General features: G+C 68.5%; 392 protein-coding genes, 12 tRNA genes and 3 pseudogenes (2 of these 407 cut by a window edge). 272 read left to right on the plus strand and 135 right to left on the minus strand.

Annotated elements, in window-relative coordinates:
• Positions 1-1,822: the 3' portion of a tetratricopeptide repeat protein gene (locus AC1DGW_RS00815; RefSeq protein WP_478018752.1), read on the plus strand. 947 nt of this gene lie to the left of the window's left edge; only the last 1,822 of its 2,769 coding nucleotides appear in the window; the start codon falls outside the window, past its left edge; the stop codon is at positions 1,820-1,822.
• Positions 1,823-1,829: 7 nt separating this feature from the next.
• On the opposite strand, the gene recQ is transcribed toward AC1DGW_RS00815, so the two are convergent.
• Together recQ and AC1DGW_RS00825 are read right to left on the minus strand one after the other, a co-directional pair.
• Entirely contained in the window at positions 1,830-3,635 is a 1,806-nt protein-coding gene (gene recQ, locus AC1DGW_RS00820; protein ID WP_478018753.1) for a DNA helicase RecQ, read from the minus strand.
• A 114-nt stretch (positions 3,636-3,749) separates the two neighbouring features.
• Positions 3,750-5,762, minus strand: coding sequence for a GGDEF domain-containing protein (locus AC1DGW_RS00825; protein WP_478018754.1), 2,013 nt, complete (start codon positions 5,760-5,762; stop codon positions 3,750-3,752).
• 490 nt (positions 5,763-6,252) lie between these two features.
• Here AC1DGW_RS00825 and AC1DGW_RS00830 point away from each other — a divergent pair, with 490 nt between their 5' ends.
• Positions 6,253-7,209: an IS1595 family transposase gene (locus tag AC1DGW_RS00830; protein WP_478018755.1), complete on the plus strand. Its 957-nt coding sequence runs from the start codon at positions 6,253-6,255 to the stop codon at positions 7,207-7,209.
• Between the two features lie 119 nt (positions 7,210-7,328).
• On the opposite strand, the gene AC1DGW_RS00835 is transcribed toward AC1DGW_RS00830, so the two are convergent.
• A complete protein-coding gene (locus AC1DGW_RS00835; RefSeq protein WP_478018757.1) occupies positions 7,329-7,877 on the minus strand; it encodes a Dps family protein in 549 nt (182 codons plus the stop codon).
• A gap of 87 nt (positions 7,878-7,964) precedes the next feature.
• On the opposite strand from AC1DGW_RS00835, the gene hrpA reads away from it, so the two are divergent.
• Positions 7,965-12,113 (plus strand): ATP-dependent RNA helicase HrpA, encoded by a 4,149-nt coding sequence (gene hrpA / locus AC1DGW_RS00840; RefSeq protein ID WP_478018758.1) that lies wholly within the window; start codon positions 7,965-7,967, stop codon positions 12,111-12,113.
• A gap of 15 nt (positions 12,114-12,128) precedes the next feature.
• Here hrpA and AC1DGW_RS00845 read toward each other — a convergent pair whose 3' ends face one another.
• On the minus strand, positions 12,129-12,626 hold the full coding sequence (locus AC1DGW_RS00845) for a DUF4124 domain-containing protein (RefSeq protein WP_478018759.1): 498 nt from the start codon (positions 12,624-12,626) through the stop codon (positions 12,129-12,131).
• A 103-nt stretch (positions 12,627-12,729) separates the two neighbouring features.
• A complete protein-coding gene (locus AC1DGW_RS00850; protein WP_478018760.1) occupies positions 12,730-13,242 on the minus strand; it encodes a hypothetical protein in 513 nt (170 codons plus the stop codon).
• 63 nt (positions 13,243-13,305) lie between these two features.
• Here AC1DGW_RS00850 and AC1DGW_RS00855 point away from each other — a divergent pair, with 63 nt between their 5' ends.
• Both AC1DGW_RS00855 and AC1DGW_RS00860 read left to right on the plus strand, forming a co-directional pair.
• Complete coding sequence (locus AC1DGW_RS00855) at positions 13,306-15,468, plus strand: RelA/SpoT family protein (protein ID WP_478018761.1); 2,163 nt, start codon at positions 13,306-13,308, stop codon at positions 15,466-15,468.
• 48 nt (positions 15,469-15,516) lie between these two features.
• Positions 15,517-17,064, plus strand: a complete 1,548-nt coding sequence (locus tag AC1DGW_RS00860) for a hypothetical protein (RefSeq protein WP_478018762.1) — start codon at positions 15,517-15,519, stop codon at positions 17,062-17,064.
• 229 nt (positions 17,065-17,293) lie between these two features.
• Here AC1DGW_RS00860 and AC1DGW_RS00865 read toward each other — a convergent pair whose 3' ends face one another.
• Positions 17,294-19,408 carry a glycosyltransferase gene (locus AC1DGW_RS00865; protein ID WP_478018764.1) on the minus strand — a complete coding sequence of 705 codons (2,115 nt, stop codon included), beginning with the start codon at positions 19,406-19,408 and terminating at the stop codon, positions 17,294-17,296.
• Positions 19,409-19,504: 96 nt separating this feature from the next.
• Between AC1DGW_RS00865 and mrcB the strand changes: the two genes are divergently transcribed.
• The 4 genes from mrcB to tsaB all read left to right on the plus strand — a co-directional run bounded on the left by mrcB (position 19,505) and on the right by tsaB (position 25,309).
• Positions 19,505-21,910, plus strand: coding sequence for a penicillin-binding protein 1B (mrcB, locus tag AC1DGW_RS00870; RefSeq protein ID WP_478018766.1), 2,406 nt, complete (start codon positions 19,505-19,507; stop codon positions 21,908-21,910).
• A gap of 16 nt (positions 21,911-21,926) precedes the next feature.
• Positions 21,927-22,448 (plus strand): hypothetical protein, encoded by a 522-nt coding sequence (locus AC1DGW_RS00875; protein ID WP_478019584.1) that lies wholly within the window; start codon positions 21,927-21,929, stop codon positions 22,446-22,448.
• Positions 22,449-22,568: 120 nt separating this feature from the next.
• The gene (locus AC1DGW_RS00880; protein WP_478018767.1) at positions 22,569-24,608 is read left to right on the plus strand and encodes an ATP-dependent DNA helicase; all 2,040 of its coding nucleotides are present in this window, start codon (positions 22,569-22,571) and stop codon (positions 24,606-24,608) included.
• Complete coding sequence (gene tsaB / locus AC1DGW_RS00885; RefSeq protein WP_478018768.1) at positions 24,605-25,309, plus strand: tRNA (adenosine(37)-N6)-threonylcarbamoyltransferase complex dimerization subunit type 1 TsaB; 705 nt, start codon at positions 24,605-24,607, stop codon at positions 25,307-25,309. Before AC1DGW_RS00880 ends, tsaB begins: the two co-directional genes overlap by 4 nt.
• 71 nt (positions 25,310-25,380) lie before the next feature.
• On the opposite strand, the gene AC1DGW_RS00890 is transcribed toward tsaB, so the two are convergent.
• The 4 genes from AC1DGW_RS00890 to AC1DGW_RS00905 form a co-directional block, all read right to left on the minus strand.
• Positions 25,381-26,181, minus strand: coding sequence for a hypothetical protein (locus AC1DGW_RS00890; RefSeq protein WP_478018769.1), 801 nt, complete (start codon positions 26,179-26,181; stop codon positions 25,381-25,383).
• Between the two features lie 61 nt (positions 26,182-26,242).
• Positions 26,243-26,701, minus strand: a complete 459-nt coding sequence (locus AC1DGW_RS00895) for a GFA family protein (protein ID WP_478018770.1) — start codon at positions 26,699-26,701, stop codon at positions 26,243-26,245.
• An 18-nt stretch (positions 26,702-26,719) separates the two neighbouring features.
• A complete protein-coding gene (locus tag AC1DGW_RS00900; protein WP_478018771.1) occupies positions 26,720-27,595 on the minus strand; it encodes a PhzF family phenazine biosynthesis protein in 876 nt (291 codons plus the stop codon).
• A 24-nt stretch (positions 27,596-27,619) separates the two neighbouring features.
• A complete protein-coding gene (locus tag AC1DGW_RS00905; protein WP_478018772.1) occupies positions 27,620-28,480 on the minus strand; it encodes a PhzF family phenazine biosynthesis protein in 861 nt (286 codons plus the stop codon).
• Positions 28,481-28,694: 214 nt separating this feature from the next.
• Between AC1DGW_RS00905 and AC1DGW_RS00910 the strand changes: the two genes are divergently transcribed.
• From AC1DGW_RS00910 to AC1DGW_RS00925, 4 genes are all read left to right on the plus strand, one after another.
• A complete protein-coding gene (locus tag AC1DGW_RS00910; RefSeq protein ID WP_478018773.1) occupies positions 28,695-31,304 on the plus strand; it encodes a bifunctional aspartate kinase/diaminopimelate decarboxylase in 2,610 nt (869 codons plus the stop codon).
• Between the two features lie 81 nt (positions 31,305-31,385).
• Positions 31,386-32,738 carry a UDP-N-acetyl-alpha-D-muramoyl-L-alanyl-L-glutamate epimerase gene (gene murL / locus AC1DGW_RS00915; protein WP_478018774.1) on the plus strand — a complete coding sequence of 451 codons (1,353 nt, stop codon included), beginning with the start codon at positions 31,386-31,388 and terminating at the stop codon, positions 32,736-32,738.
• Positions 32,719-34,125 carry a UDP-N-acetylmuramoyl-L-alanine--D-glutamate ligase gene (gene murD / locus AC1DGW_RS00920; RefSeq protein ID WP_478018775.1) on the plus strand — a complete coding sequence of 469 codons (1,407 nt, stop codon included), beginning with the start codon at positions 32,719-32,721 and terminating at the stop codon, positions 34,123-34,125. Before murL ends, murD begins: the two co-directional genes overlap by 20 nt.
• Positions 34,126-34,249: 124 nt before the next feature.
• Positions 34,250-35,047, plus strand: coding sequence for a dienelactone hydrolase family protein (locus tag AC1DGW_RS00925; protein ID WP_478018776.1), 798 nt, complete (start codon positions 34,250-34,252; stop codon positions 35,045-35,047).
• A gap of 125 nt (positions 35,048-35,172) precedes the next feature.
• Here the strand turns inward: AC1DGW_RS00925 and AC1DGW_RS00930 are convergent, their stop codons facing one another.
• Together AC1DGW_RS00930 and AC1DGW_RS00935 are read right to left on the minus strand one after the other, a co-directional pair.
• A complete protein-coding gene (locus AC1DGW_RS00930) occupies positions 35,173-35,421 on the minus strand; it encodes a helix-hairpin-helix domain-containing protein (protein WP_478018778.1) in 249 nt (82 codons plus the stop codon).
• Between the two features lie 6 nt (positions 35,422-35,427).
• Positions 35,428-36,426: a polyprenyl synthetase family protein gene (locus tag AC1DGW_RS00935; protein WP_478018779.1), complete on the minus strand. Its 999-nt coding sequence runs from the start codon at positions 36,424-36,426 to the stop codon at positions 35,428-35,430.
• A 176-nt stretch (positions 36,427-36,602) separates the two neighbouring features.
• Here AC1DGW_RS00935 and AC1DGW_RS00940 point away from each other — a divergent pair, with 176 nt between their 5' ends.
• Positions 36,603-38,216, plus strand: a complete 1,614-nt coding sequence (locus AC1DGW_RS00940; protein WP_478018780.1) for an alpha-glucosidase — start codon at positions 36,603-36,605, stop codon at positions 38,214-38,216.
• 467 nt (positions 38,217-38,683) lie between these two features.
• On the opposite strand, the gene AC1DGW_RS00945 is transcribed toward AC1DGW_RS00940, so the two are convergent.
• Both AC1DGW_RS00945 and AC1DGW_RS00950 read right to left on the minus strand, forming a co-directional pair.
• Complete coding sequence (locus tag AC1DGW_RS00945; RefSeq protein WP_478018782.1) at positions 38,684-41,446, minus strand: TonB-dependent receptor; 2,763 nt, start codon at positions 41,444-41,446, stop codon at positions 38,684-38,686.
• A gap of 263 nt (positions 41,447-41,709) precedes the next feature.
• Positions 41,710-43,776 (minus strand): glycoside hydrolase family 97 protein, encoded by a 2,067-nt coding sequence (locus AC1DGW_RS00950; RefSeq protein WP_478018783.1) that lies wholly within the window; start codon positions 43,774-43,776, stop codon positions 41,710-41,712.
• Positions 43,777-43,973: 197 nt separating this feature from the next.
• Here AC1DGW_RS00950 and AC1DGW_RS00955 point away from each other — a divergent pair, with 197 nt between their 5' ends.
• The 3 genes from AC1DGW_RS00955 (at position 43,974) to AC1DGW_RS00965 (ending at position 47,664) form a co-directional block, all read left to right on the plus strand.
• Positions 43,974-45,455, plus strand: a complete 1,482-nt coding sequence (locus AC1DGW_RS00955) for an MFS transporter (RefSeq protein WP_478018784.1) — start codon at positions 43,974-43,976, stop codon at positions 45,453-45,455.
• Positions 45,455-47,185 carry an alpha-amylase family glycosyl hydrolase gene (locus AC1DGW_RS00960; RefSeq protein WP_478018785.1) on the plus strand — a complete coding sequence of 577 codons (1,731 nt, stop codon included), beginning with the start codon at positions 45,455-45,457 and terminating at the stop codon, positions 47,183-47,185. The genes AC1DGW_RS00955 and AC1DGW_RS00960 overlap by 1 nt, the downstream gene beginning before the upstream one ends.
• A 98-nt stretch (positions 47,186-47,283) precedes the next feature.
• Complete coding sequence (locus AC1DGW_RS00965; RefSeq protein WP_478018787.1) at positions 47,284-47,664, plus strand: SseB family protein; 381 nt, start codon at positions 47,284-47,286, stop codon at positions 47,662-47,664.
• A gap of 98 nt (positions 47,665-47,762) precedes the next feature.
• On the opposite strand, the gene AC1DGW_RS00970 is transcribed toward AC1DGW_RS00965, so the two are convergent.
• On the minus strand, positions 47,763-48,797 hold the full coding sequence (locus AC1DGW_RS00970; RefSeq protein ID WP_478019586.1) for a LacI family DNA-binding transcriptional regulator: 1,035 nt from the start codon (positions 48,795-48,797) through the stop codon (positions 47,763-47,765).
• A 69-nt stretch (positions 48,798-48,866) separates the two neighbouring features.
• Complete coding sequence (locus AC1DGW_RS00975; protein WP_478018788.1) at positions 48,867-49,211, minus strand: GIY-YIG nuclease family protein; 345 nt, start codon at positions 49,209-49,211, stop codon at positions 48,867-48,869.
• A gap of 85 nt (positions 49,212-49,296) precedes the next feature.
• Here AC1DGW_RS00975 and AC1DGW_RS00980 point away from each other — a divergent pair, with 85 nt between their 5' ends.
• Both AC1DGW_RS00980 and ssb read left to right on the plus strand, forming a co-directional pair.
• Positions 49,297-49,890: a DUF2239 family protein gene (locus AC1DGW_RS00980; RefSeq protein WP_478018789.1), complete on the plus strand. Its 594-nt coding sequence runs from the start codon at positions 49,297-49,299 to the stop codon at positions 49,888-49,890.
• Positions 49,891-50,025: 135 nt separating this feature from the next.
• Positions 50,026-50,562 (plus strand): single-stranded DNA-binding protein, encoded by a 537-nt coding sequence (gene ssb, locus AC1DGW_RS00985; protein WP_478018790.1) that lies wholly within the window; start codon positions 50,026-50,028, stop codon positions 50,560-50,562.
• Between the two features lie 214 nt (positions 50,563-50,776).
• On the opposite strand, the gene arsH is transcribed toward ssb, so the two are convergent.
• The gene (gene arsH, locus AC1DGW_RS00990; RefSeq protein ID WP_478018791.1) at positions 50,777-51,511 is read right to left on the minus strand and encodes an arsenical resistance protein ArsH; all 735 of its coding nucleotides are present in this window, start codon (positions 51,509-51,511) and stop codon (positions 50,777-50,779) included.
• Between the two features lie 17 nt (positions 51,512-51,528).
• Between arsH and AC1DGW_RS00995 the strand changes: the two genes are divergently transcribed.
• The 5 genes from AC1DGW_RS00995 (at position 51,529) to bla (ending at position 56,015) form a co-directional block, all read left to right on the plus strand.
• Positions 51,529-51,861: an ArsR/SmtB family transcription factor gene (locus AC1DGW_RS00995; RefSeq protein WP_478018792.1), complete on the plus strand. Its 333-nt coding sequence runs from the start codon at positions 51,529-51,531 to the stop codon at positions 51,859-51,861.
• A gap of 55 nt (positions 51,862-51,916) precedes the next feature.
• On the plus strand, positions 51,917-52,429 hold the full coding sequence (locus AC1DGW_RS01000; RefSeq protein ID WP_478018793.1) for an arsenate reductase ArsC: 513 nt from the start codon (positions 51,917-51,919) through the stop codon (positions 52,427-52,429).
• Positions 52,430-52,442: 13 nt separating this feature from the next.
• Complete coding sequence (gene arsB / locus AC1DGW_RS01005; protein WP_478019588.1) at positions 52,443-53,474, plus strand: ACR3 family arsenite efflux transporter; 1,032 nt, start codon at positions 52,443-52,445, stop codon at positions 53,472-53,474.
• Between the two features lie 233 nt (positions 53,475-53,707).
• Positions 53,708-54,871, plus strand: coding sequence for a DmpA family aminopeptidase (locus tag AC1DGW_RS01010; RefSeq protein WP_478018794.1), 1,164 nt, complete (start codon positions 53,708-53,710; stop codon positions 54,869-54,871).
• A gap of 91 nt (positions 54,872-54,962) precedes the next feature.
• Entirely contained in the window at positions 54,963-56,015 is a 1,053-nt protein-coding gene (bla, locus tag AC1DGW_RS01015; RefSeq protein WP_478018795.1) for a class A beta-lactamase, read from the plus strand.
• A gap of 24 nt (positions 56,016-56,039) precedes the next feature.
• Here bla and AC1DGW_RS01020 read toward each other — a convergent pair whose 3' ends face one another.
• Entirely contained in the window at positions 56,040-57,152 is a 1,113-nt protein-coding gene (locus AC1DGW_RS01020) for a helix-turn-helix transcriptional regulator (protein ID WP_478018796.1), read from the minus strand.
• A 282-nt stretch (positions 57,153-57,434) separates the two neighbouring features.
• Between AC1DGW_RS01020 and AC1DGW_RS01025 the strand changes: the two genes are divergently transcribed.
• Both AC1DGW_RS01025 and dgcA read left to right on the plus strand, forming a co-directional pair.
• Positions 57,435-58,457: an N-acetyltransferase DgcN family protein gene (locus AC1DGW_RS01025; protein ID WP_478018797.1), complete on the plus strand. Its 1,023-nt coding sequence runs from the start codon at positions 57,435-57,437 to the stop codon at positions 58,455-58,457.
• Positions 58,458-58,461: 4 nt separating this feature from the next.
• Complete coding sequence (gene dgcA, locus AC1DGW_RS01030) at positions 58,462-59,448, plus strand: N-acetyl-D-Glu racemase DgcA (protein ID WP_478018798.1); 987 nt, start codon at positions 58,462-58,464, stop codon at positions 59,446-59,448.
• 67 nt (positions 59,449-59,515) lie between these two features.
• On the opposite strand, the gene AC1DGW_RS01035 is transcribed toward dgcA, so the two are convergent.
• Positions 59,516-60,562, minus strand: coding sequence for a serine hydrolase domain-containing protein (locus AC1DGW_RS01035; protein ID WP_478018799.1), 1,047 nt, complete (start codon positions 60,560-60,562; stop codon positions 59,516-59,518).
• A gap of 617 nt (positions 60,563-61,179) precedes the next feature.
• On the opposite strand from AC1DGW_RS01035, the gene AC1DGW_RS01040 reads away from it, so the two are divergent.
• Together AC1DGW_RS01040 and AC1DGW_RS01045 are read left to right on the plus strand one after the other, a co-directional pair.
• Entirely contained in the window at positions 61,180-64,062 is a 2,883-nt protein-coding gene (locus tag AC1DGW_RS01040; protein ID WP_478018801.1) for a TonB-dependent receptor plug domain-containing protein, read from the plus strand.
• Positions 64,063-64,255: 193 nt separating this feature from the next.
• Positions 64,256-66,214 carry an alpha/beta hydrolase family protein gene (locus AC1DGW_RS01045; RefSeq protein WP_478018802.1) on the plus strand — a complete coding sequence of 653 codons (1,959 nt, stop codon included), beginning with the start codon at positions 64,256-64,258 and terminating at the stop codon, positions 66,212-66,214.
• 70 nt (positions 66,215-66,284) lie between these two features.
• Here the strand turns inward: AC1DGW_RS01045 and AC1DGW_RS01050 are convergent, their stop codons facing one another.
• Positions 66,285-68,042: a peptide MFS transporter gene (locus AC1DGW_RS01050; RefSeq protein WP_478018804.1), complete on the minus strand. Its 1,758-nt coding sequence runs from the start codon at positions 68,040-68,042 to the stop codon at positions 66,285-66,287.
• A 275-nt stretch (positions 68,043-68,317) separates the two neighbouring features.
• Here AC1DGW_RS01050 and AC1DGW_RS01055 point away from each other — a divergent pair, with 275 nt between their 5' ends.
• The 3 genes from AC1DGW_RS01055 (at position 68,318) to AC1DGW_RS01065 (ending at position 73,862) form a co-directional block, all read left to right on the plus strand.
• Entirely contained in the window at positions 68,318-70,279 is a 1,962-nt protein-coding gene (locus tag AC1DGW_RS01055; RefSeq protein WP_478018806.1) for an OPT family oligopeptide transporter, read from the plus strand.
• A gap of 151 nt (positions 70,280-70,430) precedes the next feature.
• Complete coding sequence (locus AC1DGW_RS01060) at positions 70,431-72,497, plus strand: S9 family peptidase (RefSeq protein WP_478018807.1); 2,067 nt, start codon at positions 70,431-70,433, stop codon at positions 72,495-72,497.
• Between the two features lie 114 nt (positions 72,498-72,611).
• On the plus strand, positions 72,612-73,862 hold the full coding sequence (locus tag AC1DGW_RS01065; RefSeq protein WP_478018808.1) for a DUF819 family protein: 1,251 nt from the start codon (positions 72,612-72,614) through the stop codon (positions 73,860-73,862).
• Between the two features lie 98 nt (positions 73,863-73,960).
• On the opposite strand, the gene AC1DGW_RS01070 is transcribed toward AC1DGW_RS01065, so the two are convergent.
• Entirely contained in the window at positions 73,961-74,185 is a 225-nt protein-coding gene (locus AC1DGW_RS01070; RefSeq protein WP_054664081.1) for a YbdD/YjiX family protein, read from the minus strand.
• Entirely contained in the window at positions 74,185-76,251 is a 2,067-nt protein-coding gene (locus AC1DGW_RS01075; RefSeq protein ID WP_478018810.1) for a carbon starvation CstA family protein, read from the minus strand. Before AC1DGW_RS01075 ends, AC1DGW_RS01070 begins: the two co-directional genes overlap by 1 nt.
• A 232-nt stretch (positions 76,252-76,483) precedes the next feature.
• Here AC1DGW_RS01075 and AC1DGW_RS01080 point away from each other — a divergent pair, with 232 nt between their 5' ends.
• Entirely contained in the window at positions 76,484-77,335 is an 852-nt protein-coding gene (locus AC1DGW_RS01080; RefSeq protein ID WP_478018812.1) for a pirin family protein, read from the plus strand.
• A 47-nt stretch (positions 77,336-77,382) separates the two neighbouring features.
• Here AC1DGW_RS01080 and AC1DGW_RS01085 read toward each other — a convergent pair whose 3' ends face one another.
• The 4 genes from AC1DGW_RS01085 to nfi all read right to left on the minus strand — a co-directional run bounded on the left by AC1DGW_RS01085 (position 77,383) and on the right by nfi (position 80,515).
• Complete coding sequence (locus tag AC1DGW_RS01085; protein ID WP_478018813.1) at positions 77,383-77,844, minus strand: hypothetical protein; 462 nt, start codon at positions 77,842-77,844, stop codon at positions 77,383-77,385.
• Between the two features lie 228 nt (positions 77,845-78,072).
• Entirely contained in the window at positions 78,073-78,795 is a 723-nt protein-coding gene (aqpZ, locus tag AC1DGW_RS01090; protein ID WP_478018814.1) for an aquaporin Z, read from the minus strand.
• A gap of 88 nt (positions 78,796-78,883) precedes the next feature.
• Positions 78,884-79,744, minus strand: coding sequence for a pirin family protein (locus tag AC1DGW_RS01095; RefSeq protein WP_478018815.1), 861 nt, complete (start codon positions 79,742-79,744; stop codon positions 78,884-78,886).
• Positions 79,745-79,834: 90 nt separating this feature from the next.
• Positions 79,835-80,515 carry a deoxyribonuclease V gene (nfi, locus tag AC1DGW_RS01100; protein WP_478018816.1) on the minus strand — a complete coding sequence of 227 codons (681 nt, stop codon included), beginning with the start codon at positions 80,513-80,515 and terminating at the stop codon, positions 79,835-79,837.
• Positions 80,516-80,621: 106 nt separating this feature from the next.
• Here nfi and gpmA point away from each other — a divergent pair, with 106 nt between their 5' ends.
• Positions 80,622-81,371 (plus strand): 2,3-diphosphoglycerate-dependent phosphoglycerate mutase, encoded by a 750-nt coding sequence (gpmA, locus tag AC1DGW_RS01105; RefSeq protein WP_478018817.1) that lies wholly within the window; start codon positions 80,622-80,624, stop codon positions 81,369-81,371.
• A gap of 77 nt (positions 81,372-81,448) precedes the next feature.
• On the opposite strand, the gene AC1DGW_RS01110 is transcribed toward gpmA, so the two are convergent.
• Entirely contained in the window at positions 81,449-81,838 is a 390-nt protein-coding gene (locus AC1DGW_RS01110) for a helix-turn-helix domain-containing protein (protein WP_478018818.1), read from the minus strand.
• 229 nt (positions 81,839-82,067) lie between these two features.
• Between AC1DGW_RS01110 and AC1DGW_RS01115 the strand changes: the two genes are divergently transcribed.
• The gene (locus tag AC1DGW_RS01115) at positions 82,068-82,439 is read left to right on the plus strand and encodes a PilZ domain-containing protein (RefSeq protein ID WP_478018819.1); all 372 of its coding nucleotides are present in this window, start codon (positions 82,068-82,070) and stop codon (positions 82,437-82,439) included.
• A gap of 12 nt (positions 82,440-82,451) precedes the next feature.
• Here AC1DGW_RS01115 and AC1DGW_RS01120 read toward each other — a convergent pair whose 3' ends face one another.
• The gene (locus AC1DGW_RS01120) at positions 82,452-83,249 is read right to left on the minus strand and encodes an AraC family transcriptional regulator (protein WP_478018820.1); all 798 of its coding nucleotides are present in this window, start codon (positions 83,247-83,249) and stop codon (positions 82,452-82,454) included.
• 73 nt (positions 83,250-83,322) lie between these two features.
• Here AC1DGW_RS01120 and AC1DGW_RS01125 point away from each other — a divergent pair, with 73 nt between their 5' ends.
• The 3 genes from AC1DGW_RS01125 to AC1DGW_RS01135 all read left to right on the plus strand — a co-directional run bounded on the left by AC1DGW_RS01125 (position 83,323) and on the right by AC1DGW_RS01135 (position 87,388).
• Positions 83,323-84,543: an MFS transporter gene (locus AC1DGW_RS01125; RefSeq protein WP_478018821.1), complete on the plus strand. Its 1,221-nt coding sequence runs from the start codon at positions 83,323-83,325 to the stop codon at positions 84,541-84,543.
• Positions 84,544-84,681: 138 nt separating this feature from the next.
• Positions 84,682-85,161, plus strand: coding sequence for a VOC family protein (locus tag AC1DGW_RS01130; protein ID WP_478018822.1), 480 nt, complete (start codon positions 84,682-84,684; stop codon positions 85,159-85,161).
• A 133-nt stretch (positions 85,162-85,294) separates the two neighbouring features.
• Entirely contained in the window at positions 85,295-87,388 is a 2,094-nt protein-coding gene (locus AC1DGW_RS01135; protein ID WP_478018824.1) for a M13 family metallopeptidase, read from the plus strand.
• A gap of 107 nt (positions 87,389-87,495) precedes the next feature.
• Here AC1DGW_RS01135 and AC1DGW_RS01140 read toward each other — a convergent pair whose 3' ends face one another.
• Positions 87,496-87,777, minus strand: a complete 282-nt coding sequence (locus AC1DGW_RS01140; protein ID WP_478018825.1) for an EF-hand domain-containing protein — start codon at positions 87,775-87,777, stop codon at positions 87,496-87,498.
• Between the two features lie 288 nt (positions 87,778-88,065).
• Here AC1DGW_RS01140 and cls point away from each other — a divergent pair, with 288 nt between their 5' ends.
• Positions 88,066-89,568, plus strand: coding sequence for a cardiolipin synthase (gene cls, locus AC1DGW_RS01145; protein WP_478018827.1), 1,503 nt, complete (start codon positions 88,066-88,068; stop codon positions 89,566-89,568).
• Between the two features lie 12 nt (positions 89,569-89,580).
• Here cls and AC1DGW_RS01150 read toward each other — a convergent pair whose 3' ends face one another.
• The 4 genes from AC1DGW_RS01150 to AC1DGW_RS01165 all read right to left on the minus strand — a co-directional run bounded on the left by AC1DGW_RS01150 (position 89,581) and on the right by AC1DGW_RS01165 (position 95,604).
• A complete protein-coding gene (locus tag AC1DGW_RS01150; RefSeq protein WP_478018829.1) occupies positions 89,581-90,201 on the minus strand; it encodes an HD-GYP domain-containing protein in 621 nt (206 codons plus the stop codon).
• 90 nt (positions 90,202-90,291) lie between these two features.
• Positions 90,292-93,762 (minus strand): transcription-repair coupling factor, encoded by a 3,471-nt coding sequence (mfd, locus tag AC1DGW_RS01155; RefSeq protein ID WP_478018830.1) that lies wholly within the window; start codon positions 93,760-93,762, stop codon positions 90,292-90,294.
• A gap of 239 nt (positions 93,763-94,001) precedes the next feature.
• Positions 94,002-94,547, minus strand: coding sequence for an N-acetyltransferase family protein (locus AC1DGW_RS01160; protein WP_478018831.1), 546 nt, complete (start codon positions 94,545-94,547; stop codon positions 94,002-94,004).
• Between the two features lie 199 nt (positions 94,548-94,746).
• Positions 94,747-95,604 (minus strand): 23S rRNA (adenine(2030)-N(6))-methyltransferase RlmJ, encoded by an 858-nt coding sequence (locus AC1DGW_RS01165; RefSeq protein ID WP_478018832.1) that lies wholly within the window; start codon positions 95,602-95,604, stop codon positions 94,747-94,749.
• Positions 95,605-95,649: 45 nt separating this feature from the next.
• On the opposite strand from AC1DGW_RS01165, the gene creB reads away from it, so the two are divergent.
• Both creB and creC read left to right on the plus strand, forming a co-directional pair.
• Positions 95,650-96,342 (plus strand): two-component system response regulator CreB, encoded by a 693-nt coding sequence (creB, locus tag AC1DGW_RS01170; protein WP_478018833.1) that lies wholly within the window; start codon positions 95,650-95,652, stop codon positions 96,340-96,342.
• A 489-nt stretch (positions 96,343-96,831) separates the two neighbouring features.
• Positions 96,832-98,271 carry a two-component system sensor histidine kinase CreC gene (creC, locus tag AC1DGW_RS01175; RefSeq protein ID WP_478019590.1) on the plus strand — a complete coding sequence of 480 codons (1,440 nt, stop codon included), beginning with the start codon at positions 96,832-96,834 and terminating at the stop codon, positions 98,269-98,271.
• A 75-nt stretch (positions 98,272-98,346) separates the two neighbouring features.
• Here the strand turns inward: creC and AC1DGW_RS01180 are convergent, their stop codons facing one another.
• Positions 98,347-101,364: a putative bifunctional diguanylate cyclase/phosphodiesterase gene (locus tag AC1DGW_RS01180; protein WP_478018834.1), complete on the minus strand. Its 3,018-nt coding sequence runs from the start codon at positions 101,362-101,364 to the stop codon at positions 98,347-98,349.
• A gap of 218 nt (positions 101,365-101,582) precedes the next feature.
• On the opposite strand from AC1DGW_RS01180, the gene creD reads away from it, so the two are divergent.
• From creD to AC1DGW_RS01205, 5 genes are all read left to right on the plus strand, one after another.
• On the plus strand, positions 101,583-102,911 hold the full coding sequence (gene creD / locus AC1DGW_RS01185) for a cell envelope integrity protein CreD (protein ID WP_478018835.1): 1,329 nt from the start codon (positions 101,583-101,585) through the stop codon (positions 102,909-102,911).
• Positions 102,912-102,916: 5 nt separating this feature from the next.
• Entirely contained in the window at positions 102,917-103,297 is a 381-nt protein-coding gene (locus tag AC1DGW_RS01190) for a hypothetical protein (RefSeq protein WP_478018836.1), read from the plus strand.
• 126 nt (positions 103,298-103,423) lie between these two features.
• Entirely contained in the window at positions 103,424-104,029 is a 606-nt protein-coding gene (locus AC1DGW_RS01195) for a GNAT family N-acetyltransferase (protein WP_478018838.1), read from the plus strand.
• A complete protein-coding gene (locus tag AC1DGW_RS01200) occupies positions 104,026-104,925 on the plus strand; it encodes a carbon-nitrogen hydrolase family protein (protein WP_478018840.1) in 900 nt (299 codons plus the stop codon). The genes AC1DGW_RS01195 and AC1DGW_RS01200 overlap by 4 nt, the downstream gene beginning before the upstream one ends.
• Before the next feature lie 208 nt (positions 104,926-105,133).
• The gene (locus AC1DGW_RS01205) at positions 105,134-106,726 is read left to right on the plus strand and encodes a M20/M25/M40 family metallo-hydrolase (RefSeq protein WP_478018841.1); all 1,593 of its coding nucleotides are present in this window, start codon (positions 105,134-105,136) and stop codon (positions 106,724-106,726) included.
• Positions 106,727-106,809: 83 nt separating this feature from the next.
• Here the strand turns inward: AC1DGW_RS01205 and AC1DGW_RS01210 are convergent, their stop codons facing one another.
• The 3 genes from AC1DGW_RS01210 to uvrA are packed head-to-tail and all read right to left on the minus strand — an operon-like array spanning position 106,810 to position 110,584.
• Positions 106,810-107,196, minus strand: a complete 387-nt coding sequence (locus AC1DGW_RS01210; protein ID WP_478018842.1) for a hypothetical protein — start codon at positions 107,194-107,196, stop codon at positions 106,810-106,812.
• 20 nt (positions 107,197-107,216) lie between these two features.
• A complete protein-coding gene (locus tag AC1DGW_RS01215; protein ID WP_478018843.1) occupies positions 107,217-107,624 on the minus strand; it encodes an acyl-CoA thioesterase in 408 nt (135 codons plus the stop codon).
• Positions 107,624-110,584, minus strand: coding sequence for an excinuclease ABC subunit UvrA (uvrA, locus tag AC1DGW_RS01220; RefSeq protein WP_478018844.1), 2,961 nt, complete (start codon positions 110,582-110,584; stop codon positions 107,624-107,626). The genes AC1DGW_RS01215 and uvrA overlap by 1 nt, the downstream gene beginning before the upstream one ends.
• A 352-nt stretch (positions 110,585-110,936) precedes the next feature.
• Between uvrA and rplU the strand changes: the two genes are divergently transcribed.
• The 4 genes from rplU to obgE all read left to right on the plus strand — a co-directional run bounded on the left by rplU (position 110,937) and on the right by obgE (position 113,483).
• Positions 110,937-111,245 (plus strand): 50S ribosomal protein L21, encoded by a 309-nt coding sequence (rplU, locus tag AC1DGW_RS01225; protein ID WP_478018845.1) that lies wholly within the window; start codon positions 110,937-110,939, stop codon positions 111,243-111,245.
• Positions 111,246-111,263: 18 nt separating this feature from the next.
• Positions 111,264-111,524, plus strand: coding sequence for a 50S ribosomal protein L27 (rpmA, locus tag AC1DGW_RS01230; protein WP_055768195.1), 261 nt, complete (start codon positions 111,264-111,266; stop codon positions 111,522-111,524).
• 119 nt (positions 111,525-111,643) lie between these two features.
• On the plus strand, positions 111,644-112,441 hold the full coding sequence (locus tag AC1DGW_RS01235; RefSeq protein WP_478018847.1) for a hypothetical protein: 798 nt from the start codon (positions 111,644-111,646) through the stop codon (positions 112,439-112,441).
• Complete coding sequence (gene obgE, locus AC1DGW_RS01240) at positions 112,428-113,483, plus strand: GTPase ObgE (RefSeq protein ID WP_478018848.1); 1,056 nt, start codon at positions 112,428-112,430, stop codon at positions 113,481-113,483. The genes AC1DGW_RS01235 and obgE overlap by 14 nt, the downstream gene beginning before the upstream one ends.
• A 291-nt stretch (positions 113,484-113,774) precedes the next feature.
• Here obgE and rpsT read toward each other — a convergent pair whose 3' ends face one another.
• On the minus strand, positions 113,775-114,044 hold the full coding sequence (gene rpsT / locus AC1DGW_RS01245) for a 30S ribosomal protein S20 (protein ID WP_005408560.1): 270 nt from the start codon (positions 114,042-114,044) through the stop codon (positions 113,775-113,777).
• Positions 114,045-114,159: 115 nt separating this feature from the next.
• On the opposite strand from rpsT, the gene murJ reads away from it, so the two are divergent.
• The 6 genes from murJ (at position 114,160) to AC1DGW_RS01275 (ending at position 121,329) form a co-directional block, all read left to right on the plus strand.
• A complete protein-coding gene (murJ, locus tag AC1DGW_RS01250; RefSeq protein ID WP_478019592.1) occupies positions 114,160-115,752 on the plus strand; it encodes a murein biosynthesis integral membrane protein MurJ in 1,593 nt (530 codons plus the stop codon).
• Between the two features lie 82 nt (positions 115,753-115,834).
• Positions 115,835-116,797, plus strand: a complete 963-nt coding sequence (locus tag AC1DGW_RS01255; protein WP_478018850.1) for a bifunctional riboflavin kinase/FAD synthetase — start codon at positions 115,835-115,837, stop codon at positions 116,795-116,797.
• Positions 116,794-119,625, plus strand: a complete 2,832-nt coding sequence (gene ileS, locus AC1DGW_RS01260) for an isoleucine--tRNA ligase (RefSeq protein WP_478018851.1) — start codon at positions 116,794-116,796, stop codon at positions 119,623-119,625. Before AC1DGW_RS01255 ends, ileS begins: the two co-directional genes overlap by 4 nt.
• An 83-nt stretch (positions 119,626-119,708) precedes the next feature.
• Complete coding sequence (lspA, locus tag AC1DGW_RS01265; protein WP_478018852.1) at positions 119,709-120,215, plus strand: signal peptidase II; 507 nt, start codon at positions 119,709-119,711, stop codon at positions 120,213-120,215.
• A 51-nt stretch (positions 120,216-120,266) separates the two neighbouring features.
• Positions 120,267-121,217, plus strand: coding sequence for a 4-hydroxy-3-methylbut-2-enyl diphosphate reductase (ispH, locus tag AC1DGW_RS01270; RefSeq protein WP_478018853.1), 951 nt, complete (start codon positions 120,267-120,269; stop codon positions 121,215-121,217).
• 36 nt (positions 121,218-121,253) lie between these two features.
• A tRNA-Thr gene (locus AC1DGW_RS01275) sits at positions 121,254-121,329 on the plus strand.
• Between the two features lie 138 nt (positions 121,330-121,467).
• Here AC1DGW_RS01275 and AC1DGW_RS01280 read toward each other — a convergent pair.
• From AC1DGW_RS01280 to AC1DGW_RS01290, 3 genes are read right to left on the minus strand one after another with little or no spacing between them, the layout of a single operon-like run.
• Complete coding sequence (locus tag AC1DGW_RS01280; protein WP_478018854.1) at positions 121,468-124,227, minus strand: TonB-dependent receptor domain-containing protein; 2,760 nt, start codon at positions 124,225-124,227, stop codon at positions 121,468-121,470.
• An 8-nt stretch (positions 124,228-124,235) separates the two neighbouring features.
• Positions 124,236-125,210: a FecR family protein gene (locus tag AC1DGW_RS01285; RefSeq protein ID WP_478019594.1), complete on the minus strand. Its 975-nt coding sequence runs from the start codon at positions 125,208-125,210 to the stop codon at positions 124,236-124,238.
• A complete protein-coding gene (locus AC1DGW_RS01290; protein ID WP_478019596.1) occupies positions 125,210-125,707 on the minus strand; it encodes an RNA polymerase sigma factor in 498 nt (165 codons plus the stop codon). The genes AC1DGW_RS01285 and AC1DGW_RS01290 overlap by 1 nt, the downstream gene beginning before the upstream one ends.
• A 281-nt stretch (positions 125,708-125,988) precedes the next feature.
• On the opposite strand from AC1DGW_RS01290, the gene AC1DGW_RS01295 reads away from it, so the two are divergent.
• From AC1DGW_RS01295 to cyoD, 5 genes are all read left to right on the plus strand, one after another.
• Entirely contained in the window at positions 125,989-128,895 is a 2,907-nt protein-coding gene (locus tag AC1DGW_RS01295; protein WP_478018855.1) for an autotransporter domain-containing protein, read from the plus strand.
• A 283-nt stretch (positions 128,896-129,178) separates the two neighbouring features.
• Positions 129,179-130,210 (plus strand): ubiquinol oxidase subunit II, encoded by a 1,032-nt coding sequence (cyoA, locus tag AC1DGW_RS01300; protein ID WP_478018856.1) that lies wholly within the window; start codon positions 129,179-129,181, stop codon positions 130,208-130,210.
• A 2-nt stretch (positions 130,211-130,212) separates the two neighbouring features.
• Positions 130,213-132,213, plus strand: coding sequence for a cytochrome o ubiquinol oxidase subunit I (gene cyoB, locus AC1DGW_RS01305; RefSeq protein WP_478018857.1), 2,001 nt, complete (start codon positions 130,213-130,215; stop codon positions 132,211-132,213).
• Positions 132,210-132,848 (plus strand): cytochrome o ubiquinol oxidase subunit III, encoded by a 639-nt coding sequence (cyoC, locus tag AC1DGW_RS01310; protein WP_478018858.1) that lies wholly within the window; start codon positions 132,210-132,212, stop codon positions 132,846-132,848. The genes cyoB and cyoC overlap by 4 nt, the downstream gene beginning before the upstream one ends.
• A complete protein-coding gene (cyoD, locus tag AC1DGW_RS01315) occupies positions 132,848-133,189 on the plus strand; it encodes a cytochrome o ubiquinol oxidase subunit IV (RefSeq protein WP_478018859.1) in 342 nt (113 codons plus the stop codon). The genes cyoC and cyoD overlap by 1 nt, the downstream gene beginning before the upstream one ends.
• Positions 133,190-133,494: 305 nt before the next feature.
• On the opposite strand, the gene AC1DGW_RS01320 is transcribed toward cyoD, so the two are convergent.
• Positions 133,495-135,552 (minus strand): putative bifunctional diguanylate cyclase/phosphodiesterase, encoded by a 2,058-nt coding sequence (locus tag AC1DGW_RS01320; RefSeq protein WP_478018860.1) that lies wholly within the window; start codon positions 135,550-135,552, stop codon positions 133,495-133,497.
• A 139-nt stretch (positions 135,553-135,691) separates the two neighbouring features.
• Here AC1DGW_RS01320 and radA point away from each other — a divergent pair, with 139 nt between their 5' ends.
• Positions 135,692-137,068 (plus strand): DNA repair protein RadA, encoded by a 1,377-nt coding sequence (gene radA / locus AC1DGW_RS01325; protein ID WP_478018861.1) that lies wholly within the window; start codon positions 135,692-135,694, stop codon positions 137,066-137,068.
• Positions 137,069-137,106: 38 nt separating this feature from the next.
• The gene (locus AC1DGW_RS01330; RefSeq protein ID WP_478018862.1) at positions 137,107-137,568 is read left to right on the plus strand and encodes a YqhG/Tai3 family protein; all 462 of its coding nucleotides are present in this window, start codon (positions 137,107-137,109) and stop codon (positions 137,566-137,568) included.
• A gap of 31 nt (positions 137,569-137,599) precedes the next feature.
• On the opposite strand, the gene AC1DGW_RS01335 is transcribed toward AC1DGW_RS01330, so the two are convergent.
• Complete coding sequence (locus AC1DGW_RS01335; protein ID WP_478018864.1) at positions 137,600-138,394, minus strand: cytochrome C assembly family protein; 795 nt, start codon at positions 138,392-138,394, stop codon at positions 137,600-137,602.
• 120 nt (positions 138,395-138,514) lie between these two features.
• On the opposite strand from AC1DGW_RS01335, the gene ffh reads away from it, so the two are divergent.
• The 8 genes from ffh (at position 138,515) to rplS (ending at position 145,383) form a co-directional block, all read left to right on the plus strand.
• Positions 138,515-139,894: a signal recognition particle protein gene (gene ffh / locus AC1DGW_RS01340; RefSeq protein WP_478018865.1), complete on the plus strand. Its 1,380-nt coding sequence runs from the start codon at positions 138,515-138,517 to the stop codon at positions 139,892-139,894.
• Positions 139,895-139,902: 8 nt separating this feature from the next.
• The gene (locus tag AC1DGW_RS01345) at positions 139,903-141,177 is read left to right on the plus strand and encodes a hypothetical protein (RefSeq protein WP_478018866.1); all 1,275 of its coding nucleotides are present in this window, start codon (positions 139,903-139,905) and stop codon (positions 141,175-141,177) included.
• Positions 141,178-141,247: 70 nt separating this feature from the next.
• On the plus strand, positions 141,248-142,318 hold the full coding sequence (locus AC1DGW_RS01350) for an NAD(P)H-dependent flavin oxidoreductase (protein ID WP_478018867.1): 1,071 nt from the start codon (positions 141,248-141,250) through the stop codon (positions 142,316-142,318).
• A complete protein-coding gene (locus tag AC1DGW_RS01355; protein WP_478018869.1) occupies positions 142,315-143,109 on the plus strand; it encodes an aminotransferase class IV family protein in 795 nt (264 codons plus the stop codon). Before AC1DGW_RS01350 ends, AC1DGW_RS01355 begins: the two co-directional genes overlap by 4 nt.
• A 112-nt stretch (positions 143,110-143,221) precedes the next feature.
• Positions 143,222-143,482, plus strand: coding sequence for a 30S ribosomal protein S16 (gene rpsP, locus AC1DGW_RS01360; RefSeq protein ID WP_478018870.1), 261 nt, complete (start codon positions 143,222-143,224; stop codon positions 143,480-143,482).
• Positions 143,483-143,520: 38 nt separating this feature from the next.
• Positions 143,521-144,036, plus strand: coding sequence for a ribosome maturation factor RimM (gene rimM, locus AC1DGW_RS01365; protein WP_478018871.1), 516 nt, complete (start codon positions 143,521-143,523; stop codon positions 144,034-144,036).
• 5 nt (positions 144,037-144,041) lie between these two features.
• On the plus strand, positions 144,042-144,779 hold the full coding sequence (trmD, locus tag AC1DGW_RS01370; RefSeq protein WP_478018872.1) for a tRNA (guanosine(37)-N1)-methyltransferase TrmD: 738 nt from the start codon (positions 144,042-144,044) through the stop codon (positions 144,777-144,779).
• Between the two features lie 196 nt (positions 144,780-144,975).
• Positions 144,976-145,383, plus strand: a complete 408-nt coding sequence (gene rplS / locus AC1DGW_RS01375) for a 50S ribosomal protein L19 (protein ID WP_478018873.1) — start codon at positions 144,976-144,978, stop codon at positions 145,381-145,383.
• 218 nt (positions 145,384-145,601) lie between these two features.
• Here rplS and AC1DGW_RS01380 read toward each other — a convergent pair whose 3' ends face one another.
• Genes AC1DGW_RS01380 through AC1DGW_RS01400 form a run of 5 tightly spaced genes read right to left on the minus strand, consistent with a single transcriptional unit; the run spans position 145,602 to position 150,057 of the window.
• The gene (locus tag AC1DGW_RS01380; RefSeq protein ID WP_478018874.1) at positions 145,602-146,378 is read right to left on the minus strand and encodes a DeoR family transcriptional regulator; all 777 of its coding nucleotides are present in this window, start codon (positions 146,376-146,378) and stop codon (positions 145,602-145,604) included.
• 34 nt (positions 146,379-146,412) lie between these two features.
• Positions 146,413-147,747, minus strand: coding sequence for a D-tagatose-bisphosphate aldolase, class II, non-catalytic subunit (locus AC1DGW_RS01385; RefSeq protein ID WP_478018876.1), 1,335 nt, complete (start codon positions 147,745-147,747; stop codon positions 146,413-146,415).
• 16 nt (positions 147,748-147,763) lie between these two features.
• On the minus strand, positions 147,764-148,702 hold the full coding sequence (locus AC1DGW_RS01390; RefSeq protein ID WP_478018877.1) for an ROK family protein: 939 nt from the start codon (positions 148,700-148,702) through the stop codon (positions 147,764-147,766).
• On the minus strand, positions 148,695-149,849 hold the full coding sequence (locus AC1DGW_RS01395; RefSeq protein WP_478018879.1) for an SIS domain-containing protein: 1,155 nt from the start codon (positions 149,847-149,849) through the stop codon (positions 148,695-148,697). Before AC1DGW_RS01395 ends, AC1DGW_RS01390 begins: the two co-directional genes overlap by 8 nt.
• 49 nt (positions 149,850-149,898) lie before the next feature.
• Positions 149,899-150,057 carry a hypothetical protein gene (locus tag AC1DGW_RS01400; RefSeq protein ID WP_478018880.1) on the minus strand — a complete coding sequence of 53 codons (159 nt, stop codon included), beginning with the start codon at positions 150,055-150,057 and terminating at the stop codon, positions 149,899-149,901.
• 105 nt (positions 150,058-150,162) lie between these two features.
• On the opposite strand from AC1DGW_RS01400, the gene AC1DGW_RS01405 reads away from it, so the two are divergent.
• The 3 genes from AC1DGW_RS01405 to AC1DGW_RS01415 all read left to right on the plus strand — a co-directional run bounded on the left by AC1DGW_RS01405 (position 150,163) and on the right by AC1DGW_RS01415 (position 158,080).
• Positions 150,163-153,525: a TIM-barrel domain-containing protein gene (locus AC1DGW_RS01405; RefSeq protein WP_478018881.1), complete on the plus strand. Its 3,363-nt coding sequence runs from the start codon at positions 150,163-150,165 to the stop codon at positions 153,523-153,525.
• 114 nt (positions 153,526-153,639) lie between these two features.
• Positions 153,640-156,624 carry a TonB-dependent receptor domain-containing protein gene (locus AC1DGW_RS01410; protein WP_478018882.1) on the plus strand — a complete coding sequence of 995 codons (2,985 nt, stop codon included), beginning with the start codon at positions 153,640-153,642 and terminating at the stop codon, positions 156,622-156,624.
• Between the two features lie 100 nt (positions 156,625-156,724).
• On the plus strand, positions 156,725-158,080 hold the full coding sequence (locus tag AC1DGW_RS01415) for a Gfo/Idh/MocA family protein (protein ID WP_478018884.1): 1,356 nt from the start codon (positions 156,725-156,727) through the stop codon (positions 158,078-158,080).
• 88 nt (positions 158,081-158,168) lie between these two features.
• Here the strand turns inward: AC1DGW_RS01415 and AC1DGW_RS01420 are convergent, their stop codons facing one another.
• Complete coding sequence (locus AC1DGW_RS01420; protein ID WP_478018886.1) at positions 158,169-159,641, minus strand: MATE family efflux transporter; 1,473 nt, start codon at positions 159,639-159,641, stop codon at positions 158,169-158,171.
• 104 nt (positions 159,642-159,745) lie between these two features.
• On the opposite strand from AC1DGW_RS01420, the gene AC1DGW_RS01425 reads away from it, so the two are divergent.
• The gene (locus AC1DGW_RS01425; protein ID WP_478018887.1) at positions 159,746-160,006 is read left to right on the plus strand and encodes a hypothetical protein; all 261 of its coding nucleotides are present in this window, start codon (positions 159,746-159,748) and stop codon (positions 160,004-160,006) included.
• Entirely contained in the window at positions 159,999-160,409 is a 411-nt protein-coding gene (locus tag AC1DGW_RS01430) for an RNA-binding S4 domain-containing protein (protein WP_478018889.1), read from the plus strand. The genes AC1DGW_RS01425 and AC1DGW_RS01430 overlap by 8 nt, the downstream gene beginning before the upstream one ends.
• Before the next feature lie 143 nt (positions 160,410-160,552).
• On the opposite strand, the gene AC1DGW_RS01435 is transcribed toward AC1DGW_RS01430, so the two are convergent.
• The 3 genes from AC1DGW_RS01435 to AC1DGW_RS01445 all read right to left on the minus strand — a co-directional run bounded on the left by AC1DGW_RS01435 (position 160,553) and on the right by AC1DGW_RS01445 (position 163,716).
• Positions 160,553-161,158: a DUF937 domain-containing protein gene (locus AC1DGW_RS01435; protein WP_478019599.1), complete on the minus strand. Its 606-nt coding sequence runs from the start codon at positions 161,156-161,158 to the stop codon at positions 160,553-160,555.
• A gap of 115 nt (positions 161,159-161,273) precedes the next feature.
• Positions 161,274-162,917 (minus strand): catalase, encoded by a 1,644-nt coding sequence (locus AC1DGW_RS01440; RefSeq protein WP_478018890.1) that lies wholly within the window; start codon positions 162,915-162,917, stop codon positions 161,274-161,276.
• Between the two features lie 139 nt (positions 162,918-163,056).
• Positions 163,057-163,716 (minus strand): glutathione S-transferase family protein, encoded by a 660-nt coding sequence (locus tag AC1DGW_RS01445; protein WP_478018892.1) that lies wholly within the window; start codon positions 163,714-163,716, stop codon positions 163,057-163,059.
• 163 nt (positions 163,717-163,879) lie between these two features.
• Between AC1DGW_RS01445 and AC1DGW_RS01450 the strand changes: the two genes are divergently transcribed.
• Together AC1DGW_RS01450 and AC1DGW_RS01455 are read left to right on the plus strand one after the other, a co-directional pair.
• Positions 163,880-164,578, plus strand: coding sequence for a helix-turn-helix transcriptional regulator (locus AC1DGW_RS01450; RefSeq protein ID WP_478018894.1), 699 nt, complete (start codon positions 163,880-163,882; stop codon positions 164,576-164,578).
• Positions 164,579-164,636: 58 nt separating this feature from the next.
• Positions 164,637-165,263: a glutathione S-transferase family protein gene (locus AC1DGW_RS01455; protein ID WP_478018896.1), complete on the plus strand. Its 627-nt coding sequence runs from the start codon at positions 164,637-164,639 to the stop codon at positions 165,261-165,263.
• A gap of 777 nt (positions 165,264-166,040) precedes the next feature.
• On the opposite strand, the gene mutS is transcribed toward AC1DGW_RS01455, so the two are convergent.
• The 3 genes from mutS to AC1DGW_RS01470 form a co-directional block, all read right to left on the minus strand.
• A complete protein-coding gene (gene mutS / locus AC1DGW_RS01460) occupies positions 166,041-168,611 on the minus strand; it encodes a DNA mismatch repair protein MutS (protein ID WP_478019601.1) in 2,571 nt (856 codons plus the stop codon).
• Positions 168,612-168,820: 209 nt separating this feature from the next.
• On the minus strand, positions 168,821-169,747 hold the full coding sequence (locus AC1DGW_RS01465; RefSeq protein WP_478018897.1) for a Dyp-type peroxidase: 927 nt from the start codon (positions 169,745-169,747) through the stop codon (positions 168,821-168,823).
• Positions 169,748-169,813: 66 nt separating this feature from the next.
• Positions 169,814-170,932 (minus strand): metallophosphoesterase, encoded by a 1,119-nt coding sequence (locus AC1DGW_RS01470; protein WP_478018898.1) that lies wholly within the window; start codon positions 170,930-170,932, stop codon positions 169,814-169,816.
• A gap of 230 nt (positions 170,933-171,162) precedes the next feature.
• Here AC1DGW_RS01470 and AC1DGW_RS01475 point away from each other — a divergent pair, with 230 nt between their 5' ends.
• From AC1DGW_RS01475 to AC1DGW_RS01490, 4 genes are all read left to right on the plus strand, one after another.
• Positions 171,163-172,251 (plus strand): M28 family peptidase, encoded by a 1,089-nt coding sequence (locus tag AC1DGW_RS01475; protein WP_478018900.1) that lies wholly within the window; start codon positions 171,163-171,165, stop codon positions 172,249-172,251.
• 23 nt (positions 172,252-172,274) lie between these two features.
• Positions 172,275-173,045 (plus strand): TlpA family protein disulfide reductase, encoded by a 771-nt coding sequence (locus AC1DGW_RS01480; RefSeq protein ID WP_478018901.1) that lies wholly within the window; start codon positions 172,275-172,277, stop codon positions 173,043-173,045.
• A gap of 28 nt (positions 173,046-173,073) precedes the next feature.
• The gene (dsbG, locus tag AC1DGW_RS01485; protein WP_478018903.1) at positions 173,074-173,889 is read left to right on the plus strand and encodes a thiol:disulfide interchange protein DsbG; all 816 of its coding nucleotides are present in this window, start codon (positions 173,074-173,076) and stop codon (positions 173,887-173,889) included.
• A 115-nt stretch (positions 173,890-174,004) separates the two neighbouring features.
• The gene (locus AC1DGW_RS01490; protein WP_478018905.1) at positions 174,005-174,970 is read left to right on the plus strand and encodes a cation diffusion facilitator family transporter; all 966 of its coding nucleotides are present in this window, start codon (positions 174,005-174,007) and stop codon (positions 174,968-174,970) included.
• A gap of 27 nt (positions 174,971-174,997) precedes the next feature.
• Here AC1DGW_RS01490 and AC1DGW_RS01495 read toward each other — a convergent pair whose 3' ends face one another.
• From AC1DGW_RS01495 to AC1DGW_RS01550, 12 genes are all read right to left on the minus strand, one after another.
• Positions 174,998-175,720 carry a sulfite exporter TauE/SafE family protein gene (locus tag AC1DGW_RS01495; RefSeq protein ID WP_478019604.1) on the minus strand — a complete coding sequence of 241 codons (723 nt, stop codon included), beginning with the start codon at positions 175,718-175,720 and terminating at the stop codon, positions 174,998-175,000.
• Between the two features lie 2 nt (positions 175,721-175,722).
• Positions 175,723-175,926: a cbb3-type cytochrome oxidase assembly protein CcoS gene (gene ccoS / locus AC1DGW_RS01500; RefSeq protein ID WP_478018906.1), complete on the minus strand. Its 204-nt coding sequence runs from the start codon at positions 175,924-175,926 to the stop codon at positions 175,723-175,725.
• A complete protein-coding gene (locus AC1DGW_RS01505; protein WP_478018908.1) occupies positions 175,926-178,355 on the minus strand; it encodes a heavy metal translocating P-type ATPase in 2,430 nt (809 codons plus the stop codon). Before AC1DGW_RS01505 ends, ccoS begins: the two co-directional genes overlap by 1 nt.
• 8 nt (positions 178,356-178,363) lie before the next feature.
• The gene (locus AC1DGW_RS01510) at positions 178,364-178,867 is read right to left on the minus strand and encodes a FixH family protein (RefSeq protein WP_478018910.1); all 504 of its coding nucleotides are present in this window, start codon (positions 178,865-178,867) and stop codon (positions 178,364-178,366) included.
• On the minus strand, positions 178,864-180,414 hold the full coding sequence (locus AC1DGW_RS01515) for a 4Fe-4S dicluster domain-containing protein (protein WP_478018911.1): 1,551 nt from the start codon (positions 180,412-180,414) through the stop codon (positions 178,864-178,866). The genes AC1DGW_RS01510 and AC1DGW_RS01515 overlap by 4 nt, the downstream gene beginning before the upstream one ends.
• Before the next feature lie 150 nt (positions 180,415-180,564).
• Positions 180,565-180,864, minus strand: a complete 300-nt coding sequence (locus AC1DGW_RS01520) for a hypothetical protein (RefSeq protein ID WP_478018912.1) — start codon at positions 180,862-180,864, stop codon at positions 180,565-180,567.
• Entirely contained in the window at positions 180,861-181,799 is a 939-nt protein-coding gene (gene ccoP / locus AC1DGW_RS01525; protein WP_478018914.1) for a cytochrome-c oxidase, cbb3-type subunit III, read from the minus strand. Before ccoP ends, AC1DGW_RS01520 begins: the two co-directional genes overlap by 4 nt.
• Positions 181,799-181,957 carry a cbb3-type cytochrome oxidase subunit 3 gene (locus AC1DGW_RS01530; RefSeq protein WP_478018915.1) on the minus strand — a complete coding sequence of 53 codons (159 nt, stop codon included), beginning with the start codon at positions 181,955-181,957 and terminating at the stop codon, positions 181,799-181,801. The genes ccoP and AC1DGW_RS01530 overlap by 1 nt, the downstream gene beginning before the upstream one ends.
• The gene (gene ccoO / locus AC1DGW_RS01535) at positions 181,954-182,583 is read right to left on the minus strand and encodes a cytochrome-c oxidase, cbb3-type subunit II (protein ID WP_478018917.1); all 630 of its coding nucleotides are present in this window, start codon (positions 182,581-182,583) and stop codon (positions 181,954-181,956) included. The genes AC1DGW_RS01530 and ccoO overlap by 4 nt, the downstream gene beginning before the upstream one ends.
• Before the next feature lie 15 nt (positions 182,584-182,598).
• Positions 182,599-184,038 (minus strand): cytochrome-c oxidase, cbb3-type subunit I, encoded by a 1,440-nt coding sequence (ccoN, locus tag AC1DGW_RS01540; protein ID WP_478018918.1) that lies wholly within the window; start codon positions 184,036-184,038, stop codon positions 182,599-182,601.
• A gap of 195 nt (positions 184,039-184,233) precedes the next feature.
• Complete coding sequence (gene azu / locus AC1DGW_RS01545) at positions 184,234-184,692, minus strand: azurin (RefSeq protein ID WP_478018919.1); 459 nt, start codon at positions 184,690-184,692, stop codon at positions 184,234-184,236.
• A 504-nt stretch (positions 184,693-185,196) separates the two neighbouring features.
• Positions 185,197-187,260, minus strand: coding sequence for a 3-hydroxyacyl-CoA dehydrogenase NAD-binding domain-containing protein (locus AC1DGW_RS01550; RefSeq protein WP_478018921.1), 2,064 nt, complete (start codon positions 187,258-187,260; stop codon positions 185,197-185,199).
• A 239-nt stretch (positions 187,261-187,499) separates the two neighbouring features.
• Here AC1DGW_RS01550 and rpoE point away from each other — a divergent pair, with 239 nt between their 5' ends.
• The 9 genes from rpoE (at position 187,500) to recO (ending at position 196,293) form a co-directional block, all read left to right on the plus strand.
• Entirely contained in the window at positions 187,500-188,120 is a 621-nt protein-coding gene (gene rpoE / locus AC1DGW_RS01555; RefSeq protein ID WP_478018922.1) for an RNA polymerase sigma factor RpoE, read from the plus strand.
• Positions 188,117-188,980, plus strand: coding sequence for a sigma-E factor negative regulatory protein (locus AC1DGW_RS01560; RefSeq protein WP_478018923.1), 864 nt, complete (start codon positions 188,117-188,119; stop codon positions 188,978-188,980). The genes rpoE and AC1DGW_RS01560 overlap by 4 nt, the downstream gene beginning before the upstream one ends.
• 125 nt (positions 188,981-189,105) lie before the next feature.
• On the plus strand, positions 189,106-190,626 hold the full coding sequence (locus tag AC1DGW_RS01565) for a DegQ family serine endoprotease (protein ID WP_478018925.1): 1,521 nt from the start codon (positions 189,106-189,108) through the stop codon (positions 190,624-190,626).
• A gap of 167 nt (positions 190,627-190,793) precedes the next feature.
• On the plus strand, positions 190,794-192,587 hold the full coding sequence (gene lepA / locus AC1DGW_RS01570) for a translation elongation factor 4 (protein WP_478019606.1): 1,794 nt from the start codon (positions 190,794-190,796) through the stop codon (positions 192,585-192,587).
• A gap of 44 nt (positions 192,588-192,631) precedes the next feature.
• Positions 192,632-193,450 (plus strand): signal peptidase I, encoded by an 819-nt coding sequence (gene lepB / locus AC1DGW_RS01575; protein ID WP_478018926.1) that lies wholly within the window; start codon positions 192,632-192,634, stop codon positions 193,448-193,450.
• Positions 193,451-193,477: 27 nt separating this feature from the next.
• Entirely contained in the window at positions 193,478-193,846 is a 369-nt protein-coding gene (locus AC1DGW_RS01580; protein ID WP_478018927.1) for a DUF4845 domain-containing protein, read from the plus strand.
• Positions 193,839-194,513: a ribonuclease III gene (rnc, locus tag AC1DGW_RS01585; RefSeq protein WP_478018929.1), complete on the plus strand. Its 675-nt coding sequence runs from the start codon at positions 193,839-193,841 to the stop codon at positions 194,511-194,513. Before AC1DGW_RS01580 ends, rnc begins: the two co-directional genes overlap by 8 nt.
• Positions 194,510-195,406 carry a GTPase Era gene (era, locus tag AC1DGW_RS01590; protein ID WP_478018930.1) on the plus strand — a complete coding sequence of 299 codons (897 nt, stop codon included), beginning with the start codon at positions 194,510-194,512 and terminating at the stop codon, positions 195,404-195,406. The genes rnc and era overlap by 4 nt, the downstream gene beginning before the upstream one ends.
• A gap of 149 nt (positions 195,407-195,555) precedes the next feature.
• Complete coding sequence (recO, locus tag AC1DGW_RS01595; protein ID WP_478018931.1) at positions 195,556-196,293, plus strand: DNA repair protein RecO; 738 nt, start codon at positions 195,556-195,558, stop codon at positions 196,291-196,293.
• A 36-nt stretch (positions 196,294-196,329) separates the two neighbouring features.
• Here recO and AC1DGW_RS01600 read toward each other — a convergent pair whose 3' ends face one another.
• The gene (locus AC1DGW_RS01600; protein ID WP_478018932.1) at positions 196,330-197,046 is read right to left on the minus strand and encodes an Hpt domain-containing response regulator; all 717 of its coding nucleotides are present in this window, start codon (positions 197,044-197,046) and stop codon (positions 196,330-196,332) included.
• A gap of 125 nt (positions 197,047-197,171) precedes the next feature.
• On the opposite strand from AC1DGW_RS01600, the gene rlmD reads away from it, so the two are divergent.
• The 9 genes from rlmD (at position 197,172) to AC1DGW_RS01645 (ending at position 205,720) form a co-directional block, all read left to right on the plus strand.
• Positions 197,172-198,509, plus strand: a complete 1,338-nt coding sequence (rlmD, locus tag AC1DGW_RS01605; RefSeq protein WP_478018933.1) for a 23S rRNA (uracil(1939)-C(5))-methyltransferase RlmD — start codon at positions 197,172-197,174, stop codon at positions 198,507-198,509.
• Positions 198,510-198,618: 109 nt separating this feature from the next.
• Entirely contained in the window at positions 198,619-199,122 is a 504-nt protein-coding gene (locus AC1DGW_RS01610) for a CYTH domain-containing protein (protein ID WP_478018934.1), read from the plus strand.
• 25 nt (positions 199,123-199,147) lie between these two features.
• Positions 199,148-199,843, plus strand: a complete 696-nt coding sequence (locus AC1DGW_RS01615) for a DsbA family oxidoreductase (protein WP_478018935.1) — start codon at positions 199,148-199,150, stop codon at positions 199,841-199,843.
• Between the two features lie 54 nt (positions 199,844-199,897).
• Entirely contained in the window at positions 199,898-200,905 is a 1,008-nt protein-coding gene (nagZ, locus tag AC1DGW_RS01620; protein ID WP_478018936.1) for a beta-N-acetylhexosaminidase, read from the plus strand.
• The gene (locus AC1DGW_RS01625) at positions 200,905-201,456 is read left to right on the plus strand and encodes a hypoxanthine-guanine phosphoribosyltransferase (protein ID WP_055768424.1); all 552 of its coding nucleotides are present in this window, start codon (positions 200,905-200,907) and stop codon (positions 201,454-201,456) included. Before nagZ ends, AC1DGW_RS01625 begins: the two co-directional genes overlap by 1 nt.
• A 189-nt stretch (positions 201,457-201,645) precedes the next feature.
• On the plus strand, positions 201,646-202,392 hold the full coding sequence (locus AC1DGW_RS01630; RefSeq protein ID WP_478018937.1) for an S-methyl-5'-thioinosine phosphorylase: 747 nt from the start codon (positions 201,646-201,648) through the stop codon (positions 202,390-202,392).
• A 90-nt stretch (positions 202,393-202,482) separates the two neighbouring features.
• The gene (gene cspE, locus AC1DGW_RS01635; protein ID WP_003488188.1) at positions 202,483-202,689 is read left to right on the plus strand and encodes a transcription antiterminator/RNA stability regulator CspE; all 207 of its coding nucleotides are present in this window, start codon (positions 202,483-202,485) and stop codon (positions 202,687-202,689) included.
• Positions 202,690-202,755: 66 nt separating this feature from the next.
• Entirely contained in the window at positions 202,756-203,985 is a 1,230-nt protein-coding gene (locus AC1DGW_RS01640) for an FAD-dependent oxidoreductase (RefSeq protein WP_478018938.1), read from the plus strand.
• Positions 203,986-204,076: 91 nt separating this feature from the next.
• Entirely contained in the window at positions 204,077-205,720 is a 1,644-nt protein-coding gene (locus tag AC1DGW_RS01645) for an isovaleryl-CoA dehydrogenase (protein WP_478018939.1), read from the plus strand.
• Positions 205,721-205,836: 116 nt separating this feature from the next.
• On the opposite strand, the gene AC1DGW_RS01650 is transcribed toward AC1DGW_RS01645, so the two are convergent.
• The 3 genes from AC1DGW_RS01650 to AC1DGW_RS01660 form a co-directional block, all read right to left on the minus strand.
• Positions 205,837-206,232, minus strand: coding sequence for a hypothetical protein (locus AC1DGW_RS01650; protein WP_478018940.1), 396 nt, complete (start codon positions 206,230-206,232; stop codon positions 205,837-205,839).
• Between the two features lie 327 nt (positions 206,233-206,559).
• The gene (locus AC1DGW_RS01655; protein WP_478018941.1) at positions 206,560-206,901 is read right to left on the minus strand and encodes a hypothetical protein; all 342 of its coding nucleotides are present in this window, start codon (positions 206,899-206,901) and stop codon (positions 206,560-206,562) included.
• Between the two features lie 122 nt (positions 206,902-207,023).
• A complete protein-coding gene (locus tag AC1DGW_RS01660; protein WP_478018942.1) occupies positions 207,024-208,199 on the minus strand; it encodes a thiolase family protein in 1,176 nt (391 codons plus the stop codon).
• Between the two features lie 185 nt (positions 208,200-208,384).
• Here AC1DGW_RS01660 and AC1DGW_RS01665 point away from each other — a divergent pair, with 185 nt between their 5' ends.
• A complete protein-coding gene (locus AC1DGW_RS01665) occupies positions 208,385-211,222 on the plus strand; it encodes a S8 family serine peptidase (protein WP_478018943.1) in 2,838 nt (945 codons plus the stop codon).
• Positions 211,223-211,297: 75 nt separating this feature from the next.
• Here AC1DGW_RS01665 and AC1DGW_RS01670 read toward each other — a convergent pair whose 3' ends face one another.
• Positions 211,298-212,395 (minus strand): Glu/Leu/Phe/Val dehydrogenase dimerization domain-containing protein, encoded by a 1,098-nt coding sequence (locus tag AC1DGW_RS01670; RefSeq protein ID WP_478018944.1) that lies wholly within the window; start codon positions 212,393-212,395, stop codon positions 211,298-211,300.
• Between the two features lie 286 nt (positions 212,396-212,681).
• Here AC1DGW_RS01670 and AC1DGW_RS01675 point away from each other — a divergent pair, with 286 nt between their 5' ends.
• The 10 genes from AC1DGW_RS01675 to AC1DGW_RS01720 all read left to right on the plus strand — a co-directional run bounded on the left by AC1DGW_RS01675 (position 212,682) and on the right by AC1DGW_RS01720 (position 232,995).
• Positions 212,682-216,218 (plus strand): methylmalonyl-CoA mutase family protein, encoded by a 3,537-nt coding sequence (locus tag AC1DGW_RS01675; protein ID WP_478018945.1) that lies wholly within the window; start codon positions 212,682-212,684, stop codon positions 216,216-216,218.
• A 199-nt stretch (positions 216,219-216,417) separates the two neighbouring features.
• Entirely contained in the window at positions 216,418-218,217 is a 1,800-nt protein-coding gene (locus tag AC1DGW_RS01680; protein ID WP_478018946.1) for a DUF262 domain-containing protein, read from the plus strand.
• A 97-nt stretch (positions 218,218-218,314) separates the two neighbouring features.
• Positions 218,315-219,937 (plus strand): PAS domain-containing protein, encoded by a 1,623-nt coding sequence (locus AC1DGW_RS01685; RefSeq protein WP_478018947.1) that lies wholly within the window; start codon positions 218,315-218,317, stop codon positions 219,935-219,937.
• Between the two features lie 369 nt (positions 219,938-220,306).
• Positions 220,307-221,353 (plus strand): S66 peptidase family protein, encoded by a 1,047-nt coding sequence (locus AC1DGW_RS01690; RefSeq protein ID WP_478018948.1) that lies wholly within the window; start codon positions 220,307-220,309, stop codon positions 221,351-221,353.
• Positions 221,354-221,450: 97 nt separating this feature from the next.
• Positions 221,451-222,791 (plus strand): metal-dependent hydrolase family protein, encoded by a 1,341-nt coding sequence (locus AC1DGW_RS01695; RefSeq protein WP_478018949.1) that lies wholly within the window; start codon positions 221,451-221,453, stop codon positions 222,789-222,791.
• 96 nt (positions 222,792-222,887) lie between these two features.
• The gene (locus AC1DGW_RS01700) at positions 222,888-224,408 is read left to right on the plus strand and encodes a beta-N-acetylhexosaminidase (protein WP_478018950.1); all 1,521 of its coding nucleotides are present in this window, start codon (positions 222,888-222,890) and stop codon (positions 224,406-224,408) included.
• Between the two features lie 97 nt (positions 224,409-224,505).
• Positions 224,506-225,207 carry a response regulator gene (locus tag AC1DGW_RS01705; RefSeq protein ID WP_478018951.1) on the plus strand — a complete coding sequence of 234 codons (702 nt, stop codon included), beginning with the start codon at positions 224,506-224,508 and terminating at the stop codon, positions 225,205-225,207.
• On the plus strand, positions 225,207-226,607 hold the full coding sequence (locus AC1DGW_RS01710; RefSeq protein WP_478018952.1) for an ATP-binding protein: 1,401 nt from the start codon (positions 225,207-225,209) through the stop codon (positions 226,605-226,607). Before AC1DGW_RS01705 ends, AC1DGW_RS01710 begins: the two co-directional genes overlap by 1 nt.
• Before the next feature lie 279 nt (positions 226,608-226,886).
• A complete protein-coding gene (locus tag AC1DGW_RS01715) occupies positions 226,887-229,847 on the plus strand; it encodes a two-component regulator propeller domain-containing protein (RefSeq protein ID WP_478018953.1) in 2,961 nt (986 codons plus the stop codon).
• Positions 229,848-229,971: 124 nt separating this feature from the next.
• A complete protein-coding gene (locus AC1DGW_RS01720; RefSeq protein ID WP_478019608.1) occupies positions 229,972-232,995 on the plus strand; it encodes a diguanylate cyclase in 3,024 nt (1,007 codons plus the stop codon).
• Positions 232,996-233,065: 70 nt separating this feature from the next.
• On the opposite strand, the gene rnt is transcribed toward AC1DGW_RS01720, so the two are convergent.
• On the minus strand, positions 233,066-233,701 hold the full coding sequence (gene rnt / locus AC1DGW_RS01725) for a ribonuclease T (protein ID WP_478018954.1): 636 nt from the start codon (positions 233,699-233,701) through the stop codon (positions 233,066-233,068).
• 38 nt (positions 233,702-233,739) lie between these two features.
• On the minus strand, positions 233,740-234,591 hold the full coding sequence (locus AC1DGW_RS01730; RefSeq protein ID WP_478018955.1) for a diguanylate cyclase domain-containing protein: 852 nt from the start codon (positions 234,589-234,591) through the stop codon (positions 233,740-233,742).
• A gap of 160 nt (positions 234,592-234,751) precedes the next feature.
• Here AC1DGW_RS01730 and AC1DGW_RS01735 point away from each other — a divergent pair, with 160 nt between their 5' ends.
• From AC1DGW_RS01735 to AC1DGW_RS01745, 3 genes are all read left to right on the plus strand, one after another.
• A complete protein-coding gene (locus AC1DGW_RS01735; protein WP_478018956.1) occupies positions 234,752-235,636 on the plus strand; it encodes an acyltransferase in 885 nt (294 codons plus the stop codon).
• Positions 235,637-235,720: 84 nt separating this feature from the next.
• Positions 235,721-236,638, plus strand: coding sequence for a M14 family metallopeptidase (locus tag AC1DGW_RS01740; RefSeq protein WP_478018957.1), 918 nt, complete (start codon positions 235,721-235,723; stop codon positions 236,636-236,638).
• 50 nt (positions 236,639-236,688) lie between these two features.
• Positions 236,689-237,438 carry a transporter gene (locus AC1DGW_RS01745; protein ID WP_478018958.1) on the plus strand — a complete coding sequence of 250 codons (750 nt, stop codon included), beginning with the start codon at positions 236,689-236,691 and terminating at the stop codon, positions 237,436-237,438.
• Between the two features lie 30 nt (positions 237,439-237,468).
• Here the strand turns inward: AC1DGW_RS01745 and AC1DGW_RS01750 are convergent, their stop codons facing one another.
• On the minus strand, positions 237,469-238,374 hold the full coding sequence (locus tag AC1DGW_RS01750; protein WP_478018959.1) for a LysR family transcriptional regulator ArgP: 906 nt from the start codon (positions 238,372-238,374) through the stop codon (positions 237,469-237,471).
• Positions 238,375-238,499: 125 nt separating this feature from the next.
• Between AC1DGW_RS01750 and AC1DGW_RS01755 the strand changes: the two genes are divergently transcribed.
• The 4 genes from AC1DGW_RS01755 to AC1DGW_RS01770 all read left to right on the plus strand — a co-directional run bounded on the left by AC1DGW_RS01755 (position 238,500) and on the right by AC1DGW_RS01770 (position 241,917).
• Positions 238,500-239,135 (plus strand): LysE/ArgO family amino acid transporter, encoded by a 636-nt coding sequence (locus AC1DGW_RS01755; protein WP_478018960.1) that lies wholly within the window; start codon positions 238,500-238,502, stop codon positions 239,133-239,135.
• A 64-nt stretch (positions 239,136-239,199) separates the two neighbouring features.
• The gene (locus tag AC1DGW_RS01760; RefSeq protein WP_478018961.1) at positions 239,200-240,417 is read left to right on the plus strand and encodes an MFS transporter; all 1,218 of its coding nucleotides are present in this window, start codon (positions 239,200-239,202) and stop codon (positions 240,415-240,417) included.
• A 92-nt stretch (positions 240,418-240,509) separates the two neighbouring features.
• A complete protein-coding gene (locus AC1DGW_RS01765) occupies positions 240,510-240,800 on the plus strand; it encodes a hypothetical protein (RefSeq protein WP_478018962.1) in 291 nt (96 codons plus the stop codon).
• A gap of 49 nt (positions 240,801-240,849) precedes the next feature.
• Complete coding sequence (locus AC1DGW_RS01770; RefSeq protein ID WP_478018963.1) at positions 240,850-241,917, plus strand: HDOD domain-containing protein; 1,068 nt, start codon at positions 240,850-240,852, stop codon at positions 241,915-241,917.
• A 30-nt stretch (positions 241,918-241,947) separates the two neighbouring features.
• On the opposite strand, the gene AC1DGW_RS01775 is transcribed toward AC1DGW_RS01770, so the two are convergent.
• Positions 241,948-243,522: a phospholipase D family protein gene (locus AC1DGW_RS01775; protein WP_478018964.1), complete on the minus strand. Its 1,575-nt coding sequence runs from the start codon at positions 243,520-243,522 to the stop codon at positions 241,948-241,950.
• Positions 243,523-243,636: 114 nt separating this feature from the next.
• Here AC1DGW_RS01775 and sstT point away from each other — a divergent pair, with 114 nt between their 5' ends.
• From sstT to AC1DGW_RS01790, 3 genes are read left to right on the plus strand one after another with little or no spacing between them, the layout of a single operon-like run.
• The gene (gene sstT / locus AC1DGW_RS01780; RefSeq protein WP_478018965.1) at positions 243,637-244,845 is read left to right on the plus strand and encodes a serine/threonine transporter SstT; all 1,209 of its coding nucleotides are present in this window, start codon (positions 243,637-243,639) and stop codon (positions 244,843-244,845) included.
• A complete protein-coding gene (locus AC1DGW_RS01785; RefSeq protein ID WP_478018966.1) occupies positions 244,845-245,573 on the plus strand; it encodes an AzlC family ABC transporter permease in 729 nt (242 codons plus the stop codon). Before sstT ends, AC1DGW_RS01785 begins: the two co-directional genes overlap by 1 nt.
• Positions 245,570-245,875 (plus strand): AzlD domain-containing protein, encoded by a 306-nt coding sequence (locus AC1DGW_RS01790; RefSeq protein ID WP_478018967.1) that lies wholly within the window; start codon positions 245,570-245,572, stop codon positions 245,873-245,875. The genes AC1DGW_RS01785 and AC1DGW_RS01790 overlap by 4 nt, the downstream gene beginning before the upstream one ends.
• Positions 245,876-245,927: 52 nt before the next feature.
• Here AC1DGW_RS01790 and AC1DGW_RS01795 read toward each other — a convergent pair whose 3' ends face one another.
• Together AC1DGW_RS01795 and AC1DGW_RS01800 are read right to left on the minus strand one after the other, a co-directional pair.
• A complete protein-coding gene (locus AC1DGW_RS01795; RefSeq protein WP_478018968.1) occupies positions 245,928-246,638 on the minus strand; it encodes an RNA pseudouridine synthase in 711 nt (236 codons plus the stop codon).
• A gap of 64 nt (positions 246,639-246,702) precedes the next feature.
• Positions 246,703-247,200, minus strand: coding sequence for a M48 metallopeptidase family protein (locus AC1DGW_RS01800; protein WP_478018969.1), 498 nt, complete (start codon positions 247,198-247,200; stop codon positions 246,703-246,705).
• 64 nt (positions 247,201-247,264) lie between these two features.
• Here AC1DGW_RS01800 and AC1DGW_RS01805 point away from each other — a divergent pair, with 64 nt between their 5' ends.
• Both AC1DGW_RS01805 and AC1DGW_RS01810 read left to right on the plus strand, forming a co-directional pair.
• Positions 247,265-247,822, plus strand: a complete 558-nt coding sequence (locus AC1DGW_RS01805; protein WP_478018970.1) for a DUF2058 domain-containing protein — start codon at positions 247,265-247,267, stop codon at positions 247,820-247,822.
• 76 nt (positions 247,823-247,898) lie between these two features.
• A complete protein-coding gene (locus AC1DGW_RS01810) occupies positions 247,899-248,165 on the plus strand; it encodes a DksA/TraR family C4-type zinc finger protein (RefSeq protein WP_055770167.1) in 267 nt (88 codons plus the stop codon).
• A 3-nt stretch (positions 248,166-248,168) separates the two neighbouring features.
• On the opposite strand, the gene AC1DGW_RS01815 is transcribed toward AC1DGW_RS01810, so the two are convergent.
• The 3 genes from AC1DGW_RS01815 to AC1DGW_RS01825 all read right to left on the minus strand — a co-directional run bounded on the left by AC1DGW_RS01815 (position 248,169) and on the right by AC1DGW_RS01825 (position 251,454).
• Positions 248,169-249,383 (minus strand): sugar transporter, encoded by a 1,215-nt coding sequence (locus AC1DGW_RS01815; RefSeq protein ID WP_478018971.1) that lies wholly within the window; start codon positions 249,381-249,383, stop codon positions 248,169-248,171.
• A 178-nt stretch (positions 249,384-249,561) separates the two neighbouring features.
• Complete coding sequence (locus AC1DGW_RS01820; protein ID WP_478018972.1) at positions 249,562-250,143, minus strand: mechanosensitive ion channel domain-containing protein; 582 nt, start codon at positions 250,141-250,143, stop codon at positions 249,562-249,564.
• Between the two features lie 42 nt (positions 250,144-250,185).
• Complete coding sequence (locus AC1DGW_RS01825) at positions 250,186-251,454, minus strand: alkaline phosphatase family protein (protein WP_478018973.1); 1,269 nt, start codon at positions 251,452-251,454, stop codon at positions 250,186-250,188.
• 123 nt (positions 251,455-251,577) lie between these two features.
• On the opposite strand from AC1DGW_RS01825, the gene AC1DGW_RS01830 reads away from it, so the two are divergent.
• The 4 genes from AC1DGW_RS01830 to AC1DGW_RS01845 all read left to right on the plus strand — a co-directional run bounded on the left by AC1DGW_RS01830 (position 251,578) and on the right by AC1DGW_RS01845 (position 254,015).
• A complete protein-coding gene (locus AC1DGW_RS01830) occupies positions 251,578-252,156 on the plus strand; it encodes an RNA polymerase sigma factor (RefSeq protein ID WP_478018974.1) in 579 nt (192 codons plus the stop codon).
• Positions 252,153-252,695, plus strand: a complete 543-nt coding sequence (locus tag AC1DGW_RS01835) for a hypothetical protein (protein ID WP_478018975.1) — start codon at positions 252,153-252,155, stop codon at positions 252,693-252,695. The genes AC1DGW_RS01830 and AC1DGW_RS01835 overlap by 4 nt, the downstream gene beginning before the upstream one ends.
• A gap of 12 nt (positions 252,696-252,707) precedes the next feature.
• Positions 252,708-253,601 carry a DUF4097 family beta strand repeat-containing protein gene (locus AC1DGW_RS01840; RefSeq protein WP_478018976.1) on the plus strand — a complete coding sequence of 298 codons (894 nt, stop codon included), beginning with the start codon at positions 252,708-252,710 and terminating at the stop codon, positions 253,599-253,601.
• A gap of 81 nt (positions 253,602-253,682) precedes the next feature.
• Positions 253,683-254,015, plus strand: coding sequence for a zinc ribbon domain-containing protein YjdM (locus tag AC1DGW_RS01845; RefSeq protein WP_478018977.1), 333 nt, complete (start codon positions 253,683-253,685; stop codon positions 254,013-254,015).
• Positions 254,016-254,196: 181 nt separating this feature from the next.
• On the opposite strand, the gene AC1DGW_RS01850 is transcribed toward AC1DGW_RS01845, so the two are convergent.
• Entirely contained in the window at positions 254,197-255,273 is a 1,077-nt protein-coding gene (locus AC1DGW_RS01850; RefSeq protein WP_478018978.1) for a tetratricopeptide repeat protein, read from the minus strand.
• Between the two features lie 294 nt (positions 255,274-255,567).
• Here AC1DGW_RS01850 and thpR point away from each other — a divergent pair, with 294 nt between their 5' ends.
• The 4 genes from thpR (at position 255,568) to AC1DGW_RS01870 (ending at position 259,332) form a co-directional block, all read left to right on the plus strand.
• The gene (gene thpR, locus AC1DGW_RS01855) at positions 255,568-256,155 is read left to right on the plus strand and encodes an RNA 2',3'-cyclic phosphodiesterase (protein WP_478018979.1); all 588 of its coding nucleotides are present in this window, start codon (positions 255,568-255,570) and stop codon (positions 256,153-256,155) included.
• Positions 256,156-256,316: 161 nt separating this feature from the next.
• Positions 256,317-256,916: an HD domain-containing protein gene (locus AC1DGW_RS01860; RefSeq protein WP_478018980.1), complete on the plus strand. Its 600-nt coding sequence runs from the start codon at positions 256,317-256,319 to the stop codon at positions 256,914-256,916.
• A gap of 785 nt (positions 256,917-257,701) precedes the next feature.
• Entirely contained in the window at positions 257,702-257,890 is a 189-nt protein-coding gene (locus AC1DGW_RS01865; RefSeq protein WP_478018981.1) for an oxidoreductase-like domain-containing protein, read from the plus strand.
• A gap of 71 nt (positions 257,891-257,961) precedes the next feature.
• Complete coding sequence (locus tag AC1DGW_RS01870; RefSeq protein WP_478018982.1) at positions 257,962-259,332, plus strand: virulence factor family protein; 1,371 nt, start codon at positions 257,962-257,964, stop codon at positions 259,330-259,332.
• On the opposite strand, the gene mprF is transcribed toward AC1DGW_RS01870, so the two are convergent.
• A complete protein-coding gene (gene mprF / locus AC1DGW_RS01875) occupies positions 259,298-261,856 on the minus strand; it encodes a bifunctional lysylphosphatidylglycerol flippase/synthetase MprF (protein ID WP_478018983.1) in 2,559 nt (852 codons plus the stop codon). The genes AC1DGW_RS01870 and mprF overlap by 35 nt on opposite strands.
• A 155-nt stretch (positions 261,857-262,011) precedes the next feature.
• Here mprF and AC1DGW_RS01880 point away from each other — a divergent pair, with 155 nt between their 5' ends.
• A complete protein-coding gene (locus AC1DGW_RS01880; RefSeq protein ID WP_478018984.1) occupies positions 262,012-262,647 on the plus strand; it encodes a DUF998 domain-containing protein in 636 nt (211 codons plus the stop codon).
• Positions 262,648-262,699: 52 nt separating this feature from the next.
• The gene (locus tag AC1DGW_RS01885; protein ID WP_456118779.1) at positions 262,700-263,047 is read left to right on the plus strand and encodes a RidA family protein; all 348 of its coding nucleotides are present in this window, start codon (positions 262,700-262,702) and stop codon (positions 263,045-263,047) included.
• Between the two features lie 48 nt (positions 263,048-263,095).
• Here the strand turns inward: AC1DGW_RS01885 and AC1DGW_RS01890 are convergent, their stop codons facing one another.
• The 3 genes from AC1DGW_RS01890 to AC1DGW_RS01900 all read right to left on the minus strand — a co-directional run bounded on the left by AC1DGW_RS01890 (position 263,096) and on the right by AC1DGW_RS01900 (position 266,464).
• Positions 263,096-264,319 (minus strand): DUF445 domain-containing protein, encoded by a 1,224-nt coding sequence (locus AC1DGW_RS01890; RefSeq protein WP_478019610.1) that lies wholly within the window; start codon positions 264,317-264,319, stop codon positions 263,096-263,098.
• A 62-nt stretch (positions 264,320-264,381) separates the two neighbouring features.
• Complete coding sequence (locus tag AC1DGW_RS01895; RefSeq protein ID WP_478018985.1) at positions 264,382-265,455, minus strand: DUF5671 domain-containing protein; 1,074 nt, start codon at positions 265,453-265,455, stop codon at positions 264,382-264,384.
• A 136-nt stretch (positions 265,456-265,591) separates the two neighbouring features.
• Positions 265,592-266,464 carry a plasmid replication/partition related protein gene (locus AC1DGW_RS01900; protein WP_478019612.1) on the minus strand — a complete coding sequence of 291 codons (873 nt, stop codon included), beginning with the start codon at positions 266,462-266,464 and terminating at the stop codon, positions 265,592-265,594.
• Positions 266,465-266,586: 122 nt separating this feature from the next.
• Here AC1DGW_RS01900 and AC1DGW_RS01905 point away from each other — a divergent pair, with 122 nt between their 5' ends.
• From AC1DGW_RS01905 to dapA, 4 genes are all read left to right on the plus strand, one after another.
• Positions 266,587-266,946 (plus strand): DUF1304 domain-containing protein, encoded by a 360-nt coding sequence (locus AC1DGW_RS01905; RefSeq protein WP_478019614.1) that lies wholly within the window; start codon positions 266,587-266,589, stop codon positions 266,944-266,946.
• A gap of 49 nt (positions 266,947-266,995) precedes the next feature.
• A complete protein-coding gene (locus AC1DGW_RS01910; protein WP_478018986.1) occupies positions 266,996-267,349 on the plus strand; it encodes a GlpM family protein in 354 nt (117 codons plus the stop codon).
• Positions 267,350-267,382: 33 nt separating this feature from the next.
• Positions 267,383-267,802 carry a hypothetical protein gene (locus AC1DGW_RS01915; RefSeq protein ID WP_478018987.1) on the plus strand — a complete coding sequence of 140 codons (420 nt, stop codon included), beginning with the start codon at positions 267,383-267,385 and terminating at the stop codon, positions 267,800-267,802.
• Between the two features lie 135 nt (positions 267,803-267,937).
• A complete protein-coding gene (gene dapA, locus AC1DGW_RS01920; protein WP_478018988.1) occupies positions 267,938-268,837 on the plus strand; it encodes a 4-hydroxy-tetrahydrodipicolinate synthase in 900 nt (299 codons plus the stop codon).
• 106 nt (positions 268,838-268,943) lie between these two features.
• Here the strand turns inward: dapA and AC1DGW_RS01925 are convergent, their stop codons facing one another.
• Entirely contained in the window at positions 268,944-269,378 is a 435-nt protein-coding gene (locus AC1DGW_RS01925; protein WP_478018989.1) for a PepSY domain-containing protein, read from the minus strand.
• 253 nt (positions 269,379-269,631) lie between these two features.
• Positions 269,632-271,593, minus strand: a complete 1,962-nt coding sequence (locus AC1DGW_RS01930) for an oleate hydratase (RefSeq protein ID WP_478018990.1) — start codon at positions 271,591-271,593, stop codon at positions 269,632-269,634.
• Positions 271,594-271,801: 208 nt separating this feature from the next.
• On the opposite strand from AC1DGW_RS01930, the gene AC1DGW_RS01935 reads away from it, so the two are divergent.
• Entirely contained in the window at positions 271,802-273,082 is a 1,281-nt protein-coding gene (locus AC1DGW_RS01935) for an MFS transporter (protein WP_478019616.1), read from the plus strand.
• A 148-nt stretch (positions 273,083-273,230) separates the two neighbouring features.
• Here the strand turns inward: AC1DGW_RS01935 and AC1DGW_RS01940 are convergent, their stop codons facing one another.
• From AC1DGW_RS01940 to AC1DGW_RS01950, 3 genes are all read right to left on the minus strand, one after another.
• Positions 273,231-273,692: a bacteriohemerythrin gene (locus AC1DGW_RS01940; protein ID WP_478018991.1), complete on the minus strand. Its 462-nt coding sequence runs from the start codon at positions 273,690-273,692 to the stop codon at positions 273,231-273,233.
• A gap of 89 nt (positions 273,693-273,781) precedes the next feature.
• Positions 273,782-275,092, minus strand: a complete 1,311-nt coding sequence (locus AC1DGW_RS01945) for a GGDEF domain-containing response regulator (protein ID WP_478018992.1) — start codon at positions 275,090-275,092, stop codon at positions 273,782-273,784.
• A gap of 153 nt (positions 275,093-275,245) precedes the next feature.
• On the minus strand, positions 275,246-276,547 hold the full coding sequence (locus AC1DGW_RS01950) for an NAD(P)/FAD-dependent oxidoreductase (protein WP_478018993.1): 1,302 nt from the start codon (positions 276,545-276,547) through the stop codon (positions 275,246-275,248).
• 178 nt (positions 276,548-276,725) lie between these two features.
• On the opposite strand from AC1DGW_RS01950, the gene AC1DGW_RS01955 reads away from it, so the two are divergent.
• The 6 genes from AC1DGW_RS01955 to AC1DGW_RS01980 all read left to right on the plus strand — a co-directional run bounded on the left by AC1DGW_RS01955 (position 276,726) and on the right by AC1DGW_RS01980 (position 284,045).
• Positions 276,726-278,117 carry a glutamine synthetase family protein gene (locus tag AC1DGW_RS01955; protein ID WP_478018994.1) on the plus strand — a complete coding sequence of 464 codons (1,392 nt, stop codon included), beginning with the start codon at positions 276,726-276,728 and terminating at the stop codon, positions 278,115-278,117.
• 101 nt (positions 278,118-278,218) lie between these two features.
• Positions 278,219-279,346 (plus strand): polyamine ABC transporter substrate-binding protein, encoded by a 1,128-nt coding sequence (locus AC1DGW_RS01960; RefSeq protein ID WP_478018995.1) that lies wholly within the window; start codon positions 278,219-278,221, stop codon positions 279,344-279,346.
• A gap of 261 nt (positions 279,347-279,607) precedes the next feature.
• Positions 279,608-280,750 (plus strand): ABC transporter ATP-binding protein, encoded by a 1,143-nt coding sequence (locus tag AC1DGW_RS01965; RefSeq protein WP_478018996.1) that lies wholly within the window; start codon positions 279,608-279,610, stop codon positions 280,748-280,750.
• Positions 280,747-281,673 carry an ABC transporter permease subunit gene (locus AC1DGW_RS01970; RefSeq protein WP_478018997.1) on the plus strand — a complete coding sequence of 309 codons (927 nt, stop codon included), beginning with the start codon at positions 280,747-280,749 and terminating at the stop codon, positions 281,671-281,673. The genes AC1DGW_RS01965 and AC1DGW_RS01970 overlap by 4 nt, the downstream gene beginning before the upstream one ends.
• Complete coding sequence (locus AC1DGW_RS01975) at positions 281,670-282,515, plus strand: ABC transporter permease subunit (RefSeq protein ID WP_478018998.1); 846 nt, start codon at positions 281,670-281,672, stop codon at positions 282,513-282,515. The genes AC1DGW_RS01970 and AC1DGW_RS01975 overlap by 4 nt, the downstream gene beginning before the upstream one ends.
• A 162-nt stretch (positions 282,516-282,677) precedes the next feature.
• On the plus strand, positions 282,678-284,045 hold the full coding sequence (locus AC1DGW_RS01980; RefSeq protein WP_478018999.1) for an NAD-dependent succinate-semialdehyde dehydrogenase: 1,368 nt from the start codon (positions 282,678-282,680) through the stop codon (positions 284,043-284,045).
• A gap of 105 nt (positions 284,046-284,150) precedes the next feature.
• Here AC1DGW_RS01980 and AC1DGW_RS01985 read toward each other — a convergent pair whose 3' ends face one another.
• The 8 genes from AC1DGW_RS01985 to AC1DGW_RS02020 all read right to left on the minus strand — a co-directional run bounded on the left by AC1DGW_RS01985 (position 284,151) and on the right by AC1DGW_RS02020 (position 291,422).
• Positions 284,151-285,455, minus strand: coding sequence for a M24 family metallopeptidase (locus AC1DGW_RS01985; protein WP_478019000.1), 1,305 nt, complete (start codon positions 285,453-285,455; stop codon positions 284,151-284,153).
• Between the two features lie 60 nt (positions 285,456-285,515).
• A complete protein-coding gene (locus tag AC1DGW_RS01990) occupies positions 285,516-286,529 on the minus strand; it encodes a magnesium and cobalt transport protein CorA (RefSeq protein ID WP_478019001.1) in 1,014 nt (337 codons plus the stop codon).
• 14 nt (positions 286,530-286,543) lie between these two features.
• Positions 286,544-287,797: a lipoprotein N-acyltransferase Lnb domain-containing protein gene (locus AC1DGW_RS01995; RefSeq protein ID WP_478019002.1), complete on the minus strand. Its 1,254-nt coding sequence runs from the start codon at positions 287,795-287,797 to the stop codon at positions 286,544-286,546.
• A complete protein-coding gene (locus AC1DGW_RS02000; RefSeq protein WP_478019003.1) occupies positions 287,794-288,672 on the minus strand; it encodes an HlyC/CorC family transporter in 879 nt (292 codons plus the stop codon). Before AC1DGW_RS02000 ends, AC1DGW_RS01995 begins: the two co-directional genes overlap by 4 nt.
• Before the next feature lie 70 nt (positions 288,673-288,742).
• A complete protein-coding gene (locus AC1DGW_RS02005) occupies positions 288,743-289,315 on the minus strand; it encodes a hypothetical protein (protein WP_478019004.1) in 573 nt (190 codons plus the stop codon).
• Positions 289,316-289,348: 33 nt separating this feature from the next.
• Positions 289,349-289,825, minus strand: coding sequence for a hypothetical protein (locus AC1DGW_RS02010; RefSeq protein ID WP_478019005.1), 477 nt, complete (start codon positions 289,823-289,825; stop codon positions 289,349-289,351).
• A 128-nt stretch (positions 289,826-289,953) separates the two neighbouring features.
• Positions 289,954-290,439, minus strand: a complete 486-nt coding sequence (gene ybeY / locus AC1DGW_RS02015; protein WP_478019006.1) for an rRNA maturation RNase YbeY — start codon at positions 290,437-290,439, stop codon at positions 289,954-289,956.
• Positions 290,436-291,422, minus strand: a complete 987-nt coding sequence (locus AC1DGW_RS02020; RefSeq protein ID WP_478019007.1) for a PhoH family protein — start codon at positions 291,420-291,422, stop codon at positions 290,436-290,438. The genes ybeY and AC1DGW_RS02020 overlap by 4 nt, the downstream gene beginning before the upstream one ends.
• A 320-nt stretch (positions 291,423-291,742) precedes the next feature.
• Between AC1DGW_RS02020 and AC1DGW_RS02025 the strand changes: the two genes are divergently transcribed.
• The 3 genes from AC1DGW_RS02025 to AC1DGW_RS02035 are packed head-to-tail and all read left to right on the plus strand — an operon-like array spanning position 291,743 to position 294,745.
• Complete coding sequence (locus AC1DGW_RS02025; protein ID WP_478019008.1) at positions 291,743-292,711, plus strand: HlyD family secretion protein; 969 nt, start codon at positions 291,743-291,745, stop codon at positions 292,709-292,711.
• Positions 292,704-293,660, plus strand: a complete 957-nt coding sequence (locus tag AC1DGW_RS02030) for an ABC transporter ATP-binding protein (protein WP_478019009.1) — start codon at positions 292,704-292,706, stop codon at positions 293,658-293,660. Before AC1DGW_RS02025 ends, AC1DGW_RS02030 begins: the two co-directional genes overlap by 8 nt.
• A complete protein-coding gene (locus tag AC1DGW_RS02035) occupies positions 293,657-294,745 on the plus strand; it encodes an ABC transporter permease (RefSeq protein WP_478019010.1) in 1,089 nt (362 codons plus the stop codon). The genes AC1DGW_RS02030 and AC1DGW_RS02035 overlap by 4 nt, the downstream gene beginning before the upstream one ends.
• Positions 294,746-294,775: 30 nt before the next feature.
• Here the strand turns inward: AC1DGW_RS02035 and miaB are convergent, their stop codons facing one another.
• Entirely contained in the window at positions 294,776-296,260 is a 1,485-nt protein-coding gene (miaB, locus tag AC1DGW_RS02040; RefSeq protein WP_478019011.1) for a tRNA (N6-isopentenyl adenosine(37)-C2)-methylthiotransferase MiaB, read from the minus strand.
• Between the two features lie 142 nt (positions 296,261-296,402).
• On the opposite strand from miaB, the gene AC1DGW_RS02045 reads away from it, so the two are divergent.
• From AC1DGW_RS02045 to AC1DGW_RS02070, 6 genes are all read left to right on the plus strand, one after another.
• On the plus strand, positions 296,403-297,317 hold the full coding sequence (locus AC1DGW_RS02045) for a lytic transglycosylase domain-containing protein (RefSeq protein ID WP_478019012.1): 915 nt from the start codon (positions 296,403-296,405) through the stop codon (positions 297,315-297,317).
• A gap of 173 nt (positions 297,318-297,490) precedes the next feature.
• Positions 297,491-298,111: a ubiquinol-cytochrome c reductase iron-sulfur subunit gene (gene petA, locus AC1DGW_RS02050; RefSeq protein WP_055770034.1), complete on the plus strand. Its 621-nt coding sequence runs from the start codon at positions 297,491-297,493 to the stop codon at positions 298,109-298,111.
• Positions 298,112-298,113: 2 nt separating this feature from the next.
• Positions 298,114-299,376, plus strand: a complete 1,263-nt coding sequence (locus AC1DGW_RS02055; RefSeq protein WP_478019013.1) for a cytochrome b — start codon at positions 298,114-298,116, stop codon at positions 299,374-299,376.
• Positions 299,369-300,112 (plus strand): cytochrome c1, encoded by a 744-nt coding sequence (locus AC1DGW_RS02060; protein WP_478019014.1) that lies wholly within the window; start codon positions 299,369-299,371, stop codon positions 300,110-300,112. Before AC1DGW_RS02055 ends, AC1DGW_RS02060 begins: the two co-directional genes overlap by 8 nt.
• Positions 300,113-300,261: 149 nt before the next feature.
• Positions 300,262-300,897 (plus strand): glutathione S-transferase N-terminal domain-containing protein, encoded by a 636-nt coding sequence (locus AC1DGW_RS02065; RefSeq protein WP_055770026.1) that lies wholly within the window; start codon positions 300,262-300,264, stop codon positions 300,895-300,897.
• A 77-nt stretch (positions 300,898-300,974) separates the two neighbouring features.
• Entirely contained in the window at positions 300,975-301,415 is a 441-nt protein-coding gene (locus AC1DGW_RS02070) for a ClpXP protease specificity-enhancing factor (protein WP_478019015.1), read from the plus strand.
• Between the two features lie 73 nt (positions 301,416-301,488).
• On the opposite strand, the gene AC1DGW_RS02075 is transcribed toward AC1DGW_RS02070, so the two are convergent.
• The 4 genes from AC1DGW_RS02075 to AC1DGW_RS02090 all read right to left on the minus strand — a co-directional run bounded on the left by AC1DGW_RS02075 (position 301,489) and on the right by AC1DGW_RS02090 (position 304,177).
• Positions 301,489-301,839 (minus strand): DUF3301 domain-containing protein, encoded by a 351-nt coding sequence (locus AC1DGW_RS02075; RefSeq protein WP_478019016.1) that lies wholly within the window; start codon positions 301,837-301,839, stop codon positions 301,489-301,491.
• A 111-nt stretch (positions 301,840-301,950) separates the two neighbouring features.
• On the minus strand, positions 301,951-302,835 hold the full coding sequence (locus AC1DGW_RS02080) for a DUF2272 domain-containing protein (RefSeq protein WP_478019618.1): 885 nt from the start codon (positions 302,833-302,835) through the stop codon (positions 301,951-301,953).
• 200 nt (positions 302,836-303,035) lie between these two features.
• Complete coding sequence (gene nadC, locus AC1DGW_RS02085) at positions 303,036-303,908, minus strand: carboxylating nicotinate-nucleotide diphosphorylase (protein ID WP_478019620.1); 873 nt, start codon at positions 303,906-303,908, stop codon at positions 303,036-303,038.
• Positions 303,908-304,177: a Trm112 family protein gene (locus AC1DGW_RS02090; RefSeq protein WP_478019017.1), complete on the minus strand. Its 270-nt coding sequence runs from the start codon at positions 304,175-304,177 to the stop codon at positions 303,908-303,910. Before AC1DGW_RS02090 ends, nadC begins: the two co-directional genes overlap by 1 nt.
• 59 nt (positions 304,178-304,236) lie before the next feature.
• On the opposite strand from AC1DGW_RS02090, the gene purE reads away from it, so the two are divergent.
• From purE to AC1DGW_RS02105, 3 genes are all read left to right on the plus strand, one after another.
• Positions 304,237-304,740: a 5-(carboxyamino)imidazole ribonucleotide mutase gene (gene purE, locus AC1DGW_RS02095; protein ID WP_478019018.1), complete on the plus strand. Its 504-nt coding sequence runs from the start codon at positions 304,237-304,239 to the stop codon at positions 304,738-304,740.
• On the plus strand, positions 304,737-305,882 hold the full coding sequence (locus tag AC1DGW_RS02100; RefSeq protein ID WP_478019019.1) for a 5-(carboxyamino)imidazole ribonucleotide synthase: 1,146 nt from the start codon (positions 304,737-304,739) through the stop codon (positions 305,880-305,882). The genes purE and AC1DGW_RS02100 overlap by 4 nt, the downstream gene beginning before the upstream one ends.
• A gap of 180 nt (positions 305,883-306,062) precedes the next feature.
• On the plus strand, positions 306,063-306,398 hold the full coding sequence (locus AC1DGW_RS02105) for a carboxymuconolactone decarboxylase family protein (RefSeq protein ID WP_478019020.1): 336 nt from the start codon (positions 306,063-306,065) through the stop codon (positions 306,396-306,398).
• Between the two features lie 93 nt (positions 306,399-306,491).
• Here the strand turns inward: AC1DGW_RS02105 and AC1DGW_RS02110 are convergent, their stop codons facing one another.
• A complete protein-coding gene (locus tag AC1DGW_RS02110) occupies positions 306,492-307,070 on the minus strand; it encodes a superoxide dismutase (RefSeq protein WP_478019021.1) in 579 nt (192 codons plus the stop codon).
• A gap of 122 nt (positions 307,071-307,192) precedes the next feature.
• Between AC1DGW_RS02110 and grxD the strand changes: the two genes are divergently transcribed.
• The 5 genes from grxD (at position 307,193) to ppnN (ending at position 313,796) form a co-directional block, all read left to right on the plus strand.
• A complete protein-coding gene (gene grxD, locus AC1DGW_RS02115; protein ID WP_055769999.1) occupies positions 307,193-307,513 on the plus strand; it encodes a Grx4 family monothiol glutaredoxin in 321 nt (106 codons plus the stop codon).
• A gap of 11 nt (positions 307,514-307,524) precedes the next feature.
• Complete coding sequence (locus AC1DGW_RS02120; RefSeq protein WP_478019022.1) at positions 307,525-308,262, plus strand: SDR family NAD(P)-dependent oxidoreductase; 738 nt, start codon at positions 307,525-307,527, stop codon at positions 308,260-308,262.
• Positions 308,259-308,852 carry a YhgN family NAAT transporter gene (locus tag AC1DGW_RS02125; protein ID WP_478019023.1) on the plus strand — a complete coding sequence of 198 codons (594 nt, stop codon included), beginning with the start codon at positions 308,259-308,261 and terminating at the stop codon, positions 308,850-308,852. The genes AC1DGW_RS02120 and AC1DGW_RS02125 overlap by 4 nt, the downstream gene beginning before the upstream one ends.
• 216 nt (positions 308,853-309,068) lie before the next feature.
• Positions 309,069-312,293, plus strand: coding sequence for a TonB-dependent receptor (locus tag AC1DGW_RS02130; RefSeq protein WP_478019024.1), 3,225 nt, complete (start codon positions 309,069-309,071; stop codon positions 312,291-312,293).
• A 114-nt stretch (positions 312,294-312,407) separates the two neighbouring features.
• Complete coding sequence (gene ppnN / locus AC1DGW_RS02135; RefSeq protein ID WP_478019025.1) at positions 312,408-313,796, plus strand: nucleotide 5'-monophosphate nucleosidase PpnN; 1,389 nt, start codon at positions 312,408-312,410, stop codon at positions 313,794-313,796.
• Between the two features lie 82 nt (positions 313,797-313,878).
• On the opposite strand, the gene AC1DGW_RS02140 is transcribed toward ppnN, so the two are convergent.
• Positions 313,879-314,883: a sensor histidine kinase gene (locus AC1DGW_RS02140; protein ID WP_478019026.1), complete on the minus strand. Its 1,005-nt coding sequence runs from the start codon at positions 314,881-314,883 to the stop codon at positions 313,879-313,881.
• A gap of 140 nt (positions 314,884-315,023) precedes the next feature.
• Between AC1DGW_RS02140 and AC1DGW_RS02145 the strand changes: the two genes are divergently transcribed.
• The 6 genes from AC1DGW_RS02145 to AC1DGW_RS02170 are packed head-to-tail and all read left to right on the plus strand — an operon-like array spanning position 315,024 to position 321,561.
• On the plus strand, positions 315,024-315,557 hold the full coding sequence (locus AC1DGW_RS02145; protein WP_478019027.1) for a GspH/FimT family pseudopilin: 534 nt from the start codon (positions 315,024-315,026) through the stop codon (positions 315,555-315,557).
• Positions 315,554-316,042 carry a type IV pilus modification PilV family protein gene (locus AC1DGW_RS02150; protein WP_478019028.1) on the plus strand — a complete coding sequence of 163 codons (489 nt, stop codon included), beginning with the start codon at positions 315,554-315,556 and terminating at the stop codon, positions 316,040-316,042. The genes AC1DGW_RS02145 and AC1DGW_RS02150 overlap by 4 nt, the downstream gene beginning before the upstream one ends.
• Complete coding sequence (locus AC1DGW_RS02155) at positions 316,039-316,899, plus strand: PilW family protein (protein WP_478019029.1); 861 nt, start codon at positions 316,039-316,041, stop codon at positions 316,897-316,899. The genes AC1DGW_RS02150 and AC1DGW_RS02155 overlap by 4 nt, the downstream gene beginning before the upstream one ends.
• Positions 316,896-317,447: a pilus assembly PilX family protein gene (locus AC1DGW_RS02160; RefSeq protein WP_478019030.1), complete on the plus strand. Its 552-nt coding sequence runs from the start codon at positions 316,896-316,898 to the stop codon at positions 317,445-317,447. Before AC1DGW_RS02155 ends, AC1DGW_RS02160 begins: the two co-directional genes overlap by 4 nt.
• Positions 317,448-317,449: 2 nt before the next feature.
• On the plus strand, positions 317,450-321,154 hold the full coding sequence (locus AC1DGW_RS02165; RefSeq protein WP_478019031.1) for a pilus assembly protein: 3,705 nt from the start codon (positions 317,450-317,452) through the stop codon (positions 321,152-321,154).
• Between the two features lie 2 nt (positions 321,155-321,156).
• Positions 321,157-321,561, plus strand: a complete 405-nt coding sequence (locus AC1DGW_RS02170) for a type IV pilin protein (RefSeq protein ID WP_478019032.1) — start codon at positions 321,157-321,159, stop codon at positions 321,559-321,561.
• 96 nt (positions 321,562-321,657) lie between these two features.
• Here AC1DGW_RS02170 and AC1DGW_RS02175 read toward each other — a convergent pair.
• Positions 321,658-321,734, minus strand: a tRNA-Asn gene (locus AC1DGW_RS02175).
• Positions 321,735-321,815: 81 nt separating this feature from the next.
• A complete protein-coding gene (locus AC1DGW_RS02180) occupies positions 321,816-322,325 on the minus strand; it encodes a GspH/FimT family pseudopilin (RefSeq protein ID WP_478019033.1) in 510 nt (169 codons plus the stop codon).
• A 222-nt stretch (positions 322,326-322,547) separates the two neighbouring features.
• On the opposite strand from AC1DGW_RS02180, the gene uvrB reads away from it, so the two are divergent.
• The 11 genes from uvrB (at position 322,548) to AC1DGW_RS02235 (ending at position 333,190) form a co-directional block, all read left to right on the plus strand.
• The gene (uvrB, locus tag AC1DGW_RS02185) at positions 322,548-324,563 is read left to right on the plus strand and encodes an excinuclease ABC subunit UvrB (protein WP_478019034.1); all 2,016 of its coding nucleotides are present in this window, start codon (positions 322,548-322,550) and stop codon (positions 324,561-324,563) included.
• Between the two features lie 149 nt (positions 324,564-324,712).
• A tRNA-Val gene (locus AC1DGW_RS02190) sits at positions 324,713-324,787 on the plus strand.
• A gap of 430 nt (positions 324,788-325,217) precedes the next feature.
• Positions 325,218-327,122 (plus strand): threonine--tRNA ligase, encoded by a 1,905-nt coding sequence (gene thrS, locus AC1DGW_RS02195; protein WP_478019035.1) that lies wholly within the window; start codon positions 325,218-325,220, stop codon positions 327,120-327,122.
• 66 nt (positions 327,123-327,188) lie between these two features.
• Positions 327,189-327,713 (plus strand): translation initiation factor IF-3, encoded by a 525-nt coding sequence (infC, locus tag AC1DGW_RS02200; RefSeq protein ID WP_235504317.1) that lies wholly within the window; start codon positions 327,189-327,191, stop codon positions 327,711-327,713.
• A gap of 284 nt (positions 327,714-327,997) precedes the next feature.
• Positions 327,998-328,195 carry a 50S ribosomal protein L35 gene (gene rpmI, locus AC1DGW_RS02205; RefSeq protein ID WP_010342861.1) on the plus strand — a complete coding sequence of 66 codons (198 nt, stop codon included), beginning with the start codon at positions 327,998-328,000 and terminating at the stop codon, positions 328,193-328,195.
• 11 nt (positions 328,196-328,206) lie between these two features.
• The gene (gene rplT / locus AC1DGW_RS02210) at positions 328,207-328,566 is read left to right on the plus strand and encodes a 50S ribosomal protein L20 (RefSeq protein ID WP_054664681.1); all 360 of its coding nucleotides are present in this window, start codon (positions 328,207-328,209) and stop codon (positions 328,564-328,566) included.
• 365 nt (positions 328,567-328,931) lie between these two features.
• On the plus strand, positions 328,932-329,927 hold the full coding sequence (locus tag AC1DGW_RS02215; protein ID WP_478019036.1) for a phenylalanine--tRNA ligase subunit alpha: 996 nt from the start codon (positions 328,932-328,934) through the stop codon (positions 329,925-329,927).
• A gap of 78 nt (positions 329,928-330,005) precedes the next feature.
• Complete coding sequence (gene pheT / locus AC1DGW_RS02220; protein WP_478019037.1) at positions 330,006-332,387, plus strand: phenylalanine--tRNA ligase subunit beta; 2,382 nt, start codon at positions 330,006-330,008, stop codon at positions 332,385-332,387.
• Positions 332,388-332,410: 23 nt separating this feature from the next.
• Complete coding sequence (locus AC1DGW_RS02225) at positions 332,411-332,710, plus strand: integration host factor subunit alpha (RefSeq protein WP_054657702.1); 300 nt, start codon at positions 332,411-332,413, stop codon at positions 332,708-332,710.
• Positions 332,691-333,047 (plus strand): MerR family transcriptional regulator, encoded by a 357-nt coding sequence (locus AC1DGW_RS02230; protein ID WP_055769947.1) that lies wholly within the window; start codon positions 332,691-332,693, stop codon positions 333,045-333,047. Before AC1DGW_RS02225 ends, AC1DGW_RS02230 begins: the two co-directional genes overlap by 20 nt.
• Before the next feature lie 66 nt (positions 333,048-333,113).
• Positions 333,114-333,190: transfer RNA gene (locus tag AC1DGW_RS02235), tRNA-Pro, on the plus strand.
• Positions 333,191-333,356: 166 nt separating this feature from the next.
• Here the strand turns inward: AC1DGW_RS02235 and AC1DGW_RS02240 are convergent.
• Positions 333,357-333,485: pseudogene (locus tag AC1DGW_RS02240) on the minus strand (DNA-3-methyladenine glycosylase); the annotation flags it as partial.
• A 405-nt stretch (positions 333,486-333,890) separates the two neighbouring features.
• Between AC1DGW_RS02240 and AC1DGW_RS02245 the strand changes: the two are divergent.
• Complete coding sequence (locus AC1DGW_RS02245; RefSeq protein ID WP_478019038.1) at positions 333,891-334,073, plus strand: hypothetical protein; 183 nt, start codon at positions 333,891-333,893, stop codon at positions 334,071-334,073.
• Positions 334,074-334,461: 388 nt separating this feature from the next.
• A complete protein-coding gene (locus AC1DGW_RS02250; protein ID WP_478019039.1) occupies positions 334,462-335,481 on the plus strand; it encodes a TraB/GumN family protein in 1,020 nt (339 codons plus the stop codon).
• 12 nt (positions 335,482-335,493) lie between these two features.
• On the opposite strand, the gene AC1DGW_RS02255 is transcribed toward AC1DGW_RS02250, so the two are convergent.
• Together AC1DGW_RS02255 and AC1DGW_RS02260 are read right to left on the minus strand one after the other, a co-directional pair.
• The gene (locus tag AC1DGW_RS02255) at positions 335,494-336,606 is read right to left on the minus strand and encodes a 4Fe-4S dicluster domain-containing protein (RefSeq protein ID WP_478019040.1); all 1,113 of its coding nucleotides are present in this window, start codon (positions 336,604-336,606) and stop codon (positions 335,494-335,496) included.
• Complete coding sequence (locus AC1DGW_RS02260; protein WP_478019041.1) at positions 336,603-336,890, minus strand: hypothetical protein; 288 nt, start codon at positions 336,888-336,890, stop codon at positions 336,603-336,605. The genes AC1DGW_RS02255 and AC1DGW_RS02260 overlap by 4 nt, the downstream gene beginning before the upstream one ends.
• 190 nt (positions 336,891-337,080) lie before the next feature.
• Between AC1DGW_RS02260 and AC1DGW_RS02265 the strand changes: the two genes are divergently transcribed.
• The 5 genes from AC1DGW_RS02265 to AC1DGW_RS02285 all read left to right on the plus strand — a co-directional run bounded on the left by AC1DGW_RS02265 (position 337,081) and on the right by AC1DGW_RS02285 (position 342,146).
• Entirely contained in the window at positions 337,081-337,497 is a 417-nt protein-coding gene (locus AC1DGW_RS02265; protein ID WP_273080063.1) for a group III truncated hemoglobin, read from the plus strand.
• Positions 337,498-337,603: 106 nt separating this feature from the next.
• Complete coding sequence (gene hemN / locus AC1DGW_RS02270; RefSeq protein WP_478019042.1) at positions 337,604-339,013, plus strand: oxygen-independent coproporphyrinogen III oxidase; 1,410 nt, start codon at positions 337,604-337,606, stop codon at positions 339,011-339,013.
• Positions 339,014-339,094: 81 nt separating this feature from the next.
• Positions 339,095-339,181 (plus strand) — tRNA-Leu (locus AC1DGW_RS02275).
• Between the two features lie 22 nt (positions 339,182-339,203).
• Positions 339,204-340,493: a nucleotide sugar dehydrogenase gene (locus tag AC1DGW_RS02280; RefSeq protein WP_478019043.1), complete on the plus strand. Its 1,290-nt coding sequence runs from the start codon at positions 339,204-339,206 to the stop codon at positions 340,491-340,493.
• 30 nt (positions 340,494-340,523) lie between these two features.
• Positions 340,524-342,146, plus strand: coding sequence for an FMN-binding glutamate synthase family protein (locus tag AC1DGW_RS02285; RefSeq protein WP_478019044.1), 1,623 nt, complete (start codon positions 340,524-340,526; stop codon positions 342,144-342,146).
• Between the two features lie 202 nt (positions 342,147-342,348).
• Here the strand turns inward: AC1DGW_RS02285 and AC1DGW_RS02290 are convergent, their stop codons facing one another.
• Positions 342,349-343,596, minus strand: a complete 1,248-nt coding sequence (locus tag AC1DGW_RS02290; protein ID WP_478019045.1) for a TIGR03862 family flavoprotein — start codon at positions 343,594-343,596, stop codon at positions 342,349-342,351.
• Positions 343,580-344,011, minus strand: coding sequence for an FKBP-type peptidyl-prolyl cis-trans isomerase (locus tag AC1DGW_RS02295; protein WP_478019046.1), 432 nt, complete (start codon positions 344,009-344,011; stop codon positions 343,580-343,582). Before AC1DGW_RS02295 ends, AC1DGW_RS02290 begins: the two co-directional genes overlap by 17 nt.
• A gap of 161 nt (positions 344,012-344,172) precedes the next feature.
• Here AC1DGW_RS02295 and AC1DGW_RS02300 point away from each other — a divergent pair, with 161 nt between their 5' ends.
• From AC1DGW_RS02300 to AC1DGW_RS02310, 3 genes are all read left to right on the plus strand, one after another.
• Entirely contained in the window at positions 344,173-344,538 is a 366-nt protein-coding gene (locus AC1DGW_RS02300; protein WP_478019047.1) for a DUF6164 family protein, read from the plus strand.
• A 27-nt stretch (positions 344,539-344,565) separates the two neighbouring features.
• Positions 344,566-345,312, plus strand: a complete 747-nt coding sequence (locus AC1DGW_RS02305) for a sulfurtransferase (RefSeq protein ID WP_478019048.1) — start codon at positions 344,566-344,568, stop codon at positions 345,310-345,312.
• Positions 345,313-345,538: 226 nt separating this feature from the next.
• A complete protein-coding gene (locus tag AC1DGW_RS02310; RefSeq protein WP_478019049.1) occupies positions 345,539-346,528 on the plus strand; it encodes an LLM class flavin-dependent oxidoreductase in 990 nt (329 codons plus the stop codon).
• Between the two features lie 129 nt (positions 346,529-346,657).
• On the opposite strand, the gene AC1DGW_RS02315 is transcribed toward AC1DGW_RS02310, so the two are convergent.
• The gene (locus AC1DGW_RS02315; RefSeq protein WP_478019050.1) at positions 346,658-347,329 is read right to left on the minus strand and encodes an exopolysaccharide biosynthesis protein; all 672 of its coding nucleotides are present in this window, start codon (positions 347,327-347,329) and stop codon (positions 346,658-346,660) included.
• Positions 347,313-348,629, minus strand: a complete 1,317-nt coding sequence (locus AC1DGW_RS02320) for a hemolysin family protein (RefSeq protein WP_478019051.1) — start codon at positions 348,627-348,629, stop codon at positions 347,313-347,315. The genes AC1DGW_RS02315 and AC1DGW_RS02320 overlap by 17 nt, the downstream gene beginning before the upstream one ends.
• Before the next feature lie 275 nt (positions 348,630-348,904).
• Between AC1DGW_RS02320 and AC1DGW_RS02325 the strand changes: the two genes are divergently transcribed.
• Complete coding sequence (locus AC1DGW_RS02325) at positions 348,905-349,531, plus strand: DUF47 domain-containing protein (RefSeq protein WP_478019052.1); 627 nt, start codon at positions 348,905-348,907, stop codon at positions 349,529-349,531.
• Between the two features lie 12 nt (positions 349,532-349,543).
• Positions 349,544-350,665: an inorganic phosphate transporter gene (locus tag AC1DGW_RS02330; protein ID WP_478019053.1), complete on the plus strand. Its 1,122-nt coding sequence runs from the start codon at positions 349,544-349,546 to the stop codon at positions 350,663-350,665.
• 82 nt (positions 350,666-350,747) lie between these two features.
• Here AC1DGW_RS02330 and AC1DGW_RS02335 read toward each other — a convergent pair whose 3' ends face one another.
• Positions 350,748-352,238, minus strand: coding sequence for a S10 family peptidase (locus AC1DGW_RS02335; protein WP_478019054.1), 1,491 nt, complete (start codon positions 352,236-352,238; stop codon positions 350,748-350,750).
• Positions 352,239-352,684: 446 nt separating this feature from the next.
• On the minus strand, positions 352,685-354,574 hold the full coding sequence (gene parE, locus AC1DGW_RS02340) for a DNA topoisomerase IV subunit B (RefSeq protein WP_478019055.1): 1,890 nt from the start codon (positions 354,572-354,574) through the stop codon (positions 352,685-352,687).
• A gap of 161 nt (positions 354,575-354,735) precedes the next feature.
• Between parE and AC1DGW_RS02345 the strand changes: the two genes are divergently transcribed.
• From AC1DGW_RS02345 to truD, 9 genes are all read left to right on the plus strand, one after another.
• Positions 354,736-354,987 carry a hypothetical protein gene (locus AC1DGW_RS02345; RefSeq protein ID WP_478019056.1) on the plus strand — a complete coding sequence of 84 codons (252 nt, stop codon included), beginning with the start codon at positions 354,736-354,738 and terminating at the stop codon, positions 354,985-354,987.
• Positions 354,988-355,174: 187 nt separating this feature from the next.
• Positions 355,175-356,839 carry a CTP synthase gene (locus AC1DGW_RS02350; RefSeq protein WP_478019057.1) on the plus strand — a complete coding sequence of 555 codons (1,665 nt, stop codon included), beginning with the start codon at positions 355,175-355,177 and terminating at the stop codon, positions 356,837-356,839.
• A gap of 157 nt (positions 356,840-356,996) precedes the next feature.
• On the plus strand, positions 356,997-357,830 hold the full coding sequence (kdsA, locus tag AC1DGW_RS02355; RefSeq protein ID WP_478019058.1) for a 3-deoxy-8-phosphooctulonate synthase: 834 nt from the start codon (positions 356,997-356,999) through the stop codon (positions 357,828-357,830).
• Positions 357,831-357,867: 37 nt separating this feature from the next.
• Entirely contained in the window at positions 357,868-358,368 is a 501-nt protein-coding gene (locus AC1DGW_RS02360) for a hypothetical protein (protein ID WP_478019059.1), read from the plus strand.
• The gene (gene eno / locus AC1DGW_RS02365; RefSeq protein ID WP_478019060.1) at positions 358,365-359,657 is read left to right on the plus strand and encodes a phosphopyruvate hydratase; all 1,293 of its coding nucleotides are present in this window, start codon (positions 358,365-358,367) and stop codon (positions 359,655-359,657) included. The genes AC1DGW_RS02360 and eno overlap by 4 nt, the downstream gene beginning before the upstream one ends.
• A 5-nt stretch (positions 359,658-359,662) precedes the next feature.
• Positions 359,663-360,013, plus strand: coding sequence for a cell division protein FtsB (gene ftsB, locus AC1DGW_RS02370; protein ID WP_478019061.1), 351 nt, complete (start codon positions 359,663-359,665; stop codon positions 360,011-360,013).
• Positions 360,010-360,705: a 2-C-methyl-D-erythritol 4-phosphate cytidylyltransferase gene (gene ispD, locus AC1DGW_RS02375; protein WP_478019062.1), complete on the plus strand. Its 696-nt coding sequence runs from the start codon at positions 360,010-360,012 to the stop codon at positions 360,703-360,705. Before ftsB ends, ispD begins: the two co-directional genes overlap by 4 nt.
• A gap of 51 nt (positions 360,706-360,756) precedes the next feature.
• Positions 360,757-361,257, plus strand: a complete 501-nt coding sequence (gene ispF, locus AC1DGW_RS02380) for a 2-C-methyl-D-erythritol 2,4-cyclodiphosphate synthase (protein WP_478019063.1) — start codon at positions 360,757-360,759, stop codon at positions 361,255-361,257.
• Positions 361,258-361,433: 176 nt separating this feature from the next.
• The gene (truD, locus tag AC1DGW_RS02385; protein ID WP_478019064.1) at positions 361,434-362,492 is read left to right on the plus strand and encodes a tRNA pseudouridine(13) synthase TruD; all 1,059 of its coding nucleotides are present in this window, start codon (positions 361,434-361,436) and stop codon (positions 362,490-362,492) included.
• Positions 362,493-362,666: 174 nt separating this feature from the next.
• Here the strand turns inward: truD and AC1DGW_RS02390 are convergent, their stop codons facing one another.
• Positions 362,667-363,206 carry a Smr/MutS family protein gene (locus tag AC1DGW_RS02390; protein WP_478019065.1) on the minus strand — a complete coding sequence of 180 codons (540 nt, stop codon included), beginning with the start codon at positions 363,204-363,206 and terminating at the stop codon, positions 362,667-362,669.
• 173 nt (positions 363,207-363,379) lie between these two features.
• Here AC1DGW_RS02390 and surE point away from each other — a divergent pair, with 173 nt between their 5' ends.
• From surE to AC1DGW_RS02420, 6 genes are all read left to right on the plus strand, one after another.
• Complete coding sequence (gene surE / locus AC1DGW_RS02395) at positions 363,380-364,159, plus strand: 5'/3'-nucleotidase SurE (RefSeq protein WP_478019066.1); 780 nt, start codon at positions 363,380-363,382, stop codon at positions 364,157-364,159.
• Positions 364,156-364,842, plus strand: coding sequence for a protein-L-isoaspartate(D-aspartate) O-methyltransferase (locus AC1DGW_RS02400; protein WP_478019067.1), 687 nt, complete (start codon positions 364,156-364,158; stop codon positions 364,840-364,842). The genes surE and AC1DGW_RS02400 overlap by 4 nt, the downstream gene beginning before the upstream one ends.
• 18 nt (positions 364,843-364,860) lie before the next feature.
• Positions 364,861-365,475 carry a YqaA family protein gene (locus tag AC1DGW_RS02405; RefSeq protein WP_478019068.1) on the plus strand — a complete coding sequence of 205 codons (615 nt, stop codon included), beginning with the start codon at positions 364,861-364,863 and terminating at the stop codon, positions 365,473-365,475.
• Entirely contained in the window at positions 365,454-366,260 is an 807-nt protein-coding gene (locus AC1DGW_RS02410; protein ID WP_478019069.1) for a peptidoglycan DD-metalloendopeptidase family protein, read from the plus strand. The genes AC1DGW_RS02405 and AC1DGW_RS02410 overlap by 22 nt, the downstream gene beginning before the upstream one ends.
• Positions 366,261-366,315: 55 nt before the next feature.
• The gene (locus AC1DGW_RS02415; protein WP_478019070.1) at positions 366,316-366,492 is read left to right on the plus strand and encodes a hypothetical protein; all 177 of its coding nucleotides are present in this window, start codon (positions 366,316-366,318) and stop codon (positions 366,490-366,492) included.
• Between the two features lie 109 nt (positions 366,493-366,601).
• Positions 366,602-366,829 (plus strand): hypothetical protein, encoded by a 228-nt coding sequence (locus tag AC1DGW_RS02420; RefSeq protein ID WP_478019071.1) that lies wholly within the window; start codon positions 366,602-366,604, stop codon positions 366,827-366,829.
• A gap of 78 nt (positions 366,830-366,907) precedes the next feature.
• On the opposite strand, the gene AC1DGW_RS02425 is transcribed toward AC1DGW_RS02420, so the two are convergent.
• On the minus strand, positions 366,908-367,291 hold the full coding sequence (locus tag AC1DGW_RS02425) for an Mth938-like domain-containing protein (RefSeq protein ID WP_478019072.1): 384 nt from the start codon (positions 367,289-367,291) through the stop codon (positions 366,908-366,910).
• 17 nt (positions 367,292-367,308) lie between these two features.
• Positions 367,309-367,614 (minus strand): ribosome assembly RNA-binding protein YhbY, encoded by a 306-nt coding sequence (yhbY, locus tag AC1DGW_RS02430; RefSeq protein ID WP_478019073.1) that lies wholly within the window; start codon positions 367,612-367,614, stop codon positions 367,309-367,311.
• 64 nt (positions 367,615-367,678) lie between these two features.
• Here yhbY and rlmE point away from each other — a divergent pair, with 64 nt between their 5' ends.
• The 7 genes from rlmE (at position 367,679) to hflX (ending at position 374,279) form a co-directional block, all read left to right on the plus strand.
• A complete protein-coding gene (rlmE, locus tag AC1DGW_RS02435; RefSeq protein ID WP_478019074.1) occupies positions 367,679-368,308 on the plus strand; it encodes a 23S rRNA (uridine(2552)-2'-O)-methyltransferase RlmE in 630 nt (209 codons plus the stop codon).
• Between the two features lie 55 nt (positions 368,309-368,363).
• The gene (ftsH, locus tag AC1DGW_RS02440; protein WP_478019075.1) at positions 368,364-370,286 is read left to right on the plus strand and encodes an ATP-dependent zinc metalloprotease FtsH; all 1,923 of its coding nucleotides are present in this window, start codon (positions 368,364-368,366) and stop codon (positions 370,284-370,286) included.
• Positions 370,287-370,551: 265 nt separating this feature from the next.
• A complete protein-coding gene (locus tag AC1DGW_RS02445) occupies positions 370,552-370,737 on the plus strand; it encodes a hypothetical protein (RefSeq protein WP_478019076.1) in 186 nt (61 codons plus the stop codon).
• A complete protein-coding gene (gene folP / locus AC1DGW_RS02450; RefSeq protein ID WP_478019077.1) occupies positions 370,737-371,633 on the plus strand; it encodes a dihydropteroate synthase in 897 nt (298 codons plus the stop codon). Before AC1DGW_RS02445 ends, folP begins: the two co-directional genes overlap by 1 nt.
• Positions 371,633-372,586: a tRNA (adenosine(37)-N6)-dimethylallyltransferase MiaA gene (gene miaA, locus AC1DGW_RS02455; RefSeq protein ID WP_478019078.1), complete on the plus strand. Its 954-nt coding sequence runs from the start codon at positions 371,633-371,635 to the stop codon at positions 372,584-372,586. Before folP ends, miaA begins: the two co-directional genes overlap by 1 nt.
• 86 nt (positions 372,587-372,672) lie before the next feature.
• The gene (gene hfq, locus AC1DGW_RS02460; protein ID WP_433851201.1) at positions 372,673-372,954 is read left to right on the plus strand and encodes an RNA chaperone Hfq; all 282 of its coding nucleotides are present in this window, start codon (positions 372,673-372,675) and stop codon (positions 372,952-372,954) included.
• A gap of 14 nt (positions 372,955-372,968) precedes the next feature.
• Positions 372,969-374,279 carry a ribosome rescue GTPase HflX gene (gene hflX, locus AC1DGW_RS02465; protein ID WP_478019079.1) on the plus strand — a complete coding sequence of 437 codons (1,311 nt, stop codon included), beginning with the start codon at positions 372,969-372,971 and terminating at the stop codon, positions 374,277-374,279.
• A 117-nt stretch (positions 374,280-374,396) separates the two neighbouring features.
• Here the strand turns inward: hflX and AC1DGW_RS02470 are convergent.
• From AC1DGW_RS02470 to AC1DGW_RS02485, 4 genes and pseudogenes are all read right to left on the minus strand, one after another.
• Positions 374,397-374,519 (minus strand): annotated as a pseudogene (locus AC1DGW_RS02470) (archaetidylserine decarboxylase); the annotation flags it as partial.
• Between the two features lie 78 nt (positions 374,520-374,597).
• Positions 374,598-374,720 (minus strand): annotated as a pseudogene (locus AC1DGW_RS02475) (phosphatidylserine decarboxylase); the annotation flags it as partial.
• An 80-nt stretch (positions 374,721-374,800) separates the two neighbouring features.
• Positions 374,801-375,643, minus strand: coding sequence for an archaetidylserine decarboxylase (gene asd / locus AC1DGW_RS02480; RefSeq protein ID WP_478019080.1), 843 nt, complete (start codon positions 375,641-375,643; stop codon positions 374,801-374,803).
• Positions 375,640-376,287: an SCO family protein gene (locus AC1DGW_RS02485; protein ID WP_478019081.1), complete on the minus strand. Its 648-nt coding sequence runs from the start codon at positions 376,285-376,287 to the stop codon at positions 375,640-375,642. Before AC1DGW_RS02485 ends, asd begins: the two co-directional genes overlap by 4 nt.
• Before the next feature lie 212 nt (positions 376,288-376,499).
• Between AC1DGW_RS02485 and prmB the strand changes: the two genes are divergently transcribed.
• The 8 genes from prmB (at position 376,500) to AC1DGW_RS02525 (ending at position 384,744) form a co-directional block, all read left to right on the plus strand.
• The gene (prmB, locus tag AC1DGW_RS02490; RefSeq protein ID WP_478019082.1) at positions 376,500-377,426 is read left to right on the plus strand and encodes a 50S ribosomal protein L3 N(5)-glutamine methyltransferase; all 927 of its coding nucleotides are present in this window, start codon (positions 376,500-376,502) and stop codon (positions 377,424-377,426) included.
• Positions 377,423-378,526 carry a chorismate synthase gene (aroC, locus tag AC1DGW_RS02495; protein WP_478019083.1) on the plus strand — a complete coding sequence of 368 codons (1,104 nt, stop codon included), beginning with the start codon at positions 377,423-377,425 and terminating at the stop codon, positions 378,524-378,526. The genes prmB and aroC overlap by 4 nt, the downstream gene beginning before the upstream one ends.
• Positions 378,519-379,571, plus strand: coding sequence for a 2-hydroxyacid dehydrogenase (locus tag AC1DGW_RS02500; RefSeq protein WP_478019084.1), 1,053 nt, complete (start codon positions 378,519-378,521; stop codon positions 379,569-379,571). Before aroC ends, AC1DGW_RS02500 begins: the two co-directional genes overlap by 8 nt.
• A gap of 84 nt (positions 379,572-379,655) precedes the next feature.
• Entirely contained in the window at positions 379,656-380,681 is a 1,026-nt protein-coding gene (locus tag AC1DGW_RS02505; protein ID WP_478019085.1) for an aspartate-semialdehyde dehydrogenase, read from the plus strand.
• 409 nt (positions 380,682-381,090) lie between these two features.
• The gene (locus tag AC1DGW_RS02510; RefSeq protein WP_478019086.1) at positions 381,091-382,878 is read left to right on the plus strand and encodes a type IV pilus assembly protein FimV; all 1,788 of its coding nucleotides are present in this window, start codon (positions 381,091-381,093) and stop codon (positions 382,876-382,878) included.
• Positions 382,879-382,895: 17 nt separating this feature from the next.
• Positions 382,896-383,255, plus strand: a complete 360-nt coding sequence (locus AC1DGW_RS02515; RefSeq protein ID WP_478019087.1) for a VOC family protein — start codon at positions 382,896-382,898, stop codon at positions 383,253-383,255.
• 59 nt (positions 383,256-383,314) lie between these two features.
• The gene (gene truA / locus AC1DGW_RS02520) at positions 383,315-384,088 is read left to right on the plus strand and encodes a tRNA pseudouridine(38-40) synthase TruA (protein ID WP_478019088.1); all 774 of its coding nucleotides are present in this window, start codon (positions 383,315-383,317) and stop codon (positions 384,086-384,088) included.
• Positions 384,085-384,744, plus strand: a complete 660-nt coding sequence (locus AC1DGW_RS02525; protein WP_478019089.1) for a phosphoribosylanthranilate isomerase — start codon at positions 384,085-384,087, stop codon at positions 384,742-384,744. Before truA ends, AC1DGW_RS02525 begins: the two co-directional genes overlap by 4 nt.
• A gap of 97 nt (positions 384,745-384,841) precedes the next feature.
• On the opposite strand, the gene AC1DGW_RS02530 is transcribed toward AC1DGW_RS02525, so the two are convergent.
• On the minus strand, positions 384,842-385,735 hold the full coding sequence (locus AC1DGW_RS02530) for a LysR family transcriptional regulator (protein ID WP_478019090.1): 894 nt from the start codon (positions 385,733-385,735) through the stop codon (positions 384,842-384,844).
• Between the two features lie 402 nt (positions 385,736-386,137).
• On the opposite strand from AC1DGW_RS02530, the gene trpB reads away from it, so the two are divergent.
• The 4 genes from trpB (at position 386,138) to AC1DGW_RS02550 (ending at position 390,052) form a co-directional block, all read left to right on the plus strand.
• Positions 386,138-387,355, plus strand: a complete 1,218-nt coding sequence (trpB, locus tag AC1DGW_RS02535; protein ID WP_478019091.1) for a tryptophan synthase subunit beta — start codon at positions 386,138-386,140, stop codon at positions 387,353-387,355.
• Between the two features lie 8 nt (positions 387,356-387,363).
• Positions 387,364-387,996, plus strand: coding sequence for a hypothetical protein (locus AC1DGW_RS02540; protein ID WP_478019092.1), 633 nt, complete (start codon positions 387,364-387,366; stop codon positions 387,994-387,996).
• 7 nt (positions 387,997-388,003) lie between these two features.
• Positions 388,004-388,807, plus strand: coding sequence for a tryptophan synthase subunit alpha (gene trpA, locus AC1DGW_RS02545; protein ID WP_478019622.1), 804 nt, complete (start codon positions 388,004-388,006; stop codon positions 388,805-388,807).
• 72 nt (positions 388,808-388,879) lie between these two features.
• Positions 388,880-390,052 carry an acyltransferase family protein gene (locus tag AC1DGW_RS02550; RefSeq protein WP_478019093.1) on the plus strand — a complete coding sequence of 391 codons (1,173 nt, stop codon included), beginning with the start codon at positions 388,880-388,882 and terminating at the stop codon, positions 390,050-390,052.
• Here AC1DGW_RS02550 and AC1DGW_RS02555 read toward each other — a convergent pair.
• Complete coding sequence (locus tag AC1DGW_RS02555) at positions 390,033-390,569, minus strand: methylated-DNA--[protein]-cysteine S-methyltransferase (RefSeq protein ID WP_478019094.1); 537 nt, start codon at positions 390,567-390,569, stop codon at positions 390,033-390,035. The two genes, AC1DGW_RS02550 and AC1DGW_RS02555, sit on opposite strands and share 20 nt — an antisense overlap.
• Before the next feature lie 127 nt (positions 390,570-390,696).
• Between AC1DGW_RS02555 and accD the strand changes: the two genes are divergently transcribed.
• Both accD and glmM read left to right on the plus strand, forming a co-directional pair.
• Positions 390,697-391,584 (plus strand): acetyl-CoA carboxylase, carboxyltransferase subunit beta, encoded by an 888-nt coding sequence (gene accD, locus AC1DGW_RS02560; RefSeq protein WP_478019095.1) that lies wholly within the window; start codon positions 390,697-390,699, stop codon positions 391,582-391,584.
• Positions 391,584-392,954 (plus strand): phosphoglucosamine mutase, encoded by a 1,371-nt coding sequence (gene glmM / locus AC1DGW_RS02565; RefSeq protein ID WP_478019096.1) that lies wholly within the window; start codon positions 391,584-391,586, stop codon positions 392,952-392,954. The genes accD and glmM overlap by 1 nt, the downstream gene beginning before the upstream one ends.
• Positions 392,955-393,082: 128 nt before the next feature.
• On the opposite strand, the gene AC1DGW_RS02570 is transcribed toward glmM, so the two are convergent.
• Positions 393,083-393,937: a polysaccharide deacetylase family protein gene (locus tag AC1DGW_RS02570; RefSeq protein WP_478019097.1), complete on the minus strand. Its 855-nt coding sequence runs from the start codon at positions 393,935-393,937 to the stop codon at positions 393,083-393,085.
• Positions 393,849-395,096 (minus strand): glycosyltransferase family 4 protein, encoded by a 1,248-nt coding sequence (locus AC1DGW_RS02575; RefSeq protein WP_478019098.1) that lies wholly within the window; start codon positions 395,094-395,096, stop codon positions 393,849-393,851. The genes AC1DGW_RS02570 and AC1DGW_RS02575 overlap by 89 nt, the downstream gene beginning before the upstream one ends.
• Positions 395,097-395,294: 198 nt before the next feature.
• On the opposite strand from AC1DGW_RS02575, the gene AC1DGW_RS02580 reads away from it, so the two are divergent.
• The 39 genes from AC1DGW_RS02580 (at position 395,295) to AC1DGW_RS02770 (ending at position 434,830) form a co-directional block, all read left to right on the plus strand.
• Positions 395,295-396,230, plus strand: coding sequence for an isopenicillin N synthase family dioxygenase (locus tag AC1DGW_RS02580; RefSeq protein ID WP_478019099.1), 936 nt, complete (start codon positions 395,295-395,297; stop codon positions 396,228-396,230).
• A gap of 191 nt (positions 396,231-396,421) precedes the next feature.
• Positions 396,422-397,177, plus strand: a complete 756-nt coding sequence (tpiA, locus tag AC1DGW_RS02585) for a triose-phosphate isomerase (protein ID WP_478019100.1) — start codon at positions 396,422-396,424, stop codon at positions 397,175-397,177.
• 31 nt (positions 397,178-397,208) lie between these two features.
• A complete protein-coding gene (secG, locus tag AC1DGW_RS02590; protein ID WP_478019101.1) occupies positions 397,209-397,625 on the plus strand; it encodes a preprotein translocase subunit SecG in 417 nt (138 codons plus the stop codon).
• Positions 397,626-397,677: 52 nt separating this feature from the next.
• A tRNA-Leu gene (locus AC1DGW_RS02595) sits at positions 397,678-397,762 on the plus strand.
• 113 nt (positions 397,763-397,875) lie between these two features.
• Entirely contained in the window at positions 397,876-398,232 is a 357-nt protein-coding gene (locus AC1DGW_RS02600) for an NADH-quinone oxidoreductase subunit A (protein ID WP_054664847.1), read from the plus strand.
• Entirely contained in the window at positions 398,223-398,777 is a 555-nt protein-coding gene (locus AC1DGW_RS02605) for a NuoB/complex I 20 kDa subunit family protein (protein WP_054664850.1), read from the plus strand. The genes AC1DGW_RS02600 and AC1DGW_RS02605 overlap by 10 nt, the downstream gene beginning before the upstream one ends.
• A 32-nt stretch (positions 398,778-398,809) precedes the next feature.
• On the plus strand, positions 398,810-399,562 hold the full coding sequence (locus AC1DGW_RS02610; protein ID WP_478019102.1) for an NADH-quinone oxidoreductase subunit C: 753 nt from the start codon (positions 398,810-398,812) through the stop codon (positions 399,560-399,562).
• Entirely contained in the window at positions 399,559-400,866 is a 1,308-nt protein-coding gene (locus tag AC1DGW_RS02615) for an NADH-quinone oxidoreductase subunit D (RefSeq protein ID WP_478019103.1), read from the plus strand. Before AC1DGW_RS02610 ends, AC1DGW_RS02615 begins: the two co-directional genes overlap by 4 nt.
• A gap of 91 nt (positions 400,867-400,957) precedes the next feature.
• The gene (nuoE, locus tag AC1DGW_RS02620; protein ID WP_478019104.1) at positions 400,958-401,485 is read left to right on the plus strand and encodes an NADH-quinone oxidoreductase subunit NuoE; all 528 of its coding nucleotides are present in this window, start codon (positions 400,958-400,960) and stop codon (positions 401,483-401,485) included.
• 3 nt (positions 401,486-401,488) lie between these two features.
• A complete protein-coding gene (nuoF, locus tag AC1DGW_RS02625) occupies positions 401,489-402,826 on the plus strand; it encodes an NADH-quinone oxidoreductase subunit NuoF (protein WP_478019105.1) in 1,338 nt (445 codons plus the stop codon).
• Complete coding sequence (gene nuoG / locus AC1DGW_RS02630; protein ID WP_478019106.1) at positions 402,823-405,069, plus strand: NADH-quinone oxidoreductase subunit NuoG; 2,247 nt, start codon at positions 402,823-402,825, stop codon at positions 405,067-405,069. Before nuoF ends, nuoG begins: the two co-directional genes overlap by 4 nt.
• Positions 405,066-406,160 (plus strand): NADH-quinone oxidoreductase subunit NuoH, encoded by a 1,095-nt coding sequence (nuoH, locus tag AC1DGW_RS02635; RefSeq protein ID WP_478019107.1) that lies wholly within the window; start codon positions 405,066-405,068, stop codon positions 406,158-406,160. Before nuoG ends, nuoH begins: the two co-directional genes overlap by 4 nt.
• 3 nt (positions 406,161-406,163) lie before the next feature.
• Positions 406,164-406,652 (plus strand): NADH-quinone oxidoreductase subunit NuoI, encoded by a 489-nt coding sequence (gene nuoI / locus AC1DGW_RS02640; protein ID WP_055769766.1) that lies wholly within the window; start codon positions 406,164-406,166, stop codon positions 406,650-406,652.
• Positions 406,653-406,662: 10 nt separating this feature from the next.
• A complete protein-coding gene (locus tag AC1DGW_RS02645) occupies positions 406,663-407,322 on the plus strand; it encodes an NADH-quinone oxidoreductase subunit J (RefSeq protein ID WP_478019108.1) in 660 nt (219 codons plus the stop codon).
• The gene (nuoK, locus tag AC1DGW_RS02650; protein WP_054664875.1) at positions 407,319-407,624 is read left to right on the plus strand and encodes an NADH-quinone oxidoreductase subunit NuoK; all 306 of its coding nucleotides are present in this window, start codon (positions 407,319-407,321) and stop codon (positions 407,622-407,624) included. The genes AC1DGW_RS02645 and nuoK overlap by 4 nt, the downstream gene beginning before the upstream one ends.
• 7 nt (positions 407,625-407,631) lie before the next feature.
• Complete coding sequence (gene nuoL / locus AC1DGW_RS02655; RefSeq protein WP_478019109.1) at positions 407,632-409,770, plus strand: NADH-quinone oxidoreductase subunit L; 2,139 nt, start codon at positions 407,632-407,634, stop codon at positions 409,768-409,770.
• A gap of 20 nt (positions 409,771-409,790) precedes the next feature.
• Positions 409,791-411,302: an NADH-quinone oxidoreductase subunit M gene (locus AC1DGW_RS02660; RefSeq protein WP_478019110.1), complete on the plus strand. Its 1,512-nt coding sequence runs from the start codon at positions 409,791-409,793 to the stop codon at positions 411,300-411,302.
• Between the two features lie 37 nt (positions 411,303-411,339).
• Positions 411,340-412,800 carry an NADH-quinone oxidoreductase subunit NuoN gene (gene nuoN / locus AC1DGW_RS02665; protein WP_478019111.1) on the plus strand — a complete coding sequence of 487 codons (1,461 nt, stop codon included), beginning with the start codon at positions 411,340-411,342 and terminating at the stop codon, positions 412,798-412,800.
• Positions 412,801-413,006: 206 nt separating this feature from the next.
• A tRNA-Met gene (locus tag AC1DGW_RS02670) sits at positions 413,007-413,083 on the plus strand.
• A 197-nt stretch (positions 413,084-413,280) separates the two neighbouring features.
• Positions 413,281-413,871: a ribosome maturation factor RimP gene (gene rimP, locus AC1DGW_RS02675; RefSeq protein ID WP_478019112.1), complete on the plus strand. Its 591-nt coding sequence runs from the start codon at positions 413,281-413,283 to the stop codon at positions 413,869-413,871.
• Positions 413,872-413,875: 4 nt separating this feature from the next.
• Complete coding sequence (nusA, locus tag AC1DGW_RS02680; RefSeq protein WP_478019113.1) at positions 413,876-415,387, plus strand: transcription termination factor NusA; 1,512 nt, start codon at positions 413,876-413,878, stop codon at positions 415,385-415,387.
• Positions 415,388-415,482: 95 nt separating this feature from the next.
• Positions 415,483-418,149, plus strand: a complete 2,667-nt coding sequence (gene infB, locus AC1DGW_RS02685) for a translation initiation factor IF-2 (protein ID WP_478019114.1) — start codon at positions 415,483-415,485, stop codon at positions 418,147-418,149.
• Between the two features lie 76 nt (positions 418,150-418,225).
• Positions 418,226-418,609, plus strand: a complete 384-nt coding sequence (gene rbfA / locus AC1DGW_RS02690) for a 30S ribosome-binding factor RbfA (protein WP_478019115.1) — start codon at positions 418,226-418,228, stop codon at positions 418,607-418,609.
• 158 nt (positions 418,610-418,767) lie between these two features.
• Positions 418,768-419,679, plus strand: a complete 912-nt coding sequence (gene truB, locus AC1DGW_RS02695; RefSeq protein WP_478019116.1) for a tRNA pseudouridine(55) synthase TruB — start codon at positions 418,768-418,770, stop codon at positions 419,677-419,679.
• A 180-nt stretch (positions 419,680-419,859) separates the two neighbouring features.
• Entirely contained in the window at positions 419,860-420,120 is a 261-nt protein-coding gene (gene rpsO / locus AC1DGW_RS02700) for a 30S ribosomal protein S15 (protein ID WP_055769748.1), read from the plus strand.
• A gap of 146 nt (positions 420,121-420,266) precedes the next feature.
• Positions 420,267-422,375: a polyribonucleotide nucleotidyltransferase gene (gene pnp / locus AC1DGW_RS02705; RefSeq protein ID WP_478019117.1), complete on the plus strand. Its 2,109-nt coding sequence runs from the start codon at positions 420,267-420,269 to the stop codon at positions 422,373-422,375.
• A 295-nt stretch (positions 422,376-422,670) separates the two neighbouring features.
• On the plus strand, positions 422,671-425,034 hold the full coding sequence (locus tag AC1DGW_RS02710) for a DNA internalization-related competence protein ComEC/Rec2 (RefSeq protein ID WP_478019118.1): 2,364 nt from the start codon (positions 422,671-422,673) through the stop codon (positions 425,032-425,034).
• Between the two features lie 3 nt (positions 425,035-425,037).
• Positions 425,038-425,697: a MotA/TolQ/ExbB proton channel family protein gene (locus tag AC1DGW_RS02715; RefSeq protein ID WP_478019119.1), complete on the plus strand. Its 660-nt coding sequence runs from the start codon at positions 425,038-425,040 to the stop codon at positions 425,695-425,697.
• Between the two features lie 6 nt (positions 425,698-425,703).
• Positions 425,704-426,126, plus strand: a complete 423-nt coding sequence (locus AC1DGW_RS02720; protein ID WP_478019120.1) for an ExbD/TolR family protein — start codon at positions 425,704-425,706, stop codon at positions 426,124-426,126.
• Entirely contained in the window at positions 426,123-427,868 is a 1,746-nt protein-coding gene (msbA, locus tag AC1DGW_RS02725) for a lipid A export permease/ATP-binding protein MsbA (protein WP_478019121.1), read from the plus strand. The genes AC1DGW_RS02720 and msbA overlap by 4 nt, the downstream gene beginning before the upstream one ends.
• Entirely contained in the window at positions 427,868-428,890 is a 1,023-nt protein-coding gene (gene lpxK, locus AC1DGW_RS02730) for a tetraacyldisaccharide 4'-kinase (protein WP_478019122.1), read from the plus strand. Before msbA ends, lpxK begins: the two co-directional genes overlap by 1 nt.
• Before the next feature lie 267 nt (positions 428,891-429,157).
• Positions 429,158-429,931, plus strand: a complete 774-nt coding sequence (gene kdsB / locus AC1DGW_RS02735; protein ID WP_478019123.1) for a 3-deoxy-manno-octulosonate cytidylyltransferase — start codon at positions 429,158-429,160, stop codon at positions 429,929-429,931.
• Positions 429,928-430,416, plus strand: coding sequence for a low molecular weight protein-tyrosine-phosphatase (locus AC1DGW_RS02740; RefSeq protein ID WP_478019124.1), 489 nt, complete (start codon positions 429,928-429,930; stop codon positions 430,414-430,416). Before kdsB ends, AC1DGW_RS02740 begins: the two co-directional genes overlap by 4 nt.
• Entirely contained in the window at positions 430,413-431,828 is a 1,416-nt protein-coding gene (locus AC1DGW_RS02745; protein ID WP_478019125.1) for a hypothetical protein, read from the plus strand. Before AC1DGW_RS02740 ends, AC1DGW_RS02745 begins: the two co-directional genes overlap by 4 nt.
• Complete coding sequence (gene uvrC, locus AC1DGW_RS02750; RefSeq protein ID WP_478019127.1) at positions 431,825-433,672, plus strand: excinuclease ABC subunit UvrC; 1,848 nt, start codon at positions 431,825-431,827, stop codon at positions 433,670-433,672. Before AC1DGW_RS02745 ends, uvrC begins: the two co-directional genes overlap by 4 nt.
• A gap of 7 nt (positions 433,673-433,679) precedes the next feature.
• Positions 433,680-434,294 carry a CDP-diacylglycerol--glycerol-3-phosphate 3-phosphatidyltransferase gene (gene pgsA / locus AC1DGW_RS02755; RefSeq protein ID WP_478019129.1) on the plus strand — a complete coding sequence of 205 codons (615 nt, stop codon included), beginning with the start codon at positions 433,680-433,682 and terminating at the stop codon, positions 434,292-434,294.
• A gap of 50 nt (positions 434,295-434,344) precedes the next feature.
• Positions 434,345-434,420: transfer RNA gene (locus AC1DGW_RS02760), tRNA-Gly, on the plus strand.
• Positions 434,421-434,602: 182 nt separating this feature from the next.
• Positions 434,603-434,678: transfer RNA gene (locus AC1DGW_RS02765), tRNA-Gly, on the plus strand.
• Positions 434,679-434,756: 78 nt separating this feature from the next.
• Positions 434,757-434,830, plus strand: a tRNA-Cys gene (locus AC1DGW_RS02770).
• A 350-nt stretch (positions 434,831-435,180) separates the two neighbouring features.
• Here AC1DGW_RS02770 and dxs read toward each other — a convergent pair.
• From dxs to AC1DGW_RS02790, 4 genes are all read right to left on the minus strand, one after another.
• A complete protein-coding gene (dxs, locus tag AC1DGW_RS02775; protein WP_478019131.1) occupies positions 435,181-437,091 on the minus strand; it encodes a 1-deoxy-D-xylulose-5-phosphate synthase in 1,911 nt (636 codons plus the stop codon).
• 647 nt (positions 437,092-437,738) lie between these two features.
• Positions 437,739-438,404, minus strand: a complete 666-nt coding sequence (locus AC1DGW_RS02780; protein WP_478019133.1) for an HNH endonuclease — start codon at positions 438,402-438,404, stop codon at positions 437,739-437,741.
• A 77-nt stretch (positions 438,405-438,481) separates the two neighbouring features.
• Complete coding sequence (locus tag AC1DGW_RS02785; protein WP_478019135.1) at positions 438,482-440,272, minus strand: acyl-CoA dehydrogenase C-terminal domain-containing protein; 1,791 nt, start codon at positions 440,270-440,272, stop codon at positions 438,482-438,484.
• 37 nt (positions 440,273-440,309) lie between these two features.
• Positions 440,310-440,786 (minus strand): LEA/WHy family protein, encoded by a 477-nt coding sequence (locus tag AC1DGW_RS02790; RefSeq protein WP_478019138.1) that lies wholly within the window; start codon positions 440,784-440,786, stop codon positions 440,310-440,312.
• A 175-nt stretch (positions 440,787-440,961) separates the two neighbouring features.
• On the opposite strand from AC1DGW_RS02790, the gene AC1DGW_RS02795 reads away from it, so the two are divergent.
• The 5 genes from AC1DGW_RS02795 to AC1DGW_RS02815 all read left to right on the plus strand — a co-directional run bounded on the left by AC1DGW_RS02795 (position 440,962) and on the right by AC1DGW_RS02815 (position 449,404).
• Positions 440,962-444,321: a TonB-dependent receptor gene (locus AC1DGW_RS02795; protein ID WP_478019140.1), complete on the plus strand. Its 3,360-nt coding sequence runs from the start codon at positions 440,962-440,964 to the stop codon at positions 444,319-444,321.
• Positions 444,322-444,382: 61 nt separating this feature from the next.
• On the plus strand, positions 444,383-444,970 hold the full coding sequence (locus AC1DGW_RS02800; RefSeq protein WP_478019142.1) for an RNA polymerase sigma factor: 588 nt from the start codon (positions 444,383-444,385) through the stop codon (positions 444,968-444,970).
• The gene (locus AC1DGW_RS02805; RefSeq protein WP_478019146.1) at positions 444,954-445,967 is read left to right on the plus strand and encodes a FecR family protein; all 1,014 of its coding nucleotides are present in this window, start codon (positions 444,954-444,956) and stop codon (positions 445,965-445,967) included. The genes AC1DGW_RS02800 and AC1DGW_RS02805 overlap by 17 nt, the downstream gene beginning before the upstream one ends.
• A gap of 15 nt (positions 445,968-445,982) precedes the next feature.
• The gene (locus AC1DGW_RS02810) at positions 445,983-447,803 is read left to right on the plus strand and encodes an amidohydrolase family protein (protein WP_478019150.1); all 1,821 of its coding nucleotides are present in this window, start codon (positions 445,983-445,985) and stop codon (positions 447,801-447,803) included.
• 161 nt (positions 447,804-447,964) lie between these two features.
• Positions 447,965-449,404, plus strand: a complete 1,440-nt coding sequence (locus AC1DGW_RS02815; protein ID WP_478019152.1) for an amidohydrolase — start codon at positions 447,965-447,967, stop codon at positions 449,402-449,404.
• 318 nt (positions 449,405-449,722) lie between these two features.
• Here the strand turns inward: AC1DGW_RS02815 and AC1DGW_RS02820 are convergent, their stop codons facing one another.
• Complete coding sequence (locus tag AC1DGW_RS02820) at positions 449,723-450,262, minus strand: lipocalin family protein (RefSeq protein WP_478019155.1); 540 nt, start codon at positions 450,260-450,262, stop codon at positions 449,723-449,725.
• Between the two features lie 324 nt (positions 450,263-450,586).
• Between AC1DGW_RS02820 and AC1DGW_RS02825 the strand changes: the two genes are divergently transcribed.
• Positions 450,587-450,662: transfer RNA gene (locus AC1DGW_RS02825), tRNA-Phe, on the plus strand.
• A 120-nt stretch (positions 450,663-450,782) separates the two neighbouring features.
• On the plus strand, positions 450,783-452,357 hold the full coding sequence (locus AC1DGW_RS02830) for a sensor domain-containing diguanylate cyclase (RefSeq protein ID WP_478019157.1): 1,575 nt from the start codon (positions 450,783-450,785) through the stop codon (positions 452,355-452,357).
• An 85-nt stretch (positions 452,358-452,442) separates the two neighbouring features.
• On the opposite strand, the gene AC1DGW_RS02835 is transcribed toward AC1DGW_RS02830, so the two are convergent.
• Together AC1DGW_RS02835 and rnd are read right to left on the minus strand one after the other, a co-directional pair.
• Positions 452,443-452,518 (minus strand) — tRNA-Ala (locus tag AC1DGW_RS02835).
• Between the two features lie 86 nt (positions 452,519-452,604).
• The gene (gene rnd / locus AC1DGW_RS02840; RefSeq protein WP_478019159.1) at positions 452,605-453,699 is read right to left on the minus strand and encodes a ribonuclease D; all 1,095 of its coding nucleotides are present in this window, start codon (positions 453,697-453,699) and stop codon (positions 452,605-452,607) included.
• A 95-nt stretch (positions 453,700-453,794) separates the two neighbouring features.
• Between rnd and AC1DGW_RS02845 the strand changes: the two genes are divergently transcribed.
• Positions 453,795-455,640, plus strand: partial view of an SUMF1/EgtB/PvdO family nonheme iron enzyme gene (locus AC1DGW_RS02845; protein WP_478019161.1) — the 5' portion only. It continues 11 nt past the right edge of the window; 1,846 of the gene's 1,857 nt are visible here — the first part of the coding sequence; the start codon lies at positions 453,795-453,797; its stop codon lies beyond the right edge, outside the window.

Raw genomic sequence — 455,640 nt, forward strand, 5'->3', positions numbered from 1 at the left:
CGACGCCATCGCCGCCAGGGCCTGTGCCCACGACGTCGCCGACCGCTACCGGTCGGTGGAGACGCTGATGGCCGACGTGACGCGCTATCTGGAGCGCCAGCCGGTGGCGGCGCGCCAAGGGGGCCGCCTGTACCGATTGGCGCGCGGCATGCAGCGCAACTGGCGCGGATGGGTGGCCGGTGCGGCTGCGTTCTCGTTGGTGGTGCTGTTCGTGACCGGGTTGATGCAGGCGCGGCGCCAGGCCGAGGAAGAGGCCGCCATCGCCCACCAGGTCGGCGATTTCATGGTGGGCGTGTTCGAGACCGCCGATCCGTTCCTGCGCACCGAGCGGGGACAGGAGGAGCTTTCCTCGCGACAACTGCTGGACAAGGCGGCGCTGCGCGTTTCCCAGGACCTGGCCGACGCGCCGGCGCAGCTGGCCAGGATGCGCGCGGTGCTGGGAACCGCTTACCGCAACTCGGGTGTATCGCGGCAGGCCGAAGTACTGTTGCAGCAGGCCTATGACGGTTTCATGGACGCGCGGGTGAACCGTCCGGCGGACGCGGCGGCTGTGCTGGCCGAACTGTCGGTGCAGAAGACGCAGGGCGGCAACGGCGTACTGGGCCAGACGCTGGCCGAACGCGGCTTGGCACTGCTGCCGTCGACCGGAGCCACGGCAACCCGGGCCAGGCTGCACGGCGCGCGCGGGCTGGCGCTGGTGAACCAGCAGCACTTCGACCGCAGCGAAGCCGCCTTCGATACCGCGATGGACCTGTACGGGAAACTGCCGGGCAGCAGCGTCGCCACCGAGAAACTGGCGCTGTCCTACAACAAGGGCCTGATGTACCTGCGCTGGGGGCGGCTGGCGTCGGCCGAGCGCGAATTCCGCCATGTGCTTGCCAGCGTGCAGGGGCGCGGCAGCAGCATGGCGCTGGCCGCGGAAATGCGCCTGGCGCAGATCCTGCGCGAGCAGGGACGGTTCGCGCAGGCGTTGCCGCTGCTGCAGGCTGGCCTGCGCCACGCCGAGGAACTGTACGGGCCGGAGAGCAGCTTCGTGCTGATGCAGCACGACGGGCTCGCCGACCTGTACCGCGATTCGGGCGATTATGCCGCCGCCGAACGCCAGTACCAGCAGCGCCAACGCCTGAGCGCGATCATCGACGGCACCGGGTCGGTGGAGTACTCGATGGGATTGTTCAACTACGGCGACCTGCAGGAACTGCGCGGCGACGTCGCCCAGGCCGAACAGCTCTACCGGCAGGCCTGGACGATCCGCCGCGAGCGGCTGGGCGGACAGTCGCCCACCAGCCTGCGCGCCGAGGCCGGGCTGGGTGCGCTGCTGATGCACCAGGGACACATGGACGAAGCGGGTTGGCTGCTGCTGCATGCCGACGAAGGCCTGGACGCGGCGCTGCCGCCGGACGCGCCGGGGCGCATCGAGGCGCGGCTCAACCGCATCGACTGGCACATCCTGCAGGGCGACACCGCGCAGGCGCAGGCCTTGCTGGAGCGGCTCGGCGCACGGATTCCGACGACCTTGCAGCTGCGCCTGCTGCGCACGCGGGCGGACCTGGCCGAACGACGTGGCGAAGGTGCGGCGGCGCTGGCATTGCGTCGCACCGCACTGGAGTACGCGCGCTCGCTGCATGGCGACGGCAAGCTCGAAACGGCGACCTGCCGCATCGATCTGGCCGAAACAATGCTCCGCCTGGGCCACCGGCAACCGGCGCTGGAAGCGTTGCGGCAGGCGTTGCCGACGATCGAGCGGCTGCAGGTCGAAGGCGCGCCATTGCGGCGCAGGCTCGATGGCCTGCTGCTGCTGGCCCGCGGCGGGCAGGGCTGAGCGCGGCCTAGCCCTGCTCGCGCACGATTTCGACCAGCCGCTGCCCGTAGCGGCCCAGCTTGCTGCCGCCGATGCCGCCGACCCGTCCGAGCGCGTCGAGGCTGGTCGGGCGCTGTTCGGCGATGTTTCGCAGGGTGCTGTCGTGGAAGATGACGAAGGCGGGCACGTTCTGTTCGCGGGCCAGTTCGGCGCGCAGGCCGCGCAGCGCGTTGAACAGCGCCAGGTCCTCCGGCTGCACCGCCACGCCGGTACGCGGCGTGCTGCTGCGGTCGCGCTCGCCGCGCGTGGCGGCCGGTTCGCGGCGCATCATCACCTGGCGACGGCCCTTGAGCACGTCGCGGCTGGCATCGGTCAGGCGCAGGCCGCCATGCGCTTCCGGATCCACTTCCAGCAGGCTTGCGGCGACCAGTTGCCGGAACACGCCGCGCCAGTTGCGTGAATCCAGGTCCTTGCCGATGCCGAAGGTGCTGAGCCTGTCGTGGCCCAGCTGGCGCACGCGCTCGCCATCGCTGCCGCGCAGGATGTCGATCAGGTGGCCGACGCCGAAGCGCTGGCCGCTGCGGTAGACGCAGCTCAGCGCTTTCTGCGCGGGAACGGTCGCATCCCAGGCGGCCGGCGGCACCAGGCAGTTGTCGCAGTTGCCGCAAGGGTGTGGGTAGGTTTCGCCGAAGCCGGCCAGCAGCACTTGGCGGCGGCACTGCATCGATTCGCAGTAGCCAAGCAGGTGGTCGAGCTTGGCGCGCTCCAGGTGCTTGCGTTCCTCGCCGGCCTCGCCCTGTTCGATCATCTGCTTGAGCAGCACCACGTCGCCCAGCCCGTAGCACAGCCACGCTTCGGCCGGTTCGCCGTCGCGGCCGGCACGTCCGGTTTCCTGGTAGTAGCCCTCCATCGACTTGGGCAGGTCGGTGTGCGCGACGAAGCGCACGTCCGGCTTGTCGATGCCCATGCCGAAGGCGATGGTGGCGCACATCACCACGCCGTCCTCGCGCAGGAAGCGGCGCTGGTTGGCCGCGCGCACCTCGGCGGGCAGGCCGGCGTGGTAGGGCAGGGCGTCCAGGCCTTCGCCGCGCAGCATGTCGGCGGTTTCCTCGACCTTGCGCCGCGACATGCAGTAGACGATGCCGGCCTGCCCGCGATGGCCGCGCAGGAAATCCAGCAGCTGGCGCTTGGCATTGTCCTTCTGCACCACCGTGTAGCGGATGTTGGGGCGGTCGAAGGAGCTGATGAAGTGCTCGGCCTGCGCCAGGTCCAGGCGCTCGGCGATCTCGCGCTGGGTCGGCGGGTCGGCGGTGGCGGTGAGGGCGATGCGCGGGATCTGCGGCCAGCGCTCGTGCAGCACCGTCAGCTGCCGGTATTCGGGGCGGAAATCGTGGCCCCATTGCGACACGCAGTGCGCCTCGTCGATCGCGAACAGGGCGATATGGCTGCGTTCGAGCAGCGACAGGAAGCGGCCGGTCAGCAGCCGCTCGGGCGCGACGTAGAGCAGGTCGAGCCCGCCGGCCAGCAGGTCGCGCTCGATGCGGCCTGCGGTCTCGGCATCCAGCGTCGAATTGAGGAATTCGGCGCGCACGCCGAGCTGGCGCAGGGCCTCCACCTGGTCCTGCATCAGCGCGATCAGGGGCGAAACCACAATGCCACAGCCTTCGCGCAGCAGCGCCGGCACCTGGTAGCACAGCGACTTGCCGCCGCCGGTAGGCATCAGCACCAGTGCATCGTTGCCGGCGGTGACGTGTTCGACGATGGCCTGCTGGTTGCCGCGGAAGGCGTCATGGCCGAAGACGCGCTTCAACAGTTCATGGGCGGGGGAAGACATGCCGCCTAGGATAACTGCCCGGTCAAGCCTGGCTGTCCGCCTGCTTCCCGCGAAGGGGTCGGAAAAGCCGGAGGCGGGTCCGCTTTTCCCGATGGACCAGGGCGGCCATGGGCCTTACCCGGCTTTCTGGGCGGGGCCGGGAACCACGGTCATCCCGATCTGCCCGGCCTGCTGCGCGGCGGCCAGGTCGCGCGCCAGCGCCACCGGGTCCAGGCTCTCCTGCAGTGCGGCGATGCACAGCGCGCGGTTGCGGCCGGATGCCTTGGCCCGGTACAGCGCCAGATCGGCCAGCTGGATCAGTGCGTCGATGCCGGTGCTGCCGGCGAACGGCGCGCTGATCGCGCCGACGGAGGCGGTCAGGGTGATGTCCTTGTCCGGCAGGGCGATGGCAGGCGCGCCGATGGTGCGCAGCAGGCGGTCGGCCAGCGCGGGCAGGGCGGTGGCCTGGAGGCCAGGCAGCAGGAGCAGGAATTCCTCGCCGCCCCAGCGCACCACCGCGTCCTGCTCGCGCAGCAGCGCGCGCAGGCGCTGGGCGACCTCCACCAGGACCTTGTCGCCGGCCGGATGCCCGTGGTTGTCGTTGACCTGCTTGAAGAAGTCGATGTCCAGCAGCATCAGGCCCAGCGCCGGCGTGGCGCCGGGCGCGGCGGCTTCGACGGCGCGGCCGTATCCGGCCAGCAGGGCGTGGCCATGGCGGCGGTTGAATACCCGGGTCAGCGGATCGTGGATCGACTGTTCGGCCAGGTCGGCCACGTCCCGGGACAGGCGCAGGTTGGTGCGCCGGCTGCGGCGCAGCCACTGCACCAGTACGACGGCCAGCAGGACCAGCGCCAGCGAGAAGGCGGCCCACAGCTGCCGCCGCAGCGCCTGCGTGGCCAGTTCGGCCTCCTTCAGGCGGTTGGCGGCGGCGAGCCGTTCGATTTCGCGCTGGCGGCTTTCGGAGGCGTATTTCTCCTGCAGGTCCAGCACGGCTTTCTCGCGCGCCTGCTGGGTGATTTCCTGCTGCAGGCCCTCGACGCGGCGCAGGGTGAGGAATGCGTTCCGGTAATCCCCGGCATGCTCGTGGATGTTGACCAGTTCCTGCAGCATGCCGATATGGTCGGTCTTGGCGCCGATCCGTTCGGTCAGGGCGATGGCCTCGGTGGCATCGGCGACGCCCGCCTCGACCTGTCCCAGCCCGGCCTTGGACGCGCCGCGATTGACCAGCGCATAGGCCAGTGTCAGCGGATCGTCGATGCGCCCGGCCAGTTCCACGGCCTGTTCGGAATAGTCCAGCGCCCTGTGGTAATCGTGCTGGTTGAGCCAGTAGTCGGACAGGTTGGAGACGGCCGTGCTCTGGATGATCGCCAACCCGTCGTCGCCGCGGGTGAGGGCCAGGACGTCGCCGAGCAGCTGCAGCTGGAGATCGCGGCGGCCGTTGCGCAGGTGGGCGAAACCCATGTTGAGCTTGGCCTCGGCCACCGCCTGGGTGAAGCCCAGTTGTTCGGCGCGGGCGTGGGTGGTCTTGCTGATCTCGATGGTGCGCCGGTAGTCGCCCAGATAGACGTTGAGCACCGCCAGCAGGTTCTGGGCCATGAGCCGGTCGGCTTCGTGGCGGCCGGACAGCTCATCGGCCAGCAGTGCTTCCCTGATGCCCATGTCCAGCCGGCTCTGCAGCTGGTACTGGCGCGCGCGCAGGTAATGCAGCTGTTGCCGCTGCAGGGAGCTGAGCTCTTCCCGCCGGGAATCGATGCGGTCCAGCATGGCCTGCGCCCGGTCGGCATCGCGCTGGGTCAGCGCCCAGCGGGCCTGGATCAGGTGCTGGTCGACCGCGCAGGCGCGGCACTGCTCGTCGCGGGCCATCTTCTCCAGCGCGGCGCTGGCCTGCTGCGCAAGCGCGGCCATTGCGGGACGGCGCTCCTGCGCGGCGTAGCGGCCGACGGCGGCCTGGTAGGTATGGCGCTGCGCCAGTGGCGCATCGTCGGCAGGCCGGTCCTCGACGGCCTGCAGGCGGGTGACGGCCGTCAGCGGCGAGGAGTAGCCCCGTGCCAGCAGGCTGTCGATGACCGTGGCCAGCCGTTCCCCGTGCGCGAGCGACGGGGAGCAGAGCAGTGCGGCCAGGAGGAGAACGGACGAGGGCCGGGTCATCCCGGCAGTATCGGCCAGAATCGGCAAATAGTTGAATGGGGGAATCTCCGATTCCGGAAGCAGGAAATCCCGCCAGCGACCGGCACAACGCCATGCAGTGCCTAAAGGTGGGCACGCGGGCGCCGGGGATCGGTAGCCAGATAGTCCCTGGCTCCAGCCAACGGAACCCCGGCAGACCGGAGGGCGAAGCCCGAAGGCCCACCGCAGGACGAACCGGGCCAGCACACATACCGTGCCGAACCGTCTGGAGAAGAGCCCTCTTGGTAATGGGGGCGCGCCGAAGGCGGGGGGACCTGGCAGGCAGATGAAGCAGGGTCCAGGGTTCTGCTTCGCGGAACCCTGGAAAACCGCAGGGCAAACAGGGCCAGCACGCATGTCGTGCCGAACCATCTGGAGAAAAGCCCCCTTTAGTAAACCTGATTAGCGTCGAATCTCAGCCAGTGATCTGGCCGGGGCTTACATCGTTAGGCCTCTGAGCGAGGGTGGTGTCATGGCGATGAATCGAGTGCAGTTCCAGTCGGGGTTGTCCTTGCCCCGCTTCCTGCAGCGTTACGGGAGCGAGGCGCAGTGTTTCCAGGCCTTGGTGCAGGCGCGTTGGCCGCAGGGATTTGTCTGTCCCTGTTGCCAGCACACTGGAGCCAGCCGCTTCCAGCGCGGCGTCCAATGGCTGTGGCAGTGCCCGAAGTGCCGGGCGCAGACCAGCCTGACGGCCGGTACGTTGCTGGCCGGCACCAAGCTGCCGCTGCGCACGTGGTGGCTGGCTATCTATCTGATTTGCCAAGCTAAAAATGGCATATCAGCCTTGGAGCTGATGCGTTGTCTGGGCGTGTGCTATCGCACCGCCTGGCGGATGAAGCACAAGCTGATGGCCGCCATGGCCCAGGGCGAAGCCGGTCGCCAGCTCCGTGAACTGGTCCAACTCGATGATGCCTATCTGGGCGGGGAGCATCCGCGTGGCCACGGTGCCGGGCAATGGACCAACAAAGTGCCCTTCATCGCCGCGGTCGAGCTGCATCAGGGTCGCCCCCGGCATGTGCGCTTCGACCTGGTCGGCAGTTTCTGCCGCCAGGCGGTGCATCGCTGGGCGCAGCAGGCGCTGTGCCCGGGTACCCATGTGGTCAGCGATGGGTTGAGTGCCTTCACCGCGGTGCAATGGGCCGGGATGAGCCATGAGCCCATTGTCGTGGGGACCGGGCGGCGATCGGTGCAGCAGCCACGGCTGCTCTGGATCAATACCGTGCTGGGCAATCTCAAGACGGCCCTGAACGGTACTCACCATGCAGTGAAGTTTGGCAAGTACGCACTGCGCTACCTGCGTGCCCACCAGTACCGCTTCAATCGGCGTTTTGACCTGGCTGGCATGACCGGCCAATTGGCCCAGGCCTTGGTCCGCGCCCGGCCGCTCTCCGAACCACGGATCCGAGAGCCGGCTGAGATTCGACGCTAATCAGGTTTAGTAAAGGGGGCGCGCCGAAGGCGGGGGGATCTGGCCGGCAGATGAAGCAGGGTCCAAGGTTCCATTTCATGGAACCGTGGAAAACCCGCAGGGGCAAAGCCCCGAAGGGTTTACTGCAGCAGAGAACGCAGCATCCAGGCGTATTTCTCGTGGATCTGCAGGCGCTGGGTCAGCAGGTCCTCGCTGGGGGCGTCGCCGGCCTTTCCGGCCTGTTCCAGCACCCTGCGCGCGGTGCGGCACACCGCCTCGTTGCCCTGCACCAGCTGGCGCACCATTTCGCGCCAGTCAGCGCTGTCGGTCAGGCCCGGCTCCTCGGCGATCGAGGTCAGCGCCACGAACTCGCGGTACGAACCGGGCGCGTTGAAGCCCAGCGCCCGGATGCGTTCGGCGATCTCGTCCAGCGCCGTCCACTGTTCGGTGTACTGCGCCTCGAACATGGTGTGCAGCGAATTGAACATCGACCCGGTGACATTCCAGTGGAAGTTGTGGGTCTTCAGGTACAGCGTGTAGGCATCGGCGAGGAAGTGCGACAGGCCGTCGGCGACCTTCTTGCGATCGGCGTCCTTGATCCCGATATCGATGCCCGGCGTCGACGGTGCGGAGGCTGCCAGCTTCTTCTTGCCGGCTTCGGGTTTGCTGCTGTTCTTGGCCTTGGCCATGACGCGTTCTCCTTGGCGGGTTGAATGGCTTCACAATAGTCCCATCGGGACCCTGCCGGTATTTCAAGTTTTCTCGTTGAACGATTGATGAGCGCTATCGAAAAGGACACTGCCGCGCGCCTGCGCGAAGCCCGCAAAACCATCGACGGGGCGATGAGCCGCGACCGCGGGCGGTTGCTCGGGCTGTGGTCGCGCTGGCAGGGCAGGCCGGCCGATGCCGCCGCCGAGGCGGCGTTCCGGCAACTGCTGGAACCGTCATGCGACCGTCGCCGGCAACGCGCGGCGCAGCCGGTCGCCATCAGCATGGACGAGGCGCTGCCGATCGCGCGTGAAGCCGAGCGCATCACCGCGCTGATCCGCGACCACCAGGTGGTGGTGATTGCCGGCGAGACCGGTTCGGGCAAGACCACGCAGCTGCCCAAGCTGTGCCTGGCCGCCGGGCGCGGCGAGGCCGGCATGATCGGCTGCACCCAGCCGCGGCGCATCGCCGCGCGCGCGGTGGCCACGCGCGTGGCCGAGGAGCTGGGGACCGAACTGGGTTCGGTGGTCGGCTACCAGGTGCGCTTCACCGACAAGGTGGGCGAGGACAGCCGCATCAAGTTCATGACCGACGGCATCCTGCTGGCCGAGATCGCCTCGGACCGCTGGCTGTCGCGCTACGACACGCTGATCATCGACGAGGCGCACGAACGCAGCCTCAACATCGATTTCCTGCTCGGCTATCTCAAGCAGCTGCTGCGCAAGCGCCCGGACCTGAAACTGGTGGTGACCTCGGCCACCATCGACACCGAACGTTTCTCGCGCCATTTCGACGATGCGCCGGTGGTCAGCGTCGAAGGCCGCACTTATCCGGTGGAAGTGCGCTACCGGCCGCTCGACGACCTGCGGCCGGCACCGGCAACAGAAGCGAAGGGCCGCGGCCGTGGCGACGACACCGGGTCGGACCCGATGTCGGTCAACGACGCCATCGTCGCCGCGGTCGACGAGATCACCCGTGCCGATCCGCGCGGCGACGTGCTGGTGTTCCTGCCCGGCGAGCGCGAAATCCGCGATGCGCATCAATCGCTGGAGCGGCGCAAGTACCGCGAAACCGAGGTGCTGCCGCTGTATGCGCGCCTGTCGGCGAAGGACCAGGACCGGGTGTTCAACCCCGGCCCGAAGCGGCGCATCGTGCTGACCACCAACGTCGCCGAGACCTCGCTGACGGTGCCGCGCATCCGCTACGTGGTCGATCCCGGTCTTGCGCGCGTGAAGCGCTACAGCCCGCGGCAAAAACTTGATCGGCTGCATATCGAGCCGGTATCGCAGGCCAGTGCCAACCAGCGCAAGGGCCGTTGCGGGCGCATCGCCGAAGGCGTGTGCTATCGCCTGTACGCCGAGCCCGATTTCCAGTCGCGCCCGGAATTCACCGATCCGGAGATCCGCCGTTCCTCGCTGGCCGGGGTGATCCTGCGCATGCTGCAGCTCGGGCTGGGCAGGATCGAGGACTTCCCGTTCCTGGAGCCGCCGGACGAGCGCGCGGTGGCCGATGGCTGGCAGCAGCTGGCCGAGCTGGGCGCGATCGACGATGAGCGCAAGCTCACCGCCATTGGCCGGCAGATGGCACGGCTGCCGGTGGACGTGAAACTGGCGCGCATGCTGGTGGCCGCGCAGAAGGGCGGCTGCCTGCACGAGATGCTGGTGATCGCCTCCTTCCTCGGCATCCAGGACCCGCGCGAGCGGCCGCCTGAGGCGCGCGAGGCGGCGGACAACGCGCATGCCACCTTCGCCGATCCGCGCTCGGAATTCCTCGGCATCCTGCGCCTGTGGGAGGGCTACCGGGTCGCGCACGAAGACCTGACGCAGTCGAAGCTGCGCGACTGGTGCGGCCGCCATTTCCTCGGCTTCCTGCGCATGCGCGAGTGGCGCGAGCTGCACCGGCAGCTGCGCCTGCTGTGCGAAGAACTCGGTTGGGAAAGCGGCAGCGACGGCGTCTTCGGCAAGGCGCTGCTGGCCGCGCCGGCGGCAATGCCGGCCGGTGGCGATGGCGAAGCCAGACGCAAGGCCACGCGCGGCGAACTGCACAAGGCGGCGCGGCTGGCGCGCGAAGGTGCGAAGCCGGAGGCGGCGTCGGCTTCCTCCAGCAAAAACGCAGCAGTCCAGCAGGGCCGGGGAAAACCCGACTCAGGCGCAGAGTCAGCCTCCATTCCCGAGAAGGCCCGCGTCGCTGCCTACCAGGCGCTGCACCGCGCGATCCTCGCTGGCCTGCCGACGCAGATAGGCCACCGCACCGAGAAGGGCGATTTCCAGGCGCCGCGCCAACGCCGTTTCCATCTGTTCCCGGGTTCGGCGCTGTCGAAAAAACCGCCGCCGTGGGTGCTCAGCGCGACCCTTCTCGATACCCAGCGGGTGTGGGGCCTGACCAACGCCGCCATCGAGCCGGACTGGGCGATCGCCGAACTGCCGCACCTGCTTGCCCGCAAACATTTCGATCCGCATTGGTCGCGCGCCCAGGGGCAGGTGCTGGCGGCCGAACAGATCAGCCTGTTCGGGCTGGTGCTGGCGCCGCGCAAGCCGGTGCATTACGGGCGCATCGCGCCGGGCGAAGCGCACGACATCTTCGTGCGGCAGGCCTTGGTCACTGGCGAGATCAACACCCGCGCCGGCTTCGTCGCCGACAATCTCAAGGTGCTGGAGCAGGCGCGCGAGGAAGAGGCCAAGCTGCGCCGCGCCGGCATCGTCGCCGACGAGGACTGGCAGGCGCGCTGGTACCTGGACCGCGTGCCGGCGGAGATCCATTCGGCCAGTGGGCTGGATGCGTGGTGGAAGGCGCTGCCGGCGGGGCAGCACCGCACGCTGTGCTGGTCGCTGGCCGACCTGCTGCCGGGCGAGGGCAGCGAGCAGGAGCGCTATCCGAAGTACTTCGCGCTGGGCGACGCGCGGCTGGCGATGCACTACCGCTTCGAACCCGGCGCGCAGGACGATGGCGTCACCCTCGACGTGCCGCTGCACCTGCTCAACGCGCTGGACCCGGCGCGGCTGTCGTGGCTGGCGCCGGGCTTCGTCGCCGACAAGGCGGCGGCGCTGATCCGCAGCCTGCCCAAGGCGATGCGCCGCAACTACGTGCCCGCGCCGGACTTCGGCCGCGCCTTCGCCGAGGCCTGGCCGCAGCCGTCGGCCGACGACATCCGCGGCGAGCTGGCGCGGTTCCTGTCCAAGGCGACGGGCGTGGTGGTGGCGGCCACCGATTTCGACGAGACGGCGCTGGAACCGCATCTGCGCATGAACCTGCGCGTGGCCGACGGCGACGGCAGGCTGCTGGCGATGTCGCGCGATCTGGACGTGCTGCGCGCGCGCTTCGGCGAGCGCGCCGGGCAGGCGTTCGCGGCGCGTGCCGGCAAGGCCTTGGCGGCCGAGGACCTGCGCGAGTTCCCGGCCACCGCCATCCCCGAGCAGGTGCCGGGCGAAGCCGGCGTGCCAGCGTACCCGGCGCTGGTCGATACCGGCGAGGCGACGGCGCTGCGCATCTTCGCCGACCGCAACGAAGCACGGCTGGCGCATCCGCGCGGCGTGCGGCGCCTGCTGGAAATCGCCCTGACCGACAAGGTCAAGCAGGCCCGCAAGCAGTTGCCGGTATCGCCCAAGACCGGGTTGCTGTATGCGGCAATAGAGTCGCAGGAACGATTGCGTGGCGATCTTGTCGACGCCGCCATGAACGCGGTATTGGCCGATGGGCTGGGCGATATCCGCTCGCCCGACGCGTTCGAGCTGCGCCGCGCCGATGCCGGCAAGCGCCTGTTCGGCGAGGCGATGGAGCGGCTGCGGCTGGCCGAGACCATCCTCGGCCTGGCCGGCGAGCTCAAGCCGCTGCTGGAAGCGCCGTTGATGGGCTGGGCGCGTGGCAACCTCGACGACATGGAGCGGCAGCTGGCCTCGCTGATCCACGCCGGCTTCCTGCGCGAAACGCCAGCCGACACGCTGGCGCAGTTCCCGCGCTATCTCAAGGCGATGATCCTGCGCACCGAGCGCGCCAAGCGCGATCCGCCGCGCGACCAGGCGCGCATGCTCGAGCTCAAGCCCTTCGTCGACGCGCTTGAGGAAGCGCGGCTGCAGGGCCGCGCGGCGCAGCCGGAATGGTCGGCGCTGCGCTGGGACATCGAGGAACTGCGCGTGTCGCTGTTCGCGCAGGAACTGGGTTTCCGCTCCGGCATCTCGCCGAAGAAGCTGGCGCAGCGGGTCGCCGCCCTGCGCGGCTGACCCGCTCGAAGGAAATCAGGGCGTCGCCGCGCGGTATTGGTCGACGCAGCGCCGGCGCGCGGTGTTGACCTGCTCATGGGCGTACGCATGCTCGCGGCTGATCGCGCGGCGCAGGTTGGCCATGCGCACCTGCAGGGCTTCGCTGCGCTGCGCGTCGACCGCGTTGCCGAGCTGCTCGTTGAGCATCGTCATCTGCTGCTGGTAGGTCGCCACGCGGTCGTTGGACGGACCATAGATCGACGCGGTCGCGTTGGCGATGCATTCGCGTTCAGCAGTGCGGTCCAGCTCCGCGGCGGGGGCCGGTGTGCTGTCGCCCTCACGCAGCGGAGACGGCTCCGGCGTGGCCGATTCCATTGGCGGTGGCGGTGGCGATGCGGCCGGGCGCTCGTCGCGCAGCTTCATCGGCTGTGCGCTGGCGTCGCAGGGATGCTCGGAATAGGCGGTTTCCCCGGACTTTCCCTTGCATTTGTAGACCTGGGCCGAAGCGCCGGCCGGCAGCAGGAACAGCAGCATGAGCAACACGATGGTGGGCATGGCGGACCGGGGACGAGGTGCGGGGCCGCGGCGCGCGGCGGTCGGAACGCCCGCCGTGGCGGGCGCGGGGTGCTGACGGAGGTTACTTGGTACGACGTACCTTGGCGCGGGTGTTGAGTCCTTCGATCTGCAGGTACCAGACATTCAGCAGGCCCGGAGTGACCTTGACCGCGGGCGCCTGCCTGCGCACGCCGGCGACGCTGGCATCGTCGATCTGCTCCCAGACCTGTCCATTGTCCAGCGTGTACTGGCGGCCTTTGCCGAAGCCGCGGAATTCGCCCTCCAGCCGGGCCTCGATCGGCTCCTTGGAGCCGAAGTCGAAGAAGCCACGATTCTTCACGATCACTTCCTGGCGGCCCTCCTCGCGTGCCTGCTCGACCGCGCTGGTGGTGGCTTCCCGCACCTTGCCCTGCAGCCAGGCATTGAGTGCGGCCAGTTCGTCGGTGGAGAGCTTGTCCAGGCCGGCGGCCTTGAATTCGGCGGCGGACATCTGCTGCTGCAAATCGCCTTCGACCACGCGCTGTGCCTGCGCGGCGAAGGCCGGGGCGAGCAGGAGGGCGGCGGTGAGCAGGAGGGAAAGGCGGGACGGCTGCATGGAAGATTGTTCCCGTGGACGGTTGGGCGCTAGTGTAGGGGCATCCGCCTGCGATCGACTGCTGTGAACCGTTCTTCCCTCTCCGGCCTGGATGCCCTGCTGCAACGCCCGTCCTGCGGCGCGCTTTCCGACCCCCTGCGGCAGGCCCTGCTCGCCGCCTGGCGGCAGCCCGATACCGACATGCAGCCGCGGCTGCCATGGCCGGTGCTGGCCGACACCCTGGATTCGCTGGCGCTGCTGTCCGCCGACGAGGCGGTGATCGTCGCCGCGCTGCTGTTCGACCTGCCGGGCCTGCGCGTGCGGCTGCCGGAACTGCCGCTGGGCAACGCGGCAACCGCGGTGCGCGGCCTGCTGGATGGGCAGGATGCCGCCGACCAGGTATGGGCGCTGCACGCCGGCCGCGACGCTGGCCGCAACAGCGAGGGCCTGCGCCGCCTGCTGCTGTCCATCATCCACGACCTGCGCGTGGTACCGGTGCTGCTGGCGCGGCAACTGGCCTGCATGCGTGCGGCCGACCGCCTGTCCGAGGAGCAGCGCCGCGCGCTGGCGCAGCTGACCCGCGACATCCATGCGCCGCTGGCCAACCGCCTGGGCATCTGGCAGCTGAAGTGGGAACTGGAGGACCTGGCGTTCCGCTTCCTGGAGCCGGACACCTATCGCCACATCGCGCGCGAGGTCGACGAGACCCGGATGGCGCGCGAGCGCTACGTCGAGGCGGTCAAGCGCCGCCTGTCCGCCGCACTGGACGAGAACGGCATCCGCGCCGAGGTCAGCGGCCGGCCGAAGCACATCTACAGCATCTGGCGGAAGATGCAGAAGAAGAAGCTGGCCTTCGATCAGCTCTACGACCTGCGAGCGGTGCGGGTGATGGTGGACGACATCGGCGCCTGCTACGCCACGCTGGGCGTGGTGCATGCGCTGTGGACGCCGATCCCCAGCGAGTTCGACGACTACATCGCCCGGCCCAAGGCCAATGACTACCGCTCGCTGCACACCGCGGTGATCGGTCCGGAAGGGCGCACGATCGAGGTGCAGATCCGCACCCATGAAATGCATGCGCAGGCCGAACTGGGCGTGGCCGCGCACTGGAAGTACAAGGAAGGCGGCAAGGGCGCGGAAAAGGCCTTCGACCGCAAGATCACCTGGATGCGGCAACTGCTGGAGCAGGCGCAGGATGCGGCCAATCCGGAGGATCTTGCCGGTGCGCTGGATGCCGAGCTGATCGAGGACCGCGTCTACGCGCTCAGCCCCAAGGGCGAGGTGATGGACCTGCCGGCCGGCGCCACGCCGCTGGATTTCGCCTATCACGTGCACACCATGGTCGGGCACCGCTGCCGCGGCGCCAAGGTCAACGGCCGCATCGTGCCGCTGACCTATCGTCTGCGCAGCGGTGACCGCGTCGAGATCATGACCGCCAAGGAAGCGGACCCGCGCCGCGACTGGCTGCTGCCGGCCAACGGCTTCCTTGCCAGCAGCCGTTCGCGCGAGAAGGTGCGCACGTGGTTCCACAAGCTCGACCGCGCGCGCAACGTACAGGCCGGGCGCGAGCTGCTGGACCGCGAGCTCAAGCGGTTGGGGCTGCAGCAGGCCGACCTGATGGTGGCGGCGAAGCGCTTCCATGCCGACGGCATCGATGACCTGTACATCCAGGTCGCGCTCGGCGATACCGGGCCCAGCCAGGTCAGCCGCGCGCTGCTGGAGGCGGAGAGGGAAAAGAACCAGCCGGCGCCGGCAACACCGCCGCTGCCGCGGCCGACCGCGCGCCGCGAGAGCATCGGCCGTTCCGATTTCACCGTGCAGGGCGTGGGCAACCTGCTGGTGCAGCTGGCGCGCTGCTGCCAGCCAGTGGCCGGCGAACCGATTGCCGGCTACCTCACCCAGACCCGCGGCGTCACCGTGCACCGCGCCGACTGCCCGGCGCTGGCGCGGTTGTCGGCCGCGCACCCCGAGCGCGTGCTGCCGGTGGAGTGGGGACGCGCGGGTTCGGGCTACGAAGTGGACGTGATGGTCCGTGCGATGGACCGGCGCTGGCTGCTGAAGGACATCACCAACCTGATCGCGCAGGAAGACGCCTATGTGCTCAACATCAACAGCGACCCGCTGCGCGACAGCGGCCGTATGCAGTTGCGCCTGCGGCTGAAGGTGAGCGATTACGGCCAGCTGTCCACGCTGCTGGGCAAGCTCGACGCCTTGCCCGGGGTGGACGAAGCGCGGCGCATGGGCTGAGGCCCGGCAACAACGCGTCGTGCCATGGCAGGCTGCTAGGCTGCCCGCATGCACAACGGGCACCTCCCCCTCCCACGATGGCTGGCGCTGTTCGCCGGTCGCCTGCGACTGTATGGGCGCTGGTGGGTGGCGCGTGGCTGGGACAGTCCGCGCGCCTGGCGTTCCATCGCCATCGCGGTCGCCGTGCTGGCGCTGCTGCTGGCCCTGTTCCGGCAACCACTGGCGGAGCTGCTGTGGCCGGAAACGAAAATCCAGCAACTGCTCGACGACGGACAACGCGCACTGCGCCAGGGGCATCTGTCCGCGGCCGATGGCAGCGGTGCGCGCGAACTGTTCGAAGCCGCGGCCGCGCTGGATCCAGACCGTGGCGACGCGCGCGACGCGCTGGCCGATACCGGGCGCAAGGCGCTGGAGCAGGCGCAACAGCATCTGAGCGCTGGCAACGTGCCCGCCGCGCGCGCGGCGCTGGAACTGGCGCGGCAACTGCAGGTGCCGCAGGTGCAGCTGGATGCCATCGCCTCGCGCCTGCATCGCCAGGCGCAGGAGCCGGACAGCGTCGACGACCTGCTGCGACGTGCCGAGGCGGCGCAGGCGCAGGGCCGGCTGGACGACGGCGCGGACAGTGCGCTGCCGTTGTACCAGCGGGTGCTGGCGGTGCGGCCTGACCACCTGCAGGCGCTGCAGGGGCGCGACGATGCCCTGTCCGATCTGCTGGCCGCTTCCATGGCGGCGGCACAGCGGAACGAGACGGACGCGGCCGCGCGCCTGCTGCACCGGGTGGAAGGCTATGACGCCGGCCACGCGGAACTGCCCGCCGCCCGCGCCGCGCTGAACACCGCGCTGGACCGGCGCCGCAGCCAGGCCGCGCGCGATCTGGCGCGTGGGCGCCTGCGCCAGGCCGAGGAGGGGTACGCGCAGGTGCTCGCGGTGGGCGACGACCCGGCGGCACGGCAGGGGCTGCAGCGGGTCGCGCGCGCATGGGCAGGCGAAGCCGCGCGCCTGGCCGGCGATTTCCATTTCGAACAGGCCGGGCAGGCGCTGGAGCAGGCGCGCGCGCTGGCACCGGACAGCCCCGAGGTTGCGGCCGCGGTACAGGCGCTGCAGCGCGCACAGGGCGCGCGCCAGGCGCTGGAAACCCGGATGCCGGCGGCCGAACGCGAGCGCAGGCTGCATGCGCTGCTGGCGCAGGTGGAAAGCGCCGCGGCGCAGGGGCAATGGCTGTTGCCGCCGGGCGCCAGCGCTTACGACCGCTTCAAGGCCGCGCAGGCGCTGGCGCCCCGCGACGCGCGGGTGAAGCAGGCCGGCGCCCGCATCCTGCCGGCCGCGCGCCACTGCCTGGACGACAACCTGCAGGGCAACCGCCTGCAGGCGGCGCGTACCTGCCTGGATGCCTGGCAGGCGCTGGCGCCAGGCGATCCGCTGCTGCCCGCGGCGCGGCGCCGGCTGGCGCAGCGCTGGCTGGCGGTCGGCAGCGAACGGCTGGGCGCGGGCGACGTCGCCTTCGCCGGTCGCGCGCTGGAGCAGGCGCGCGAGCTCGATGCGGCGACACCTGAGCTGCCGGCCTTCGCCGAGCGGCTGGGGAATGCAAGGCGCTGATGAGCAGGAACGTGGTGATCAGGAACCAGTAAAGGCGGCAGTCATGGGGTGCCGCTGCCTCCATTGGTTTCTCGCCTCTACGTTCCTGCTCCAGAAACACCCCTGCCACGCACCCGCGCGGCACCGATCATCGGATGGCTGGGAAACGCAAGGTGCCACGAAGGTAGTTGCCAGGAACAGGGAGCCAGAGGGGAGCAGAAAGACAGTCGGCTGTTGCCGTTGCTGGTTCCTACTCGCTACGTTCCTGCTCCAGAAACACCCGCGCCACGGTCTCGCGCGCGGCGTCCATCGAGAAATGCCGGGCGATGTTGCGCAGGCCGTTGGCCGACAACTGCCGCCACAGGGCTTCATCGTCGTGCAGCCGCACCACCGCATCGGCGAAGCCCTCGGCACTGTCGGCGACCAGTACGTCCTGGCCATCGCGCAGGTGCATGCCTTCGACCGCGCAATGCGTGCCCACCACCGGCTGGCCGTGGGCCATGCTCAGGTTGATCTTGCCCTTGACCCCGGCGCCGAAGCGCAGCGGCGCCACCGCGATGCGGCCGCCGGCCATCCACGGCACCACGTCGGGCACGTAGCCATGCACCTGCACGCCGGGCTGGGTGGCCGCCAGCGCCTGCAGACTGTCGGGTACGTCGGCGCCGATGCAGTGGAAGCGGATCTGCGGCAGGCGCTGCCGGATCAGCGGGAACACCTCGCCGATGAACCACTGCATCGCATCCAGGTTCGGCGGGTGGCCGAAGCCGCCGACGAATACCAGGTCATGCCGCTGCGCCCAGTCCAGCCCCTGGCCGGCCACTTCATGAAGGTTGGACAGCAGTTCCACCCGCACCTGCGGCGCGTCGATGGCCAGTTGCTCCTTCTCGGCGGCGCTGACCAGCAGGGTGACATTGGTCGCGGCCATCACCGCCAGTTCGCTGGCGCGGGTGCGCTCGGCGCTGCGCGCCAGGCGCGGGTCGCCGGCCAGCTCGGCGCCGCGGCGTTCGCGCAGGTAGTGCAGATCCACGGTGTCGAACACGGTGCGCGCCTGCGGCGCGTGGCGCCGCAGCAGCGGCAGGCACTCGTGGGCGACGTGATGGCGCACCAGCATCACCACATCGAAGCGGCGGCCGTGCGTGCGCAGCCAATCGCCCACGCCCTTCAGCCAGGGGGCATGCCACACCTCCACGCCCAGCGCCTGCAGTGCGTCGGTGGCCGCGCCGCCATGTTCGCCGCGGGTCGGCAGGAACGCCACATGCGCGCCGCCGGCCAGCAGCATGCGGATCAGGTTGAACTGGCGCAGCGAGGCCGAGTCGCGGTCCGGGCGCGGCACCGCTTCGTCGATGATCAGCACCTGGCGCTGGCCGCGGTGCAGGAGCGCCGGGCCGGGAACGCTGCCGGCCGGCAGCTGCCGTGCCAGTTCGGCATGCCACTTGTCAGTGAACACCGACTGGTTGCGGACCTGCCACGCCTTGATGCCGCTGCCGGTATCGGTGCCGTTGCTGGTGCCCTCGTCGTGCACGACACGGCTGGCCGGCTGCACCAGCACGCGGCGGCCGGCGGCGCGCACCTTGAACGCCAGGTCGGTGTCCTCGTAGTAGGCCGGCGCATAGCGTGTGTCCAGCCCGCCGAGTTCCTCGAACAGGGCGCGTGGAATGGCCAGCGCCGCGCCGGAGCAGTAATCGGTGTCGCGCAGGCTGGCATGGCGTGGGTCCTCGGCCGATTCGAAGCGGCCGTAGCTCCAGCAGCTGCCGTCGTCGAACACGACGCCGCCCGATTCCTGCAGGCGGCCGTCCGGGTACAGCAGCTGGGCGCCGACCAGGCCGGCCTCCGGGACGCGCGCGAAGGTGTCGAGCAGGGCGTCCAGCCAGCCCGGTTGTGGCACGGTGTCGTTGTTCAGCAGCACCACGTACCGGCCACGCGCCAGCCGCAGGCCGTCGTTGCAGGCGGCGATGAAGCCGCCGTTCTCCGCGCGGGGGTGGTAGCGCAGGCCTTCGACCTGCGTCATCCAGTCACCGGTCTCGTCGCTGCTGCCGTCGTCGATCACCAGGATCTCGCAGGCTGCCACCGGCGGATGCGCGGACAGCGCGCGCAGGCAGGCCAGCGTATGCCGGGCATGGTTGTAGACCGGAATCACGATGCTGGCCACCGGCTCGCCGCTGGCGGGCACGGCGAATGGCGCGAACGCGACGTCGGCGGGCGCGAACAAGGGCTCGCGCCGCGGCGGCGGCTGCCGCCGCAGGTGCACGCCGACGCGCTGCAGGGTCGCGCGCCAGCCGCGGGTGCGCAGGCTGGCCAGGCCGCGGCGGATCAGGCCGACGATGCGGGCGAGGTGGTAACGCGCATCGGCCGGGGACATCGACATTCGGTTGCAACTCCAGCTTAAGCAGGTGGGGGCCGGCAGCCGTGCCGTGGCACGAGGCTGCGTTAGACTCGCCTGAACCTACATTCTCGCATCCCCGTGCCGCGACGCTACGATTCCGACGAACTGGACGACGATACCGACGATCTCGGCACGCCCTGGCGCAGCCGGCTGATCACCTGGGGCCTGGCGGCAGCGGCCCTCGGCCTGGGTTTCCTGATTCCCTACACGCTGTACCTGAACTCGCAGGTGACCCAGCGCTTCGGCGAACTGCGCTGGCAGATCCCGACCCGCGTCTACGCGCGGCCGCTGGTGCTGGCGCCGGGGCTGGCGATGGACGCCAATACGCTCAAGACCGAGCTGGCGGCCTCGGCCTACCGCGACGACGGCGTTGGCAGGAGTCCGGGCACCTACCGCCTGCAGGACGGCCGCTTCACCATTTCCAGCCGCGGCTACGTCGACGTGGACGGGCGCGTGGCGCCGCGCCAGGTCGAGGCGGTCGTCTCCGGCGGGCAGGTGGCCTCGCTGCGCGACGGCGCCGAGCGCAAGGCGCTGAAGGCCGCGCGCCTGGACCCGGCGCGCATCGCCACGCTGTACGGGCAGAAGCAGGAGGAGCGACGGCTGGTGCGCATCGCCGAAACGCCGGAACTGCTGGTCACCGGCCTGCAGGCGGTGGAGGACAAGGATTTCAACAGCCACCACGGCATCGACCTGAGCGGCATCGCGCGCGCGGTGTGGGTGACGGTGCGCTCCGGCGGCAAGGTGCGGCAGGGTGCCAGCACGCTGACCCAGCAGCTGGCGCGCAGCGGCCTGCTCGGCATCGGCAAGGAACAGACCGTCACCCGCAAGTTCAATGAAGTGCTGTACGCGCTGATCATGGAAGCGCGCTACGACAAGCCGGTGATCCTTGAGGCCTATCTCAACCAGGTCTACCTCGGGCAGCGCGGCAGCCAGGCCATCCATGGCGTGGCATCGGGCGCCGAGTTCTGGTTCGGGCGCGACCTCAATGCGCTGACCACCGAGCAGGTGGCGCTGCTGATCGGGCTGGTGAAGGGACCGTCCTATTACGACCCGCGCCGCAATCCCGAGCGTGCGCTGGACCGGCGCAATTTCGTGCTCGGCAAGCTGCACGAGAACGAACTGATCGACGAGGCCGAATACCAGCGCGCGCTGAAGGCGCCGCTGGGCGTGCCCAAGGTGCCGGGGCTGGTCGCGGCCAACCGTTTCCCGGCCTACATCGACCTGGTCCGCCGCCAGCTCGGCCACGACTACCCGGAAAGCACCCTGCAGGGCGCCGGCCTGAACGTCTTCACCGGCATGTCGCCCTCGGCCCAGGCCTATGCCGAGGGCGCGGTGGCGCACACCGTCAAGTCGCTGGAGAGCAAGCGCCGGCCGGAGCTGCAGGCCGGCATGGTGCTGACCGACGTGCACAACGGCGACGTGCTGGCGGTGGTCGGCAGCCGCGACGTGGCCGAACCGGGCTTCAACCGCGCCATCGATGCGCAGCGTCCGGTCGGCTCGCTGCTCAAGCCGTTCGTCTACCTGCTGGCGCTGGCGCAGCCGGACCGCTGGTCGCTGGCTTCGTGGGTCGAGGACACACCGGTCACCGTGCAGCTCAGCCGCGGGCGCAACTGGACACCGGGCAACGCGGACAACCGCAGCCACGGCACGGTGCGCCTGATCGACGCGCTGGCCCGCTCCTACAACCAGGCCACGGTGCGGGTCGGCATGCAGGTCGGGCCGGAACGGGTGACCCAGCTGATCCACGTGCTGGCCGGGCTCAAGGCCGAAGCCAACCCGGCGGTGATCCTGGGTTCGACCGACCAGAGCCCCTATGGCATGGCGCAGCTGTACCAGTTCCTCGCCTCCGGCGGCGAAATCCAGCCGCTGCATGCCGTGCGCGGCGTGGTCGATGCGCAGGGCAAGCTGCTCAAGCGCTACGACAAGACCCCTGCGCCGGCGCAGGAGGGCGACTCCATCGCCGCCAACCTGATCAGCGTGGCGCTGCAGCAGGTGGTGGCCAGCGGTACCGCGGCCGGGCTCAACGCCGATGGCCTGGGGCGGCTGCAGCCGGCCGGCAAGACCGGTACCACCAACGATGGCCGCGACAGCTGGTACGCCGGCTATACCGGCGACCATCTGGCGGTGATCTGGATGGGCAACGACCAGAACGAGCAGGCCGGCCTGTACGGCGCGACGGCCTCGATGCGGGTATGGGCGGGTATCTTCCGCAACCTGCCGAGCCGGCCGCTGCGCGTGGACAGCAAGGGCCTGGACTGGCAGTACGTGGCCGCCGAGGGCAACAGCAGCACCGACGAAGGCTGCCCCGGCGCACGCCGCTTCCCGTTCGTGGCCGGCTTCGCCCCGGACTACGCGCCCTGCGCGCCGCAGGCGGCGCCGGAAGAGGAAGCGCAGGAAGGCGGCGGCTGGCGCAGCTGGTTCGGGCTGGACCGCAAGGAGCCGGCACCGGCGTCGAGCACGCCTTCAGACGCGCCTGCGCGATAATGCCGGCATGAACAGCATGCTTCCGATCCACCGCGCACTGGCCATCCTGGCCGTTTCCCTCGCCCTGGCCGCCTGCACCAGCACGCCGCCCCCGCCGCCGCCGGTGGTCGATACGACCACGCCCGCGCAGCGCATGGCCGCGGTGCTGACCGCCGCCGGCGTCGACGACAAGGAAGTGTCGGTGCAGCCGCTGCGCGATCCGCAGGTGGACGACCTGCGCGAGATCGCCGGCGAACGCCGCGCGGCTGGCGACCTGGCCGGTGCCGCCGATGCGCTGAACCAGGCGCTGCTGCTGGTCGAGGACGACCCGGGCATCCTGCAGGAGCGCGCCGAGATCGCGCTGCTGCAGGGCGACTGGAGCCGCGCCGAGACGCTGGCGCGCAAGGCGGTCTCGCTCGGTTCGCGTACCGGTCCGCTGTGCCGTCGCCATTGGGCCACCATCGAGCAGGCGCACCTGGCGCGCGCCGAGAAGGAAAACGCGGCTTCGGCGCATGCGCAGATCGAAGGCTGCACGGTGCCGGGGATCAAGCGGTATTGATCGGAGGCGGGGAAGCGGGAACCGGAAGCAGGGAATGGAAGCCTGTGTCGTCTCGTTGTCCCCTGCGGCTGCCGGCCATCGTCCATTCCCTGTTCCCTTGTCCCGGTTGCTCGCTTTCGCATGCTCTCCCTAGCCGCCGCCAGCCGTGAGGCCCTCAGCGAAAACGGCGCACTCGCGCGGCAGCTCGACGCCTTCACCCCGCGTGCGGCGCAGCTGCGGCTGGCCGAGGCCATCGCCGATGCGTTCCAGCAGCGCGACGTGCTGCTGGCCGAGGCCGGCACCGGCACCGGCAAGACCTTCGCCTATCTGGTGCCGGCGCTGCTGTCCGGGTTGAAGACGATCGTCAGCACCGGCACCCGCGCATTGCAGGACCAGCTCTACCATCGCGACCTGCCACGCGTGCGCGCCGCGCTCGGCGTCGGTCACCGCAGCGCGCTGCTCAAGGGCCGCGCCAATTACCTGTGCCGCTACAGGCTGGACCAGGCGCGTGGCGAGCCGCGTTTCGCCTCGCCCGAACAGGCGGCGCAGTTCCAGCGCATCGTCACCTGGGCCGGGCGCACGCAGTTCGGCGATGTCGCCGAACTGGATGGATTGGCCGACGACTCGCCGCTGCTGCCGATGGTCACCTCGACCGTGGACAACTGCCTGGGCAGCGATTGCCCGTTCTGGGGCGACTGCTGCGTGGTGCAGGCGCGGCAGCGCGCTCAGGAAGCCGATCTGGTCGTGGTCAACCACCACCTGCTGCTGGCCGACCTGGCGCTCAAGCAGGAAGGCTTCGGCGAGATCCTGCCGGGCGCGCAGGCGTTCGTGATCGACGAGGCACACCAGTTGCCTGAGCTGGCGGCCAGTTTCTTCGGCGAAGGCTTCGGCATGCGCCCGTGGCAGGAGCTGGCGCGCGACAGCCTGGCCGAATGCCGCGGCGTGGCCGGTGCGCAGCCCGCGCTGCAGCAGCCGGTGGCCGCGCTGGAAATGGCGCTGCGGCAACTGCGCACGGCGATGGAGCAGCTGCCGCCGCGCGGCACGCAATGGCGCGCGCTGGCGGTGCCGGAGGTGGCCGAAGGTTTCGACGTGCTGGCCGCGGCGCTGGCGCAGCTGCGCGATGCGCTGGCCGGCGTGCGCGCGACCTCGCCGGGGCTGGATGCCTGCCATGCGCGCGCTACCGAAGGGGTGGCGCGGCTGGCGCGCTGGCTGGGCGAGGATGCGCCGCTGCCCGATTTCGAGGCCGACGATGCGGGCGAGACCGCCGCCGGCAACGACGTGCTCTGGTACGAACTTACCCCGCGCGGTTTCCGCTGCCAGCGCACGCCGCTGGACGTGTCCGGGCCGCTGCGCGAACACCGCCAGCGCTCGTTGGCGGCCTGGGTGTTCACCTCGGCCACGCTCACCGTCGATGGCGGTTTCGACCACCTGGCCGCGCGCCTGGGCCTGGACGATCCGGACACGCTGGTCCAGCCCAGTCCGTTCGACTGGCCGGTGCAGGCGCTGTGCTACCTGCCGAAGCAGCTGCCCGATCCGGCCGCGCGCGGCTTCGGCGCCGCGCTGATCGCCACCCTGCGGCCGGTGCTGGAAGCTTCGCAGGGCCGCGCCTTCCTGCTGTTCGCCTCGCATCGTGCGCTGCGCGAGGCCGCCGATGCGCTGCGTGGCGGGCCGTGGCCGCTGTTCGTGCAGGGCGAGGCGCCGCGCGCCAGCCTGCTGCAGCGTTTCCGCGAATCGGGCAATGGCGTGCTGCTCGGCTCGGCCAGTTTCCGCGAAGGCGTGGACGTGGCCGGCGACGCGCTGAGCGTGGTGGTGATCGACAAGCTGCCCTTCGCCGCACCGGATGACCCGGTATACGAGGCGCGGCTGGACGCGATCCGCCGCGAGGGCGGCAACCCGTTCCGCGACGAACAGCTGCCGCAGGCGGTGATCGCGCTCAAGCAGGGCGTCGGCCGGCTGATCCGCAGCGAGACCGACCGCGGCGTGCTGGTGCTGTGCGACCCGCGCCTGCTCAGCCGCGGCTACGGCCGCGTGTTCCTCGATTCGCTGCCGCCGTTCCGCCGCACCCGCGAGCTGGCCGATGTGCAGGCCTTCTTTGCGCGACAATGGCAGCCCGATGCCGACGACGCGCCGGCCATGGAACCCGCCATGCCGTCTTCTTCCGATTCCGATGTGACCCCATGAAGCTGCTCGCCCTGGAAACCGCCACCGAAGCCTGCTCCGTCGCCCTGCATGTCGATGGACAGGTGCTGGAACGCTTCGAGATCGCGCCGCGCCGGCATGCCGAACTGACGTTGCCGTGGGCGGAGCAACTGCTCGCCGAGGCTGGCATCGCCCGCGCGCAGCTGGATGCCATCGCCCTGAGCCGCGGCCCCGGCGCCTTCACCGGCGTGCGCCTGGCCATCGCCCTCGCCCAGGGCATCGCGCTGGCGCTGGATCGGCCGCTGCTGCCGGTGTCCACGCTGCAGGTGCTGGCGATGCAGGCGCCGGGCGACGCCTCGCACGTGCTGGCCAGCATCGACGCGCGCATGGGCGAGGTCTACGCCGCGCGCTGCGTGCGCCGCGGCGATGGCCTGTGGGACACGCAGGGGGCCGAGGTGGTGATCGCTCCGGACGCGCTGCAGCTGCCCGACGACGGCAGCCGCTGGGCTGGCGTGGGCACCGGTTTCGGCGCAGTCGACGGCCTGCTCGCCACGCGCCTGCAGGCCCGGCTGTCGTCGGTCGATGCGCAGGCGCTGCCGCGCGCCTCCGACGTGCTGAAGATCGCCGTGCCGGCCTTCGCCCGCGGCGAGGGTATCGCCCCGGAACTGGTGCAGCCGGCCTACCTGCGCGACAACGTCGCGCTCACGCTGGTCGAACAGCAGGCGCTGCGCGCTTCGCGTTGACCTGTCCGCAGGTGCCGGGCTTGCCAGGCACGGGCTTTGCGGGAATGCCCCATGCGAGGCAAGCCCCGCATCTACCGGGGCCGTTTGTCGCTGGAATCCAGCATCGAATCGAGTTGTTCGAGCATCGCTCCGTCGTAGTGGATGCCCTGCGGCGTATCCGGTCGCGGTGCCGGCGCGTCGGCATCGCGCAGTTCGGGGTGCAGACCGCTGCCGGGTGTGTAGATCGGTGCGGACACCCAAAAGCCCTGTGCGGGGGATGCGCCGAACAACGCACGATGTAGCTGGATTGCATCCAGCAGGGTAAGTGCCGGGCCGGGGTGCATGCCGTCGGCGTCGTACCAGGCAAGCGAGGTTGCTTTACCGGACAGCTGGCGCAGGCTTTCGGAAATCTCGATGTAGCCGATGCCGGCCTGCGTGGCGGCAGCGCGTTCTTCATCGACAATTGCCGCCGAGGCGTGGGGAAGGGACTGGTAGCTGCCAAGCAGCAGAACCTGCGCACCGGCTGCATGGCCGGCCTGGGCCAACGTCTGCAACGCCTGCCGGGATTGGTTGCAGGCGTCTTTCTCGGGCAGGCACATCAGGTCGCCGCCGCGTTCCTGCAGGATGAGCACCGCTGGCCTGTAGCTGGCCAGTGCTCGTTGCGCGGAGCCATCGGCCACGCGCTGGGCAAGCGTGGCGCCGCCTTGCACGATCATCGCGCTGTGGACGTCGTGCCCATTGGCTCCGGCCATCGCGGCGAAGGTGGCCGGCAGATTGCCTACGTAGGTCAGGCTGTTGCCGACGAACAGGATGCGCTGCGCCGGCGCCGGCTCCATCGCAAACGCAGGCATGCACCCTGGGAACAGGAACGACAGCAGCATCCATCGACGCATGGGTTGATCCGTTTGAAGTGTGTTGCGGTGACCCGCCTGCCGGCCGCAGGCGGCCTATCCATCAGCTGCCCTGTGCGCCGGTGGGTTGGTACAGCGGTCCGTCCCAGCCCTCCAGGTACTTGGGTAGCGCGTCGTCCACATCGAGCGTGCGATAGGCATAGAACAGGTGGAAGGCCGGGGCGTGGGCCGGCGGCAGTTCACCGTTGAATGCGCGTGCGATCAGGTTCGTCCGCACGACGGCCATGCCAAGGCGGTTGCCACCGAACAGGGTTTCCCCGCAATTGCCACAGTAGTGCCGCTGCATCCGAAGTCGTGGATGCGGGTAGTCCAGCAGGTGTTCCTGTCCCCGGGTGACCAACAGTGCGTCGCGCGGCCACGCATTGGCGGCGAGCACCGGAAGTCCGTAGAAATCCTGGCATGCGCGGCAGTGGCAGTACGCGCGGGCGGCAGGCGCGCCATTCAACCGGATCGTGACCGTGCCGCAGGTGCATTGGATGTCGAAAGCATCGTGTTGCTGCATGTTTCCTTCTCCGCAGGCTTACCAGTCGATGGTTCCGCGGATCACCGTCTGCACCTGTCCTCCGGACCACACCTCGCCGCGCTCGTCGATGCGCAGCTCCAGCAGCGCGTCGTGGCCGACCTCGCGGCCCTGGCTGGCGATGTAGCGCCTGCCGTTGCCGGGCAGGGCGTGTCGTTCGTCCAGCCACGCGGCGAGCACGGCATTGGCGGCACCGGAGGCGGCGTCCTCGAAGCGGCGACCATTGCCGACGAAGGCGCGCACGGCCAGGTCATGAGACGGGGCGTTGCTGCGGGCATAGGCGAACACGCCCATCGCGCCGGTGGCCTCGGCCAGCGTGGCGATGGCGTCCCAGTCGGGAGCGAGGGCGCGCAGCGTGGCTTCGTCGGCCAGTTCCACCAGCCACCAGCGGCGGCCGCCGTCCATCAGCACCGGCGGCAGCGCGCCCAGCGTCCAGCCGGCAATGGCCGGATGCAGGCGTGCATCGTCGGCTTCGACGATTTCCGCCACTGAAGCGCGCGGCGTGCGGATGGCGATGCGGCGCAGGCCATCGGCCTCGTCCACGCGCAGCGGCAGCTGGCCGGCGATGCCGTCCTGCACCAGCAGGCCGTCGACCGGCGTGGCGAGACCGCATTCCAGCACCGCGTGTGCGCTGCCGACGCTGGGATGGCCGGCGAACGGCACTTCCTTCTGCGGCGCGAACATGCGGATGCGGTAGCTGCTGCCCGGCGCGGTGGGCGCGAACACGAAGGTGGTTTCCGGCAGGCGGGTCCAGCGGGCGATGGCCTGCATGGCGGCATCGTCCAGGCCGTCGGCGTCGAGCACCACGGCCAGCGGATTGCCGGTGCCGGGGCGCGGGGCGAAGACGTCCAGTTGCAGGAAGCGGCGGGTGGTCATGCGTTGTTTCCGTAGGGGAGGGGGTTACCAGTCGAGATGGCCGTCGATGACCGGCTGCACCTCGCCGCCGATCCAGACATGGCCATCGGCGTCGACCTGCACGTGGACCTCGCCGTTGCGGCCGCGCTCGCGGCCCTGGCTGGCGCGGTACTGCTGCCCCGGCGCGAGCCGGCCCTGTGCGAGCAGGTGCGCGGCGACCAGCGCGTTGGCGCTGCCGGTCACCGGGTCCTCGTCGACGCCCACGCCGGGGGCGAAGGCGCGCACCACGTACTGGTAGCCGACATCGGGCCGTGCCGCCGGGGCGAACACGGCGAGCTTGCCGTTGCCGGGCAGGGCGGCGATGGCGGCCAGTTCGGGCCTGTAGCGGCGCAGCGCGGTCTCGTCGGCTGCCTCCAGCAGCCACCAGTCCGGGCCGTTGTTCCACAGTGCCGGTTCCGCGGCCGGATGCGCCAACGCGGCCAGGCCGGGCGGCAGCGGCGGCGCGGCGATGTCGCGCTGCACTGCCTGCGGGCTGCGCACGTGCAGCAGGCGGAAACGGCCGCTGCCCTGCACGCGCACCGGCAGCCGGCCGGCGGCGCATTGCTGGACCAGCTGGCGTTCGTCGTCGGGCGTGGCCAGGCCCAGTTCCACCGCGGCCCAGGCCGCGCCGACGCTGGGATGGCCGGCGAAGGGCAGTTCCATCTTCGGGGTGAAGATGCGGATGCGGTAGTCTGCGCCCGCCTCGGGCGGCAGGAAGAACACCGTCTCGGACAGGTTCAGCCACGCGGCGATGGCCTGCATGGCGGCATCGTCCAGGCCATCGGCATCGATCACGGCGGCCAGAGGGTTGCCGGCACCGGGGCGGGCGGCGAAGACGTCCAGTTGCAGATAACGGCGTGCGGTCATGGCGGCGGGAGGGGCGGGGCGGGCCAGCATAGGCCGGGCGCGCCTCCATCGCGAGCATTGCGCGGATGCGGGCAGGTGCCCATGGACGGCAGGAGTACCGGCGATGCAATGCTGTCGCCCGGAACCGGCGGCTCCGCGGGACGGGGCATGGCTATAGAATCGGCGGTTCCGCCCGCCCGTCGGGTCTTTCTCCCCAATGTGAACCCCCACGCCAATGTCCTCTTCCCCCCTCGTCGATCGCTGGATCGTTCTCAAGTTCGGTGGCACTTCGGTGTCGCGTCGTCATCGTTGGAACACGATCGGGGAACTGGCGAAAAAACGTGCGGACGAGACCGGCGGCCGGGTGCTGGTGGTGGTTTCCGCGTTGTCGGGCGTGACCAATGAACTGACCGCCATCGCCGATGGCGCCGCCGACAGCCATGCGCGGGTCGCCGCGCTGGTTGCGCGCCACAACGAATTCCTCGCCGAGCTGGAACTGGGCACCGAGGTGCTGGCCGGACGGCTGGCGGCGCTGCAGGCGCTGCTCGACGACCCGCGCGCGGCCGTCCGCCCGCTGGACTGGCAGGCCGGGGTGCTGGGCCAGGGCGAACTGTTGTCCTCCACCATCGGCGCGGCCTATCTGCGCGGCAATGGGCTGGATTTCGGCTGGATGGACGCGCGCCAGTGGCTGCACGCGCAGCCGCCGGCACCGAACCAGACCGAGTGGTCGCAGCGCCTGTCGGTGAACTGCCAATGGCAGGGCGATGCGGATTTCCGGCAGCGCTTCGCGGCGCAGCCGGCGCGCATGCTGATCACCCAGGGCTTCATCGCCCGCCATGGCGACGGCGGCACGGCGATTCTCGGCCGCGGCGGCTCCGATACCTCGGCTGCGTACTTCGGCGCGCTGCTGCGCGCCAGCCGCGTGGAAATCTGGACCGACGTACCGGGCATGTTCAGCGCCAACCCGAAGGACGTGCCCGACGCGCGCCTGCTCACCCGGCTGGACTATTACGAAGCGCAGGAAATCGCCACCACCGGCGCCAAGGTGCTGCATCCGCGCTCGATCAAGCCATGCCGCGACGCCGGCGTGCCGATGGCCATCCTCGACACCGAGCGCCCGCACATGCCGGGCACCAGCATCGACGGCAGCGCCGAGCCGGTGCCGGGGGTCAAGGCGATCAGCCGCCGCAACGGCATCGTGCTGGTGTCGATGGAAGGCATCGGCATGTGGCAGCAGGTCGGCTTCCTCGCCGACGTGTTCGACCTGTTCCGCAAACATGGCCTGTCGGTGGACCTGATCGGTTCGGCCGAGACCAACGTCACCGTCTCGCTCGACCCGTCCGAGAACCTGGTCAGCACCGACGTGCTGGCGGCGCTGTCGGCCGATCTCTCGGAAATCTGCAAGGTCAAGGTGATCGTGCCGTGCGCGGCCATCACCCTGGTCGGCCGCGGCATGCGCTCGCTGCTGTACAAGCTCTCCGACGTGTGGGCCACGTTCGGCAAGGAGCGCGTGCACATGATCAGCCAGTCGTCCAACGACCTGAACCTGACCTTCGTGATCGACGAGGCCGACGCCGACGGCCTGCTGCCGATCCTGCACGACGAGCTGATCGACAGCGGCGCCATGCCGGTATACGAGGAACAGGTATTCGGCCCACGCTGGCGCGAGATCATCGGCAGCGTGCGTCCGCGCGCGACGCCATGGTGGCGCGCGCCGGCACAGCGCCGGCAACTGCTGGAGCTGGCCGCGCAGGGCACGCCGCGCTACGTCTACCACCTGCCGACGGTGCGCGAGCGCGCCCGCCAGTTGAAGGTGGTGGCGGCGCTGGACCGCCGTTACTACGCGATCAAGGCCAATCCGCACCCGGCCATCCTGCGCGCGCTGGTCGAGGAAGGCTTCGGCCTGGAATGCGTGTCGCTGGGCGAGGTCGAGCACGTGTTCGCCGCGCTGCCGGAGCTGTCGCCGTCGCGCGTGCTGTTCACCCCGAGCTTCGCGCCGGTCGCCGAGTACGCGGCCGCGCTGGCGCGTGGCGTCAACGTCACCGTCGACAACGTCGAACTGCTGCGGCGCTGGCCGGAGGTTTTCCGCGACCGCGCGCTGTGGCTGCGCATCGACCTGGGCCATGGCGATGGCCACCACAAGAAGGTCAACACCGGCGGCAAGGAGGCCAAGTTCGGCCTGTCGGCGCAGCGCGTGGACGAGTTCCTCGACGTGGCGCGCGGCATCGGCGTGCGCGTCACCGGCATCCATGCGCACCTGGGCAGCGGCGTGGAGAACAGCGGCCACTGGAAGCAGATGGTCGACGAACTGGCCGGCTTCGCGCGCCGCATCGGCAGCGTGGAGATCCTCGACATCGGCGGCGGCCTGCCGGTGCCCTACAGCGACGACGACGAACCGTTCGACCTCGATGCCTGGGCCGCCGGCCTGGCCGAGATCAAGGCGGTGCACCCGGCGTTCCAGCTGGCGGTCGAGCCGGGCCGTTTCCTGGTTGCCGAGGCCGGCGTGCTGCTGGCGCGGACCACCCAGGTGGTGGAGAAGGACGGCGTGCACCGCATCGGCCTGGATGCCGGCATGAACGCGCTGCTGCGCCCGGCCCTGTACGACGCCTGGCACGACATCGCCAACCTGTCGCGGCTGGACGATGCGCGCGACGTGGATTTCAGCGTGGTCGGCCCGATCTGCGAATCCAGCGATGTGTTCGCGCAGCGGGTGAAGCTGCCGTCCACCACCGTGCCGGATGACGTCATGCTGATCGCCGACGCCGGCGCCTACGGCTTCAGCATGGCCAGCCACTACAACCACCGCGCGCTGCCGTGCGAGGACATCATCGACGATGCGCCATGATGTCCGTGCCCCGCATGCCGCTTCGTTCTACCGCGCCAGCCCGCCACCGCACGCAGCGCCCCGCTTGATTCCGGATACGCCATGACAGCTTTCGACAAAGACCAGGTTTCCCGCTTCCGTTTCGTCCGCTGCGATTTCGCCGCGGATACCGGCGTGGCGCGGCTGGTGTACGCCTTCGACGACGGTCCGGAGATGACCGAGACCGTCACCGTGCCGGGCGCGCCGTTCCGATTGGACGGCGAGCGCGCGGCGGCGGTGCAGCGCGCCCTGCGCCTGCTGCACCTGATCGCCGGCGTGAGCTACTACAAGGCGGCGGTGCCGGAGCAGGTATCCATCGACAGCTACGCGATCGATGCCGATACCGCGGCGCTGGTGGAAGCGGTCTACCTCAACGGCCTGGGCGAATTCGCCTACCGCAACGGCCTGAACCTGCGCGGCCGGTTCAAGCTGCCGGTGGGCGTGCAGGCGGAGCCGGCGCAATCGCTGGGCCTGCGCGGACATGCGCTGGTCGCCATCGGCGGCGGCAAGGATTCGCTGGTCAGCATCGAGGCGCTGCGCCACGCCGGCGTTGGCGAGACCGTCACCTGGATCGGCGGCTCGCAGCTGATCCGCGCCTGCGCCGAGCGCACCGGCCTGCCGATGCTCAACATTGGCCGTACGCTTGCGCCGGAACTGTTCGAACTGAACCGGCAGGGGGCGTGGAACGGCCACATCCCGGTGACCGCGGTGAACTCGGCGATCATGGTGCTGGCGGCGCTGGTGCAGGGCGTGGACCAGGTGGTGTTCTCCAACGAGCGCTCGGCCAGCTACGGCAGCCAGATTGCAGGCACCGGCGAGGTCAACCACCAGTGGTCCAAGGGCTGGGCGTTCGAGAAGGCGTTCGGCGAATACGTGCAGCGGCATGTCGCCGCGGACCTGCATTACTACTCGCTGCTGCGCCCGCTGTCCGAGCTGGCGGTGGCGCGGCAGTTCGCGAAGACCGACTACTACGACGCGCACTTCTCCAGCTGCAACCGCAATTTCCACATCCTCGGCGAGCGCCCGGTGAATCGCTGGTGCGGCGTCTGCCCGAAATGCCATTTCGTGTTCCTGGCGCTGGCGCCGTTCATGCCCAAGACCCGGCTGGTGCGCATCTTCGGCCGCAACCTGCTCGACGACGGTGAGCAGGCTGGCGGTTTCGACGCGCTGCTGGAGTTCCAGGACCACAAGCCGTTCGAGTGCGTGGGCGAGGGCAGGGAGTCGCGCGCGGCGATGGCGACGCTGGCCGCGCGTCCGGAATGGAAGGAAGACGTGCTGGTCAAGCGCTTCGCCAGCCTGATCCAGCCGACGCTTGCGGCCGACGAACTGAAGATCGAACCGCTGCTGGTGATCGATGGCGAGCACCGCATCCCGGCTGCCCTGTGGGAGCGCCTGCGTGCGGATTTCGCAGCTTGAGGGCAGGCGCGTCGCGCTGTGGGGCTGGGGCCGCGAAGGCCGCGCGGCCTACCGCGTGCTGCGCGAACGCCTGCCTGCGCTGCCGCTGACGCTGTTCTGTCCCGAGGCAGAAGCCGAAGGCGCGCGCGCCGAGACCGGCGGTGCGCTGCAGGTGGAAACCGACGTGACCGGCGCAGCCCTGTCGCGTTTCGACGTGGTGGTGAAATCGCCGGGCATCAGCCCGTACAAGCCCGAGGCATTGGCCGCTGCAGCAGGTGGCACGCAGTTCATCGGCGGCACCTCGCTGTGGTTCAGCGAGCACGCGCGCGCCAACGGCACGCTGCCCGGTACGGTGTGCGTGACCGGCACCAAGGGCAAGAGCACCACCACCTCGCTGCTGGCGCACCTGCTGCGCGCGGCCGGGCACCGCACCGGCCTGGCCGGCAACATCGGCCTGCCGCTGCTGGAGGTCCTGGACCCGCAGCCGGCGCCGGAGTACTGGGCGGTGGAGCTATCCAGCTACCAGACCGGCGAAGTCGCGCGCAGCGGCGCGCGGCCGGACGTGGCGATCGTGCTGAACATTTTTCCCGAGCACCTGGACTGGCATGGCAGCGAGCAGCGCTACATCGACGACAAGCTGGCGCTGGTGACCGGCGGCCATCCGCGCGTGGCGGTGCTCAATGCCACCGACGCCCATCTGTGTGCGTTGCAGCTGCCGCACAGCCAGATCGTGTGGTTCAACCAGCCCGAAGGCTGGCACATGGTCGGGGAGGTGGTGCACCGCGGTGCGCAGCCGGTGTTCGATACCTCGGATACACCGCTGCCGGGCCGTCACAACCGCGGCAACCTGTGCGCGGTGCTGGCGGCGCTGGAAGCGCTGGGGTTGGACGCAGTCGCGCTGGCGCCGGCGGTGCGCAGCTTCCGCCCGCTGCCCAACCGCCTGCAGTTGCTGGGCGAGCGCGACGGCCTGCGCTGGGTCAACGATTCGATCAGCACCACGCCGCACGCCTCGCTGGCGGCGCTGGACTGCTTCGCCGGGCAGCGCATCGCGCTGCTGGTCGGCGGCCACGACCGCGGCCTGGACTGGCAGGATTTCGCCGCGCACATGCGCGATGAGGCGCCGGTGGAGATCGTCACCATGGGCAGCAACGGCCCGCGCATCCATGCCCTGCTGCGGCCGCTGGCCGATGAAGGCCGGTTCGGCCTGCATGCCGCCAGCGACCTGCCGCACGCGGTCGAACTGGCGCGCGCCGCGCTGGGCGCGCAGGGCGGGGTGGTGCTGCTGTCGCCGGGGGCGCCGAGCTTTGGCGCCTACAAGGACTACGTGGCGCGCGGCCGGCACTTTGCCGCACTGGCCGGCTTCGACCCGGACAGCATCAGTGCGATTCCGGGGCTGGGCATCGCTTGATGGTGCAGGCTGTAGCGCCGGGCAGCGCCCGGCGGGGCATTCCCGGTGAAGCCCCGACAGGGTTGCGTCCCCTTCCTGCCGCATGAGGCATAGACTCGCGCCATTCCCCAACCGGAGTGGCCCCATGCGAACCGTTCGGCAGTGGCAGTTGGCGTTACTGGTGGTGTGCGCGTCGGCGGCGATGCCGGCGCTGGCGAAGATGCAGCAGCGGCCGGTGGAATGGCAGCTGGACGGTGCCCGCTACAGCGGCGTGCTGGTCTATGACGACAAGGGCGATGCGCGGCGCCCGGGCGTGGTGATGGTGCCGAACTGGCGTGGCGTGAACGCCTCGGCGATCGAGAAGGCCGAACGCATCGCTGGCGACGATTACGTGGTGCTGGTGGCCGACGTCTACGGCAGCACCGTGCGGCCGAAGGACAACACCGAAGCGGCCGCCGCCGCGCAGCCGCTGCTCAAGGACCGCACCCGCCTGCGCGCCCGCGCCCATGCCGCGCTGGAGGCATTGAAGGTGCAGGCCGGCAAGGCGCCGCTGGACGCCTCGCGCATAGCCGCGGTCGGTTTCTGCTTCGGCGGCAGTACCGTGCTGGAAATGGCGCGTGCGGGCATGCCGCTGGCCGGCGTGGTGAGCCTGCATGGCGGGCTGGCGTCGCCGGCGCCGGCTGCCGCGCACAGCGGCAAGGTGCCGATGCTGGTGCTCAACGGTGCCGCCGACCAGGGCGTGACGGTCGAGGACATCGCCGGTTTCGGCAGGGAAATGGACGCCGCCGGCGCCGACTGGCAGTTCGTCAACTTCAGCGGTGCGGTGCACTGCTTCGCCGAGTCCGACGCCAACAGCCCGCCGGGCTGCGTGTACGACCCGCGGGCGGCCAGGCGTGCGTGGAAAATGATGGGCAACTTCCTGGAAGAGCGGCTGGGCGATTGAGCGCCGGGCTTCCCGCAGGAGTGGCTTCCGCCGCAATGGGGCGGTTTCGACCGTAGCGGATACCCGCTACGGTATTTCGACAAGGCCCGTCGCGGCTGATGGCCTGGGGCCACCCGGAGCCGTTCCTACGCGTGGCCGCGTGCTGCGGTGATGGCCCCTTCGATCGCGGCGCGGGCCTGCGGGCTGTTGCGCCAGCAGCTGCTGCCGAGCATCGCCGAGGCCTGGGCGACGATGTCGCCGGGTTCGGCCTGCGCCAGTTGCCGCAGCGTATGAAAGCCCAGCTGTTCCAGCCGCGCCACCACGGTGGCGCCGACGCCTTTCACCGCCAGCAGCACGGCGCGTTCTTCGTCGCCGAAGCGTTGCAGGTCCGTCACCCGGGTTCAGTGGCTGCGCTCGACCGCGTAGCGGGCCAGGCCGCGCAGGGCGGCGACCGCGTCGCTTTCGGGCAGGCCGTCGAGCGCGCGTTCGGCGGCGTCGGCGTATTCCACCGCGCGCTGGCGGCTGTATTCCAGGCCGCCGGTCGCGCGGATCGCGGCCAGCACTTCCGGCATCGCCCCGGCGTCGCCGTCCTGCACGATTTCGCGCAGGCGCTCGCGCACGGCGGCGTCCGAGTGCGCCATCGCGTGGATCAGCGGCAGCGTCGCCTTGCCTTCGGCCAGGTCGTCGCCCAGATTCTTGCCCAGTTCCTCGGCGTTGGCCGAGTAGTCCAGCACGTCGTCGGCGATCTGGAACGCATAGCCCAGGGCCATGCCGTAGTCGTACAGCTGCTGCTGCACGGCCTCGCCGGCGCCGCTGGCCAGCGCGCCCAGGCGGGTGCCGGCAGCGAACAGCACCGCGGTCTTGCGCTCGATCACGCGCAGGTAGGCGGCCTCGTCGGTGTCCGGGTTGTGGACGTGCAGCAGCTGCAGCACCTCGCCCTCGGCGATGCGGTTGGTGGTGTCGGCCAGGATGCGCATCACCGGCATGCGGTCCAGCTCGACCATCAGCTGGAAGCTGCGCGAGTACAGGAAATCGCCTACCAGCACGCTGGGCGCATTGCCCCACAGCGCATTGGCGGTGCTGCGCCCGCGGCGCAGGTCCGATTCGTCCACCACGTCGTCGTGCAGCAGGGTGGAGGTGTGGATGAACTCGATGATCGCCGCCAGCTGGTGGTGCTCGGGGCCGGCGCCGCCGGCGGCGTGGCCGGCCAGCATCACCAGCATCGGCCGCAGGCGCTTGCCGCCGGCGGAGATGATGTGGTCGGCGATCTGGTTGATCAGCACCACGTCCGAGGACAGGCGATGGCGGATCAGGGCATCGACGGCGGCCATGTCCGGGGCGGCGAGGGTCTGGATGGCGGGCAGGCCCAGCGCGGGGCGGAGGTCTTCGGCGATGCTCATGCGATGGCGTCGGGGGGCGTGGGGCAATTATAGGCGGTGGCGCCGACGACCGGGCGTGAGCGCCCGCGCGGCCGTGAATACGTATGCACTGCGCGCCATGGCTCCGGTGCCGCCGCTAAGCTGGCCGGGTTCATCCATGCCCCGCCGAGGGCACGCACAGCCCGGAGGGGCGCTCGATGTCGAACACTCCCTGGTGGCGGGGCGCCGTCATCTACCAGATCTACCCGCGCAGCTTCCTGGACACCGACGGCGATGGCGTCGGCGACCTGCCGGGCATCATCGACCGGCTCGACTACATCGCCTCGCTGGGCGTGGATGCGATCTGGGTGTCGCCGTTCTTCCGTTCGCCGATGGCCGATTTCGGCTACGACATCGCCGACCAGCGCGATGTCGATCCGCTGTTCGGCACGCTGGACGACTTCGACCGCCTGCTGGCGAAGGCGCACGCGCTGGGCCTGAAGGTGATGATCGACCAGGTGTTCAGCCACACCTCCGACCAGCACGACTGGTTCCGCGAAAGCCGACAGAGCCGCGACAACCCCAGGGCCGACTGGTACGTGTGGGCCGATGCGCGTGCCGACGGCACGCCGCCCAACAACTGGCTGTCGATCTTCGGTGGCGTGGCCTGGAAGTGGGAGCCGCGCCGGCGCCAGTACTACCTGCACAACTTCCTGTCCTCGCAGCCGGACCTGAATTTCCACAACCCGGCGGTGCAGCAGGCCACGCTGGACTACGTGAAGTTCTGGCTGGACCGCGGCGTCGACGGCTTCCGCCTGGATTCGATCAACTTCTGCTTCCACGACGCGCAGCTGCGCGACAACCCGGCCAAGCCGGAGAGCGAGCGCGTGGGCCGCGGCTTCAGCCCGGACAACCCCTATGCGTTCCAGTACCACTACTACAACAACACCCGGCCGGAGAACGTCGGTTTCCTCGAACACCTGCGCGCGCTGCTGGACCAGTACCCGGGGGCGGTGACGCTGGGCGAGATTTCCTCCGAGGATTCGCTGGCGACCACCGCCGAGTACACCGCGCCGGGCCGCCTGCACATGGGCTACAGCTTCGAGCTGCTGGTGGACGACTACAGCGCCGGCTACATCCGCGCCACGGTGGAGAAGCTGGAAGCGACGATGGGCGACGGCTGGCCATGCTGGGCCGTGTCCAACCACGACGTGCAGCGCGCAGTGACGCGCTGGGGCGGCACCCCGGCCGAGCCGGCGATGGCGAAGATGCTGGCCGCGCTGGTGTGCTCGCTGCGCGGTTCGGTGTGCATCTACCAGGGCGAGGAACTGGGCCTGGGGGAGGCCGACGTGCCGTTCGAGGCGCTGCAGGACCCCTACGGCATCACCTTCTGGCCGAACTTCAAGGGCCGCGACGGCTGCCGCACGCCGATGCCATGGACCTGCGCCGAACTGGCCGGTTTCAGCAGCGGCACCCCGTGGCTGCCGATTCCGGCCGAACACCGCGCGCTGTCGGTGCAGGCGCAGGAAGCCGCGCCTGAGTCGGTGCTCAACGCCTTCCGCGCCTTCCTGGCCTGGCGCCACACGCAGCCGGCGCTGACGGGCGGCGCGATCCGCTTCCTCGACAGCGCCGAGCCGGTGCTGATGTTCGAGCGCACGCTTGAAGGCGAGACCCTGCTGCTGGCGTTCAATCTGTCGTCCGCACCGGTGCGGCATGTGCTGCCGGCCGGCCCGTGGCAGGTGCTGGACGTCCCCGGCCCGGTTGCCGGCCATGTCGAAGACGGCGGACTGGTGTTGCCGGCACACGCGGTGTACTGCGCGCGGCGCGGCTGAGCGGCTCGATACGCGATGTAGTGGAGGGGGCGGAGAGCGATCTCCGCCCCTTCTGCATTCCGCATCCCGCAGGAGTGCACTTCAGCGCGCGATATGGCCTTCCCCGGCAAAGCCCCATCGCGCACTGAGGTGCGCTTCTGCGGGGCGATGCTCCGTCGTCCACCAAGGTACGGATCGGCATGGGGACGACCGCGTGGCGTGATCCGCTGGGGCGTGCAGCGGTGCCTGGAAACGAGCTGCCGGTGCGGTGTCCGTGATGCGCCTGGCCGATGACTTGCCGTCATCTGCCGCAGGAACGCAGGTAGCGGCCGTTGGTCGGCTTCCATCACTTTGCCGGCAGCAGACAGCAATGCTGGACGTGGGCGATGTCACGGCAGTCGCGGTCGCCGGATGGGGGCGGGCGCGCCCACGAAAAAGCCCGCTGCTTGCGCAGCGGGCCTGGGTACTGCGGAACAACCGGCGCCGGATCAGAACTTGTAGTTCACGCCGATCTGGTAGCTGCGGCCCCATTCCACGGTTTCCAGCGGACGGTCCTTGCTGCCGGCATAGGTCTCGTACTTCGAGTTGGTCAGGTTGCTGGCCTGCAGGAACAGGCTCAGGCCTCTGAACATCGTGCCATCGCCGAAGCTGTAGCCCAGCTGCGCGTCCAGCACGTTCTCGCCCTTGACGTAGCGCAGGGTGCGGTTGCCGTTGAAGTTGCCGATCTCGCCGATGAAGTCCGAACGCTTGCGCTGGTTCAGGCGCACTTCGAAGCCGTCGTTCTCGTAGTAGGCGGTGAAGTTGTACACGCGCTTGGACAGGCCCGGCAGCATGATCGGATCACTTCCGACGCTGGAAGTGGTGCCCGGATCCGGTGGGATGTGGATGTTGCTGTCGTTGAAGCTGGCGCTGGCGACCACACCGAAGCCGCGCAGGGCGTCGGCGAACAGGTCCAGCGGCAGCGAGGCGGTCAGTTCCGCGCCGCGCAGGCTGCCGCCGCTGCCGTTGAACGGCGCGGTGTAGTAGCCGGTCTTGTCCACCACGATGCCGGGCGGCAGGGTGATGCCGTTGGCCAGCAGCCACGCGTCCACCTGCGGGGTGAAGTCGTAGCCGTCGCGCTTCTCGGTGTAGATGTAGGTCTTCAGGTCCTTGTAGAACACCGCGGCGGCCACGTAGGCCTTGTTGCCGAAGTACTTCTCCCAGGACAGGTCGACCGCGTTGGCGAGCCACGGCTTCAGGTTGGGGTTGCCGCCGCTGGCGCCGGGCTTGCCGGTGTTGGTGTCCACGCCGAATTCCATCGACGCGCGCATCTCATCCACGCGCGGGCGCGCCACCTGGCGGGCCAGGGCGAAGCGCACGGTGTTCTCGGCCGGCAGTTCGAAGGCCAGGTTCATGCTGGGCAGGAGCTTGAAGTACTTGCTGCCTTCGTGGATCGGGATCACCTGGCTGCCGACCGGCTGCGAACCATCCCAGTAATTGGAATGCGAGGACTGGTCCACGCGCTGGCCCTGGATGCCGATGTTGCCGCGCACCGGGATCGAGCCGATCTGGGTGCTGATGTTGGCGCGCAGGAACATCGTGGCGATCTCTTCGTCCACGGTCCACTGCTTGGGAATCAGATAGCTTTCGGTGGTGGTCGGCTTGAACACCATGTACTTGGCGACGGCGGCCGGAACGTTCCAGGCCGGGATATGGCCGGCGCCGGCGAAGCCCAGGTTGACCGGCGCGTACTGCAGGTCGGAGGCGATGCTGGTGATGCCCTGCGCGCCGAGGTTGATGTTGCCTTCGGCCTGGGTCTTGTCCTTGCTGCGGTCGGCGTAGTTGAACCCCACGTCGATATCGTTGAACCAGCTGAAGCTCTGCGGTGCCGGGAAGTTTGCGGCCAGCTTGAAGCCCTTGAGTTCGTCGTCCACGTGCGGGGTCTTGCCGTAGCCCGAACCGTAGATGGTGTTGGTCAGGTACAGCTTGCCGTAATCGGAGTAGTCCAGGCCCGGGGTGAACTGCGGGAAGCTGCCGCCGGCGAAGTTCAGCTTCACCGAATCCAGCTGCGGCGCCGGCAGCAGCTGCAGGTTGTTCTCCAGGTTGATCTCGTCGCGCACGGCCTTGGACCAGCTGACGTCGGCCACCACGCGCACGTCGTCGAAGGTGAATTCGTTGTTCCAGCCGAAGGCCTTGATGCTGTCCTCGCGGTGGTTGTACATGCCGCGCACCAGCGGATAGACGTTGTGCGCGACACCGCTGACGAAGCTGCCGTTGCTGGTCGCCACGTCGGTGAGATACAGCGGGTCATAGCCGCCGTTGTAGCCGCCCAGATGGATCTCCAGCTGGTTGGCGGTGTCGTATTCCCTGGCCTTGGTGTAGAACGCGTCGAGCGTGCTGGTCCAGGCGTTGTTCGGGCGGAACTGCAGGGTGGCCATCACGCCATCGCGCTTGGCGTTGCCGGTGCGGCGCAGCGCCTTGATGCCGTCGGAATAGAACGTGCCTGCGGCCACGCCCGGGCGCCAGTCGTTGCCGCCCAGCGCCTGCCACGGCTCGTACAGGCCGACCTGGTTCTCCTGCTTGGCCATGTCCGAATGCGAATAGCCGATGGCCAGGCCGATGGTGTCGTCGGCGAACTTGTCCACGAAGCTGACATTGAAACGGTTGCCGTAGGGATCGACGCCGGCGGCCTCGCCCAGCGAGTTCTTCTGGTAGCGTCCGCTGATCGCGATCACGCGGCCGCCGTAGCTGAGCGGACGCACGGTCTGCATGTCCAGCGTGCCGGACAGGCCCTGGCCGATGAGGCCGGCGTCGGGCGTCTTGTACACGGTCACGCCGCTGATCAGTTCTGACGGGTACTGGTCGAATTCCACGCTGCGGTTGTCGCCGGTGCTGACCATCTCGCGGCCGTTGAGCAGGGTGGTGGCGAAGTCCGGCGACAGGCCGCGCACGCTGATCACCTGGGCGCGGCCGGCAACGCGCTGGGCGGCCAGGCCGGGCAGGCGGGCGATGGATTCGGCGATGCTCACGTCCGGCAGCTTGCCGATGTCCTCGGCCGAGACGGCTTCGACGATCGAGGTGGCATCGCGCTTGACCGAGATCGCGCTCTCGATGCCGCGGCGGATGCCGGTGACGGTAACCGTATCCAGGTCGACGACGTCGGCCTTCTTCTGGCCTGCGTCCGTGGTGCTCTGCGCATGGGCGCCGCTGGCCTGCAAAGCCAGCGCGGATGCGAGCGCCACGCTCAACAGATTGCGCTTGGTGTTCAACATTCTCCCCTCTCCCAGGTGATGTCGTTTGGTCGTTCTTGTGTGTGCCCGGATCGGATTCCGGGCCTTCGTCGCCGATGCGATGCGTCTGATTGCGACTGTCATGCATGGTAATCAGCAGGCAACGTCGTGGAATCGGCCTGCATACGTATTCAATGCGCCGGTCCGCGCCGTATCCGCCGGGTTTCTGGATGACAACGATGGCAACGGCGCCTCGAGGGCGCCGTTGTCGGGATTGCCGCATGTGCCGCCCATCGGGCGGCGGATCAATCCAGCGGCACGAAGCGGATCGCGGCGCCGCCACCGGGTGCGAGGTTCAAGGCGATGCGGTCGCCGCTGCCGACCTGGCGGGTTTCGCGGACGAAGGCGAACGGCTTGTCCCGCCAGTTGGCGCCATCGCCATCGCGGTAGATCTCGGCGCGATAGCGGCGGCCCGGTTCGAGGAAGGACAGCGGCGTGTCCAGTGCGCGCGGCTGGTCGCCGCCGACGCTGCCCAGGAACCATTCGCCGCTGTCGCGCGCCCTGCGTACGACCGTGGCGAACTGCCCGACCTCGCCGTCCAGCACATGGCTTTCTTCCCAGTCCACCGCCACGTCCCTGATGAACTGGAAGGCATCCGGGTGCTGCGCGTAGTGCTCCGGCAGGTCGGCCACCATCTGGATCGGGCTGTACAGCACCACGTACAGCGCCAGCTGTTTGGCCAGAGTGCTGCGCAGTGGCAGGCCGTTGCGTCCCTTCAGGCTGACGATGCCGGGGGTGAAGTCCATCGGCCCGGCCAGCATGCGGGTGAACAGCAGCGTGGCTTCGTGCTCCGGCGGATTCGGCGGCGCGCCCCAGGCGTTGTACTCCATGCCGCGCGCGCCCTCGCGCGATACCCAGTTCGGGTACGTGCGGCGCAGGCCGGTGTCCTTGATCGGCTCGTGCGCATTGACCGCGATATGCCGCTGCGCTGCCTGTTTCACCACGCGCAGGTGATGGTTGCTCATCCACTGGCCCTCGTGCCATTCGCGCATGACAGGGCCGCCTGCGTGGTCCTGGCGCTGGATGTCGCCGGCATCGCAGACATAGCCGGTCTTGACCACGTCCACGCCGTTGCGCGCGTACAGGTCGAGCGCGGCCGGCAACTGGCGCTCGTAATGGCTGACCGCGCAGGCGGTCTCGTGGTGGCCGATCAGGTGCACGCCCTTGCCGGCGGCGTACTTCGCCAGCGCCGGCAGGTCGAAATCGGCGGTGGCGCGGGTGAAGTCGAAGTCCCAGCCGTTGGCGAACCAGTTGCCGTCCCAGCCGGGATTCCAGCCTTCCACCAGCACGCCGCGGAAGCCATTGGCGGCGGCGAAGTCGATGTAGCGCCGGGTATTGGCGGTGGTGGCGCCATGCTTCGGGCCGGTCGCCCAGGTTTCCTGTTCCAGGTGCAGCGACCACCACACGCCGGCATATTTGGCCGGCGTGAACCAGCTGACGTCGCCGATGGCGTTGGGCTCGTTGAGGTTGAGGATCAGGCTGGATTCGGCCAGGTCGCCGGCGCGTTCGCCGATCTGGATCGTGCGCCACGGCGTCTGGAACGGCAGCGCGCGCACCACCGCGGCGTCGCCGCTGCCGGGCGTGAGCGCGGCGCGCAGCACGTCGCCATCGCCGCGGGCCAGGTTCATGCCCGCATAGTCCACCAGCGCCGCCTCGTGGAGGGAAACATGCAGGCCGCTGTCGTCGCGCAGGGTGAGCGGCGTCTGCGCGGTGCCGATTTCGCGCAGCGGCGTGTGGCGGTACAGGTATTCCTCGCGGTTCCACTCGAACGCCGGAATCCACCACGCGGTGGCCGGGCGGGTGAGCGCGAACTCGGTCAGTTCGGCGCGGATATGGGCCTCGGTCATCGCCGCCTGCTTCGGGAACTCATAGCGGAAGCCGACGCCATCGTCGTAGATGCGGAACACCACGTCGAAGCGACGCCCGGGATGGGCCGCGTCCACCGGCTTCTCGGCGAAGCTGGCACGCAGCTCGTTGTAGTGGTTGCGGGTCAGGCGGCGCTCGCCCCAGGGCTGCTCCCAGGTTTCGTCGAAGCTGCGGCTGGATTGCCCGACCAGTTCGAGGTTGCGCTCCAGGCGCCCGTCGCCGAGCAGGAAGCCCAGCCGCGACGGCGCGATCACCGCCTTGCCCCCGCGTTCGACGCGGTAGGCGATGCGTCCTTCGTGCTGCGATTCGAGCGCGACGGTGAGCACGTCGCCGGGCGAGGCGATGCGCGCCAGGTCGGCGGCATGTGCGGCGGACAGGCCGGCCAGCAGCAGGGCAAAGACGAGCTTCATGCGGAACAGACGGGAGGATGGGCGTGGCGGGGCCATGGCGGGTATCGACTCCGGAGTGCGGGAACGGAAAGCAGGTGCCACCACTATCCCCGTTGGTGCGGAGCGTCATCACCGGCAGGGGCACTGAATACGTATGCACCGGCGGTGCGCATCCATCGGGCGGCCTCTACCATGGCCCGGGCGCATTGGCGCCGTACATCGCATCCGTGATTCCCGGAGGGGGGAAGCGCTTGATGAAAAGCAAACCGCAGCTGTCGTTCTGGCAGATCTGGAACATGTGTTTCGGGTTCCTCGGCATCCAGTTCGGCTTCGCGCTGCAGAACGCCAATGCCAGCCGCATCTTCGAGACGCTGGGCGCGTCGATGGAGGCGGTGCCGGGGCTGTGGATCGCCGCGCCGCTGACCGGCCTGCTGGTGCAGCCGGTGGTCGGCTACCTGTCCGACCGTACCTGGACCCGCTGGGGCCGGCGCCGGCCGTTCTTCATGATCGGCGCGGTGCTGACCACGCTGGCGCTGCTGCTGATGCCGAACTCGCCGACGCTGTGGATCGCCGCCGGCACGCTGTGGGTGCTGGACGCCTCGATCAACGTGTCGATGGAACCGTTCCGCGCCTTCGTCGGCGACCAGCTGGCGCCGCGCCAGCGTCCGGCCGGCTATGCGATGCAGAGCTTCTTCATCGGCGTAGGCGCCATCGTCGCCAGCCTGTTGCCGTACCTGCTGGCGCACTGGGGCGTGGCCAATACCGCCGCGCCGGGCGAGGTGCCGGACACGGTGCGCTATGCGTTCTACTTCGGCGCGGTGGTGCTGCTGGCGGCGATCGCGTGGACGGTGTTCAGCACGCGCGAATATCCGCCGGCGGAACTCGCTTCCTTCGACGATGCCGAACCCGCTACCTGCCACCGCGCAGCCACCGGCGATGGCATGCCGTCGTGGGCGCAGGCCGGGGCATGGCTGCTGCTCGGCATCGCGTTGGCGTCGCTGATCGCCTGGCGCCAGGGCGACAGGATGCTGTACGTACTGGCCGGCCTGTGCGCCGCCTATGGCGTGCTGCTGGCGCTGGCGCGGCTGCTGCCGGGCACGCACATGCTGGCGGCCATCGTCGGCGACCTGCGCGCGATGCCGCTCACCATGCGGCGGCTGGCGTGGGTGCAGTTCTTCTCGTGGTTCGCGCTGTTCGCGATGTGGATCTACACCACCGCAGCGGTGGCCGGCACCCATTTCGGCTCCACCGATCCGCAGGCGGCGGCCTACAACGAAGGCGCCAACTGGGTGGGCGTGCTGTTCGGTGCCTACAACGGATTCGCCGCGCTGGCGGCGCTGGTCATTCCGGTCATGGTGAGGAGCATCGGCCTGCGCTGGAGCCACCTGCTCAACCTGTGGCTGGGCGGTGCGGGGCTGGTCTCGTTGATGTTCATCGGCGACCCGAAGTGGCTGCTGCTGTCGATGGTCGGCGTCGGCTTCGCCTGGGCCTCGATCCTGTCGCTGCCGTACGCGCTGCTGTCCGACAGCGTGCCCGCGTCGAAGATGGGCGTGTACATGGGCATCTTCAATTTCTTCATCGTGATCCCGCAGCTGGTGGCCGCCAGCGCGCTCGGCTTCGCCCTGCGCGCATGGCTGGGCGGCGTGCCGATGCACGTGCTGGTGCTTGGCGGCTGCAGCCTGTTCGTGGCCGGTCTGTGCGTGCTGCGGGTTCCGTCCCGTCCGGAGGTGGTGTGATGCGTGTGCGTCTGTCGGTTGCCGGCCTTGCATCGGCACTTTCCCTTGCCCTGCTGGCCGGCTGCGCGGCGGCCGGTACGCGTCCGGACTATGTCGGCACCACCGAGCCGTTCGCCAGCGACGCGGTGTACTTCGTCGTCACCGACCGCTTCGTCAACGGCGATCCGTCCAACGATCATCGCGACCAGGGTGGCGAGCACCGCACCTTCGACATCCCGGTGCATTGCCCGGACGGCATCGATGGCAACATCGGCTACCTCGGCGGCGATTTCAAAGGTGTGCTCGACAACGCCGGTTACATCCGAGAGCTCGGCTTCGGCGCGGTGTGGATCACGCCGATTGTCGACAACCCGGACGAAGCCTTCACCGGCAGCAGGCCGGTCACCTGTACCAGCAGCCTGACCGACCGTGGCAAGACTGGCTACCACGGCTACTGGGGCGTCAACTTCTACCGGCTCGACGAACACCTGCCGAGCCGCGGCCTGGATTTCGCCGGATTCACCCACGGCCTGCACGATGCCGGGTTGAAGGTGGTGCTGGACATCGTCGGCAACCACGGCTCGCCCGCGTGGACGATGCCGGTCCGGCAGCCGCAGTTCGGCCAGCTGTTCGACAGGGACGGCAGGCTGGTCGCCGACCACCAGAACCTGCCGCCGCCGCAGCTCGACCCGAAGCACAATCCGCTGCACGCCTTCTACAACACCATCGGTCCGGTCGATGGCGGCACGGGCTCGATCTTCGACGGCAACCTGGCCGAGCTGTCCGATTTCAACCAGGACAACCCGGCGGTGATGGACTATCTGGTCGGCGCCTACCTGCAATGGACGGCGCAGGGCGTGGATGCGCTGCGCATCGATACCATCGGCTGGCTGCCGCACCCGTGGTGGCATGCATTCGTTGGCCGCATCCGCGCCGCGCATCCGGGCATGTTCATGTTCGGCGAGGCCTTCGACTACGACGCCGCGCGCATCGCCGAGCACACCTGGCCGGCCAACGCCAACGTGAGCGTGCTGGATTTCCCGCTGCGCGGCGCGCTGTCGGCGGTGTTCGGCCGGGAAGGGAAGGGCTACGAGGCGCTGGCCGGGCCCCTGCATCTGAGTGGCGGCCCGTATGCCAACCCGTATGCGCTGATGACGTTCTATGACAACCACGACATGGCGCGGCTGGACGCCAGCGACAACGGCTTCATCGACGCGCACAACTGGCTGTTCACCGCGCGCGGCATCCCGGTGCTCTACTACGGCTCGGAAACCGGCTTCATGCGCGGCCGCGCCGAACACGCCGGCAACCGCGCCTACTTCGGCCAGGAGCGCATCGACGCGGCGCCGCGCAGCCCGATCTTCGCGCCGCTGCAGCGCATCGCCCGCCTGCGCGAAGCCACTCCGGCATTGCAGCGCGGCCTGCAGGTGAACGAGCGCCTGCAGGGCGACCAGGCGGTGTTCTATCGCGTGCTGCAGCAGGGCGACGCCGCGCAGACCGCGCTGGTGCTGCTCAACAAGGGCGATGCCGCGCGGGAATTCGACGTGCGCAATTACCTGCAGGCGGGCGACTGGCGCGACGCACTTGATGGTGGCAGCGTGGCGGTGAAGGACGTGCTGCATGCCGAAGTGCCGGCGCACGGCGTCAAGGTGTACGTGCTCGACGCCGAAGTGCGGCAACCGCAGCTGCAGGCGCAGCTGGACGCGGCAATGGCCGACCAGGCGGCCCGCGACGCGCGCCTGTCGCACTGACGCATTTCTTTCGTGGGAGCGCACCGAGGCGCGCTCCCACGGCCGGCCAAATGTCGCCGCGACGGTACAATCGTCCGCCCCGCCGAACGCCGCCCGCCATGGACACGCTTCCCCCGCAGACCCCGCTCGAAACGCTGCTGAAGGCGGCCATGGACGGCGCGGTGCCGATCAAGGCCTTCATGCAGGCCTTCGTTGCTTCGGAAGTGCTGCTGCTCACCGGCAGCCTGGTCACCCCCGACGGCAGCGGCTTCGATCCGCTGCTGTTCGACAAGCAGAGCGTGCTGCACGTGGCGGTGTTCACCGACATGGCGCGCGTGGGCTTCCATGCACAGCAGGCGCCGCACACGCTGCGCTGGCCAATGCTGGATGTGCTGCGCCGGGTGCCGGGCGGTTACGGCGTGGTGGTGAACCCGGGCACGCCGCTGGGCTTCGAGATTTCGCCTTCGGGCGTGGGCGAACTGCTCAAGGATTTCAGCTGACCCCAGCCCGGCCGTAGGAGCGCACTTCAGTGCGCGAAGAGGCTTTGGCGGGGAAGCTCCATCGCGCACTGAAGTGCGCTCCTACGCCGCTCCCACGATCATTCCAGCGACTGCGACGACTCGCGCACCACCAGTTTCACCGGGATGCTCTGGCTGTCCGCCGGTTCGCGCGCGATCAGCGCCAGCAGCTTTTCCACCAGCAGCTGCCCGGCCTGCTTGGTGTCCTGCTGCACCGTGGTCAGCGCCGGCGACACGGAGGCCGCCAGCGGGATGTCGTCGAAGCCGGTGACCGCCACGTCCTGCGGTATGCGCAGGCCCTGCTCGCGCAGGGCGCGCAGCGCACCGATGGCGATCAGGTCGCTGGCCGCGCACACCGCATCGAAACGCTGCCCGCCGGCCAGCAGGGCGGCGCAGGCGGCGTGGCCGGACTCCTCGGTGGTGATGGCGTCGTGCTGCAGGGCCGGCTCCGGTGCCAGGCCGCGCGCATGCAGCGCCTGCGCATGGCCGCGGTAGCGTTCCTCGAACTCGGGGTAATGGCTGGAGGCATGGCCGAGGAAGGCGATGCGGCGCCGGCCCTGTTCGAGCAGGTGCGTGGTGATGTCGTAACCGCCCTGGAAGTTGTCGCTGCCCACCGACACGCCGGGCTGGCCAGGCAGGGCCGCGCCCCAGCGCACGAAATGCGTGCCCTGTTCGACCAGCCGCTGCAGCCGTTCCACCGATTCGTGGTAGTCGCCATAGCCGAGCAGGATGATGCCGTCGGCCTTGTTGCTGTCCTCGAAATCGGCATGCCAGTCGCTGGACAGCTGCTGGAACGACACCAGCAGGTCCTGTCCCTTCAACGCGCAGGCGCGGGTGATCGAACCGAGCATCGAGTGGAAGAACGGATTGATCAGCGAGTCGTCCGGCGTCGGATCCTCGAAGAACAGCAGCGCCAGCGTGCCGGACTGCTGGCAGCGCAGGCTGGAGGCGTTCTTGTCGACCTTGTAGTTCAGCTGCCGGGCAATCTCCAGGATGCGTCGGCGCGTCTCGGCGTTGACCATCGGGCTGCCGCGCAGGGCGCGCGACACCGTCGGCTGCGACACGCCGGCCATGTGCGCGATATCCAGTGACGTGGCTTTGCCCTTGATGACCATCATGACCGGCAGCGTGAAGGTGCCGGCCATCATGCCATGCGGCGGCGGGGAGGGCGCCGCCGCACCACATCAGCGCAGCGGGGTGGCACCGGTCTGCCGGCAGACCTCGGCCAGCGCGTCCTGGAGCAGGCGCTCGCGCTCGAAGTCGTGCAGGTCCGGGTCGTCTTCCAGTTCCAGCGCGTCGTGCCATTCGAACGCATCGGCGCCGTGCACGTTCCAGGCCTGTTGCAGCGAGCGGTGCGGATGGTTGCCCAGGCGCAGAGTGAACCACAGCCGGTTGCCGATGGTGGACAGATCGCTGGCCGGCCCGGCCCAGCTCTCGCCACTGGCGGTACAGCGCACGTGATAGATGCCGCGGCGGATCGCGCGGCGCTTGTAATCGGCGATCTGCTGCCGGCGTTGGTGCTTGTCCATGGGAATTCGCTTCTGAAAGAAGGTTGATATTGCCCGGGTAGAAATGAGATGGCAATATTACCCGGATCAAATATGGAGCCGATGCATGAACGATCCCCTGAAGGCGCCCCACGCCCTGTTCGAAGGCAGCCGCCTGCTGTCCCGCGGCGAGCTGCAGCAGGTGGTGCGGGAGGCTGTGGCGCGTGCGGGCGTGGCGGCGGACGGGCGCCCCCTGCTGTTGCTGGACGACCGCACCGGACAGAGCCTGGACCTGGATCTGCGCGGCGATGCCGGTGAGGTGCTGAAGCGGTTGAGGGCGCGTTTCCCGCTGGCGGATGAAGCCGGATCGTCCGCGCCAAGGGAGCGCGGGCGGCCGAAGCTGGGCGTGGTGGCGCGGGAGGTCACCCTGCTGCCACGCCACTGGGAGTGGCTGGCGGCCCAGCCGGGCGGGGCGTCGTCGGCCCTGCGCAGGCTGGTGGAGGAGGCACGCCGCCGCGATGGCGGGGCCGGCGACCTGCGCCAGCGCCGCGAGGCGCAGTACCGGGCGATGCTGCTGCTGGCCGGTGACCTGCCGGGCTTCGAGGAAGCCAGCCGCGCCCTGTTCGCTGGCGACGAAGCCGGTTTCGCCGGTCACCTCCGGCAATGGCCGGCCGATGTAGGCGATTACCTCGCCAGCCTGTCGGCGCACGGCGCCGGATGACCGAGGCAGGGTGGGCGGGAAGAGGATGGGTTGTTACCATCCTGCGTCCCGTCCCCTCCCGGCGTCCGTCCCGGGGACCACGGGCGCCGGCAGCCGCCGGCGCATCCCCGGCACACAACGCAAAGAGCGAATCCCATGGCCCGCGGCATCAACAAAGTCATCCTGGTCGGCAACCTCGGCAACGACCCGGACGTGAAGTACACCCAGAGCGGCATGGCCGTGACCCGCATCAGCCTGGCCACCACCAGCATGCGCAAGGACCGCGACGGCAACAACCAGGAACGCACCGAATGGCACCGCGTGGTGTTCTTCGGCAAGCTCGGCGAGATCGCCGGCGAGTACCTGCGCAAGGGTTCGCAGGTCTACGTGGAAGGCGAGATCCGCTACGACAAGTTCACCGGCCAGGATGGCGTGGAGAAGTACACCACCGACATCGTCGCCAACGAGATGCAGATGCTCGGCGGCCGTGGCGAGGGTGGCGGTGGTGGTGGCGGTTACGGCGGCGAGCGCCCGCAGCGCCAGTCGGCCCCGCGCCCGCAGGGTGGCGGCGGCTATGGCAACCAGGACCAGGGCGGCGGCTACGGCCAGCGCCCGCAGCGCCAGGCGCCGGCCCAGCAGCAGCCGGCCCCGCCGCCGATGGACGACTTCGCCGATGACGACATTCCGTTCTGAGACGCAATGACGGAAGATCGCCTGGTATGAAGAGAGCCCTCGTTTTCGAGGGCTTTCTTCGTTCTGCGTCCCCTTTGCCATTGTCTGGAAGGGAAGCGCGCGCCCCGGGGCCGGGGCGGCGGAAGACAAGGAGCCGGGATTTGCCGCTGGGCCTCTTGTCGCCGTCATCCGGCCTGCCGGCGTCACGGGCAGGCCGTGCTTCCGGGGCGGGGCGTCATTCCGCAACCGCGGCGGCCATCGATACGCGTCGCGCTTCCTCCGCGCCCTTGCGTTCGCTGTAGCGATCGACGAGGTAATCGCTGCGGCCACGCACCAGCAGCGTGAACTTCACCAGCTCTTCCATGACGTCCACCACGCGGTCGTAGTAGGGCGAGGGCTTCATGCGGCCGTCGTCGTCGAACTCCTGCCAGGCCTTGGCGACCGACGACTGGTTGGGGACGGTGACCATGCGCATCCAGCGGCCCAGGACCCGTAGTGTGTTGACCACGTTGAAGGACTGCGAGCCGCCGCTGACCTGCATCACCGCCAATGTCTTGCCCTGGGTCGGCCGCACGCTGCCGTCTTCCAGCGGCAGCCAGTCGATCTGGTTCTTGAACACGCCGGTGATGGTGCCGTGCCGCTCGGGCGACACCCAGACCTGGCCCTCCGACCACTGCGACCAGTCACGCAGCTGCTGCACCCTGGGATGGCTCTTGTCCACGCTGTCGAGCATGGGCAGGTCGTGCGGATCGAACACGCGGGTCTCGGCGCCGAGGTGTTGCAGGATGCGCTCGGCTTCCAGCGCGAGCTTCCGGCTGAAGGATTGGGGCCGCAAGGAGCCGTAGAGGAGGAGGATGCGCGGGCGGTGCTTTTCGTTGCCGGTATCCAGCCTCTCGTGCTCGGGCGCGTGGAGCAGGCCGGCGTCCAGGTGGGTGGGAAGGTCGAAGGGGGATTGTTCTGGTTTTTTCATTCCATTATTCTAGAAATATGGAAATGAAAGATGCAATCACCGCTCTCACCGCCCTGGGGCACGCGACCCGGTTGGGCGCCTTCCGCCTGCTGGTCGAGGCCGGGCCCGCCGGACGCATGGCCGGCGACATCGGCGAAGCACTGGGCGTTCCCGGCGCGACGCTGTCCTTCCACCTGAAGGAGCTGGTGCATGCCGGCCTGGTGGAGAGCGAGAGCCAGGGGCGCTACGTCTGCTACCGCGCGAACTTCCAGGCAATGAACGGCCTGGTCGAGTACCTCACCCACAACTGCTGCGCCGGTTCGAGCAGCGTCGAATGCGCGCCCGTGACCGATCCCGCCTGCGGCTGCTGATCGGGCGACGGTCCTTCGCGCAGTACACCATTTTCCGCCAGACGACATCATCGCCATGACCCACAACGTTCTTTTCCTGTGCACCGGCAACAGCGCCCGCAGCGTCCTGGCCGAGGCCACGCTGCGGGCGTGGGCCGGCAATCGCTTCAAGGTCTTCAGCGCCGGCAGCCAACCCACCGGCACGGTGAACCCTTTCGCGCTGGCCCAACTGGCGGCGGAAGGCATTTCCACCGCCGGGCTGCGCAGCAAGTCCTGGGACGAGTTCACCACGCGGGAGGCACCACGCATGGACCTGGTCGTGACCGTGTGCGACTCGGCCGCGGCAGAGACCTGCCCGGTGGTGTTCGGAGACTTCCTGCGCACCCATTGGGGGCTGCCTGACCCGGCAGCGGCCGGTGGCAGCGATGACGACAAGCGCGCGGCGTTCAGGCAGGCCCATCGCATCATCCAGGCGCGGTTGATGGCCCTCCTGGCGCTTCCCGCCTCGGTCTGGGAGGACCGTGCGCAACTCAAGGCCGCGCTGGACAGGATCGGCTTCGTCGACGCCGGGGACGAAACCGGTGAGTGATGTTGCGCCACGCATGGGGTTGTTCGAGCGCTACCTGACCCTGTGGGTAGCGTTCTGCATCGTGGTGGGCACGCTGCTGGGCCACCACTGGCCGTCCGCTTTCGTGCGCCTGGGCAGCATCGAGTGGGCGCAGGTGAATCTGCCGGTGGCCGCGCTCATCTGGGTGATGATCGTGCCCATGCTGATGAAGGTCGATTTCGGCGCGTTGCGCCAGGTCGGCCAGCACTGGCGCGGCATCGGCACCACGCTGTTCATCAACTGGGCGGTGAAGCCGTTCTCGATGGCGCTGCTGGGGTGGTTCTTCCTGCGCCACGTCTTCGGGCCCTGGCTGCCCGCCGACCAGGTGGACTCCTATATCGCCGGCCTCATCCTGCTGGCCGCTGCCCCGTGCACCGCGATGGTGTTCGTGTGGAGCAATCTGTGCCGTGGGGATGCGGCGTTCACGCTCAGCCAGGTGGCCTTGAACGACGCCATCATGGTGGTGGCCTTCGCCCCGCTGGTCGCGCTGCTGCTCGGTATTTCCTCGATCACGGTGCCCTGGGCCACGCTGGTCATCTCCGTGGGGCTCTACATCGTGGTGCCGGTGATCATCGCCACGGGGCTGCGCGCCTGGGTCATGCGCCATGGCGGGCAAGCCCGGCTCGACGCCTGGCTGGCCAGGCTGGGCCCGCTATCGCTGGTGGCCCTGCTGCTGATGCTGGTGCTGCTGTTCGGGTTCCAGGGCCGGCAGATCCTGGCGCAGCCGCTGGTCATCGCCATGCTGGCCGTGCCCATCCTCATCCAGGTCTATTTCAATTCCGGGCTGGCCTACCTGCTCAACCGCAGGCTGGGCGTGGCCCATTGCGTGGCCGGTCCATCAGCCCTGATCGGCGCGAGCAATTTCTTCGAACTGGCGGTGGCGACGGCGGTGAGCGTCTTCGGCGTCCACTCGGGCGCGGCGCTGGCGACGGTCGTCGGCGTGCTGATCGAGGTGCCGGTGATGCTCTCCGTGGTCCACATCGTCAACCGGTCGCGGGACTGGTACGGCCGCCATGGCCTGAGCTGAAGCGCGGAGAGCGGACGGTGGTCCGGGTCGGCCCCGTTGCCGGTCTTCGGGGTTCCCCGCATCGCGACGATCACCGATGCAAGAATCGGGATTTCTCCCGATGCGCGGGCGCCGCTTCCGCGCCAGCATCGTGCAATGGGGCCGGCGATCCGGCCTTCGCGGGCGATGCGGGGCGGGAAGCGCTTCCTGTACCGTGCCCCCATGTTCCGTGCCCTGCTGGAGATCGTCGAATGATGAAGCCCTGGTCCATCCTGCTGTTCGCCCTGGTTGCCGGCGGTGCGGTGTCGCCCGCGCCCGCGGCCGAGCAGCGGCCACGCGCGCGCGAAGCCGGCGTGGTGATCGGCACGCTGCCGACCGGACCGCGCAATGCCATCACCGACGTGGCCGGGGTCGGCGTCGGCCATGCGACGTTGAACGAGGGCACGCGCCTGCATACCGGCGTCACCGCGGTCCTGCCGCATGCCGGCAACCTGTACCGGCAGCGGGTGCCGGCGGCGATCGTCGTCGGCAACGGCTACGGCAAGCTGGCCGGCATCACCCAGGTGCAGGAACTGGGCGAACTGGAAACGCCGATCCTGCTGACCGGCACGCTGAGCACCTGGAAGGTCGCCGATGCGACGGTGGACTGGCTGCTGCGCCAGCCGGGCATGGAGCAGGTGCGTTCGATCAATCCGGTGGTCGGCGAGACCAACGACGGTTACCTGAGCGACATCCGTGCGCGGCCGCTGACGCCGGCGCTGGTGGAGCGCGCCCTGGCCACCCCGTCCTATGCCGAGGTCGAGGAAGGCGATGTCGGCGCCGGCGCCGGCACCGTTGCTTTCGGCTGGAAAGGCGGCATCGGCACCAGTTCGCGGCACCTTCCCGCGGCCGATGGCGGCTATATGGTCGGTGTACTGGTGCAGAGCAATTTCGGCGGCGAGCTTACCGTCGCCGGCGTGCCGGTCTGGAAAGTCCTGCCGGACCCGGCGGCATACGCGCGCAGCCTGGCGGTGCCGCCGCCCAGCACCGGCGACGGCAGCATCATGATGGTGGTGGCCACCGATGCGCCGCTGGACGCGGCGCAGCTGCAGCGGCTGGCGAAGCGGGCGCTGGTCGGGCTGGCGCGCACCGGCTCGGTGATGTCCAACGGGTCCGGCGACTACGTCATCGCCTTCTCCACCGCGAAGGAGAACCGGCGCGATCCGGAGGTGGCGGTGCAGCCGGCGCGCAGTGTCGCTGGCGAAGCCATGTCGCCACTGTTCCAGGCCGCCGCCGAGGCAACCGAGGAAGCCATCGTCAACTCGCTGTTCCGGGCCCATACCGTGCAGGGACACCGTGGCACGGCGGCGGCCCTGCCGCTGGAGCCGGTGTTGGAAGCGGTGCGGCGCGCGAAGGTGGCGGCGCCGGCTTCGAACTGACGGCACGCTTTCCTGCGTGCACCGCTGCGCAATGCCGCATGGCCGCGACGGCGCCACTGCCGTCGCGGCCGCCCCGAACGATGGAGAACCCATGCACGCACTGATCGCCGCCTTGCCACACTCGCGCCGGCTCCCGTTTGCGGCCGCGCTGATGGCCTTCGTCCTCGCCTTGCCTTGCGTGGCGCCGGCCGTCGCCGCGCCCGCGCCCGCGCCGCCGTCGGCCGATGGCCTGCAGCGGGAGCTCGACCGACTCGTCGCCCCATTCGACGGCAAGGTCGGTGCCTATGTGCTGGACCTGCGTGGCGGCCGCAGTGCGCAGGTGAACGGCGATGCTGGCTTCCCGATGGCCAGCACGGTCAAGGTGCCGGTCGCCGTGCATATCCTCGCCCTGGTCGACGAGGGCCGGCTCGACCTGCGGCAGCAGGTTCTGCTGCAGGCGACCGACATCTACCCGGCGATGGGCGGGCCGATGGATACCCACCTGACCGCGGGCTCGGCCATCACCGTGCGCGACCTGCTGCACATGATGCTCACCGTCAGCGACAACAACGCCACCGACATCCTGATCCGCCTGGGCGGCGGTCCGGCCGCGGTGGACGCGCGCATGCGCGCGCTGGGCATCGGCGGCATCCGTGTCGACCGCTACATCTGGGAAATGCTCGCGCACTACATGGGCGAGCTCGACGTATCGGCCGACAGGCCCATCAGCCAGTCCGGCTATGCCGCCCTCGACGCGACCGTCAGGAGCATCGAGGAACAACGGCGTTTCACCCGCCTGTACAACGATGACCCGCGCGACACCAGTACGCCGGCGGGCATGGCCGCGCTGCTGCGGCGCATCTGGGAGGGCAGGGCATTGCGGCCGGATACCACCGCCGTGCTCAAGGCGATCCTGCTGGACTGCCGCACCGGGCAGGGGCGGCTGAAGGGCATGCTGCCCGACGCCACGCCGGTCGCGCACAAGACCGGCACGGTCGACGAGGTGATCAACGACGTCGGCGTGATCACGTTGCCGGGCGGCAGGGGCGAGGTGGTCGTGGCCGTGTACCTCGTCTCCGGCGCCAGCGACCAGGCCAGGGACCGGATGATCGCGCAGATCGCGCGCGCCGCCCACGACTACTTCGTTTTCATTCCGCAGAAGTAGGGCCGGGCACGCGGCTGCGGCGGTTCAGTTCAGCAGCCGCGCCAGCTGCGTGCGGTTGGCGACGTTCAGCTTGCGGAAGATGGAGCTGATCTGGGATTCGATGGTCTTGCGCGAGCGGCACAGGCGCTCGGCGATGGCCTCGTTGCGCAGTCCCGAGGCGACCAGCCCGGCGACCTTGCGCTCGCTGGGCGAAAGGCACTGAAGCAGGGGCAGGGCGCGCGCGGAGGGCGCGTCGGCCACCTCATCGGTTTCGCCGTCGGGCGCAAGGATCAGCAGGTGCTGGGCATGGCGGAACGAATTGCCGGGCGCCGAACTGATCTCCACGCGCAGGTTCTCCGCGGGGCGCAGCGGGTGCGTGATGACGAAGCTGGCCCGTTGGCCGGGCGCCATGCCGGTGCCGATGGCGCCTTCCATCCAGCGGCGCAGTGGCGCTTCGATCGCGCGCGGCAGGCGTCCGCTGCGTTCCGTATCGGCGCTCCAGCGCCGACAGATGCGCTTGGCTTCACGCGACATGTAGGACGGCGCCAGATTCCCATCCACCAGCAGTGCGGCGAGCGGCAGTTCGTACAGCAGGTCTTCCACGGCCTTGTGCCGCATGCGGTCGGATTCGAGCATGCGTACGCGCTGCAGGCTTGCGTCCAGCAGCGGATACAGTCCGGCCAGGAAGGCCAGTTCGGCGTCGGACAGTTCGGTATGCGCGGTGAGGATGCGGATGCTCAGCACCGCCTCCAGCCGCGTGCCGTCCCAGAATGCCAGGTGGATGAACTCGCGCCAGGCCGGCGTGGGGTTCTGCGCCTTGAGCCGTTCCGGCGCAAGCGCGTCCTGCGAGGCGATCTGCGAGAACGTGTACCAGCGGATGCGCGGGTTCGCGTCCAGATAGGGCGCGGCCACCTCGAGGCTGGTGACCAGGCGGCTGTCGTCGTCGCCGGCATCGGCCAGGTGATGCCGGCCCTGCAGCGGCTGGTAGCCGTCGATGTCGAACAGCAGGCTGCAGGAATGGCAGGGCAGGGCCTTGTTGATCAGGGCCGCGCAGGCCTGCCACAGCGATGCCATGTCGAGCGCCTTCACCAGCGCCGCGCGCTCGACGGCCAGGCCGTCCGCATGGGCGGATGCGCTGGTGGCATCGAGCATCAACATGGCATCTCCCGGAAGGAACGGATGTCGCGACGGACGGAACGGCGCGCAGGCGTGCGGCATTCATGGCTATGTAACAGCGGCCTCCTGCGCTGGCAAGTGGCGGAGGTGGTGGACGCGCGCGCGATGGATGGCGGGCGGGCGCTGCCGGGAATATCCGGGTTTTTCCCGATTCGCGGCGGCGCGCGATATGGTCGAATGACGATGGTCATATCGAGCTTGGGCAAAGGTGGCAGCCATGCGATACACGAATGAACGGCGGCAGGCAGGAAGGGAGGCGAAACCATGAGCGCAGCGCCAGGCAGGGTGATCCTGCACATGCCTTACCTGTTGTTCCTGGGCGAGGAGACCAATCCGCTGAAGGCCAAGACCGCCTTCGGGCTGCGCGACTGGAGCGCGCCGGACTGCATCGGCCAGACACGCTTGCCCGGCGGCAGCATCGACCTCGGCCTGCCCGAGATGGACCCCGCCGCTGCGGCCGCGGCCGGCGCACGTTCGCTGGTGATCGGCGTCACTCCGGTCGGCGGGCGCATTCCCGCGCACTGGGGCCCGCTGCTGATCGCCGCGGTCGAGGCGGGCCTGGACATCGTCAGCGGTCTGCACACGCCGCTGGAGTCGGTGCCTGGCCTGGCGCAGGCGGCGATGCGTTCGGGCGCGCGGCTGGTGGACGTGCGCCGTCCGCCGGACAACCTGCCGCGCGCCACCGGCAAGCGGCGCAGCGGCAAGCGCGTGGCCATGGTCGGCACCGATTGCGCGCTGGGCAAGAAATACACCGCGCTGGCGCTGGCGCGGGCGATGCGTGGGCAGGGCATCAATGCCGATTTCCGCGCCACCGGGCAGACGGGGATCATGATCGCCGGCGCCGGCATCGCGGTGGACGCGGTGATCGCCGATTTCATCGCCGGCGCGGCCGAGTGCATCTCGCCCGACGCAGCGCCCGATCACTGGGATCTGATCGAAGGCCAGGGCTCGCTGTTCCATCCGGCCTATGCCGGCGTGACCCTCGGCCTGCTGCACGGCTCGCAGGCCGACGGCCTGGTCCTGTGCCACGACCCGCTGCGCACGCATCTGGTCAGCTGGCCGGATTACCCGGTGCCGGGCCTGGCGGTGGCGCGCGACCTGTACCTGCAGGCGGCGCGGCTGACCAATCCCGGCGCGCGCCTGGTGGCGGTGAGCCTGAATACCTCGGCGATGGACGATGCCGCCGCGCAGGAAGCCCTGGAGCGCGCCGGCCGCGAGCTGGGCGTGCCCGCCTTCGACCCGATGCGCAGCCACCTGGACCAGGTGGTCGCCTCGATCATGGGATGAGGCGATGACGATGCGCACGCTGCACGCCAGGCCGCATGCCTGGAAACTGAGGGAACCGTTCGCCATCGCCCGCGGCGTGCGCAGCGAGGCGCGCGTGGTCATCGTCGAACTGCACGAGGATGGCCTGGTCGGGCGCGGCGAAGCCGGCGGCATCGCCTACCAGGGCGAAACGCCGGAAAGCATGCTCGCGCAGATCGAGCAGGTGCGCATGGAACTGGAGCAGGGCTGCGATCGCCACGACCTGCTGCGGTTGCTGCCGGCCGGCGGTGCGCGGCATGCGCTGGACGCGGCACTGTGGGACCTGGAAGCCAGGCGCAGCGGCGTGCCCGCCTGGACGCGCGCCGGCATCCGCCAGTGGCAACCGGTCGACAGCGCGGTGACCATCGGCATCCGCGACATCGCCGCCTACGAAACCACCGCGCGCGCGCATGCCGATTACCCGTGGCTCAAGGTGAAGGTGGGCAAGGGCTCGCCGCTGGACGCGGTGGCGGCGGTCCGTCGCGGTGCGCCGCGGGCGCGCTTGATCGTCGATGCCAACCAGTCGTGGAGCCTGGATGAACTGCGGGCATATGTACCTGCCCTGCAGCCGTTCGGCGTGGACCTGCTCGAACAGCCGATAGCGGTAGCGCACAGCGATGGACTGCGCGGCTACGACGGTGCGATTCCGGTCTGTGCCGATGAAGCGCTGTCCACGCTGGACGATCTTCCGGGCCTGATCGGCCGCTACCAGTTCGTCAACATCAAGCTGGACAAGACCGGCGGCCTGACCGCCGCGCTGGAACTGGCCGCGGCGGCACGGGCGGCGGGCTTCCGGCTGATGGTGGGCTGCATGCTCGGCGGCTCGGTATCAGTCGCGCCCGGCATGGTGCTGGCGCAGCTGTGCGAAGTCTGCGACCTGGACGGCCCCTGGCTGCAGGCCGAGGACTGGCCGGGGGGCATCGTCTACCAGCACGGGCGCATGTCGATGCCGGAACCTGCGGTATGGGGTTGAGCGTGCGTTGATCGCAACGACCGGGCCGGTTGCGGCATGTCCGCAACCGGCCTTTTTTCATGTGGCTTCAGTCCTGCGCGCTTGACCAGTCGACGGCCGGGTAGCTGCCCGGGCCCATGAACGTGCGCAGCACCTGCTTGTAGGCGGCCGGTCCGTTCTCGCTGTTGGTGAACAGCACCAGGCTCTCGCCGCTGGCCGGGTCGAGCATGAAGAAGGCCTTGAAGCCGGGATTGTCGCCCCAGTGCCAGACCAGCCGCCTGCCGTCGGCGTCCTGCAGGCCGACGCCGAGGCCCCAGGCGATGAACGGATCGGCCGGACTGGGCGAAGCCGGATCGTCGGCATCGCTGGACGGCGCGAACATCAGCGCGTGCGTGGCCGGCTTCAGCCCCTGGCCGCGGTACAGCGCCTTCTGGATGAAGTTGTCGTAGTCGTGGGCATTGGTGACCAGCGTCCACGCCGTATTCTCCCAGGCGAACACCCGGTCCGGTTCGGGCGTGCCGTCCTTGCCGTGGCCGGACGCGTTGCGCGCATCGAAGGCGTGGTCGGTGAGGTAACTGCTGCTGGGCATGTCGAACCGCGAGAACACCTCGCGCGAGGCCAGCGCGTTCCAGCCGGAGCCGGTGATGTGCTCCAGCGTGCGCTGCAGCAGGTAGAAGCCCTCGCCGGAATAGGCGTAATGCTCGCCGGGAGCGAACATGCTTTCCAGCGGCGTGCGGTCGATCGCCGGGTTCGACGGCGATATCTGCCAGTTGCGCAGGCCGCTGGTGTGGTTGAGCACCATGCGCGCGGTGATCCTGCGCGCCAGCGGATTGTCCTTCGTCCTTTCCGAATGCCAGTAGTCCCACAGCGGCGTGTCGAGGTCGAGTTTTCCCTCATCGACCAGGCGCAGCGCGATGTAGGCGGCGACGACCTTGGACAGTGAAGCGGCCTGGAAAACCGTGTCGTCGCCGACCTCCGCCACCGCGCCGCTTTTCAGCACGCCATGGCAATACGCCTCGGAGATTCCCCCGCGCGTGTGGATCAATTGCGCGCCGGGAATGGCATGGGCGCGCATCGCCGCGTCGAACGCTTCACGTCTGTCCTGCGCATCGCCCGTTTCCGCCGGTGCGGCCATGCCGCAACCATGGCTGGCGATGGGCGTCGGAGCGGAGGGCTGCGAGTGCGCGTCCGCGATGGAAAACAGTGCGAGCGCCAGAACGGTCGCGCGAGGTGCCTGGATCTTCATCTTTTCCCCGGTCTGTTCGAAAAGGTGGTGACTGTCGCGCATCGCGGCGCCTGCAGGTGCGGGGCGATCCGGAGGCGCGATGCGCAGAGCGTCATGGACGATTCCGCGTCGCGGCGATGCATGCCGGCCGCGGCAACCATACCGCATCCGCGGGTGCATCTAAGCTGTTTCAAAGCGCTTTTTTCAAGCGGTTTTTCATTGTTTCCGATGTGACGGAACGGTGCCGGCGAAAGTCGCTTCCGCATGCGAAAAATCGGGGTTTCTCCCGATGCGCGGCAGGCACGGCAACGCCTAGGATCGATGGCATGTTCCAGGAAAGTGCGCCCACAGGGTCGCCGTGTGACTGGAACGCCTCCGGGTCCGGCATCGCGCCCGGCGTTGCCCCGCGCATCGCCGACGGCCATTGCAGCGCCCGGAAAACGGACAGGACTGTCCTTCGCGACAGATCGCCATCGCCGCAGTGCCATCCAGCCGATCCATGCCGAGCAACGGGGAGACGAACCATGATGTCCTTTCGCCACCAACAACCGCAGCGCCACCGCCTGGGAATGGCGGTCCTCGTGGCCCTGGCCATGCCGGTCGCGGCATTGGCCGCCGGCGCCGCGCATGCGCAGGAGGTAGAACAGATCTCGCCCCGCGAGGGCGGCAACGAGAGCGAAGCCGCGCGTACCCTGGACAAGGTCGAGGTCACCGGCTCGCGCATCAAGCGCGCCGAGGTCGAAGGCCCGTCGCCGGTGGTGGTGATCACCAGCGAGGACATCCGCAAACAGGGCTACAGCACCGTGGCCGAAACGCTGCAGACCCTGACCCAGTTCAACGGCGATGTCGTCGGCGGCGAGTTCAACGCCAGTTCCTCGCAGCCCGACGCCTCCTTCCTCAACCTGCGCGGCCTGGGCGTGGGCTACCAGCTGATCCTGCTCAACGGCAAGCGCATGACCGAGTACGCGGCCAGTTCCGGCGCCGCCTCCACCGGCGTCAGCGTCGGCAGCATCCCAGCGGTGGTGGTCGAGCGCATCGAAGTGCTCAACGGCGGCGCCTCGGCGATCTACGGTTCCGACGCGGTGGCCGGCGTGGTCAACATCGTCACCCGCGACAACTGGGAGGGCGACCACCTGCGCGTGCGCGGCGGCACCACATCGCGGGGCGGCGGCGATACCGGGCAGTTCCAGTTCAGCGGCGGCAAGGCGTGGGACCGCGGCAGCGTCACCTATGCATTCGAGCAGCTCAACCGCGAGCCGATCTTCTCCTGGCAGCGCGGCAACATCATCCGTACCGGCATGAACGCGCCGGGCAACGCCGGAACCAATCGCCCTACCTTCGGGTTGGATACCGCCCTGATGGACGCCGGCTACAACGACTACTACTGGCTGGGCCAGGACGGACGGCTGCTTTATGCCGGCGACGTCGATCCGGATGCCGCGGCGGCGGCGCTGGAACATACCTGCCGCACCATGGGGCGCAACTACTTCCCCATGTACGGCTCGGCCAGCTCCGAACGGCCCTATGCCTGCGGCAACGCCAACTACTACGACGGCGACACGCTGGCCAACAAATACAACAAGACCTCGGCCTATGTGTCGGGCAATTTCCGCTTCAGCGACACCGTGGAGGCGTACGGGCAGCTGCTGGTGCAGCGTTCGCGCAGCGAGGCCGCGCACCGCACCAGCATGTACCTGTACAACGCCGGCAACGCTTATGACGTGGACATCGGCCAGTTCGAGTACTGGCGCGCGCTCGATCCCAACGACATTGGCGGTGCGCCGATGCGCGTGTGGGACGAGACCACGATCAGCGCCAACGCCGGCGTGCGTGGCACCCTGGGCAGCCGCTTCGACTGGGACGCCAGCCTCAGCCTGTCGCGCGACGAGATGAAGAGCAGCTGGAAGCAGTTGATCACCGACCGCGTGCACCGCTACCTGTTCGGCGAGGCGCTGGGCGAGATCGATGGCGCGCCGCTGTACCACATCGATCCGGCGGTGCTGTTCGGGCCGATCACGCCGCAGCAGTATGGATCGATGGTGGACACCATCCGCAACCGCAACCTGTCGCAGACCGCACAGGCGCAGTTCGTCCTCGGTGGCGCGCTGTTCGCGCTGCCGGCCGGCGACGTGGAGATGGCCTCGGTGTTCGAGGCCTCGCATTCGAAGTACGAACTGCGCCCGGACCGGCGCAGCTTGAGCACCTATGAGGGGGCGGACAAGACCTTCAACCACACCGGTGTCTCCGGCGGCGGGCCGCGCGACCGCTACGGCGCGGGCCTGGAGTTCCGCATCCCGCTGCTGCAGCGCCTGGTGGCGAACGTGGCCGGGCGCTGGGACAAGTACGACGACATCTCCGACGTGGGCGACGCGATCACCTGGCAGGCCAGCCTGGAATGGCGGCCGTTCGACAGCCTGCTGCTGCGCGCCAGCCGCCAGACCAGCTTCATGGCGCCGAACATCATGTGGCTGTATGGCGAGCCGGTGACCAACTACGACGACTACATCACCAACTACTACCTGTGCCGCGTCGATGGCCTGGACCTGACCACGACCGCGGGGCTGGCCCAGTGCGCCACCGACCACCACGAAAGTGCCTGGTACGTGGAAGGCGGCAACAACAGCCGCCTGCACGAAGAGACCGCCACCTCCAACGGGCTGGGCATCGTCTGGGACGTCACCGACAAACTGTCGGTCAGCGCCGATTACTGGGAGATCAAGCTCAAGGGCAAGAGCCAGTACCTGGACACCGCGACCCTGATGAGCGAGAGCGCGAGCTGCCTGCTGGGACGGCGCGTCGATGGCACGCCCGTCGACCCGAACTCCGGTGCCTGCGCGATCTATCTCGACTATGTGAAACGCGACGCCGCGGGCGGCGTCACCGAGTATTTCCTCGACGCGATCAACCAGGCCGGCGTGCGCACCAAGGGCATCGACGCGAGCCTGAAGTACGCCTGGAGCTGGGATGCGGTCGGCGATTTCAGCCTGAACGCGGGCTACAGCCGCACGCTGGGCTACGACGTGCAGGTCGCCGCCGGCGACCCGTGGCAGGACTACATGGGCTGCTCCTACGCGGCGACCTACAGCTGTGGCGACCAGCCGCTGGCGTTCCGCTCGCGCACCAACTGGACGCTGGGCTGGAACCGCGGCGACTGGTCCGCCAGCATGTACGGCTATCGCAACGGCGCGCGGGTGAACTACCAGGCCAGCGCCCATCTGCCGTCGTACGTGCAATGGAACGCCAGCCTGTCGAAGAAGATCACCGACAACCTGCGCCTGGGCGTGGACGTGACCAACCTGTTCGACCGCTATGGCCCGAAGGACGCGAGCATGACCTGGTATCCGTTCTACCAGAACATCTATGGCATCCAGGGCCGCGCGATCTATGTGAACCTGGACGTCGATTTCTGATCCGGCATCGGAGGGGGCGCCTGTGCGGTGTCCTGCCGCAGCCGCACGGGCATCGCATTCCAGCTCCCGGCCCCTGATCGGGCATCGCTCTTTCCCGCATGCATGCGGCCCGGCACGACCCGGTCACGTGCATGCGGCTCCATTGCATGGCTAGAATCGACCTCGATGGAACGAGCAGCCAGCGAGGCATGGAATGAAGACGGGAAAATGGGGGCTGTTGCTGGCCCTGTCGCTATCGGCAGGGCAGGCGGATGCGGCGGTGGATCTGGGGCAGTTCATCCGCAAGGATGAGTTCAACGAAATCAAGATTTCTCCTTCCGGGGAGTACTACGCGGCGACCGTGCCGCTGGAAGACAAGACCGCGCTGGCGATCTTCAGGCGGGCCGATCTCAAGCCTGCCGGTACGTTCATGCCGGTGCGCAACGCGCACGTGAACGATTTCGAATGGGTGAACGACCAGCGCGTGCTCATCGGTATCGCACAGAAGTTCGGCATGCTCGACCAGCCGCAGCCTACGGGCGAGATCTATGCGATCAACGCCGATGGCGGGCAGGCCGATCTGCTGGTCGGCTTCCGGGTGCGGGGCAATGGCGTCGGCACACGCATCCAGCCGAAGAAAGTCGAGGACGTGGCCGCGTTCCTGACCGACGTGCTGCCGGACGACGACCGCCATGCGGTGATCTCGGTGTGGCCGCTGGGAGGCGACGAGCCATTCACCCGGGCGGAGCGGCTGGACGTGGGCAGCGGCCGCCGCACCACGCTGGCGCGCGCACCGGTGCGGCGTGCCAGTTTCGTCACCGACAACGATGGGGAAGTGCGGCTGGCATATGGCGCCGACGTGGACAACGCCAGCAAGCTGTATTACCGCGAAGCTGCGGGTACCGAGTGGCGCCTGGTCAATGACCAGAACGCGAGCAGGAGGATCGAGATCCCGCTGGGGTTTTCGCAGGACAACCGGCTCGCCTATCTGCAGGTGCGGGGCGAGGATGCCGGCACCGACCGCATCGTCGCCTGGGACCCCGCCACCAACGCACGCACCACGGTACTGCATCACGCCGGCGCCGACCCGCTGTCGATCATCCATCGCAACGGCACCTCGATTCCGGTAGGCGCGCAGGTGATGGATGGGTTGCACCGCAACCTGTTCTTCGACGACGCATCACCGGAAGCCCATCAGTATCGGAGCCTGGAAGCCGCATTCCCCGGCCAGTCCGTACGCATCACCTCCAGCACCCGCGATGGCGCGCTGCTGTTGATCCGGGTGTGGTCGGGCAACAGTCCGGGCGATTTCTACCTGTTCGACACGGCGCAGAAGAAGGTGGCCCATGTGGTGAGCAGCGGCAGCTGGATCGACCCGGACAGGGCGGCCACCGTCGAACCTTTCATCTTCAATGCCCGCGACGGACTTGCCGTCCATGGCTATCTGACCCGGCCACGCGGCGTGGCGGGAGCGCGGCCGATGGTGGTGATGCCGCATGGCGGGCCCTTCGGCATCTTCGATGACTGGGAATACGACCGCGACGCGCAGATGCTGGCGGCCGCCGGCTATACGGTGATGCAGGTCAACTATCGGGGTTCGGGCAACTATGGCTTGGCGTTCCAGAATGCCGGCGCCCGCCAATGGGGCGGCACCATGCAGGACGATCTGACCGATGCGACGCGTTGGGCGATCGAACAGGGGCACGCCGATCGGGCGAAGATCTGCATCTACGGCGCGAGCTACGGGGCCTATGCGGCCTTGATGGGCGCGGTGAAGGAGCCGGTGCTGTACCGTTGTGCCGCCGGCTATGTCGGCGTCTACGATCTTCCGATGATGCAGCGCGAAGATGGACGCAAGCGCCGCAGCCTGGGGAACTGGTCCAGGGACTGGGTGGGCGAGGACATGGCGGCCCTGGCGGCCGTTTCGCCCAACCGCATGGCGGAGCGGATCAAGGTCCCGGTGTTCCTCGCCGCGGGTGGCGAGGACGAGATCGCTCCCGTCGAACATACCCGGATGATGGAAGCGGCGTTGAAGAAGGCCGGCGTCCCGGTCGAATCGTTGTACTACGACACCGAAGGCCACGGCTTCTATACCGAGCCCCACCAGCGCGGGTATTACGGCAGGTTGCTGGGGTTCCTCTCGCGGCACCTGGGCGGTGATACCGCGAAGTAGGCGCGGCGCACGGCGGCAGAAAGAACAACGGCGCCTTCCGGCGCCGTTGTTCTTTTCATCGTGAGGCGACTCAACGCACCCCGTGCATCATCCGCTTCAGCAGCGGCGAGGCGAGCAGGGCGAGCAGGGCGCAGCCCAGGCCGATCCACATCAGCAGCCAGAACAGGTGTTCGTAGCGGGCCGCGGCCTGGGCGATGTCCATCACCTCGCCTTCGGGCACGTCGATGGCGGCGAGCTTGCCGAACAGGGCGGCCAGGGTTTCCGAGAAGGCGGTGGCCAGGAACCAGGTGCCCATCATCAGGCTGACCACGCGCGGCGCGGCGAGCTGGGTGACGGCCGACAGGCCGACCGGCGACAGGCACATTTCGCCGATCTCCAGGATCAGGTAGGCCAGCACCAGCCACCATACGCTGGCCATCTGCCCGGTGGCGCCGACGTGCTGCGCGGCCAGCGCCAGCGGCACGAACGACAGCGCGCCGAACACCAGCCCGAACGAGGACTTCAGCGGCTTGGACGGGTCCAGCCCGCGCCGGTCCAGCCAGGCCCACAGCGCGGCGAACAGCGGCGCCAGCAGCACCAGGAACAGCGCGCCGAGGTAGGTCAGCGAACCGGCTGTCTGCGGCAGCACCAGGCAGTCGCGCACCAGCATCACCAGCATCGCTGCGACGATGACGGCGAACAGCACGCGCGGCGCATTCGAGGCGGGGTCGCGTTCGGACAGGCGCGCAGCGACCACGAAACCCAGCGGTGCCAGCAGCAGCGAGGCGATCGACCATGGCAGCGGCGCGCCGTCGCGGACCACCAGCGACGGCACCAGGTCCTTGGTCAGCAGGCGGTCGGTGAAGGTGACCCACGAACCATAGGTCTGCTCGTACAGGGTGAAGAACACCAGCGCCATGAAGATCAGCGCCATCAGCGCGATCATCTGCTGGCGCTGCACTGGCGTGCAGCGGGTGCCGGTGAACCAGGCGAACCACAGCAGCACGCCGCCCAGCACCACGATCATCAGCATAAGCGCCAGGCTGATTTCGCCGCCCAGGGCGAACGCGCCGTTGGCCGCGGCCCACATCAGCGCCGCCACCGGCAGCACGCCGGCGATGGCGAGCGCGTAGATCAGCCATTCGCGCGGCAGCCCGGCCACGCGCTCGCGCAGCGTCGCCGGTTGCGGCGGTTCGGCGTGGCCCTGCAGGTACTTCTGGCCCCACAGGAACATCGCCAGGCCGACCAGCATGCCGATGCCGGCGGCGCCGAAGCCGTATTTCCAGCCATAGGCCTCGCCGAGGAAGCCGCAGACCAGCGAAGCGAACAGCGCGCCGAGGTTGATGCCGGCGTAGAACAGCGAGAAGCCCGAATCGCGGCGCGGATCGTTCTCAGGGTAGAGCTTGCCGACGATGGTGGAGATGTTGGGCTTGAGGAAGCCCACGCCCATGATGATCAGCGCCAGCGACAGGTAGGTCGCGCCCAGCGCGGCGTCGTCGCGCACCACCTCGCCGCCGACGCGATGTGCCGCCTCTCCCTCGAACGCCATGCCCAGATGGCCCAGCACCAGCAGGATGCCGCCGAACACCACCGCCTTGCGCATGCCCAGCCAACGGTCGGCGAGCAGGCCGCCGAACACCGGCACGCAGTACACCAGCCCGCCGTAGGCGCCGAGCAGGTCCAGCCCGGCCTTGTCGCCGAACAGGTGGTATTTGGTCAGGTAGAGCAGCAGCAGCGCCTTCATCCCGTAGAAGGAGAAACGCTCCCACATCTCGGTGAAGAAGCAGACGTAGACGCCCTTGGGGTGGCCGAGGAAGTCGCTGGACGGGGGAGCGGTGGTGGCGTGCATCGGGGAGCCGGCTGCGGAATCGGCGGCAAGTATAGGAGCCGGCGCGGCGCGGGCCGCCGGTCCGGCCATCGGCGCGCGGGAGCGCACGGCAGGAGCGCATTGTAGGAGCGCATTGTAGGAGCGCACTTCAGTGCGCGATGGCGCTTTCCCGGCAATGCCCGGTCGCGCACTGAAGTGCGCTTCTACGGGGCGCGCCGGCACATGCTGCGGCACGACTGGACTTGCCGTTAAGCGGACGTTAGCGTGGCAGCGTTTTTTGCCAGCGGGAAACCTTCATGAACAATGCTGCACCTCCGCAGCTCACCTTCCGCGCGGTGGTCCTTGCCATCGTGCTGGCGGTCGTGCTGTCCGCCGCCAATGCCTACTTGGGCCTGTTCGCCGGCCTGACCGTGGCCACGGCCATTCCCGCTGCCGTCGTCTCGATGGGCGTGCTGCGCCTGCTCGGCGGCGGCACCATCCTGGAGAACAACATCGTCCAGACCGGCGCCTCGGCCGGTTCGTCGATCGCCGCGGGCGTGATCTTCACCATCCCGGCGCTGATCCTGATGGGCTACTGGCCGGACTTCAAATACTGGTGGGTGCTGGGCATCGCCGGTCTCGGCGGCCTGCTGGGCGTGCTGTTCTCGGTGCCGCTGCGGCGCTCGATGATCGTCGAGGACCCGCTGCCGTTCCCCGAAGGCAAGGCTGCGGCCGAAGTGCTCAAGGCCGGCGAAAACCCCGGCCCTGGGCTGAAGATCCTCGGTATTTCCGCCGCCATCGGCGGGTTGGTCAAGCTGGCGGCCGCCAACGGCTTGAAGGTCATTCCCGACAGCTGGGCGATCGCCGGCTATTTCGCCAACAACAAGGTGATCGGCTACCTCGGCACCGGCCTGTCGCCGGCGCTGCTGGGCGTGGGGTACATCGTCGGCCTGAACGTGGGCATCGTGGTGCTGTCCGGCGCGATCCTGTCCTGGCATATCGCCATCCCGCTGTACCACGCCCTGTTCCTGGGCAGCGACCCGCAGCTGGCCGCCGGCATCGCCGGCGCGCCGGCAGCCGACGCGGCCTTCGCCATCTGGTCGTCCAAGATCCGCTTCCTCGGCGTCGGCGCGATGCTGGTGGGCGGGGTGTGGACCCTGTTCTCGCTGCGCAAATCGCTGCTGGCCGGCATCAAGAGCGGCTTCGCCGCGGCGCGCAAGAGCGCCGGCGCCACGCAGCTGGCCGAGACCGAGCGCGACCTGCCGATGAAGTGGATGCTGGTGGCGCTGGTGCTGTTCGTGCTGCCGCTGCTGGCCCTGTACCAGGCCATCGTCGGCCAGTGGCACGTCAGCGTGCCGATGACGATCATCATGATCGTGGCCGGCTTCCTGTTCGTTTCGGTGTCCGGCTACCTGGCGGGCCTGGTCGGCTCGTCCAACAACCCGGTCTCGGGCATCACCATCGCTACCATCCTGTTCGCCTCGGTGGTGCTGCTGATGCTGCTGGGCGAGGGCGGCAAGGTGCAGGTCGGCGGCGCGCCGCTGGGCGCGGTGGCGGCGATCATGATCGGCGCGGTGGTGTGCTGCGCGGCCGCGGTCGGCGGCGACAACCTGCAGGATCTCAAGACCGGTTACCTGGTCGGCGCCACGCCGTGGAAGCAGCAGCTGATGCTGGGCATCGGCGCGTTCTCCTGCGCCCTGATCATGGCGCCGGTGCTGAACCTGCTGCAGGAAGCCTACGGCATCGGTTCCAAGACCCTGCCGGCGCCGCAGGCCAACCTGATGGCCTCGGTCGCCAAGGGCCTGTTCGGCGGCGAGCTGCCCTGGACCATGATCATCATCGGCGGCGTCATCGGCGCGGTGGTGATCGCCATCGACGGCTGGCTGAAGAAGACCGGCAAGCGCTTCCGCGTGCCGGTGCTGGCCGCGGCCATCGGCATCTACCTGCCGCTGGAGCTGATGGTGCCGATCTTCCTCGGCGGCCTGCTGGCGCACCTGGTGGCCCGCTTCCACAAGGTCCGCGCCGACGACGAGGCCGCGCTGGACCGCGTGCATCGCCCGGGCGTGCTGTTCTCCGCCGGCCTGATCACCGGCGAGGCGCTGATGGGCATCGCCATCGCCCTGCCGATCGTCATCACCCAGAACCCGGATGCACTGGCGCTGCCGCTCAGCCTGGGTGCTGCGGCGCAATGGGTGGGCCTGGCGGTGCTGTTCCTGGTCGGCTGGCTGCTGTACCGGGTCGGGAAGAAGGGCGAACAGGCCACGCCGGCCGAGGGCTGATCCCGGCCCGGCCCGCGGTTCCACGCGCAAAGCCCCGCTCCGGCGGGGCTTTGCTTTTGCAGGCGGCAGGCGCGGGCATGACTTCAAGCCTTTGCACGACGGCGCCGGCCCCGCCTACCATCCATGGTTTGCCTTGTTCCGGGAGAATCCCATGAAGCTCCGTCACGCCCTGCTGCCGTTGTGCCTGCTCGCCGCGCTGCCCTCGCTGGCCAGCGCCCGCGGCTTCGAAGTCCGCGACATGGTGAAGCTGGACCGCGTGTCCGCGCCGCTGCTCAGCGCCGATGGCGCGCAGGTGATCTTCGCCAAGCGCGTGGTCGATGCCGACCTGAAGGCCAGCAGCAGCCTGTGGATCCGCGACCTGCGCACCCGTGACATGGCCCAGCCGAAGCAGCTTTCGCCGGAAGGCTGGAACGTCAACTCGGCCGCGCTGTCGGCCGATGGCCGCACCGTCTACTTCCTCAGCGCCAGGAACGGCAGCCAGCAGCTGTACGCGATGCCGGTGGCCGGCGGCGCACCGCGCCAGCTGACCGATTTCGCGCTGGACGTGGACAGCTACCGCGTCTCGCCGCAGGGCGACCGCGTGCTGTTCAGTACCGGCGTGTTCCAGGACTGCGGTTCGGATCTGTCCTGCACCGTCAAGCGCCTGGACGCCACCAAGGCCTCCAGGAGCAGCGGCAAGGTGTTCGACAGCATGTTCGTGCGCCACTGGGATACCTGGGCCGATGGCCGCCGCAACACCCTGTTCGTGGCGCCGCTGCCGGCCGCCAATGCCGCCGCGACCAGAAATGTCACCGCCATCAGCGCCACCCTGGCCGGCGATGCGCCGTCCAAGCCGTTCGGCGGCAACGAGGATTTCGTATGGTCGCCGGACGGCAAATCGGTGGTCGCCAGCATCCGCGTGCAGGGCAGCCACGAGCCGTGGTCGACCAATTTCGACCTGTACAAGCTCGATGCCGCCGGCAAGCAGGCGCCGGTCAACCTGACCGCCGCCAACCCGGCCTGGGATGCCGTCCCGGTATTCAGCGCCGATGGCAAGACCCTGTACTACCGCGCGATGAAGCGCCCCGGTTTCGAGGCCGACCGCTTCGGCCTGATGGCGCTGGATGTTGCCAGCGGCAAGGCGCGCGAGATCGCCCCGCAGTGGGACAGCTCGGCCGATGGCATCACCCTTTCCGCTGATGGCAAAACGATCTACACCACCGCGCAGGACATGGGCGAACACCCGCTGTTCGCGGTGAAGGTGGCCGATGGCGCGGTGAGCAAGGTGGTGGGAGAGGGCAGCATTTCGTCCTTCGACATCGCCGGCGACGCGCTGGCCTTCACCCGCAACTCGCTCAAGAGCGGCGACCAGGTGTTCACCAGCACCACCGTGGCTGGCTCACCGCAGCGCGCTATCACCCAGAGCGCCGGCGAGATGCTGCCGGACGTCGATTTCGGCGCTTTCGAGCAGTTCTCGTTCAAGGGTTGGAACGACGAGACCGTGCACGGCTACGTGGTCAAGCCGCATGACTACCAGGAAGGCAAGAAGTACCCGGTCGCGTTCCTGATCCATGGCGGCCCGCAGGGCAGCTTCGGCAACGGCTGGAGCTACCGCTGGAATCCGCAGACCTACGCCGGCCAGGGCTATGCGGTGGTGATGATCGATTTCCACGGCTCCACCGGCTATGGCCAGGCCTTCACCGACGCGATCAGCCAGCACTGGGGCGACCGCCCGCTGGAAGACCTGCAGAAGGGCTGGGCCGCGGCGCAGCAGAAATACGGCTTCCTCAACGGCGACAAGGCCTGCGCGTTGGGTGCCAGCTACGGCGGCTTCATGGTCAACTGGATCGCCGGCAACTGGAACGAGCCGTGGAAGTGCCTGGTCAACCACGACGGCGTGTTCGACCAGCGCGCCATGGGCTATGCCACCGAAGAGCTGTGGTTCACCGAGTGGGAGCAGGGCGGCACGCCGTACGACGTTCCGCAGAACTATGAGAAGTTCAACCCGGTCAACCACGTCGCCAACTGGAGCAAGCCGATGCTGGTGGTGCAGGGCCAGCAGGACTTCCGCATCCCGGTCGAGCAGGGCCTGGCCACCTTCACCGCGCTGCAGCGCAAGGGCATCGAATCGAAGCTGCTGTACTTCCCGGACGAGAACCACTGGGTGCTCAAGCCGAACAACAGCATCCAGTGGCACGACACGGTCAACGCCTGGCTGAAGCAGCACATCGGACAGTGAGCGGGGGCCGGTCCTAGGCGGTAACCAGGGCACGCCGGTCGCGGCGTGCCCTTTTCATTCGCGCCGTCCGGACCCGGGCGGCGCTTCCACGGATTCCAACGGGAGAGGGAGCGGATGGCGATCGCAGCAGCCGGCGCAATCATCAACAACGACATCATCGTGTTCGGGCTGATCGCAGCCACGCTGGGTGCCATCTTCTGGACCTCCAGCAGCAGCCTGCCATGGCTGAAGAAGTTCTATAGTTTCGTGCCGGCGCTGCTGCTGTGTTACTTCATCCCGGGCGTCTACAACACCTTCGGCCTGATCGACGGCGAGAACACCCGCCTGTACAACCCGATCGCGCGCGACGTATTCCTGCCGGCGGCGCTGGTGCTGCTCACCCTGTCCATCGACCTGAAGGGCATCCTCGGCCTGGGCTGGAAGATGCTGGCCATGTACGTGGCGGCGGTGCTGAGCATCATGTTCGGCGCGGTGGTGGCGTTCTGGCTGATGGGCTTCATCCATCCCGAAACGGTGGCCGGCGGTACCTGGGGCGGCATGGCCGCGCTGGCCGGCAGCTGGATCGGCGGTGGCGCCAACATGCTGGCGATGAAGGAGATCTTCGAGGTCGATGCGACCACCTTCGGCCAGTTCGCGGTGGTGGACGTCGGCGTCGGCTACGTGTGGATGGCGGTGCTGATCTTCTTCGCCTCGCGCGCCCCGGCGATGGACAAGCGCAGTGGCGCGGACACGACCGCCCTGGACGACCTGCGCGACCGCGTTGCCAGCTACCAGGCGCAGCATGCGCGCATTCCGGCGCTGGGCGACCTGATGGTGATGATCGGCGTGGCGTTCGGTGCGGTGGCGATCTCGCACGCGGTGGCCGCGCCGCTGGCCGACTGGTTCGCCGCCAATGTGGGCTGGTCCTCGTCGGTGAGCCTGGACAAGCCCTTCGTCTGGGTGGTGCTGCTGGCGACCTTCATCGGCCTGGGCCTGAGCTTCACCCGCGCGCGCGAGCTGGAGGGCGTGGGTGCCTCGAAGTGGGGATCGATGTTCCTGTACTTCCTGATCGCCTGCATCGGCATGCAGATGGACCTGCTGGCGCTGCTGGAAAAGCCGTGGCTGTTCGGGCTGGGCGTGCTGTGGATCAGCGTGCACATCGTGCTGCTGTGGCTGGCCGGCAAGCTGCTGCGGGTGCCGTTCTTCTATTTCGCCATCGCCTCGCAGAGCAACATCGGCGGCCCGGCCTCGGCGCCGGTGCTGGCCTCGGCCTTCCACCCGGCGCTGGCGCCGGTCGGCGTGCTGCTGGGCACGCTGGGCTATGCGGTGGGTACCGGCGCGGCCTATGTGGTCGGCATCACCCTGCGGGCGATGGCGGGCGGCTGAGGGCGGCCTGGGGAGGCGCTGCAGGGCCATCGCCCCGCGCGCGAAACGAAGAAGGCCACCGGGAGGTGGCCTTCTTCTTTCCAGCATCGCGTTGCCATTCAACAGCAGCGGAACCCCTTGCCGCCGCCGAAGCGGGCCTCCTGGCGTTCGCGGAAGAACGTCTTGTAATCCATGACTTCGCGCTCGGGATGTTTCTCGCGCATGTGCCGCACGTAGTTGTCGTAGTCGGGTACGCCGCAGCACAGGCGCGCGGTCTGCACCAGGCGCCGCCAGGTGCGGCGGAACGCCTGGTGCTGGCCGGCCGGGACCAGGGCGGTGCCCATTACAGGTCCACCTCGTGCGGCTTGAGCGCCACGTACGGCGTTTCATGGTCGGTGCGCGCCGCCGAGCGGCGCGCGGCGGCGATGGTCTTGACCGAATACACCAGCACCGCGAACACCACGAACAGGAACAGCGCGGTGAGGCCGGCGTTGATGTAGTTGTTGACCATCACCTGCTGCATCTGCCCGAAGTCCTTGGACGGCGGCAGCAGGTTGCCGGCGGCGATGGCGTCGCGGTACTTGTGGGCCTGGGCCATGAAGCCCACTGCCGGTTCGCTGGAGAAGATCTTGATGAAGCCGGCGGCGGTGGTGCACACCAGCAGCCAGATCGCCGGGATGACCGGCACCCAGGCGTACTTCTCTTTCTTGGCCTTGAACAGCACCACGGTGCACAGCAGCAGGGCGACGCCGGCCAGCATCTGGTTGGCGATGCCGAACAGCGGCCACAGCATGTTGATGCCGCCCAGCGGGTCGGTGACGCCCTGGTACAGGAAGTAGCCCCACAGCGCGACGCAGCCGCCGGTGGCGATGAAGCTGGCCACCCACGAATCGGTGCGGCGCAGCGCCGGCACGAAGTTGCCCAGCAGGTCCTGCAGCATGAAGCGGCCCGAGCGGGTACCGGCATCCACCGCGGTGAGGATGAACAGCGCCTCGAACAGGATGGCGAAGTGGTACCAGAAGGCCATCATGTTCTCGCCCGGCAGCACCGCGTGCAGGATCTGCGCGATGCCCACCGCCAGCGTCGGCGCGCCGCCGGCGCGCGAGAGAATGGAGTGTTCGCCGATCTCGGCGGCGGTGGCGGTCAGCTGCTCGGGCGAAATGGTGAAGCCCCAGTTGCTGACCACCTGCGCGGCATTGGCGACGTCGGTGCCGATCACCGCCGCCGGGCTGTTCATGGCGAAGTAGATGCCCGGCTCGATGATCGAGGCCGCGACCATCGCCATGATCGCCACGAACGATTCCATCAGCATGCCGCCGTAGCCGATGTAGGCGGCATGGCCTTCGTTGGCCAGCAGCTTGGGCGTGGTGCCGGAGCTGATCAGTGCGTGGAAGCCGGACACCGCGCCGCAGGCGATGGTGATGAACAGGAACGGGAACATGCCGCCCTTCCACACCGGGCCGGTGCCGTCGGTGAACTGGGTCAGCGCCGGCATCTTCAGTTCCGGCATCACGATCAGGATGCCGATCGCCAAGCCGATGATGGTGCCGATCTTGAGGAAGGTGGACAGATAGTCGCGCGGGGCCAACAGCAGCCACACCGGCAGCACCGCGGCGACGAAGCCGTAGCCGATCAGCATCCAGGTGATCTGCACGCCGGTGAAGGTGAACATCGGCCCCAGCACCGGGTCGGCGGCGACCTTGCCGCCGTACCAGATCGCCGCCAGCAGCAGCACCAGGCCGACGATGGAGATCTCGCCGATCTTGCCCGGGCGGATGTAGCGCATGTACAGGCCCATCAGGATGGCGATGGGCATCGTCGCGATGACGGTGAACATGCCCCACGGGCTGTCGGCCAGTGCCTTGACCACGATCATCGCCAGCACCGCGAGGATGATGATCATGATCATGAACACGCCGAACAGGGCGATGGTGCCGGGTACCGGCCCCATTTCCTCGCGCACAAGGTCGCCGAGCGAACGGCCGTTGCGGCGGGTGGAAATGAACAGGATCATGAAATCCTGCACCGCGCCGGCCATCACCACGCCGGCGATCAGCCACAGCGTGCCGGGCAGGTAGCCCATCTGCGCGGCCAGCACCGGACCCACCAGCGGGCCGGCGCCGGCGATCGCCGCGAAGTGGTGGCCGAACAGCACGTGCTTGTTGGTCGGCACGTAGTCCAGGCCGTCGTTGTGGATCACCGCCGGGGTGGCGCGGGTCGGGTCCACGCCCAGCACCTTGTTGGCGATGAACAGCCCGTAGTAGCGGAACGCGACCAGATAGAGCGAGACCGCCGCGGCCACGATCCACAATGCGTTGATGTGTTCGCCGCGGCGCAGCGCCACGACACCCAGGCAGAGCGCGCCGATCAGGGACAGCAGCGCCCATCCGGCCTTGGAGAAACCTTTCATCGAGTCACCTCGCGGGAAGACCGTTGCAAGAGTCCTCCCGCGGCGGCCGGGGGTCAACGTTCCGGCGGCCTTGAAGCGTGCGACTTTGGTCTTAGGCCGCCGTCCTGATGGCGCATGGCCAGCGCGGCGACGCGTCGCTAACGCCGGGGCTGGAACGATCGGTTGCGGCGGTGGCGATTGGCGCGGCCGTGCGCAGCGCCCATTGTCCGGGCATTACAAGGGAGGCTTGACCATGAGCGACCAGAACCTCGCGCGCGTGCTGCGTACCATCCGCGGCATGCCCACGTCCGATGGCGCAGGCGTGCGCCTGACCCGGGTCATCGGCACCCCGGCGCTGCCCGACCTCGACCCGTTCCTGATGCTCGACGAATTCGGCACCGACCGCGCCGAGGACTACATCGCCGGTTTCCCGGAGCATCCGCACCGCGGTTTCGAGACCGTCACCTACATGCTCGACGGGCGCATGCGCCACCGCGACAACCACGGCAACGAAGGCCTGCTCACGCCCGGCAGCGTGCAGTGGATGACCGCCGGCCGCGGCCTGGTGCATTCGGAGATGCCCGAGCAGGAGTCCGGGCGCATGCGCGGTTTCCAGTTGTGGGTGAACCTGCCGGCGCGCGACAAGATGACCGAGCCGAAGTACCAGGAATTCGCGCCGGACCGCATTCCGCAGGTCGTGCCTGCCGAAGGCGTGACCGTCAAGGTGATCGCCGGGCAGGTGGGCGACGTCCACGGCCCGATCGTGCAGCCGGCTACCGATCCGCTGTACCTGGACGTGGAGCTGGCGCCGGGGCGCGGGTGGTCGCACGAACTGCCGGACGGGCACAACGCCTTCGCCTACGTGTTCGAGGGCGGGCTGACGCTTGGTGGCGGCGAGACCGCGCGCGAGGTGGCCCGGCACGAACTCGCGGTGCTGGGTGGCGGCCGCGGGCTGCGCCTGCAGGCCGGCGCGGAAGGCGCGCGCCTGATCGTGGTGGCCGGACGCCCGCTGCGCGAACCGGTGGCACGCCACGGGCCGTTCGTGATGAATACCCGCGAGCAGCTGATGCAGGCGTTCATCGACTACCAGGAAGGGCGCTTCTGATTCCGCCGCACGGGTCGGGGTTGCCTGCCGACCTGTGCAGACGGCTCTTACTGTCCGGCGAGGTTGGCCGTCGTGTCATTCAGGTTGCTGGTCATCTGCTGCAGCGCGGCCAGTTCGTTGACGTCGCCGGCGTCGATCCATATCTGCGCGTAGCGGTTCTTGGCCAGTTTGACGGTGGTGATGCGCCGCGCCTCCAGCCCGGGCAGGTCGCGTCCGCCCATGTCCGGCTTGTACCAGTACAGGTCTTCGCCGGCGAAGCTGCCTTTCTCGGCGCGCAGGGAGCGGCTCAGGGTCAGGGCCGGGTCGCGCGCGGTCAGCATCACGTTCAGGACGGTTCGCCCGTCTTCGGTGGTGGCCTTGCAGACGATGAAGTCGTTCTGCGCCTGTTCTTCCCAGTGCAGGCGGCTGCTCGACGGTAGCGGCGGGCATTGCCCGGCCTGTTGCGCGGATGCACCGGCGCTGCCGGCCAGCAGCAGCGCACAGGCGACGATACGGACATGTTTCAGCATGCATTCCCCCGGAACGCCGGCCACGGTGGGCGCGACGGCTGTCGTGTTGTCTGTCTGTAATCCACCCCACCTGCGGGCGTTGTTGCCTCTGCCCGTTGCACGCGTCCCCGTTGCGCGCCAGCTGTGTTTCCACGGTATTACAAAAACGCAGGTTGCGGCAAACCGCCGGCGGCGGAAACGCGACGGCCCCCGTGCGGGGGCCGTCGCTGGTGCGTGATGCAGGGAACGTCAGTGCTGGTCGCTGCCGACCCACTTGTAGGCCAGGCCGCCGATCAGCGCGCCCAGGAAGGGCGCCACCCAGAACAGCCACAGCTGGCCCATCGCACCGGGGCCGGCGAACAGCGCCACCGCGGTGGAGCGCGCCGGGTTCACCGAGGTATTGGTGACCGGGATGCTGATCAGGTGGATCAGGGTCAGGCCAAGACCGATCGCGATGGGCGCGAAGCCCGCCGGCGCCTTGCCGTGGGTGGAACCCATGATCACCACCAGGAACATCGCGGTCATCACCACTTCGCACAGGAAGGCGGCAGCCACGCTGTAGCCGCCCGGCGACAACGCGCCATAGCCGTTGCTGGCGAACGCGCCGGCCTGGCTGCCGTCGATGGCGAAACCGGCCTGGCCCTGCGCGATCTGCAGCAGGATGAAGGCGGCGAGGATGCCGCCCAGCACCTGGGCGACGATGTAGGGCACCAGGTCCTTGCCGGCGAGGCGGCCGCCGGCCCACAGGCCGAGGCTGACCGCGGGATTGAAGTGCGCGCCGGAGACGTGCCCGAACGCATAGGCGCCGGTCAGCACGGTAAGGCCGAACGCCAGCGCGACGCCGACGAAGCCGATGCCCAGTGGATTGCCGTCACCGCCGAACTTGGCCGCCAGTACGGCGCTGCCGCAACCGCCCAGCACCAGCCAGAAGGTGCCGAGAAACTCGGCCGCCAGTCGCTTCCCCATGCTCATCGTCTATTCCCCGCAATGGCCCGGAATGGGCACAGGGAAAATAACCAAGAACCGTGATGGCGGCGTATCGAAAACGTTAACCGGCGCCTCAACCCGGCAGCGGAATGAATTCCTTGTCGTCGCCGGGAATGGTGCCGAAGCGGCCTTCGCGCCAGTCGTCCTTGGCCTGCTCGATGCGTTCCTTCGAGCTGGACACGAAGTTCCACCACAGGTGGCGCGGGCCGTCGAGCGGCTCGCCGCCCATCAGCATCGCCTTGAGCGGGGTCTTGGCGCGCAGGCGGCCGCGCGCGCCCGGCTCGGGGATCACCAGGTGCTGGACCGGGATGTCGACGCCGTCGAGCTGGGCATCGCCTTCCAGCACGTAGAGCGCGCGTTCCACGTGCGAGGTGTCCAGATCGATCTCGGCGCCCGGTTCCAGGTCGATGGCGACGTTGAGCGTGTCGGCGAATACCCGCACCGGCGATTCCTCGCCATAGGCGCGGCCGGCGATCACCCGCAGCCAGGCGCCGTCGCGACGCTGCTGCGGCAGCTGCGCCGCGCCGAAGTGATGGAACTCAGGCGCGGTTTCCTCGTACTCCTTCGGCAACGCCACCCAGGTCTGCATGCCGTGCAGCGGATGGTCGTGCTCGCGTTCGGGCGGCGGCGTGCGCTCGGAATGGGCGATGCCGCGGCCGGCGGTCATCCAGTTGACGTCGCCGGGGCGGATGACCTGTTCCGAGCCGAGCGTGTCGCGGTGGCCGATGGCGCCGGACCACAGGAAGGTGACCGTCGCCAGGCCGATATGTGGATGTGGGCGCACGTCGATGCCCTGGCCGGGCGCGAACACCGCCGGGCCCATGTGGTCGACGAACACGAACGGCCCGACGCTGCGCGCCTGCAGCGTCGGCACGGCGCGGCGCACCTGGAAGCCGCCGAGGTCGTGGACGCGTGGGCTGATGATCGTGGTCATGGCAGGGCTCCGTTACGGGGACGGGCAGGATGGCATGTGACGCACGCCTTTGCCGGCGGCCTGGCCGTAACGGACTGTTGCCGCGATGGATCAGGCGTTGCCATCGCGGCGGGAGGCGATACGGTCGGCCAGGCGCGTGGGTTCGGGCAGGCGGTAGCGGGTGATGCAGGCCAGCACCAGCGGCAGGCAGGCCTCCACCGAGACGTGGTTGCCCGGCGAGAGGAACAGCGGATTGCAGCGTGGCTTGCTGCGCAGCACCCAGCCGACCTGGCGGCCCTTGTGGAACAGCGGCGTGTGGTCGCCGCGTTCGGGGCCGGGTTCGGCGTAGTCGCCGACCAGCCGGCGCTTGCCCACGCCGATGCTGGGCAGCCCGGTCAGCACGCCCAGGTGCGCGGCGATGCCGAGCCCGCGCGGATGCGCGATGCCGTGGCCGTCCACCAGCACCAGCTGCGGCGGTTCCTGCAACTGCCGCAGCGCCTGCAGCACCGCCGGCAGCTCGCGGAAGCTGAGCAGGCCCGGGATGTAGGGCAGGGCGGTGGGCAGGCGCGCCAGCGTCGATTCCTGGGCCTGCAGGGTGAGGCCATCGACACGCACCGCCACCGAGCGGGTGACGCGGCCTTCGTCCTCGAAACCGCTGTCCACGCCGGCCACGCGCGCCGGCAGGGCGGACAGGCGGTCGTCCAGTTCCACGCGGGTGGCCAGTTCGACCTGCTGGCCGCGCAGTTCGGCCAGGGCGGCGGGGGCGATGTCGGCGGGAGGGTGGAAGCGCATGAGGCGAGCCTGCCATACCGCCGTGACCGCACCGTGCAGGCGGGGCCGGGAATGGATGCGGCTACAATCGGCCGGTTCCCTTTCCCCCGACCCGGAGACTTTCGCAGTGACCCGCAAACTCGTGCTGTTGCGCCATGGCCAGAGCCAGTGGAACCTCGACAACCGCTTCACCGGCTGGGTGGACGTGGACCTGACCGAGCAGGGCCGCCGCGAAGCCGCCGCCGCCGGCCGGCTGATGAAGGAAGAAGGGCTGCAGTTCGACGTCGCCCACACCTCGGTGCTCAAGCGCGCCATCCACACCCTGCAGGGCGCGCTGGCCGAACTGGGCCAGGACTGGCTGCCGGTGAACAAGTCCTGGCGCCTCAACGAGCGCCATTACGGCGGCCTGCAGGGCCTGGACAAGGCCGAGACCGCCGCGAAACACGGCGAGGAGCAGGTCAAGGTGTGGCGCCGTTCGTATGACATTCCGCCGCCGCCGATGGACCTGGCCGACCCGGGCCATCCGATCCACGACCGCCGCTATGCCGGCCTGGACCGCAACGCGCTGCCGGGCACCGAATCGCTGGCCACCACCCTGGACCGCGTGCTGCCGTACTGGCACGACGCCATCGCTCCGCAGCTGAAGGACGGCAGGACCGTGCTGGTCACCGCCCACGGCAACTCGCTGCGTGCGCTGTACAAGTACCTCAACAACGTCTCGCGCGAGGAAATCCTCGAGCTCAACATTCCCACCGGCATCCCGCTGCTGTTCGAGTTGAACGACGACCTGAGCGTGCAGTCGTTCCGCTACCTGGGCGACCCGGAGGCGGCGAAGAAGGCGGCCGAGGCCGTGGCCAACCAGGGCAAGGCCAAGTAAGCCGGCCTGCTTGAAGCGTCGGAACACCCGGCCTCGGCCGGGTGTTTTCGTTTGTGGATCGAGGATCAGGGACGGCGTCAGCGATCGCAGCTTGCCGGCTCGGCCTTGCAGGCTTCGTTGATCCGGTTGTCGCGCAGGGCTGCGTTCTTGCCGAGGACGTAGCCGGCGACCAGTTGGAACATGATCACCGCCAGCACGATGCTGACGATCCACAGCGTGATCTTGACGCGGTCCGCTGCGCCAATGCCGGAAGCAGGCATCGGTGGCGCTGTTTCGAAGCCGGCCAGTTGCGCCGGTTCGACACCCAGCGCCGAGGCCACCGCCATCCGCGATTCGTGCGAGGCCCTGCCCTCGGCTTCCAGCCGCTGCACGGTGCGAGGACTCAGCCCGGCAACGGCGGCCAGATGTTCCTGCGACCAGCCGCGCGCCTCGCGCAGCGTCCTGATCCGGTTGGCGTCGATCTTCATCGGTTCCTCGTCCACGGTGACCGCCCTGCGATGGTAAGGGAGTCGCCACGCTGCCGCGACGCCTCCCGTTGGACCACGACAGCGGTACGCCAGATTCGCGACAGGCCTTGCCGATCAAGTGCTTGCCGGGCAGTCGGCCGGTCGTCGCGCCGGTGCCCGCCGGCCGGGCTATGCTTCGGCCACGGCGGCGGCGCGGCCGGTTTTTCCATCCAACGCACAGGGGAACCGCATGAACACGTCCACGGAGCGACGCCATTTCTGGCGTGCACCCTTCCATTCACCGGCCCGGCTGGTCCGCGCCGATGGCAGCGTCCATGCCGGGCAGGTGCACGATGTATCGCTGAAGGGCGCGCTGTTCGAGGTGGACGCCGAGGGCGGCTGCAGGCTGGACGAGCGCTGCCAGCTGCAGGTCGACCTGTCCGAAGACATGCCGATCCGCATGCAGGCCACCGTGGTGCACGTGGAGGGACGCAACGTCGGGCTGCGCTGCGACGAGATCGACCTGGACAGCATCACCGCGCTGCGCCGCGTGATCGAATTCAATGCCGCCGATCCGGCCCTGCTGGAACGCGAACTCGGCGCGCTGGTGCGGCCCGGCTGACCGGGCACGCGCTCAGCGGAAGAACCGGCTCGGCGTCAGCCCGAAGCGGCGCTTGAACATCGTGGCGAATGCGCTGGGGCTTTCGTAGCCCAGCGCCAGCGCCACGTCGATGACCTTCTCTCCGACCGCCAGCTTTTCCAGCGCGCGCAGCAGCCGCGCCTGCTGCCGCCACTGGCCGAAGGTCATGCCCAGTTCGCGCGCGCACAGGCGCTGGATCGTCTTCACGTCCACCTGCAGGCGTGCCGCCCAGTCCTGCAGGGTGGAAGCGTCGTCTGGTTGCCGCTCCAACTGCCGGCCGATCGCGCGCAGGCGCGGGTCGGCGGGTTCGGGCAGGTGCAGCGGCAGTACCGGCAGGGTCTGCATTTCGTCCAGGACCAGGCGCATCAGGCGGCCGTCGCGCGAGTCCTCGCGGTACGGTTGCGCGACACCGGCGGCGGCGCGGATCAGCGCCGCCAGCAGCGGCGTGACCGATACCGCCGAGGCGCCGGCCGGCGCCTGCGGCATGGCGGGCGGCGTGACGTAGAGGCTGCGCATGCGCACCAGGCCGATGCAATGCACCACGTGGCCGGTACCGGCGGGTATCCAGATCGCGCGCGTGCTGGGCACCACCCAGCGACCCATGCCGGCGCGCACGACCAGCACGCCGCTTTCGGCATACACGAGCTGGTGGCGATCCGGGTGATGGTGGAGCGGAATGAGCGTGCCGGGTGCGTAGTCGCGCGCCTTGCAGTAAACCGCCGTCTCCGGGCCGGCGGGCAACGGCAGGCGCCGCCCCCTGCGGCCGCCGATGTCCTTTTCGAGAGGGTACATGACCATATCGCGCAGGAAGGGCGTGGCCGGCGACTCTACCATGCGCGCCGCTCCCCACTGCCCCGGTACCGCCATGTCCTCCGCCACTCCCGTCGCCGTTTCTCCCACGCCCTCGCGCCGCCCGGTGGCCGCGGGCGTGCTGGCCGCGATCAGCGGCTCGCACCTGGTCAACGACATGATGCAGTCGCTGATCCTGGCGCTGTATCCGATCTTCAAGGGCCAGTTCCACCTGAGCTTCGCCCAGGTCGGCATGATCACCCTGACTTACCAGCTCACCGCCTCGCTGTTCCAGCCGCTGATCGGCCTGCGCACCGACCGCCGCCCGGCGCCGTACTCCCTGCCGATGGGCATGGCATCGACCCTGTGCGGCCTGTTGCTGCTGGCATACGCGCCGAACTTCGCCACGGTGCTGGCGGCGGCGATGCTGGTGGGCATCGGTTCGGCCATCTTCCACCCGGAATCCTCGCGCATCGCGCGCCTGGCGTCGGGCGGGCGCCATGGTTTGTCGCAGTCCATCTTCCAGTTGGGCGGCAACGCCGGTACCGCCATCGGACCGCTGCTGGCGGCGGCGGTGATCGTGCCCAACGGCCAGCGCAGCGTGGCGTGGTTCGGCTGCGCGGCGCTGCTGGGCATCGGCCTGCTGTGCTACGTGGGGCGCTGGTACCAGCAGCACCTGCTCGCCGTCGCCGCCAGCCCGAAGCCGCGTGCCGCCACCGGCGAGGCGCGGCTGCCGTCGCGCACCGTAGCCTGGGTGATCGCGGTGCTGCTGGTGCTGATCTTCAGCAAGTATTTCTACATCGCCGGTTTGAGCAGCTACTACACGTTCTACCTGATGCAGAAGTTCGGAGTGTCCGTGCAGAGCGCGCAGCTGCATCTGTTCGGCTTCCTGCTGGCGTCGGCGGCGGGCACGCTGATCGGCGGCCCGGTGGGCGACCGCATCGGCCGCAAGCCGGTGATCTGGGCGTCGATCCTCGGCGTGGCACCGTTCGCGCTGGTCCTGCCTTACGCCAGTCTGGAATGGACGACGGTGCTGACCCTGGTCATCGGCTTCGTCCTGTCCTCGGCGTTCTCGGCCATCCTGGTGTATGCACAGGAACTGATGCCGCACCGCATCGGCACCGTGTCGGGCCTGTTCTTCGGCTTCGCCTTCGGCATGGGCGGGTTGGGCGCGGCGGTGCTGGGCGTGCTGGCCGACCACACCAGCATCGTGTGGGTCTACAAGGTGATCTCGTTCCTGCCGTTGCTGGGCATGGTGGCGGCGCTGCTGCCGAACCCGCGTTTGCGGGAAGGCTGACTGTGCCGCACCGCCTGCGCCGCGCCGCGGCATGCACGCGGAGTGACGGTGGCATGCGGGCGCTGCGCTACGATCCCGTGTTCCGGCGCCGGAGCGCATCCACCGGCGCCGGCTTCTTCCGCGAGCGAGGAAACCGCGATGATTGCCAAGAACACGATCTGCCTGTGGTACGACGGTACCGCCCTGGAAGCGGCCACCTTCTACGCCGAGACGTTTTCCGACAGCAGGGTGGTGGCCGTCCACCGCGCGCCCGGCGACTATCCCGCCGGCAAACAGGGCGATGTGCTGACGGTCGAATTCACGGTGCTTGGCATTCCGTGCCTGGGCCTGAACGGCGGTCCGGCGTTCAGGCACAGCGAGGCTTTCTCGTTCCAGGTTGCGACCGACGACCAGGCCGAGACCGACCGGCTATGGAACGCGATTGTCGGCAACGGCGGCGAGGAAAGCGCCTGCGGCTGGTGCCGCGACAAGTGGGGGCTGTCGTGGCAGATCACGCCGCGCGCGCTGACCGCCGCCATCACCGATTCCGACCCGGCCGCGGCCAGGCGTGCGTTCGAGGCGATGATGGAAATGCGCAGGATCGACATCGCCGCGATCGAGGCCGCGCGCCGCGGCTGAAGCCGCGCTCCGCAGGCAACGGGAATGTCCCGTCGGGCATGACCTTCGGCCTATCCGTCGCACGGCGCCATCGCCTACGCTCGGCGATTGGCCGCGCGCAGGCGCGGCATTCCCTGCAAGGCCGGAGATCCGCATGACCCTTTCCAAGCTCGTCCCGTTGTCCCTGACCGTCGCCATCGCCGCTTCGCTGGCGGCCTGCGGCAAGACCGAAGCCCCCGCCGCGCAGGCCGAGGCCGCCAAGCCGGCCTTCGACCTGTCGCAGATCAAGACGCCATCGGTGACGTTCAATGCAGCCGACCTGGACCCGGCCGTGTCGGCCTGTACCGACCTCAACGGCTTCGTAAACGGCAAGTGGCTCAAGGCCAACCCGGTGCCGGGCGACCAGGTGACCTGGGGCAGCTTCGAGATCCTGCGCGAGCGCTCGCTGGAAGTGCAGCACGTGCTGGTCGAGCAGGCCGCCGCGGCCAACGGCAAGGCCGGCACGGTGCAGGCGCAGATCGGCGACATCTGGAAGACCGGTTCGGACGAGGCCGCCATCGAGGCCGCCGGCATCAAGCCGCTGCAACCGGAACTGGACAGGATCGCCGCGCTCAACGATGGCGCCGCCATCGCCGGCTACCTGCGCGATGCCTATGCGCAGGGCCAGGGCTTCCTGTTCTCGCTGTACGCCAGCCCGGATTTCAAGGATTCGGCCAACGTCATCGCCTATGTCGGCCAGGGCGGCCTGGGCCTGCCGGAGAAGGGCTATTACTTCGATGAGTCGCAGGCCAAGATCCGCGAGGCCTACGTGGCCTACATCGAGCAGATGCTGGCCCTGTCCGGCGTGGACGCCGCGCAGGCCAAGGAACAGGCCAAGGCGGTGATGGAATTCGAAACGCGTCTGGCCAAGGCCTCGCTGTCGCGCATCGAACTGCGCGACCCGGCCAAGCGCTACAACCCGGTCAGCGCCGTTGATGCCGACAAGCAGACCCCGAACTTCAGCTGGACCGCGCTGTTCGACACGCTGAAGGTGCCGGCCAAGGACAAGTTCTCGCTGGCGCAGCCGGGCTTCTTCGGCGAGCTGGACAAGATGCTGGCCGACGTGCCGGCTGCGACCTGGCAGGCCTACCTGCGCTTCCACACTGTGGACAATGCCGCGCCGTACCTGAGCAAGGCCTTCGAGCAGGCCAACTTCGACTTCTTCAGCAAGACCCTGCGCGGCCAGCAGGAAATGCAGCCGCGCTGGAAGCGCGTGCTGGAATCGGTGAACGGCGCGATGGGCGAGGCGCTGGGCCAGCTGTACGTGGATGCGGTGTTCCCGGCCGAGTCCAAGGTGGCCATGCAGCACCTGGTGGAAAACCTGTCGGTGGCACTGAAGGCGCGCCTGGAGGCGCTGCCGTGGATGGGCGAGGAGACCAAGAAAAAGGCGCTGGAGAAGTGGGCCAGCTTCACCCCGAAGATCGGCTACCCGGACAAGTGGCGCGACTGGTCGGGCCTGGCCACCAGGGGCGACAGTTACCTGGGCAACATGCAGGCCGCGCGCGCGTTCAATTACCGCTACATGCTCGACAAGATCGGCAAGCCGGTGGACAGGACCGAGTGGGGCATGACCCCGCAGACGGTCAACGCCTACTACAACGCGACCAAGAACGAGATCGTGTTCCCGGCGGCGATCCTGCAGCCGCCGTTCTTCGACGCCAAGGCCGACCCGGCGCTGAACTACGGCGGCATCGGCGCGGTGATCGGCCACGAGATGATGCACGGCTACGACGACTCGGGCAGCCAGTTCGCCGCCAACGGCAACTTCGACAACTGGTGGACCGACGCCGACCGCAACTCCTTCAACAGCCGTACCGACCAGCTGGTCGCGCAGTTCGACGGCTATGAGGCGCTGCCGGGCGTGAATGTGAAGGGCAAGTTGACCCTGGGCGAGAACATCGGCGACCTCGGCGGCCTGACCGTGGCCTATGACGCGTTGCAGATGGCGCTCAAGGAAGACCCGTCGAAGAACGTGGCGGTGGATGGCTACAGCGAGGACCAGCGCTTCTTCATGAACTGGGCCACCGTGTGGCGCCGCAACTTCACCGAGGGCGAGCTGCGCGTGCGCCTGAACACCGACCCGCACGCGCCGGCCAACTTCCGCGCCAACGGCACGCCGTCGAACATGCCGGCCTATGCCGCCGCGTTCCAGTGCAAGGCCGGCGACCCGATGGTGCGTGGCGACGACAAGCGCGTGGTCATCTGGTAACCGGCGCCCGCGCCTGCAACCGCTGACAGGGAAGGCCCGGCATCGCCGGGCCTTCCGCTTTCCGGGGCACGGGCGACACCGGCGTCATGACGCCGGCCGTAGCCGCATCACCTGGACGGCATGTGCGCGGCGTGCCCGCAGCGCGCGTATTCCTCGCGGCTCAGGGTCTTGTCCTTGTCGGTATCGCACTTGCGCAGGCGCGCGGCGATGGCGGGCGGGTATACGTCGATTTCGCCCAGGGTCACGATGCCATCCTTGTCCTTGTCGATCGCCTCGTAGCCTGGCAGCGGTGGTGGCGGCACCTGTTTGTCGGCCGCAGCGGCAGTGCCGGCCACGCCGGCGATGACGGCGGCGGCCAGGAACAAGGGCAGGGAAGGGAGGGCATGCATGGCGTCGAACTCCAGGGCGGGGCCGGAACCTCCGGCGCTTCCGTGCGTGCAGATGGCGCCCGTCGACCTTCGCCGCGCGTGAAAAAACGGCAGGACAGCCGTTTTTCGCGGCGAAGCCGCCCGAAGGGGCGCGCACAGGGATGTGCGCCATGAAAAAACGGCGCCCGCCGCCGACGCCGGCAGGGCGGGGTTCAGCCCCCGGCCGTCCGCTGATGCGGCGGTGGCGGCGGGCGTGGTATTGATCCGGCTCCGCCATCGGCGGCTGGCCATCGACCACAGGGAGGCTGCATGGTGCCGGGAACAGGCGGACCGCACGCGCTGCTGCAGTTGGGAATCACCGCCGTCGTGTTCGTGGCGCACCTGCTGGTGGCGGCGCGCGCGCTGACCCGTGCCAACCGCGCACCGGCCTCGCGCGCGGCGTGGGTGGCGGTGGTGATGCTGGCGCCGGTGGTGGGCATGGTCGCCTATCTGCTGCTGGGCGAGACCAGCATCGGCCGCGCGCGCTTCCGCCGCGTGGAACTGGCCCTGGGGCGGATGGGCATGGCGGCGGCCGCGACCACCACGCTGCCCGCGGCCGAGCCGGTGGCGGATACCGCCGCGCCGCTGCTGGAGCTGGCGCGTTCGATCAATGGCCTGCCGGCGGTCGGCGGCAACCGCGTGTCGCTGCTGGGTGATGCCGACAGTCCCGCGGACACGCCTGAGAGCGACTGCCGTCGCGCGCTGGACACGCTGGTGGCCGACATCGGACAGGCCCGCGAGAGCGTGCACATCGCCTTCTACATCTGGCTGGACGATGGCGCCGGCGGCCGCGTGGCCGATGCGGTGGCCGCCGCCGCCCGGCGCGGCGTCGCCTGCCGGGTGATGGTCGACGCGCTGGGCTCGCGCGCCTTCATCGACGGGCCGCGCTGGAAGCAGCTGGGCGAGGCCGGGGTGAAACGGCTGAAAACGCTGGACGACATCAACCGCCTGCAGCACATGGTATTCAGCCGCATGGACCTGCGCGACCACCGCAAGATCGTGGTGATCGACAACCGCATCGCCTACTGCGGCAGCCAGAACTGCGCCGATCCCGAGTTCCGGGTAAAGCCGGCCTGCGCGCCGTGGATCGACGTGCTGCTGCGCTGCGAGGGTCCGGTGGTGGCGCAGGTCCAGTTCCTGTTCCTCAGCGGCTGGATACCGGAGACGGGCGAAGCCGGACTGGACGGCTATGCGGTCGCGGCCGCACCGGCCTGGCATGAAGGCGGCTGCGTCGCCACCGCCTTCGAGACCGGGCCGATCACGCGGCCCAACGCCATGGCCGACATGTTCGTGGCCTGCATCTATGCCGCACGGCGCGAACTGGTGATCACCACGCCGTATTTCGTGCCGGACGAATCCATCCTGCGCGCGCTCTGCGCCGCACCGCGGCGCGGCGTGGGCACGAAGCTGGTGCTTCCGCGCCGCAACGATTCGTGGCTGGTCGGGCAGGCCAGCCGCAGCGCCTACGCCGACCTGCTGCGCAGCGGCGTGGAAGTCCACGAGTACCCGCTGGGCCTGCTGCATGCCAAGTCACTGACCGTCGATGGCAACATCAGCCTGGTGGGGTCGGCCAATATCGACCGGCGCAGCCTGGAGCTCAATTTCGAAAACAGCCTGCTGATCGCCGATCCACAGGTGACCGCCGCGATCCGCCGGCGCCAGGAGAAATACCTGTCCGTGTCCAGCCGGGTGACGCCCGAACAGGTCGACGGCTGGTCGCTCGCCACCCGCCTGGTGCAGAACGCGGTGGCGATGATGTCGCCGGTGCTGTGAGCGCGCCGGGGGTCAGGCGACGGGCAGGGCGCGCCCGCGCAGCAGGCCGCGGAACTCGCCGAACAGGCGCGCATCGACCAGCCGGTTCTTCTCGCGGTTGAGGATGGCCAGCGCATCGTCCGGATCTAGCGGGCCGCGGTAGGGGCGGTGCGAGGTCAGCGCGTCGTAGCCATCGGCGATGGCCAGGATGCGCGCTTCCAGCGGGATGTCCTCGCCCTGCAGGCCGTGCGGATAACCGCTGCCGTCCCAGGCTTCGTGGTGATGCAGGATCAGCCGCGCCACGGCGGCGGCATCGTCGCGGCCAGTGGCTGCGAACAGGCGCGCGCCGCGCTCGGGATGGGTGCGCATCTTTTCCATGCGCGGTTCGTCCAGGCGACCGGGGTGCAGCAGCACGTCGTCGCGGATGCCGATCTTGCCGACATCATGGAAACGTGCGGCCAGCGCCAGCTGCTCCAGCTGCGCGCCGGACAGGCCACAGCGCTCGCCCAGCCCGTGCGCCAGCAGCGAAACCCGGTCGCAGTGCTGGTCGGTGTAGCTGTCGCGCTCGTCCAGGGCGGCGGCGAGCACGGCGATGCCGCAGCTGTCGTTTTCAGGCGGAATGGACAGGCCCGGGGCCGAGGGAATCGAGAACATGGAGCGCCGCACCGCGTGGAGGTGGGCCTGGCCGGGAGGAGGGCGGCCATTGTCCCCGCCGCCTCCGTTCCTGGCAAACCTCACCCCCGCTCACGCCGGCCGCAGCGTGGTCAACAGCGCGCGCGCGGCGTTGAAGCGGTCCGCGCTTTCCGGCAGCGGATGCCGGATGCGCAGTTTGTCCGGGCCGTCCATCTGGTACAGCCTGGGCTGTTTCTGGATCAGCTGGATCACCGCCATCGGATCGATGTCGGGCTTGGCCTCGAACACGATGCGGCCGCCGTTCTCGCCCAGTTCCAGTTTGCGGATGCCCAGCGCGTTGGCCTGCAGCTTGAGTTCGGCGATGGCGAACAGGTGCTTGACCGCATCCGGCAACAGGCCGAAGCGGTCGATCATCTCCACCTGCAGCTCGCGCAGGGCAACGCTGTCGCGCGCGGAGCTGATGCGCTTGTACAGGGTCAGGCGGGTGTGCACGTCGGGCAGGTAGTCTTCCGGAATCAGCGCCGGCACATGCAGCTCGACCTCGGCGCCGCGCGCTTCCTCGCCGCTGTCCAGGTCCGGCAGCTTGCCGGACCTGATCGAACGTACCGCGCGTTCCAGCAGTTCGGTGTAGAGGCTGAAACCGACCTCGGCCATCTGCCCGCTCTGGTCCTCGCCGAGCAGTTCGCCGGCGCCGCGGATCTCCAGGTCGTGCGTGGCCAGGGTGAAGCCGGCGCCGAGTTCGTCCATCGAGGCGATGGCGTCCAGCCGCTTCTGTGCGTCGGGGGTGATCGAGCGCTTGTCCGGCACCACCAGGTAGGCGTAGGCGCGATGGTGTGAACGGCCGACGCGGCCGCGCAGCTGGTGCAGCTGCGCCAGGCCGAAGCGGTCGGCGCGGTTGATGATGATGGTGTTGGCGTTGGGGATGTCGATGCCCGATTCGATGATGGTGCTGGCCAGCAGCACGTTGAAGCGCTGCTTCTGGAAATCCAGCATCACCTTCTCCAGCTCGCGCTCGGGCATCTGGCCATGGGCCATGCCGATGCGCGCCTCGGGTACCAGTTCGGACAGCTCGCGCTGCATCCGGCCCATGCTCTCCACGTCGTTGTGCAGGAAGTACAGCTGGCCGCCGCGCGACAGCTCGCGCTGGAATGCCTCGCGCAGCTGCGCGTTGTCCCACTGGGTGACGAAGGTCTGCACCGCCAGCCGGTTCGGGGGCGGCGTGGCGATGATCGACAGGTCGCGAAGCCCGGCCATGGCCATGTTGAGCGTGCGCGGGATCGGCGTGGCGGTGAGCGTGAGCAGGTGCACGTTGGCGCGCATCGCCTTCAGCGCTTCCTTCTGGCGCACGCCGAAGCGCTGCTCCTCGTCGACGATGACCAGGCCCAGGTCCCTGAACTTCACGTCCGGCTGCAGCAGCCGGTGGGTGCCGACGATCACGTCGATGCTGCCCTCGGCGACCTTGTCCAGTTCGGCCTTGATCTCCTTGGTGGACTTGAAGCGCGACAGCACTTCGACCTTGAGCGGGTAATCGGCGAAGCGGTCGCGGAAATTGCGGTAATGCTGCTCGGCCAGCAGGGTGGTCGGCACCAGCACCGCCACCTGCTTGCCGCCGCTGGCGGCGGCGAAGGCCGCGCGCAGGGCGACTTCGGTCTTGCCGAAACCGACGTCGCCGCAGACCACGCGGTCCATCGGCTGGCTGGACTGCAGGTCGCGCAGGGTCGCATCGATCGCGGCCTGCTGGTCGGCGGTTTCCTCGAACGGGAAACCTGCGGCGAACGGCTCGTACATCGCGCGGTCGATGTCCAGCGCCAGGCCGGCGCGGGCCTGGCGCCGCGCCTGGATCTCCAGCAGCTCGGCGGCGACGTCGCGCACCTTCTCGGCGGCCTTGCGCTTGGCCTTGGCCCATTGCTCGCCGCCCAGCGAATGCAGCGGCGCGGTTTCCGGCGAGGCGCCGGAGTAGCGGCTGATCAGGTGCAGCTGCGCGACCGGCACGTACAGGCGGTCGCCCTTGGCGTATTCGATTTCCAGGAATTCGCCGGGCATGCCGCCGACATCCATCGCGATCAGCCCGCGGTAGCGGCCGACGCCATGGTCCTCATGCACGATGGGCGCGCCCTCGGTCAGTTCGCCGAGGTCGCGGATGATCGCTTCCGGTTCGCGCCCGGCGCGGCGGGTGCGGCGTGGCTGGCCGGCGCGTTCGGGGAACAGCTGGCGCTCGGTGAGCACCGCCAGCGCCGGTTCGGCCAGGGCGAAGCCGTCGTCCAGCGGCGCCACGGTGATGGCGAAGCGCGGCGCATCGTCGGCCAGGAAGGCCGGCAGGCCCGGCACCACGGGCGGTCGCAGGTCAGCGGCCTGCAGCACTTCCAGCAGCGCCTCGCGGCGGCCCGGCGAATCGGCGGCGACCAGCACCCGGCCCGGGTAGTGGTCGAGGAACGACTTGAGCGCCTGCCCGGCCGGCGCGTCCTTGGCGGCCACCGGCAACGGCGGCAGCGGCTGGTCGCCCAGCGCCTGCGCCTCGGCGATGCGCGGATGGTCGGCCGGCCACACTTCCACGCGCGGCTGCCTGTTGAACTGCTCGCGCAGGCTGTCCGGCGACTGGTAGATCTCCTCCGGCGGCAGCAGCGGCCGTTCGATGTCGTGGCGGCGCTGCTCGTAGCGGCTGCGGGTCTGCGTCCAGAACGCATCGGCGGCCTCGCCTACGCCGGGCGCGACCACGGTGAGGAAGCCTTCGGGCAGGTAGTCGAACAGCGTTGCGGTTTTGTCGAAGAACAGCGGCAGGAAGTACTCGATGCCCGAGGGCAGCACGCCGGCCTTCAGGTCCTGGTAGAGCGGGCTGCGGCGGGTGTCCACGTCGAAACGTTCGCGCAGCGTGGCCAGTACCTTCGCAAGGCCGGCCTCGTCCATCGGCACTTCGCGGCCCGGCAGCATCTTCACTGCGCTCACCTTGTCGAGCGAGCGCTGCGATTCGGGGTCGAATTCGCGGATCGAATCGATGTCCTCGTCCAGCAGTTCGATGCGCAGCGGCGTGTCGGCGCCCATCGGATAGACGTCGAGCAGGCCGCCGCGCACGGCGAAGTCGCCCGGGTCCATCACCTGCGGCACGTTGCGGTAACCGGCGCTTTCCAGTCGGCGCTTCTCCGCGTCCATGTCCAGGCGCTGGCCGACCGCCAGGTCGAAGCTTCCGCCGACGATATAGCTCAACGGCGCAAGCCGCTGCAGCAGGGTCTGCACCGGCACCACCACGATGCCGCGGGCGAGCGTGGGCAGGCGGTGCAGCGCGGCCAGGCGCTGGGAAATGATGTCCGGGTGCGGGCTGAATTGATCGTAGGGCAGGGTTTCCCAGTCCGGGAACGGCACTACCGGCAAGGTCGCATCGTCGCCCAGCAGGGTCTGCAGGTCGGCGACGGTCTGGTGCGCGCCGTGGTTGTCGCGGGTGACCAGCAGCAGCGGCCCGGCGTGCACCTGCGCGGCGCGGGCCACGTGCCAGGCCAGCGCGCTGGTCGAAGCGGGAGCGCGCCACCAGGCGCGGAGCTGGCCCGCACGGGGCAGCGGCGGAACGGGATAGGGGGCGTGATGCGGCATGAGACCGCCGATTTTACCGCAGTGCCGGCCGGCGGCCGGCAAGTACGGCAATCGGCGTCATCGCCGCCGGCCAGTGGCCGACGCTGCCGGATGCGTCTGGAGGGAAGCCCTCGAGTTGGCGGCGGTGAAGCGGCGGTGCATGGGGGGTTGCGCGCAGGAGCGGCTTTGCGGTGCGAGACGATGGCTGGAAGCGTGCCCGCCGGGGACGGCGGGCGCAACGCGGTATTGCGGCCTCGTCCTCAGCTGCCCAGTTCCAGCACCATCCGCACCAGGCCCGGCGTGCCGGAGGGGTGCGGCACCTGCCTGAAGCCCAGCGAGGCGGCCAGTTGCAGCATCGGTTCATTGTCCTGGGCGATGTCGCCGTACATGCGGTCCAGGTATTTGCCGCGCGCCCATTTCACCAGCTTGCGCATCAGTTGCCGGCCCAGGCCCTGGCCGGCAAGGAAGCGGCTGACCAGGATGGCGTACTCGGCGTCGCGGGTGCCGGGGATGATCGAGGCCCGCGCTACCGCGCCGACCACGGCTTCGCCCGGTGGCAGCGGTTCGGCGGCGACCAGCGAGATTTCGGTTTTCGGGTTCGGATGGGTCAGGCGCTGGGCGGTTTCGTCCGACAGCACGTCCACGGCCTGCAGGAAGCGATCGCGGACTTCTTCCGGCCCGAACAGCGCGAACGCGCCCTGCAGCGGTGCGCCGTCTTCGGGGCGGATGGGACGGATGAGCAGTTCCCGGCCGCTGGGAGCCTTGAAGTTTTCATGCCACGGGGGCATGCGGTTGCGGGTAGCCATGACTGCGGTTCCTCCAGAGTCCGCCGATTCTTGCACCTGCAGCGTGAGGTTCTGTGAACGCGGTTCAACCGTGGCGAAAGCCCGGGGGGGCAGCGGATTTCCGCTGCGGGAGCACCGTCGGGCGCGACCGGCCCGGGCCAGGAGAAGCCCCGTGCGCGGACCGTACCGCCCCTCCTGTGGTGGAGCGTGGCCGGCAGGCTCAATCCCCGCTCTTGAGCCACTCCAGCCGTGTCGACGCGCCGGCTTGGCCCAGTTCGCGCTGCAGGACCGGCAGCGCCGGGGCCAGCGCCTGGTCGAACTGCCAGGGCGGATTGAGCAGCAGCATGCCGCTGCCGTTCAGGCGCAGCGGCGAATCGTCCGGGCGCACCATCAGCTCGGCCACCAGCGCCGACTTCACCGGCAGCGCGGCGGCCTTGCGGAAGAACGGCAGCAGGCTGCGGCGCTGCTTGATCGGGTACCACACCGCACACTGGGCCTGCGGCATGCGTGCCAGGATCTCGCGCAGCGTGGCGATGATCTGCGGGTATTCGGCGTCCTGCACCTCGTAGGGCGGGTCGATCAGCACCAGGGCACGGCCGATCTTCGTCTCGCCGGCTCTGGGCGGCAGCAGGGCGCGGATGCTGTCGTAGCCGTTGGCAGCCAGCACCTGCACGCGGCGGTCGCGGGCGAACAGTTCCTTCAGCGCCGCCGCTTCTTCCGGCTGCAGTTCGCAGGCGGCCAGGCGGTCCTGCTCGCGCATGGCCTGGGCGGCCAGCAGCGGCGAACCGGGATAGGCGATCAGGCCGCCAACGGGGTTGTTGGCCTGGATCGCGCGCAGATAGCGCTCCACCACTTCCGGCAGGGTCGGCGAGGCCATCAGCTGCGCGATGCCTTCGTCGGCCTCGGTGGTCTTGCGGCTTTCCTCGGCCGACAGCAGGTAGCGGCCGCGGCCGGCATGGGTGTCGAGCACGAAGAACGGCGTGTCCTTGCGCTTGAGCGCGTCGATCAGGGCGAGCAGGACGATGTGCTTGAGCACGTCGGCGTGGTTGCCGGCATGGAAGGCGTGGCGGTAGTTCATCGGTGCAGTGTACGGGCGCCGCCCGGGGGCGGCTATGCTGGCGCCATGTCCGAACAGCCCGCCCGCGTGCTCGTCGTCGAAGACGAGGCCGCCATCGCCGATACCGTCCTGTACGCGCTGCGCAGCGAGGGCCATGCGGCCGAGCACTGCGCGCTGGGGCGGCAGGCGCTGGAACGGCTGCGCGAAGGCGGCATCGACGTGGTGGTGCTGGACGTGGGCCTGCCCGACCTGGGCGGCTTCGAGGTCTGCCGCCAGCTGCGGACGTTCAGCCAGGTGCCGGTGATCTTCCTCACCGCGCGCAACGACGAGTTCGACCGGGTGCTGGGCCTGGAACTGGGCGCGGACGATTACGTGGGCAAGCCGTTCTCGCCGCGCGAGCTGGTGGCGCGGGTGCGCGCGCGGCTGCGGCGGCCGGCGCAGGCGGCACCGGCCGAGGCGGGCTGGGTGCGGCAGGGGGCGTTCGCGATCGATCGCGAGGGACGGCGGGTGCGCTACCGCGACGGGCTGCTGGACCTGACCCGTTACGAATATGCGCTGCTGGCGGCGCTGCTGCAGCGGCCGGGGGCGATCCTCAGTCGTGCACAGTTGATGGAACGTGGCTGGGACCATGCCAGCGACAGCGCCGACCGCACGGTGGATACGCATGTGAAGACCTTGCGCGCGAAGCTGCGTGCGGCGGGGGCGGAGGATGATCCGATCCGCACGCACCGGGGCGTGGGGTATGCGCTGGATGTCTGAAGTTCCTGGAAATCCGGCGCGTGCGTTGGGGCGACTTTTGAAGCCCCTTCTCCTTTGCGGGGAGACGACAGGCTCCACGCGCTACCGGCGCGCATGCGTTGGAGCGTGGGGCGGAGGCAACGCCTCGCGATCCCTGATCGAACGAAGTGTGGCTCTTTCCAGTTCGTGGTTGAAGGCAACTGCAAGGGCTTTCGCTCCCGCTTCGCGTGAGCGAGTTACTTTTCTTTGCTCGTGCAAAGAAAAGGTAACCAAAAGAAAGCACGCCCTGCCTCCGCGCCCGACGCGCTGCGCGCGCCGGGTCCACTCCGCCGCCGGGATTTTTCGACACGACATCCCTGTCGTGTCGAAAAACGACGTGCATCCATGCACGTCGCCCTTCGGGTCTTGTCCGTCGGCTCCGTCGCTACGGAAGGGAACCCGGAAAATCAAAAGCCGAAGCAACCGCAAGGTCACGGGCAACGGCAGCAGCTTTGATCATGTGGGGTGGGCGTGCGCCTCGGCCTGAAACTCTTCCTCGGCTTCTTCCTGATCGTCGGCATCGCCGCGTTCTTCGTGATGCGCGTGTTCGTGGATGAGGTCAAGCCGGGCGTGCGCCAGGCGATGGAATCCACCCTGGTCGATGCGGCCAACGTGCTGGCGGTGATGGCCGCGCCGGATCTGAAGGCCGGTCACATTGCCGACGGCCGCTTCGCCGAGCAGGTGGCGACCGCGCAGCGGCGTGATCCGCGGGCGATGGTGTGGCGTTTTCCCAAGCGCAGCATCGACTACCGGGTTACCGTGACCGATGCGCGCGGCATCGTCGTCTACGACTCGCGCGGGCAGGACGTGGGCCGCGACAACTCGCGCTGGAACGATGTCTACCGCACCCTGCGCGGCCAGTACGGCGCACGCTCCAGCCCGGGAACGCCGGGCGACGTGGACAGCACGGTCATGCACGTGGCCGCGCCGGTCTACGACCCGGTCGACGGGCATGCCCTGATCGGCGTGCTGACCCTGGCCCAGCCCAACGACAGCATCGAACCGTTCATCACCGCCAGCCAGCGCGCCATCGTCGCGCGCGGCGCATGGCTGATCGGTTCGGCGGCGCTGATCGGGTTGTTGATGACCTGGTGGCTGGCGCGTGGCATCGGCAGCCTGAGCCGCTATGCGACGGCGGTCAGCGCCGGTGAGCCGGTGCCGCCGCCCAGGCCGCGCGGCGACGAGATCGGCGACCTCGGCCGGGCCCTGGAGACCATGCGCCGCAAGCTTGAAGGCAAGGCCTATGTCGAGCAGTACGTGCAGTCGCTCACGCACGAGATGAAGAGTCCGCTGGCGGCCATCCGCGGCGCCGCCGAGCTGCTGCAGGAGCCCCTGCCCGAAGCCGACCGGCAGCGCTTCGCCGCCAACATCGCGCAGCAGGAGCGGCGCCTGACCGAGACCATCGACCAGCTGCTGCGGCTGGCCGAGGTGGAACAGCATGGCTGGCTGCAGCGGCGCACGGCGGTGGACCTGTCGGCGCTGTGCCGGCAGCTCGCCGAGGACGCGGGGCCGCGCCTGCAGGCCGCGCGCCTGTCGCTGCACTGCGAACTGCCGGACCACGCGCCGGTGCAGGGTGATGCGTTCCTGCTGCGGCAGGCGCTGGGCAATCTGCTGGACAACGCCATCGCGTTCTCGCCGGAAGGCGGCCGGATCGGGCTGCGGCTGGGTGCGGAGAACGAGGGCTGGGAGGTGGTGCTGTCCGACCAGGGGCCGGGGGTGCCGGATTACGCGCTGGAACGGGTGTTCGAGCGCTTCTACTCGCTGGCCCGCCCCGGCAGCGGGCAGCGCAGCTCCGGGTTGGGCCTGCCGTTCGTGGCCGAGGTCGCGCGCCTGCATGGCGGACACGCGCGCCTGCGCAACGGCGAAGGCGGCGGCGCGCTCGCCGCGTTCTGGCTGCCGTCGTCGTTGTAGATGAGGGGTTTTCCCCGCGCGAAGGCCCGGTAATGCCGCATCCGCGTTCCATGGGCGCGCGGATGCGGTGGTCGATCAATCCGGCATCAATGCCGGATGGTCGGCGCGCGGCCTGTCCAGGTGGTAGCCCTGCACCATGTCCACGCCCATGCCACGCAGCATCTGCAGGGTGGCTTCATCCTCGACGAACTCGGCCACGGTCAGCTTGCCCATGCCGCGCGCCACTTCGATGATGGCGCGCACGAACACCTGGTTGTCGTGCTCGCTGGGCAGGTCGCGGATGAACATGCCGTCGATCTTGAGCACGTCGGCCCGCAGGTTCTTGAGGTAGGCGAACGACGAGAAGCCGGTACCGAAGTCGTCCAGGCAGATCGGGCAGCCTGTATCGCGCAGCGCGGCGATGAAGCGCGCTGCATCGCCCATGTCCGAGACCGCCGAGGTCTCGGTCAGTTCCACCAGCAGGCGCCGGGGTGCGACATGCTGGCGGCGCAGCTGGCCGCCGATCCAGGCGGGTAGTTCGGGATCGTCGAAGGAGCGCCCGGAGATGTTGACGGCGATGGCCGGCAGACGGGGGTGTGCGGCCAGCAGGCGGATGCTCTCGCCGATCACCCAGCGGTCGATCTCCAGGATCTTGCCGCTCTTCTCCGCCGGTTCGATGAACTGCGCGGGCATGATGAGTTGGCCGGGATTGGCGTCGTCCTCCATGCGGATCAGCGCTTCCAGGTGTGCCAGGCGGCCGTCGTCGGCGTGGTGGACGCCCTGGAAATGCAGGCGCAGCAGGTCGTGTTCCAGCGCGCTCGCGATGCGGTCGTTCCAGGCCAGCCGGCTCGCCATTTCCCGCGAGCTGTCGCGGTCCGGGCGATACACGTTCCAGCGGTTCTTGCCGGTGTGCTTGGCCTGGTACATCGCCGCGTCGGCATGGGCGACGAGGTCCTCGGCGTTGTCTGCGTGGGTGGGGAAGTGGGCGATGCCCAGGCTCGTGGTCAGGCGCACGGTCTGTTCGTGCAGGCGCAGCGGCGTCTGCGAGATGCGCAGCACGATGCGTTCGGCCAGGTGCTGGGCGTCGTCCAGGCTGGCATGCGGCATGAGCACGGCGAATTCGTCGCCGCCCAGGCGGAACAGGGTTTCGCCGCTGCGCACCAGGGTGCGGATCTCGACCGCCATGCGGTTGAGGACCGAGTCACCGGCGCGATGGCCGAAGGTGTCGTTGATGTACTTGAACTCGTCCAGGTCGAAGAACAGCAGGGCGGCCTGGCTCGGCGTGCGTTCGGCGGCATGGAAGAAGTGCGCCAGGTCGTCTTCGAAGCGGCGCCGGTTGTACAGGCTGGTCAGCGGATCGTGCTGGGCCAGCCGCACCAGCTGCTCGGCGGTCTGGCGCTCGTGGGTGATGTCTTCCTGCACCCACAGGCGGCCGATGAGGTGCTCCTGCGCATCGCGCACCGGGTAGGCGTCGTGCATGACGATGCGGCCGTCGTGCAGGCGGATTTCCAGCCGCTTGTGCAGGTCGGGGGAGACAACCGCCTCGTCCAGGTGGCTGCGGAACGCCCGCGGGTCGATCATCAGCCGCTGCGAGGCTTCCAGCCACTGGTCGGTGGTGCTGCCGACCACGGTGATGCCCTCCGGGAAGTCCCACATGGCGAGGAAGGCGGCATTGCAGTAGGTCGCGCGGTTCTCGTCGCCGACGAACAGGATGCCCAGGTTCATCGCGCCGAGCAGCGCCAGCAGGCGCGCGCGCTCCTCCTCCAGCCGGGTCATGAACTGGCGGCGTTCGTCGATCTCGGTCTGCAGCGCCTGCGCATGCGCGAACTGCAGGGCGCGCTGCTGCACCAGTTCCTCGACCATGTCGTCGAACGCGTCGGCCAGGTGCCCCAGCTCGTCGTTGCCCTGCATCGCGATGGGTTTGGGTTCGCGGCCCTGGCTCAGTTCGTCCACCGCCTGGGTCAGGCGCTTGAGCGGTACCGCGAACAGCGAGCCCACCCGGCGGCGCAGCAGCCACATCGCCGGCAGCAGGCCGAGGATGCCGAAGCTGGACACGGCCAGCAGCCCCCACATCAGCACCTGGTCCACCCGCGCCTGCGGCAGCAGGAACACCTGGTACCAGCCGGGGCCGTGGATCTTCGACCACGCCACCCAATGGCTGCCGTCCGGCGAGCGGCCGACGCCGTTGTCGGCATGGCCATACGCGATCATGCCGTGTACCTGCGCCAGCAGCGGGTCGTCGAGGGCGGACAATTTCAGCTGCCCATCGGCGGCGGCGATGCGCCGGCTGAACTGCGGATGCGCGATCAGCGCGCCGTCCGCGCCCATGACCAGCTGCACGCCGGCACCGTCGGCATCGACGGTCCGGTCGATCAGGCTCTGCACCGAGACGTCGTGGCCCAGCGTGCCCGCCCAGCGCCCCTGCCAGTCCAGTGGCTTGATCACCGACACCATCCAGGTATCGGCCTGCCGGTCCAGGTAGACCGGCGTCCAGAACACCTTGCGCTGCGGATTGCGGCGCGGGTCCGAGCCCTGCATCGTCGGGTAGCCGGCGTTGGTGGCGCTGGCGTCGGCGTTGCTGCCCCAGTCCATGCCATGGGCATAGACCATCAGGCCGTCCTCCACGAAGTCCATGTAGACCGAGAAGAACGGCGGTACCAGCGCCGGGCCCTGTTCGCGCAGCAGATCGTAGGCGACCACCGCGCGCAGGCGCGCCGACGCGTCCAGTCCCTGCGGCGGCTGGTGCAGGTACAGGGTAGGCGCGCGCTCGGGGTCCACCTGCGCGGGCTGCAGCCGCCACAGGCCGTCGGGGCTGCGCGCGAACAAGGTGTCGAAGCGCGCCAGGGTGGCGTCGCGATCGGCATGGTCCAGCCGCCACAGCAGTTCGCGCTGCAGGCGGAGCACGCTCTGTTCGGCCTGCAGGAACTGGCCTTCATTGGCCCTGGCGCGCAGGTCGACGGTGCGCTGCGCCACCATCGGCACGACCCGGTCGGTCACCACGCGCATGGCCAGGTAGCCGAATGCCGAAAGCAGCAGGAGGAGGGCGAGGAACAGGCCCCATATGCTCAGGGACAGCCGGTGGATCAGCGAAGTACGCGACCTGGCATGCAGCACGTAGGGTTCCTTCGGGGAAGTGGCGGCGCGGCCGGTGGATGCCGGGCGGCGGGGCAACGCGGATTCATACTATGTCGCGGCGGGTGTCCGCAACCGGCCATTGCTCTCGCCCGGCGTCCGCCGTCGCCAGCGGCCGCTTCACGCCCACTTCAAATCCGCCACAAACCGCGCACATCCAGCGCGGCCACCCTGTGCCCGTTTCCACACGAGGACGGGCCATGACTTCCCTGAAACTGCTGTTGCGCTTCGCCGTGGTCGGCGGGCTGGTATTGCTGCTGTTGATTCCCCTGATGTTGATCCGCGGAACGATCGGCGAGCGCGAGCGTTACCGCGACCAGGCCATCGAGCGGGTCGCGCAGAGCCGTGCCGGCGCGCAGTCGCTGATCGGCCCGGTACGGGTGCTGCCGTGGACGCAGCAGCGCGAGGTCGAGGTGGTCGAGGCGGGCGTGCGCAAGACCGAGCTGCAGACCGAGCACGGCTACGACCTGCAGATGCCCCGGCAGTTGCGCGTGCAGGGCGAAATGCGCCCGGACGAGCGCCGCGTCGGCCTGTTCCGGGTGCCGGTGTACAGCTGGCATGCGCGCCTGCAGGCCGAGTTCGCCGACACCGCCTATGCCGCCACGCCGGGTCGCGTCTACGGCCAGCCCTATCTGGCGCTGGGCATCGCCGACGTGCGCGGCCTGGTCGGCACGCCGAACCTGCGCGTGGACGGGCGCGCCCTGCCGCTGCAGGCCGGCTCGCGGGCGCTGGAGCGTACTTCCAAGGGCCTGCATGCCACGCTGGCGCCGTTGGCCGATCCGTCCCGGGGCATCCTGGCCGAGGGGCGCAAGGTCGAGCTGGAGTTCGTGCTGGACGGCACGCGTTCGCTGTCGGTGGTGCCGGTGGGCGACGACACCCGCGTGGCGCTGTCCTCGCCGTGGCCGCATCCGCTGTTCGGCGGCAGCTTCCTGCCCAACGAACGCAGCATCGACGATGCCGGCTTCAAGGCCGACTGGGCGGTGTCCTCGCTGGCGTCTGCCGCGCAGGAGCAACTGCGCCGCAGCCTGCGCAGCGAGGGCGGCAGCGTCGAGGCGCTGGAGGTGGCGCTGGTCGATCCGGTGGACGTGTACACGCAGGCCGACCGCGCCAGCAAGTACGGCATCCTGTTCGTGCTGCTGACCTTCGTCGGCTTCGTGCTGTTCGAGCTGATCAAGCGGCTGAAGATCCACCCGCTGCAATACCTGCTGGTCGGCCTGGCGCTGGCGATCTTCTTCCTGCTGCTGCTGAGCCTGTCCGAGCACATCGCTTTCTGGCAGGCCTACCTGGTATCGGCGGCGGCCTGCATCGGCCTGCAGGGTTTTTACCTGTCCGGTGCGCTGCACAGCTGGAAGCGCGGGCTGGGCTTCTCCACCATGCTGACCCTGCTGTATGGCGTTCTCTACGTGCTGCTGGCCTCGGAGAACAACGCGCTGCTGATGGGGTCGCTGCTGCTGTTCGGGATCCTGGCGGCGATCATGTGGATCACCCGCAAGGTGGACTGGTACGACGTCGGCACCGGCCTGCGGTGAGCGCGATGCGACTGCGCACACGGTTGTTGTGGCGGCTGCGGCAACTGCTGCCGCCGGAGTTGGCGCGGGCGGTGCTGCGGGTGGAGCGGGGCGGGGGCTGGTCCGCTTCGCCGCTGGCCGCGCTGGGGCTGGGGGCGGCCGCGCGCTGTGGCTGCCTGCGCCTGAAGCTGGATGGCGCGCTGGCGGCAATCATCCGCCAGCGCGGCGTCGCCGGTCTGCCGGCGCTGGATGGCGAAGGTCGATGGCAGGCGCTGGGCCGCCGTGGCCTGCGCTTCAAGGCGGTACTGCGGCGTTCGCGGCAGGTGGTGGTGTGCGATGCCCTGCATGAGCGGGTATGGCTGCTGTGGCGCGAGCCGGGCACGGTGCGATGCGGGCGCGCGTACTGATGCTGGAGGCGACGGGGATGCGCCGCGGAACGGCTGCGATGATGCGGTGTTCCGCAAGCCGCCGGCGATTTCGCCGGCGGCCGATGCATGTCGTGGTGGCGGGAACGGCGGCGCTAGAATTCCTTCATGGAATCCTCTCCCGCCGTCGCCGCCCTGCGCGGCCCCGAACTGCTGCCGGTACTGGACGACGTGGCGCGCCTGCGCATCCGGGTATTCAACGACTGGCCGTATCTGTACCAGGGCAGCCTGGATTACGAGCGCGACTATCTTGCCGCCTATGCGGCCGCGCCGGATGCGGTGTGCGTGGTGGCGCGTGCCGGCGGCGAGGTTGTCGGCGCTTCGACCGGCCTGCCGCTGCTGGATGACGGGCCGGCGTTCCGGCAGCCGTTCGAGGCAACCGGCATCGACCCGGCGCAGGTGTTCTATTTCGGCGAATCGGTGCTGCTGCCGGAATGGCGGGGGCGCGGCGTCGGCCATGCCTTCTTCGATGCGCGCGAGGCGCATGCGCGCGCGCTCGGACGTTTCGCGATGACGGCGTTCTGCGCCGTGGACCGCGAAATCGACGACCCGCGCCGGCCTGCCGGCCACCGCGACAACGACGTGTTCTGGCACAGGCGCGGCTATGCGCGACGGCCGGGCATGACCCTGCACCTGCGCTGGGAAGAAGTCGGCCGCGGCGAGGTGTCGCATCCGCTTACGTTCTGGACCCGCGCCCTGGAGCCTGCCGCATGAAGATCGCCGTCGCCCGTTACGAGATCGGCGCCCCCGTGGATTTCGATGCCTTCGCTCGGCGTCAGCGGCAGGAACTGGCCGAGGCCGCGGCGGCCGGCGCGCGTATCGCGGTGCTGCCGGAATACCTGTCGCTGGAGCTGGCGGCGACCTTCGCCCCGCACATCCAGCGCGACCTGCCGGCCTCGCTGGCGGCCATCCAGCGCTACCGGCAGCCGTGGCTCGATCTGTTCGCCGCTCTCGCCCGCGAACTGGACATGCATGTCGTTGCCGGCAGCTTCCTGCTCGACACCGGTGGGGGCCGCTATCGCAATCGCTGTGACTGGCTGACGCCGCAGGGCGCGCACTTGTGGCAGGACAAGCTGCAGCTCACCGGCTTCGAGAAGGCCACCGGGCTGATCGACGGCGGCGATGCATTGAAGGTGTTCGAGGTCGACGGCATCCGCACCGGCGTGGCGGTCTGCTACGACATCGAGTTTCCGCTGCCGGTGCGCGCGCAGTACGAAGCCGGCGCGCGGCTGCTGGTGGTGCCCAGCTGCACCGACACCGATGCCGGCGCCACCCGCGTACGGGTGGGTTGCCTGGCGCGGGCGCTGGAGAACCGCATGTTCGTGGCGCAGGCGGTGACGGCGGGCGTGGCCGGATGGAGCCCGGCGCTGGACGTCAACACCGGCGAGGCGACGGTGTATGCGCCGATGGACCGTGGCTTTCCGTACGATGGCGTGCTGGCGCGGACCGGCGCCGGCCGGCGCTGGGCGGTCGCCGGACTGGATTTCGCCGCGTTCGAGGCCAGCCGCGAGCAGGCGCAGGTGGCCAACGACCGTGACTGGCCGGGCCAATGGCAGCCTGCGCTGCAGCGTGCGGTGCTGGTCCCGGCCGGCGGTGAACCAACGCCGTAGGAGCGCAGGTCGTAGGAGCGCACTTCAGTGCGCGAAGGGGCTTCACCGGGAAGGCCCTTTCGCGCACTGAAGTGCGCTCCTGCAGCGTGTGTTCCTGCCGGAAACCGGGCCGCGTTCACCGCATCCATGACCATTGGCCGGCTCGGCCACCCCCGGCGCTGGCTAGACTCGGGCCTTTGTCATGAGTGGCCACAGGCCGGGGGAAGTGATGATCAAGCGGTGCTTGCTGGTATTGGGTATGGGGCTGGCGTTCGCGGGCGGCGCGGGCGCGGCCGAGCAGGTGGACCTGGACATGGTGGGCAAGATCCGCCAGGAGGCCTTCCATCGTTCGCAGGTGATGGATACGTTCTCCTACCTCACCGAAAGCATCGGCCCGCGCCTGACCAATTCGCCGGCCATGGGCCAGGCCAACGCCTGGACCCGGCAGAAGTTCGGCGAATGGGGCCTGGTCAACGCGCATGACGAAGCCTTCGACGGCTTCGGCCGCGGCTGGGAATTCGAATCGGCCAGCGTGGAAATGCTGGAGCCGCGCCTGACCCAGTTGTACGCGCTGCCCAAGGCGTGGACGCCGGGCACCCACGGCACCGTGGAAGGCGAGGTGGTCAAGGTCGAGATCAAGAAGCTGGCCGACCTGGAGAAGTACAAGGGCAAGCTGCGCGGCAAGATCCTGTTGCTGGGCGACGCGCGCGAATACAAGCGCGGCACCGAGGCCGATTCGCACCGCCACGACGCCACTTCGCTGGAAGGGCTGCAGGAATTCACCATTCCCAAGTCCGCCGACAAGGAGCGGGCAAAGCGGCTCAAGGAGTTCGCCGAGCGCCAGGAACTGGTGCGCGCCACCAACGCCTTCTTCGCCGAGGAGGGCGCGCTGGCGGCGATCAGCATCAGCGGCTGGGACAACGGCATCATCCGCGTCGGCGGCGGCGGTTCGCGCAAGGCCGGCGAGCCGGTGGGCATCCCCGAGCTGGCGATGATCGCCGAACACTACAACCAGCTGGCGCGCGCGCTGGAGCGCAAGCAGCCGGTGAAGCTGCGGGTCAACGTCGATGCGCGTTTCACCGACGAGACCGACCAGCCGGGCCACAACACGGTCGCCGAGATCCGCGGCAGCAGCAAGGCCGATGAGATCGTGATGCTGGGCGCGCACATGGACTCCTGGCACACCGGCACGGGTGCGGCCGACAACGCCGCCGGCGTGGCGGTGATGATGGAGGCCATGCGCATCCTCAAGGCGGTGGGCGCCAAGCCCAAGCGCACCATCCGCGTGGCGCTGTGGAGCGGCGAGGAGCAGGGGTTGATCGGCTCGCAGGCCTATGTGGCCCAGCACTTCGCGCACTATCCGGAGCCCGCCGACCCGGCGCAGAAGGCGCTGCCGGCCTCGCTGCGCGAGCCGACCGGCCCGCTGCAGAAACTGCGCGACTACGAGAAGTTCTCCGTGTACTTCAACATGGACAACGGCTCGGGCCGTTTCCGCGGCATCTACGCGCAGGAGAACATCGCCGCGATGCCGATCTTCGAGGCCTGGCTGAAGCCGTTCAACGATGTCGGCGCCACCAGCGTGGTCAGCCGCAACACCGGCAGCACCGACCACATCAGCTTCGACCGCGTCGGCCTGCCGGGCTTCCAGTTCATCCAGGACCGTCTGGACTATTTCAGCAACGTCCACCACAGCAACCTGGACACCTGGGACCATGCCGAACCGGAAGACCTGAAGCAGGCCGCGGCGATCGTCGCCTCGTTCGTCTACAACGCGGCCATGCGCGAGGAGAAGATGCCGCGCAAGCCGCTGCTGGAAGACTGAAGCCACGTTCCCGCGCCAGAAACGACAAGGGGCCGCATCGCGGCCCCTTCGTCTTCATGGATTGCCCGAACGCCGCCGCCCGGTCAGGCGGTGCTCCGCGCGGTGCGGTGGTATCCGGCGAGCTTGAACGCGAGCACGGTGCCGAGATGGCCGCTGCCGGTCAGCAGCAGGTTCCAGAGGACGCGGCCGAGCGGACGGGTCGTGCCGTGGGCGACGGCGTCGACCACGGCAATGGCAGTGGGGTGGAGCACACGCCGCACGAAGAGCGCGGCGAACGGGGCGATCCGTTCCCGGTAGACATCGAGCAGCTGCAGGCCCGCCAGACCCAGCAGCAGTTCCAGACCGAGCGCGTCGAGCAACGGGACCAGCAGGCGCAGTTCCGGGTGGCTGACGAACGCCAGGATCAGCAGCCAGGTGAGAGCCTGGAAGACGCGCTTCCAGAATTTCCGGTTCCTGAAGATCGCATGCATGGCAGGCCTGCGCCGTCGGATCAGGTGGACGCGGCGCGCACCGCGTCCGGCAGCGGCGCGCTTTTGCCGGTCTGCGTGTCCATCCACACCACCACCACGTTGCCGTCGGAGTAGAGCTTGTCGGGGTCTTTCTGGTCGACGATGCGGTGGCCGATGGTCACGCTGCTGTTGCCCAGGCGCTCGACGAACAGCTCGACGATGATGTCGTGGGGCCACTCGATAGGCAGGCGGTAGTTGATGTTGGTGTTGGCCACCACCGGCGCGATGCGGTCGGTCATCGACACGCCTTCCACGCCCAGCATCCAGCGCACGCGCGCCTCTTCCAGGTAGGACACGTACTTGGCGTTGTTGACGTGGCCCATGGCGTCCATGTCGCGCCAGCGCACGCTGATCGGCACGCGGGCCAGTTGCCTGTGTTCGGCGCTCATCACGACACCTTCTTCCTGTTGGCCGGGGCGGCCTTCTTTGCGGCGGCTTTCTTCACGGGCTTTTCCTTGCGCGGCGGGCGGGCGTCGGGCTTGTTGGCCACGGCGGCCGGCTGCTCCGGGCGCGCGCTGGTGGAGGGCAGCATCTTGGCCAGGAACTGGCCGGTGTACGACGCCGGATGCGCCGCCACGTCCTCCGGCGTGCCGGTGACGAGGATGGTGCCGCCGCGATGACCGCCTTCCGGGCCGAGATCGACGATCCAGTCGGCGGTCTTGATGACGTCCAGGTTGTGCTCGATCACCACCACCGTGTTGCCCTCGTCGCGCAGCTTGTGCAGCACGCCCAGCAGGGCCTCGATGTCGTGGAAATGCAGACCGGTGGTCGGCTCGTCGAGGATGTAGAGCGTGCGCCCGGTGTCGCGGCGCGACAGCTCCTTGGACAGCTTCACGCGCTGCGCCTCGCCGCCGGACAGCGTGGTCGCGCTCTGGCCCAGCTTGATGTAGCTCAGGCCCACGTCGACCAGGGTTTCCAGCTTGCGGGCGATGGCCGGCACCGGCTCGAACAGCTTCAGCGCATCCTCGACGGTCATCTCCAGCACGTCGTTGATGCTGTAGCCCTTGTACAGGATCTCCAGCGTCTCGCGGTTGTAGCGCTTGCCGTGGCAGACGTCGCAGGGCACATACACGTCCGGCAGGAAATGCATCTCGACCTTGATCAGGCCGTCGCCCTGGCAGGCCTCGCAGCGGCCGCCGCGCACGTTGAAGCTGAAGCGCCCCGGCGCATAGCCGCGCGCGCGCGCTTCCGGCACCTGCGCGTACAGCTCGCGCAGGGGCGTGAACAGGCCGGTATAGGTGGCCGGGTTCGAGCGCGGGGTGCGGCCGATCGGCGACTGGTCGATGTCCACCACCTTGTCGAACAGGTCCAGGCCTTCGACTTCCCGGTAGGGCGCGATCGGGTGCGAGGCGCCGTTGATCTCGTTGGCGGCCAGCGAGAACAGGGTGTCGTTGATCAGCGTGGACTTGCCCGAGCCGGACACGCCGGTGATGCAGGTCAGCAGGCCGGCCGGGACGTCCAGGTCCACGCCCTTGAGGTTGTTGCCGCTGGCGCCGCGCAGGTGCAGCGTCATCTTCGGGTTCGGCTTGTGGCGGCGCGCCGGGATCTCGATGGCGCGCTTGCCCGACAGGTACTGGCCGGTCAGCGAGCGCGGCGCCTCCAGGATGTCCTGCAGGGTGCCCTGGCCGACGATCTCGCCGCCATGCACGCCCGCGCCGGGGCCGATGTCCAGCACGTAGTCGGCCAGGCGGATCGCGTCCTCGTCATGCTCGACCACGATCACCGTATTGCCGAGGTCGCGCAGGCGGGTGAGGGTGCCTAGCAGGCGCTCGTTGTCGCGCTGGTGCAGGCCGATGGACGGCTCGTCGAGCACATACATCACCCCGACCAGGCCGGCGCCGATCTGCGAGGCCAGGCGGATGCGCTGCGCCTCGCCGCCGGACAGGGTGTCGGCCTTGCGCTCGAGGGTGAGGTAGTCCAGGCCGACATCGACCAGGAAGCCGAGCCGCTCGCTGATTTCCTTGACGATCTTGGCGGCGATCTCGCCGCGCCAGCCCGGCAGGCTCAATTCGCCGAAGAAGCGCTTGGCCTCGTCGATCGGCAGCACCGCCAGTTCCGGCAGCGGCCGGTCGGCGACGAACACGTTGCGCGCGGCCTTGTTCAGGCGCGCGCCGTTGCACTGGGGGCAGGGCCGTTCGCTGATGAACTTGGCCAGCTCCTCGCGCACCGCCGGCGATTCGGTCTCGCGGTAGCGGCGTTCGAGGTTGGGGATGATGCCCTCGAAGCGATGCTTGCGCTGGCTGCGTCCGCCGTTCTCGGTGAAATAGGTGAAGGTGATCTGTTCCTCGCCGCTGCCGTACAGCACGGCCTGGCGCACGTCTTCCGGCAGCGACTGCCAGGGGGCGTCCACATCGAACCTGTAGTGCTTGGCCAGCGAGGCGATCAGCTGGAAGTAGTAGGCGTTGCGGCGGTCCCAGCCGCGCACTGCGCCGGCGGCCAGCGACAGCTCCGGGTGCACGACCACGCGGCTCGGGTCGAAGAATTCGGCCATGCCCAGGCCGTCGCAGCCCGGGCAGGCGCCAACCGGCGAATTGAACGAGAACAGGCGTGGCTCCAGTTCCGGCAGCGCGTAGTCGCAGACCGGGCAGGAGTACTTGGACGAGAACAGCTGCGGCGCGGCCTGGGCGTCGTCCAGCGATTGCACGGTGGCCATGCCGTCGCCCAGCTTGAGCGCCGTCTCGAAGCTCTCGGTAAGCCGCTGCTTGATGTCCTCGCGTGGGCGGAAGCGGTCGATCACCGCCTCGATGGTGTGCTTCTGGCGCAGCGCCAGCGGCGGTACCGCGTCGATCTCGTGCAGCTCACCATCCACGCGCACGCGCACGAAGCCCTGCGCGCGCAGCTGGTCGAACACCTGCACGTGCTCGCCCTTGCGCTCGCGGATCACCGGCGCCAGCAGCATCCAGCGCTGCTCGCCATCCAGTGCCAGCACCTGGTCGACCATCTGGCTGACGGTCTGTGCTTCCAGCGGGTAGCCATGGTCGGGGCAGCGCGGGCTGCCGACGCGGGCGTAGAGCAGACGCAGGTAGTCGTAGATCTCGGTGATGGTGCCCACGGTCGAGCGCGGGTTGTGGCTGGTCGATTTCTGCTCGATCGAGATCGCCGGCGACAGGCCCTCGATGTGGTCCAGGTCCGGCTTCTCCATCACGCTCAGGAACTGGCGCGCGTAGGCCGACAGCGATTCGACGTAGCGGCGCTGGCCTTCGGCATAGATGGTGTCGAACGCCAGCGAGGACTTGCCCGAGCCGGACAGCCCGGTGATCACGATCAGCTTGTCGCGCGGCAGGTCGAGGTCGATGTTCTTGAGGTTGTGCGTCCGCGCGCCGCGGATGCGGATGAAATCCATCGCCATGGGAGGTCCGTTCTTGGCCACGGCCGGGGGAACCGGACGCGGAGGGGGCAGGGGATGCAGCTGACGGCAGTCGATCAGCCTAGCGAGCTTGCGATTTGGGGGCAATTGCCGGAATTGCCAGCGCGCACGCCGGTCCCCGGCCGCGGTGCAGGCCATTGTTCATGTCGCACATCCGTGTGCGCCACCCTTCGTGCGGCTTCGCCGTGAAAAACGGCCGTCCTGCCGTTTTTTCAGGCACGGTTTCCAGGCCCGGGGGTGACTTGACCGGAGGAGCTGCATGCCGGTAAAATCCCGCTTCTGTCCGCCCTCGATGGTGGGCAGATCCCAAGAATAACTACAGAAGAGACATCCCATGTATGCAGTCCTGGTAACTGGCGGCAAGCAGTACCGCGTCGCGCAGGGTGAAACCCTCCGCGTCGAGAAGCTCGAAGCCGAAGCCGGCAGCGAGATCAAGTTCGACACCGTCCTGATGCTCGGCGACGCCGACGGCATCAAGATCGGCGAAGCCCTGAAGGGCGCTTCGGTGACCGCCAAGGTCGTGGCCCACGGCCGCGCCGACAAGGTGAAGATCATCAAGTTCCGCCGGCGCAAGCACCACATGAAGCGCCAGGGCCATCGCCAGTACTACACCGAAATCGAAATCACCGGCATCGCCGGCTAATCCCAAGGAGAATCCGTCATGGCACATAAAAAGGGCGTAGGCTCCTCGCGCAACGGCCGCGATTCCAACCCGAAGTACCTGGGCGTCAAGATCTTCGGTGGCCAGGCCATCGAAGCCGGCAACATCATCGTGCGTCAGCGCGGCACCCAGTTCCACCCGGGCGCCGGCGTCGGCCTGGGCCGTGACCACACGCTGTTCGCGCTGGTCGACGGCAAGGTCGAGTTCTCGGTGAAGGGCGCCAACAAGCGTCGTACCGTCAGCGTCGTCGCGGAAGTCTGATCTCCCGCACGCGCAGGTGCCCGGGCCACGGCATGGGCGCCGCCGACGAAAGCCCCGCTTCGGCGGGGCTTCTCGTTTCCAGGTGATCCGCGGGGTTCGCGCACGGGCAGGAGGCAGGGATGATGATCCGTTGTTGGGCTGTGGCCCTGCTGCTGGCCTGTGCGGGGTGCGCGGCCGACGTACCCAGTGATCGTGCCACCCTGACGGTGGCCGGGCCGCTGGCATCGTTGCAGGCCGATACCCTGGCGCTTCCGCCAGGCTCGCCGCAGTTGCCTGCCCTGTTGGCCGACCCGGAGGACTGGCAGCCGGCACCTGGCGCCGAAGGTGTCGAGCGCAGCAGCGCCCGTGGCGACTTCGATGCCGATGGCTGGTTGCGCAGCACGGTCTTCAGTTGGGATGGCAGTCGCGGCTGGCAGGTGCACATGGCCTATGGCGAGGGCGGGCGTCCGCCGCCGGCCACAGTGCGGATATGGTTGCAGGCGCCGCAAGGCAGTGGGCAGCCGGACTGGCCGATGGGCGAGGGTACGGTCCGCTATGCTGGCGCTACGCGCACCCTGAGTTATAAAGGCCGGCGCCCAGGTGTCGAGGGTCGCGAAGACTTTGAAAGAAGCTTGACCCTTGGTCCGTCCAACTGGGTCGAGCTGGAAGAATCAACCAGCGTCGCGCCGGATGGCGCCGCCGTCCGCAAGCGCCGCCGGGTCATGGCGCGCGATGCGCAGGGGCGCCCGGTGGACGACGCGGAATTGCTGGATGGTGCGGAATACCGCGTCTCCAATCAGTATTTCCTGCCCGATGGGCAGGGCAACCCCCGCCGCATCGTGCGCCTGTACCGCGCCGCCGGCGCTGCGCAGGATGCGCCGGTGCTGCGGGCCGAAGTGATTTTGAGAACCTTGCGATACCAAGATGAAACTCGTTGATGAAGCCGAAATCTCTGTAATCGCCGGCAATGGCGGCAATGGCTGCGTCGGCTTCCGCCGCGAGAAGTTCATTCCGCTCGGCGGTCCCGACGGCGGCGATGGCGGCGATGGTGGCAGCGTCTGGCTGCGTGCCGACGAAAACCTGAACACCCTGGTCGACTTCCGCCATGAGCGCATCTTCAAGGCGCAGCGCGGTGAGAACGGCATGGGCCGGCAGGCCTATGGCAAGGGTGGTGAGGATCTGACCATCACCGTGCCGGTCGGCACCGTGGTCATCAATGTCGACACCGACGAGGTGATCGGCGACCTGACCCGCCATGGCGACCGCCTGCTGGTGGCCAAGGGCGGCAAGGGCGGCCTGGGCAACATGCACTTCAAGAGCTCCACCAACCGCGCGCCGCGGCAGGCGCTGCCGGGCGAGGAGGGCGAGGAGCGCCTGCTCAAGCTGGAGCTGAAGCTGCTGGCCGACGTCGGCCTGCTGGGTTTTCCCAATGCCGGCAAGAGCACCCTGATCCGCGCCGTTTCGGCGGCGACGCCGAAGGTGGCCGACTATCCGTTCACCACCCTGTACCCGAACCTGGGCGTGGTGAAGGTGGAGAACTACCGCAGCTTCGTGATCGCCGACATCCCCGGCCTGATCGAGGGCGCGGCCGATGGTGCCGGCTTGGGTGCGCAGTTCCTGCGCCACCTGCAGCGCACCCGCCTGCTGCTGCACCTGGTCGATATCTCGCCGATGGAGGGGGGCGTGGAAGGCGTCTCCCCGATCGAGCAGGTGCGCGCCATCGAGCGCGAGCTGGGCAAGCACGACCCGGAACTGCTGGAGAAACCGCGCTGGCTGGTACTGAACAAGGCCGACCTGATGTTCGAGGACGAGGCGCGGGCCGCGGCCGAGCAGGTGGTCCAGGAGCTCGGCTGGACGGGGCCGTGGTACCTGGTCTCGGCGCTGGGTCGCGAGGGTACCTGGCCGATCATGAAGGACATCATGGCCTTCTTCGACCAGCAGAAGCTGCTTGAGGCCGAGGAGCGCGAGGCGCAGGGCTGAGTCGCTTCCGCCCGGAGTGCAGGAAAACCCGGCTGAGGCCGGGTTTTTCCGTTCCGGGGTATGCATGAATGCGGGGCTGCCCCGCATCGGGGCATTGCCGGAAGGTTGCCGTGCGTGGCGGGCCTTGCATCCGCGGGATTTCCCGCCCAATAAAAAACCGCCTGCAGCGGTTTTCTTGACATGCCTGTCGATGGCCTGAAGGGTGGCCGCCACGGACAACGGACACAAAAAACCCGGCGCGCGGCCGGGTTTTTCGGGTCGGAAGCCTGTGGCTGCCGATGATCGCCCGGATCAGGCAGCCTTGAGGGCCTTGATGCGGTCGTTCAGGCGGCTCTTGTGACGGGCTGCCTTGTTCTTGTGGATCAGGCCACGCGCGCTGAAGCGATCCAGGATCGGCTGGGCAACGGCGAAGGCGGCTTCGGCGCCGGCGGCATCGTTGGCGTCCAGCGCCTTGATCACTTTCTTGACAGCGGTGCGCAGCATCGAGCGCTGAGCCACGTTGCGCGCGTTGCGCACGACGGTCTGCTTGGCGCGCTTCTTGGCGGACTTGATATTGGCCACGGTGGTGGTTTCCTGAAAATCGGTATGGTGGGAACAGCAAGCACGCAAGTATGATGGTTGAACGAATGAACGTCAAGTCAAGTTGTCAAGGGGGCCGTGGGTGAGTTCACCGCGCATGTTGCGGGGGCTGCTGTCGTTCAGCAGCATGACGATGGTCTCGCGGGTGCTGGGGCTGGTGCGGGACCAGGCGATTTCCATCACGTTCGGCGCCAACGCCACGACCGATGCGTTCTGGGTGGCGTTCCGCGTCCCCAATTTCCTGCGCCGCCTGTTCGCCGAGGGCTCCTTCGCCACGGCTTTCGTGCCGGTGTTCACCGAAGTGAAGGAGACCCGGCCGCATGCCGACCTGCGCGAACTGATGGCGCGGGTATCGGGCACGCTGGGCGGGGTGCTGCTGGTGCTGACCGCGCTGGGCCTGGTCTTCACCCCGCAGATCGCCTGGCTGTTCGCCGACGCCGATGCGGCAGACCCGGTCAAGTATGGCCTGCTGGTGGACCTGCTGCGGCTGACCTTCCCGTTCCTGCTGTTCGTTTCGCTGACCGCGCTGGCGGGCGGGGCGCTGAACAGCTTCCAGCGTTTCGCGATGCCGGCGCTGACGCCGGTGATCCTCAACCTGTGCATGATCGCCGGCGCGCTGTGGCTGGCGCCGCGGCTGGAGGTGCCGATCCTGGCCTTGGGCTGGGCGGTGCTGGCCGCCGGCGTGCTGCAGCTGCTGTTCCAGCTGCCGTCGCTGAGGGGCATCAACCTGCTGACCCTGCCGCGCTGGGGCTGGAACCATCCCGACGTGCGCCGGGTGCTGACCCTGATGGTGCCGACCCTGTTCGGCTCGTCGGTGGCGCAGATCAACCTGATGCTGGATACGGTGATCGCGGCCCGGCTCAGCAACGGCTCGCAGTCCTGGCTGTCGCTGGCCGACCGCTTCCTGGAGCTGCCGCTGGGGGTGTTCGGCGTGGCGCTGGGCACGGTGATCCTGCCCGCGCTGGCCCGCCACCACGTCAAGACCGATGGCGAGGGTTTCTCCAATGCGCTGGACTGGGGGTTGCGCATGACCCTGCTGATCGCGGTACCGGCCATGCTCGGCCTGCTGCTGCTGGCCCAGCCGCTGATCGCGACCCTGTTCCAGTACCGGGAATTCACTCCCTTCGACACGCGGATGACCGCCCTGTCGGTCTACGGCCTGAGCTTCGGCCTGCCGGCGTTCGCCCTGCTGAAAGTGGTGCTGCCGGCTTTCTATTCGCGACAGGACACGAAGACGCCGGTACGCGCGGGTGTGGCGGCACTGGTCGCCAACATGGTGTTCAACTTCGCCCTGCTGGCGGCGCTGTACCAGGTGATGGTGCCGGAGGCGCTGAAGGCGCAGGGCGTGATGGCGGCGCTGGCGGCGCAGCCGGGCCTGCATCTGGCGCTGGGCATCGCCAGCGCGCTGTCCAGTTATCTGAACCTCGGGCTGCTCTGGTACTGGCTGGGCAAGACCGGGGTCTACCAGCGTCGTCCGGGGTGGGGCGGCTATGTCCTGCGGCTGGTGCTGGCCTGCGCGGCCATGACGGTGGTGCTGCTGGCGCTGCTGCACTGGCTGCCGGGCTTCACCGGCATGGACAAATGGCAGCGCATCGGTTGCCTGGCCCTGCTGGTCGGCGGCGGCGGGCTGACCTATCTGCTGGCGATGCTGGCCATGGGCTTCCGCCCGCGCGACCTGCGCGGGCAGTGAGGCGGGCATGCCCGTGCCGCCGCTATACTTCCCTGCTACACATGACGAAGCACCGGCCTGCGAGGGCCGGATCCGGGTTTGAATGAGCAGGCTGTTTAGAGACGTCGAAGGCGGGGTGCTGTTCCCGCAGGGAAGCGTGGTCTGCATCGGTGCCTTCGATGGCCTGCACAGGGGTCACCGGGCGCTGGTGCAGCACGCGTTCGAGCGCGCGCGCGCGCTGGGCGTGCCGGCGGTGGCGCTGGCGTTCGAGCCGTTGCCGCGCGAGTTCTTTTCCCGGGACAACCCGCCGCCGCGGCTGATGCTGGCCCGCGACAAGGTGGCCACGCTGCGTGGGCTCGGCATCGACAGCGTCGGCCTGCTGCGCTTCGACGCGAAGATGGCGGCCATCACCGCGGAGGACTTCGTACGCGACATGCTGGTGCGTCGGCTGGGCGCGCGCGAGGTGTGGATCGGCCCGAAGTTCCACTTCGGCAACCGCCGCGGTGGCGACCTGGCCCTGCTGCAGGCCATGGGCGCCGAACTGGGCTTCGCCGCCGGCGAGATCGCGCCGGTGCATCTGAACGGCGAACGCATTTCCAGTACCCGCATCCGCGAGCTGCTGGTGGCCGGCGAATTCGCCCATGCCGCCGACCTGCTGGGCCGTCCGTATGCGATCGGCGGCAGGGTGGTGCGCGGGCAGCAGCTCGGGCGCACGCTGGGCTTCCCGACCGCCAACTTGCGTTTTCCGCGGACGCCCGCACTTTCAGGTATCTACGCTACCTGGGTACATGGCGTCTTCGGCGATTCTGGCAGGAGCGGGCCTTGGCCGTCGGTATCGAGCTTCGGCACGCGCCCGACCGTGCAGGGCGTGGAACCGCTGCTGGAAGCCCACCTGTTCGATTTCCACGGCGACCTGTACGGGCGCCATATCGAAGTCGAATTCGTCGCCAAGCTGCGCGACGAGGAAAAGTTCGACGACCTGCCGGCGCTGACCGGGCAGATGCACCGCGACGCGCAACAAGCCCGTCATATCCTCAACGAACAACGACTGCGAGCCACCGCGTGAGCCAGGACTACAAAGCCACCCTCCACCTGCCGGCGACGGAATTCCCGATGCGCGGCGACCTGCCCAAGCGCGAGCCGGGCATCCTGGCGCGTTGGGAAGAGCAGGGCATCTACGCGCAGCTTCGCGACAATGCCAAGGGCCGGCCGCTGTTCGTGCTGCACGACGGCCCGCCGTACGCCAACGGCCAGATCCACCTGGGCCACGCGGTCAACAAGATCCTCAAGGACATCATCGTCAAGTCGCGCTACCTCGACGGCTTCGATGCGCCCTACGTGCCGGGCTGGGACTGCCACGGCCTGCCGATCGAGATCGCGGTCGAAAAGAAGTGGGGCAAGGTCGGCACCAAGCTCGATGCCGAGCAGTTCCGCCAGAAGTGCCGCGAATACGCCGAGGAGCAGATCAACCTGCAGCGCGCCGACTTCAAGCGCCTGGGCGTGATCGGCGACTGGGACAACCCGTACAAGACGCTGAGCTTCGATTTCGAGGCCAACGAGATCCGCGCGCTGGCCAAGATCGTCGCCAACGGTCACCTGGTGCGCGGCGCCAAGCCGGTGCACTGGTGCTTCGACTGCGGCTCGGCGCTGGCCGAAGCCGAGATCGAGTACCAGGACAAGACCTCGCCGGCCATCGACGTGGCCTATGCCGCGCGCGACTCGAAGCAGCTTGCCGCCAGTTTCGGTGTCGCGCTGCCCGATGGCGTGGAAGTCGCCGTGCCGATCTGGACCACCACGCCGTGGACGCTGCCGGCCTCGCTGGCGGTGTCGCTGGGCGCGGACATCGACTACGCGCTGGTCGAAGGCCCGGCCCATGGCGGCAAGCCGCGTTGGCTGGTGCTGGCCTCGGCGCTGGCCGAGCGCGCGCTGGCGCGTTACGGCGTGGCCGAGGTGGTCGTGCACGGCCATGCCAAGGGTTCGGCGCTGGAGAACCAGCTGCTGGCGCATCCGTTCTACGCCGAGCGCGACCTGCCGCTGCTCAATGGCGAGCATGTCTCCGATACCGACGGTACCGGTGCGGTGCATACCGCGCCCGGCCACGGCCAGGAGGACTTCGCGGTCAGCCAGCAGTACGGGGTGATGGATCGCTACAACGCCGGCCAGATCAATCCGGTCGATGGCCGCGGCGTGTACCTGCCTTCGACGCCGCCGGCCGGCGACGTGGAACTGGCCGGCCTGCACCTGTGGAAGGCGCAGCCGCTGATCGTCGAGGTGCTGCGCGGCAATGGCACGCTGCTGGCCTTCGCCGAAATCCAGCACAGCTATCCGCACTGCTGGCGCCACAAGACGCCGGTGGTGTTCCGCGCCACCCCGCAATGGTTCATCTCGATGGACAAGGCCGGCCTGCGCGCCGATGCCATGGCTGCCATCGACAACGTCGGCTGGTTCCCGGCCTGGGGCAAGGCGCGCATCGCGAGCATGGTCGATGGCCGCCCGGACTGGTGCATCAGCCGCCAGCGCACCTGGGGCGTGCCGATCGCGCTGTTCACCCACCGCGAGACGGGCGAACCGCATCCGCGTACCGTCGAGCTGATGCAGCAGGTGGCCGACCGTGTGCAGGAAGGCGGCATCGACGTGTGGTACTCGCTGGACCCGGCCGAACTGCTGGGCGATGAAGCCGCGCAGTACGAGAAGGTCACCGACATCCTCGACGTCTGGTTCGATTCCGGCGTCACCCATGAAGGCGTGCTGCTGGCGCGCGGCTTCGGCAAGCCGGCCGACCTGTATCTGGAAGGTTCGGACCAGCACCGCGGCTGGTTCCAGTCCTCGCTGCTGACCGGCGTGGCCATCGACAAGCACGCCCCGTACAAGCAGTGCCTGACCCACGGCTTCACCGTGGACGAGCACGGCCGCAAGATGTCCAAGTCGCTGGGCAACGGCATCGAGCCGCAGGAAATCATGCGCACTCTCGGCGCGGACATCCTGCGCCTGTGGATCGCCTCGGCCGACTACAGCAATGAGATGTCGCTGTCGCAGGAGATCCTCAAGCGCAACGCCGACGCCTACCGTCGCCTGCGCAACACCGCACGCTTCCTGCTCGGCAACCTGGATGGCTTCGATCCGGCCCGGCACCTGCGCCCGCTGGAGGACATGGTCGCGCTGGACCGCTGGATCGTGCACCGCGCGTTCGAGCTGCAGGAGAAGATCAAGGCCGCCTACGCCAGCTACAACATGGCCGAGATCGTGCAGCTGCTGCTGAACTTCTGCAGCGTCGACCTGGGTTCGCTGTACCTGGACGTGACCAAGGACCGCCTGTACACGATGCCGGCCGATTCGCGTGGCCGCCGTTCGGCGCAGAGCGCGATGTATCGCATCGCCGAGGCGTTCGTGCGCTGGGTCGCGCCGATCCTGACCTTCACCGCCGACGAACTGTGGGGTTATCTGCCGGGTGAGCGTGCCGACAACGTGCTGTTCGCCACTTGGTACGACGGCCTGGCGCCGCTGCCGGCCGACGCGGAGCTGTCGGCCGCCGACTTCGAGCAACTGCTGGCCCTGCGCGAGCAGGTGGCCAAGGTGCTGGAGCCGATGCGCGCCAATGGCGCCATCGGCGCCGCGCTGGAAGCGGAGATCACGGTGGCCGCGAACGCGGAGCAGGCGGCGCATTGGCAGCCGCTGGCCGATGAGCTGCGTTTCCTGTTCATCAGCGGCGACGTGAGCGTGCGCCCGGCGACCACCGACGAGGTGTTCGTCAGCGCGCAGCCCACCGGCAAGGCCAAGTGCGTGCGCTGCTGGCACTACCGCGCCGACGTCGGCAGCAATGCCGGCCATCCGGAACTGTGCGGCCGCTGCGTCAGCAACATCGAAGGCCCAGGCGAGGACCGCCGCTGGTTCTGAGCCGGCGGCGGTTGTCCTTCCATACACGGGACCGGCGCCAACATGCCGCGTCCCATCGTCCGCAACCCACAAGCCTCCGACACATGCAGACAAACGCGGTCAAACCCAATGCCCTGATCTGGCTGCTGCTCTCGGCCGCGGTGATCGGCCTGGACCAGTGGAGCAAGGCCTGGGTGCTGGCCAGCCTGCCCGAATTCACGCCGGTGCCGGTGATCGACGGCTTCTGGAACTGGTACCGCACCTACAACACCGGTGCGGCGTTCAGCTTCCTCAGCGATGCCGGCGGCTGGCAGCTGTGGTTCTTCACCGCGCTGGCGGTGGCCATCAGCGGGCTGATGGCGTTCTGGCTGTCACGCACCGCGCGCGGCAACTGGCGCAGCGCGCTGCCGTATGCGCTGGTGATCGGCGGCGCCATCGGCAACGTCATCGACCGGCAGCTCCATGGCCATGTCGTCGATTTCATCCAGTGGTATGTCGGTGACCATTACTGGCCGTCGTTCAACGTGGCCGATTCGGCGATCGTGGCCGGCGCCATCGGCATCGCCCTGTCGGGCCTGTTCGATGGCAAGGCCCGCAGGAAAGCCGGATGATCCACTCCCGTTCCCCCCGAACCGGCGCTGCCGGCCGGAGCTGTTGACCTGATGGACGTACTGCTCGCCAATCCCCGTGGTTTCTGCGCCGGCGTCGACCGTGCCATCGAGATCGTCAAGCGCGCGATCGAAACGCTGGGCGCGCCGATCTACGTGCGTCACGAGGTCGTGCACAACCGTTTCGTGGTGGACGACCTGAAGCAGCGCGGCGCGATCTTCGTCGAGGAGCTGGACGAAGTGCCCGACGGCAACACCGTGATCTTCAGCGCCCACGGCGTCTCCCAGGCGGTGCGCGACGAGGCCGGGCGGCGCGGGCTCAAGGTATTCGACGCGACCTGCCCGCTGGTGACCAAGGTGCATTTCGAGGTCGCGCGCCACTGCCGCGCCGGCCGCGACGTGGTGCTGATCGGCCACGAGGGCCACCCGGAAGTCGAAGGCACGATGGGGCAGTGGCGCAACGAAGCCGGTGCCGGCGCCATCTACCTGGTCGAGGACGAGGACGATGTCGCCGCGCTGGTGGTCGGCCAGCCGGAGAACCTGGCCTACACCACCCAGACCACGCTGTCGGTGGACGACACGCGCAGCGTGATCGCCGCGCTGCGGACGAAGTTCCCCGCCATCCAGGGCCCGAAGAACGACGACATCTGCTACGCCACGCAGAACCGCCAGGACGCGGTGCGCGAACTGGCGCAGCAGTGCGATCTGGTGCTGGTGGTCGGTTCGCCGAACAGCTCCAACTCCAACCGCCTGGCCGAACTGGCCCGCCGCGAGGGCGTGGAGTCGTACCTGATCGACGGCGCGCACGAGATCGACCCGCAATGGGTGGCTGGCAAGCGTCGCGTGGGCCTGACCGCGGGCGCTTCCGCGCCGCAGGTGCTGGTCGATGGCGTGATCGAGCGCCTGCGCGAACTCGGCGCCGGCGGCATCGCCGAACTGGCGGGCGAACCGGAGTCGATGGTGTTCGCGCTGCCCAAGGAACTGCGCCTGCGGCTGGTCGATTGACCGCGTGGGCGGCGAACCTCTAGAATTCGCGGCTCCGCCGGAATAGCTCAGTTGGTAGAGCGGCGCATTCGTAATGCGTAGGTCGTAGGTTCGATTCCTATTTCCGGCACCAGTATCGAAGAAAGGCCAGACGTCCGCGTCTGGCCTTTTCTTTTGCCGCCGCCATCCGTGACGGCAACCCTCCGGGCCATCGACAAGCGATGTCAAAAACCGCTCCCGGCGGCTTTTGCCCCGGATGCGGCCGCCTGCGTCAGTGGAACTGCAGGGTGAGCTGGAAATAGCGGCCCAGCGGATCGTCCAGGCTCGTGGACAGGCCGCCATTGCCGGGCAGGTAGTTCACCGGCTTGGTATCCAGCAGGTTGAGGATGTCCAGCGCCGCGCTCATCCGTGCGCCGATCCGGTGGTCGAGGTGCAGGTTCCAGCGCAGCTGCGCCGGATTGCTGCACTGGTCGTTGCCGCGTTGCGCGGAAGGGCAGGCGGCGCCCGCCGGCCAGGCGCGGGTACTGCCGGCGTAGCGCGCATGCAGCGCGCTTCCCCAGCGCGCTCCCTGCCATTGCAGCGACGCGGTGGCCGCCGTGCCCGGCGTGGCGTGGCCGCGCAGGTCGATCCAGCGGCCGCTGGCGCGTTCCCGGCGGCGCAGCGCCTGCTGGTGGATGGCGTCGAGCGAGAATCGCCATTGGCCGGCGGGTACGGCGCGCAGGTAGTCGCCGTGCAGTACCCAGTTGCGCGATACCGTCCGGCCGATGTTGTCGAAGTACAGTTGCAGCGACTGCAGCCGGCCGTTTCCGTCCAGCAGCCAGGTGTCGGCGTTCCAGCCGGCATCGGTCGGGCGCAGGGCCAGGATCTCGTTGCGCAGCTCGACGCGGTTGTGGGTAAGCGAGAAGGTGAGGTCGGGGCGTGGATTCCAGAGCGCGCCCAGGCTCTGGTTGCGCGATGTCTCGGCTTTCACGCCGGGGTTCTCGATGACCTGCACGTCGACCACGCAGGCGGCGTCCGTCGGGTGCGCGCACGGCGGCATGTCCGGCGACCAGGCCACCGCTTCGGCGCCGAAATAGCCGGGCGGACGCCGGCGCTCGAACAGGCTGGGGGCGCGGTAGCCGCGGCCGCCGGACAGCAGCAGCGACCAGGAGGGGGATGGATTCCAGCGCAGGCCGGCGCGGGGCGAGAACGAAAGCTCGCCGGCGTCGTGGTCCAGGCGGGCGGCCAGGTCCAGGCGCAGCGGTTCGGCCAGCGGCAGGCCCAGTTCGACATAGCCGGCGTTGCTCTGGCTGGAAAGACGGCGGCGGTCGGTGGGCAGGCCCAGCGCCAGTTCGCCGTCTTCGAGCAGGCGGTCGGGGCGCGAGGTCCAGGTTTCATGCCGCAGGTCGATGCCGCCGGCCAGTTGCGCCGTGCCGCCGGCAAGCTGGCCGAGGTCGTGGCGCAGGCCCCACCACGCCAGCCACTGGTCGGTGCGGCCGCGGTTGCGGGTGCCGGGGAACAACTGCCCGCGCAGGGACGGATCCAGCGGCGTGAATCCCGGGAAATAGCCGTTCGCCACGGCCTCGAACAATAGGGAGGTACGTACGGCGCCTTCGGTCGACAGTGTGGTTTCGCTGCGTTGCCGGCTCAGCCCTGCATCCCAGCCCCTGTCGCCCTCGTCGCGGCCGAGGCCGGCGGCCATGTCCAGCTCAAGACTGCGGATCGCGGGCCGCACGATGCCGCCTTCCTGGAACACATGGTTGATCAGGTCGCCGCCGACCAAGCGCAGGGCCGCCGCGGTCGGGCCCAGTTCGTAGCGCTGGCGGGCGTGGCTGGCGCGCAGTTCGGCGTAGGCATGCAGGCCGTTGCCCGCGTCGTGCCGCCAATGCGTGTACAGGGCGGCGGTGGACGAAGCCGGTTGCAGGGAGCGCGGGCGCGAGCTGTCGTACCAGCAGCCGTTGTCCTCGCGCATGCCGGACGGACACAGGAAGGCCGGCAGGTAATGGCCGTCGCGGGTCAGCAGGCCGATCGGATAGCGCTGCCGCTCGCGGTGCCAGTCGCGGCGATCGCCAGCGACGTGATCGGCCCGCTGCAGGTCGATGCCGAGGAACCAGTCATCGCCTTCGCCGCCATGGCCGGTGGCGGCCTGCGCCCGGTACTGGGCGCCATCGCCCTGGTTGCTGATGCCGGTCTGCAGCATGGCCTCCGGTCCGTCGGCGTGGTCGCGCAGCACGATGTTGACCACGCCGGCCATGGCATCGGCGCCGTAGATGGCCGAGGCGCCACCGCGGACGAGTTCGATGCGTTCGACGAAGCTCAGCGGGATGCCGCCCAGGTCGGTGAGCGCGCCCTGCTGCAGCGACACCATGGGATAGCGCGGCAGGCGCCGGCCATTGACCAGGAACAGGGTGGCGCGCGGTCCCATCCCGTCCAGGCTGGTGGCCGCGGCGGCGCCGCCGGGCAGATAGGGGGAATCGCCGTCGCGCGAGGCATCCACCGGTGGCCGCCCGTTCATGCCGGGCAGGTGGCGCAGCAGGTCGAACAGCGAGCCATAGCCACTGCGCCGGATGTCCTCGCGCTCGATGACGTCCACCATCATGGTGGTCTGCAGCGAGGTGCGGGGCAGGCGGCTGCCGGTGACATGCACCGGGGCGAGCTCGACCTCCGGTGCCGTCGCCGGTTCCGGCGCGCGCGCAGGCGGGGCGCCGGCGGTGGCCGGTGCACGCTTCGGCGCTTCGACACGCCGTACCGTGAATATTCCTGCCGGTGAGCCCGCAAGCCTCACCGGCAGCCCCTGCAGCAGTTGTTCCAGCGCGGCCCGGGGCGGCAGCGTGCCGCTGAGTCCGGCGCTCTCCAGTCCAGCCAGTTCGCGGGCGTCGAACAGCAGCGGGGTGTCGCCTTGCCGCGACCATTCGCGCAGGGCCTGCACCAGCGGTCCGCGCGCTACCTGGTAGTGCACCGTGCCGCCCGCATCGGCGGCCATGGCCGGTATCGCCACCATCAACGCCAGGCACAGCGCGCTGCGGCGCAGACGGCGGATCAACGCATCCATCGCGGCATTCAGCGCGTGCCGCGCAGTTCGAGCGCACCATCGGCCCGCGCATGGGCGGTGACCGACCAGCCCAGTTCCAGCGCGGACAGCAGCGCGGCCTGGTCGCCGACGGCGAACGTGCCGCTCACGGCCAAAGGCGCCAGCGCCGGATCACCGATGACCAGCGGCGTGGGGGTGTAGCGGTTCATCCGCGCGATCGCGACCGGCAGCGGCGTGGCGTCGAACAGCAGCCGGCCCTGCAGCCAGGCCTCGGCCTGCGGCTGCGACAGCGGCTGCGCCGGCTCGATCCGGCCCGACGGCAGCACCCGCAGTTGATACCCCGGCTGCAAGGGCCGATGCATGCCCTGCGCGCCGCGGCTGTCGATCTCCAGCGCACCGTCGAGCAGTGCGATGTCGATCCGTCCGTCATCCAGCCGCTCGACCTGGAAGGTGGTGCCGATGTCGCGCAGCGTGCTGTTGCCTGCCTCCACCCGCATCGCCCGCCGCGACGGCGCCACCTGCAACTGCATGCGGCCCTGCTGCAGCTCGATGCTGCGCCTGCGCCAGCCGAACCGCGCGGTCAGGGTGGTGCGGGCATCGAGTACGGCGACGCTGCCGTCGTCGAGTACCTGGCGTTGGGGAGCGAAGCCGCTGTTCACGTAGGTATGCGGAGCGGGATTGCCATCGGTGGCGAGCACCCAGGTGGTTCCCACCGCCAGGCAGAGCGCCGCGGCGGCGGCCAGCCCGAACAGCGGCCGCCGGTACAACGGGCGCCGCACCACGTGGCGCGCGCCGGCGCGCAGCCACGGGTCATCACGCAGCGCTGCCGCGCGCGCGTGCAGCCGCTCGGCGTCGGCCCAGGCGCGTACGCGGGCCGGGTCGGCGGCGAGCCAGTCCTCGAAGGCCTCGCGCTCGGCGCGGGTGCAGTCGGCGGCGTCCAGCCGTGCCACCCAGGCGGCGGCCCGTGCGAACAGCGCGTCGCGGGTCGGTGCATCGTGCTCCATCATTCCTCCCCGCCCATGCCGAAGGCGTCCGCGCCCAGCTCCTGGCGCAGCCCCTGCAGGGCGCGCGCGACATGCTTTTCCACGGTCTTTGCGGTGATGCCGCGATGCCGGGCGATCTGGCTGTAGCTCATGCCGGTGATGCGGTTGAGCAGATAGACCTCGCGGCAGCGCTCGGGCAGTTTCAGCAGCGCCTGGCGCAGGGCGTTGAGCATCTGTCCGGATTCGGCCTGGCGCAGCGGCCCGGGCGTGGAGAAGGGCGCCTCGCCCGGCAGGTCGTGCTCGGCCAGCGGCAGGTGTGGTGCGGCGTGCGGTGAGCGGCCTCGGTCGGCCAGGCGGTTGCGCGCGATCCGGTACAGCAGCAGCTTCAGTTCCTCGTGCGGGTGTTCCCGGTAGCGGATCAGACGTTCCATGCAGTCCTGCACGATGTCCTCGGCGTCCTCCTCGCTGGCGCCGCGCGCGCGCAGGAAGGCGCGCAGCGGATCGCGCTGTTCGCGCAGGAACAGGACGAAGGCATCGCCGATGGAAGCGGGCGTCGCGCGATCAGCCGGGAAGGGGGAAGCGGACAGTCGGGGAGTCCGGGTGTGAAGGGTGCAGGAGAGTGTACGCAGCAAGGCGCCGGCGGGAAGCACCCGGAGGGAGTGTCGATGCTTCGATGAATCCATTCATCCCCGTGTGGCGGATGGACTGGGGGAGATGGGCGCCCCTGCGCGTTCTGCTGTGGTCCCGCAGGCGCGGGATGGGCGGGGATCCCGCCGCAACCATGGAGAGAGAAGTGCGAATGAAACGATCGGTATTGAGTATGGCGCTGTCCGGACTATTGGCCACCGCCGCCTTCGGCATGGCCGCAGACGCGAACGCGATGACGGTCCACGTCAACGGCGACCGCATCTTCCTGAGCGGCGACGTCACCCTGGCGGACATCGTGGCGCTGCCAGCGATGCTGGCCAAGGCCGAGGCCGAAGGCAGGCCGTTCCGCGAAGTGGTGCTGCGCACCTCCAACGGCGGCGCGCTGATCAGCGGCGAATGGCTGCAGGCGGTGATCCGTACCGCTGGCCTGAACACCATCGTTTCCGGCCACTGCATCTCCTCCTGCTCGATCATGCAGTCCGGCGGCGTCGAGCGTTACATGGCCGGCGACCTGCCGACCGAGGCCGACTCGGTGCAGATCCATGCCGCCAGTTCCGGCGGCCGCGTGACCTACGGGCCGTCGCCGCGCATGTTCGGCATCTACACCGGCAACTACGGTGGCGGGATGGACGAGGAGCTGCTGTACAAGGCGCTGTTCCAGGTCACCCAGCCCAATGGCCTGCTGGTCTTCACCGACCCGTCGCGTACCAGCGGCGATTCGGTCAGCTTCGATCCGGACGGTACCGGCCGCAAGAGCCAGACCTTCCCGGGCCAGGACATGTTCAACAACAACATCATGACCTCGGCCGGCTACAACAACCCGGGCGATACCCTGCGGGTGACGTCCAACGTGACCGGCGACATCAACCCCGGCTACCTGCGTACCGGCAGGCTGCTGCAAGCGCTGGTGGACGACGATTTCGCGCGCTGGAACGACGACGACTACGACACCACCTACATCAACCTCGCCGTCACCATCTACAACCTGGCGCAGAACGGCCCCAACGGCATCGGCCAGTTCTCGATCCAGGACTACCTGGGCGACCCGGGGATCCAGGCGCTGCTGCGCTCCAAGCTGCGCCTGGACGAGCTGGATGTTTCGGCCCTGGCCAATTCCGCCGGCATCATCAGCATCGGCAACGGCGCGGTCTGGCGGACCGCGGCGACCACCGGCGCCGACCTGATGCGCGTGGACAGCGGTGCCATCGCACTGGAAGGCGGCGCCCTGCGCACCACCGAGCTGCGCGTCCAGCGTGACGGCGCCCTGATCGGCCATGGCGACATCGGTTCGGCGACGATGGACTCCGACGCCCTGCTCGACGCCACCGGCCCCTCGTGGCGCGAGGACGGTTTCAGCCGCGTGGTCATCAATGGCCTGCTGATGCCGCGCGGTGGCGATCTCACCACCCATGGCTACGTCAACATCCAGCCGGGCTCGCTGGTCGCCTTCGACGTGACCGAGGCCGGCGGCGCGGCGGCCGGCCGCCTGCGCATCGGCGATTTCTACGATGGCGGCATGAACGAGGGCGCGCTGGTCGTGGCCCCGGGCGCGCAGCTGGCGCTGAATGTCGCCGAAGGCTTCTACGGCGCCGACTACACGCGCGAACTGATCGACGGGCCGATCTACATGGCCGGTGCCTACCAGGGCTTCCAGCAGGTCGCGCGCCTGGGCGATGCCGGCTACAGCGCCAGCATCGCCGAGGGCGAGGTGTTCCGTCCGCGCAACAACTCCCTGCTCAGCTTCAACGTGCACCAGACCGCAGATGGTCTGTGGCTGACCGCCAATACCGGCTTCGAGCAGACCGGGCTGTTCGCCAACGCGCAGTCCGGCGATGGCCTGGGCCGAGCGCTGGCCGCTGCCGCCAATGGCGGGCGCTCCGGCATGAAGCCGCTGCTGGGCGCGCTTCAGTTCGCCGATCGCGACGTGATCCGGCAGCAGGCCGGTGCGCTGCGCGGTGACGCGCACGCCACGCTGCAGCTGGCCGACGCCGCGCTGGTCGGCGGCATCGGCAGCGTCATCCAGCACCACCAGTTCGACCTGCGCAGCACCGGCGGCGACGCCGATGGCCTGGCCGCACAGGCGGCGCAGGCGGCCTCCGCGCAGCCGGGCATGGGCAATGGCAGCCTGTTCAGCCAGTTGGCCATGCACCTGGTCGAGCCGGCTGCCAATGGCGAAGGCGAGGGCGGCGTGCAGGGCGGCGACAGCCGCCGCGGCGTCGGCATCTGGGGCCGTGGTTTCGGCAGCCAGGGGCGGATCAAGGCGCAGGGCAGCGTTGCCGGGATGAACCAGAACATCGGCGGCATCGTGGTCGGCGCCGACACCCGCGTGGCCGACGACAAGGTGGCGCTGGGCGTGAGCGTGGCCGCGGCCGACATGTCGGCCAAGGCGCGCGATGGCGTGGATTTCCATGGCGATGTCCGTGCGCTGGACATCGGCGGCTACCTGGACGCGGCCTATGCGAAGGGCTACGTGGCCGCTTCGGTGCGCTACACCGACCTGCGCCACGACACCCGCCGCGGCATCGCCGGCATCGAAGGGCTGGAAGCCCCGCTGCGCGCCAAGTACGACAGCAATGCGGTATCGGCACGGGTGGAGCACGGCTTCTCGTTCACCACCGCCGGTGGCGCGGTGGTGCAGCCGCTGTTGCCGGTGGTCGATTACACCCGCCTGTCCAATGCCCGCTTCGACGAAGGCCAGGGCGCCGGCGCCCTGGCCGGCCGCAGCGGCAGCCTGGAGAGCCTGCGCGTGGGCGCCGGCCTGCAGCTGTTCAAGACCTTCGATGGCCGCAACGGCGAGCGCATCACCCCGCATGCGCGGGTGCTGTGGCAGAAGGAACTGCGCGATACCCAGGCGCGCTTCACCTCGGCCTTCGCCGCGGCGCCGGACCTGACCTTCGGTGCGGCCAGCCAGACGCTCGGCGAGCAGCTGCTGTCGTGGAACCTGGGCGTCAGCAGCCGCGCCAGCGAACGCCTGTCGGTGATGCTCGACTACGTCGGCGAACGTCGTGACGGCCAGACCGTGAATGGTGTGATGCTGGGTCTGGGCTACCGCTTCTGATCCATGGAAAGTCCTCCCGGTGGCCGGCGCCGGCCATCGGGAGGCACCGCTGAACACCGCGATGCGCGCAGGTGCGACAACATGTCGCATGCTGAACCGGGCTCCAGCTGCGCTGGATCATTGTCAATGCCTTTCTAAAGTGATGGGCGGAGCCTAGAATTGCCGGGCTGAATCCGGCAGTCCCGTATACGTTTTTCCCGATGGGCAATCCATCGGGTGGTCGTTTCGCGCAAGCGTGCAAGGGAGTGCCGGACCAGGCCCCCCCTCGCAATTGGATCGACCGATGATTCCGTTGAAATCACTTGGACGCAGCCTGCGTCCAGGCCTGCTGCTTGCCTTGTCCGCGCTGTTGGCGGGCTGCGACGCGGCCATCCTCAACCCCAAGGGCCAGATCGGCCACGACGAGAAGACCCTGCTGATCACCGCCACGGTGCTGATGCTGCTGGTCGTCGTTCCCGTGATCGTGATGACCCTGGCGTTCGCGTGGAAGTACCGCGCCTCCAACACCAAGGCCCGCTACGAGCCGAAGTGGTCGCACTCCACCGCCATCGAAGTGGTGGTGTGGTCGATCCCGTGCATGATCGTGCTGGTGCTGGCGGTGCTGACCTGGCGCTCGTCGCACGCGCTGGATCCCTATCGGCCGATCGAATCGGAGCACGCGCCGGTCGTGGTCGAGGCGATCTCGATGGACTGGAAGTGGCTGTTCGTCTACCCGGAAGAGAACGTGGCTGTGGTCAACGAGCTGACCTTCCCGGTCGATGCGCCGCTGAATCTGAAGATCACCTCCGACACGGTGATGAGCGCGTTCTTCATCCCGCGCCTAGGCAGCATGGTCTATTCGATGGCGGGCATGGAGACCAAGCTGCACCTGGTCGCCAACGAAGCCGGCGCGTTCGAGGGCATGGCGTCGCACTACAGCGGCGCCGGCTTCAACAAGATGCATTTCACCGCGCATGCGGTGAGCGAAGAACAGTACCGCGCCTGGCTGGACAAGGTCCGCGCCGGCGACAAGGTGCTGGACAAGGCCGCGTTCACGGACCTGGGCGCCGAGAAGAACCACGACTGGTATCCGGTGACCTACTACGGGCGCACCGAAGCCGGCCTGTTCGACTGGATCCTTGCCCGCCACATGGGCGAGAACCACCATTTCGGCATGAAGAAGCACGACCACGCGGCCGCGCCGCAGGATGCCGCCGCGCACGAAGGCCATGAAGGCCACGACGCCGGCGACAGCCAGCCGGATGCTGCCGGCGACGCCGGACACAACGCTGACGAGCACGCCGCCCATGCCGGGCATGGCGCCTCGGGAGAATGACAATGCTGGGCAAACTGACTATCGAAGCGGTCCCGTACCACGAGCCGATCATCATGATCACGCTCGGCGCGGCCGCGCTGATCGGCCTGCTGGTGCTGGGCCTGATCACCCGCGCCAGGCTGTGGGGCTACCTGTGGAATGAATGGTTCACTTCGGTGGACCACAAGAAGATCGGCGCGATGTACCTGATCGTCGCCTTTGTCATGATGCTGCGCGGCTTCGCCGACGCGATCATGATGCGCGTGCAGCAGGCCGTCGCCGCCGGCGGCGCCGAAGGCTACCTGCCACCCCATCACTACGACCAGATCTTCACCGCCCACGGCGTGATCATGATCTTCTTCGTGGCGATGCCGCTGATCACCGGCCTGATGAACCTGGTCGTGCCGCTGCAGATCGGTGCGCGCGACGTCGCCTTCCCGTTCCTGAACTCGCTCAGCTTCTGGCTGTTCGTGTCCGGCGCGGGCCTGGTGATGATCTCGCTGGGCGTGGGTGAGTTCGCGCAGACCGGCTGGCTGGCGTTCCCGCCCCTGTCGGGCAAGGAATACAGTCCCGGCGTCGGCGTGGATTACTACATCTGGGGCCTGCAGGTCTCCGGCCTGGGCACCACGCTGAGCGGCATCAACTTCTTCATCACCATCCTCAAGATGCGCACCCCGGGCATGAAGCTGATGAGCATGCCGGTGTTCAGCTGGACCGCGCTGGTGACCAACGTGCTGATCATCGCCGCCTTCCCGGTGCTGACCGTCACCCTGGTGCTGCTGACCCTGGACCGCTACCTGGGCATGCACTTCTTCACCAACGACGCTGGCGGCAACGCCATGCTGTACATCAACCTGATCTGGATCTGGGGCCACCCGGAGGTCTACATCCTGGTGCTGCCGGCGTTCGGCGTGTTCTCCGAGGTCATCGCCACCTTCTCGCGCAAGACCCTGTTCGGCTACAAGGGCATGGTGTACGCGACGGCCTGCATCGGCGTGCTGTCCTTCCTCGTGTGGCTGCACCACTTCTTCACCATGGGTTCGGGCGCCAACGTCAATGCCTTCTTCGGCATCACGACGATGATCATCTCGATCCCGACCGGCGTGAAGATCTTCAACTGGCTGTTCACGATGTACCGTGGCCGCGTGCACTTCACCTCGCCGGTGCTGTGGACGATCGGCTTCATGATCACCTTCGTCATCGGCGGCATGACCGGCGTGATGCTGGCGATCCCGGCCATCGACTTCGTGCTGCACAACTCGCTGTTCCTGATCGCGCACTTCCACAACGTCATCATCGGCGGCGTGGTGTTCGGCATGTTCGCCGGCATCACCTACTGGTTCCCGAAGATGTTCGGCTTCAGGCTGGACGAGACCTGGGGCAAGCGCGCGTTCTGGTGCTGGTTCATCGGCTTCTACGTGGCCTTCATGCCGCTGTACGTGCTCGGCTTCATGGGCGTCACCCGCCGCCTGCAGAGCTACCCCAACGCCGACTACCAGCCGTACTTCGTCGTGGCCATGATCGGCGCCTTCATCATCGGCGCGGGCATCCTGTGCCAGATCATCCAGATCATCGTGTCCATCCGCGACCGCAAGAAGAACGTGGACCTGACCGGCGATCCGTGGGACGCGCGCACGCTGGAGTGGGAAACCGCTTCGCCGGTGCAGTTCTACAACTTCGCCACCCTGCCCAAGGGCGAGGAACTGGACGACTTCTGGGAGCGCAAGCAGCGCGGTGAGGCCTGGCCGAAGCCAGTCAAGTACAGCGACATCCACATGCCGCGCAACACCGGCACCGGCGTGGTGATCGGCGCCTTCAGCCTGGTGTTCGGCTTCGCGATGATCTGGCACATCTGGTGGCTGGCGATCATCGGCCTGGTCGGCATGATCGGCACCTTCATCTACCGCACCTTCGACACGGACGTGGACTACTGGGTGCCGGCCGCCGAAGTGGAACGCATCGAAAACGAACACCGCCGCCACCTGGAAGCGCAGGGGCTGGTGAAGACCGAGGTGAAGGCATGAGCACGACCGCCCACGCGTTGAACCATGGCCACGCCGCGCACGCGGCGGAGCATGGCCACGACCACGAGCACCATCACGACGCCGGCGAGAGCACCGTCTTCGGCTTCTGGGTGTACCTGATGAGCGATCTGCTCATCTTCGCCACGCTGTTCGTCACCTACGTGGTGCTGTCCGGCGGCACCAATGGCGGCCCGGGTGCGAAGGAACTGTTCGACCTGAAGTTCGTGGCCGGCGAAACCGCGCTGCTGCTGGTGTCCTCGCTGACCTTCGGCCTGGGCATGATCGCCATGCACCAGAAGAAGGTCGGCCTGATGTTCGGCTGGCTGGCCGTCACCTGGCTGCTGGGCGCCGGCTTCATGGTCATGGAGATCTGGGAGTTCAACCACCTCGTGCACGAGGGCTTCGGCCCCGACCACAGCGCCTTCCTGTCGGCGTTCTTCGCCCTGGTCGGCACCCACGGCCTGCACGTGAGCGCCGGCCTGCTGTGGCTGCTGGTGATGTTCATCCAGCTCAAGCGCAACGGCCTGACCCAGACCAACAAGACCCGCATGGCGTGCCTGAGCCTGTTCTGGCACTTCCTGGATCTGGTCTGGATCGGCGTGTTCTCTGTCGTCTACCTGTCGGGAGCCCTCTGATGTCCGCCCATGACAACCACGCCCACGGTGCCGGCGGCGAGAGCCACGGCAGCGTCAAGTCCTACCTGATCGGCTTCGTGCTGGCGGCCATCCTGACCATCATCCCGTTCTGGGTGGTGATGAGCGGCGGCCTGTCCTCGACCTTCGCCACCGCGATGGTGATCCTGGTCGCCGGCCTGCTGCAGCTGCTGGTCCACCTGGTGTTCTTCCTGCACCTGGACCGCTCCTCGGCGGCCCGCTGGAATGTCAACGCCGGCCTGTTCACGGTGGTGGTGATCGGCATCATCGTCGCCGGCACGCTGTGGGTCATGTGGAACATGAACCACCACATGATGCACTGACGTCGATTGACGCCGTGACCGGAAAAAGCCGCCCTTCGGGGCGGCTTTTTTTTGGTGGACATCCGTGGTGGAGATGCTTCGCGCCATCGGCGGGCGATAGCGGAGGGACGCCACTTCCGGCGGAGTCTGGCCGTTGATGCCCGGCGGGGTGTTGCCCCCGTTCTACAGGTTGACGGGGCTTTCCCGGGAAGGCTTCAGCGGGGCATTGCCCCGCGCTGCGGGCAGTGATTGATTTCACCGGCGGTTGCCGCGTTGATGGAGCGGGGAGCGCTGGCGCGTGCCGCGGGAGGCACGCGCGCCCTTGTTCAACCTGCCTGGCGCAGGAATGCGTCCGGGTCCATCGGCTTGCCGAGGTGGTAACCCTGCAGGAGATCGCAGCCCAGCTGGTCGAGGAAGTCGCGCTGGGCCTCGGTTTCCACGCCTTCGGCCACGACCTGCAACTGCAGCGAGCGGCCGAGCGCGACGATCGAAGAGACGATGGCGGCGTCTTCGGTGTTGCTTTCCAGGTCGCGCACGAAGGCGCGGTCGATCTTCAGTTCCGAGGCCGGCATGCGCTTGAGGTAGAGCAGGCTGGAATAGCCGGTGCCGAAATCGTCGATGGCGATCTTCACGCCCATCGCGGTCAGCATGTTGAGCAGCTGCAGGCTGGCCTCGACATTCTTCATCGCCGTGGTCTCGGTGATTTCCAGCGTCAGGTGTGCCGGGTCGAGCGCGTGGCGCTGGAGCGTGTCGCGCACCGTGTCCACCAGCGAGGGGGAGGTGAACTGAAGTGGCGACAGGTTCACCGCCATCGTCCATTCGGGGTGGCCGGCGTCGTGCCAGGCGCGCAGCTGGGCGCAGGCGCGGTCCAGCACCCAGTCGCCGATTGGTAGGATCAGGCCGCTGCGCTCGGCGATGGGAATGAAGGTATCCGGGCCCAGCAGGCCGAGTTCGGGGTGCTGCCAGCGCAGCAGCGCCTCGGCGCCGATCACCGGCTGGCCGCTGGCCGGGAACTTGGGCTGGTAGTGCAGCAGCAGTTCGTCGCGGGCGATCGCGCGGCGCAGGTCCTGCAGCAGGCGCAGGCGGCGGCTGGCGCTGGCCTGCATCGCCGGGGTGAAGAAGGTGTAGCCGTTCCGGCCGGATTGCTTGGTGTGGTACATCGCCGCGTCGGCGTGCGCCATCAGCTCGCGTTCGCTGGTGGCGTCGTCCGGGTACAGGGCGATGCCAAGGCTGGCGCTGAGCTGCAGTTCGGCCGCATCGATCACGAATGGCTCGGCCACCGCGGCGGTGATGCGTTCGGCGACGACCACCGCGTCGTCGGTCGATTCCACGCCCAGCACCACGACGAACTCGTCGCCGCCCAGGCGGGCGAGGGTGTCCTGCGGGCGCAGCAGGTCGCGCACCCGCTCGGCCATGCGCATCAGCAGGCGGTCGCCGAACTGGTGGCCGTAGGCGTCGTTGACCAGCTTGAAGCCGTCCAGGTCGCAGAACATCACCGCCACCGAGGCGCCGCGGCGCTTGGCCTTCTCGATCGCCTGCTCGATCCGGTCCTGCAGCAGCATGCGGTTCGGCAGGCGGGTAAGCGGGTCGTGCAGCGCGGCCTCCACCAGTTCCTGGTTGGCGCGCGCCAGTGAGTCGGCCAGGCGGCCGGTGCGGCTGTGCAGGCGTTTGTCGAACAGCGAGGCGATCAGGGTGATGCCGATGATGCCAAGGGTGGTGACGATCACCAGCACTGCCAGCCAGCGGGCTTCCAGCCCGCCATCGACCACCGCGCCGCAGATGCTGCCGGGCGGGAAATTGGCGGCCGCCATGCCGGTGTAGTGCATGCCGACGATCGCCAGGCCCATCACCAGCGAGGCGGCCAGGCGCAGCAGCCGCGTGTAGCGGCCTTCGCGTTGCAGGCGCAGGGCGATCCACAGCGCCGCGCCGGAGGCGCCGACGGCGACCAGGATCGAGGCGGCGAACCAGAGCGGGTCGTAGTCGATGCCCGGCTGCATGCGCATCGCCGCCATGCCCAGGTAGTGCATGGTCGCGATGCCGCAGCCCATCAGCACGGCGCCGGCGAGCAGCCGCGGGAACGGCAGCCGCTGCCGCGATACCAGCCACAGGGCGTAGGCCGAAGCGCCGACCGAGGCGGCCAGCGAATACAGGGTGATGGCCAGGTCGTAACCGACCGGAATCGGCAGGTGGAAGGCCAGCATGGCGATGAAGTGCATCGACCAGATGCCCAGGCCCATCGCCAGGGCGCCGCCGGCCATCCAGCCATACAGGCTGCGCCCGGAGGCTGTCGCCAGGCGTCCGGCCATGTCCAGGGCCGTATACGAGGCGAGGATGGCGACCAACAGGGAAAAAACGACCAGGGTCGGGTTGTAGGTGCCAACCATGCGGGGGGACGTCCGACGTTTCGTGGGTGAAAGAGTGCATCAACTAGCGGCGGACGACTGTGCTTCTTTAGTCGGGAGGGTCGCATCGGCTGCGACGACCGGCGGGTATCCTGTGCGCGCATCCACCGAAGGAATCCCGATGGCGAAGAACCGCACCGCCTATGTCTGCAGCGAATGCGGCGCCGAGTACAGCAAGTGGCAGGGCCAGTGCACCGAATGCGGTGTCTGGAACGTGCTTGGCGAGGTCGTGCTGGAGAGCGCGGCGGCGGCGAAGGCGCCGGCCGCACGGCGCGGCGGCTGGGCCGGCAAGGTCGAGGCGCCGAAGATCACCGCGCTCAAGGACGTGCAGCAGAGCGAGCACGCGCGTGTGTCCACCGGCATCGGCGAGTTCGACCGGGTGCTGGGCGGCGGCCTGGTCGAGGGTGCGGTGGTACTGGTCGGCGGCGACCCGGGCATCGGCAAATCGACCCTGCTGCTGCAGGCGCTGGCGAGGATGGCCGGCACGCTGCCGGTGCTCTACGTCACCGGCGAGGAATCGCTGGCGCAGGTGGCCGGGCGCGCGGTGCGCCTGGACCTGCCGCTGGACGGCCTGGATGCGCTGGCCGAGACCGGCATCGAGCTGATCCTGCAGCATGCCGCCGCGGCGCGGCCGAAGCTGATCGTCGCCGACTCGGTGCAGACGCTGTGGACCGAGACCCTCACCGCTGCGCCGGGCTCGGTCAGCCAGGTGCGCGAGAGCGCGGCGCGGCTGGTGCGTTTCGCCAAGGAGACCGGCACCGCCGTGTTCCTGGTCGGCCACGTCACCAAGGAGGGCGGCATCGCCGGTCCACGCGTGCTCGAGCACATGGTCGATGCGGTGCTGTATTTCGAGGGCGAGAGCGGCAGCCGCTTCCGCGTGCTGCGCGCGTTCAAGAACCGCTTCGGCGCGGTCAACGAGCTGGGCGTGTTCGCGATGGGCGAGAAGGGCCTGAAGGAAGTGCCCAATCCCTCGGCGATCTTCCTGTCCGGCGGCAGCACGCGCCAGCCCGGCAGCTGCGTGATGGTTACCCGCGAGGGCACCCGGCCGCTGCTGGTGGAGGTGCAGGCGCTGGTCGATTCCTCGCCGCTGTCCAACCCGCGCCGGGTCGCGGTGGGGCTGGAGCAGAACCGGCTGGCGATGCTGCTGGCGGTGCTGCACCGCCACGGCGGGGTGATGGTCGGCGACCAGGACGTATTCATCAACGTGGTCGGTGGCATCCGCGTGCAGGAGACTGCGGTCGACCTGCCGGTGCTGCTGGCGGTGCTGTCCTCGCTGCGCGACCAGCCGCTGGCGGAGAAGACCATCGCCTTTGGCGAGGTCGGCCTGTCCGGCGAGATCCGCCCCGTACCCAATGGCGAGGAGCGCCTGCGCGAGGCGGCCACGCATGGCTTCAGGCGCGCCATCGTGCCCAAGGCCAACGCGCCCAAGGCCGGTTCGGTCAAGGGCATGGAGGTGATCGCGGTGGAGCGGCTGGCCGAGGCGATCGAGGCTGCCTGAGCCTTACACTCGCGATCCGCCGCCGAAGGAATGCATTGATGCGTATCGCATGGACCGGGATCGGAGTGTTGGGGCTGCTGCTGGCGCCGGCATCGCAGGCGGCGCCTGCCTGCGCGGACCCGCTGGCCGTGGCGCGCGCGTTTTTCGAGGCCAGCGCAGCCTCGCGCTTCCTCGATGCGCCAGATGCCCTGCTGAGCACGGATTTCGCCGGGGCGATGGCGGACGAACGCGACTGCCAGGAGCGCGGGCAGGGCATCTGCCGGCTGGACTACGACCCGTGGCTGGATGGCCAGGATGGGGAGATCGACGGCGAAGCCGCCTACCGGTGGCAGGCCGGGCCTCCGGCGGTCGGTACGGTGGAAGTGCGTTTCTCTGTATGGGGCGAGCCGCACCGGACGCGGCTGGCGATGCGCCGACAGGAGGGCTGCTGGCGGGTGGATGACCTGGTCACCCACCGCGGCGAATCCATGCGCGCGGTCCTGGCGCGGCCGCTTCCCTGAGGTATACGGCCCGCGGCCGCGATGGCCTGGGTCAGCGCGCGTGCCCGAACACCAGTTCGATCACGAACTGGCTGCCGAAGAAGGCCAGCAACAGCAGCACCATCGCGCTCAGCGTCCAGTGCACGGCCTTCACCCCGCGCCAGCCATGGCGGCGCCGGCCGATCATCAGTGTGCCGAACACCAGCCACGACAGCACGCTGAGCACGGTCTTGTGCACCAGCTTCTGTGCCAGCAGGTCGTCCACGAACAGCACGCCGGTGACCAGGGTCAGGGTCAGCAGGCAGAAGCCGACCGTGATGGTGCGGAACAGCAGCATTTCCAGGTCGGCCAAAGGCGGCAGTGCGCGCAGCCACGGGCGGAAGTCGCGCCGGCGCAGTGCGCGTTCCTGCAGCCACAGCATGATCGCCAGCAGCGCGGCGATGCTCAGCGTCGCGTAGGCCAGCAGGGCCAGCCAGGCGTGGGTGGCCAGTTGCCATCCCAGCATCCGGCTCGGCTCGTGCCCATAGCCGTGGTAGGCCAGCAGCAACAGCGCGGCCAACGGGAACACCAGCACGCCCAGCGCCGCCATGCGTCCGCGTGCGCCCACCAGGGTGGTGAGCAGGGCCATGCCCAGCGCCACCAGCGACAGTGCGGCGAAGAAATGCATGTCCGGCCCGCCGCTGGTGCGCATCGCCACCATCAGGTGGTAGCCGCCGTGCAGCGCCACCGCCGCGGATGCCGGCCACAGCCAGGTGCGCGACCCGGAGACGCGTTCGGCCGCCAGGCCTTGGACGAGCAGCCCGGTGGCCAGCAGGTAGAGCACGGTGGCGATGAGAACGATTGTCATCGGCACAGTTTCGCATACGGACCCGCCGCTGGCGATGCGCGCGGGAGGCAGGGCGGCGGCAAGCGCTGGCGGCCGCTATAATTTCGATCTCTTTGCCAACGTTCCCGCAGGTTGCACCGCATGTTCGAGTCCCTGACCCAGCGCCTTTCCGGCACCATCGAGCGCCTGCGTGGCCGTGGCCGCCTGACCGAGGAGAACATCCGCGAGGCGACCCGCGAGGTGCGCATCGCGCTGCTGGAGGCCGACGTCGCGCTGCCGGTGGTGCAGGCGCTGATCGAGAAGATCAAGGTGCGCGCGGTCGGCCAGGAGGTGCTCAAGTCGCTGACCCCGGGCCAGGCGCTGATCAAGGTGGTGCGCGACGAACTCACCGCGGTGATGGGCGCGCAGGCCAGCGACCTGAACCTCAACGTGCCGGCGCCGGCCATCATCCTGATGGCCGGCCTGCAGGGCGCCGGCAAGACCACCACGGTCGGCAAGCTGGCCAAGCACCTGAAGGAAAAGCGCAAGAAGAAGGTGATGGTGGTCAGCGCCGACGTCTACCGCCCGGCCGCGATCGAACAGTTGAAGACCCTGGCAGAGCAGGTCGGCGTGCTGTTCTTCCCGTCGGCGGCCGAGCAGAAGCCGGTGGACATCGTGCGTGCGGCCATCGACGACGCGCGCAGGTCGTTCGCCGACGTGCTGATCGTGGACACCGCCGGCCGCCTGGCCATCGACGAAGCGATGATGGCCGAGATCAAGGCCCTGCACGCGGCGGTCAACCCGGCCGAAACCCTGTTCGTGGTCGATTCGATGACCGGCCAGGACGCGGCCAACACCGCCAGGGCCTTCGGCGAGGCGCTGCCGCTGACCGGCGTGGTGCTGACCAAGACCGACGGCGACGCCCGCGGTGGCGCCGCGCTGAGCGTGCGCTACGTCACCGGCAAGCCGATCAAGTTCACCGGTACCGGCGAGAAGGTCGACGGCCTGGACGTGTTCCACCCCGAGCGCGTGGCCAGCCGCATCCTGGACATGGGCGACGTGCTGTCGCTGGTGGAGCAGGTCGAGCAGCAGGTCGACAAGGACAAGGCGCAGAAGCTGGCCGAGAAGGTCGCCAAGGGCAAGAAGTTCGACCTCAACGACATGCGCGACCAGCTCGAGCAGATGCAGAACATGGGCGGCATCGGCGGGCTGATGGACAAGCTGCCCGGCCTGGGACAGATCCCCGAGCACCTCAAGCAGCAGGTGCAGCAGAGCAGGGAAGTGCCGCGCATGATCGCCATCATCAATTCGATGACGAAGAAGGAGCGGCGCAACCCGGGCCTGCTCAACGGCTCGCGCCGCGCCCGCATCGCGCGCGGCTCCGGCACCCAGCCGGCCGACGTCAACAAGCTGATGAAGCAGTACATGCAGATGGAAAAGATGATGGGCAAGCTGTCCGGCGGTGGCATGAAGGGCATGATGCGCAACATGAAGGGCATGCTCGGCGCCATGGGGGGCAAGGGCGGCCTGCCGTTCCGTTGAGCCGCCGCGTGTCCTGGTCGCCGGGCCAGCACGCCATTCTCCTGGGCCTGGCGCTGGTGCTGGCCCTGCGGCTGGCATCCGGCTGGGCGGTACTGCCGGCCACGCTGGTGCTGTGGGTCGTGCTGCTGCTGATGGCCGGGCTGGTCGATGCCCTGTTCCGGCGGCCTGCCGGTTCGCCCGCGATGCAGGTGGAACGGGAGCCCGCTGTCGCAACGACCGCCACGCTGGCGCCCCTGCACGATCCCCCTCCGCGCGCCGATGCGCTGCGGGATCCGGCTCCAGCCGGACGCGAATGGCGCCGGCATGTCGTCGACATCGAGCCGTTCCACAATGAACGTTCCCCGCGCGCGGATATCTGCGCCACGCATGACATGTTCCTGCGTGCAGGCGACGTGCTGCTGCTCCGTTTCCATCCTGCCGCGCGGGACGGCCAGGCGCCGGCGCGCTGGCCCTGCGACCTGTGCGCGCCGGGGCAGGGCCCGCGACGCTGCTTCGATGCAGGCAGCCGGGACGAGACCCGCATCCGCATCGAACGCAGCGGCGTGTATTCGCTGGGCATCGGCCAGGGCGCGCTGGATGCGTCCACCGCCATCGGCAGCATCGGCATCTGGCTGGCGGTGTCCGCGCCCGATGCGCTCTCCTTGCCGCTGGAGCCGGCGGACGGAGCGAGCTGCCGCTACGAGCGCGACGGCGCGGGCGGCGTGGTCGTGCGGATCGAAGACGAACACCTCCTGCAGACGCATGCCCGCCTGCCGTCGCGCGATATCCATGGCGTGCCGCAGGGGGCGATCCTGCTGTTCGCCGATGCCGCCGATGCGTGGGACGCGGCGGGCGTGGGCGATCCTTCCAGCGACTGGCTGGCGCAGTACCGGCACCTGCATCGCTGGTACCTGCAGTTGAGCCGCGGCGACGTGCTGGTGCTGGAACAGGCATGGCGGGCGGACGAATTCGGCCGCCGCCTGCCGCGCGAGGACGGCGCGGTCGGCTTCACCGATGGCAGCCTGCGCCTGTACGGCTTCGTGCGCGGGCCGTATCTGTACAACGGCGGCGTGGTGGACGGCCACCACATGTTCACCTGCGGTGCCGATGGCTATTGCTGCCTGGAACTGGAGCTGCACGGCCCTCCCGGATGGCGCGACCGGCCGGCCACGGATTTCGTCGACCTGCGCCTGTGGGGCGCTTTCCTGCAGCGCCCGCAGGCATTGCGCGATTTCGACCTGGGCGAAGGCCGGGTCGAGGACTGGTACCGCATGCCGATGCCCGTGCCGCGGGACCTGGCGTGAGGCGCGGCCGGCCGGCATTGGCGCCACCGGGTGGCTCGGCGATGATGGCGGCTCCCGATTGGAGTGCGGCATGAACCCGGACATCCGGCAGCGCGCAGACCGCTTCGGCCAGCGTTTCGGCATCGAACTCCCGATCCTGCTGGCGCCGATGGCCGGCGCCTGCCCGGTGGTCCTGTCCGCCGCCGTGGCCAATGCCGGTGGTATGGGGGCGATGGGCGCGGTGTTGTCCACGCCGGAGCAGATCGGGCAGTGGATGGACGACTTCCGCCGGCAGTCGGGCGGGCCGGCCCAGGTCAACGTGTGGGTGCCCGATCCGGCGCCGGCGCGCGATGCTGCGGCCGAGGCGGCGACCCGGGCCTTCCTCGAGCGCTGGGGGCCGCCGGTGCCGGCCGGCGCCGGCGATGCCGGCCCGGCCGATTTCGATGCGCAGTTCGATGCCCTGGTCGCGGCGCGGCCGGCGGTGGCCTCGACCATCATGGGCGTGTTCTCCGCGGCGCAGGCGCGACGCCTGAAGGCCGCCGGCATCGCCTGGTTCGCCTGCGCCACCACGCTGGACGAGGCGCTGCAGGCGCAGGCGGCCGGCGCCGACGCGGTGGTCGCGCAGGGCATGGAGGCCGGCGGCCATCGCGGCGCGTTCGAGGCCGTGCGCGCCGAAGCACAGATGAGCGGCCTGTTCGCCCTGCTGCCGCGCCTGGCCGACCGGCTCGAGGTGCCGGTGATCGCGGCCGGCGGTATCGGCGATGGTCGCGGCGTGGCCGCGGCCCTGATGCTGGGCGCCAGCGCGGTGCAGGTAGGCACGGCCTTCCTGGCCGCCGACGAATCCACGGTTCCCGACGCCTGGAAACAGGCCCTGTCCGCGGCGGAGCCGGAACATACCCGAGCCACCCGCGTTTTCAGCGGCCGGCTCGGCCGTGCGCTAGACACCGCATACGTGCGCGCGGCCGAGGCCGCCGATGCGCCGCGTCCGCAGCCTTACCCGGTGCAGCGCGGGCTCTCCGCCGGCATGCGCCGTCAGGCCCAGGCCGACAACCGCCTGGAGGCCATGCAGGCCTGGGCCGGGCAGTCGGCCTGGATGGCGCGGCGCGGGTCCGCCGCGGCCATCGTGCAGGCGTTGTGGCAGCAGGCGCAGGGGTTGCTGTGAGCCATCTGTCCTGCAACGGCGAGCCCGTCGATGTGGCGCTGGTCGGCGCGGCGCTGGTCAATTACGGGCACTTCACTTCATTGCAGGTGCGTGGCGGTGCGGTGCAGGGCTGGGCCCTGCACATGCGGCGCCTGCAACAGGGCACGCGCGAACTGTTTGGTGCCGAACTGGACGAGGCGCGATTGCTGGGCTGGCTGCGGCAGGCGTTGGCGGAGCGCGGCATGGAGGACGCCTCGGTGCGCATCACCGTGTTCTCGCGCGCCTTCGATTTCCGCCAGCCGCTGCGTGCGGTGCCGGTGGACGTGCTGGTTGGCGTCGCCGCGCCGGCGACAGTGCCTGTGGGCGCCCGGTCGGTCCTGCCGGTGCGCTACCTGCGCGAACTGCCGCAGCTCAAGCATGTCGGGACCTTTCCGCTGTTCCAGCACCGGCGCCAGGCCATGCGGAAGGGCTTCGATGATGCTCTGTTCATCGACGAGGCGGGACGGATCAGCGAGGGCAGCACCTGGAACATCGCCTTCCTCGCCGGCGACGAAGTGGTGTGGTCGCAGGCGGAGGCGCTGCGCGGCACCGCCGAACAGCTGCTGGTCGCCGGGCTGGAGCATCAGGGGGGGGCGCAGGCATGGCGGGAAGTCCCGCTGGAAGCCTTGTCGGGCTTCTCCGGGGCGGTGGCCTGCAACGCCACCGGGCTGTGGCCGCTGGCGCGCATCGGCGACTGCCGGTTCGTGGACTCGGAGGCGCTGCTGGAACGGTTGCGGCAGGCGCTGGCACAGGAGCCCTGGCGGCCGCTCTGAACCGGCCTGTCCAGGCGGAATCGGAGGCGGGCTTGGAATGGGGTAGGGGCACGGCTATAATCGCCGGCTTACCGCGCCATCCTGGCGACTGGGCTACAAAGGAAAAACCACCATGGTCAAGATCCGACTGACCCGCGGCGGCGCCAAGAAGCGTCCGTTCTACCACATCATCGTCACCGACGTGCGCAGCGCCCGCGACGGCCGCAACATCGAGCGCGTCGGCTACTACAACCCGGTCGCCCAGGGCGCCGAGCAGCGCGTGGTGCTGGACATCGCCGCCGTCGAGAAGTGGGTCGCCAACGGCGCCCAGCTGACCGACAAGGTTCGCAACCTGTACAAGGAAGCGACCAAGGCCCAGGCCGCTGCGGCCTGATCCTGGCGGGCCGCGCGCAAGCGCGGCCCGACTGCTTTATGAAGAAAGATTCCGAGCGCCGGATCCTGCTGGGCAGGGTGACCGGCGCTTTTGGTGTGCGCGGTGAGCTCAAGCTCGAGTCCTGGACCGAGCCGCGGCTGGCCATTTTCAATTACCAGCCGTGGATCCTGCGCAGCCCGTCGGGGCAGGAATCGCAGATCAGCGGCGTGCGCGGCCGCGAAGCCGCCAAGACGCTGGTGGCGACGTTTCCCGGCGTGGACGACCGCAACGTGGTCGAATCCATGCGCGGCACCGAAATCTACATCGCGCGCAGCGCGCTGCCGCCGCCGAAGCCGGACGAGTACTACTGGGTCGACCTGGAAGGCCTGGACGTGCAGACCGTGGACGGCGTGAAGCTGGGCCGGGCCACGCATCTGTTCAACACCGGCGCCAACGACGTGCTGGTGGTGCGCGGCGATCGCGAGCGCATGGTGCCGTTCGTGATGGGCGACTTCGTCAAGTCGGTCGATTTCGACACCAACCTGATCGTGGTCGACTGGGATCCGGAGTTCTGATCCCGATGCGCATCGACGTCATCACCCTGTTCCCCGAGTTCATCGCGCAGTCCGCCGCGCTGGGCGTGGTCGGCCGCGCGCAGGAGCGCGGCCTGCTCGACCTGCACGGCTGGAACCCGCGCGACCATGCCGAGGGCAACTACCGCCGCGTGGACGACCGCCCGTTCGGCGGCGGCCCGGGCATGGTGATGCTGATCGAGCCGCTGCGCGCCGCGCTGGCCGCCGCGCGCGCCGCCGACCCAACCCCGGCGCCGCTGATCTACCTGAGCCCGCAGGGGCGGCCGCTGACCCAGGCCAGGGTGCGCGAGCTGGCGGCGCTGCCGCGGATGATCCTGCTGTGCGGCCGCTACGAGGGCGTTGACGAGCGTTTCCTCGCCGCCGAGGTGGACGAGGAAATTTCCCTCGGCGACTACGTGCTGTCCGGCGGCGAACTGGGCGCGGCGGTGATCGTCGATGCGGTCACCCGGCTGCAGGAGGGCGCGCTGAACGACGCCGAATCGGCGGTGCAGGACAGTTTCGAGGGTGACGGCCTGCTCGACTGTCCGCACTACAGCCAGCCGGCCAGCCACGCGCTGGGCGAAGTGCCGGAGGTGCTGCGCTCGGGCAACCATGCCGCGATCGCGCGCTGGCGCCGGCAGCAGTCGCTGCTGCGCACCGCCCTGCGCCGGCCCGACCTGCTGGACGAGGCCGCCCTCGGCAAGGCCGACCGCAGGCTGCTGGACGAGGCCCGCAAGGAGCCCTAGCGCAGGCCCTGCATGCGGTCCCGGCGGGCGGCCAATGTGCTGGCGCAGCGCGGGAAGGTCGTCTATAATGCGCGGCTTGCTGCTGCCTGACCGGCAACAGCGGTTCCAACTACAACAAACGTGCAGCGCAATCCGGTGACTGCATGAGACTCCGCTGTCGAATCGACACGCCCACTCCGAATACATCGGTGCACCCATGAGCAAGCTGAACAAATCCATCGTCGCGGACTTCGAATCCGCCCAGATCACCCGCGAACTGCCGAAGTTCAGCCAGGGCGACACCGTCATCGTCAACGTCAAGGTCAAGGAAGGCAACCGCGAGCGCGTGCAGGCCTACGAAGGCGTCGTGATCGGCACCAAGAACGCCGGCCTGAACTCCTCGTTCACCGTGCGCAAGATCTCGCACGGCTACGGCGTCGAGCGCGTGTTCCAGACCCACAGCGCGCTGATCGACTCGGTCGAAGTCAAGCGCCGCGGCAAGGTCCGCGCCGGCAAGCTGTACTACCTGCGTGGCCTGGAAGGCAAGGCTGCCCGCATCAAGGAAGACCTGGCCGCCGCTGCGCAGGCCAAGGCTGCCCGCCAGGCCGCCAAGTCCGCCGAGTAATCCCGCCGCAGGCTCCGCGCCTGTTGCAGCAACGGCCGCCTCCGGGCGGCCGTTTGCGTTTTGGCGCCTGCGTGGATGCGGGGCGACCGTACTCGTAGGAGCGCAACTCGCAGGAGCGCACTTCAGTGCGCGATGGGGCTCTACCGGGAAGGCTCCATCGCGCACTGAAGTGCGCTCCTACGTGGTGAGGGGGACGCCCCGGGCGCCGCAGCGCCGCGCTACACCGCCGCTTCGGCGACCACGACTTCGATGCCACGGCGCTGCAACCCTTCGCGGGTCGCTTCGTCGATGCCGGCGTCGGTGATCACGGCATGGATCTGGTCCAGGTAGGCGATGCGGTGCAGGCTGACCCGGCCGAACTTGGAGGCGTCGGTCAGCACCACGATGCGCCGCGCGCGTTCGACCATGCGGTGGTTCAGGCGCGCCTCGGCCTCGTCGTGGGTGGTCAGGCCGAATTGCAGGTCCAGGCCGTCCACGCCCAGGAACAGGGTGTCGAAGCTGTACGGGTTGAGGCTGGCCTCGGCCTGGCTGCCCTGCAGCGACAGCGACTGCTTGCGCAGCTGGCCGCCGGTGAGCAGCACGTTCATGCCCGGCGCGTTGGCCAGCTCCCAGGCGATGTTCAGACCGTTGGTCATCACCGTCACGTCGCGGTGCCCGCGCAGGTGGCGGGCCAGGGTCATCGTGGTCGAGCCGGAGTCGATGATGATGTTGTCGCCGGGCTGCACCAGCTGCGCGGCGCGCGCGCCGATCGACTCCTTCAGCGGCAGGTTCAGCGCATCCTTCTCGTGGATGTCCTGTTCCTGTGGTGGCGTGCGTACCAGGCTGGCGCCGCCGTGGGTGCGCGTGGCCAGGCCCTGTTCCTCGAAATGGCCCAAGTCGGTGCGGATGGTCACGGCCGACACGCCGTAGCGCCCGACCAGTTCGGCGACCTGCACCGAGCCCTGCTCGATCAGCTGCTGCAGGATCTGCTGCCGGCGGGAACGGGTGTTGCGCATCGCCATCTCATGCTTTCTCCGTGAAAGGTCGAGCTTAGCCGTTCGCAAGGTCCGGTTGGGCGGAACTTTCGCCTTGCCTGCGCGGGCCGGCGGTATTGGCCGAACAGGCGCGCGCATACTCGTCCAGGCACAGGCCGATGCGGTGCCGCACCAGCGCGGCCGGCGTGTTCGCCAGCGTGCCTTCGCGCACCGCGTGGAACTGCTCCGGCAGGTACTGGCTGAGCAGCACCAGTGGTGGCGCGTGCCGTTCCAGGTTGGCGAACAGCGTGCGCACCGCGTCCAGCAGCACCGGCTCGCCCCAGTAGTAGCGGCAGCGGTCGCTGAAGGCGAAGGCACGCAGCAGGCGCAGCGTGGCTTCGTCGCCGTGGTAGTGCGCCTGCCAGTATTTCGGCTGCGCCACCATCACGTCCTCCAGCACCTGCGGCAGGCGCGAGCACTGCGCGGCCGGCAGCAGTTCGGCTTCGATCGCCGCCAGCGCGAACAGCGCCTCGCGGTAGGCGAAGGTCGCGGCCGGGCCGACCTTGAGGATGGCGAAGTGGTCGCGCACCAGCGCGTGCAGGCCGCTCTCGCGCTGGTAGTCGGTGGAGTGCGCCTCGAACACGATGCGCGGCTGCCGCTCGAGGAAATCGGCCAGTTCGCCGGCGGCAGCGGGATCGTAGTCGTGCACGCTGCTGTGGTCGAAGTCCACACCCGGCTGCACCACCATGGCGATCACGCGCTGCCACGCATCGTGCAGCTGCGGCGTGTCGAAGGCCTGGCGGTGGATCTCCAGCGTCTGCGCGGCCGCGGCCGGCGTGGTCACCGCCAGCCCGGCGTCCAGCGAGGCTTCGCCGCCGGGCACCGGTACTTCGGTACCGATCACGTAGACCGGCGGCGGCAGCGCGTGCGCGGCAGCGGTGCGCTCGGCGATGGTCGCCAGTTCGGCCGAGCGCGCGGCGACGATGGCGTCGGGCAGCGGCACCGGGTCGTCGGCGCAGGACATGCTGCAGTCCAGGTGGATCTTGTGGAAACCGGCAGCGACGTAGGCCTCGATCAGGACGCGCGCATGCGCCATCGCCTCGGCCGCCGGCTGTTTCTGCCAGGCGTTGGGACCGAGGTGGTCGCCGCCGAGCACCAGCTGCCCGCGCGGGAAGTCTTCCTCGTCGGCCAGCGCCTGCACGTAGTCGCGGTACTGCGGCGGAGTCATGCCGGTATAGCCGCCGAACTGGTCGACCTGGTTGGAGGTGGCTTCGACAAGCAGCACGGTGCCGTGGCGCGCGGCCACGTGCATCGCTGCGCGCAGCACCTGTTCGTTGCTGCAGCAGACGCTGTACAGGCCGACGTTGTGGCCGGCGCGATGCGCGGCGAGCAGGGACTGCAACGGGGACATGGGCGGGCTCCGTGGATCAGGAAAAAGCGGGTTGGCAGGCGAGCAGGGCGGCGCCGCGCGCGCCGCCGGCATCGCCGAAGCGCGGCGGCACGATCGGCGGCACCTGCACGCCGGCGAACAGATGCGCGGCGATCGCCGCCGGCAGGTGTTCGTACAGCGGCGCATGCTGCGACAGGCCGCCGCCGAGCACGATCACATGCGGGTCCAGCGCCAGGATCAGCGCCGCGAAGCTGTGGCCGAGCAGGTCGCGGTGGATGTCCAGCGCCTGCCGCGCGCGCGCATCGCCGGCCTCGGCCAGGGCAATCACGTCGCTGGCGTTGGCGGCGTTGCCGCCGAGATGGCGTTCGATCATCGCCACGCCGCTGCCGGAGACATAGCGCTCCACGCAGCCGCGCAGGCCGCAGCCGCAGTCGAGCAGCGGCAGGCCATGGCGCTGCAGCAGGTTGGCCGGCACGCTCCAGTGGCCCCATTCGCCGGCCAGGCCGTTGAAACCGCTGATCAGCCGGCCCTGCACGCAATAGCCGCCACCGGCACCGGTGCCGAGGATCGCGCCGAACATGCTGGCGTAGCCGTCGGCAGCGCCGCCATGCGCTTCGGACAGGGCGAAGCATTGCAGGTCGTTGCCGAAATGCAGCGGCCGTTGCAGGCGCGCCTGCAGGTCGTGGGCCACGCGCTGGCCGGTGAGGGCCGGCACGTTGGCGCTGAGCTGGCGGCCGCTGCGGCGGTCGTGCACGCCGGGCAGGGCGATGCCGATGGCGTGCGCGGTCTGCGCAAGCGCCGCATCGGCGTCGGCGACCAGCGTTTCGACCGCTTGCAGGAAGCCGGCGTAGTCGCCCTGCGGGGTGGCGATGCGCTTGCGCCAGCTCACCTGCAGGGCCGCATCGCAGGCCACCAGTTCGATCTTGGTGCCGCCGATGTCGATGCCGTAGCAGGTGGCGGCGGAGGACTCAGCCATGGTGGATGGTGACGCCCTTGACCACGCGGTTGACGGTGCCGTCGGGGAACGGATTGTCCGGCGTCAGGCCCAGCGCGGCCGAGCGGCGCAGTGCGTAGAGCTGCGCGAACGGCAGCCAGGCCGGCGCCAGCCAGGCATCGGGCAGGGCCGGCACCGGCAGGGTGAAATCGTCGGCGATGCCGATGTCCGAATGCGGGCCGACCGACAGCACCCTGCCGGCCACGCCGTCGCCGCGCAGTTCTTCCAGCAGGTCCTGTTCGTAGCGGCGCGCCAGCGGCTGCGCGCTGCGCAGCATCACCACAAGGGTGCGCGGGTCGAGTGTGGACTTCGGTCCATGGCGGAAACCCAGCGGCGTGTTGGCCATCGCCAGCACGCGGCCGGCGGTGAGTTCCAGCACTTTCAGCGCGGCTTCGCGCGCCAGCGCTTCCAGCGGGCCGCTGGCCAGGTAGATCACGCGGTCGAACGGCTGCGCAGCGAGTGAGGCCACCGGCGCGTCCCAGCGCTGCAGGCCTTCCCGCGCCAGCGCGGCGACCTGGCGGATGCGCTCGCCGCGTTCGTTCCACGGCGCGCGCTCGAACACCGCCAGCGCCGCCAGCAGCATGCAGCTCAGGCTGCTGGTCATGGCGAAGGCGCGGTCGCAGCTGGCCGCCGGCATCAGCAGGGTGCAGGTGTCGTCACGGCCGACGCCGCGGCGCGCCAGTTCGCCGTCGGCGTTGCAGGTGATGTCGAGGAAACGGGCGTCGTCCACGTCGGCGCGCACGCGCTCGACCGCAGCCACGCTTTCCGGGCTGGAACCGCTGCGGCCGAACGACACCAGCAGGGTCGGGCGCTCACGCTGCAGGTACAGCGCCGGATGGGTCAGCAGGCTGGTGGTATGCACCGCGCGCACTTCCGCCGGGAACGAAGCGTTGATGGTGTCGGCGACCATCTCGGCGATGAAGCCGGAGCTGCCGGCGCCGGTGAACAGCACGCGCTGCGCCGGGTCGGACAGGCGCTGGCCGAGGAAGGCCTGCAGGCGCTCCTGGTCGCGTTCCAGGCCAGCGGCCAGGGTTTCCCACAAGGCCGGCTGCTGGGCGATTTCGGCGGCGGTATCGGCTCCGCCCAGGCGCTGCCAGGCGGACGGATCGGTAAGCAGGGTGGCGTCCATTCTTGGTTCCTGTTGGGCCAGCGCACGATCTGCTTTTTCTTTCGAAATGTCAAACATCGAAAGAAAAAAGAAAGAAATCTTTCGCGATGGTGCCGCTGCACAGGTATCGGGACGGATCGAAAGGTTTTTGCGATGTACCTTTCGCTGCGGGCTTCATGTCCCTGAAGCGGATAAGGAAAGTGGTGCTTTGCACAAACTTTCGATTCATCAAAAAATCCTTATCTTTTACTTTCATTTTGTTGACATCTTTCGAATTGCTGCCCTAGAGTCGGCGCAACCGCCATCGAACGCCCGCCCGGGCCTGGGGAGCAAGGTGCACAACCGCGTACGTCGTCTGCCACTGCCGGTGGCGCTGCTTTCCGCCCTGCTGCTGCCGGCGCTGCCGGTACAGGCCGAGCCGGTGGGCAACCTGCGGTCGGTGAGTGACGGCGATGGCCGCGATGGCGTGCGTGGCTGGGAGCTGCTCACCGACACCGGCGCGCGCATCCGCATCGAACTGCCGGCCGCCGACATCGTGCATGTGCAGGCAGGCCGCAAAGGCAAGTTGACTGGCGCCGGCGACAAGGCCGCCCCCATCGTGCTGCCGCAGCCGCGGGCCGAGGTGCGGGCGCAGTTGGAAGAAGACGCGCAGGAAATCCGCGTGCGGACCGACGCGCTGGTGCTGCACGTGCAGCGTCAACCGCTGCGACTGCGCCTGGAGCGGCTGGACAACGGCCAGCCCACTGCGCTGTGGCAGGAGCTGCAGCCGCTGGACCTGGATGCCGCGCAGAGCGTGCAGGTGCTGTCCTCGCAGGCCGACGAGGCCTTCTTCGGCGGCGGCCAGCAGAACGGCCGCTATCAGTTCAAGGGCCGCGAACTGGAGATTTCCTACTCCGGCGGCTGGGAAGAGGGCGACCGCCCGAGCCCGGCGCCGATGCTGCTCAGCTCACGTGGCTGGGGCATGCTGCGCAATACGTGGAGCGACGGCAGCTACGACCTGCGCCAGCCCGACCAGGCCACGCTGCTGCACCGCGAAGACCGCTTCGACGCGTACTACTTCGTCGGTGCCGACCTGCCGCGGCTGATCGAACGCTATACGCAGCTGACCGGCCGCCCGAACATGGTCGCGCGCTGGGCGCTGTCCTACGGCGATGCCGATTGCTACAACGACGGCGACAACATCAAGAAGCCCGGCAGCGTGCCCGAAGGCTGGAGCGACGGCCCCACCGGCACCACGCCGGACGTGATCGAGAGCGTCGCCAGGCCGTACCGCGAGCACGACATGCCGGGCGGCTGGATCCTGCCCAACGACGGTTACGGCTGCGGCTACAAGCAGTTGCCCGAGACCGTGCAGGGCCTGGCGAAGTACGGCTTCAAGACCGGCCTGTGGACCGAGAACGGCGTGGACAAGATCGCCTGGGAAGTGGGCAAGGCCGGTACCCGCGTGCAGAAGCTGGACGTGGCCTGGACCGGCAAGGGCTACCAGTTCGCGATGGACGCCAACCGCCAGGCGTTCAACGGCATCCTCGACAACTCCGACTCGCGCCCGTTCCTGTGGACGGTGATGGGCTGGGCCGGCATCCAGCGCTACGCGGTGGCCTGGACCGGCGACCAGAGCAGCAGCTGGGACTACATCCGCTGGCATGTGCCGACCCTGGTCGGCTCGGGCCTGTCCGGCATGGCCTATGCCAGCGGCGACGTCGACGCGATCTTCGGCGGCAGCGCCGAGACCTTCACCCGCGACCTGCAGTGGAAGGCGTTCACGCCGGTGCTGATGGGCATGTCCGGCTGGTCGTCGAGCGCGCGCAAGCACCCGTGGTGGTACGACGAGCCCTACCGCAGCATCAACCGCGACTACCTCAAGCTGAAAATGCGCCTGACCCCGTACATGTACGGACTGGCGCACGACGCCGCGCAGACCGGCGCGCCGCCGGTGCGTGGCCTGATGTGGGACAACCCGCGCGATCCGCATGCGCGCGACGAAGCCTACAAGTACCAGTTCCTGCTTGGCCGCGACCTGCTGGTGGCGCCGGTGTACCGCAGCCAGGCCGCCAGCCGCGGCTGGCGCCGCGACATCCACCTGCCGCAAGGCGGCTGGTACGACTACTGGGACGGCCGCCGCGTGCAGGCCGCTGCCGAAGGCCGCCAGCTCGACCGCCAGGTGGACCTGGCCACGCTGCCGGTGTTCGTGCGCGCCGGCGCGATCCTGCCGATGTACCCGGCCATGCTGTTCGATGGCGAGAAACCGCTGGATGAAGTCACCTTCGACCTGTATCCACAGGGCGATTCCCGCTACACGCTGTACGAGGACGACGGCAACACCCGCCGCTACCAGCAGGGCGAATCGAGCACGCAGCTGATCCGCGTGCAGGCGCCGGCGCAGGGCAGCGGCCCGGTGCAGGTGCGCATCGACGCGGTGCAGGGCGCGTATCGCGGCCAGTTGCCGCAGCGTCGCTACGGCCTGCGCGTACTCAACCGGCATGCGCCGGTAGCGGTGCGGCTGGACGGCCGCGCGTTGCCCGCGCTCACCGACGCGGCCGCCTTCGACGCGGCCGGCGAAGGCTGGTATTTCGACGCCGGTGAACGTCGCGGCACCCTGCATGTGCGCACCGGCATGGCGGACATCCGCCAGCCGCTGCAGCTGCAACTGGATTTCCCGGTGGCCGCCGCCACGGCCGACGACGCGTTCCCGGCCGCGCCGGAACAGGGCCGCGCGCTGCCGCCGGACAGCCTGCTGGTAGTCAACCGCCCGGCCGAGGAAAAGGGCTATCCGCTGGAAAACGCCTTCGATGACGATCCGGCCACCTGGTTCCGTACCGTGCGCAACCAGGCCATCCGCACCGGCGCCCACGAGTGGGTGATCGGTTTCGGCGAGCGCAGGATGATCGACGGCATCGAACTGGCGCCGCGCAACGACCAGCACTGGAAGCACGGCCAGGTGCGCGATTACGAAATCTACATGGCCGACAGCAACGGCGAATGGGGCGAACCCATCGCGCGTGGCCGCCTGCCGCTGAAGGAAGGCCTGCAGCGCATCGATTTCCCTGCCCATGCCGGCCGCCTGCTGCGCTTCCGCGTGCTCGGCGTGCAGAACCCGGACGGCGATGGCGCCTCGGGCAGCGACCCGATGGTGAGTGCCGCGCAGGGCAGCGCCGCGCGTGCCGTCGATGCCTTGCAGCCACGCGATGTCGGCCCGATCGCGCTGTCCACCTTCCACATCCTCGAACAGCAGCAACCGGAACGGCCGGCACGGCAGCAATACCTCTCCCAGCTGCCGCTGCCGGCCGCGCTGGCCGGGCAGGTCCGCGCCGACCAGTCGTTCCAGGGCGATGCCGCCATGCGCATGAACGGCCTGCAGTTCCGCCGCGGCCTGGGCGTGGGTGCGCACAGCCGCCTGGATCTCGCGCTCAAGGGGCGCTGGCAGCTGTTGCGCGCCGACCTTGGCATCGACGATGCCTGCCGCGGCGCCGGCGGCATGCAGTTCCAGGTCTGGGGCGACGACCGTCTGCTCTACGACAGCGGCCTGGTGAAGGCGCCCGGCGTGGTCAAGCCGGAGCTGGACATCCGTGGCCTGTCCCTCCTGAGCCTGCGCACGCTGGGTGCGCAGGGCAGCCAACCCGCCCAGGTCTGTGGCAACTGGGCCAATGCCGTGCTGATCGGCGAGGAGGGCGATTCCGCCGACTTCGTCGCCCCATGACGTCCAAGTAACCGCAGCTTCCTTCAATACGCCGACCACGGCCCCACGGCCGTGGAACGGGATCGCATTGCCCGCCATCCGTTGTTCCGTGCCTCATCGTCAGGAGAGAGTCCGATGTTGCAAGCCCGCCGCAATCCCAACCGCTGCCTGTTCACACCGCTGTCGCTGGCCGTTGCCAGCGCATTGATCGCCATCGCCGCGCCTGCCCTCGCGCAGGACGCCGGCAAGGACAAAGACAAGGACAAGACCACCGAGCTGGCCCGCGTCGAGGTCACCGGTTCCAACATCCGCCGCACCGACGTGGAGACGGCCTCGCCGGTGCAGGTCATCAGCAAGCAGGACATCCAGAACATGGGCGCCCGCACCCTGCTGCAGGTGCTGGACAACCTGCCGGCCGCGCGTCCGGCGCAGGTGGATTCCAAATCGCTGTTCACCGGCTCCGATGGCGCCTCGCAGGCCAACCTGCGCGGCCTCGGCCCGCAGGGCACGCTGGTACTGCTCAACGGCCGCCGCCTGTCGTACTACGGCGCGCCGTCGGGCTTCCAGACCCAGTTCGTCAACATCGACGCGATTCCCGCCGCCGCCATCGAGCGCATGGAGGTGCTGACCGATGGCGCCTCGGCCGTGTACGGCACCGACGCGGTGGCCGGCGTCATCAACGTCATCACCAAGAGCAACTACCAGGGGCTGGAAGTCAGCGGCACCTGGGACACCGCGCCGCGCTTCGATTCCTTCGGCGAGAAGCAGGCCAGCATCACCGGCGGCTTCGGCGACCTGTCCACCGACCGCTACAACGTCTACGCCAGCGTCAACCTGTACGAGCGCAACGGCATCCCCGACAGCGAGTGGTACGACAAGAACCCGGCGCAGTTCTACGTCAACAATCCGGACTACATCAAGAACCTGCGCCTGGACACCGGCAGCGCGCCGGGCGTGTTCAACCCGGGCTACTACTACGCCATCGACCCGGTGACCAAGGCGCGCGTGGACGAGGCCGCGCCGGGCTGCCAGAACGTACTGCAGGTGGCCACCGGTACCCGCTGCATCTGGCAGACGTGGATGAACCGGCAGATCAACGGCGGAGCCGATTCCAGGCGCGTGACCGCCTACGTCAACGGCCATTTCCAGGTGAACGACGCCACCGAGGCGTTCGCCGAGGTGACCTATACCGACATCGACCTGCGCGCCAACGGCGGCACCCCGCGCGCCTACGGCACCACCACCGGCAACCCGCAGAGCTGGTTCTCGCGCAATACCGGCAACACCGTCAACCAGTTCCTGACCCCGTGGCTCGGTCCGAACAACGAGTACAACCACGCCAGCCCCGAGATGAAGGCGCTGATGGGCGGCGTGGTCGGCCTGAGCTACCTGCTGCAGGACGTGGGCGGCAACCACTTCGGCCAGCGCAACACCGACAGGAGCTATCGCGCGTTGGCTGGCCTGCGCGGCAGCCTAGGCGACAGCGACTGGAGCTGGGAAACCGCCTTCGCCACCGCCGGCGCCCACTCGGTCACCTACCAGACCACCAACGTCAACCTGAAGGGCTTCGAGAAGGCTTTCGGCCCGTACACCATCGATCCGGGCACCGGCCGGGTGATCATCTCCGACCACCCGGCGTACAAGTTCGGCGAGCTCAGTGAAGCCAACGCCGCGCTGATCCGCGAGGCGTTCCCGACCTTCGACATCCAGTCGTGGACGCGCCTGCACACCCTGGACGGCAAGGTCGAAGGCCCGCTGTTCAAGCTGCCGGCCGGTGAGGTGCGTGCCGCGTTCGGCTTCAACGCCACCCGCGAGACCTTCTATACGCCGGGCAACCAGGACGCCGCCGACGGCCTGATCACCCAGCAGGGCGGCTCCTGGTTCGACGGCAAGCGCAATACCTACGCGCTGTTCTCCGAAGCCGTGGCCCCGCTCACCGACAAGCTGGAACTGGACGCCGCGCTGCGCCTGGACAAGTACCCGGACTTCAGCGCCAACCTCGCGCCGAAGGTCGGCCTGAAGTACCAGGCGCTGCCGCAGCTGCTGCTGCGCGGCACCTATTCGGAAGGCTTCCGTGCGCCGAGCCTGGCCGAGTCGGGCACCGGCGGCGTGTACGCGCAGATCGGCGGCTACCGCGACGAAACCCGCTGCGCCGAGACCAACGCGATCGCCGGCCTGCTGCGTCAGTCCAGCCGTACGGTCGACAAGGACCTGGGCAACAGCCTGTGGAACAGCGACTGCAGTCGCAACGTGGCGCGCATGACCCAGCCCAACCCGGACCTGAAGCCGGAGAAGGCCAAGATCGCGACGCTGGGCTTCGTGCTCGAGCCGACCGACTGGCTGTCGGTGTCGGCCGACTACTGGTTCGTGTACCGCCGCAACGAGATCGTCGCGCCGGACTACAGCAAACCGGAAGAGATCAGCGCGATGACGCGTTTCCCGATCACCGAGACCGACCTGGCCAACCTGGCCGCGCTGGCCCGCATGTGCGCCGACCCGGCCAGCGGCGTGGCCTGCCCGTCCACCCTGCCGGGCTACAGCACCGGCAACGTGGCCAGCGTCATCGGCCAGTACAAGAACCGCGGCCGCACCCTGGTCGACGGCCTGGACGTGGACGCGCGCGGCCGCTTCGACCTGGGCGAATGGGGCCGCCTGAACATCGGCGTGGCCGCGACCATCGCCAACCGCAACATGTACAACTCCGACGACGCCGACGGCTGGTACTACGGCAATGTGGTCGGCTACTACGACAACCCGCGCCTGCGCGCCACGTTCAACACCAACTGGACCTACGGCAACTGGGACACCGGCTTCTACATCAACTATGTCGGCGGCACCAAGTGGGCGTACGACCGCGTCGATGGCGAGGACAACAATGCCGAAACCTGCACCGGCAGCTATGTCGATGCCTCGCCCAGCCAGTGCGAGGGCGCGCCCTCGTGGTGGACGGCCAACCTGAGCGTGAACTGGCGGCCGATCGAGAAGCTGAGCGTGGGCGTGACGGTGAAGAACCTGTTCAACCGCCTGCCGTTCTACGACCCGAACGACTGGATGAATTTCCCCGGCTACACCAACAACTTCGGCCGCATCTACAGCGTGACGGCCACCTACAAGTTCTGAGGATGCCCGGCCATTGCGCACTCCCCTTCATGCATGGCATGAAGGGGAGAAGGGCGCCGTGCAGGCCGTCACCGTCGTGATCGAGTAAAGAGGACATGCAATGAAACGTAGGGAATTCATCCTGGCCGGCGCCGCCCTCGCAGCGACCAGCCTGCTGCCGGAAACGCCGGCCTGGGCACGCGCCCGCAAGGTGCGGCTGGGCGTGATCGGCACCGGCCTGCGTGGCCAGGTGCACCTGGGCGAACTGCTGCGCCGCGACGACGTGGAAGTGGCGGCGTTGTGCGACATCGAGCCGATCATGCTCGCCCACGCGATGGAGCAGGTGGCAAAGGCCGGCAAGCCGGCGCCGAAGACCTACGGCGGCGATGGCGACGTGAACGCCTGGAAGCGCATGCTCGAGCAGCGCGGGCTCGACGCCGTGATCATCGCCACGCCATGGGAATGGCATGCGCCGATGGCGATCGCGGCCATGCAGGCCAAGGTCGCGGTCGGCTGCGAAGTGGTGGCCGGCATCACCCTGCAGGACCACTGGGACGTGCTCAATGCCCAGCTGCAGAGCGGCACGCCGTACATGCTGCTGGAGAACGTGTGCTACCGCCGCGACGTGATGGCGGCGCTGCAGATGGTGCGCGAAGGCCTGTTCGGCGAACTGGTGCACCTGCAGGGCGGTTACCAGCACGACCTGCGCGGGGTGAAGTTCAACGATGGCAATCCCGAGCATCCCTACGGCAGCGGCGTCGAGTTCGGGCCCAAGGGCTGGTCCGAAGCGCGCTGGCGCACCGAGCATTCGATCCGGCGCAATGGCGAGCTGTACCCCAGCCACGGCATCGGCCCGTGCGCGATGTATACCGGCATCAACCGCGGCAACCGTTTCACCCGCATCAATGCGTTCGCGACCAAAGCGCGCGGCCTGCACGAATACACCGTGGCCAAGAGCGGCGGCACCACGCACCCCAGCACCAAGGTGCAGTTCAAGCTCGGCGACGTCGTCACCACCACGCTGGCCTGCGAGAACGGCGAGACCATCCTGCTGCAGCACGATACCTCGCTGCCGCGCCCGTACTCGCTGGGCTTCCGCGTGCAGGGCACCAAGGGCCTGTGGATGGACGTGAACCACGGCATCCACATTGAAGGCCGCAGCCCGCCGCACCAATGGGAGGACTTCAAGGTCTACCAGGACCAGTACGAACACCCGCTGTGGAAGCAGCACGCCGCCTCCGCCGCCGGCGCCGGCCACGGCGGCATGGACTGGTTCGTGATCCATGCCTTCGTCGAGGCGCTGAAGGCCAATGCGCCGATGCCGATCGACATCTTCGATGCGATCACCTGGAGCGCGATCACGCCGCTGTCCGAGCAGTCCATCGCCAACGGTTTCCAGACCCTGGACTTCCCGGATTTCACCGGCGGCCTGTGGCAGCAGCGCAAGCCGATCTTCGCGTTCGACGGCAGCTATTGAGCCTGTAGGAGCGCACATCTGTGCGCGATGAGGCTCTACCGGGAAAGCCCCATCGCGCACTGAAGTGCGCTCCTACGGTGCATCGGCATCAGGAAGTGCCGGTCTCGGCATCCGCATCGGCCACCGGCGAAGGCGGGCAGGCCGGCACTTCCGCCGGCGTCGCCAGTTCCTCCGCATGCGATGGAGCGGCCATCATCTTCGCCTTGCGCCAGCCGCCCCAGCGGTAATAGGCCAGCGACAGCAGCATCGACACCAGCGAACTGACCGGGAAACTCCACCAGATCGCGTCGGCGCCCCAGTAGGGCTGCAGCAGTTCGGCGAAGGGCACGCGCACGCCCCACAGCGAGGCGGCAAGGATCAGCAGCGGCGCGATCACCGCGCCGGTGGAGCGCACCACGCCGGAGATCACGAAGCTCACGCCGAAGAACAGGAACGACCACACCGCGATGTGGTTCAGGTGCCGCGCCACCGCCAGCGCCTGGCTGCCGTCGGGCAGGAACAGCGCCAGCGAGTACCGGTCCAGCAGGATCAGCGGCAGGATCAGCACGCCGGTGAGCAGGAAGTTGAACAGCACGCCCTTGCGCGCGGTGCCGCGCACCCGGTCCCAGCGGCGCGCGCCCACGTTCTGCGCGGCCATCGACGAACACGCCGCGCCGATCGCCATCGCCGGCATCTGCACGTAGGTCCATAACTGCAGCGAGGCGCCATAGGCCGCGGCAGTATCGGTGCCGTAGTCGTTGACCATGGTCATCAGCATGATCATCGACAGCGAGATCAGCACCATCTGCAGGCCCATCGGCACGCCCTTGACCACCAGCGCCCGGAGGATGGCCAGGTCGATGCGGAACAGCGCCATGTCCCTGCGGCCCAGCCACAGCACGTGGCCGCGGTGGCGCATGTAGGCCAGCAGGCCGAGCAGGGACAGCGACTGCGCCAGCAGCGTGGCCCAGGCCGCGCCGGCGATGCCCAGCTGCGGGAACGGGCCGATGCCGAAGATCAGCAGCGGGTTGAGCACGATGTCCAGCGCCACCGACACCAGCAGGAAGCGGAACGGCGTGCGCGAATCGCCGGCGCCGCGCAGCGCCGCGCTGAGGAAGGCGAAGGCGTACAGCGTCGGCGTGGCCAGGAAGATGATGCGCAGGTAGGCCTCGGCCAGCGGCAGCGAGACGGCCGGCGTGCCCATCGCCGCCAACAGCGGATGCGCCATGAACCAGCCGGCGATGGCGATCAGCACCGAGATGCCGACGAAGAAGGTGGCGCTGGTGCCCATCACCCGTCGCGCCTGGGCCACGTCGCGCGCGCCCATCGCCTGGCCGATCAGGATGGTGGCGGCCATGCCGATGCCGAACACCGAACCGATCAGGAAGAACATGATGTTGTTGGCGTTGGCCGTGGCGGTCAGCGCTGCTTCGCCGAGGAACTTGCCGACCCAGATCGCGTTGACCGAGCCGTTCAGCGACTGCGCGATGTTGCCGGCCAGGATGGGCAGGGCGAACAACAGCAGGTTGCGCCCGATCGGGCCTTCGGTCAGCGAGCGGGCAGGGTGGGCGGTGGCGGTCATGGGGGCAGGTCGGCGGCTGAATGCGGACACTAGCATCGCCGGTGTGACGATGCCTGCCGGTGTCGTTACGATGGTGCCTGCAGGTATCCAGCGGAGGAACGGGAATGCTGAAACAGCTGTGTGGCGCGATGGCGGTGCTGGCCTTGTCGGCCTGCGCCAACTCCGAGCGGTTGATGGACGCCAGCGTGCGCCCGTCCGACCACGCCGACTGCCTGGTCGGCAACGAGCGTGCCGGTGCGCAGGACAAGAACGCCATGCCTTCGATGCGCAGCCGGCGCTGCAATCCCGACGACAGCCTGAACTGGACCGTCGGCCAGTCGCGCAAGGATGCGATGGAAGTGGATTTCAAGAAAAAGCATGACTGAAACGGAAAATGCGTCGGCCGCCGCCGTCCGCCTCGACGTCTGGCTGTGGGCGGCGCGCTTCTTCAAGACCCGCAGCCTGGCCAGGCACGCGGTGGAGACCGGCAAGGTCGAGGTCGGCGGGCAGCGCCCGAAATCCTCGCGTGCGGTCCGCATCGGCGATGCGCTGCGCGTGCAGCGCGGCGAGGAGATGTTCGAGATCGACGTGCGCGGGTTGAGCGACACGCGCGGACCGGCGCCGGTGGCGCTGGCCCTGTACGAGGAAAGCGAAGCTTCGCGCAAGGCGCGCGAGGAACAGCGCCTGCAGCGCGCCGCCGCCCGCGACGGCTATCTTCCGCCGGAGCACAAGCCGGACAAGCGTGCGCGCCGGTTGATCCGCGCGCTGGGCGACATCGACGCGCTGTAGGAGCGCAGTTGCAGGAGCGCACTTCAGTGCGCGATGGGGCTTTATCGGTAGAGCCTATCGCGCACTGAAGTGCGCTCCTGCAACGCATGCCGCCAACAAAAACGCCACCTCATGGTGGCGTTTCGTCATGCGGGCGCAGCGGCTCAGCGCTTGCCGCTGCCGAGCAGGCCGCTGCCGAGCTTGATCAGGTCGGACACGCCGAACTGGCCGTCGCCGTCCTGGTCGAGCAGGCTGCCGAGCAGGCCGCCACCGACACCGCCCTGCTGCACCACGCGCTGCTTTTCCTGGCCGAGCATCTGGCTCAGGCCGCCGGCATCAGACTGGCCTCCGCTGGTCATGCGCTGGGCCAGGTAGGCCATCACGATCGGGGCGAGAATTTTCATCAACTGCCCGGCGCGGTCGCTGCTCAGGCCGGTGGCCTGCGCCAGGCCGGCTTCGGCACGGCCCTGGCTGCCGCCGAAAATGTGGCCGAGGATGCCGGCGCCGTCGGCGGCCGGGCTGTTGCCGCCGCCCAGTACCGAACCGAGCACGCTGCCGATGTCCAGGCCGCTGTGGTTGTTCTGCAGGGCGCCGAGCAGGGCTTCGGCGCCCTGCGGTTTGGCGGCGTTGTTGCCCAGCGCGCCCATCAGCAGCGGCAGCGCGGCGCCGATGGCGCCCGAGGCCTGTTGGCTGTCGAGGCCGAGCTGCTGGGAGACCTGCTGCAGTGGTGCGCCCTGCAACTGGGAAAGGAGATCGTCGGTGAGGCTCATCGGGGCGGGGTCCTTGCGGTGGGTGAACACGGGCATGGTAGCGCCGTGGGGAGCTGCAATGAGCGTGTCGGCAGGGAATGCGGCGAGGCGGCGCTACCGCCCCACCGCATCCGCGTCAGAGCACGATGTCCTCGGCGCCCGGCGTGGCCTTGGGGAACTCCGCTTCCGGCTGCGCCGGCGCGAACGGGTTGGCCGGCGGCATCGCGGCGAGCTTCTTCAACGCCGCCGCCACGCCGGCGCCGTAGGCCGGGTCGGCCTTGCTGCAGTTGTCCACGTGGCGCTGCTTGATGAAGTCCGGCGCATCACCCATTGCCCGCGCGGTGTTGTCGAACAGGCGCTGCTTCTGCGCGTCGTCGAAGCTGCGGAACAGCGCGCCGGGCTGGCTGAAGTAGTCGTTGTCGTCCTCGCGGAAATTCCAGAAGTCGGCATCGCCGCGGATTTTCAGCGCCGGCTCGCGGTACTGCGGCTGCTCCTGCCACTGGCCGTAGCTGTTCGGTTCGTAGTGCGGCAGGCCGCCGTAGTTGCCGTCCACGCGCATGGCGCCGTCGCGGTGGTTGCTGTGCACCGGGCAACGCGCCGCGTTCACCGGGATCTGGTGGTGGTTGACGCCAAGGCGGTAGCGCTGCGCGTCGGAATAGGCGAACAGCCGTGCCTGCAGCATCTTGTCCGGCGACGGGCCGATGCCCGGCACCAGGTTGCTCGGTGCGAACGCCGACTGCTCCACGTCCTGGTACCAGTTGTCCGGATTGCGGTTGAGTTCGAACTCGCCCACCTCGATCAGCGGGTAGTCGCTCTTCGGCCACACCTTGGTCAGGTCGAACGGGTGGAAGCGGTAAGTCTCCGCATCCAGCTCCGGCATGATCTGCACGAACAGCTTCCACTTCGGGAAGTCGCCCTTGTCGATGGCGGCGAACAGATCGCGGCCATGGCTCTCGCGGTCCTTGCCGACCAGCACTTCGGACTGCGCGTCGGTCAGTGCCTCGATGCCCTGCTGGCTGTGGAAGTGGAATTTCACCCAGAAGCGCTCGCCGCCATCGTTGGTGAAGCTGTAGGTGTGCGAACCGAAACCATGCATGTGGCGATACGTGCGCGGGATGCCGCGGTCGCTCATCACCACGGTCACCTGCATCAGCGCTTCCGGCAGCAGGGTCCAGAAATCCCAGTTGTTGCGCGCGCTGCGCAGGTTGGTGTGCGGGTCGCGCTTGACCGCCTTGTTGAGGTCGCCGAACTTGCGCGGGTCGCGCAGGAAGAACACCGGCGTGTTGTTGCCGACCAGGTCCCAGTTGCCTTCCTCGGTATAGAACTTCAGCGCGAAACCACGGATGTCGCGCTCGGCGTCGGCCGCGCCGCGCTCGCCGGCCACGGTGGTGAAGCGGGCGAACATCTCGGTCTTCTTGCCGATCCCGGAGAAGATCTTCGCGCGGGTATAGCGGCTGATGTCATGGGTGACGGTGAAGGTGCCGAACGCGCCCGAACCCTTGGCATGCATGCGCCGCTCGGGAATGACTTCGCGGTTGAAGTTGGCCAGTTTTTCCAGCAGCCACACGTCTTCCATCAGCAGCGGGCCGCGTGGGCCGGCGGTCCTGCTGTTCTGGTTGTCCACCACCGGCGCGCCGAAGGCGGTGGTCATCGGCGTGGTCGGCGCGTCGCCGTGCTTCTGCGCGGGCGTGGTGCTGGTATCGCGCTGCGACTGCGCGGCCTGCGCCGGCGTGGGCGCGGCATGGTACGGGCAGGTGGGTTTGCTGTCGTTGCTGCTCATGGCGGGCTCCTGGCTGGCGTGGGTGAATATCGTGCAACGACGATAGCTACGGGTTGGTGAAATGGAAAATCGAACGATCCGCTCGAAGTCATAGGGTTTGCCTATGGCGTGATGGACAGGTCGTGCCCGGTGCCGGTCTTCAATCGCGGTCGGGTGCGCCCAGCGGGAACAAGGGCCGGTATTGCCGGGCTTCCTCGACGGCGCGCGCGAACGAGGCGCGGGCGAGCAGGCGCGCGCGGTAGTCCCGCAGCACGGGGTAGTTCCCGGCGATGCGGTGCGTCCAGTCCGCATAGAACAGCGACGGTGCGGCGGCACAGTCGGCCAGGGTGAAGGCATCGCCGGTTGCCCATTGCCTGCCGGCCAGTTGCGTCTCGAGCCAGCCGTAGGCCAGTTCCAGCCGTTCCACCGCGCTCGCCAGGGCCTCGCCGGCCTTGCCGTCGTCGCCGCTCAGCGCGCCGCCGACCGCGTGCTGCACCGGGCTCATCACATGCAGGTCGAAGAAGCGGTCGAGGAAACGCACGTCCAGCGCGGCGGCCGGATCGGCCGGCAACAGACGTACCGGCCCGGCATGTCTCTGCTGCAGGTATTCGATGATGATGCTGGTTTCCGCCACGCTGCGCCCCTCGTCCACCAGCAGCGGGAACTTGCGCAGCGGCCAGCGCTGCAGCCATTCGGCCGCGTTCTGCGGCGTGTCCGGGCCGAGCATGCGGAACTGGAACGGTGTGGCGTTCTCGTACAGCGCGATGAGCACCTTCTGCGTGTACGACGAGAACGGGTGGCCATAGAGCAGCAGTGACATGGGAGTCCTCCGGTGCGGGTGCCGAGGATGGCAATGTGTTGCGAATGCCGGCCCGGCGCAAGGGGAGCGGCCGGCAGGCCGCGCCGATGTCCGTGCCGATGTCCGTGGGCGCGCGCATCTGCCAGACTCCGCACGGCCCATCGACCCGCCCCGGACGCCCCGCATGACCGAACGCGCCACCCGCCTGCTGCATCTGCTGGACGAACTGCGACGGCGGCGCACGCCGGTGCGCGGCGCGCAGTTGGCCGAGCGGCTGGGGGTGAGCCTGCGTACGCTGTACCGCGACATCGACGCGCTGCGCGGGCAGGGCGCGGACATCGTCGGCGACCCGGGCATCGGCTACCAGCTGCGCGGCGGCTTCCTGCTGCCGCCGATGATGTTCTCGGCCGAGGAACTGGAAGCCGTCGTGCTCGGCGTGCGCTGGGTGGCCTCGCATGCGGACCCGGACCTGGCCGTCGCCGCCGGCGCCGCGCTGGACCGGGTGACCGGTGTGCTGCCCGAAGACCTGCGCCTGCAGGTGGAGACCAGCGGACTGTATGCGCCGCAATGGCGTCCCACCGAACCGGAGCCGTGGCTGCCGGCGCTGCGCCGCGCGATCCGCGCCGGCAACCGGGTGCGTATTCATTACCGCGACGCCGAAGGGCGCGCCAGCGAACGGATGATCTGGCCGTTCGCGATGGCTTTCCTGGCCGAGGTCCGGCTGCTGGCGGCCTGGTGCGAGATGCGCGGCGATTTCCGCCATTTTCGCGCCGATCGGGTGGTGGACCTGGATGACACCGGCCTGCGCTATCCCGAGCAGCGCCACCATCTGCTCAAGCGCTGGGGCGAACAGCGACGGCAGCGCGCGAGCGTCGACTGCTGACAGCGGCTGTCAGCAGCCCCCGCGCACACTGCAGGCTCCTTCCAACGCAGGACCTGCCATGACCGCCACGCTGACCTTCTACACCCATCCGTTCTCCCGCGGCCGCGTCGCGCGCTGGATGCTGGAAGAAACCGGCCTGCCGTACGAGGAGGTGATCCTCGACTACGGCACCACGATGAAGGCGCCGGAGTACCTGGCGATCAACCCGATGGGCAAGGTGCCGGCGCTGCGCCAAGGCGATGGCGTGGTGACCGAGAATGCGGCCATCTGCCTGCATCTGGCCGAGCTGGTACCGGAGAAGCAACTGCTGCCGCCGCCCGGCTCGCCCGAGCGCGGCGCCTGCTACCGCTGGATGCTGTTCGCCGCCGGTCCGCTGGAGTCCTTCATCACCGCGCGCCGGAATGGCGCACTGGCGCCGTCGGTGGAAGCGGGCTACGGCAACGAGGCCGACCTGATGCGCACGCTGGAAGGCGCGCTGGCGGGCAGGAAGCATCTGGTGGGCGACAGGTTCACCGTCGCCGATCTGTACATGGCCGCGCTGCTTGGTTACTACATGCGCATCGGCGAGCTGGCGCCGACGCCGGTGTTCGAGGCCTATGCGGCAACGCATCTGCAGCGGCCGGCGGCGCTGCGTGCCAATGCGCACGACGATGCGCTGGTGGCGGCGCGGGCGGAGAGTGCCTGAGAGCAGCACGCTGCCCGCCGTTGCCGTTGCCGTTGCCGTTGCCGTTGCCGTTGCCGTTGCCGTTGCGGTGCTTGTGCAGTTGCTTCTGGCTTTTGATCTCCCCGGCCGTAGAGCGAGCCGAGCACCGCAGCGTGACGAGGGGCGAAGAGGCGCACGTGTCTGAGCGAAGCGAGTTGTGCGCCGTCCCCTCGGCACGCGAGGAGCACAGGGGACCGGCGGGCGTAGCCCGACGGATCGCGGCCCAGCCCGTGTTGACCAGCCATTCGGCTGTTGAAAAAGCTCTTCTTTGCTCGCGCAAAGAAACGTGGCCCAAAGAGGCGCTTTTTCAACAGCCGAATGGCTGGTCAAGGTGGCTCGCGCCCCGAAGGGGAGCGAAAGATCTTGATCCTGCTTCAGCTGTAGTTTGGGCTTTGGCTTTGTTCTGGAAAGAAGCAACCGCCAAAGCTGAAGCTTGAAAGCAGAGCTTTCACTCCTGCTGCGCAGGAGCGAGTTACTTCTCTTTGCTCGTGCAAAGAGAAGTAACCAAGAGAAACACGCCCCTGCCTACGCGCCCTCCGTGCTACGCACTCCGGGTCCACTCCGCCGGCGGGATTTTTCTACGCGACATCCCTGTCGCGTAGAAAAACGACGCACATCCATGTGCGTCGCCCTTCGGGTTATTCCCGCCGGCTCCGTCGCTGCGGAAGGGGACCCGGAAGTCAAAAGCCAAAGGGCAACAGCAGAATCACGAGCAACTGCAACTGCAACTGCAGGGGCGTGCAGCCAGTAGGCCTGCGCTCACAGCAACGACTTCATCCGATACAACGCTTCCAGCGCCTGCTTCGGCGTCAGCTCATCCGGATCGATTGCCTGCAACGCATCCAGCGCCGCCGAAGACACCGGCGCGAACAGACCGAACTGCTGCGGTGCGTCCAGCGCCTGTGGCGCCATCTGCGCCGCGTGGGTCTCGCCGCCGCGCTGCTCCAGCTCGGCCAGCCGCCGTCGTGCCTGTGCCACGGTGGCGCGCGGCAGACCGGCCAGGGCCGCCACCTGCAGGCCGAAGCTGCGGTTGGCCGGGCCGTCCTTGACCGCGTGCATGAACACCAGCGTTTCGCCCCCGCTTTTATCGTGATGTTCCACCGCGTCCAGGTGCACGTTGGCGATGCCGCTGGGGCCGCCTTCGTGGGTTTCGTCGGCCAGCGCGGTCAGTTCGAAGTAGTGCGTGGCGAACAGGGTGTAGCAGCGGTTGGCGTGGGCGAGGTGGCGCGCGACCGCGTCGGCCAGGGCCAGGCCGTCGTAGGTGGAAGTGCCGCGGCCGATCTCGTCCATCAGCACCAGCGAGTGCGCGGTGGCGTGGTGCAGGATGTAGCTGGTCTCGGCCATTTCGACCATGAAGGTCGACTGGCCCTTGGCCAGGTCGTCGCCGGCGCCGATGCGGGTCAGGATGCGGTCGATCGGGCCGATCATCGCGCGGCTGGCCGGCACGAAGCTGCCGATGTGGGCCAGCAGCACGATCAGCGCGTTCTGCCGCATGTAGGTCGATTTACCGCCCATGTTCGGGCCGGTGATGACCAGCATGCGCCGCTGCGGGTGCAGGTCCAGGTCGTTGGGTTCGAACGGCGCCTCGCGCACCGCTTCCACCACCGGATGGCGGCCACGCTCTATGCGCAGGCAGGGTTCTTCCTGAAGCTCGGGCTGGGACCAGTCCAGCGCCTGCGCGCGTTCGGCGAAGCAGGCCAGCACGTCCAGTTCGCTCAGCGCGGCGGCGCAGCGCTTGAGCGGTTCCAGGTGCTGGCCGATGGTGTCGAGCAGGCCTTCGTACAGCAGTTTCTCGCGCGACAGCGAGCGCTCGCGCGCGGACAGCACCTTGTCCTCGAAATTCTTGAGTTCCTCGGTGATGTAGCGTTCGGCGTTGGTCAGGGTCTGGCGGCGGGTGTAGTGCACCGGCGCCTTGTCGGCCTGGCCCTTGCTGATCTCGATGTAGTAACCATGCACGCGGTTGTAGCCGACCTTCAGGGTCGGGATGCCGCTGCTCTCGCGTTCGCGCACCTCCAGATCGACCAGGAACTGGTCGGCGTGGGTGGACAGGCGGCGCAGTTCGTCCAGTTCGGCATCGAAGCCTTCGGCGATCACGCCGCCATCGGACAGCTTGAGCGGCGGCTGCTCGGCGATGGCGCCGGCCAGCAGGTGCGCGCTTTCATCGTGCGAACCCAGTTCGGCGCGCAGCTGCTGCAGGCGCGGCGAATCCAGCGTTTCCAGCTGTGCGGCGATGGCCGGCAGCATGCCCAGGCCGTCGCGCAGGGTGGAGAAGTCGCGCGGACGCGCCGAGCGCAGCGCCATGCGGGTGAGGATGCGCTCGATGTCGCCGAGCGCGCGGAAGGATTCGCGCAGGTCGGCATCGGTGCCGCGGTCGATCAGCGTCGCTACCGCGTGGTGGCGCTGCTGCAGTACCTCGTGCAGCCGCAGCGGGCGGTGCAGCCAGCGCCGCAGCAGGCGCCCGCCCATCGGCGTGACCGTGCTGTCGAGCACGCCCAGCAGGGTGTTGCGGGTGTCGCCGTCCACGCGCGTGTCCAGCTCCAGGTGGCGGCGGGTGGCGGCGTTCATCGCGATCGCCTCGCCGGCGTTCTCCATCGCGATCGCGGTCAGGTGCGGCAGGCGCTGCTTCTGGGTTTCCTCGACATAGCCGAGCAGGGCACCGGCGGCGGCGGTGGCGCGCGGCTTGTCGTCGATGCCGAAGCCGGAAAGGTCGTGCAGCTTGAAGAAGGCCAGCAGCTGGCGGCGGCCACTGTCGGCATCGAACAGCCACGGCGCGCGGCGGCGTACGCCGCTGCGCTGGCGCAGGAAGTCCGGCCAGTTCTCCTCGTCCGGGACCAGCAGCTCGGCCGGTTCCAGCCGTGCCAGTTCGGCTTCAAGGGCGTCGTCGGTTTCGACCTCGTTGACCAGGAAGCGGCCGCCGGCCAGGTCGGCCCAGGCCAGGCCGTAACCCTGCTTGCTGCGCGAGAGCGCCATCAGCAGGGTGTCGCGGCGCTCGTCCAGCAGCGCTTCGTCGGTGACGGTGCCCGGGGTGACGATACGCACCACCTTGCGTTCGACCAGGCCCTTGGCCAGTGCCGGATCACCGATCTGTTCGCAGATGGCGACCGATTCGCCCAGCGCCACCAGCCGCGCCAGGTAGCCCTCGTAGGCGTGCACCGGCACGCCGGCCATCGGGATCGGCGCGCCGCCGGAGCTGCCGCGCTGGGTCAGGGTGATATCGAGCAGGCGCGCGGCCTTGCGCGCGTCGTCGTAGAACAGCTCGTAGAAATCGCCCATGCGGAAGAACAGCAGCAGGTCCGGATGGTCGGACTTGGCCGCGAAGTACTGCTTCATCAGCGGGGTGTGTTCGACCGCGCCGTTGTCCTGGCGGCCCTTCTTGGTGGGTTCGGCGTGTTGCAAGTGCTTGGCTTCCGGCGGATGGCCCGTGCCACCGGCCGGTGAGGGCGACGGCACGGGCGTGGGGCATGGATGACCCATGATACGGGGCAGGGCCGCCGGCGACGAACCGGGCCGCCGCACGCGGTGTCCCCGTGGGCGCGGCCTTACTCCGCGGCGTCTTCGAGGAAGCCGGCCGGAGGCGCGAAGAACAGGTTGCCGCTGACGGCGCGGCTGAAATCCAGCAGGCGGTCGTGGTTGCCCGGCGGGTTGCCGATGAACATGTTGCGCAGCATCTTCTCGATGCGCGTCGGCGTGCAGGCATAGCCGATGAAGAAGGTGCCGTATTCGCCCCTGGCGGCGTCGCCGAAGGACATGTTGCTGCGCAGGATCTTCAGTTCCCTGCCGTCCTCGACGATGTTGGTCAGCGCGTTGTGCGCGTAGCTGGGCTTGGCGTCGTCGTCCAGCTCGATGTTGTCCAGCTTGCCGCGGCCGATGATGCGCTCCTGCTCGGCCACGGGCACCGCGTTCCAGCCCTGCAGGTCGTGCAGGTACTTCTGGGTGATGACGTAGCTGCCGCCGGCGAAGCCGGGGTCTTCGGCGCCGACGAGGGCGGCTTCGCGGGCTTCGTCATCGGCCGGGTTCTCGGTGCCATCGACGAAGCCGATCAGGTCGCGGCTGTCGAAATAGCCGAAGCCGCTCACCTGGTCGGCGCCGGCCACGGCATCGCCCAGTCGCGTCATCAGCTGCGTGGCCAGTTCGAAGCACAGGTCCATGCGCTCGGCGCGGATATGGAACAGCAGATCGCCGGGTGTGGCGACGGCATGATGCTTGCCGGTGATTTCGATGAACGGGTGCAGTTCCTTCGGGCGCGGCGCGCCGTACAGGCGGTCCCATGCTGCCGAGCCGACGCCCACCACGCAGCACAGCCTGCCGTCGAGCACGCGCGAGCCGATCGAGCGCACCAGCGTGGCGACGTCGCCGCACACCGCGCGGCCGCATGCGCTGGCCTGCGCATCGGGCTTGAGGGTGACGACGAGGAAAATGGCCGCGCGGGTGAGGCCGGCGGTGACGGGCTGGGCGTTGGTGGTCATGCGGGAACCTGGAGGCTGACGGGCGCGGACGCGGTGGCCCGCGTGGGCCATGGGGATTCTAGCGGGTCAGTCGTCCGCTTCCATCGTGCCCTCGGCCAGCGGCACCCGCGTGCCATCGAGCAGGCCGCGGCTGAGCCGGCCGTCCTCGATGAACAGCAGTTCGCCGTTCTCGCCCTTCTTGATGCTGCTGTCGATGGCGATGATGCGCCCGCCATGGAAGCTGCTCACGTGCGGCATCGAGGTATGGCCGACGACGATGCGCTTCAGGCCCAGGCGGTCGAGCACGTCCTGCACGCCGGCGGTATCCAGGCGGCCGTCGAAATAGCCGCGGTACCAGATCGGGCTGGTCTTGCCGTCGTATAGCGGCGCGGTGGCCGGATCGGCCTTGACCTCGGCCTTGGGCCGGCCCAGCGAGGCCTGGTAGGCGGCATTGGTGGCGGCCGGGTCCAGCACCAGCGGCAGGGCTTCGGGCGAAATGCCGCCATGCAGGAACAGGGTGTCGCCGATGCGCAGCAGTACCGGGCGGGTGCGCAGCCACTGCCCGATCACCGAATCGGCGCCGTACAGCTGCGGGTAGCTGCGTCCGAGCAGCCGCGCGCTGCGCAGGTACTTGGGATTGACGTAGCGCAGGTCGTCGTACAGCACCATGGTCTCGTGGTTGCCGAGCACGAAATGCATCGCGCCGCCGGCCGCGGCCGCCTGCTGCTGCAGGCCGTACAGCAGCCAGAATGCCTCGGTGACCTGTGGGCCGCGGTCGAACACGTCGCCGGCGATCACCAGGGTGTCGCGGCCCAGTGCCCAGTTGTCCTCGCCATCGATGACGCCATTGGCGCGCAGCAGCTTCACCAGCAGGCCGTACTGGCCGTGGATGTCGGACACGGCGACGATGCGCGATGCCTGCGGCAGCATCGCGGTGGCTACCGGCGCCGGCAATGCGGCCGCTACCGGATGCGGATAGCCGCAGCGCGCCGGCACCGTGGCCTGTGCGGCGTCCCAGACCTGTTCCTGTACGGCGTCGTTGCAGATCCAACGGGCGCGCAGGTGGCCGTCCTCGCGGAACACGTAGGGGCCGTCGGCATCGACGTGCCCGGCCGGCGCCGGCGGCTCGGCGGCGAACGCGGGCGAGGTGACCAGCAGCGCGAGCGGCAGCAGGAATGCGCGGCGGAGACGATGGGGAAGCGGCATCGGGCTTTCCTCGGTCAGCGGAAGACCCGCACGATGCTATGCCGCCGGGCTGTTGCGGGGCATGTGTCATCGGTCCTGCGTGGAAAGGAGCGGATGGGCAGACCCTGACCCGTCGTCGCCTGCGCCAAGGACACGTTGCCCTGGGCATGTGGGGAGCCTGGCTTCCGGCACTGATTTCCAGGGCGGGCAGGCACTAGACTCCATGTTGATTTCCTCAACGAGAACAGTCCATGCCGGTCTCCCGGATCCTGCGCACCGCCTTCGTGGCAACCCTGTTCGTGACTGCTGGCGCACAGGCCGGCGAGCCGCGCCTGCCGCCAGGGCAGGCGCAACTGCTCGCCAGCATTTCCGCCGACGCCATGCGCGGGCACCTCTCCTTCCTCGCGTCGGACGCGCTGGAGGGCCGCGGCACGCCATCGCGCGGGCTGGACATCGCCGCCGAGTACATCGCCTCGCAGTTCCGCGCTGCGGGGCTGGAGCCGCTGGGCGACGACGGCTACTTCCAGACCGCGGACTGGCGGGAAATCGCGCCCGAGCGCGAACGTGCCAAATTCGCCGATGCGCCGGCACCGCTGCCGGTGCGCAACGTGGTGGGACTGCTGCGCGGCTCCGATCCCGTGTTGAGCAAAACCTACGTGATGGTGACGGCGCATTACGACCACGTGGGCATCCGCGAGGGCAAGGGCGACGACACGATCTACAACGGCGCCAATGACGACGGCAGCGGCACGGTCTCGGTGATCGAACTGGCCCGCGCGTTCGCGGCGCAGAAGCCGCGCCCGAAGCGCAGCATCGTGTTCATGACGGTGTTCGGCGAGGAACATGGGCTGGTGGGCTCGCGCTACTACGGCGCGCATCCGCTGGTGCCGGTGGCCGACACCGTGGCCAACATCAACCTCGAGCAGATCGGCCGCACCGACGACAGCGAGGGGCCGCAGGTGCTGGCCGCCGCGGTCACCGGCGCCGACTATTCCGACGTGGGCGCAATCCTGCGCAAAGCCGGCGAACTGACCGGCACGCGCATCACCCGGCATCCGGTGAACAGCGACCGCTATTTCGGCGCCAGCGACAACCAGGCGCTGGCCGATCTCGGCGTGCCTGCGCACACGGTCAGCGTCGCCTACGCCTTCCCCGATTACCACGGCCCCGCCGATACCTGGGACAAGATCGACTACGCCAACATGGCCGCGATCGATCGCACCGTGGCATTGGCGCTCCTGACGATCGCCAACGACCCGCAGGCGCCGCGCTGGAATGCCGACAATCCGAAGGCTGCCAAGTACGTGGAAGCAGCGCGGGCGCTGCACGCCGGGAAGTGATCAGCGCCGGCCCGTTTCCGCTGATGGCCGTGCTGGGCCTCATCGCGGCCTTCATCGCCTGGGTGTTCGCGCGTGGGCTGGCGGTGGCGGCCGATGGCGCGCGCGGCCGCGCCGGCGCGGTGGTGGTCGATGCCTTCCTGCTCGGCGTCCTTGGCGCGCGCGTGGCGCATGTGCTGCGGCACGCCACGGACTATCTGCCCGATCCGCTGTCGATCATCCGCCTGGGCGATGGTGGTTATTCGGCATGGGCCGGCATCGCCGCGGCATCGGCGTACGCGCTGTGGCGGACCCGGCGCCACGTGCCGCGCAAGCCGGTGCTGCTGGGGCTGGCGGCGGGCGCAGCGTTCTGGTTGGTCGGCGGCGTGACGCTGTTCGCCGTGCAGCGCTCGACCATCGCACTGCCCGATATCGTGCTCGCCGACGTGCAGGGAACCGAGGTGGCCTTGTCCGCGTATGCGGGCAAGCCGCTGGTGGTGAACCTGTGGGCGAGCTGGTGCGGCCCGTGCCGACGCGAGATGCCGACGCTGGCGCGGGCGCAGGCGGAGCATCCAGGCATCGGTTTCGTGTTCGCCAACCAGGGCGAGGACGCTGCCGAGGTCGCCGCCTATCTGCATACCGAAGCGCTGGCGCCGGGGAACGTTCTGCTGGATCCGGAGTCGGAGTTGATGCGCCTGACCGGTGCGCGCGCGCTGCCGACCACGCTGTTCTTCGGTGCCGACGGCCGCCTGCGCGGCGCGCACATGGGCGAACTGTCGCGGGCGACGTTGGAAGCACGCCTGCGCGAACTGCAATGACGTCCCGATTCCCCTGAAGAGATACGCGATGATCCGCTCCCGTTCCATCCTGTTCCTGCTCGTGGCCACGCTGCTGGCGCCCGTGGCCTGCGCCCGCGATGGCGGCGCCGCGCCACCGGCCGCCAACAAGGCCGACAACCCCACCACCACTGTCGAACCGGAAGTGGTCAAGACCCTGCGCGGGCAGGGCGTGGAATTCATGGGCACCTTCGAGACGCCGGTGGGGCTGACCGGCTATGCCGGCGTCGCCGGGCAGCGCCCGCTGGCGGTGTACGTGTCCAGGGACGGGCAGCATGCGATCGTCGGCACCCTGGTCAACGCCAAGGGCGAGGATGTGGGCGCGGCCAAGCTCAAGGAACTGGTGTCCGGGCCGATGGGCGCGAAGATGTGGCAGCGGGTCGAGTCCAGCCACTGGGTGGCCGACGGCAAGGCCGATGCGCCGCGTATCGTCTATGCCTTCAGCGATCCCAACTGCCCGTACTGCAACCGCTTCTGGGAAGCGGCGCGGCCCTGGGTGGAATCGGGCAAGGTGCAGATCCGGCAGATCCTGGTGGGCGTGATCCGCGAGGACAGCGCCAACAAGGCCGCGGCGATCCTGGGCGCGGCATCGCCGGCGCAGGCGTTGCAGGAGAACGAGCGCAACTTCGCCCGCGGCGGCATCAAGGGGCTGGCGAAGGTGCCGGCCGACGCCGAGGCCAAGCTGCGCGACAACGAACTGGCGATGCTGGAACTCGGCTTCCAGGGCACGCCGGGCATCGTTTTCAGGGGCGCGGACGGCAGCGTGCAGACGCGCTCGGGCCTGCCGCAGGGCGACGATCTGCAGGCGGTGCTGGGGCCGCGTTGACCCCGCTGTCCGCGGGCTGACCAAGGGCTGTCCGGGGCCACCTGGCCGGCGGCGATGTAATAGTCTCCGCCGGACCGGGCTCACTAAGCTGGCGCCGTCCTGCAGGGAGCCCGCCATGAGCCACGACCACAACCACCTTCCCAGCGAGATCCGCCACGAAAAACCCCTGTGGTGGGCGCTGGCGCTGACTTCGTCCTACCTCGTGGTGGAAGTGGTCGGCGCGTTCATGACCAACAGCCTGGCGCTGCTGTCGGATGCGGCGCACATGGCCACCGACGCGCTCGCGCTGGTGATCGCCCTGACCGCGGTGCGGCTCAGCCGGCGGCCCCCCGATGCGCGCCGCACCTATGGTTACGCGCGGCTGGAAGCGCTGGGTGCGCTGGTCAATGGCGGGCTGTTGTTCGCGGTGGGCCTGTACATCCTGTGGGAGGCGGCCGCCCGCTTCCGCGAGCCGCAGGCCATCGCCTCGACCGGCATGTTGTGGGTGGCCGGCTTCGGCCTGCTGGTGAACCTGATCGCCATGCGCCTGCTCAGTGCCGGCAGCGGCGAGAGCCTCAACGTCAAGGGCGCCTACCTGGAAGTGTGGAGCGACATGCTCGGCTCGGTGGCGGTGATCATCGCCGCGCTGGTCATCCGCTTCACCGGCTGGACCCTGGTCGATCCGATCCTCGCGGTGCTGATCGGCCTGTGGGTGTTGCCGCGCACCTGGGTGCTGTTGCGCGATGCCCTGAACGTGCTGCTCGAGGGCGTGCCCAAGGGCATGGCGCTGGCCGACGTGGAGCAGGCGCTGCGCGGGCATGCGGGGGTGGCCGATATCCATGACCTGCACGTGTGGGCGCTGGGATCGAGCACGCCGGCGCTCACCGCGCATGTGGTGATGGTCGACGGGCAGGGCGCGGACGCGCTGCGGCGCGCGCTGGCCGGCATGCTGCATGAGCGCTTCGCCATCGATCACGTGACCCTGCAGGTGGAAGCCGATCATTGCGGCGATGCATGCACCGCGCATGCGCCGCAGGCGCGGCATGCTCATGACGACCACGACCACGACCACGACCACGGAGGCCATGGTCACCGCCACTGATCGGCGCGGCCGGTAGCGGAGGGACGGTTACAGCGGCCGGCAGCCCAGCGCGCCGAGCACGCCATGCAGGGCCGGGACCTGCATCAGCCAGGGCGCGGCGATGGTCAACAGGCCGGCGGCGAGGACGAAACCTGCCATGGCCATGCGCAGGCCGGGGCGTTGCAGCCAGCGGCCCATGCGCGCGCCGGACCAGGTCAGCGGCAGCATCACCGGCAGCGTGGCCAGGCCGAATACCGCCATCACCAGGGCGCCTCCCAGCGCATTGGCCTGCAGCCAGGCCACGCTCAACAGGCTCAGGCTCAGGCCGCAGGGCATCCAGCCCCACAGCGCGCCCAGCGCGAGGCGCCGCCAGGCGCGGTCCGCCGGCAGCAGGTGGCGGTGCAGCGGCCGCAGCCACTGCCACAGCTGTTGGCCGGGACGCGCCAGCAGATCGAAACGGCCGCCATGGCCGAGCAGGCGCAGCGCGAGCAGGACCAGGGCGACGCCGGCGGCGACACGCACGCCCAGCGCGAGAGTGTCGCTGCGCGCCAGCCGCAGGATGCCGCCGCCGAGGCCGCCGGCCAGCGCGCCGGCCAGCGTGTAGCCGCCGACGCGGCCAAGATTGGTCTGCCAGGCGACGCTCAGGGCGCGGCCCGGCGCCATCGCCGGGAAGCCGGTGGCGATGCCGCCGCACATCACCGCGCAGTGCAGGCCGCCGAGCAGGCCGGCGACGAGGGCGGCAGTCAGGACCGGGATGTCCAGCGGCAACACGTTCAACCGCCGCGGGTCGGATCCGTGGACACGGTGTCCGCGGCCGGTTGCGGCGGCGGGGCGGGGCGGTCGTTGTCTTCGAGGATGTCCAGCGCCGGCGTGTCGAGATCGTCGAACTGGCCGCGCTTGACCGCCCAGACGAACGCGGCCACGGCCAGTCCGAGCAGGACCAGGCTGATCGGGATCAGCATCAGCAGGATGGCCATCAGCTTGCCTCCATCGGTGTCTTGAGCCGCGCCAGGCGCAGGGCGTTGAGGGTCACGATCAGCGACGACAGGGCCATGCCCAGCGCCGCCAGCCATGGTGTGACCCAGCCGGCCGCGGCCAGCGGCAGGGCCAGCAGGTTGTAGCCGGTGGCCCAGGCCAGATTCTGGCGGATGATGCGCTGGGTGGCACGCGCCAGCGCGATCGCGGCGGGAATGCGCCGCAGGCCGCCGCCGGTGGTGACCAGGTCGGCGGCGCGGTGCGCCAGCGAGGCGCCTTCGCCCATGGCGATGGAGACATCGGCGCCGGCCAGCACCGGCGCGTCGTTGAGGCCGTCGCCGACCATCGCCACGACCCGGCCTTCGGCCTGCAGCCGCCGCACCAGTTCCAGCTTGTCCTCGGGCGACTGCCGCGCATGCGCATCGTCCAGCCCCAGCGTCGCGGCCATGCGCTGCACGGCGGTCTCGCCGTCGCCGCTGGCCAGATGCACGCGCAGGCCCTGCGCGCGCAGCGCGGCCAGCGCCTGCGCAGCGTCGTCGCGGGCGCGTTCTTCCAGCACGAAGCGGGCGGCGGCGCGCTGGCCGTCGCCCAGCCACAGCGCGCCATCGTCCTCGCGCGCGGCGGCGAAGTCGGCCCGGCCCAGTCGCCAGCGACGGCCATCGACCAGACCCTGCACGCCACGCCCGGGCACGGTTTCGACCTGGTTGGCGGGAAGCGCGTCGGCGTCGCCACGGGTGAAGGCGGCCGCCAGCGGATGGCCGCTGTCGCGCTCCAGCGCCGCGGCGATATCCAGCGCACTTGCCGTGTCCAGCGAGGCGTCCAGCACCTGCGTGGCGGCCAGCACCGGGCGGCCGTCGCTGAGCGTGCCGGTCTTGTCGAACACGATGTCGGTGGCGCGCGCCAGCGTGTCCATCGCGTCCGCGCGCACCGCCAGCAGGCCGATGCGGGCCAGCGCGCCATGCGCGGTGGCCAGTGCCGCCGGCACCGACAGCGACAGCGCGCAGGGGCAGCTGATGACCAGCAGGGCGAGGGTGACTTCCAGCGCGCGCTCGGGCTGGTAGTGCCACCAGCCGGCGAATACGACCAGCGCCACCGGCAGCAGCGCCAGCACGAAACGGCTGCCGATGCGGTCGGCCAGGCGCGCCAGCGCGGGCCGGTGTTCCTGCGCCTGTTCGACCAGCCGCGCCAGCTGCGACAGGCGGGTGGCGGTGCCGGTGAGGGCGACGCGCAGCCGCGCCGGGCGCTCGCGGCAGACGGTACCGGCATAGACCGGCTCGCCGGGCTGCTTGCGCACCGGTGCCGATTCGCCGGTCAGCAGCGCCTCCTCGAACCAGGCCTCGTCGTTGCCGTCGCCGAGCAGCACGCCGTCGGCCGGCACCGCTTCGCCGGCCGCCACGCAGGCCACGTCGCCGACGTCCAGCGCCGCCAGCGGCACGGACTCGCGGCGGCCGTCGGCCAGTTCGCGGGTGGCGAAGGCCGGGCGCGCACGCGCCAGCGCATCGACCTGGGCGCTGGCCACCGAGCGCGCGCGCTGTTCGAGCATGCGCGCGGCGAGCAGCAGGAACACGAACATCACCGCCGCGTCGTACCAGACGTGCGGACCACCGCGGATGGTCTCCAGCAGGCTGGCCAGGTAGGCCAGCAGGGTGGAGCTGGCGATCAGCACGTCCATGCCCAGGCGGCGTTCGCGCAGTTCGCGCATCGCGCCGGACAGGAACGGCCAGCCGGAATAGAACACTACCGGCGTGCACAGCAGGAAGGTCAGCCAGCGGAAGAAATCGCGCGTGGGCACCGGCATGGTGCTGTTGAAATCCAGGTACAGCGCCTCGGCCAGCATCATCGCCTGCAGCATGCCGAGCCCGGCGATGCCCAGCCGCAGCAGCCAGCGCCGGCGCTCGCGGGTGCGCTGCCGCTCGGCGGCCTCGCTGCCGGCGAGGTACGGACGGTAACCGAGCATCGCCAGCCGCCGCAGTGGCGCCGACAGCGCGGTACGCGCCGGGTCCCAGGCGATGCGGATGCGGCCGGTGACGGCGTTGGCGCCGCAGTCGATCACGCCCGGCTCGCGCGCCAGCGCACGATCGACCAGCCAGGCGCAGGCGGCGCAGCGCATGCCGTCGGTGAGCAGGGTGATCTCACGGCCGCCCGGTACCTGCCGGCTGTGTTCGGCCTGCACGTCGGCGCGGTCCCAGACCGCCAGGTCGGGCAGGTCCTCGCCGACGCGCGCGGCGTTGGCGCTGCGCAGGCGGTAATAGCCGTCCAGGTCGGCGCTGGCGATCCACTCGGCGGCAGCCGCGCAGCCGTGGCAGCAGAAGGCCCGCGTGACGCCGCCCTGCGCCGCCAGGTGAGGCTGGGTCGGCAGTGCTTCGCCGCAGTGGTGACAGGTGCTGGTGGCCGCGGTATCGGCGGGCGACCGGTCCGGATCGGCGACCACGGCCAGGCTCAGTGTTCCCCGCCCAGCGAGGGGGAGAGGCGGGCGGCGTGCTGCTGCTTCGGCAACCGGCCACGCAGGCGCCAGCGGCCCTCGGCGTCGCGCAGCTGCACGACCCAGTCGTGCTCGGCGTCCACGGCCTTTTCGATGCGCCAGCCCGGACCCTGCGGCGCCAGTTCCAGGCGCAGGTCGTCGGACTGGCGGGTGGGGTGTTCCAGCACCAGCTGCAGCGGCGCGCGGGTGGCGAACCGGCCGGTGGCGGGGAGGACTTCGATGACGCCGTCCTCCATGCGCAGCACGGCGCTCAGGCCCAGCTTCTGCGCCGCTTCGTCAGGGCCCAGGTCGGTGGTCTGGATCTGCGACGTGCGCTGCACCGGATCGGACACGACGTCGGCGCCCCCCGAACGCACGGCGACGATCACCAGCCCGACGCCGGCCACGATGGACAGCAGCGGCAGGCCGACCACCAGCCAGAACACGGGGATGCGCCAGGGGGATTTTGGGTTTTCGTTCATTGCACCGGACCAAAGAAACTGCTTTCGACGACGCGCTTCTCGCCGCCATCTTCGCGTTCGACCACGAAGCGCAGGGCGCGGCGGCCGTTGACTTCGCCATCGGCGACCACGCTCAACGCCACCGGCAGCACCTGCTCGGGACCGGCCTGGACTTGCGTCTGGCCGCCCAGGCGCAGGCCGGCGTCGGCCGGTTCCAGGGTGATGCGGTAACGGCGGGTTTCCTGGCTCTTGTTGATCAGCTTGAGCGTGTAGTCGTTGGCGATGCTGCCGTCGGCGGACTGGCGGTACAGCGCGTTGCGGTCGCGCAGCACCTCGGCGATCAGTTCGCTGCGGTGGGTCACGCCCCAGGCCCAGGCGCCGCACAGGCCCAGCAGGAGCAGGCCATACACGAAGATGCGCGGGCGCAGCACGCGGGTAGGCTTGCCGTCGATGGCGTTCTGCGTGGAGTAGCGGATCAGGCCATGCGGGTAGCCCATCTTGTCCATCACTTCATCGCAGGCATCGATGCAGGCGCCGCAGGCGATGCACTCGTACTGCAGGCCGTTGCGGATGTCGATGCCGGTCGGGCAGACCTGCACGCAGATGGTGCAGTCGATGCAGTCGCCCAGTTCTTCGGGCGCGAACTTCGGCAGCGGCGCGACCTCGGCCAGCTCGCCGTCCCAGGTGATCGTGCCCTTGGCGTGCGCGGCCTGGGTGGCGGCGGAAGGATGCAGGCCGGCGCGGAATACATAGTCGTAGGCGGCCGACGGGGCCAACAGGCCGCGCGCACGCTCCAGCACGCTGCCCAGGCCGCGCTTGCGCGGGCCGCGCGGTTCGCCGCGCATCGGGTCGTAGGCGATCAGCAGGGTGTTGCGGTCGAACATCGCGCTCTGGAAGCGCGCGTAGGGGCACATGTACTTGCACACCTGCTCGCGCAGGATGCCGGCAAAGCCCCAGGTCGCCAGCGCATAGAACAGCACCCAGAAGGTTTCCCAGCCGCCCCAGTCGAATGGCAGCAGGCGCGATCCCAGGTCGCGGATGGGCGTAAAGAAGCCGACGAAGGTGAAGCCGGTCCACAGCGCGAACAGCAGCCAGAACAGGTGTTTGCCGCCCTTGCGCAGTACTTTCTCGCGGTTCCAGGGGCCGGCGTCGAGCTTCATGCGCCGGGAGCGGTCGCCCTCGAACCAGCGTTCCATCCACAGGAAGGTCTCGGTCCATACCGTCTGCGGGCAGGCATAGCCGCACCACAGGCGTCCGGCCAGGGCGGTGGAGAAGAACAGGGTCATCGCCGCGATGATCAGCAGCATGGCAAGGAACAAAAAGTCCTGCGGCCAGAACACCAGGCCGAAGATGTAGAACTTGCGTGCGGGCAGGTCGAACAGCACCGCCTGACGGCCGTCCCACGACAGCCACGGGAACAGGTAGTACATGCCCAGCAGCCACACCACCGCGGCCACGCGCAGGCGGTTGAAGCGCCCGGAGACGTCGCGCGGGTAGACCTTGCGCTCGCTGACGTAGAACGAATTGCCCTGGTCGTCCACGACATCCAGCGGAATGCGCTTGCTCATGGCGTGCGTTCCATGGTGGCCGCCGCGAACGGCGAGGAAGGGAGCGGGCGGGTGAAGGTCATGACGTAGGCGTGGCGTGTTGCTGCGCGGGGGCGTTCAGTATCGGTTTGTAACGGAGGCAGGGAAGCGACGGATTGTCGCAGCCGCTGTTCAACGCTCTGGCGGCAGGGCGCGGTTGAAGCGGCTGGCAGGCCGCAGCAGGATCCAGGTGAACAGGCTGGAGGAAGCGGTGGCCAGCCAGAACATGGCGAAGCCCAGCGTATAGCCGAGCTCGCGCGAGATCTGCAGGTCGGGGAAGGTCATGTCGCGCAGCGTCAGCGGGTCGACGAAGGCGAAGAACACCATCGTCGCCACGCCGGCGGCGAAAAAGCTGGGCCAGGCGATGGCCCCCACGCGCTGGGCCAGCGGACGTGGGGGATGGTCGAAGCGAGGCTCGCTGAAGTCGGTCACTTTGCGCTCGTGCTGGCCTTGGTGTCCGCCTGATTATGCGACAACGACCAGACGTAGGCGGCAACCAGGCGGACACGGGTCTCGCCGAGCAGTTCGCGGTGCGCAGGCATGGTGCCATGGCGGCCTTCGGTGATCGTCCTGTACAGGCTTTCGCGGCTGTTGCCGTAGAGCCAGTAGCTGTCGGTCAGGTCCGGCGCGCCGATGTCCTGGTTGCCCTTGCCGTCCACGCCATGGCAGGCCACGCAGACGCCGTCGTACAGCTTCTTGCCGCGGGCGGCCATGTAGTTGTTCTGCAGGGTTTCCGGAGCCGACAGGGTGCGCACGTAGGCGATGGTGTAATCCACGGCTTCCGGGCCGCCCATGCCGGTCAGCACCGTGCCCCATTCCGGCATGATGCCTTCGCGGCCGTCCAGCACCGTTTCCAGGATGCGATCAGGCGAACCGCCCCAGTGCCAGATGTCGTCGGTCAGGTTCGGGTAGCCGATGGCGCCCTGGCCCGAGGAACCGTGGCAGGTGGCGCAGGTGTTGCCGAAGATCGAGCGGCCCAGCGCCAGCGCCTTGGGGTCCTTCGCCAGCTGGTCGATCGGCTGGCCGGCGTAGGGCTTGAAGGTCTGCTCCAGCTTGGCGTCTTCGACCGCCTTGTCGGCGGCGTGCTCCTTCTGCGAGGTCCAGCCGCTGTAGCCGGGGATGTTGCCCAGGCCGCCGTACCAGAACAGATAGCCGATGGCGAAGACGATGGTCAGGTAGAACAGGTTGATCCACCAGCGCGGCAGCGGCTTGTTGTACTCGGTGATGTCGCCATCCCAGGTATGCAGCGTGTCCTCGGGCTTCGGGTCGCCCGGACGGCGGCGCGCGGTCCACCACAGCAGCCACACGCAGCCGAGGATGTTCAGCGCAACCAGGGCGATGACGTACCACGTCCATCCCATGCTCATCATCTGCGCTCTCCCCCATTGCCGTATTGCACGTCGTCCTCTTCCAGCGGCAGGCGTGCCGCATCCTCGAATTCACGCTTGCGCTTCGGGCTCCAGGCCCAGATCCAGCCGCCGATGAACAGCATCAGCAGCAGCGCGGTCACGATGCCGGAGATCATTGCTGGCCTCCCCGCGGCGCATGCCGCCCCAGACCCTGCAGGTAGGCGACGACCGCATCCAGCTCGGTCTTGCCCTTGACGTCCTCGGCCGCACTGGCGAGCTGCTCGTCGGTGTAGGGATCGCCCAGTTTCCTGAGCGCGGCCATGTGCCTGGCGACCGTCGCCCCGTCCAGCTCGTTCTTTTCCAGCCATGGGAAGCTGGGCATGTTCGACTCGGGCACGACGTCGCGCGGGTTGATCAGGTGCACGCGGTGCCAGGCGTCGGAATAACGGCCGCCGACGCGCGCCAGGTCCGGGCCGGTGCGCTTGCTGCCCCACTGGAAGGGACGGTCGTAGACCGATTCGCCCGCCAGCGAATAGTGGCCGTAACGCTCGGTCTCGAAGCGCAGGGTGCGCACCATCTGCGAATGGCAGTTGTAGCAGCCCTCGCGGACGTAGATGTCGCGCCCGGCCAGTTCCAGCGCCGGGTAGGGCTCAACGCCCTCCAGCGGCTTGATAGCCTCGGCCTGGAACATCAACGGCACGATCTCGGCCAGGCCGCCGAACGACACGGCCACCGCGATCAGCACCGCCATCAGGCCGACGTTCTTTTCGACTTTCTCGTGGGGATTCTTGTTCTCGCTCATGGGGTTCCTTCCTCCTCAGGCACGTACTTCGGAGGCGTCGACGGGCAGCAGCGGCTGCGGTTCGATCGCGGGAGCGGTACGCCAGGTACGCCAGACGTTCCAGGCCATCAGGCACATGCCGCCCAGCACCACCAGGCCACCGCCGAGACGGATCAGGTAGTACGGATAGGTGAACTTGAGCGACTCGACGAAGGTGTAGGTCAGGGTGCCGTCGTCGTTGGTCGCGCGCCACATCAGGCCCTGCATCACGCCGGCGATCCACATCGAGGCGATGTACAGCACCACGCCGATGGTGTGCAGCCAGAAGTGCGTGTCGATGGCCTTGACCGAGTACATCTGCTCGCGGCCCAGCAGCTTGGGCATCAGCGCGTAGATCGAGCCGATCGAGATCATCGCCACCCAGCCCAGCGCGCCGGCATGGACGTGGCCGATGGTCCAGTCCGTGTAATGCGACAGCGAGTTGACCGTCTTGATCGACATCATCGGGCCTTCGAACGTGGCGATCATGTAGAACGACACGGCCACGATCAGGAACTTGAGGATCGGATCGGTGCGCAGCTTGTGCCAGACGCCGGACAGGGTCAGCACGCCGTTGATCGCGCCGCCCCACGACGGGGCCAGCAGGATCAGCGAGAACACCATGCCCAGCGACTGCGCCCAGTCGGGCAGGGCGGTGTACTGCAGGTGGTGCGGACCGGCCCACATGTACACGGCGATCAGCGCCCAGAAGTGCACGATCGACAGACGGTAGGAATACACCGGGCGGCCGGCCTGCTTGGGCACGAAGTAGTACATCATTCCCAGGAAGCCGGCGGTCAGGAAGAAGCCCACCGCGTTGTGGCCGTACCACCACTGCACCATCGCATCGACCGCGCCGCTGTAGACCGGATAGGACTTGGTCAGGCCGGCGGGGATGGAGATGTTGTTGACGATGTGCAGCAGGGCGATGGCCAGGATGAAGCCGGCATAGAACCAGTTGGCCACATAGATGTGCTTGACCCGGCGTTTTGCGATCGTGCCGATGAACAGCACCGCATAGGCCACCCATACCGCGGCGATCAGGATGTCGATCGGCCATTCCAGCTCGGCGTATTCCTTGCCCTGGGTCCAGCCCAGCGGCAGGGAGATGGCCGCGGCCACGATCACCAGTTGCCAGCCCCAGAACACGAAGGCTGCCAGCTTGTCCGAGATCAGCCGGACGTGGCAGGTGCGCTGCACCACGTGCAGGCTGGTCGCGATCAGCGCGCAGCCGCCGAAAGCGAAGATCACCGCGTTGGTATGCAGCGGCCGCAGCCGTCCGTAGCTGAGCCACGGAATGCCTTCGCCGAGCGTCGGCCAGTAGAGCTGGGCGGCGATGATCACGCCCACCAGCATGCCCACGATGCCCCAGACCACGGTCATCACCGCGAACTGGCGCACCACCTTGTCGTTATATGTCCCCTGCACGCTTTGCATGCGGCCTGATCCTCAGTCTGAACGGGGGAATCATCCCCGTGTGGAGCACACCGGGCATTGACCTGGATCAATGCGTGTCCGGGCGTTTGCAGTCATCCATGGACCGTGATGGGCCGCAGGATGCCATCCTGAACAGTATATGACGCAGGCCCGGGCGACAGGGTCGCCCGGGCCTGCGTTGCAGATCCAGCAAAATCAGCGGGTTACGACCAGCTTGCCCTTCATCATGGCCGAATGGCCCGGGAAGGAGCAGTAAAAGCTGTAGTCGCCGCCGGCGGTGAGCTTGTTGCCCGGGAAGCGGATCTGGGTCTTCTGCCCGCCGCCGATCAGGGTGGTGTGGGCGAGCACGCGGGCATCGTTGGCCGGCACATAGTTGTTGGCGACGCCGGCGCGGATCGCGTCGCGGTTGACGCCGGCCATATCGGCGGTGGTGGACACCACCACGTTGTGGCCCATGGCCGTGGCCGGGAGCTTGCCGGTATGGGTCAGCTCGATGGTGATGTTGGCGCAGCCGGCCGAAACGGTGGCTTCCTTGAGATCGAACTGCATCGCATCGTTGCCCTTGAGCGAGACGGTGCAGTTGCCGGCAGCCTGGGCCGCACCGGCGGCGCCGATCAGGGCCAGGGCGAGGAGAAGGCGGCGCGAGGTTTTCATGGAGTTGCTCCTGTGGGATATGCGATGGACGCTGCGTGCGGTCTGGCCGTCACGGCCCGGCGCGAAGGTGTGCCGGGCGACGGGTATAGATTCGGCCCGGACGCGCCGGATTGCCTTGATTTGGGTCAATCGGCATGCAGGTGGTTGTTTTCCGCGACATCGACGTGCGTTTTCCGGGCGTAGCCCGGAGGAGGTCGAATGGAAAGGTTCATCGCCGATCACCGGGAAAACCGGCCTGTGCGGGAATATCCCTTTGCAGGGCGGAGCAACGCCCCGCTGGAGTTTTGCCGGCGAAGGCCCGCGACGCCGCGGGACGCCGTGTTCCCCACTCCCGTTGTCCGCGCCGCGGCCCGGGTGATCAGCGGTGAGCGGCAACGCCGCCTGGGGCGGCTTTCTGGCAACGCTGGCCGATGGCCCGGAAGGTTGCCGTCACGGATGGCGGCGACAAAAAAGCCGGGGCTGCGGAGCAGCCCCGGCCGTGTCGTCGCGAAGGTCGCCCGAGGGTCAGGCGACGGGTTCGCGCAGGACCGCCATGTCCCAGCCCGGTCGCGGCGCGAAGCGGTCGCCGTGGCGCGCCTGCAGGGTCTTGAGCCGGCCGGCCAGTTCGTCGGCGCCGGTGGCGCGGATGTGCTGGATCGGGCCGCCGCGGAACGGAGCGAAGCCGGTGCCGAAGATCACGCCGGCATCGAGCAGGTCGGCATCGGCCACCACACCGTCGTGCAGGCAGGCCACCGCCTCATTGAGCAGCGGCAGGATCAGGCGGTCCTCCAGGTCCGATGGCGCCTGGTAGTCCTTGGCTACGTCGGGTTTGACCGCGCGGCCGTTCTCCCACTTGTAGATGCCCTGGCCGTCTTTCTTGCCGCGTTTGCCCGGTTCCACGGTCGCCAGCGCGGCCGGGATCTGCAGGCCCAGGAACGGCGCCAGCTCCCTGCCGACGCCGGCGGCCACGTCCAGGCCCACGGTATCGAGCAGTTCGATCGGCCCCATCGGCATGCCGAACTTCACCGCGGCGCGGTCGATCACCGGGCCGGGAACGCCTTCGGCATAGGCGGTGGCCGCTTCCAGCATGTAGGGGAACAGCACGCGGTTGACCAGGAAGCCCGGGGTCCCGGCCACCGGCACCGGGAACTTGCCCAGCGCCTTGCAGAACGCGGCCAGCCGCTGCTCGGTCTCCGGCGCCATGCGGTCGTGGTGGATGATTTCCACCAGCGGCATCTGCGCCACCGGGTTGAAGTAGTGCAGGCCGGCGAACCGGGCCGGGCGGGCGATGTGCTCGCGCAGTTCCACCAGCGGGATCGAGGAGGTGTTGCTGGTCAGCAGCGCATCGGCCTTCATCCGCGGCTCCAGCGACTGGTACAGCTCGCGCTTGGCCTCCGGGTTCTCGATGATCGCCTCGATCACAAGGTCGGCCTTCGCCACGCCGTCGCCGGCCAGGTCGGCCTTCAGCCGCGCCGCCACTTCCGGGCGCTTGGCCGGATCCTTCACTTTCTTCTCGAACAGCGCCTGGGCGCGGGCCATGGCCGGGTCGATGAAGCGCTGCTCGCGGTCCTGCAGGGTGACGTCGAAGCCCTTGTAGGCTGCCCAGGCGGCAATGTCGCCGCCCATTACGCCAGCGCCGACCACGTGCACGTGCCGGATGTCCGCGTCCTTGCCGCCCAGGCCCTTGAGCCGTTCGGTCAGGAAGAAGATGCGGATCAGGTTGCGCGCGGTGGGGCCGCTGGCCAGCTTGACCACCGCCCGGCGCTCGGCATCCAGGCGTGCCTGGATGCCGCTGCCGCCGCTGCGTTCCCAGGTAGAGATCAGCGCGTAAGGCGCCGGGTACTGGTCCTTCTTCGCCTTGCGCGCGACCTGCTTGACCATCTGTGGGGCGAGGATTTTGCGCGCCAGCCAGGTGTTGGTGGCCCACGCGGTGGCGCGCTGCCTGAACGGGCGGGTGGTGCCGGACTGTGCCAGCGCCACCGCCGCGTCCACCAGCACCGCCGGCGCGGCCACCTTGTCGACCAGGCCGATGCCGCGCGCGGCCGAGGCCGACAGCGTGCGACCGGTCAGCATCATGTCCATCGCCGCCGGCGCGCCGACCAGCTGGGGCAGGCGCGCGCTGCCGCCCCAGCCCGGGAAGATGCCCAGCTGGGTTTCGGGCAGGCCGATGCGGGTGGACGGATCGCTGGAGGCCACGCGGTAGCGGCAGGCCAGTGCCAGCTCGGTGCCGCCGCCCAGGCAGTGCCCGTGGATCGCGGCCACGGTCGGGCAGGGCAGCTCGGCCAGTTTCTGGTAGGTGGACTGGCCGCGGCGGATGGCGTCGTTGACGGTGCCGCGGCGGTCGAATTCCTGGAATTCCTTCAGGTCGGCGCCGGCGATGAAGCCGGCGGCCTTGGCCGAGCGGATCACCACCCCCTTGGGCGGATCGATCGCCAGCCGCTCGACGATATCGCCCAGTTCCAGCAGCACGTCCTGCGACATCGCGTTGACCGGACTGTCGCGGCGGTCCAGGGCGAGCACGACGATGCCATCGTCGCGGATCTCGGCCTGCCAGTGAGTGAAGCGGAGCCCATCGAAACCTGAAAGCATGGGACGTTCCATCCGGTTGTGTATGGAGAAGATCGCTATGATCCAGAGGTTGTTTCCCCGGCGTCAAATCCCAATGCTGGGAAGGTGCAGGGTGTTCGCGCCAGCGGTTGTCGCCGACAGGCTAGCCGAACCCGGGTTAAAAGCCGGTGCGGCGGCCCGGGAACGGGACGCTGAACTTTTTCCGCTACAGGCGGTCTCATTGCCCGACGTCGGTTGGGCTGACAGGAGTGCGGCCCCCCATGGCCGAGGTTGAAACACCGCAGGAGCTGGATCTGGAGCTGGTCCGGCGCGTGCAGCGCGGCGAGAGCGCGGCGTTCGATGTCCTGGTGCGCAAGTACCAGCACCGCATCGTCGCGCTGATCGGGCGCTACATCGCCGACTGGAGTGAATGTCAGGACGTGGCCCAGGACACTTTCGTGCGCGCCTACCGCGCGATCGGGAATTTCCGTGGCGACGCCCAGTTCTATACCTGGTTGCATCGAATCGCAGTGAATACCGCCAAGAACTACCTTGCCGCACACAACCGGCGCCCACCGACCGACGACATCGAGATCGGCGACGCCGAGCAGTTCGACGCCGGTGCGCGCCTGCGCGACACCGATACGCCCGAACGCGAACTGATGCGGCAGGAGCTGGAACAGACCGTGATGAAAGCGGTCGACGCGCTTCCCGAGGAGCTGCGTTCGGCCATCACGCTGCGAGAGGTGGAAGGCATGAGCTACGAGGAAATCGCGCAGAAGATGGGGTGCCCGATCGGCACCGTGCGTTCGCGGATCTTCCGCGCCCGCGAAGCCATCGACGTCCAGTTGCGTCCGTTGCTGGATACCGCCAGCGCCACCCGTGAAAGGAGCCGCGCATGAATGTTTCCGGTCGTGTCGATGCGGCGGGCAATACCGCCGACAAGTTCGAGCTTCATTACCGGCAGCAGCTGTCGGCGCTGGTCGACGGCGAGCTGCCCACTGACGAGGCGCGCTTCCTGCTGCGCCGGCTGGAGCACGACGGCGAACTGTCCGGATGCCAGGAGCGCTGGCAACTGCTCGGCGACGCGCTGCGCGGCCGGGCCTGCGCGCCGGCGCCAGCCGGTTTCGAGTTGAAGGTCCGTGAGGCGATCGCCGCCGAAGCCCGTCAAATGCCGCCCGCATCGGAGCGGCAGGCGCGCCGTGCCGGCTGGCGGCGCTGGGGCGGCGGCGCCGCACTGGCGGCCTCGGTCGCGGCCGTGGCCTTGTTCATGGCGCGCGGGCAGCTGCCCGGGCCGGCCGTACCGGAAGCCGTGATCGCCACCGCCGCGCAGGTGCCGGCGACGGCGGTCGTGGCCGATGCCGGACAGGCGCCGGATGCCGCCGCAGCAGGATTGGCGGCTGCGGCACCGGCCGTGGCCGTTGCCTCGCTGCGGCGCGCGGATGCCTCGGCACGTCGCGGCAGCGCGACCCGTACCCAGCAGGTGGCGCGCAGCGCCGCCGTGCGGCAGGCCGAACCGGCGCGCGCGGTCGCCGCGCAGGCGCCTGCGCCTGCGTTGCGCACGGATCCGTTCGCCGACCCCGGCAACGTGCTGCATGCGCGTCCCTGGCCGCGCTCGACGCTCTCGCCAGCGCTGTCGAACCCTGCGTTGAATGCCAGTCTTCCGGCAGCGGAAGGCGGAGCGGCTTTCTATCCATTCGAACCGCGGATGCCGTCGCAGGGCATGTCCGTGGAGCCGGACGCCCAGCCGCCGCGACACTGACGCCGGCATTCCTTTCCCCGCCCCGTGGCCCGCGCGGCGGGGCCGTTTCCCCGGAATTTTCCCATCCTGCGGTCTGCGCCGGACGGAAGGTGTTTCCTACTCTTTCAATCGGAGGCTCGAGTCTGATGACCCACCGTATCTACCGCCGACTGTTCGGCCTGCTGGCGATGACCCTGCCGCTGGCCGCCTGCGCCCAGAGCAACGCACCTGCTGCCCCCGCCGAGCAGGCGGTCGCTGCCCGGCCTGCCGCACCGGCGCCGCAGCTGGTCAGCGGCCTGCCCGATTTCACCCAGCTGGTGGAGCAGGTCGGGCCGGGCGTGGTGAACGTCGAGACCGTCATCGGCCCGCGCCGCAACCCGCGCATGGCCGGTGGCGGCCGCCCGGACATGGACCAGCTGCCTGACTTCTTCCGGCGCTTCTTCGGCCCCGATTTCCAGATGCCCGGCGGCGATGATGCGCCGGACAACGGCCCGCGCGGCCGTGGCATGGGCTCGGGCTTCATCATTTCCGCCGATGGCTATGTGCTGACCAACCACCACGTGATCGACGGCGCCGAGACGGTCAAGGTCAAGCTCAGCGACCGCCGCGAGTTCGACGCCAAGGTCGTCGGCAGCGACCAGCAGTACGACGTGGCGTTGCTGAAGATCGACGCCAAGGGCCTGCCGACCGTGCGCGTAGGCGATTCCAACACGCTCAAGCCCGGCCAGTGGGTGGTGGCGATCGGCTCGCCGTTCGGCCTGGACCACTCGGTCACCGCTGGCATCGTCAGTGCCACCGGTCGCAGCAACCCGTATGCCGAGCAGCGCTACGTGCCGTTCATCCAGACCGACGTGGCGATCAACCAGGGCAATTCCGGGGGGCCGCTGCTCAATACCCGTGGCGAGGTGGTCGGCATCAACTCGCAGATCTTCTCCGCTTCCGGCGGCTACATGGGCATCAGCTTCGCCATCCCGATCGACCTGGCGATGAGCGCGGTGGAGCAGATCAAGAAGACCGGCAAGGTCAGCCGTGGCCAGTTGGGCACCGTGGTGCAGCCGATCGACGCGCTGAAGGCGCAGGCCCTGAAGCTGGCCGACAGCCGTGGCGCGCTGGTCAACCAGGTGGTCGAAGGTTCGGCCGCGGCCAAGGCGGGCGTGGAGGTGAGCGACGTGATCCGCTCGGTCAACGGTACCGAGATCGGCGCGGCCAGCGACCTGCCGCCGCTGATCGGCGCCATGCCGCCGGGCAGCAAGGTCCGCCTGGGCATCCTGCGCGATGGCCGCGAGCGCGAGATCACCGTGACCCTGACCGAACTGGCCGAGGACGCGGCGCGCCCGGGCAATGCGCCGGCCGCTGCCGAGGAGAAGCCGCAGGCTGGCGCCAATGCCCTGCTGGGGCTGGAGGTGGCCGATCTGTCGGCCGCCGAACGCAAGCAGCTGGGGCTGGAGGCAGGCGAGGGCGTGCGCATCACCCGGGTCAACGGCCAGTCCGCACGCGATGCGCAGCTGGTGCCGGGCATGGTGGTGCTGCAGGTGGGCCGCACGCCGGTCGGCAGCGTGGCCATGCTCAACCGCGAGCTGGCCGGCTACAAGAAGGGTGACGTGGTGATGCTGCTGGTGCGTACCGGCGGCAACAGCGCCTTCGTCGCGGTCCGGGCCGGCGACTGAGCCAGCCTTCCGAAGCGCGCCTTCATCAAGCTGTACGCAGGGGCCGCCTCCGGGCGGCTCCTGCCGTTCGGGCCGGCCGCCTGTGCGGGCTGACCGCCTGGCGTGCGATAATGGCGCGTTATCCTGACGACGCGCCGCGCCGCCGCCACCTTATGTCTGCCGATCCGATGCGGAACATCCGCAATTTCTCCATCATCGCCCACGTCGACCATGGCAAGTCCACCCTGGCCGACCGCATCATCCAGATCTGTGGCGGCCTGACCGCGCGCGAAATGGAAGCGCAGGTCCTGGACAACAATCCGATCGAGCGCGAGCGTGGCATCACCATCAAGGCGCAGTCGGTGTCGTTGCCGTACACCGCGCGCAATGGCGAAACCTACTACCTGAACTTCATCGACACCCCCGGCCACGTCGACTTCTCCTATGAAGTCAGCCGCTCGCTGGCCGCCTGCGAGGGCGCGCTGCTGGTGGTGGACGCGGCGCAGGGCGTGGAAGCCCAGTCCGTGGCCAACTGCTACACCGCGGTCGAGATGGGCCTGGAAGTGGTGCCGGTGCTGAACAAGATCGACCTGCCCACCGCCGATACCGAGCGCGCCAAGGCCGAGATCGAGGCGGTGATCGGCATCGACGCCACTGACGCGGTGCCGGTGTCGGCCAAGACCGGCCTGAACGTGGAAGAGGTGCTGGAGGCCATCGTCCACCGCATCCCGCCGCCGGCCCCGCGCGAAACCGACAAGCTGCAGGCGCTGATCATCGACTCCTGGTTCGACAATTACCTGGGCGTGGTCTCGCTGGTGCGCGTGATGCAGGGCGAGGTCAAGACCGGCGACAAGCTGCTGGTCATGTCCACCGGCCGCAACCACCAGGTCGACGCGGTGGGCGTGTTCACGCCCAAGCGCAAGGTCACCGGCAAGCTGTCGGCGGGCGAGGTGGGCTGGATCACCGCGTCGATCAAGGACGTGCACGGCGCGCCGGTCGGCGACACCCTGACCCTGGCCGGCGATCCGGCGCCGGCGCCGCTGCCCGGCTTCCAGGAAATGCAGCCGCGCGTGTTCGCCGGCCTGTTCCCGGTCGACGCCGAGGACTACCCGGACCTGCGCGAGGCGCTGGACAAGCTGCGCCTGAACGACGCCGCGCTGCGCTTCGAGCCGGAAAGTTCCGAGGCGATGGGCTTCGGCTTCCGCTGCGGCTTCCTCGGCATGCTGCACATGGAGATCGTGCAGGAGCGCCTGGAGCGCGAGTACGACCTGGACCTGATCAGCACCGCGCCGACCGTTGTCTACGAGGTGCTCAAGAGCGACGGCTCCATCGTGATGATGGACAACCCCGCCAAGCTGCCGCCGGTCAACCAGGTCGAGGAGATCCGCGAGCCGATCATCCGCGCCAACGTGCTCACGCCCGAGGAGTACATCGGCAACATCATCAAGCTGTGCGAGGAGAAGCGCGGCACCCAGATCGGCATCAACTACCTGGGCAGCCAGGTGCAGATCAGCTACGAGCTGCCGATGGCCGAGGTGGTGCTGGACTTCTTCGACAAGCTCAAGTCGGTCAGCCGCGGCTACGCCTCGCTGGACTACCACTTCGTGCGTTTCGAGGCCGGCCCGTTCGTGCGCGTGGACGTGCTGATCAACGGCGACAAGGTCGACGCGCTGTCGCTGATCGTGCATCGCAGCCACGCCGATCGGCGCGGCCGCGAGCTGTGCGAGAAGATGAAGGACCTGATCCCGCGGCAGATGTTCGACGTCGCCATCCAGGCCGCCGTCGGCTCGCAGATCATCGCCCGCACCACGGTCAAGGCCATGCGCAAGAACGTGCTGGCCAAGTGCTATGGTGGCGACGTTTCGCGCAAGAAGAAGCTGCTGGAGAAGCAGAAGGAAGGCAAGAAGCGCATGAAGCAGGTCGGCCGCGTGGAGATCCCGCAGGAAGCCTTCCTGGCCGTGCTGCAGATGGACAACAAGTGACCGGCGGCTTCCGCCCGGGCCTCATGCATAGCGAAGGATGACGAATGAAATGGTTTGAAATCGCCCTGGTGGTGCTGACCCTGGGGTCGGGCCTGGTCCTGCTGCTGGACAAGCTGTTCCTGGCCAGGCGCCGCGCGACCAAGGGTGGCCTGCTGGACAGCGAGGAGCCGGCGCTCGTCGATTACTCGCGCGCCTTCTTCCCGGTGCTGGCGGTGGTGCTGATCCTGCGCAGCTTCATCGCCGAGCCCTACAAGATCCCGTCCAGCTCGATGATGCCCAACCTGCTGATCGGCGATTTCATCCTGGTCAACAAGTTCGCCTACGGCATCCGCCTGCCGATCACCAACACCAAGGTGATCCCGACCGGCGAACCGAAGCGCGGCGACGTGGTGGTGTTCCAGTTCCCGGGCCATCCGGAGATGCCGGGCGACCCGCAGCGCGGCGAGAACTTCATCAAGCGCGTCATCGGCCTGCCGGGCGACCGCATCGGCTTCCATGGCGACACCTTGTCGATCAACGGCCAGCCGCTGGCATACGAGGTCAAGGGCGAATACATCGGCAAGGGCCGCGGCGCGGAGATGAACGGCGCCAGCCTGCTCAGCGAAGCGCTGCCGGGCCGCACGCACACCGTGCTGGAATACCTGGGCCGCGCCAATCCGGCCGGGCAGGGCGACTGGGAAGTGCCGCAGGGCCAGTACCTGGTCATGGGCGACAACCGCGACAACAGCGACGACGGCCGTTTCTGGGGCTTTTTGCCGGAGCAGAACCTGCGCGGCAAGGCGTTCCTGATCTGGCTCAACTGCAGCGGCTGGTTCTGCAAGGACGGCTTCGAGCCGTCGCGGATCGGCTCGGGCATCCAGTAACGTAGGCGCAAACCCGGGGAGAACGCTATGAATCGCAAGCAAGGCGGCATGACGCTGACGTCGTTCCTGATGGTGCTGGCCGTGGCCGGTTTCGCGGCCTACATCGGCATGAAGCTGTTCCCGATGTATCAGGAGTTCTACGCGGTCAAGACCTCGATGAAGGCCCTGGCCAGGGAGCCGGGCAGCGCCGATCCGGTCAAGGCGCAGGAAATGTTCTTCAAGCGCATGGACATGAATTACTCGGACAGCGTCAAGCGCGAGAACATCAAGTTCGACCGCATCGACGGCGGCGTGCGCATGAACGTCAAGTATGAAGTGCGCCGCACGCTGGTCGGCAACCTCGACATCGTCGGGAATTTCGAGAATTCCCAGGATCTGACGACGCGCGGTGAGTAGGACGGTTACCCGGGGTGACCGCATCGGCCACCCGTTCAAGGATCAGGGGCTGCTGCGGCAGGCCCTGACCCATCGCAGCGCCGGCGCGCCGCACAACGAGCGCCTGGAATTCCTCGGCGACAGCATCGTCAACCTGATGGTCGCCGAAGCGCTGTTCGCGCGCTGGCCCAAGGCCGACGAAGGGGCGTTGACCCGGGCGCGGGCGGCGCTGGTGTGCGAGGGCGCGCTGGCGGCCATGGCGCGTACCCTGGAACTGGGCGAACGCCTGACCCTGGGGCCGGGTGAGATGAAATCCGGTGGCCACCGCCGTGATTCGATCCTGGCCGATGCCTTCGAGGCGGTGGTGGCGGCGATCTACCTGGACGCCGGTTTCGAAGCCTGCCGCGCGCGGGTGCTGCCCTGGTTCGAGGCGCCGATGGCCGCGGTACCGGTCGGGAAACCCGAAAAAGACCCCAAGACCCGCCTGCAGGAATGGCTGCAGGCGCGGCAGAAGCCGCTGCCGGTTTATGAACTGGTATCGGAAACCGGCGATGACCATGCCCGGCATTTCCGGGTACGCTGCCGCCTGACCGACCCGGACGTGACCACCGAGGGCGAAGGCAGCTCCCGGCGGCTGGCCGAACAACAGGCGGCTGCGGCCGCGATCGAGCAACTGGATTCCAAGTGAACGAGACCACCTCCCACCGCTGCGGCAGCGTCGCCGTCATCGGCCGCCCCAACGTCGGCAAATCGACCCTGACCAATGCCCTGGTGGGCGCCAAGGTCAGCATCGTCTCCAACCGGCCGCAGACCACGCGCCACCGCCTGCTCGGTATCGCCACTTTCCCGGAAGGCCAGCTGGTGCTGGTCGACACCCCCGGATTGCACCGCCAGCAGAAGCGGGCAATGAACCGGGTGATGAACCGCGCCGCACGCGGCTCGCTGGAAGGCGTGGACGCCGGCCTGCTGGTGATCGAGGCCGGACGCTGGGACGAGGAAGACACGCTGGCCTTCAACGTGCTGCGTGATGCGGGCATCCCGGTGCTGCTGGTGGTCAACAAGGTCGACCGCCTGAAGGACAAGGGCGCGCTGCTGCCGTTCCTGCAGGAAATCACCGAAGGCCGGGACTTCGCCGGCGTGCACCCGATCTCGGCGCAGAAGCGCAACGGCCTGGAAGCGCTGGTGCGCGACGTGCTCAAACTGCTGCCCGAAGCCCCGCCGATGTTCGGCGAGGACGAGATCACCGACCGCAGCCAGCGTTTCCTGGCCGGCGAACTGGTGCGCGAGCAGTTGATGCGCCAGCTGGGCGAGGAACTGCCATATGCCACCACGGTGGAGATCGAGCGCTTTGCCGAGGACGGCAACCTGTTGCGCATCGGCGCAGTGATCTGGGTCGAGCGCGAGGGCCAGAAGGCCATCGTGATCGGCAAGGGCGGCGCGCGCCTGAAGGAAATCGGCGCCAAGGCCCGCCTGCAGATGGAACGCCTGTTCGGCGCCAAGGTATTCCTGGAAACCTGGGTGCGCGTGCGTGAAGGCTGGTCGGACGACGAAGCCGCGCTCAAGGCCTTCGGCTACGAGTGAAGCCGGGCAGAGACCGGGAGTGATGGTTCGCGGGTAGCCGGGCTCGAACCGCCTTTCCCCGGCGGGCGCTTGGAAGGTGACCGGAGGTTTGCCAACTTCCAGACGCGGTTCCATTCCCGCTCCCTGTTTTCCCATTTTCGGCTCCATCCATGCGCATCGACGACGAACCCGCCTACGTCCTGCATGCGCGCCCCTGGCGCGAGACCAGCCTGCTGGTCGAAGCGCTGACGCGCGAACATGGCCGCATCGGCCTGCTCGCGCGCGGCGTGCATGGGCCTAAGAAGCAGGCCCTGCGCGCGGCCCTGCAGCCGTTGCAGTCGATCCGCCTGGATGCGGTGATGGCCGGCGAACTGGCGCAGCTGCGCCGGGCCGAGAGCCAGGATGCGGCGCCGCGCCTGCATGGGCAGTCGATGCTGGCGGCCTTCTACATCAACGAACTGGTGCTGCGGCTGGCGCCGCGCCATGACCCCTTGCCCGAGCTGCACCACGCCTATGGGCAGGTGCGCGCGCGGCTGGCCGATGCGGCTGGACTGGCGTGGGCGCTGCGGCGCTTCGAACGCGACCTGCTCGACGCGCTGGGGTTCGGCTTCGACTGGACCAGCGCCGCGGACGGGCAGCCGATCGACCCGGCGGCGCGCTACCGGCTGGACCCGCAGGAAGGGCCGCTGCGCCTGCTCAGCGAGCGCAACGCCGCCGAGCGCAGGGGACTGGCCACCGGGACGGCATTGCTGGCGCTGGGCGAGGACCGCATGCCTGATGCGGCCGATCTGGCCAGCCTGCGGCCACAGATGCGCGCGGTGCTGCTGCACCACCTGGGCGGGCGCGGGCTCAAATCATGGGAGATGCTGGGCGACCTCGCACGCAGCGACGGACCGGTTTCCGGTTGATCCCGCAGCGCATCGAGGATGCCCCGTTTGTTCCGTTCAGTGGAGCAGCGCGCTCACCGCCGCGTCGAACTGGCGTCGCGCCATGTCCGATTCCGGCGCCTGGTGCAGTTGCCGCACCGCGCGGCCGAGCCGCGAGGCGCCGACGAAGCCGCAGCTGGCCTGCAGCCGGTGCAGCTGCGAACGGAGGGCGCCGTCGTCGTGCTGCCGCAGCGCCACCGAAACCGCATCGCGGGCGACCGGCAGCTCGGACAGGAACAGCTCGCGGAGCGCCACGACATGGGCCTGCTGGCCATTGAGCGCGCTCAGCGCCGCGCTCTCGTCCCAGTCCGGCGTGGCCGGCTCCTCGCTCGCTGACGCTTCCGTGGTGCCGGCGTGGCCGAGACAGCCGCGGACGGCATCGAGCAGATCGGCGCGGGTCATCGGTTTGACCAGGAGCCGCTCGAAACCGGCATCGCGCAGCGACCGCCGGATATCCGCGCCGTTGTCGGCGGTATGCGCCAGGGCCGGGATGCCGGGGTGCAGCGCGCGCAGGTGCCGCAGCAGTTCCTGTCCGTTGCCATCGGGGAGGTTGACGTCTATCAGCCACAGGTCGTGGCGCGTCGCGCCGCCCATCTGCAGCGCCTGCGAGACCGAGCCGGCGACATCGATCGTGGCCGGCAGCGCTTCCAGTGCGGCCCGGAAAAAGCCCTGGCTGGTCGCGTCGTCCTCGACCAGCAGCAGGCGCGGCGGGTTCGCCTGTGCGTGCGTATTCATCTGCTGCCTCCATGTCAGCCGTGCCGGGCATGATTGGCGATGTGGCGCGGCCGCGCAAGCGGCGGAAGTCAGGCCGATGTGCATCTGCGACAATGACGCCCCTTTTGCCCGCAGCCGTCCGCCACGTGGCCCGATCCAGATCCCGCATAGACAAGACCCCGTTCCAGACCGATATCCTCGACCTCAGTCATGACGGCCGCGGCGTCGCCCGCCGTGAAGGCGAAGGCGGCAAGGTGACCTTCGTGGCCGGTGCGCTGCCTGGCGAGACGGTGATGGCCGAGCAGACCGGCAAGAGCCGCCACTTCGATGAGGCGCGGACCGTGGAAGTGCTCACCGCCTCGCCGCACCGCGTGCAGCCGCGCTGCCCGCATTTCGGCGTCTGCGCCGGCTGCGTGCTGCAGCACCTGGAGGAGGGCCAGCAGATCGTGGCCAAGCAGCAGGTGCTGATGGACAACCTGACCCGCATCGGCCATGTCAGCCCGGGCACGGTGTTGCCGCCGCTGGTGGGCGAGAACTGGGGCTACCGGCGCAAGGGCCGGTTCTCGGTGCGCCGCGTCGAGAAGAAGGACAAGACCCTGGTGGGGTTCCGCGAACAGGATCCGCGCTTCGTCGCCGACCTGTCGCAGTGCCTGACCGTGATCCCGGAAATCGGCACCAAGGTGTCGGTGCTGTCGGCCTTCATCGAGGGCCTGGAAGGCAAGCGCGACATCCCGCAGATCGAATTCATCGGCGGCGATGCCGCCATCGCGCTGACCGTGCGCCACCTGCAGCCGCTGTCCGATGCTGACCAACAGGCATGGATGGCGTTCGGTCAGGAGCATGGTTTCGCCATCTACCTGCAGCCCGGCGGCCTGGAGTCGGTGCATCCGCTGTGGCCGGCCGAAGGCGTGCCGCTGTCGTTCGCGCTGCCGCAGTGGGACGTGGAACTGGCGTTCCGCCCGCTCGACTTCATCCAGGTCAATGCCAAGCTCAACCAGCAGATGATCGCCCACGCGCTGACGCTGCTGGACGCGCAGCCGGACGAGCGCGTGCTTGACCTGTTCTGCGGCCTGGGCAACTTCACCCTGCCGCTGGCGCGCACTGTGCGCGAAGTGGTGGGTGTGGAAGGCGAGGCCGGGCTGGTGGCGCGGGCGAAGGAGAACGCGCAGCACAACGGCCTGGACAACGCGCAGTTCTTCGCTGCCGACCTGACCCAGGACCAGCGCAGCGTGCCGTGGATGCGGCAGGGCTTCGACAAGCTGCTGCTCGACCCGCCGCGTTCGGGCGCCATCGACGTGCTGCAGCAATTGCCGCTCAAGCAGTTCAAGCGCATCGTCTACGTCAGCTGCCACCCGGGCTCGCTGGCGCGCGATGCCGGTTACCTGGTCAACGAGCAGGGCTTCACCCTGGTGTCGGCCGGCGTGATGGATATGTTCCCGCATACCGCGCACGTGGAAAGCATCGCCGTGTTCGAAAAGAAGTGAATCCGCGCACATGGATGTGCGCTGCTCCTGCGAGGGATTCGCACCGATGAGACACGCGCACATGGATGTGCGCTGCTTTTGTGAGGGACTCACATCAACGAGGTTTTGAATGGGCATCGAGATCGAGCGCAAGTTCCTGGTCGCCAATGACGACTGGCGCGCCGCCGCGCACGCCGTCATCCCGATGGCGCAGGGCTACATCAACGACATGGCGGCCATGGACAGCGGCGCGCAGAAGGCCTCGGTGCGCGTGCGCATCCAGGGCGATGCGGCGTACCTGAACATCAAGTCGCGCGAACTCGGCCATACCCGCCAGGAGTTCGATTACCCGGTGCCGGTGAGCGAGGCGCGCGAACTGCTGGCGCTGTGCGTCGGCGGCCTGGTCGACAAGCGCCGCCACCTGGTCAACCACGACGGCCTGTTGTGGGAAGTGGACGAATTCCTCGGCGACAACGCCGGGCTGGTGGTGGCCGAAGTGGAACTGGAGAGCGCCGACCAGCCGTTCGACAAGCCGGACTGGGCCGGCGCCGAAGTGACCGACGAACTGCGCTACTACAACCTCGCGCTGGCCTCGCATCCCTACACGCAATGGAGCGCCATCGAGCGCGCCTGAGCCCCACCAAAAAGAAGGAATCCCCATGCGCATCGATATCTGGTCCGACGTGGTCTGCCCCTGGTGCTGGATCGGCAAGCACCGCTTCCAGCGCGCGCTGGAGCTGATGGGCGACAAGGCGCCGCAGGTGGAGGTGCGCTGGCATCCGTTCCTGCTCGATCCCGATGCCGGCACCACGCCGGTGCCGCTGCGCCAGGCCTATGCCGCCAAGTTCGGCGGTGCCGAGCGTGTCGAGCAGATGCTGGCGCAGACCCAGGGCGCCGCGCAGGCCGAAGGCCTGCCAATGGATTTCGACCGCGGCCAGGTCAAGGTCACCACCCTGCCGGCGCACCGCCTGCTATGGCTGGCCGGGCGCGAGGGCGTGCAGGAGCAGGTCGGCGAGGCGCTGTTCCGCGCCCATTTCGAGCACGGCCGCAATCTCGCCGACCCGCAGGTGCTGGCCGCCGCCGCCGCCGCCGGTGGCATTCCGGCCGGGCGCGTCGAGGCGCTGCTGGCCTCGGACGAGGGGCTGGCCGAAGTCCGTGCCGGGCTGGGCCAGGCGCAGGCGCTGGGCATCCAGTCGGTCCCCACCTTCGTCATCAACGGCCGCTATGCCGTGCAGGGCGCGCAGCCGCCGGACGTGTTCGCGCAGGTGCTGGAGAAGGTCGCCGCCGAGCTGGCGCCGGCTCCGGCGGCTGGCCCGGATGAACCGGCCTGCGGGCCGGACGGCTGCAGTCTCTGACGCGGCCGGCGCCATCTGCGACAATGCCCGGCTTGGCTGTATGGGAATCCGCACATGCTTCTGATCGGCGTCGCCGGCACCGAACTGACTGCCCAGGAACGCGACTGGCTGCAGCATGACGCCGTGGCCGGCGTGGTGCTGTTCAAGCGCAATTTCGCCTCGCGCGGGCAACTGGTCGAACTGACCGCTGCGATCCGCGCCGCCACCGCGCGCCCGCTGCTGATCGCGGTGGACCAGGAAGGCGGGCGCGTGCAGCGCTTCCGCGAGGGCTTCACCGAGCTGCCGCCGCTGGACGGTTTCGGCCGGCTGCATGCGACCGACCCCGATGCCGCGCTGGCGCTGGCCGAACAGCATGCCTGGCTGATGGCCAGCGAGATCCGCGCCACCGGCCTGGATCTGAGCTTCGCGCCGGTAGTGGACGTGGGCCATGGCAACCTCGCCATCGGCAACCGCGCCTTCGCCGAGGACCCGCAGGTCGTTGCGGCACTGGCCCAGGCCTATGTGCGCGGCATGCACGGTGCGGGCATGGCCGCCACGCTCAAGCATTTCCCGGGCCATGGCACGGTGCGCGAGGATACGCACGTCGACGTCGCCATCGACCCGCGTCCGCTGCACGAGCTGGAAGCGCAGGATCTGCTACCGTTCCGCGCCGGTATCCAGGCCGGGGCGGACGCGGTGATGATGGCCCACGTCATCTACCCGCAGGTCGCGCCGGAACCGGCCGGCTATTCGCCGCGCTGGATCAACCAGATCCTGCGCGGACAGATGGGCTTCCGCGGCGTGGTGTTCTCCGACGATATCGGCATGGCGGCTTCGTTCGCCGCCGGTGGCGTCAAGGCCCGGGTCGATGTCCACCTGGATGCCGGCTGCGACGTGGTGCTGGTCTGCCACCCGGAGCTGGTCGAAGAATCGCTGCAGGCCGTATCCGGCCGCAGCCTCAACACCGCCGCGCTGCTGGGCCTGATCGCCCATGGCGCCATGGGCTGGGGCGGCCTGCTGGCCGACGCCCGCCACGGCGAAACCCAAAACCGTCTGCTCGAAACTCTTGGAAGAACCGCCTGATGTCCAAACTCACTCTCGAACAAGCCGTGGCCCAGGCCGACCTGCTGGTCGACCGCCCCACCATCGATGCGGCCATCGCCGGCATCGCCGACGCCATCGCGCGCGACTACAAGGGCGAGGTGCCGGTATTCCTGTCGATCATGAACGGTGCGCTGCCGTTCGCCGGCCAGCTCGCGCTGGAACTGGGCGCGCGCGGCCAGGACGCGCAGTTCGACTACATGCAGGCCTCGCGCTACCACGGCGAAAGCGGCGGCGAACTGGTGTGGAAGCACCGCCCGGTGTCCTCGCTGTTCGGCCGCCGCGTGCTGCTGGTGGACGACATCCTCGACGAAGGCTTCACCCTGCAGGGCGTGCGCGACTGGTGCCTGGAACAGGGCGCCACCGACGTGCGCATCGCGGTGCTGACGGTCAAGCAGCACGATCGCTGCCTGGACGGCGTCACGGCCGACTACGCGGGCATCGAACTGCCGGACCGTTTCGTGTTCGGCTTCGGCATGGACGTCAGCGAATCGCTGCGTTCGCTGCCGGCCATCTACGCGATGAAGCAGTAAGCGGGAACCGGGCGGTGGCCGGCGCGCGCCGTCGCCCCATGGTTTGCATTGCAGACCATGGGCCCCGTTTCTCGCCTGCCATACCCCGCGCCTTCGGCGCGCCCCCTGACTCAGGGGGGCCTTCCTCCAGTCACGATCTGGTGAGGCCGGGGATGTGGCTTGATTGCGAAAACAGATCAGGAAACAACGATGGGCAATATCGAACTGGCCGTGATCGGCGGCACCGGGGTCTACAAGCTGGCCGCGCTGGACGACGTGCAGAGCCATGAAGTGCAGACCCGCTATGGCGCGCCTTCCGGCCCGGTCCGCGTCGGGTTGCTGGATGGCCGGCGCGTCGCCTTCCTCGCCCGCCACGGCGAAGGCCATTCGATTCCGCCGCACAAGGTCAACTACCGCGCCAATCTGGCTGCGCTCAAACAGCTGGGCGCCACCCGCGTGCTCGCGCTGAATACCGTCGGTGGCATCACCGACGATTTCGGGCCGCGCGTGCTGGCCTGCCCGGAGCAGTTGATCGACTACACCTGGGGGCGTATCTCGACGCTGTGCGAGGAAGCCGGCAGCGAGGTGCTGCACGTGGATTTCGGCCACCCGTACACGCCGTCGCTGCGCGCGCAGGTGCTGGCCGCGGCGAGCGCCCGTGGCGTCGCCGTGCATGACGGCGGCTGCTATGGCGCCACGCAGGGCCCGCGCCTGGAGACCATCGCCGAGATCGCGCGCATGCGCCGCGACGGCTGCGATCTGGTCGGCATGACCGGCATGCCCGAGGCCGGCCTGGCGCGCGAACTGGGCCTGGACTACGCCTGCCTGGCCATCGTCGCCAATTGGGCGGCGGGCTGCGGCGACGCGGCCGAGATCACGATGGACGAGGTACTGGCGAACGTCGCTGCGGCCTCGGCGGGCCTGCCCGACCTGGTGGGGGAATTGGCCCGGGGGTGATTGTCATCCCGGCCCAAGCTTTGCATACTCCGCGAGTACGCCTCATTCAGCGTGCATCAATCCATTCATCGAACAAGGTCTCGCATCACCATGCCGAACGGTACCGTCAAGTGGTTCAACGACGCCAAGGGATTTGGCTTCATCTCACCGGAGGACGGCAGCGCCGATGTCTTCGCGCACTTCTCCGCGATCAATTCCAAGGGCTTCCGCAGCCTGCAGGAAGGACAGCGCGTCAGCTATGACGTGACCCAGGGCCCGAAGGGTGCCCAGGCTTCCAATATCACGCCGGTCGAGTGATCCACTCGGCTGTGCCGGAAGAACCCCGCCGAGGCGGGGTTTTTTTTTAGGCGCGCAGGAAACGCAATGAGCAAGCCGCTGGATATCGCCATCGTCGGTTACGGTACCGCCGGCCAGTCGCTGGCCGTGCTGCTGTCGCGCGACGGCCATCGCGTACAGGTGTTCGAACGGGCCGAACGCCCCGGGCCGGTGGGCGCGGGCTTCCTGTTGCAGCCCAGCGGGTTGCAGGCGTTGTGGCGGATGGGCCTGTTGCCGCAGGTGCTCGCCCATGGTGCGGTGGTGCGCCGCCTGTACGGGGAAACGCCGTGCGGCCGTGCGGTGATGGACATGCGCTACGCCGGCCTGGACGCGCGCCTGCATGGCGTGGGCATGCAGCGCGGCGCGCTGTTCTCGCTGCTGGACGCCGCATGGGAGCGTGGCGATGCCTTGCATGTGGACAGCTGCATCGATGCCATCGACGACAGCCTGCGGCGGGTGCGGGACCAGCATGGGCAGTGGCATGGGCCGTTCGACCTGGTGATCGCCACCGATGGCTCCGCCTCCGGGCTGCGCGCGCAGGTGCGCGGCACGCGGCTGGACCGCCTCTATCCGTGGGGCGCGCTGTGGTGCCTGCTGCCGGGCGGCGACTGGGCGTTCGCCGACGAACTGCGCCAGCGCTATGTCGCCGCGCGCAAGATGATCGGCCTGCTGCCGGTAGGGACGCGTCCCGGCGACGACGTGCCGCGCCTGAGCTTCTTCTGGAGCCTGCCGCGCGATGGCTTCGAGGCGTGGGAGCGTGCCGGAATGGACGTGTGGCTGGACGAGATCGGGCAGTTGTGGCCGGAGGCGCGGCAACGGCTGCAGGGCATCACCGTGCAGACGCAGCTGGCGCGGGCCAGCTACCGCGACGCGGTGATGGACCGCTGGTATCGCGGCCGGCTGGTGCTGGCCGGTGACGCCGCGCATTCGATGAGTCCGCAGCTCGGCCAGGGCGTGAACATGGCGCTGCTCGATGCGATGGCTCTGCGCGACGCGCTGCGCGGCGAAGCGGATATCGACGCGGCGTTGGCGCGCTACCAGGCCACGCGCCAGGCGCATGTGCATCTGTATCAGTTCTGGAGCCGCTGGCTGACACCGATCTTCCAGTCCGACCGCGACTGGATTGCGCATGCGCGCGACCTGCTGTTCAAGCCGATGGGTCGCATGCCGGGCGGGCGCGGGCACATGCTGCGCGTGCTCAGCGGCACGCAGCTGGGCGTGTTCGGCAAGCTGCCGCTGGCGCCGGAATTCATCCAGGCGTTGGCCGGCGACGGCTGAGCGGGCCAGCGCGGGCGGCAGCGGCGTTCTCGCCGGGCCAACACCGGCGTGCGGCAGAATGAACGGCATCCTCCATCGCGCAGGGCCGGCCATGAGCATCGATGCGGCACCGTTCGAAACCCATGTGGTGCTCAACCAGCCGCCGCCGTTCCCCGAACGCAACCTGTGGCGCGACGACATCGCGCTGCGCGAGGCGGTCGCGCGCGAAGGCGGCGATGCGTCCGCCACGGTGCTGGACGACTACGGCGCGCTGGCCGGGGGCGAACTGTACCGGCTCGGCTTCGATGCCAACCGCAACAAACCGTTGCTGCGCACCCACGACGCGCAGGGCCACCGCATCGACAGCGTGGATTTCCATCCCGCCTGGCACCGGTTGATGGACGTGGCCAGGACGCACGGCGTGGCCGGGCTGTCGTGGCAGCAGTCGCGCCCCGGGGCGCACGTTGCCCGGGCCGCGCTGAGCTTCCTGCATCACCAGGCGGAGGCGGGCAGCAGTTGCCCTCTGACCATGACCCATGCTGCCGTACCGGTACTGCGGCACGAACCGGCGCTGGCCGAATGGGCCGCCAAGGCCGCCGCGCCGCATTACGACCCGCGCGACGTGCCCATCGCGGAGAAGGCCGGCATCACCGTGGGCATGGGCATGACCGAGAAACAGGGTGGCTCGGACGTGCGCAGCAACCGTACGAGCGCGACGCCGCTGGCGGGCGAGGGCGAATACGCGCTGGTCGGGCACAAGTGGTTCTTTTCCGCACCGATGTCCGATGGCTGGCTGGTGCTGGCGCAGGCGCCGGGTGGGTTGAGCTGCTTCCTGCTGCCGCGGCGCCTGCCCGACGGTTCGCGCAATGCCTTCCGGCTGATGCGCCTGAAGGACAAGCTCGGCGACTGGGCCAATGCCTCCAGCGAGGTCGAGTTCTGCGGCGCCTGGGCGCGGCGCATCGGCGGGGAAGGGCGCGGCGTGGCGACCATCATCGAGATGGTGATGCTGACGCGGCTGGACTGCATGCTCGGCGCCGCCGCGGAAATGCGCATGGCGCTCGCGCAGGCATTGCACCATACGCGGCATCGCAGTGCCTTCGGCCGGCGCCTGGTCGAGCAGCCGCTGATGGCCAACGTGCTGGCGGACCTGGCGCTGGAATCGGAGGCGTCCACCGCGCTGGCGCTGCGCGTCGCGCGCGCGGTGGACGCGGCTGCGCACGACCCGGAGGAGGCGGCCTTCGCGCGTGTCGCCACGGCCATCGGCAAGTTCTGGATCTGTCGGCGGGCCGCCGGTTTCGTCAACGAAGCGCAGGAATGCCTGGGCGGGGCCGGCTATATCGAGGAGTCGATGTTGCCGCGGCTGTACCGGCAGGCGCCGCTCAATTCGATCTGGGAGGGCAGCGGCAACGTACAGTGCCTGGACGTGCTGCGCGCGCTGTCGCGCGAACCGCGGTCGCGGCAGGCGCTGCTACGGGAGCTGGAACAGGCGCGCGGACTCGACGATGTCTACGATGCGGCGCTCGCTGTCCTGCAGCGGACGTTGGACGATGCGGTGGCGGTTGAAGCCGCGGCACGACGCATTGCCGCCTCACTGGCGATCCTGCTGCAGGCGGCCACGCTGCTGCGTGCCGGAAGTCCCGTGGCCTGCGCGTTCGTGGCTTCGCGGTTGGCGAACGCCGTTCCGCCGGCCTACGGCATGCTGGATGCGTCGGTGCCGTTCGCCGACATCCTGGGACGGGCCTCGCCCCGGACCTGAGCGGTGTCCCGATGCAGGGCGCCGGAGCTGTGGCGGAGGCGCCACTCGTAGGCCTCATGCCGCCGGAAGGGCCGCGCAGCCACCCGATGGAGACGGCTGCGCGGCGAAGCAGGGAATCAGCGCTTGGCGTCGTCGGCTTTCTGCCTGGCCTTCTCGGCGGCGTCGTGGGCGTGATCGGCGACCTTCTGCGCGGCGTCGGCGGTAGCGGCGCTGGCATTGGCCGCTGCTTCCTTGGTCGCGACCGCGGCATCGTCCGCGGCGGCGGTGGTCGCATCGGCCGCGCGGTCCAGCGCCTGCTCGGACTTGGCAGCGGCTTCACGGGTGGCGTCTGCGGCGCGGTCGGCCGCATTGCGGGCCGCATCGGCCGCGGATTCGCCCGCGTTGCGCGCCGCTTCGGCGGCATGGTCGGCGGCGGCCTCCGCGTCGCGCTTGGCCTGTTCGGCATTCGGGTTGTTGCAGGCGGACAGGGCCAGCATCAGGCTGCCGGCCAGCAGCGGGACAAAAAGCTTCATCGCGTTCTCCTGGGTTGGGGGACGACGCGCGCAGCGTAGGAGGGAGCGGATTCAGATTGCGTCAACGCCGTCGGTACAGCGCGGGGACGGTGGCGGGCAAGCCGGCGGGCGATCGCCAGCGGCAGAACCGGAAACCGGAACATTGCCGTAGCTTCGATGCTGCGCTTGCCGATGGTCCCATGCAGCGGCCAAGAAGGGCGCCTGCGGAAGGCCATCGGGGGCTGGATGCCGCCTGCCGAAGGCATCGGGAGGAAGCCGGGAACGGCAGGCAATAAAAAAGCCGCTGGCGAACCAGCGGCTTTCAGACTTGCGTCGAAGAAGAAGTTATTACTTCTTGGCTTCTTCAGCAGCGTCCTTGGCCTTCTCGGCAACGCCTTCGGCAGCCTTGGCGGTGTCGGCAGCGGCGCCGGCAGCGGCGTCGGTGGCGGCGCCAGCAGCAGCGGCAGCAGCGTCGCCAGCAGCGTCAGCAGCGGTGGCGGCGGTGTCGGCAGCAGCCTGGGCAGCGTCGGCGGTTTCGGCGCCGGCAGCAGCGGCCTGGTCAGCAGCGGCCTGGGCGTCGGTAGCGGCGGCGTCGGCGGTGGCAGCGGCGTCCTGGGCAGCTTCCTGCTTCGAGCAGGCGGCCAGAGCCAGGCCCAGGGTCATCGCGATCAGCAGCTTGTTGATGCTCATTTGTGAATCCTCGTCGTGGAATTTGGCTAACGCGCCAATGCGCGCCGTGAACATGATGACAAGCCGATTTCGACTGTCAAGCGACCGCGCATTCATTTTTGTGGAAAAGGCATTAAGTCCAATCAAATCAATTCGATGGCGATGGCCGTCGCTTCGCCGCCGCCGATGCACAGAGAAGCGACGCCACGCTTGAGGCCGCGTGTGCGCAACGCGTTCACCAGCGTGACCACCAGACGCGCGCCCGAAGCGCCGATCGGATGGCCGAGCGCGCAGGCGCCGCCGTTGACGTTGACCTTCGCGTGCGGGATGCCCAGTTCGCGGATCGGCGCCATCGCCACCACGGCGAAGGCTTCGTTGATCTCGAACAGGTCCACGTCGGCGATGTTCCAGCCGGCCTTTTCCAGCACCTTGCCGATGGCGCCGATCGGCGCGGTGGTGAACCACTCCGGTTCCTGCGAGAAGGTGGCGTGGGCGACGATGCGGGCCAGCGGCTGCACGCCGCGGCGCGCGGCTTCGTCGGCGGCCAGCAGTACCACGGCGGCGGCGCCGTCGGAAATGCTGGAGGAACTGGCGGCGGTGACGCTGCCGTCCTTCTTGAAGGCCGGCTTCAGGGTCGGGACCTTGGCGATGTCGGACTTGCCCGGCTGTTCGTCCTGGTCGAACTCGACTTCGCCCTTGCGGGTGGCGACCTTGACCGGGACGATCTCGCCCTTGAACGCGCCATCGGCCTGCGCGGCCTGCGCGCGCTTGACCGACTCGATCGCATAGGCGTCCTGCTCTTCGCGGGTGAAGCCGAACTTGCCCACCGCGGCTTCGGCGAACACCCCCATGGACTGGCCGTCGTAGGGGTTGGTCAGGCCGTCCCAGGCCATGTGGTCCACCGCCTGGAAGTTGCCGTAGCGGTTGCCGGTGCGGGAGTTGGGGAGCATGTGCGGCGCGTTGGACATGGATTCCATGCCGCCGGCGACGACGATGCTGGCCGAGCCGGCCTTGATCAGGTCGTGGCCGAGCATGATGGCCTTCATGCCCGAGCCGCAGACCTTGTTGAGCGTGGTGCAGCCGGCGCTGGTCGGCAGGCTGGCGGCCAGCGAGGCCTGGCGCGCCGGCGCCTGGCCGAGGTTGGCCGGCAGCACGCAGCCCATGATCACTTCGGAAACGTCGGCGGCGGCGATGCCGGACTGCTCCATGGCCGCGCGGATCGCGGTGGCGCCGAGGGTCGGGGTGGGGACGCCGTTGAACTGGCCGAGGAAGGAGCCGATGGCGGTGCGCTTTGCGGCGGCGATGACGATGTCGGACATGTGCGGTCTCGGTTGTATCCTGCAACGATTATCGAAATCCACTGGCGGCGTGCCCATTGGACCAACGGCACATCCCGGCAGACAGCGGTTTGTCGTTGCAGTATAGAAGGTGAGCCACCGCATGGCCGGCAGGTGGCAATACCTGAATGGATTCCGGTGTCCGGCGAGTCACGGGGGAGTAGGGAATGCGCAGCATGCTCATGGGCCGCAACGTGTTGGCCGCATCGATGGCACTGGCGCTGGCTGCGTGCGGCGGCGGTGGGGGCGGTACCAAGTCAAACCCGCCACCGGTCAATCCGCCGCCGACCTCGCCCCCGCCCACGTCCACCACGCCGCAGCCGGCGATGGATGCGCACCTGGCGCTGACCAACGCCAGGGCCGCGCAGGCGGCTGGCTTCACCGGCGCCGGCATCCGCATCGGCGTGGTCGATTCGGGCGTGATGCGCAACCATCCCGCGCTGGCCGGGCGGGTAGTGGCCAATTTCAACTACGTGGATCCGCGCAAGAACAATCTGGCGGTGGACGACGTGGTCGGCCACGGCACCACGGTGGCGCAGCTGGCCGCCGGCGCCGCCACCGGGCAATGGCCGGGCGGCATCGCGCCGGGCGCGCAGATCGTCTCGGCGCGCATCATCAACGACGAACGGCCCACGGACGACGGCTCGGGGCAGGGCAACGAGGTGACCGGCGGGCTGGGGATGGCCGGGATCCACGACGACCTGATCCGCGCCGGCGTGCGCATCATGAACAACTCCTGGGGCGGCCTGTACTGGACCCGTCCCAACGTGACGGCGGACATCGCCGCCGAGTACCGCCCTTTCATCGTCGGCAACGACGGGTTGGTGGTATTCGCCACCGGCAACGAATCGCGCGCCAACCCCAGCGACATGGCGGCGCTGCCGAGCCAGCCCGGCGTGGGCGGCTCGCTGCCGGCGGCCGACCTGGAGCGCGGCTGGCTGGCGGTGGCGGCGCTGGACACGGCCAATCCGGACAAGCTGGCCAGCTACTCCAACGCCTGCGGCGTGGCGAAGAACTACTGCCTGGTCGCGCCCGGAACCGTCGCGTTCGTCGGCCCCAATGCGACGGCGTCGAATCTTTCCTATTACTACGGCAGCGGCACCTCCTACGCCGCACCGCTGGTATCCGGCGCGGCGGCGCTGGTGTGGCAGGCGTTCCCGTATTTCGACAACAACCTGGTGCGGCAGACCCTGCTGGGTACCGCCACCGATCTCGGCGATCCGGGGCCGGACGCGGTGTTCGGCTACGGCCTGCTCAACGTCGGCAAGGCGGTGCAGGGGCCGGCGAAGTTCGACTGGGGCGACGTGGCGGTCAACGTCAACCAGACCGGTTTGAACTCGGTCTGGAGCAATTCGATCAGCGGTGCCGGTGGGCTGGTGAAGCAGGGCATCGGCGCCCTGGCGCTGGCCGGCAACAACACCTACAGCGGCGCCACCCGTATCGAGCAGGGCACGCTGGCATTGCGCGATGGCGCCTCGATACGCTCGAACGTCACCGTCCTGCCGCAGGCCAACCCGGCGCAGGCGGCATTGCAGCTCATGGGCGCGGCGCGGGTGACGGGCAACGTCGATAACGGTGCCAGCCTGGTGATGCTGCATGGCGGGCTCAGCAGCACCATCGACGGCAACTACGTGCAGCGCAATGGCGCGCAGTTGCTGATAGCGCTGGGCGTCAATGCCCTGCAGGTGACCGGTACGGCGACGCTGGAAGGCGGTGGCGTGCTGGTCAACGGGGTTGTAACCGGCTACGTGGCGCAGGACGGCAAGCGGCAGGAGCTGATCCATGCCGACGGCGGTGTCAGCGGACAGTTCAGCGTGGCGGCCAGCGCTACCCAGAATGCCGGTATCGCCCTGCTGCAGACCGGGTACGGCTACGACAGCCACAACGCCTGGCTGGACCTGCAGCGGGTCAGCGTGACCGCGGCCGCGCAGAACGCCGGGATGAATGCGATGGCGATGTCGGCGGCGCAGCGGGTGGAGCAGGCGTTCGAGCTGCTCGATGGCAATGCCGGGCTGCGGGCGGGTTCGTTCGCGGCCGGGGCCAGCGCGCTGCAGCAAGGCGGCGATGGTTTCAATGGGCTGGGTGCGAGCCTGCGCAGCCTGTCGGGCGAGGCGCATGCGCTGGCGACGGCGATGACCTTCGACGGCATCGACATGAGCCGGCGCGCGCTGTCGACGCAGTTCGGCGACGGCAGCGGCGCGCTGGTCAATGGTGCCTGGTCGCGCTCGCTGGGCGGTGGCGGGCAGGGCGGCTATGCCGGCAGCGAGTACAGCCTGGGCGGCTGGATGCTGGGTCGCGAGACCGGCATCGGCGCGGCGCGGGTGGGCCTGGCCTTCGGCCAGATGCGTGCGGATGTCGCCGGTGGCGTGGCGCGGGACCGCGGCCATGACCGTCAGACCCAGGCCCGCTTCTATGCCGGGCAGCAGTGGGGGCAGGCGTATGCGCTGGGGCAGCTCGGCTTCGGCCGTTATCAACGTGAACTGGATCGCGGCCTGCTGCTGGGCAGCGAACGTGCCGGGGTGACGGCGCGCTACGACGGCCGCTTCCTGTCCGGCAGCGCCGAGGCGGGCTATCGCTTCGGTGGGGCGGGCGCCTCGTTCACGCCCTACCTCGGCGCCGACTATGCCCGCATCGACAGCGACGCGTTCGACGAGCAGGGCGGCTACGGGTTCGGGTTGAGCGCCGGCGGCTGGCATTCCAGCCAGGTGCGGGCCATGGCCGGCGTGCGCGGCAACTACCGCTGGTACGGGCTGGAGGTGAACGGCTACGCCGAATGGCAGCAGGCACTGTCCGCCGATGGCACGCGGCTGGACGCACGTTTCACCGGCATCGATGCCTGGGCGCCGCTGTACGGCCTGCAGCCGGCGCGCGCGGCCGGGCTGCTTGGCGTATCGGTCGATTCCTGGCTGTCGCACGACGCGCGGCTGTCGCTGGGTTACGACCAGCGCTTCGGCGGGCGTGGCGACAACCGGCAACTGTCGCTGCGTTTCCTGCGCGCGTTCTGAATTCCTCCGCGCGGCGGATATGAAAAAGGCGGGCGACCTGGTCGCCCGCCTTTTTTGGGTTCCGGGATGCCGCGCTTACTCGCCGCGCAGGCGGCTCATGCGCGGCGCGGCGCGGCCCAGCGGCAGCTTCAGCTTGCCGATCGACTCGATGCGGGCTTCGGCGATGCGGTCGGCCGCGCGCTGCGGCGAGATGCCGTCGCGCTCTGACTGATCGAAGATGCGGCCGAGGTTGTGGTAGATGCTGCGGATCAGGCGCATGGCGCGCTCGCGGTTGTAGCCGTCGATCTCCAGCGAAACGTTCATCACGCCGCCGGCGTTGACCGCGTAGTCCGGCGCCCACAGCACGCCGCGCTTGTACAGCTCGTCGCCCACCGCATGGCTGGCCAGCTGGTTGTTGGCGGTGCCGCAGATGACCTTGGCCTTGAGCCGGTCCAGCGTCTCCATGCCGATGGCGCCTTCCATCGCGCAGGGCGCGAACACGTCGGCGGCCACGTCGTAGATGGCGTCGGGCTTGACCGCCTCGCAGCCGTACTCGGTGACGGCGCGCTGTACCAGTACCGGATCGAGGTCGGTCACGTACAGCTTGGCGCCGCGCTCGCGCAGCAGCTTCACCAGTTCCATGCCGATGTGGCCCAGGCCCTGCACGGCGATGCTGACCTTGCCCACTTCCTCGTGGCCGAACTTGCGGTTGATCGCGGCCATCAGCGCCTGCAGCGCGCCGTAGGCGGTGAACGGAGCCGGATCGCCCGAGCCGCCATGGACCTGGTGCACGCCGGTGACATAGCCGGTCTCCAGGTAGATCTGCTCCATGTCGTTGACATCGCTGCCCACGTCCTCGGCGGTGATGTAACGCCCGCCCAGCGCCTCGACTTGGCGGCCGAAGGCGCGGAACAGCACCTCGCTCTTGTCCGTGCGCGGGTCGCCGATGATCACCGCCTTGCCGCCGCCGACGTTCAGCCCGGCCAGCGCGTTCTTGTAGGTCATGGTGCGGCTCAGCCGCAGCACGTCGCGCAGGGCGTCGTCGCTGTTGGCATAGGGACGCATGCGCACGCCGCCCAGGGCAGGGCCGAGGGTGGTGTTGTGGACGGCGATGATCGCCTTCAGGCCGGCATCGCGGTTGTGGCAGAACACGACCTGTTCGTGGCCGGAAGTGGCGAGGGTTTCGAAAAGCATGGAAGCTCCGATGGGCGTTACTGCGACAACGTCCGTGATCCTGCAGGCAACTGGCGGGCCAGAAAACAAAAATGCGACTTCGTCGTTGGGGTGACGGGGTCGCGTGGCGGCCATTCTAATGCATTCGGCGGTCGGCGGACGTTCACGCAGCCGCCAGTCCGGCGAGGGGGCGCGGTCGCCGGGCAGGGGAGCGCCGCGGGACCGGGTCACGCTGCGCTGCAACCTGACCTGCGCGGTCCTCGGCCCTATCATCGGTTTCAACAGAAACCGAGATGTCGTACGGCCCATGAGTACTCCTGCCCCCCACCTCCCGCAGACGCAGCCGGAGACCAGCCCGCTGCGCTTCGTCACCGCCGCCAGTCTGTTCGACGGCCACGATGCGGCCATCAACATCATGCGCCGGTTGATCCAGGCGCAGGGCGCGGAGGTCATCCACCTGGGCCACAACCGCTCGGTGGAGGATGTGGTGCGCGCGGCGCTGCAGGAAGATGCCGACGCCATCGCACTGTCGTCCTACCAGGGCGGCCATGTGGAGTACTTCAAGTACATGGTGGACATGCTGCGCGAACGCGGCGCCGGCCATATCCGCGTGTTCGGCGGCGGTGGCGGCACCATCACCCCGGAGGAAATCCGCGAGCTGCAGGACTACGGCGTCGAGCGCATCTACCACCCCAACGACGGCATGAAGATGGGGCTGGTGGAGATGATCGAGGACGTGGTGGCGCGCGCCGGGCAGGCCCGCGACGCGGCGCCGGCGACGGACGACGACGGCGTCCCCGGCATCGGCGACGAGATCGCCATCGGCCGCATGCTGTCGCGGCTGGAGGACGGCGCCTTCGGTGAGGCCGAACTGGCGCACCTGCGCAGGCAGTGGCAGCTGGCCGGCGGCAGGACCCCGGTGATTGGCATCACCGGCACCGGCGGCGCCGGCAAGTCCAGCGTCACCGACGAACTGCTCAACCGTTTCCTGGCCAGCTTCCCGCAGATGCGCATCGCGGTGGTCTCGGTCGACCCGACCCGCCGCCGTACTGGTGGCGCGCTGCTGGGCGACCGCATCCGCATGAATTCGCTGCGCAGCCCGCGCGTGTACATGCGCTCGATGGCCACCCGCCGCCAGCATGCGGCGATCAACACCGTGCTGCGCGACTGCATCGGCTTCCTCAAGTCGCTGGCCTACGACCTGGTGATCGTCGAGACCGCCGGCATCGGCCAGAGCGATTCGGAGATCGTCGACCTGGTCGACTTCCCGATGTACGTGATGACCAGCGATTTCGGCGCGCCGAGCCAGCTGGAAAAAATCGACATGCTCGACTACGCCGAGCTGGTGGTGCTCAACAAGTTCGACAAGCGCGGCGCCGAGGACGCGCTGCGCGACGTGCGCAAGCAGTGGAAGCGCAACCGCGTGGCGTTCGCGATGAAGGACGAGGACGTGCCGGTCTACCCGACCATTGCCTCGCAGTTCAACGATCCTGGCATCAGCTGGATGTTCGCCAACCTGTGCCGGCTGCTGCGCGGCAAGCGGGGGGCAGGGAATGGGGAAGCCGGAGGACACTGCGATCTCGTCCCGGCCATCGACACCACGCTGAAGGAGCCGCGCGCCACCGTGCTGATTCCCGGCAGCCGCGTGCGCTACCTGGCCGAGATCGCCGAGCAGGGCCGTTCGATCAATGCCCGCATCGAGTCGCAGGCCGACGTCGCCGAGCGCGCGCAGGGCTGCTGGCAGGCGCTGAAGGAACTGGGCGACGCCGTGCTGCCGGCCGCGCTGGACCTGTACCCGGCCGATGCGCTGACCGACAGTTCCAGCGACACCAGCCTGCGCACCCTGCGCCAGCGCTACAACGACGCCGTGCAGTCCCTCGACTCCGAAGCCCTGCGCCTGCTGCGCGAATGGCCGGCGCGGCTGAAGTCGATCACCGACGATGTCAATGAATACCAGGTGCGCGGCAAGACCATCCGCGTTGAGAACTACCGCGAGTCGCTCAGCCACCAGCTCATTCCCAAGATCGCCGCGCCCACTTACCGCAGCTGGGGCGAGCTGCTGGTGTTCCTGCAGAAGGAGAACCTGCCGGGCTCGTACCCGTACACCGGCGGCGTGTATCCGTACCGCCGCAGCGGCGAGGACCCGATCCGCATGTTCGCCGGCGAGGGAACGCCCGAGCGCACCAACCGCCGTTTCCATTACCTGAGCGTCGGCCAGCCGGCGGCGCGCCTGTCCACCGCCTTCGACAGCGTCACGCTGTATGGCGAGGACCCGGCGCCGCGCCCGGACATCTACGGCAAGATCGGCAACTCCGGCGTCAACGTCCCCACGCTGGACGACATGAAGAAGCTGTACTCCGGCTTCGACCTGTGCGCGCCGACCACATCGGTGTCGATGACCATCAACGGCCCGGCGCCGATGATCCTGGCGATGTTCATGAACACCGCCGTCGACCAGCAGGTGGAGAAGTACCTGAAGGAAGACCCGGCGCGCTGGGCCGAGGCCGAGAAGAAGATCGCGGCGATGTTCGCCGGCCGCGCCCGCCCGCAGTATCACGGCGAGCTGCCGCCGACCAACAACGGCCTCGGCCTGGGCCTGCTGGGCGTCACCGGTGACCAGCTGGTGGGCGCCGACACCTACGCACGGATCAAGGCCGAAACGCTGTCCACCGTGCGCGGCACCGTACAGGCCGACATCCTCAAGGAAGACCAGGCGCAGAACACCTGCATCTTCTCCACCGAGTTCGCGCTGCGCATGATGGGCGACATCCAGCAGTACTTCGTCGATCACGGCGTGCGCAACTTCTACTCGGTATCGATCTCCGGCTACCACATCGCCGAAGCCGGCGCGAACCCGATCAGCCAGCTGGCCTTCACCCTGTCCAACGGTTTCACCATCGTCGAGTACTACCTGGCGCGCGGGATGAAGATCGACGACTTCGCGCCCAACCTGTCGTTCTTCTTCTCCAACGGCATGGACCCGGAATACACCGTCATCGGCCGCGTCGCCCGCCGCATCTGGGCACGCGCCATGCGCGAGCGCTACGGCGCCAACGAACGCAGCCAGATGATGAAGTACCACATCCAGACCTCGGGCCGCTCGCTGCACGCCCAGGAAATCCAGTTCAACGACATCCGCACCACGCTGCAGGCACTGTATGCGCTGTTCGACAACTGCAACAGCCTGCATACCAACGCCTACGACGAGGCCATCACCACGCCGACCGAGGAAAGCGTGCGCCGCGCGGTGGCGATCCAGATGATCATCAACAAGGAGCTGGGGCTGAACTTCTGCGAGAACCCGTGGCAGGGCAGCTTCATCGTCGACAAGCTCACCGACATCGTCGAAGAGGCCGTGTACAAGGAGTTCGAGGCGATCAGCGAGCGCGGCGGCGTGCTCGGCGCGATGGACACCATGTACCAGCGCGGCAAGATCCAGGAAGAAAGCCTGTACTACGAACACAAGAAACACGACGGCAGCCTGCCGCTGGTGGGCGTCAACATGTTCCTGCCGAAGGAGCATGCCGGCGAGGTCGCCACCGAGATCGAGTTGATCCGTTCGACCGAGGAGGAGAAGGGGCAGCAGATCGAGAACGTGCACAACTGGCAGCGCAACCGCAACGCATTGGCGCCGGCTGGCGAGACCTCGCACAGTCATGAAGTGGGAGGCGCCTCGAACGAGGACGGGATCCACGATGGCCACGGCCTGGCCTACCTGCAGCGCACCGCACGCGAGCGCCGCAATGTGTTCGAGGCGCTGATCGAGGCGGTGAAAACCCATAGCCTCGGCCAGATCAGTCATGCGCTGTACGACGTGGGTGGGGAGTATCGGCGCAACATGTGAGCGGTCGGGCGCCGTGCAAGGCAGGGTCGTGTAGCACCGGGGATGAGGGTTTTGCCAGAGTCACCCCAAGGAGCAGACACGCAGCAGGGCAGGTCCTGCCGCTACGATTCGGGTTTCATGCGCGCCGTGCCCTGGACCGGCGCGGCCTGCTAGGCTTCGTTGCACGACTGTCCAAGTGCGACGATGAAGCCGAGCCCGAATGAAAATCACTCCCAACGCGCTGACCATCAACCAGTTGTTCTCCGCTGCCAACGAGCAGTTCGTGATTCCCGCGTACCAGCGACGTTATTCCTGGCGCGAGCGTCAGATCAATGAGTTGATTGACGACATCGCGCTGACCGAGACCGGCGATACGCATCTGCTTGGCAGCATCGTCTGCCTCACTGGTCACCACACGGCAGGGCTCAATCAGTTGGAGCTGGTGGACGGCCAGCAACGCTTGACCACCATCGCCATCCTGCTGGAATGCATTCGGCAGCGGCTGGAAGGCATGGAGGAAAGGGATGCGGTTGCGGATTTGTCCCGCCTGCTCACGGCCAAGGCGCTGGGAGGACCGGCGGCGCGCAAGGTGGTGCTGGACTCCATCGATGCCGAAGAGTTCGAGCACTTGCTCAAACACGCCGGCACCGCAGTCGATGGGCAATTCCGCAATGTGCGTCTTGCCAAGGCGTTTGCCATCGTGCGTGACTGGCTGGAAGCGCAGCCGCTGGATGAGCTGGGCAGCTTCCTCTACAAGTTGCAGAACCTGGCGCTGGTCATCCGTCTGGACGTGGGCGATGCCAAGGATGCTTTCAAGCTGTTCGAGACCATCAACAACCGTGGCCTGAAACTCAGCCCTACTGACATCATCAAGAATTTCGTCCTCGGCAATGCTGCCCGGTTTGGCCGGGCGCAGCTGGAGGCGGCCCGGGCCAGCTGGGCCAAGCTGGTCGCCCATCTGGACGGTACGGATTCGGATGCCTTCTTCCGTTACTACCTGATCTCCGAACTCAAACAGCGGGTCACCAAGTCGGAGGTTGTCCCGGAGTTCAAATGGCTCTTCATGAACAGGGTGGCCGAGGCTGCGGATCTTCCCGATCGCCATCTCTACAGCGATGAGGAGGACGAAGAGGATGAAGAGGGCGAGAGCATCGACGACGCGGACGATGTCGTCGAGGACGGCGTGCGGGATATCGAGAAGTCGGCCAGCATCCACTTCAAGGATTTCATCGCCAACCTGGTCAAGTGCGCTGGTGCTTTCGGCGAGTTGGTGCTCATCAAGGCCGGTGACAAGCGCATCGACCGCCATCTGCGGCACCTGCGCATGATCAAGTCGGCGCAGACCTATGGTTTCCTGATGCACCTGCGGGTGGGCGGAACGCCGGTAAAGACCTTCGTGGAGGTCCTGAAATTGACCGAAAGCTTCGTGCTGCGCCGTCATGTGTGCAAAGAGCGCGCCAACGAAACCGAGGCGCTGTTCGCACGGTTGTGTGCGGTGGACCCGATGAGCCCGATAGCCGCAGTCAAGGCTGCCTATCGCGAGGCCTCCCCATCGGACGAGAAATTCCGCGACGAATTCGCCGCCGCAAACTTCACCGCCAACATCATCGATCGCGCACGTTACTGCCTTGAGCAGATCGAACTGCATTCACTGGGCAAGTACGACGAACTGCAGGTGTTGGGCGGCGAGGCGGTACACGTGGAGCACGTTATTCCGCAGAAGATCAAGAGTAAGCGGGCAAGGGAGGAGTTCGGTGATTGGGTGGAATACCTGGGCGAGCGCGCGGAGCAGCATCACGCCAGGTATGTTTCGCGCATCGGCAATCTGACGATCTTCGCCGGCGCACTCAACATCGGTGCGTCTAACAATCCCTTCGCCAACAAGAAGAGGGCCTACCGGGAATCGTCGATCCAGTTGACCTTGAAGCTGGCGCAGATGTCGTCGTTCAAATTCAAGCAGGTTCAGGAGCGTTCGCTGGCGCTTGCGCAGGTGGCCGTAGAGCTGTGGCCGAGGCCGTGAACCCACGCAACCGAATGGCCGTGGGAATGTGACGGGATTGCCGTTGACGCAGATGGCGCTGGACGACTGATTCATGCTTCGATAACCATAGCCCCGTATGTTCTCTATCCCCACGCCGTCCACCCACCTGCTGCAACTGCTGCCCGAGGCGGTGGTGCAGACGGATGCGCTGTGGGAGATCACGTATCTCAATCCGGCCTGGCAGCGGCTTACCGGCCATCCGGTAGAGGATGCGCTCGGTCGTTCGCTGCTTGAATTCGTGCATCCCGACGACGTGGGCACCCTGCGGTCGGGCATGCCGGTGTTCCGGCTTTGCTTCGCCAATGGGGACTACCGGTGGGTGCGCCTGCAGCTCCATCCGGAGACGGACGCGGCGGAGCGGGTGATCAGCCGGCAGGGCGTGCTGATCGAGATCACCGAGGTCACCGAGCAGGTGCTGGTGGAGGTCCGCCAGCGGTTCCTGCGTCTGCTGGAGACCATCGATGGCGTGGTCTGGGAGGCCGAGCGCGGCGTGGGTAATACCTTCCTGAGCCCGCAGGTCGAGCGGCTGTTCGGCTATACGGTGGAGGAGTGGCGGTCCGATCCGGGCTTCTGGCGGTCGCGCGTGCATCCGGACGACCTGGCCGAAGCGCTGGTCATCGATGACGCCGCGTACAACGCGACGCACAGCTACGCCTACGAAATGAGTTACCGGCTGATCGCCAGGTCCGGCAAGGTGGTGTGGGTGCGCGACCTGTGCCGCGCTGTGGTCGAGCCGGGGCGGCCGAACCGCATGATCGGCCTGATGATCGACGTGACCCGGGAGAAGAACACGGAGCTCGAGCTGCTGCGTTCGGACAACCGCTATGCGCTCGCTACGCTCGGGTCCAACGACGGCATCTGGGACTGGGACCTGCGCACCGACGTGCTGCACGTGTCCGAGCGCTTCCGCGCGATCGTGGGGTTGGGCGGCGCCGACCTGGTGCATGACGGCGGCTGGCACTTTCTCCAGCAGCTCGTCGACCCTGACGACCGCGAGCGCGTGCAGGCCGTCTGCCGCAGGCATCTGGCGGGGGACAGCCCGAATTTCTCGGTGGATTTCCGCGCGTTCCATGGGGCGGGGCGGCTGGTGTGGGTGAACTGGCGCGGGGTCGCCCAGTTCGAGGACGGCGTTGCCGTGCGCATGGCCGGTTCGTTGAGCGACCTGGCCGAACGCGGCAGTTCCTACGACGCCCTGACCAACCTGCCGGGCCGGCCGCTGTTCCGCGACCGCCTCGCGCACGCCATCGCGCTGTACCGGAACGAGACCGCGAAGGACGATGACGTGCCGGCACGGGGCGGAACCACGATGTTCGCCGTGCTGCTGCTGGACCTCAACGGGTTCAAGGCCGTCAATGACACGCTCGGCCACCATGTGGGCGACCAGTTGCTGCAGCAGGTGGCGCGCCGGCTCGAATCCTGCGTGCGCACGGTGGACCTGGTCGCGCGCATGAGCGGCGACGAGTTCAACGTGCTGCTCGAGTCCATTGCCCCCGCCGAGGCGGCCGACCGCGCCCGGCAGATCGCCGCCGCGCTCGAAGTGCCCTACGGGATCGGTGAGCACACCGTGACCAGCGGTGCGAGCATCGGCCTGGTCTGCAGCAGGCCAGGCCTGGCGACCATCGACGACTACCTGCGCGCCGCGGACGCCGCCATGTACCGGGCCAAGAGCCAGTCATTGGGCGTGTGCGTGTTTTCATGACGCACATCCCTGTGCGTCACCCTTCGGGCGGCTTCGCCGTGAAAAACGGCTGTCCTGCCGTTTTTTCATGACGCGCCTCCATGCTTCATTCTTCGGGCGGCTTCGCCATGAAAAGCCGCTGGCCTGCCGCACCCCTGTCCCGATGCGGGCGCTGGCGCCTCACCCACCGCAACCCATGACAGATCGTGCGGCATCCATGCCGCGCGGTTATGGGCGCGGTGCGGTGCCGTCATCGCGAAATGCATCCAGTGCCTTGAATCACGCACTTTTCCGATGCGCGATGCCGGTTTTTCCTGTCGCCGGGCCGCACTGTCGGGCGGGCGGGCCGGTTGCTACCCTCGGCCGGACTTTCCCCAGACAGGTGGTGGCATGGACAGGCGGCGATTCATCGGCGGCACGGCGTTGGCGGGAGCCCTGCTGCCCCTGATGGGCGCGACGGGCGCGCTGGCGGCGCAGCGGAGCGGGCAATTGCTGCCGCTCCCGCTGGCAAAGGGCGATACGGTCGGGCTGGTCAGCCCATCGTCGGCCAGCAGCGACCAGCTCAGCCTGCAGTTGGCGCGGGAAGCGATGGAGGCGCTGGGTTTCAAGGTGAAGACCGGCGCCCATTACGGTTCCCGCTACGGGCACCTGGCGGGCACCGACGCCGAGCGTGCCGGCGATCTGAACGCCATGTTCGCCGATCGGCAGGTCAAGGCCATCGTCTGCGTGCGTGGCGGTTCCGGCGCGGCACGCCTGCTGCCGCTGCTGGACTACGCGGCCATCCGCGCCAATCCCAAAGTGCTGCTCGGCTATTCGGACATCACCGCCCTGCATTGCGCGATCCAGGCGAAGACGGGGCTGGTGACCTTCCACGGGCCGATCGGTTCGGGCAGCTGGAACCGCTTCAACGTGGACCAGTTCGAGCGCCTGTTCTTCAAGCGCGAGCTGATGGAGTACCGGAACACGGTCGACAGCGAGGACGAACTGGTGCCGCGCAGGAACCGCACCAGCACGATCACTGGCGGCAAGGCGCGCGGCGAACTGGTGGGCGGCAACCTGACGGTGCTGACCGCGCTGGCCGGCTCGCCCTACCTGCCTGACTTCACCGGCAAGATCCTGTTCCTGGAAGACGTGGAAGAGGCGCCCTACCGCGTCGATCGCATGCTCAGCACCCTGAAATTGATGGGCGCGCTGGACAGGATCGCCGGCTTCGTCTTCGGCGAATGCACCAGCTGCACGCCCGGCGACGGCTATGGCTCGCTCACGCTGGACCAGCTGTTCGCCGACTACATCGCACCGCTGAAGATACCGGCCTACCGCGGCGCGATGATCGGCCATATCCGCGAGCAGTTCATCGTGCCGGTCGGCGGCCGCGTGGAGATGGACGCGGATGCCGGTACGTTCCGGCTGCTGGAACCGGTGTTCGCCGAACGCTGATGCGGCCGGCATGGCGGTGCGATCGGCCATCCGGGCGCCGCCTATACTGGCGCGGCCGCCGGATGGCGGCGTCGGCACACCTCATGGAGAAACCGTCATGTCCGTCATCCGGCTGATGCGCCCGCTGTCGTTGCTGTGGGCGCTGTGCTTCGCGGTACCCGTATCCGCCCAAGGCGCAGCGGACGAAGGCGAGCTGCTGTTCCGCGGGGTGCGGGTACTGGACACCGCGCGCGGCACGCTCGGCGCGCCGACCGACGTGCTGGTGCGCGGCAACCATATCGCCGCCATCGGCGCGGCAGCGACGCCGGTGCGGACGGCCAGGGTGATCGATGGCCGCGGCCGCACCCTGATGCCGGGGCTGATCGACGCGCATTGGCACAGCACCTTCACCGCGTTGTCGCAGGCGGACATGATGGCCCTGGCCGCCACGCCGGAAAAGCTGGCTGCCAGGGTGGCCGCCGAATCCGAACGCACCCTGCTGCGCGGCTTCACCAGCGTGCGCGATGTCGGCGGGCCCATCTTCGAACTGAAGGCGGCGATCGATGCCGGCCGCGTGCGCGGCCCACGCATCTGGCCTGCGGGCGCCACCATCAGCCAGACCGCCGGGCACGGCGACATGCGCCAACCGCAGGAGCGCTCGCGCCGCTTTTTCGGCAAGCCGGCATTGGCCGAGGAGATGGGCGCCACCTTCATCGCCGACGGGCGCGACGAGGTGCTGACCGCGGTGCGCGAGAACCTGCGCATGGGCGCGAGCCAGATCAAGCTGATGGCCGGTGGTGGTACGTCCTCGGCCTACGACCCGGTGGACGTCACCCAGTACACGCTGGACGAGATGCGCGCCGCGGTGGAGGCGGCCGAGGACTGGGGTACCTACGTGACCGTGCACGCCTACACGGTGCGCGCGGTGCGCCGCGCCATCGAGGCGGGCGTGAAATGCGTCGAGCACGGACAGCTGCTGGACGAGGACACGCTGAAACTGATGGCCAGCCGCGGCGTGTGGCTGTCGAGCCAGACCCTGCGCCCGAGCACGGAGAACATGGACCCGCTGCGCCGCGAGAAGCGCAAGCCGGTGATCGAAGGGCAGGCGCGCATGTGGGCGATGGCCAAACGCGCTGGAGTGCGCATGGCATGGGGCACCGACTTCCTGTTCGAGCCCGAGCTCAACGCCGAACAGAACGATTTCATCCTCGGCCTGCGCGAATGGTTCACGCCGGCGGAGATACTGAAGATGGTCACGCATGACAACGCCGGGCTGCTGGCATTGTCCGGCCTGCGCAGTCCCTATGGCGGGCGCCTGGGCGTGGTCGAGGAAGGTGCACTGGCGGACCTGCTGCTGGTCGAGGGCAATCCGCTGGAGGACCTGCAGGTCATCGCCGACCCGGCGCGCAACTTCGTCGTGATCGTCAAGGACGGCCGCATCGTCAAGGGCGCCGACTGACGGTGGCGGGAGGGAAGGGCTGCCGCCCGCACGGGTGGTGGCGCCGCTCCGGCACCGGCAGAATGCCGATGTCCTCACTGCCGGCCGACGTTCGAGATGAAACCGTTCTTCAAGCTTGAAGTCCTGTCGCTCTGCCTGGCCCTCGTGGTGGGCGCCGGATGCGCTCATCGCATGCCGGTCATGGCCGCCGATGCGCCAGCGCCGGTGGCGCACATCGTGCCCTTGCCGCGCTCGATGGAGTCACACCCCGGTGAGCTGCGGATCTCCGCCGCCGTGACGGTGGAAGGCGGGAGCGCCGCGCCCATGGCCGGGCGCGCGCTGGCCGAACTGCTGGCGACGCTGCATATCGCCACGACCGACGCGGCCACGCCCCTGCGGCTGCAGCTGGTCGACGATGCGGCGCTGGGCGATGAGGGCTACCGGCTGGTGGTGGATGATGCGATCCACCTGAGCGCGCGCACTGATACCGGCCTGCTGCACGCGGTGCAGAGCCTGCGCCAGCTGCTGCCGGCCAGCGCCAGCCCGGAGTACCGGTTGCCGCGCGTGGCGATCACCGACGTGCCGGCCTACCGCTGGCGCGGCCTCTCGCTGGACGTGGCCCGCAGCTTCCTGCCGGTCGAGTACCTGGAAAAACACATCGACCGCATGGCGCTGTTCAAGTTGAACCGGCTGCACCTGCACCTGAGCGACGACCAGGGCTGGCGGGTCGAGATCAAGCGGTACCCGAAGCTGGTGCAGGTCGGCGGCGCCAGCGCGGTGGCCGGCGGGCGCGCCGGCTATTACACGCAGGAACAGCTGAAGCACCTGGTGGCCTACGCGCAGGCGCGCGGCGTCACCCTCGTGCCGGAGATCGACATGCCCGGGCACGTGCAGGCGGCGCTGGCCTCGTACAACGAGCTGGCCTGCAATGACGTGGCGAACCTGTCCACCTACTCGGGCGTGGAAGTGGGCTTCAGCGTGTTCTGCCTGGAAAAGCCCGAGGTCGTGTATCCCTTCGTCCGCGATGTGCTGGAAGAAGTGCTGGCGATCTTCCCGTCCCGCGAAATCCATATCGGCGGCGACGAGATCAAGCATCCGCTGTACGCCGGTTTCGTGGCGCGCACCGCGGCGATGGTGGAAGCGATGGGGCGTACGCCCATCGTATGGGAAGAGGGCTCGGTGGCCGACATGAAGCCCGATGTGCTGCTGCAGTTGTGGAACGACGGCTATGCCATCGACGCCGCGGTCGCCAAGGGGCATCCGTTGATCCTGTCGCCCTGTTCGTACCTGTACATCGACCATGGCAACTACGCGGGCCAGCCTGGCGCCGACTGGTGCCGCGCCGAGGGCGTGCCGCTGGCGCGTGTCTACGGCTTCGACCCGACGCCATACAGGACGGCGGTGGGAGTCGAAGCAGCGCTGTGGACCGAGTTCGTGCATACCGACGCGGCCGCCGACGACCACCTGTGGCCGCGCCTGGCGGCGGTGGCCGAGGTGGCATGGAGTCCGGCTGGACAACGCGGCTACGCCGGCTTCGTGCGGCGCATGGGGGCTTTGCACCCGCATCTGGATGCCCTCGGCATCCACTATCACGCTGAGCCGGATCTGGGCTGGGGCGATGCGAAGGATGCGCATTGAGGCGCACGGCGGCGCTGGAGGCGCGGGGGCGCGTACTGCCGGATGCGCGCCATGCTCGGGTAGCATGGCGCCCTTGCCCACGACGGAAGCCCTGACCATGCACCGCCTGCTGGTGGTTGACGACGACAGCGAGATCCGCGGGCTGCTGGCCGAGCAGCTCGGTCGCACCGGCTATACGGTGAGCACCGCCCGCGATGGCGCCGAGATGCGTCACGCCCTGGCGCGCGAGCACATCGACCTGATCGTGCTCGACCTCAACCTGCCGCGCGAGGATGGACTGGCGTTGTGCCGCGAACTGCGCGCGCGTTCCAGCACGCCGGTGATCATGCTCACCGCCCGTGCCGAGCCGATCGACCGCGTGCTGGGCCTGGAGATGGGCGCCGACGATTACCTGGCCAAGCCGTTCGAGCCGCGCGAGCTGCTGGCGCGCATCCGCAACGTGCTGCGCCGGACCGAGGCGCTGCCGGCCAACCTGGAGCCGCTGGCGATGCGCCGGGCGACGTTCTCCGGCTGGGTGTTCGACCTGGAACGGCGCCACCTGGTCGATCCGGCCGGGCGCGTGGTGATGCTGTCCGGCGCCGAGTTCCGCCTGCTGCGGGTGTTCGTCGGCCATGCCAACAAGGTGCTCTCGCGCGAGCAGCTGGTCGCGCTGAGCAGCGGCCGCAGCTACGAGGCTCAGGACCGCGCCATCGACCTGCAGGTCAGCCGCCTGCGGCAGAAGCTCGGCGACGCCGGCAGCCTGATCAAGACCGTGCGCAGCGAGGGCTATGTGTTCGCTGGCGTGGTGACGCTGGGATGATGAACCGGCTGCGGCGGTTCCTCGCATCGATGGCCGGCCGGCTGTTCGTCATCCTGCTGGTCGGCATGATGGCGGCGGCGATCGGCGCCACGCTGCTGGCCGAAGCGCGCCGCCGCCAGGAGTTCGAGCAGCAGAACCTGATGCGCATGGCGGACCGCCTGCAGGGCTTCGTCGCCCTGCTTGAGGGCAACCCCGAACTGCGCGCGCGGCTGCTGGAAACCGGTGGGGCGAGCGTGCGCGAAGCCCGGGGTGAGGTTCACGTCGGCGAGGAGGACGAAGCGCTGATGGCCGTCCTGGACAACCGCGAAGGACCGGTGGCCGATGCGCGCGTGCACGCCACCAATTTCCGCGCCTGCCTGCCGCCGCTGCCGGAGCTCCTGCCGCAGCGCACGCGGCTTTCGCACCACCTGCGCAAACGCTATCCGGCGGTGATGCCGCCGCGCTGCCGCCTGGTGGAGCTGACCCTGGGCGATGGCACGCAGCTGCGGCTGGCGCTGCAGTACCCGGCGACGGCGCGCATCAGCATCTTCGCCTTCGACCCGCTGTTCCTGTCGCTGCTGTCGCTGGCCATCGCCGGGCTGGCCTACGCGGTGGCGCGCATCGCCAGTTCGCCGCTGCAGCGGCTGGCGGATGCGGCCACCGATCTGGGCCAGGACCTGCAGCGCGACCCATTGCCGGTGGATGGGCCGCAGGAGGTGCGCCGCGCGGCCGAGGCTTTCAACGCCATGCAGCAGCGCCTGCAGCGGCATATCGGCGAACGCACGCAGATGCTGGCGGCGATCACCCACGACCTGCAGACGCCGCTCACGCGGTTGCGGCTGCGGCTGGAGAACGTGGCCGACGAACAATTGCGCGAACGACTGGTCGCCGACCTGGCCGCGATGCAGGCGCTGATCCGCGAGGGCCTGGAACTGGCGCGCAGCGCCGAGAGCGCCGAGCAGCGCGTGGTGCTGGACCTGGATTCGCTGCTGCAGAGCGTGGCCGAGGACGCGGCCGAGGCCGGGCACGAGGTCGAGTTCGAGCAGGGCTGCGGCGCGGTGCTGCGGCTGCGTCCGCTGGCGATGCACCGGTTGTTCTCCAACCTGGTGGACAACGCGGTCAAGTACGGACAATCGGCGCATATCCGCGCGCAGGCGCGGGACGGACAGGTCGAGGTGCGCATCCGCGACCGCGGGCCGGGCCTGGCGCCGGACGAGCTGGAGGCGGTGTTCACCCCGTTCCTGCGCCTGGAGACCTCGCGTTCGCGCGAGACCGGCGGCGCCGGCCTGGGCCTGACCATCGCCCGCACGCTGGCCGAGAAGAACGGCGCCACCCTGGTCCTGCGCAACCATCCCGATGGCGGGCTGGAGGCGGTGGTCACCTGGCCGGCGCCGGTGCCGGAGGCAGCCCGCAAGGGGTGATCGGCAACGCCGGTCCGCGTGACGTCGCGGGTGCTCCGTGGCGCCATGGGAATCGCGAATGCGCACCGATGTTCACGATACCGCTCCGTATCTTTGAGGCAACGCGTCGCGCGGATCCGGGGCAGCCTGGTTTCCGGTGAATTTCGTGCGGTTTCCACGGGCGCGTGCGGTCATCGCGTACGGGCCTGAAGTACGATGCCGGCAATGGCGATGGAACCGTCGACTCCCGCATTGCAACCTGTCCGCCGGCGCACTGCCGGCACCCGCGCATGGCTCGGATTGGCACTGGCCCTCATGCTGCCGTGGGTCTGCCAGCCGCTGGCCGCGCAGGAGGCGCCGGTCGAACTGCGCGATTACACTCATGACAGCTGGAGCACGCACGACGGCCTGCCGCACAACACCATCCTGGGCATCGCGCAGAGCCGCGAAGGCTATCTGTGGCTGGCTACCTGGGAAGGGCTGGTCCGCTACAACGGCAACGAGTTCCGGGTGTTCGACCGCAGCGGCCAGCCGGCATTGCGCGACAGCGCCATCGCCGCCGTGCACGCCGGGCGCGGCGGCGGGCTGTGGTTCGCCGATTCGCGGGGCAATCTGGGCCGTTGGCGGCCCGGCGACAGCGTGCGTTTCTGGGGGCGCGCCGAGGGTCTTCCCGGCAACAGCATCGACGGCCTGTACGAGGATACGGACGGGCAGGTCTGGATCGCGCTGAACGGCGCCGGCCTTGGCCGCCTGCAACCGGCCAGCGGACGCTTCGACCTGCTGCGGCCAGCCGAGCATGGCGCCGGTTTCGTCGGCATACGCCCCGTGCAGGACAAGGACGGGCGACTGTGGATAGGTACACTGCAGGGGCTCATGTACGTGGACGGCGACCGCCTGCTGCCGGCGCCGCGCGAGCTCGGGCTGCCGCCCGGCCTGGCCTGGCCATACCGCGCGCCGGATGGGCGCCTCTGGGTGATGGCCGGCGCCGATCTGTACGTCATGCAGGATGGGCGCCTGCAGCTCTGGCGTTCGGTGCCGCAGGCAGGCCGCATCACCGCCGTGCTGCAGGACCGCCACGGCACGGTCTGGCTGGGCACCGAGAACCAGGGCGTGCTGCGCCTTGAGGAGGAAGGCGTCAAGGCGGTGGACCGGAGCATGGGCCTGCCGGAAGGACGCGTGGCCGCCCTGTTCGAGGACCAGGAGGGCAGCCTGTGGGCCGGGACCAACGGCGGCCTGTACCGGCTGCGGGAGGCGTTGTTCGCCACTGTCGACATGCGCGCGGGGCTGGGCAATGACTTCGTCCGTACCCTGGCCGAGGATGCGCGCGGCACGCTGTGGATCGGCGGCAGCAGCGGACTGGACGGACTGTCGCCGGAGGGGCGCATCCGCCATTTCTCGCTGCAGTCGGCCGGTGCCAGCCAGGGCGATGTCTCGGTGCTCGCCCTGCAGGTCGACGGCGACGAGGTGTGGGCGGGAACCTACGGCGATGGCCTCTATCGCCTGCGTGATGGCCAGGTGGTGCGCCGCTACGGCATCGCCGACGGCCTGCCCAACGCCCATGTGCGCGCCTTGGCGCGCAGCCGCGAGGGCGGGTTGTGGATCGGCACGCGACAGGGCGTGTCGCTGCTGCGCGGAGATGCGATCCAGCCCCTGCAGACGCCCGGGTTGCCGCGCACCCTGGTGCATGCGCTGCTGGAAACCCGGCGGGCGCTGTGGATCGGCGCGTCGTCGGGGCTGTACCGGTTGGCCGAGGGCAAGGTGGAACGGGTCGATCTGGGTGGCGAGGAGGGCGCGCGGCCGGTGCTGGCGCTGTATTTCGATGTGCCCCGCCAGACGTTGTGGGCCAGCACCGATCGCGGCCTGTACCGCCGGCGCGAGGGGCGGCTGGCGCATGTCGGCCTGGAGCAGGGCCTGCCGGTGGATGCGGTGTTCCAGATGGTCGTGGATGCGCGCGGCTCGGCATGGCTGGGCAGCAACCGCGGCGTGCTGCGCATGGACTATGCCGATCTGGATGCGGTGGCGGACGGGCGCAAGGCCCGGCTGACGGTGGACCTGTACGGCAGCCGCGACGGCATGGCCAGCTCGCAGGGCAACGGCGGCTCGGGCATCAGCAGCCTGCTGGCCCGCGACGGCAGCGTCTGGTTCGCGACCGGGCAGGGCGCGGTGATGGTGCAGCCTTCGCGCCTGCAGCGCGTCCGCGCGATGCCGCCACCGACGGTGGTGATCGAGCGCCTGCTGGTCGACGGCCAGCCCCTGCCGTTCGCCGGCCTGGGCGAGGTCGATGTGCCGGCCGGTACCCGCCGCCTGGCGGTTTCCTATGCCGGACTGAGCTACCTGTCGCCGCAGGGCATCCGCTACCGCACGCGCCTGGAAGGGTTCGACCACGACTGGGTGGCGCGCGGCAACCAGCGTACCGTCGAGTTCACGTCGCTGCCGCCGGGCGACTATGTGCTGCGGGTCGAGGCGACGAATGGCGAACGCGCCGGCGGCGTACGCGAAGCGGCGCTGCACCTGCACATCCAGCCGTATTGGTGGCAGCGCACGCCGGTGCGCCTGGGCGGCCTGCTGGCCCTGCTGCTGCTCGGCGCCGGGCTGTACTGGCGGCGGCTGGTGCACTACCGGCGCGATGCCGCGCGGCTGGGGCGGCTGGTCGAGGAGCGCACGGACGACCTGAAACGGCAGGCCGAATACCTGGCCGCGGCCGACCGCGAGAAGCAGGGCCTGCTGGACCGGCTGGGCGCGCAGGCGCAACTGCTGGAGCAGCATGCCTACCGCGATACCCTGACCGGCCTGCCCAACCGGCGCGCCTTCGAGGAACGCGCCGAGGTGGAGATCGCGCGGGCGCTGGCCGGGGCGCCGTTGTCGCTGGCGATCCTCGACATCGACCATTTCAAGCGGATCAACGACGACCGCTCCCACGCGGTCGGCGACGCGGTGCTGCGCCGGTTCGCGCAGGTGGCGGGAACGGTATGCCGGTCCGACGATTTCCTCGCCCGGGTGGGCGGGGAGGAGTTCGTGCTGCTGCTGCCGGGTCTGGCTTCGGACGCCGCTCTGGGGTTGTGCGAGCGCATGCGCGAGGCGGTGGTGCGATCGGACCTGTCCGATGTCGCGCGCGGGCTGCCGGTCACGGTCAGCATCGGCGTGGCGGAGGCCGGCGCCGATCCGTCCCTGGAGGCGCTGATGGAAGCGGCCGACGTGGCGCTCTACCGCGCCAAGAATGGCGGCCGCAACCGGGTCGAAATGGCCGGCCATCGCGGTTGAACGACGGCCCCGGCCCCGGCCCGGGGCTGCGCGGGGCCGGCAATCCCCCTACCATGTACGAACTCTCCCCCTGTTCGTGCACATGACATTGCCGCAGCAGTCCGAACGCACCGACCGCCCGGCCATGCCATTGGATCATCGCCGCCGCACATCGCGCCGCTGCAAGCCTCGTCCCGGACAATGGATCTGCCATGTCCTGCTGCTGTGGACGTGCCTGCTGGTCCTGGCCGGCGAGGTGGCCGCGGCGGAACGCACACCGCCGCTGCGCGATTACGCGGTCGACATGTGGACCTCGCGCAACGGCCTGCCGCACAACTCGCTGCGCGGCATCGCGCAGACCCCGGAAGGCCACCTGTGGTTCGCCACCTGGGAAGGCGTGGCGCGCTACAACGGGCTGGATTTCGACCTCTACGACCGCAGCACGACGCCGGGCCTGCTCGACAACGGCATAGGCGCGCTGTACGTGGATCGCGATGGCGCGCTGTGGGTGACCGATTCGCGCGGCAATGTCCTGCGGCGCACGCTCGACGGACGCTGGCGGCAATGGCCGCAGCAACCGCCGGCGCCGAAAGTGCTGATCCAGGCCATGCAGAAGGACGGCAAGGGCCGGCTGTGGCTGCTCTACGAGGGCCGGGGGCTGGGCTATCTGTCGCCGGAAGGGAGCATCGTCTACGAACCGCCGCCGCCGGGCGCGCCGGTGAACATGACCTTGTCCAACTGGATGGCTGTCGATGACAGGGACCGGGTCTGGGTGGGCACGATGGATGGGCTGAAGCTGCGCGGCGACGACGGCGTGCTTCGCGACGCGCCGGCCGGCCTGGGGCTGCCGCCGGGCGCGGCCTGGCCTTATCGCGCACCGGACGGCGCATTGTGGATCGTGGCCGACGGCGCGCTGTACCGCATGCATGGCGACGACGCGCGTCTGGTACGCGCGCTGCCGGGTATTTCCCATGCCACTGCGATGCTCCAGGACCGCCACGGCGAGCTGTGGCTGGGTACGGAGAACCAGGGGTTGTTCCGCATCGGCAGCCGCGGGGTGGAGCGCCTGCCGGAAAGCCGGCAGGTGCCGAGCGGGCGCATCGCGAGCCTGTTCGAGGACGCCGAAGGCAGCATCTGGGTGGGGGGCAACGGCGGCCTGTACCGGCTGCGCGAAACCCTGTTCAGCAGCTATACCACCCGCGATGGCCTGAGCGGGAACTATGTGCGTGCGGTATTGGAGGACGACCAGCAACGCCTGTGGGTAGGCAGCGCCGCAGGCCTGGACCGGATGGAGCGCGACGGCCGCATCGTGCCGGTGCCGTTGCGCAACAGCGTCGGCAGGGCACCGTCGCTGTTGAGCCTGACCCAGAGCCGCGACGGCGCGGTGTGGGCAGGCACCTTCGGCGACGGCATCTACCGCATCGACCGCGATGGCCGCAGCCGCCACTACGGTACGGCCGAAGGCCTGGCGGCAGGCAATGTGCGGGTGATGTCCGCCGACGTGCACGGCAAGGGCATCTGGGCCGGCACCCAGCGTGGCGTGGTGCATATCGCCGATGACGGCGTGCGCATGCCCACGGTGGAGGGCATGCCGGGCGGACTGGTCACCGCCCTGCGGGCCAGCGACGACGGCCTGTGGGTCGGCACCATCGAAGGCATCCGCATATTGCGCGGAAACACGGTGCAGCGGCTGGACGTGGATGGGCTGGGCGGTGGCCGCAGCATTTTCGGCTTCACCCCGGTGGGCGATGCGATGTGGATCACCTCCGACCGCGGCCTCTACCGTTACCGCGACGGCCAGCTGGCGCGGGTGGGGCTGGAACAGGGCATGCCGGTGGATACCGTGTTCGAGATGGTGCCCGACCATCTGGGCAACGTCTGGATCAGCAGCAACCGGGGCGTGCTGCGCACCACCATGGCGGCGCTGGACGACGTGGCCGACGGCCGCAGCGCACGGATCGAGGTCGAGCGCTACAACGAGATCGACGGCATGTACAACGCGCAGGCCAACGGCAGCACCGGGCCTTCGGCGACGCTGCGTGGCGACGGTACCTACTGGGTCGCAACCGCTGGCGGCCTGAGCATGGTCGATCCGGCGCGGTTGCAGCATTTCCGCGAGCGGCGGCCGCCGCCGGTGGTGGTGGAAAGCGTGCAGCTGGACGGTGTGCCGCTGCATTGGCAGCCGCAGGGCGTCGTGCGCGTCCCGGGAGGGCAGCGGGTGACGGTGGGCTATGTCGGCCTGAGCTACCTCATGTCCGACCGGATCCGCTACCGCACCCGCCTGGAAGGGCTGGACCGCGGCTGGATCGAACGCGGCAACCAGCGCAGCGTCGAGTTCATCGGCCTGCCGCCGGGCGACTACACCCTGCATGTGTCGGCGATGCATCCGGGCGGGCGCTGGAGCGAGAGCGAAGCGGCCTGGGCGTTCACCGTCGAGCCGCTGCTGTGGCAGCGGCGCAGCGTGCAGGCGGTGGCCGGCATCGTGCTGCTGCTGGCGCTGGTGGCGCTGTACCGCTACCTGATCCACCGCTACAAGACCAGCAACATCCGCCTGGCGCACCAGGTTGCCGAGCGCACCGCGGACCTGCAACTGCAGGCCGAACGCCTGCTGGCCGCCAACCAGGAGAAGACCGAACTGGCCGAACGCCTGCGCCAGCAGGCCGAGGCGTTCGAGCGGCAGGCGCACGAGGACCCGCTGACCGGCCTGCCCAACCGCCGCGCCTTCGACGAAGGCCTGGCGCGCGATTTCGCCCGGTCCCAGCGCAACGGCCATCCGTTGAGCCTGCTGGTGCTGGACATCGACCACTTCAAGACCGTCAACGACACCTGGTCGCACAGCGTCGGCGACCAGGCGCTGTGCGAGGTGGGGCGGCTGCTGGCCGCCAGTTGCCGCGACTCGGACCTGCCGGCGCGGTTGGGCGGCGAGGAGTTCGCGCTGCTGCTCAACGACACCGCACTGGACGAGGCGCAGCTGGTATGCGCGCGCCTGCAGGGCCTGTTCCATGCGCAGCGCAACTGGGCTGGTGTCGAGGGCCTGCGGGTGACGTTCAGCGCCGGGCTGGTGCAGCTCGGTGCCGGCGACCGCACGCCGCTGCTGCTGTTCCAGCGCGCCGACCGGGCGCTCTACCAGGCCAAGAGCGACGGCCGCGACCGGATCTGCCTGGGGTAGGGGGCAGGAGCGCACTTCAGTGCGCGAAGAGCTTTCCCGGGAAAGCCCCATCGCGCACTGAAGTGCGCTCCTACAACCGCGGCCAGCCGTTGACGATCTGGCAGAACAGGCGTGCGGTCTGTTCGGTGTCGTACACTGCGCTGTGCGCCTGGTTGGCGTCCCACTCGAATCCGGCGGCCTGCACCGCCCGTGCCAGCACGGTCTGGCCATAGGCCACGCCGGCCAGGGTCACCGTGTCGAACACGCTGAAGGGATGGAACGGGTTGCGCTTGTGGCCGCTGCGCGCGACCGCGGCGTTGAGGAAGTTCAGGTCGAAATGGGCGTTGTGGCCGACCAGGATCGCGCGCTGGCAGTTGTATTTCTTCAGCGCCGCGCGCACCGGCGCGAACACGTGCTCCAGCGCCTCGCGCTCGGGCTTGGCCAGCCGGAACGGGTGGTCCAGCACGATGCCGGTGATTTCCAGCGACTTGGGGTCGATATCGGTGCCTTCGGCCGGCACCACGTGCGCGCAGCTGGTCTGGCCGGGCAGCAGCAGGCCGTTCTCGTCCATGTCCAGGGGGATGACGGCGATTTCCAGCAGCGCGTGCCGGTTCCAGTCGAATCCGCCGGTCTCCACGTCCACCACCACCGGCAGGAAGCCGCGGAAGCGTTGCGCCATCGGCGTGAAAACAGGAGCGGTGGCCGAAGGGTCAGCGGGTTGGTTCATCGCGATAGGGTAACAGAGGCCCGCGCCGGCCCCGGCCCTCAGAACACCGGCACCCGGTGGCGACGGTGCTTGACCGCGTACATGTCGGCATCGGCATGGCGCAGCAGGGTCTCGGCGTCGCTGCCGTCGGCCGGGCAGCAGGCCACGCCGATGCTGACGCCGATGCGGGAAAACGGCGACGGCGCCTGGCCGGCGTCCAGCCCGGCCTGCAGCATGTCGGCCACCGCGCGTGCATCGGCATGGCCGGCGCATCCCGGCAGCAACACCACGAACTCGTCGCCGCCGACGCGGGCGATGAAGTCGCCATGGCGCAGCGCCCGGCGCAGCCGGTCGGCGGTCTCGCACAGCAGGCGGTCGCCCTGCGCATGGCCGTGGTGGTCGTTGATGGCCTTGAAGCCGTCCAGATCCAGGTACAGCACGGCCAGCGGCTGCGTGCCATCGCCCAGGGTCCGTTCCAGTTCCTCGCGCAGCCGGTAGCGGTTGGGCAGGCTGGTGAGCGGGTCGTGCCCGGCCATGAATTCCAGGCGGCGCTCGAGGTCGCGCAGCTCGGTGATCGGGTGGCCGACGGCGATGCGCACGCCATACTCGGGCAGCCACTTGGCCGACCACTGCATGTCCACGATCCGGCCGTCGCGGTGCACGTAGCGGTTGCGGAAGTTCGGCAGCGGCCGGCCTTCCATGACCCGCTGCACCGCCTGCGCGGTGATGCCATGGTCCTCGGGGTGGACCAGCTCGATCATGCGCCGGCCCAGGACGTCGCCCGGGCGGTAGCCGATGAGCTGTTCGAAAGCGGCGTTGACCGCAAGGTAGCGGCCTTCCGGATCGACCACGCACACGACATCGGGCAACAGGTCGAGGATCTCGCCCAGGGGCGGCAGCGTCGATGGCATGCGGGGGACGGCAAGGCGGGGGGCGAGGGAGAATTATTACGCCGCCATGGGGGCCCAGCGGAAGAGGGCGAGCGCATCGGCCGCCGTCGCCGGTGGCGTTTGTTACCCTGTGCCGCTTTTCGATGGCGGCGCCGGCCCGCACTTCGCGAGATATTCCCCCATGAAATGGTTCCGCATCGTCCCGATCCTGCTGCTGATCGCGTTCAACACCCTGCTGCACTGCCTGCCGCTGTTCGCGGTGGCGCTGTTCAAGGCGGTGCTGCCGCTGGCCACCGTGCGGCGCGCCTGCAATCCCCTGCTGACCGGGCTGGCCGAGAGCTGGATCGGCGTGAACAGCGCAATGATGGATCGCTTCACCCGCACCCGCTTCCAGGTCGAGGTCCCGGCCGCGCTGGAGCGCGATGGGCATTACCTGGTGCTGGCCAACCACCAGAGCTGGGTGGACATCCTGGTGCTGCAGAAGGTGTTCAACCGGCGCATCCCGTTGCTGCGCTTCTTCCTCAAGCGCTCGCTGTTCTGGGTGCCGGTGCTGGGGCTGGCGTGGTGGGCGCTGGATTTCCCGTTCATGGGCCGCTACAGCCGCAAGCAGATCGCCCGCAACCCGGAACTGGGCCGGCGCGACATGGAGGCGACGCGGCGCGCCTGCGCCAGGTTCCGCGACATCCCGGTGGCGGTGATGAACTTCGTCGAGGGCACCCGCTTCACCCGCGCCAAGCACGATGCCCAGGCCTCGCCGTTCCGCCACCTGCTCAAGCCCAAGTCCGGCGGCGTGGCCTTCGTGCTGGATGCGATGGGGCAGGGCCTGCACGCGCTGCTGGACGTGACCGTCGTCTATCCCGGCGGCATCCCGTCGATGCTGGACCTGATGGCCAACCGCGTCCCGGAAGTGCGGGTGCTGGTGCGGCAGCGGCCGATCCCGGCCGAACTGGCCGGCGGCGACTACCAGGGCGACCGCGCCTTCCGCGCGCGCTTCCAGCAATGGATGAACGGCCTGTGGCAGCAGAAGGACGAGGACATCGCCACGCGGCTGGAGCAGGCCCGCTGACCGGAGGCGGCGGCCTCCGGCCTGCACTGCGCCGGGCGGCGGCTTGCTAGAGTGCGCGCCTGTCCGCACCCACGAGGAACCGCCATGACCACCGCCTTCTATCCCATTGGAACCCCCGGCCAGGCCTGGGGGGCGCAGGAACGGGCGCAATGGCTGGCGCGGCAGGCGGTGCAGCGCAGCCATGCCGACGAAGTGCTGGCCAGGATCGACGCCCTGCGCGACCGCTTCGACGTGGCGCAATACGGGCAACTGGACTACCCCTCCGGCCAGTACCCGCTGCTGGCGATCCGCAGCCGCAACTGGGACGACGCCCTGCCGGTCGCACTGGTGACCGGCGGCGTGCATGGCTACGAGACCAGCGGCGTGCAGGGCGCGCTGCAGTTCGTCGACCGGCACGCAGCCGACTACGCCGGACGCTGCAACCTGCTGGTCGCGCCCTGCGTGAGTCCGTGGGGCTACGAGCGCATCCAGCGCTGGAACGCGCTGGCGCTGGACCCGAACCGCAACTTCACCGCCGACAGCCCGGCCCCGGAATCGGCGGCGCTGATGGCACTGGTGCAGCCGCTGGCCGGGCGCTTCCTGATGCATATCGACCTGCACGAAACCACCGACAGCGACGAGGAAGAGTTCCGGCCGGCGCTGGCCGCGCGCGATGGCAAGCCGTTCGAGCCGGACGGGGTTCCCGACGGCTTCTATCTCTGCGCCGATTCGCTCAATCCGCAGCCGGAATTCCAGCAGGCGGTGATCGCCGCGGTGGCCAGGGTCACCCACATCGCGCCGCCGGACGCGCAGGGGCGGATCATCGGCTCGCCGGTGGTGGCGCACGGCGTCATCGAATATCCGCTCAAGGCGCTGGGCCTGTGCGCCAGCATCACCGGCGCGCGCTACACCACCACCACCGAGGTCTATCCGGACAGCCCGCGCGCCACGCCCGGGCAGTGCGACGATGCGCAGGTGGCGGCGGTGCGCGGTGGTCTGGAATACGCGCTGGCGCAGCGCTGACCCGCAACGTCCTGCGTACACTGCTTCGACCAAGGGGCGGAGCGGTGCGCATGAACAGGATACTGGCCGGGCTGTCGATGGCGATGCTGGCCTGCGGTGCACAGGCGGCGCAGGCACCGGCCTACGACCGGCCCGGCATCGGCTTTTCCGCCAGCACGGTAGGCGAGGGCGTATTCGCCTGGGAACAGGGGCTGCCCGATGGCAGCCGCGACCGCCGCGATGGCGTGACCGCCACCACCTGGACGGCCGATACCCTGCTGCGGCTGGGCGTGGGCCACACGCTGGAACTGCAGCTGGGGGCGGACACCTGGGGCGGCCAGCGCCTGCGTGGCGCCGGCCTGCGCGAGCATGCGCAAGGCGGCGGAGACGGCAGCATCGCCCTGAAGTGGGCACCGGCGCTGGCCAGCGACACGCTGACGGTCGCCTTCAAGCTCGGCACCACGCTGCCCTGGGGACGCGCCCCGTTGGGCGGCGACGGGCATACCCGCGATGCGGGCGTCACCCTGGCCTGGGCCCTGCCGGCCGATACCAGCCTGGCGCTGTATGTCGATCGGCAATGGGACGGCGACGGCGGCGGCTGGCTGTTTTCGCCCAGCTACGGTTTCGCGCTGGGCGGGAATGTGGCGGCCTACGTCGAGGCCGGATACGGCGAGGACGAGCAGCACATGCGCGCTGCCGGCGCGGGCCTGACCTGGATGGCGACGCCGCGGCTGCAGCTCGATGCCTCCTTCCTGCGCGGCCTGGACGAGGAAACCGTCGACTGGCAGGGCGGCATCGGGTTGGCGCTGTATTTTGATTGATACGGGTTCGACCGCTCTCCCGTGCGCCGCTCAGCGGCGCCTGCGGATCAGGGTCGAGGAGGCCTGCAGGACGGCGCGGGTGAGCAGCGCCATCGAGGCGACTTCGCCCTTCCAGTGCTGCCAGTACAGCGGGATGTCCTCCCAGGCGCGCGCCTTGACGTAGACCAGGCGCCCGCTGTCCAGGTGGCGGCGCACCAGCGGCAGGGGATTCATGGTCCAGCCCAGGCCACCGAGGTTGGCGTGGACGAAGGCACGGGTGGAGGGAATCCACCAGGTCGGCGCGTGCAGCGACTGCTGCGAGCCGGTCAGGCGCTGCGCATAGCGCGCCTGCAGGTCGTCCTTGCGGTTGAACACCAGCACCGGCGCCTGGGCCAGCGCCTGCGCGGTGACGCCCTTGGCGAAATGGCGCGCGTGGAATTCCGGGGTGCAGGTGGCCGCGTAGCGCATGCTGCCCAGCGCGTGGATCTGGCAGCCCTGCACCGGTTCGGACAGGGTGGTGACCGCGCCCAGCACCGCGCCCTGGCGCAGCAGCGCGGCGGTGTGGTCCTGGTCCTCTGTGTGCAGGTCCAGGGTGGTGCTGCCGACCCTGGCGAAGGCCAGCGCCGCCTCCGGAAACCAGGTTTCCATGCTGTCGTGGTTCACCGCCACCGCGATGCTGGCCCGCGGCAGGTCGGCGTCGGACAGGCCGATGCGCTCGAAGGCATCGCGTTCCAACAGCGCGGTCTGCTCGGCCAGGCGCACCAGCACCTGGCCCTCGGCGGTGGCCTCGGTAGGCGTGGTGCGCTTGACCAGCAGCTTGCCGACGCGTTCCTCCAGCGCCTTGATCCGCTGCGACACCGCCGAGGCGGTGACGTTCAACGCAAGCGCGGCGCGTTCGAAGCTGCCTTCGCGGATCACCGCTGCCAGGGCGCGGAGCTGGGCGTGGTCGATGCGCATTATTAAGTTCTGCTAAAGATGGTTTAAGAAGTTTAGCTCTACTTTTTGATGCTGCACTGCGACAATCGCCTGCATCGACGCACCCCCGGTGCCGTCCTCCCCCATCCGTAGACAGGCAGTCCCCCATGTTTTCCGTCGTAACCGCCCAGGCCACCAGCAGCGCCTGGCTCAGCGGTGCCGGTACCGGCATCGGTCTTTTCGCCGTGGTCGGCGCGCAGAGCGCCTTCATCCTGCGCCAGGGCATCCTGCGTCAGCACGTGATCCCAGTGATCGCCACCTGCTTCGCCATCGACGCGGCGTTCATCTTCGCCAGCGTCGCCGGCCTGCGCACCCTCACCAACCAGCTGCCGTGGCTGACCACCGTGCTGCTGTGGGGCGGCGTCGCCTTCCTGGTCTGGTACGCGCTGCAGTCGGCGCGTCGGGCCGTGGCCGGCGGTGGCGGCATGCAGATGGATGACAGCGCCGGATCCTCGCGCCGCGCAGCGATGCTGGCCGCGGCCGGCTTCTCGGTGATCAACCCGCATTTCTGGCTGGACATGGTGGTGATCGGCTCGATCGCCGACAACTTCGGCGATGCGCGCATGGCCTTCGCCGCCGGCGTGGTCACCGCCAGCGCGATGTGGCTGACCGCGCAGGGCCTGGGTGCGCGCCTGCTGGCGCCGCTGTTCAACAAGCCGGGCACCTGGCGCGTGCTCGACGGCACCATCGCGGTGATCCTGAGCGTACTGGCGCTGACCCTGGCGCTGCGCGGCGTCGGCTGATGGCGCCGGCGCGGGCCATCGGCATGCACACCGGCGTGCCGGCACCGGCACGGGCGGCCCGCGCATGAGCCAGTCCCGGCCCACGCTGTGGACATCGGGGTTCCTGTTGGCCTGCATCGCCAACTTCCTGATGGGCATGTCGTTCTATGTGCTGATGCCGACCCTGCCGTTCCACCTGGTGGAGCAACTGCGGATCGGCGAGGCCACGGTGGGGCTGGTCCTGTCCAGCTACGTGATCGCGGCGCTGCTGGTGCGGCCGTTCTCGGGTTTCATCGTCGATCGCTTCAACGCCAAGCATGCCTACCTGGTGGCGCTGGCGGCCTACGTGCTGTTCACCTCCGGCTACCTGCTGGCGCACACCGTGCTGGTCTTCGTGCTGGTGCGGCTGGGCATCGGTGTGACCTTCGCGGTGATGAGCACCGCGGCCAATACCCAGGCCATCGACATCATCCCTTCGGTGCGCCGCGGCGAGGGCATCGGTTTCTTCGGGCTGATGAGCAGCCTGGCCATGGCGCTGGGGCCGATGGCGGGCCTGTGGCTGATGGACCGTTACCCGTTCCAGGCGATCTTCGAGGCGGCAATAGTCGCCGGCGTGGCCGGCCTGCTGGTGGCGTCGCTGGTACGCGCGCCGCGCAAGCGGCGCGACGGCGCGGCCACGGTGCTGTCGCTGGACCGCTTCCTGCTGGTGCGCGGCATTCCGCTGGCGCTGAACCTGGCGGTGATCGGCCTGGGCTACGGCATGCTGCTGGCCTTCGCCGCGATCCACGGCAAGCAGCTGGGCGCGGGCAATACCGGCATCTTCTTCACCCTGATGGCGGTGGGCATGATGGTCTCGCGCGCGTTCTCCGGGCGCCTGGTCGATGGTGGCCGGGTGGTGCTGGCGACCAACGGCGGCAGCCTGGCGATCGTCGCCGGGCTGGGCCTGATGGCATGGGCGGACGCACCGGCGACGTACTACCTGTCCGGCCTGCTGGCCGGCTTCGGTTTCGGCGTGGTGTACCCGGCCTACCAGACGATGATGGTCAACCTCGGCAGCCACGCGCAGCGCGGCACCGCGGTGGCTACCTATTTCTGCGCGCTGGACGTGGGCATCGGCGCCGGCATGGTGCTGGCCGGCCTGGTCGCCGCCCGCTTCGGCCTGGCGACGGCGTTCGCCAGCGGTGCCGGGCTGGCGCTGGGCGCCGGGCTGGTCTATGCGCTGCTGTTGTCGCCGCGCTTCGTGCGTGCGCCCCTGCCGCTGGCCGACGCCACCGGCATCGCGCACGTGGGGAAAAACGGCTGAAGACCGGCGGCGCTTGGTCGCCGCCGGCCTGTGGCAGAATCAATCCGCTTGCGGCGGCCATGGGGCGCCGATCCATCACCTCCGGGGGAACAATGAAGAAGTACCTGTCCGTCATCGCCGCGCTGTGCCTGCTGTCGGCCTGCAGCCAGGGCATCAAGGGCGTCTATGCCGATGCGATGGGGGTCACCCGGTACAGCTTCACCTCCGGCGGCAAGGTCACCATCGAGGCGATGGGCATCTCGCAGGAAACCACCTATGTACGCGAGGGCGATACCTTGAAGGTGGCGCTGCCGCAGAAGGGCGCGTCGCTGAATTTCACCATCAACCAGGACGGTTCGCTGGGCGGTCCGCTCGGCATCCGTCTGGAAAAAGCCGACAGGTGACGGGGCGCGGCATGCGGCCGGCACATCCTGCGTACGGGAGGCGCTTGCGGTGGAACCGGTGATCCTCTCCGCGGTCGCGGCAGCGCTGCTGGCCGGCGCGGGCGCGGCCTGGTGGTTCGGGCGGCGGCGCCCGGCCGAGGGCTGGGCTTTCATTCCCGAAGCTCCCGATACCGATCCGGCCGCCGCGCCGGCGCTGGACGCGGCGCTGCTGCCGGAGATGCGCCAGCGCTTCCTGCGCGCAGCGCTGGGCGTTGAAGACACCGGGGCGGGTGTGCCCGACGCGCCCGAACATCGCCAGGTCGCCGACGCCGTGATGGCGGCGCTGGAGCGCACCGACCTGTCGCAGCGCTATATTCCGCGGCGCCCGCACCTGCTGCCGCAACTGATCCAGAGCGTCAACGACAGCACCGCGTCGGCGCGTTCCATCGGCCGCATCATCGGCAGCGACCCGCTGCTGACGGTGAACCTGCTGCGCATCGCCAACAGCGCGCTGTACCGCTTCCAGCAACAGCAGGTGCGCAGCATCGAGCGCGCGGTGACCCTGGTCGGCAACGAAGGCATCCGCCAGATCATCTCCGCCGCGCTGGTGCAGCCGGTGATGAATCCGCCCGATGGCGACGGTGGTCGGTTCTCGCAGCGGATCTGGGACTACACCCTGCGCATGTCGCTGGCCGCGGCCGATCACGCGCGCGGCGTGGAGCGCGAGGACGGCTTCTCCGCGCAGTTGGCCGGCCTGCTGCGCGGGCTGGCCATGGTCATGGTGGTGCGCGCCACCGCCGACGCGTATTCGCGCCGGCAGACGCTGGCGCCGTCGCCGGAGCTGCTGCTGTCGCTGCTGGAGCGCTGCACGCCGCCGCTGGCGGCGCGGATCGCCCGCGAATGGCAACTGGCGGGGGATGTCGCCGCGGCACTGGAAGCGGGTGGGCAGGGCGCACCGCCGTCCTCGCTGGCGCGCTCGCTGGAGATCGGCGAACTGGCCGCGGCGCTGTCGATGCTGTGCCGGGAAGGATTGCTGGAGGAAGCGCAGGCGCTGGAGCAGTTGTCCGCCTGCGTTCCCGGCCATGTCGGCGGCTGGCTGTGGAAGCGGGTCAGCCCGGACGATCCGCGCGACCCTTGAGTCGGCAGCCTTCCGGCGCCGGGCAACCGCCTACAGTTGCGATTCGAGCGGCAGCCAGCTGATGGCGCGCGCGGTGGCGCGCTGCAGCCAGGTGGTGTCCGGTTCGGCCACATGGCTGGTTGGCGGCGTCCGCGCGCGGTCCAGCCAGCGCAGCCCGCCGTCGCGGTCCAGGTAGAGGTAATAGCTCAGCTCGGGGCCGGACAGGCGCAGGTATTCCGCGCGCAGCTGCGCGGCCAGTAAGGGATCGTCGAACAGCACGCCCATCTCGGTGTTGAGGTAGGCCGAGCGTGGGTCGATGTTGAACGAGCCGACGAAGCCGCGCCGGTCGTCCACCACGATGGCCTTGGTATGCAGGCTGGCGCCGCTGCTGCCGAAGGCCGAGCTCCTGCCGCCGCTGCCGCGCGACTTGAGTTCGTACAGCCGGGCGCCGCCGCGCAGCAGCGGCAGCCGGTAGTGCATGTAGCCGCTGTGCACCGCGGCCACGTCGTTGGCCGCCAGCGAGTTGGTGACGATGCCGACCTGCACGCCGTCGGCCACCTGCCGCAGCAGTTGCTCGGTGCCGGCGCGGCCGGGGACGAAATACGGCGAGATCAGCAGGGTTTTGTGCCGCGCCTGGCCCAGTTCGTCCGCCAGCCGCGTGACCAGCCAGTCGGTCCGGTCGTTGTCGCGGTGCTTGAGCGGCGGGTCGGAATACACCTGGATGCGTTCGCTCCAGTGCAGTGGCAGGCGACTGCCGACATAGCCGCCGCCAAGCCGTTCGCGCAGCCGTTGCAGGTAGGGGCGCGCCTGGGCCTGGCGCGCGTCGAGACCGGCGCGGGAGATCAACTGGTCGAGCTGGCGCGGCGATGCCGGTGCCAGGGCGGCGATGGGCACGGCGGCGGTGCTGTTCCAGAACGCGTCGAAGATGGCGCTGGCCTGGCCGGCGGCCGGGCCGGCCAGCAGCAGGTCCAGGTCGCGGAAATTGACGTCCGGGCGCGCATCGAAATACTCGGCGCCGATGTTGCGGCCGCCGACGATGGCCACGCGGCCGTCGGCGATCCAGGCCTTGTTGTGCATGCGGTGGTTGATGCTGAAGACCCGTTGCACCATCTCCACCAGCCGCCACGGACCCTGGCGGTTGCGGAACGGGTTGTACAGGCGCACTTCGATGTTGCGATGCGCGTCCAGCGCCAGCAGCTGCGCGTCCTGCCCGGAGGCGTTCATGTCGTCCAGCAGCAGGCGCACGCGCACGCCGCGCTCGGCCGCCGCGTACACGTCGCGCACCAGCAGGTGGCCGACCATGTCGTCGTGCCACATGTAGTACTGCAGGTCGAGGCTGCGGCCGGCCTGGCGGGTGACGACCGAGCGCGCGGCGAAAGCCTCCAGGCCGTCGACCAGGTAGGCCGCGCCGCTCATGCCCGGATGCGCGGCGAGCTGGGGTTCGAGCGCGCGGTCCAGCGGGGTCTGCCCGGCACGCGGCGGCAGCGCGGTGGAGGGCGTGCCGACGGCGCGCGGCGTGAGCCGGTCGCCCAGCAGCAGGCCGCTGGCGACCAGCAGCAGGAGCACGGCGAGGAGGCGGCCGCACAGGCGCAGCAGGCGCCTGGCGCGGGAGCGGGGCGGTTCCATGCGCGCATCCTAGCGGCGATCCGGTGATGCCGGCGGCGTCGGCATGACGTTCCGGGGATGTGGACGCGGTGCCGTCTGGGCGAAAATCGCGCTTTGCCCTGCCCGAGTCCGCAGATGACCAACGGTTCCACCTCCTTCCGTGCCCCCAGTCTGGTGGTCCAGATCATCATCGGCCTGCTCGCCGGCATCGTGCTGGCGCTGGCGTGGCCGCCGGGGGCGCGCGCGGTCGGCCTGCTCGGCACTGTCTTCGTGTCGGCGCTGAAGGCGGTGGCCCCGGTGCTGGTGCTGGTCCTGGTGACGGCCTCCATCGCCAACCACCGGCAGGGGCAGAAGACGCACATCCGCGCGATCCTGCTGCTGTACGTGATCGGCACGCTCGCCGCCGCGCTGGTCGGCGTGCTGGCCAGTTACCTGTTTCCCAGCACCCTGATCCTCAAGGCGCCGACCGAGGCCGGCCTGAGCGCGCCGGGAGGCATCGGCGAAGTGCTGCGGACGCTGCTGATGCAGGTCGTCGACAACCCGGTGAACGCGTTGACCCACGCCAACTATATCGGCCTGCTGGCCTGGGCCGTCGGCCTGGGCCTGGCGCTGCGCCAGGCCGGCGACGGTACGCGCGCGCTGGTCGGCGACCTGTCCGCTGCCATCACCTGGATCGTGCGCATGGTGATCCGGCTGGCGCCGCTGGGCGTGTTCGGCATCGTCGCCTCGCTGCTGGCCGAATCCGGGCTGGGCGCGCTGAAGAACTACCTGCACGTGCTGTGCGTGCTGGTCGGGGCGATGCTGTTCATGGCCTTCGTCGGCAACCCGCTGATCGTGGCGGTGGTGACCCGCCGCAACCCGTATCCGCTGGTGCTGCGCTGCCTGCGCGAGAGCGGCATCACCGCGTTCTTCACCCGTTCCTCGGCGGCCAACATCCCGGTCAACATGGAGCTGTGCCGCAAGCTGGGCCTGCATGAGGAAACCTATTCGGTGGCGATTCCGCTGGGCGCGACCATCAATATGGCTGGCGCGGCGATCACCATCTCGGTGCTGACCCTGGCCGCGGTCAACACACTGGGCATCGCGGTGGACCTGCCCACCGCGCTGCTGCTGAGCGTGCTGGCGGCGATCGGCGCCTGCGGCGCCTCCGGCGTTCCGGGGGGCTCGCTGCTGCTGATCCCGCTGGCCTGTGGCCTGTTCGGCATTTCCAACGACGTGGCGATGCAGGTGGTGGCGGTGGGCTTCATCGTCGGCGTGGTGCAGGACTCGGCCGAGACCGCGCTCAACTCCTCCACCGACGTGGTGTTCGTCGCCGCCGCCGAACAGGCGCGCGGGCGCGGCTGATGGCGATGGCCGCGCGCTTCACCCCGGCGGTCCGCATCGGCCTGTCCATCGCGCTGGCCACCGGCCTGTACGGCGTTTCCTTCGGCGCGCTGGCGGTGGCCTCCGGGTTCAGCGTCGGCCAGACCGTGGCGCTGAGCCTGCTGATGTTCACCGGCGGCTCGCAGTTCGCCTTCATCGGCGTGGTCGGCGCTGGCGGCACCGGCGCGGCGGCGTTCGGCGCGGCCACGCTGCTGGGCATCCGCAACGCGGTATATGGCGCGCAGATCAACCGGATGCTGCGGCCGCGCGGCTGGCTGCGCCTGCTGTCGGCGCAGGTCACCATCGATGAATCGGTGGCGACAGCCGCCGGCCAGAACGAACCTGTCGAACAGCGTCGCGGTTTCTGGGTGGCCGGCATCGGTGTGTACCTGCTGTGGAACCTGTTCACCCTGCTGGGCGCGCTGCTCGGCGACGCACTGGGCGATCCGCGCCGCTGGGGGCTGGACGGCGCCGCGGTGGCAGCCTTCCTCGGCCTGCTGTGGCCGCGCCTGCGCTCGCGCGAGCCGGTGGCCATCGCCGTGGCGTGCGCGCTGGTGACGATGCTGGCGCTGCCTTGGGCGCCGCCGGGCGTGCCGATCCTGCTGGCGGCCGCGGTCGCGGCGGTGTGGGGCTGGTTCGGACGCGGCCCGGCCGATGAAGGGCTGGAGCCGGACGTGGCGCCCGGCCACGATACGGGAGACGCGCGATGACGCAGTGGAGCTGGGTGCTGCTGGCCAGCGTCGTGGCCTGGGCGATCAAGTTCTGCGGCTACCTGGTGCCGATGCACTGGATGGAATCGCCACGCATGACGCGCGTGGCCGGCACCCTGACCATCGGCCTGCTGGCGTCGCTGGCCACGATGAACGCGGTGTCCGCCGGGCAGGGCGTGGTGCTGGACGCGCGCATCGGCGCGCTGGCGGTGGCGGCGCTGGCGTTGCTGCTGCGCCTGCCGTTCCTGGTGGTGGTGCTGGCCGGCGCGGCGGCGGCCGCCCTGCTGCGTCTGCTGTCGTAGGCGCCGGCTCGTTCCGGCACGGGCGGGATGTCCCGGTGGGGTGTTGCCCGTGTCAGAAACGCTGGCCGGAGGCGAGATAACGCCACTGGCCGTCAGGCATCCGGCTCAGGCCGATGCGGCCGATGCGCAACCGGCGCACCTGCGTGGCGCGCAGGCCGACCTCGGCGCACATGTGCTGCAGTTGGCCCAGCCGCACGTCCTTGATCGCGAAGCGCAGGCGCTGTTCGCTCTGCCAGCTGACCTTGCAGGCGGGCAGGGCGCGTCCCTGGTAGCTCAGCCCGTGCGTCAGCTTCGGCAGCGCCCAGGGGCTGCCTTCGCCTTCCACGTCGACCATGAATTCCTGTTCCAGCGCCGACCCGGCCTCCAGCAGGTGCCGGCGCACGCGCCAGTCCTGGGTAAGCACGACCAGGCCGCAGGCGTCGTCGTCCAGCGGCATCGGCGCTTCCAGGCGCAGGAAGTGGCGGTGCAGCAGGCGGATGCCGGAAGCGTCCTCGGCGAAGCGGCCGTCCTCGCGCAGCAGCGTGGACAGTTCCCCGGCAGCGCAGCCGACGGGCTTGTTCAGCAGCAGCGTCGCCGGTTCGGCCGGCTCGCTGGCGGCACCGGTGGCGAGGGTGACGGTTTCAGCGGCCACCATGGTCTGTGGCGCCTCCACCACCACGCCGTCCACGCTGACCCAGCCGCCCTCGATGTAGTGCCGGGCCTGCGCGCGGGAACAGTGCAACTGCGCGGCGAGGCGCTTGTCGAGGCGGATGGGCGTGGTCATGGGAGCGGACAGGTGCGGCGGGCGGCGAGTGTAGCGCCGCGCGGCCGGGGGAGCGACGCCCGCGTCAGCCGGCTTCGTGCTCCAGCGCGGTCAGGTACAGGCGCAGGTCGAATTCCAGCTGGTGGTAGTCCGGCTCCATGTGCAGGCACAGCTGGTAAAAGGCCTTGTTGTGCTCGGCCTCTTTCAGGTGCGCCAGTTCGTGCACCACGATCATCCGCAGGAACTCTGCCGGGGTATCGCGGAACACGCTGGCGATGCGGATCTCGCGACTGGCCTTGAGCTTGCCGCCGTGGTTGCGGGAAACGGCCGTGTGCAGGCCGAGCGCATGCTTGAGCACCTGCAGCTTGCCGTCGTACAGCACCTTGCCCAGTGGCACCGACTGGCGCAGGTGGCGCTCCTTCAGCGCCTGCACGTAGTCGTAGAGCTGGCGGTCGCTGCGCACCGCATGCGCCTGCGGGTAGCGGCGGCGCACGGCCTCGCCCAGCGCGCCCTGCGCCAGCAGCTCGCGGGCGCGCTGCTGCAGGTGTCCGGGGTAGCCGGCGAGGTATTTCAGGGGCTGCATCGGCGGACGCGGGCAGGGAGGGGCCGGTATCATGGCAGCATCGATCCGATCACGTAGTGCAGAAATGGCAAAGGCGAACCCCCTGCAGGAGCAGTTGCTCAAGGCCGGCCTGGTCAAGAAATCGCAGGTCGCGCAGGTCGCGCGCGAGCAGAACAAGGCGCGGCACGCCAAGGGCGCCCCCGCCGGCCCCAGCGAAAGCCAGCTGGACGCCGAACGCGCGCGCGTGGAGAAGGCCGAGCGCGACCGCGTGCTGGCCGCCGAACGAAACGCCCAGCGCCGCGCCGAGGAACTGCGCGCGCAGGCGCGGCAGATAATCACTGACCGCAAAGTGCCGCGCCGTGGCGAGCTGGAATACCGCTTCAGCGATGGCGAGGCGATCCGCACCCTGCTGGTGGACGAGATGCTGCGCAGGCAGCTGGCCGCCGGCACGCTGGTGATCGCTCGCCACGGCGAGGGTTTCGAGCTGCTGCCGCGGTTGGCCGCCGAGAAGGTACGCGAGCGCGATGCCACGCTGATCGTGCTCGACCATGGACAGAGTGGCGATGCACCGGCTTCGACCGGCAACGCCGAGGACGATGCCTACTACGCGCAGTTCGTGGTCCCCGACGACCTGGTGTGGTGACTGGGCGCCGGCGCATTGGCCCGGCGGTCAGGCGATTGCGCTAGGCTGGACCCCGGTCACTTCGGAGCAGCCAGCCATGGCCACCGGTTGGGCGGGCGACACCGCCGTTCAGGATCAGATCGACGCCACCGTCGAGGACGCGATCAAACGCGCCCGCAGCCGCCTGCCCAGCGGGCCGGGGCTGGAGCGCTGCGAGGAATGCGACGCGCCGATTCCCGAGGCGCGGCGCAAGGCCATTCCCGGCGTGCGCCTGTGCGTGGCCTGCCAGCAGGCACTCGATGCCGAGGAATCGGCCCACAGCGGCTACAACCGCCGCGGCAGCAAGGACAGCCAGCTGCGTTGAGGCTCAGCGGCTGTCGCCAGCGGCCGTGAAACTGCCGGCCCAGCGCCGCATCGCGAACAGCCACCACAGCCAGCCGGCGGCGGCGACCAGTCCGCCGACCAGGCCGATATGGCCCATGCCCAGGCGCAGGCTGACCTGGCTGCCGATCAGCGCGCCGGCACCGATGCCGATGTTGAAGATGCCCGAGAACAGCGCCATCGCCACGTCGGTGGCATCGGCCGCCAGCCGCAGCACCTTGGACTGCATCGACAGCGCGAAGCAGATCATCGCCACGCCCCACACCGAGGCCAGTCCGTAGAGCATCCATGCGCTGCCGGTGGCCAGGCGCAGGCCCAGCAGGCACAGCGCCAGAGTGCCGATGGCGGCAAGCAGGAAGCCGCGCGGCCAGCGCGTGCCGAAGCGCGAGAACAACAGGCTGCCGAAGAAGCCCATGCCGCCGAACAGCAGCAGCACCCAGGTGGTCACATGCGCATCGAAGCCGCCGACCTGCTGCACGAACGGCTCGATATAGCTGTAGCCGGTGAACTGCGCCGCCACCACCACCATCACCAGCAGGTACAGCGCCAGCAGCGCCGGGCGGCGCAGCAGCAGCGGGAGGCTGCTGGCCGAACCGCTGTTCTGGCTGGGCAGTGCCGGCAGCAGCCGCGCCAGCACGAGCATGGCGAGCAGGGCGACGCCGCCGATGGCCAGGAAGGTGATGCGCCAGCCCAGCAGTTCGCCGACGACGCGGCCCAGCGGGATGCCCAGCACCATCGCCACCGAGGTACCGGTGGCCAGCAGGCCCAGCGCCTGCGGACGCTTGTCTGCCGGCGCGATGCGCACCGCCAGCGAGGCGGTGATCGCCCAGAACACCGCATGCGCCAGCGCGATGCCGATGCGGCTGAGCATCAGCACGCCGAAGTTCCAGGCGACGGTGGACAGCAGGTGGCTGGCGACGAACAGGGCGAACACGCCCAGCAGCAGGCGGCGGCGGTCGAAGTCGCGGGTGAGCAGCATGCAGGGCAGCGACGCCAGCGCGACCACCCAGGCATAGGCGGTGAGCATCAGCCCGACGTGCTCGATGGGCATGCCGAAGCTGCCGCCGATGTCACTCAGCAGCCCGACCGGCACGAATTCGCTGGTGTTGAACACGAAGGCGGCCATCGCCAGCGCGACCACGCCCAGCCAGCGCTGGCGGTCGCTGCGGACGACGGGAACGGACGAAGCGGCGTCCGCCACGGGGGCAGAACACGATGAGGTGGGAGAGCGGGACATTGCGGAAGGCAAAGCCGGTGGGGGGCGGCTTCATTGCGGTGCTGCGGGCGGGATTTTCGCACGCACCGGCCGTACGCGGGCGGAACGCTGTGGTACGCGGCGGATGCAGGCAGCGGGGTATCCCGCCGCCCGCGGCGGAGGCTCAGCCGTCGCCCTGGATCACGTGCGCCTGCGCTGGGCCGGCCGGCCAGCGGCGCAGGCCACGCTGGAAGAACAGGCTGTTGGGTATCTGCATCAGCGTGCCCTCGGCCGGGCCGCCGATCTCCTGCAGCGTGGTGTAGATCAGGTTGATGTCGATCACCTGGCCCTTCAGTCCGGGCTTCTCGCCGTTCTCCAGCAGTTCGACGCGGTCGCCGAGGCGGAACGGCCGGGTGGTGAAGATCAGCAGGGTGCAGAAGATGTTGGACAGCACGCTCCAGGCGGCGAAGAACGCCACCGCGCCGACCGCGGCGAAGCCGGTGAACGCGGTCCACAGGATGGTCGGCGATACGCCGAGCTGGTCCAGGATCGCCACCAGCGCGGCGCTGCCGATCACGAAGTTGGACAGGCGCCGCGCGGCCGTTTCCACTTGTGGCGGCAGCGTGTAATGCATGCCCAGCCGCGCCAGCAGGCGCCGGGTGAGCAGGCGCAGCAGCCAGGCGATCAGCAGGATCACGACCACGGCCAGCGCCGTGTCCAGCAGGCTGATCCATTCGTGCATCCATTCGGGCAGGTATTTCTTCATCGAGGTATCTCCTTGCAGGGCCGCATGCGATGCGGCACGCGATCATCGGGGGCGCAGCGCGGCGGCGGTATGGGTGGCGTCGCCATCGTTGACCCCCGGCGTGATGCCGAGCACGTGTGCGAGCAGCGGGTAGACGTCGACGTTGTCGATCGGCGCAATCACCACACCCTGGCGGAATGCCGGGCCATGGGCGATGAACGGCGAGCGCATGTCGGGCAGCTGGTTGTCATAGCCGTGTTCACCACGCAGGCGGTGGTGCTTGCGCTCCAGTTCCGCGCGGGTGGTGATCTGCCAGCCGGGGTCGCCGATGCAGATATAGGCCGGTACGCGACGGTGCCTGCCGTACTCGAAACGGGCCGGGATCTGCTCGCGGGTCATGCAGTCCATGTGTTCGTGCCGGCCCAGCAGTTGCCGGGCGGCAGCCTCGCCACCGGGCAGGGCGTCGAAGGAGGCGTAGGCGCCGGTCCAGCCGAAGTCCAGCCGGCTCACGTCGACCAGATCGTCGAGGAAGAATTCCCTGTCCGGGCCGGTGGCGGTCATGCCGTGGTCGGAGACCACCACCAGATTCACCTGCTGCCCCAGGCCCTGCGCCTGGATGCCCTGCAGCAGGTGGCCGATGGCCGTGTCCACTTCACCCAGCGCCTGATCCAGTTCGGGGGAGTCGGGGCCGAAGTCGTGGCCCATGGTGTCGACCCGGTCGAAATACAGGGTGATGAAATGCGGACGCTCGGCGGCCGGAAGCACCAGCCACTCCAGCACCTGGCGGACGCGGTCTTCGGAGTTGAGCTTGATGTCGAACGGGCGCCAGTATTCCGGGCGTGCGCCGTGGATCGGCGCTTCCGAGCCGACCCAGAACATCGCCGCGGCGCGGCCGCCCTGTTCGCGCACGGCGGTCCACAGCGGTGTGCCGTCGTCCCACCAGCGCTCGTCGCCGACGGTGGCCGGGTCGAACATGCTGAAGCGCACACCGGGGATCGTCGGATCGGTCATGAAGTTGGCGATGACGCCGTGATGGTCCGGGCGCAGCCCCGTCACCAGCGTGTAGTGGTTGGGGAAGGTGATCGACGGGTAGGAGGGACGCATGTATTCGGCGCGTACGCCGTCATGGGCCAGCGCCGTCAGCGTGGGGGTGAGGCCACGTTCCAGGTAGTCGTTGCGGAAGCCGTCGATCGACACCAGGATCAGCGGCGCGGCGGCTTGGCGCGGGAGTCCGGCGGGAGCCGATGCGGTGGTGGGCGCTGTCGCGGGAGCGCTGGCGCAGCCGGTCAGTGCGAGGGCTGCGCCGAGCAGGGCGGCAGGGAGTCGGAGCATGGGATTGCTTGAACAGGGCGAAGGCGGATTGTCGGCCACCCGGCCGGCCCTGTCAGCCGCCGCCTCCGGAAATTTCCTGCGACCGGCTTTAAACCTTTTCGATGGCCGCCGCATCCAACGGATATGCTCGACGCCACCGTGACCGCCACCGCTCCTTTCCCGCAGGCCGCCGACGATGCCGCGCTGGTGCGTGCCGCCGCCGGCGGCGACAGCCATGCCTACGAGCGCATCTACCGCCGCCACGCGCCACGCCTGTATGCGCTGCTGTGGCGGCTGTGCGGTGGCAGCGCGGCGCGCGCCGAGGACGCGCTGCAGGAAACCTTCATCCAGGCCTGGCGCAAGTTGCCGCAGTTCCGTTTCGAGAGCGCGCTGGGCACCTGGCTGCACCGGATGGCGGTTAACACGGCGCTGATGGAGCTGCGCGCCAGTGCCGCGTTCGAGGCGCTGGACATCGGCGAGGGCGGCATGGACATGCTGGCGCAGATGCCGGCGGCCACGCGCTGCCAGGCCACCGGGCTGGACCTGGAGCGCGCGCTGGAAACCCTGCCGCCGCGCGCCCGCGCGGTGCTGGTGCTGCACGACATCGAAGGCTGGAAACACCAGGAAATCGCCGAGGAACTGCAGATGGCCGTCGGCAGTTCCAAGGCTCAGCTGCATCGCGCGCGCGGCCTGCTGCGTGCGCGTCTGGGAGAAACACCATGAACGAACATATTCACGATCACGATCACGATCACGATCACGACGACCTGGCTGCGCGCCTGCGCCAGCTCCCGGCCGAACGCCTGCCGCCTGCCGCGGCCTGGCAGCGCATCGCCGCGCGGCTGCAGGAAGAGCCACGCCTGCCGGTTGCCGTCGCCGCGCCGCTTCCGCGCCGTCGCCGCTGGTTGTCCATCGCGGCCGCGGCGGCCGTCGCCGCGTTGGCGTTGTTCGGGGCTGGCCGCTGGTGGGGACTGCACGAGCGGCCGGTACGGCCAGCGGTGGCGCAGGAGTCGCCGCTGGAAGCGCAGGCCGACGCGCTGGCCGATACGTACCGGCAGGCGATCGCGGCGATTCCGCAGGACACCGTGCCGGCCGAACTCGCGCCCGCGCTGCACGAACTCGACGCCAGCGCGGGCAGCATCCGCACGGCGATCGCACAGAGCCCCGATGCCGGCTTCCTGCTCGGCCAACTGCGGCGCACCTATGCGCTGCGCCTTGAACTCACCCGGCGCGGCCTTGCCACCGCCGGTCTTCCCACCTGAAGGAGAATCCCCATGAATGTTTCCTTGCGACACCTGCTGGCCGCCATCGCGCTGCTGGCCCCGATGGCGCCGGCCCTGGCGCAGACCACGGTCAACGAACACCACGCGCTGTCCAGCGGCGGACGGGTCGAGATCAGCAACGTCGCCGGCTCGGTGACCGTGCGCGGCTGGGACCGCAACGAGGTGCAGCTCACCGGCACGCTCGGCGAGGGCCAGCGCCTGGACGTGCAGAACAGCGCCAACCGCGTGCAGCTGAAGGTGGTGTACCCGCAGAACAGCCGCAACAGCCGCGGCGCGGTGCTGGAACTGCGCGTGCCGCGCGGCAGCGAGCTGCAGGCCGGCACGGTCAGCGCTTCGCTGGACGTGGCCGACGTCGACCTGCGCCGGCTGCAGGCCAGCACCGTCAGCGGCAGCATCACCGCCAATGGCCAGGCCGGCGAGAGCAACCTCAATACCGTCAGTGGCGCGATCCGTTCGCAGCTGCGGACCTCGCGCCTGGAGCTGCGCTCGGTCAGCGGCGGTATCCATGCGGCGGGCACCAGCGGCGGTGAGGTGAGCGCCAACTCGGTGTCCGGTGGCGTCGATCTGGATCTGTCCGCCGTGCAGCGGCTCAACGCCGAAACCGTGTCCGGCAGCCTGGGCGTGCGCAGTGCCGGCCTGCAGCCGGGGGGGCGCATCAGCCTGCAGACCGTGAGCGGGTCGATTGCGCTGACCCTGCCGGCGCGTACCTCCGCGCAGCTGAAAGCCAGCAGCTTCAGCGGCAGCATCCGTTCGGACGTGGGCGAAGTCGAACGCCCGCGCTACGGCCCCGGCAGCCACCTCGACGCGCGCATCGGCGGCGGCGATGGCGACATCTCCATCAACTCGCATTCGGGCAGCGTGCGGGTGAACCTCGGCGCGCGCTGAGCACGCAGGGCTGCCCGTGCCCGGTGAACCGGGGCGGGCGGCTACAATGGGCGGCTTGCCACGTCATCGTATGGAGCCGTCATGCCCGTTTCTTCCTGCCCGCAATGTTCGTCCGAGAACGTCTATCCCGACGGCGCGCTGTGGATCTGCGCCGACTGCGGCCACGAGTGGACCCCGGGTGAGGCCGCCGGATCGGCCGTGGTGGTGCGCGACAGCAACGGCAACGTGCTGGCCGCCGGCGACACTGTCACCGTCATCAAGGACCTGAAGGTCAAGGGCTCGTCGATCCCGCTCAAGCAGGGCACGGTGATCCGCAACATCCGCCTGGTCGAGGACGATGCCGAGCACATCGAGGGCAACTCGGACAAGATCAAGGGCCTGGTGCTGAAGACCTGTTTCCTGCGCAAGGCCTGATTGCACGCGGCCCACGTGGCAGTGCCCCTGTATGGGCGGAAGGATCCATGCTTGACAGCCTCATGGACTGGCTTCGGTCGATGAAAATCCGACCGCGTCCAGCGAACCTGCCGGGGGCTTTACAGTGAAAGGCCCCGGCATCGAGGACGCGCCTCGAGCGAAGGGCCGGGGCGTACGCTTTTCAATGCGGGATATGCCGCGCATTGAGCCGGTACAGGCTGTCGAGCTTGGCCTGGTATACCGTGCGCACCTGGTCTGAACCGCTCAGTTCGCGCGCGCGCTCCATCTCGCGCATCGCGCGGCGGTTCTCGCCCATCAGGAAATAAGCCCGCGCCAGGCCGAAATGGAACTGGTGGGCGTTTCCGTACAGACGTATCGCATGACGGTAGTCCAGTGCGGCCAGTGCATAGTCACCATGACGTTCGGCCTCCACGCCCTGCATGAACTGGTAGAACGGGTCGTGACCGTGCACGCGTTGCAGGCGATCCCCGAGCTGCGCCGCCCGCTTGGTATCGCCCAGCCGCCGGTACAGGGCCGTGGCATTGGACAGTGCCGACGGCAATACCGGATCGGCCCGCAGTGCGTTGTCGAACGCCGCAGTCGCTTTGGCGATGTCGCCGTGGCGGGTTTCCAGGACACCCAGATTGTTCCAGGCCGGCGCGAACGTGGCATCCATCCGTACCGCGGTGTGCAGGTAATCTGTTGCCTGTTCGTCATGCGTGGCCATCAGCTCGGCGCCGCGATTGTTGTAGTAATGAGCCAGGGCGCGCTGGTCGGAAATCACCTGCGGGCCGCGCCGGTCGTAGAGCACGTTCTGGTCCAGGTCCAGCGTGCCGCGCCGGCCATCCACGCGCAGGCCGACGTTGACGTGCCCGGCGTTGTAGATCACGCCCTGCTCCTGGTACCAGGTCACGACCTGGCCGACCTCCTGGATGTGCGCTTCCAGGCCGGCCTCGCGCGCCAGCGCGACGAACAACAGGGTGAAGGACAGGCAATTGGCGCGGTGTTGTTCCCATGTCTCGGCCACGGTCAGCGTGGCGGTGGTGTCGTACTGCAGGCCAAGGCCATCGGGTTTGAACACCAGGTCCACCAGCCGCTGCAGGCGCTGTTCGGGGGCGTTGGATGGGTTGATCACGCGTTCGTACAGCTGCTGCTTCAGCTCGGGAGGGATCGCCATCACCTGTTCCGGTGCCGGCGGTGCGGCAGGCGGCGTGAGGTTGACTGCGGCGAGCAGGAGAAAAGCATTCCAACCGATCATGGCGACCACCCGGGGGTTGCTGCGGCGGTGCCAGTGTATGCCTGTCCCGGCGCGGCGGCGCATCCATCCACGGAATCCCCGGGCGGTGTGGACCGGCCGTTGCAAAGATGTAGATGACCCCGGCGGCCCCTGTGCCGTGGGCGTCGCGGAAGGCTGGCCGTCATCGCCACGCGTCCTGCCGCGGCCAGGAACGGGCGGCCCGGTACTTGGCCGGGTCTGCTAGTATCCGCGCCCCAGACGAGGCCGGCCGCCGCATGCCGGCGTCCTCCCGCCGGCCGGCGTTTCCATTCGACCATGACGAAGTTCATTCCCTCCGCCGAGGCGCAACTGTCGCTGGGTCTCGGCAGCGACATCCCTACCGAGCGCCTGTTCTTCGCGGTGATGCCCGATCCGGCCACGGCCTGGCGCATCGCCGAGCTGGCCGAGGGGCTGCGCGGCGAGCATGACCTGGACGGCCGGCCGCTGGCGCGCGAACGCCTGCACGTCACCCTGCATCACCTGGGCGATTACGCAGGCCTGCCTCCGAGCCTGCTGGCGAAGGTGCAGCAGGCTGCGGCGCGGGTGCGGATGCCGGAGTTCGAGGTGTGCTTCGACGAAGTCGGCAGCTTCGCCGGCGGCCGCCAGCATCCGTTCGTGCTGCGCAGCGAACATGGCGCCGACCTGCTGCACGGCCTGCACCAGGAACTGGCGCGCTGCCTGCAGACCGTCGGCAGTCGCCCGGATCCGGCGTTCACGCCGCACCTGACCCTGCTCTACGACAAGCGCCGCATGCCGCTGCAGCCGGTGCAGCCGATGCGCTGGCTTGTGCGTGAGTTCGTGCTGATCCGCAGTTACCTCGGACAGACCCGCTACCAGCTGGAAGGGCGCTGGCCGCTGGGCTGAAACCTGTTCTCCCTCTGTAGGAGCGCACTTCAGTGCGCGAACGGGGCCTGCATGCAGATCCTTCTGCAACAGCCAGCACATCCATGTGCGGAGATTCAACGGGAAAGCCTCATCGCGCACTGAAGTGCGCTCCTGTGGTCCTGCCTGCCTAGAATGGCCGCATGGACCTGATCCCGATGCCCCTGCCGCCGGGCCAACTGGCCGAAATCGAAGCCGCGCATGCGCAGCCGCCGCGGGCGTACCACAACTTCGGCCATGTGCAGGCGCTGCTGCGCCACCATCGCGATGTCGCCGCCGGCCCCGGCTGGCGGCAGCCGCGCGAGGTGGCGCTGGCGATGCTGTACCACGACGCCGTCTATGAGGCCGGGCGTGGCGACAACGAAACGCGCTCGGCGACGATGGCGCGCGAGGCGATCGCGCGCTGGCTGCCTGATGCCGGCGTGGACGTGGAGCGGGTGGCGGGGCTGATCGAATTGACAGCGCGCCATGGCAGCCTGCGCGGTGAGGAACTGGACGCGGATGCGGCGCTGTTCCTGGACAGTGACATGGCGATTCTTGGGGCGCCGCCGGCGGTGTTCGATGCCTACGACCGGGGTATTGCCGAGGAATACCGGGGCAAGGTGCCGGGCTTCCTGTTCCGGCTCAATCGCCGGCGTTTCCTGAAGGGAGTGCTTGCGCAGCCGCGCATTTTCTTCAGCGGGTTCTTCCATGAGCGGTACGACGCGCAGGCGCGGGAGAATCTGCGGCGGGTGACGGCTTGAGGTCTGCTTTGGCTTTGGCTTTGGCTGTTGCCGTGATTCAGCTTTTGGTTTTTGACTTTCAGGGATCCCTTCCGTAGCGACGGAGCCGGCGGACAAGACCCCGCAGGGGCGACGTGCATGGATGCACGTCGTTTTTCGACGAGACAGGGATGTCTCGTCGAAAAATCCCGGCGGCGGAGTGGACCCGGCGCGCGTAGCGCGTCGGGCGCGGAGGCAGGGCGTGCTTTCTTTGGGCCACGTTTCTTTGCACGAGCAAAGAAAGGTGGCTCGCACCCCGAAGGGGAGCGAAAGCCTTTGATTCTGACGCTGCCGTTGCTTGGGCCTTGGCTCTGGAAGGAAGCAACGACCAACGCAGAAGCTTGAGAGCAAAGCTTTCACTCCTGCTTTGCAGGAGCGAGCCACCTTTCTTTGCTCGTGCAAAGAAACGTGGCCCAAAGAAACACGGGCCGGGACGCGATCCGTCGGGCTGCGCCCGCCGGTTCCCTGCGCTCCTCGCGTACCGAGGGGACGGCGCACAACTCGCTTCGCTCAGACACGTGCGCCTCTTCGCCCCTCGGTCCGCTGCGGTGCTCGGCTCGCTCTACGGCCGGGGTGAGTCAAAAGCATGGAAGCAAAAGCAAAAGCAAAATCACGGCAACGGCAACGGCAACAGCCACAACAACAGCCACAACCACAACAACAGCCACAACAACAGCAACCACCGCCACTGCTCCGCGGCCTCGCAGGACCCCATGGCCTAGAATTGCCCGATCCCGTTTTTGACGACGGCCACGCAGGCCGAAGCGATGAATCCGATCCCCATCCCCGCGCCCGACCCGGACCCGCGGCCCACGCCGCCGGAAGAGCCGGGGCCCAACGAATGCTGCGGCAGCGGTTGTCCGCTGTGCGTGCTGGACCTGTATGCCGACGAGCTGGCGCGCTACCGGCAGGCGTTGGCGGCGTGGAAGCTGCGCCATCCGGAGGTGCAGGACTGACGCCGCGGCTTCGACGCCATTCCCGCCTCGGCAGGCGTAGGCTTGCCGTCTCCCCGGTCAAGGAAGCTTTCATGGCACATGCGTCGCTCGCTCTGGTGGTGATGGCGTCGAGTCTGCTGGCCGCGCCGGCGCTGGCGCTGGAACCGGTCAGTCACGGCCGTTTCGAGCAGGTGCCGCTGCTGTTGCCCGACGGGCCGGTGCAGCGGGTGGTGTTGTGGTTCGCCGGCGAGGGCGACGCGGCGCGGCGGCAGGCGCGCCTGCAGGCGCTGCGCGGCGATGGCGCGATGGTGGTGGACATCGATACCCGCCACCTGGCGGGGGTGCTGGCGAAGGAGGGCGGCAGCTGCGGTTTCTCCGCTGGCGACGTGGAAAATTTCTCGCGCTACGTGCAGGCCTGGCTGCATGTGCCGACCTACCGCCTGCCGATCCTGGGCGGGGATGGCGCGGGGGCGGCGCTGGCCTATGCGGTGTCGGCGCAAGCCGATGCCGATGTGTTCGCCGGCCTCCTTACCGAGGATTTCTGTCCGCGCCTGCACGATCCCCGCATGATCTGCGGCGACGGCACCCATGACGGCAAGCTGGTGCCGGTGGCATTGGGCTTCCCATGGCTGCAGGCTGCATCAGGCAGGGGCGAAGCCTGTCCGGCCCATGAGGTCGATGCCTTCCTGCAGGCGGTGCCGCTGGCGCGGCGCTTCCAGCGCAGCGCTTCCGGCAGCGCGCTGCCGGGCGAAGTCGCGGCGGCGCGCGTACTCGGCGCGCAGCGTGGGGTAAGCCTGCCGCCGGTGCCGCACGAACTCGATGGCCTGCCGCTGGTGGAAGTGCCTGCCGCCGGCAACGGCGACACCTTCGCCGTGTTCGTTTCCGGCGATGGCGGCTGGGCGGGGCTGGACAAGGACGTCGCCGGCGCGCTGGCGCAGGCCGGCGTTCCGGTGGTGGGCGTGGATTCGCTGCGCTACTTCTGGAGCGAGCGCACGCCGGCCGGTTTCGCCGCCGACCTGGACCGCATCGCCCGCCACTATGCGCGGCAGTGGCAGCGCCCGAAGCTGATGCTGGTCGGCTTCTCCCAGGGCGCCGATGTGTTGCCGGCGGCGATCAACCGGCTGTCCGCCGAGACCACGTCGATGCTGGCGATGACCGCCCTGTTGTCGGTGGGCACGCAGGCCGACTACGAATTCCACGTCAGCAACTGGCTGGGCGGCAGCAGCGACCGCGGGCTGCCGATCGCGCCGGAGATGCGCCGGCTGCCAGCGGCGCGCACTGTCTGCGTCTACGGCCAGGACGACGACGATGCGCTGTGCCCGCACCTGCCGGCCGGTTCGGCGCAGGTGGTGCGCATGCCCGGCGACCATCACTTCGAAGGCGACTACGCCGGGCTGGCGCAGGTGATCCTGCAGCGGCTGCGCGGGCTCAGTTCGACTGCCGGCGCGGGTCCAGCGAAATGAGCCGGGTCACGTCCAGCAGCGCGGCGGGCAGGTGCACGCCGCCCGGCGCAGCGAGGTAGCGCGGGCGCCATTCCGGGGCGAACTTGGACTTGAAGCGGCGCAGGCCGCCGAAGCCGTAGAAGCGCTCGCCATGGCGCGCGACGAGGTTGGCGAAGCGGTTCCAGCGCCCGGCCAGGCGGTGTTCGGCCAGGCCGGTCAGCGGCGCCATGCCCAGCGAGAAGCGCGTGTAGCCGTTGGCCGCGCCCCACAGGAACAGCTCGATGAACAGGAAATCCATCGTGCCCTTGGGCGCATCGGGACGATGCCGCATCAGGTCCACCGACAACTCCTGCGCGACCGGCGCCTGCCACAGGTTGGCGAAGGCCACGATCCGGCCTTCGGCCTCGACCAGCGCCACCGGGAAGCGGCACAGGTAGTCGGCGTCGAAGCTGCCGAGCGAGAAACCCTTCTCGTCGCCGGCCTTCTCCTCCAGCCAGGCATCGGAGATCGCGGCCAGTTCCGGCAGCAGCGGGGCCACGCCTTCGGCCGGCACCACGCGGAAGCCCAGGCCGACGCGCCGGCCCTTGTTCCAGGCCTGGCGCAGGTCCGCGCGGGCGCTGCCTTCCAGGCTGAAGCCAGCCAGCGACACCATCGCTTCCTCGCCGAGCTTGACCAGGGTCAGGCCCAGGTCGAGGTAGGTCTGCCAGTGCTGGTCGCCGGTCTGGTAGAACACCGGGCGCAGACCGAGCCGGTCGGCTTCCTCGCGGAACCGCCAGATCAGCGCCCGTACCGTATCCGGCGGGCCGACCGGGTCGCCCATCGACACCAGCGAGCCGCCATAGCGCTGCATCATCACGAAGCCGTTGCCGTCCTCGCTGCGCAGGATCGCCTTGTCGCCGGTCATCGCCAGGCAGGCCTGGGTGTCGTGCGCGCGCGCCAGCAGCGGCCGCAACTGTTCGAGCAGTGCGTCATCGGGAACCGGCAACGGCGTGCGCGTGCTGTGCAGCAGCCGCGCCAGCCCGAACACGATCACCACCATGCTGACCAGCAGCAGTGCGCGCAGCGCACGCGGCGCGTTGCCGGAGGTAGCGAACTGCCACCACAGTTCGTTCTGGTACTCGACATGGCTGTAGACGAAGAACAGCAGCCACACCGTGGCCACCAGCACCAGCGCCACGTTGCGCAGCCAGGGCCAGGACCAGGCCTCGTCGAGCAGCGCGCCCTGCCGGTAGAACTCGCGCCGCGCCGCCCACAGCGCCACCGCCACCAGCGGCAGGGTCAGCGCCACCAGGGCATGGCCGCCGCGCAGCCAGGCCGGGATGGGCAGCAGCACGCTCAGCGCCAGTGCGATCAGCCACGCCGCATGGCTGCGCCGCTGCAGGCCCTGGCCGATCAGCAACAGCAGCACACCGCCCAGGCTGCCCAGCAGGTGCGAGGTCTCCACGATCGGCAGCGGCGCGTGCAGCGGGCGATGCCGCGGCACCGGCAGGGTGCCGTCGATCACCAGCAGCGCACCGACCGCGAACACGGCCAGTGCGATGACCTGCGGCAGCCACGGGCGCAGCACGTTCCAGGCGGTGCTGGCGCCGCTGCGCAGCGGCCGGCGGACGCTGGCCAGCCCGGCCAGCAGGGCGGAGAGGAACAGCGGCACCAGGTAATAGGTGACGCGGTAGGCCACCGCCGCCGCAAGGATGGCGGCCGGCGCGAGCTGCGGCAGCAGCTTGAGCAGGCTCCACTCGAACACGCCCAGCCCGGCCGGCACGGTGGAGACCAGCCCGGCCACCACCGCCACCAGGTACAGCCCGACGAAGCCGATGTAGCCGACGCCATCCTGCGCCGGCAGCAGCACGTAGAACGCGGCCGACGCCAGCCCCAGTTCCACCACGCTCAGCGCGGTGACTTCCAGTACCGTGCGCCGGTCCGGTATCCATACGCGGTGTTCGCCCCAGCCGATGCTGCGGCCGCCGCGGCCCACCGCCAGCCACATCGCGCCGAAGCCCAGCAGCAGGGCGATGCCGAGCAGGCGCACCAGCGGCGCGGTCAGCGGCAGGGCCAGCGCCGCCGCGCCCGGCTCCAGCCACAGCGCCAGTCCCAGCAGCACCCAGGCGCCAAACACGAAGCCCAGCGTGCTCATCAGTACGACCTGGCCGATCTCGGCCAGCCCGAGCCCGGCGTTGCCGTAGCTGCGCACGCGGATCGCACCGCCGGTGAGCGCGGCGAAGCCCAGCGTCTGCCCGGCGGCGTGGGCGAGGAAGGCGGTGATGGCCACGCGGCTGGCCGGCAGGCGCCGGTTGGCGCGGCGCAATCCGATCGCATCGAAGCCGATCAGGCAGCCGTAGCTGGCCATGCCCAGCAGCAGCGCCAGCCCCAGCTGCGGCCACGACAGTGCATGCATGGCGCCGCGGATCTGGCGATAGCCGTGCTCGGTGAACTCGCCGGCCAGCGCATGCAGGGCCATGCCCATGATCGCCAGGGTGACGGCGACAGCGGCGAACCGGCGCCAGCCGGGCGTTGCAGGAGCGGTGGGTGCGGTGGGATCGGTCATGCAGGGTGGGCGGCAGGGCGCCCTGGAGGCGCGGGAATGGCAAAGACTATCGGCATGGCGTGACGATGCTGGCAAGCATGCGTGTGGCCTTCAGCCGGCGGACGGGCAGCGCGCGCGGATAAGCTGGCGTCCTGCTTCTCTGGAAGAATCCCGCCTTGGGTGTTTCCCGCCACCGGCCGTTCCCGGATCCCTCGCGCCTGGCCGCCCTGCTGGCACTGGTCGCGTTGCTGCTGTTCGCGGCAACGGCGATCTGGCTGCAGTTCGCACGCACCGACCTGGACTGGGTGCGCGCCACGCTCAGCCTGTACCTGCATGGCGCGCACGGGCTGTGGCTGCGCAGCGCCTACTGTGTGCTGGCGGCGGCCATCGCCATGCTTGCCATCGCACTGCATGCGCGTCTGCATGGACGGGCGCGGCGCGGCCTGCCGCTGGCGCTGTTCTGCGCCGCGGGCATCGGCCTGGCCACCGTGGCGGTGGGCGACAGCTGGCTGCCGGACCGTGCGCCCCTGCTCGCGCCGCTGGTGCATGCGCTGGCCGCGCAGACCGCCCTTCTCTGCGTCACCACGGCGATGCTGCTGCAGGCCTGGTGCTTCGGCCGTGACCCGCAGTGGCGCGGTTTCCACCGGTTTGCGTGGTGGTGGGCCTGGCTGGCGTTCGCCGGCCTGTGGCTGCATGTGCTCTGGCGCGACACGCCGCGCGGGCTGGGGCAGAAGGCGGTGATCGTGCTGGTGGTCGCATGGTTGGCGCGGGTGGCGCTGCGGCTGTGGCGGCAGCCGCGAGGTCACGGCTGAAACCATCGGTTGCGGGCACAATGGGCGGCACATCCACCCACGGGAAAACCCCATGATCGAGCGTTTCGATACCGGTCCGCGCATGTCGGAAATGACCATCCACCACGGCGTGGCCTATCTGGCCGGACAGGTGCCGGAAGACACCAGCGCCGACATCGTCGGCCAGACCGAGCAGGTGCTGCAGGCCATCGACGACCTGCTGCGGCTGGCGCCGACCGACAAGAGCCACATCCTGCGCGCGGAGATCTTCCTGGCCGACATGGCCGATTTCGCCGGCATGAACCAGGCCTGGGACAAGTGGGTGCCCGAAGGCGCCACGCCGGCGCGCGCCACCGTGCAGGCCAAACTCGCCAACCCGGCGTGGAAGATCGAGATCGTCGTCACCGCGGCGGTGCCGTAAGCGCCTGGAGAGGGGCGGAGTGGGGGATGACGCTTCCCCCTCTTCCGTTCAGAACCGCAGCCAGCCGGTCAGCGCATGCAGCAGCAGGCCGATCAGGCCGCCGACCAGGGTGCCGTTGAAGCGGATGTACTGCAGGTCGCGGCCCACGCTCAGTTCCAGCTGCTCGACCAGCTTGCGTTCGTCCCAGCCCTTCACCGTCTGTGCGATATGCGCGGTCACGCCGCTGCGCAGGCGCGTGGTGAGTTTTTCCGCGCCTGCCAGCATGTGCTGGTTGAGCGCGTCGCGCAGGGCCGGGTCGCGGCCGATGGCGGCGCCGAGCTTGCCGAGGTTGCGTTCCAGGTGACCGGCCAGCGCCGAATCCTCCCGCGATAGATCCTCGCGCAGCTGGCGCTGGATGCGCTGCCACAGTCCCTGCACATAGTCCTGCACGGCGGGATGGTCGATCACCTGCTGCTTGAGCGCGTCCACCCGCGCGGCCAGCGCCGGGTCCTCGCGCAGCCGCTGCATGTAACCGCCCAGCCAGCGCGCATAGTCCTGGCGCAGCGGATGGCCGGGCTGGGAGAGGATGGCCTGCAGTTCGTCCAGCCCGGCGCGGGCCAGGCGGTCGGCGAGCGAGTCGCCGATCTCGTCGATGGGCTTGACCCAGTCCACGGTGCTGGCCAGCTTCGGCCATTCCTTGCGGATGTAGCGCACGATCAGTGCCGAGGCGCGCTGGCGCACGGTCTCGCTGTCGAGCCAGCCGGCGACGCGGGTCAGGCCCTCGTCGAGCACGCGCTGGTGGCGGTCGTCGGCGGTGAGCAGGCCGAGCAGGTCGCCGGCGGTGGCCGCGGCGTTCCACTGCCGCAGCTGTTCGGCTACGAAGCCCTGGATGGTGCGGCGCACGGCGGCTTCGTCCAGCAGGTCCAGCGCCTGCAGCGCCCAGCCGCGCGCCATGCCAGCGAGCATCCGCGCCTGCTGTGGCTGCGCCAGCCAGTGGCCCAGGCGCGTGGCCGGGTCGAACACCTTCAGCCTGGCCAGCAGCGCTTCCGGTTCCAGGAAGTGGTCGCGCACGAATACCGCCAGGCTGTCGGCGATGCGCGCCTTGTTGCGCGGGATGATGGCGGTATGCGGGATCGGCAGGTTCAGCGGACGGCGGAACAGCGCCACCACCGCGAACCAGTCGGCCAGCGCGCCGACCGTGGCCGCCTCGCAGAACGCGCCCACCCACGCCCAGACGCCGCGCTCGCCGTTGAGGTGGCTGGCGACGAAGCCGGCCAGCATCGCCAGCAGCATCGCCAGCGCGTACAGCTTGAGCCGGCGCAGCTGCGCGCGGCGCGGATCGGCGGCGCCCACGTTCAGTCCTTGTCGCCCACGCCGCGGCGGAAACAGTGCGCGCCGGCCGGGTGTACCCATTGCCCGGCCGCCGGCAGGCGCCAGCGGGCGGTGCGCTCACCGCTGTCGGTGGCGAAGTCGGCGCACAGTTCGTAGTGCGCGGCGTCGAGCGGGCGGTAGCGGTAGTCCGCCCCGCCGGCCGGGTCGTGGCGGGGCAGGTTGACGCCCGGCTGCGCGGCCAGTGTGTCGAAGTCCGCTGGCAGCGCCTTGTGTTCTTCCCACCAGAGCCTGACGGCGGAATCCAGCGTCTGCAGGTTCTCGACGCGGGCGCCGTCCAGCCGCAGCAGCCGTTGCCGCATCGGCGAATCGATGACCCATATGCCGGCGGCGATGCCCAGCGCGGTGGCGATGCCGGCGGTCCACAGCACGCGGCGGCCGGTGGCGGTCTGGTCGGCGCCGGGCACTTCCTCGCGGCGGAGATCGCGCAGGTAGTGGCCGAATGCGGTGCCGGCGATGGCGGCCACCACGCCCACCTTGAGCACGAAGCGCAGGCTCAGTTCGCCGCCGAGCAGGTTGTAGACCAGCATGGTCAGGTCGCCGATCAGGATGGCGGCGGCGGCGAACAGGGTCAGGTAGGTGAGCCAGCGGCGGATCGGCGACAGGCGCTTGATCGGGTTGCGCGCCACATCGTGGGCGAGGTGGCGGGAGAGGAAGGCGAACACCGGGAAGGCGATGACCAGCGCCGAGATCGACCAGCGGATCGAACCGGTCAGCCGCATCACCTGCCATTGCGCATCGGCGGGGTCGGGCAGGGCATGTTCCAGCAGGGCGAACAGCAGGCTGCCGAGGTTCCAGGCGAAGAAATACAGGGCGCTGAACAGCAACAGGTAGAGGAAGGCCTCGCGCGCGGACAGCGAGGCACGCGGGCGCGGCACCGGCAAGGCGAAATCCACGTCGGCCCAGCCGTCGAGCACGCCGCGTATCTGTTCGGCGCTCCAACCTGCGGCCAGCAGGGCCTGGTTCACCTGTTCGCGGCTGTGGCCGCGCATCAGCGCGTCGCGGACGAACTGTTCCAGTTCCGGGGAGGCAGAGGCCATGGCGGGAGCTCCTGTGGGGACAGGCGCATGGTGACCGCCCCGCCGGCCGTCGTGCAATTCCGTGGCCATGCGATGGCATGGCCGTGGAGGCGTGGCGTCATTGCCGGCACGTTGACGACAGGGTCCGGGCGGACGGTCAGGCCACGGCGTCTTCCGTCGCAGCGGCGCTGGCCAGGCGTGCGCGCAGGGCATCCAGTTCCATGCGCAGTGCTTGGTTCTCCGCGGTCAGCGAGGCCACGCGCTGGCGCAGGGCCTCCACTTCGCCATCCTCCGCGATGGCCTGCGCGTGGGCGGCCTGCGCATCCGCGGCCCCGGGCTCGGCGGCCGCCTTGGGCCTGCGGCGCGATTCGCGCACGCGCTTGGCCGCCTCCTTCAGCTCGCTCTTGCCGCCCTGGGCGGCGGCGCGCTGTTCCTCTTCGGGCAGGCTGGCGACCACGGCAGCGGCGCTGAGCGAAATCTCGCCGGCCTTCACCGCTTCGATCACTTCCTGCGCGGCGTGCGCGCTGATCTTCTCGATCAGGCTCACCTGGCTGGCGCTGAGCTTGGCCTCGCGGGCGATCTCCGCCTTGGACAGTTTCGGCGCCGGTTCCCATGGCGGCGTATCGGCGTCGGCATCGGCCTCCGCCGTGGACAGCGCCGTTTCGCCCTCGCTCTCGCGGCGCAGTTGCTCCTGTTCGGCGCGGTGGCGCGCCTCGACGATCGCGCGCTTGCGCAGCGCCAGCACGCCGCGCTGGAAATCGGACACGCTGCGCCGGCCCAGGTGCTGCTCGATCATCCACAGGTGCACGTCCTCCATCGACTGGAAGCGGGTGTTCTGCACCGTCTGGAAGGGGATGCCGTGCCTGCTGCAGATGCCGTAGCGGTTGTGGCCGTCGACCAGCACGTTGCCCCACAGCACCAGCGCATCGCGGCAGCCCTCGGCCAGCAGGCTGCGCTCCAGCGCGTCGTGCTCGTCGGGGGTCAGCGGATCGATGTAGGCCTTGAGTTCTTCGTTGACGATGATGTCCATGCGCATGCCGGTGGAACGTGGGGGGCGGCATTGTAAGTGAGGCGGGGGACGGCACGGCCGCCGTGCTTGCCGGCCCGGGGGAAGTCGATCATGCTCGCCTGCCGCGACTGGACGAGGCGGTCATGTTCCTCATTGCCGATATCGCAACCGCCCTGGTCGCGCTGATCCATGTCTACATCCTTGTGCTGGAGATGTTCCTGTGGACAAGGCCGGCCGGACGCAAGGCCTTTGGCCTGACACGGGAGTTCGCCGAGCAGACGAAGGTGCTGGCGGCGAACCAGGGGCTCTACAACGGCTTCCTGGCCGCCGGCCTGGTCTACGGCCTGGTCCTTGGCCCGGCCGGGTACGCCGTGCGGATGTTCTTCCTGGCCTGCGTCCTGGTGGCCGGCATCTACGGCGCCGCCACCGCCAGTCGCAGGATCCTGTTCGTGCAGGCGCTGCCGGCCGCCGTCGCGCTGGCGCTGGTCCTGTCGGCCCGCTAGCGCCGGTGCATGAAGTCCGAATCCCTGCGAAAGCCACATCGACGAACTGATGATTCCCCTGTTCCTGAAATCGCTGCTGGGCGCGCTGGCCGTGCTGCTGATCGCCCTGCTGGCGAGGTCGAAGAGTTTCTTCATCGCCGGCCTGGTGCCGCTGTTTCCCACCTTCGCGCTGATCGCCCATTACATCGTGGGAACGGAGCGCTCCGGCGCCGACCTGCAGAAGACGGCGCTGTTCGGGTTGTGGTCGCTCTTTCCCTACGCGGGGTACCTGGTCGCGGTCTATTTCGGCAGCGTGCGCTGGCCGTTGGCGGTGACGCTGGGCGTGGCGACGGCGGTGTGGGTGCTGATGGCGCTCGGGATGATCGTGCTGTGGGGGCGACTGCATCCTTCGGCGGGGGCCTGAACGGATGGCATGGAACGATGCACGGGTGATGCCATGAAGCGCCGGCGCGGGGTCACGCTTCTGGCTGCGCTTGCGCTGGCTGCCGCGTCCGTGAACGCGACGGCGCCCACCGCATGGACGATCGAAGGCGGTCACTGGCAGCAGGGCGCCGCCAGCGGCACCTACCGCGTCGTGCTCGAGAGCGTCGGTTTCGAACACGTCAGCTGCCGCGCCGGGATCGCATGGGTGAGGGCGCCGGCCAGCGGGCAGGCGGCGACGGTGCTGGTCGAGGTTCCGTTCGCCGAACTGTCGAGTGGCTTCTGGGCCTGTGGCGCGGATGCGGGAGGTGCGGACCTGGATGGCGCCACGCTGACGATACCGGCGACGCACACGTATTCCGGCGAGCGGCGGACGTTCACCGCGCGACTGGGCGGGCCGGGCGAATACGCATGCGTGGACTGCGGAGCCCCGTGACATCGCGGCGGGATGAACCGCGATTTGGTCCGGTCTGAAACCATCGCTGCCGGGTCGTCCCGCGCGGAAGGCAGCGGACGCGCCTTCCCGATTAGAATCCGGGTTCCCCCTCCCCAATGCCTTCCGGATACCGCGATGACTTCCTCCCACGTTCCTCTCCGCGGCAGCATCGTCGCGCTCGTCACGCCCATGCACGAAGACGGCAGCGTGGACTACCCGGCGCTGCGCCGGCTGGTCGACTGGCATGTGGCCGAGGGCACGGACTGCATCGGCGTGGTCGGCACCACCGGCGAATCGCCGACGGTGGACGTGGAAGAACACTGCGAGATCATCCGCGTGGCCGTGGAGCAGTCGGCCGGCCGGGTGCCGGTGATGGCCGGCTGCGGCGGCAACTCCACCGCCGAGGCCATCGCGCTGGCGCAGTATGCGCGCAAGGTCGGCGCCGACAGCCAGCTGCAGGTGGTGCCGTACTACAACAAGCCGGGCCAGGAAGGGCAGTACCGCCACTTCAAGGCGATAGCCGAGGCCACCGGCGACCTGCCGATCGTGCTCTACAACGTGCCGGGCCGCAGCGTGGCAGACCTGCAGCACGACACCGTGCTGCGGCTGGCGCAGGTGCCGGGCGTCATCGGCATCAAGGAAGCCACCGGCAACCTTGAGCGCGCGCAGTGGCTGATCCGCGAGGTGCCGGAAGGGTTCGCGGTGTATTCGGGCGACGACGCCACGGCGGTGGCGCTGATGCTGTGCGGCGGCCATGGCAACGTGAGCGTGACCGCCAATGTGGCGCCGCGCCTGATGCACGAGCTGTGCGTGGCCGCGCTGGCCGGCCAGGTGCGCGCGGCGATGGCGATCCAGCAGCGCCTGCTGCCGGTGCACAAGCAGCTGTTCGTCGAGGCCAACCCGATCCCGGTGAAGTGGGCGATGCAGCGCCTGGGCCTGTGCGGTGGCACCCTGCGCCTGCCGATGACCGAACTGGAACCCGGCAACCAGCCCAGGGTGGAAGCGGCGCTGCGCGACGCCGGGCTGCTGGCCTGACCGCAGGCGTAGCGGAATGAAGAAGCCAGGGCCGGTCGTATGCACCCGCCCTGGCCCCGCAGCCGCCGGCCAGCTTGTCATGCGGCCGGCGCACCCATGATGGGACTCAGTCCTTTTCCAGCGCGATCACTTCGCCCGTCGTCGGATCCAGACGCACCTTCACCTTCTCGCCCTCCGCGGTCCTGCCCTTGGCCTTCCACAGGCCGTCGTCGAGCTTCACGTCGTGCACGCCGCTGTAGCCGGCGGTGGACAGCTGGGCGCGGATGTCGGCTTCACTCAATTGCGAGACCGCCTTGGCCGGGTACACATTGCCGGTGCGCGGGTCCAGGCGCACATCCACGCGCTTGCCGTTGGCGCTGGTCGCATCGGCCTTCCACATGCCGTCTTCGAACTCCAGGTCCTTGACCCTGGTATAGCCCTGCGCTTCCAGCTGCGCGCGCACCTGCGGCGCGGTCAGCGCGTCCTGTGCCTGGGCGATGCCGGTACCGGCCAGTGCCAGGGCCGCGGCGAAGAGGGCGGTAGGTAGCGGTCGATTGTTCATGGGATTGCTCCTGTCGTATCGGCGCGTTCTGCACGCAGCCCGGAACGTAGCGGGGCCTTCCTGTACGCAGCCGTGAACCGGTGTGGATGCGCCGCGCGGCGCTCCGGAGCGGTTAACCGATGTGGACGGCAGGGGAAAAAGACGTTCGTCCGATGTTCGCGGTGTGTCGAGCCGGGGTGAATGCGGATCGATGCGCAGACGAGGAAGGGGCGCCTTCAGCGCCCCTTCCTGCATCGAGTCGATGCCGGCAGGTTCAGTCGCGCCGCCGCAGCTGCTGGCCGAAACGATCCAGCCACTGCGCGAAGCCCTGCAGCACCGAGCCACCCTTGTCGCGCAGGCTGGACAGCTCGGCTTCCAGGCGCTCGCGCCGCGTGGATTCGCCCTCCGACTTCGGCAGCGGCGGCAGTATGTGCGCGAAGTAGGTGTCGTCCAGCAGCTTGTGCAGCAGCCGCTCGCCGGGGAAGGGCTCGCCGTTGTTGAGCGCGCGGGCGCCCTTGAGCAGGCTGCGGATGTCGTACTGGGTGGGGCTGATGTCCGGCACCTGCTTGGGCAGGTCGAGCAGGCTGTAGACGGCGATGCGCGCCGTGCGCACCGAGCTTTCCATGGTGAACACCACGTCGTTGGCGGTTTCGACGAACTGGCCGACCAGGGCGAGGTTGGTGCAGCCCTCGGGCACTACCGGCGGGCGGTCGCCGGCGGCGCGCGGCATGAACTGCGCGGTGATGTACGGCATCAGCGCCAGCCGAACCTTGGTGTGCGGGAGGATCGCATCGAGCTGGTCGGCGATGCCCAGGTGGTGGCACAGCTCGGCGACGATCTCGCGGCCGGTGCATTCGGGCATGGTCTTGTTCACCAGGTTGCCGGGCTGGTCCATCAGCAGTGCGTAGACCCACATCACTACCGTGTCCTGCGGCTGGCCGGGGAAATGCGGCTGGCGGTTGATGGTGACGCTGAGCACCCAGTTGGAATCGGTGAAGGTGATGATGCCGCCGGTCACCGTGCGCCCGGAAACCGGGTCGTTGACCGACAGTCCGCGCAGCCGGTCCACCAGCGGCGACGGCCGGCAGGTCAGCGTCGCCGATTCCCACATCGAGCGGTCGATGTCGCCGCAGAATTTGTCCGGCCGGCCGAATGCCGGCGATTGCCGGGCGAGGTTACGCCACAGGCTCCAGCCGCTGTCCCCGGCCGGGCCATCCGCGCGCCGGACCAGGACCGGCGCGGTGTCCATGTCGCCGTAGGCGGTGTCCTCGGTCATCGAGCCGGTGAGGGCGATGACCATGTCGCGCGGTTCGATGGTGATGCGGCCATCGCCCCCGGCCGTGCGGGTGTGCAGGGCGGTGACGGTACGCTGCCCGTCGCGCACGTCGAAATCCATGTCCAGCACCTTGGTGCCCAGGCGCAGCTGCACGCCCTTGGCGCGCAGCAGGCGGACCAGCGGAGTGACGAAGGTGTCGTACTGGTTGAACTTCGGGAACACCAGCGCCGACATGTCGCCGAAACCGTCGATGGCGTCGAGGAAGCGGTGCATGTACAGCTTCATCTCCAGCAGGCTGTGCCAGTTCTCGAAGGCGAACATCGAGCGGAACAGGAACCAGAAGTTGCTCTGCAGGAAGCCCTCGCTGAAATGGTCCTGGATGGTCAGGTCGTCCAGTTCGTCCTTGCGCTTGAGCAGCAGGCTGACCACTTCCCACTGCTGCCTGCGGCTCAGGCCGAAGCGGGAGAAGTCGGCCTGCACCTCGCCCTGCCGGTGCATCAGCCGCGCGCGCGACCAGTTGGGGTCGGCGTCGTTGAGCAGGCGGTACTCGTCGAGCACGCTGAAGCCCTCGGGCAGTTCCAGCGCCGGCACGTCCTGGAACATGTCCCAGAGGTTGTCGTAGTTCCAGTTCATCTCGCGGCCGCCACGCACCAGGTAACCCTCCTCGGGAGTGCCGGAGCCGTCGAGCGAGCCGCCTTCCACGGACTGGCCCTCGATGATCGTGATGTTGGCCGCGGGCATGTGGCCGTCGCGGATCAGGTAGAAGGCCGCGGCCAGCCCGGCGATGCCGCCGCCGACGATCCAGGCCCTGCGCGTGGCGATGCCCTCGGTGGGCAGCGGCCTGAAGCGCTGGTAGTTGCCGACCATGTCCGGCGGCGGCAGCGTGTTGAGCGGGGTGTTGTGCCAATAGCGGCGGCTGGCATCGGGCGCACGCTCGAAGCGCGGCGTGGAATCGCTCATGGGGGAGTCTCCTTGGGGGAAGGGGGGAAGGCGACGGCGCGCACCGCCATCGGGGGAAGGCTAGTGAGCCGCATGCCGGTACGACGTGAATCCCCGCCCCGGCAGGGGCGCCACGGGACGGGGTGGCGATCGGTGTCGTCTGCAACCGGCCAGCGTGCGGTGCAGGGCGCGTGGCAGACTGCGCGGGTATCCCCTCGCCATGGCACCCATGCCTTCCACCGCCGCTTCCGCCAACTCCCCGCGCCGCGTGCTTGCCGCCAGCCTGGTCGGCACCACCATCGAATTCTTCGATTTCTACATCTACGCCACCGCGGCGGTGCTGGTGTTCCCGAAGCTGTTCTTTCCCGAGAGCAGCGCGAACGCGGCCCTGTTGCAGTCGCTGGCGACCTTCGCCGTGGCCTTCGTCGCGCGGCCGGTCGGTTCGGCGCTGTTCGGCCACTACGGCGACCGCATCGGCCGCAAGGCCACGCTGGTGGCGGCGTTGTTGACGATGGGCCTGTCCACGGTGGCGATCGGCCTGTTGCCCACCTACGCCGACCTTGGGTTGATGGCGCCGGCGCTGCTGGCGCTGTGCCGCTTCGGCCAGGGATTGGGCCTGGGCGGCGAATGGGGCGGGGCGGTGCTGCTGGCGACGGAGAACGCGCCGCCCGGCAAGCGCGCCTGGTACGGCATGTTCCCGCAGTTGGGCGCGCCGCTGGGTTTCCTGATGTCGGCCGGCATCTTCCTGCTGCTGGGCCGGCTGATGGACGATGCGGCGTTCCAGGCCTGGGGCTGGCGCGTGCCCTTCCTCGCCAGCGCGCTGCTGGTGATCGTCGGCCTGTGGGTGCGCCTGAACATCCACGAGACCCCGGACTTCCGCCGTGCGGTGGAGGGCGGGCAGCGGGTGCGCCTGCCGATGCGCGAGGTGATCGCCGGCCATGGCTTCGCGCTGGTGGCCGGCACCCTGGCCGCGTTCGCGACCTTCGTGCTGTTCTACCTGATGACGGTGTTTACCCTGGGCTATGGCACCTCGGCGCTGGGCTACACGCGCGAACAGTTCCTGCTGCTGCAGATGGCCGGCATCCTGTTCTTCGCCGCCGGCATCCCGCTGGCGGCGATGCACGGCGACCGCCATGGCACGATCCGGACGATGCTGCTGGCGACGCTGGCCATCTTCGTGTTCGGCCTGCTGTTCAAGCCACTGTTCCAGGCCGCGCACCCCTGGCAGGTGCTGGGCTTCCTGTCGCTGGGGCTGTTCCTGATGGGCCTGACCTACGGGCCCTGCGGCACCATGCTGGCCAGCCTCTATCCGGTGCAGGTGCGCTATACCGGCGCCTCGCTGTCGTTCAACCTGGCCGGCATCCTGGGCGCCGCGCCGGCGCCCTACGCGGCGACCTGGCTGGCGGGGAAATTCGGTGTCGCCGCGGTCGGCGGCTACCTGTGCGCCACCGCGCTGGTCACCGCGCTGGCGCTGTGGGCGATCCAGGGCCGCAACGCGGCGCGGGGCTGACGGCGCATCCCGCGCGGGCCGGGAGGTGGCCACCGTCCATGGCGGCCGTCGGCCCTCGATGGCCGGGTGCCGGGCGTCGTCCCCGGCGGTTCCCTGTTTCATGGCGTTCCTCCCTGTGCCGCGCGGCGCAGGCCGGATCGCGGCGTGGTCAGTGGAACAGGCGCTTGAGCGTGCGCCCGAGCCAGCCGCCGTCCTGGTGGTCGCGGGCGAACTTGTTGAGGTGGCGCTTGACCTGTTCTGCGTAAGCCTTGTCATCGCCGCGGATGTGGTTGAACAGCCAGCGCGAGAGCATGTTGCGCAGCTCGTCGGTGATGTCCTCGCCAGCCTCGAAGCGCATCCGGTATTCGGAGACGCGCTTGATGAACACCTCGTGCACGCGCTTGTGCGCGGCGCAGAACGGATAGCCGGCTTCCTCCATCAGCTCTTCTTCGAATGCGAAGTGCGACAGGGTGTAGTCGATCAGTTCGTCGATCACCTCGCCGACGGCGATCCGCTCCAGGCTTTTCTGGGTCACGTGCAGGTGATTGAGCATCTCCACGATGCGCATGTGCTGGTGGTCGATGACCTCCACGCCCGTGTTGAGATCGTCCTGCCAGACCAGAAGTGCCAACGCCGTTTCTCCAGATGAGTGCTGTCGGGGCGCACTCTAGGGACGGCGGCGGCGTGCCGCGTTGATCTGGATCAAAGCCAGCCTGCGGTTCAGGCGAGGGTAACGCTGTGCACGCGGTTGCGGCCGCCGGCCTTGGCCAGGTAAAGCTGGCGGTCGGCCTCGGCGATCAGCGCGTGCAGGGTGCTGCTGCGGGCCGGCATGCGGCATACGCCGATGCTCACGGTCATGCGCAGCGTGTTGCCGCCCAGGCTCAGCTTGAGCGCGGCGACCGCCGCGCGCAACTGCTCGAAGTGCCGCGTGCAGGCGTCCTCGTCCGGTGCGGTGACCAGCAGGCAGAATTCCTCGCCGCCGAAGCGGGCGCTCAGATCCTGCGCCGGGGTATGGGCATGCAGCACTGCGGCCACCGCGCGCAGCGCCTGGTCGCCGGCCTCATGGCCGAGGCTGTCGTTGATGTGCTTGAAATGGTCGATGTCGACCATCGCCACCGCGACGCTGCCGGCATCGGCGGTATGCCGTTCGAGCCGGCGCTGGCTCTGCTCCAGGAAACTGCGGCGGTTGGGCAGGCCGGTGAGGAAGTCGCGGGTCGCCAGGTCCTGCAGGGTGCCGATCAGTTCCAGCTGGTCCACGTTCTGCGAGACCCGGCAGAAGAACTCCTCGCGCGAGAAGGGCTTGCGCAGGAAGTCGTTGGCGCCGTTCTTGAGGAAGCGCGGGATCAGCGACGGATCGGAGTTGCCGGAGATGCCGATCACCGCGACCTTGTCGCGCGCGCGCAGGGCGCGCAGGCGGCGGGTCAGCTCGACGCCGTCCATGCCCGGCATTTCCTGGTCGACGATGGCCAGGCGGATCGCCGGGTCGGCTTCCAGCGCCTGCAGGGCGGCATGGCCGTCGGCGGCCTGCGCGACGCGGTAGCCGTACATGCCCAGCAGCGAGGCGGCGTAGCCACGCGCCGAGGGCGAGTCGTCCACCACCAGCGCGGAGATGCGGCGGTTGCGGTCCAGCCGCTGCACCAGCCAGACCAGGTAGTCCAGGCTGCCGGGCGTGTTCTTCAGCACGTAGTCGATGATGTCCTGCTGCAGCACGCGCTTGCGCAGGTCTTCGTCATAGACGCTGCTGACCACGATGGTCGGCAGCCCGCGTCCGACGAAGTACGCCACCACGCCGTCGCGGTCGCCATCGGCCAGCACCAGCCCGGTCAGCACCAGGAACCAGTCGTCCTCGGCGTCGAGCAGGGCGCCGGCCTCGGCCAGCGAGGAGGCCACGCTGACCGGCAGTTCCAGGCGCTGCTCGATGGCCTCGCGCAGCATCGTGGTGAAGGTGCGCGAGTTCTCGACCAGCAGGATGCGTTGCGGCAGGGGGGCGATCGGTCGGCTGTCGAAGCCGGCCGGTGGCGGCGCTGTCATGGGGGCGGAGGATCCGGTGGCGGGTCGTCGCATCCGGTTAGCGGCCGGTGCGCGGCGGACTTTAACCCGGCGGCAACGACAGAGCGATGACGAGGGTCAATGCATTGTCCGCGGCGATGTGCCGGGTATCGCTTCCGGTGGCTGGAACCGCTCTCACCACAGCAGGTCGCGCAGCTTGTACCAGGACATCGCCGCCACCAGCAGCGGACGGCGCAGTGCCGCGCCGCCGGGGAACCGGTGGTGCGCGATGCGCTCGAACACGTCCAGCCGCTGCGCCTGCCCGGCGATGGCTTCGGCGATGACGTCGCCGGCAAGACCGGTGCTGGCCACGCCGTGGCCGGAGAAGCCCTGCGCGAAGTAGACATTGGGTGTGAGCCGGCCCCAGTGCGGGGCGCGGTTGCGGGTGATGTCGATGTAGCCGCCCCACACATAGTCCAGTTCCACGTCGGCCAGCTGCGGGAACACCGCGCGCATGCGCCGGGTCATCACCCCGCGCAGGCCGGGTGGCGGCAGCGCCGAATAGCTGGCCTGGCCGCCGAACAGCAGGCGGTGGTCGCGGCTGAGGCGGAAATAGTCCAGCGCCCAGTTCACGTCGGCCACGGCCATGTCGTTGCGGATCAGGCCGTGCGCGCGCTCGGCGCCGAGCGGCACGGTCGCGCCGATATAGGTACCAACCGGCATCATCCGCGTTTCCAGTTCCGGCGCGATGCCCTGCAGCCAGGCATTGCCGGCCAGCACCACGAAGTCGGCTTCCACCCGGCCCTGTGTCGTGTGCAGTGTGGGGCGTGCGCCGCGTTCCAGGCGCTGTACCGGCGAATGCTCATGCACGATGACGCCGGCCGCTTCGGCCGCGCGCGCCAGCCCCTGGGCATAGGCCAGCGGGTGCAGGTGGCCGCTGGCCGGGTCGTACAGCGCGCCGCGGTAGCGGTCGCTGGCCAGTACCTGCCGCAGCTGCGCGCGGTCCCACCATTGCAGCCGATGGTCGTAGCGCCGCGTCAGGACCTCCAGGTCGGCGCGCAGCGCCCGCTCCTGGCGGCGGCGGATCGGCACGCTGGCGTGGCCATCGCGCCAGTCGCAGTCGATGCCGTGGCGCGCGATGCGCTCCTTGAGCCTGTGCAGGCCGTCGCGCGAGAACTCGAACAGCAGCCGCGCATCGCGGTCGCCGAGCAGGGATTCCAGCGTGTGCTGGTCGCAGCCATAGCCGGCCAGTGCCTGGCCGCCGTTGCGGCCGGAGGCCCCCCAGCCGACGCGCTCGGCCTCCAGCAGCGTCACCCGGTAGCCCTTTTCGGCCAGGGCCAGGGCGGCGATCAGCCCGGTATAGCCGGCGCCCAGCACCGCCACGTCCGCGCGTGCGTGGCCGCGCAACGGCGCGCGCGGCGCGACCGGTGGAAGGCTGGCCGCATACCAGCTGGGCGGATAGTCGGACCGGGTGGCGTCCACGGGCATCAGGCGCATCGAAACAGGCGGGCAGTGCAGTCTACGTGTCCGGGCGCATCGTCCGCATGGTGGCGGGGCGGCGGTGGCCGGTTGCCTAAACGACGGGCCGGCAGTAGCGTGCCTGCACACCTCGCCACCGGGGCAGGGCATCCGTGCCGGTGGCTGGCGCCTGTCATGCAACCGAAGCCGAACCGTCATGAGCTCCCGCCCCCGTTCCCGTCCCCGCAAGCCTGCCGCCGTGCAGGAAGACAGCACCCTGCTGCGCTGGCTCAAGCAGCGCAACATCACCGAGGTCGAGTGCCTGGTGCCGGACATCACCGGCAACGCGCGCGGCAAGATCATCCCGGCCGACAAGTTCTCGCACGACTATGGCACGCGGCTGCCCGAGGGCATCTTCGCCACCACCGTCACCGGCGATTCGCCCGATGACTACTACGAGCTGGTGGCGCCGGCCGATTCGGACATGGTGCTGCGCCCGGACCCGGATACGGTGCGCATGGTGCCGTGGGCGACCGACCCCACCGCGCAGGTCATCCACGACTGCTACACGCGCAGCGGACAGCCGCACGAACTGGCGCCGCGCAACGTGCTGCGGCGGGTACTGGCCGCCTACGACGAGCTGGGGCTCAAGCCCATCGTGGCGCCTGAGGTGGAGTTCTTCCTGGTACAGAAGAACACCGACCCGGATTTCCCGCTGCTGCCGCCGGCCGGCCGCTCCGGGCGCCCGGAAACCGCGCGCCAGTCGTATTCGATCGACGCGGTCAACGAGTTCGACCCCATCCTCGACCTGATGTACGACTACTGCGACGCGATGAAGCTGGACGTGGACACGCTGATCCACGAATCCGGCGCGGCGCAGCTGGAAGTGAACTTCACCCATGCCGACGCCATGGCGCTGGCCGACCAGGTATTCCTGTTCAAGCGCACCATGCGCGAGGCGGCGCTGCGCCACGGCGTGTACGCGACCTTCCTGGCCAAGCCGATGGAGACCGAGCCGGGCAGCGCCATGCACATCCACCAGAGCCTGCTGCGCACCCGCGACGGCGCCAACGTGTTCGCCGGCGAAGGCGAGGGCGAGTACAGCGCGCTGTTCATGCAGTACCTGGGAGGACTGCAGAAGTACGTGCCGATGGCGATGGCGTTCTTCGCGCCGAACGTGAACTCCTACCGCCGGCTGGTGTTCGGCGAGGTGTCGCCGAGCAACGTCGAATGGGGCTTCGACAACCGCACCTGCGGCCTGCGGGTGCCGATCGACAGCCTGGAGAACAGCCGCGTGGAAAGCCGCTTCGCCGGTTCCGATGCCAATCCCTACCTGGCCATGGCCGCGACCCTGGCCTGCGGTCTGCTCGGCATCCGCGAGAAGCTCACCCCGGCCGCGCCGGTCTCCGGCAACGCCAAGGCGCCGGGCTATGCGCTGCCGCGCTCGCTGGGCGAGGCGCTGGACGGGCTGGAGCGCTGCGAGCCACTGCAGGAACTGCTCGGCCGCCGCTTCTGCCGGGCCTATGTCTCGGTCAAGCGCAAGGAGTACGAGACCTTCTTCCGCGTCATCAGTTCCTGGGAGCGGGAGTTCCTGCTGCTCAACGTCTGAAAACCGCTTCGCAGGAGCGACGTCGCTCCTGCAGGGGCTTCATGGGACAATACCCCGCCCGCCGGTTCAGCCGGCACCTCCCGGATCACACTGGAGAACCCATGAATCTGCGCATCCTGACCGTTGGCGTCGCCATGTCCCTGCTCGCCGCCTGCGGTGGCAAGAAGGAAGAGGGCGCCAAGACCGCCGACGGCGGCGAGGCCAAGGTCCTCAACGTCTACAACTACTCGGACTACATCGCCGAGGACACCATCCCGAACTTCGAGAAGGCGACCGGCGTCAAGGTCACCTACGATGTGTTCGACAGCGACGAGATGGTCGAGACCAAACTGCTGACCGGCGACAGCGGCTACGACATCGTGGTGCCGACGTTGAACTTCTTCGGCCGCCAGATCCAGGCCGGCGTGTTCCTGCCGCTGGACAAGAGCAGGATCCCGAACCTGGCCAACCTCGATCCGGCCGTGATGGCGCGCATCGCCGGCCAGGACCCGGAGAACCGGTATGGCGTGCCGTACATGATCGGCACCACCGGCATCGGCTACAACGTGGCCAAGCTCAAGGAGCGTTTCGGCGGCAGCGCCGACATCGCCAACAGCTGGGACCTGGTGTTCAAGCCGGAGAACATCGCCAAAATGAAGGACTGCGGTGTCACCATCCTCGACACCCCGTCGGACATGATCCCGATCGCGCTGCACTACCTGGGCCAGGACCCGCACAGCACCGATCCGGCCACCCTCCAGAAGGCCGCCGACCTGCTCAAGACCATCCGCCCGTACGTGCAGAACTTCCACTCCAGCCAGTATGTCGGCTCGCTGGCCAATGGCAGCACCTGCCTGGTGGTGGGCTGGTCGGGCGACATCATCCAGGCGCGCGACCGCGCCGAGGAGGCCGGCAACGGCGTGGAAGTGGCCTATTCGATCCCGAAGGAAGGCGCGCCGCAGTGGTTCGACATGCTGGCCATCCCGAAGGACGCCAAGCACCCGGAGAACGCCTATGCGTTCATCAACTACCTGCTCGAACCGCAGGTGGCCGCCAACAACACCAACGTCACCCACTACGCCAATCCGGTGAAGTCGGCCACGCCGCTGGTGGACGCGGCGATCCGCGATGACAGGACCATCTACCCGCCGGAAGAGGTGGCGGCGAAGATGTTCACCTACGCGATCAACCCGCCGGAAGTGGACAAGCTCTACACCCGGCTCTGGACCGAGATCAAGACCGGGCGCTGAACTACGCATTCGCGTAGTTCCCCAAGGTTTGCAAGGCAAACCTTGGGCCCCGGCTCATCTTCATCCACATCCCCCGCGCCTTTGGCGCGCCCCCCTTGGACTCCAAGGGGGGCTTCTCCTTCGGCCGGCATTTCTGGCGCGCCACCCGGTCCATGCAGCGTCGAACAGGGCATTCCTGCGTGGAACGGCAGGGTGTCGCCGGCAAAAAGCCGGGACTACACTACGCGCGTTTGCCCGTCCCGCCCGCACCCGGAATCCTTCATGCCCGTTGATGCCAAGACCGACGTCCGGCCCGACGCCATCGCCCTGAACAGCGAACCCGGCTACCTGTCCATCCGCGACCTGCGCAAGGAGTTCGACGGCTTCGTCGCGGTCGACGACGTCAACCTGGACGTGCGCAAGGGCGAGATCTTCGCGCTGCTGGGCGGCTCGGGCAGCGGCAAGTCCACGCTGCTGCGCTGCCTGGCCGGTTTCGAGACGCCGACCCGCGGCAGGATCCTGCTCGACGGGCAGGAGATCAACGCGCTGCCGCCCTACGAGCGGCCGATCAACATGATGTTCCAGTCCTATGCGCTGTTCCCGCACATGACGGTGGAGCAGAACATCGCCTTCGGCCTGAAGCAGGACGGGATGGCCAAAGATGCCATCGCCCGCCGCGTCGGCGAGATGCTGGAACTGGTGCAGCTGGAGAAACTGGGCAAGCGCAAGCCGCACCAGCTCTCCGGCGGCCAGCAGCAGCGCGTTGCGCTGGCGCGCTCGCTGGCCAAGAGCCCGAAGCTGCTGCTGCTGGACGAACCGATGGGCGCGCTGGACAAAAAACTGCGCTCGAAGATGCAGCTGGAACTGGTCAACATCATCGAACAGCTCGGCGTGACCTGCGTGATGGTCACCCACGACCAGGAAGAGGCGATGACCATGGCCACCCGCATCGCGGTGATGGACCAGGGCTGGATCCAGCAGATCGGCAAGCCGGACGACATCTACGAGCAGCCGGCCAACCGCTTCGTCGCCAGCTTCATTGGTTCGGTGAACCTGTTCGAGGGCGTGATCGACGAGGACCTGCCCGAATACGTCACCGTGCGCACCGCCGATTTCCCCGCGCCGATCTACGTCGGTCACGGCATCACCGGCTACGAAGGGCAGCCGGTGGCGTTCGCGCTGCGTCCGGAGAAGGTGCACATCGCCAAGGACGAACCCGAGGGCGAGAGCAACAAAGCGCGTGGCGTGGTCGAGGACATCGCCTATTTCGGCAGCCATTCCGTGTACCACGTGCGCCTGCCCAGCGGCGCCAAGATCCTGTCCAACTTCGCCAACATGAAGCGCTGGGACAGCGACGGCATCACCTGGAACGACGAAGTATGGGTGTCCTGGGACGACAACGACGGCGTGGTGCTGACCTCATGAGCGCGCGCGAGCCGGACCTGGTGGGTTGGCGGCGCTGGCTGCCGGGCACCCGCGCCGGCGTGATCGGCGTGCCCTACCTGTGGCTGCTGCTGTTCTTCGCGATCCCGTTCCTGATCGTGCTGAAGATCTCGTTCGCGAAGATGGCGGTGGCGATGCCGCCGTACACGGCCATCGTCGAATACGTGGACAACGCTTTCAGCGTCAACCTCAACCTCGGCAATTACACCCAGCTGTTCGCCGACAGCCAGTACGTGGTCGCCTACCTGAGCTCGATAAAGATAGCGCTGATCTCCACGCTGCTGACGCTGCTGATCGGCTATCCGATGGCCTACGTTATCTCGCGCATGTCGCCGTCGGCGCGCAACATCGCGATGATGCTGGTGGTGCTGCCATCGTGGACCTCGTTCCTGATCCGCGTCTATGCGTGGATCGGCATTCTCGACAGCAACGGCCTGATCAACCGCACCCTGATGGGCATGGGCCTGATCGACGAACCGCTGCGCATCCTCTATACCCCGCTGGCGGCCTATATCGGCATCGTCTACTGCTACCTGCCGTTCATGGTGCTGCCGCTGTACGCCAACCTGGTCAAGCTCGACCATCGCCTGCTGGAGGCGGCCTACGACCTCGGCGCCAGGCCGTGGCAGGCGTTCGCGCGCATCACCCTGCCGCTGTCGCGCAGCGGCATCGTTGCCGGCTGCATGCTGGTGATGATCCCGGCGGTGGGCGAGTTCGTCATTCCGGAAATGCTCGGCGGCCCGGACACGCTGATGATCGGCCGCGTGCTGTGGGGCGAGTTCTTCAACAACCGCGACTGGCCGCTGGCCTCGGCGGTGGCGATCGTGATGCTGGTCCTGCTGCTGGTCCCGATCATCATCTTCAACCGCTCCCAGCAGCGCGAGCTGGAAGGAAAGCTGGCATGAGCATGGTCCGCGGCCAACGCTGGCTGGGCTGGAGCGTGCTGCTGTCCGGCTTCGCCTTCCTGTACCTGCCGATCCTGCTGCTGGTGCTGTACTCGTTCAATTCCTCGCGGCTGGCGACGGTATGGGCGGGCTTCTCCACGCAGTGGTACGGCGAGCTGTTCCGCGACCGGCAGCTGCTGGACGCGGCCTGGGTCAGCCTCAAGGTCGCGTTCTGGACCGCGAGCGCGTCGATGGTGCTCGGTACCATGGCGGCGATGGCGATGACCCGCTTCAAGCGCTTCCCCGGCAAGACCGTGTTCGGCGCGCTGGTGACCGCGCCGCTGGTGATGCCGGAAGTGATCATCGGCCTGTCGATCCTGCTGATGCTGGTGTCGATGGGCGGCCTGTTCGGGCTGCCGTCAAAGGGCGTGGTGGCGATCTGGATGGCGCACGTCACCTTCACCATTTCCTTCGTGACCGTGGTGGTGTCCTCGCGCCTGCAGGAGCTGGACCGCTCGCTGGAGGAGGCGGCGATGGACCTGGGCGCCAACCGGCTCAAGGTGTTCTTCCTGATCACCCTGCCGATCATCGCCCCGGCGCTGCTGTCCGGCTGGCTGCTGGCCTTCACCCTGTCGCTGGACGACGTGGTGATCGCCAGCTTCGTCGCCGGTCCCAGTTCGACCACGCTGCCGATGAAGATCTTCGCCTCGGTGCGCATGGGCGTGAGCCCCAAGATCAACGCGCTGGCCACCCTGCTGGTGCTGGCGGTATCGACCGTGGCCTTCGTCGGCTGGTGGATCTCGGCGCGCGCCGAAAAGCGGCGCCAGCGCGACATGCAGCTGGCGCTGCAGGACAACGGCTGAGGGGCGTCGGGACCTCATGCGGGGCAGGCAGCCCCGCATCCAAGATGGCTGCGGCGATCCTGCTTTGCAGGCGCCGGGCTTGCCCGGCACGGACCTGGTCGACGCGAACGCAACATCGCCAGCGCTACTCTGTCTGCCTCCGTTGGATGCAGGTGCAGTGCCATGGCTTCATACCAGACCATCAACCCTTTCGACGGCCGCGCCCTGCGCACGGTCGAGCTGATGAGCGCCGTTGCCGTCGAGCAGCGGCTGGCCGCTGCCGAGGCGGCGTTCCCGGCGTGGTCGGGCCTGGCGCTGGAGCAGCGCGGCGCCCTGCTGCGCAAGGTGGCCGCGGGGCTGCGTGCGCGCAGCAGCGACATCCAGCACGCGATGACGGCCGAAATGGGCAAGCTGCGCCGTGAGGCGCTGGCCGAGATCGAAAAGAGCGCGGCGGCCTGCGAGTACTACGCCGACCATGCCGCTGCTTACCTCGCGCCGCAGCCGATCCCGACCGAGGCGCGGCGCAGCCATGTCGTCTACCAGCCGATCGGCTGCGTGCTGGCGGTGATGCCGTGGAATTTCCCGGTGTGGCAGGTGTTCCGCTTCCTCGCGCCGTCGCTGATGGCCGGCAACGTGGCCCTGCTCAAGCACGCCAGCAACGTGCCTGACTGCGCCGACCTGATCGCCGCGGTGCTGGCCGATGCCGGCGTGCCGGCCGGCGTGTTCGACGTGCTGCACATCGACAACGACCAGGCTGCCGGGGTGCTGCGCGACCGCAGGGTCAAGGCGGTCACGCTGACCGGCAGCGAACGCGCCGGGCGCTCCATCGCCGCCAACGCCGGCGACCAGTTGAAGAAGTGCGTGATGGAGCTGGGCGGCAGCGACGCCTTCGTGGTGCTGGATGATGCCGACCTGGACGCTGCCGTCGCCGCGGCGGTGAAGTCGCGTTTCGACAACGCCGGGCAGACCTGCATCGCCGCCAAGCGCTTCGTGCTGGTGGAAGCCATCGCCGATGCCTTCGTGCGGCGCTTCGTCGAAGCGGCGAAGGCGCGGGTATATGGCGATCCGCAGGACGAAGCCACCACGCTGGCGCCGATGGCGCGCGCCGACCTGCGCGACGGCCTGCACCGGCAGGTGCGCGAGAGCATCGACAAGGGCGCCAGGGCGCTGCTGGGCTGCGAGCCGCTGGCCGGCAGCCATGCCGGTTACCCGGCGTCGATCCTCGACCACGTGGCGCCGGGCATGTCGGCGTACGAGGAAGAGCTGTTCGGCCCGGTGGCGGCGATCCTGCGGGTGAAAGACGAGGCCGAAGCGGTGCGCGTGGCCAACGATACGGCCTTCGGTCTGGGCGGCAGCGTGTGGACGCGCGACACCGCGCGCGGCGAGCGGGTCGCCGCGCAGCTGCAGTGCGGTGCGGCCTTCGTCAATTCGGTGGTGAAGAGCGATGTGCGGCTGCCGTTCGGCGGCACCAAACGCTCGGGCTTCGGCCGCGAACTGGCCGAGCATGGCATCCGCGAGTTCACCAACATCAAGACCATCTACGTGGCTTGACGCTTCCGCTCCTGCGGGTTGCAGGACGTCACGCAGGTTGGGGCCTTGCCCCATGCCGGAGATTTGCCGGTGAAGCCACATGCGGGGCGAGCCCCGCATTCCCGCTCAGCCGAACGGGTGGTCGATCGACGGGCTCTGCGGCGTCAACAACTCGGCGCCGTCGGCGGTGATGTGCAGGATGTCCTCCAGGCGCACGCCGAACTTCTCCGGGATGTAGATGCCGGGTTCGTCGCTGAAGGTCATGCCAGGTTCGAGCAGGTGCTTGTTGCCGCGGACCAGGTAATCCCACTCGTGCATGTCCATGCCGATGCCGTGGCCGAGGCGGTGGCTGAAATAGGTGTAGTCCGGGCCGTAGCCGGCATCGACGATGACCTTGCGCGCGGCGGCGTCCAGCGCTTCCATCGCCACGCCCGGGCGGGCGGCCTTCAATGCGCTGGTCTGGGCCTTCAGCACGATGTCGAAGACGCGGCGGATGTCGTCGCCGGCCTTGCCCAGCACCACGGTGCGGGTGATGTCGCTGGTGTAGCCGTCGGCCCTGCAGCCGCCGTCGAAGATGACCGGCGTGCCTTCGGTGAGCCGTTGCGGTGCGTCCGAACCATGCGGCGAGGCGGTGTATTTGCCGATGTTGACGTCGGCGCTGCCGCGCAGGCCGGTGCGCGCATAGGCAAGGGCCACCAGTCCGGCGATGTCGTCCTCGGTCATGCCCGGCGCCAGTGCCTTCCACACGGCCTCGTACACCGCCAGCGTGGTCTGGTTGGCCAGGCGCATCAGTGCCAGTTCCGCCGGGCTCTTGATGCGCCGGCAGCCGGCGGTGACCGGCCAGGCGTCGACGAAGGTGGCGTGGGGCAGTGCGTCCATGATGCCCTTGCTGCGGAAGAACGGCACCGTTTCCTCGATGCCGACCGTGCCGTTGGCGGCGCCGAAACCGCGCAGCACCTGCGCGACCAGCGCGTAGGGGTCCTCGTCTTCCTGCCAGCCGCGCACATCGTTGCCGAGCTTGATCTGCTCCAGCGTGCGGCCGCGCTCGAATTCGGGCGTGACGTAGACCGGTTCGCCCGAGCGCGGCAGGATCACGCCGGTCAGGCGCTCGCTGTTCCACCAGTGCATGCCGGTGAAATAGGTCAGCGAGGTGCCCGCGCCGATGAACACCGCGTTGATCCCGTGTTCGTCCATCAATTGCTGCGCCCGTGCCAGGCGCTGCCTGCGCTCGTCGGCGCCGATCGGCACCACCCGATGCGCGACCGGCGTGAGCGCGCGGATGGAGTCGGGCAGCGCCGGGCCATTGCCGCCTTCATCGGCGGCCAGCGCGGTGCCGGCCTGGCCGAGCAGGGGCAGTGCCGCGGCACTGGCGGCCAGCGAACTGCGCAGGAAAAGCCGGCGGCGGTTGTCGAGGACGGTGTCGTTCTGCATGAAATCCCCTGGAAAGCAGTGATGGGTTGGGTGGCCGCGGGCAGCCGCGGCGGCGCGGGCCTACAGCCAGCCCGAGCGCTTGAACAGCCGGTACAGCACCCAGCAGACGGTGCCGACGATGACGATCAGCAGCGGGTAGCCATAGCGGTCGTCCAGTTCGGGCATGCCCTTGAAGTTCATGCCGTACCAGCTGGTGATCAGGGTCGGCGCGGCCAGCAGCGCCGCCCAGGCGCCGAGCCGCTTGACCGTCTCGCCCTGCGCCAGGGTGACCAGCGACAGGTTCACGCTCAGCGCGGTGCCGAGCATCTCGCGCAGGGTGTCGATGGCGTCGTTGACCCGCGCGGCATGGTCCTGCACGTCGCGCAGGTACAGCCGCGCCTCGTCGTTGAGCAGTTGCGCCGGGTTGCGCTGCAGCTGCGACAGCGCGTCCTGCAGCGGTGTGACCGCCAGGCGCATCTTGTTGAGCTCGCGCTTGAGGTCGTACAGGCGGATGACGGTACGGCGCCGGTAGTTCTCGGCGAAGATGTCCTTCTCCAGCGAATCCAGCGTGTCGCGGAAGCTGTCGGTGATCGGCAGGTAGTTGTCCACCACCGCGTCGAGCACCGCATATAGGCAGAACGACGGGCCCAGCGCCACCAGGTCGTGTTCGCGCTCCAGCCGCGCGCGCACCGGCGCATACGACAGCGAGGCGCCGTGGCGCACCGTCACCAGATAGCGTGGGCCGAGGAAGGCATGGGTCTCGCCGTAACGGATGCGCTCCTCGACCACCTGCGCGGTGTGCACCACCACGAACAGGGAATTGCCATAGGTTTCCACCTTGGGCCGCTGGTGCGCCTTGCGCGTGTCCTCGATGGCCAGGTCGTGCAGGCCGAACTCGGCCTGCACCTTTTCCAGCACGGCATCGTCGGGTTCGTACAGACCGACCCAGACGAAGCCCTTGTCGCTGGCTTCGAGCGCGTCGCTGATCGAATCCAGCGGGAGATTGCGCAGCGTACCGTCCTCGCCATACCAGGTGCAGTTGATGACACAGGGCGGGTTGGCGGGCGCTGCCGCGGGAGAATTGCCGACGTCCATGGCCGCATCGTGCCTCAGCGCGGAGTGGCCGCCAAGCCGCGGCGGCCCAGTACCAGCGCCAGCGCCAGGTGGATCGGCAGCAGCAGCACGATCCACTGCATGTTGAACTGGGCCTGCAGCGACAGCCAGTGCAGCGGCAGCGACAGCGTGGCGATGGCGGCCACCGTCCACAGCAGCCAGGCGAACGCGCGGCCGGGCGTGCGCCCGCGCAGCAGTTGCCATGCGCCCGGCAGCAGGGCCAGCGCCAGCGGGCTGAGCAGCAGCAGGTTGCGGTTGCCCCAGGCGGCACGGTGTTCGCTCCAGCCCCACAGGTAGGCGAGCAGCAGGCCCGCCAGGCCGCAGAACAGCCAGAAGGGCAGGGCGACACCGCCAAGCGCGCGGCGATGACGGCGTGCGACGAAGACCCCGCCGGCCAGCGCCAGGCCGGTCAGCAGCCATGGCCACCACGCACGGTCGTGTTCGGCCGGTTCCGGCGCCAGCCGCTGCGGCAGCAGTTCCTGTTCGGATTGCACCAGCGGGCGCCCCGCGCTGTTGCGGGCCTCGCGCAGGCCGTCGGCCAGCCGCATCGGCACGAAGGCTTCCTGCCAGCGCGACAACGGCTGGTCGGCCCAAGGGCCAAGACCGACGTCGAAGCCCAGCCACATCCACGGCGACGGCGAGGCCAGCCGCACCGCTTCGCTGCGGTAGGAATTGCCGCGCGAACGCCCGGCCAGTTGTGACTGCAGGCTGCCGCCCATGGCGCGGTCGAGCGCGTCGCGCACCATCGTCGAGCAGTTGGCGGTGAAGTAGTCGTAGCGGTAGCGCGCGTTCTCCGGCCGGGAGCGCTCGGCGAGGTCGTCGGCCAGCGCCCGCGCCTGTCGTGGCGGCAGGTCCAGCCACTGGATGGAAGCGCCGCGCCCGGCGTCGCGGTACTGCGCGAGATCTTCGTCCAGCGGCAGCGCGACGAGGTAGTACATCATCCGCCCGCGCACGAAGTTGCCGATGAAGTCCGGCTCGGACGGGTCGAAGAAACCGAAGTTGTAGGAGATGGCCGGGCCGCCGTCGGGATCGGCCACGACCAGTGCGTCATGGCCGAAACGCTCGAAGAAGACCTCGCCCGGCAGCATCGTCACCACGCCGATGCGCGGCGCACGGGGTGCGCCATCGTCGGTGGGCGATGCCGCGGCCTGGGCCGTGCCGGCCGCCAGCAGGCACAGCAGCGCGCATGCCAGCAGGCGTGCGAACGGGAGGGCCGGGCGCAGCAGCCGGGAAAGACGCGGGGCGATCAAGCTTCGTCCTGTGAGTCGGGGGGCAGCACGGTGACGTGGAAGGCCTGCACCCGCCGCGCGTTGGCGCGCGCGACGCGGAACACGAAGCGGTCCAGGGTGAGTTCGTCGCCGATCTCGGGCAGGTGGCCGATGGCCTCGGTGACCAGCCCGCCGATGGTGTCGTAGTCGTCGTCGGAGAAATCCGCGCCGAAGCTTTCGTTGAAATCCTCGATCGCGGTCAGCGCATCGACCACATAGCGGCCATCGGCCTGGATGGCGATCTGCGCGGTGTGGTCCTCGGCTTCGTCGTGCTCGTCGTCGATCTGGCCGACGATCTGCTCCAGCACGTCCTCGATGGTGACCAGCCCGGCCACGCCGCCGTATTCGTCGACCACGATCGCCATGTGGTTGCGCGAGAGCCGGAACTCCTTGAGCAGCACGTTGAGCTTCTTGGACTCGGGGATCAGCACCGCCGGGCGCAGCAGTTCGCGGATGGTGGCGTGGCTGTTGTCGGCGACCACGCCGCGCAGCAGGTCCTTGGCCAGCAGGATGCCGAGCACGTCGTCCTTGTTCTCGCCGTGCACGGGGAAGCGCGAATGGCCGGATTCGACCACCTGCTTCATCAATTCCAGGAAGGGCTGCTCGACCGGCAGGGACACCATCTGCGAGCGCGGGATCATGACGTCGCCGACGGTCAGTTCGGCCACCGAGATGGCGCCTTCCATCATGCGCAGGGTGTCGGCGGCGATCAGGCCGTCCTGCTCGGCCGTCTGCAGCACGGCCACCAGTTCGTCGCGGGTATGGGGTTCGCCGGAGAAGGCCGCGCTCAGGCGTTCGAGCCAGCCGCGCTTCTTTTCGCCCTGCTCCGGGGCGGTACTACTGTCGTCTTCGGACATCTCTTCGATCAGGGCACCCGGCGGGCCGGGCGGTGAGGGCAAGTCTAGCAGGATGTCCGCGGCCGGCCGCTCAGGCCGGCGGCGTGTCCTTGGCGGTGCCGGAGGCGGCAGCGGGCGCCTCGTTCTCGGCCGGAAGATCCAGGCTGTAGGTACAGCCGGCCAGGGTCTTGCCGGGGTGGGATTTGACGTTGGACACGCTCAGGATCACCGACTCGATCAGCGCTTCGCCGGTCCTGGCGTCGTTCACGTCGCGGCTGACCAGTTCGCGGCCGGCCATGAATTTGCCATCGGCGTCGTAGCCGGTTTCCAGCTCCAGCGCCCTGGCCAGCGGGCGCGGATCGGCCAGGTCCAGGATCGCCATGATGCTGGAACCGGCCATGGCGATATGGTCCGCGGGGTGGCCGAACACCGTCACCGGCGTGTTCAGCGTGTACTCGTTCATGAACAGGTTGCCCTGCGGCAGCGGCCGCCAGCCCAGCGCGACCGCCTTGAGCGGATCGGCGGCGATGGGCGCCAATGCGGTGAAGTCGCTCACGCCCTGCCGGCATTCGATCAAAGCGGACAGGTCGATGACCGGATCGGCAAGTGCGGCGGTGGGCAGTGCGGCGGCGAGCAGCAGCGGAAACAGGCGGGTCGAGGGCACGTGGGCTGGGCTGTCGAATGGATGCGAAAGGTATCAGTGCATGGCCAGTCGCTGCCACAGCCAGCCGCCGCCCCATCCCAGCAGGCGCAGCAACAGGACCAGCGGGGTGACCAGCAGTGTGCACAACAACAGGAGGTTCACCACCGCCAGCAGCGCCAGCAGGACAATTGATGTTCCGATATGAAGGGTCAATGTTCCCAGCGCCGCGTAGAACCCGGGAGCCAGAAACAAGTACAGGGCCGCCAGTGCGAACGCCATGCCCAGCATGAGGGGGGGTGCGCGGAAGAACGGCATGGCGGCGACCGGGCGTCTGGCGAACAGGCCGGCGATCACCCGCCAGCCCAGAGGCGCCACCAGCAGACACAGGCCTGCACAACCCAGCACGATCTGCAGGTGCGCCACGGAAGTCATCCGCGCGCCGAAGGCAGGGGCAAACAGCGACAGATAGCAGGTGGCCGCAAACGACACACAGAACACTGCGCCGACCAGCATGCGCAGGAGGGTTCCCATGCGATGACGCGAAACTGGCGGAAGCAGGGTCGGCGCGCGGTCGTTCATCCTGAATGCCTCGGCTGGCGGGTGTGGCGCCATTGAATGATGAATCGAAGCCTGCTTCAACCGAGTAGTCGAAAGTGCGGTCAGCGCTCGCCGGCGTAGGGATCGGCGATGCCCAGTTCGGCGAGGATCTCGCGTTCGAGCTGTTCCATCGCCTCGGCTTCCTTGTCGTCCTCGTGGTCCCAGCCGAGCAGGTGCAGTACGCCGTGCACGGTCATGTGCGCGTAGTGGGCGTTGAGCGCCTTGCTCTGCTCATCGGCCTCGCGCGCCACCACCGGTGCGCAGATCACCAGGTCGCCAAGCAGCGGGAACTTGACGCCCTTGGGCAGGCCTTCGGGAATCTCGGCCGGAAAACTGAGCACATTGGTGGCGTAGTCCTTGCCGCGGTAATGGCGGTTCAGGGACTGGCCTTCCCTGATGTCGACCACGCGGATGGCGAGGTCGGCTTCGCGGATGCGCCCTTCCAACGCCGCGGCGACCCAGCGGCGGAAACTCACCGCCGCGGGCAGACCGGCGCGGGGCAGGGCGTAGCTGACGGCGATATCGAGACGGATCGGACCCTTGGTCATTCGGTTGCTCCGGGATTGACCCGCTGCAGGTCGCGGCGGTCGTAGGCGCTGACGATACGCGCCACCAGCGGGTGACGGACCACGTCGCGCGATTCAAAGAAAGTGAAGCTCACGCCCTCGACGTCGCGCAGCACCTCGATGGCATCGCGCAGGCCGGATTTGACGTGCTTGGGCAGGTCGGTCTGTGTGAGGTCGCCGGTGACCACCGCGGTGGAGCCGAAGCCCAACCGGGTCAGGAACATCTTCATCTGTTCGATGGTGGTGTTCTGCGCCTCGTCCAGGATCACGAAGGCGTCGTTGAGCGTGCGCCCGCGCATATAGGCCAGCGGCGCGATCTCGATGACGTTCTTCTCCAGCAGCTTGGCGACCTTCTCCACGCCGAGCATTTCGTACAGCGCGTCGTACAGCGGGCGCAGGTAGGGGTCGACCTTCTGGGTGAGGTCGCCGGGCAGGAAGCCCAGTTTCTCGCCGGCTTCCACCGCCGGGCGCACCAGGATCAGGCGCTGCACGCGCGATTCGTTCAACGCTTCCACCGCCATGGCCACGGCCAGGAAGGTCTTGCCGGTGCCGGCTGGGCCGATGCCGAAATTGATGTCGTGGGTGGCGATCTGGTGCAGGTAGCGCGACTGGTTCTGGCCGCGGCCGCGCACGGTGCCGCGCTTGACCTTGATCGCGACGTCCTGTGTCTCGTAGGCGCGCTCGGCCACCTGTTCGACGTTGGCGCGGCTCAGCAGCAGGTGGATGGCATGGCTGTCCAGGGGGGTATCGACGGCTTCATCGTAGAGCGCCTTGAGCAGGCGCTCGGCCTCGCCGGCGGTCCTGCCCGGTCCACTGACGCGGAACACGTTGCCGCGGTTGGCGATCTGCACGCCCAGCCGCAGTTCGATCTGGCGCAGGTTCTCGTCGAAGGGACCGGCGAGATTGGCCAGCCGCTCGTTGTCGGCCGGGTCGAGGGTGAAATCGCGTTGGGTGGTGACGGTCATTTCTGCAGCGGTTGCGGCGCGGGATGGGGCCATGCCTGGGGCCGGGAAGAGTACCGCCGTGGCGGGGCATCCACCAGCGCATGCGGTGGCCCGGGTTCTCCACAGGGGATGTGGATGCGGGGGCGGCGAAGCTGTGGATATCATGCCGCACCCCTTGCTATGGCGGCGTGTGCATCGGGCTGGTCAGAAAATCACCAGGCTTCCGGCGCGGCCATGGATAATCGTGTGCGGCCGGTTGCCACAGCGGCCATGGCTGCGTTTTCCAGCATGGAACAGGCGTCGCAGGGGCACGAGAGTCGGGCATGAGGAAGGGCCGGGACATGAACAGGCGTATCGGGATGGCGGGATTGGCGCTGGGCATCGTCGTTGCGGCGGTCGGCTGCCGGCGCGAACCCGAACCATTGCTGGGCACGCTGGAGTGGGACCGCATCAGCCTGCCGGCGCCGGCCTCCGAACGGATCCTCGCGCTGGACGTGCGCGAGGGCGACCAGGTCCATGCCGGCACGCGCCTGCTGCGGCTCGAACCCGAACGCCTCCGCTCGCAGCTGCAGAGCGCGCAGGCGCAGACCAGCCAGCGTGAGCAGTCGCTGCGCGAGCTGGTCAACGGCCCGCGCCGGGAGCAGATCGCGCAGGCGCAGGCGCAACTGGCGGCCGCGCAGGCGCAGGCGCGCGATGCCAGCGCCTATTACGCGCGGCTGCAGCCGCTGGGCAACCGGCAGCTGGTGGCGGCGGCCGATGTCGACCGTGCACGGGCAGCCGCGGACGACGCCCGTGCGCAGGTACGCAGCGCGCAGCAGGCGCTGCTGGAACTGCGCAACGGCACGCGCGCGGAGGAGGTCGCACAGGGCGAAGCGGCGGTGCGGGCGGCGCAGGCCGATGCGGCGGTGCAGGCGGTCAACCTGGACCGGCTGGACATTGTCGCGCCGCGCGACGGCCGCATCGACAGCCTGCCGTACAAGGCCGGCAACCAGACGCCGGTCGGCGCCACGCTGGCGATCATGCTGGTCGGCGAGGCGCCCTATGCGCGCATCTACGTGCCCGCGTCGGTGCGCCAGCGCATCGCCATCGGCCAGACCCTGGCGGTGACGGTGGCCGGCAGCGACACGGCGTATCAGGGACGGGTGCGGATGATCCGCAGCGAGCCGATGTTCACCCCGTACTACGCGCTGTCCGGCAGCGATGCCGGGCGGCTGAGCTACCTGGCCGAAGTGCAGTTGCCGGCCAGCGCCAATGGCCAGCCGGTCGGCGCGCCGGTGCAGGTGCGGCTGGCGGACGCCGCCCATGAATGAGGCGGACGGCACGGCGGACGCGCTGGCGATCCGCGCGCGTTCGCTGGGCAAGCGCTTCGGCGGATTCGTCGCGGTCGACGGCATCGACCTGGACGTGCCGCGCGCGCAGGTCCACGGCTTCCTCGGTCCCAACGGGTCGGGCAAGTCCACCACCATCCGCATGCTGTGCGGTCTGCTCACTCCGAGCGCGGGCGAGATCGAGGTGCTTGGCCTGTCGATCCCGCGCCAGGCCGAGGAACTGCGCCGCCACATCGGCTACATGACCCAGCGCTTCTCGCTGTACGAAGACCTGAGCGTGCGCGAGAACCTGATGTTCCTGGCAACGGTGCAGGGCCTGCCGCGCGCACGCCGGGTGCCGCGGGTGGAGGAACTGCTGCAGGCCTACGGCCTTGGCGACCTGCAGCGGCAGCTGGCCGGCACCCTGAGCGGCGGGCAGAAGCAGCGCCTGGCGTTGGCCTGCGCGGTGGTGCACGCGCCGCAATTGCTGCTGCTCGACGAGCCGACCAGCGCGGTCGATCCCGAGTCGCGCCGCGATTTCTGGGAAAAGCTCTTCGATCTTGCCGATGCAGGCACCACGCTGCTGGTCTCCACGCACTACATGGACGAGGCCGAGCGCTGCCATCGCATCGCGATCCTCGACCACGGCCGGCTGGTGGCCGATGGCAGCCCCGCCGAACTGACCAGCCGGTTGCAGGGAAGAACCCTGGGCGTGCGCAGCGGCGCGCTGCGCCAGGCGCAGAAGCGGCTGCATGCGGTCGAGGGCGTGCTGTCGGTGGCGCAGGTGGGCAACGAGCTGCGCGTGCTGTGCGCGCCCGGCCATGGCGATCCCGATGCGGTAGCCGCGGCCTTGCGCCGGGGCGGCCTGCAGGCCGAGGTGGAGCGCATCGAACCCAGCCTGGAGGATGTATTCGTCGCCGCTACCCATCGCAGGGAAGAGGCAGGCGCATGAAGCTGGCGCAGATCCACGCGGTGATGGTCAAGGAACTGCGGCAGATGGCGCGCGACCGCATGACCCTGGCGATGATGATCGGCATCCCCACGCTGCAGCTGCTGCTGTTCGGCTACGCCATCAACCTGGACGTGCGCCACCTGCCGGCGGCGGTGGCCGACCAGGCCGACACCGCCGGTTCGCGCGCGCTGGTGCAGGACATGCTTTCCACCGGCGTGATCGCGCCGGTCGCCGCGGCGCGCACGCCGCTGGAACTGCAGGCGCTTATCCGTTCCGGGCGGATCGAGGTGGGCATCGCGGTGCCGCCGGACTTCGAGCGCCGGCTGGACGAAGGCCGCGAGGTGATGCAGGTGATCGTGGACGGTGCCGATACCTCGGTGCAGGCCGCGGCGCGCCAGCTGGCGCAGATGCCGCTGGACGGACGCCTGTCCACCGCGCGCGCCGGCGCGCGGATCAGCGTGCTGCCGCTGTACAACCCGCAGCGGCAGTCGGCGATCAACGTGGTGCCGGGGTTGATCGGCGTGATCCTCACCATGACCCTGGTGATGTTCACCGCCATGGCCATCGTGCGCGAACGCGAGCGCGGCAACCTGGAGATGCTGATCACCACCCCTGTATCCAGCGCCGAGTTGATGCTGGGCAAGGTGTTGCCCTATATCGGCGTGGGGCTGGTGCAGACCAGCCTGATCCTGCTGCTCGGCGCCTGGCTGTTCGAAGTGCCTGTCGCTGGCGGGTTGCTGCCGGTCTACGCAGTCTCGATGCTGCTGATCGTCGCCAATCTCAGCCTTGGCCTGCTGATTTCCACCGTCGCGCAGTCGCAGTTCCAGGCGATGCAGATGACGTTCTTCCTGTTCCTGCCGTCGATGCTGCTGTCCGGCTTCATGTTCCCGTTCGACGGCATGCCATGGCCGGCGCAATGGCTGGCCGAGGTGTTGCCGCTGACGCATTTCATGCGGCTGATCCGCGGGGTGATGCTGCGCGGGGCCACGCTGGCGGAGCTGTGGCCCGACGCGCTGGCGCTGGCCGGCTTCAGCCTGGCGATGATGGCGCTGGCGATCCTGCGCTTCCGCAAGCGGCTGGATTGAGCGGTGCCGGCCAGCGGCCGGCACTACCCGTCAGGCCGCGTCGGTCACCACGCGCCCGCGCAGTGAGTTGCTCAGCGCCTCGGTGATGACCACATCGACGAACTGGCCGATCAGCCGCTTCGAACCCGGGAAGTTCACCGAGCGCATGTTCTCGGTCTTGCCGGTCAGCTCGTTGTCGTCCTTGCGCGAGGTGCCTTCGACCAGCACGGTCTGCACGCTGCCGACCATCATCTTCGAGATGCCGGCGGCATGTTCGTTGATGCGCGCCTGCAGGCGCGACAGGCGCGCATGCTTCTCGGCCTCGGAGGTGGTGTCCTCCAGGTCGGCGGCCGGCGTGCCGGGGCGGCGCGAATAGATGAAGGAGAAGCTCTGGTCGAAACCCACGTCCTCGATCAGCTTCATGGTCTTCTCGAAATCGGCGTCGGTCTCGCCGGGGAAGCCGACGATGAAGTCCGAGCTGATCGAGATGTCCGGGCGCACCGCGCGCAGCTTGCGGATCTTTGCCTTGAATTCGAGTGCGGTGTAGCCGCGCTTCATGGCGCTGAGGATGCGGTCGCTGCCGGCCTGCACCGGCAGGTGCAGGTAGTTGGCCAGCTTGGGCACGTCGCGGTAGGCGTCCACCAGCGAGTCGGAAAACTCCAGCGGGTGCGAGGTGGTGAAGCGGATGCGGCCGACGCCATCGATCTCGGCGATGGTGCGGATCAGCAGGCCGAGGTCGGCGATCTCCCCGTCGCCATACGGCCCACGGTAGGCGTTGACGTTCTGCCCGAGCAGGTTGATCTCGCGCACGCCCTGCGCGGCCAGCTGCGCGCATTCGACCACCACGTCCTCGAACGGGCGGCTGACCTCGGTACCGCGGGTGTAGGGCACTACGCAGAACGAGCAGTACTTGGAGCAGCCTTCCATGATCGACACGAAAGCCGACGGGCCCTCGGCGCGCGGTTCGGGCAGGCGGTCGAACTTCTCGATCTCGGGGAAACTGATGTCCACCTGCGGCCGGTTCTGCTCGCGGCGGGCGCGGATCAGCTCGGGCAGGCGGTGCAGGGTCTGGGGGCCGAACACCAGGTCAACGTAGGGGGCGCGCTTGACGATGGCCTCGCCTTCCTGCGAAGCGACGCAGCCGCCGACACCGATGATGACATCGCGGCCGCCAGCCTTGAGCTCCTTCCAGCGGCCGAGCTGGCTGAACACCTTCTCCTGCGCCTTCTCGCGGATGGAGCAGGTGTTGACCAGCACCACGTCGGCGTCCTCGGGGTTGTCGGTCAGCTCCAGCCCTTCGTATTCGGCCAGTACGTCGGCCATCTTGGCCGAGTCGTACTCGTTCATCTGGCAGCCGTGGGTCTTGATGTAGAGCTTTCCGCGCGGTGGCGAGCCGTCGCCGGGCTTGCCGCGCGCGTCGCCGGCAGCCTTCGGCCTGACGCCGGGCAGGGAGATCAATTCGGGGGTATTCATTTCAATGGAAGGCACGGCGGAAACGGCCGTGTTCGGCAAAGGGGAGGCTGGCGTCCCGGGCATGGCGCTTATTCCAGACGGGTGGGCGGGCAGGCGACCAGGGGTCGCGGCWGGGGGCGGATTGTACCGGGGTTGCCGCCGCAGGCGTACCGGCCCGGGACGGCAGTTGGCATTCACGCCGGGAACTGGGACACTTCCGCCCGCAATGAAGACCGGACTGGGGATCGCAGGGTTGTTGATCGCTTCGCTGGCGGCTGTGCCGGCGAGTGCGGGCACCCTGTACAAGTGTCTCGGCGCCGACGGCGTCTCCAACTACGTCAGCAAGCGCATCCATGGCGCCAGCTGCAGCGTGGTGGGCAGCTACCGCCCGACATCGGGCACCCGGGCGCGGTCTGCCGAGCAGCGGCCGACCACCGCGATCGCGACCACGCCAGCCCCTCCTGCCACCGTGCCGCCGGTCGCCACCAGGGTGCCGGCCAGCGTCGCACCGGCCGTGGCGGCCGCGCCTGCGGCAGCGGGCGCCAGCCGCGCGCAACGGGTGGTGAACGGGCAGGTCTATACGTACATGAAGGACGGCGTGCGCCACTACACCAGCGCCCGGCCGGCGCAGGTCGCCAGCCTGGGCGAAGTGCGCACCATCCGTTACAGCTACATCGAGCGCTGCTATGCCTGCGGCGCGAACCCGGGAGTCAACTTCGGCACGGTGCGGCTCAATACGCAGGCCTACAGCTCCGAGATCGCCGCCGCGGCGCGCGAGTTCGGGGTCGAAGAGGCCGTGGTGCGCGCGGTGATCCATGCCGAGTCGGCGTTCAACCCCACCGCTCTGAGCCGCGCCGGCGCGCAGGGGTTGATGCAGTTGATGCCGGCCACCGCGCGCCGCTTCGGCGTGAGCGACGCCTACGACGCCTCGCAGAACATCCGCGGTGGCGTGCAGTACCTGTCGTGGCTGCTGCGCCGTTTCAATGGCGACCTGACGCTGGCCGCGGCCGGCTACAACGCCGGCGAGGGTGCGGTGGATCGTCATGGCGGCGTGCCGCCCTACAACGAAACCCAGTACTACGTGAAGCGCGTGGCGCAGCTGGCCGACCGCTATCGTGGCGAGCTGGGCTCGCGCCAGTGAGTGCTTTTCCGCTTTATTCCCGGAGCACGTGACAAAAGTCATGGACTCGTGTTTCATCGCGTTGTGCGGCAGCTGAACGTTCAGCTAAACTCGGGGGAGATTCGATTCTGAGCGGTCCGGTTCCACCGGTCGCAGGCAGCCGCAAGCCACCTACATCAATATCGGAGTGCCGGATGGCCAACGATGGGGTAAACGATCCAGTCAATGCCGGACGCCGGCGCTTCCTGACAGCGACCACCGCCGTGGTCGGCGCCGTCGGGGCAGGTTTCGCAGCAGTCCCTTTCATCAAGTCATGGAATCCCAGTGCCAAGGCCCAGCTGGCCGGCGCACCGGTGAATGCCGACATCAGCGCGCTGCAGGAGGGGCAGCGCCTGATCCTGGAGTGGCGAGGTCAGCCGATCTGGATCGTCAAGCGTTCCAAGGCGGTGCTTGAAGCACTGCCGACGCTGGACGGCCGCCTGCGCGATCCCAAGTCCGAAAATGCCGACCAGCAGCCGGACTACGTGCGCAAGGCCAATCCCGAGCTGCGCTCGCTCAAGCCGGAGATCTCCGTGCTCGTCGGCCTGTGCACCCATCTGGGCTGCTCGCCGGAAATGGCGGCCGAGATCAAGCCCGAACCCTACGACCCGGAGTGGAAGGGCGGCTATTTCTGCCCCTGCCACAAGTCGCGCTTCGACATGGCCGGACGCGTGTTCCAGGGCGTGCCGGCGCCGACCAACCTGGTCGTGCCGCCGCACTATTACGCCGACGACAACACCATCGTCATCGGTGTCGATCCTAAGGGGGCGGCATAACCATGTCTGACAACATCCTCGTTCGCCTCGCCAACGGTGCGATGGGCTGGGTCAACGACCGTGCCCCGGCGCTGATGCCGATGTACCGGAAGCACATGTCCGAGTACTACGCGCCGAAGAACTTCAACATCTGGTACATCTTCGGCGTGCTGTCGATGGTGGTGCTGGTCAACCAGATCGTCACCGGCATCTTCCTCACCATGCATTACAAGACCAGCGCGGCGGAAGCCTTCGCCTCGGTCGAGTACATCATGCGCGACGTGGAGTGGGGCTGGCTGATCCGCTACATGCACAGCACCGGCGCCTCGCTGTTCTTCATCGTCGTCTACCTGCACATGTTCCGCGGCCTGATGTACGGCTCCTACAAGAAGCCGCGCGAGCTGGTGTGGATCCTGGGCATGCTGATCTACCTGGCGCTGATGGCCGAAGCCTTCATGGGCTACGTGCTGCCGTGGGGCCAGATGTCGTTCTGGGGCGCGAAGGTCATCATCTCGCTGTTCGGCGCCATCCCGGTGATCGGCGGCGGCCTGACCGAGTGGATCATGGGCGACTACCTGCCGTCCGACGCCACCCTGAACCGCTTCTTCGCCCTGCACGTGATCGCGGTGCCGCTGGTGCTGCTGCTGCTGGTCGTGCTGCATCTTGGCGCGCTGCACGAAGTGGGTTCCAACAACCCCGACGGCGTGGAGATCAAGAAGGGCCCGAAGGGCAACCGCTGGTCGCCGACCGCGCCGGCCGATGGCGTGCCGTTCCATCCGTACTACACGGTGAAGGACACCTTCTACGTGTTTGCGATGATGGTCATCGCCGCCTTCATCATCTTCTTCGCCCCGGCGTTCGGCGGCTGGTTCCTCGAGCACGACAACTTCACCGAGGCCAACCGCCTGGTCACGCCGGAGCACATCAAGCCGGTGTGGTACTACACGCCTTACTACGCGATGCTGCGGGTGATCCCGCACAAGCTGAGCGGCGTGCTGGTGATGTTCGGCGCCATCGCGATCCTGTTCGCGGTGCCCTGGCTGGACCGCGCCAAGGTCAAGTCCTACCGCTACCGGGGCCTGCTTTCCAAGCTGCTGCTGTTCGGCTTCGCCATCAGCTTCGTGTGGCTGGGCAAGATCGGCGCCGGTCCGGGCACCGATCCGGTGGAGACCATCATCGGCCGCTTCCTGACCGCGTATTACTTCCTCTTCTTCCTGACCATGCCAGTGTGGACCAAGCTGGACAAGACCAAGCCGGTGCCGGAGCGGGTGACGACGCATGACTAAGAAATGGATCGCCTTGCTGGCAACGGCCACTGCCGCACTCCTGTTCTCGGCTGCCACCTTCGCTTCCTCGGGCGGCGCGCTGCAGCAGGCGGGCAACGACCTGTCCGACCAGGCGTCGCTGCAGCGCGGTGCGCAGGCCTACATGAACTATTGTTCGGGCTGCCACTCGCTGAAGTACCTGCGTTACTCGCGCATGGCCGCGGACCTGGGCCTGACCGAACAGCAGGTGATGGACAATCTGAATTTCACCGGTGCCAAGTTCGGTGAGCAGATCCATGTCGCCATGACCAAGGAACAGGGCGACAAGTGGTTCGGCAAGATGCCGCCGGACCTGAGCCTGATCTCGCGCGTGCGTGGCAGCGACTGGATCTACACCTATCTGCGGTCGTTCTACCTGGACGAGTCGCGGCCGCTGGGCTGGAACAACAAGTTGTTCCCGAACGCCTCCATGCCCAATCCGCTGTGGGAGCTGCAGGGCCTGCAGCACGCCGAGTTCGGCGAGCCCGACGTGGCCGGCGAACGGCACCCGGAGCGGCTGGTCGTGACCAGCCCGGGGCGGGTGAAGCCGCAGGAGTACGACCAGACCGTCCGCGACATCACCAACTTCCTCGAGTACGCCGGCGAGCCGGCCGTGCTCAAGCGCCAGAGCATGGGCGTGTGGGTGATACTGTTCCTGGCGCTGCTCTCTTTCCTGGCGTACCTGCTCAAGAACGAGTACTGGACGGACGTGCATTGACGTGAGGGTGGGTCCGCGGGCCGGTGCGGGAGGTTGGCTGGCACTTGGCATCGGCGCCGGCTGACTGCACACTCGGGAAGGTGGCGACCGCGGGCGCTGGGCCCGCGGCGCCGTAAGGCTGGCGGATTCCGGCCCTTGGAGAGCCCTTGATGGCGGCGAGTGTGCGCATGCGAAATACCCTGACGTTGTTCTCGGCCAATGACGATGTCCTGTGCCACCGGGTACGGCTGGTGCTGGCCGCGAAGGGTGTCACCTACGATCTGGTGCCGGTCGATCCGCAGAATCCGCCGGAAGACCTGATCGATCTCAATCCTTACCACTCGGTGCCGACACTGGTCGAACGCGAACTGGTGCTCTACGCCGCGTCGGTGGTCAGCGAGTATCTGGACGAGCGTTATCCGCATCCGCCGCTGATGCCGGTGGACCCGCTGTCGCGGGCGCGGCTGCGCCTGGCGATGCTGCGGATCGAGCACGACTGGGTGCCGCAGGTGCAGGCGATCCAGCTGGGCAACAAGACCCAGGCCGAAGCCGCCCGCAAGCGCCTTAAGGAACTGGTGGCGCAGTCGGTGCCGCTGTTCAAGGCGTCCAAGTTCTTCCTGAACCCGGAAATGAGCCTGGCCGACTGCGCGATGGCGCCGATCATCTGGCGGCTGGATGCCCTGGGTATTCCGCTGCCCAAGGACGGCAAGGCCATCGAGGATTACGGCAACCGCATCTTCCGCAACCCGGGTTTCATCCGCAGCCTCACCGATCAGGAGAAGAAGCTGCGCGAACTGCCGGTCTGATGCACCGGCTGTATGCAGACTTATCGATCACCGCCCACGGGCGGTGATCGCGTATCGATGCCGCGTACACTTGCCGCATGAGTGAAGAATCTTTCCGCATGAGCAGCCATCGTCCGTACCTGCTGCGGGCGCTGGTGGAATGGATCAACGACAACGGCATGACCCCGCACATCATGGTCGACGCCGGCGTGCCGGGCGTGCAGGTGCCGGCCAGCGCCGTCAAGGACGAGCGGGTCGTGCTCAACATCGCCGAGCGCGCGGTGATGCGGCTGCACATCGACAACGAGGCCGTGAGTTTCACCGCGCGTTTTTCCGGCGTCAGCTTTCCGGTGAGCGTGCCGATCGCGGCGATACTCGCGGTGTATGCGCGCGAGACGGGGCAGGGCATGGCGTTGCCGGACGACATCCCGGGTACGGATGGCCCCGAGCCGCATGACGACGATACGCCGCCACCCGGCGCGCCGCCGGAACCGCCTCAGCCTTCGGGCAAGCGCCCGTTCCTCCGGGTAGTGAAGTAATCCGCACCGCCGCCGCAAGGCGGCGGTTTTCGTTTGGCGGGACCAGACGCCCGGATCGCACCGGGTGCCGCGGTCAGATGTCCTCGGCCTCGTCGTTGCGTGGCTGCAGCATGCTGACCCGGGCGGCGGCCGGCCCGACGAACGAAACCAGCTGCTTGCCGCGCAGCACCATGCGCCCGCTGTGACGTTCGACGCCGTCGTAGGAATAATCGAAGCGGAAGCTGCGCTCGAAGCCGAGCCAGCCGCTGGGCAGCCGGCACAGGCGCAGCCCGATGGCGTGCACGCTATGGTCCAGCCACTGTACGTCGGCGGCCTGGCAGGCATTGCGGCCAAGTTCGGTGGCGCGTTCGGCCGCGGCCCGGGACGCGTCCCAGAACGCGTAGCCGATGGCGCCGAGGATCATCAGGATCAACAAGGTAGGCATGCCGCCACTTTAGGCGGCTGCGCGCGAAAGCGGAACCACGCTGGAGGCAGTGGGCGGCGTGCCGGCTGCGCGACAGGAATGGCCGATGGTCGAACGGCCCGTCGCCGTGCCTTACCGCGGTCTGGCCGGCTCCGCCGGTGACGGCTGTTGCGCCGGGCCCGTCTCGACCAGCTTCAGCAGCGCGGCCCAGTCCTGCCGGTTGAAATCGCACTCATCTTCGCGGCCGGGTGAGCAGCCCGGTTCCACCGGTGCGGGCTGTGTGCCGGTGTCCAGCGGTGGCGGCACGGTGAGGCGCCCGGTACGGTCCAGCGGCAATTTGCGCATGACCGCCGCATTGGCGACGTTGCCGCCGATCAGGTAGAGGGTCTGGTCGCCGCCGACGTTGGCGGCCACGACCACTTCGCAATGCGATTTCCAGCGGTCGGCACCGCCGGTATCCAAAGCCTGGACCAGGCCGCCATAGTTGATCGGCCTGCTGCGGTCGCGCAGGAAGCAGAGCAGGTCGCCGGGCGCGGGCTTTTCCTGCATCGGGTCGGCGAGCCGGTAGGGTCGGGCGGCATCGCCGCCGCGGCGGGCGGCGCGGATGTAGTCGATGTGCCGCGGCGAGCGGACAAAGCCCGGCACGCCGGCGCGCGTCATGACCCAGGAAATGAAGGCGGCCGACCACGGGTTGTCGATCAGGAAGGCGCGGCAATCGTTGTCGGTTGCACGCTCGCCAGGCAGGGCCAGGCAACTCTGGGCGCCGGGCAGGGCGGCCATCGGCGCCAGAGTGCCGCTCTCGCGCCAATAGCCGGCCACGCGCTGCCAGGCGATCAGGCCGTCGTCAGCAAGGTTGCCGCTCTCGGCTTCGGTGATGGCGAGGCTGGCGATGCGGCCATCGCGGTCGATGAAGGGGCGGTACCAGAGGCGATGTTCGCCGCAGGCGGCGCGGACGATGGCTTTGGCGGTATCGCCCACGCCGTAGCGCGGTGGGATGTCGCAGACCTCCACCGCCATGACCGGGAACACGGCCAGCGACAGTGCGCAGCAGAGCAGGAATCGTTGAACCACGGCGGGCTCCCCTCGGGCATGGAGCGAGCCTCGCAGAAATGGTCGTTCCCGTGTCGTGAAATCACGGGCAGGCCCGGGCTGCGTCCCGAGATCGATGTTCGATCGGCTTGCGTGCAGGTGATGCGGGCCGATCCATGGACAGGCCTTCAGCGCGGCGGAAGGCCCAGCTTCAACGACAGATCGATCGCCTGCACGTGCTTGGTCAGCCCGCCGATGGAGATGCAGTCCACGCCATCCTCGGCGATCGCGCGCAGGCCATCCAGCCCGACGCTGCCGGAGACCTCCAGCGGAATGCGCTTTCCGGGCGGCAGAGCGGCGGCGATGCGCACCGCATCGCGGCGCATGGCCGGAGTGAAGTCGTCGATCAGGATGCGGTCACAGCCGGCGGCCAGCGCTTCCTCCAGCTGCGCCAGGTCCTCGACCTCGACCACCAGCGGCAGGGTGGGCTGCTGCGCGCGGGCGGCCCGCACCGCGCCGGTGAGCGAGCCGGCGGCGCGGATGTGGTTTTCCTTCAGCATCACCATGTCGAACAGGCCGATGCGGTGGTTGTCGCCGCCGCCGCATCGCACCGCGTATTTCTGCGCCAGGCGCAGGCCGGGCAGGGTCTTGCGGGTATCGAGGATGCGCGCCCCGGTGCCGGCCACGGCCGCGACATGGCGCGCGGTGGTGGTGGCGGTGGCCGACAGCGTCTGCATGAAGTTCAACGAAGTGCGCTCGGCGCTGACCAGCGCGCGGCTGCGGCCCTGCAGGGTGGCCAGCACGGTGCCGGCGGCCACGTGCTCGCCTTCGTGCACCCGCCAACCGATCTTCACCTGCGGGTCGAGCGCGCGATGGGTGGCATCGAACCACGGGCGGCCGGCGATCACCGCGTCCTGCTTGCACAGCAGATAGGCGCTGTCGGCGGTATCGGGCAACAACGCGGCGGTGACGTCACCACTGCCGATGTCCTCGGCCAGGGCGCGGGCGACGTCGGCATCGATCTGCTCCTGCGGCGGAGCGGCCGGCGGTTGCGGCAGCATCACTTGCCCGGGAAACCGTCGATCTGCGCGGTGGTGATGGCTTCTTCGGCCAGCAGCACCGGAATGCCGTCCTCGACGCGGAACACCTGCCTGCCGTCGCGGGTGACCAGCGCCTCGCGCAGCGGTTCGGCCTGCAGGCTGTTGTCGGCGCGGACGACGCCGCCAGCGGCGATGGCGCGGTTCAGCGCGTCCAGCCCGGCGCTGTCCAGCAGGGCCAGCGGCTGGCGGGTGTCGGGCGAAACAAGCAGGTCGAGCAGTTTGCGGTCCATCGGGTCGTGGTCTTGCGTGGAAGGCGGCTAGAATACGTCTTTGCAGCAGGTGACGGCCAATGACCCCCAATTCCTCCGCGCCGCTTGTCGGCATCGTGATGGGTTCCCGTTCCGACTGGGAGACCATGCAGCACGCGGCCCAGAAGCTCGACGCGCTGGGCGTTCCGTATGAAGTGAAGGTCGTTTCGGCGCACCGCACGCCGGACGTGCTGTTCACCTATGCCGAGGAGGCTGGCCCGCGCGGGCTGCGCGCGATCATCGCCGGCGCCGGTGGCGCCGCCCACCTGCCGGGCATGATCGCGGCCAAGACCGCGGTGCCGGTGCTGGGCGTGCCGGTGCAGTCCAAGGCGCTGAACGGCATGGATTCGCTGCTGTCGATCGTGCAGATGCCGGCGGGGATTCCGGTGGCCACCTTCGCCATCGGCAACGCTGGCGCGTCGAACGCGGCGCTGTTCGCGGCGGCGATGCTGGCACCGGTGCAGCCGGCGATCGCCGGGGCGCTGGATGCGTTCCGCGCGCGCCAGACGGCCGACGTGATGGCCGCCGACGATCCGCGCCAATGACCACGGTCGGTATTCTCGGTGGCGGGCAGCTGGCCCGCATGATGGTGCTGGCCGGTGCGCCACTGGGGCTGCGCTTCGTGGTGTTCGATCCGGCCGCCGACGCCTGCGCCGGCCAGTTGGCGCCGCTGCAGGTGGGAGCCTTCGACGACACCGCTGCGCTGGCCGAATTCGCCGCCAGGGTGGACGTGGTCACCTTCGATTTTGAGAACGTGCCGGCCGCCAGTGCGCATTGGCTGGCCGAGCGTCGGCCGGTGTTCCCGAACCCTGCCGCGCTGGCCGTGGCGCAGGACCGGCTCAGCGAGAAGACGCTTTTCCAGGAGCTGGGCATTCCGTTGCCGCCGTTCGCCGATATCCGCAGCCGCGACGAACTGGCGGCGAAGGCGGCCGAGTTCGGCATGCCGTGCATCCTCAAGACGCGCCGGCTCGGCTACGACGGCAAGGGCCAGTTCCGCATCCGCGACGCGGCCGACATCGACGCCGCCTGGCAGGCGCTGGGCGCGCAGGCCGGGAAGACCGGGCTGATCCTGGAAGGTTTCGTCGCCTTCGACCGCGAGGTCAGCGTAGTGGCGGTGCGTGGCCGCGATGGCGAATTCCGCGCCTGGCCGCTGACCGGCAACTGGCATGTCGACGGTGTGCTGTCGGCGAGCCTGGCCCCGGCGGTCGCGACGGAGGCACAGCGCGAGGCGGCCATCGGTTACGCGCGCCGGGTGGCCGAGCGGCTCGACTACGTGGGCGTGTTCGCGCTGGAACTGTTCTGCCGCGGCGACGAACTGCTGGCCAACGAGATGGCGCCGCGTGTGCACAACTCCGGCCACTGGACCAGCGACGGCGCCGAGACCTCGCAGTTCGAGAATCATCTGCGCGCGGTGCTCGGCCTGCCACTGGGCGATACGCGCGTGCTGGGCCATGCCTGCATGCTCAACTGGCTCGGCCAGATGCCCGATGCGCGCGCGGTGCTGGCCGAACCCGCCGGCCACTGGCACGACTACGGCAAGCAGCCGCGCGAAGGCCGCAAGGTGGGCCACGCCAATCTGCGCGACGACGCTGCCGCGGCCCTGGCCGCCGCGCTGGAGCGGGTGGGGCAGGCGCTGGGTCGCCAGGCGCAGGTCGAACCTGTGGTGCGCACGCTGCGGGGCAATTGACCGGGCTGCGTCCTTCCGGTCAGTGCCGGCCGCTGGCCGGCAACCGTGGGCTCCCTCCGGCATCCATGGGGCGGCCTGCCGCCACAGCCGCAGGATCGGCAACGCTGCGGTGCGTCCATGCACACAGCGGTGCAATGGGCGCGGTGGTAGCTTGGAGCTCCTTTCATCGGAGCCGCCGCCATGCTGGATTGGAACGAATACCGTCGCGAACTGAAGGGCCGGATCGGCGAACTGGGCAAGCTTTCGCCCGATACGCTCAAGGGCTACATGACGCTGAGCGGCGCCGGTGCGCAGACCGCGCACCTGGACGGCAAGACCCGTGAGCTGATCGCGCTGGCGGTGGCGGTGACCACCCGTTGCGACGGCTGCATCACCACCCATGTGGACGCGGCGCTGAAACAGGGCGCCAGCCGCGAGGAGATAGCCGAGGCACTCGGCGTGGCGGTGGCGCTCAATGCCGGCGCGGCGCTGGTTTACTCGGCGCGGGTGCTGGACGCGGTGGCCGCCCACGGCTGAGCCGGCGGCAATGGCGGGCCGGCTCGCTGCGAGCCGGTCCGTGTGCAGTTGCGCGGGTTCCTGCCGGCATCCGGCGTCGCCGCGTCGCGAACCTCAGCGCAGCTGGGTGCCGACGAAGTCCCAGTTCACCAGCTTCCAGAACGATTGCAGGTAACGTCCGCGGTCGTTCTGGAAGTCCGTGTACCAGGCGTGTTCCCACAGGTCGCAGGCCAGCAGCGGCGTGCTGTCGCCGGTCAGCGGCGTATTCGCGTTGCGGGTGGTGACGATGGCCAGGCGGCCGTCGGGATGCTGTACCAGCCAGGCCCAGCCGGAACCGGACAGCGCCGATGCGGCGCGGTTGAATTCCTCGCGCAGCTTCTGCGTGTCGCCGAATTGCCGGGCGATGTGTTCGGCCAATGCGCCGTGTGGCTCGCCGCCGGCCCGCGGATGCAGGCACTGCCAGTAGAACGCGTGATTCCAGGCCTGGGCGGCGGCCTCGAACAGGCTGCCCTGGCTGCTGCGGACGATGTCCTCCAGCGGCAGATCCTCCAGTTCGGTGCCGGCGATGCGGGCATTGACCGCGTCGACATAGGCGCGCTGGTGACGGCCATGGTGCAGGTCCAGCGTTGCCGACGAAAGATGGGGCTGCAGGGCATCGCGGGGGTAGGGCAGATCGGGCAGTTCGACGGGCATGGTCCGTTTCTTTTCTGTCTGGGGCGCCGGGAGCCGGCTGGCTCGGCTTACAATCGGCAGCCACGGAAGAAGAGTCTATCCGACCGGACGGACCGTTCTTTCGCAGCAGCAGGGAGATTCCAATGGCGGTGATGGAGCAAATCCAGGCGGAGGTGGAGCAGCATCCCCTCGTCCTGTTCATGAAGGGGACGCCGCAGTATCCGATGTGCGGTTTCTCCAGCCGGGCCGTGCAGGCGCTGCTGGCGGCGGGAGCGGTCAACCTGCGCACCGTCAACGTGCTCGAATTCCCAGAAGTGCGCGCCAACCTGCCGCGTTATTCCAACTGGCCGACGTTTCCGCAGTTCTTCATGCATGGCGAACTGATAGGCGGCTGCGACATCATCCTCGAGCTGCTGGAATCTGGCGAACTCAAGCGCATCGTCGCCGAGGCGGGCCAGGCGTGAGCGCGCAATCGATGGAAGCCGGAACCGACTCCGCTCCCCGCCTGGACGGACGCGTCGTCCTGGTTGCTGGCGCTGCGGGCGGCCTGGGCGCGGCCGCGACGCGGGCCTGTGCGGCTGCCGGTGCCACCGTGGTGCTGCTCGGGCGCAAGGTCGCCAAGCTCAACCGGGTCTATGACAGCGCCGCGCAGCTCGGTCCCGAGCCGCTGCTCTATCCGCTGGACCTGGAAGGCGCCTCGCCCGACGACTATGCCGCGCTGGCCGGGCGCCTGGAATCCGAGGTCGGCCGACTGGATGGCCTGCTGCACTGCGCGGCCGATTTCGCTGGCCTGACGCCCTTCGCGCTGGGCGACCCGGCCGCTTTCGCCCGTGCCATCCATGTGAACCTCACTGCTCGTGCCTGGCTGACCCAGGCCTGCCTGCCGCTGCTGCGCCAGCGGGAGGATGCGGCGGTGGTGTTCGCGCTGGACGACCCGCAGCGGGTCGGGCAGGCCTATTGGGGCGGCTATGGCGTAGCCCAGTATGGTCTGCGCGGCCTGCTGGACACGCTGCACCACGAACTTCGCAGCGGCCCGGTGCGGGTCAGTGGGTTGCAGCCACGTCCCATGCGCACGCCCCTGCGGGCACGCGCATTCACCCATGAAACCGACTATGAACCGGTCGATCCGGCGGCCTGCGCCGATGCCTGCGTGCAGTTGCTGGCCGTCGAGGGAGCGCCCTGGCGCGGCAAGGTGATGGAACTGCGCGGGTGACCATCCTTTCTGCCGCGCTGCTGCTGTTCCTGATCCTGGATCCGCTGGGCAACATCCCGGTGTTCCTCAGCCTGCTCAAACCGCTGCCGGCCAAACGCCAACGCATCGTGCTTCGGCGCGAACTGCTGATCGCACTGGCGGTGCTGATGGCTTTCCTGTGGGGCGGCAAGTACGCGCTGGAGCTGATGCACCTGCGGCAGGAGTCGGTGTCCATCGCCGGCGGCATCGTGCTGTTCCTGATCGGCATCCGCATGATCTTCCCGCGACCTGAGGGGTTGATGGGTGCGGTGCCCGACGGCGAGCCCTTCATCGTGCCGATGGCGATCCCGCTGGTGGCCGGTCCGTCGGGGATGGCGGCAGTCATGCTGATGGGCAGCAACGAGCCGGATCGCCTGGGTGAATGGAGCCTGGCGTTGCTGCTGGCCTGGGGGGCGACCGCAGCGATCCTGATGTCGGCCACGCTGCTCTACAGACTGCTCGGGGCGCGGGCGCTGATCGCACTGGAACGCCTGATGGGCATGCTGCTCGTCGCGATCTCCGTGCAGATGTTGCTGGATGGTGTCGCGGTCTACCTGGCATCCCTTTCGTAAGTCGTTGATTCGATTGTGCAGGTTTTGCTGCATTGCAAGATCGCTGTCTTGCTACGGTCATATTCGATGCTTACCGTGTTAACCTTATCTTAACCGTTGCGCATGTAACCGCCGCGGAAGGTACCCCCAGATTCAAGCCGATCAGGCGCCCGGTGGCCCCGGGGCTGATGGATCGCGTTTTTTCCCAATCGCCAACTCGTATCGAGGCTACCCAGAATGAACCACCCTCGCATCCGGATGTCCAAGCTTGCCCTTGGTCTCGTTGCCGCTCTCGCGGCCGCACCGGCTTTCGCACAAAGCACCTCCGCCGGCGTCGGCGGCCAAGTCACCAACAACGGCGGCTCGCCGGTTGTCGGTGCCGAAGTCACCATCACCCACATCGAGTCGGGTACGGTCAGCCGTGCTACCACCGATGCTTCGGGTCGTTACAACGCGCGCGGCCTGCGTGTGGGTGGTCCGTACACCATCACCATCACCAAACCGGGTGAGGGCACCAAGACGGAAGAGGGCGTGTACCTCAACCTGAACCAGGTGAGTACGGTCAATGCCGCACTGGCGGGTGATCTGGCGGCTACCAATCTGGAAGCGGTGCAGGTGGTTGCTTCTGCCGGCTCGGTTGTGTTCAGCGCCGACAACAAGGGCGTGGGTACGTCGATCAGCGGCCGTCAGCTGGAAATCGCTCCGCAGGGCAATCGCTCGCTGGATGACATCGCCCGTCTGGATCCGCGCATCAGCGTGACCGATCAGGCCACGGGTGCGATCTCGGTGGCTGGCGTGAACAACCGCTACAACAGCATTTCGGTCGATGGTCTGTCCCAGGGCGACCCGTTCGGCCTGAACGCCAATGGCATGCCGTACACGGGTTCGCCGATCTCGGTGGATACCATTGCAGCCTATGACATCAAGGTCTCCGACTACGATGTGGCCCAGGACAGCGTGGGTGCGAGCATCAATGCCGTCACCAAGTCCGGTACCAACGACTTCCATGGTTCGGTGTACTACGTGTACAAGGATGCCGGCAGCATGGTCGGCAAGAGCCATGGGCAGAAGTATGCGGCGTTTGACAAGGACACGACCAAGGGTGTGACCTTTGGTGGTCCGATCCTCAAGGACAAGCTGTTCTTCTTCGGTTCGTATGAAGAGCAGAAGGTCACCAATTTCGGTGGCGCGACCACCGCCGATGGCCTTGCCCGTGGCGTGGTTTCCCAGGCCGAAATCAACGAAGTGATCGACATTGCCAAGAACGTTTGGCACATCGATCCGGGCACCTACGGTTCGCTCGGCGTCGATCTGGATACCAAGCGTTACCTGGGCAAGATCGACTGGAACATCAACGACTCCCATCGTGCCAGCCTGACCTACCAGCAGACCGAGGAGTCGCTGCCGCAGCCTTACGATGACGGCGCGTCCACGGTGATCCTGAGCACCCGCTGGTACACCAAAACCAGCACCACCAAGAACACCTCGCTGCAGTTGTTCAGTGACTGGACCGACAACTTCACGACCGAAGCCAAGTTCAGCTACCAGCAGTTCGACCAGAACAGCGCCAATGCCATCAAGCTGCCGACCATCAACGTGACCACTGCTGGCAACAGCAGCGGCAGCGGGCAGGGCGTGCGTCTGGGTGAAGACCGCAACCGCCACTTGAATTCGATCAGCACCAAGAAGACCACCGCGTCGATCTTTGGTACCTATTACGCTGGCGATCACACGATCAAGGGCGGCTTCGATTACCTCAAGAACGATGCGCTGAACCTGTACGGTCGTGACCTGCACGGCGTGTATGTGTTCAACAGTATCGAAGATTTCCGCACCGGCAACTACTGGCGTTACGACGTGCGTCGTCCGGTTGATGGGTTCACCGAGGCCGATACCGCTGCTGCGATCAAGTTCAGCCAGTTCAGTCCGTTCATCCAGGACACCTGGCAGGTCAACGACAACCTGTCGCTGGTCTATGGCGTTCGCGTCAACATCCCCAGTGCTGACAAGGCGCCGGAGCGCAAGCCGGGCTTTGAAGAGGCGTTTGGCTTCCGCAACGACTTCAAGCTGAGCAGCAGCAACAAGGTCATCCTGCCGCGCGTTGCCTTCAACTACACCTTCGATACGCCGCGCTACTCGCAGCTGCGCGGTGGCATTGGCCTGTTCCAGAGCGTGCCGCCGTTCGTGTGGCTGGCCAACCCGTACCAGAACAACGGTATGACTTCGGCTTCGTTCTGTGCGACCAATCCGGCCAACCCGGTGCGGGGCTGTGCGACGAATAACGGTGAATATAAGTTCAATCCGGATCCGAACAACCAGCCGGTTCCGCCGAATCTGGCCGCCTCGGGCAGCGCCCAGATGGACAGCATCGATCCGAACTTCAAGCTTCCGACCGTGTGGAAGGTGAGCCTGGGCTACGACGCCGAGCTGCCGTGGTGGGGGCTGGTGGGTACGGTTGAAGTCCAGCACCTGAAGAACAAGGACGGCGTGTTCTACAAGGCGCTGAACATCGGCAAGGCGCAGGGCCAGTTGGCCGACGGTCGTGACAGCTACTGGTGCACGCCGGGCAACACGAAGAACTGTGGTGCGGTGGCAGGTTTCACCACCAATTCGACCGTGCTGACCAACACCAGCAAGGGCGCTTCCACGGCTGTGACCTTCTCGCTGGACAAGCCTTTCGACAATGGCTGGTACGGCAACATCAGCTATACCTTCACCAAGGCTACCGAGGTCGGTTCGGAGACCAGTTCGCAGGCGTGGTCCAGCTATCAGTTTGTGTCGCGTCTGAATCCGAATGATGAGTACGCAGGCACTGCCACCCGCGAGATCCGTGATTCGCTCAAGGCCTCTTTGGGTTGGGAGCATGCGTTCTTCGGTAACTACAAGACCAGCTTCACGGCGTTCTATACCGGCCGCACCGGCCTGCCGTACACCTGGATCGTGGATGGCGACCCGAATGGCGACGGTATCTTCCAGGATCCGGCCTACATCCCGACGCGCGGCGACTCGAAGGTCAGCTACGTCTATGGCAACAAGGCCGCAACTGCCGATCAGATCGCTGCATTCCAGGCGTTCATTGACAGCAATCCGTACCTGAGTGGCCGTCGTGGCGGCATCGCCGATCGCAATGGCGCGCGCAATCCGTGGGTGAACCAGGTTGACGTGAGTGTCCAGCAGGAACTGCCGGGCTTCTTCAAGGAACACAAGTCGATCGTCCGTCTGGATATCTACAATTTCCTGAACATGCTCAACAAGGATTGGGGCATCACGGAAAACGTGGGTGGCTTCGACACCCGTTACCTGGCCAAGCTGAGCAAGGTCAATCCGGACGGCACCTACGTGTACGACTTGTCCGGTGCCAACTCGCCGCAGAACTCCACGGTGTACGACTTCAACCGTGGCTATCCGTCGCGCCCGGTTTCGCGTTGGTCCGCTCTGCTGACCCTGCGTTACGAGTTCTGATGCCCTGACGGATCAGTACGGAACAGGAGAACGGCCGGGGAAACCCGGCCGTTTTCCTTTTCATGGGGGCAGCGCTACATTCGACCAACTGAGAAGACGGGACCGATGATGGAAATGACGACGAAAGAAACGGTGGCGCGCGCGCTGCCGGTACAGGACGCGCGGATCTATCCGCGCGGTGGTCTGGACGTGCTGTCGCGGGCGGAGGTGGCACGCCTGCGCGACGCCTCCAGCGGCGGCATGCACGAGCTGCTGCGGCGCTGCGCGCTGGCGGTGCTGACCAGTGGCAGCGCGTCGGACGATCCGCGCGCCGCGCGCGATCTCTATCCAGATTTCGACATCCAGGTCGCCCAGCAGGACCGCGGCGTCCGCATCGACCTGAGCAATGCGCCGGCGATGGCCTTCGTCGACGGCGAGATCATCCGCGGCATCGCCGAGCTGCTGTTCTCGGTCGTGCGCGACCTGGCTTACATGGCCATCGAGCTGGGGCCGGAGTATGCCTCGGACCTGGAAACGTCGGAGGGCATTACCAACGCGGTGTTCGGCGTGCTGCGCAATGCGCGCATCCTGCAGCCGAGCGAGCCGAACCTGGTCGTGTGCTGGGGCGGCCACTCGATTTCCCGCGACGAATATCTGTATACCAAGCAGGTCGGCTACGAGCTGGGGCTGCGCGGCCTGGATATCTGCACCGGCTGCGGCCCGGGTGCGATGAAGGGCCCGATGAAGGGCGCGACGATCGCCCATGCCAAGCAGCGCAAGACAAATACGCGCTACATCGGCATCACCGAGCCGGGCATCATCGCGGCCGAATCGCCGAACCCGATCGTGAACCACCTGGTGATCATGCCGGACATCGAGAAGCGCCTGGAGGCCTTCGTCCGCATGGGGCACGGCATCATCGTGTTCCCAGGTGGTGTCGGCACCGCCGAGGAAATCCTGTATCTGCTGGGCATCCTGCTGCGCGAGGAGAACAAGGCGCTGCCGTTCCCGCTGATCCTCAGCGGACCGACCGTCGCTGCGCCGTACTTCGAGCAGATCGACCGGTTCATCCGCCTGACCCTGGGCGAGGAGGCGGCCAGTCGCTACGAGATCATCGTCGGCGATCCGGTCGCCGTGGCACGGCGCATGACGCAGGGCATCAAGCGGGTGCGCGAGTACCGGCTGGCGCACAAGGATTCGTTCTTCTTCAACTGGTCGGTGGAAATCCCGAGGGAGTACCAGCAACCGTTCGTGCCGACGCACGAGGCGATGGCCGCGCTGGACCTGCACCATGGTCGTCCCGCACCGGAACTGGCGGCCGACCTGCGTCGCGCGTTCTCGGGCATCGTCGCCGGCAACGTCAAGGAGGACAGCATGCAGCGGATCGAGCAGTCCGGGCCGTTCGTGATCCATGGCGACCCGGACATGATGCAGGCGCTGGACGCGCTGTTGCGTGCCTTCGTCGAACAGCGGCGCATGAAGATATCCGGCGAGTATCACCCCTGTTACCAGGTCGTGACCTGAGCCGGCGCGCCGCTGCGGCGCGGGCCCGATGCCGCTGGGCATCGGGCTTGGTCCGCCGCGGCTGCCGGCCCGGTGCCCGCACTCAGCCGGCCGGCACCCGCAACGAGGCCAGATAGCGCCGGTCGGCGATCTCCGTGTGGACGTCGCCGCCCATCATCTGCACCCGCGCGCGCAACGCCTGCAACCCCACGCTGTGGCCGCGGTGGATGCTGCTCGTGGCGGCGGGCAGGTCATTGCTGACCGTGATCATGGCGCCCCCGGCTTCGGCCTGGATGGCGATCCGCAGCCTGCACGGCCCGGCGGAGGGTTCCACGCCATGGTGGATGGCGTTCTCCACCAGCGGCTGGATCGACAGGATCGGCACCTGCAGGTCGGGCAGCGCGTCCGGCAACGCCCATTCCACCTGCATCCGCGCGCCGAAGCGCAGCTGCTCGATGGCGATGTAGCGACGGGCCAGTTCCACCTCCTCGCGCAGCGGGACCTGGCGCGAGTCGGTCAGGGCCGCGCGGAACAGATCTGCCAGGTCCAGCAGCAGCTGCTCGGCCTTCTGCGGTTGCTGATGCACGAGCGCGGCCCCGGTATTGAGCGTGTTGAACAGGAAGTGCGGATGGATGCGCGCCTGCAGGGCCTCCAGTTCCGCCTGTTTTGCGCGCAATGCCAGTTGCCGGACGCGCCAGTGGTTCTGGAATGCAAGCAATACCAGCAGCCCGGCGACCAGCGCCAATGCCAGCGCGCGCAGCACGAACAGGGCGCCTTCGTGATCCACCTCGACGTGGCGGAAGCTCATCAGCGTCCAGGCGGCCAGTGCCATCAACAGGGTGGTGACCAGCAGCACGCCCAGGCAGGCCCATGCCAGCGGCTGGGGACCGAGCCGGCCCAGCGCCGGGCGAAGCAGGTGGACCAGGGCCAGGGTGCCGAGGGTCGCCCACTGGATGCCCAGCGATGCCAGCCCGAACAGCACCAGCCGGTCGTCCACCGGTGCCGGCGACAGGGCAAGCAGCCCGGCCAGTGCCTCGCCGGCGAGGACCACCGCGATCAAGGTCGAGGGGCTGAGCAGGATGTCGATCGGGCGATGGGGATGCGGCACGGCACCAGCCTGGGCGGGGAACCGAGATCATAGCCAGCGCGGGCTACCGCTGGCGCCCGTGATCGGTCCGCTCGTCGCCTTTGTATGGAACGGGGCGCTCGCAGGGCTTACTGTCGGGCCGGACAATCATGGGGAGTGTCATGTCGCGACGGGATGCTGGAACTCCGCGGCCATTGGCAGGGGCGGGGTTCACCTTGATCGAACTGATGGTGACGGTCGCCGTACTGGCGATCATCGCCGCGGTCGCCGTGCCTGCCATGCAGGGGCTGATCGCCGCCAATCGCCTCAGCGCCGCATCCACCGAGCTGGTCACCGCTCTGCAATTGGCGCGTTCGGAGGCCATCCGCCGCAATGCGGCGGTCACGGTCTGCGGCAGCGACAATGGTACGAGCTGCGCCAGCACGACCGACTGGAGCCGGTGGATCGTGACCGGTCGCGACACTACCAGTGGCAGCGACGAGGTGATCCGCGATTCGTCGGTCACGGGCGACATGCAGGTCGCCGGGCCGGCCGCCGGCATCCGTTTCCGCCCGACGGGCCTGCTCGATGCGCAGGCCAGCATGACGGTCTGCCTGCCGGTCAGCAGCGTCGGCGACAACCAGCGCGTCGTGACCATGATGGTCGGCGGCGGAGTCACCACCAGCAAGCACAACGGAGCTGGAGCATGTCCATGAACAGCGCTGTCCGCGGTCCGGTCCACGGTCCGCGCCGATCGCCAGGGCGGCGGTTGCCCCGCCAGCAGCGTGGCGTCAGCCTGCTGGAAGTCATGATCTCGGTGCTGATCCTCGGCGTCGGCCTGCTCGGCATCGCCGCGATGCAGGCGCTCGCGCTGCGCGGCGGCCAGGGCTCGCTGGAGAGCAGCCAGGCGGTCATGCAGACCACGTCGATCGCCGAGGCGATGCGCGCCAACCGGCTCAATGCGGGCAACTATGCGATGGCCATGACCTGTACCGCAGGGTCCGGCGGAAGCCTGGCACAGAACGATCTGGCGGCCTGGATCAACGCGCTCAAGCGCACCATCGGCACGGCCGGCGATACCAGCACCTGCGGCAGGATCGAGGCGCTGGGCAATAGTCGTTTCCGGATCACGGTGCAGTGGGACGACCAGCGTGCCGGCGGCAGCAGTACCCGCCAGGTGGCCACCGAGGTGCGCATATGAGCCGTTTTGCTTACCGTGCGGGTCGCCGGCATTCGGGCGGCTTCAGCCTGATCGAACTGATGATCGCGCTGGTGCTGGGGTTGCTGGTGCTGGGCGCGGCATTCGTCGTGTTCCAGTCCAACCAGAACTCGTACCGTGCCAATGAAGGGTTGAACCGCATCCAGGAGAGTGCGCGGGTTGCCTTCGAGGTGATGTCGCAGGACATCCGCTCGGCCGGCGGTTCGGCGTGTTCCACGGCCTCGGTCGTGGAAAGCTCCGGCGCCCAGTCCGACGCGTTCCGCGACACTCCGATTACCGGTAACGCCACCCAGTTGACCGTGGTCTCGGGCGAGGATGCGGCCTACAAGGTCACGGCTTCGACCGCCACCTCGGTCACCCTGGATTCAACGCAGGTGTCCGATGCCACGGACAAGTTCGAGGTCGGCGACTGGCTGTTGCTGTGCAACGCGCGCAAGAGCTTCGTGGTGCAGGCCACGAGCGTCAGCAGCAGCACCCTCGGGTTCGCCGCGCTGCCGGGCGGCTACAACCCGGGGGTCGACCAGCATGCGCCGCCCTCCTCGGTGGTGGTGGGGCGGTTGCGCAGCGCGCGCTGGTTCGTGGCCGCCAATGGCCGTGGCGGCAGCTCGCTCTACGTCTCGCGCTTCGGCGGTGCCGCCGAGGAAGTCACCGATGGCGTGCAGTCGATCGCCTTCTCGTACCTGCAGCAAGGGGGCACCAGCTATACGGCCACGCCCGCGGACTGGTCCACCGTGATCAGTGTGCGTGCGGACATGGTGCTCAATGGGCGTGACGTGGATGGCAGTGCACTGACCCGCAATTCCTCCAATATCTTCAGTCTCCGGAGTCGTACGCTATGAGTCTTTCCGTCGGCGCGGGCGGCCCCAGCCTGGCGGCGAGCCGGGCGCAGCAGGGCATCACCTTGCTGGTGGTGATGATATTGCTGCTGATACTTTCGGTGCTGGGTATCGCGATCCTGCGCAGCTCGGCCATGCAGGAGCGCATGAGCGCCAACATGCGCGACCGCAGCCTGGCCTTCCAGGGCGCCGAAACGGCCTTGCGTTATGCGCAGGACGTGGTGCTGGCCGGAAATTCCGCCTGGGAGGCGGGAACGATCCCGGCCGCTGCCGATTGCACCAGCACCAGCGTCTGCCCGACCGGCGCCAGCCCGGTCTGGGCGAGCCTGCCCGCAGGCACATACGACACCCGGTTGGCTGCGCCGCCGCAGTACTGGATCGAGTACCTGGGCGTTGGGCCCGGATACAAGGGGAACTGCGACAGCCTGCCGCCGTCCCCGGATTGCGAGAGCCCACTTTTCCGCATCACCGCACGCAGTCGTTCCGCCGGGCGGGCGGATGTCCTGCTGCAGGCCAATGTCGCCAGCCGCACTCCATCGCCGGGGCAATGATCATGAAGCGCAAGCATTCCAAGCATGGGACGTCGCAGCCGGCCATGCGCCAGTGGTGGGCGGGTCCTGCCGCATTCCTGGCCAGCATGCTGGCCCTGCCGGTCAACGCCGGCATCGTGATTCCTGACGACCCGCTGACCACGGCGGCGCGCGTCGCCCCCAACATCCTGTTCATCCTGGATGACTCGGGGTCGATGGCCTGGCGCAACATGAACAACCAGGATGTCACCCAGATCACCGGCCCTGGCTCGTTCAGCAGCCGGCCCGACGCCAACGGTGTGTCCACGGGCACCGGCGTCACCAGCGAGACGCTGGACAACTCGATGTTGTACATGCAGAGCTATGCGACCAACACGCTGTATTACAACCCGGCGGTGACCTACAAGCCATGGATGGATGCCGATGGCAATCGGCTGACGGGCGGCATGAGCTATACGGGGGTCTACAGCAGTGACCTCGTGGTGACGCATTCCGGCGCCGGGACGAATGGCGGTTCGAAGGATCTGTCGGCCAACATCCAGACGTTCTACGTGCCGAAGGACACCGCCAATACCAGCGCGTCCTATCTCTCCAGCGTGTCCAATTACTACCGCTACCAGATCCTGTCCGGCAACGGGGGAATCCTGCGCGGTGTCTACGGCACGGTGGTGACCACCGCCAAGCAGACGGTGCAGGTGGGGGGCAGCAATACGGCCACCGGCACCCTTTCCAACAACACGGCCGTCGACAACCGGCTGGCCTCCGTGTCCGCGGGCGTGGTGCTCGAGATCACCATCGACAACACCAGTTCGAACAATTCCCGGACCCTCAACTACTGGGTTTACGACCCCTCCGGCAATACCGTCTGCTCCGGCGTTTCCAGGACCAACAGTTCCGGATTCTGCCAGGTGCCCGCGACCGTCGCCGGCCAGTACACGGTCAGGGTGCAGCGCGCCACCAACAACAGCACCAGTTACCAGATTTCCGCGCAGCGCTACACCACCAACAGCTGTGATGGACAGAACAGCGGCTATGGCTGGATCGACTGCACCGCGGCGCTGCCTGCATCGCGTACGGGTTCGACCAATACGGTGGCAGACGAGAAGGCCAACTTCGCCACCTGGTACTCCTATCACCGCACCCGCACCAAGGCGGCCAAGGCCGGCGCCGCCGAGGCATTCAGCCCCTTGAACAGTAAGGTTCGCGTCGGGTTCCGCACCATCTGGGGGCGCAACACGTTCGATATCCCGGTCGCCGACGGCAACGACGGGCGCTTCGTCAACAACGTGGCCGATCCCTCGGTGGCCGGCAGCACCAACACCACGTCGCGCTCGACCTGGTACAACCGGCTGTTCGCCGCCGGGGCCAGCAATGGCACGCCGCTGCAGCAGGCGCTGGACGATGCCGGCAGCTATTTCAGCCGTTCGGATTCGAGCGGGCCCTATGGTCCCGAGTCGGGCAGCGACCAGCTGTCCTGCCGGCAGAATTTCTCGATCCTGACCACCGATGGCTACTGGAATACCTCGACGGTCAACAGCGGCAACGCCGACGGCACCGATGGCAGTGCCATCAAGGGCCCCAAGAACAAGACTTATACGTATACGGCCGCGGCGCCCTACAGCGACAGCTATTCCAAGACGCTGGCCGACGTGGCGATGAAGTACTGGAAGACGGATCTCCGTACCGAAGACTACATGGGGAATTCGACCAAGCCGGACAACAACAATGTGCCGACGACGGACGCCGACCCGGCGTTCTGGCAGCACATGGTCACGTTCGGCATCTCGATCGGCCTGAAGACCACCATGGGCTGGTCGAGCGTCGACAGCGTACCGGCGAACCCGGCATGGCCCGACCCGGATACCGCCAATCCCGGTACGGACAACGCGCGGCGCATCGACGATCTGCTGCACGCCGCGGTCAATGGCCATGGCCAGTTCGTGGCCGCGTCCAGTCCTACCGAGTTCACCGCGGGCCTGGGCAAGGCGCTTGCGGCGATCGCCCAGCGCACCGGGTCGTTCTCCAACGTCGCCACCAACTCCGCATCGCTCAATGCCGGCTCCAAGGTGTTCAGTGCCAGCTATGTATCCGGCACCTGGACCGGCACGGTGAAGGGTCAGACGGTGACCCGCGACGGCGTGGGCAGTGGCTGGACGTCCAGCATTCCATCGCTGGCCACCCGCAAGGTGTTCACCTACGGTGCGACCTTCCCCACGACGAGCCAGCAGGCGGCCCTGGCGCGCGTCGGCGGGCCGGCGGACTACGCGGTGACGGGCGCGAACAACGCCGCGTACATCAAGGGCGACAGCAGCAACGAGGAGCGTAACGGCGGGCTGCTGCGCAACCGGCCCAACACCGTGCTGGGAGACATCGTTGGTTCCTCCCCCTTCTACGTGAAGGAGACGGATACCCTGTACGTGGGCGCCAACGACGGCATGCTGCATGCCTTCGACGGCACCAGCGGCCAGGAACTGTTCGCCTACGTGCCCAACATCATCAATTTCACCCAGCTCGCCACGCTGAGCCGGGGCGACTATTCGCACAAGTTCTTCGTCGATGGTCCGGTGGTCGTGACCAACCGCACGTTGACGCCCAACAAAAACATCCTGGTGGGCAGCCTCGGCAGGGGCGGCAAGGGCCTGTATGCGTTGAACGTGACCGCGCCGGCGTCGGCCACTGCGAGCGGCGTCTCCCTGTGGGAGCGTTCGGAAACCACGGCTGGCAACATGGGGCAGGTGCTGGGCAGGCCGATCCTGGCCAATGTGCAGGGGACGAGCAATGCCGCGGTCGTTTTCGGCAACGGCGTCAACAGCAGTCACGACCGGGCCGTGCTCGTCGTGCTGAACGCCGAAACCGGTGCCGTCATCCGCGAGATCGATACCGGTGCGGGTTCGTCCGCCGCGCCCAACGGTCTTTCCGCGCCGACCGGCGTCTACGGTCCCGATGGCAAGACCCTGGCCTATGTGTATGCCGGGGACATGCTCGGCAACGTATGGAAGTTCGACCTGACCAATACCTCGTCTGCTGCATGGAGCGCGACCCGGCTGTTCACGGCCCAGGACGCGGCCGGCAAGGCGCAGCCGATCAGTGCCGGCGTCACTGTTGCGACGCACCCGTGGACCAACAAGCGCTGGGTGTTCTTCGGTACCGGTCGCTACCTCACGACCGAAGATGCCGATTCCAGCAACGTCAACGTGCAGAGCATGTATGGCTTCATCGACTCGGGCACGGCGGTGAGTCGTTCCGAGCTGACCCAGCGCACCGTCCAGGTGACGTCGGGCACCTCGAGCGGATACCCGGTGCGGGCCTTCCAGGGCAAGGCCAGTCTGCCAGCCGGGTCCAAGGGCTGGTATATCGACCTGCCCGAAGCAGGCGAGCGGATCATGCAGGATGCGCAGGTGGTTTCCAGCTTCCTGCTTACCGCCAGCATGATACCCACCGGCAATGCCTGTGATGCGGATGGCCGCGGCTACATCAATGCGCTGGATGCGTTTACCGGGACCAGTGCGGGCAGTTCCTATTTCGATCTGGACAGGAACTCCTCGACCAGCGACACAGTCAACAACCTGCCGGTCGGCTCGGTGGACGCGGGCGTGGGTATGCCCACGTTGCCAAACCTGATGCGCGGCGTCATGTTGGTGGCGGGCAGCAACGGCGAGATCGTGGCTGTGCCGACGATTCCTCCGCGTTGGGAGCGGGTATCGTGGCGCGATCTGAAGGGAGATTGAGAATGAAGAGTGGACGATATGCCCGGGAATCCGGCTTCAGCCTGATCGAATTGATGGTGGTGGTGGCGATACTGGCGATACTGGCCAGCATCGCATTGCCCAGCTACAACGACCACATGCGCAAGGCGCGCCGGGCGGCCGGTGCCGCCTGCGTGGCGGCGGTGGCGCAGAGGCTGGAGCGCGTGTACACGACCGACCTGAGCTACGCGGCGGCTCCGAATATCGCCACGTTGACCGCTTCGTGCGATAGCGACGCGCTGCGTTACTACAACCTGCAAAGGCAGGTCCAGGCACGGACATACACGGTGTCCGCCGCGCCGCAGGGGAAGCAGTCGGGTGATTCGTGCGGGACGTTGAGCATCAACCAGCTGGGCGTCAAATCCCCCAGCAGCCCTGGCTGCTGGTAATCCGGCAGCGCGGCACGTGTGGGGGAGCGTGGGCCGACAGGAGGTCGGCCAGGCAAATAAAAAAGCCTGCGAGTGATCGCAGGCTTTTTCTTTATCTGGCGCCCGAAGTTGGACTCGAACCAACGACCCCCTGATTAACAGTCAAGTGCTCTAACCGGCTGAGCTATTCGGGCGGGGAGGCGCATTCTACGCAGCGCCGCAGGGGCATGCAAGTCCCCGGTGCCCGTATCGGGCCGCTTTCGGCGGAGCACGCTTCAGCTTGGACAGGCCCGCGGCGTCTTCGGGCGTTCGCTTCGTGCGCGGCCGGCGTTGTTGACGATGACCGCTGCCAGCAACTGCCCTTTGGCGTTGCAGAGCGAAAAGGTCAGGTTGCTGCCGGCGCTGCGGCCGTCGGGCAGGTAGCGGACCTGCCTGCGTCCGGCGGAGCTGACCACCCGCAGGTGGTGCGACGCCGGGGGAATGTCCTGCCGCACGATGTCGCCCGGGGTATCGGGCTGGTGGTTGCCGTCGCGATCGAGGAACAACAGCCAGCCATTGCTCCAGTCGGTCGAGCGCGCGCAGGTGATGCCATCCGTTGAGGGGCAGAGCGCGGCGGTGCTGCGCCTGCTGACCGCGGTGAGGCGGGCCAGGGCGAGGTTGTTGAGCAGCGTGTGGGTCGCCGCGCGGGTGCGTTGCCGTTCGATCAGGTCGTCCATGGATGGCAGGGCGATGACGGCAAGGGTCGCCAGGATGAAGGTGCCGACCAGCATTTCCAGCAGGCTCATGCCCCGCGGGTGCGGGCACGATGGGGCAGGGAGTGGGGTGAGGGGCGTCCAGGCCATGTCCGGCTTTCCCATGGAGCGGCGCGCGGCGCGCCTGCAGCCAGACTGGATGGTGGCGACGATGTCGGGAATCGGCCGCAGGGGTCGGCTGGCATGGGAAACATCCTCAGCCGGCCGTCATCCGTGCGCTGGCTATACTTGCCGGTCCATACCGCCGACGCCGCCATGTCCGACCGCTTCCAGCTCGTATCGCCCTATTCGCCGGCAGGCGACCAGCCGGCCGCCATCGAGAAGCTCGCCGCCAACTTCGAGGCGGGCATCGCCAAGCAGACGCTGCTGGGCGTGACCGGTTCGGGCAAGACCTACACCATCGCCAACGTGGTGCAGCAGATCCAGCGGCCGACCCTGGTGATGGCGCCCAACAAGACGCTGGCGGCGCAGTTGTATGGCGAATTCAAGTCATTCTTCCCGCACAACGCGGTGGAGTACTTCGTCAGCTACTACGACTACTACCAGCCCGAAGCCTACGTGCCGGCGTCGGATACCTTCATCGAGAAGGACAGTTCGATCAACGAGCATATCGAGCAGATGCGGCTTGCGGCGACCAAGACATTGTTGTCGCGGCCGGATGCCATCGTGGTCGCCACGGTGTCCGCGATCTACGGCCTCGGCGCGCCCGAAGACTACCTGTCGCTGCGCCTGATCCTGTCCAAGGGCGAGCGCATCGACCAGCGCGACCTGATCAACCACCTGACCCAGCTGCAGTACACGCGCAACGAATACGAGCTGCAGCGCGGCACCTTCCGCGTGCGCGGCGAGGTGATCGATGTTTTCCCCGCCGAACTGGACAGCGAGGCGGTGCGCATCGAACTGTTCGATGGCGAGGTGGAGCAGCTGAGCATGTTCGACCCGCTTACCGGCGAGAGCCTGCGCAGGATGCAGCGCTACACGATCTACCCGAAGACCCACTACGCCACCACGCGCGAACGGGTGCTGGCGGCGATCGAGACGATCAAGGCCGAGCTGAAGGAGCGGCTGGAACTGCTGTACGCGCAGAACAAGCTGGTCGAGGCGCAGCGGCTTGCGCAGCGTACCCAGTTCGACCTGGAAATGATGACTGAGGTCGGTTATTGCAACGGCATCGAGAACTACTCGCGGCACTTGACGGGCAAGGCCGCGGGCGAGCCGCCGCCGACCCTGTTCGATTACCTGCCGGCCGATGCGCTGCTGGTGATCGACGAATCGCACGTGACCATCCCGCAGATCGGCGCGATGTACAAAGGCGACCGCTCGCGCAAGGAAACGCTGGTGGAATTCGGCTTCCGCCTGCCGTCAGCGCTGGACAACCGCCCTCTGCGCTTCGAGGAGTGGGAGGCGCGCTCGCCGCGCAGCATCTATGTGTCGGCCACGCCCGGCCCTTATGAACTGCGCGAATCGGGCGACGAGATCACCGAGCTGGTGGTGCGCCCGACCGGCCTGGTGGACCCGCAGGTCGAGATCCGTCCGGTGGGCACCCAGGTCGACGACCTGATGTCCGAGTGCCACGAGCGCATCAGGATGGGCGACCGCGTGCTGGTCACCACGCTGACCAAGCGCATGGCCGAGAACCTCACCGAGTACCTCGGCGAGCACGGCATCCGCGTGCGCTACCTGCATTCGGACGTGGATACGGTCGAGCGCGTGGAGATCATCCGCGACCTTCGCCTTGGCAAGTTCGACGTGCTGGTCGGCATCAACCTGCTGCGCGAGGGCCTGGACATGCCCGAGGTCTCGCTGGTGGCGATCCTGGATGCGGACAAGGAAGGCTTCCTGCGTTCGACCGGTTCGCTGATCCAGACGATCGGCCGCGCCGCCCGCAACCTGCGCGGCAAGGCGATCCTCTATGCCGACAGGATCACCCGCTCGATGCAGGCGGCCATCGACGAGACCGACCGTCGCCGGCAGAAGCAGGTCGAGTACAACGAGGCGCATGGCATCGTGCCCAAGTCCGTGGCGCGGCCGATCACCGACATCCTCGAGGGGGCGCACGAGGAGGGGCCGGCCAGGTCCGGTGGCAAGGGCAAGGGGCGTCGTGTGGCGGAGCCCGAGGCCGACTACAGGGCGCTCGATCCGGCCCAGGCCGCTGCCCGCATCAAAGTACTGGAGCAGCAGATGTACCAGCACGCGCGCGATCTGGAGTTCGAGGACGCGGCGCGGGTGCGCGACCAGATCCACCGCCTCAAGGAGGCGAGCCTCGGCTGATGCGGCGGGTGCTTGCCGGAGTGTGTTGTCCAGGGAGAAGAGGGGCGGGGAGGGACGATGTGAAAATTTTTCCAGAAACCTGTTGCTCTTCCCCCGATCGCTGGACTAAGATACGCGCCCTCGCAACGAGCAATTGATTGCGACGCGAAGGGCGGTTAGCTCAGCGGTAGAGCACTACCTTGACATGGTAGGGGTCACAGGTTCGAACCCTGTACCGCCCACCACTCCGGTGAGGAGTGGATCAATGACCCGGCAGATGCCGGGTTTTTTGTTTCCGTGATCCAGCGTTGGGTGGCATGCCGGCAGGCGATTGTGAAGGCCGTTTCCGATGGCTTTTCATGTCCCGGGCCTGATCGGGTCGGCGACGCTTCGCCGCGTGACCGGCGAAAGGGCGCTCGAACGTGCATGGAGGCGAAATGACCGCGATTGGTTTACCATCGTGCCCGACCTCCTTCCGGAAAAGGTGGCCCGCGGAAACGCCGGCCGAGTGTGCGACATGAGCACTACCCACTCCTGACGCCAGATCCCGCCACGGCCCTGCAGCAGGCGCCTTCGTGGCGCTTTTTTATTGCCCCAGTTCCCCGGCAGCGTGCCCTCGCATCGCGCGCTCCGCGACCCGCCACGACCCCGGCGGGCCATGACCCAGGTGAAGCCATGATCAACATCACTCTCCCCGACGGCAGCGTCCGTCAGTTCGAAAATCCGGTCAGCGTCATGGACGTGGCCCAATCCATCGGCGCGGGCCTGGCCAAAGCCACCATCGCCGGTGCGGTCGATGGCGTGCTGGTCGACGCAGGCGACGTCATCGATCACGATGCCGCGCTGCGCATCATCACCGCCAAGGACGAGGAGGGCGTGGAGATCATCCGCCATTCCTGCGCGCACTTGGTCGGCCATGCGGTCAAACAGCTGTACCCGGACGTGAAGATGGTGATCGGCCCGGTCATCGCCGAAGGCTTCTATTACGACATCTACTCCGAGCGCCCGTTCACCCCGGACGACATGGCTGCGATCGAAAAGCGCATGGGCGAGCTGATCGCGCAGGACTACGACGTCATCAAGAAGATGACGCCGCGCGCGGAAGTCGTCGAGATCTTCAAGGCCCGCGGCGAGGACTACAAGCTGCGCCTGATCGAGGACATGTCCGACGACATCCAGGCCATGGGCATGTACTACCACCAGGAATACGTGGACATGTGCCGCGGCCCGCACGTGCCGAACACGCGTTTCCTGAAGGCGTTCAAGCTGACCCGCATCTCCGGTGCCTACTGGCGCGGCGACGCCAAGAACGAACAGCTGCAGCGTATCTACGGCACCGCCTGGGCCGACAAGAAGCAGCTCGAGGCCTACATCAAGCGCATCGAGGAAGCCGAAATGCGCGACCACCGCCGCATCGGCAAGCAGCAGGAGCTGTTCCACCTGCAGGAAGAGGCGCCGGGCCTGGTGTTCTGGCACCCGAAGGGCTGGGCGCTGTGGCAGGTGGTCGAGCAGTACGTGCGCCGCGTCTACCGCAGCAGCGGTTACGGCGAGGTGCGCTGCCCGCAGATCCTGGACGTGAGCCTGTGGAAGAAGTCCGGTCACTGGGACAACTACCAGGACAACATGTTCTTCACCGAGTCGGAGAAGCGCACCTATGCGGTCAAGCCGATGAACTGCCCGGGCCATATCCAGGTGTTCAACCAGGGCCTGCACAGCTACCGCGACCTGCCGATCCGCTACGGCGAGTTCGGCGCCTGCCACCGCAACGAGCCGTCCGGCGCGCTGCATGGCATCCTGCGCGTGCGCGGCTTCACCCAGGACGACGGCCACGTGTTCTGTACCGAGGAACAGGTGGAGTCCGAGGTCCGCGCCTTCCATGCGCAGGCGCTGAAGGTCTATGCCGATTTCGGCTTCGAGGACATCCAGATCAAGATCGCGCTGCGCCCGGAATCGCGCCTGGGCGACGATGCCACCTGGGACAAGGCCGAGGACGCCCTCCGTTCGGCGCTGTCCAGCTGCGGCGTGGAATGGCAGGAGCTGCCGGGCGAGGGTGCCTTCTATGGCCCGAAGATCGAGTACCACCTGAAGGACGCCATCGGCCGTACCTGGCAGCTGGGCACCATGCAGGTGGACTTCATGATGCCGGGCCGCCTCGGCGCCGAATACGTCGATGAAAACAGCCAGAAACGGCACCCGGTGATGCTGCACCGGGCGATCGTCGGCTCCATGGAGCGCTTCATCGGCATCCTGATCGAGCACCATGCCGGCGCGTTCCCGGCCTGGCTGGCGCCGGTGCAGGTGGTGGTGGCCAATATCACCGATGCCCAGGCTGAATACGTTCAGCAGGTCCGTCAAACCCTTGCGGAGCAAGGGTTCCGGGTCAGCGCCGATTTGCGGAACGAGAAGATCGGCTATAAGATTCGCGAGCATACGCTGCAGCGTGTGCCGTATCTGCTGGTCGTAGGCGACCGCGAGAAGGAGAACGGCGCGGTGGCGGTACGCACCCGTTCGGGCGAGGATCTGGGCAGCATGTCGCTCCAGGCCTTCATCGAACGCCTGCAGGCGGAACACAGGCAGTAAGCATCCAGCCCCGGTCCCCGCGGACGTTCCGTCGGGGCCGGTTCGATTCCATCCGGAGATTGCAATATCAGTACCCTTGACACCAAGCAGAATCGTCGCAACCACGAAATCCGCGTGCCGCGCGTGCGCGTGATCGGCAGCGACGGTGAAATGATCGGCGTGTTGTCGCGCGACGAAGCGCTGTCGATGGCCGAGGATGAGGGCCTGGACCTGGTCGAGATCCAGCCGCAGGCCGATCCGCCGGTCTGCAAGATCATGGACTTCGGCAAGTTCAAGTTCGAACAGCAGAAGAAGGCCAACGAGGCCAAGAAGAAGAGCAAGCAGGTCGAGATCAAGGAAGTGAAGTTCCGTCCGGTCACGGACGAGGGCGACTACCAGATCAAGCTGCGCAAGATGCGCGGTTTCCTCGAGGAAGGCGACAAGGTCAAGGTCAACATCCGCTTCCGTGGCCGCGAAATGAGCCACCAGGAGCTGGGTCGCGAGATGGCCGGCCGCATCGAGGCGGACCTGGGTGAGGACATCGTGATCGAATCGCGCCCGCGCCTTGAAGGCCGGCAGATGGTCATGATGATCGCGCCGAAGAAGAAGTAAGGCCGTCGCGGCCAAGGCCGCTGCCTTGCTGGACGGGGAGGGGCGTCATGCCGGCTCCCCGTTCCGCGTTCATGTGCCTGCCCGTCCGATTGCCTGCGATTGCAAGCGACCGGATCCGCAGGCATAATGGGCGGCCCGGTTCGCCGGGTTTGTTGTTTGCATCACCTACAGGACCTGCCTGCCTCCATCGGGAGCGCAGGCTTCAAGCAGGCAAGGGCAAGGATGGAAAGCGTGGTTCCGGCCACCGCCCCGGCCAGTAAAAAGAGACCATCAAGGACATAGCAATGCCCAAGATCAAGACCAACCGGGCGGCGGCCAAGCGTTTCCGCAAGACCGCTTCCGGCAAGTACAAGGCTGGCCACGCCAACCGTAGCCACATCCTCACCAAGAAGGCGACCAAGCGGAAGCGTAACCTGCGTCAGACGAATCACGTCCGCGCAGAAGACGCAGGCCGTCTGGACCGCATGCTGCCCTATCTCTGAGGAACTGAACCATGGCACGAGTTAAGCGTGGTGTGCAGGCGCGTCGCCGCCACAAGAAAATCATCAGCCAGGCGAAGGGCTACTACAATGCCCGCCGCAAGGTTTTCCGCGTCGCCAAGCAGGCGGTCATCAAGGCGCAGCAGTACGCCTACATCGGCCGCAAGCAGAAGAAGCGCAATTTCCGTTCGCTGTGGATCACCCGCATCAATGCGGCTGCCCGCATCAACGGCATGAGCTACAGCCGTTTCATGAACGGCCTGCTCAAGGCTGGCATCACCCTGGACCGCAAGGTGCTGGCGGACATCGCCGTGCACGACGCGGCAGGTTTTGCCGCGCTGGCCGAGAAGGCCAAGAGCGCGCTGGCGGCATAAGTCCTTCTCCTGCCGGCGCGGTTCACCCGCGGCGGTGGTGAATGAGACAATGCATGGGGAAGGGCGCAAGTCCTTCCCCTTTTCTTTTTCCAGCTTGGCCGTTCCCTTCTCCCGTCGGGAGGAGGTGCCCCGAGGGGGCGGATGAGGGTGCGCCGCAGGAGCCTACGGCAGTAGCAAGGTTGAACGCGTCGCCACGCGCCGGATTGGGAAACAATCAGGGCATCGGCGTTGGAGCAATCTGACTGCGCTAGGATTCGCTCGTGCCCTCACCTCGACCTTTCTTCCTGTGGAAGAAGGGGCAGGGGGTTCCGGGGTAGTGCCCGGCGCGGAACGTGTGAGGCGACCAATCCGAGATCCGTCGATCCATGAGTGACATCCAATCCCTGACCGCACAGGCGCTGGCCGACGTGGCCGCGGCGCAGAATCCGGAAACACTGGAAAACCTGCGCGTCGCCCTGCTGGGCAAGAACGGCAGCATCACCGCACAGCTCAAGCAACTGGGCGGCCTGCCTGCCGACGAGCGCAAGGCGGCGGGCGAGGCGATCAACCGCGTCCGCGACGAGGTGTCCGGCGCCTTGGGTGAGCGCAAGGCGCTGCTGGAGAACGCGGCACTGGACGCGCGCCTGGCATCCGAACGCATCGACGTCACCCTGCCGGGGCGCGATGGCGGGCGCGGCGGCCTGCATCCGGTCACGCGCACGCTGGAGCGCATCACCGAGATCTTCGGCCGCCTCGGTTACGAGCTCTCCGAGGGCCCGGAGATCGAGGACGACTGGCACAACTTCGAGGCGCTGAACTTCCCGCCGCACCATCCGGCGCGCGCCATGCACGACACCTTCTACTTCGGCGACGGCCGCCTGCTGCGCACGCATACCTCCGGTGTGCAGGTGCGTTACATGGACGATCACCACCCGCCGCTGCGCATGATCGCCGCCGGCAAGGTCTACCGCAGCGACAGCGACCAGACTCATTCGCCGATGTTCCACCAGGTCGAAGGCCTGCTGGTGGACGAGCATTCCACCTTCGCCGATCTCAAGGGCACGCTGAGCGAGTTCGTGCGTGCGTTCTTCGAGCGCGATTTCGAGATGCGCTTCCGTCCCAGCTACTTCCCGTTCGTTGAGCCGGGCGCGGAAGTGGACATCGCCTGGCAGCAGCCCGACGGCAGCACCCGCTGGCTGGAAGTGCTGGGCTGCGGCATGGTGCATCCGAACGTGCTGCGCAACTGCGGCATCGATCCGGAGCGCTACACCGGCTTCGCTTTCGGGCTGGGCGTGGAGCGCTTCGCGATGCTGCGCTATGGCGTGAACGATCTGCGCGCGTTCTTCGACAACGACGTGCGTTTCCTGCGCCAGTTCGCGTAAGTCGCGGCACGGCGGCAGGGTTCCCCACAGGCATACACACGGCGGGCGATGCAGGCCCGCACAACGGATCGAGCAACGATGAAATTCTCCGAAAGCTGGCTGCGCAGCCATGTCCCCACCGATGCTTCGCGCGACGAACTGAGTACGGTGCTGACCGCCATCGGTCTGGAGGTCGAGGAAGTCACCGCACTGGGCGATGGGCTGGACAACGTGGTGGTGGCGCGCATCGTCGAGGCCGTGCGTCATCCGGAAGCCGACCGCCTGCAGGTGTGCAAGGTCGATGCGGGCCAGGGCGAACTGCTGCAGATCGTCTGCGGTGCGCCGAACGCACGCCCGGGTCTGGTCGCGCCGTTGGCGATGGTCGGTGCGCAGATCGGCGAACTGAAGATCAAGCCGGCCAGGCTGCGCGGCGTGGAATCCAACGGCATGCTGTGCTCGGCCAAGGAACTGGGCCTGGACAACGACGCTTCCGGCCTGCTGGAGCTGCCGGATGATGCGCCGGTGGGCGTGGCGCTGGTGGAGTACCTCGGCCTGCCCGACGCCAGCATCGAGATCAAGCTCACGCCGAACCGTGCCGACTGTTTCAGCGTGCGCGGCATCGCTTTCGATGTGGCCGCCGCGACCCGCAGTGAAGTGAAGTCGTTCGCTGCCGACGCGGTACCGGCGCAGGGCGCGCGCGAACTTGCCATCACGCTGGCGGCCGGCGCCGAAGCGCCGCGTTACCTCGGCCGCGTGATCGAAGGTGTCAACGCGCGTGCGGCCACGCCGCTGTGGATGGCCGAGCGCCTGCGCCGCAGTGGCGTGCGCCCGGTGTCGCTGCTGGTGGACATCACCCAGTACGTGATGCTGGAGCTGGGTCAGCCGATGCATGCCTACGACCTGGATACGCTCAAGGGCGGCATCGGCGTGCGCCGCTCGCACGCCGGCGAAATCCTGAAGCTGCTCGATGGCCGCGACGCCGCGCTGGACGACAGCTTCCTGGTGATCACCGACGCCGACCGCCCGGTCGGCCTCGCCGGCATGATGGGGGGCTTCGACACCCGTGTCACCGACGCCACCACCAATGTGTTCCTCGAGGCCGCGCACTTCGCGCCGGCCGCGATCATGGGCCGCGGCCGCAAGCTGGGCCTGCACACCGATGCCGGCCATCGTTTCGAGCGTGGCGTCGATCCGCAGTTGCCGCGCGCGGCGATCGAATACGCCACCCGCCTGGTGCTGGACCTGGCCGGCGGCGTGCCGGCACCGGTCACCGAAGCGGTGCGCGAAGCCGACCTGCCGGTGACGGCAACGATCCTGCTGCGCCGCGCGCGTATCGCGCGCGTGCTGGGCGTCCAGATCGCCGATGCCGAGGTCGAGCGCATCCTGCGCGCGCTGGGCATGGAGGTCGTGCCAGTGGCGGAGGGCTGGAACGTGACCGCACCGAGCCGTCGCTTCGACATCGCCATCGAAGAAGATCTGATCGAAGAGCTGGCGCGCATCCACGGCTACGAGCAGATCCCGACCACGCTGCCGGGCGGCGCGGCGCGCATCGCCATGCCGAGCGAAACCCGTCTGGACGACCTGAGCGTGCGCCGCCAGCTGGTGGCGCGCGACATGCTGGAAACCATCAATTACGCCTTCGTCGATGCGCAGCTGCTCGACCAGTGGGCGTTGACTGACGGGCGCGTCGCGCTGGCCAATCCGCTGTCGGCGGAGTTGGCGGTGATGCGGCCGATGCTGCTGCCGGGCCTGGTGGCGACGCTGGGCCGCAATGTCGCGCGGCAGGCGGGCCGCGTGCGCCTGTTCGAACTGGGGCGCGTGTTCGCGCAGCAGGCCGGCGAAGCCGGGCAGGCGCCGCAGGAAACCGTGCGCGTGGCCGCTGCGGTCTGCGGCGATGCGACGGCGCTGCAATGGGGCGGGAAAGCGCGCAAGGTCGATTTCCACGACCTCAAGGGCGACCTGCAGTCGCTGGCCGCCGCCTCCGGCGCGCAGCTGGAGTTCCGCGTCGCGCAGCACCCGTTCGCGCATCCGGCGCGTTCGGCCGACGTCTGGCGCGACGGCCGGCGCATCGGCTGGATCGGCCAGCTGCACCCGCGTCTGGTCGCGGCGATGGAGATCGACGTGGACGTGCTGGCGTTCGAACTGGACCTGGAGCCGCTGGCAGCCCGCCTGTTGCCGCGTGCCGGCGAACTGTCGCGGTTCCCCGCGGTGCGGCGCGATCTGGCGTTGATGGTGGCCGAGCCGGTCGAGTGGGAGGCGCTGTCGGCGACGATCCGCCAGGCCGCGGGTAGCCTGCTGCGCGAGATTGTGCTGTTCGACCGCTACGTCGGCCAGGGGGTCGAACCCGGTTTCAAGAGTCTGGCTATGGGCTTGATTTTGCAGGACACCTCGCGCACTCTGACGGACCGCGACGTGGACGCCGTGGTCGCCTCCGTGGTGGCCGCCGTCGAGCATGAACACGGCGCCAGGATCCGGGGTTGAAGCGGAAGTAACAGGGAACAGGCATGGCATTGACCAAGGCGGAGATGGCCGACCGGTTGTTCGACGAGGTCGGCTTGAACAAGCGCGAGGCCAAGGAGTTCGTCGATGCGTTCTTCGACGTGCTGCGCGATGCATTGGAACAGGGACGCCAGGTGAAGCTGTCCGGTTTCGGCAATTTCGACCTGCGGCGCAAGAACCAGCGCCCGGGCCGCAATCCCAAGACCGGGGAGGAAATTCCGATTTCCGCCCGCACGGTGGTCACCTTCCGTCCGGGCCAGAAGCTCAAGGAGCGGGTGGAGGCATATGCTGGATCCGGGCAGTAACCGCGAACTTCCGCCGATTCCGGCCAAGCGCTACTTCACCATCGGTGAGGTCAGCGAGCTGTGCGACGTCAAGCCGCACGTGCTGCGCTACTGGGAAACCGAATTTCCGAGCCTGGAACCGGCCAAGCGCCGCGGCAACCGCCGTTACTACCAGCGCCACGACGTGCTGATGGTGCGGCAGATCCGTGGTCTGCTGTACGAACAGGGCTACACCATCGGCGGCGCCCGCCTGCGCCTGGAAGGCGAGGGCGCGCGGCAGGAGTCGGCGCTGAGCAACCAGATCATCAAGCAGGTCCGCATGGAGCTCGAGGAAGTGCTGCAGCTGCTGCGGCGTTGACCGCTTCCACGGCAATACGCGTATAATCGCCGGCTCGCCATCACGGTGGCGGCATGCAGTAACGATCGGGGCGTAGCGCAGCCTGGTAGCGCATCTGCCTGGGGGGCAGAGGGTCGTCGGTTCGAATCCGGCCGTCCCGACCAACTACTGCATTTGGATCAAGGGCTTGCACTTCGTTGTGCGAGCCCTTTTTTCGTTCATCACCCTAATTTCACCCTATCGGATGGCGAGCGAACCCCGGTGTTGATCTCCGTCCACGGCGCCTCGTGACCATCAAGATACATTTTGGTCATCGCTTCCGTGCTGTGGTCAGCAGGTCCTGCACCTGGCCAGGTCACGGTCACGTTTCGCCGCCGGCCGCGCCGCACGCATCATATTCCGACCGAGGAGGGGTTCTACGGCTCGGAGGAAAACCCCGGCGCCCTCGCCGATGTCGCCGCAGACTGCGTTACTCCCTCAGTGGATGTCGCAGGAGAAATAGACATATGGGGGGCTATGAGCAAGTAGGCGAACAAGAAGACTTCCCGGGGAACAGTAGCCCGGCCGCGGGTTCGCGCATCGGTTGCCCGCCATTGAGTAGTGGCTGGTGGAGGGGGTAGGTCTACATGCGTTGGCTGCTTGCACTGACTGCGCTAGCTGCATCTATGGGGGAGCATTCACCCGGCAGCACCGGCCGCAGCCAAGGCCAACCCCGGCAGGCCAGCCAAGGACTATGGGCAGTTGCGCCTTGTAGGAAAAGTCTGATCTTCTTGGAATTGTGACCTGCTGCTGGAAGCTCGTTTCCCCGAATCAATAGCCTCGCTCAAGCCCAGCTAGTGGGCAAATTGGGGAAACGAGATGAAGATGAAGCGCATGATCGCTGCAGCCGTGCTGTCTCTTTCGTTCTTTGGCAGTGTTCTCGCGGCGCCACCGTGTGACCTGAAGTGCTTCCAGTTGCTCAACGCATGCCTGACCGCTGGCAATGATTATGTCCATTGCTACGATCTGCATACGAAGTGCATCCAAGACAACTGTCCGGCGCCTTAACTTGGGCATCCTATAGTGGACAAGGCCCCGCCTGGTGCGGGGCTTTTGCCGTGAGGGCAGGCGGTATGCCCAGCCCCACCGAAATCGGGATAGAGCCTGGGGCGGGAACAGTAGGTCAGGTGGGCAACACCATTGCACCTTATCCACTCGCAATTCATTGATACGAAAAGGAGAGAATCGGCATCGTAGAGGCATGGAAGCCAGCCTGGTATTTCCTTTTTCATCAATTACCTGTCGCTATCGGTGGCGTTGCTTGGGGGCAGATGGTCGTCGGTTCGAGTCCGGTCGTATCGTCCAATACTGCCGTACGACGCGGTGAACGTTCCGCTAACTCGCGCGCATGTGGAACCGGCTAAGGTCGCGCCTTTCCCATGAGGCAGGAAGCGGCATGCGCATTGCGAAATGGAGTTTGCTGGCAGGTCTGTGGCTATTGCCTCCGTCGCCCTTGTACGCAGAGCCACCCGTCGAGGTGGAGAGTGAGGCGGGAAAGGCGCCGATCCGTGATCTGGAAACACTGGTGGTGCACGGTGTGCAGCCCGGGCCGGGGTTGTGGAAGGTCAGCAGGGACGACCACGTGCTGTGGATATTGGGGACGGCGTCGCCGCTGCCTGACCGGATCCAGTGGCAGTCGGGCGAGGTGGCGGCGATCGTCGCGCGCTCGCAGCAGGTGTTGCTGCCTCCCTCTTTGTCCTTCAACGCCGATGTTGGCTTCTTCGGCATGCTGGCGCTGGCGCCGGCCGCGTGGAAGGCGATGCGCAACGAGAATGGCGCGAAGCTGGAGGATGTATTGCCGCCCGCGCTGTATGCCCGCTGGCAGGCGCAGAAGCACCGCTATCTTGGCCGCGATGGTGGGGTCGAGCGCAAGCGGCCGATGATCGCCGCGAACGAGTTGTATGCGGCGGCGATCAAGTCGGCCGGGCTCGGGCAGAAGCCGGTCGTCTGGCCGGTCGTGCAGAAGGCCGCCAGGACGGCGGGCATCAAGCCGACCTCGACGACGTTGAAGTTCGAGATCGACGATCCGAAGGCGGCGATCCGCGAGTTCCGCGCTGGCGGTTTCGATGACGTGGCCTGTTTCGAGCGCAAGCTTGCCTCGGTGGAACACGATCTGCCCCGGCTGGTGGAGCGGGCCAATGCCTGGGCGGTCGGCGACATCGCAGCATTGCGCGACCTGCCGCTGGAAGACGCCGATGGCGCCTGCCTGCGCGCCCTTGCCGATTCCGGCTTCGCCCGCGATCGTGGCTATGGCGATCTCCGGGAGCGGGGCCGCCAGCACTGGGTGACGATCGCCGAGGAAGCGCTGCGCCGGAACCGCGAGACGTTCGCGATGCTGCCGGTCGATAGCCTGTTGGCCGCCGATGGCTACCTCGTCCGGCTGCAGGCGCGCGGTTACGAGGTGGAAGCACCCTGAGCCGGCGCTGCGTCAGCTCGCTGCCAGCAGGCCGGCGATGGCCAATGCGAAGAATAGTAGCGTCAGCGCACCGAACAGCAGTGGCCGCGCGCGGAAGGGGGCCGGTGGGCGCTGCTCGATGCGGGCGGTGCTGGTGCGCAGGATCAGCCCGGCAGGGAATCCGCTGCGGGCCATGGTGTCGTCGCAGGCGTCCACGCAGGCGCTGCATTCGATGCAGGAAGCTGTGCTTCCGTTGCGGATGTCCAGGCCGATCGGGCAGGCGAGCAGACAGGCATCGCAATCGGTGCAGTCGCCGAGATGGGCGTCGCTGAAGGTCGGGCGCGGGCCGGCGCTGGCCGGGTGCGCGGCGCGGAATACATAGTCGCGTGCGGTTACCGGGTCCAGCAGGCCGCGTGCGCGCTGCATCACGCTGCCGCCACCTGCGGGGCGCGTGCCGCGTGGTTCGCCGCGCCGCGCGTCGTAGTGGATCGACGGCGTGGAGGCATCGGTGAGCCAGGGCTGCACGCGGCTGTACGGGCACAGGTAGGTGCATACCTGTTCGTGCAGGAACAACACGTTGGCCCAGGTGGCCAGGGCGTAGAAGACGATCCAGAACGCTTCCCAGCGGCCCAGATCCAATGCGGGCAAGCCGGTGACGAGCCCGTCGACCGGCGAGAAATAGCCGACGAAAGTGATGCCGGTCCACAGCGCGATCGCTACCCACAACGCATGCCGCAGCACCGGCTCGAGCCGTTCGCCGGCCAGGCCGTTGAGTGTGGTGATGCGACGCAACGCCCGGTGCAGCCGCGTCAGCACGGTCTGTGGACACGCGTAGGCGCACCACAGCCGGCCGTACAGGCTGGTGGCCAGGCAGAGCGCGGCCAGCGCTGCCAACGCCAGCCACAGCATCGGCAGGATGGCGTCCATGCGCAGGTCCAGGCCGAAAAAGTGGATGTGGCGCGCTTCGACGTCGAACAGCAGGAGCGGCGCGCCGTGCCGGCGCAGCCATGGCAGGCCATAGAACAGGCCCAGCATCGCTGCCGGCACCAGCCATTGCATGAGGTGGCGCCGGTTCATCGGCGCCTGTCGCGCGGGTGCGGCGGGATGTGCGGCCGGGGAGTAACCGGGGCGATGGAGGCTGCTCATTCCAGCGGTGGCTCTTCATCGCCGCCCGGAGAGCGCAGCAGCAGGGCGGTCACGCTGCAGGCGGAGAAGATGCCCAGCCAGGCAAGGAAGAAGCCGGCGGTATAGCCGAGGCCGCGGCTGATGCCATGGCGCGGGAAGCCGATACGCTGCAGGTCCAGCGGATCGAAGAAGGCGAAGAACACCACCGACGCGACCACCGCGACGAAGAAGCTCGGCCACAGCACCGCACCCAGCTGCTGCACAGGGGGGCGTCGTGTACGGGGCGAAGTATCGAGGTCGATCATGGTGGCGTCGGACGCGGAGTCTGGCAGGCGTACAATCGATGCTTGCCGCCTCGCCGGGGCGGCGGTGAAGGCAAGGGCGAACTTGCCGTCAGCCTAGGCAGCCCGGAAGCGGGCAGCCTTGATCTGGATCAAGCCGTGCCCGGAAGCCATTCAGCAGAATGCGGGGGCAGGGCGAGGAGTTTTTGCAGCGATGAACGACGAACGCCTGCCGCAGCCGGCGGCGGACCTGTGCAGCGAGGAGGAAATCGACCGCCTGGTGCGGCGCTTCTACGGGCGCGTGCGCGAGGACGACCTGCTCGGGCCGGTATTCGAGGCCCATGTCCACGACTGGGAAGCGCACATGCGCCACCTGGTCGATTTCTGGTCGGCGCTGCTGCGCGGCACGCGCCGCTTCCAGGGCGCGCCGATGCAGAAGCACATGGTGATCGACGAACTGCGCGAGGAACTGTTCGAGCGCTGGCTCCTGCTGTTCCGGCAGACCACGGCCGAACTGGGCAACGTGCCGATGCAACGGCTGGCCGACGATGCCGCCGAGCGCATCGCGGGCAATTTCTGGCGGCGCTTCCAGATGTCGCGCTGGCCCACGCTGCAGGTGCTGGGGCAGTAGCGGGCGTGGAGGCGGCGGCTTTTGCTGTCGCCTTCTCTTGTTCCTCGTTCCTGCTCCATTGATCTGGCTCAAGGCAGCCGCGCGCGGCATGGGGCAGGCTGTGCGCATGGACACGACCACCGCATTGCCCGACCCGCTGGGCTGGACCTTCGATCCGGACATCCTGCGCCGTCACGACCGGCCGGGGCCGCGCTATACCTCCTATCCCACCGCGCCGCATTTCCACGACGGTTATGGCGCAGGGCAGTTCCGCGCGGCCATCGCGCGCAGCAATGCGTCGGCGCGGCCGCTTTCGCTGTACGTGCATGTGCCGTACTGCACCAGCCCGTGTTTCTACTGCGGCTGCAACCGCGTCATCAGCCGCGACCGCGACAAGGGCGCGCTCTATGTCGACCGCGTGCTGGCCGAAGCAGACCGGGTGGTGCCGTTGTTCGCGTCGGAGCGGGAGGTAACCCAGCTGCATTTTGGCGGAGGTACGCCGAATTTCCTCGAGCCCGAGCAGCTGTCGCGTCTGGTCGAGGGGTTGCGCCAGCGTTTCCGCTTCAGCAATGACGCCGGGCGCGATTTCTCCATCGAACTCGATCCGCGCTTTGTCTCTCCCGCCGACATCGCGGTGCTGGCGCAACTGGGCTTCAACCGCGCCAGCCTCGGCGTGCAGGATTTCGACCCGGCGGTGCAGCAGGCGATCAACCGCGTGCAGGGCGTGGACGAAACCCTGGCGATCATCGAGGCCTGCCGCGGTCATGGCCTGCGCTCGGTCAACGTCGACCTGATCTACGGTCTGCCGAAACAGACCCCGGCAGGCTTCGCGCGCACGCTGGAAACCGTGCTGGCGGTGCGTCCTGACCGGCTGGCGATCTATGGCTATGCGCACATGCCGCACCTGTTCAAGGCGCAGCGGCAGATCGTCGATGCCGACCTGCCCGACGCCGAGCACAAGCTCGCACTGCTCGGCCTGGCGGTGGAACGCCTGTCGGCGGCCGGCTACCAGTACATCGGCATGGATCATTTCGCGCTGCCGGAAGAGGACCTGTCGCGTGCGCAGCGCGCCGGCAGCCTGCACCGCAATTTCATGGGCTACACCACCCATGCCGACACCGACCTGCTGGGGCTGGGCGTGAGCGCGATCAGCCGGATCGACAGCAGCTACAGCCAGAACCCGCGCGACCTGAAGGACTGGGAGGCGCGGATCGATGGCGGCGGCCTGCCGGTATGGCGTGGACTGGAGCTGGACGCCGACGACCTGCTGCGCGCCGAACTTATCCAGCAGCTGATGTGCCATGGCCACGTGGACGGCCATGCCCTGGCCGCGCGCCATGGCATCGATTTCGAGCGGTATTTCGCCGCTGAACTGGTGGCGCTGCGGCATCTGGCCGCCGACGGCCTGGCCCGCTACCGCGATGGTGTCGTCGCCGCGACCCGGCAGGGACGGCCGCTGCTGCGCCTGATCGCCATGTGCTTCGACCGCCATCTGCAGGCCCCGCAGCAGCCGGCGCGCTATTCGCGGGCGATCTGAGCGATGCCGGAGCGCACCTTGGTGCGCTCCGGCGCAGCCCCGGATTCACAAGCGCGCGCCGATCAGGCACGCTACCGCGATGCCCGGATGGCGAAACTGGTAGACGCATCGGACTTAAAATCCGCCGGGGGCAACCCCATGCCGGTTCGATTCCGGCTCCGGGCACCAGCATGCAACCTCGAGGAATGGCATGAGTGCCGATATTTCCGCCGCCAGCGCGCCGCGCATCGCCATCATCGGCCTGGGCTATGTCGGCCTGCCGTTGGCGGTCGAGTTCGGCCGGACGCTGGACACGCTCGGCTACGACATCGACACCGCGCGCGTGGCCGAGCTGCGCGAAGGCCATGACCGCACGCTGGAACTGGATGCCGCCGAACTGGCCGCCGCCACCTGCCTGCGCTATTGCGCCGATGCGGTGGAACTGGCGCAGTGCAATGTATTCATCGTCACCGTGCCGACGCCCATCGACGCCTGGGAGCAGCCCGACCTGGAGCCGCTGCGCGGCGCCAGCCAACTGATCGCCGGCGTGCTCAAGCGCGGCGATCTGGTGATCTACGAATCCACCGTCTACCCCGGCACCACCGAGGAAGTCTGCGTGCCGCTGCTGGAGCAGGGGTCGGGCCTGCGCTTCAACCAGGATTTCTGGTGCGGCTACAGCCCGGAGCGGATCAACCCCGGCGACCGCCAGCGGCGCCTGCCGGACATCCGCAAGATCACCTCGGGTTCGACGCCGGAAGCGGCCGAGGTGGTGGACGCGCTGTACCGGCGCATCATCGCCGCCGGCACCTGGCGCGCGCCGTCGCTGCGCGTGGCCGAAGCGGCCAAGGTGGTGGAGAACATCCAGCGCGACGTGAACATCGCCCTGGTCAACGAGCTGGCGCTGATCTTCGATCGGCTCGGCATCGATACGCTGGATGTGCTCGAAGCGGCCGGCACCAAGTGGAACTTCCTGCCGTTCCGGCCGGGCATGGTCGGCGGCCATTGCATCGGCGTGGACCCGTATTACCTGCTGCACAAATCCGAGAGCGTCGGCTACCACCCGGACCTGATCCACACCGCGCGCCAGGTCAACAACCGCGTGGTCGCGCACGTGGTCGCGCGCGTGGACGCGTTGTTGGCCGGCAAGGGCAAGCCGCTGCGCGGCGCCAGGGTGCTGGTGCTGGGCGTGACCTTCAAGGAGGACTGCCCGGACCTGCGCAACAGCCGTGCGCTGGACCTGGCTCGGCTGTTGGCCGGGCAGGGGGCGGCGGTCGATGCCTTCGATCCCTGGGCCGATCCGGCCGAGGCCGAACGCGAATCGGGTCTGAAACTGGTCGATGCGCCGGCTTCGGCGCACTACGATGCGGTGGTGCTGGCGGTGGCGCACCGCCAGTTCCGCGAACTCGATGCCGCGCGGATACGCGCGCTGGGCGTCGCGGACATGGTGGTCTACGACGTCAAGTCGGCGTGGCCGCGGCAGGTGGTGGACGACCGGTTGTAGAATCCGCCTTTCCCGGTCACGAGGACGGCAATGCATCGTTATCTGGTCTATGTACTGGCGCTGGTCCTGTTGCCGGTGTCGCTGGCGCTGGCGGACCGTTGGCCCGCCTGGTATTGGGGCGTCGGCCTGTTCGGCGCGATGGCCCTGCTCGGCACCTGGGACGTGCTGCAGCGGCGCAGCGTGCTGCGGCGCAATTACCCGGTGCTGGCGCACTTCCGCTACGGCTTCGAATCCATCGGCCCGGAAATCCGCCAGTACTTCGTGCAGAGCGACCTGGACGACGTGCCGTTCTCCCGCCAGCAGCGGCAGCTGGTCTACCAGCGTGCGCGCAACGTGATGGACGTGGTGCCGTTCGGTACGCTGCGCAGCACCTATGCGGTGGACTACGAGTGGATCAACCATTCGATGGCGCCGACCAGCATTCCGCACCATGATTTCCGCGTGGTGATCGGTGCCGGCTGCGCGCGGCCGTATTCGGCCAGCGTGTTCAACATCTCGGCGATGAGCTTCGGTTCGCTGTCGGCCAACGCCATCCGCGCGCTCAACAAGGGCGCGAAGATGGGCGGCTTCTACCATGACACTGGCGAGGGCTCGATCTCGCCCTATCACCGCGAGAACGGCGGCGATCTGGTGTGGGAGATCGGTTCGGGCTACTTCGGCTGCCGCGACGAGCAGGGCCGTTTCAGCGAGGAGCGTTTCGTCGAGAACGCCAACCACGACCAGGTCAAGATGATCGAGATCAAGCTGTCGCAGGGCGCCAAGCCCGGCCACGGCGGCGTCCTGCCGGCGGCCAAGGTCAGCGCGGAGATTTCCGTCACCCGCGGCGTGCCGATGGGCGTGGACTGCGTGTCACCGTCGCGGCACTCGGCGTTCTCCACCCCGGTGGAACTGCTGCAGTTCGTCGCGCGCCTGCGCGAGCTGTCCGGTGGCAAGCCGACCGGCTTCAAGCTGGCCATCGGCCATCCGTGGGAATGGTTCGGCATCGCCAAGGCCATGCACGAGACCGGCCTGTTGCCGGACTTCATCGTGGTCGATGGCGCCGAGGGTGGCACCGGCGCATCGCCGGCCGAGTTCATCGACCACGTCGGCGTGCCGATGAACGAAGCGCTGATCCTGGTGCACAACACGCTGGTCGGCCTGAACCTGCGCGAGCGCATCCGCATCGGTGCAGCCGGCAAGGTGACCAGTGCCTTCGACATCGCGCGCACCCTCGCGCTGGGCGCGGACTGGTGCAACGCCGGGCGCGGCTTCATGTTCGCGCTGGGCTGCATCCAGTCGCTGAGCTGCCACAACGACAAGTGCCCGACCGGCATCGCCACCCAGGACCCGAGCCGCTGGCGCCACCTCGACCCGACCGACAAGGCCGAGCGGGTGTGCAATTTCCACGAGAACACCCTGCGCGCACTGCGCGACCTGCTGGGCGCGGCCGGATTGAACGATCCTTCCGAGCTCGGCCCCGAGCACATCCTGCGCCGGGTGTCGCCGATCGAGATCCGCTCGATGGCGACGCTGTACCGTTACCTGTCGCCGGGCGAGCTGCTGGACCGGGTGCCGGGCCATGCAGTGTTCCGCGAATACTGGGCCGACGCGCGCAGCGACTCGTTCGCACCGCCGCCGCGCATCGAGGCGCTGCGCGGGACCAAGCTGCATTGAAACTCTGAAGTCCTCTCCCTCGGGGGAGAGGAGGGCGACGCACGCGATGCACGGCGCCTCGTGCGTAAAGCGCCATGCGGGAGCATGGTTCCGCGTCCATGGCCGGCGCTGCGGTGATACATCGTTGGGAGCTGCGCCTGCTGCATCGGCGCTTCTCCGGTGATGCCCCATGCGGGACAAGCCCGCAGCTACAGATCGGGGTTCACCGGAGCCAGCCGATCACGCCCTCGGCCGCGCGCAGCGCGCTGGCATAACAGGCGGTAAGCAGATAGCCGCCGGTCGGCGCCTCCCAGTCCAGCATCTCGCCGGCGCAGAAAACGCCGGGCAGGGCCGGCAGCATCAGTCCCGCGTCCAGCGCTTCCAGGCGCACGCCGCCGGCGGTGCTGATGGTCTCGGCCATCGGTCGCGGCCGCAACAGGCGCAGCGGCAGGCGCTTGAGCGTGCGCGCCACCGCGTCGGGATCGTTGCCGGCGTCCTTGCCCAGGACTTCGAACACCAGCGCGGCCTTGGCCGCATCGATGCCGGCGGCACGGCGCAGGTGTTCGCCAAAGCTTCGCCCCTTGCGCGGGCGCAGCAGGTCCGTGCGCAGGCGCGCTTCGTCGCGGCCGGGCACCAGGTCAAGTTCCAGCAGCGCATGACCATCGCGGTTGATGGTTTCGCGCAGGTCGGCGGCAATGGCGTAGAGCAGGCTGCCCTCGATGCCGTATTCGCTGGCGACGCACTCGCCCTGCAGTTGCTGGGGCATGCCATGCAGATCCTGCCAGTGCGCGACGACCGGCTTGAGCGGGCTGCCGGCATGGCGCTGGCGGAAATGCCCGCTCCAATCGATGTCGAAGCCGCAGTTGGCTGGTTGCAGCGGGGCCACGTCCACACCGCGTGCGCGCAGACTCTCCGCCCACGCGCCATCGGAGCCGAGTTCCGGCCAGCTGCCGCCGCCCAGCGCCAGCACGGTGGCGTCAGCGGTCACTGCGGCTTCGCCTTCGCCGGTCTGCATGCGCAGCGTGCCGTCGTCGTTCCAGCCCAGCCAGCGATGCTGGACATGGAAGCGCACCCCCTGTTCCTTCAGGCGCCGCACCCAGCCGCGCAGCAGCGGCGCGGCCTTGCGGTCCAGCGGGAACACGCGGCCGGAACTGCCGACATAGGTCTCCACGCCCAAGCCCTGCGCCCAGCGGCGCAGGGCGTCGGCGTCGAAACCGTCCAGCCAGCCGGCGACCGCCGCCGCGCGCTCGCGGTAGCGATGGTCGAACTGCGGGCGCGGTTCGGAGTGGGTGAGGTTCAGCCCGCCCTTGCCGGCGATCAGGAACTTGCGCCCCGGCGAGCCCTTGGCTTCGTACAGATCGACCGACAGGCCCGCCGCGCGCAGGCGCTCGGCAGCGAACAGCCCGGCCGGGCCGCCGCCGATCACCGCGACGCGCTTGGCCACGGCGCCGGGCTCAGCGCGGCTGGACATCGAGCAGTTCGACGTCGAACACCAGCGACGAGCCGGGTGGAATCGGGCCGGCGCGACGGTCGCCGTAGCCGTAGTCGGCCGGGATCATCAGCGTGCGCTTGCCGCCGACCTTCATGCCGGCCACACCCTCGTCCCAGCCGCGGATGACCTGCTTCTCGCCGAGATTGAAGGTGAACGGCTCGCCGCGGTCGAGCGAGCTGTCGAATTTTTCGCCGTGTTTGTCGACCGTGCGCTCGTCGTAGATCCAGCCGGTGTAATGCACCGTGACCTTGGTGCCGGGGACGGCTTCGGCGCCGGTGCCCGGCACGCTGTCGATGCGCTCGAAGGCGGCGACGCTGCCTCCCGGCGGCGGGCCGGGAGGGGTGCAGCCGGCGGCGAGCAGGGACAGCAGCAACGGGACGAGCAGGCGACGCATGGTGGGCTCCAGGTTGAAGGCGACCCACGGGGTGCGCGGGTTTCACGAGGGTGTGAGGGATCTGCGAAGTGGCATCCCCGCGCGGGGATGCACGGTGCTCTTGCAGGGGGCTTGCACGGGTGCTGCAAGGGTAGCGCATCGCCAGCGGGTATCATGGCGCGATGGCGAAACTGCTGCTCAATCTGCGCAATGTCGACGAGGACGAAAGCCGCGAGGTCGGCGAACTGCTCGACCGCCACGGCATCGCCTGGTACCGCACCGAACCCAGCCCCTGGGGCATTTCCTTCGGTGGCATCTGGCTGCGCGAACGCGATGATCATCCGCGCGCGAGGGAACTGATGGCCGCGTACCAGGCCGAGCGTTCCCGGCGCGTGCGCGCCGAGCGCGAGGCCGCGCTGCGCGAGGGCACTGCCGAGACCTTCGGCTCGCTGTTCCGGCGGCGGCCGCTGTATGTGGTCGCCGTGCTGCTGGGCATGCTGGCCGCGGCGGCGCTGGTGCTGCTGCCGTTCATGCTGCTGCGTGGCTGACGGCTGGCGGCACCGTAAAATACGCCGATGATCGCCAATACCGCCGCCTATCACTTCGTTCCCGTCGCCGATGCCGACGCCCTGGCCGCCACCCTGCTGGAACGGGCGCAGGCGCGCGGACTGCGCGGCACGATCCTGGTGGCGGACGAGGGCATCAACCTGTTCCTGGCCGGCGACCGCGACGGCATCGATGGTTTCTATGCCGAACTGAAGGCCGACGCGCGCTTTGCCGCCATGCGCGTCAAGTACAGCTACAGCCAGATGCAGCCGTTCGCGCGGCTCAAGGCCAAGGTCAAGCCGGAGATCATCAGCTTCCGCCGCGACGACGGGCAGCCGCTGGACTATCCGCGCGCGCCGTCCGTGGCCCCGGCCACGCTGCAGCGCTGGCTGCGGCAGGGCCACGATGATGACGGCAGGCGCGTGGTGATGCTCGATACCCGCAACGAGCAGGAGTTCGGGCACGGCACCTTCACCGGCGCGCTGACCCTGCCCATCGCCCGGTTCACCGACCTGCCGGAAGCCCTGGAGCCGCACCGCGCGGAACTGGCCGACGCCACCGTGGTCAGTTTCTGCACCGGCGGCATCCGCTGCGAGAAAGCCGTGCTGTGGATGCGCAACGATGGCATGGACAACGTGCTGCAGCTGGAGGGCGGCATCCTCGGCTATTTCGAGGAAGTCGGCGGCGAGGGCTACGACGGGCGCTGCTTCGTGTTCGACGAGCGTGTGGCGCTGGACCCGCAGCTGCGGCCGCTGGTGGACGACGCTGCGGCCTGACCGCGCTTCCGTCGCAGGAGCGGCTTCAATCGTGAAGAAGTTGTCGCACGGATACTGCCACCGCAGTACGCACGTCCGGTGACGTCAGTCGGAAAGCCCGTTCGCGGCTGAAGCCGCCCCGCGGGAGTCGCCCGGAAAACAGTGTTCGGCCGATGGGGCCCGTGCAGGCATGGGAAACCGCGTCCCGCACCCCATGTCTTCGTGATCCCCTGCCGGAAGCCGCCGCATGATTCCACTTTCCGTCCTTGATCTGGCCCCCGTCTGCGAAGGCGCCACGCCGGGCCAGGCTTTCGCCAACATGCTCGATCTCGCGCGGCATGCCGAGCGCTGGGGCTACCGCCGCTACTGGCTGGCCGAGCACCACAACATGCCGGGCATCGCCAGCGCGGCGACCTCGGTGCTGATCGGCCATGTCGCTGGCGGCACCTCGACCATCCGCGTCGGCGCCGGCGGCATCATGCTGCCCAACCACTCGCCGCTGCAGGTGGCCGAACAGTTCGGTACGCTGGCCTCGCTGTATCCGGGGCGCATCGATCTGGGCCTGGGCCGTGCGCCGGGCACCGACCATGCCACCGCCCGCGCGCTGCGCCGCTACTTCGACAGCGCCGACCAGTTCCCGCAGGACGTGACCGAACTGCTGCATTTCTTCGAACCGGTGCAGCCGGGGCAGGGCGTGCAGGCGGTGCCGGGCGCGGGCATCGAGGTGCCGGTGTGGCTGCTGGGTTCCAGCCTGTTCAGCGCGCGACTGTCGGCGGCGATGGGCCTGCCGTTTGCCTTCGCCTCGCATTTCGCTCCGGACGCGATGGACGAGGCGGTGGCGCTGTACCGCCGTGATTTCCGTCCCTCCGCGCGCCTGCGCGCGCCGTGGGCGATCCTGGCGCTGAACGTGGTGGCCAGCGGATCGGAGGCGCAGTCGCGGCGCCTGTTCACCACCCAGCAGCAGAGCTTCGTCAATCTGCGCCGCGGCCGGCCGGGCCGGATTCCGCCGCCGATCGACGACATCGAGGCGTTCTGGGAGCCGCACGAGAAGGCGGGCGTGGAGCGCGCGCTGGCCTGCACGGTGCTCGGTGATACCGCCCAGGTCGGCGAAGGGCTGGCGGCCTTCGCCGCGCGCCACCGGCCGGACGAGATGATGCTCACCGCCAACATCTTCGACCATGCTGCGCGGCTGCGCTCGTTCGAACTGGCGATGCAGGCCTGGCAGGCGCGGCACTGAGGTCCGCGTGATGCGCGTAGGAGCGCACTTCAGTGCGCGATGAGGCTTGCGCGCAAATTCTTCTGCAACAGCTCTCACGAGGGATTCAAATGGAAAGCCCCGTCGCGCACCGAGGTGCGCTCCTACAGGTCAGCCGCCGGTCCAGCGCTGGAACAGGTCGACGGTGTGGCTGACCAGCTGTCCGGAGCCGAGTCCGAAGAACAGGCCGGCGGCGACGGCGGCGATCCAGTTGAACAGCATCAGCGCGCCATCGCGCTCGATCAGCGCCAGTGCGAACAACAGCAGCTGGAAGCCGAACAGATAGTTGGTGAAGGGGATCGGCAGCGACAGCAGGACGCCGACCATGACCAGCAGCAGGCCGGTGAACACCCGTGCCGGCAGCGGCCACACCACGGCCGGCAGGCGCGGCTTGAGCATCCGGTCCAGGCGCCGCAGTGGCCGGTCGATGCGACCGAGGAAGCGATGCATGGTGCCGCGCTTCGGCCCGCGCCGGGCGATGAAGCCCGGCACCCACGGCCGCGACAGGCCGCCCATCATCTGCAGGCCGATCAGCAGTACCAGCGGACCGCTGACCGCGCCGCCGATCCCGGGAATGGGAATGAACGAGGGCAGGATGGCGACGAACAGGAACACGCCGAACGCGCTTTCCTGCAGCCCCTGCAGGATCCTGCCGAGCGGCTGGTGTTCCTGGGGATCACCCTGTTCGAACATCGCCAGCAGGGTACGGATGCCCTCGTTGCGGTAGGTGCCCGAAGCCGGACCCGGCTCCGGTACGTCGCCGCGCTCAGCCGGTGGTGTCATCTTCGTTTTCTTCCGGCAGGCGGCGCAGCAACAGCTTGTCGATGCGGGCACCGTCCAGATCGACGATCTCGATGCGCCAGCCCGCCCAGTCGAAGTATTCGCCGGCGTGCGGGATGCGGCCGAAGGAGTGCATGCACATGCCGGCCAGCGTGTAGTAGTCGCCTTCCTCGGCGTCGGGCAGTTCGACGCCGCCCATCAGTTCGCGCAGGTCGTCCACCGGCAGCGAGCCGTCCACCAGCAGCGAGCCATCCTCGCGGGTGACCACCAGTGCGTCCTCGTCGGTGTTCTCCGGCGCCTGCAGGCGGCCGACCACCGCGCCCATCAGGTCGCTGATCGTGACCAGACCCTGGATCTCGCCGTACTCGTCCACCACCAGCGCCATCGACTGGTGCTCCTCGCGGAAGATCTCCAGCAGCTTCATCGCATGGGTGGATTCGGAGACGTAGAGCGTCTCGCGCAGGTTCTCGAACAGCGCGTGCGTGTCGCCCTGAAGGCGGCGGGTGACCAGCGACTTGACCTCGAGGATGCCGGCGATGTCCTGGTCGTTGCCGCGGTAGACCGGATAGCGCGAGAACGCATGCTCGTGCATGGTCTCCAGGTTCTTTTCCGCATCGGCGGTGGTATCCAGCCAGGCGATGCGGTTGCGCGGGGTCATCAGGCTGTCGGCGGTGCGGTCGCCCAGGCGCATGACCCGGTTCATCATGTCGCGTTCGTGGATGTCGATCACGCCGGCCTCGTGGCTTTCGGCCACGAGCATGCGGATCTCCTCTTCGGTCACCGACGCCGAGTCGGTGTTGCCCAGCCCCAGCAGGCGCAGCACCAGCCGGGTGGTCCGTGACAGCAGCCACACGAACGGGAAGGCGAGGGTGGCCAGCCAGCCCATCGGCATCGCCACCAGGCCGGCGATGTCCTCCGAACGGGTCAGCGCCAGTCGCTTGGGTACCAGTTCGCCGAAGATCAGCGTGACGAAGGTGATCAGGGTGACGGCCAGCGCCTTGCCCACCGCGCCGGCGTAGGCGAAGCCGGGCATCAGGCCCTGGATCCACGCGGCGATGGCCTCGCCCAGCGCTTCGCCGCCGAGGAAACCGGTCAGCACGCCGATCACGGTGATGCCGATCTGCACGGCGGACAGGAAGTTCTCGGGTTTCTCGGCCAGCGCCAGGGCACGCTCGGCGCGTTTGCTGGAGGCGGACATCTGCTTGAGCCGGCTCTTGCGCGAGGTCATGACCGACATCTCGGACATGGCGAAGAAACCGTTGAGCAGGATCAGGGCGAAAACGATGAGGATCAGTTCAAACACGGGTCGCTCCCCGGGTCGATGGCAGGGAGGGCGGGTGCTTGCGGTGGCGGCAGGAATCCAGGGGCGTGCCCGGGGGCTGCGGCGGGGGAGAAGGGTCGTCGTCCATAGGGTGCGCCCGTGGGGCGCCGGCGCATCTTAGCAAACCGGCATGCCGGGCCGGCAACCGCCCGTTCATTTTTGCCGGCCCGGATGGGGCGGGAATACCCGAGAAGTCATCCAGCCGTCATAATTCGCCCCGGTGCCGTCCCTTCCGCGACGGCGAACAGGCATCCCCAATGTTTTCATTGCAGACCATTTTCGGCTCCGGCAAGCAGTTCTATACCTACCTCGACGAGGCCGCCCAGGCCGCCGCCGACAGCGCCAAGGCGCTGCACGCGATGATGCGCGAGGCCGACCGGCAGCCGGCTCTGGATGCATTCAAGCTGGCGCGCCTGCGCGAGCGCGCCGCCTCGGACAAGATCAGCCAGGCGCTGGTGGACAGCTTCATGACCCCGATCGAGCGCGAAGACATCGAGGCGCTGGGTTCGGCGCTGTACAAGATTCCCAAGCAGATCGAGAAGTTCGCCGACCGCTATTCGCTGGCCACCCAGCACCTGGCGCAGATCGACTTCGCGCCGCGCGCGGCGATGCTGGAGCAGGCCGCCGGCGTGGTGGTGGACATGGTCAAGGACCTGCGCCACATGAACATCGACCGCATGACGGCGATGAACGAGAAGCTGCGCGCTCTGGAGAACGAAGCCGACCGGCTGATGCTGGAGCTGTACCGGGAAATCTATTCCGGGCGCCTGGACAACCTGCAGATGTTCCTGCTCAAGGAATTCTTCGAGATCCTGGAAAAGGCCATCGACCGCTGCCGCGAGGCGGGCGTGGTGGTGTACCAGATCGTGTTGAAGAACAGCTGACGGGGACGGTCGATGCTCACCCTCGTACTGGTGGTGATCCTGGCAGCCCTCGTCTTCGAGTTCATCAACGGCTTCCACGACACCGCCAACTCCATCGCCACCGTGGTGGCGACCAAGGTGCTCTCGCCCGGCTGGGCGGTGATGCTGGCTGCGGGCATGAACCTGCTTGGCGCGCTGACCGGCACCGCGGTGGCGCTGACCATCGCCAACGGCCTGCTCAATGCCGACGTGGTCGAGGTCACCCCGCAGGTGATCCTGTGCGCGCTGCTTGGCGGCATCGTCTGGAACCTGATCACCTGGTGGAAGGGCCTGCCGTCCTCGTCCTCGCACGCGCTGATCGGCGGCCTGTGCGGTGCCGGTCTGGCCGCCGCGCACAACAACTGGGACGCGCTGATCTGGTCGCAGAGCGTCGGCAACTGGGCGCAGAACAAGGGCCTGCTGTGGAAGGTATTCGTGCCCATGATCACCTCGCCGATCGCCGGATTCCTGCTCGGCATCGTGGTGATGTGCCTGCTGTGGGCGATCATCGCCGGCATGGCGCGGATGGGCGGCGTGCTGCGGCGGCTGGCGCGTCCGCGCTGGGTCAACGCGTTCTTCGGCAAGGCGCAGATCGCTTCGGCCGCCTACATGGGCTTCGCCCATGGCCACAACGACGCGCAGAAGACCATGGGCATCATCGCCATGACCCTGATCGGTGCCGAGGCCACCGGCGCCTTGAACGACCTGCCGTCGTGGCTGGCGTTCATGCACCCGGATGCGCATGCCGGCGACGGCATCGCCATGTGGATCGTGCTGACCTGTGCGGTGGTGATGGCCGCAGGTACCGCCTCGGGTGGCTGGAAGATCATCAAGACCCTGGGCCACAAGATGGTCAAGCTGCACCCGATCCACGGTTTCGCCGCGGAGACCAGCTCGGCCACCATCCTGACCCTGGCCGCGCACTTCGGCATGCCGGTCTCGACTACGCACAGCATCTCCACCGCGATCATGGGCGTGGGTTTCGCCAAGAACCCGAAGTCGCTGCGCATCGGCGTGATCGAACGCATCGTCTGGGCCTGGATCCTGACCATCCCGGCGGCCGGCGGCTGCGCCTACCTGATCCTGAAGCTGTTCGCCGTCCTCGGTTGGAGCTGACCACCGCGTTCCTGCCGGACGCATGAGAAAGGCCCGCCGTTCCCGGCGGGCCTTTCGTTTGTGGATCGGGTCGGGAGCGGTTTCAGTTGCGCTGGTACATGGCGCGCACGTCGCGGCGGAACGCGGCCTGGCTGTCGGCGCGGCTGTAGAACATGTGTCCGCCCGGATAGCTGCGCACCTGCACGCGCTGCGGGTCGCTGCCCATGGCCGGCATCTGGTCCACGGTCAGGATCGAACCCATGAACGGGCACGACAGGTCGTTCCAGCCATGCGCGATCAGCACCTGCAGGCGCGGGTCGATGGCCACCGCCTGGCGCAGCTGGGTGACGGCGCCGGCGCGCAGGTCGCCGTTGCGGTCCCACAGGCGGTTCACTTCATAGCTCAGCGCGTTGTAGCGGGCGTCGACCTTCCAGCCGACCACGCGGGTGGCGAAGTCCACCATCGCCGTGGTGGTCGGGGCGATGATGCTGTCCAGCAGCGGATCGTTGGCGCGCTGCTCGGGGTCGGTGGGAAACGGATCGAAGGCGGTGACGTTGGAGTCGTAGCGGCTGCCCAGCGTGCCCTTGTCGCGGAACACCTCGCGCAGATAGGCCTGCGTTTCCAGCCGGCCGCCGGCGCGGCGCACGAATACCGGGTCCAGGCCGGTCAGTTCGGTGACTTTGCGGACCATAGCCTCGGTCGCCTGCGGGTCGGAGCGGCCTTTCATCAGCGTGGTGGCGTAGTCGCCGCGGGTGTATTCGACGACCTCGCGCATGGCCTCGTCGGTCAGCCGGCCCTGGCGTTCCAGGTGCGCGGCGGCGATCGAGGGCAGGGTCTGGATCCAGGCCATCGGCGAGACGTCGCTGTTGTCCTCCAGCGTCGGGCTCAGGTAGGGCGAGACCAGCACCAGCCCGTTCATCGCCACGCCCAGGCGGGTCTGCAGGTAGTGGGTGATGCGCGGGCCGCGGTAGCCACCGTAGCTCTCGCCGGTGAGGTATTTGCGCGAGGTCATGCGCTGGTTCTTCAGCAACCAGTCGTAGACCGCGCGCGACAGGTACTCGACGTCGGCGGTAGGGGTGAAGAACTGCTTCTTCGCTTCTTCGTCGGGAATGCGCGAGCGGCTGAAGCCGGTGCCGACCGGGTCGATGAACACCAGGTCGGTGAAGTCCAGCCAGGTGCCGGGGTTGTCGTGCAGCGTGGCCGGGGCCGAAGCGCTGTCGCCTTCGCTGCCGAAGGTGACCACCTTCGGGCCGATCGCGCCGAGGTTCAGATAGACCGACGAGGCGCCGGGGCCGCCGTTGAGGGCGAAGGTGACCGGGCGATCCTTGCCGGGCATCGTGTAGGCGGTGAATACCACGTCGCCGATGGTTTTGCCCTGCGCGTCGCGCACCGGCAGCGAGCCGACCGTGGCGGTGTAGTCGAGGGTGCGGCCTTCCAGACGCATGCTCTGGCGGGCGGAGGCATCGGCCGGAAGCGGCGTGGGGGCGGCCGGGGCGGCCTTGTCCTCGCCAGCGGTGTCGGCGGGTTTGGCCGGGGCAGGCACGGCGAACAGCAGGCCGGCGCCGAGCGCGGCCACGTACAGCAGGTGTTTCATGCGGAGGATCACAGGATCAGGGAATTCCTGATCCTATGCCTGCAAGGAGAGCGGCAAATGTGCTCAAAGCCATGGAGAACCTGCCAGCAGGAGCACACCATGATGCGATTCTGCGAGCTGGAAGCCGGATCGTCCTTGCACTCCAGCAGCGGCAGGCCGGCCTGTCCATCGCCGGAGTGACTGTGCCGTCGCCGCGGCAGGTGGCGACGAGTCGCCGGGGGCAGACTTCCAGTGAAGCAAGGTCGCCCTTGCTCTCCAACCGCGCCAAGCGGGACTGTCCGTTGCCAGAGTGTTTGCGCCGTCGCCACGGCAGGTGGCAACGAATCGCGGGGATCAGACTTCCAGCGAAGCCAGATCGCCCTTGCTCTCCAACCGCGCCAAGCGGGACTGTCCGTTGCCAGAGTGTTTGCGCCGTCGCCACGGCTGATAGCGGTGAATAGCCGGGGTTAAACCTCCAGCGAAGCCAGATCGCCCTTGCTCTCCAACCAGCCCTTGCGATCCGGAGCCCGCTTCTTCGCCAGCAGCATGTCCATCAGCGAGTGGGTCTGTTCGTCGTCGTCCACGGTCAACTGCACCAGCCGGCGCGTATCGGGGTGGATGGTGGATTCGCGCAGCTGCGCCGGATTCATTTCGCCCAGGCCCTTGAAGCGGGTGACGCTGAGCTGGCCGCGGATCTTCTCGCGTTCGATCTTCTCCAGCAGCGAGCGCTTTTCTTCCTCGTCCAGCGCGTAGAACACCTGCTTGCCCACGTCCACGCGGAACAGCGGCGGCATCGCCACGAACACGTGGCCGGCGGCGACCAGCGCGGGGAAGTGCTTGAGGAACAGCGCGGCGAGCAGGGTGGCGATATGCAGGCCATCGGAGTCGGCGTCGGCCAGGATCACCACCTTGCCGTAGCGCAGGCCGGAAAGGTCGTCCTTGCCCGGGTCGCAGCCGATGGCGATGGCCAGGTTGTGCACTTCCTCCGAGGCCAGCACGCTGCCCGAGGCCACCTCCCAGGTGTTGAGGATCTTGCCGCGCAGCGGCAGGATCGCCTGGAAATCCTTGTCGCGGGCCTGCTTGGCGCTGCCGCCGGCCGAGTCGCCTTCCACCAGGAACAGCTCGGTGCGCGACAGGTCCTGGCTGATGCAGTCGGCCAGCTTGCCGGGCAGGGCCGGACCTTGGGTGACCTTCTTGCGGACGACCAGCTTCTCGGTCTTCAGGCGCGCGCTGGCGCGCTCGATGGCGATCTGCGCGATCTTCTCGCCGATTTCCACGTTCTGGTTCAGCAGCAGACTGAAGGCGTCGTGCGAGGCGCTCTCGACGAAGCCGGCGGCCTGGCGCGAGGACAGGCGCTCCTTGGTCTGGCCGCTGAACTGCGGGTCGGTCATCTTCAGCGACAGCACGAACGACACGCGGTCCCACACGTCTTCCGGCGCCAGCTTGACGCCGCGCGGCAGCAGGTTGCGGAAGTCGCAGAACTCGCGCAGCGCCTCGGTCAGGCCGGTGCGCAGGCCATTGGCATGGGTGCCGTGCTGGGCGGTCGGGATCAGGTTGACGTAGCTCTCCTGCACCAGCTCGCCTTCCGGCAGCCACGCCACGGCCCAGTCGACGACTTCGGTTTCCTTCTTCAGGCTGCCGGTGAACAGGTCGGCGGGCAGCATTTCGCGCTCGCCCAGCTCGGCCTTCAGGTAGTCGCGCAGGCCGTCCTCGTAATGCCAGGTGTCGACTTCGCCGGTGGCCTCGTCGGTCAGCTTGACGGTCAGGCCCGGGCACAGCACGGCCTTGGCGCGCAGCAGGTGGCGCAGCGCGCGCACGTTGAACTTGCTGGTGTCGAAATACTTCGGGTCCGGCCAGAAGCGCAGGCGGGTGCCGGTGTTCTTCTTGCCGACGCTGCCGACCACTTCCAGCGGGCTGGCACGGTCGCCGTCACGGAAGCTGATGCGGTGCTCGCTGCCTTCGCGGCGGATGTGGATCTCCACCAGCGTGGACAACGCGTTGACCACCGACACGCCGACGCCATGCAGGCCACCGGAAAAGGTGTAGTTGCGGTTGCTGAACTTGCCGCCGGCATGCAGACGGGTGAGGATCAGTTCGACACCGGGGATCTTCTCCTCGGGGTGGATGTCCACAGGCATGCCGCGGCCATCGTCGCTGACCTCGCAGCTGCCATCCTTGAACAGGATGACTTCGACGGTCTTCGCGTGCCCGGCCAGCGCCTCGTCCACCGAGTTGTCGATGACTTCCTGCGCCAGATGGTTCGGGCGCGCGGTGTCGGTGTACATGCCGGGGCGGCGTTTGACCGGGTCCAGGCCGGAGAGGACTTCGATGTCGGCGGCGTTGTAACGGGCGTTCATGTATCTCGATAAAGCGCTGATGCGACGGGCAAGTTTGCGGTCTGGCGGGGAAATTTGCACGCCGGTGTTCAGTGCGGGGAGGGGCGGGCAGGGGTATCCTGCACGGGCTGGAAAGTGCGCAACCGGCCCCCATGTGTCGGTGGAAACTCCGGAGGATGAGGATGAAATCGTCGAAATTGCTGGTTCTGGCCGTGGCTGCCGCCGCCGTCGTGGCGGTGCCGCTGGTGATGGCGCAGAGCGCCGACAAGGGCAAGACGGGCGAGGCCGCCCAGAACGCCGCCGCGGACAAGGCGCAGAGCGAGGCCGAGCAGAAGGCCAAGCGCCGAGCCGCCGCCGCCGCCCAGGAAAAAGCCAAGGGCGAGCAGTCCGCCCCGCGCGAAGAGGAAGAAGAGGAAGCCCGCAAGCGTCGCTGACGCGGGTCTTCCGGTGTCGATGGACGCCCCGGCGCAGGCCGGGGCGTCTTTTTTGTTACGTCCCCGTGGCGGTAGGGCGCCGCCGCCGCCGCGATGCGGGACGGGATTTTTCGAGGTCGCCGCATTCCGCGCTTGGGTGTTCGCGCGACAACCTTTAAACTAGGGCTTTCCGGGAGGCAAGTGAGCCATGACCCCCCTTATTTTCGTTACCGGCGGTGTGGTGTCCTCGCTTGGCAAGGGCATTGCCGCCGCGTCGCTGGCCTCCATCCTCGAGGCGCGTGGCCTGAAGGTCACGATGATGAAGCTGGACCCGTACATCAACGTCGATCCGGGCACCATGAGTCCCTTCCAGCACGGCGAGGTCTACGTCACCGATGACGGTGCCGAGACCGACCTGGACCTGGGCCACTACGAGCGCTTCGTCCATACCCGCCTGAGCCGGAAGAATTCGGTCACCACCGGGCGCATCTACGAGAACGTGATCCGCAAGGAACGCCGCGGCGACTACCTTGGCGCGACCGTGCAGGTGATCCCGCACATCACCGACGAGATCCGCCGCTGCATCGACGAGGCCACCGAGGGCTTCGACGTGGCGCTGGTGGAGATCGGCGGCACCGTTGGCGACATCGAATCGCTGCCGTTCCTTGAAGCCATCCGCCAGGTGCGCACCGAGCGTGGCCCGGAGAAGGCGCTGTTCATGCACCTGACGCTGGTGCCGTACATCGGTGCCGCCGGCGAACTGAAGACCAAGCCGACCCAGCACTCGGTCAAGGAACTGCGTTCGATCGGCATCCAGCCGGACGTGCTGCTGTGCCGTTCCGAGCAGGCCATCCCCGATTCGGAACGGCGCAAGATCTCGTTGTTCACCAACGTCTCCGAGCGCGCGGTGATCAGCGTGCCGGACGTGGAGGTGCTGTACCGCGTGCCGATGGGTCTGCATGCGCAGGGCCTGGACGACATCGTGGTCAACCAGCTCAAGCTCGCCGACAAGGCCGGTCCGGCCGATCTGTCCGAGTGGGAGGCGGTGCTGGATGCGGCGCTGCACCCGCTGGACGAAGTGACCATCGCCGTGGTCGGCAAGTACGTGGACCACCAGGACGCCTACAAGTCGGTCGGCGAGGCGCTCAAGCACGGCGGCCTGCGCCAGCGCACCCGCGTCAACCTCAGGTGGCTGGAAGCGCAGGAACTGGAAGAGACCGGCATGTCCGCGCTGGAAGGCGTGGACGGCATCCTCGTGCCCGGCGGCTTCGGCGACCGTGGTTTCGAGGGCAAGGTGCTGACCTCGCAGTACGCCCGCGAACACCGGCTGCCGTATTTCGGCATCTGCTACGGCATGCAGGCGGCGGTGGTGGACTACGCCCGCCACGTGGCCGGGCTGGACGGCGCCAACAGCACCGAGAACGACCGCCAGTCGCCGAACCCGGTGATCGGCCTGATCACCGAGTGGCGCACCGCCAGCGGCGAGGTCGAGAAACGCGACGAGAAGTCCGACCTGGGCGGCACCATGCGCCTGGGCCTGCAGGAGCAGCGCCTGAAGCCGGGCACGCTGGCGCGCGAGCTGTACGGCAAGGACGTGGTGGCCGAGCGCCACCGCCACCGCTACGAGTTCAACAACCGCTACCGCACCCAGCTGGAAGACGCCGGTCTGGTGATTTCCGGCAAGTCGATGGACGACACGCTGGTGGAAGTGGTGGAACTGCCGCGCGAGGTGCATCCCTGGTTCCTCGCCTGCCAGGCCCACCCGGAGTTCCTGTCCACGCCGCGCGGCGGGCATCCGCTGTTCATCGGCTTCATCCGCGCCGCCCGCGAGAAGAAGGCCGGCGGCAAGCTGTTGAAGGAAGCGCGGGCCTGATGTTCCGCCTTCTCCCGCAGGGGAGAAGGTGCCCCGAAGGGGCGGACGAGGGTCGGGGGCAAAGCCCCGGGTACCTGATTCCGCAAGGGCTTCGCCCCCGACCCTCACCCCAGCCCCCCTTCCACCGGGAGAGGGGCTTCAAACACGAGGTAGTTGAATGAAGCTCTGTGGATTCGAAGTCGGCCTTGACCAACCGCTGTTCCTGATCGCGGGCCCCTGCGTCATCGAGTCGATGCAGCTGCAGCTCGACGTCGCTGGCAGGCTCAAGGAAATCACCGGCAAGCTGGGGATGAACTTCATCTTCAAGTCCAGCTTCGACAAGGCCAACCGTACCTCCGGCACCAGCTTCCGCGGCCCGGGCATGGAAGAAGGCCTGAAGGTGCTGGCCGAGGTGAAGAAGCAGATCGGCGTGCCGGTGCTGACCGACGTGCACGAATACACGCCGATGGACGAAGTGGCCTCGGTCGTCGATGTACTTCAGACCCCGGCCTTCCTGGTGCGCCAGACCGACTTCATCAAGAAGGTGTGCAGCGCCGGCAGGCCGGTGAACATCAAGAAGGGCCAGTTCCTGTCGCCGTGGGACATGAAGCCGGTCGTGGAGAAGGCCAAATCCACCGGCAACAACGACATCATGGTCTGCGAGCGCGGCGCCAGCTTCGGCTACAACAACCTGGTCAGCGACATGCGCTCGCTGAGCGTGATGCGCGATACGCAGTGCCCGGTGGTGTTCGATGCGACCCATTCGGTGCAGCTGCCGGGCGGGCAGGGCAGCAGTTCCGGCGGCCAGCGCGAGTTCGTGCCGGTGCTGGCGCGCGCGGCAGTGGCGGTCGGCGTGGCCGGCCTGTTCGCCGAGACCCACCCCGATCCGTCCAAGGCGCTGTCCGATGGCCCCAACGCGTGGCCGCTGGACAAGATGGAGGCGCTGCTGGAAACCCTGCTGGCGCTGGATTCGATCACGAAGAAGAACGGGTTCCTGGAGAGCACGGTCTGATGGCCGGCGGCGCTGGGCCAGCATGGGAGCGTGGCGCATGAAGCGAGCCATTCTTGTGACTGTGGCCTGCGCGCTGTTCGTGTTGGCGGGCAATGCCGGTGCATGCCATACCGACCCGCCGATCGTGACGCCGACCCTGCGCGAAGCCACTGAATCGTCGGAGATCGTGGCCGTGATCCATGTCGATTGGGTCGGGTGGCGGACATCGGAAGAAGAGGCGGAGTTTCGTCGCTTGTGGGAGCGCCCGCCAATGAATACGCCATTTTCCTATCCTGCCCGCTCGGCGCGTTTCAGTGTGAAGCGCGTCCTCAAGGGCAACATTCCGGCCGGTACCTTGATCCGCAGCGGCTCCGTCAGCTGCGAGGTCGGCCTGGCGGAAGGCCGGGACTATGTATTGTTTGCCAGCCTGCCTTCGGGAGAAGATGGCCGACTCATGCCGCTGCTCGGCACGTTTTCTCTGGATGCGCCCCCCTACACCGACGCCATGCTGGCCGAAGTGGAATCCTTCCTCACTCACTCCAACGCCCCCACACCATGACGACTATCGCCAAGATCCACGCCCGTGAAATCCTCGACAGCCGTGGCAACCCCACGCTGGAAGCCGAAGTCACCCTGGCCGACGGCTCGTTCGGTCGTGCCGCGGTGCCGTCGGGCGCTTCCACCGGCACCAAGGAAGCGGTGGAACTGCGCGATGGCGACAAGACCCGGTACCTGGGCAAGGGCGTGCGCGACGCGGTGGCCAACGTCAACGGCCCGATCGCCTCTGCGCTGAAGGATTTCAATGCGCAGGACCAGGCCGGCCTGGACCGCCGCCTGATCGACCTGGACGGCACCGAGAACAAGGGCCGCCTGGGCGCCAACGCGCTGCTGGGCGTTTCGATGGCCGCCGCGCATGCTGCCGCCGCCTCGAAGAAGCAGGCGCTGTGGCAGTACCTTGCCAGCAAGACCGGCGCCACGCCGTCGCTGCCGGTGCCGATGATGAACATCATCAACGGCGGCGCGCATGCCGACAACAACGTCGACTTCCAGGAATTCATGGTGCTGCCGGTCGGCTTCACCTCGTTCAGCGAATCGCTGCGCGCCGGTACCGAGATCTTCCACGCGCTCAAGTCGGTGCTCAAGGGTCACGGCCTGAGCACCGCGGTGGGTGACGAGGGCGGCTTCGCGCCGGACTTCCGCAGCAACGTCGAGGCGCTGGACACCATCCTGGAAGCCATCGGCAAGGCCGGTTACACCGCAGGCGAGGACATCCTGCTGGGCCTGGACGTGGCCTCCAGCGAGTTCTACGAGAACGGCAAGTACAACCTGGTCGGCGAGAACAAGCGCCTGACCTCCGAGCAGTTCGTCGACTTCCTGGCCGACTGGACCGCGCAGTACCCGATCATCACCATCGAGGACGGCCTGGCCGAGAACGACTGGGCTGGCTGGAAGCTGTTGACCCAGCGCATCGGCAGCAAGGTGCAGCTGGTCGGCGACGACCTGTTCGTGACCAACCCGAAGATCTTTGCTGAGGGCATCGAATCGGGCACCGCCAACGCGATCCTGATCAAGGTCAACCAGATCGGCACCCTGAGCGAGACGCTGGAAGCGATCGCCATGGCCGACAAGGCGCATTACGCGGCGATCGTTTCGCACCGTTCGGGCGAAACCGAGGACACCACCATCGCCGACATCGCCGTGGCCACTACCGCCACCCAGATCAAGACTGGCTCGCTGTGCCGCAGCGACCGCGTGGCGAAGTACAACCAGTTGCTGCGCATCGAGGAAGCCCTCGGCGGCAATGCGCGCTACGCCGGGCGTGACGCGTTCGTCTCGCTCAAGCGCTGACGCCGATGCGTGACTGGCGCTGGCTGCTGCTGGTGCTCGCGGTGCTGCTGGCGCTGCTGCAGTACCGCTTCTGGTTCGGTCCGGGCAATTCGGGCGAGGTGATGATGCTCGAGGCCCAGGTCACCAACCAGAAGCGCGACAACGAAGGCCTGCAGCAACGCAACGACGCGCTCGCCGCCGAGGTCAAGGACCTCAAGGAAGGCGAGGCCGCCATCGAGGAGCGTGCGCGCAGCGAGCTGGGCATGATCAAGCCAGGCGAGAAGTTCTACCGCGTGGTCGAGGACGCACCGGTCGCACGGCCGGCTGCGGCGCAGGCCGGCGCGCATGACGCCACGACGCAGGAGGTCGTGCCATGACCACGCAGGTCTGGGCGGTGGTGCCCGCCGCCGGTCGCGGCGCCCGCTTCGGCGGGCCCGTGCCCAAACAGTACCTGCTGGCTGCCGGCGAGCCGCTGCTGGCGCATGCACTGGCGGCGCTGCTGTCGCATCCGGGCGTGGCCGGGGTGATGGTGGCCATCGCCGAAAACGACGCCGACTGGCCGGGCTGGAGCGATTTCGCCGGCAAGCCGGTGCTGACCTGCACCGGCGGCGATACCCGCGCCGCCTCGGTGCTGGCCGGGTTGCAGGCCCTGCCGGAGAGCGTGCGCGCCGACGATTTCGTGCTGGTGCACGACGCCGCGCGGCCGAACCTGCCGGCGGTCGACCTGGGGCGCCTGCTGGAAGTGGGGCGTGCCGACCCGGTCGGCGCCATCCTTGCCGCACCGGTGCGCGATACGCTCAAGCGTGCCGGCGACGACGGTGGCATCGACCGCACCGAGCCGCGCGAGCGGCTGTGGCGCGCATTGACGCCGCAGTTGTTCCGCCGCCACCAGTTGACCCGCGCGCTGGCCGAAGCGACCGCCTCCGGCATCGAGGTGACCGACGAAGCCATGGCCATGGAGCGCCAGGGCGCGCGGCCGCTGCTGGTCGAAGGCGATGAGTGCAACTTCAAGGTCACCACGCCGGCCGACCTGGCCCGCTTCGAGTTCGAGCTGTCGCGGCGCGACTGAATCCCTGCCCGGCGCCCTGATGCCGGGCCCGACACGATGTATCCCAATGCCATGAATGCTTCCGCTGTCTTTCCGCCCATCCGCATCGGCCAGGGCTATGACGTCCACGCCTTCGGCGAGGGCGACCACGTCATGCTCGGCGGTGTGCGCGTACCGCACCGCTGCGGCGTGCTCGCGCACAGCGATGGCGACGTGATCCTGCATGCGTTGTGCGACGCGATGCTCGGCGCGCTGGCGCTGGGCGACATCGGCCAGCATTTCCCGCCCAGCGACGACCGCTGGAAAGGTGCGGACAGCAGCGATTTCGTGCGCCACTGCAACGGCCTGCTGCGCGAGCGCGGCTGGCAGGTGGGCAATACCGACATCACCGTGATCTGCGAGCGGCCCAAGGTCGGCCCGCATGCGCTGGCCATGCGCGAAACGGTGGCGCAGCTGCTGGGCGTCGCTCTGGACCGGGTCAGCGTCAAGGCCACCACCAGCGAGAGACTGGGCTTCACCGGCCGCGAGGAAGGCATCGCCGCGCAGGCGGTGGTGCTGCTGGTCGCGGCGTAAGCCCCGTTTTCGATTGCCCGGTATCCCGTAGGAGCGCACTTCAGTGCGCGAAGAGGCTTTCCCGGTCAATCTCCACGCGTAACCGGTGAAAGCAGAAATCGCATGCAAGCTCCGTCGCGCACTGAAGTGCGCTCCTACAGGATGCCGCAGGCCCGACCTCGTTCCAAAGGACTGACATGACTGCCATTCCCACGCTTCCCTTTGCCTACGGTGTACCGGTGTTGAGCGCGCAGATGCGCAGCACGCCGGAAGATTTCCAGGTCGATGAGCTGCCCGCCTTCGAGGCGAGCGGCGAAGGCGAGCACCTGCTGCTGGACATCCGCAAGCGCGGGGCCAACACCGTGGCCGTGGCCAGGCAGCTGGCGCAGTGGGCCGGTGTGCCGGAAATGGGCGTCAGCTATGCCGGGCAGAAGGATCGGCATGCGGTGACCACCCAGCGTTTCAGCGTGCACCTGCCCAAGCGCGTCGCGCCTGATCTGTCGTTGCTGGAATCGGACGAGGTCCATGTGCTGGCTTCGACCTGGCACAACCGCAAGCTGCAGCGCGGCGCGCTGGCAGGCAACCGCTTCAGGCTGGTGCTGCGCGGCGTGCAGGGTGAGCGGGCGGACATCGGCGAACGCCTGCAGGCCATCGCCGCGCGCGGCCTGCCCAACTGGTTTGGCGAGCAGCGCTTCGGTCGCGATGGCGGCAATGTGCCGGCGGCGCTGGCGATGTTCGCCGGTCGCCGTGTGCGCAAGGACCAGCGTTCCATGTTCCTGTCGGCGGCGCGTTCGGCGCTGTTCAACCGCGTGTTGGCCGCGCGGGTGGAGCAGGGCAGCTGGGATGGCGCGCTGGAGGGCGAGGTGTGGATGCTCGACGGCAGCCGTTCGGTGTTCGGTCCCGAACCGATGAGCGAGGCGCTGGCCGAGCGCCTGGCGCGTTTCGACATCCATCCCAGCGGACCGTTGTGGGGAGCGGGCGAACTGCGCGTCACCGGCGCCGCGCTGGAACTGGAGCAGGCCGCGCTGGCCGACGAACAGGCGCTGGCGCTGCGTGCCGGCCTGGAACAGGCCGGGTTGAAGCAGGAGCGGCGCGCACTGCGGTTGCGGCCGGCGCTGATGCGGCACGCCTGGCTGCAGGACGACGTGCTGGAGCTTTCCTTCGCGTTGCCGCCGGGCTGCTATGCCACGGCGGTGCTGCACGAGCTTGGCGAGGTGAGCGACGCTGGTCGCGCCGAATCGTCGGGAGCGGAGTAAACCGCAGGCTCCATCCATACGGACTGCCCTGCCGCGCAGCCGGGACGGGCTCCGGCACCCGGGCGGTCCGCGATCGCAGGTTGCAGCGCATCACCCGCCGCGCGACGAACGCAATACTCCTGCCGCAAGCGCGTAACCCGGCTGCCGATTAACGGTTCGCCGGCAGGCCGCCGCTCAGCGCCGCGCCAGCAGCACCAGCATCGCGCCGGTGCCGCCCTGCGCGGGCGGCGCCGAATGGAAGGCCAGCACATCGTTGCGCTGGCGCAGCAGGCGGTCCACCAGATTCTTCAGTACCGGTGCGCCGCCGTCGGACTGCAGGCCCTTGCCGTGGATGATGCGCACGCAGCCATGGTCGTGCGCATGCGCTTCGAGCAGGAACCCGCGCAGCAGGTGTTCGGCCTGGGCGGCATTGGCGCCGTGCAGGTCCAGTTCGTCCTGCACCGAATACTGGCCGCGCTTGAGCCGCTGGAACATGCGCGCGGGCAGGGTGTCGCGGCGGTAGCTGGCCACGTCGCCGGCTTCCAGCGGCGTGCTCGAATGCAGCAGCCGGGCGAACTCGCCCAGCGCCTGGGCTTCGTCCTGCTCGGCCATGCGCGCACGCGGCTTCGGGCGCGGGCGGGTGGTGGCCGGCGCGTCCACCTTGCGCAACGGCTTTACTTCGCCGATGGCCGAGCGGAACAGGGCGCCGTCGTCTTCGTCTTCTGGGTGCGACATGCGCATAGCGTAACGGCTGCGGCAATGGGGCGGGCGTCACGGGAAGGCGGTGGGCGCATTCCGGTATCATGCCGGATCGGGCCATGCCCGCCGGCGCGCAGCACACCGGCGGAGTGGCGGTGGACGGCGAGGCAGCGGGAGCGCCGTCATGGATTCAGCGATTCAGGTCTTCAATGCGCGTACTTGTAAGCAACGACGACGGCGTGGACGCCCCCGGCATCAGGATGCTCGCCGAGGAGCTGCGCAATGCCGGCCACGAGGTCACCGTGGTGGCGCCGGACCGCGACCGTTCCGGCGCCAGCAATTCCCTCACCCTGGACCAGCCGGTGCGGCTGCGCCGGATCGACCACTACACCTGCGCGGTGAGCGGCACGCCCACCGACTGCGTGCACCTGGCCCTTACCGGCATGCTGGAGCATGAGCCGGACATCGTGGTCTCGGGCATCAACAATGCTGCCAACCTCGGCGACGACGTGATCTATTCCGGCACCGTGTCGGCGGCGATGGAAGGACGTTTCCTCGGCTTGCCGTCGGTGGCCGTGTCGCTGGTGACCCAGCGCCATGAAGCGAAGCATTTCCTCAGCGCCGCGCGTGCCGCCATCGAGATCGTGGCGCGGCTGGTAGCCGATCCGTTGCCGGCCGATACCATCCTCAACGTCAACGTGCCGGACCTGCCGTGGGACGAGATCCGCGGCTTCGAGGTGACGCGCCTGGGCAACCGCCACCGCGCCGAGGCCTGCATCCCGGCCACCGATCCGCGCGGCAACACCGTGTACTGGATCGGCCCGGCCGGTTCCGAGCAGGATGCCGGCCCGGGCACCGATTTCCATGCGGTGCGCACCGGCCATATCTCGATCACGCCGATCCAGGTCGACCTGACCCGCTACGAGGCGCTGGAGAAGGTAGCCAGCTGGGTGGGCGGGCTGTCCTCGACATTGGGACGCCCGGCATGACGCCACGCCTGCGTCTTTCCCCGGAGGCGGTCGGCAGCGGCATGACCTCGCAGCGGGTGCGCGACCGCCTGGTCGACCGCCTGCGCGACGGCGCCAACGGCGGGGGCATCGGCGACGAGCGCGTGCTCAACGCGGTGCGGGTGGTGCCGCGGCACCTGTTCATCGACGAGGCGCTGGCCTCGCGCGCCTACGAGGACACCGCGCTGCCGATCGGCCATGGCCAGACCATCTCCCAGCCCTGGGTGGTGGCGCGCATGACCGAGGCGGTGCTGCAGGTGGCGCCGAAGACGGTGCTGGAAGTGGGCACCGGTTCGGGCTACCAGGCGGCCATCCTGGCGGCGGTCGGCCTGGAAGTGTTCACCGTCGAACGCATCGGCGATCTGCTGCGCCAGGCCCGCAAGCGCCTGCGGCAGCTGGGCATGAACGTGCGCAGCAAGCATGACGACGGCCGCATCGGCTGGCCCGAGCATGGCCCGTACGACGCCATCGTCGTCACCGCCGCCGCACCGGCGCTGGTGGACGTATTGATCGAACAACTGGCCGTCGGCGGCCGCCTGGTCGCGCCGGTCGGCGGCCCGGGCGGGCAGATGCTGCTGCAACTTACCCGGCAGGCCGACGGCATCGTGCAGGAGGAACTGGCGCCGGTCAGCTTCGTGCCGCTGCTGTCGGGCATGCTGGACTGACAGGGAAATCCTGCGACGATGAAGATATTCGGGCCGCTGTACGACCGCGCGCTGCACTGGGCCAGCCACAAGCGTGCGCCTACCTACCTGACGGTGCTGAGCTTCGTCGAGGCCATCATCTTCCCGGTGATGCCGGAAGTGATGCTGATGCCGATGTGCGTGGCGCAGCCGCGCAGGGGCTGGCGCTTCGCCACCCTGAGCCTGGCCGGTTCGATGGTCGGCGCGATGGTCGGTTATGCGCTGGGCCACTACGCGTTCGAGGCGATCAAGCCGCTGTTCGCGGCGATGGGCATGCTGCCGGGCATCGAGGCGGGCATCGCCACGCTGCAGGCGAAGATGGTGGAATCGCCGTGGGCGGTGTTCACCTTCCTGGTGTTGGGCGGCTTCATGCCGATCCCGATGAAGGTCTTCACGTGGGCATCCGGTATCGTCGGCGTGCCGCTGCCGCAGTACGTGCTGAGCATGCTGGTCGGGCGCGGCAAGCGCGTGTTCGTGCTGGCCGCGGTGATCCGCTTTGGCGGCGCGCGCGCGGCCGAGGCGCTGCGGCGCTGGATCGAACCGCTAGGCTGGATCGCGACCGCGCTGGTCGTCGGCCTGGTGGGTTGGCTGGTATGGAGGACGAAATTCGCATGAGTGCAGAGGTGAGATTCAAGGGCGCGTTCAAGGCGGCCGCCGGCGCGGCGGCATTGCTGCTGGTCGCGGCGTTGGCCGGCTGCGGTACGGCCACGGTGGTCCGGCCTTCGGGCGGCGCATCAACGGCGCAGGCAACCCCGCGCACGTCGGTGCCCAAGCCCGGGCAGACCGTGGTGGTGCGCCGTGGCGACACGCTGTACGCGCTGGCCCGCATCCACAACATCACGCCGGGCGACCTGGCGGCCTGGAACGGTTTGTCCAACCCGAACGCGATCTATCCGGGGCAGACGCTGCGGTTGTATCCGGGCAGCGGCGCCACCGCCTCGCGCCCGACAACCGGCAGTGGGGGAACCGCCACACGGCCGGCTACGCCGCCACCGGCGGCGACGCCGGCGCCAGCTCCGGCCAACAGCGGCATCGGCTGGCGCTGGCCGGCCGACGGCGCGCTGGTCGGGCGTTTCGTCGCCGGCGAGACCACCAAGCAGGGCATCGACATCGCCGGCAGCAGCGGCCAGGCGGTACGTGCGGCCGGGCCGGGCGTGGTGGTCTATTCCGGTGCCGGCCTGGTCGGCTACGGCGAACTGATCATCATCAAACACAACGACCAGTGGCTCTCGGCCTACGGCCACAACCGCAAGCGTCTGGTCAACGAAGGGCAGAACGTCAAGGCCGGCGACCAGATCGCGGAAATGGGCCGCACCGGCGCGTCGCGCGACATGCTGCACTTCGAGATCCGCTACAACGGCAAGCCGGTGGATCCGCTGCAGTATCTGCCGCAGAAGTAGCCGGCGGATACCGGGCCGCCGCGCGCGGCCCCACATCGGGACATGGAGGACAGGGATGCCGTTCGTCGATGCCATGAAGGAAGCGTGTTTCGCCGTGTTTCCCGTTTATGTCGTACTGACGGTGTTGGCCTGGGCATTCGACTGGCGCCGCCTGCTGATGGCGCTGATGGTCGGGATCGGCCGGTACCTGTTCGATCTGCTGGAGCGCAGGGCGCGGCTGCAAGGCAGCTGAGCCGTCGCAAGGAGCTGGTGTTCGGACGGGTGCTGCGGGCAGTGGCATCCCGGCCGCGCCGCAGTCATGGACGTATACGCTGGCCCGGTGCCGGTCGAGGAGGAGGAGCGTGGGGAAATCGCGTTACTGGTTCGCCGCCAAGGAACTCGGATGGGGCTGGGGATGGCCGCTGGCGTGGCAGGGATGGCTCGCCTATGCGGCGACGGCAGCGCTGCTGGTCGCCGGTTTCGTGATGTTCCCGCCCGTGGCCGAGCCCGTTCTCTCCCTCGCCTGCAACGTGGGCGTCATCCTGCTTCTCCTGCTCGTCTGCTGGCTCAAGGGCGAGCCATTGCGTTGACCGCAGGACGCGCGCGCGGGAACAGGGGTTGCGGATGAGCGTGTCACTGCACCATTGCCCGGTGCGTGGCGGAGAGCATCAGCTGCCGTTGGTTTCCAGGATGAACGCAGCGACCACGCGGCGGTTTTCGCCGGCCAGCACGTTGAAGGTGCGCGCGGCCGAGGCGTTGTTCATCACTTCGATGCCGATGCCGCGGGTCAGGCAGGCGGCCATGACCTCCACCGGCGGGAATACCTGCCGCTCGCCCGTGCCGAGGATGAACACGGCCGGGTTCTGTTCCAGCGCGGGCGTCAGGTCCGCCACGGTGAGCTGGCCGACCGCGGCCACCGTCCAGTTTTCGATCAACTGGTCGGGGGAAAGAATGAAGCTGCGCCCCAGCGTCCGGTCGTTGACCCGGGCCTGGTGGCCATCGGCCGAACGCAGGGAATAGGTGTAATCGGGCAGTTCGCGGCTCAGTTGCATCTTCTGCTCCTGGGCGGTCAGCCGCGGGGCAGCACGATCTGGCGCTTTTCCCGGGCCGGGCGGTACAGGACGGCGACATGGCCGATGCGCTGGATCAGCGCGCTGCCGCTGGCGTCGACCAGTTCAGCCACCATGCTGTCGCGCGCCTCGCGGTCTTCGGCGGCGATCTTCACCTTGATCAGTTCATGCCGTTCCAGCACCTCGTCCAGTTCCGCCAGGAAAGCGGGGGTGACTCCCTTGCCGCCGATCTGCAGCAGTGCTTTCAGATCGTGCGCCATGCCGCGCAGGAATCGGTTCTGGGACGGGGTGAGGACGATGGACATGCAGTGATTACGGGTTATCAAGGGGGTTCAGGGTATCATGCCCACCCCTACAGGCCCCATTCCGATGTCCCGCAGCAAGAGCAGTCAACGCTGGTTGAAGGAGCATTTCTCCGACCCCTTCGTGAAGAAGGCGCAGTCCGAGGGCATGCGTTCGCGCGCCGCCTACAAGCTGGAGGAACTGCTCCAGCGCGACCGCCTGCTGAAGCCGAACATGGTGGTGGTCGACCTCGGCGCCGCGCCGGGCGGCTGGTCGCAGCAGGTGCGGAGACAGATGGGCGACAGCGGCCGGGTGCTGGCGCTGGACATCCTTGAGATGCCGCCGCTGGCCGGCGTGGAGTTCCTTCACGGTGACTTCAGGGAAGAAACCGTCCTATCCCAGTTCGAAGCCATGCTCGGCGACCAGCCGGTGGACCTTGTCCTGTCGGATATGGCCCCCAATAAGAGTGGCATGGATGCGGTGGACCAGCCGCGGATGATGCACCTGGCGGAGCTGGCGATGGATTTCGCCGACAACCATCTCAAGCCGGGTGGGGCGTTCCTGATCAAGCTGTTCCAGGGCGTCGGCTTTGACGATTACGTGCGGGAAATGCGCCGCCGTTACGACAAGGTCGTGATCCGCAAGCCGGAAGCCTCGCGCAAGCGCTCGCCCGAGGTCTATGCCCTGGGCCAGGGCAAGCGCACGCAGATCAAGTAAGCTCGATACCATACGAATCGCGTCAGAAATTAGAGGAACGCCGGAGCCGATGAGGATGAACGACCTGACCAAGAACCTCCTGCTATGGGTGGTTGTCGCCGTCGTGCTGATGGTGGTGTTCCAGAGCTTCGCCCCGCGCGGCGGCACGCCCACCGTCGGTGACGCCAACAACTACACCCAGTTCCTGCAGGAAGTGGATGCTGGCCGGATCAAGTCGGTGGAGTTCACCGACGATACGACCCTGACCACCAATGCCATCCGCTTCAAGCGCAGCGACGGCAGCGAAGGCTCGCTGTACGCGCCGCGCGACGAAAAGCTCATCGACCAGCTCTATACCAAGAAGGTCGACATCGTGCGCATGAAGCCGGCCACCGGCCCGAGCTTCTGGAGCATCGCGCTGCAGTTCCTGCCGGTGCTGCTGCTGATCGGCTTCTGGATCTTCATGATGCGGCAGATGCAGGGCGGCGGTGGCGGTGCCAAGGGTGCGATGTCCTTCGGCAAGTCGCGCGCCAAGCTGCAGGGCGAAGACCAGATCAAGGTGACCTTCGCCGACGTGGCCGGCTGCGACGAGGCCAAGGAAGAAGTCGGCGAACTGGTCGATTTCCTGCGCGACCCCTCCAAGTTCACCAAGCTCGGCGGCAAGATCCCGCGCGGCGTGCTGATGGTCGGCCCACCCGGCACCGGCAAGACCCTGCTGGCGCGTGCCATCGCCGGCGAGGCCAAGGTGCCGTTCTTCAGCATTTCCGGCTCGGATTTCGTCGAGATGTTCGTGGGCGTCGGCGCCAGCCGCGTGCGCGACATGTTCGAGCAGGCCAAGAAGCATGCGCCGTGCATCATCTTCATCGACGAGATCGATGCGGTCGGCCGCCACCGCGGTTCCGGCATGGGCGGTGGCCATGACGAGCGCGAGCAGACCCTGAACCAGATGCTGGTCGAGATGGACGGCTTCGAGGGCGGCGAGGGCGTGATCGTGATCGCCGCCACCAACCGTCCGGACGTGCTCGACAAGGCGCTGCTGCGCCCGGGCCGCTTCGATCGCCAGGTCATGGTCGGCCTGCCCGACATCAAGGGCCGCGAGCAGATCCTGCGCGTGCACCTGCGCAAGGTGCCGGCCGCCGACGACGTCAAGCCGGAAGTGCTGGCGCGCGGCACCCCGGGCTTCTCCGGCGCCGACCTGGCCAACCTGGTCAACGAGGGCGCCCTGTTCGCCGCGCGCCGCGGCAAGCAGGAAGTGGGCATGCAGGACTTCGAGGACGCCAAGGACAAGATCTACATGGGTCCGGAGCGCCGCAGCATGGTCATGCGCGAGGACGAGCGCCGCAACACGGCCTACCACGAGTCCGGCCATGCGGTGGTCGCCATGACGCTGCCCAAGGCCGATCCGGTGCACAAGGTCACCATCATGCCGCGCGGCTGGGCGCTGGGCGTGACCTGGCAGCTGCCCGAGCACGACCACATCAGCAAGTACAAGGACCGCATGCTCGAGGAACTGGCGATCCTGTTTGGTGGCCGCATCGCCGAGGAGATCTTCGTCGGCGAGATGTCCACCGGCGCCTCCAACGACTTCGAGCGCGCCACCAAGCTGGCCCGCGGCATGGTCACCAAGTACGGCATGTCCGACGTGATGGGCACCATGGTCTATGCCGACGAGGAAGCCGGCTACGGCATGCACAGCAAGACGATTTCCGAGGCCACCCAGCAGAAGGTGGACGCGGAGATCCGCCGCATCCTCGACGAGCAGTACACCGTGGCGCGCCGCATCCTGGAAGAGAAGCGCGACATCGTTGAAGCCATGACCGCCGCGCTGCTCGACTGGGAAACCATCGATGCCGAGCAGGTCAAGGCGATCATGGAAGGCCGCAAGCCCTCGCCGCCGGCCGGTTGGGTGGACAAGGGCAAGAGCGACCCGTCGGACGGTGACAAGGGGGGCGACGAACGTCCGGTGGCGCCGATCAGCGATCCGGCCGGGCAGCATTGAGCCTGCCGCCAGGGTATTGAACAGGACAGGCCGGATATTCCGGCCTGTCCTGTTTCCGGGAACCGGAAACCAGGCGTGGAGTGGGCCTGTCCGCGGATGGCCTGCTGCCGGCTCCCGGGAGTGCATTGCAGGGCATTCGTAGACAGGTCCGTTGCCACGCACGCCGGTCTTTTCCCATCATGGAAGCCCCCGTTTTCGGCCTCGATGGTTCCGATGGCCGCATCCGCGGGAGACAATGGGTCGCCGTGCCCCAGCCGCCTGCCGTATGACTACCCAGACTCCCGCTCCCAAAACCTCCACCCACCTGCCGGAAATGGTGATCGCCACCGTGGCCGGCGTCGCCTTCGGGGTGAAGACCGGTCATTACCTGGCAGGCATCTTCATCGGCATCGTGCTGGGCGTGGCGCTCAGCGTGCTGGGCACCGTGGTCCGGGCGAGGAGCAGGCGCTGATGTTCGACACGTCTCCGGTACTGGATTGCGCCGGCCGGCCGTTGCGGCTGGACCGCCCGCGGGTGATGGGCATCGTCAACGTCACCCCGGATTCGTTCTCCGATGGTGGGCTGCACTTCGATGCCGCGGCGGCCATCGCCCATGGGCTGGCGCTGGTCGAACAGGGCGCGGACCTGCTCGACATCGGTGGCGAGTCCACCCGGCCCGGCGCCGCGCAGGTGTCGGCGCAGGAGGAGATCGCGCGCGTGGTGCCGGTGATCGAGGCGCTGGTCGCGCGCGCGACGGTGCCGGTCAGCATCGATACCTGCAAGCCCGAGGTGATGCGCGCGGCGCTGGCCGCCGGCGCCGGCATGGTCAACGACGTGCAGGCCCTGCGCCAGCCCGGTGCGATGGAGGCCGTGGCCGGTTCCGGTGCCGCCGTGGTGCTGATGCATGCGGTGGGCGGGCCGCACGACGCCGGTGTGGCCTGGGACAGCGACGACGTCGCCGGCGACGTGCAGCGCTTCCTCGCCGAACGCATTTTCGCCGCGGAGATGGCCGGCATCGCCCGCAACCGGCTGGTGGTCGATCCCGGCTACGGTTTCAACAAGGACACCGCGCAGAATTTCACGCTGTTGGCGGCGCAGGAAAAACTGTTGGCGCTGGGCGTGCCGCTGCTGGCAGGGCTGTCGCGCAAGCGCTGCATCGGCGAGGTCACCGGCCGCGCCATCGCCGCCGAGCGCGTGGCCGGTTCCGTTGCCGCGCACCTGCTGGCAGTGCAGCGTGGCGCGAAGATCGTGCGCGTGCACGACGTGGCCGCCACGGTCGATGCGCTCAGGGTGCTGGCCGCGTTCGATGCGGTACCGGCGCAGCGCGCCGACCGTCCCGCGCCGCCGCGCTGGCCGGACGAGGACTGATGGCGGCCGACACGCGGCCGCTGGCGATCGCGCTGATGGGGCCCACCGCGTCGGGCAAGACCGCGGCGGCGATCGAACTGGCCAGGCGCCATGGCGGCGAGATCGTCAGCGTCGATTCGGCGCTGGTATATCGCGGGCTGGAGATCGGCGCGGCCAAGCCCGACGAAGCCGAGCGCGCCGGCATTCCCCACCATCTGCTGGACCTGCGCGACCCCTGGCAGAGCTACTCGGCCGCCGAGTTCGCCGCCGATGCCGCCGCCGCGGTGCGCGACATCGTCGCGCGTGGCCGGCTGCCGATCCTTGCAGGCGGCACCGGGCTGTACTTCCGCGCGCTGCTGCAGGGGCTTTCGCCGATGCCGGAGGCCGACCCGGCCATCCGTGCGGCGATCAGTGCCGAGGCCGGGGCCGTGGGCTGGCCGGCGCTGCACGCGCAGCTGGCGCAGGTCGATCCGGCCGCGGCCAGGCGCATCCACGCCACCGATCCACAGCGCATCCAGCGCGCGCTGGAGGTCTACCGGCTCACCGGCAGGCCGATCAGCCATTGGCAGGCGTTGCCCGGCGTCGCCCGCCTGCCGGCGCGCGTGCTCAAGCTGGTGCTGGCGCCGGCCGACCGCGCCGTGCTGCACGCGCGCATCGAACGCCGCTTCGACCTGATGCTGGAGGCCGGGTTCCTCGACGAAGTGCGGCGCCTGCGCGCGTTGCCGCCGATGGCGGACGTGCCGGCGCCGCTCGACCTGCCGGCGATCCGCGCCGTGGGCTACCGCCAGGCCTGGCAGTTCCTGGATGGGGACGACAGCGCCGCCGGCTTCCGCGACAAGGCGATCTTCGCCACCCGCCAGCTGGCCAAGCGCCAGCTCACCTGGCTGCGCGGTGAACTGGACGCGCGCTGGTTCGACCCCGCCACCGACATGCCGCGCCTGCGCGAGGCGATTTCCCTGTTTCTGGCAAGGTGAGCGGGCCTGTGGCGGTGTACCATCGGCAGTCCGGCGCGGCGGGGGAGACTGCGTCGGCCCATAAGAACAATAACGAGGAGTTGAAGATGTCCAAGGGGCAATCCTTGCAGGACCCGTTCCTGAACGCACTGCGCCGCGAGCGCGTGCCGGTTTCGGTCTACCTGGTCAACGGCATCAAGCTGCAGGGCACGATCGAGTCGTTCGACCAGTTCGTGGTGCTGCTGCGCAATACGGTCAGCCAGATGGTCTACAAGCACGCCATTTCCACCGTGGTGCCGGCGCGCAACGTGCGCGTGGGACCGGGCGGCGGCTACGTGCAATCGGCCGACAGCAATCAGGCAGGCGATGACGACAACGACAACGAATAAGCAGGACGTGGCGCGTGTTTGACCGTTCGAAACGAGGCGAACACGCGCTGTTGATCCAGCCGCACGCGGGGCGGCTGGAAGAGGATGTGCTGGAAGAGTTCACCGACCTGGCCCGCTCGGCCGGCGCCAGCATCGCGGCCACCGTGACCGCGCGCATCGACCGACCCAATCCTTCCACCCTGATCGGCAGCGGCAAGCTGGACGAGGTCAAGGCCATGGCCGACGCCACCGGCGCCGACCTGGTGCTGGTCAACCATGCGCTGACCCCGGTGCAGGAGCGCAACCTGGAGCGGTTCCTGGAGCGGCGCGTGATCGACCGCACCGGGCTGATCCTGGACATCTTCGCCCAGCGTGCGCACAGCCACGAAGGCAAGCTGCAGGTGGAACTGGCGCAGCTGCGCCACCTGGCCACGCGCCTGGTGCGCGGCTGGACCCACCTGGAGCGCCAGCGCGGCGGTTCCATCGGCCTGCGCGGCCCCGGCGAAACCCAGCTGGAAACCGACCGCCGGCTGCTGCAGAAGCGCGTGGAACAGCTGCAGAAACGCCTGGAAAAGGTGGAAGTGCAGCGCACCCAGATGCGCCGCGCGCGCGTGCGCAGCGAGATGCCACGCGTGGCCCTGGTGGGCTACACCAACGCCGGCAAGTCGACCCTGTTCAACGCGCTGACCGGTGCCGGCGCCTACGCCGCCGACCAGCTGTTCGCCACGCTCGACCCGACCGTGCGCCGCATCGCGCTGCCCGGCGGCAACGCGATGCTGGCCGACACCGTCGGTTTCGTGCGCGACCTGCCGCACGAACTGGTGGCGGCGTTCCGCTCCACCCTGAGCGAGGCGCGCGAGGCGGATTTCCTGCTGCACCTGGTCGATGCCGCCGATCCGCTGCGCGAGGAGCGCATTGCCCAGGTGGACGAGGTGCTGGAGGCGGTGGGTGCCGGCGGGCTGCCTCAGTTGCTGGTGTTCAACAAGATCGACCGCATCGAAGGTGCGGACGTGCGCCACGACGCGCAGGACGGCGTGCCGGACGAAGCGCGGCGCGAACGCGTATGGATTTCCGCGCGCGACGGCCGCGGCCTGGACCTGCTGCAGTCGGTACTGGGCAAGCGCCTGGGCCTGCAGCACGTCACCGGCCGCGTGCGCCTGCCGCCCGGCGCCGGCAGGCTGCGTTCGCGCCTGCACCAGCTGGAAGTCATCCGCAGCGAACAGGCCGACGAGGAAGGCTGGCTGATCGAGGTGGACATCCCCGTCGCCGAAGCGGAGAAGCTGGCCGCCGGCGCCGATGGGCAGGTGATCCGCGCATTGCTGCCGGAGCGGGAGCCGGAATGGTGAGCCGCCCACGATGGGTGTGGGCTGGAAACGAAACAGGAGCGACGCGCGTCGCTCCTGTTTCGTTTTCCGCGTTGCTGTTTCTGTCGGAGGCGCACAACCTCGCGCCGGAACGGGGGATTACTTCAATCGCGCAAGCATCTGCCCCAACTGCACCGGACTTTCCGCCTTCAATGCCGGGTCGAACTCGGCCACGCCCGGCGGCAGCAGCGCGATCACGGTGCTGCCGTAGTTGAAGCGCGCCGCGCCTCAATAACAGCAAGGCGCTAGAGGGGGGGCGCGTCGCCACGCGTAGTGATGTGGCCGCGTCGGAACGGGGGATTACTTCAATCGCGCAAGCATCTGCCCCAACTGCACCGGACTCTCCGCCTTCAATGCCGGGTCGAATTCAGCCACGCCCGGCGGCAGCAGCACGATCACGGTGCTGCCGTAGTTGAAACGCGCCGCGCCTCAATAACAGCAAGGCGCCAGAGGGGGGGGGCGCGTCGCCACGCGTAGTGATGTGGCCGCGTCGGAACGGGCCGTTACTTCAATCGCGCAAGCATCTGCCCCAACTGCACCGGACTCTCCGCCTTCAATGCCGGGTCGAATTCAGCCACGCCCGGCGGCAGCAGCACGATCACGGTGCTGCCGTAGTTGAAGCGCGCCATCTCCGCGAACCGCTCCAGCGTGATGCCCTTGCCGCGCCAGTCCTTGCGGGTGATGCGGTCGCCGTAGGCGGGGATTTCTTCGCCACTCCAGACCGTTTCCACGCCGCTGACCAGCAGCGCGCCGACCATCACCTGCACCATCGGGCCGAAATCGGTGTCGAAGTGGCATACCAGCCGCTCGTTGCGGGCGAACAGGCGCGGCACCTTGGCCACCGCGTCCGGGCCGACGCTGAACAGGCGTCCGGGCACGTGCACGGTCTCGCGCAGGGTGCCGGTCCAGGGCATATGCACGCGGTGGTAATCGCGCGGGGACAGGTACACCGTGGCGAACAGGCCGTTGGCGAAGGGGGCGGCAGCGGTGGCGTCGCCGAGCAGTTCGGCGGCGGTGAACGACTGGCCCTTGGCCTGGAAGATGCGCCCGCCCTCGATCGCGCCGAGCTGGCTGATGCGGCCATCGGCCGGCATCAGCAGCGCGCGCGGGTCGGCATCGGCCACGCGTGCGCCCGGCTTCAGGGCGCGGGTGAAGAAGGCATTGAAGCTGGCATAGCTGCGCGGGTCCGGATCGGCCGCTTCGGCCAGGTTGACGTCGAATTTCCGCGTCACCGTGTCGATCAGCCAGCGCGAGACGCGCGGGCTGCGCGAATAGGCCAGAGAGCGCGCCATCGACGACAGCAGCCGATGGGGCAGGGCATAGGTGAGCGTGGTCAGCAGACTCATGGTGCGGTTTTTCCGGTGAGCTTGGTCAGGTCGCTGGCGATCAGTTTCGGGTCGAACGGCGGGCGCATCAGGCCGGCCAGGCGGCCTTCGGGATCGAGCACGGCGATGCTGGCCGAGTGGTCCATGCTGTAGTCGTCCGGGTTCCTGTCGAAGTTTTTGCCCGGCGCCTTCTGGAACACCAGGCCGAGCGGGGTGGCGAAACGTTCCAGCGACGGCACGTCGGCGGTAGCGGCCAGCGTGTCCTTGTGGAAAGCGTGGGCGTACTCGCCCAGCCGCGCCGGCGTGTCGCGTTCCGGGTCGACGGAGACGAACACCACGCGCGGCCGCAGGCTTTCGGGAATGGTTTCCCATTGCTTCTGCGCCAGCGCCAGTTCGGCCAGCGTGGTCGGGCACACGTCCGGGCAGGAAGTGAAACCCAGGAATACCAGGGTCCAGTGTCCGCGCAGTTCGCCGGGAATCAGGCGGGTGCCATCGGACTGGCTGAGGCTGAAATCCGGCAGCGGCCGTGGCGTGGGATAGAAAATGATCGAACCGGTCTGGTGGCCGCCGTTGCCGGCCGGGTCGAACACCTTCTGCGCCAGCAACAGGCCCAGCCCTGCTGCCAGCGCGATGGCCAGGACGATGCCGGTATTGCGGTTGAACATGGACCGTTTCTCCGTACGGGTGATGGCGGCGCCGGGCCAGGGCGGAGCGCGGGCCTGCGGGCGGCGATGGCGGGATCCGGTGGCATGCCGGCCCTTGCCGGGGTATTGCGGCCTGATGCCGGGACATCGCCGCAGTTTCGGCTGCAACCGGGCGCTCAATATACCGGGTGCACGCCTATAATCGCAGACCATCCCCTGTTTCCCGTATTGCCATGACAGCCCAGGCGGCCGCCGAACTCCACACGATCATCGACCTGATCCGCTACGGCGCCAGCCGTTTCAATGCCGCGGGCCTGACCTTCGGGCACAGCTATGACAATGCGCTGGACGAAGCCACCAGCCTGGTGCTGCATACCCTGCACCTGCCGCCGGACCTGGGCCCGGCCTACGGCCAGGCGCGCCTGCTGGCCGACGAGAAGCAGCAGGTGCTGGCGCTGTTCGAGCGCCGCATCGCCGAGCGCGTGCCGGCGGCCTACCTTACCGGCGAGGCGTGGTTCGCCGGGCTGAGCTTCAAGAGCGACGCGCGCGCGCTGGTGCCGCGCTCGCCCATCGCCGAGCTGATCCTCAATGGCTTCGAGCCCTGGCTGGCCGGGCGCGACGTCACCCGTGCGCTGGATCTGTGCACCGGCTCGGGCTGCATCGCCATCGCCATGGGCCACTACTACCCGAACTGGCAGGTGGACGGCAGCGACATCAACGACGCCGCGCTGTCGCTGGCGGTCGAGAACAAGGAGCGCCTGCTCGCGCACAACGTCGAGCTGGTCAAAAGCGACCTGTTCGCCGGCCTGCAGGGTCGCGTCTACGACCTGATCGTCACCAATCCGCCGTACGTCACCAACGACGAGACCGATGCGCTGCCGCGCGAATACGCGCACGAGCCGGACCTGGCGCTGCGTGCCGGCGACGACGGCCTGGACCTGGTGCTGAAGATCCTGCGCGACGCGCCGGACCACCTGGGCGAGGACGGCCTGCTGATCTGCGAAGTGGGCGAATCCGAGCAGCACCTGGTCAAGCTGCTGCCGGAAGTGTTCATGTCCTGGATCGAGTTCAAGGTCGGGCAGATGGGCATCTTCGCGGTCGAGGCCGCCGAACTGCGCGCCCATCATGCGCGCATCGCCGAGCTGGCGGCGCAGCGATGAGCTCCAACGCCTTCGGCAAGCTGCTGACGGTCACCACTTTCGGCGAATCGCACGGGCCGGCGATCGGCTGCGTGATCGATGGTTGCCCGCCAGGGCTGGAGATCGCGCCGGAGGAGTTCGCCCACGACCTGCAGCGCCGGGCCACCGGCAAGAGCCGGCACACCTCGGCGCGGCGCGAGGCCGACGAGGTGGAGATCCTGTCCGGCGTGTACGAAGGCCGCACCAGCGGTACGCCGGTCGCGCTGCTGATCCGCAACACCGACCAGCGCAGCAAGGACTACAGCAACATCGCCGCGCAGTTCCGCCCCGGCCACGCCGACTACAGCTACTGGCAGAAGTACGGCATCCGCGACCCGCGCGGCGGCGGCCGTTCCTCGGCGCGCGAGACCACCATGCGCGTGGCCGCCGGCGTGATCGCCAAGAAGTGGCTCAAGCAACGTTACGGCGTGACCGTGCGCGGCTGGCTGTCGCAGCTGGGCGAGATCACCCCGACCGGCTTCGACTGGAGCGCGGTGGAGGACAACCCGTTCTTCTGGCCCGACGCTGCCCAAGTGCCGGAGCTGGAGGCGTACATGGATGCGCTGCGCAAGTCCGGCGATTCGGTCGGCGCGCGCGTGAACGTGGTCGCCGATGGCGTGCCGCCGGGCTGGGGTGAGCCGATCTACGGCAAGCTCGACGGCGAGATCGCCGCGGCGCTGATGAGCATCAACGCGGTCAAGGGCGTGGAGATCGGCGACGGCTTCGCCAGCGTCGTGCAGAAGGGCACCGCGCACCGCGACCTGATCGTGCCGGAGGGCTTCCAGTCCAACCATGCCGGCGGCATCCTCGGCGGCATCGCCACCGGCCAGCAGATCGTCGCGTCGATGGCGCTCAAGCCGACCTCCAGCCTGCGCCTGCCCGGCGCGACGGTGGATGTGGAGGGCAACGCGGTCGAGGTCATCACCACCGGCCGCCACGACCCCTGCGTCGGCATCCGCGCCACGCCCATCGCCGAGGCGATGCTGGCGCTGGTGCTGATGGACCAGGCGCTGCGCCACCGCGCGCAGTGCGGCGACGTCGGCGTGGTTACGCCGCGCATCCCCGGGAGCCTCGATGGCTGACCGGCGGCCCCGCGTCTGGGTATCGCAGCCGCTGTTCGACGACACCGTCGCGCAGCTGGCCGCGTACTGCGACGTGGTGGCCACGCCGACCGTCACCGCGCACGACAGCGCGGCGCTGGCGACGCACCTGGCCGACGCCGATGGCGCCCTGGTCACGCTCAACGAACGCATCGGCGCGGCCGAGATCGCCGGCGCCAACGCACTTAAGGTCGTCGCCAACGTTGGCGTCGGCTACAACAATCTCGACATCCCGGCGCTGGGCGCGGCGGGCATCGTCGCCACCAACACGCCGGACGTCCTCACCGAGACCACGGCCGACCTCGGTTTCGCGCTGTTGATGGCCGCGGCGCGGCGCATCGTCGAGTCCGACCGCTGGCTGCGCGAGGGCAACTGGGGGCAGTGGTCGTTCACCACCATGCTCGGCGCCGACCTGCATGGCAGCACCCTGGGCATCCTCGGCATGGGCCGTATCGGCCAGGCCATCGCCCGCCGCGGCCACCATGGTTTCGGCATGAAGGTGCTGTACCACAACCGCTCGCGGCTGCCCGCGGACGTGGAGCTGACGGTCGGCGCGCGTTACACCGGTTTCGACGAGCTGCTGGGCAGCGTCGATCATCTGGTGCTGGTGCTGCCATATACCGCGCAGAACCGCCACATCATCGATGCCGCCGCACTGGCGAAGATGAAGCCCACCGCCACGCTGGTGAACATCGCCCGCGGCGGCATCGTCGACGAACTGGCGCTGGCCGAGGCACTGGCGCACGGCCGCCTGGCCTCGGCCGCGCTCGACGTTTACGAGAACGAGCCGGACGTGCGTCCGGAGCTGCTGGCCCTGCGCAACATCGTGCTGACTCCGCATGTCGGCAGCGCCTCGCTGGCCACGCGCCGGGCAATGGTGCAGGTGGCGGTGGACAACCTGCTGGCGGGCCTGGGCATCGGCCCGGATGCCGGCCATCCCGCCAATGCGGTCAATGCCGGCCTGCTGGCCGATGGCATGGCGCGCACGGGCAATGCCGGCACCAAAATCGACATCAAGAAACGGTAGGGAGCCTCCGAGGCTGTCGCCGGAGGTTCCCCGAACCTGGCTCGACGTGTGTGTCCCCCCATCTCTTTCTTTCGAGTACACCCCATGAGCAATGAAGCCCGTCGTTTCCACGTAGCCGTCGTCGGCGCCACCGGCGCGGTCGGCCAGACCATGCTGGCCATCCTCGCCGAGCGCGATTTCCCGGTCGGCAAGCTGAGCCTGCTCGCCTCCGAGCGCTCGGCCGGCCAGCAGGTTGAGTTCAACGGCGAGAAGGTCACCATCCAGGATCTGGCCACGTTTGATCCCGCCGGCGTCGAGATCGCCCTGTTCTCCGCCGGTGGCGGCATCTCGAAGGAATATGCGCCGAAGTTCGCCGCCGTCGGTGCGGTCGTCATCGACAACTCGTCCTCGTTCCGCTATGACGACGACGTGCCGCTGGTGGTCTCCGAGGTCAATCCGGAAGCGGCGAAGAACCGCCCGCGCGGCATCATCGCCAACCCGAACTGCTCGACCATGCAGCTGATGCCGGTGCTGGCGCCGATCCACCGCGAGTACGGCATCGAGCGCATCAACGTGGCCACCTACCAGTCCGTTTCCGGCGCCGGCCAGAGCGGCATGGAAGAGCTGGGCAAGCAGACCGCGCAGTTGTTGGGCTTCCAGGAAATCGAGCCGAAGAAGTTCCCGGTGCAGATCGCTTTCAACCTGATCCCGCACATCGACGAGTTCCTGGACAACGGCTTCACCAAGGAAGAAATGAAGCTGGTCTGGGAGACCCGCAAGATCCTCGGCGACGACAGCATCCAGGTGAACCCGACCGCCGTGCGCGTGCCGGTGTTCTATGGCCACTCGGAGGCGGTGAACGTCGAGACGAAGAAGAAGATCAGCGTGGAGCAGGCGCGCGAACTGCTGGCCGCCGCACCGGGCGTGAAGGTCGTGGACGAGCGCAGGGCCGGCGGCTACCCGACCCCGGTCACCCATGCTTCGGGCACCGACCCGGTCTACGTGGGCCGCATCCGCGAGGACTTCTCGCATCCGCGCGGGCTGAACATGTGGGTGGTGGCCGACAACATCCGCAAGGGTGCCGCGCTCAACGCGGTGCAGGTCGCCGAGCTGGTCGCCAACGGCGGCTGAGGCAAGACAAGCCGGAATATCCTGCACTGCCGACCAACGGTCGGCACCCCATCGGTACCTGCCAACACCCACCTGAAAGCATCTGGAGCAAAGCCCCCTTGGTAAGGGGGCGCGCCACTGCGCGAAGCGCGAACGGCGAAGCCGGCCCAAAGGGCGAGCCGCTTGCGGCGAGTCAAGGCGGGGGGGCAAGCGAGAGACGGGGCCCGCGGTTTGCGGAGCAGACCGTGGGGCGGCAGCGCGCAAGCGCGCAGCGCTGGTGTGTCTGTGGCAAAGCGAAAGACGGGCCCCACGGTTTGCAACGCAAACCGTGGGGCGACAGCGCGAAGCGCTGGCGTGTCGTCCCTGCGGTATTCGGAACCCCGGCTCAGCCGGTATATTTGCCGGCATGAAACCAAGGGGCAGGAGCGCGATGCGCTCGATACAAGGCGTGCTCGTCCTCGCGCTGGGGCTGTACAGCAGCGCTGCGCTTGCCCTCGGCCTGGGCAACATCCGCGTGCTGTCCAGGCCCGGGCAACCGCTGGTGGCCGAGATCCCGGTGATCTCCAGCGACCCGGGCGAGCTGGAGAGCGCCACGGTGGGGCTTGCCTCGGCAGCGACCTTCGAGCGCGTGGGCCTGTCGCGTCCGGAAGGACTGGTCAGCGAGCTGCAGTTCCAGTTCGCCCAGGATGCGCAGGGGCGCGCCGTGGTGCGGGTGACCAGTGCCGCGCCGGTGCAGGTGCCGGCGCTGAGCTTCCTGATCGAGGTCGACTGGGGGCAAGGGCGGCTGGTGCGCGAATATTCGGCGCTGGTCGCCGCGCCCGAGGCCGCCACCGCGGTGGCCGAGCCGGTGATCGACGCGCCTGCGGCGGCGCCCTCCAACCTGATCGTGCGCGAGCCCGAACCGGCACCGGCGCCCGCGTCCGGACCGGCGAAGGAGCCGGTGGCGGTTGCCGCACCCGCACCGACCACGCCTCCGGCGCCCCGTCCGGGACCAACCGCGCGGCCGGCGGCCACGGCCGACGGGACGCTGGCGCCCGTGCAGCACGGCCAGACCCTGTCGGGGATCGCCCGCGACCTGGCGCGCGACAACGGGGTTTCGCTGGACCAGGCGATGGTGGCGCTGCTGCGTGCCAACCCCGAAGCGTTCATCCGCGGCAACGTCAACCTGCTCCGGCAGGGTGCGGTGTTGCGTGTTCCCGGAAGCGGGGAGCTGGAACGCATCGATACGGCCGCGGCACGCGCGCTGGTGCGCGAGCATGCCGCGCAATGGCGCCAGGCGCACGCACCGATCCCGCAGCCGGCGGTGGCCGGCACGGCGAACGCAACGGCCAGGCCGGTTGCGGCAACGCCGGCGGCGAACGATGCGCGGCTGGAAATCGCGCCGGCGGTGGCCGGTGCGCAACAGACGGCAGGAATGACGACCGGGCTCCAGGCCGGTGGCGAGGGCGACATGGCGGCGAACGAACAACTGCGGCAGGCCAGGGAAGACCTCGCCACGCGCGACGCGGAACTACAGGAACTGCGCGAGCGCGTGGCCGAACTGGAGAAGCTGCAATCGCAGCAGCAGTCGCTGATCGCGATGAAGGACAGCAACCTGGCCGCGGCGCAGCAGCACCTGGCCGAGGTGGCGAAGAAGGAGCCGGCGGGCACCGCACCATGGGCGTGGCTGGGCGTACTGCTGCTGGCGGTGGCCGCGGCAGGCTGGTGGCTGTCGCGCCGTCGCCGGCCGTCGCCGCTTCCGCCCGCGCCGCCTGTCGACCGTGCCGCCGAAGGCGAACTGTCCGCGCTCGCCGCGGCGATGCCTGCGGTGGAGGAAGAGATCGCCACCGGGGTCGCGCCCGTGCAACCGGCTGCCGCCTCCGTCGGGGATGAGCACGAGGCCGTGCCGTTCTGGTCGCAGCCGCCCGCCGGCGCGAATCCGCCGCATCCGGTCCGGCAGGAACCGGTGCTGCTGTTCGAGGCTTCGCGTACGCCGGCCGACGACATCGCGCCATCGGAACCGACGGAGCAGGAGGAGAGTGGCTGGCTCGCCGGCGACATGGCCCGCCTGGCGCCGCTCAATCCGGCGCCCGCCGGGCGCGAGCGGCTGGAACTGGCGATCGCCTATCTGGACCTGGGCGATGCGGAAACCGCGCGCACGCTGCTGAACGAAGTAGCCGCAGGCAGCGACCCGCAGGCGCGCGCCGAAGCGGTCGAGCTGCTGGGGCGGCTGGGATGAGCGGACAGGAGGCGGCGATGAAACACGAGCGGCGCATCGATTATGTCGAGTTCGCATCGCGCGATCCCGCCGCGAGCCGGCGTTTCTTCGAACAGGTATTCGGCTGGCGTTTCGAGGACTACGGCCCGGACTACACCGCGTTCGACGACGGCGGCCTGCAGGGCGGTTTCTTCCGCGGCGAGCCGGCGACGAGTGCGTCCGGCGCACCGCTGGTGGTGCTGTATGCGGCGCAGCTGTCGTCGTTGCAGGCGGCGGTGCTGGCGCAGGGCGGTGCGCTGAGCAAGGCGGAATTCACCTTCCCCGGCGGACGCCGCTTCCAGTTCGTCGAGCCGGGCGGCAACGAACTGGCCGTGTGGTCCGAGCGTGACGCGGATTGAACGGGCGCCCGCTGCGGGCGCCAGCTCCGGCAGGCGCCGGCGAAACGAGAGGTTTGACGATGCGCTATGCGCTGGGCGTGGAATACGACGGCAGCGACTTCAAGGGCTGGCAGCAGCTGGGTGAAAGCGGCTGCGCGAGCGTGCAGGCCACCCTGCAGGATGCCCTGTCCTCGGTGGCCGATGCGCCGGTGAGCGTGGTCTGCGCCGGCCGCACCGATGCCGGCGTGCACGGCGAATGCCAGGTGGTGCATTTCGACAGCGACGTCGCCCGCGAACCGCGCGGCTGGGTGCTGGGCACGACCACGCGGCTGCCGCCCTCGGTGTGCGTGCGCTGGTGCGTGCCGGTGGCCGACGACTTCCATGCGCGCTTCTCGGCGCGCGCGCGGCGCTACCGCTACCGCCTGCTCAACCGCCAGGTGCGGCCGGCGCTGTACCGGCAGACGCTGAGCTGGGAACGCCGCCCGCTGGACGCCGATGCGATGCACCGAGCCGCGCAGGCGCTGCTGGGCGAGAACGATTTCAGCTCGTTCCGCAGCGTGCAGTGCCAGGCGCTGCATGCCCGCCGCGAACTGCAGTCGATTTCCGTCGTGCGGCAGGGCGAAGTGGTTGAAGTGCAGGTACAGGCCAATGCCTTCCTGCACCACATGGTGCGCAACATCGTCGGTTCGCTGCTGCTGGTGGGTGCCGGCGAGAAACCGGAATCGTGGATCGGGCAGGTGCTGGCGCTGCGCGACCGCACGCAGGCCGGGCCGACCGCGCCGCCGCAGGGGTTGGTGTTCGTCGGCCCGCTGTATCCTGACCAATGGCAACTGCCGGCCGAGGTGACGCTATGACCCGCATGCTGTTCCGCACCCGCATCAAGTTCTGCGGCATGACCCGCGCCGGCGACATCCGCCTGGCCAGCGAGTTGGGCGTGGACGCGATCGGCTTCGTGTTCGCCCGTGGCAGCGCGCGCCGGGTGGCGCCGGCCGAAGCCCGCGCGATGCGCCAGGCGATCACGCCGATGGTCGACGTGGTGGCGCTGTTCCGCGACAACAGCCGCGAGGAAGTGCGCGAGGTGATGCGCACGGTACGGCCGAGCCTGCTGCAGTTCCACGGCGACGAGGACGACACCTTCTGCCGCGCGTTCAACATGCCCTACCTGAAGGCGGTGGCGATGGGCGGGACGGAGGCGGTCACCGCGCGCAGCCTGCAGCTGGCGCATCCGCACGCGGCCGGTTTCCTGCTGGACAGCCACGCGCCGGGCGGCAGCGGCGGCAGCGGCGTGGCCTTCGACTGGTCGCAGGTACCCTCCGGCCTGCACCGGCCTTTCCTGCTGGCCGGCGGCATTCACCCGGACAATGTGTTCGACGCGATCACCACCGTGCAGCCGTGGGGTGTGGACGTCTCCAGCGGCATCGAATCGGCGCCGGGCATCAAGGATGGCGAGCGGATGCGCCGCTTCGTCGAGGAAGTGCGCCGCGCCGACATGCACGACGCATCCGCGTAACCGTAGGAGCGCACTTGTAGGAGCGCACTTCAGTGCGCGATGGCGCTTTACCGGGAAGGCCTCATCGCGCACTGAAGTGCGCTCCTACGGTGCGCTCCTACGATGCCAGCTGCCGCCGCAACCAGTCCGCCAGTGCCTCGACCTGCGGATGCCGGTCGTCGCCGGCGGTGCACAGCGCCCATTGCCCTTCGGTGTCGACGAAGCCCCATGGGGCGATGAGGCGGCCATTGACCAGGTCATCCGCCACCAGCGGTTCGGGGGCGATGGCGATGCCGAGGCCGGCGACCGCGGCTTCGAGCAGGTAGTACAAGTGTTCGAAACCGGTGCCTTCGCGCAGCGCTGCCGCATCCAGATCGTTGAGCGCGGCCCAGGTGGGCCAGGCCTGCGGCCGCGAGCGGGTGTGCAGCAGCACATGGCCGAGCAGGGCGTCGGGTGGCTGGTGGGCGAGCACATGCGCGCCATGCATGGACGGGCTGAATACCGGGCCGATGCGTTCGCTGCCCAGGCCATGCACGGTCCAGCCTGGTGGCCATGGCGCCTGGCCGAGCAGCAGGGCCGCATCCAGTCCCGCCAGCCGCGGGGCGAAATCGCCCTCCTGCGCGGCCAGATGCAGGGTCAGGCCCGGCAGGTCGCGCTGCAGCTGCTGCAGGCGCGGGATCATCCAGCGCGCCAGCACGCTGCCCGGGCAGCCGAGCACGAAGGCGTCGCTGCGGTGCCCCCGGCGCAGCGCGGCCACGCAGTCGCGCAACTGCGAAAACGCCCCGGACGCGGCTTCCTGCAGGCGCCGGCCGGCGGCGGTCGGGCGGATGCCGCGGCCATCGCGCTCGAACAGCGCCACGCCGAGCTCTTCCTCCAGCGCCCGCAACTGGCGGCTGACCGCGCCATGGGTCACATGCAACTCGTCGCCGGCCAGGCTGACGCTGCGCAGGCGGGCGGCGGCCTCGAAGGCGCGCAGCGCATTCAGCGAGGGCAGGGCGTGGTCGTCTTTCATGGCGCACATCTGACCGCCATGGATGGCGGGAATGCCGGTTTTGCAGGAGCAAAAACCGGCCGTGCGCCACCCTGCGGGCGGCTTCGCCGTGAAAAACGGCTGTCCTGCCGTTTTTTCATGGCGTAAACCTGACCGCCATGGATGGCGGGAATGCCGGTTTTACAGGAGCAGAAACCGGCCGTGCGCCCCCCTTCGGGTGGCTTCGCCGTGAAGAACATCCGTCCCGCTGCTTTTTCATGGCGAACATGCCTGTGCGCCACCCTTGCGGGCGGCTTTGCCGTGAAAACGTCTGTCCTGCTGTTTTTTCATGTGAGTTTTTCTAACACATGATGCTCCATATATCGATTTTCATCGCCGGGCATGTGCGCTACGGTGCTGGCCTGTCCTGCCGACCGTGATGCCATGACCGCCGCACCGATCACCGATTTCCACGCCTTCCCCGATGCCCGCGGGCATTTCGGCCGCTTCGGCGGCAGCTTCGTCGCCGAGACGCTGGTCGGGCCGTTGCAGGAACTGGCGGCCGCCTACGACCAGGCGCGGGTCGATCCGGCTTTCATCGCCGCCTACGACAAGGACCTGAAGCACTACGTCGGCCGGCCCAGTCCGATCTACCACGCCGAACGCCTGAGCCGCGACGTGGGCGGCGCGCAGATCCTGCTCAAGCGCGAGGACCTGAATCACACCGGCGCGCACAAGGTGAACAACACCATCGGCCAGGCGTTGCTGGCCGCGCGCATGGGCAAGACCCGCATCATCGCCGAGACCGGTGCCGGCCAGCACGGCGTGGCCAGCGCCACCGTGGCGGCGCGGCTGGGGCTGGAGTGCGTGGTCTACATGGGCTCGACCGACATCGAGCGGCAGAAGATAAACGTCTACCGGATGAAGCTGCTCGGCGCCACGGTGGTGCCGGTCAGCAGCGGCTCGGCCACGCTCAAGGACGCGCTCAACGAGGCGATGCGCGACTGGGTGACCAATGTGCGCGACACCTTCTACATCATCGGCACGGTCGCCGGTCCGGACCCGTATCCGCGCATGGTGCGCGATTTCAATGCGATCGTCGGGCGCGAGGCGCGTGCGCAGATGCTGGAGGACTATGGCCGCCTGCCCGATGCGATCACCGCCTGCGTCGGCGGCGGTTCCAACGCCATCGGCCTGTTCCATGCCTTCCTCAACGACCGCGACGTGAAGATCTACGGCGCCGAGGCGGCCGGCGACGGCATCGCCACCGGGCGCCACGCCGCCTCGATCTCGGCCGGCCGCCCCGGCGTGCTGCATGGCAACCGCACCTACGTGCTGTGCGACGACGACGGCCAGATCACCGAGACCCACTCCATTTCGGCCGGACTGGACTACCCCGGCGTCGGCCCGGAACACGCCTTCCTGGCCGACAGCGGCCGCGCGCGGTATGTCGGCATCACCGACGACGAGGCACTGGCCGCGTTCCACCGCCTGACCCGTACCGAGGGTATCCTGCCGGCGCTGGAATCCAGCCACGCGGTAGCGCAGGCGATCAAGCTGGCGCGCGAGCTGCCGAAGGACGCGCTGGTGCTGTGCAACCTGTCCGGACGTGGCGACAAGGACGTGCATACGATCGCCGCGCGCGAAGGGCTGTCGCTGTGAGCGCGGCGATGATGCGCAGGAAGGGCGCGCTGGCCTGCATCGCGTTGGCGCTGGCGGCCTGCAAGCCCGTCGAGCCCGAAGCCACGCCGGCACCGGCCGCCACGCCTGCGCCGCCCGCCGCCTCCGTTCCAGCACCGGGCACGACGCCCCCGGCAGCGGATGCAGCGGCGCAACTGGCTGCCGTCGGCGAGCTGCGCGTCGGCGCCCCGTTCGGCGATGCGCCGGGCGACAAGGCTTTCAAGTCCGCCGGCATGCGCGAAGTCATGGAAGGCGACTGCGAGTACTACGATCGCGGTACCTTGCCGGAAGGCCTGTCGATGATGGTGATCGCCGACCATATCGCGCGCTTCGACGTGCATGGCGAAGGCAACCCCGGCGAGCGCATCGATGCGCGGCCGGCCGGCGCGCCCGTGATTCCTTTCGGCCTGTGGGTGGGCATGGACGCGGCCGAGGCGAAGAAGCGCCTGCCGGCCGGCGTCGTGGTCAGCCCGCATGCCTATGTGTCGCCCGATGGCGATTACCTGACCTGGACCGACAAGCGGGCCAACCTGGCCCTGCGCCTGGAAACCCTCAACGGCGTGGTGACCTCGATCTACTGGGGCCAGCCGGACGCGGTGGAACTGATCGAAGGATGCGCTTGAGATGACCGTGACCCGTATCGACGAATGCTTCGCCCGCCTGCGGGCTTCCGGCCGCAAGGCGCTGATCCCGTTCATCACCGCCGGCGACCCCGCGCTGGAGGCCACGGTGCCGGTGATGCACGAACTGGTCGCCGCCGGCGCCGACGTGATCGAACTGGGCGTGCCGTTCTCCGACCCGATGGCCGATGGTCCCACCATCCAGCGCAGTTCCGAGCGCGCGCTGGCGCGCGGCGCCGGTCGCCGCTACGTGCTGGAGACCGTGGCCCGGTTCCGTGAGCAGGACGCGCTTACCCCGGTGGTGCTGATGGGCTACCTCAACCCGGTGGAGATCCGCGGCGCCACCGAGTTCGCGGCCGAGGCGGTCGCCGCCGGCGTGGATGGCGTGCTGCTGGTCGACCTGCCGCCGGAAGAGGCGCAGGAAACCCGCGCCGCGTTCACCGCCGCCGGCTTGGCGCTGATCTTGCTGGCCTCGCCGACCAGCAGCCAGGCGCGGCTGGACGGCTTGTGCGATGCCGCGCAGGGCTATCTGTATTACGTCAGTTTCGCCGGCGTCACCGGCGCATCGGAGCGGCTGGACAGCGCCGCCGCCGGCGAACGCCTGCGCCTGCTGCGCAGCCGCTCGAAGGTGCCGGTGGTGGCGGGATTCGGCATCAAGGACGCGGCCAGCGCCGCGGCGATGGCGGTCGATGCCGATGGCGTGGTGGTCGGCAGCGCGCTGGTCGCGGCGATGGCCGAGGCCGGCTCGGTGGAGCACGCGGTGCGTGCGGCGGGGGCGTTCCTCGCACCGTTGCGGCAGGCGCTCGACGCCTGAGCCACGAAGCCGGCGTGCACCAGCGCCAAGCGCATGGATAATGCGGGCCGGCTCCGTTTCGCAGGTTGACGCTTGAACGTTTCATTGGTGCAGGCCGGTGGCCGCAATCCCGGCATCGACACGTTGCGCGGTGCATCCATCCTGATGGTGGTGCTGCACCACCTGGCCCTGCGCATCCCGCTGCGCGATACCGCGCTGGGCGAGGTCCTGCCGCGGCGCCTGCTCAATGCATTGAGCTACAACGGCTATGAGGCGGTCTTCGTCTTCTTCGTCATATCCGGCTTCCTGATCGCATCGCATTCATTGCGGCGCTGGGGTTCGCTGTCGTCCATCGATCCACGCGCGTTCTATGTGCGCAGGGCGGCGCGCATCCTGCCGTGCCTGCTCCTGTTGCTGGCGGTGTTGAGCGTGCTGCATCTGGCCGGCGTGCCTTTCTACGTGGTCGACGGGGAAGGGCAGACGCTGGGCGGCGCGCTGTTCTCGGCGCTGGGCCTGCACCTGAACTGGTACGAAGGTCGCACTGGCTGGCTGCCCGGCGGCTGGGACGTGTTGTGGTCATTGTCGATCGAGGAAGTGTTCTACCTCGGTTTCCCGCTGGTCTGCCTGCTGGTGCGCGGACGCACGCTGCTGATCGTGCTGCTGGCCCTGTTCGCGCTGTCGTTGCCGCTCACCCGCGCGGCCCTGGAGGGCAACGAGATATGGCAGGAAAAAGCCTACCTGCCCGGCATGGCGGCCATCGCCACCGGCGTATTGACGGCCTTGCTGGTCGAGCACTGGCAGGCGCCGGCGCGGACCGCGCGGCTGCTGCGCTGGGCCGGCGGCCTGGGCCTGCTGGCCGTGCCGCTCTACGGGCGTGAACTGTGGGTTTCGTTCGGCAACGGCTACATGCTGGTGCTGACCGGATCGGCGGCGATGCTGATCGCCGGCCTGCAGCAGCCCGGCGCCGGCGCGCCGATGCGCGGACTGGGCTGGCTGCGCGCCTTCGGCCGGCTCAGCTACGAGATCTACCTGACCCACATGTTCGTCGTGTTCGCGCTGGTGGCCCTGTACCGGCACGGCGGCAGCGATGTCCGCTCGGGTTTCTGGTGGTACCTGCCGTTGCTGGTCCTGTGCTGGGCGCTCGGCGCGCTGGTGGCGCGGTTCTATTCCGATCCCTGCGACCGGGCCATGCGGCGGCGCTGGCTGGAATCCTCCAGCGTGGACGCCAATGCCCTGCCGGGCGCGCTCAGTCAGGGTCGGGAGTAGCGCCGGCGTCGTCGCCGAACAGATCGTCGGGTCCAGCGACAGGCAGGGCGCCTTCGAGCCGCAGCAGGAACCGCTTGGCGGCCAGCCCGCCGCTGAAACCGGTGAGCGCGCCGTTGGCGCCGATCACGCGGTGGCAGGGCAGGAGGATGCCCAGCGGATTGCGGCCATTGGCAGCGCCCACCGCGCGGCTGGCGGTGGGGCGCCCCAGTCGCGTGGCCAACTGCGCGTAACTCCGGGTCTGGCCGTAGGGGATGTCCGCGAGCGCGAACCAGACCTGGCGCTGGAACGGCGTGCCCTGTGGGGCCAGCGGCAGGTCGAAGGCACGCCGCTCGCCGCGGAAATATTCGTCGAGCTGGGCCTGCGCCAACCGCAGCAGCGGGTGATCGCCCTCGCGCCAGCCATCGCGGGGCAGGAACCAGGCGTCCTGCGGGAATTCCAGCGCATGCAGCCCGCGATCGGAGGTGGAGGCGGCAAGCGGCCCCAGCGGGCTGTCGATCTGGCGGAAGTGGATCGTCATCGTGTTTCCCGAAGGGGTGGCATGGCGCGGGCCCCGGTTCTGTACGCTACCGTCGGTTTGCCGCTGCGCGCTAGACTGTCGGCCTTCTCGTGGCCTCTGGCCGCCCCGAACGGAACCGTCATCCCGCATGAGCTGGCTCAGCAAATTGATGCCCTCGGGCATCCGCACCGACAACTCGCCCAACAAGAAGCGCAGCGTCCCCGAGGGCCTGTGGGAAAAGTGCAGCAGTTGCGGTGCCGCCCTGTACCGGCCGGAACTGGAGGAGAACCTCGAGGTCTGCCCGAAGTGCGGCCACCACATGGCCATCCGCGCGCGGGCGCGCCTGGTGTCCCTGTTCGATGCCGACAGCACCACCGAGATCGCCGCCCGCCTCGGGCCGACCGATCTGCTCAAGTTCAAGGACCAGAAGAAGTACGCCGAGCGCATCAAGGCTTCGCAGAAGAACACCGGCGAATACGACGCGCTGGTGGCCATGCGCGGCACCCTGAAGGAGCGTCCGCTGGTCGCGGCCTCGTTCGACTTCGCCTTCATGGGCGGCTCGATGGGGTCGGTGGTCGGCGAGCGCTTCGCGCTTGCGGCCGAGACCGCGCTGGAGATCGGCGCGCCCTTCGTGTGCTTCTCCGCCAGCGGCGGCGCGCGCATGCAGGAAGGCCTGTTCTCGCTGATGCAGATGGCCAAGACCTCGGCCGCGCTGGGCAAGCTGCGCGCCGCCGGCCTGCCGTACATCTCGGTGCTGACCCATCCGACCACCGGCGGCGTGTCGGCTTCGTTCGCCATGCTCGGCGACATCAACATCGCCGAGCCGCAGGCGCTGATCGGCTTCGCCGGCCCGCGCGTGATCGAGCAGACCGTGCGTGAAAAGCTGCCCGAAGGTTTCCAGCGCGCCGAGTTCCTGCTCGAGCACGGCGCCATCGACCAGATCTGCGACCGTCGTGAAATGCGCGAGCGCCTGGCCGACCTGCTGGCCATGCTGATGCGCCAGGAGCGCCCGGCCGACGACGCGGCCGCTGCCTGATGGTGGCCCGCAGGTATTTCGGCACCGACGGCATCCGCGGCCGGGTCGGCGAGGGCGCCATTTCCGCCGATTTCGTGCTGCGCTTGGGCAACGCCTACGGACAGGCGCTGGTGCGCGCGACCCAGGCGCGCGGCACCGGCCGCAAGCCGCTGGTGGTGATCGGCAAGGACACCCGCATCTCCAACTACATGTTCGAGGCCGCGCTGGAAGCAGGACTGGTAGCGGCCGGCGTGCACGTGCAGCTGATGGGGCCGATGCCGACCCCGGCGGTCGCGCACCTGACCCGTTCGCTGCGCGCCGATGGCGGCATCGTCATCTCCGCCTCGCACAACCCGCACCACGACAACGGCATCAAGTTCTTTTCCGCGCAGGGCGAGAAACTCGACGACGCGACCGAGCTGTCGATCGAGGCCGCGCTCGACCAGCCGTTCTCGACCGTGGCTTCCGAACGCCTGGGCAAGGCGGTGCGCACGCGCGATGCGATCGGCCGTTACGTCGAGGCCTGCAAGAATTCGGTGCCGCGCGACTTCGACCTGGATGGCATGCGCATCGCGGTGGACTGCGCTAACGGCGCAACCTACCAGGTAGCGCCGCTGGTGCTGCGCGAACTGGGCGCCAGCGTCGATGCGATCGGCATCGAGCCCAACGGCGTGAACATCAACGACGGCGTCGGCTCGATGCACCCCGAGGCGCTGGCCGCCAGGGTGCGCACCGGTGGGGCGCACCTGGGCATCGCCTTCGATGGCGACGGCGACCGCCTGCTGTTCGTGGACAGCGATGGCGGCGTCCACGATGGCGACGACCTGCTGTACCTGCTGGCGATGGACTGGAAGGCCAGTGGCCGCCTGCACGGGCCGGTGGTGGGTACGCTGATGACCAACTACGGGTTCGAGCAGGCGCTGCTGCAGGCGGGCATCGACTTCCTCCGCGCCAACGTCGGCGACCGCTATGTGCACAAGGCGCTGCTGGAACACGACGGCGTGCTCGGCGGCGAAGCGTCGGGCCACCTGTTGTGCCTGGACCGGGCCACGACCGGCGACGGCATCATCAGTGCGCTGCAGGTGCTGGAAGTGCTCAAGCGGCGGGGCATCACCCTGCAGGAGGCGCTGGCCGGCCTGAGCCGGGTGCCGCAGCAGACCGTCAACGTCCGGGTCGGGCAGGGCATGTCCGCCAAAGAGATTGTCCAGTCCTCCGCGGTGGCTACGGCGCTGGCCGGCGCGCAGCTGGCCATCGTGGGGCGTGGTCGTGCCTTCCTGCGCCCTTCCGGCACCGAGCCGGTGGTGCGGGTGACGGTGGAGGCTGACGACGCAACGCTGATGCAGGCCACGCTCGACCGCCTGGCCGAAGCGGTCAAGGCCGCCGCGGCATGACGAAACGCCCGGGATTCCCGGGCGTTTTTCTTTTCGTTGCCGCTCTACGTGCCACCGGCAAGCGATGCCGGAAATCGCGCCGGGCGATTCCTTGCGGCAACGGGCAGCACCCGATGCCCCCTGGCCGGCTACGGCCCGGCCACCATGCCCCTGCGGCGTGCCTTGAAGCGGTTGAAGAACGGCGCGATCAGCGGGCTGTAGCTGCTGGCGATGCGCTTGCGCAGCCACTTTGCCGGGCGGTTGCGGATGGCGAAGCGGTAGATGTGCTCCGGATCGCCGCCGACGAGATTGCGGCCGAACGGATGGGTGGTGTGCAGGTAGCGGAAGCCGAGTTCGCGTGCGATCCGCACGTAGTCCTCGTCGAAATCGCCATAGGGCCAGCACAGGGTGTCGGAGGCTTCGCCCAGTTCCCTGCGCAGCTCCTCGCGCGCCTGGACCAGGTCGTCGCGGATGCCCGCGCATTTCTCCTCGCGGCTGATCTCCCGGCGCAGCCAGCGGGTATGCGAATGGGTGTGGCAGTGCATCTCGAACGTACCGGCGGCGATGGCCGCGCGCGCTTCGCTCCAGCGCATCATCACCTCGTCGGCGCGGTCCTGCCGGAAGATCGCATCCTCGCAGCCGCGATGGTCCGGCGTGGCCGGCAGGGCCGCACCCTGCTGGCCGGCATGCGGGCGTACTTCGCCCTGGCCCATCCAGCCGGTGACCAGGAACACCACCGCGTGCATGCCATATTTCTGCAGGATGGGGTGGGCATGCACCCAGTTGTCCAGGTAGCCATCGTCGAAGGTGATGAGGATGGACTTGCGCGGCACCGGCGCGCCGGCCAGGAAACCGGCGTACTGCTGCATCGTCAGCGAGGTCCAGCCATCGGCGGCCAGCCAGGCGATCTGGCTTTCAAAGTTTTCCGGGGAGACCGTGATCATGCCCGGCGACGGGCTGACGTGATGGTGCATCAGCACCGGTACCGACTTGGCGTGGGCCATGTCCCAATTCCTCGAGCCACTGGTGGTAATGATGTTCGGTGGCTTCGCAGTGCCCGGCCACGGTGAAGCGGTGTTCGTCATGGAGCCATTCCCGGCCGGCGCGGCCCATTTTCCGCCGGAGTTCGCCGGAGGTGGCCAGTGTACGCAGTGCAGCGGTCAATGCGGCCTGGTCGCCGAGTTCGACGAGCAGCGCATTGACCTGCTCGACCAGCATTTCCGGGATGCCGCCCACGCGCGTGGCGACGATCGGCACGCCGGCCTCGGCGGCCTCCAGGAACACGGTTCCGGCGGCTTCCTTGTGGCTGGGCAGGGCGAACACGTCGAACCCGGCCATCAGGCGCGCGGCATCGCTGCGGTAGCCGGGCAGGTGGACCTGGCGTTCGATGCCGTACTGCGCGCTCGACGCCTTCAGCCGCGACATGACCGGCTCGCCATCGCCGATGATGAGCAGGTGCAGTTTCGGGTTTTCCCGGCACAGCGGCGCGATCGCATCGAGCAGGTCGAGGTGGCCCTTGGGCTCGCGCAGCACGGCCACGCAGCCGACGACCACATCGTCGTCGTTGAAGCCGAATTCGTCGCGGACCTCGGCTCGCAGCCGTTGCAGTTCCGGCCAGGAACGTTGCATCGGCTCCTCGCCGGTAGCCTGCGGCGATTGCGCCATGGGCGGCACCACGCCGATCCGGCCGGGGGCGATGCCGCGTTCCTGCAGCAGACGCTTGACGAACTGGCTGACGGTGATGATCCGGTGCGGCAGCCAGGTATAGGTCAGCAGCGAGTGCACCGGACTCATCAGGTGACGCGAGCGCACCACCAGCGGCGCGCCGGCCAGGCGTGCGCCGGCCGCGGCGATCAGCGCGTCGCGGCGGCTGGTGACATTGACCACGTCATAGCGGTGCGCGCGGACCAGGTGGCGCACCGCGGGGATGCCGCGCAGCAGGCGCGACAGGCCGCCCATCTCCAGCGTGTGCACGACGAAGCCGTGGCCGCGGGCGGCTTCGGCCAGGCGGGCGCCGGGCTGGCACAGCAGCGAGACGTCATGGCCGCGGGCGCGCATGGCCAGCAGGTGGCGGAGCAGGTAGATCTCCTGGCCGCCCATGCCGCGCGCGGCTTCGGTGTGCAGGATCTTCAGCGGGCGGTCCGCCAGGGGTGCGGGTTCCATATGGAGTGGGCGCGGAGTTGGGTGGGCGGGAGTGCGTCGCCGGTCCGGCGTCGGCCCCGGGTCGGGGGATTGTATCTCTTTGTATCAATGTATCCGCGGCCGGCCGATGGGGCGATCTGTCACAATGTTCAGACGGGCGACAGGCGGCTGCCGGCCCGGATATCCACGACACGCCTCCATGACAAGCCAGGAACCGCTGTGAGCAAGATCCCAACCCTCGACATCACCCGCTTCGACAGCGACCGCGAGGCCTTCGTGGCCGAGCTGGGCGCGGCCTATCGCCAGTGGGGGTTCGCGGGCATCCGCAACCATGGCATCCCGCAGGCCGACATCGACGCGGCCTACGATGCCTTCAAGGCCTTCTTCGCCCTGCCTGAGGAGGTCAAGCGCAAGTACCACGTCGCCGGCGGCGGCGGCGCCCGCGGCTATACCCCGTTCGGCGTGGAGACCGCCAAGGGCTCCAAACACTTCGACCTGAAGGAGTTCTGGCATATCGGCCGCGAGATCCCGGACGACTCGAAGTACCGCGAGGTGATGCCGCCGAACCTGTGGCCGACCGAGGTCGAGGGTTTCCGCGAACGCGGCTATGGCCTGTACCAGGCGCTGGACAACCTGGGCTCGCGCGTGCTGTCGGCGCTGGCCCTGCACATCGGCCTGCCGCAGGCGTTCTTTGCCGACAAGACCAACAACGGAAACTCGATCCTGCGCCCGATCCACTACCCGCCGATCACCACCGACGACATCCCGAACGTGCGCGCCGGCGCCCATGGCGACATCAATTTCATCACCCTGCTGGTCGGCGCCAGCGCCGCCGGGCTGGAAGTGCAGTCGCATGAAGGCGAGTGGGTGCCGTTCACCTCGGACGCGGACACCATCGTGGTCAACATCGGCGACATGCTGCAGCGCCTGACCAACCACGTGTACCCGTCGACCATCCACCGCGTGGTCAATCCTCCAGGCGAACTGGCCCGCCAGCCGCGCTATTCGGTGCCGTTCTTCCTGCACCCGAACCCGGACTTCCTGATCGACGTGCTGCCGTCGTGCATCACGCCGGAAAACCCGAGCCGGTATCCGGAGCCGATCACCGCCCACGGCTTCCTTGAAGAGCGCCTGCGCGAGATCAAGCTGAAGTAAGCAACGAAGGCCGCCGCGAGGCGGCCTTCGCCGTCATGGCGGGCGCGGCGCGGCGCGGAGTACGGGGCAACGTGGGTGGCGCCTTCGCCGCGATGGGTGAGTCCGTCCTGTCCCGTGTTGTCTGCCGGTTGTCCTGTGGCTGTCCGGAGTGGGCTATCCTTCGCCCACTTTTCATTGGGGGTCGCTCCTGAATGCGCCGCAAGATCGTTGCCGGTAACTGGAAGCTGCATGGCAGCCGTCAATTTGCCACCGAACTGGTGGAGCAGGTCGCTGCCGGCCTGCCGCTGGATGGGGTCGAACTGGTGATCCTGCCGCCGCTGCCCTACCTGGGGGATCTGGTCGAGGACTTCGAAGACACCGTGCTGGCGTTCGGCTCGCAGGACGTCAGCTGCAACGAGAAGGGCGCCTATACCGGCGAGGTGTCGGCCGCGATGCTGGTGGACGTGGGCGCCACCTACGGGCTGGTTGGCCATTCCGAGCGCCGCCAGTACCACCACGAAAGCAGCGAACTGGTCGCGCGCAAGTTCGTGGCGGCGGCCAATGCCGGCTTGACCCCGGTCTTGTGTGTCGGTGAGACGCTGGAGCAGCGCGAGGCCGGGCAGACCGAGCAGGTCATCGCCGCGCAGCTGGCACCGGTGCTGGATCTGGCCGGGATCGAGGCCTTCGCCGGGGCGGTGGTCGCGTATGAGCCTGTCTGGGCCATCGGCACCGGCCGTACGGCCAGTCCGGAACAGGCGCAGGCCGTGCATGCCTTCATCCGTGGCGAAGTCGCCGGGCGCGATGCTAGAATCGCCGATTCGCTGCCGATCCTGTATGGCGGCAGCGTCAAGCCCGACAATGCTGCAGAGCTGTTTGCACAGCCTGACGTCGATGGCGGGCTGGTAGGCGGCGCTTCGCTGGTGGCGGCAGATTTCCTGTCCATCGCGAAGGCGGCGGCCGGTCACTAATTCGGGTGGAATTGTCCGGGACGGATTTCAAATGTTGATGTTGATCCTCAATGTGGTCTATGTGCTGGTGGCGGTCGCGATGATCGCGCTGATCCTGATGCAGCGCGGCTCCGGTGCGGCCGCGGGCTCGGGTTTCGGTGCAGGCGCTTCTGGCACGGTGTTCGGCGCGCGCGGCGCGTCCAACTTCCTGTCCAAGTCCACCAAGTGGCTGGCCGTGGTGTTTTTCGGCATCAGCCTGTTCATGGCCTGGTACGCCACCCATGGTTCGCGCCCCGCCGAACAGGGGCTGGGCGTGATGTCCCAGGCGCAGGCGCCTGCCGCTCCGGCGGGCGAGTTGCAGTCCGTTCCGCAGGCCGCGGCCGCGGGCGAAGTGCCGCAGGCGACGCCTGCCGCGAATAATCCGGCGCAGAGCGAAGAAAAGCCCGCCGAGGGCTCGCATAAAGACTGAAGACGGTTACAATACGCGCCGCACTGCGAAGCCGGTGCGCTGACGTAAGTAAGCCCAGGTGGCGGAATTGGTAGACGCACTACCTTGAGGTGGTAGCGACGCAAGTCGTAGGGGTTCGAGTCCCCTCTTGGGCACCATGAGTTTGTTATGCGGGTTATGCGGGATGCGGCAGCTCCCGCCGTGGCAAGTCCCGTCAATCCCCATGCGCGGGCGCCTGCAGGTGTCCGGGCAGAGGCAAGAGAGAATCGCTGTGCTGGCCGAATATTTGCCGTCCCTGCTGTTTCTGATCGTCGCCACCGGCATCGGCGTCGCCCTGATGCTGATCGGCCGTTTCCTTGGCCCCCGCAGCCCCGACGAGCAGAAACTGTCGCCGTACGAGTGCGGCTTCGAGGCGTTCGAGAACGCGCGCATGAAGTTCGACGTGCGCTATTACCTCATCGCCATCCAGTTCATCGTCTTTGACCTGGAAATCATCTTCATCGTGCCCTGGACCCAGGTCTTCATGGAGCTGGGCGCCCGTTCGCTCGTCACCATGGGTCTGTTCGTGGGCATGCTGTTCCTCGGCTTTATCTACGTGTGGAAGAAGGGAGCGCTGGAATGGGAGTGATTCAGACTCTCGATGGCCTGATGAACAACCCCATCCCGGAAGGGCGGGTTGACGACATCCTCCGGCCCGAAGGCGACAACCCGCTGCTCGAGAAGGGCTACGTCACCACCAGCGTCGACGCCCTGCTGAACTGGGCGCGCACCGGTTCGATGTGGCCGATGACCTTCGGCCTGGCCTGCTGCGCGGTGGAGATGATGCACGCCGGCGCCTCGCGCCTGGACCTGGACCGCTACGGCGTGGTGTTCCGCCCGTCGCCGCGCCAGTCCGACGTGATGATCGTCGCCGGCACTCTGGTCAACAAGATGGCCCCGGCGCTGCGCAAGGTCTACGACCAGATGCCCGACCCGAAGTGGGTCATCTCGATGGGCAGCTGCGCCAACGGCGGCGGCTATTACCACTATTCATATGCGGTCGTGCGCGGCTGCGATCGCGTGGTGCCGGTGGACGTGTACGTCCCGGGCTGCCCGCCGACCGCCGAGGCGCTGGTGTACGGCATCCTGCAGCTGCAGAAGAAGATCTGGCGCACCCAGACCATCGCCCGCTGATCCCCTTTCAAGTCAAGAGCACGCCAGCCCCCATGGCCCAGCAAGCACCTTCACTCATCGACCGGCTTCGCGCACGTTTCGCCGGTGCGCAGGTCTCCGTGGTCGAACCGCGCGGCGAAGTGACGCTGGAGGTTCCGTCGGCCGACTGGCATGCCGTCGCCGTCGCGCTGCGTGACGAGTTCGGTTTCGAGCACGCCACCGACCTGTGCGGCGTCGATTACCTCGGCTTCGGCAGCGACGAGTGGGATACCGCCGACGTTTCCTCGCAGGGCTTCAGCCGCGGCGTGGAAGGCAAGGGCGCCGGCCGCTTCGCCTGGGGCGAATTTCCCAGCCACGAAACCGGCGAGGGCGCGCAGCCGGACGCGCTGCCGAAGCAGCGCTTCGCTGTCGTCGTGCAGCTCCGCTCCTACCAGCACAACCAGCTGCTGCGCATGCGCTGCTTTGCCCCGAGCGAAGCGCTGCCGGTGGTTGCGTCGCTGACCAGCGTGTGGCCGGGCCTGAACTGGTTCGAGCGCGAGGCGTTCGACCTGTACGGCGTGATCTTCGAGGGCCACCCGGACCTGCGCCGGATCCTGACCGACTACGGTTTCGTCGGCCATCCGTTCCGCAAGGATTTCCCGCTGATCGGCAACGTCGAAGTGCGTTACGACGAAGAAAAGAAGCGTGTGGTCTATGAGCCGGTGACTTCGGTCGAGCCGCGCGTGGGTGTGCCGCGCGTGATCCGCGACGACGCCCGCTTCGAGACCGCCGAAGGCGAGCGCGCGCAGACGGAGGCAAGCAAGTGAGCGAGTTCCACCAGGCCTCCGAGGCCTTCGCCAGCAATCCCGCCGAAGGCAGGCAGGAGATCCGCAACTACACCATGAACTTCGGCCCGCAGCACCCGGCCGCGCATGGCGTGCTGCGCCTGATCCTGGAGATGGACGGCGAGACCATCATGCGCGCAGACCCGCATGTGGGCCTGCTGCACCGCGCCACCGAGAAGCTGGCCGAATCCAAGCCGTTCAACCAGTCGATCGGCTACATGGATCGCCTGGACTACTGCTCGATGATGTGCAACGAGCACGCCTACGTCCGCGCCATCGAGACCCTGGCGGGCATCGAGGTGCCGGAGCGCGCGCAGTACATCCGCACGATGTTCGACGAGATCACCCGCATCCTGAACCACCTCATGTGGCTGGGTTCGAACGGGCTCGACCTCGGCGCGATGGCGGTGATGCTGTATGCGTTCCGCGAGCGCGAAGAGCTGATGGACTGCTACGAGGCGGTGTCGGGCGCGCGCATGCACGCGGCCTACTACCGTCCGGGCGGCGTGTACCGCGACCTGCCTGACGCGATGCCGAAGTACAAGGAGTCGCGCTGGCACAAGGGCAATGCGCTCAAGCGCCTGAACGCCGCCCGCGAAGGCTCGCTGCTGGACTTCCTGGAGAACTTCACCAACGAGTTCCCGGCGCGTGTCGATGAGTACGAAACCCTGCTGACCGACAACCGTATCTGGAAGCAGCGCACCGTCGGCATCGGCGTGATAAGTCCGGAGCATGCCCTGGCCTGGGGCATGACCGGCGTCATGCTGCGTGGTTCGGGCATCGCCTGGGACCTGCGCAAGAAGCAGCCGTATGCCAAGTACGACGCCGTCGATTTCGACATCCCGCTGGGCACCAACGGCGACTGCTACGATCGTTACCTGGTCCGTGTCGCCGAGATGCGCGAGTCCAACCGCATCGTCAAGCAGTGCGTGCAGTGGCTGAAGGCCAATCCCGGCCCGGTCATGGTCCGCAATTTCAAGGTCGCCCCTCCCAAGCGTGCGGAGATGAAGGACGACATGGAAGCGCTGATCCACCACTTCAAGCTGTTCAGCGAAGGCTATTGCGTGCCGTCCGGCGAGACCTACGCCGCGGTCGAGGCGCCGAAGGGCGAGTTCGGCTGCTACCTGGTGTCCGACGGCGCGAACAAGCCGTTCCGCGTGCACCTGCGCGCCCCGGGTTTCGCCCACCTGTCCTCGATCGATTCGATCGTGCGCGGCCACATGCTGGCCGACGTGGTGGCGATGATCGGCACCTACGATCTCGTGTTCGGCGAGGTCGACCGGTAATGCCGGGCAAGCGCACAACGCCCGATGCCAGCGCGGTCATGCTGCGGCAGGCATCGGTTTCCCAGGATCTGCTATTGGTTGAGGTCGGCCGATGAAGGCGACAGGTAATTTCGAGGCGGCGCGCGACGTCGACCCGATGGTGGTGCTGAGCGACAAGACCCGCGCTCACATCGATCACTGGCTGTCCAAGTTCCCGCCGGAGCGCAAGCGCTCGGCGGTGCTGCAGGGGCTGCACGCCGCGCAGGAGCAGAACCAGGGCTGGCTGAGCGACGAGCTGATCGCCGCGGTGGCCAGGTACCTGGACCTGCCGTTCGTGTGGGCCTACGAGGTCGCCAGCTTCTACTCGATGTTCGAGACCGAAAAGGTCGGCCGCAACAACGTCGCCATCTGCACCAACATCAGCTGCTGGCTCAATGGTGCCGACGACATCGTGCGCCATTGCGAGAAGAAGCTGGGCATCAAGCACGGCGAATCGACCCCGGACGGCCGCGTCTACCTCAAGCGCGAGGAAGAGTGCCTGGCCGGCTGCGCGGGCGCGCCGATGATGGTCATCAACGGTCACTACCATGAGCGCCTGACGCTGGACCAGGTCGACGCGCTGCTGGACGGGCTGGAGTAAGGCATGGCACACCACGAATCCAGGGGCCCGGTCGGTCCGGCGCCGCTTCCGCACAACGTGGTCTACACCACGCTGCACTACGACACCCCGTGGTCGTACGAGAACTACCTCAAGACCGGTGGCTACGCTGCGCTGCGCAGGATCCTCGAAGAGAAGATCGCGCCGGCCGACGTGATCGAGATGGTCAAGCAGTCCGGCCTGCGCGGCCGTGGCGGCGCGGGCTTCCCGACCGGCCTGAAGTGGTCGTTCATGCCCAAGGATGCGCCGCAGAAGTACATCCTGTGCAACTCGGACGAATCCGAGCCGGGCACCTGCAAGGACCGCGACATCCTGCGCTACAACCCGCACTCGGTGGTGGAAGGCATGGCGATCGCCTGCTATGCCACCGGTTCGACCGTGGGCTACAACTACCTGCGCGGCGAGTTCCACCACGAGCCGTTCGAGCATTTCGAACAGGCCCTGGCCGATGCCTACAAGCATGGCTGGCTGGGCAAGAACGTGCTGGGCAGCGGCGTGGACATCGACATCTATGGCGCGCTGGGCGCCGGCGCCTACATCTGCGGCGAAGAGACCGCGCTGATGGAGTCGCTGGAAGGCAAGAAGGGCCAGCCGCGCTACAAGCCGCCGTTCCCGGCCAACTTCGGCCTGTACGGCAAGCCGTCGACGATCAACAACACCGAGACCTATGGCTCGGTGCCGGCGATCATCCGCAACGGTCCGGAGTGGTTCAAGGGCCTGAGCAAGACTGCCAACGGCGGCCCGAAGTGCTTCTCCGTGTCCGGCTGCGTGGTCAAGGGCGGCAATTTCGAGGTGCCGCTGGGCACCACCTTCGACGAGCTGCTGGAAATGGCCGGCGGCCTGCGTCCGGGTCGCACGCTCAAGGCGGCGATTCCCGGCGGCGTGTCGATGCCGGTGCTGACCGCCGGGCAGCTCAAGGGCCTGCCGATGGACTACGACACCATCCGCGCGCTGGGCTCGGGTCTGGGCTCGGGGGCGATCGTGGTGCTGGACGACAGCGTGTGCTGCGTCAAGTTCGCCTGCCGCATCAGCCAGTTCTTCCACAAGGAATCCTGCGGCCAGTGCACGCCGTGCCGCGAGGGCACCGGCTGGATGCACCGCGTGCTGGAGCGCATCGTCGCCGGCAAGGCCACGATGGAAGACCTGCACCAGCTGCGCACAGTCGCCGGCCAGATCGAAGGCCACACCATCTGCGCCTTCGGCGAAGCGGCGGCATGGCCGATCCAGGGGTTCCTGCGCCAGTTCTGGGACGAATTCGAGTACTACATCGTCAACGGTCATTCGATGGTTGACGGCAAGAAGGTGGAGGCTGCTGCCGCATGAGCGCGCAACCCATGAACCCGAGCGAGGCACCGGTGGTGCCGGAAGGACACGTCACCATCGAGATCGATGGGCAGACGATGTTCGCGCCCAAGGGGTCGATGATCATCCAGGCCGCCGACAAGGCCGGCATTCCGATCCCGCGCTTCTGCTACCACGAGAAGCTGCCGATCGCGGCCAACTGCCGCATGTGCCTGGTCGACGTGGAAAAGTCGCCCAAGCCGTCGCCGGCCTGCGCCACGCCGGTCATGGACGGCATGAAGATCCAGACCCGCAACGAGAAGGCGCTGAAGTACCAGCGCTCGGTCATGGAATTCCTGCTGATCAACCATCCGCTGGACTGCCCGATCTGCGATCAGGGCGGCGAGTGCGAGCTGCAGGACGTGTCGCTGGGCTACGGCCGTTCGGTCAGCCGCTTCAACGAGCGCAAGCGCGTGGTGGCCGACGAGGACATGGGCCCGCTGGTCGCCACCGAGATGACCCGCTGCATCCAGTGCACCCGGTGCGTGCGCTTCACCGCGGAGATCGCCGGCACCTATGAGCTGGGCGGCATGTACCGCGGCGAGAACCTGCAGATCGGCACTTACGACGGCAAGCCGCTGACCACCGAGCTGTCCGGCAACGTGATCGACGTGTGCCCGGTCGGCGCGCTGACCAACAAGGTGTTCCAGTTCAAGGCCCGCCCGTGGGAACTGACCGCGCGCGAGTCGCTGGGCTACCACGACGCCATGGGCTCGAACCTGTTCCTGCACGTGCGCCGTGGCGAAGTGCTGCGCGCGGTGCCGCGCGACAACGAACTGGTCAACGAGTGCTGGCTGTCCGACCGCGACCGTTATTCGCACCAGGGCCTGTACGCTGCCGATCGCGCGGCCAAGCCGCTGCAGAAGGTCAACGGCGAGTGGAAGGAAGTGAGCTGGGCCGAAGGTCTGGCCGCTGCCCGCGAGATCCTTGAAGCCAACCGTGGCGACGACCTTGGCGTGCTGGTGCATCCGTCCACCTCGAACGAGGAGGGCGCGCTGCTGGCCCGCCTGGCCGCCGGCCTGGGCTCGAACAATATCGATCACCGCATCGACAACCGCGACTTCTCCGACGCCGCGACCGCCGAGGTGTTCGGCGCCCCGCTGGCCGGAATCGAGAACGCCGATCGCATCGTGCTGCTGGGCAGCAACATCCGCCACGAACTGCCGCTGCTGCATGCGCGCCTGCGCAAGGCGCAGACCAGCAATGGCGCGCAGATCTTCGCGGTCAATCCGGTCGATTTCGATTTCGCTTTCAAACTGGCCGGCAAGCAGATCGTCGCTCCGTCGAAGTTCGCCGAGGCCATGGGCGATGCCGGGCTGCGCGAGGCGGTGAAGGCCGGTGGCAACACCGTCGTCATCGTCGGCGCGATCGCCGAGAACCATCCGCAGGCCGCCGCGATCCGCGCCGCCGCGCGCGACTTCGCCGCCGCCACCGGCGCGAAGCTGTGCCGCGTCCCGCAGGGTGCCAACGCCATCGGCCTGTCCCGCGCCGGCGTGCTGCCGGCTGGCAAGGATGTCGCCGCGATGCTGGCGCAGCCGCGCAAGGCCTACGTGTTGTATGGCATCGAGCCGGGCCTGGACTTCGCCGATGGCGCCGCCGCGCGCAAGGCGCTGGCCGGTGCCAAGGTGGTGGCGTTCAGCCAGTTCGCCTGTGTTTCGACCCGCGACATGGCCGACGTGATCCTGCCGATCGGCGCGCTGCCGGAAATCGATGCGACCCTGACCAACCTCGATGGCCGTGAGCAGCAGGCCCGCGCTGGCGGCAAGCTGCCGGGCGAGGCCCGCGAGGGCTGGCGCGTGCTGCGCGCCCTCGGCGGCGACCTGCAGCTGGCCGGTTTCGGCTTCACCGATCTGGCCGGCCTGCGTGCCGGCCTGCAGCCGGTGCAGGTGAATGTGGCCGCCTCGGTGCAGCCGCAGGCGGCGGGCGAGGGCCTTGAAGTGGCTTCGACCCCGGCGATCTACCGTACCGATGCGGTGGTGCGCCGTGCCGAAGCGCTGCAGGCGCATCCGCTGAACAACGCGCCGCGCATCGTGCTCAATGCCGATGACGCCGCACGCCTGCAGCTGGCGGAAGGGCAGATGGCCAAGGTCGGCACCGACGCCGGCAAGGCGACCCTGCCGGTCGTGGTCGACGCGCGCGTCGCCGCCGGTACGGTCTGGATTGAATCGGGCCACGGCGCCACCGCGCCGCTGGGTGCCGCTCGGGTAACGGTGGTGGCTGCATGAACGAGTTGCTGTTGAACGCGGTCGACCCGCTGCACCAGTGGTTCCTTACGCTGGGCGACATCGGCATCGTGCTGTGGACGGTGCTGAAGATCCTGGTCATCGCCATGCCGATCATCATCTCGGTGGCGTTCTACGTGCTGTGGGAGCGCAAGCTGATCGGCTGGATGCACGTGCGCCACGGACCGATGTACGTCGGCCTGGGCGGCCTGCTGCAGGCTTTCGCCGACGTGACCAAGCTGCTGTTCAAGGAAATCGTGCAGCCGGCCAACGCGCACAAGGCGATCTACGTGCTGGCGCCGCTGATCGTGCTGGCGCCGTCGTTCGCGGCCTGGTCGGTGGTGCCGTTCGACTACAAGCTGGTGCTGTCCAACGCCAACGTCGGCCTGCTGTACCTGCTGGCGATGACCTCGCTGGGCATCTACGGCGTGATCCTGGCCGGCTGGGCGTCGAACTCCAAGTACGCCTTCCTCGGCGCGATGCGATCCGCCGCGCAGATGGTCAGCTACGAAATCGCGATGGGCTTCGCCCTGGTCGGCGTGATGATCGCCGCCGGCAGCCTGAACCTGAGCGAGATCGTGCTGGCGCAGAAGGGCAGTTCCGGCCTGTTCGACTGGTTCCTGCTGCCGCTGCTGCCGCTGTTCGTCGTGTACTGGGTGTCCGGCGTGGCCGAGACCAACCGCGCGCCGTTCGACGTGGTCGAAGGCGAGTCGGAAATCGTCGCCGGCCACATGGTCGAGTACTCCGGCGGTGCGTTCGCGCTGTTCTTCCTGGCCGAATACGCCAACATGATCCTGATCAGCTTCCTGATCTCGATCTTCTTCATGGGCGGTTGGCTGAGCCCGATCCAGGGCTGGGTCACGGCGGACGTGTCGCCCTGGGTCAACTGGATCTGGAACGGCGGCTGGCCGTGGCTGCTGGCCAAGGTCTTCTTCTTCGCCAGTTCGTACATCTGGTTCCGCGCCACGTTCCCGCGCTTCCGCTACGACCAGATCATGCGCCTGGGCTGGAAGGTGTTCATCCCGCTGACCATCGCGTGGATCGCGGTGACCGCATTGCTCGTGTTCTACGGCGTGATCCACAGAGGCGTTTGATTCATGAAAAAGATCACCCACTATTTCAAGAGCCTGCTGCTGCTGGAGCTTGTCTCCGGCATGTGGCTGACGCTGAAGTACGCGTTCAAGCCGAAGTACACCGTGCTGTACCCGATGGAGAAGTTCCCGCAGTCGCCGCGCTTCCGCGGCCTGCACGCGCTGCGCCGCTACCCGAATGGCGAGGAGCGCTGCATCGCCTGCAAGCTGTGCGAGGCGGTGTGCCCGGCGCTGGCGATCACCATCGACTCGGCCAAGCGCGAGGACGGCACCCGCCGCACCACGCGCTACGACATCGACCTGTTCAAGTGCATCTTCTGCGGTTTCTGCGAGGAGAGCTGCCCGGTGGACTCGATCGTGGAAACCCACATCCTCGAGTACCACTTCGAGAACCGTGGCGAGAACATCGTCACCAAGCCGCAGCTGCTGGCCATCGGTGATCGGCTGGAAGCCGAGATCGCCGAGCGCCGTGCCGCCGACGCCGCCTTCCGCTGAGGACCGAAAGATGGATTGGGTAAATATCGCTTTCTGGTTCTTCTCGATCGTGGCGGGGCTTTCGGCCCTGTCGGTGATCAGCGTGCGCAACCCGGTGTATGCCGTGCTGTGCCTGATCCTGACGTTCTTCTCCGTCGCCTGCGTCTGGCTGCTGGTCGGCGCCGAGTTCCTGGGCGTCACCCTGGTGCTGGTGTACGTCGGCGCGGTGATGGTGCTGTTCCTGTTCGTGGTGATGATGCTGGACGTGGAAACCGCCAGCCTGCGCGAAGGCTGGGTGCGCTACCTGCCGGTCGGCCTGGTGGTCGCGGTGGTGATGCTGGTGCAGATGCTGACCCTGATCGGCATCAAGGCCCGCACGGCCGCGCCGTTCCCGGCAGACAACGCCGCCGCCGTCGCCGCTGACAACTCCAACATCACCTGGCTGGCGCGCAGCCTGTTCACCGAATACCTGCTGCCGTTCGAGTTCGCCGCAGTGATCCTGACCGTGGCGGTGATCGCCGCGGTGATGCTGACCCTGCGCCGCCGCACCGGCGTGAAGACGCAGAATCCGTCCGAGCAGACCCGCGTCCGCGCCAGCGACCGCCTGCGCATCGTGAAGATGGCGGCCGAGAAGCCGGTCGTGCTGACCGATACCAAGCACAACGAAGGCGGCGAGGAGGCCAAGCCATGATTTCCCTGGGCCACATGCTCGCTCTTGGCGCGGTGATGTTCTGCATCTCCGTCGCCGGCATCTTCCTCAACCGCAAGAACATCATCGTGCTGCTGATGTCGATCGAGTTGATGCTGCTGTCGGTGAACATCAACTTCGTCGCCTTCTCGCGCCAGCTCGGCGATACCGCCGGCCAGCTGTTCGTGTTCTTCATCCTGACCGTGGCCGCGGCGGAAGCCGCCATCGGCCTCGCGATCCTGGTGACCCTGTTCCGTACCCGCCACACCATCAACGTGGGCGAAGTCGATTCGTTGAAGGGCTGACCCACAGATGGAAATCACTCTCTCCAAGAGTCTGTTGATCGCAGTGGTGCTGGCACCGCTGTTCGGCAGCATCATCGCCGGCCTGTTCGGTCGCCAGGTGGGGCGCAAGGGCGCCCAGTACGCCACCATCCTCGGCGTGGCGGTCAGCTGCGCGCTGTCGATGCACACCCTGTACCAGCTGCTGTGGGGCGGGGCGCAGCCGTTCAACCAGAACATCTACACCTTCTTCGAAGTCGGCCAGTACTCGGCCCACGTCGGCTTCATGGTCGACCGCCTGACCGCGATGATGATGGTGGTGGTGACCTTCGTGTCGCTGCTGGTGCACATCTACTCGATCGGCTACATGTCCGACGATGACGGTTACCAGCGCTTCTTCAGTTACATCTCGCTGTTCACCTTCTCCATGCTCACCCTGGTGATGAGCAACAACTTCCTGCAGCTGTTCTTCGGCTGGGAAGCGGTGGGCCTGGTGTCGTACCTGCTGATCGGTTTCTACTTCAGGAAGCCGAGCGCGATCTTCGCCAACATGAAGGCCTTCCTGGTCAACCGCGTGGGCGACTTCGGCTTCCTGCTGGGCATCGCGGGCGTGCTGTGGGTGTTCGGCACCCTGGACTACGCGACCGTGTTCGCCAACGCGCCGCTGCTGAACGATCCGAACGCGCTGATCCAGGTGTGGTCAGGCTCGATCAACCTGTTCGGCCATCCGGTGCAGGTGCTGGGCGAACCGGTGATCTGGTCGATCGCCACCCTGATCTGCATCTGCCTGTTCATCGGCGCGATGGGCAAGTCGGCCCAGGTGCCGCTGCACGTGTGGCTGCCGGACTCGATGGAAGGCCCGACCCCGATCTCGGCGCTGATCCATGCCGCGACCATGGTGACCGCCGGCATCTTCATGGTCACCCGCATGTCGCCGCTGTTCGAGCTGTCGCAGACGGCGCTGAACTTCATCCTCTTCATCGGTGCGACCACGGCCTTCTTCACCGGCCTGATCGGCATCGTGCAGAACGACATCAAGCGCGTGGTCGCCTACTCGACGCTGTCGCAGCTGGGCTACATGACCGTTGCACTGGGCGTGTCCGCCTACTCGGGCGCGGTGTTCCACCTGATGACCCACGCCTTCTTCAAGGCGCTGCTGTTCCTGGGTGCCGGCTCGGTCATCATCGGCATGCACCACGAGCAGAACATGATGAAGATGGGCGGCCTGCGCAAGTACATGCCGATCACCCACATCACCATGTGGATCGGCACGCTGGCGCTGGTCGGCACGCCGTTCTTCTCCGGCTTCTACTCGAAGGACACCATCATCGAGGCGGCCGAGCTGCATGCCCACGCGTCCGACAGCTGGGTGGCGACCTACGGTTACTGGGCGGTGCTGGGCGGCGTGATCGTCACCAGCTTCTACAGCTTCCGCCTGCTGTTCCTGACCTTCTTCGGCAAGGAACGCTTCCGCGACGCGCATGACGACCACGGTCACGACGCCCATCACCGTGACGACCATCATGGCCACGGCGCGCACGAGCCGCACGAGTCGCCGTGGGTGGTGACCCTGCCGCTGGTCCTGCTGGCGATTCCGTCGATCCTCATCGGCTTCTTCACCGCCGGTCCGATGCTGTTCGGCACCGACTGGGCCGGCCACGCCAGCGGCAACGGCATTCCGGGGCAGGTGATGTCCTTCTTCACCGGCATCGTCGACTTCTACGATCCGGCGCGCGACACCATCGCCGCGGTGGGCAAGGAAGGCTGGCATGGCGCCGTGCAGTTCGCGCTGCATGGCCTGACCGCGCCGGCGTTCATCCTGACCGTCGCCGGTTTCGTCCTGGCCTGGGTGTTCTACATCTGGAAGCCGGAGCTGGCCGGCCAGTCCCGCAAGGCCCTGGCGCCGGTGGTATCGGTGCTGGAGAACAAGTACGGCTTCGACAAGCTGTGGATCGATGGTTTCGCAGGCGGCAGCGTCAAGCTCGGCAAGGCCGCCCGCGCCGTGGACAGCAACGTGGTGGACGGAGTGGTGAACGGAGCGGCCCGCGTGGTCGAACTGGCCGCCAACCTGCTGCGCCGCACCCAATCCGGTTTCCTCTACCACTACGCCTTCGTGATGATCATCGGCCTGATTGCCCTGCTGGGCCTGCTGATGCATTTCTGGCGTTGACCTGTACGGAATAAGAAGACGTGTCGAACTGGCCCCTACTCAGTATCCTCATCTGGCTGCCGATCCTCGGCGGTGCGTTGATTCTTGCCGTGCGCAACGCCCAGGCCGCCCGATGGGCGTCCCTGGCGGTGGCACTGCTCACCTTCCTGTTGAGCCTCGGCCTGCTCGCCGGTTATGACCGCGCCGCCGCCGAGGTGATGCAGTTCGTCGAGCAGCACCCCTGGATCCCGGCCTACGGCATCGGCTACAACCTGGCCGTCGACGGCATCGCCATCGCGCTGGTGCTGCTGACCACCCTGGTGGGCGTGTTGGCGCTGATCGGCGCCTGGGGCGTGATCGACAAGCGCGTGAACCAGTACGTGGCCGCCTTCCTGATCCTGGAAGGCGTGACGGTGGGCATCTTCGCCGCCACCGACGCGATGCTGTTCTACGTGTTCTTCGAAGCCATGCTGATCCCGATGTTCCTGATCATCGGCGTCTGGGGTGGCCCGCGCCGCATCTACGCCGCGCTGAAGTTCTTCCTGTACACCTTCCTCGGTTCGGTGCTGATGCTGGTGGCGCTGATCTACCTGTACATCAAGGGCGGCAGCTTCCAGCTGGCCGACCTGTATCAGCTGCAGCTGTCGGCGCGGGAGCAGACGTGGATATTCTTCGCGTTCCTGATCGCCTTCGCGGTCAAGGTGCCGATGTTCCCGGTGCACACCTGGCTGCCGGACGCGCACGTGGAAGCGCCGACCGCCGGTTCGGTGATCCTGGCCGCCATTGCGCTGAAGATCGGCGGCTACGGTTTCCTGCGCTTCAACCTGCCGATCGTGCCGGACGCCAGCGCCGAGTGGGCCTGGCTGGTGATCGCGCTGTCGCTGGTGGCGGTGATCTACGTCGGCCTGGTGGCGCTGGTGCAGGACGACATGAAGAAGCTGGTGGCCTATTCCTCGGTCGCGCACATGGGCTTCGTTACCCTGGGCACCTTCACCGCCCTGTGGCTGGTGCGCGAGGCCGGCAATGCCGATGCCGCGCGCCTGGGCCTGCAGGGTGCGATGGTGCAGATGATCTCGCACGGCTTCGTGTCCGGCGCGATGTTCTCCTGCATCGGCGTGCTCTACGACCGCCTGCATACCCGTCGCATCGCCGACTACGGCGGCGTGGTCAACGTGATGCCGTGGTTCGCCGCTTTCGCGCTGCTGTTCTTCATGGCCAACTCCGGCCTGCCGGGCACCAGCGGTTTCGTCGGCGAGTTCATGGTGGTGCTGGCCAGCTTCCAGTGGGAGCCGCTGGTGGCGCTGGGCGCTGCCACGACGCTGATCATCGGCGCGGCCTATTCGCTGTGGCTGTACAAGCGCGTGTTCTTCGGCGAGGTGGGCAATGCCCACGTGGCCGAGATGAAGGACATCAACGGGCGCGAATGGCTGGTGCTGGGCGTGTTCGCCGTCGGTACGCTGGCACTGGGCGTGTATCCGCGGCCGCTGACCGAACTGATGGAGCCCTCCATCGCCAAGCTGGCGATGCAGATCGCATCGAGCAAGCTGCTGTAAGCGGCCCCGTCGAGAGTATTGATTCCAGGATTTGATGATGACAACGCCGACGCTACTGCCGTTGACCGCCGCCGACCTCCCGCCGCTGCTGCCAGAACTGGTGGTGATCGGCGGGGCCTTCGCCCTGCTGATCCTCGACCTGTTCATCAGCAACCGCCACAAGGTCTGGACCCACTTCCTGTCGGTCGCCATCCTCGCCATCGCCTTCGCGCTGCTGCTGGGCGGCGTGGGCGGGCAGGGCGAGGCGTTCCATGGCATGTTCATCCGCGACAACGCCGCCGACATCATGAAGACCGTGGTGGTGCTGGTCAGCGGCCTGACCCTGATCTACGGCTGGAGCTATCTGCGCGAGCGCAGCCTGTACCAGGGCGAGATCGCGGTGCTGATCCTGTTCGCCACGGCGGGCATGATGATCCTGGTTTCGGCCGGCAGCCTGCTGATGGTCTACCTGGGACTGGAACTGCTGGCGCTGTGCTCCTACGCGCTGGTCGCCAGCAACCGCGAGAACAAGCTGGCCGCCGAAGCGGGCATGAAGTACATCGTGCTCGGCTCGCTGGCTTCGGGCCTGCTGCTGTACGGCATGTCGCTGATCTACGGCGCCACCGGCTCGCTGCACCTGGACGTGATCCACGCTGCCGCCGCGCATTCGGACGAACGCATGCTGCTGCTGACCGGCGCGGTGTTCATGGTCGCCGGCGTCGCCTTCAAGCTCGGCGCCGCGCCGTTCCACATGTGGCTGCCGGACGTCTACCAGGGCGCCCCGGCGCCGATCGCGCTGTTCATCAGCTCGGCGCCGAAGCTGGCCGCGTTCGGCATGGCCTATCGCCTGCTGGAAGCCGGCGTCGGTCCGCTGTCGACCGAGCTGCAGTACGTGCTGACGGGCCTGTCGGCGCTGTCGCTGGTGGTCGGCAACCTGATGGCCATCGCCCAGGTCAACCTCAAGCGCATGCTGGCCTATTCGACCGTCTCGCATATTGGCTTCCTGCTGATGGGCGTGGCCGGCGGCGGCGCGGCGGGCTACTCGGCGGCGATGTTCTACGCCGTGGCCTACGCGATCATGTCCACCGCGGCCTTCGGCGTGATCATCGCCCTGTCGCGCGCCGGCTTCGAGGCCGAGAGCATCGACGACTTCAAGGGCCTGAACGCACGCAACCCGTGGATGGCCGGGCTGATGCTGTGCGCCATGTTCTCGCTGGCCGGCATCCCGCCGTTCCTGGGCTTCTGGGCCAAGCTGGCGGTGCTGGGCGCCGCGGTCAATGGCGGCCTGCTGTGGCTGGTGATCCTGGCCGTGATCAGTGCGGTGGTGGGCTGCTTCTACTACCTGCGCGTGGTCAAGGTCATGTATTTCGACGAGCCGGTGGGCGAGCCGCTGCCGCGCAACAATGACCGCATCCTGGGCATCGTGCTGGGCGTGAACTGCGTGGCACTGCTGGTGCTGCCGGTGGCCTTGGGGCCGCTGTTGGCCTGGATGCGCAACGCATTTGCACATTTGTCATAAAAAGCGATACAAAACGGCGCGATTCATGTAATATGCGCGCCCTGAGTTGATGGTGACGCCGGCAAGCCGGTATCGCCGGGCCATCGGAAGATGGCCGACCGGAACGGAATCGTTCCGGGTTTCAGTGGAACCCTCGGGTCTCCTGAAACAATGAGGTAAAAAAGACTTGCGGTAACGGTCCAATTACTTCATAATTCCGCTTCTGCTGCGGGGTGGAGCAGTCTGGCAGCTCGTCGGGCTCATAACCCGAAGGTCGCAGGTTCAAATCCTGCCCCCGCTACCAGTTCCGGCCTTCTTCAACAATTTGTTGTCGAAGGCTGAATCTGGGCTCGTAGGAACGATTGCTTCCGTTCCTGCAACCGGAATCCAGTCACCGGATTCATATCGGACAAAGGGCCCAGTCGGGCCCTTTGTTGTTTCCGCAAAACGAAAAGTCCGGCTGGGTTTTCCCGTTCCCCATCATCGAAATCAAGGCAGGCTGTGAGCGACAAGGCTACTGAAATCGCTAATCTGCTGGGCCCCACCGTGCAGGCGCTCGGCCTGGACCTGCTGGGTGCCGAGTATCTGCCGGCGCCGGGCGGCGCGACGCTGCGTCTGTACATCGACGTGCCGCTGGCCGAGCAGCCCGAGCGCATGGTCAACATCGACGACTGCGAGCGGGTGAGCCGCGAGGTGTCCGCGCAGCTGGACGTCGAGGATCCGATCAGCGGCAATTACACGCTGGAAGTGTCCTCGCCGGGCGTGGATCGCCCGCTGTTCACGCTGGAGCACTTCGAGCAGCACCTGGGCCAGTCCGCAAAGGTGGGCCTGAAGCTGCCGCAGGAGAATCGCCGCCGCCTGCAGGGCGAGATCGCTGCAGTGGATGCCGGCGCCGGCACCGTGACCTTCGTCGTCGATGGCAGGCCTTTCGTGGCCGCCTTCGACAACATCGACAAGGCGCGCATCATTCCGGACTGGGCCGCGCTTGGCCTGGCTCCGACCAAACCGACCGGTCCGGCCCCCAAGCAGGGCGGCGCGGCCAAGAACAAATCCAATAACGAAACCGCGGCCCGAAAGCCGCGCGCGGAGTAAGCCGATGAGCAAGGAACTTCTGCTGGTAGTCGACGCGGTCGCCAATGAGAAAGGCGTGCCGCGCGAAGTGATCTTCGATGCGATCGAGGCCGCGCTCGCCTCGGCGGCGAAGAAGCGCTATGCGGACCAGGACGTGCTGGCGCGTGTATCGATCGACCACAAGGACGGCAGCTACGAGACCTTCCGTCGCTGGGAGGTCGTGGCCGACGACGTGGTGATGGAATCGCCGGACCGCCAGATCCGCATGATGGACGCGATCGACGAGGCCGATGGCGTCGAGATCGGCGACTACATCGAGGAGCAGATCGAGAACCCCGACTTCGGTCGCATCGCCGCGCAGGCCGCCAAGCAGGTGATCGTGCAGCGCGTGCGCGAAGCCGAGCGCCAGCAGGTCGTGGACGCGTGGAAGGATCGCGTCGGCGAACTGGTGACCGGCGTGGTCAAGCGCGCCGAGCGCGGCAACATCTACGTCGATCTGGGCGGAAATGCCGAGGCCTTCATTCCGAAGGACAAGGGCATTCCGCGCGATGTGCTGCGTGCCGGCGACCGCGTGCGCGGTTACCTGGCCGAAGTGCGTTCCGAGCCGCGCGGCCCGCAGCTGTTCATCAGCCGCGCCGCGCCGGAATTCATGATCGAGCTGTTCAAGCTGGAAGTGCCGGAAGTCGGCCAGGGCCTGGTCGAGATCAAGGCCTGCGCCCGCGATCCGGGCGACCGCGCCAAGATCGCCGTCATCGCCCACGACAGCCGTACCGACCCGATCGGCGCCTGCATCGGCATGCGCGGTTCACGCGTGCAGGCCGTGAGCAACGAGCTCAACGGCGAGCGCGTGGACATCGTGCTGTGGAACGAGAATCCGGCCAATTTCGTCATCAACGCGATGGCGCCGGCCGAGGTGCAGTCCATCATCGTCGATGAGGAAAGGCACTCGATGGACCTGGCCGTGGCCGAAGAGCGCCTGGCCCAGGCCATCGGCAAGGGCGGCCAGAACGTGCGCCTGGCCAGCCGCCTGACCGGCTGGCAGCTCAACGTGATGACCCAGGACCAGGTCACCGCCAAGTCGGAAGCCGAGCAGACCGTCGCCCGCCAGCTGTTCATGGACAAGCTGGAAGTGGACGAGGAAATCGCCGGCATCCTGGTCAGCGAGGGCTTCAGCACCGTCGAGGAAATCGCCTACGTGCCGATCGGCGAGCTGCTGGCGGTGGAGGGCTTCGACGAGGACATCGTCGAGGAACTGCGTGCCCGCGCCCGCGATGCACTGCTGAACGAAGCGCTGGCAGTGGAAGAGGGCGCCGAGGAAGGCGTGCCGGCCGAGGACCTGCTGGCACTGCCGGGCATGGACGAGGCAACGGCCTATGCGCTGGCCGGCAACGGCGTGCGCACGAGTGAGGATCTGTCGGACCTGGCTGCCGACGAGATCCTGGAGTTCGGCATCGAAGGCATGGACCTGGAACGCGCAGCGGCGCTGGTCCTGGCCGCCCGCGCCGAGGAGATCGCCCGTCTGGAGCGCGGCGAATGAGCCAGCGATGAACAGTGCCCTGAGCCGCTCAGGGCGTAGACTCCGCGCTGCCTTCGTCCGTATCGAGGGGGCGCCAACAAGATCATAGGATCCGAATGTCGCAGCAAACCACCATCCGCAAGCTCGCCCAACTGGTCAACACGCCGGTGGAGAAACTGCTGGAACAGCTGGCCCAGGCCGGCATGAAGTTCAGCGGTCCCGACCAGGTCGTGACCAGCGCCGAGAAAGTGAAGCTGCTCGGTTTCCTTCGCCGTTCGCACGGCAAGGACGAGCAGGTCGCCGACGAGGCTGACGCCGCGCCGAAGAAGATCACCCTGAGCCGCCGTACGCAGCAGGAAGTGACCGTCAATGCCGGCCGCAGCAAGACCACGGTCAATGTCGAGGTGCGCCAGAAGCGTACCTACGTCAAGCCGGCTGCCGGTGCGCCGATGGATGCGAATGCCGAGCGCGCCGAGATCCTGCGCAAGCTCGAGGAGTCGCGCCAGCGCAACCTCGACGAGCAGCGCATGCTGGCCGAGAAGGACCGTGCGCGCGACGAGGAGATCGTGGCACGCCAGAAGGCGGTCGAGGATGCCGAGCGCGAGCGCGTGGAAGCCGAGCGCCAGGCCGCGGAGGATGCTGCCAAGGCGGCTGAAGCAGCCAAGGCTGCGCCTGCGGCGCCGGCCGTCAGGCAGCCGATCATCGAGACGCTGACGCCGCGTCCTGCGCGCAACACCTCGGCCACGCCGCGTCCTGCGACGCCGGCGCCGGCACCTGCGCGCGACGAGCGCGGCAGCGCACATGCCAAGCCGGGCAACAAGTCCCGTGGCGGTCAGTCGGAGGATGAGGGTGGCAAGCGCTTCGGCGGTCAGCTGCACCTGTCGCCGTCCGACCGCGCCCGCCGCGGCAACAACAGCAATTCGCGTGGCCGTCCGGGCGCGCGTGCGCCGCAGGGGCGTCGCGGCAACGAGCAGTCCCGCGGCGGTGGCGGCAGCCATGGCTTCGAGCGTCCGACCGCGCCGGTGGTGCGCGAGGTCGCCATCGGCGACACCATCACCGTGGCCGATCTGGCGCAGAAGCTGGCGCTGAAGGGCGGTGAGGTGGTCAAGGCGCTGTTCAAGATGGGCGTGATGGCGACCATCACCCAGTCCATCGACCACGACACCGCCGCGCTGGTGACCGAGGAGCTCGGCCACAAGGTGGTGCGTGCCGGCAACAACGATGCCGAAGACGCGCTGCTGGCCATTACCGATGTCGACCAGGGCGACGCCGTGCCGCGTCCGCCGGTGGTCACCATCATGGGCCACGTCGACCACGGCAAGACCTCGCTGCTGGACTACATCCGCCGCACCAAGGTCGCCAATGGCGAAGCCGGCGGCATCACCCAGCACATCGGCGCGTACCACGTGGAGACGCCGAAGGGCGTGATCAGCTTCCTCGACACCCCGGGCCACGCCGCGTTCACCTCGATGCGCGCCCGCGGCGCGCAGCTGACCGACGTGGTGGTGGTGGTGGTGGCGGCCGACGACGGCGTCATGCCGCAGACCAGGGAAGCCATCCAGCACGCCCGCGCGGCCAACGCGCCGATCGTGGTGGCGATCAACAAGATCGACAAGTCGTCGGCCGACCCCATGCGGGTCAAGAACGAACTGCTCGCCGAGCAGGTCGTGGCCGAGGATTTCGGTGGCGACACGCAGATGGTGGAGATCTCGGCCAAGACCGGCCAGGGCATCGACGACCTGCTGGATGCGATTTCGATCCAGGCCGAACTGCTGGAGTTGAAGGCCGTGGCCGAAGGCCGCGCCGCCGGCGTGGTCATCGAATCCTCGCTGGACAAGGGCCGTGGCCCGGTCGCGACGGTGCTGGTGCAGCAGGGCCAGCTCAAGAAGGGCGACTACCTGGTGTGCGGCATCCAGTACGGCCGCGTGCGCGCACTGTTCGACGAAACCGGCCGGCAGGTTGCCGAGGCCGGCCCGTCGATCCCGGTGCAGGTGCTGGGCCTGTCCGGCGTGCCGGACGCCGGCGACGACTTCGTGGTCGTCGAGGACGAGCGCCTGGCCAAGGACGTGGCGCAGCAGCGCGAGACCAAGCGCCGCGAGTCGCGCCTGGTCGCCACGGCGGGCAGCCGCATGGAAGACATCATGGCGCAGATGGGCAAGGGCGAAGGCCAGCAGGTGCTGAACCTGCTGATCAAGGCCGACGTCCAGGGCTCGGTGCAGGCGCTGAGCCAGTCGCTGGTGGGGCTGTCCAATGACGAAATCCGGATCAACGTGATCCATTCCGGCGTGGGCGGCATCACCGAGTCGGACGCCAATTCGGCGGCGGCCTCCAAGGCGACGGTCATCGGCTTCAATGTGCGCGCGGATGCTTCGGCCCGTCGCATCATCGAATCCAACGGCATCGACCTGCGTTACTTCTCGATCATCTATGACGTGATCGACCAGGTGAAGCAGGTGGCTTCGGGTCTGCTGGGCGTGGAGATCCGCGAAGAGATCATCGGTATCGCCGAGGTCCGCGATGTCTTCCGCAGCTCGAAGCTGGGCGCCATTGCCGGCTGCATGGTCATCGAGGGCGTGGTCAAGCGGAACAAGCCGATCCGCGTGCTGCGCGACAGCGTGGTGGTGTTCGAAGGCGAACTGGAATCGCTGCGCCGCTTCAAGGAGAACGTGGAAGAGGTCCGCAACGGTACCGAGTGCGGTATCGGCGTGAAGGCCTACAACGACGTCAAGGCCGGCGACCAGATCGAATGCTTCGAGCGCATCGAAGTGCCGCGCACCCTGTAACAACGCAGTACCGGCCGGCCCGCACGACGCGGGCCGGCCGCGCTTTCCCCCGCAGCAACCAGACGAGCGAGATTCCGTGCCCAAGACTTTCCACCGTACCGACCGAGTTTCCGCGCAGATCCGCCGCGATCTGGGCACGCTGGTGCATGCCGCCGTGCGCGAGCATGGGCTGCCGTCGGTCAGCGTCTCGGACGTGGAAGTCACCCGCGACATGGCCCATGCCAAGGTGTTCGTCACCGCGCTGATGCCGGAGCGTTCGGTCGAGGCGGTCAAGGGCCTGCGCGAGCTGGCTGGCGAGCTGCGCATGGGCCTGGCCCGGGCGATGAAGCTGCGCCATGTGCCGGAGCTGCATTTCCACTACGACGACTCGGTGGACCGCGGCGAGCGCATCGACAACCTGCTGCGCGACCTGCCGGATACGCAGGCGGCCCAGGCCGGCGGCGACGCCGACGACAAATAAGTCCGGTCCGGACCGGCATTGCGCCGGCCATCCCGGCTGGGCATCCTCTTTTTACCTCACGACATCCGTCGCTTCCGGTCCTGCTGGCGGCAGGGTGCCGGTTTCCTCCTGTTCCCGCCGGCATGCGGACGACCGCGCCGGCCCGAGAAGGGTGTTCCATGCGTCCCCGTATCCAATTCCGCCGCCTGGATGGCATCGTCCTGCTCGACAAGCCCGCCGGCATGAGCTCCAACACCGCGCTGCAGGTGGCGCGGCGCCTGTTCCGGGCGGAGAAGGGCGGGCATACCGGCAGCCTCGACCCGCTGGCCACCGGCCTGCTGCCGCTGTGCTTCGGCGAGGCGACCAAGATCGCCGGCCTGCTGCTGGGGTCGGCCAAGGCCTACGACGCGGAGATCGCTCTGGGCGCGACCACCGATACCGATGATGCCGACGGCGCGGTGCTGCGGCAGCGCCCGGTGCCGGCCATCGACGCGCAGGCGCTGCGCCAGGCACTGGAGCCGCTGACCGGGCACATCCGCCAGCGCGCGCCCATCTACTCGGCGCTGAAGCAGGGCGGCGAGCCGCTGTATGTGAAGGCGCGCCGCGGCGAGGCCATCGAGGCGCCGGAGCGGGATGTCCACGTGCAGTCCATCGAGGTGCTGGAACAGCAGCCGGAACGGCTGCGCCTGCGCGTGACCTGCGGTTCGGGCACCTACATCCGGAGCATCGCCCGCGACCTGGGCGAGCGGCTGGGCTGCGGTGCCCACATCACCGCGCTGCGCCGGTTGTGGGTGGAGCCGTTCCTGTCGCCACGCATGATCGGCCTGGATGAACTGCGCACCGTGGCTGAAGGCGGGGACGATGCGGCCCTGCTGGATTGGCTGCTGCCGCTGGACGCCGGGCTGAGCCATTTCGGCCGGGTCGAGCTGGACGCCGCCCGCGCGCAACGCTTCTGCATGGGGCAGCGGCTGCGCGAGCCGGCATGGCCGCACGGGCTGGTGGCGGTATTCGCCGACGACGGCAAGGCGCTCGGGCTGGGGCAGGTGGATGCCGCCGGGATGCTGGCGCCGCAGCGCCGTTTCAACCTCTGACCGGCCGCGGCCTGCGGGCGGAAACACGCTGCGCCTTGTGGCGGCAGGCGCGGATCGTTACAATTCTGCGGCCCTTTGTCGGGCACCGGTCCGCCGTCGGCGGGCCGCCTTCCTTAAACGGCGAGCTGCGCGGTGCGTCATCAGCACGTTCCTGCCGGCCACGCATCCAGAGAAAACATCATGTCGATCGACACCCAGAAAGTTATTGAAGACAACAAGCGCGGCGCCAACGACACCGGTTCGCCGGAAGTCCAGGTGGCCCTGCTGACCGCCCGCATCGAGCAGCTGACCGAACACTTCAAGCTCCACAAAAAGGATCACCACAGCCGCCGCGGCCTGCTGCAGCTGGTCAACCGCCGCCGCAGCCTGCTCGACTACCTGAAGAAGAAGGACGTCGAGCGCTACAAGGGCCTGATCGAAAAGCTTGGCCTGCGTCGCTAAGCAGCAACCCCTCCGCGGCGCAGCGATGCGCCGCGGTTTTGTTTTTGCGGTTCAACAGTATTCCCGGGCCGGAACAACCGGCCGCCCGCTGGCGACAAGGGTCGCCGACGGTCCATTCGCAGACAGCATCCCCAAGGACACCCTCCGTGGCAAAAATCACCAAAACCTTCCAGTACGGCAAGCACACCGTCACGCTTGAGACCGGCGAAGTCGCCCGTCAGGCCAGCGGCGCCGTCATCGTCAAGATGGACGACACCGTGCTGCTGGTCACTGCCGTCGCCGCCAAGAGCGCGCGCGAAGGCCAGGACTTCTTCCCGCTGACCGTTGATTACCAGGAAAAGTTCTACGCCGGTGGCCGCATCCCGGGTGGCTTCTTCAAGCGCGAAGGCCGCGCGACGGAGAAGGAGACGCTGATCTCGCGCCTGATCGACCGCCCGATCCGCCCGCTGTTCCCGGAAGACTACAAGAACGAAGTGCAGATCATCGCCACGGTGATGTCGCTGAACCCGGAAGTGGACGGTGACATCGCCGCCCTGATCGGCGCCTCGGCCGCGCTGTCGCTGGCCGGCACCCCGTTCAAGGGCCCGATCGGCGCCGCCAAGGTCGGCTACAAGAACGGCGAGTACATCCTCAACCCGACCGTGTCGGAACTGAAGGAATCGCAGCTGGAACTGGTCGTGGCCGGTACCGCCAACGCCGTGCTGATGGTCGAGTCCGAAGCCGCGCTGCTGTCCGAAGAGGTGATGCTGGGCGCCGTGACCTTCGGTCACCGCGAGATGCAGAAGGTCATCAACGCGATCAACGAGCTGACCGTCGAAGCCGGCACCAAGCCGAGCGACTGGGTCGCCCCGGCCAAGAACGAAGCGCTGATCTCCGCGCTGAAGGAAGCCGTCGGCACCCAGCTGGCCGCCGCCTTCCAGGTGCGCGACAAGCTGCAGCGCCGCGACGCCATCGCCGCGATCAAGAAGGACGTGACCGAGCAGCTGGCCGGCCGTGTCGCTGCCGAGGGCTGGAACCCGGCCGAGCTGTCCAAGGAATTCGGCGAGCTGGAATACAGCACCATGCGCAACTCGGTGCTGGACACGAAGGTCCGCATCGACGGCCGCGCCCTGGACACCGTGCGCCCGATCAGCGTGAAGGCCGGCGTGCTGCCGCGCACCCACGGCTCGGCGCTGTTCACCCGTGGTGAGACCCAGGCCATCGTGGTCACCACCCTGGGCACCGCCCGCGACGGCCAGATCATCGATGCCGTCGCCGGCGAGTACAAGGAAAACTTCCTGTTCCATTACAACTTCCCGCCGTACTCGGTGGGCGAGTGTGGCCGCATGATGGGGCCCAAGCGCCGCGAGATCGGCCACGGCCGCCTGGCCAAGCGCGGCGTGCTGGCGGTGATGCCGACCATCGAGGAATTCCCGTACACCATCCGCGTGGTGTCGGAAATCACCGAATCCAACGGCTCCTCGTCGATGGCTTCGGTGTGCGGTTCCTCGCTGGCGCTGATGGATGCCGGCGTGCCGGTCAAGGCGCCGGTGGCGGGCATTGCCATGGGCCTGGTGAAGGAAGACAACCGTTTCGTCGTGCTGAGCGACATCCTGGGTGACGAAGACCACCTGGGCGACATGGACTTCAAGGTCGCCGGTACCTCCGAAGGCGTGTCCGCGCTGCAGATGGACATCAAGATCGAAGGCATCACCGAAGAGATCATGAAGCAGGCGCTGCAGCAGGCCAAGGCCGGCCGCCTGCACATCCTCGGCGAAATGGCCAAGGCGCTGACCGCGCCGCGCGAGGAGCTGAGCGACTATGCCCCGCGCCTGCTGACCATCAAGATCCACCCGGACAAGATCCGCGAAGTGATCGGCAAGGGCGGTTCGGTGATCCAGGCGATCACCAAGGAAACCGGCACCCAGATCGACATCCAGGACGACGGCACCATCACCATCGCCTCGGTGAACAACGCCGCCGCGCAGGAAGCCAAGCGCCGCATCGAGCAGATCACCTCGGACGTCGAGCCGGGCCGCATCTACGAAGGCAAGGTCGCCAAGATCATGGACTTCGGTGCGTTCGTCACCATCCTTCCGGGCAAGGACGGCCTGGTGCACGTCTCGCAGATCTCCAGCGAGCGCGTGGAGAAGGTCGGCGACAAGCTGAAGGAAGGCGACGTGGTCAAGGTCAAGGTGCTGGAAGTGGACAAGCAGGGTCGTATCCGCCTGTCGATGAAGGCCGTCGAGGAAGGCGAGGGCACCCCGGCCGAATAAGCCTGGGCACCTGCGCTTCATCCGGGAAAGCGGGCCTCTGGCCCGCTTTTCTTTTGGGCGATGTTCCGCGCTGGCATTTCCGGGGAACATGGTTGCCGACGGGCGGTCAGCTGCCGCTGCGGCTCCGGGAGTGAAGGCTTCCGCGCGGCTTTCCCTGCGCTCCGGATGCGTGACTGGCCTACAGCTCTCGTCTCGTCGTCCCGGCAGCATGGGGGCGAACCGGTAGATGGGGCGGGTGATGCGGGAGCGGGTCAGCCGATGTTTCGTTCTGGCATGGCGACGACGGGACCTGGCGATGGCTTTTCCACTGCTGGGCAAGGCCGTCGCGGTCTGTTTTCTCGCGGGCATCGGCGTGGCGTTGTGGGCACCGACCCTGCCACCCTCCTGGTTGCGCTGGATGATGTTGCTGGCCGGGCTGGTGTTCTGGGGTATGAGCCGGGTGCCCTGGTGCGGCGCGTTGCTGGCAGGTGCCGGCTGGGCCGCGCTGCATGCCGGCTGGGCGCTGCAGGCGCAGTTGCCGCCAGCGCTGGAGCGCGGCGAGGCCGTCATCGCCGGAAACGTAGTGTCCCTGCCCGAAGTGGAATCCAACCGGACGCGTTTCCGCTTCCGGGTCGACGACGATGCTGCCCAGCCAGGCGCGGTGCGGGGGCGCCTGCTGCAACTGGCGTGGTACGACGATTTCGGGAGCGCGCAGCCGGGGCCGAGGCTGGCGGTGCATGCCGGTTCGCGCTGGCGGTTCCAGGTGCGGCTGCGTGCGCCGCGCGGGCTTGCCAATCCCGGGGGCTTCGACGCGGAGCGCAACGCACTGGCGCAGCGGATCTCCGCCACCGGACTGATTGCGGACGGAAGCGGGAAGCAACTGGCGGTGCCGGGGGGAATCGACGCATGGCGTGAACGCATGGCCGGACGGATCGACGCCGCCGTTGGCACATCCGGTTCGCGCTATGTGCGGGCCCTCGCGGTAGGCGACACCCGGGCGCTGGACGATGGCGACTGGCACATGCTGCGCGCAACCGGCCTGACCCACCTGATCGCGATTTCCGGCTTCCACGTCGGCATGGTCGCTGGATTCGTCGCCTTGGCCGCATCCGGAGCGTGGTGGCTGCTGCCCTGGCTGGGGCGCTGCTGTCCCCGTTCCCATGCCGCGGCCATCGCCGCCGTGGCCGGCGCCGCAGGCTACGCGGCGGTGGCGGGCTTTGCCCTGCCGACGGTGCGCACGGTACTGATGGTGGCCGTGGTGGCATTGGCGAGACTGGGCCGCCGCCCCACCCGCGTGGCCGGCTCGCTGGCGCTGGCGGCCCTGGCGGTGCTGGGCTGGGATCCGCTGGCGATGCTGACGGCGGGGTTCTGGCTGAGTTTCGCGGGCGTGGCCTGGCTGGTCTGGTGTCTGCCCGAGCGCATGCACTGGCTGCGCGGATTCCTTTCCGCCCAGTCGGTGGCGACCGTGGGGTTGCTGCCGTTCACCACGATTCTGTTCGACCAGGCTTCGCTCGCCGGGCCGCTAGCGAATCTGGTGGCGATTCCCTGGTGGAGTCTGGTGGTGGTACCGCTGGCACTGCTCGGAACAGGGCTGGAAGCGGTGCTGCCCGGCGCCGGCAGCTGGCCATGGCGTGTATCGGCGTGGTGCTTCGAATCGAGCTGGTCAGGGCTGTCGTGGCTGGGAGGGAGCCGCTTTGCATTGTGGTGGCTGCCCGAAGCGCGAAGCATGGCATTGCCGTTCGCCCTGCTCGGCGCGGTGTGGCTGCTGCTTCCGCGTGGAATTCCGGGCAAGGGGCTGGCCGTGCTGCTATGGCTGCCCTTGTTGTGGCCGGTGCGTGAGCTTCCACGGTACGGCGAAGTCGAACTGGTGCTGCTCGACGTGGGGCAGGGGCTGTCGGTCCTGGTGCGCACCCGTGGCCACCGCCTGCTCTACGACGCAGGACCGGCGGTCCGCGATGGCTTCGATGCGGGTGAACGGGTTGTCATACCGGCCCTGCATGCCCTGGGAGTGAGCCGGCTCGATGCCGTGGTCATCAGCCATGGCGACAACGATCACGCCGGCGGTGCCAATGCCGTCCGCAGGTCAGTGCCGGTCATGGTCTGGCACGCACCACCGGGCATACAGCCGGCGATGGCGGCCCGCGATTGCGGTGCAGGCCTGCACTGGCAGTGGGACGGCGTGCATTTCCAGTACCTGCATCCGCATGCCGGCTTTCCCTATCTGCGCAACGAGTCCAGTTGCGTGCTGCGGATAGGGTCCCGCCACGGTGCGGTGCTGCTGGCCGGGGACATCGGCGAAGTCATCGAGGCCGGGCTGGTGCGGCGACAGCGGCCATCGCTGCGGGCCGATGTGGTGCTGGCGCCGCACCATGGCAGCGGAGGCTCGTCGCTGCCAGGGTTCGTGGCGGCCACGCAGGCGCGGCTGGTGCTGGTGTCGGCCGGCCATGGCAACCGGTTTGGCCATCCCCGGCCGGAGGTGGTGGAGCGCTGGCGCAGGGCGGGTGCCGAGGTGTTGGCGACTCCCGAGAGCGGCGCAGTCAGGCTCTGGCTGGGAGAGCAGGGCCTGCAGGTACGCGAACGCCGCCCGTGGCGTCGGCGCCTCTGGGATGCTGCTGGGCGGGCGCGGGCGGCTGTTATCCTATCGGAGGACGAAAACACGGCCGTCGCGCCGGAGGGTTGAAACGTGTGGGAACTGGTCAAGGCCGGCGGTTGGCCAATGGTGCCGCTGCTGCTGTTGGGTGTGCTGGCTTTGGCGATCGTCCTGGAGCGCTTCTGGAGCCTGCGGCGTAACGAAGTGCTGCCGCCCGGCCTGGGGCAGGAAGTCCGCAACTGGGCGGCGCGCGGCAAGCTGGATGCCTCCCACATCGAATCGCTGCGCGCGAATTCGCCGCTGGGTGCGCTGCTGGCCGCGGCGCTGGAAGCCCGCAACCGTCCGCGCGACCAGATCCGCGAACGCATCGAGGACACCGGCCGTCACCTGGTGCACCGGCTGGGGCGTTACCTCAACGCGCTGGGCACCATCGCCTCGGCGGGCCCGCTGCTCGGCCTGCTGGGCACGGTGATCGGCATGATCCAGATGTTCCTTGGCATCCTCGACCATGGCGTGGGCGACGTTAACCAACTGGCCGGCGGTATCGGCAAGGCCTTGGTGTGCACCGCCACCGGCATGATCGTGGCGATCCCCGCACTGATGTTCCACCGCTATTTCCGCGCGCGCGTCGATGGCTACGTGATCGAGATGGAACATGAAGCCGGCGCGCTGCTGGATACGCTCGACGGCCGTCCGGCGGTGATGGCCGCCGCCAGGCCGGCCCCGCCGACAGCGGCAGCGGCCAAGGCCTGACCCCGCATGCGCATCCGCAACGACCGGGCCCAGGAAGAGCCGCATATCGATCTTGTGCCGCTGATCGACGTGATCCTGGTGCTGATCATCTTCTTCGTGATCACCACCACCTTCGACGCGCGCTCCACCCTGCAGGTGCAACTGCCGACCGCCAGCGACCAGCACAGCGCCGAGCCGCCGCGCTCGCTCAGCGTGCTGGTCAACGCCGATGGCCGCTATTTCATCAACGACCAGGAGGTGCTGCGCACCGACGTGGAATCGGTGAAGCGCACCATCGTCCAGGTCGCCGGCGACGACCGCGAGCAGACCGTGCTGCTGCGCGCCGATGCGCGCACGCCTTACCAGGCCGTGGTGACGGTGCAGGATGCGCTGGGACAGCTCGGCTTCCGCCGCATCGCGATCGCCACCGCGCCGGAGGTGCAGCGATGACCAGCGAACAAAGCCCTTGGCAGGTATATAAGCGCCTGCTTGGTTTCGCACGGCCGTATCGCGTTTTGCTGTTGATGGCCCTGTTGGGCATGTTGATCGAGGCCGGTGCCGGAATGGGTTTCCTGGCGTTGATGAGCCCGATCACCAACAACCTGGTAAATCCGGAAGACATCAACCCGTGGATGCCGCTGGCCATCGTCGGCCTGTTCCTGTTGCGCGGCATCGCCGGTTACCTCACCGACATCGGCATGGGCAAGGCCGCGCGCAGCATCGCCCGCGATCTGCGCGTGCGCGTGCTGGGCAAGTACCTGCGTCTGCCCGGGCTGCAGTTCGACAACGAGCCGGTGCCGTCGATGCTGGTGCGGCTGGGTTCGGACAGCGACCAGGTGGCGCAGGCCGCGGTCGACGCGATGAAGGTGGTGCTGCAGCAGTCGCTGCAGGCGCTGGGCTCGCTGGTGATGATGTTCGTCTACAGCTGGCAGGTGACGCTGGCGATCTTCGTGCTGGCGCCGCCGCTGGCGTGGGTGATGGACAAGGTCGCCAAGCGCTACCGCAGCATCAGCCACCGCATCCAGGAGAGCGGTGCGGAACTGCTGCAGGCCGCGGACCAGACCCTGTCCAGCCAGCAGGAGGTCAAGATCTACGGCGCGCAGCGCAGCGAACTGGACCGTTACGGCGGGTTGGCCGATACCAACCTGAAGCTGGCGATGAAGGTCGAGGCCACGCGCAGCATCTCCTCGGCGATGGTGCAGCTGATCGGCGCGGTGGGCCTGGCGGTCCTGCTGCTGATCGCCGGCCATGAAGCCGCCGCCGGGCGCCTGTCCGTCGGCAACTTCGTTTCGTTGATGTTGGCGATGATGACGATCATCCCCGCGCTCAAGCAGCTGACCAATGTGCAGAACATGACCCAGCGCGGCATCGCCTCGGCGCAGCGCCTGTTCGTGGTGCTCGATGCCGAGGACGAGCCGGACAAGGGCACTCTCGAACTGCGGCGGGCCGAAGGATTGCTGGAATTCCGCGAGGTCACCGCGCGTTACCCCGGGCAGACCCGGCCGGCGATGGAGGGTGTCAGCTTCGTCGCGCGCCCGGGCACGGTGACGGCGATCGTCGGACGCTCGGGCAGCGGCAAGTCCACCCTGATCAAGCTGATCCCCCGCTTCTACGAGCCCGAATCCGGGCAGATCCTGCTCGACGGCCATCCCGTGCAGGATTACCGCCTGGCCGATCTGCGCCGGCAGATCGCGCTGGTCGGGCAGCAGGTGGTGTTGTTCGACGGCAGCATCGCCCAGAACATCGCCTACGGCGAACTCCAGGATCGCAGTGCCGGGCAGCTGGAGCAGGCCATCGCCGGCGCGAACGCGCGCGAGTTCGTCGACCAGCTGCCGCAGGGCGTGGACGCGCAGGTCGGCGCCAAGGGCGGACGCCTGTCCGGCGGCCAGCGCCAGCGCCTGGCGATCGCGCGCGCCATGCTCAAGGACGCGCCGATCCTGATCCTGGACGAGGCCACCGCGGCGCTGGACAACGAATCCGAACGGCTGGTGCAGGATGCGCTGCAGCGGCTGATGCCCGACCGTACCACGCTGGTGATCGCGCACCGCCTGTCCACCATCGAACACGCCGACCAGGTGCTGGTGATGGACCAGGGGCGGATCGTCGAGCGCGGCACGCACCAGCAACTGCTGGCGCTGGGTGGCCTGTACGAACACCTCTACCGCATGCAGTTCCGGGAAAGGCAGGTCTGATGGCCGGCAAGGGAACGCAGACGCCGGCATGGTGGTATGACGGCGCCCCGGTGCCATGGACGGCCCGCCTGCTGGCGCCGCTGTACGGCGCCGTCGCCGGCCTGCGGCGCGGGCTGTACCGCCGCGGCTGGCTGCGCCGCCGCCAGGTGCCCGTGCCGGTGATCGTGGTCGGCAACATCACCGCAGGCGGCACCGGCAAGACGCCGTTGACCATCGAGCTGGTGGAGCGCCTGCGTGAGGCCGGCTGGAAGCCGGGCGTGGCCAGCCGCGGCTATGGCCGCGACGATGCCGGCACCGCCCGCTGGATCACGCCGGACCTGGCGCCGGGACTGGGCGGCGACGAACCGGTGCTGATCGCCTGGAAGACCGGCGCACCGGTGCGCGTGGACAGGGACCGCGTCGCCGCGGCCCGGGCCCTGCTGGCGGCTGGTTGCGACGTCGTGGTCTGCGACGACGGGCTGCAGCATTACCGGCTGGCGCGCGACATCGAGATCGAAGTGGTCGACGCGCAGCGGCGCTATGGCAATGGCCTGCTGATGCCGGCCGGTCCCCTGCGCGAACCGGTGGCGCGGGCGCGCGACTGCGATTTCCGCGTGGTCAACCTGGGGCAGGCCAGCGATGCCGGGCAGGCGCCGCCGGCATCGGGATTCGGCGAATGGACGATGCAGCTGCGCATCGACAGCGCGCGTCCGTTGCGCGGTGGCCGCGAGCGCCCGCTGCAGGGATTCGCCGGGCAGCGCGTGCATGCCGTGGCCGGCATCGCGCATCCGCAGCGCTTCTTCCAGATGCTGCGCGCCCGCGGCATCGGCGTGGTGCCGCATGCGTTCGCTGATCATCATCGCTATCAGGCATCGGACCTGTCCTTTGGCAGCGAACTGCCGGTGCTGATGACCGAGAAGGACGCGGTGAAGTGCAGGGCATTTGCCACCGACTGGCACTATGCAGTGCCATTGCAGGCCGAATTGCCGGCGGCGTTCTGGGTCGCGCTGCTGGACCGGCTGGGCAAGCTGGCGCGGGCGTGATCCTCTGTGGGAGGCGCGCCCGATGTGGACGCGGCGCCAGATGCGCCGGCTGCGATGCGGACTGCCGGACCCGGTGCGGAAGACAGGTTTCCGCCAAGGGGCGTGCGGGGCAAGTGCGAACCCGGTCGAAGCCCTGCCATGCTGCTGTATGTCGCGACGGCTCCAGCCCCTTATTCTCATCCGTGACTTTCTCTCCTGCGGGACCGCCTGCGGCCGTCGCTTGGAGGGGAGCCATCAAGTTGTGCCCGGAGCGGGCAAGGAGTGCAGATGAACGCGGTTCCTGAATTCGTCGTGGCGATCCCGGCGCGCCATGCGTCCACCCGCCTGCCGGGCAAGCCGCTGGCCTTGCTGGCCGGGCAGCCGATGGTCGTGCATGTGGCGCGGCGCGCGCTCGCCGCCGGCGCCCGTGAGGTATGGGTGGCCACCGACGACAGCCGCATCGCCGATGCGCTCGATGGCCTGCACGGCATACGCGTGGCGATGACCCGCCAGGACCATGCCTCGGGTACGGACCGGCTGGCCGAGTGCGCGCGTCACGCCGGCTGGGATGAGCAGGCGATCGTGGTCAACCTGCAGGGCGACGAACCGTTTGCGCCGGCGGCGGGCATCCGCACGGTCGCCGCGACCCTGGCGGCCAGCGGCGCACCGATGGCGACCCTGGCCACGCCCGTGGAGGACGCCGGGACGCTGTTCGATCCCAACGTGGTGAAGCTGGTGCGCAACGCGCAGGGCGACGCGCTGTACTTCAGCCGCGCGCCGATTCCCTGGCACCGCGACGCCTTCGCCCGTTCGACGGCGCAGCTGCCGCAGGCGCAATGGCTGCGCCACATCGGTATCTATGGCTACCGTGCCGGCTTCCTGCAGCAGTTCGCGGCGATGCCGCCGGGTACGCTGGAGCAGATCGAATCGCTGGAACAGCTGCGCGTGCTGGAGGCGGGTTTCCGCATCGCCGTCGCCCTGTCGCCCGAGCCGTTCCCGCCGGGCATCGATACCCCGGAAGACCTCGCGCGCGCCGTCATGCTGCTGGAGCAGGGCCGTTGAAGCTGCTGGTAGTGTGCCTGGGCAACATCTGCCGCTCGCCGATGGGCGAGGGCGCCCTGCGCGCCCGGATCGAGCGCTCGCCGCTGGCCGGGCGGGTCGAAGTGGATTCGGCCGGCACCGCCGGTTGGCACCACGGCAAGGCGCCGGACCCGCGGGCGGTAGCCTGCGCGCGCCGGCACGGCGTGGACATTTCCGGGTTGCGCGCGCGCCAGCTGCAGCCCGCCGACTTCCTGCGTTTCGACCACATCCTGTGCGCGGACCCGAGCAACCTGGACGATGCGCTGGCGTTGGCGCCGACCGAGGCGCGCGCAAAGGCCGCGTTGCTGCTGCCCTGGGCCGGCATCGCCACCGCCAGCGTGGTGCCGGATCCCTATTACGGCGATGACACGGATTTCGAGCACAGCTGGGCGCTGCTGGAGGCTGCCGCCGAAGCAGCGGTGCGGCGCCTGTCGGCGCGGCCCGACTCCGGCATAATCGGCCCATGAACGCTCAGCCCGCGGTGGATCTTCCCAAGTCCGGCATCTGGCTCAACGCGGCGCCGTCCACGTTGCAGGACCATGCGGGCCGTCCGCTGGTATTGGCCTTCGTCAATGCCGCCTCGGTCTGGTGCGTGCAGCGGCTGCTCGAGGTAGTGCAGTGGCAGGCCCGCAATCCCGGGCGCCTGCAGCTGCTGGTCGTGCAGATCCCGCGCTTCGATTTCGAACGCGAGCCGCAGCCTGCCTTGAAGCTGCTGCGCCGTCACGGCGTCACCGCGCCGATCCTGCTGGACGCGCAATGGGAGGCCTGGCGCCGCTTCGGTATCGAGGCATGGCCGACCCTGCTGCTGATCGACGCCCAGGGCCAGGAGCGCGAACGCCTGGTGGGTGCGACAGGCGACCTGGAGCGCAACCTCAACGCATTGTGCGAAGGACTGGCGCGGCCGCTGGACGAGGACCTGCACGCGGTCCCGGAAACCAACGTGGAGCCGCGCCTGCCGCTGCGTTTTCCGGCGGGGCTGGCGGCCAGCGCCGACCGGCTCTATGTCGCCGATACCGGCCACCACCGCATCCTGGAGTGCACCCACGGTGGCCGCGTACTGCGCCAGTTCGGCGTGGGCAGTGCGGACCTGGTCAACGGCCCCGCGGCCGAGGCGGCCTTCAACCGGCCGCATGGCCTGGCGCTGGAGCGCGAGATGCTCTACGTCGCCGATACCGGCAACCACGCCCTGCGACGCATCCACCTGCCGAGCGGACAGGTGGATACGCTGTGCGGCACCGGGCGCGCCGGCGACCCGGTGGCCGGCGTGCTGTCGCAGCCCTGGGACAGTCCGCTGAACCATCCGCTGGACATCGCCATCGCCGACAACCAGCTGCATATCGCCATGGCCGGCGACAACCACATCTGGAGCTACGACCTTGGCATCCGCTCGCTGCGCTGGCGTGCGGGCGCGGGCGCCGTGGAAGTGCGCGACGGCGGCGGCCACCTGGCTGCGTTCGCCCAGCCCTGCGGCGTGGTAGCGGTGCAGCAGGTGCTGTACGTCTGCGACGCGCTGGGGTCGGCGATCCGTTCGATGCAGCTGCGCGGCGACGTGGTGCAGACGCTGGTGGGGCAGGGGCCGTGGGAATCCGGCAATGCCGACGGGCCGCGCGTGCGCGCGCAACTGCAGTACCCGCAGGCGATTGCGATGGGCAGCGAATCGCCGCTGCTGTGGATCGCCGATGCCGGCAACGGTTGCCTGCGCATGCTGCGCCTGGGTGGCGGCGACCTGTCCACGGTCAACCTGCCGCGGCGCCTGCATGGCCCGGCCGCGTTGGCGGTGGCCGCGGGCGCGGTGTGGGTCGCCGAGACCGACGCGCACGCGATCCTGCGTTTCGACCCGGTCAGCGGCGAACTGGGCCACGTGCCGATCGAGGAATGAGCGGCGCGGCGACAAGCGGGTTCGACGGCAGGGCGTATGCGGCGGCGCTGAGTACTGCGCCGGGCGTCTATCGCATGTACGCGGCCGACGACACGCTGTTGTACGTCGGCAAGGCCGGTGCGCTGCGCAAGCGCGTGGGCAGCTATTTCAACGGCTCGCCGAAGAGCCGGCGCATCATGATGATGCTCTCGCAGGTGGCGCGGATGGACGTGACCGTCACCCGCACCGAGGCCGAGGCGCTGCTGCTGGAGAACCAGCTGATCAAGTCGCTGGCGCCGCGCTACAACGTGTCCCTGCGCGACGACAAGACGTACCCGCAGGTGCTGCTCACCCGCGAGCAATGGCCGCGCATTGCCCTGCACCGTGGCCCGCGTTCCGTACCGGGGCGGTACTACGGCCCGTATCCGGGCGTGGGCGCGGTGCGCGAGACGCTGAACCTGATGCACAAGCTGTTCAAGCTGCGCAGCTGCGAGGACAGCGTGTTCCGCAACCGCTCGCGCCCGTGCCTGCAGTACCAGATCGGCCGTTGCAGCGCGCCCTGCGTGGAACTGGTGGCGCAGGCCGAATACGACGAATCGGTGCGGCGCGCGGTCTTGTTCCTCGAAGGCAGGAGCGACCAGCTGGCCGACGAGCTGATGCAGGCCATGCAGCAGGCCAGCGACGCGCTGGAGTTCGAGCGCGCCGCGCGCCTGCGCGACCTGGTGGCGTCGCTGCGCAGCATGCAGAACCGGCAGTATGTGGACGGCCGCGCCGCCGACCTCGATGTGCTGGCCTGCGCGATGCAGGGCGCCAGCGCCTGCGTGCTGCTGCTGGCCTTCCGCGACGGCCGCAACCTCGGCACGCGCGCCTTCTTCCCGCGCACCAATGGCGAAGACAGCGCCGAAGAAGTGCTGGCCGCGTTCGTGTCGCAGTACTACGTCGAGCACGCGCCGCCGCCGGAAGTGCTGCTGGACCGCGGGATTCCCGACGCGGAGATGATCGAGGCCGCATTGACCACCGCGGCCGAGCGCAGGGTCGCGCTGAAGTGGAACGTGCGCGGCGAGCGCGCCGGCTACGTGGAACTCGCCAGCCGCAATGCGCAGATCACCCTGGTCAGCGAGCTGGACAGCCGTGGCGCGCAGCACGCGCGCAGCGAGGCCGTGCGCGAGATGCTGGGGCTGGCCGAGCCGGTCAAGCGCGTGGAGTGTTTCGACATCAGCCACACCATGGGCGAGGCGACGGTGGCGTCGTGCGTGGTGTTCGACGCCGCCGGCCCGGTGCGCGCGCAGTACCGGCGCTACAACATCAGCGGCATCGAACCCGGCGACGATTATGCAGCCATGCGCCAGGCCATCGACCGCCGGTTCCGGCGAGCGGTGGAAGAGCAGGGCGTGCTGCCCGACGTGCTGCTGATCGACGGCGGCGCCGGGCAGCTCGCGCAGGCGCAGGCCGCGTTGGCCGACCTCGGCGTCGAAGGCGTGCTGCTGGTCGGCGTGGCCAAGGGTGTGGAACGCCGCGCCGGCCACGAAGCGCTGGTGCTGCCGGACGGGCGCGAGATCCGCCCCGGCGCCGCGTCGCCTGCGCTGCAGTTCATCCAGCAGGTGCGTGACGAAGCGCACCGTTTCGCGATCACCGGGCATCGCGGGCGCCGGCAGAAGGCACGCATGACCAGCAGGCTGGAGGATATTCCCGGCATCGGCCCGCGCCGCCGCGCCAGCCTGCTCAAGCATTTCGGCGGGCTGGCGGGCTTGAAGGCCGCCGGCGAAGCCGAGATCGCGCGCGTGGAAGGCATCAATGCCGCCCTTGCAACGCGCATCTACGCTAACCTTCACGGACTGTCGATCCCGGATCCGACAGCGGAGTAAAGCTGTAATGACCCTGACCGTGCCCACCTGGCTGACACTGCTGCGGATCGTGATGATCCCGGTGCTGGTACTGGTGTTCTATCTGCCATACACGTGGACCAACTTCGCCGCGGCCGCGATCTTCGGCCTGGCGGCGATCACCGACTGGCTCGATGGCTGGGTCGCGCGCCGCTACCAGATGCACTCGGCGTTCGGCGCCTTCCTCGATCCGGTGGCGGACAAGCTGATGGTCGCGGTGGCGCTGTTCCTGATCGTGCAGGGGCACCCGACCGCATGGATGGCGTTCTGGGCTGCGGTGATCGTCGGCCGCGAGATCGCGGTATCCGCATTGCGCGAATGGATGGCCGAGATCGGCCAGCGCGCCAAGGTGCGCGTGGCGATGATCGGCAAGATCAAGACCACCGCGCAGATGATCGCGCTGCTGTGCCTGCTGTATTCCGTATCGCCCAACACGCCGGTCGCCAGCATCTGGATGGGCTGGCCGATATTCCACATCGGCGACTGGATGCTGGCGATCGCCGCCTTGCTGACGCTGGTGTCCGCGGTGCAGTACCTGCGCGCGGCCTGGCCGAGCCTGCGCGAGGACGAAATCGCCGCGCGCTCGCAGTCGAAAAAAAGATGAAACAGGGCTGTTGACAGGCAGGCGATTGCATGTAGAATTTCGCCTCCCAAGCGGGAATAGCTCAGTTGGTAGAGCGCAACCTTGCCAAGGTTGAGGTCGCGAGTTCGAGTCTCGTTTCCCGCTCCAGTCGATGAAGTTTCCGGGTTTGCAACGGAGCGGCATCAAGGGATTCACCTCCTGGATATCGAACGGTCTGGCGACTGGATCCGGTATTCAGCGGATGGCCGGAAGCCTCCGGAGAGTGTGAAGAAAGTTGTTAAAAAGCTGGCGCAATACCTACGAAGTCTGTAGAATGCACGGCTCCCCAAGCGGGAATAGCTCAGTTGGTAGAGCGCAACCTTGCCAAGGTTGAGGTCGCGAGTTCGAGTCTCGTTTCCCGCTCCAAATAAGGAAAAGGCCCCGCAAGCGGGGTTTTTTCATATCGGGAGGAGGTTTTTACTCCTGTACGATCAAAAAGATTGTGGCCTGGTAGCAGAGTGGTTATGCAGCGGATTGCAAATCCGCGTACGCCGGTTCGATTCCGACCCAGGCCTCCAGAATTTGATACCGGGTTATCCCGGAAAATAATTCAACCCCTGAGAAATCAGGGGTTTTTCTTTGCCTGCTGTTCGCCGGGGTACGTGGGGATCACTGGAGATAACCCGATATGTCGGCGCTCTATGGAGCGCGTGCCACCACCCGTATCGACAACACGGAACGGGCGCGGGTGATCCGCGTCCGATGGAACCAGGTGGAATGCGCTTCCCCGCGCAGCGAAGTGCGGATGAAACCGCAGTGGCAGATTGTCGCTCCGCAGTGCCGGGCGTAATGCCCTGGAACGGCGCATGCCCCAGAGACTCAAGCCGATGGCTGCCTGGGCAGCCATCGTTCCCATGGGGAGGGCGTGTCAGCCGGCGGCGCTCATGGGCGCGGAGGCGTTGCGCAGGTCGGGCCAGCGCCTGAGGATCGCGTCGCGGATGCCGGTGGCGTCGATGCCGGCCTCGGCCAGCAGGTCCTCGCGGCCGGCGTGGTGCTGGAAGCTGTCCGGCAGGCCCAGGTGCAGCACCGGCATGACGATGGCTTCGGCGTTGAGCAGTTCGGATACGCCCGAGCCGGCGCCGCCGGCGACCACGTTGTCCTCGACCGTGACGAAGCCGTCGTGGGTGCGCGCGAGATCGAGCAGCATGCCCCGGTCCAGCGGCTTGATAAAGCGCATGTTGACCACGCTCAGGCCGAGTTCGCGGCCGACCTGTTCGGCCGCGGTCACGGTCGCGCCGAACGCAAGGATGGCCAGGCGACGGCCCTGCGCGCGCAGTTGCGCCTTGCCGATCGGCAGGGTGGACAGATCGACGCCGGGCGCGACGCCCGGGCCGGTGCCGCGCGGGTAGCGCACCGCCGCCGGGCCCTTGTATTGCAGGCCGGTACTGAGCATCTGCCTGCATTCGGCTTCGTCGGCCGGCGCCATCACCACCATGTTCGGCACGCAGCGCAGGAAGCTCAGGTCGAGGTTGCCAGCGTGGGTGGCGCCGTCCGGGCCGACCACGCCAGCGCGGTCGATGGCGAACAGCACGTCCAGGTCCTGGACGGCGACGTCGTGCACCAGCTGGTCGTAGGCGCGCTGCAGGAAGGTGGAGTAGATCGCCACGACGGGCTTGGCGCCCTGCGTGGCCATGCCGGCGGCCAGTGTCACCGCGTGCTGCTCGGCGATGGCCACGTCGAAATAGCGTTGCGGGTATTCCCGGCTGAAACGCACCAGCCCCGAACCTTCGCGCATCGCCGGGGTGATGCCCATCAACTGCGGCTCGGCGGCGGCGGCATCGCACAGCCAGTCGCCGAACACGTCGGTGTAGGTCGGTTTCTTCGGCGCGCTCTTGGCCGGCAGGCCCTTGCTCGGGTCGAACGGGCCGACGGCGTGGTAGCCGATCTGGTCGCCCTCGGCCGGCTCGTAGCCCTTGCCCTTGGTGGTCATGATGTGCAGCAGGTGCGGTCCCTTCTTGCCCTTGAGGGTCTTGAGGGTGGACAGCAGCAGCGGCAGGTCGTGGCCGTCGATCGGGCCGGTGTAGTGGAAGCCCATCTGCTCGAACGCGGTGGACGGCACGAACATGCCCTTCCACTGCTCCTCCCAGCGCTTGACGAAGCGTGCCGGCGGGCTGCTGCGCTTGTCGCCGAGGATCTTCTTGCCACCCTCGCGCAGCGCGTTGAGGGTGCGGCTGGCGGTGGCGCGGCCGAGCATCTTGGTCAGCCCGCCCACCGCTTCGGAAATGGACATGTTGTTGTCGTTGAGGACGACAAGCACGTTCGGCTCCTCGTCCATGCCGCCGGCGTGCGCCAGCGCCTCGAACGCCATGCCGGCGGTCATCGCGCCGTCACCGATCACCGCCACCGTCCGGCGCTCGTCGCCCTGGCGCTGGCGCGCGATGGCCATGCCGAGCGCGGCTGAGATCGAGGTCGAGGAATGGCCGACGCCGAAGGTGTCGTACTCGCTTTCCTCGCGCTTGGGAAACGGCGCCACGCCGTCTTTCTGCTTGACGGTATGGATGGTGTCGCGGCGGCCGGTCAGGATCTTGTGCGGGTAGGTCTGGTGGCCCACATCCCACACCAACTGGTCGACCGGAGTGTCGTAGAGATAGTGCAGGGCGACGGTGAGTTCGATCACGCCCAGTCCGGCGGCGAAATGGCCGCCGCTCCGGCCCACGGATTCGATCAGGTAATCGCGCAGCTCGCCGGCGACCGCGGGTAGTTCGGTTTCATCGAACGTGCGCAGGTCGTGCGGGGTCTGGATGCGCGACAGGCGCGGATAGCGGACGGAGTCGATCATTTTCTTCGTATTTCAGCCGAACCGGTATTTTCGCCCCCATTCCGGGGTGGGGCAAGCAAACCGCCGGTGGCGTGAGCAGCCGATGACGGAAACGGAGGCCACGGTTCAGGGGGCGACGGTCCATGGAGCCTGTCGTAGGAGCGACTTCGGTCGCGACAGGGCCGTGCCGGGAGGTCTCCATCGCGACTGAAGTCGCTCCTGCGGAAGCGGCGGCGCCGGGGCGCTCTTGGAAGCTGCGCTTTCAGGACGGCCAATTGGTCGGTCAGGGTGAATGGAGGTGTGCTGCTCGCGGGCCGGCCATGTACGGGATCAAGCGCTGCGCCGTAACGCCTTCTTCGGCAACTGGGCTTTCAGGAAGGCCATCTGGTCGGCAAGGGCGAATGGACGCGTTTGCGGTCTGCCGGTGGCAGACCGCGCGTCCATGAACGCCCGCGCGTTGTGCGCGGGCCGGGCATCCGCCGACCGGCATTGCACGGAATCATGCGCTGCGCCGTAACGCCTTCTTCGGCAACTGGGCTTTCAGGAAGGCCATCTGGTCGGCAAGGGTGAATGGGCGCGTTTGCGGTCTGCCGGTGGCAGACCGCGCGTCCATGAACGCCCGCGCGTTGTGCGCGGGCCGGGCATCCGCCGACCGGCATTGCACGGAATCATGCGCTGCGCCGTAACGCCTTCTTTGGCAACTGGGCTTTCAGGAAGGCCATCTGGTCGGCAAGGATGTTGCGGTTGGACAGGATCAGATGCTCGATCCAGCTCGGCCGGTACGGTACTGCCAACAGCGGCATGTTGGCCTGCTGCGGGGTACGGTTGCTTTTGCGCGAATTGCACTGGAAGCAGGCGCTGACCACGTTTTCCCAGATGTCGCGGCCGCCCTTGGACAGCGGCATCACGTGGTCGCGGGTCAGGTGCGGGCGGCTGAACTGCTGGCCGCAATACAGGCACAGCTGCGCGTCGCGGGCGAACAGCGCGGTATTGGTGAGGTTGGGCGTGGGGTCGATGGCGCGCGAGCGGGCGTGGCCGCGCGAAGCGATGATCGGGTGCAGGTCCAGGCCGCTGCGCAGCCCGCTGGCGCGGTTGATGGCGCCGTGTACATGCAGGCAGGGGTCGCCCAGGGTCCAGGCCACCGCGCCACGCGCATAGAGGCAGGACGCCTCCTGCCAGTTGATCCAGTCGAGTACGCGGCCATGCGCATCCAGCGACAGCAGTCGCACGGAACCGAGGCGGTGCAGGGAAGGCGGGAGCGAAAACTCCGCGTCCGGAGCGGATGCGGCGACTCCGGTATCGATCAGACCACGCGGTGTAGTGTCTGTCTCCATCGGGAAAACAGCTTATACACGAAGCGTGACAGTTTGTGTAAACCCGGCCGCCATCGACGATGGCGGCCGGGCCGGTCTCACTCGCCGAAGCGCGCGGCGTCCAGCGCCATCAGCGGTTCGGCGCCGCTTTCCATGCTGGCGGCATGGGCCAGGGTGCGCGGCAGGATGCGCGCGTAGTAGAAGCGCGCGGTTTCCAGCTTGGCCTGCTTGAAGTCGTCGGTGTGGGACGAGGACTGCGCCGCGGCCACGGCACGCACCCACCAGTAGGCGAGGGCGACATAGCCGCTGTAGAACAGGTAGTCCCAGCTGGCCGCGCCCAGCTCTTCCGGGTTGGCGGCGGCGCGCTGCAGCACGTTCATGGTCAGCTTGCCCCATTCCCTGGCCCGCGTGCCCAGCACCGGCAGGAACTCGGCCACGGCGGGGTTGCCGGCGTTGGCGGCGATGAACGCCTCGATCTCGGCCAGGAACAGCTTCAGGCCCGCGCCCTGCGACACGGCGGTCTTGCGGCCGATCAGGTCCAGCGCCTGGATGCCGGTGGTGCCTTCGTACAGGGTGGTGATGCGCGCGTCGCGCGCCAGCTGTTCCATGCCGTGCTCGGCGATGTAGCCATGGCCGCCGAAGCACTGCTGCGCGTTGTAGGTGTTCTCGATGCTCCACTCGGTCAGGCAGGCCTTGACGATGGGCGTGAGGAAGCTGACCAGGGTCTCGGCATCGGCACGTGTCTGTGCGTCGCCGGCGCTCTGTGCGGCGTCGAGCTGGGTATAGGCGTGGGCGGCGAGCAGGCGGCCGCCTTCGGTCAGCGCCTTGATCGACAGCAGCATGCGTCGCACGTCCGGCTGGGCGATGATCGGGTCGGCCGGCTTGTCCGCCAGCTGCGCGCCCTTGGGCGCGCGCGACTGCAGGCGTTCGCGCGCATAGGCCAGCGCACCCTGCCAGGCGCGTTCGGACTGCGACAGGCCCTGCACGCCGACGCCGAGGCGGGCGGAGTTCATCATCACGAACATCGCCTGCAGGCCCTTGTGCGGCTGGCCGACGAGCCAGCCCTGGGCGCCGTCGAAGTTCATCACGCAGGTGGACGAGCCGTGGATGCCCATCTTGTGTTCCAGCGCACCGCAGCGCAGGGCGTTGCGCTCGCCCATGGCGCCGGTACGGTCGACCTTGTACTTGGGCGTGACGAACAGCGAGATGCCCTTTGGGCCGGGAGGCGCGTCGGGCAGCTTGGCCAACACCAGGTGAACGATGTTCTCGCTCAGGTCGTGCTCGCCGGCGGTGATGAAGATCTTGGTGCCGGTGATCGAATGGCTGCCGTCGGCGTTGGGCTCGGCGCGGGTCTTGATCAGGCCCAGGTCGGTGCCGGCGTGCGGTTCGGTCAGGCACATGGTGCCGGTCCAGTGGCCTGCCACCAGCGGCTTGAGGAAGGCCTCCTTCTGCCAGTCCTCGCCATAGTGCTTGAGCGCCTCGACCGCTCCGTGCGACAGCATCGGGAACAGGCTCCAGGCCAGGTTGGCCGAGGACACCATCTCGCTCAGCGCCATGCCCAGCGTTTCCGGCATGCCCTGGCCGCCGTACTCCGGCGCGGCGGTCAGGCCGGTCCAGCCGCCTTCGACGAACTGCGCATAGGCTTCCTTGAAGCCCGGCGCCGTGGTGACCTCGCCGGTGGCCTTGTCGAGCGTGCAGCCGTTCTCGTCGCCGATGGCGTTCAGCGGCGCCAGCACGCTGGCGCTGAAGCGGCCGGCTTCCTCGAGCACGGCGTCGATGACGTCGGCGCTGGCGTCCCCATGGCCCATCGCGGCGAACAGGGACTCGGCCTTGAGCACGTCGTGCAGGGCGAAGCGGAGGTCGGTAACGGGGGCCTTGTAGTTGCTCATCGGTGCGATCTCGGATGAAACGGATAGGGGAAGCGGATCAGCGCAGCACGCCGGGCAGGCCCGGTGCCTGGTTCAGGCTGTTGCGGGAGTTCACCTCGAAGCTGCGCTGTTTCTTCTCTTCGGGCGTGGCCTTGACCGTGCCTTCCAGTTCGTAGAACAGCGAGCGGCCGCCGGCCAGGGCGTCGGCCATGACGATGCGGGCCGGCGAGGTGGGCTGCAGGCGGACCTTGACCACGTCGGCAGATTCGGGGCCGATGGACAGCCCCGGAGTGGCATTCAGGGTGCCGGCGGCTTGGTCGCCCACCTTCAGCTTCAGGGACACATCGTCGAAGCGCATCGGCATCGAGCTGTAGTTGCGCAGGCGCAGCTCCACGTCCCAGCTGCCATCGTTGCCGACGGTGAGCTGCTGGATGCCGGCGGCGGGCTCGGATACCCGTTTCACCACGCCGCCGCCGCAGGAGGCGAGGGCGAGGCTGAGAACTGCGGTCAGGACGTACTGTGGGCGAAAACGCATACTGCTCGGTCCTCGGGGTCCGGAGGGATCGTCCAAAGGATACTACGCCGTATGGCGGGCGTGGCCGGGGGTGTGGCGGTGCGGCAGATGGCGGAACTTTTCCGCAGGCTCATCTAGGCATGTCAGGAGACCGACAGCGTCGCCGCATTCGCATATACCGGAGAGGGGTTCATCAATGCGTTCATTCAAGTTGTTGCCGCTGGCAAGCGCGATCCGTGGCGGGTTGGCCGCCGTGGCGCTGTGCGTGGCCATGCCGGCGCTCGCCGCACCGCCGCAGTTCGATATCGAGGGCGGCCGCATCGAAGAGGTGCTGCCTGAATTCGCCCGCCAGGCGGGCCTGCAGATCATCGCGCCGGCCGCCATGGGCGAGGAGGGAAGGATCGAGGTCGGGCAACTGAAGGGGCAGATGGACCCGCGGCAGGCGCTGAACCGCCTGCTCGACGGCACCGGGCTCACCATCGCGTCCGACGACGGCCGCACCATCACCCTGCGCGCTGCCGCGCCGATGCTGGCCTCGCTTGGCGGGCTGGGCGGCCTGGCCGTCACGCAGGCCGCCCAGTCCGAGCCGGTGGCTACGGCGCCGCAGGAGACGCCGGCCAGCGGCCCGGTGAATACGCTGGACCAGATCACCGTGGTCGGCAGCCAGATCAAGGGCAGCAAGTCGGCGGCGATCCTGCCGGTGGCGACGCTGCAGGCCGAACAGATCGAAGCCACCGGTGCGGTTTCCGGCGATGACCTGTACCGCTCCATCCCGCAGATGGGCAACGTCTCCTTCAGTGGCACCAACGGCGGCAACAGCTCCAACTACGCGCGCGGCGACATCGCCTCGGTCAACCTGCGCGGCCTCGGCGTGGGCAACACCCTGCTGCTGATCAACGGCCGCCGCACCGTGGTGCACCCGACCAGCCAGGCCGATGGCAACCTGGTGCCGGTGCTGACCTACAACGCCAATACCGTGCCGGTGGCGAACCTGCGCCGGGTCGAAGTGCTGCTCGACGGCGCCGCCGCGATCTACGGCACCGACGCGGTGGCCGGCGTGGTCAACAACGTGCTGCGCGACGACATGGACGGCGGCACCCTCAGCGTGCAGAAGGGCGTGGGCGAGGGCACCAATCTGAGCGACGTGTCGGTCAACGGCATGTGGGGCAGGAACTCCGAAGACCTGCGCTCCAACGTCACCATCGCCTTCAACTACTACAACACGACCGGCCTGAACTCGCTGGACCAGGACTGGACCCGCAGCGGCAACCGCATCGACGACTTCGCCGGCACGCCGTATGAAGGCCTTGCCGGCGTGGACAACCGCAACACCAACAGCCCGTGGGGCAACTTCACCGTCAACGGCCCGCGCGTGTCGCAGGGCGGCAAGTGGCTGACCACCGCCGCCGGTGCGTTCCACGTCAAGCCGACCAGCAACGGCAACTGCGGCGCGACGATCGGCGACGACTTGTGCGTGCAGTCCGGCAGCAAGGCGACCTCCGGCGCCGACGCCAACCTGCGCGACAACCACCAGTCGATGTATCCGGTGTCGATCACCCCGGATGTGCGCCGCATCAACCTGTTCGCCACCGGCAAGCACGATTTCGAGAACGGCCTGTCGCTGTTCAGCGAAGCCGGCCTGTACGACTCGCGCGCCTACAGCCTGCAGAACGGCGTCAACACCATTTCCTCGCTGCCGATGACGGTAGCCGCCAGTAACTACTGGAACCCGTTCGGCGCGATATACCTGCCCGACGGCACGCTCAACCCGAACCGCCTGCAGGGCCTGAACATCGGCCCGGATGGCCTGCCGGTGACGATCACCAGCTACCGCTTCGAGCGTCCGACCCGGATCGAGGTCAAGAACACCCAGATGCGCGCGCTGGCCGGCCTGCGCGGCTTCCATTTCGGGTTCGACTGGGAGAGCGCGGCGCTGTACTCCAGGGCCAAGGTGGTCGACACCCAGGACGCGGTGAGCATGACCCTGTTCCAGCAGGCGCTGGCCGATCCGACGTCGGCGGCCTACAACCCGTTCTGCGGCGGCTGCAACGACTGGGGCAAGCTGGACCGGTTCTTCTACAAGGCCAAGCGTCAGAGCGAGACCGAGCTGTACCTGTGGGACTTCAAGGCCTCGCGCCCGGACCTGTTCCGCACCTGGGCCGGCGATGTCGGCATGGCGGCCGGCGTGGAAGTTCGCCACGAGACCCAGAGCGATGACCGCGACGCACATGTCGACGGCTCGATGACCTTTACCGATGCGATCACCGGCATCCAGTATCCCAGCGACATGTACGGCGTCAGCCCGACCCCGGACACCTATGGTTCGCGCACCGTCGCCGGCGTGTTCGCCGAGTTCTCGGTGCCGCTGGTGTCGCCCGGCATGGAGATCCCGCTGGTCAGGTCGCTGGACCTGCAGGTGGCCGGCCGCGCCGAGCGCTACAACGACTTCGGCAGTGTCGCCAAGCCGAAGCTGGCGATGGGCTGGCAGATCATCGACGGCCTGACCGTGCGCTCGTCCTGGGCCAAGGGTTTCCGCGCGCCGAACCTGGAGCAGGTCAACGCCACCATGGTCAGCCGCTCCAACAACCGCACCGACTGGGTCCAGTGCCTGGCCGATGTGCGCAGCGGCGCGCAGGCATCGATGGCCGCCTGCAAGGGCTACACCGCCTCGACCACCGCACGCCGTTCGGGCAACCCGGACCTGAAGCCGGAAACCTCGACCAACACCAGCGCCGGCATCGTGTTCCAGCCGCAGTTCATCCCCGCGGACTTCGGCCGCTTCACCTTCGCCGTGGATTACTACAAGTACGAGCAGGAAGGCATCATCGGCCTGTTCGGCGAGGGCAACGCGCTGATCCTGGACTACGTGCTGCGCCAGCAGGGCGGCAGCAACGCCGACGTGGTGCGCGCCGACCCGACCGCCGACGACATCGCGCGCTATGCCGGTACCGGGCTGGGCGCGGCGGGCAAGGTGCTCTACGTCAAGGACCAGTACGTCAACCTGGAGCCGCAGACCGTGCGCGGCGTGGACTACACCTTCAGCTGGGCCTCGCCGGAAACCCGCGCCGGTCGCTTCGACGTGTCGGTCAACGGTACCCGCCTGATCGAGTTCTACCGCCAGCGCTCGCCGGCGCTGCAGGCGCTGGAAGACGCCAAGGCCAGCGGCCTGGTCGATCCGTCGATCCGCGTGACCGGCGGCGGCAACCTGATCGGCAACGGCGGCAACCCGCAGTGGAAGTGGTCCGGCACGCTGACCTGGCGCTACCAGCAGTTGTCGGTCGGTGCCAGCGCGCGCTACAGCAGCTCGTTCGTGGAGAACGGCCTGGTGCTGGCCGATGGCACGCCGTGGACGGTGAAGTCGCAGACGCTGGCCAATGCCTTCGTCAAGTACGACCTCAAGGGCGACGGCTGGATGGATGGCCTGTCGCTGAAGGTGGGCGCCAACAACCTGGCCAACAAGCGCCCGCCGGTTTCTAGCGACGCGTTCGGCTATTCCTCGGCGGTGTACCAGGCCTATCCGCGCTACTGGTACGTCAACGTGACCAAGGCGTTCTGATGGCCCGATGCGTTGCGCGTGAAAATGCCCGGCGCGCGCTGGGTACCGCGGCGGTGTCGCCATGACGGCGGCGCTCGCGGCGGAGCGTTCGCTCTGGCTCGCCGAGCATGTGCTGCCCTGCGAGCCGGCGCTGCGCGACTGGCTGCAGCGGCGGCTGCCGGTGCGCCAGGACGTGGATGACGTGATCCAGGAAACCTACGCCATCCTGGCGGCGATGGCGGACGTGTCCCACGTCCGCCAGCCGCGTGCCTACGTGTATTCGGTGGCGCAGTCGGTGGTGCTGCAGCAGCTGCGGCGCGCGCAGGTGGTGTCGATCGAGGCGGTGGCCGAGATCGAGCGGGTGGCCACCAGCGGCGAGGAGGCGTGCCCGGAGCGGACCGCCTCCTCGCGCCAGGAGCTGGCCCGGATCGGCGCGTTGATCGACAGCCTGCCGGACAAGTGCCGCGAGGCCTTCGTCCTGCGCCGGGTGGAGGGCTACTCGCAGCGGGAGATCGCCCAGCGCATGCAGATCAGCGAGAACACCGTGGAGAAACACATCTGCAAGGGAATCCGGGTACTGATGGATTCGATGAAGCGCGATGGAAAGGACGTGGAAGAGGGCAGGGAAAAATCCGGAGCCGGAGGAGCGAGACATGCGCGCACGCGATGAACGCGGCATCGACGATATCGCCGCGGCCTGGGTCGCGCGCGAAGACCGCGCCGCGCTGACCACGGAGGAGGCGGGTGCGCGCGACGCCTGGCTGCAGGCCGACGTGCGCCACTTCGGCGCCTATGCGCGGGCCCATGCCGTGCTGGCGCGCACCGGTCGCGCCCGCGCGCTGTCCAGCGGCGTGGCGCCTGTGGCGGCCGTCGTGCCGGCGCGGCCGCGTTTCGGGCGCTCGCGGCGCCTGCTGCGCTGGGCGGTCGGCGTGGCCGCGGTGGTCAGCCTGCTGGCGATCGGCGTGCACCGGCAGGACGACGATGCCGAGTACTACGCCACGCGCAAGGGCGAGATCCTGCGCGTGCCGTTGCAGGACGGCTCGGCGATCACCCTCGATTCCGATTCGCAGGTGCGCGTGCGCTACACCGATGCGCGCCGCAACATCACCCTGCTGCAGGGCGAAGCGCTGTTCGACGTGGCCAAGAATCCCGGCCGCCCGTTCGTGGTGCGGGCGCAGGAGACCGACGTGACCGCGGTGGGCACCAGCTTCGCGGTCAGCCTAAACGAGCGCCGCAGCGGCGGCGTCGAGGTGCTGGTGCGCGAGGGCGTGGTGGACGTGGCCGACACCCAGGGCGCGGTCGCGCCGGCGCGGCTGCTGGCCAACTACCGCGCACTGGCCAACCGCAGCCATGGCATCCGCATCGAGGCCGTTCCCAACGAAGACCTCGAGCAGCAGCTGGCCTGGCGCGAGGGCATGCTGTCCTTCAACGGCGACACGCTCTCGGTGGCGGCCGCGCAGTTCCTGCGCTACAGCGACACCCGCATCGTCATCGACGACCCGGTGGTCGGCAGCCGCCGCATCGTCGGCCTGTACTCGGCCAGCGACCCGCTCGGCTTCGCCCGCAGCGTCGCCCTGAGCCTGGGGCTGGTGGTGGAGCAGCAGGGCAAGGTGGTGCGCCTGCGCACGCCGGAGAGCGCGCCGCACGCGGCGCATTCCATGCAATGACTCTGGATTGAACACATGAACAGGAACCCCCGGCGCGTCCGCGCGCTCGCGTTGCTCACCGCGCTGCTGCTGTCCACCGGACAGGCCTGCGTGGCCGCCACTTCCACCGACAAGGCGCTGTTGATCCGCGGCGCGATGGTGTTCGATGGCACCGGCCGTCCGGCCTATCCGGCCAGCGTGCTGGTGGAGGACGGCAGGATCGCCGCGATCGCCGGTGCCGGCGAACCACTCGCCGCGCCCAAGGGGGCGCGCGTGGTGGATGCGCGCGGACAGGCGCTGCTGCCAGGCCTGTTCGACCTGCACACGCACTGGACGCCGAACGCGCGCCCGGCCGAACTGCCGCAGATCGCCAACCTGTACATGGCAGCCGGCGTCACCACGGTCAGCGATTTCCACGAGCCGCCGGAAGCCTACGCGCCGCGTCGCGCCTGGCTGGCCGGTATCGCCGCGCCGGACGTGAAATTCGCCGCGCGCATGAGCACGCCGCTCGGCCATGGGGCCGACTGGGCCGACGAGAACACCACGCGCTGGGTGAACTCGCCCGAGGCCGCGCGTGCCGGCGTGCGCGCCGTCGCCGCCTACAAGCCCGATTTCATCAAGGCCTTCACCGACGGCTGGCGCTATTCCAATGCCGCCGACAACAGCAGCATGGACGAGGAGACCCTGGCCGCGCTGGTGGACGAGGCGCACAGGCATGGGCTGAAGGTGTTCACGCACACGGTGATGGTCAAGCGCGGCAAGGTCGCCGCGCGTGCCGGCGTGGACGTGATCGCGCACAGCGTGCAGGACCTGCCCGTGGACGAGGAACTGGTGCGGCTGATGCGCGAGCACGGCACCGCCTATGCGCCGTCGCTGGCGGTCTACCTGCCCGAGCGCGTGGACGGCAGCGGCAAGGCCGGTGCGCGCCCGGAAGCGCTGCGGCAGCGCGAGCACAACTTCGCCAACGCCCTGCACAACGTGAAGGCGCTGCACGATGCCGGCATTCCGGTGGTGGTCGGCACCGACGCGGGCATGACCGGTACGCCGCACGGCGCATCGACCCTGCGCGAATTCGAGCTGCTGGTCGACGCCGGGTTGACGCCCTCCGAGGCGCTGGTTGCCGGCACCGCCAACAGCGCCCGCGCACTGGGCGTGGACGACCGCGGCACCATCGAGGTCGGCAAGCGCGCCGACCTGCTGCTGGTGAAGGGCCGGCCGTGGGAGCGCATCGGCGATATCCGCAACACCGAACGGGTCTACGTCGCCGGGCGCCAGGTGCATGGCAAGGGCACGCTGCTGCCGGCCGGCAACCGCGCGCTGTCGCTGCCGGCGCAACCGGTGGCGGCGCTGGTCGACGACTTCGAGCGGGGTGATGGGCGCACCGCGCTGGATACGCTGCGCATCGACGAGGCCGATGGCGGCAACGACCGCACCGTGCAGGTCAGCGAAACCGTCGCCCGCGAGACCGGCGGCAACGCGCTGTCGGTGCAGGCCCGACTGTCCACCAAGCCCAATGCCTATGCCGCGGCGATCCTGCCGCTGAGCCGCGGTTCGGTCGCCCCCGTGGATCTGCGTGCCTACCGCGGCATCCGTTTCGACGTGCGCGGCGGTACGCCGGCGCTGCGGCTGGAGGCCCGGGCACTGGGCGACCGCCGTTTCGTCGCGCCGGTGGATGCCGGTTCCGGGTGGCGCACGGTGGAGATTCCGTTCTCCGCGCTGCAGGGGCAGCCGCCCTATCGCGCCAAGGGGCCGGTGCCCGAATGGAAGGGCGACGACGTCCAGCAACTGGTGTTCTCGGCCGGCGGCGAGGCTGGCGACAAGGTCTGGTTCGAGATCGACAACGTCGCTTTCTATTGACGGCGTTGCCGTCCCAGGCATCGCGGGAGTGCACTTGTAGGAGCGCACTTCAGTGCGCGATCGGGCTTTACCGGGAAAGCTTCTTTGCGCACTGAAGTGCGCTCCTGCGGGTTGGTGGATGGGGTTTCGGAAAGTTGGAACAGGTGAAGCGGAGACAGGCGATGAAACAGGGACTGCTTGCCGGCGTAGTGCTGCTGGCGATGCTTGCCGGCGGTGCGGGTGCCACGGCGGGCGAGGGCGACGTGCTTGCTGACCTCGATGCCTATGCCGCGCGCCAGGCCGAAGTCGGCCGGCTGCTGTGGCGGCAACCGGAACTGGGCTATCTGGAAGTACAGTCCTCGCGCCTGCTGCAGCAGGAGCTGCGCCAGGCCGGCTTCCGCATCGAGGCCGGCGTGGCCGGCATGCCGACCGCGTTCGTCGCCTCCTACGGCACGCGCGGCAGCGGCCCGGTGATCGCGCTGCTGGCCGAGATGGACGCGCTGCCCGGCATGGCGCAGGCGGCCGAGCCGGTGCACACGCCGATCGACGGACAGGACGCGGGACAGGCCTGTGGCCACAACCTGTTCGGCGCGGCATCTGTCGGCGCCGCGCGCGCCATTGCGCAATGGCTCAAGGCCAGTGGTGCGCCGGGCGAAGTACGCCTGTACGGCACGCCGGCCGAGGAAGGCGGCTCGGGCAAGGTCTACCTGACCAGGGCCGGGTTGTTCGACGACGTGGACGTGGTGCTGCACTGGCATCCGGCGTCGGAGAACTCGGCCGCGCAGGGCACCAGCCTGGCCAACATCAGCGGCAAGTTCCGTTTCCACGGCATCGCCGCGCATGCGGCCATCGCACCGGACCGCGGCCGTTCCGCGCTGGATGCGGTGGAGGCGTTCAACCACATGGCCAACCTGATGCGCGAGCATGTGCCCGATGGCACGCGCATCCACTATGTGATCAGCAACGGCGGCAGCGCACCCAACGTGGTGCCGGACTTCGCCGAGGCCTACTACTACGTGCGCCACGTCGATCCGACAGTGGTGCGCGACGTGTTCGAGCGCCTGCGCAAGGCCGCCGACGGCGCGGCGATGGGCACCGGCACCACGGTCGAGTTCGAACAGACCGGCGGCGTGTTCTCGCTGCTGCCCAACGACACGCTGGGGCAGGTGATGCAGGCAGCGCTGCAGCAGGTGGGCGGCGTGCGCTACGACGCGACGGAGCAGGCCTTCGCCACGAAAATGCAGCAGAGCCTCGCGCAGCGGCCGCCGCTGGACGTGGCGATGCAGTTGCAGCCGTACCGCGCCGACATGGCCGGCAGCGCATCGACCGACGTCGGCGATGTCAGCTGGAACGTACCGACCGTCGGCCTGGGCACCGCCACCTGGGTACCGGGCACGCCGGCGCACAGCTGGCAGGCGGTGGCGGCCTCGGGCGCAAGCATCGGCGCCAAGGGCGCATTGAACGCCTCCAGGGCGATGGCGCTGGCCGCGGTGCGGTTGTTCCAGTCGCCGGACAGCATGCGCGCCGCGAAAGACGAGTTCGAGCGCCGGCGCGGCGCGGAATTCCGCTACGTCCCGCTGCTGCAGCGCGAAGCGCCGCCGCTGGACTACCGGCGCAGGTAGACACGCCATCGCTTCGCGCTGCCGCCCCACGGTCTGCGTTGCAAACTGTGGGCCCCGTCTTTCGCCTGCCACACCCCGCACCTTGACTCGCCGCAAGCGGCTCGCCTTTCGGGCCGACTTCGCCGTTCGCGCTTCGCGCAGTGGCGCGCCCCCTGACTCAGGGGGGACGTGCCATCGCTTCGCGCTGTCGCCCCACGGTTTGCGTTGCAAACTGTGGGCCCCGTCTTTCGCCTGCCACACCCCGCGCCTTCGGCGCGCCCCCTGACTCAGGGGGCTTTCCTCTCCATACATCCCGGTAGTGCCGGCCATTGGCCGGCATCACTGTATTGGTGCCGTGACTCGCAGCGGCGCCAGGTCGTAGCCCATGTCGGTGGCCTGGCGCTTGAGGCGTTCGAGCAGGGCGCCGTCCATCGACGGCGTGCGCGACAGGATCCACAGGTACTTGCGCTCCGGCTCGCCGATCATCGCCCACTGGTAATCCGGATCCAGCGCGATCACCCAGTAGTCGGCCCACGCCCACGGCAGCCACGACAGCCAGTCCGGCGCGAAACGGACCTGCAGGCGTCCGGCGTGCCCGGCGACCGGGCGCGCCACGCCTTCGGCCTCGATCGTGCCGCCGTCGGCGGTGCGGCAACGATTGAGTACGCTGATGCGGCCATCGGCGCGCAGCCGGTAACTGGCGGTGATGTCCGCCACGCAGTTCTTCTGGAACGACACCGGCAGGTGCGCGATCTCGTGCCACTGGCCTGCATAACGGTCCAGGTCGAAGCGTTCGACAGATTCGACCGGCGCCGCCGCCAGCGCGGTGGTGACGGGCAACAGCGACAGGAACAACGACAGGAGCAGGCGATGGTGCATGGTCTGGCCTCCGTGGGTCGGACGCAGGCTATGCAAAGCCGGACACGGTGAAGTAAAGGTTTTGTTGCCGCCATCCCTGGCGGCAACCCTTCGGGCCATCGACGGGCGATGTCAGGAACCGCTCCGGGCGGTTCCTTTGTTGCCGCCATCCGCGATGACCATCCTCCGGGCCATCGACAGATGACGCTCCTGCGGCTGCCATCCGCCCATGGGAAGCGGCCGTTGGCGGGCATCGCGAAAAAACTTCCGGATGGCGCTTGCCGAAACCGGAATACATCCGTATCATGCGCGTCCTCGCCGGCGGGAACGTCGCGAAAACAAAGTGGCCGGGTAGCTCAGTTGGTAGAGCAGGGGATTGAAAATCCCCGTGTCGGGGGTTCGATTCCCTCCCCGGCCACCACGAATCCAGAGGGCCTGCAGAAATGCAGGTCCTTTTTTTTGCGCGTGCGGCCGCCGGTTGTGCGATGGTGCCATCCACGGCGACGAACCATCGCCATGGAGGCCATGGTTCCGGTCCGGCATGCAACCGAATGCGGGGAGGGCGACGATGGCGATGGCGGTGGACCTGCGCAAACTGATACTGGCATTGGCCCTGCTGGGCGCTTTCCTGCCGTTCGCCAACACGCTCCATGCCAGCTACCAGGTGCAGCGGCAGCAGCTGATGGACAGCACCCTGGAAAGCAACCTGGCGTATGCGACCAAGCTGGCCAAGAGCACCGACGATTTCATCCAGTCGGCGCAGCTGCAGCTGGAGTACACCGCGCAGCTGCTGGTCGGACAGATGGACGATGCCGGGAAGCTCGGCAAGGAAGCGGCGCGGCTGCGGCTGATGAGCAAGAGCTTCAATTCCATCGTCATCTTCGACGATACCGGCAAGGTGCTGGCGACTTCGCCGGAAACGCTGCAGCTGCAGGGCAAGATCCTCGCCAGCGCCGCGGTAAAGGAATCGATCCGTTCGCGCCGGCCGCTCATCAGCAAGCCCTATCTTTCGGCGACCGGCAATTTCATCGTGCTCATGGTCAGCCCGATCCGCGACCCGCAGGGTGGTTTCCTCGGCGCGATCGGCGGCGCCATCCACCTGCAGAAGGAAAACATCCTCGACCGGCTGCTGGGCCAGCACTTCTACCACGATGGTTCCTATCTGTTCGTGGTCGATGGCGAAGGGCAGATCATCTATCACCCCGACGGCAACCGCATCGGCAAGGTGATACGCGGCAACCAGGCCGTCGACGACGTGACCCACGGCGGCAGCGGCACGGCTTCGGTCGTGAACAGCAAGGGGATCCCCATGCTGGCCGGCTATGCGCCGGTCGCCGCCACCGGCTGGGGCGTGATCGCCCAGCGCCCGCGCGACGTCACCCTGGCGCCGCTGACCTCGCTGATGCGCACGGTGTTCTTCAAGACGCTGCCGCTGGCCGTGGTCACGGTGCTGCTGCTGTGGTGGTGCGCGCGCGTCATCGCCCGCCCGCTGCACATGCTTGCCGACGGCGCGCGCACCATGGATCAGCCGGAGACCACGCAGCACCTCCGTTCTGTCCGCTCCTGGTACTTCGAATCGCGCGAACTGAAGAAGGCGATGCTGCTGGGCATCGGCCTGTTCCAGAAGAGCATCACCAAGCTGCGCGAGGACGTGAACACCGACCCGTTGACCGGGCTGGGCAACCGCCGCCACCTGCAGGCGAGGTTGCAGGAGCTGCAGGAACAGGCGACGCCGTTCGCGGTCGTCTCGCTGGACATCGACCATTTCAAGCAGGTCAACGACACCTGGGGTCACGACGTCGGCGACCTGGTCCTCAAACAGCTGGCCATGCACATGCAGGACGTCTCGCGCGTGGATGACGCGCCTTGCCGGGTCGGCGGCGAGGAATTCCTGCTGCTGCTGCCCGGCGCGTCCGTGGCCAGCGCCGCGCAGGTGGCCGAGCGGCTGCGCCAGCAGGTCGAGCGGGCCAGCATGCCGCCAGTCGGGCAGGTCACTGTCTCGCTGGGCGTAGCAGGTTGGCCTGAGAGCAGCCAGGACATCGCCGCGGTGTTCAAGAGCGCCGACGAGATGCTCTACGCGGCCAAGCGCGGCGGGCGCAACCGGGTGGAGTTCTAGGCGCCGGCGGCCTGAGCGGATCGGCGCGTGTCCGCGCCAGCGGCGGGCAAGAAAAAACCCCGGGGGATACCCGGGGTTTTCTGTTTGGTGGAGCCAGGGAGGATCGAACTCCCGACCTCGTCATTGCGAACGACGCGCTCTCCCAGCTGAGCTATGGCCCCGTACTTCAATTTTACTGTGATCGCAGTGCGCTGGATGAGGTTGGGGCCTCGCCAGCCGTGTGACTGCTTCACATGGCCCGCGAATTCTAACGCGATGCCGGCGTCGTCGCCAAGAGGGGCAGCAACAGCGCCTGCAGCTGGTCGCGACGCCAGCCGCCGAGCGCGGCCGGCCAGTCTCCGCCTTCCAGCAGCGCTTCCAGGTGCCGGCGCGAGGCGAGCAGGCCGTCGGGCAGGCCGAGCTCGGCGGTGCGGCGGGCCACCGCGTCCTGCAGGCGCTTGAGCGTGGCCTTGTTGCCATCGGTGGCCGCCAGCGCCTGCGGCGCCTGGTCTTCGTCGGGCAGTGGTGTCTGCAGGGTCTGCCACACGGCCTGCGCCAGCTTGCGGGGGGCCTTGGGGAACCGTTCGAACAGCCGCAGCAGCGCGTCGTAGTCGGCCGGTGGCGTACGCGCCAGCGCCGTGGCCAGTTCGTTGTCCAGGATCCAGCTGCGCGGCTTGTCGCTGTGCCGGGCCTGTTGGTCGCGCCAGCGCAGCAGGCGCAGCAGGCGGCGCTGCGCGTCGGGCTCCAGGAACTGCGCCGCGCGCATGGACAGGTGCGGCCAGCGCTCGCTCTCGTCGTGGTCGACGGATGCCAGCAGGCGCTGCGCATCGTCCTGCAGCCAGTCGCTGCGGCCGAGTTCGCGCAGGCGCGCGTCGATCGCATCGTGCAGCGCGAACAGGTACTCGACATCGTCGGCGGCGTATTCGAGCTGCGCGTCCGACAACGGCCGGCGCATCCAGTCCGAACGGGTCTCGCCCTTGGGCAGAGCGACGCCGGTGACCTGGGCAACGAGCTTCTGGTAGCCCATGCCGCCGCCGATGCCGGCCAGCGCAGCGCCGATCTGGGTGTCGAACAGCGGGCGCGGCAGGACGCCGCAGGCGCACTTGAAGGCGACCAGGTCCTCGCTGGCGCTGTGCATGACCTTCAGGATCGACGCATCTTCCAGCCACGGGCGCAGGGCGTCGGCCATGCCCGGCACCAGCGGGTCGATCAGCAGGATTTCATCGCCCACCGCCATCTGCACCAGCGCCAGCTGCGGCCAGTAGGTGCGTTCGCGGATGAACTCGGTGTCCAGCCCGATGCGGTCGGGGCGCTGGCGGTAGCGCTCTTCCAGTTCCGCCGGGTGTTTGATCCAGTGAGCCACATGTATTCCATCAACTGCAGGGTTTGCCCAGGCAGGCGAGAATAGCCTAACGTCGCAGCGCACCCGAGCGCTGCAGAGCCTGTATGGGAGGAAGTTTGCGTACAACCGGCCCATTGGCCTGCGTGGTCCTTTCCATCGTGCTGGCGTGCGTCGCCTGCAGGCAGGAGCCGCCTGCGGCCGTCGCGCCGCAGCCGGTCGCGGCCGAGCCGGTGGCGCCGGTCGCGGCGCAGGAGCCGCAGGCGATGGCCGTGCCGGATCCGGCGGCCGTGCCACTGCCGGCCTGGACCCCGCCCGCGGTCGAGCTGCAACCGGAGCAGGTGCGCGGTGCGCTGCAGCGGGCGGGCGCGGCGCTGGCCGAAGGGCGCCTGTACCAGGACGCGGATGCGGCCATCCCGTTGTACCTGGCGGTGCTGTCGCTGCGGCCACAGGAGCGCGAGGCCAGGCGCGGCCTGGAAAAGGCGCGCGTGCGCCTGCTGGCCTCGGTCCGCACCCTGCTGGAACAACAGGATGAACAACGCAGGGCGCTGGCCGAAGCGGCCACCCAGGTCGCGGTGCTCGTTCATCTGGCGCCCGAGGGCAAGCTGGAAGGGGATCTGCAGCAGCGCGTGCAGGTGGCACGGCGTCTGCTGGCGCTGAACCGTTCCGGCGAGGAGGCGCTGCGCAGCGGCAGCCCGGCGGTGGCGGCGGGCGCGTTCGCCCAGGTGCTGGAACTGGACGCGGGCAACAGCCGTGCCCGGCAGGGCCTGGCGGCGGTGGAAAGCGGCCTGCTCCGGCAGGCGGAGGATGCCGCGGCCCATGCCGATTTCAATGCGGCGCTGGACTGGCTGCGGCAGGCTTCGCGCATCCGCGCGGACGCGCCGACCGTGGCCGACGCGCGGGTGCGGATCGAGGCGATGCGCGCTGCGCAGCTCGCCGCCCTGCGCGATGGCGGATTGCGCGACCTCGCCTCGCCCAAGGGGCTCAAGGACGCGCGCGAGAAACTCGAACAGGCGCTGCGCATCGCCGTGCCCGGCGACACGGCGGTGGCGGTGCTGCGGCAGCGCATCGACCTGGTCGCGCATTACGGCAGCTTCCGTCCCGGGCAGGTATTCAGCGATTCATTGCAGGACGGCGGACGCGGCCCGCAGATGATCGTCGTGCCGCATGGCGGCTTCCAGATGGGCGCCGGCTACGGCGAGCCGGGTGCCAGCGATGCCGAGCGTCCGCAGCACTACGTGCGCTTCGACCGCGGCTTCGCCATGTCCATCACCGAAGTCACGGTGGCCGACTTCGGCCGCTTCGTGGCGGCGACCAAGGCGCGGCCGCGTGCGACACGACGCGGTCATTCGATCGTCTACGACGAGCGCAGCGGCAACTTCGTGCGCCGCAACGGTGCCGACTGGCAGGCCGATTACAACGGCGCCAGGGCGCCGCCGGACAACCCGGTCATGCACGTCAGCGTGCGCGATGCCGAAGCGTACGCGGCCTGGCTGTCCGCGCAGACCGGCCGCTACTACCGGTTGCCGAGCGAGGCCGAGTTCGAGTACGCGCTGCGCGCGGGCACCACCGGCCGCTATCCGTGGGGCGATGCCGGCGTGCCATCGGAGGGCAGCGGCAATTTCACCGGCAGCGAGGATGTCTCGCCCAGCGGCCGCCATTGGAAGAACGCCTTCATCGGCTACGGCGACGGCTACTGGGGCGCGGCGCCGACGGCCAGCTTCCGTCCCAACGGCTGGGGCCTGCACGACATGGCCGGCAACCTCAGCGAGTGGGTGGCCGACTGCTGGCACGCCAGCTACCGGCGCGCGCCGCCCGATGGCGCGGCCTGGTACAACCCGGGCTGCCGGCAGCGCGTGGTCCGCGGCGGCAACTGGGCCAATGCGCCGGAGCAGACCCGCGCCGCCTGGCGGCTGTCGCAGGACTCGGACGTGACCAGCGCGCGCATCGGCTTCCGGCTGGTGC

The organism is Stenotrophomonas sp. 05N423 (assembly GCF_056397145.1).

Bases quoted from the DNA above. Each gene is read 5' to 3' on its own strand.
- AC1DGW_RS01165 (WP_478018832.1), bottom strand. From the start codon at position 95,604: ATGAACTACCGCCACGCCTTCCATGCCGGCAACCACGCCGACGTGCTC.
- ybeY (WP_478019006.1), bottom strand. From the start codon at position 290,439: ATGACCAAGGGTCCGATCCGTCTCGATATCGCCGTCAGCTACGCCCTG.
- rpsP (WP_478018870.1), top strand. From the start codon at position 143,222: ATGGTCAAGATCCGACTGACCCGCGGCGGCGCCAAGAAGCGTCCGTTC.
- AC1DGW_RS01470 (WP_478018898.1), bottom strand. From the start codon at position 170,932: ATGCCGCTTCCCCATCGTCTCCGCCGCGCATTCCTGCTGCCGCTCGCG.
- AC1DGW_RS00880 (WP_478018767.1), top strand. From the start codon at position 22,569: ATGCTCTCCCTAGCCGCCGCCAGCCGTGAGGCCCTCAGCGAAAACGGC.
- AC1DGW_RS01110 (WP_478018818.1), bottom strand. From the start codon at position 81,838: ATGAAGATCGACGCCAACCGGATCAGGACGCTGCGCGAGGCGCGCGGC.
- rlmE (WP_478019074.1), top strand. From the start codon at position 367,679: ATGTCCCGCAGCAAGAGCAGTCAACGCTGGTTGAAGGAGCATTTCTCC.
- AC1DGW_RS02230 (WP_055769947.1), top strand. From the start codon at position 332,691: ATGCTGGATCCGGGCAGTAACCGCGAACTTCCGCCGATTCCGGCCAAG.
- AC1DGW_RS02790 (WP_478019138.1), bottom strand. From the start codon at position 440,786: ATGCGTTTTCGCCCACAGTACGTCCTGACCGCAGTTCTCAGCCTCGCC.
- AC1DGW_RS01390 (WP_478018877.1), bottom strand. From the start codon at position 148,702: ATGGCTGAGTCCTCCGCCGCCACCTGCTACGGCATCGACATCGGCGGC.
- AC1DGW_RS01755 (WP_478018960.1), top strand. From the start codon at position 238,500: ATGTTTTCCGTCGTAACCGCCCAGGCCACCAGCAGCGCCTGGCTCAGC.
- AC1DGW_RS01655 (WP_478018941.1), bottom strand. From the start codon at position 206,901: ATGAGCATCAACAAGCTGCTGATCGCGATGACCCTGGGCCTGGCTCTG.
- AC1DGW_RS01670 (WP_478018944.1), bottom strand. From the start codon at position 212,395: ATGCTTTTCGAAACCCTCGCCACTTCCGGCCACGAACAGGTCGTGTTC.
- AC1DGW_RS02400 (WP_478019067.1), top strand. From the start codon at position 364,156: ATGACGCCACGCCTGCGTCTTTCCCCGGAGGCGGTCGGCAGCGGCATG.
- nuoF (WP_478019105.1), top strand. From the start codon at position 401,489: ATGGCACACCACGAATCCAGGGGCCCGGTCGGTCCGGCGCCGCTTCCG.
- AC1DGW_RS02345 (WP_478019056.1), top strand. From the start codon at position 354,736: ATGAAATCGTCGAAATTGCTGGTTCTGGCCGTGGCTGCCGCCGCCGTC.
- AC1DGW_RS01650 (WP_478018940.1), bottom strand. From the start codon at position 206,232: ATGAAGCTTTTTGTCCCGCTGCTGGCCGGCAGCCTGATGCTGGCCCTG.
- ssb (WP_478018790.1), top strand. From the start codon at position 50,026: ATGGCCCGCGGCATCAACAAAGTCATCCTGGTCGGCAACCTCGGCAAC.
- AC1DGW_RS02090 (WP_478019017.1), bottom strand. From the start codon at position 304,177: ATGGACCGCAAACTGCTCGACCTGCTTGTTTCGCCCGACACCCGCCAG.
- AC1DGW_RS01195 (WP_478018838.1), top strand. From the start codon at position 103,424: ATGGAATCCTCTCCCGCCGTCGCCGCCCTGCGCGGCCCCGAACTGCTG.
- AC1DGW_RS01645 (WP_478018939.1), top strand. From the start codon at position 204,077: ATGAGCATCGATGCGGCACCGTTCGAAACCCATGTGGTGCTCAACCAG.
- AC1DGW_RS01955 (WP_478018994.1), top strand. From the start codon at position 276,726: ATGAGCTCCCGCCCCCGTTCCCGTCCCCGCAAGCCTGCCGCCGTGCAG.
- AC1DGW_RS00980 (WP_478018789.1), top strand. From the start codon at position 49,297: ATGAACGATCCCCTGAAGGCGCCCCACGCCCTGTTCGAAGGCAGCCGC.
- AC1DGW_RS02315 (WP_478019050.1), bottom strand. From the start codon at position 347,329: ATGACACCACCGGCTGAGCGCGGCGACGTACCGGAGCCGGGTCCGGCT.
- AC1DGW_RS00850 (WP_478018760.1), bottom strand. From the start codon at position 13,242: ATGCAGCCGTCCCGCCTTTCCCTCCTGCTCACCGCCGCCCTCCTGCTC.
- AC1DGW_RS01795 (WP_478018968.1), bottom strand. From the start codon at position 246,638: ATGACCACGCCCATCCGCCTCGACAAGCGCCTCGCCGCGCAGTTGCAC.
- lepB (WP_478018926.1), top strand. From the start codon at position 192,632: ATGAAATGGTTTGAAATCGCCCTGGTGGTGCTGACCCTGGGGTCGGGC.
- AC1DGW_RS01710 (WP_478018952.1), top strand. From the start codon at position 225,207: ATGAACCGGCTGCGGCGGTTCCTCGCATCGATGGCCGGCCGGCTGTTC.
- AC1DGW_RS02540 (WP_478019092.1), top strand. From the start codon at position 387,364: ATGATGCGCAGGAAGGGCGCGCTGGCCTGCATCGCGTTGGCGCTGGCG.
- petA (WP_055770034.1), top strand. From the start codon at position 297,491: ATGGCCAACGATGGGGTAAACGATCCAGTCAATGCCGGACGCCGGCGC.
- AC1DGW_RS02310 (WP_478019049.1), top strand. From the start codon at position 345,539: ATGATTCCACTTTCCGTCCTTGATCTGGCCCCCGTCTGCGAAGGCGCC.
- nuoK (WP_054664875.1), top strand. From the start codon at position 407,319: ATGATTTCCCTGGGCCACATGCTCGCTCTTGGCGCGGTGATGTTCTGC.
- AC1DGW_RS01830 (WP_478018974.1), top strand. From the start codon at position 251,578: ATGCTCGACGCCACCGTGACCGCCACCGCTCCTTTCCCGCAGGCCGCC.
- accD (WP_478019095.1), top strand. From the start codon at position 390,697: ATGAGCTGGCTCAGCAAATTGATGCCCTCGGGCATCCGCACCGACAAC.
- AC1DGW_RS01630 (WP_478018937.1), top strand. From the start codon at position 201,646: ATGGGCAATATCGAACTGGCCGTGATCGGCGGCACCGGGGTCTACAAG.
- AC1DGW_RS01690 (WP_478018948.1), top strand. From the start codon at position 220,307: ATGGACAGGCGGCGATTCATCGGCGGCACGGCGTTGGCGGGAGCCCTG.
- AC1DGW_RS01285 (WP_478019594.1), bottom strand. From the start codon at position 125,210: ATGGAGCACGATGCACCGACCCGCGACGCGCTGTTCGCACGGGCCGCC.
- AC1DGW_RS02010 (WP_478019005.1), bottom strand. From the start codon at position 289,825: ATGGGAACCCTCCTGCGCATGCTGGTCGGCGCAGTGTTCTGTGTGTCG.
- AC1DGW_RS01050 (WP_478018804.1), bottom strand. From the start codon at position 68,042: ATGCACGCCACCACCGCTCCCCCGTCCAGCGACTTCCTCGGCCACCCC.
- AC1DGW_RS01560 (WP_478018923.1), top strand. From the start codon at position 188,117: ATGAATGTTTCCGGTCGTGTCGATGCGGCGGGCAATACCGCCGACAAG.
- AC1DGW_RS02515 (WP_478019087.1), top strand. From the start codon at position 382,896: ATGAAACACGAGCGGCGCATCGATTATGTCGAGTTCGCATCGCGCGAT.
- AC1DGW_RS02510 (WP_478019086.1), top strand. From the start codon at position 381,091: ATGCGCTCGATACAAGGCGTGCTCGTCCTCGCGCTGGGGCTGTACAGC.
- nfi (WP_478018816.1), bottom strand. From the start codon at position 80,515: ATGCGCTTCCACCCTCCCGCCGACATCGCCCCCGCCGCCCTGGCCGAA.
- AC1DGW_RS00825 (WP_478018754.1), bottom strand. From the start codon at position 5,762: ATGACCCGGCCCTCGTCCGTTCTCCTCCTGGCCGCACTGCTCTGCTCC.
- rpsO (WP_055769748.1), top strand. From the start codon at position 419,860: ATGTCGATCGACACCCAGAAAGTTATTGAAGACAACAAGCGCGGCGCC.
- bla (WP_478018795.1), top strand. From the start codon at position 54,963: ATGCACGCACTGATCGCCGCCTTGCCACACTCGCGCCGGCTCCCGTTT.
- AC1DGW_RS01735 (WP_478018956.1), top strand. From the start codon at position 234,752: ATGAAATGGTTCCGCATCGTCCCGATCCTGCTGCTGATCGCGTTCAAC.
- nuoN (WP_478019111.1), top strand. From the start codon at position 411,340: ATGACAACGCCGACGCTACTGCCGTTGACCGCCGCCGACCTCCCGCCG.
- AC1DGW_RS02055 (WP_478019013.1), top strand. From the start codon at position 298,114: ATGTCTGACAACATCCTCGTTCGCCTCGCCAACGGTGCGATGGGCTGG.
- AC1DGW_RS02415 (WP_478019070.1), top strand. From the start codon at position 366,316: ATGCCGTTCGTCGATGCCATGAAGGAAGCGTGTTTCGCCGTGTTTCCC.
- ftsB (WP_478019061.1), top strand. From the start codon at position 359,663: ATGCGTGACTGGCGCTGGCTGCTGCTGGTGCTCGCGGTGCTGCTGGCG.
- AC1DGW_RS02100 (WP_478019019.1), top strand. From the start codon at position 304,737: ATGACCACGGTCGGTATTCTCGGTGGCGGGCAGCTGGCCCGCATGATG.
- AC1DGW_RS01255 (WP_478018850.1), top strand. From the start codon at position 115,835: ATGAGCAGGCTGTTTAGAGACGTCGAAGGCGGGGTGCTGTTCCCGCAG.
- rplT (WP_054664681.1), top strand. From the start codon at position 328,207: ATGGCACGAGTTAAGCGTGGTGTGCAGGCGCGTCGCCGCCACAAGAAA.
- AC1DGW_RS01465 (WP_478018897.1), bottom strand. From the start codon at position 169,747: ATGACCACCAACGCCCAGCCCGTCACCGCCGGCCTCACCCGCGCGGCC.
- AC1DGW_RS01435 (WP_478019599.1), bottom strand. From the start codon at position 161,158: ATGAGCCTCACCGACGATCTCCTTTCCCAGTTGCAGGGCGCACCACTG.
- AC1DGW_RS02020 (WP_478019007.1), bottom strand. From the start codon at position 291,422: ATGACCGTCACCACCCAACGCGATTTCACCCTCGACCCGGCCGACAAC.
- nadC (WP_478019620.1), bottom strand. From the start codon at position 303,908: ATGCTGCCGCAACCGCCGGCCGCTCCGCCGCAGGAGCAGATCGATGCC.
- AC1DGW_RS02390 (WP_478019065.1), bottom strand. From the start codon at position 363,206: ATGTCGCACCCAGAAGACGAAGACGACGGCGCCCTGTTCCGCTCGGCC.
- AC1DGW_RS02785 (WP_478019135.1), bottom strand. From the start codon at position 440,272: ATGAGCAACTACAAGGCCCCCGTTACCGACCTCCGCTTCGCCCTGCAC.
- secG (WP_478019101.1), top strand. From the start codon at position 397,209: ATGTTGATGTTGATCCTCAATGTGGTCTATGTGCTGGTGGCGGTCGCG.
- AC1DGW_RS01025 (WP_478018797.1), top strand. From the start codon at position 57,435: ATGAGCGCAGCGCCAGGCAGGGTGATCCTGCACATGCCTTACCTGTTG.
- lspA (WP_478018852.1), top strand. From the start codon at position 119,709: ATGCAGACAAACGCGGTCAAACCCAATGCCCTGATCTGGCTGCTGCTC.
- rplU (WP_478018845.1), top strand. From the start codon at position 110,937: ATGTATGCAGTCCTGGTAACTGGCGGCAAGCAGTACCGCGTCGCGCAG.
- asd (WP_478019080.1), bottom strand. From the start codon at position 375,643: ATGAGTCTGCTGACCACGCTCACCTATGCCCTGCCCCATCGGCTGCTG.
- AC1DGW_RS02080 (WP_478019618.1), bottom strand. From the start codon at position 302,835: ATGGCGGTGGAGGTCTGCGACATCCCACCGCGCTACGGCGTGGGCGAT.
- AC1DGW_RS01475 (WP_478018900.1), top strand. From the start codon at position 171,163: ATGCCGGTCTCCCGGATCCTGCGCACCGCCTTCGTGGCAACCCTGTTC.
- AC1DGW_RS00945 (WP_478018782.1), bottom strand. From the start codon at position 41,446: ATGTTGAACACCAAGCGCAATCTGTTGAGCGTGGCGCTCGCATCCGCG.
- AC1DGW_RS01160 (WP_478018831.1), bottom strand. From the start codon at position 94,547: ATGGCTACCCGCAACCGCATGCCCCCGTGGCATGAAAACTTCAAGGCT.
- AC1DGW_RS00900 (WP_478018771.1), bottom strand. From the start codon at position 27,595: ATGACCACCCGCCGCTTCCTGCAACTGGACGTCTTCGCCCCGCGCCCC.
- AC1DGW_RS02800 (WP_478019142.1), top strand. From the start codon at position 444,383: ATGACGGCGGCGCTCGCGGCGGAGCGTTCGCTCTGGCTCGCCGAGCAT.
- kdsB (WP_478019123.1), top strand. From the start codon at position 429,158: ATGAACGCGGTTCCTGAATTCGTCGTGGCGATCCCGGCGCGCCATGCG.
- AC1DGW_RS01415 (WP_478018884.1), top strand. From the start codon at position 156,725: ATGAAACGTAGGGAATTCATCCTGGCCGGCGCCGCCCTCGCAGCGACC.
- truD (WP_478019064.1), top strand. From the start codon at position 361,434: ATGACTGCCATTCCCACGCTTCCCTTTGCCTACGGTGTACCGGTGTTG.
- AC1DGW_RS02410 (WP_478019069.1), top strand. From the start codon at position 365,454: ATGGAGGACGAAATTCGCATGAGTGCAGAGGTGAGATTCAAGGGCGCG.
- AC1DGW_RS02045 (WP_478019012.1), top strand. From the start codon at position 296,403: ATGAAGACCGGACTGGGGATCGCAGGGTTGTTGATCGCTTCGCTGGCG.
- AC1DGW_RS01135 (WP_478018824.1), top strand. From the start codon at position 85,295: ATGACCCTTTCCAAGCTCGTCCCGTTGTCCCTGACCGTCGCCATCGCC.
- azu (WP_478018919.1), bottom strand. From the start codon at position 184,692: ATGAAAACCTCGCGCCGCCTTCTCCTCGCCCTGGCCCTGATCGGCGCC.
- AC1DGW_RS00950 (WP_478018783.1), bottom strand. From the start codon at position 43,776: ATGGCCCCGCCACGCCCATCCTCCCGTCTGTTCCGCATGAAGCTCGTC.
- AC1DGW_RS01865 (WP_478018981.1), top strand. From the start codon at position 257,702: ATGAATCCGATCCCCATCCCCGCGCCCGACCCGGACCCGCGGCCCACG.
- AC1DGW_RS02035 (WP_478019010.1), top strand. From the start codon at position 293,657: ATGAAGCTGGCGCAGATCCACGCGGTGATGGTCAAGGAACTGCGGCAG.
- AC1DGW_RS01085 (WP_478018813.1), bottom strand. From the start codon at position 77,844: ATGCTGAAACATGTCCGTATCGTCGCCTGTGCGCTGCTGCTGGCCGGC.
- AC1DGW_RS01870 (WP_478018982.1), top strand. From the start codon at position 257,962: ATGGCACATGCGTCGCTCGCTCTGGTGGTGATGGCGTCGAGTCTGCTG.
- AC1DGW_RS01850 (WP_478018978.1), bottom strand. From the start codon at position 255,273: ATGATCGGTTGGAATGCTTTTCTCCTGCTCGCCGCAGTCAACCTCACG.
- AC1DGW_RS01040 (WP_478018801.1), top strand. From the start codon at position 61,180: ATGTCCTTTCGCCACCAACAACCGCAGCGCCACCGCCTGGGAATGGCG.
- AC1DGW_RS02025 (WP_478019008.1), top strand. From the start codon at position 291,743: ATGAACAGGCGTATCGGGATGGCGGGATTGGCGCTGGGCATCGTCGTT.
- dxs (WP_478019131.1), bottom strand. From the start codon at position 437,091: ATGATCGACTCCGTCCGCTATCCGCGCCTGTCGCGCATCCAGACCCCG.
- parE (WP_478019055.1), bottom strand. From the start codon at position 354,574: ATGAACGCCCGTTACAACGCCGCCGACATCGAAGTCCTCTCCGGCCTG.
- AC1DGW_RS01205 (WP_478018841.1), top strand. From the start codon at position 105,134: ATGATCAAGCGGTGCTTGCTGGTATTGGGTATGGGGCTGGCGTTCGCG.
- AC1DGW_RS01200 (WP_478018840.1), top strand. From the start codon at position 104,026: ATGAAGATCGCCGTCGCCCGTTACGAGATCGGCGCCCCCGTGGATTTC.
- AC1DGW_RS00895 (WP_478018770.1), bottom strand. From the start codon at position 26,701: ATGCAGCAACACGATGCTTTCGACATCCAATGCACCTGCGGCACGGTC.
- AC1DGW_RS01425 (WP_478018887.1), top strand. From the start codon at position 159,746: ATGCTGAAACAGCTGTGTGGCGCGATGGCGGTGCTGGCCTTGTCGGCC.
- AC1DGW_RS01805 (WP_478018970.1), top strand. From the start codon at position 247,265: ATGGCAAAGGCGAACCCCCTGCAGGAGCAGTTGCTCAAGGCCGGCCTG.
- AC1DGW_RS01915 (WP_478018987.1), top strand. From the start codon at position 267,383: ATGAAGCGCCGGCGCGGGGTCACGCTTCTGGCTGCGCTTGCGCTGGCT.
- AC1DGW_RS00910 (WP_478018773.1), top strand. From the start codon at position 28,695: ATGTCCTCTTCCCCCCTCGTCGATCGCTGGATCGTTCTCAAGTTCGGT.
- AC1DGW_RS01530 (WP_478018915.1), bottom strand. From the start codon at position 181,957: ATGATCTCCGGCATCGTGACCGCGCTGCTGCTGATGCTGTTCATCGGC.
- uvrB (WP_478019034.1), top strand. From the start codon at position 322,548: ATGTCCGACCGCTTCCAGCTCGTATCGCCCTATTCGCCGGCAGGCGAC.
- AC1DGW_RS01480 (WP_478018901.1), top strand. From the start codon at position 172,275: ATGGCCGTGCTGGGCCTCATCGCGGCCTTCATCGCCTGGGTGTTCGCG.
- AC1DGW_RS02500 (WP_478019084.1), top strand. From the start codon at position 378,519: ATGGCTGACCGGCGGCCCCGCGTCTGGGTATCGCAGCCGCTGTTCGAC.
- AC1DGW_RS01070 (WP_054664081.1), bottom strand. From the start codon at position 74,185: ATGGGCACCGCCCTGGTCCCGGCCGGCCAGCACCAGGCGTTCCGCCGC.
- AC1DGW_RS01490 (WP_478018905.1), top strand. From the start codon at position 174,005: ATGAGCCACGACCACAACCACCTTCCCAGCGAGATCCGCCACGAAAAA.
- sstT (WP_478018965.1), top strand. From the start codon at position 243,637: ATGACCAACGGTTCCACCTCCTTCCGTGCCCCCAGTCTGGTGGTCCAG.
- ispD (WP_478019062.1), top strand. From the start codon at position 360,010: ATGACCACGCAGGTCTGGGCGGTGGTGCCCGCCGCCGGTCGCGGCGCC.
- rimM (WP_478018871.1), top strand. From the start codon at position 143,521: ATGAAGAAAGATTCCGAGCGCCGGATCCTGCTGGGCAGGGTGACCGGC.
- AC1DGW_RS02820 (WP_478019155.1), bottom strand. From the start codon at position 450,262: ATGCACCATCGCCTGCTCCTGTCGTTGTTCCTGTCGCTGTTGCCCGTC.
- AC1DGW_RS01035 (WP_478018799.1), bottom strand. From the start codon at position 60,562: ATGGCCGCACCGGCGGAAACGGGCGATGCGCAGGACAGACGTGAAGCG.
- cls (WP_478018827.1), top strand. From the start codon at position 88,066: ATGGTGCCGGGAACAGGCGGACCGCACGCGCTGCTGCAGTTGGGAATC.
- AC1DGW_RS01235 (WP_478018847.1), top strand. From the start codon at position 111,644: ATGATGATCCGTTGTTGGGCTGTGGCCCTGCTGCTGGCCTGTGCGGGG.
- AC1DGW_RS01800 (WP_478018969.1), bottom strand. From the start codon at position 247,200: ATGCAGCCCCTGAAATACCTCGCCGGCTACCCCGGACACCTGCAGCAG.
- AC1DGW_RS01280 (WP_478018854.1), bottom strand. From the start codon at position 124,227: ATGGATGCGTTGATCCGCCGTCTGCGCCGCAGCGCGCTGTGCCTGGCG.
- AC1DGW_RS01510 (WP_478018910.1), bottom strand. From the start codon at position 178,867: ATGAACGAAAACCCAAAATCCCCCTGGCGCATCCCCGTGTTCTGGCTG.
- AC1DGW_RS00835 (WP_478018757.1), bottom strand. From the start codon at position 7,877: ATGGCCAAGGCCAAGAACAGCAGCAAACCCGAAGCCGGCAAGAAGAAG.
- AC1DGW_RS01810 (WP_055770167.1), top strand. From the start codon at position 247,899: ATGGCCACCGGTTGGGCGGGCGACACCGCCGTTCAGGATCAGATCGAC.
- hemN (WP_478019042.1), top strand. From the start codon at position 337,604: ATGGACACGACCACCGCATTGCCCGACCCGCTGGGCTGGACCTTCGAT.
- AC1DGW_RS02215 (WP_478019036.1), top strand. From the start codon at position 328,932: ATGAGTGACATCCAATCCCTGACCGCACAGGCGCTGGCCGACGTGGCC.
- AC1DGW_RS01380 (WP_478018874.1), bottom strand. From the start codon at position 146,378: ATGCGCAACACCCGTTCCCGCCGGCAGCAGATCCTGCAGCAGCTGATC.
- AC1DGW_RS01905 (WP_478019614.1), top strand. From the start codon at position 266,587: ATGTTCCTCATTGCCGATATCGCAACCGCCCTGGTCGCGCTGATCCAT.
- AC1DGW_RS01835 (WP_478018975.1), top strand. From the start codon at position 252,153: ATGAACGAACATATTCACGATCACGATCACGATCACGATCACGACGAC.
- AC1DGW_RS01190 (WP_478018836.1), top strand. From the start codon at position 102,917: ATGCGACTGCGCACACGGTTGTTGTGGCGGCTGCGGCAACTGCTGCCG.
- AC1DGW_RS01785 (WP_478018966.1), top strand. From the start codon at position 244,845: ATGGCGATGGCCGCGCGCTTCACCCCGGCGGTCCGCATCGGCCTGTCC.
- AC1DGW_RS00960 (WP_478018785.1), top strand. From the start codon at position 45,455: ATGCGTGTGCGTCTGTCGGTTGCCGGCCTTGCATCGGCACTTTCCCTT.
- uvrA (WP_478018844.1), bottom strand. From the start codon at position 110,584: ATGGCGATGGATTTCATCCGCATCCGCGGCGCGCGGACGCACAACCTC.
- AC1DGW_RS00935 (WP_478018779.1), bottom strand. From the start codon at position 36,426: ATGAGCATCGCCGAAGACCTCCGCCCCGCGCTGGGCCTGCCCGCCATC.
- AC1DGW_RS00890 (WP_478018769.1), bottom strand. From the start codon at position 26,181: ATGCGTCGATGGATGCTGCTGTCGTTCCTGTTCCCAGGGTGCATGCCT.
- AC1DGW_RS02360 (WP_478019059.1), top strand. From the start codon at position 357,868: ATGAAGCGAGCCATTCTTGTGACTGTGGCCTGCGCGCTGTTCGTGTTG.
- AC1DGW_RS01990 (WP_478019001.1), bottom strand. From the start codon at position 286,529: ATGGACGTCGGCAATTCTCCCGCGGCAGCGCCCGCCAACCCGCCCTGT.
- AC1DGW_RS01295 (WP_478018855.1), top strand. From the start codon at position 125,989: ATGAAACGATCGGTATTGAGTATGGCGCTGTCCGGACTATTGGCCACC.
- aqpZ (WP_478018814.1), bottom strand. From the start codon at position 78,795: ATGAGCATGGGGAAGCGACTGGCGGCCGAGTTTCTCGGCACCTTCTGG.
- AC1DGW_RS01765 (WP_478018962.1), top strand. From the start codon at position 240,510: ATGAAGAAGTACCTGTCCGTCATCGCCGCGCTGTGCCTGCTGTCGGCC.
- AC1DGW_RS02720 (WP_478019120.1), top strand. From the start codon at position 425,704: ATGCGCATCCGCAACGACCGGGCCCAGGAAGAGCCGCATATCGATCTT.
- AC1DGW_RS01600 (WP_478018932.1), bottom strand. From the start codon at position 197,046: ATGAATACGCACGCACAGGCGAACCCGCCGCGCCTGCTGCTGGTCGAG.
- AC1DGW_RS02405 (WP_478019068.1), top strand. From the start codon at position 364,861: ATGAAGATATTCGGGCCGCTGTACGACCGCGCGCTGCACTGGGCCAGC.
- nusA (WP_478019113.1), top strand. From the start codon at position 413,876: ATGAGCAAGGAACTTCTGCTGGTAGTCGACGCGGTCGCCAATGAGAAA.
- AC1DGW_RS01045 (WP_478018802.1), top strand. From the start codon at position 64,256: ATGAAGACGGGAAAATGGGGGCTGTTGCTGGCCCTGTCGCTATCGGCA.
- AC1DGW_RS02805 (WP_478019146.1), top strand. From the start codon at position 444,954: ATGCGCGCACGCGATGAACGCGGCATCGACGATATCGCCGCGGCCTGG.
- surE (WP_478019066.1), top strand. From the start codon at position 363,380: ATGCGCGTACTTGTAAGCAACGACGACGGCGTGGACGCCCCCGGCATC.
- AC1DGW_RS01000 (WP_478018793.1), top strand. From the start codon at position 51,917: ATGACCCACAACGTTCTTTTCCTGTGCACCGGCAACAGCGCCCGCAGC.
- AC1DGW_RS01125 (WP_478018821.1), top strand. From the start codon at position 83,323: ATGTCCTCCGCCACTCCCGTCGCCGTTTCTCCCACGCCCTCGCGCCGC.
- AC1DGW_RS01675 (WP_478018945.1), top strand. From the start codon at position 212,682: ATGAGTACTCCTGCCCCCCACCTCCCGCAGACGCAGCCGGAGACCAGC.
- folP (WP_478019077.1), top strand. From the start codon at position 370,737: ATGTTCGACACGTCTCCGGTACTGGATTGCGCCGGCCGGCCGTTGCGG.
- AC1DGW_RS01745 (WP_478018958.1), top strand. From the start codon at position 236,689: ATGAACAGGATACTGGCCGGGCTGTCGATGGCGATGCTGGCCTGCGGT.
- AC1DGW_RS02000 (WP_478019003.1), bottom strand. From the start codon at position 288,672: ATGTCCGAAGACGACAGTAGTACCGCCCCGGAGCAGGGCGAAAAGAAG.
- AC1DGW_RS01150 (WP_478018829.1), bottom strand. From the start codon at position 90,201: ATGTTCTCGATTCCCTCGGCCCCGGGCCTGTCCATTCCGCCTGAAAAC.
- purE (WP_478019018.1), top strand. From the start codon at position 304,237: ATGACCCCCAATTCCTCCGCGCCGCTTGTCGGCATCGTGATGGGTTCC.
- AC1DGW_RS00905 (WP_478018772.1), bottom strand. From the start codon at position 28,480: ATGACCGCACGCCGTTATCTGCAACTGGACGTCTTCGCCGCCCGCCCC.
- lepA (WP_478019606.1), top strand. From the start codon at position 190,794: ATGCGGAACATCCGCAATTTCTCCATCATCGCCCACGTCGACCATGGC.
- AC1DGW_RS01885 (WP_456118779.1), top strand. From the start codon at position 262,700: ATGATCGAGCGTTTCGATACCGGTCCGCGCATGTCGGAAATGACCATC.
- AC1DGW_RS02265 (WP_273080063.1), top strand. From the start codon at position 337,081: ATGAACGACGAACGCCTGCCGCAGCCGGCGGCGGACCTGTGCAGCGAG.
- AC1DGW_RS01450 (WP_478018894.1), top strand. From the start codon at position 163,880: ATGACCGAACGCGCCACCCGCCTGCTGCATCTGCTGGACGAACTGCGA.
- AC1DGW_RS01720 (WP_478019608.1), top strand. From the start codon at position 229,972: ATGCCATTGGATCATCGCCGCCGCACATCGCGCCGCTGCAAGCCTCGT.
- AC1DGW_RS01065 (WP_478018808.1), top strand. From the start codon at position 72,612: ATGGCGATCGCAGCAGCCGGCGCAATCATCAACAACGACATCATCGTG.
- AC1DGW_RS01970 (WP_478018997.1), top strand. From the start codon at position 280,747: ATGAGCGCGCGCGAGCCGGACCTGGTGGGTTGGCGGCGCTGGCTGCCG.
- AC1DGW_RS01060 (WP_478018807.1), top strand. From the start codon at position 70,431: ATGAAGCTCCGTCACGCCCTGCTGCCGTTGTGCCTGCTCGCCGCGCTG.
- AC1DGW_RS02060 (WP_478019014.1), top strand. From the start codon at position 299,369: ATGACTAAGAAATGGATCGCCTTGCTGGCAACGGCCACTGCCGCACTC.
- cspE (WP_003488188.1), top strand. From the start codon at position 202,483: ATGCCGAACGGTACCGTCAAGTGGTTCAACGACGCCAAGGGATTTGGC.
- AC1DGW_RS02285 (WP_478019044.1), top strand. From the start codon at position 340,524: ATGCATCGTTATCTGGTCTATGTACTGGCGCTGGTCCTGTTGCCGGTG.
- AC1DGW_RS01140 (WP_478018825.1), bottom strand. From the start codon at position 87,777: ATGCATGCCCTCCCTTCCCTGCCCTTGTTCCTGGCCGCCGCCGTCATC.
- rpmA (WP_055768195.1), top strand. From the start codon at position 111,264: ATGGCACATAAAAAGGGCGTAGGCTCCTCGCGCAACGGCCGCGATTCC.
- AC1DGW_RS02250 (WP_478019039.1), top strand. From the start codon at position 334,462: ATGCGCATTGCGAAATGGAGTTTGCTGGCAGGTCTGTGGCTATTGCCT.
- AC1DGW_RS00955 (WP_478018784.1), top strand. From the start codon at position 43,974: ATGAAAAGCAAACCGCAGCTGTCGTTCTGGCAGATCTGGAACATGTGT.
- AC1DGW_RS02280 (WP_478019043.1), top strand. From the start codon at position 339,204: ATGAGTGCCGATATTTCCGCCGCCAGCGCGCCGCGCATCGCCATCATC.
- AC1DGW_RS01455 (WP_478018896.1), top strand. From the start codon at position 164,637: ATGACCGCCACGCTGACCTTCTACACCCATCCGTTCTCCCGCGGCCGC.
- AC1DGW_RS02780 (WP_478019133.1), bottom strand. From the start codon at position 438,404: ATGGAGACAGACACTACACCGCGTGGTCTGATCGATACCGGAGTCGCC.
- AC1DGW_RS01890 (WP_478019610.1), bottom strand. From the start codon at position 264,319: ATGCTGCTGGCGATGCTGGCCGGCTTCGTCGCCAGCCACCTCAACGGC.
- AC1DGW_RS02530 (WP_478019090.1), bottom strand. From the start codon at position 385,735: ATGAAAGACGACCACGCCCTGCCCTCGCTGAATGCGCTGCGCGCCTTC.
- AC1DGW_RS01950 (WP_478018993.1), bottom strand. From the start codon at position 276,547: ATGCGCCTGATGCCCGTGGACGCCACCCGGTCCGACTATCCGCCCAGC.
- AC1DGW_RS00845 (WP_478018759.1), bottom strand. From the start codon at position 12,626: ATGCTGCTGTTCCTGCTGCCGGCCGGCGCTTCGGCCCAGGTCTACAAA.
- ispF (WP_478019063.1), top strand. From the start codon at position 360,757: ATGAATGCTTCCGCTGTCTTTCCGCCCATCCGCATCGGCCAGGGCTAT.
- trmD (WP_478018872.1), top strand. From the start codon at position 144,042: ATGCGCATCGACGTCATCACCCTGTTCCCCGAGTTCATCGCGCAGTCC.
- AC1DGW_RS01685 (WP_478018947.1), top strand. From the start codon at position 218,315: ATGTTCTCTATCCCCACGCCGTCCACCCACCTGCTGCAACTGCTGCCC.
- nuoH (WP_478019107.1), top strand. From the start codon at position 405,066: ATGAACGAGTTGCTGTTGAACGCGGTCGACCCGCTGCACCAGTGGTTC.
- cyoC (WP_478018858.1), top strand. From the start codon at position 132,210: ATGAGCACGACCGCCCACGCGTTGAACCATGGCCACGCCGCGCACGCG.
- AC1DGW_RS02605 (WP_054664850.1), top strand. From the start codon at position 398,223: ATGGGAGTGATTCAGACTCTCGATGGCCTGATGAACAACCCCATCCCG.
- AC1DGW_RS01965 (WP_478018996.1), top strand. From the start codon at position 279,608: ATGCCCGTTGATGCCAAGACCGACGTCCGGCCCGACGCCATCGCCCTG.
- hrpA (WP_478018758.1), top strand. From the start codon at position 7,965: ATGAGCGCTATCGAAAAGGACACTGCCGCGCGCCTGCGCGAAGCCCGC.
- AC1DGW_RS02350 (WP_478019057.1), top strand. From the start codon at position 355,175: ATGACCCCCCTTATTTTCGTTACCGGCGGTGTGGTGTCCTCGCTTGGC.
- AC1DGW_RS01120 (WP_478018820.1), bottom strand. From the start codon at position 83,249: ATGTACCCTCTCGAAAAGGACATCGGCGGCCGCAGGGGGCGGCGCCTG.
- AC1DGW_RS01320 (WP_478018860.1), bottom strand. From the start codon at position 135,552: ATGGTTGGCACCTACAACCCGACCCTGGTCGTTTTTTCCCTGTTGGTC.
- rplS (WP_478018873.1), top strand. From the start codon at position 144,976: ATGAGCAAGCTGAACAAATCCATCGTCGCGGACTTCGAATCCGCCCAG.
- ispH (WP_478018853.1), top strand. From the start codon at position 120,267: ATGGACGTACTGCTCGCCAATCCCCGTGGTTTCTGCGCCGGCGTCGAC.
- miaA (WP_478019078.1), top strand. From the start codon at position 371,633: ATGGCGGCCGACACGCGGCCGCTGGCGATCGCGCTGATGGGGCCCACC.
- ccoO (WP_478018917.1), bottom strand. From the start codon at position 182,583: ATGAGCGAGAACAAGAATCCCCACGAGAAAGTCGAAAAGAACGTCGGC.
- AC1DGW_RS02065 (WP_055770026.1), top strand. From the start codon at position 300,262: ATGGCGGCGAGTGTGCGCATGCGAAATACCCTGACGTTGTTCTCGGCC.
- AC1DGW_RS02030 (WP_478019009.1), top strand. From the start codon at position 292,704: ATGAATGAGGCGGACGGCACGGCGGACGCGCTGGCGATCCGCGCGCGT.
- AC1DGW_RS01430 (WP_478018889.1), top strand. From the start codon at position 159,999: ATGACTGAAACGGAAAATGCGTCGGCCGCCGCCGTCCGCCTCGACGTC.
- truA (WP_478019088.1), top strand. From the start codon at position 383,315: ATGCGCTATGCGCTGGGCGTGGAATACGACGGCAGCGACTTCAAGGGC.
- lpxK (WP_478019122.1), top strand. From the start codon at position 427,868: ATGGCCGGCAAGGGAACGCAGACGCCGGCATGGTGGTATGACGGCGCC.
- AC1DGW_RS02255 (WP_478019040.1), bottom strand. From the start codon at position 336,606: ATGAGCAGCCTCCATCGCCCCGGTTACTCCCCGGCCGCACATCCCGCC.
- nuoG (WP_478019106.1), top strand. From the start codon at position 402,823: ATGAGCGCGCAACCCATGAACCCGAGCGAGGCACCGGTGGTGCCGGAA.
- AC1DGW_RS00970 (WP_478019586.1), bottom strand. From the start codon at position 48,797: ATGGTCATCAAGGGCAAAGCCACGTCACTGGATATCGCGCACATGGCC.
- AC1DGW_RS01845 (WP_478018977.1), top strand. From the start codon at position 253,683: ATGCCCGTTTCTTCCTGCCCGCAATGTTCGTCCGAGAACGTCTATCCC.
- AC1DGW_RS00865 (WP_478018764.1), bottom strand. From the start codon at position 19,408: ATGTCGATGTCCCCGGCCGATGCGCGTTACCACCTCGCCCGCATCGTC.
- AC1DGW_RS02160 (WP_478019030.1), top strand. From the start codon at position 316,896: ATGAGTCTTTCCGTCGGCGCGGGCGGCCCCAGCCTGGCGGCGAGCCGG.
- AC1DGW_RS01925 (WP_478018989.1), bottom strand. From the start codon at position 269,378: ATGAACAATCGACCGCTACCTACCGCCCTCTTCGCCGCGGCCCTGGCA.
- creD (WP_478018835.1), top strand. From the start codon at position 101,583: ATGACTTCCCTGAAACTGCTGTTGCGCTTCGCCGTGGTCGGCGGGCTG.
- ffh (WP_478018865.1), top strand. From the start codon at position 138,515: ATGTTCGAGTCCCTGACCCAGCGCCTTTCCGGCACCATCGAGCGCCTG.
- AC1DGW_RS02485 (WP_478019081.1), bottom strand. From the start codon at position 376,287: ATGTTCAACCGCAATACCGGCATCGTCCTGGCCATCGCGCTGGCAGCA.
- AC1DGW_RS02610 (WP_478019102.1), top strand. From the start codon at position 398,810: ATGGCCCAGCAAGCACCTTCACTCATCGACCGGCTTCGCGCACGTTTC.
- ppnN (WP_478019025.1), top strand. From the start codon at position 312,408: ATGACGACGAAAGAAACGGTGGCGCGCGCGCTGCCGGTACAGGACGCG.
- mprF (WP_478018983.1), bottom strand. From the start codon at position 261,856: ATGACCGATCCCACCGCACCCACCGCTCCTGCAACGCCCGGCTGGCGC.
- AC1DGW_RS02815 (WP_478019152.1), top strand. From the start codon at position 447,965: ATGAAACAGGGACTGCTTGCCGGCGTAGTGCTGCTGGCGATGCTTGCC.
- AC1DGW_RS01960 (WP_478018995.1), top strand. From the start codon at position 278,219: ATGAATCTGCGCATCCTGACCGTTGGCGTCGCCATGTCCCTGCTCGCC.
- recQ (WP_478018753.1), bottom strand. From the start codon at position 3,635: ATGTCTTCCCCCGCCCATGAACTGTTGAAGCGCGTCTTCGGCCATGAC.
- AC1DGW_RS02130 (WP_478019024.1), top strand. From the start codon at position 309,069: ATGAACCACCCTCGCATCCGGATGTCCAAGCTTGCCCTTGGTCTCGTT.
- AC1DGW_RS02290 (WP_478019045.1), bottom strand. From the start codon at position 343,596: ATGTCCAGCCGCGCTGAGCCCGGCGCCGTGGCCAAGCGCGTCGCGGTG.
- AC1DGW_RS02120 (WP_478019022.1), top strand. From the start codon at position 307,525: ATGGAAGCCGGAACCGACTCCGCTCCCCGCCTGGACGGACGCGTCGTC.
- glmM (WP_478019096.1), top strand. From the start codon at position 391,584: ATGGTGGCCCGCAGGTATTTCGGCACCGACGGCATCCGCGGCCGGGTC.
- AC1DGW_RS01895 (WP_478018985.1), bottom strand. From the start codon at position 265,455: ATGGCCTCTGCCTCCCCGGAACTGGAACAGTTCGTCCGCGACGCGCTG.
- mfd (WP_478018830.1), bottom strand. From the start codon at position 93,762: ATGCCGCATCACGCCCCCTATCCCGTTCCGCCGCTGCCCCGTGCGGGC.
- AC1DGW_RS01350 (WP_478018867.1), top strand. From the start codon at position 141,248: ATGAACCCGGACATCCGGCAGCGCGCAGACCGCTTCGGCCAGCGTTTC.
- AC1DGW_RS01640 (WP_478018938.1), top strand. From the start codon at position 202,756: ATGAGCAAGCCGCTGGATATCGCCATCGTCGGTTACGGTACCGCCGGC.
- tpiA (WP_478019100.1), top strand. From the start codon at position 396,422: ATGCGCCGCAAGATCGTTGCCGGTAACTGGAAGCTGCATGGCAGCCGT.
- infB (WP_478019114.1), top strand. From the start codon at position 415,483: ATGTCGCAGCAAACCACCATCCGCAAGCTCGCCCAACTGGTCAACACG.
- AC1DGW_RS02445 (WP_478019076.1), top strand. From the start codon at position 370,552: ATGACTACCCAGACTCCCGCTCCCAAAACCTCCACCCACCTGCCGGAA.
- AC1DGW_RS01330 (WP_478018862.1), top strand. From the start codon at position 137,107: ATGCGTATCGCATGGACCGGGATCGGAGTGTTGGGGCTGCTGCTGGCG.
- nuoL (WP_478019109.1), top strand. From the start codon at position 407,632: ATGGAAATCACTCTCTCCAAGAGTCTGTTGATCGCAGTGGTGCTGGCA.
- AC1DGW_RS02425 (WP_478019072.1), bottom strand. From the start codon at position 367,291: ATGCAACTGAGCCGCGAACTGCCCGATTACACCTATTCCCTGCGTTCG.
- AC1DGW_RS01445 (WP_478018892.1), bottom strand. From the start codon at position 163,716: ATGTCACTGCTGCTCTATGGCCACCCGTTCTCGTCGTACACGCAGAAG.
- AC1DGW_RS02325 (WP_478019052.1), top strand. From the start codon at position 348,905: ATGTTTTCATTGCAGACCATTTTCGGCTCCGGCAAGCAGTTCTATACC.
- AC1DGW_RS00940 (WP_478018780.1), top strand. From the start codon at position 36,603: ATGTCGAACACTCCCTGGTGGCGGGGCGCCGTCATCTACCAGATCTAC.
- aroC (WP_478019083.1), top strand. From the start codon at position 377,423: ATGAGCTCCAACGCCTTCGGCAAGCTGCTGACGGTCACCACTTTCGGC.
- AC1DGW_RS01695 (WP_478018949.1), top strand. From the start codon at position 221,451: ATGTCCGTCATCCGGCTGATGCGCCCGCTGTCGTTGCTGTGGGCGCTG.
- arsB (WP_478019588.1), top strand. From the start codon at position 52,443: ATGGGGTTGTTCGAGCGCTACCTGACCCTGTGGGTAGCGTTCTGCATC.
- creB (WP_478018833.1), top strand. From the start codon at position 95,650: ATGTCCGAACAGCCCGCCCGCGTGCTCGTCGTCGAAGACGAGGCCGCC.
- hfq (WP_433851201.1), top strand. From the start codon at position 372,673: ATGTCCAAGGGGCAATCCTTGCAGGACCCGTTCCTGAACGCACTGCGC.
- AC1DGW_RS02295 (WP_478019046.1), bottom strand. From the start codon at position 344,011: ATGCGTCGCCTGCTCGTCCCGTTGCTGCTGTCCCTGCTCGCCGCCGGC.
- grxD (WP_055769999.1), top strand. From the start codon at position 307,193: ATGGCGGTGATGGAGCAAATCCAGGCGGAGGTGGAGCAGCATCCCCTC.
- AC1DGW_RS02150 (WP_478019028.1), top strand. From the start codon at position 315,554: ATGAACAGCGCTGTCCGCGGTCCGGTCCACGGTCCGCGCCGATCGCCA.
- rpmI (WP_010342861.1), top strand. From the start codon at position 327,998: ATGCCCAAGATCAAGACCAACCGGGCGGCGGCCAAGCGTTTCCGCAAG.
- AC1DGW_RS02305 (WP_478019048.1), top strand. From the start codon at position 344,566: ATGATCGCCAATACCGCCGCCTATCACTTCGTTCCCGTCGCCGATGCC.
- AC1DGW_RS01130 (WP_478018822.1), top strand. From the start codon at position 84,682: ATGATTGCCAAGAACACGATCTGCCTGTGGTACGACGGTACCGCCCTG.
- AC1DGW_RS02645 (WP_478019108.1), top strand. From the start codon at position 406,663: ATGGATTGGGTAAATATCGCTTTCTGGTTCTTCTCGATCGTGGCGGGG.
- radA (WP_478018861.1), top strand. From the start codon at position 135,692: ATGGCGAAGAACCGCACCGCCTATGTCTGCAGCGAATGCGGCGCCGAG.
- AC1DGW_RS02165 (WP_478019031.1), top strand. From the start codon at position 317,450: ATGAAGCGCAAGCATTCCAAGCATGGGACGTCGCAGCCGGCCATGCGC.
- obgE (WP_478018848.1), top strand. From the start codon at position 112,428: ATGAAACTCGTTGATGAAGCCGAAATCTCTGTAATCGCCGGCAATGGC.
- AC1DGW_RS02525 (WP_478019089.1), top strand. From the start codon at position 384,085: ATGACCCGCATGCTGTTCCGCACCCGCATCAAGTTCTGCGGCATGACC.
- AC1DGW_RS02170 (WP_478019032.1), top strand. From the start codon at position 321,157: ATGAAGAGTGGACGATATGCCCGGGAATCCGGCTTCAGCCTGATCGAA.
- AC1DGW_RS02145 (WP_478019027.1), top strand. From the start codon at position 315,024: ATGTCGCGACGGGATGCTGGAACTCCGCGGCCATTGGCAGGGGCGGGG.
- AC1DGW_RS01935 (WP_478019616.1), top strand. From the start codon at position 271,802: ATGCCTTCCACCGCCGCTTCCGCCAACTCCCCGCGCCGCGTGCTTGCC.
- miaB (WP_478019011.1), bottom strand. From the start codon at position 296,260: ATGCCCGGGACGCCAGCCTCCCCTTTGCCGAACACGGCCGTTTCCGCC.
- rnt (WP_478018954.1), bottom strand. From the start codon at position 233,701: ATGAACCAACCCGCTGACCCTTCGGCCACCGCTCCTGTTTTCACGCCG.
- AC1DGW_RS01080 (WP_478018812.1), top strand. From the start codon at position 76,484: ATGAGCGACCAGAACCTCGCGCGCGTGCTGCGTACCATCCGCGGCATG.
- AC1DGW_RS02745 (WP_478019125.1), top strand. From the start codon at position 430,413: ATGAACGCTCAGCCCGCGGTGGATCTTCCCAAGTCCGGCATCTGGCTC.
- AC1DGW_RS02505 (WP_478019085.1), top strand. From the start codon at position 379,656: ATGAGCAATGAAGCCCGTCGTTTCCACGTAGCCGTCGTCGGCGCCACC.
- AC1DGW_RS01825 (WP_478018973.1), bottom strand. From the start codon at position 251,454: ATGCTCCGACTCCCTGCCGCCCTGCTCGGCGCAGCCCTCGCACTGACC.
- AC1DGW_RS01775 (WP_478018964.1), bottom strand. From the start codon at position 243,522: ATGGAACCGCCCCGCTCCCGCGCCAGGCGCCTGCTGCGCCTGTGCGGC.
- AC1DGW_RS02555 (WP_478019094.1), bottom strand. From the start codon at position 390,569: ATGACGATCCACTTCCGCCAGATCGACAGCCCGCTGGGGCCGCTTGCC.
- AC1DGW_RS00975 (WP_478018788.1), bottom strand. From the start codon at position 49,211: ATGGACAAGCACCAACGCCGGCAGCAGATCGCCGATTACAAGCGCCGC.
- AC1DGW_RS00925 (WP_478018776.1), top strand. From the start codon at position 34,250: ATGCGAACCGTTCGGCAGTGGCAGTTGGCGTTACTGGTGGTGTGCGCG.
- trpB (WP_478019091.1), top strand. From the start codon at position 386,138: ATGACCGCCGCACCGATCACCGATTTCCACGCCTTCCCCGATGCCCGC.
- AC1DGW_RS00860 (WP_478018762.1), top strand. From the start codon at position 15,517: ATGCACAACGGGCACCTCCCCCTCCCACGATGGCTGGCGCTGTTCGCC.
- murJ (WP_478019592.1), top strand. From the start codon at position 114,160: ATGTTGCGGGGGCTGCTGTCGTTCAGCAGCATGACGATGGTCTCGCGG.
- ccoS (WP_478018906.1), bottom strand. From the start codon at position 175,926: ATGGCCATCCTGCTGATGCTGATCCCGATCAGCCTGGTCCTGCTCGGA.
- prmB (WP_478019082.1), top strand. From the start codon at position 376,500: ATGACAGCCCAGGCGGCCGCCGAACTCCACACGATCATCGACCTGATC.
- AC1DGW_RS01075 (WP_478018810.1), bottom strand. From the start codon at position 76,251: ATGAAAGGTTTCTCCAAGGCCGGATGGGCGCTGCTGTCCCTGATCGGC.
- AC1DGW_RS01420 (WP_478018886.1), bottom strand. From the start codon at position 159,641: ATGACCGCCACCGCCCACCCTGCCCGCTCGCTGACCGAAGGCCCGATC.
- AC1DGW_RS02830 (WP_478019157.1), top strand. From the start codon at position 450,783: ATGCAACCGAATGCGGGGAGGGCGACGATGGCGATGGCGGTGGACCTG.
- AC1DGW_RS01660 (WP_478018942.1), bottom strand. From the start codon at position 208,199: ATGTCCGACATCGTCATCGCCGCCGCAAAGCGCACCGCCATCGGCTCC.
- AC1DGW_RS02810 (WP_478019150.1), top strand. From the start codon at position 445,983: ATGAACAGGAACCCCCGGCGCGTCCGCGCGCTCGCGTTGCTCACCGCG.
- AC1DGW_RS01750 (WP_478018959.1), bottom strand. From the start codon at position 238,374: ATGCGCATCGACCACGCCCAGCTCCGCGCCCTGGCAGCGGTGATCCGC.
- pgsA (WP_478019129.1), top strand. From the start codon at position 433,680: ATGACCCTGACCGTGCCCACCTGGCTGACACTGCTGCGGATCGTGATG.
- AC1DGW_RS01625 (WP_055768424.1), top strand. From the start codon at position 200,905: ATGTCCAAACTCACTCTCGAACAAGCCGTGGCCCAGGCCGACCTGCTG.
- AC1DGW_RS02335 (WP_478019054.1), bottom strand. From the start codon at position 352,238: ATGAAACACCTGCTGTACGTGGCCGCGCTCGGCGCCGGCCTGCTGTTC.
- AC1DGW_RS01910 (WP_478018986.1), top strand. From the start codon at position 266,996: ATGATTCCCCTGTTCCTGAAATCGCTGCTGGGCGCGCTGGCCGTGCTG.
- cyoB (WP_478018857.1), top strand. From the start codon at position 130,213: ATGCTGGGCAAACTGACTATCGAAGCGGTCCCGTACCACGAGCCGATC.
- AC1DGW_RS01115 (WP_478018819.1), top strand. From the start codon at position 82,068: ATGAACACGTCCACGGAGCGACGCCATTTCTGGCGTGCACCCTTCCAT.
- AC1DGW_RS00875 (WP_478019584.1), top strand. From the start codon at position 21,927: ATGCTTCCGATCCACCGCGCACTGGCCATCCTGGCCGTTTCCCTCGCC.
- AC1DGW_RS02110 (WP_478019021.1), bottom strand. From the start codon at position 307,070: ATGCCCGTCGAACTGCCCGATCTGCCCTACCCCCGCGATGCCCTGCAG.
- AC1DGW_RS02245 (WP_478019038.1), top strand. From the start codon at position 333,891: ATGAAGCGCATGATCGCTGCAGCCGTGCTGTCTCTTTCGTTCTTTGGC.
- AC1DGW_RS02795 (WP_478019140.1), top strand. From the start codon at position 440,962: ATGCGTTCATTCAAGTTGTTGCCGCTGGCAAGCGCGATCCGTGGCGGG.
- AC1DGW_RS01400 (WP_478018880.1), bottom strand. From the start codon at position 150,057: ATGAATCGAAAGTTTGTGCAAAGCACCACTTTCCTTATCCGCTTCAGG.
- AC1DGW_RS01385 (WP_478018876.1), bottom strand. From the start codon at position 147,747: ATGTCCCCGTTGCAGTCCCTGCTCGCCGCGCATCGCGCCGGCCACAAC.
- eno (WP_478019060.1), top strand. From the start codon at position 358,365: ATGACGACTATCGCCAAGATCCACGCCCGTGAAATCCTCGACAGCCGT.
- AC1DGW_RS02570 (WP_478019097.1), bottom strand. From the start codon at position 393,937: ATGGCCCACGCCAAGTCGGTACCGGTGCTGATGCACCATCACGTCAGC.
- AC1DGW_RS01440 (WP_478018890.1), bottom strand. From the start codon at position 162,917: ATGAGCAGCAACGACAGCAAACCCACCTGCCCGTACCATGCCGCGCCC.
- kdsA (WP_478019058.1), top strand. From the start codon at position 356,997: ATGAAGCTCTGTGGATTCGAAGTCGGCCTTGACCAACCGCTGTTCCTG.
- AC1DGW_RS01095 (WP_478018815.1), bottom strand. From the start codon at position 79,744: ATGACCACGATCATCAGCCCACGCGTCCACGACCTCGGCGGCTTCCAG.
- ccoN (WP_478018918.1), bottom strand. From the start codon at position 184,038: ATGCAAAGCGTGCAGGGGACATATAACGACAAGGTGGTGCGCCAGTTC.
- AC1DGW_RS01840 (WP_478018976.1), top strand. From the start codon at position 252,708: ATGAATGTTTCCTTGCGACACCTGCTGGCCGCCATCGCGCTGCTGGCC.
- dapA (WP_478018988.1), top strand. From the start codon at position 267,938: ATGACTTCCTCCCACGTTCCTCTCCGCGGCAGCATCGTCGCGCTCGTC.
- AC1DGW_RS01980 (WP_478018999.1), top strand. From the start codon at position 282,678: ATGGCTTCATACCAGACCATCAACCCTTTCGACGGCCGCGCCCTGCGC.
- AC1DGW_RS01335 (WP_478018864.1), bottom strand. From the start codon at position 138,394: ATGACAATCGTTCTCATCGCCACCGTGCTCTACCTGCTGGCCACCGGG.
- AC1DGW_RS01550 (WP_478018921.1), bottom strand. From the start codon at position 187,260: ATGCTTTCAGGTTTCGATGGGCTCCGCTTCACTCACTGGCAGGCCGAG.
- AC1DGW_RS01705 (WP_478018951.1), top strand. From the start codon at position 224,506: ATGCACCGCCTGCTGGTGGTTGACGACGACAGCGAGATCCGCGGGCTG.
- AC1DGW_RS02105 (WP_478019020.1), top strand. From the start codon at position 306,063: ATGCTGGATTGGAACGAATACCGTCGCGAACTGAAGGGCCGGATCGGC.
- AC1DGW_RS01700 (WP_478018950.1), top strand. From the start codon at position 222,888: ATGAAACCGTTCTTCAAGCTTGAAGTCCTGTCGCTCTGCCTGGCCCTC.
- AC1DGW_RS01930 (WP_478018990.1), bottom strand. From the start codon at position 271,593: ATGAGCGATTCCACGCCGCGCTTCGAGCGTGCGCCCGATGCCAGCCGC.
- recO (WP_478018931.1), top strand. From the start codon at position 195,556: ATGCGCATCGACGACGAACCCGCCTACGTCCTGCATGCGCGCCCCTGG.
- AC1DGW_RS01210 (WP_478018842.1), bottom strand. From the start codon at position 107,196: ATGCATGCGATCTTCAGGAACCGGAAATTCTGGAAGCGCGTCTTCCAG.
- AC1DGW_RS02710 (WP_478019118.1), top strand. From the start codon at position 422,671: ATGGCTTTTCCACTGCTGGGCAAGGCCGTCGCGGTCTGTTTTCTCGCG.
- thrS (WP_478019035.1), top strand. From the start codon at position 325,218: ATGATCAACATCACTCTCCCCGACGGCAGCGTCCGTCAGTTCGAAAAT.
- AC1DGW_RS01665 (WP_478018943.1), top strand. From the start codon at position 208,385: ATGCGCAGCATGCTCATGGGCCGCAACGTGTTGGCCGCATCGATGGCA.
- AC1DGW_RS01945 (WP_478018992.1), bottom strand. From the start codon at position 275,092: ATGACAGCGCCGCCACCGGCCGGCTTCGACAGCCGACCGATCGCCCCC.
- truB (WP_478019116.1), top strand. From the start codon at position 418,768: ATGCGTCCCCGTATCCAATTCCGCCGCCTGGATGGCATCGTCCTGCTC.
- AC1DGW_RS02300 (WP_478019047.1), top strand. From the start codon at position 344,173: ATGGCGAAACTGCTGCTCAATCTGCGCAATGTCGACGAGGACGAAAGC.
- AC1DGW_RS01820 (WP_478018972.1), bottom strand. From the start codon at position 250,143: ATGAAGAAATACCTGCCCGAATGGATGCACGAATGGATCAGCCTGCTG.
- dsbG (WP_478018903.1), top strand. From the start codon at position 173,074: ATGATCCGCTCCCGTTCCATCCTGTTCCTGCTCGTGGCCACGCTGCTG.
- AC1DGW_RS01985 (WP_478019000.1), bottom strand. From the start codon at position 285,455: ATGCAGAACGACACCGTCCTCGACAACCGCCGCCGGCTTTTCCTGCGC.
- thpR (WP_478018979.1), top strand. From the start codon at position 255,568: ATGACGAAGTTCATTCCCTCCGCCGAGGCGCAACTGTCGCTGGGTCTC.
- AC1DGW_RS00995 (WP_478018792.1), top strand. From the start codon at position 51,529: ATGGAAATGAAAGATGCAATCACCGCTCTCACCGCCCTGGGGCACGCG.
- AC1DGW_RS02575 (WP_478019098.1), bottom strand. From the start codon at position 395,096: ATGGAACCCGCACCCCTGGCGGACCGCCCGCTGAAGATCCTGCACACC.
- ccoP (WP_478018914.1), bottom strand. From the start codon at position 181,799: ATGAGCATGGGATGGACGTGGTACGTCATCGCCCTGGTTGCGCTGAAC.
- AC1DGW_RS01730 (WP_478018955.1), bottom strand. From the start codon at position 234,591: ATGCCATCGACGCTGCCGCCCCTGGGCGAGATCCTCGACCTGTTGCCC.
- AC1DGW_RS01410 (WP_478018882.1), top strand. From the start codon at position 153,640: ATGTTGCAAGCCCGCCGCAATCCCAACCGCTGCCTGTTCACACCGCTG.
- murL (WP_478018774.1), top strand. From the start codon at position 31,386: ATGACAGCTTTCGACAAAGACCAGGTTTCCCGCTTCCGTTTCGTCCGC.
- nagZ (WP_478018936.1), top strand. From the start codon at position 199,898: ATGCTTCTGATCGGCGTCGCCGGCACCGAACTGACTGCCCAGGAACGC.
- AC1DGW_RS00830 (WP_478018755.1), top strand. From the start codon at position 6,253: ATGGCGATGAATCGAGTGCAGTTCCAGTCGGGGTTGTCCTTGCCCCGC.
- AC1DGW_RS02225 (WP_054657702.1), top strand. From the start codon at position 332,411: ATGGCATTGACCAAGGCGGAGATGGCCGACCGGTTGTTCGACGAGGTC.
- AC1DGW_RS01860 (WP_478018980.1), top strand. From the start codon at position 256,317: ATGGACCTGATCCCGATGCCCCTGCCGCCGGGCCAACTGGCCGAAATC.
- nuoI (WP_055769766.1), top strand. From the start codon at position 406,164: ATGAAAAAGATCACCCACTATTTCAAGAGCCTGCTGCTGCTGGAGCTT.
- AC1DGW_RS02180 (WP_478019033.1), bottom strand. From the start codon at position 322,325: ATGAGCCTGCTGGAAATGCTGGTCGGCACCTTCATCCTGGCGACCCTT.
- AC1DGW_RS01395 (WP_478018879.1), bottom strand. From the start codon at position 149,849: ATGGACGCCACCCTGCTTACCGATCCGTCCGCCTGGCAGCGCCTGGGC.
- uvrC (WP_478019127.1), top strand. From the start codon at position 431,825: ATGAGCGGCGCGGCGACAAGCGGGTTCGACGGCAGGGCGTATGCGGCG.
- AC1DGW_RS01010 (WP_478018794.1), top strand. From the start codon at position 53,708: ATGAAGCCCTGGTCCATCCTGCTGTTCGCCCTGGTTGCCGGCGGTGCG.
- pheT (WP_478019037.1), top strand. From the start codon at position 330,006: ATGAAATTCTCCGAAAGCTGGCTGCGCAGCCATGTCCCCACCGATGCT.
- arsH (WP_478018791.1), bottom strand. From the start codon at position 51,511: ATGAAAAAACCAGAACAATCCCCCTTCGACCTTCCCACCCACCTGGAC.
- AC1DGW_RS00965 (WP_478018787.1), top strand. From the start codon at position 47,284: ATGGACACGCTTCCCCCGCAGACCCCGCTCGAAACGCTGCTGAAGGCG.
- AC1DGW_RS01610 (WP_478018934.1), top strand. From the start codon at position 198,619: ATGGGCATCGAGATCGAGCGCAAGTTCCTGGTCGCCAATGACGACTGG.
- AC1DGW_RS01790 (WP_478018967.1), top strand. From the start codon at position 245,570: ATGACGCAGTGGAGCTGGGTGCTGCTGGCCAGCGTCGTGGCCTGGGCG.
- nuoE (WP_478019104.1), top strand. From the start codon at position 400,958: ATGAAGGCGACAGGTAATTTCGAGGCGGCGCGCGACGTCGACCCGATG.
- AC1DGW_RS01565 (WP_478018925.1), top strand. From the start codon at position 189,106: ATGACCCACCGTATCTACCGCCGACTGTTCGGCCTGCTGGCGATGACC.
- AC1DGW_RS01215 (WP_478018843.1), bottom strand. From the start codon at position 107,624: ATGAGCGCCGAACACAGGCAACTGGCCCGCGTGCCGATCAGCGTGCGC.
- AC1DGW_RS01615 (WP_478018935.1), top strand. From the start codon at position 199,148: ATGCGCATCGATATCTGGTCCGACGTGGTCTGCCCCTGGTGCTGGATC.
- AC1DGW_RS01020 (WP_478018796.1), bottom strand. From the start codon at position 57,152: ATGTTGATGCTCGATGCCACCAGCGCATCCGCCCATGCGGACGGCCTG.
- ftsH (WP_478019075.1), top strand. From the start codon at position 368,364: ATGAACGACCTGACCAAGAACCTCCTGCTATGGGTGGTTGTCGCCGTC.
- AC1DGW_RS02155 (WP_478019029.1), top strand. From the start codon at position 316,039: ATGAGCCGTTTTGCTTACCGTGCGGGTCGCCGGCATTCGGGCGGCTTC.
- yhbY (WP_478019073.1), bottom strand. From the start codon at position 367,614: ATGTCCATCGTCCTCACCCCGTCCCAGAACCGATTCCTGCGCGGCATG.
- cyoD (WP_478018859.1), top strand. From the start codon at position 132,848: ATGTCCGCCCATGACAACCACGCCCACGGTGCCGGCGGCGAGAGCCAC.
- msbA (WP_478019121.1), top strand. From the start codon at position 426,123: ATGACCAGCGAACAAAGCCCTTGGCAGGTATATAAGCGCCTGCTTGGT.
- dgcA (WP_478018798.1), top strand. From the start codon at position 58,462: ATGACGATGCGCACGCTGCACGCCAGGCCGCATGCCTGGAAACTGAGG.
- AC1DGW_RS02330 (WP_478019053.1), top strand. From the start codon at position 349,544: ATGCTCACCCTCGTACTGGTGGTGATCCTGGCAGCCCTCGTCTTCGAG.
- tsaB (WP_478018768.1), top strand. From the start codon at position 24,605: ATGAAGCTGCTCGCCCTGGAAACCGCCACCGAAGCCTGCTCCGTCGCC.
- AC1DGW_RS01680 (WP_478018946.1), top strand. From the start codon at position 216,418: ATGAAAATCACTCCCAACGCGCTGACCATCAACCAGTTGTTCTCCGCT.
- AC1DGW_RS01975 (WP_478018998.1), top strand. From the start codon at position 281,670: ATGAGCATGGTCCGCGGCCAACGCTGGCTGGGCTGGAGCGTGCTGCTG.
- AC1DGW_RS02070 (WP_478019015.1), top strand. From the start codon at position 300,975: ATGAGTGAAGAATCTTTCCGCATGAGCAGCCATCGTCCGTACCTGCTG.
- rpoE (WP_478018922.1), top strand. From the start codon at position 187,500: ATGGCCGAGGTTGAAACACCGCAGGAGCTGGATCTGGAGCTGGTCCGG.
- AC1DGW_RS01055 (WP_478018806.1), top strand. From the start codon at position 68,318: ATGAACAATGCTGCACCTCCGCAGCTCACCTTCCGCGCGGTGGTCCTT.
- AC1DGW_RS01760 (WP_478018961.1), top strand. From the start codon at position 239,200: ATGAGCCAGTCCCGGCCCACGCTGTGGACATCGGGGTTCCTGTTGGCC.
- AC1DGW_RS01900 (WP_478019612.1), bottom strand. From the start codon at position 266,464: ATGGACATCATCGTCAACGAAGAACTCAAGGCCTACATCGATCCGCTG.
- mutS (WP_478019601.1), bottom strand. From the start codon at position 168,611: ATGAAGCAGTACTTCGCGGCCAAGTCCGACCATCCGGACCTGCTGCTG.
- AC1DGW_RS02260 (WP_478019041.1), bottom strand. From the start codon at position 336,890: ATGATCGACCTCGATACTTCGCCCCGTACACGACGCCCCCCTGTGCAG.
- AC1DGW_RS01580 (WP_478018927.1), top strand. From the start codon at position 193,478: ATGAATCGCAAGCAAGGCGGCATGACGCTGACGTCGTTCCTGATGGTG.
- AC1DGW_RS02075 (WP_478019016.1), bottom strand. From the start codon at position 301,839: ATGCCTACCTTGTTGATCCTGATGATCCTCGGCGCCATCGGCTACGCG.
- cyoA (WP_478018856.1), top strand. From the start codon at position 129,179: ATGATTCCGTTGAAATCACTTGGACGCAGCCTGCGTCCAGGCCTGCTG.
- AC1DGW_RS01515 (WP_478018911.1), bottom strand. From the start codon at position 180,414: ATGAGCAAGCGCATTCCGCTGGATGTCGTGGACGACCAGGGCAATTCG.
- AC1DGW_RS01740 (WP_478018957.1), top strand. From the start codon at position 235,721: ATGACCACCGCCTTCTATCCCATTGGAACCCCCGGCCAGGCCTGGGGG.